We start from the raw sequence: 461,373 nt of genomic DNA on the forward strand, positions 1-461,373 counted from the left end.
CGGGAACGCCGAGTTGAGAGCCGCCATTCTTCGCGCAACCTTCGATCGCCACGATTACTTTTCATATATCTGTCGCGCATCATGGTCGTTGTCGCGAAGATGCTGTAGTGGCAATTGGCATGGGACAGGTCATCCAGGGCTTTTTCTTAGGCGAGCCGCGGCTTACGGCTCTGCGCCTCGAACCGGTCGCGCAGAACCGCGTAGCCCCAACAGCAGCGCGTATCTCGCCCGGGCCGCCTGTGGCTGCGTTCGCACAGCGCGGCAGCCAGCCGGTACAGCGCCGCGCCGCGCCGGGCAGGCCTCCCTTGGCCCACGCAGGCGCGGATAGCGCGGCGGCACCGGGCACGCCGCTGCAACGTTTCGGCGGCGACGGAAGCTTCGCGATCGATCCCGCGCAGGTCGGACTGGTACGCAATGGCGGCAAGCCGTTGCCGCAGGCGTTGCTCGCCAAGATGGAGGCAGCGTTTGGCGCGGACTTTTCGATTGTGCGTGTTCATGTCGGGCCACAGGCGTCGCGGATCGGCGCGCTGGCTTTCACCACCGGCAACGACATCTATTTTGCGCCGGGCCAGTATCAGCCCGACAACGTCAAGGGCCAGCAGCTCATCGGGCATGAGCTTGCCCATGTCATCCAGCAGCGCCAGGGCCGGGTGCGCGCGCCGGGTAGCGGCGTCGCAGTGGTGCAGGATCGGGCGCTCGAAATGGAGGCCGACCGGCTCGGCATGCTGGCCGCCAACCGCACCCAAGCGAATTGCGAGGTGGTCCGCTTCTCCGGCGGCGCGCGCTCAGGCGCCGTGCAACGCTCGTCGGAAGCGTATAAATCGATAACCTTCGGCAAGGGAGGGCGGCAGGAAGCCGAATTCATCACGCTCTCCCATCGGGCCGATGGATACGATGACGCCAGTGACAAACTGGAACAGCTGGCTGGAAAGACTATCCTGGAGCGCCCCGCCCGATCATATGACAAGCAGAGAGAAATTCAGATCCTCCGCTGGATTTCTACACTTCTTTTCGAGATTCTCGAAAAGAAATCGAATAATGAATCAACTGATAAATACTTGCCGGTTGAAATTCAGGCTTATTGGCACACCGACAAATTCATCTACATCTCTTCGAACAAGAGAAGCGTAAACAACAAATACCTTCAAAGTGCGATAGATACCGTTAAAGAGCACATCAAGCAGCAAACAATAGACGATTACGACAAAGGCCGATCCCGTCGCCACGCACACAAGCTGATAAAGCGCAAGAAATATGCCGAGCAAACCGGCATATTTGATGCCTTTGTCGCCGGTAATATTAAAATACCGCTAGATATCGTCAAGAGTGACAATAAGAAGGTGGACCTTCATGCGGAGCGCAGAATCGAGAAGATGCTCGGCATCACGCTTGATCCTGCGAGGCTTGCTGGCGTCAAGCGACCCTGCCTGATCTGCGCCCATGCTCTGAAAATGACGACTACCAAGCATCCGGGGCCAGCATGGACATCAGAACCAGGTGTTTTTGGGTACAAATTGAGCGAGGTCATCGAGCACGCCATTCAGAACAAGATTCTGACATATGTTTCTCGTGATCGTTATACGAAGAAGCTGACAACCGGTCACGATAGCGATTCCGACAGTGGCGACGACACATACTGACGCGTCATGTCAATATCTCTACCTTAACTGCCGCTTCTCCAGCTTTCGCGCCAGCGTCCGCCGATGCATCCCCAGCCGCCGCGCGGTCTCGGAGATGTTGAAGTCGGTCTCCACCAAAGTCTGGTGGATATGCTCCCACTCCACCGTCTTGATCGAGCTCGGCCGGTTGGCGAGCGGCGCATCGACATCGCCCTCCTCGCGCCCGAACGCGGCTTCGATATCGTCGGTGTTCGAAGGCTTGGCGAGATAATAGGAGGCACCGAGCTTGATCGCCTCCACTGCCGTGGCGATGCTCGCGAAGCCGGTCAGCACGACGATCTTCATCGCCGCATCGGACGCGCGCAGCGTCTGCACGCAGACCAGTCCCGATGCGCCGCCGAGCTTGAGGTCGACCACCGCATAGGCAGGCTGGAAATTCTCGAGCAGCGCGGTCAGGTCCTCATGGCTCGCCGCCGCCTCGACCAGATAGCCGCGCCGCTCGAACGAACGGCGCAGGGTGCGGGCGAAGGACTCGTCGTCCTCGACGATCAGCAGCTTGCGGGGGCCGGTCATGCCTGGTCCTCTCCCTCCCGGGCGATCGCGTCAAGCGGCAGGCGGATGCGGACCAGCGCGCCGCCCTGGGGGAAGTTCTCGGCGCTGGCGGTGCCGCCGAGCGTGCGAAGTACGTTGACCAGCAGGAACAGCCCCAGCCCGCCGCCGGGCTTGCCCTTGCTCGAGCGATAGGGCTGGCCGAAGCCTTCGAGCATGCCGGGCGCGAAGCCGGGGCCGCGATCGGAGACTTCGATCACCAGATCGTCGTGCTCGCGCAGGGACGTGATGCCGATCCAATCGGGCGAGACTTCGGCGGCATTGTCGATGACGTTGCTCAGCACCTGGCGCAGCGCGGTGTCGGAGACGATCGCTACGTCCGGGCCGAACTTGTCCGCATAGTCGAGCATGCCGGTCAGCCGGCTGGCGCGCCAGTCGGCGACCAGCGCATCGAGGAAGCCGCGCACCGTCGTGAATTCCGATGCGATGCCGCGCGCCTCGCCGGCGGAGAGCAGGATGCCGCTGACGATCGTCTTGCAGCGCGCCACCTCGGCCTGCATGTCGGCGATGTCCTGCGCCATGTCCGTGTCGGCGGCGAGGCGCGGCATGCGCTGCCAGTCGCCGAGGATCACGGAGAGCGAGGAGAGCGGCGTGCCCAGCTCATGCGCCGCGCCGGTGGCGAGCAGGCCCATGCGGACGATATGGTCCTCCTCCGCCGCGCGCTGGTTGACGGCGGCGAGCGCGGCGTCGCCCTCGCGCAAATTCTTGCCGATGCGCGTGATAAGCAGCACGAGCAGCACCGCGATCAGCGCGAAGCAGATCAGGCTGCCGGCAAGGTAGAGGCGGAACGGGTCGCGGAAATTGGCGGGCAGCTGCAGCGGCACCGGGCTGATCGCAATGGCGAACAGCGCCGCCCCCGCCGCACCGACGATCGTCCAGCTCGACCAGGTCCGCAGCAGCATCGCGCCGGTGACGACCTGGAGGAGGAACAGCGAGGCGAAGGGGTTGGTCAGCCCGCCGGTGAAATGGAGCTGCCAGGCGAGCGCGGCCACATCGACCAGCATCGCCACGGTGAGCTCCCAGTTGGTGATCTCGCTGCGCCGGTCGAGCAGCGGATAGGTGCCCAGATTGATCCCGGCGAGCACCAAGGGCGCCATGAACAGCGGTATCAAGGGCAAGTGCACGCCCATGACGAAATGGACGAAGCCGATCGTGGCGAGCTGGCCTCCGACGGCGATCCAGCGCAGTTGCACGAGCAGCCACATGTTGCGGCGGCCGGGGTCGGTATCCTCCAGCCCGCCGGCGGAGATCATGCGGTCCCGCGCCGGCGCGTCACGAACCACGCCGCCCATAGCGCCATCGCGGCGAGGCCGAACCAGGTCAGCGCGTAGACCATATGGCTGTCGGGGAAGCGCACCACGGTCAGCCCGCCCACCGGATAGCCGCCCGGGTTAGGAGTGGCGTCCGCGTCGATGAAGTACGGGGCGGTGTTGTTGAGCCCATGAGTGGAGGCGATAGCTGCGACATCGCGCGAATACCAGCGGTTCGCCCTTGGGTCGTTGCTGCGCAGGAAGCCGCCGCCCGGCTCGGTTATGCGCAGCAGGCCGGTGACCTGGGCCTGGCCGGGCCCGGCGGGCATGCGCTGGCGCATATCGTCGGGGAGGAAGCCGCGGTTGATAAGGACCGTGAAGCCCCGGGCCTGCAGCGGCGTCACCACCCAATAGCCCGATCCGCGCTCGGTGACCGCCTTCACCAGCGTGGCGCGGTCGTTCAGGAAATGGCCGATGACCGTGACGCGGCGATAAGCGTCGGTGCTGGCGGTGATCCCGCCCCAGGCATCAGGCCCGGGCGCCGCCACAGGTGCTGCATGGACGCGGGCATCCACCGCCGCGATCAGCTGGTGTTTCCACACCCGCCGCTCGAGCTGCCACACCCCGAGCGCCGCCAGCAGTACCGCGCAGAGGAGCAGCGCCGCGGCGACACCCCAGCCCGCGCGGCGCCGGCGGGCCTGGTTCACGGAAGCTGGCTCGGATCGTGCAGCGGCATCATGTTGGCGTTGAGGTGGTACATCACCCACAGCGAGCCCGACAGCATGATCACCACCACGATGATCGTGAACACCAGCGCGGTGATCGACCAGCCGCCCTCGGCCTTGGGGCTGAGGTGGAGGAAATAGACCATGTGGACGACGATCTGGACCACCGCGAAGGCGACGATCGCCGCGGCGGTGGCGCCGTTCGAGAACGGGCGCTCCATCACCAGGTAGAACGGGATCGCAGTGAGGATCACCGAGAGCACGAAGCCGATGACGTAATCGCGCATCGAGCCGTGCGGCACTTCGACCTCATGCGCGCCATGCGCCTCGTGCGCGCCCTGTGCGTGCGGATCCTGGCTCATCGCAGCATTCCCATCAGATAGACAAAGGTGAAGACGCCGATCCAGATGACGTCGAGGAAGTGCCAGAACAGGCTGAGGCAGGCCAGGCGGCGCTTGTTCGCCGCGGTCAGGCCGAAGCGGCCGACCTGCACCATCAGCGTCACCAGCCAGATCGAGCCGAAGGTGACGTGCAGCCCGTGCGTGCCGACCAGCGTGAAGAAGCTCGACAGGAACGCGCTGCGCCACGGGCCCGCGCCCTCATGAATCAGGTGGTTGAACTCATAGAGCTCGATCCCGAGGAAGCACGCGCCGAAGAACAAGGTCACCGCCAGCCAGAGCAGGGTCTGCGCCTTGTTCTCGCGCTGGATCGCCAGCATCGCGAAGCCGTAGGTGATCGACGAGAACAGCAGCATCGCCGTGTTCAGCGCGACGAGCGGCAGGTCGAACAGCTCCTTCGGGCCGGGGCCCGCCGCGAAGTTTCCGCCGAGCACGGCATAGCAGGCGAACAGGATCGCGAAGATGAGGCAGTCGCTCATCAGGTAGATCCAGAAGCCCAGCATCGTGCTGTAGCCCTCGGGATGCGCATGCTCGTCGAAGTCGTAGAAGCGGACCGGTTCGTCCGCGGCGGGAAGCGTCGTGGTGCTCATCGATCAGGCTCCGGCGAGCTGGCGCGTACGCGCAGCCTCGGTCTCGGCGACGAATTCGGCGGGAATGTCGAAGTCGCGCTTGTAGTTGAAGGTGTGGAAGATCGCGCTGCCGATCAGCGCCACGAAGCTCACGCCCACCAGCCACCAGATGTGCCAGATCAGCGCGAAGCCGATCAGCGTGCTGATGCCCGCCAGGATCACGCCGGCGCCGGTGTTGCTCGGCATGTGGATGTCCTTGAAGCCGGTGAGCGGGCGCTCGGCGGCGCGCGACTTCATGTCGTACCACGCATCCAGGTCGTGGATGACCGGGGTGAAGGCGAAGTTATACTCCGGCGGCGGCGAGCTGGTCGCCCATTCCAGCGTACGGCCGCCCCAGGGATCGCCCGTCACGTCGGCCAGTTCCTTGCGCTTCCAGATGCTCACCGCGAACTGGACCAGCATCGCGCCGATGCCGGCCGCGATCATCACTGCGCCGAACGCCGCGATGATGAAGAAGATCTGGATGCTGGGATCGTCGAACACGCGCATGCGCCGCGTAACGCCCATCAGGCCCAGGATGTAGAGCGGCATGAACGCCAGCCAGAAGCCGGGCACCCAGCACCAGAAGCTCACCTTGCCCCAGAACTCATTGAGCTTGAAGCCGAACGCCTTGGGCCACCAATAGTTGATCGCCGCGAACACGCCGAACACCACGCCGCCGATGATCACGTTGTGGAAGTGCGCGATCAGGAACAGCGAATTGTGCAGCACGAAGTCCGCCGGCGGCACCGCGAGCAGAACGCCGGTCATGCCACCCACCGTGAAGGTCAGCATGAACGCGACGGTCCACATCATCGGCAGGTCGAAGCGGATGCGGCCGCGGTACATGGTGAACAGCCAGTTGAAGAGCTTCGCGCCCGTCGGGATCGAGATCACCATCGTGGTGATGCCGAAGAAGCTGTTCACGCTCGCGCCCGAGCCCATGGTGAAGAAGTGGTGCAGCCAGACGAGATACGACAGGATCGTGATGACGATCGTGGCATAGACCATCGACGAATAGCCGAAGAGCTTCTTGCCCGAGAAGGTGGAGGTCACCTCCGAGAACACGCCGAACAGCGGCAGGATCAGGATGTAGACCTCCGGATGGCCCCAGATCCAGATCAGGTTCACGTACATCATGGCGCTGCCGCCAAAGTCGTTCGTGAAGAAGTTGGTGTGGGCGTAGCGGTCGAGGCCGAGCAGCGCGAGCACCGCGGTCAGCACCGGGAAGGACGCGACGATCAGTACGTTGGTGCACAGCGAAGTCCAGGTGAACACCGGCATCTTCATCAGCGACATGCCGGGAGCGCGCAGCTTGAGGATCGTCACGATCAGGTTGATGCCCGACAATGTCGTGCCCACGCCCGCCACCTGCAGCGACCATAGATAATAGTCGACGCCGACCCCTGGGCTATATGCCAGCCCCGAGAGCGGCGGATAGGCCAGCCAGCCGGTCTGGGCGAACTCGCCGACGAACAGCGACGCCATCACCAGCACCGCGCCGCCGGTGGTCATCCAGAAGCTGAAATTGTTGAGGAACGGGAAGGACACGTCGCGCGCGCCGATCTGCAGCGGCACGATATAGTTCATCAGGCCGGTGACGAACGGCATCGCCACGAAGAAGATCATGATCACGCCGTGGGCAGTGAACACCTGATCATAGTGGTGCGCGTTGAGATACCCCTCGGACCCGTTGAAGGCGAGCGACTGCTGGAGGCGCATCATCAGCGCGTCGGCAAAGCCGCGCAGGAACATCACCAGGCCCAGGATCATGTACATGATCCCGATCTTCTTGTGGTCGACGCTGGTGAACCAGTTCTTCCACAGATAGCCCCAGAGCTTGAAATAGGTCAGCGCGGCGACGAGGCCGATGCCGCCCAGCGCGACGGCGACGAACGTCACCATGACGATCGGCTCATGGATCGGCAGCGCGTCGAGCGAGAGCTTGCCCAGGATCGGGCTGACGGGTGCGGGTTGCGGGATCATGGCTGCTTTCGCGATCAGGAAAGAGGACGCGGCCGGGTTTCGGACGCGACGCTGGGAGCAAGGGGAGTCGGCTTGGCCGAGGGCATGGTCAGTCCGGCGCCGGTGAGCGGGGTCAGCTTGCCCGGCTTGGCCTGCATGCGCGCCATCATCGGCTTGTCCTCGTCGCAGATCTCGCCGACGAAGCTCTTGCCGTCATGCATGTGCGTGCCGCGGGCGCCGCCCTTGTCGTAGGCGAGCTGGCGGACGTTATAGAGCCCGGCCTTGCCCATGCCGCCCTGCGCGTCGATCGCTGCCATCTGGTGCATGCACATCTTGCCGGGCTCGACGCACATGTTGGTCACGCGGTCGAACAGCCCGGTCTCGACGCCGGCATAACGGCGCACCGGCTCGCCCTCGGTCGGGCGCTCCAGCTTCAGATATTCGGCACGGTCCAGGCTGCCGCCCGCCTTCCTGGCCTCGGCGATCCAGGCGTCGAAGCCGGCCTGGTCCACGCTGTGCGCCTTGAAGCGCATCTTCGAGAAGCCGTGCCCGCTGTAGTTCGCCGAGAAGCCCTGGAAGGCGCCCGGCTTGTCGAACACCGCGTTGAGCGGCGTCTCCATGCCCGGCATCGCATAGATCTGGCCGGCGAGCGCGGGAATGTAGAAGGAGTTCATCACCGAGGAGGACGAGATCCGGAAATGGACCGGGCGGCCGATCGGCGCGGCCATCTCGTTTACCGTCGCGATGCCCTGCTCGGGATAGATGAACAGCCATTTCCAGTCGAGCGCGACCACCTGCACCTCGAGCGGCCTGACGTTCGCCGCGATCGGCTGGCCCGGCGCGGTGCGCGAAAGCGGACGATAGGGATCGAGCAAGTGCGTCGCGACCCAGGTCAGCGCGCCCAGGCAGATGATGATCATCAGCGGGGCCGACCAGATCACCAGCTCCAGGCTGGTCGAGTGATCCCAGTCCGGCGCGTAGGTCGCCTCCTTGTTCGACGCGCGATACCGCCAGGCGAAGAAGACGGTGAGCGCCATGACGGGCACGATGATCAGCAGCATCAGGACGGTCGAGGCGACCACCAGATTGCCCTGCTGGCGGGCGACGTCGCCGGCCGGATCGAGCACGATCATGTTGCACCCGCAAAGTGCCGCGAATGCCGGCAAAACCAGCGCGGCACGGAGGCGTGCGGAGAGGAGACTGGGTCTAAGCATGGCGGGCGCCTAGGCGTCTCATGTTGCAGCGCACATAGGACATTTTGTCCAATCCCCGCGTTGTCTGCTATGACGCAAGAGCGCCGCGCCGGGAACTACCCGGCCCTTCATGGCATTAGGAAACGCGCTTGCGCGGCGCGTTGTTGCAGAAAGTTCCAATTCGATGAGCGGCGATACCGTCCCCACCCTTGAAGCCGAACGGGATGCACGCGTCCTCAATGCCGCGCATGGCCACGGGATCCACCCCGGCGAGATCGCGATCGGCGTCATCATCGGCCGCACCTCCGAGTTCTTCGACTTCTTCGTATATGCGATCGCCTCGGTCCTCGTCTTCCCCAAGCTGTTCTTCCCGTTCCTCGATCCGCTGCAGGGCACGCTCTGGTCGTTCGCGATCTTCGCGCTGGCCTTCATGGCGCGTCCGGTCGGCACGCTGATCTTCACGGCGGTCGACCGCGCCTATGGCCGCGGCGCCAAGCTGACGATCGCGCTGTTCCTGCTCGGCGGCTCGACCGCGTCGATCGCCTTCCTGCCCGGCTATTCCGATGCCGGCATGACTGCGGTGTGGCTGCTGTGCCTGTTCCGCATGGGCCAGGGCGTGGCGCTGGGCGGTTCGTGGGACGGCCTCGCATCGCTGCTCGCGCTCAACGCGCCGGCCAACAAGCGCGGCTGGTATGCGATGATCCCGCAGCTCGGCGCGCCGCTCGGCCTGATCGTGGCGAGCCTGCTTTTCGCCTTCTTCGTGACCGAGTTGCCGGCCGAGGACTTCCTCGCCTGGGGCTGGCGCTATCCCTTCTTCGTCGCCTTCGCGATCAACGTGGTGGCGCTGTTCGCCCGCCTGCGCATCGTGGTGACCCCGGAATATGCCCGCCTGTTCGAGGACCGCGAGCTCCAGCCCGCGCCGATCGCCGAGACGCTCAAGGCCGATTGGCGCGTGGTGCTGATGGGCGCCCTCGCCCCGCTCGCCAGCTTCGCCATGTTCCACATGGTCACCGTGTTCCCGCTTTCCTGGGTGTTCCTCTACACCAGCAACAGCCCCACCGGCTTCCTGCTGATCGAGGCCGCCGCCGCCATGGTCGGCACCGTCGCGATCATCTTCTCGGGCGTGCTCGCCGACCGCGTCGGCCGACGCACCCTGCTCGGCAGCTCGGCGGTCGCGATCGCCGTGTTCAGCGGCTTCGCCCCGCAGCTGCTCGCTGCCGGCGAACTGGGCGAGATCGTCTTCATGTTCTTCGGCTTCGCGCTGCTCGGCATCTCTTTCGGCCAGTCCTCCGGCGCGCTCTCGGCGCTGTTCACCAAGTCGCATCGCTACACCGGCTCGTCCCTGACCTCGGACCTCGCCTGGCTGTTCGGCGCCGCCTTCGCCCCGCTGATCGCGCTGTGGCTCGGCAGCGCCTTCGGCCTGCTCGCGGCGGGCGCCTACCTCCTCTCGGGCGCCGCGATCACGCTGATCGCGCTGTGGTTCAACCGCGAGCTCGCGAAGAACATCGACTGATCCGGACGATCCGGACGGAAAAGAAGAGAGCCGGCGCCCCACGGGCTGCCGGCTCTTTTTCGCTAAAAGCCCCTCCCTTCAGGGGAGCGGTTGGGGTGGGGCCTGTCCACGAGCACCGGTCCCGGTGAGGCATCTTCGCCCACTATGGTCGCCCTCGTTGCCCCCCAATCCGTCATCCCCGCGAAGGCGGGGATCCAGAGTCACGAAGGACACCGCTCCGCCACCCTGGATCCCCGCCTTCGCGGGGATGACGATGAAGGAGTTCCGGAACCAAATACGCCGCCCCCCTCAATTCCTCTCCCCGCAAGGAAGGGGAATAGAAGGGTTAGCGCGTCCCCGAAGGCACGGCCTGCGCCACGCCCTCCGGCACCGGCAGCCCGAAGTCCGGCCGCCCGTCCGCCGTCCAGCCGAACTTCTGGATGTGCGGTGCACGCTTCAGCGTACACTGCATCCCCGCCGCCGAATTGGCGTGGTAGATGATCCAGTCCTCCTTGCCGTCGGGCGACTTGAAGAAGCCGTTATGGCCGGTTGCGTACACACCGTTCCCCTTGTGGAGCACAGGCGCCTGCGCCTTGCTCCACGCCTTGGGATTCAGCGGATTGGCGCCCGGCGCCGCGCGGAGCAGGCCCAGCGCATAATCGTCGGACCAGCACGGGCTCGCCGAATAGGTGAGGAACAGGTCGCCCTTGGGCCCGGCCAGGAACTCCGGCCCTTCCAGGATCTGGCGGCCGTCCAGCCGCTCCCAGCGCTGGTCGGGCATGGCGATCACCTGTTCCTTGCCCTTCAAGGTCCAGGGGTTCTTCATCTCGGCGATGGCCAGGCCGCTATCAGGGCCCAGATAGGGCGAGTAAACGAAGTAACGCTTGCCCCGATACGCGAAGACGGTGCCGTCGATTCCGGCATGCGCGGTGTTGATCCGGCCGCGGTCGATCCAGGTCCCGCTGAGCGGATCGGACGCCTTGTTCTCCAACACGAACACTGCTCGGTGCGCATCGTCGCTGAAACCGCTTGCGGTGGCGGTGTAGTAGAGGAACCAGCTCTTGCCGATGCGGTGCAGCTCGGGCGCCCAGATCAGATGGGCGTTGGCGCCCTCCTTGGGCGGGGTCCAGACCACCTTCTGCTCGGCATTGGCCAGATCCGCGATGTTCCGTGTCCGGAAGAGCGTGATCCGGTCGCGCTGGGTGTGCATGTAGTAATAGGTGCCGTCGACCTGGGTGATCCAGGGGTCGGGTCCCGAGGGCAGCAGCGGGTTGGAGTAAACTTTCGCGGCCGAAGCGTCCTGTGCCGCTACCTTTCCGGCGCCCAGGCACAGGGCCGCGCCGATCAGCGCCCCGGTCCAGAGGTCTCGCTTGGTCATGTCATATCTCCCGCCTATCTGACATGACTTATCATATAATATAGGCAAGACGACAAGCCTTGGGCGCCACTTTAGCGCGCTTAGGTGTCTGGAAGCGCCTGGACGAAAGCCCGGGCATTGGCCCCCACCTCGGCGGCGCTCAGGCCGACCTTGTACAGCGCCGAACCCAGCCCGAACCCGGCTGCGCCGGCGGCCAGCCAAGGGTCCATGTTGTCGGGCGCGATACCCCCCACCGGGAGTACCCGCGTCTCCTGGGGCAGCACCGCGCGCATCGCCTTGAGAACGCTGGGGTTCGCGGCCTCGGCAGGGAACAGCTTGAGCGCCGTTGCCCCGGCCTCCAGCGCGGCAAAGGCCTCGGTGGGGGTGGCGATGCCGGGCAGCGAGACCAGCCCGGCGGCAGCGCTGGCGGCGATCACCTTGAGGTTGGCATTGGGCGAGATGATCATCGTGCCCCCCGCGGCCTGCACGGCAGCGACCTGCGCCTCGCCCAGCACCGTGCCCGCGCCGATCACCGCCCGCCCCTCGAAGCGCTTGGAAAGACGCGAAATGCTCTCCAGCGGCTCGGGCGAGTTCATCGGCACTTCGATCAGGGTAAAGCCAGCAGAAACAAGCGCTTCGCCGATCGCCTCGACCTCATCGGGCCGCACGCCGCGCAGGATCGCGACCAGCGGGCAGCGGGCAAAAGCGGCGTAGAAACTGGCGATATGGCTCACGATATACTCCCGATGGCGATGATGCCGGCAACAAAGGCGGCGTGGCTGTCGACCAGCACGGCGCGGCGGCCATGCGCCTCGACTGCCGCGACATAGAGGCCGCCGAGCATGCGGTCGGCGAGGATATGGACCTCGCCATGCCCCACCCGCTCGAGCCGCGCGGCGACGTCGCTGCCGATCAACAACCCGCTGGCGAAGCTGGCGGCATCGCTGTCCTTGCGCTCGCCCAGCAGCTTGGCGGCCCGGATGCCGAACAGCGAAGCGGCGAGGTCGCGCTTGCGCCCCTCCTCCACCCCGTCGAGGAAGGCCTGTCCCAACGTCACCTCGTCGGTAAGTTGCGAGGAAAGCAGCCCATATTTGCGCAGCAGCGCGAACAGCTCGCCGGTCATTGCGGTGGTGAAACCGGCGATGCGCCCGCCTTCCATCAGCGCCCATTTGCAGTGAGTGCCAGGCTGGGCGAGCAGCGCGTCGTGCGGCACCAGCCCGGCCGCGACTGCGCCCAGCAGCTGGACTTCCTCGCCCCGCATCACGTCCGCCGGCCCGGTCACCGAGACTCCAGGGACGATCGCGGTCCGGCCGTCGATGCGCAGCAGATTGGCGGCAAGGTCCTCGACCCCGGCCGGGGCCGGAACGTACGGCGCCACCCGCCAGCCGATATTCGAGCCGACCATGCCGGCCATCAGCATCGGCAGGTCGCCGAAGCGGGAACGAATGCCCGCCGCCTCGGCCTCGAAGTCGGTGACCGAAGTCACGCCGCGATCATCCCGCTCGGTGCGGACGACCTGTCCGCCCTCGATCAGGAAGACGCGCCTATTGGTCGTCCCCCAATCGATGGCGAGGAAGGGTCCGGCGAAGCTCACCACCAGACCGCGTAGAGTGCGATGAGGATCAGGATCACGCCGATGCCGGCCACGTTGAACACGTTGGGCGTCCTGAAGCTGACGCCCTCCATGGTGACGCGGTTGGCATCGCCGCGGCCCTTGAACAGCACGCTCACGATCATCGCCAGCGCCAGGCTGACCAGGAACACGAACAGCATACGGTTCATGAAGGGGAACAGCCAGGCGTTGAGCGCTTCCGGCAGCCAAGGCGCGGGGATCGCGCCCTTGAGGATGACCGAAAGGCCCACGGAAGTTACTGCCGCGACGATCGCGCCCGCTTCCGTCGCCGGCTTCCAGAACAGGCCGAGCAGGAAGATCACCGTTATGCCCGGGGTGAAGAAGCCCGAGAATTCCTGGATGAACTGGAAGGCCTGGTCGGACTGGCCGATCAGCGGCTTGGCGGCGAGGATCGCGATCACCACGGCGACCGCTGCCACGATACGGCCGACGAGGACGAGGTGCTTCTCCTGGCCGGTCTTGCCCTCGCCCTGCTCGCCCCGCGTGTTGATGCCGCGCGCCTTGGCGTAGAGGTCGAGCGTGAAGATCGTGCCGATCGAATTGATCTTGGAGGCAGTCGACGCAATGATCGCGGCGACGAGTGCGGCGAACACCAGGCCGAGCAGGCCCGGCGGCAGCAGCTTGAGCATCGTCGGATAGGCTTCGTCGCCCACCGCGAGGTTCGGCGCGAGCATGACGGCGGCGATGCCCGGCAGCACGATGATCACCGGCATCAGCAGCTTGAGGTACGCGGCGAGCGTGATGCCCTTCTGGGCCTCGCCCAGGTTCTTCGCTGCCAGCGCGCGCTGGATGATATACTGGTTGAAGCCCCAATAGCTCAGGTTGGCGATCCACATGCCGCCGACCAGCACAGCGACGCCCGGCAGGTCCTTGTAGAAGGGATTGTCGGGCGAGAGGATCATGTCGAACTTCTCGGGATGCGCGTTCGCCAGCGTGTGGAAGCCGGCGAGGATGCCCTGCCCGCCGCCGATCTGGTCGAGCGTCAAATACGAGACGATCAGCCCGCCCATCACCAGCAAGGTCACCTGGACGATGTCGGTGAGCGCCACGGCCTTGAGGCCACCATAGAGCTGGTAGAGCAACGCGAAGCCGCCAAGCCCGATCAGCGCCGCGGTCTGGTCGACGCCCGCCACCTTGTGCACCGCGATCGAGCCGAGCCAGATGATCGAGGTCAGGTTCACGAACACATAGAGCGCGAGCCAGAACACCGCCATCAGCACCGGCAGGACCTTGCCGTACCGCTGCTCGAGGAACTGCGGCATCGTGTAGATCTGGTTCTTGAGGAAGATCGGCAGGAAGTATTTGCCGACGATCAGCAGCGTCAGCGCCGCCATCCACTCATAGGAGGCGATGGCAAGCCCGATCTTGTAGCCGGATCCGGCCATGCCGACGATCTGCTCGGCCGAAATGTTCGCTGCGATCAGCGACGCGCCGATCGCCCACCAGGGGAGCGACTTGGAAGCGAGGAAATAGTCGGACGTGTCCTTGGCGTGACCGGCCTTTTCACGGCTCACCCACTGGGCGAGGCCGAAGATGCCGATGGCGTATATGATGACCACGATCAGGTCGATTTGCGACAGACTCGTCACGCGCAGTCCCTCCCTAGGTGCCGCGCGCTTTCGGGCGGCTCAGTGGTTCATTTATCGTATTAATTGGGCTTGTCTAGCATCGAGTTTGGGATATCTCTATGGACAAGAGGGCAAGCGACGAACGTCGCCTCGATAGAAAAGGAAAACCCGCGCGTGGCCACGTCTCTTTCCAGATCGCATGACGATTTGCGCCCGCAGTTGGGGCGTAACTTGACCTATGGCCTGCTTGACCGGCTGGGCCGAGCGATCGTCACCGGCCATTACGAAACCCAGCCCTTCCCCACCGAGGCGGAGCTGACCAAGCAGCATGGTGTGAGCCGTTCGGTAACGCGCGAGGCGGTGAAGATGCTCACGGCCAAGGGCCTGTTGAGCGCCCGTCCGCGCCAGGGCACCGTTGTCGAACCCACTTCGTCCTGGAACCTGTTCGACACCGATGTGCTGCGCTGGCTGCTCGAGCGGCAATTCTCGGTGGAGCTCCTCAAGCAGTTCAACCAGCTGCGCGTCGCGATCGAGCCGGAAGCCGCCGCGCTTGCCGCGCGTTTCGCCGACGAGGACGACTTGACGGGGATCGCCGAGGGCCTGGCCCGCATGGTCGCTGCCGAAAAGGGGCATGACGACACGCTGGAGGCCGACATCGCCTTCCACGTCTCGATCCTGCGCGCTTCGGGCAATCCCTTCTACGCGCAGTTCCGCGACGTGGTCGGCACCGCGCTGCGCACGTCGATCCGCTTCACCAACCGGGTGAAGGGCCGCACCGCCAATGTCGGCGATCACGGCCTGGTGCTCGACGCGATCAGGGCACGCGATCCCGACGCTGCCCGCGTCGCGATGCGTGCCCTGATATCCGATGTGCTCGAGCTGATCGACACCTACGAGCCCACGAGCTGATCTTCAGTCCATCCTGATCGGCAGGATCGACCCGTCCTTGCCGAAGGTCACCGACGTGATCGCGACACGGCGCGAGCCGGTATAGGGGCCGTCATGCGGCTGCCCTTCCCAGCGGTGATAGGCGATGTACCAGCGCCCATCCTTGGGATCGCGCAGGAAGGCGTGATGCCCCGGGCCCTTGTACTTGGCATCGCTGACCAGGATCGGCCCGCGATACTTCCACGGGCCCGTCGGCGATGAGGCCGTGGCGTAGTGGACCGAATAGGTCGCGTCGCGGAAATTGCCCGAGGAATAGGACAAATAGTAGGTGCCCTTGCGCTCGAACAGGAACGAGCCCTCGGTGAAGTGCGCGGGCGTCTTCACCTTCACCTCATGGTCGATCGTGACCATGTCGGGCTTGAGCTGCCAGACGCGCAACGTCGCTCCGGCGCTGCCACCGGCGTAAAGGTAGCGCTTGCCGCTTCTGGAATCGACGAACACCGCCGGGTCGATCGCCTCGAAACCATGCCCGCTGTCACCTACCAGCGGCTTGCCACTGTCCTTGCATGGGCCCGCCGGCCCCTCGCACACCGCCACGCCGATGCGGCTCGGCGTCGGGTTCTGCGGACCGATCGAATAATAGAAATAATAGCGGCCGTTCGCCCGGACCATGTCCGGTGCCCAGAGGCGATGCTCGGGCGCGCGATCGTCATTGATCCACGGGATCATGCTGTGGTCGAGAAGGACGGGGCCCTTCTCCCATTTCTGCATGTCGAGCGAATGCCAGGCGACGAGCGTCTTGCCGCCGAAGGTCGGGTAGAGCCAATATTGCCCCTCCGCGACTTCGAAATCGGGATCGGCGCCGTCGAAGAAGGACGGCGCATCCTGCGCGTGCGCCGGCAGCGTGGCGAGGACGAGCCCCGCCAGCGCCGCCGGGAAGATGCGCCGGATCACTTTGCGACCGGCGTCGACGGGACGACGCCCTTGGGCGAGGTTGCAAGGCGCTTGATCAGGTCGGCCTCGGCCTGGCGATAGGGCGTACCGTCGGCGCGGAACACTTCGTGGAACCAGATGGTCGGCTCCTCATAGGTGTAGGGCTTCTTCCAACTGTCCCAGGGCATGCGCGTCTGCGTCTTCCCGTCGACAAAGCCCCAGTTCATCATGCCGATGTTAAGACGCTTGGCGATCGGCAGCGAACCATCGAAGGTCGAGCCGTTGCCACGCGCCATATACTCCGTGCAGATCACCGGGCGGCCATAGCTGAGCATCTGGCGGGCACGCTTCTCGAAGGTCTCGGGCCAGCTGTAATCGTGGAAGGTCAGCACGTCCGACTGGGTCATCTGGGTCTTCTCGGTCGCATCGAGCTTGCTCTGGTCGTCCCAATGCTCGCCGATCCACACGCCCGAGGTGAGCGGCTGGCTCGGATCCACCGAACGGGCCCAGGCGAATACCTGCGGCATCAACTTGGCGACATAGGCCTTCTTGTCCGACGTCGGCTTGTAGTTGCCGCCACCCTGGTTGTTCGGCTCGTTCCACAGGTCCCAGCCGAGCACACGGCTGTCATTGGCGAAGGCGCCGACGACGCCTTTCACATACCTCTCCAGCCTGCCATACTGGCTCTCGTCCTTTAGGCGGGCGGCGCCCGGTGCCTGGACCCAGCCCGAATTATGGACGCCCGGGATCGGCGGATGCTGGGGGCCGGCGACCGGGTTCGGATCCCAGCAACTGTCGAACAGCACGAACAGCGGCTTGATCTTGTGCTTGGCGGCGATCGTGAGGAACACGTCCATCCGCTTCTTCAGCCCTTCGGGATCATTCTCCCAGAGCAGATTGTGCAGGAACACGCGCATCGTGTTCATCCCGATCGACTCGGCATAGCCGAGCTCCTTGTCGATCGCAGCGGGATCGAAAGTCTCGGGTTGCCACATCTCGAGCTGGTTGATCGCGTTGGCGGGGGCATAGTTGGCGCCGACCAGCCAAGGCTGCCTGGCGTACCAGGCGTTCGCCTGGGCCGGGGTCCATTGATCGCGCGCAAGCGCGGGAGTCGCCGCGAGCATCGCGGCGACGCACAGCAGGATACGCTTCATTTTTCCGTCTTAGCGCTTTGCGGCCTGACCGGTGGTCAGGCGATAGGTCATGACGTTGCGATAAATCTGGCCGGGCGCGAGGCGCGCGTCGGGGAAACCCTTCTGGTTCGGCGCATCCGGGAAGATCTGCGGCTCCATCACGATGGCATCGCCCTCGCGGTAAACCTTTTTCGACTTGCCGAAGGAGGTGCCGTCCAGGAAATTGCCCGAATAGAATTGCAGGCCAGGCTGGTTCGACCACAGCTCGAAGCCGCGGCCCGAAGCTGGATCATAGACCTTGGCCATCAAATGCTGAGCCTTGGTGACTTCGCGGCCGATCACCCAATTATGGTCGTAGCCGCGGCCCCAGACGATCTGCTGGTCCTTGGCGTCACGCACCCGCAGGCCCACCGCGGTCGGCTTGCGGAAGTCGAACACGGTGCCGGCGACGGGCTTGAATTCGCCGGTCGGGATCGCGCCGTCGTCGGTCGGCAGATAGGTCTGCGCCGGGATCGTCACGACATGGCCCATCGCGCCGTTCGAGCTGCCCTCGCCCGACAGGTTCCAATAGGCGTGGTTGGTCAGGTTCGCGATCGTCAGCCTGTCGGTGGTCGCGCTGTACTCGATCGTCAGGTTGTTCGCCTCGTCGAGCGAATAGGTCGCGTCCACGGTCATCGTGCCGGGATAGCCCTGGTCGCCGTCGGGGCTGACATAGCGCAGCGTCACCGAAGCGGTCGGGCCGTTCTTCACCGAGACGACTTCCCACAGCACCTTGTCGAAGCCGGTGGTGCCGCCGTGCAGCGCGTTCTTCCCGTTGTTGATCGGGGTCTGGTAGGTCTGGCCGTCGAGCTTGAAGCGGCCCGCCGCCAGGCGGTTGCCGAAGCGGCCGACGATCGGGCCGAAATACTGGGGTTTGCTCAGATACTGGTCGATATTGTCGTAGCCGAGCGCCACATCCGCCTTGCGGCCGTTGCGATCCGGCATGATCACCGACTGGATCGACGCGCCCCAGGCGATGATATTCGCCGAGACGCCCTTGGCGTTGGACAGCGTCACCGACGCGACCTGGCGCCCGTCGGGCAGCTTGCCGAAAGTGCCGCGCTTGGCGGTGGCGGCCTCGGCGTTCGATGCAAGGGCGCAGACGAGCGCCGCTCCCATCAGCAATGCGCTTTTGTGCAGGGTCATCCCTTTTCTCCTCCTCAACCGCGATAGAGCTGGGTCGCCAGGCCGCGGCAGCCGGGATCGACCTCGAACAATGCACCGCCATGGGGCTCGTCCACCCCATCGCCCGCCGACGTGACGAACATGCGGTCGAGCCCCTCGCCGGCAAAGGTACAGCTGGTGATCTGGCTCGCCGGCAGCGCGATGCTACGCTCCCGCAGCCCCTCGGGCGAGAAGCGCGTGACGCAGCCGGCGCCCCAGCAGCCAACCCACAGGCAGCCATCGGCATCGAAGGTCATGCCGTCGGGGTTGCCCCATTCGGGCTCGAAGGTGATGAACGGCGTGCGCTTGCCCAGCGAGCCATCGTCGTTGATCGCAAAGCGGAAGATCGTCGCCAGCGACGTGTCGGTATGCAGCAGGAAGCTGCCGTCCGCCGCGATCGCGGGGCCGTTGGCGATGGCATAGGGACTGTCGACGCGCGTTACGGCGCCGTCCGTGTCGAGCCGGTAAAGGGCGCCCGTGGGGTCCTCGCAGTTGATCGACATGGTGCCGGCCCAGATGCGGCCCTTGGAATCAGCCTTGGCATCGTTGATGCGGTTCTCGAAGCGATCGGGCTCGGGTGCGGCGATCGTGCGTGTGTTACCGGTCTCGGGATCGAAGCACATGAAGCGGCGGCCGAGCCCGAGGACGAAGCCCCCTCGCTCGCGCTCGATCGCCCAGCCGAGATAGTCGTCGAACACCCAGCCGCTGGTCGCGCCGCTGTCGAGCGAGAGCCGGTTGAGGCGGTGCGCGAGAATGTCGGTCCAGTAGAGCGCATTATCACGCGCCGACCAGATCGGGCCCTCGCCCAGCTGGTCGCGCCGATCGCGCTCGACGATGCGTACCAGGGACATCAGTGGCTGTCCCGCGGAACGCCGTATTTCTGCGCGATGCGCTGGTACTTCACCGCGTTCTCGAACACCGCGCCGCCATCGAACTGGCCGACCAGGTCGCGGTGGATCTCCTGCCACGGAGTCTGGCTCTCGGGGACATATTCGATGTCGAGCGCTGCGCGGCGAAGTGCCAGCTCCGCGTCATCCACCAGCATGTCCGCGGTGCGATTATTGAGATCGATGCGGATCCGGTCGCCGGTCTTGACCAGCGCGAGCCCGCCGCCCACCGCCGCTTCGGGTGCCGCATTCAGGATCGAGGGGCTCCCGCTGGTGCCGGACTGGCGGCCATCGCCAAGGCAGGGCAACGCGTGCACGCCGGCCTGGATCAGCCCAACCGGCGGGCGCATGTTCACCACCTCGGCGCCGCCCGGATAGCCGACCGGCCCCGCCCCGCGCATGATCAGGATCGAGCCATCGTCCGCGCCGAGCGCGGGATCGTCGATGCGGCGGTGATAATCCTCGGGCCCGTCGAACACGATCGCGGTGCCTTCGAACATGCCGGGATGCCGGAGGTCAGAGAGGTAGCGCGCGCGAAACTCGTCGGAGAGCACGCTGAGCTTCATCACGGCGTTGTCGAACAGATTGCCCGATAGCACGGTGAGCCCGGCGGCGGCCTTGAGTGGCGCGTCGAGCGGGAAGATCACGTCCGCGTCTTCCACGGTGGCGGTGCCGACATTGTCGGCGACGGTCCTGCCGTTGACGGTGAGCGCGCTGCCATCGATCAGCCCGGCGCGGAGCAACTGCCCCATCACCGCGGGCACGCCGCCGGCACGGTAGAAATCCTCACCCAGATATTTGCCCGCTGGCTGGAGGTTCACCAGCAGCGGGATGTCCGCTCCATGCGCTTCCCAGTCGGCGAGGCTGAGCTCGACGCCGATATGGCGCGCGATGGCGTTGAGGTGGATCGGGGCATTGGTCGAGCCGCCGATCGCCGAATTGACGCGGATCGCGTTGAGGAACGCCTCGCGCGTCAGCACATCCGAAGGCTTGCGATCGGCCTTCACCATTTCGACGATCTGGACGCCGGTGTGATAGGCGCATTCCGCGCGGTCGCGATAGGGCGCCGGGATCGCAGCCGAGCCGGGCAACGACATGCCGAGCGCCTCGCACAGCGAGTTCATCGTCGTCGCGGTGCCCATGGTGTTGCACCAGCCGGTCGACGGTGCCGAGCTGGCGACCAGCTCGATGAAGCCCTTATAGTCGATCTCGCCGGCCGCGAGCATCTCGCGCGCCTTCCACACGATCGTGCCGGAGCCGGTGCGCTCGCCCTTGAACCAGCCGTTGAGCATGGGGCCGACCGACAGTGCGATCGCCGGGATGTTCACCGTGGCGGCGGCCATCAGGCAGGCAGGCGTGGTCTTGTCGCAGCCGATGGTGAGGACGACGCCGTCCATCGGATAGCCGTAGATCGACTCCACCAGGCTCAGATATTGCAGGTTGCGGTCTAGCCCCGCGGTGGGGCGCTTGCCGGTCTCCTGGATCGGGTGGGTCGGGAATTCGAGTGCGATACCGCCCGCGTCGCGGATACCTTCGCGGACGCGCTTGGCGAGTTCGAGATGGTGACGGTTGCACGGCGTCAGGTCGCTGCCGGTCTGGGCGATGCCGATGATCGGGCGCCCCGACTGCAGCTCTCCCAAGCTGATCCCGAAGTTGAGGTAGCGCTCTACGTACAGCGCTGTCATGTCGGGGTTCGAAGGGTCGTCGAACCAGGCGCGCGACCGCAGATTGGCGCGCTCGCCCTCGACTTCACCGCCCCCTGACATAGAAACCCTCTCTCGACACTCCGGTCACCGAACATGACCCTGTTGATACGGAGCGTATTGATAGTGCGGTTCGCGGCGGATAGGAAGCATATATATCGTATAAAAGGGAGTTAGGATGCAACGCTTTCGATTAGGCTTGGTCGGCATCGGAAAAATCGCGCGCGATCAGCACCTTCCGGCGATTGCGGGCAATGACCGCTTCGAGCTGGCGGCGATCGCCAGCCGACACGGACGGGTCGATGGCGTGCCCAATTTCCAAGATATTTCAGCGATGATCGCCGCGACCGAGCTTGATGCGGTTTCTCTGTGCACACCGCCCGAGGGCCGGCACGAACTCGCCCGCACCGCGATTGCCGCGGGCAAACATGTGATGCTGGAAAAGCCCCCCGCCGCGTCGCTGTCCGAGATAGAGGCGCTGGCCGAACATGCCCGCGCGCAGCGCGTGGCGCTGTTCACCAGCTGGCACTCGCGCGAAGCGGCCGGAGTGGCCCCTGCCCGCGCCTGGCTCTCGCACCGCGAGATCAAGGCGGTGCGGATCGACTGGCGCGAGGACATCCGCCGCTGGCACCCGGGCCAGGAGTGGATCCTGGCACCCGGCGGCTTCGGCGTGTTCGACCCCGGCATCAACGCGCTCTCGATCGCCACCGCGATCCTCCCAGCCCCGCTGTTCGTGGTGGCCGCAACGATGGACGTGCCCGCGGGCCGCGCCGGGCCGCTCGCCGCCGAGCTCGACCTGCGCTGCGGCGACGCCAAGGGCCGGGCCTCGTTCGACTTCCTGCAGGCCGGTCCGCAAACCTGGGACATCGAAGTCGATACCGATGCCGGCACGCTCAGACTGTCGATGGGCGGCAGCGTGCTCCAGCTGCCGGGCGAGGCCGAGTGCACCGAGGCGGACCAGGAATATCCGCGCCTCTATGCCCGCTTCGCCGAGCTGGTCGCGAGCGGCGCCAGCGATGTCGACATCCGCCCGATGCGGCTGGTCGCCGACGCCTTCCTGCTCGCCGAGCGGCGCGAGATCGAGGCGTTCAGCTTCTGACTCCGTCACCCCGGCTCAAGGCCGGGGTAACGATGTAGAGGGTAACGTCGGGTCTTTTGGGTACCGCTCTAACGCTTGGGTACCGCTCTAACGCTCGATCTGCGGCACCCAGATTCCATCCTCGGAGATCTCGATCGGCACCAGGCCGAAGTGACGGCGCCAGGGCGCGGTCGTGTCGTTGCCAAACATCGTGTACCAGAAATGGCTCTGAGCGTCGCGGAAGGCCGTGCCGTGACCGCCATGCGGCACGGCGAGCCGGCGCTTGCTGTACGGGCCCATCAGCGACTTGGACGTGCCGTACATCATGTCATAGGTGCCGTCGGTGCGGAGCGGCCCATTCCATTCGGCACCGGTGAGGAAGTAATTGCCCTTCACCTTGATCAGCCCATTGCCCTCGTAACCGACATTCTCGCCGTCGGTATCGACCAGGCGCTTCACTTCGCCTTGGAACCCGTCGCGTTTCGCGTTGAGCTTGCCGATGCGGCCGCCGCCCCAAAGCAAATAGAAACCGCTCTCGTCCTCGAACGGGAAGGCATCGATGCCTTCGACGAAATAGCTCTTGCCAGCGTTGACATAGGGCCCGATCGGCTTGCCGCTGGTCGAGCGGTACAGCCAGGACTTTCCCCCTACCCCGCGCTCCATCACCGAGAAGGCGAGATAATAGGTCTTGTCCCGCGCCGACCAATGGATCTCCGGCGCCCAGAGCTCGGCGACGTCCTTGAAGGTGTAGCCCAGGCCCTTCCAGTCGAAGATCATCTTGTTCTGGGAAGTCCAGGTCTTGAGATCGGTCGAACGGTAGAGGTTCACCCCGCCTTCCGGGTACTGGAAGCCGAAGCCCTTTTGCGTACCGACGAGATAATAGGCGCCGTCCCCGCCAAGCGTGACCGAGGGATCACGCATCGTCTCGTCGGCAATCAGTGCCAGGCGATCCGCGACGGCGCTGTTCTCGGTGAGCACCGAAGCCGCCTGGCGAATACGGCCGTCGGGCGCGCGCTCCAAGGGCACGAGCCCGACCTGCTCGCAGAACATCGCGAAGTCGTCCTCGCAGCGCGGGTTGTAGCCGGCGACCAGCTTGCCGTCATGCATGCGGACGACATTGGTCTGGCCGGCATGCGGCACGGCGAGCGTACGCCTGGAGAAGGGACCATAGGGTGTCGGGCCGGTCGCCATATAGACGTCGTCGGTGGCGGTGCGCATGCGGCCCGTCACTTCGCTGGCGGTGACGACATACTGGTCGCCGTCCCGGAACATCGAGGCGCCGCCTTTGCCGATACGCAGCCGCACCGGCCAGTCCTTGCCCGCGGGCGGATCGGTCTTGAACAGCGCGGGGTCCGGCTTGAGAAAGCGCGGCGCGTCGGCGAGTCTGGTGAAATCGGGCGCGACCTTGGCGATCATGCCGCCGTTCCACAGCAGATAGGTCGTGGCGTCATTGTCGATGAAGGACGAGACGTCGGCCACATCGGCCACCAGGCACGGGCTCTCGGTGAACCCACCTTTCAGATCGGCAAGCGAGCCGCGCGCGATATGCGCGCAGCCATTGTCGTCGGCAAAGGCGAGCTGGACAGTCTGCCCGCGGATCTGGATGTCGGGCGCGAGATAGCGGTGACCGGCGCCGTGCACCACGCCGATCGCGGTCCAGCTCTTGCCCGCATCGGCGGAGCTCCATAGCTGGATGCCGTCGCGGCGGCCTTCGCGGATCACGGTGCCGGTGACGAACCAGCGGCCATCCTCGGCCTGGGCGATCGAGGCATCGGTGATCGCATGCGCGCCGAAGAAGGACCGCACCGGCTGCGCGTCGGGCGCGGGCATCACCGTCGCGTTGCGGTCCTGCGAGGGGTGATCGAGGAAGATGTCATCCGCTGGGGGCCGGGCTGCCGGTGCGCCCTGCTGCGCCAGCGCCTGGATCGGGATCAGTGACGTGGCGGCGAGCATGGCGGCCAGGAAATGCTTCACGATAGAATCCTCATCCACATAGATGAAAGGCGGCGCCGCTCGGGAAGAAACATTCCGTCGTGACGCCGCCCGGTACCCTTTAGCTACGTCGTTCCGGCGATCAGAGCCGGAAGCGGATGCCCAGGCGATAGATCCGCTCGAGAAAGCGCGTCTGCCACACATAGACATTGTCCGGGTTCGCATCGAACTGGCGCGAGTTCGATGCGGCGGTCCCGAGCACGTTCGAGATGCTGAAGTTGATCCCGATATTGCTGACTGGGTTCAACGTGGCCGAGATGTCGAGCGTGCCGCGGCCCTTTTCCTTCACCGGCAGCGTCGGCCCGAGCGCGTTGTTGATCGCCGGATCGGCGACCTGGCCGTAGCTTACCACGAAATCCGACCGGTAATTGTACGCGGCGCGCAGCGACAGGAAGCGGTTCTCATAGAAGAGCGAGGCATTGGCGAGGTGCTTCGACACACCCGAGAGCGGCTGCATGCCGGGCAGCGTCGCCGCCAGCGTGGGCGCCAGTTCCGACTTGTGGTCTAGATAGGTGTAGTTGGCCAGCACGCCGAAATCGCGCGTCCACTTCGGAAGCCAGGGCGCCCGCAGGAAGGTGCGGAAACCGGCCTCGAGACCGCTGATCCGCCCCTCGCCGCCATTTTCCGGGCGATTGATGTTGAGGCGGCCATAGGTTGGGTCGATGATCTGGGTCGTGGTGTTGTTGATGAAGCCGGTCAGGTCGCGGTGGAACACGCCCAGGGTGATCGACCCGTCACGGGTGAAGTAATATTCCAGCGACGCATCATAGTTGGTCGATTCGACCGGCTTCAGGTCCGGGTTGCCGCCCGACGCGGTGCGAAGGCAATCGGCGCTCGTCGGATCGGTGGCGCAGATCGCCGACGGCGCTCCGATGGTGACCGAGGGATTGAGGCTGCCGAAGCCCGGCCGCGTCCGCGTCTTGGTGAAGGCCAGGCGCAGTTGCAACTCGCGCGAGAACTTCAGGCGCGCGCTGATGTTGGGCAGGAAGTCGTTATAGGCATTGCTGCGGCTGATGGCGGTGTTGACCGGCACGCCGGCATTGGTCACCGTCGCGGTGCCGTTGATCTGGTCCTCGGTGCGGACCGCACGCAGGCCGACCAGACCGTCGATCGGCACGCCGATGTCGAACGAATAGCGTGCCTGGATATAGCCCGAATAGGCCTTTTCGTTGCCTGTATAGGTCGGCGCGTTCCAGGCCGGGCGACCCTTGGTCAGGCCCGTCAGGGTGCGCAGATAATCGGCATTGTGGATGATGCTCTCACGCGTCGGGGTCAGCCAGGAACGCACGGTTTCCGCATCGTCGCCGCGGAAGCCGGCCGGCACCGAAGTATATTCGAGCGGCAGCACCGAGAAGAACTGGTTGGCGGGCGCGGTGCCGGTGCGCGTATAGGCGCGGGCGTCGGCGTCGCGGCTGTTGAAGCGGATGCCCGCCTGCAGATTGGTGATGCCCGAATCCGCCAGCGTGTAATCGACGTCGAAGCGCGCCTGGATATCGCGTCCGTGCGTGCGGTTGCCCGAATCCGTGAAGGTGGTCAGGCGATAGAGCGCGGGATTGAACAGATCGAAGTTCGACACCGTCACCACGCCGCCGCCGGCGCCCTGCGGCGTATCGAAGTTGAAGGTACGCGTGGGCTGCGTGGTCATGGTGTAATTGAAGTTGAGATTGTTCTGCGTGTAGGTGGAATCGGTCCACGCCACATCGCCGGTGACCTTCACTCGATCCGCCTTCCAGACGAACCCGCCGCCGAACTGATACGTATCGGTGTTCGCGTCGATCGCGTTCTGGGTGCCGGTGGGCAGCGCGCCCGCCGTAGCGGTCACGCTCTGCACCAGATTGGTGCCGGGGAAATAGGTGATGTTGGAAAGGTTGGCGGCCGGACCGCTGCCGATGTTGAGGTTACGCCCCGCGCCCTGGCCACGGAAGCCCTGGAACAGGCCGTCGAGATAGATCTCCAGCGTGCTGCTCGGGCGCCACTGATAGGCGGCGTGTGCCGACGGGCGCCAGCGCTTGGCCGTGGCATAGTCGACATTGATGAACGACGGATAGCGGATCGCGCCGGTGGTGCCGGCAACGCCGGTTCGGTTCAGGATCGTCTGGCTGACGTTGCGCGAGGAATCGAGGAAGTTGACGTCGGCATAGGAGCCTTCGACGAGCAGACCCATTTCGCCGATGCCCGTGTTCCAGCGCTGGCTGACCAGCAGGCTGGCATCGAGGCCGAGCTTCTGCGACTGGTACCAGTGCACGCCGGTTACGTTGCCGGCGATACGGCCCTTCTTGAAATCGAACGGCATGCGCGAGCGCACGTCGATCAGGCCGGCGATGCCCGGCTCGATCAAATTGGCGCTGGCAGACTTGTAGACATCGATCCGCGAGATGCTGGCCGACGGGAAATCCTGCAGCGCGACGGCGCGGCCCTCGGCGGTGAAGATCTCGCGGCCATTATAGGTGGTGGTGAGGTCCGGCAGGCCACGCAGGCGCGTGCCCGAAGCCTCGCCCTGGGCGCGATCGACCTGGATGCCGGTAACGCGCGCCAGCGATTCCGCGGCGGTCACGTCGGGCAACTTGCCAATGTCTTCCGCGACGACGGAATCGACGATCTGATCGGAATTCTGCTTGAGCGCCGCGGCGGTTTCGAGACTGCGGCGAATAGCCGTGACCACGATCTCACCCGAATCGGCGTTTTCCTGTGCCGGTACTGTCACCGGCGCTTCCTGCGCCGCCGCGACATTCGGAAGCACCAACAGACCCAGCGCCGAGGTCGTCGCGAGTAGAAAATAGGACTTGCAATTCACAGTCTGGCCTCCCCCAATTCTTTTATTAGAACCTTATCTATCCTAATTATCATACCACGATAGATTTGGCAATATGGCGCGTCCAGAGCGGCGAGCTCTGGGCGCAATCTTGAGCAAGGTGGCGTTGGCTGGCCGGAGCCGCCCATATAGGCGACATCCCCACCGCTACCAGAGCTGCCACGCCCCAAAGCGCGACATGTTCTTGATCCGCGCACGCGCGCGGGCCGATGCCACTCCTCATGCTCCCGCAGCATGCGAACGATGCACTCTGCGCGTCTGGAAACGCAGAGACACGCACCATGCCGGCCCATTGGCGGCCGCCCAAACAAGCTTTGCTTTCGTGATATGATAATTTGCTTGTGGTAAGATAAATAGCATTGTTTGGTTGAGGGACACCGGACAAGGAGAGAGAACAGGTGAAGGCAGCGATGACACGCCGCGGGATGTTGCTGGCAAGCGCAGCGGCGCTGGTGGTGCCGGGTGCGGCCTTCGCCGGGCCGGCGCGCAAGCCCAACATCATCATCCTCTATGCCGACGATCTCGGCTATGGCGACCTGAGCTGCTACGGCTCGAAGACGATCCACACGCCGAACATCGACAAGCTCGCCGCGCGCGGCACGCGTTTCGTCAACGGCCACTCCCCTTCCGCGACTTGCACCCCCTCCCGGTACGCGCTGCTGACCGGCGACTATGCCTGGCGCGCTTCGGGCGTGCAGATCCTGCCGGGCGACGCGCCGGCGCTGATCCGCCCGGGCAAATTCACCCTGCCGACGATGCTGCGGAACGCCGGCTACACCACCGGGCTGGTCGGCAAGTGGCATCTGGGTCTCGGCGACGGCAAGGTCGACTGGAACGGCGACATCGCGCCGGGGCCGCTCGACATCGGCTTCGACTATGGCCTGTTCATGCCGGCGACGCTCGACCGCGTGCCGACGGTGCTGATCGAGAACCGGCGCGTGCTCAACCTCGACCCCGCCGATCCGATCCGCGTCGACTATCACGACAAGATCGGCGACGAGCCGACCGGCTTCGAGCATCCCGAGATGCTCAAGTTCGGCGCCGATCCCGAGCATTCGAACACGATCGTCAACGGCATCAGCCGCATCGGCTACATGACCGGCGGCAAGAAAGCGCGCTGGACCGACGAGGAACTGAGCGACGTGCTGCTCGGCAAGGCGGTGGACTTCATCGCCGCGCAGAAGGACAAGCCGTTCTTCCTCTATTACGCCGTCAACGAGCCGCACGTGCCGCGCGCACCGCACCCGCGCTTCGTCGGCAAGTCGGGCATGGGGCCGCGGGGGGATTCGATCCTGCAGCTCGACTGGACGGTGGGCGAGCTGATGCGCAAGCTCGAGGCGCTGGGCGTCGCGAAGGACACGCTGGTCGTGTTCAGCAGCGACAATGGCCCGATCCTGTTCGACGGCTATCAGGACAAGGCGGTCGAGTTGGCCGGCAGCCACCGCCCGGCGGGGCCTTTCACCAGCGGCAAGTACAGCATCTACGAGGGCGGCACCCGCGTGCCGATGATCGCCTGTTGGCCGGGGCATGTGGCAGCTGGCAAGGTCTCGACCGCGGTCATCGACCATGTCGACCTGCTCGCCTCGCTGGCGAAACTGGTCGGCGGCAGCTTCCCGCAGGACGCGGCGGTGGACAGCTTCGACATGCTCGCCCCGCTGCTGGGCCGGACGAACCGCGGGCGCGACCATGTTATCGAGGACACCAAGCTGATGGTCACCACCGGCACCAAGGTGGCGGGCAGCGGCGCGCGCATCTTCGCGATCCGGGCCGGCGACTGGAAGCTGATCCGCGCCAGCGTGGAACCCCATGAATTCCATGGCAATTCGATCGGCACCCTGCCCGTCCACCAGCTCTACAATGTCGCCAGGGACTCGGGCGAGAGGATCAACCTCGCGGCGCAGAACCCGGCGCGGACGGCGCGGATGGCGGCCTGGCTGGACAGGATCGAGCGGGACGGGCGCAGCCGGCCCTAGACGCTTCCGGACGCCCAAGGTGGCGAAGGTTACGTGATGGACGGATCCGCACTTGCCTTCATGATCATATTATATGATTTATACGAATCAGGTCGGCAGGGCCTGACGCCCGAACCGGCCGCGCCCTGCGAGCGCCTTCAAACAGGGAGATAGATTTGATGCGGAAGCTATTGGCAATCGGTGCAGCCGCCCTGCTGAGCCTGCCCGGCGCGGCGCTGGCCCAGGGTGCGCTTGGCGCCAACTACAATGAGCATTTCGAGGACGTCGACTATCGCGACCTCCAGAAGAGCGACACCCAATGGGTGCGCATCTTCCTGCCGATGTTCCAGCTCGATCGCGGCCCCGCCGCGGAGCACGGAGCAGTCAAAACGATCCTCGATGTTGGCAAGCACGGCTACAAGACCGTGCTGTCGCTCAAATTCCCATACAACAAGGTCGCCTTCCCCAAGGCCGACAGCGATACCTTCAAGAAGGATCTCGCCCGGCTTGAGGCGGTGCTGCCCGAGGTGATGGGCAAGGTCGACATCCTGGTGATCGGCAACGAGCCCTTCATCGAAAGCCGCCAGCAGGACTGGAACGCAAACTTCAACGCCTATTACGAGCAACTCGCCAAGGCGGCGATCCAGTACCGCGCCGAGCATTGCGGCGGCAGCGCCTGCAAGACGCAGCTCTACATGGGCGCGCTCAACCAGACCCAGAACCCGGTGTGGCGGAACAAGACCACGGATCGCTGGATGGAGTTCATCAAGCAGACCCCCGAGCTCCAGGGCCTCGACATCCACCCGCACATCACGATGATCGAGGAATCCAAGGCGTTCCTCGACTATATCCTGCCGCGGATGCGCTCGGACCAGAAGTTCCTGGTGCTCGAATTCTCGCTGGTGTGGTGGTGGAAGCAGCATCTGAAGGACCCGGTGCCCGCCGCCTTCGCCGCCAGATATGGCGCGTCGCCCAATGCCCAGAGCTGGCAGATCATCAAGGCCGCGCTGGAGACGCCCTTCTCCAAGCCGCAATGGGACGAGTTCCTGGCGCAGAGCCCGTGGTTCGAGAACCGCAAACACTACCTGAAGAACCAGATGAAGATCTTCCGTGACACCGGCCGCCTTGCCGTTGCTACCTACGGCTTCAAGCAGGGCGCCTCGATGGTGAACAATTTCGGCGCGGATTCGACGCCCTGGCTGCTCAACAGCGTGTTCGCAGGCCGCACCGTGAAGCCCAATCCGGACGGCAGCGCGGCGTTCAACTATGCCTGGATCGACGATTACAAGGCGCTCCAGAAGTAACTTCCCCGGGCGGAGGGCGCCCTCCCCTGCGCCTCATCTTCTCCTCGTTGCAACAAAGCGAAATTCCCTCGCGTGTCGGGCGGCCGAAAGCGGCTCCGGCACAATTTCACCGGGGGATATGATGCGAGGTTTGAAGCACGGCGCGAGCGCCATCCTGTTGGGCGCGGCGCTGACACTGGCTGCACCGGCAATGGCCCAGATGGGCCCGGGCGGCGGCAGTGGCGGCCCGGGCGGTGGTGGCGGCGGTCCGGGCGGCCGTGGCGGGCCTCCGCGCGGTGGTCCCGGCGACGGCGGGCGCCCCAAGCAGATGAAGCCGATCAAGCGCGAGAAGCTCGACAAGGTGGTGACCGGCATGTTCCGCATCGCCGACAAGAATGGCGACGGCCTCGTGACCTTCGAGGAGCTCAAGTCGGTGATCGAAGCGCGCCGCGACGCGCGGATCAAGGCGCGGTTCGAGCGGATCGACGCGGATCACAGCGGATCGATCAGCAGCGCGGAATTCTTTGCTTGGCAGCACGAGATGGGCTCGGTCGCCTCGGCCGAGCACCAGCCGGTCGCCGAGATCGGCGGGCCGGTCTCCGAGACCATCGCGCCGGACCTGGACGACGACATGGATGACATGGCGCTGCGCCGGCTGATCGAGCCGCTGGGCGCGATGACCATCGTCAATGCCAACACCAATTACGACAATGGCGTCTCGCTCGACGAACTGCTCGCCTATGAGCGCAAGAAGTTCGACGCCGCCGACAGCGACCATGACGGCACGCTGACCATGGACGAGACGCGCGCGCTCGAACCGCGCGATCGCGATGGCCCGGGCGGGCCTGGCGGGCCGATGGGGCGACCGCCGCGCGGCGAAGACTGAGGCCATCATGACGCATTGCAGGAAGATGCTGCTCGCAGGAGCGGCACTGGTGGCGCTCGCCCCGGCGGTGCGTGCCCAGGACAAGCCCCAGCCGGCTGCCCGGACGGAAGACGAGATCGTAGTCACCGGCAAGGCGCCGCCAGGATCGGTGATCGGCGACATCCCGCCGGAGAACCAGCTCGGCCGCGCCGATATCGACGGATACGGCGTCGGCACGGTGAGCGAGTTGCTCGACGCGATCGCCGAGCAGACCAGCAGTGCGCAGGGTCGCGAGGATGAAGGCCCGGTGGTGCTGGTCAACGGCAAGCGCATCTCGGGCGTCAACGAAGTGGCGGACCTGCCCACCGAGTCCATCGTCCGCGTCGACATCCTGCCCGAGGAAGTCGCGCTGAAATACGGCTATGACGCGCAGCGCAAGGTGGTGAACATCATCCTGCGCCGCCGCTTCGAAGGACGCGTGGCGAACCTGGCTGGCGGCATGGCGGCCGAGGGCCAGGGCGAGAACGAAGCCGGCGACTTGAGCTATACCCGCATTCGCGACAATGACCGGGTCAACATCGCGGCGCGGGTGAAGTCCAGCGCCTCGTTGCTCGAAAGCGAGCGCGACCTGGTTCCGGCGACCACCGCCACGCCGGGCACGGACGGGCCGGCAGACGACCGCGCGTACCGCACGCTCAGGCCGGCGACGCGCAGCTACGGCGTCAACGCCACGCTCGCCCACCAGCTGAGCCCGAATACCAATGTCTCGGTGAACCTGCGCGGCGATTACAGCACCAGCGACGCGCTGAACGGCCTTGCCGCGGAAACCGTGGACCTGTCCGGCACGCCGGTGACGCGCTTCGTCGCCACCGATCCGCTGGAGCAGGACAGCCGCATCGCCAGCGTGAGCGGCGGCGTGACGCTCAACACCGATCTGTCGAAGCGCTGGCGGGTCTCGGCCGTGGCAAGCTATTCGCATGGCGACACGACCCGCGACACCGACCGCGACGATGCCGCCGGCACGATCTCGCGCGACCGCGCCTCCTCGCTGACCGACACCGGCAATGCCAGCCTGCTCGCCAATGGCAAGCTGCTCCGCCTGCCCGCAGGTGATGCTTCGGTGAGCGTAAAGCTCGGCGCCGATTTCAGCGCGCTGAGCACCCGCAGCACGCTGGCCGGCATGCAGTCGTCGGGCAGCAGCGAGCGGACCAATGCCGGTGGCCAGATCAGCTTCGACCTGCCGATCGCCAGCCGCGCCCGGGGCGTGCTGCCATTCCTCGGCAAGCTCACCGCCAACCTCAACGCGGCGGTGACCAGCGTCTCCGACTATGGCACGCTCGGCACCTTCGGCTATGGGCTCAACTGGACCCCGGTGACCGGCATCAGCCTGATCGCGGCGGTAAACGAAGACCGGGTCGCGCCTACGCTGGCCCAGCGCGGCGACGCGGTAGTGATCACCGACAATGTCCGCGCCTATGATACTGCGACCGGCGAGACAGTGACGATCAGCCGGATTTCGGGCGGCAATCCGCTGCTCAAGGCCGATGACCGCCACGTCGTGAAGCTCGGCCTGACCGCCAAGCCCTGGACTAACATCAACCTGAGCTTCACCGCCAACTACAACAACAGCCGCACCGAGAACGCGATCGTCAGCATCTCGGACGTCTCGCCCGCGCTCGAGGACGCCTTCCCCGACCGGTTCGGGCGCGACGCGGCCGGGCAGCTGACAAGCATCGACACCCGCGCCGTGAACATCGCCCGCGAGGATCGCGAGCAACTGCGCTGGGGAATCAACTTCACCCAGGTTCTGCGCGCACCCAAGCGACCGACGCCCCCGCCGGGCTTCCGGCCGCCCTGGATGCAGGGCAGGCCGGAGGGCGACCGGCCGAACGGGGAAACCCGCTCCGACCGGCCGCCCGAGGGTCCAGATGCCGAACGCAGGCCGCCGCCACAGGGCGAGGAAGGCGAGATCGTGGTCAATGGCCGCGAGTTGCGCGATCCCTCCGGTCCCGGCCGACAGGGCGGGTTCGACGGGCCGCCCGACGGTCCGCCGCCCGGTGGCCCGCCACCGGATGGTTTCGGGCCGCCGCCGGGCGGTGGCCCGGGCGGCCCGGGTGGTTTCGGTCCGCCCCCCGGTGGTCCCGGCGGCCCAGGCGGGCCCGGTGGCGGCGGCAGCGACAATGGCGCACGCTTCCAGTTCTCGCTCTATCACAGCGTGATCCTGCGCGACGCGATCGTGCTGCGCGAGGGGCTTGCACCGATCGACCTGATGGACGGCGGGTCGCTGGGCGGCACGCCCCGTTCGCGCCACAGCGTGCAGCTGAACGCCGGCGTGATCGACAATGGCGTCGGCGTCCGCCTGTCGGGCAGCTGGAAGAGCGCGGCGGACGTGGACGGCACCTCGGCGGCGGGGGACCTGCATTTCGGCGCGCTCGCCACCTTCGAGTTGCGCATCTTCGCCAACCTGGCCAATCGCTTCCGCGGGCAGGACTGGGCACGTGGCACGCGGGTGAGCCTGTCGATCGCCAATCTGCTGAACACGCGGCAGAAGGTGACGGACGCGACGGGGGCAACGCCGCTTGCCTATCAGGGAGCGTATCTCGATCCCGATGGCCGCACGCTGCTGCTCTCGGTGCGGCGGATCTTCTAGGCGGGTTTGTCCGGCCAGGGGCTGCGGGTATCTCCGGATGGGTGGCGCCGGATCGCCAGCTATCCTGCGCTCGGTAACGCCACCGAGCGTGGGAGGCAGGAGCGATGCGCTGCACGATCACACCGAAGCGGGCGCGCATCGCCCTGCCGGCGTGCCTGCTCGCCGCCTTGCCTGCCGCCGCGCAGGAACGGCCCCAGGCGCAGGTCCATGAGCAGTCCGCGACGCTGACCACGCCCGATGCGGAAAAGAAGAAGGCCAAGCCCGATCTGCTGATCGTGCCGATCCCGCTTTCCAACCCTGCGCTCGGCACCGGCGCCACGGTTGCCGCGGTGCTGTTCTACAATCCCAACCACGCGCCCCAGCCCTGGATCAGCGGCATCGGCGCCACTGCGACGAGCACCGGGACCAAGGCGATCGGCGCCTTTCACAGCATGTCGCTGGGGCATGACGCGTTCCGCTTCCTGATCTTCGGTGGCTATGGCGACGCCAAGCTCAAATTCTACGGCATCGGAGACGCGGCGGGCGAGCGCGGCGTACATATCGACCTGGAGGACAAGGCGATCATCGGCCTGGCCCAGGCCCAGACCCGCATGGCCAAGCATTTCTATGCCGGCGTGCGCGTACAGTATCTCAACATAGATTCCAGTGCCGAGCTTCCGCACCCCAATTACCCCGATCTCCAGCTACCGCCGATCGAGCTGAAGAGCACGCTGGCGACGATCGGTCCCTCGCTGACCTATGACAGCCGGGACAGCTCGCTGAACCCGCGCAGCGGCGCCTATATCACCGGCACCTACATGTTCGGCGCGAAGTTCCTGGGCAGCGACTTCGAGCACCATAAATATGAGATCGGCGCCAACCTCTACGCCCCGCTGGGGAAGCGGACGGTGATCGCCTACCGCATCGCCACCTGCGGCGTCACCGAGAACCGGGCGCCCTTCTACGACCTGTGCATGTACGGCCAGGGCGGCGACCTGCGCGGCTACGAGACCGGGCGCTACCGCGACCGCGCGACCTGGGCGATGCAGGGCGAGGTCCGCCAGCATCTGTTCGGCAAGTTCGGCGCCGCGGTGTTCGGCGGCATGGGCAGCATCGGCTCCGATTTCGGGGATCTCGGCAAGAGCGACTTGCTGCCCTCGGTCGGCGCGGGGCTGCGCTACCAGGCTTCGAAGAGCAACAACATCAACCTGCGGCTCGACCTCGCCTTCGGCAATGACGGGCACGCCGTCTATTTCAGCATCGGCGAGGCGTTCTGATCCGGTGATTGCAAGGCATCAGCAAAAACCCCGTCCCTTCCTGCGCACTTCCCCCGAGCCCGTGCCCGCACCGTTTCCCCTAAGGCTGAGCCTCCACAACCGGGAGCCGCATGATGGAAAACGCCAAGTCACTGGTGGGCCTGCTCGTCCAGGGCAGCATGTTCCTGATGATCATGGCCGTGGCGATGCAATGCCAGTGGCGCGATGTCGCCGAGCAGCTGCGCCGGCCGACCTTCCTGCTGCGCGCGATCCTGGCGGTGAACGTAGTGGTGCCGGCGGTCGCGATCCTGCTCGTGCTGGCGATGGGGCTGCCCCGGCCGATCGCGGCGGGCATGCTGCTGATGGCGGTATCGCCGCTCGCGCCGCTGGTGCCGGGCAACGCGCTCAAGACCGGCGCCGCGCGCGCCTATATCCTGGCGGTCTATCTGCTGCTGGTGATCCTGGCGATCCCGATCGTGCCGGTCACCATCGAGATCGTCGACAGGATCTTCGGCGTGGAGGCGCAGCTTCCCGCGGCGACGCTGGCGAAGATCATCTTCGTCTCCGGCGTGATCCCGATCGTGCTGGGGCTGGTCCTTGGAGGCCTCGCCCCGCGCTTCGCCCTGCGCGCGGCGGGGCCGGTGACCCTGGTCGCCAACATCATCCTGGGGCTGCTGGTCCTGGGGCTGCTGTGGATGCAGGGGCGAGTCTATCTCCAGATGATCGGCGACGGCACGGTGCTCGCCTTCGGGCTGACAGTGGCGTCGGGGCTCGTGGCGGGGCATCTGCTGGGCGGTAAGGATCCGGAGAACCGCGGCGCGCTGGCGATCGCCGCGGCGATCCGCCACCCGGGCATCGCGCTCGCCATCGCCCATGCCAGTGGGGCCGGGGCGGAGGGCCAGGCGGCGGTGATATTCTTCCTGATCAACGGCGTGATCGTCGTCTCGCTCTACGTCGCCTGGCTCAAGCGGCATGGCGCCGGAAAGCCGGAAAAGAGCGAAATTCCGGGGTAATTCCCCGTTGATCTAAGGGTTACGCCCGATTGTTCGCCGGGCCCGAGAAGCAGATAGTGAAATGGCGCTGCGGGCGAACCCGCTCTCAACAGGCGCGCAGTGCAACCGGCACGCGTGAGTGCGGTCCCTCCCCCCGGACCTCCGCGCTCACCGGGCCAAACGGGGTGGCGACGGAACTGGGCAGCTTCGCCGTCATCCCGTAGGCACTCCAGGGCTCTTGCGGACAAGCGCTTGCTCTCTCCGGCGCTCTCCTCCCCTGAGTCCGGAAGGCTCGAAGGGGCCGCGTTTCACACCGCGGCCCCTTTTCGTACCTGCAGTGATCCTCGCATGAAAAAGGGGCGGACCGGTCATCCCGGTCCGCCCCGATTCACCGCGCGGTCGCGCTTGCGCGGTTACTTGGCTCCAGGCTGGGGCGGGAATTTTGCGAGCACGGCATCGATCGCGGTATCGATCTTCGCCTGGTCGACGCTGCTAGGGTCGATCTCCTGAGTAGCGACGCCGTGCCAGATCGGCTTTTTTGTGGCGACGTCGTAAAGGTCGATCACCAGCGTGCCGTCGGTGACGTTGCGAACATCGACATTGCGGTAGGCGCCGCCCCAGCCCCAGCCGCGATAATAGGGGCCATAGGGGCCGAAATCGGTAACCTCGACCCGGTCGCGCCGGCCCAGGGTGAAGGCGATCGCGAAATCGCCCTTCTCGACCTGCTGGTATCCGCGCGCCGCCAGCGAGCGGTCGATCGAGCCGCGCACGCGATCGAACATCAGCGGGTTCATGCCCTGGGGCACGCCGGTATAGACCCAGCTATACTGGTGATATTTGCTGTAATCGACCGTCTGGTCATAGTCGGTCTTTACGTCAGGCGTGTCCGTGCAACTGGCCGTCATCAGGCCAAGACCGATTACAAGCGCGCTGCCGGTCCTTAGTGCAAAGTCATAGGCATTCATCGTCGGTCTCCTTCGATATGACCGACGGAAACTGATCGAGATCCGGGCGCGCTAATATTGGGGGATGCCCCGAACCGGGCTCGGTATGAGTACCGATATGCCGGAGGGCCGGCGACGGCATCCCGCCCAGTTATACACAGACCGCGGGTACTCCGGGTTTTTCATGATAGGCAGGGGCCGGGAATCGGACGAGACTGTGTGCAAACAGGGGCAGGACGATGACACACCCATCCTTGGCTATCGAGGCACGGACATGAGCAGTGCCACCCGGCGCGTGCTGATCGCGGACGACCACGACGTGGTTCGGCGAGGCGTCCGCACGCTGCTCGAGACGCGGCCCAACCTGGTGATCGTGGGCGAGGCCTCGAACGGCCGCGCCGCGCTGGAGGAAGCGCGATCCTCCAAGCCGGACATCGCGATCATCGACTATTCGCTGCCCGAACTGAACGGGCTGGACCTCACCGCCGCGCTGAAGCGCGAGAACCCGCGCGTCGAAGTGCTCGTCTATACGATGCACGACCGCGAGAACCTGGTGCTCGACGTGCTGCGCGCCGGCGCGCGCGGCTATGTGCTCAAGTCCGACACCGAAAAGCATCTGCTCGCCGCAGTCGATGCGCTGTCGATCCACCGGCCCTATTTCTCCGGCGTGATCTCCGAGACGCTGCTCGAGCGCTTCCTGGAGTCCTCGCCGTCTGCCCACGCCACGCTGACGCACCGCGAACGCGAAGTCGTCCAGCTGATCGCGGAGGGCAAGATCAACAAGGAAATCAGCCATATCCTGGGCATCAGCGTGAAGACGGTCGAGACGCACCGTGCTTCGTGCATGCACAAGCTGAAGCTGCGCACCACAGCGGAGCTGGTCCGCTTCGCCGTGCGCAACAACATCATTCAGGCTTGAAGCGCCGCCCGGCCGCCGACCATGGCGGCGGGCCGGCCGTGTCCGTCAGGCGACGCCGGCGGACTGGGTCAGGCTCGAGCCGGGCAGATAGTCCAGGCCCGTGCTGTGCCGGGGAATCATCGCGGCAACCGTGGTGCCCTCGCAGCTATGCCGGCTGTCGAGATGCAGGCAGCCACCCAGCGCCTCGATACGCTGCTGCATCGCCGGCAGCCCGATCCCGACGAGCTTACGCCCCCAATCCTTGGGTAGGCCGACGCCATCGTCCTGGATGACGATGAAGAAGGCCTTGGCGCGGCTGCCGAGCCGGATCTTCACGCATTTGGCGCCGGCATGCTTCTGGATATTGGTCAGCGCTTCCTGGAGCAGCCGGAATATCGCCGCCTCCACCGCCGTGCCGCGCCGGCGATCCTCGCCATAGATGCGCAGCGCGATGTCCAGGCCGGTGCGGCGGGCAAAGCCGTTGCAGAGCAAGCGGATCGCCTCGTGCAAGCCGCGCCGCTGGATTTCGGGCGGGTGCATCACATAGGTGACGCCGCGGATCTCGCGGTGGAATTCGTCGAGCAGGCCGCTCAGTTCCTCGGCCATCGCCACCACCGCCGGATCCGTACTCACGGCGCGCAGCCGCGCCAGGCCCAGATTGACGCCCACCAGATGCTGTGCCGCGGTATCGTGCAGCGCGGCGGCCACGCGGCGGCGTTCGTCCTCCTGCGCCCGCACCAGACTCGCCTGGGCGTGCATCAGATTCGAGTTCAGCTTGATCGCCTGCGCGCGCAAGTCATAGAGTTCGGTGACGTTGACCCGGGCGACGGTGGCGTAGCGACGCCCGCCGACTTCGAAGCAGTCGATCGTGAACTGGTAATGGGTCTCGTCGTCCAGACCGCGATAGTTGAGCGCGAATTGGTTGTGCGCCCGCGTCTCGATCATGTACATGCCGTCGAGCATCGCCGCGGCGGTCTCGGCGCCCAGATCGGTCGCTTCCTGGATATATTGCTTCAGATTGGCGCCGACCTTGAGCCGATCGCCCCGGCCGCTGCGCATCGCGCGTTCCAACCAGGCGGTGTTGACGGTCAGGATATTCCACCAGCCATCGACCACTGCCACTTGGGCGGGCACTGCGCGCACCTGGTTTCGCGCATCGCCGCGAGGATGGGCTCGCCCTTGGCGGGCCACGGAACGCTGCCTTCTCCCTTAGCGCCGGAAACACCAACGTCTTCGGGATCTCCCGAAAGATACGACATGTGTTAGCCCCGATCCACAATTTCGAACTGGGGTCCACCTCCCTCCTTATCCCTCAAGGAAGCAGGGGAAATTCCCGCACCTACAATATTGTATGTCCCGATTATTTCAATCGGTTAAAGTACTGACCGGACTGTATTTTCCGTAACAATAGTTACGTTTGCATTAACTTTCGAATCCGAAACCTCCCCCACCGAACTCATCGTAATTACGGATACGGAACACTGGGCTTTCTTGAGAGAAAGCCTTGTGGAGGACCCTATGGAAGCGTTTCTTGCCCCGGTCGCCGAGAACACCGCGACCGTCCTGGAAGGCCTGGTAATAGTTACCGTGTGCATCGGCGCGCTCGATGCGGCAATCGGAGCGGTCCGCTACCTGCTATTCCCTAGCCGAGGCATCCAGATACGCCGCGGCGTCTGGCTGGGCTTCGCGCGCTGGCTCGTGCTCTCGCTCGAGTTCGCATTGGGCGCCGACCTGATCCGCACGGCGATCGCTCCGACCTGGACCGATATCGGCCAGCTCGCCGCCATCGCGACGATCCGCACCGTGCTCGGCTTCTTCCTGGAGAAGGACATCGACACGTTCAGCAAGCCGGCCGGGGAAATCTAGGGAATGCTAGGGAATCGCGCCCGCCGGAAATCGGCAGCGTTCCCGATAGCCGCCTCGGGCACGCTGCCGATACTTCGCCGATCAATTGGCGGGAGGTAGCGATGACTGTGCAGTTCCGGCGTGAAACCGATCCGCTCGACGGAACGGCGCGCGCGGCACCCCCGATCCCGATGGCGCGGCGCGCGGCGGTGGAGGCTATCGGCACGCTGTGGCTCGTCCTTGGCGGCGTCGGCAGTGCCGTGCTGGCGACGCACGGGGCAGGCATCGGCCTGGTCGGCGTATCCTTCGCCTTCGGGCTCACCGTCTTCACCATGGCCGCGGCGCTGGGCTCGATTTCGGGCTGCCACCTGAACCCGGCAGTCACGGTCGGCTTCTGGGCCGCCGGCCGTTTCCGCGCGGGCGACATCCCCGCCTATGTCGCGGCGCAGCTCGCCGGGGCGATCCTGGGCGCGGTGATCGTGCTGGGGATCGCGCGCGGCATGCCCGGCTTCGACCTTGCGGTGAATGGGCTGGCGGCGAACGGCTATGCGGCCGGCTCTCCTTCCGGCTTCTCCCTGTCCTCGGCGCTCATCTCGGAGGTGGTGCTGACCGCCGGCTTCGTGCTGGTCATCCTGGCAGTGACCGACAAGGGCGGCTCGCCCCTTCTCGCGCCGCTGGCGATCGGCCTGGCGCTGACGCTGGTGCATCTGATCAGCATCCCGGTGACCAACACCTCGGTCAATCCGGCGCGCAGCACCGGGCCTGCACTGCTGGTCGGCGGGCTCGCGCTCCAGCAGCTCTGGCTGTTCTGGCTCGCGCCGACCGGCGGCGCGTTGATCGCCGGCGCACTCCATCGCGCCTTGACCGGCCGGTTCGCACCCGCAATTCCGGGAGGGGGCTCCGATGCGCTGTGAACCCTGGCTTTTCGCACTGGCGCTGGCCTGCGCCGTAACCGCTCCCGCCCGGGCGCAGGATCTGGCGGCAAGCGAACGCGGGTCCGGCGGGCCGATGATGGGCGGCGCGCTGGAGGATATGTGCCGCGGTGGCGGCCAGCCCTCGCAGCTTTGCGCATCCTATCTGCGCGGGTCGTTCGAAGGACTCATGATCGGCCAGGCCAGCATGACCGATGGCGGCGACATGAGCTTCTGCCTGCCCGATGCCGGGGTATCGCTGTCGGAGGTGCGCCAGGCGTTCCTCACGCTGATGCTGTCCGAGCCCGATCGGCGCACCGAATATGCCAGCGTTTCGCTGCTCGATTCGCTGCAGGATGCCTATCCCTGTGACGACGACGAGGACCTGGTGCCCTATATCGACACCGCCGCCGCCCACCGCCGTCGGGGCCACGCGTCCGGCGGCGCGACCCTGCGGCGCACGACCCGTGCGTCGGCGGCGAGCCTTTTGCGCTAGGCCCCGCCCCCGCACATTCCGCCGCCACCCCTAGTGACTTTGCCCGATAGCGGGGTTCGGCCTCCCCCCTATCCTCGCTGCATCGCCACCTAGGACGGGACAAATATCATGGACCGCCTCTGCATCGCCGTCCCGCTCGCGCTGTTCGCCGCCGTGCCGCACGCGGTCGCGCAGGAAGTCCCCGATGCCGGCAAGGCGGCGCAGGACGCAGCTGCCGTCGAGGCGAAGTTGCTCGGCAAGCCCAACCCAGTGCAGGAGCCTGCGGAGCCGGAGAAAAGGAAGAAGCGCGACCTGCTGATCGTGCCGGTGCCGATCTCGAACCCCAGTTCGGGCACGGGCCTCGCGGTCGGCGGTATCGCCTTCTACAATCCGAAGCACGAGCCGCAGAACTGGGTTACCGGCGGCGGCGTGCTCTACACCAATCGCGGTACCAAGGGCATCGGGCTGTTCCACAGCATGACGCTGGGCCAGGACCGGTTCCGGTTCCGGGCGATCGCCGTCTATACTGACGGGCCGCTCAAATATTTCGGCGTGGGCGACGCAGCAGGGGCCGCCGGCACATCGGTGGACCTTCCCAATCACAACTTGTCGGTACAGGTCCAGGGCCAGGTACGTGCCTTCGCGCATGGCTATGTCGGCCTGCGCTACAAATATTCGCAATATGACGCGAAGCAGCCGGAGGATCCGCTGCCGCCCGGCTTCGTGCTGCCCCCTGCCACGGAACTGAAGAGCGCGCTTTCGATGCTCGGCCCGTTCCTCTCCTACGACACGCGCGACAGCACCACCTTGCCGCGGCATGGCACGTTCCTGTCCGCCAACTGGATGGTCGGCGCCAAGGCGTTCGGCGACAGTTTCGGCCACACCAAGCTGCAGCTCGCCGGCAATTTCTATCTGCCCGCCGGGCACAACACCACGCTGGCGATCCGCGGCGTGACCTGCAGCGTGACCGGCAATGTGCCCTTCTACGATCTGTGCGCATTCGGCGCCGGCGTCGATCTGCGCGGCTATGAGGCGGGACGCTATCGGGACCGAGTCAACTGGGCTGCGCAGGGCGAGCTGCGCCACCAGTTCAACCGCCGCTTAGGCGCGGTCGCCTTTGCCGGGCTGGGCGGGATCGCCCCTTCGCTGGGCAGCATCCTCGACAAGGGCGACATCCTGCCGAGCATGGGGGTGGGCGTGCGCTACCACCCGTTCAAGCACAATGACGTCAATCTGCGGCTCGACGTCGCCATGGGCATCCATGGCCCAGGCCTGTATTTCGGTATCTCGGAAGCGTTCTAGAAGCGGAAGCCCGCCGACAGGACGCCGCGGCTGGAGCTGCTGCCGCGCTGATATTCGCCCTGCAGGTTCCAGTGCCGCGCGAGTTGGAGGTTGAACCCCATCAGCGCCGTCCATTTCTTGGGGTTCCGCAACTCGGTGCGGTAGCGCAGTCCCAGCGCGTCCCCATCGGCGAAGACATCGTCCGCCACGACCGTGCCTTCGACCATGGTATCGATGTCGAGATATTCGCTCCCCGCATAGACGGTCAGCTCGGCGCGGGGCCCTGGATGGAAGCGCGGGCCAAAGCGCAGGCCGGCATTGGTGATCGAGACATCAGAGCGCTCCTTCGACGACACGCTGATCGTGCGCGACAGCATGGCCCCACCAAACCATTTGTGTCCGCCATAGACCGCGATCGCACCCAGGGTGGTTACGGTGTTGTCGATCTCGGCCTTGAAGTCGAGATGCTGGGCGCAGCGCCCGTCGCGGCACAGGATCGGCGGCCCGATCTGGCTGAGGTCGATATTGACGCCCACATCGACCGAGCCCCGCATCCGCCCCAATGTCGCGAACAAGTTGAGGACCGGCAGCACCCACAGGTCTGCGCGGAACTGGACGCCGCTGTTGCGTCCGTGCAGCCGATCGGTGGTGACGAAGGGCACCTCGATCAGCGCCACGCCCTGCGCCGGCGCGCCGCCCTTGGCGAAGGCGACGGCGAGATCGCTCGAGGCGAAATCGTCGACATTGCTGATATAGAGCAGGCTCGCGCCCAAGGTGAGCGGCAGTTCATAGCCGCGCCGGCGCGCCGCTTCCGCCCCGAAGGGCAGCAGGCCATGGCGCTTCGGCGGCAGGGCGACAGCCTGTAGCGCATCGTCCACCTGGCCCTGCACCTGGGCCGCCGCCGGCAGGGCCGATGCGGCGAACAGGCTGAAGGCGATCGCGAGCGGCTGAGCGTGGCGCAAGGGTCGGATCCCGTCTCTGGCTGGTGCGCCAATCTGCCGTGTGGACGCTCGGCAGGTTATCCTGAGAAACCCGCGCCAGAGCACGGGGCAGACCCTGACATTCTGACACCGAGGACGGGCCGTTAGGGCTGGTCCGGCCGATACGCTGCCAGACCAGCCCAGCTTCCCCTTTTCGGTTCCCCGGCGGCGGCGCCTGATCCTGAGATCCCATGCTCGAAACCAGGGCCAAGGGGAATCGCCGCCGTCGGAGGGCCCCGTTTTCGGACGCCCGCGTGCCTTCGCCAATCAGGATATACCCCGGCGAGGCGCGCCAGAATTACCGCGGCGATGCGGAACCTCCCGCCCCCTGCCTCGGGGCGTCCCCGATGCCCATGCCCGGCAATCCCCCGCATCATGGCCGGGCGCTCCCGCAGCTTTCCGGAGGTTCACATGCACCGCACCCTGATCCTGACTCTCATCACGACATCGTCCGCCGCCTTGGCGCTCGCAATGCCTTCAGAGGCGTCGCGCCAGGCGCGTCCGGCCCACGCCGATCCGGCAGCGGTGTTTGACCGCACCGACACCAACAAGGATGGCAAGGTCACGCGCGCCGAATATCTCGCCGCGCGCACCGCGCGATTCGGTGACCTCGACAAGAACAAGGACGGCGTGGTCAGCAAGGCCGATTTCCCGCGCGCCGCCGCCAACCCCCAGGCCGCCGCCCGCCTCGACGCGATGATCAGCGAGGCGGACATCAACCGGGACGGCGGCGTCTCGAAGAAAGAACTCGCCAAGGCGCCCACTCCGGGCTTCGACCGGGTCGACACCAACAAGGACGGGGTGGTCACCAAGGCGGAACTCGATGCGGCCCGCGCTGCCGCAACGGCTGCGCGCGCCAAGGGCTAGTCCGCCGCCCGGGCAAAAGAAAGGGCCCGTGCCGAAGCGCGGGCCCTTTTTCCGTGATCGCCGACTCAGGGTTGGGGGACGATCACATAGGAGACGCCCGAGGAGAGGTATTGCGGGCGGTACCAGAGGTTGTTGCAAGTGAAATAAGTGACGTCGCCGCGGATCACCTTCGGGCAATTGGGCGGCAGCGCATAGACGATCGACCCCGGCGCGGTCGCCGTATTGACCACGATGACGTCGGGCTGGCTCGCGGCGGAAACTACCGCCGCCGTCGTGCCCGCGATCACTGCGCCAGCGGCGACATCCCAGAAGGGATCGTCATCCCATCCCCAACCCCAGCCCCAGCCCGGAGGTGGCGGCGGCGGCGGCGGTCCATAGGGGTGCGGTCCCGGCCCCGGCGGCGGTCCGGGCGGATGCGGTCCCGGCCCAGGTCCAGGTCCAGGTCCCGGTCCCGGTCCCGGTCCAGGCCCAGGGCCAGGCCCAGGAGGGCGCGGCCCAGGGTTCGGCCCGGGTCCGGGTGGACGCGGTGCGGGCCCGGCGCCTCCACCATTGGGGCGCGGCGGCGCGACATCCGGGTGATGGATCCCGCCCCCGCCGCTGCCCGGGCCATGGAAGTTGCTAGGCACGCCGGCATGCATGCTGCCGCCGCGCATGTGGAAGCCGCCGCCGCCGAAGCGCTGCGCGCTGGCGTCCGGAGCGGTGGCGATCAGCGCCGCGAACGCGCTGGCGCCAAGGAGAAAGGCTGAAAAGCGCATGCTATTTCTCCACGCTGTCGAGCTTCGCCATCTGGATCTTGCTGGCACCGCTCGGGGGTTTGAAGGCGAAATTGGCCGGCGTGAACTTGGCCGCGGTGTCCCAGCTCAGCTCCGCCGCATAGGAAGGCTGCACCGGATCGCTGCGATCGGTGATCGCAATCTTCAGCGGCAGGGGTTTCGACCCGCGCGCGATCCAGACCTGGAAATCGAGCGCATCGCCGCGGAAGGCGAACTGATCGGTATCTACGCCGCCGACCTTGGCATAACCGACCCGCACCGCGGAGCGGATGCCGTCGGTCGGCGCGCCGGCATCGGCCCAGTAGAAGATGTCCGACAGCGGCAGGCTGATGCCATATTCGTCATAGATGCCGTCGACCACGTCGCGGATCGTCGGCGGCGCATCGACTACAGCGTAGAAACCCTGGCGCGGCACGCTGACGGTGAACGTCTTGCCGTTGTAGAAGAACTGGCGGAACTGCCGGTCCGAGCGGATCTCGATGAAGAAGGCGCCGGGCCGCTGGACGCGATAGATATTCTCGAGGCCGAGCGTGACCTTGAGGTCGGTGTCGTCCATGCTGGTCTGGATCGTCGCCTTGCTGTGGATCTCGAAGCTCTTGAGCGACTTCATGTAGTTGCCCATCGAGACCAGCGCCTGAAGCGCGATCGGATCGACCGTTGCAGGCGCCGCTGCAGGCGCCGCTTGCGGGGCGTCCTGGGCAAGGGCCGGGGCGCCGGTCAGCGCGATCGCGGCCAGGCCGATTTTGAAACGATTTCGTCGATCCATCGCGCTTCTCCAAGCTCGTGTTGCCGGCAGAGGATCGCTCCGGTCCCGGGGCACTCCAATCAGGTTAAACCCGCTGAATCCCTCGGGACTTTGCCCGAGGGGCACCGGGGTCAGTCGCGCAGTGCCGCCGCTTCCGCCATGCACTTGCCCTCGGGTAGCAGCGATGCGCGCATCGCCTCGGCCCTGGCCTCGAGCAGGTCGCTGCGGAAATCGGGGCTGGCATGTAGCCGCGCCACCGTGGCGGCGGCGATTACCCGCCCCGCCTCGACATCGCTTTCCCAATGCGCGTTGCACACCAGCCGGCTGTCCCCAAAGTCTCGCCCGCGCGCCAGGATCGCGTTGGCGTGGCTCGGCACGACTTCGGTGAGGATCAACGCCCAGCCCCAGCCGATTGCGCTGTGCCCCGAAGGATAGGATCCGTCGGTGCGCAGCGCCGCCTCGTCCTTGGGGAAGCAGGTGGCGTTGTTATGCGCCACGAAGGGCCGCGTGCGCTGGTAGTGGGTCTTCGCCTTGTAGGTCGAAAGCCCGACATCGATCATCGCCTTGAGGAGCAGCTTGTAGAGGACGGGCGTCGTCTTCGGATCGGGCGCGACCCCCGTTGCGCAGGTGAAGCTCTGCGCCACATGCGCCAGGCCGAGGTCCGCGTCGCTCGCCGCCTGGACGAAGCGCGGACTACCCGGCGGGCGCGCCATGCTTGCGCTCACCGCCTCGTCGCGCGCGAATGCCGGGGATCCGGCTTCGGGCGGTGGCGGCAACAGCGCCAGGCTGTCGGGATAGTCCGCCGCCGCCAGATAACCTTGCGGCGTGCCGGGCGGCAGCTTGGGCGTCGTGTCCTGGGACGCGGCGCCGCTAGTGAGTAGCAGTAGCAAACCTGCGGTTGCCGGCGCTAGAAGCTGGCGCATCTTGCTTCCTCGCTCAGGGCTGGCCGATGGCACGGGCCCGCGTCATCGCGGCTTCGACGGCGCTGCGCTCGCAGTCCTTGGCGCTGTCGACCACCGGATAGTTGGCGTCGAGCCAGTCGCACGACTTCTTGGCGGCCTGGCGGATGCGCGCTTCCGCGACCGACTGGCCCGCCGGCGTGGCGAGATCGAGATCGGAGATGCTGACCTTGATCGAATGCGCCACCGTCTCGGTCGCCGTCCCGTCGGGAGACCATTTGCCCGAGCGCGGCGCAGTGACGGTGATGCTGCCGCTATCGTCCTGGCTCTGCGACCAGGCGGCCGGGGCGAGCGGCATCGCCAGCGCGCAGGCGGCGGCACCCAAGGCGAGGGTATGCGAACGCAACATATCTACCTCCTGAAGAAAGAGAGCGACTGTTCGGGCAGCATGGGTCGAAGGGGGCGGGAGCGGCGGGGGGCGCCGCTCCCTAAGGCGGTTCAGCTCGCGCCGGCGCCGGCGTCGGCCATTTTCGCGACTGCGTCGTCGATCGTGAAGCTGCCGGGCCGCTGGATCGGCGGGAAGTTCTTGAATGTCTCCGCGAACATCGCCGCGCCCGCCTGGGCCGCGAAGATGAAATAGTCGTTGTGGAGCATGAAGTCGTAATAGGTGTTCGAGGTGATATCCGCGAACTCGTACGGGTCGGTGCGCAGGTTGAAGAGCTTCGGCAGGCGCAGCCTGGTGAAAGGCTCGGCCCAGACCTGCAGCGTGCCCTGGCACCGCTGTTCCAGGAACACGATCTTCCAGTTATCGTAGCGCATCCCCAGGATGTCGCCATCGTCGCTGATATAGAAGAAGGCGTTGCGCGGGCTCTTCTTGTCCTTGCCGGTGATGTGGCCGAGCAGGCTGAACCCGTCGATATGGTTCTTGTAGGTCCGGCCGCACGCCTGATAGCCGGTCTTGAGCTTGTCGATCACGTCGAGTCCGCCCGCCATCTCGAGGAAGGTCGGCATCCAGTCGTGATGCTGGACGATCCCGTTCGAGACCGATCCCGCCGGCACCTTGCCGGGCCAGCGCACCACCATCGGGATGCGGAAGGCACCTTCCCAGTTGGTGTTTTTCTCGCTGCGGAACGGCGTCATCCCGCCATCGGGCCAGGTATTGCGATGCGGCCCGTTGTCGGTCGAATATTGCACGAAGGTATCGTCTGCAATGCCGAGCTCATCGAGCAGGTCGAGCATCTGACCGACATTCTTGTCATGGTCGATCATCGTGTCGTGATAGTCGGATTGCCAGCGTCCGGCCTGGCCCTTGTTCTCGGGCTTGGGGTGCGTGAACAGGTGCATGTGCGTGGTGTTCAGCCACACGAAGAACGGTACGCCATCCGCCTGCGCTTTCTTGATGAACGCGGTCGCCTTCTCGACGAAATCGTCGTCGCAGGTTTCCATGCGCTTCTTGGTCAGCGGGCCGGTGTCTTCGATCTTCTGCTTGCCGACCTTGCCCCAGCGCTCCTGCTCGGTGGGATCGTCGACATCGCTGGCAAAGCTGTGGATCACGCCGCGCGGGCCGAAGCGCTCGCGGAAGTTCGGAATGTCGTCTTCGCTCGGGTAATTCTCCATCTCCGGCTCTTCCTCGGCATTGAGATGGTAGAGGTTGCCGTAGAATTCGTCGAAGCCGTGGTTGGTCGGCAGCATGTGGTTGAGATCGCCCAGATGGTTCTTGCCGAACTGGCCGGTGGCATAGCCCTGTTCCTTGAGCAAAGCCGCGATGGTGACGATCTTGTCGTGCATGCCGATCGGCGAGGCGGGGATGCCGACCTTGGACAGGCCGGTGCGCAGCACGCTCTGCCCGGTGATGAACGAAGAGCGGCCGGCGGTGCAGCTTTGCTCGCCATAGCTGTCGGTGAACAGCATGCCTTCCTTGGCGATCCTGTCGATGTTCGGGGTCTGGTATCCCATCAGGCCGTGCGTGTAGCAGCTGAGATTGCTCTGCCCGATATCGTCGCCCCAGATGACGAGAATGTTGGGTTTTCCGTTCGGCACGCCGAGTCTCCTTTGGCTGAGTTCCGCATGGACCCTGACTCCGGAGCGACGAGGCGGGCATCGGCACTAACCCCGCCTTGCCGGGGGGACTTTCCCGGTCATCCAGACCCGGTCATTCGGGAAACAGCAGTGTCAGCGTCAGCCGCGCACCCCATTCGGGGCCGCCGGTGGGGCTCACCGCGTAATATTTGCCGCCGGCGGAGATCTGGATCGGCTGCTTGCCGATCTTGGCGAGCCGCCCCAGCGTCAGGTTGATCGGCACCGTCCACTGCTTGCGCTTCCAGTCATAACTGGTCTCGGCATTGATCCCCAGGCTGGTCGTGTCCTTGAAGGTCTTGGTGAAGAAGGGCTGGATCAGCATGTTGCTGCTGTTGGGCCGGCTCTCCCAGCCCGCATAGGACCAGATCTGGTTGGCGAGCATGCCCATGGTGTAGCCGCTCTTGGTCTGCTTGAGCACAAGCGCCGTCGGCCCCGCCCCCCATTTGCGCCCGCCGAAATCCGAATTGCCGGTCGGCCAGACGAAGACCGGCCCGGCGGCGACGGTGAGGCCGCCACCGGTGCTCGGCTTCAGGAAGAAGCTCTGGGTGACATCCCCGATGCCGGTGCCGCCCAAATTGCTCGGCGAGGAACGGCCCTCGGTGATGAAGGGCACGATGGTGCGCACCACCAAGGTCAGGTCCGAGCTGATGGGCATCGGGATCACCGGCTGGACATTGAGCAGGTAGCGCGCCGCGCCTTCGGGGCCGAAGCAGCAGTCGAAATTATTCTGGAACGGCACGCTGATCAGGCTGCCGACCGGGTTGGCCACCTCCGCGGCGAGCTTGGCCGCATCCGCCGTGGCGGGCGGCACGTCCGGTGGCGCCGCTTCCGGAACGCGGGCCTCCTGGGCCCGGGCGGGCAGGCTCGCGGAGAGGGCGGCGAGCAGCAGCATGGACCTGAACATCGGCGGTTCCTTCGGAAGATTGCACCGCCTCACTCTCGGCCTGCCGCCGCACCCCGCCCATCCGGAGCAACCCGCACCGGCCGGCCTGCCATTCCCCGAGCATGCGGCAGGGGCGATCTAGGGGTCACGGCGCCGGGAAGCCGGGATTTTCCCCGATGGGCGACGGGCTTGCGCTTCGGAAAGATGGTGCCGCAGCCACAAGGGATTCCCCGATGCGCGACGACCTTCCCCTTCCAAAGCGGCCGGGCCGCGTGAACCCCACCCCGGTGCCGGAACTCCCGGATGTCAGCGCATTGCGCGGCGAGGAAGTGCCGACTGCCTATTCCCACTACCGCACCGGCCTGTCGAACCACCGCACCGGCCTGTCCGAGCATCGCACCGACCTGTCGGAATATCGCACCGATCTCTCGACGCACCGCACCGACCTGTCGACCGACCGGACCGAGCTGTCGATGCGGCGCACGGGATTGTCGGTGCAGCGCACCCGGATGAGCGCCGACCGCACCTTGATGTCGGTGATCCGCACTTCGCTGTCGCTGATCGGCTTCGGCTTCACCCTCGCGCAATTCTTCACCAAGCTGCGCGACGCCGGCACGATCAACCACGCCGCCGCGCCGCGCAATTTCGGACTGATGCTGATCCTGCTCGGCATGCTGCTGCTGATCGGCGGGCTGATCCGGCACCTCCAGTTCGCGTTGGAGTTGCGCGCGCTGCGCAAAGAGCTGGTCGAGGAGAAGCTCCTGCACGGCGATATGGGCTATCCCGTCTCGCTCACCCTGGTCACCGCGATCCTGCTGCTCCTCATCGGCGTGGCGGCGGCGCTCAGCATCGTCTCCAGTGTCCAGGTGTTCGGCTGATGGAAATGCACCTGATGCGCCCGGGCGTGGACGGCCCGCCGGAACGCGACATGATATGGATCCCCGGCGGCAGCTTCACCATGGGATCGGAGGACCATTATCCCGAGGAGCGGCCGCTGCGCCCGGCACGGGTGAAGGGCTTCTGGATCGACCGCACCCCGGTCACCAACCGCGACTTCGCCCGCTTCGTCGCCGCGACCGGCCACCGCACCGTCGCCGAGACCCCGCCCGATCCGGAGGACTATCCCGGCGCGCTGCCCGAGATGCTGGTCGCGGCGTCGGTGGTCTTCACGCCTCCCGACCACCCGATCGATCCGCGCGGGCCATCCACCCAGTGGTGGGCAATGGTGCCCGGCGCGGACTGGCGCCACCCGACCGGGCCGGATAGCGGCATCGAGGGGCTGGAAGACCATCCGGTCGTCCATGTCGCGCTCGCCGATGTCGAGGCCTATGCCGCCTGGGCCGGCGCCGATCTCGCCACCGAAGCCGAATGGGAATTCGCCGCACGCGGCGGCCTGGTCGACGTCGAATATGCCTGGGGCGACGACTTCCAGCCGGACGGCGCCCATATGGCCAATACCTGGCAGGGCATGTTCCCCTACGCCAACACGCTCGAGGATGGCTGGCTGCGCACTTCGCCCGTCGGCGCCTTTCCGCCCAATGGCTATGGGCTGTCCGACATGATCGGCAATGTCTGGGAATGGACGGCCGACTGGTGGTCGCTGCCGGTGGTGCAGAGCCGGAATTGCTGCGGCGTCGAGAAGCTCCCGTCGAGCCGCGAGGACAGCGTCGAGACCGGCGCATCGATCGCGATACCGCGCCGGGTGCTCAAGGGCGGCTCGCACCTGTGTGCGCCCAATTACTGCCGGCGTTACCGCCCGGCGGCGCGCCACGCCCATCCGATCGACACCTCGACCTCGCATATCGGCTTTCGCTGCGTGATCCGGCCCTAGCGGCGCCTCTTGCAATGTAGGATTTCGTCTGTTCCCTCATCCGGCTGGGTTCGCCGTCCGGCCGCTCTTTGACGATGTTGGAAAGATAGGCTCACGCCTGCGCAAGGATGTTGCGAGATGCGCTGCGTTCGCGGGAACTGTGTCACCTTAAGCGCCGCGAAAATCCGCTTTGGGGGTGTACTTCGTGTACCTAGCCGAGTCGGCGCGGCCCACAATGTAGGAGGCGCGCGCTACCGCTTCGGCATGTTCATGTGCAGCGGCAGCGCCAGGTCGAGCATGAAGGCGGTGCCCTTCATCCGGTTCTTCTCGCCGAATTCCTGCAGCACCTTCAGCCGGAAGCTCGCCGGGCTGCGGCCGAGGATGGTGTTGTAGGCGACGGTGCCGCCCACCCCGTTCACCTTGCCCTTGTATGGCCCGAGCGTGGCACCCGAGCCGCTGTCGCCGGTCAGCTGCTCGAAATGATAGCCGAGCACGCCGATCGAGAATTTCTTCGACAGGATCTTCTCCACCGAGAATTCGACATGAAGGTCGTTGCCCGAATCGTAATCGGTATCGGGATTGTTGCCGTTGAAGGTGATGCCGACCTTGTGGCTCAGGTCCCAGCCCCGCTCCTCGTCATGGAAGCTGACCGCGACCGAGACATCCTCGGCCCAGCGATGGAAGGCGAGGTTGGCGAGCGCGTCGGCCCGGTAATGGCCGACCGGGATGTTCACCGTGCCGCTCAGCTGCGCGTGGAACTTGCCGCTCTTCCAGCCGAGCGTCGCCAGGGCCAGCGGGTCGCCGACCAGCAGGTTCGCATCGTGCCGGCGGACGCCGATCTGGCGGCCCAGCGGCCCGGTGATCACCGCCGAGGCATCGATCATCGGCGCGCCTATCGGCAGCGCCGCGCCGATAGCGAGGGTACCGCCCAGGAAATCGGTACTCGGCACCGCCAGCACCGTGACGAAGTCCGCCACGATCGTGGTGTCGACGTCGGTGACGAGGTTGCCGCCGATCTTGAAGTCCTTCTGCGCCTTGGTGCTGCCGATATAGGTGTAGATGGTGTTGTCGATATAGATGCCGGTCAGCGGCGGCTGGACCGCCGTGCCCGGCCCACCGCTGCCCAGCAGATAGATGCTGGCGCCATTCTCGTCGGCCTGTGCCGCGGTGACCGAAAAGGCGGCGGTCGCCAACAGGATAGAGAGCTTTCTGGTCATCGGTGGCGCTCCTGCTTGGATTGCCTCCGGGCGTAGCAACCGCCCGCAGCCCCCTGAATCGGGGAAAACCCCCGCCTCCCGCCCGGACGATCCCCCGCCCTTGCTCCGCTCATCGCAAGACCGCCATGAGGGGCCACCCCAGGAAGCTCCCCCGCCTGGGCACGGGTTTGCCCCGATGGCGGGGGCTGGACCTTCCCCACATCCTCGGCGCTCCCTTTTCCAAGGAGACGGCCATGGCCAGCAAACTCATCGCGGTCCTGTCGGCAGCGGCGCTGCTCGGCCTGTCCACCCCCGCGCTCGCCCAGAAGCAGAAGGCGCCCGACAATTGGGACGGGCTGGTCAAGGTGAAGGCGAAGAAGGTCGATCTCGCCTATCTGCTGCCGAACGCGGACTTCCGCGGCTACACCAAGGTGATGATCGACCCGACCCAGGTGTCGTTCCGCAAGAACTGGCAGCGCGACAGCAACGACATCACGATGGGGAAGCACGTCAGCGACGCGGATGCCAGGCGGATTCTCGACGAGGCGCAGAAGGGCTTCAACAAGGTATTCGCCGCGGCCTATGAGAAGGCCGGCTATCAGGTGGTGACCGCGCCCGGCCCGGACGTGCTGCGTCTCACCCCGGGGCTGGTCGATCTCGATGTCGAGGCGCCCGACACGATGGATCCGGGGATCACCCGGACCTATACGAGCGAGGCGGGCGGCGCGATCTTCGTCGTCGAGGCACGGGATTCGCTGAGCAACCAGCTGCTCGGCCGTGCGGTCGACGGGCAGGAGACCAGCGACTTCGGTCCCTATATCCGCAACCGCGCGACTAATCAGGGTGCGTTCGAGCAGCTGTTCGACCAATGGGCCAGCACCAGCGTGAAGGGGTTGGCCGAACTCAAGGCGCAGTCGCCGATCGACACTGCCGGCCAGCCGAAGAAATAGCGGAGCCGGGCCATGCGTGTCCGCCCGTTCCTGTTCGCCGTCTTCCTGCTCTCCGGCACGGCCCATGCCCAGGAGCAGGAGGCCCCCGCCAGCGGCCGGGACATCATTCGGCCGATCCAGAGCCTGGACCTGCGGACCGAAGTCGCCCGTGAAGACGGCGAGGACAAGATCACGGTAACCTTCCGCCACGATCATCCCATCGATCTCGGCGACGACTGGAAGGTCAATCTGCGCGTAGACCTGCCGGTGAAGTTCGTCGATGCGGACGAAAGCGCCGACAACGGCAGCACGCTGGGTCTCAGCAACGTGCTGTTCCAGGCGGCCTTTTCGAAAAAGCTCGGCGAGAACCAGGGCTTCGGCTTCGGCACGCAGGTCAAGCTGCCCTCGGCGAGCGACAGCCGCTTCGGCAGCGACCAGTGGCAGTTCCTGCCGATGGCAGGCTATCGCTGGCCGGTGGCGGGGATATCGAAGGACAGCTTCTTCCAGATCCTGACCCGCTATCGCTTCAGCCTGAAGGGCGACAGCAGCCGCGCCACCGCCAGCGAGTTGCAGCTCTCACCCAATCTGGAGATCGGTCTGCCGGGCAAGGCCTATGTCTCGATCTTCCCGAGCGCCGACATCCGCTACGACTTCAACACCAGGTCTTTCTTCCTGCCGCTCAACCTCGAAATCGGCAAGAAATGGGGCCGGCTGGTCACCTCGCTCGAAGGCGGCGTCGGCGTGATCAAGGGCGATGCCGACCCCTATCAATGGAAGGTCGAGGGGCGGATCGGGCTGCGCTTCTGATCCGCTATCCGCGCCGCGACCGCCGAATCTGGGCGACATCGATGCCGAGGCGCGCGATCTTGTCGTACAGCGTCTTGCGCGGCACGCCGAGCTCCTCCAGCGCCCGGGACACCCGCCCGCCATGCCGGGTGAGCGCATCGCGGATCAGCTGCTCCTCGAACTTCGCCAGCCGCGTCGGCAGGTCGGTCTGCGCACCGGCATCCGCGGCGGCGAAGCTACGGCCCGACGCGACTTCGAGCGCGAAATTCTTCAGCTCGCGCACATTGCCCGGCCAATGATGCCCGGCCAGATGCGCGTGCACCCCGGCATTCAGCGTCACTTCGCCGATGCCGAGCTGCTGCTTGGCCTCCTCCATGAACGCCGCGAACAGCAGGAACACATCGCCGCCGCATTCGCGCAGCGCCGGCACGAGCAGCCGCATCGTCGCCAGGCGATAATAGAGATCGGGCCGGAACCGGCCCTCGGCGACGGCCTTGGCGATGTCTTCCTTGGCGGTGGCGATCACGCGCAGGTCCACCGCCTCCGGACGCTCGGCGCCGATCGGATGGACCTCGCGCTCCTCGAGCACGCGCAGCAGCCGGGTCTGCATCGTCAGTGGCATCGAATCGATCTCGTCGAGCAACAACGTGCCGCCACTCGACGAGGCGATCCGCCCGACGCGCGACAGCCTGGTGTGCGGCACGCTGTCCGCCGCATGGCCGAACAGCTCTATCTCGGCCAGCCCCTCGGACAGGGCGGCGCAATTTACCGCCACGAACGGCTTGCCGCGCCGCCGGCCGCTCCGGTGGAGCATCCGCGCGACCAGCTCCTTGCCGGTGCCAGTCTCGCCTTCGAGCAGGATGTCGACATCGGCATCGGCCAGCTGGCCGATCATCGCCCGCAAGCGCGCCATCGGAACGCTGTCACCGATCAGCGGGCTCTCCTCCAGCGCCACCGCAGCAGCGGCAGCGCGGAGGTGGCGGTTCTCCATGACCAGCGCCCGCCGGTCGAGCGCGCGACGCACGGCGGCGAGCAGCCGCTCGGCGGCGAAGGGCTTGGGAATGAAGTCGAACGCGCCGTCGTGCAGTGCAGAGACGGCCATCGGCACATCGCCATGCCCGGTGACGAGCAGCACCGGGATGTCGCTGTCGATCGCACGGACGCGCGTGAGCAGTTCCAGCCCGTCCATCCCCGGCATGCGGATGTCGGAGATCACCACGCCAGGGAAATCCGGGCGCAGCCGCGCCAGCGCCGGTGCCGCGCGATCGAAGGCCAGCACGTTGAGCCCGGCCAGTTCGAGCGTCTGCAGCGTGGCGAGGCGGAGCGGCTCGTCATCTTCGACGAACATAACGACGGCGTTGTCGGGCGCGCGCATCAGGCGGCCCTCAGCGAGAGATGGAAGGCCGCGCCGCCGCCGGGGCTCGGCGTGTGGGCGATGTCCCCACCGAACTCGCGGGCGATGTCGCGGGCGATGGCGAGGCCGAGTCCCAGGCCGCCGGCCTTTGCCGACGTGAAGGGCGAGAACAGCGTGTCGGCGACCTCCGCATCAACGCCGGCGCCATTGTCGATGACCGAGAGACGTACCGCCTCTCCTTCGCGAACGCCCTCGACCAGGATCCGCGCCTCCTTCACGCCCTGCACCGCATCGAGTGCGTTCTGGAGCAGGTTGATCAGGATCTGCTCGAGCCGGATCCGGTCGCCCCGGACGCTTACGCCGCGCAATGCCTTCGAGACCTTGAGCGTCACCACGCCGCGCGCCCGCTCGCCGAGCAGCAGCAGCGTGCCGTCGAGGATCGAACCGATATGGGCATGGCCCTCGGCCGGCGTCTTGCGCCGGGCAAAGGCACGCAGCTCAGAGGTGATCGTGCCGATCCGCTCGGTCAGCGAGACGATCTGCTTGAGGTTCGCGCTCGCCTTGTCGGGCGCGGCGCGCTCGAGGAAGGTCGCGGCATTCTCGGCGAACGTGCGGATCGCCGCCACCGGCTGGTTGATCTCATGCGCGACGCCGGCGGTGATCTGGCCGAGCGAGCCAAGGCGGCTGGCCTGCGCCAATTCTTCGCGCGCCGCGCGGTAGCGGCGATCGGCTTCGATCCGCTCCTCGGACTCGACGATGAGCAGGGCATTGGCTTCGCGAAGTTCGGCGGTGCGACGCTCGACCTCGGCTTCGAGCCGCGCCTGGTGGTGGCGCTGCAGGCGGCGCTTCTCGGCCGAACGCAGCGCCAGGCCGATCAGGATGCCGGCGGTAAGCAGGGTCGCCAGCGCGATCAGCAGCGCCTGGGTCCGGGCCGCGGCCAGCGGCGGCTCGAGCGGTGCGAGATGGACCAGATGTGCGTCTGCCAGCGAGGCGGGCTCCGATGCGGCACGATAGCGCTGGGCCTTGCCGCTGGCCTCCACCTGCGCCGCGGCACCCTGGATCGTCACCGGTGCCCGCCGGGGCGGCTGGGCGCCGAACTGGAGCGTGCGCCGCGCACCGGCCAGCGTCGCGGCGTCGAGCGCCCGGGTCGCCTGGAAGCGCCAAGCCGGGATCGAGGTGACCAGGATCACGCCATGCGCATCGGTGACGATCGTGATCCCCGGCGCGCGTGCCCAGGCCGCCTCGACTTCGTCGAACTCGACCTTGACCACCACCACGCCGAGCGCCTGGCCGTCGCGATCGACGCGGCGCGCCAGATACAGGCCGGGACGCCCGCTGATCGTGCCCAGCGCGAACAGCTCGGAGGCGCCGCGCGCCATCGCGTCGCGGAAATAGGGGCGGAAGCCATAGGATTGGCCGACAAAACTGGTCGGCAGCCGCCAGTTGCTCGCGGCGACCGTCTTGCCCTGGCGATCGATGACATAGATCACCGCGGCATCGGTGCGCCCGGCGAGCAGCTCGAGCGTCGCATTCAGGCGGCGCTGTGCCAGCGGATCCCCGCCGCGCAGCGCGGGCGCGATCTCGGGGTTCTCGCTCAGCACCAGCGGCAACAGGCGGAACTTCTGGAGCTCGGAATTGAGCAGCCCGACATGCGCGCGCGCCGTCTGCTGCGCGACGGCGTCGGCCGAACCGCGCGCCTGCCCCGTCGCCCAGCGGCTACCGGTCCAGGCGAGCAGCAGGATCACGGCGATAACCAGGACCGCGAGAAGGAGACGCTGACGGGTTCGGATGCTCATTTGTGCGGATTATCGCACATTTCGACCAAAGCGCGCGCGGCATTTCACACAGTTTTGCGCGGAGCAGCCGGCGCTTCTCTCGAGTAACCTCATGTAACTCAAATACTTATCCCGACATTTCCGAAACGCTGGAGGGCCACGGCGAGACGGATAAGGTGCACGCCCAAGACCCCAGCACAAGAGGTCGCGCGCCACGCCGGCGCGACAGAGGAGAGTATGATCATCCAGTCGATCCCCGACGGGCAGCCCCTTGCTGTCCGCAAGCCCTTTTACCGGCATCTGTATTTCCAGGTGCTGGTGGCGATCGCGCTGGGCGTGACGATCGGCCATTTCTGGCCGGCGACAGGCGAGTCGCTCAAGCCGCTCGGCGAAGGCTTCATCAAGCTGGTGAAGATGGTGATCGCGCCGGTGATCTTCCTCACCGTGGTCAGCGGCATCGCCGGCATGCGCGAGCTCGGCTCGGTCGGGCGCGTCGCCGCCAAGGCGTTCGGCTATTTCCTGTTCTTCTCCACCCTAGCACTGATCCTCGGCCTGATCGTCGCCAATGTCGTCCAGCCCGGCGCGGGGATGAACATCGATCCGCGCACGCTCGATGCCGGCGCGGTCGCCGACTATGCGCATCAGGCGCACGAGACGACGGTCACCGGCTTCCTGATGTCGATCATCCCGACCACCCTGCTCTCGGCGCTCACCGAAGGCTCGATCCTCCAGACCCTGTTCGTTGCGGTGCTGTTCGGCGTGGCGATGGTGCTGGTCGGCAAGCCCGCCGAGCCCGTGCTCGATTTCGTCGAGCGGCTCGCGCTGATCGTCTTCCGCGTCGTCGGCCTGCTGATGCGCGTCGCACCGATCGGCGCGTTCGGTGCAATGGCATTCACGATCGGCAAATACGGCGTCGAATCGCTCGGCAACCTCGCCTGGCTGGTCGGCACCTTCTACGCGACATCGCTGTTCTTCGTGCTGGTGATCCTGGGCATTGTCGCCCGGCTGCACGGTTTCTCGATCCTGCGCCTGCTCGCCTATCTCAAGGGCGAGCTGCTGCTGGTGCTCGGCACCTCGTCGTCCGAAGCCGCCCTGCCCAGCCTGATGGCCAAGCTCGAAGGCGCCGGCTGCGAGAAGGGCGTGGTCGGCTTGGTCGTGCCGACCGGCTATTCGTTCAACCTGGACGGCACCAACATCTACATGACGCTGGCGGCCTTGTTCATAGCGCAGGCGACCGGCGCGCAGCTGAGCTGGGGCGACCAGATCCTGCTCGTCCTGGTCGCGATGCTGAGTTCCAAGGGGGCCGCCGGCGTCACCGGCGCCGGGTTCATCACGCTGGCGGCCACGCTGTCGATCGTGCCGAGCGTGCCAGTGGCGGGCATGACGCTGATCCTCGGCGTCGATCGCTTCATGAGCGAGTGCCGCAGCCTCACCAATTTCGTCGGCAACGCAGTCGCCGCGATCGTCGTCGCGCGCTGGGAGAACAAGCTAGACCGCGCGGCGCTGGACGCTGCGCTCCACGGCCGCATGCTGTCGAAATCACAAGACCTAGAACAAATGAAACAGGGAGAGAGCGAATGAAGAAGGGGTACAGGCAGATCGCCCTGACCGCGGGCAGCGCGCTGGGCGTGCTGATGATCGCGCAGGCGCACGCACAGGAAACGCCGGCACCGGCGACGCAGGAGGTTCCCGCAGCGCAGGAGGAAGCGACCCCCGCGACCGACGAGATCGTCGTGGTCGGCAGCCAGATCAAGGGCGCCAGCACCACCGCCGCGCTCCCTGTCTCGGTCATGGACGCCAACCAGATCGAAGCGACCGGCGCGCTTTCGGGCGACGAGCTGTTCCGCTCGATCCCGCAGGCCGGCGACGTGACCTTCAACGAGTCGAACAATGCGCAGACCAGCAACGCGGCGCGCGGCGACGTCAACTCGATCAACCTGCGCAATTTGGGCGTCGGCAACACGCTGGTGCTGCTGAACGGCCGCCGCCTGGTCAACCACCCGACCAGCCAGGCCGGCGACGGCAACGTGCCGGTGCTCGGCTACAACGCCAATTCGCTTCCCGTCGCGGGTATCCAGCGGCTCGAGATCCTGCGAGACGGCGCCGCCGCCATCTATGGCTCGGATGCCGTGGCCGGCGTGGTCAACACCGTCACCAAGGACAAGTTCAACGGTGCCTCGCTCGACTTCCGTTACGGCGGCGCCGAGGGAACCCACCGCCGCGAATTCCAGGTGACCGGCACCGTCGGCAGCAACTTCGCGGGCGGGCGCGGCAATATCTCGCTGTACCTCGACTATACCCACCGCACTGCGCAGCTGGCCGAGGACCAGCCCTATACGGCAACGGACAACCTCATGTCCTATTTCGCCGACGATCCCGCCTTTGCCGGCAATCTGGCCGCGGACGGGCGCGCCACCCAGTCGCCCTGGGCGAACCTGGCCGTGGTGGGCGGGCCCGGCACGATCCGTCGCAGCCCGGGCAACCAGGCGCTGACCTCGTCGGCGGGCGCCTTCCACACCCAGTCGAGCGCCAATCCGGGCTGCCTGGTCGCGATCAATGCCGACACCTGCTACGCCAGCGGCACCCGCGCCACCGCGACGACGCTGCGCTCCGAACGGTTCGACACGCGCATCGGCACCACCGTCTCGCCGAGCATCGACCGCTACAACAGCTTTGCCAGCGCGCATTACGACATCTCGGACAGCCTGACCGCCTATGGCGAGGCCGGCTTCTACTATGCCGAGACGACACGCATCCAGCCGCCGACGATCAACTTGAACGCAATCGTGATCCCGGCATCCAACTATTGGAACCCGTTCGGCCCGACGACGCTGAACGGCGCGGCCAATCCGAACCGCATCCCGGGCCTGACCAACGTGCCGGCCGCCGGCCTGGCGGTGCGCCTGTCCACCTATCGCTTCGTCGATGCCGGCTTGCAGACGGTGAACGTCACCAACTGGCAGTCGCGCTTCCTGGGCGGGCTTAAGGGAGAGATCGGCAGCTTCGATTTCGACACCGCCTTGCTCTATTCGGCAGCGCAGGCGACCGACGTCTCCAACGCGATCAACATGACCAAGCTGCAGCGCAACCTCGCGCTGTCGACGCCCGAGGCGTACAACCCGTTCAGCGGCGGCTGCGCGGCGACGCCGAGCGTCGGGGACTGCTCGCCGGCATCGGCCACCACGATAGACTCCTTCCAGTTCGACCTGAAGCGCCGGTCCAAGACCACGCTCGCGCTCGCCGACTTCAAGTTGTCCAACGCGCGTCTGCTCGCTTTGCCCGGCGGCAACCTCGGCATCGCCTTCGGCGTCGAAGCGCGCCGCGAGACGCAGCGCGATGATCGCGATCCCAATCTCAACGGCGAGATCGGCTTCATCGACATGGTGACCGGCGAGACCAACCTCTCGAACGTCGCCGCGGTCAGCCCGACGCCGAGCACCAGCGGCGCCCGCACGGTCTTCTCGGCCTTTGCCGAGCTCGCCGTGCCGATAGTGTCGCCCGACATGCACGTGCCCCTGGTCCATCGCCTCGATGTCCAGCTGGCAGGGCGCTACGAGCATTACAGCGACTTCGGATCGGTGGCGAAGCCCAAGATTGCCGCGGCCTGGGATCTGGTCGATGGCATCCGCCTGCGCGGCTCCTGGTCGCAAGGCTTCCGAGCGCCGAACCTGGAGCAGACCAACACCGTCGCCTATTCGCGCCTGAACAGCAATTCGCTGGCCGCGACGGACTATTATCGCTGCGAGGCCGACCTGCGCGCCGGCCGCATCACGACGTTCAGCGCGTGCAGCCGCGGCATCGGCTATTCGATCTTCATCAGCGGCAATCCGAACCTGAATCCGGAGAACAGCACGAGTTGGACCGTCGGCACGGTGCTCCAGCCCAAGTTCATCCCGGAGAGCGCCGGGCGGCTGACGTTGACCGCCGATTTCTGGTCGATCAAGCAGACCGGCATCGTCGGCCAGTTCGGCGCGCAGAATGCGCTGGTGCTCGACTATCTCCTGCGCACCCAGGGATCGAGCAACCCGAACGTGATCCGCGCGCCGCTGACGGCCGACGACCTGCCGGCCTTTGCCGGATCGGGCCTGACGCCGACCGGCGCGGTGACCCGGATCAACGACCAGTTCGTGAACCTGCTGCCGCAGACGGTGCAGGGCATCGACCTGGCGCTGCTCTACAATGTCCGCACGGGCATCGGCAAGTTCGACCTGGCGATCAACGGCGCCCGGCTGACCGAATTCTCGCGCGACACCCCGCCGGCAGTGCAGGCCCTGTTCGACGCGCGCGCGGCCGGCCTGATCAATCCCGCCACGCCGCTCACCGATTCGAGTGACCTGATCGAGCAGCGCGGCAAGCCCAAGTGGCGCGTCACCGGATCGCTCACCTGGTCGCAGGCTGGGTGGCAGATCGGCGCCTTCGCCAATTATATCGGCGGCGTCTACGATCCCAACTTCCTCGATGCGAACGGCAATCCGTACCGGCTGGAGGGCCAGACGACCTTCAACCTCTACGTCCAGTATCGCATCAAGGGCGGCGTGCTCGACGACACGCGCTTCCGCATCGGCGCGCGCAACATCTTCGACAAGCAGCCGCCGATCACGGCGGACGGCTATCTGGGCTCGCTCTACAACCCCTATGGCCGCTATCTGTACATGACGATCGGCAAGAGGTTCTGATGCGCCTGTTCTTCTCCCTCGTGGCCGCGATTCTTTTCGCGGCCACGCCTGCCCTCGCCCAGGACGATCTGGGCAAGCCGGAAGTCTATGCCGTGTGGCCGGGCAACCCGCCGGGGCATGGCAAGCCTTCGGGTCCGGAGAAGGTCGGCAATGAGGGCGGGCAGACCGGTTCCTGGTCGAACATCTCGGAGCCGCGCTACGAGGTCTATCGGCCCAAGCACCCGAACGGCGCCGCGGCGCTGCTGCTGGGCGGCGGCGGCTATTTCCGCATCCAGATCGGCTCGGCCAAGGATGTCGCCGCCAAGCTGCTCGCCCAGGGCATCACGCCGGTGATCCTCTATTACCGCCTGCCCGGCGATGGCTGGAATGCCGATGCGCCCTTCCAGGACGCCCAGCGCACGCTGCGGCTGCTCAAGGCGGGCGCCAAGCGCTGGGGGCTGGATCCGGCGCGGATCGGCGTGGTCGGCATGTCGGCGGGCGGGCATCTCGCGGGCATGATGGCAACGCGCGGCAACCATGATTTCTATCCGCCGCTCGACGAGGCGGACAAGCTCAACGCCGTCCCCGCCTTTGCCGGCTTGATCTACCCAGTGGTCTCGATGCGACCGCCGATCGACACCACCCAGACCCGCAAGAAGCTGTCCACCCTGCCCGATTACCGCGATTTCTATTCGGTCGAGGCGCAGGTCGATGCGAACACCCCGCCGGTGTTCCTCGCCCATGCCGCCGACGATCCGATCGCCAATGTCGAGCATTCGCTGCGCATGTTCGCCGCAATGCGCGCCGCCGGGCGTCCGGTGGAGCTGCACGTCTTCGAAAAGGGCGGCCATAGCTGGGGTGCGGGCAAGCCCGGCACACTGGTGGCGCAATGGCCGGCGCTGTTCCTCACCTGGCTGCGCGAGCACCAGCTCCTCTAGTGACGAAGCGGGGGAGCCGATGACACCGGCTCCCCCGCCTGGCGCTCAGAAGGCGGCGCTTACCGAGAAAACCACCCGCGAACCCGCGATCGACGAACCGTCCTTCACCCGCGAGAAATTGGGCTGGATGTACGCCGAATCGGCCGCACTGATGTCGGTATCGACATAGGCAACGCCGAGCGTCAGCGGGCCCACTGCGACATCGGCGCCGATCAGCCAGTCGAGATACTTGCCCGTAGGCGCGATGCTGGTGCCGTTCGGCCCGAGGCCGGGATTGCCGTCCGAATAGCCGAGATGTGCCTTGAGCGTGACCGGCGTGCCGGGAACCCCGCTGCTGATATCGCCCCAGAGATAGAAATTGTCTTCCTTGTCGCCTGCCACGCTCTGCGGCGTGTTGCTCCAGTTGCCGAGCGCTTCCTGGGCCGGCGCATAGGCGACGCCGACCAGCGCCGAGACCGGTCCGAGCGAGCTGCTCAGCTTCACATAGGGTTCGGCGAAGTCGGTCTTGTCCGCGCCCGAGGGGTACATGTACCAGGTCACGCCGATATCGACTGCGGTGCCGCCGCCCAAGTCTGCCTTGTAGCCAGCGATCAGGTCGAGTTCCATGTTCGCGCCGCCAAAGGTGCCCCAGCCGGAGAGGTTTGAAGCCCAGGCGCCGCCATAGAGCCCGCTTTCATGGCTGACGGTGATGCCGCCTTGCACGGCCATGCCCTTGTCGCTCTGCGACACGCCGCGATAGCGATAGTCGGAGACCAGCGCGATGTTGCCGGAAACAGTAACGGGCCCCGGCGCTTCTTCCTGCGCGAAAGCCGGTGCGGCCGTGCAGCACAGCACGGCCGCGATAAGGTGCTTCTTCATGCGGGCATTCCCCTTGTCTTCGAGAATGTTCCCGCCTGCGGCCGGAAAGTGCGGCTCTCTCGTCCCGGAAGGGAGGAGGACGGGAGCCGCTGCTTTCCGACCTTCTAAGTGCCGGCCCAGTCGGGCCGGCGGGTTGCTCCTTTGTGAGGAAGTGTTGCTGGGGCTTCAGGCCGGCTGGAGCTTGCGAAGCTGGTCGGGATGCCCGCTCAGTTCCACCTTGAGCCCGCGTGCCCGGCGCCGCTGCACCCAGTCCCGCAGTGTCTCGGCGCTGGTGTGGTCGATCCCCGGCACCTTGTCGAAGGCAAGGTGGACCGGCTGGTCGCCCGGCACCGCGTCGAGCGCGCTGTTGAGCTTGGGCAAAGTGACGAAGGTCGCGGCACCGTCGAGGTTGATGCGGTGCGCGTCCTCGCCATGCTCGGCATCGACCTTGAGGCGCAGGCGGCGGAAGTGCGGGAGCAGTTCCAGCGCCGAGAGTGCCAGGCCGATGAGCACGCCGGTCAGCAGATCGGTCGCCACCACCAGCACGAAGGTCACCGCCCAGATCGCAGCGGGCAGCATGCCGTAATGGTGGAACAGGTGCCGGACATGGCTGACGCTCACCAGTTTCCAGCCGGTGACGACGAGCACGCCGCCGAGCGCCGCCATCGGGATCTCGCGCAGCAGCCAGGGCAGCAGCGCCGCGAAACCGAGCAGCCAGGCACCGTGGAGCACTGCGGACATCCGGGTGACCGCGCCCGCCTGGACGTTGGCCGAGCTGCGTACGATCACGCCGGTCATCGGCAGCGCGCCGGCCAGGCCGCAGAGCAAATTGCCGACGCCCTGTGCGCGCAGCTCCTTGTTATAGTCGGTGCGCACGCCGTCATGCATGCGATCGACCGCGGCGGCCGAAAGCAGCGTCTCGGCGCTGGCGATGAACGCCACTGCAACCGCCGCGATGAGGATCGCCGGGCTCATGAACGAACCGAGGAAGCCCTCGCCCGGCAGCGTCACCGCCGAGGCGAGCGAGTCCGGCACCGCGACGCGCACCACCTCAAGCCCGAAGCCGAACGCGACGAGCGTCGCGCCGACCACGCCGACCAGCGCACCCGGCACCAGGCGCAGCGCCTTGGGCTTGAGCTTGTCCCAGCCGAGCATAAGCGCGATGGTCAGCACGCCCAGCCCCAGCGCCAGCTCGGTGCCGGCGATGTTGGTCGGATCGAGGCCGAACAGCCTGCCCGGCAGCGCCGCGAGGTTCTCGAGGCCGCTCGACAGCGGCTTGGCGTCGAACAAGGTATGGAACTGGCCCACCACGATCAGCGCGCCGATGCCCGCGAGCATGCCGTGCACCACGGCCGGCGAGATCGCGCGGAACCAGCCGCCGACCCTGGCGACGCCTGCCAGCACCTGCAGCGCACCGGCGAGCACCAGGATCGCGCCGAGCGCGGCCAGGCCATGCTCGCGCACCAGCTCGAACACGATCACCGCCAGGCCGGCGGCGGGGCCGCTGACCTGGAGCGGCGAACCGGCGATCAGGCCGACGAGCACGCCGCCGATGATGCCGGTGATCAGGCCCTTTTCGGGCGGCAGGCCCGAGGCGACGGCGATGCCCATGCAGAGCGGCATCGCGACGAGGAAGACGACGATCGAGGCCGTGAAATCGCGGACGACCCAGCCCTTGGGGAGCGAAACGGAGGTCATTCGGCAGCTTCCACCAGATCGAAGTCAGCCGCGCGGCGCTGGCCCGACTTCACTGCGACGGGAAGCGGCTGATCGTCGCGGACGATCTGGAAGCGGTTGGTGTCGCCGTCGAGCGCCAGGATCTGCCCGGCATGGATGTCGACGAACCAGCCGTGCAGCGCGATCTCGCCGCGCGCGATCCCCGACGCGACCGAGGGATGGGTACGCAGATGGGCGAGCTGGGCGACGACATTCTCCAGGCTGATCGCGCGGACGCGGTCGCCTTCCTCGAGACCCGGATAGGCATCGGCGACGACCTTCTGCGCGGCGTCGGAGTGGTTCAGCCACACGGCGACATTGGGCATGGCCGCGACCATCTCGGGATGGGCGACCGCCTTCATCGCGCCGCAGTCCGAATGGCCGCAGACGATGATGTCGCGCACGCCAAGCGCCATCACCGCGTATTCGACGGTGGCGGAGACGCCGCCGATCTTCTGGGCGAACGGGGGCACGATGTTGCCGGCGTTGCGGCAGACGAACAGGTCGCCGGGATCCGCCTGCATGATGTGCTCGGGCACCACGCGCGAATCCGCGCAGGAGATCATCAGTGCCTTGGGGCTCTGGCCCTGGGTGGCGAGCTTGCCATAGAGCGCGCTCTTGTTCGGGAAGACGGTCTTCTCGAAGCTGAAGACCCGGCCAATCAACTCGTTCACGGTTACAACTCCTTGGTACGATGGAGTGCAACCTAAGAGCCCATTCTTGCCGCAGCGCAGCGGAACTGTGAGGAAGTGTTGCCGTCAGCCGGGCAGACGGATTTCCGCGACAAGGCCCCCGCCCGGCGCGTTGGCGAGCGTCAGCCGCCCCTTCTCCAGCGCGACCGCCTGCTGGACGATGGCAAGGCCGAGCCCCAAGCCCTTGGTATTGCGCCCGCGCTCGACATCGAGCCGGACGAAGGGGCGCAAAGCTTCCTCGATCTGCGCTTGCGGGATGCCGGGCCCGTCATCCTTCACGCGGAAGACGAGTTCCCCCTCCTCCCGCGCCACCGTCACCTCCACGGCCTTGCCGTAGTGCAGCGCATTCTCGATCAGATTGCTCAGCGCGCGGCGCAGCATCGAGGAGCGAACTATCCATTCGAGATGCTCCGGCCCTGCATAACGCGCGTCGCGCCCACGATCTGTCGCGTCCTCGACCAGCGTCGCGGCCATCACCGCGACATCGACCGCCACCGCAGCCTCGGGATCGTCCTGCCCCTTCAGGAAGGTGAGCAGCGAGGCGATCATGTCGTCCATCTCGCTGACATCGTCCTGCATCGCGCGGCGGTTCTCCTCGTTGCGCACGTCCTCGAGCCGCAGCTGGAGCCGGGCGAGCGGCGTGCGCAAATCATGCCCCACTGCGGCCAAGGCCTGGGTGCGGTTCTCGATCAGCTCGTGGATGCGTCGCTGCATGCCGTTGAAGGCATGGATCAGCCCGCGGATCTCGGCGGTCCCCTCCTCCTCCACCGTCACGCGCTGGCCCGATCCGACATGGCCGATCGCGCGGACCAGCTTGCGCAAGGGCAGCAAGGTCCCGCGGATCAGCAGCGCGCCAAGCGTGAGCAGCAGCAGCGCCGGCACCAGCGCGACCATCGTCCGCTCGATCGCAAACTGCCAGACCTGCACTGCCTCGCGCGTCTTGAACACGATCCAGCTGCCATCGGCCATGCGCATCTCGCCGGCGACCACCTGGCCATGATTGCTCGGCGCCAGGCGCAGCTGGAGCCCCGAGGCGGCAAGGTCCTTTTCCCAATTGGTCACCTGCTCTTCCATGCGCTTCTGGCGCGGCGGGAAGGCGGGACGCTCGGGGATGGTGGGCGACCATTTGACGATGTAGCGATCGGTGGTGAGCTCGCGCGCCGCGGTCGGCCGCTGGGCCACCGGCCGCTCGGACAGCAATTTCTCGGCGATCACCAGATGCTCGGCGAGCCGGTGCGCGTCGCTTTCCTCGATCGAGTAGCGCGAGGCGCGTTCGTAGAGGAAGGTGCTCGCCCCGAACTCGACCGCGACGGTGAGCAGCAGGATGAGCAGGATCCTGCCGAGCAGCCCCAGGGGATGGCGCGGGACCAGACTCAGGAGCGGGTGACCTCGGTGCGGAAGATATAGCCGATGCCGCGCACCGTGCCGATCGGCGGCTTGTGCCCGGCAGCGGAGATCTTGCGGCGAAGGCGGCTGACCAGCACGTCGACGCTGCGATCCGAACTGTCGCCCAGGCGCACGCGCGACAATTCGACCAGCCGCTCGCGCGCAATCACCCGCTGCGGCTGGCTGAGAAAGGCTGCGAGCAGGTCGAACTCGGCGCCAGTCAGCTCGACCACGGCGCCACTCGGCGACTTCACTTCGCGGCGCGGGAAATTGACCGTCCAGCCGTCGAAATGCGCCTGGGTCTCGCGGTCGCCGCCCGCCATCCGCTCGAGCCCGCCACGGCGCAGCACCGCGCGGATTCGCGCGATCAGCTCGCGCGTGCCGAACGGCTTGGCGAGATAATCGTCGGCACCCAGCTCCAGCCCGAGCACGCGATCCTGCTCGTTGCCCTTGGCGCTGACGAAGATGATCGGCACGTCGCTCTTGCGCCGCACTTCGCGGCACAGGTCTATGCCGCTGGTGCCGGGAAGCATGATGTCGAGCAGCAGCAGGTCGACGGGGCCGTTGTCGAATGCCAGCCACATCTCCGGCGCGGTGGCCGCCTGGCGCACCGAATAGCCGTTTTCCTGAAGCGCGCGCGACGTGAGGGTGCGCAGCGCGGGATCGTCTTCGACCAGCACGATGACGGGGGCGCTCATGCCGGATTCTCGGTAAAACTCATTACGGGGCACTTAGGCGTCTCGCCGAGCGTCCTCAAGAGAGCCCTGCCCCCGCGGCAACGCTTTGTCACAGACGAGCATCGCTTCGTCACCACCGGGCAAAGCTTCCTTACAGCCGGGCAAAACGCCGCTCAGCCGCCGTCGCTATCTCCGCGATCAATAAATCAGGAGACAGCATGAAAATCGCCCTCGCCGCCGTAGCGGCTTCGTTCCTCGTCATCGCTCCCGCCGCCCAGGCCCAGTCGCTGCACGAGACCCACCAGCTCGTCTGGGCGCCGTCGGGCAAGACCCCGGTCGCCCATTGGCGCATGCGTGACCGCCCGGCATGCCCGGCGGCACAGGCCCATCACCAGGCAGGCAAGTCCGCGATGCCGGCGCCGGCCAAGTGCCTCGCGGTCAAGAGCGACAAGCGCCGCGTCGCGTCGGCGCTTTAAGGCTCAGGCTTCCCGTACGCGCAGCGTCGCCGCCGCGGCCAGTCCCATCACCGCGGCGGCGATCGCCATCGTCCATATCGGCTGGCCCGGGAAGAAGTGCCGCATCACCGTGCCGATCACCGTGGCCACTAGGAGCTGCGGGATCACGATGAAGACGTTGAACAGGCCCATATAGACGCCGAGCTTCGCCTGCGGCAGCGCCGAGGCGAGGATCGCATAGGGCATGGCGAGGATCGACGCCCAGGCGATGCCGATGCCGATCTCGGCGAAGAGCAGCGCATGGGCGTCGCGCAGCACCAGGAAGCTGGCATAGCCGAGCGCACCAAGCGCCAGCGCGATCGCATGGGTGCGCGCCTTGCCGAAGCGGCGCGCAAGCGGGCGGAGCAGGAACAGCGCGGCCAGGGTCGCCACGGCATTATATGCAGCGAAGAGGATGCCGACCCAATTGCCCGCTTCGTTATAGCCGGCGCTGTTCGGATCGGGCGCGTGGAAGACATATTGCGCCACCACCGGTGTGGTGTAGATCCACATGATGAACAGCGCGGACCAGCTAAAGAACTGGACCAATGCCAGCCGCTTCATCACCGCCGGCATGCCCGAGAAATCGGCCATCAGGTCGCCTAGCAACCCCGCCTTGGCGACCGCAGTAATCATTCGCGCCAGGCCGAAAGCCGCGAGCAGGCCGGCGAGCAGATAGAGCTCCTTCTCCAGCCCGGCAAAGAGGACGAGCGCGCCGAGCGCCGCGCCGGCGATCAGCCAGGGTACGCCTGCACCGATCCGGGCGGGCGGCGGCGGAGGCACTGCCACAGGCGGACCGTCGAACGCCGCGATCTCCTCGGGCGAATATTCGCGCGTGGTCAGCACGGTCCACAACACGGCGAGCAGCAGCGCGCCACCGCCCAGATAGAAGCTCCAGCGCACCGTATCGGGCAGGCCACCTGCAACTACCACATTGGAAACGCCGAGATGGTCGAGCAGCCAGGGCGTCGCCGATCCGATCACCGCGCCCGCGCCGATGAAAGCGGTCTGAATCGCATAGCCCGCTGTGTGCTGCTCCTTGTCGAGCATGTCGCCGACAAAGGCGCGGAACGGCTCCATCGAGACGTTGAGCGAAGCGTCGAGCACCCAGAGCAGCAGCGCCGCCACCACCAGTACACCTGCATTGGGCATGCCGATCAGCGCCAGCGCCGCCAGTATTGCACCGGCGAGGAAATAGGGGCGCCTGCGGCCGAACCGGCCCCAGGTCCGGTCCGAAAAATGGCCGATGATCGGCTGGACGAGCAGCCCGGTCAGCGGGGCGGCGATCCACAACAGCGCCAGATCGTCGATGCTCTCGCCCAGCGACTGGAAGACGCGGCTCATGTTCGCGTTCTGCAACGCGAAACCGATCTGGATGCCCAGGAAGCCGAAGCTGATATTGAACAGCCCGGCGAAACCCTGGCGCGGACGCCCCCCCGCTATTGTCACCGGCGGCGAGCCTTCTTGGCGCTGGCGACGAAGCGGATCGCCTCGCCGCCGCCGGGCGCGAGCGCGATGGTCAGCGTGTCGCCCTTCTTCACCGCGCGGGTCTCGATCGTGATCGAGTGGCGGGCATCGGTGCGATAGTCGGCGCCCGGCCCGTCACGGTAGATCTCGGCGGTGTAGCTCCTGCCTGCATCGAGGAAGTCGAGCGTGACGACCGAGCTGCGCGCCTGCTCGTCGCCGACGGCGCCCAGATACCAGTCGTCGCTGCCCTTCGCCTTGCGCGCGATCGTCGCATAGTCGCCGACCTCGCCGTTCAGCACGCGGGTGTCGCTCCAGTCGGTCGGCACGTCGCGGATGAACTTCATCTCGCCCGGGTATTTCGCGTAGTTCTCGGGCGTATCGGCGGCCATCACCACCGGCGAATACAGCACGACATACAGGGCGAGCTGCTTGGCGATGGTCGATTGAATCGCCGAACCGTTCGAGCCGCTGAGGCTGAGCACGCCCGGGGTGAAGTCCATCGGCCCGCCGAGGAACTGGGTGAAGACCAGGTTCGCCTCATGCTCGGGCGGGTTCTTGCCGCCTTCCCACGCATTATATTCCATGCCGCGCCCGCCCTCGCGCGCCACCCAGTTCGGATAGGTGCGGCGGAGCCCCGTGTCCTTCACCGGCTCATGGCTGTCGATCGAGACGTGGTATTTTGCGGCGGTCTCCACCACGCGGAGGTGGTGGTTCACCATCCACTGGCCCTCATGCCATTCGCGGTGCCGCGAGCCGTCGGCATCGACGCGCTCGATCTGCCCCGCATCGGTGACATAGCCTGTCTTCACCACCGGGATGCCGTGGTCCTGCGCATATTTGAACGCGCGATCGAGCTGGCTGTCATAATGGCTGGCCGATCCGCCGGTCTCGTTATGGCCGATCAGGTAGACGCCCCTGGCCTTGGAATAGCGTGCCAGCTCGGCGGCGTCGAAATCCTCGGTCGGCTGGTCGAAGTTCATCTCGTTGCCATTGCCGAACCAGTTGCCGTCCCAGCCGACATTCCAGCCCTCGACGAGCACGCCGGGGATGCCGTTGGCCGCGGCGAAGTCGATATAGCGCTTCACATTCGCCGTGGTGGCGCCGTGCTTGGGCCCGCGCGACCAGGTCCATTCGCCCTTGATCATGTTCCACCAAACGCCGACGAACTTGCCCGGCTTGATCCAGGATACGTCGCCCAGCTTGTTGGGCTCGTTGAGGTTCAGGCCGATGCGGCTGGCGGCGTAGAGCCCGGCCGCGTCATCGGCGATGGCGAGGGTGCGCCACGGCGTCGAGAAGCCCGCGTCACGCGAGACCTTGGGGGCCCCGGCGCCGGGGGTGAGCGAAGCCTTGAAGGTGTTGCCCTCGCCCCGCTGGAGGTTCATCGCGGCATAGTCGACCAGCGCCGCCTCGTGCACCGCGACATGGGTGCCGCCGGCGAGCTTCACCGTCATCACCGTCTGCGCGGTACCGACGGCGTCCAGAGCGGTCTTGTTGTAGAGATATTCCTCGCGGTTCCACAGATAGGCCGGCTTCCACCAGGCAGTGCCCGGCTCGGCGAAGGCGAACTCGGTCAGCTCGTCGGCGATATTGGCGTGCTTGAGATTGACTTGATTCGGCAGCGTGTAGCGAAAGCCCAACCCGTCATCGAAGATGCGGAAGGTAACATCCATCTCGCGCTTGAGATCGGACTTCTCGCGAAGGCGTACGGTCATCTCATTGTGGTTGTCGCGGATCGTCGCCCATTCGCCGAAGGGCTGGGTCCAGCTAACATCCGCCTTCGAACGATCCACTTCCACCAGACTCATGCCCCGATCGAGCTTGGGCGCATCGGTGAACAGGAAGCCCAGCCGGCTGTCGGTCAGCAACGGCTTGCCGGCCCGCTGCACGGCGTAGCTCGCCCGACCTTCGCTATCGAGGCTGACCGTAACGGTAAGCTTGCCGTCGGGCGAGGCGCCGCGGGCAACGACGTTGCCGTCGGTCTTCTGCGAGAGGTCGTCCTGCGCCAGCGCAGGCGCCGCGAAGGTGAAGGCAGCGAATGCCAGGGCAAGGGGGGCAAGCTTCATGGCGATATCCTCAGGCTTCGGTGCGGGCGATCAGCCCGGAATAGGCGGCAAAGGTCCAGTCGGCGGTGCTGCCGGTGGCGAGCAGCGGACGCCAGTGCTGCGCGCCCTCGGGCACCCAATACTGCGCAGCATCGCCCAGGTTGAATACGCAGAGCAAGCGCTCGCCCTCCCCTTCCCGCACAAACGCGAGCAGCTCGCCCGGCGAGTCGAGAAAGGCGATGTCGCCGGTGCGAAGGGCTGGGGAGCCGGTACGCAGCGCCAGCACCTTGCGTGTCCAGGCGAGCAGCGAATTTGGGTCTGCATCCTGCAGGTCGATCGCCAGCTTCGCATGGTTGGGGCCGACCGGCAGCCAGGGCTTGCCGCTGGTGAAGCCGAGCTGCGGCGCCTGCGCTTCCCAGGGCATCGGCGTGCGAGCGCCGTCGCGCGACAAGGTGCGCGGCCAGTTTGCGATCGCCTCGGGATCCTGCAGCGCCTCGAACGGGATCTCGACCTGGTCGAGGCCCAGTTCCTCGCCATAATAGAGGAAGATATTCCCGCGCAGCGCCGCGAGCAGCAGCATCTTCATCCGCGCGAACGCATCGGCCTGCTCGGGTGCGGCCCAGCGCGAGACGGCACGCGGCGCGTCGTGGTTCTCGAACGCCCAGCTCGGCCAGCTGCCGCCCAAGGGCCAGTTCTGCAACGCCTCACGCACGCCCGCTGCAGTCAGGCTGGAGGCGTAGAGGAAGTCGAAGCCGTACGCGGTGTTCAGCCGATTATCGCCCGCGGTGAACAGCTTCATCTCGCGATCCGCGTCCGCCCCGCCGACTTCGGCGACCGTGAAGCGATCGGGATATTCGTCGAAAACGCCGCGCAGCCGTTCGAGGAAGCCGGGAATGTCGGCATGGCTCTGGTTGTAGATGTGAAGCTGGAAATCGAACGGGCGCGTGCGCGGCGTGCCGTCGTCTGGCGCCGGCGGGTTGTCGCGGAACTCGGGGTCGTGCATCGAGAAATTGATCGCATCGATGCGGAAGCCGTCCACGCCGCGATCGAGCCAGAAGCGGGTGATCGCGAGCAGCTCTTCCTGCACTTCGGGCAAGTGGCAGTTGAGCTGCGGCTGCTCCTTCAGGAAATTGTGCATGTAGTACTGCCCGCGCCGCGCGTCCCAGGTCCAGGCCGGGCCGCCGAACACCGACTGCCAGTTGCTCGGCGGCGAACCCTCGGGCTTGGCATCGTGCCAGACATACCAGTCGGCCTTGGGATTGTCGCGACTGGCCCGGCTCTCGACGAACCAGGCATGCTGTTCGGACGTATGCGCCCAGACCTGGTCGATCAGCACGCGCAGACCCAGGGCGTGCGCCCGCGCCACCAGCGCGTCGAAATCTGCGAGCGTGCCGAAGATCGGATCGACGTCGCGATAGTCCGCCACGTCATAGCCGAAATCCGCCATGGGCGACTTGAAGAAGGGCGAAAGCCAGATCGCATCGACCCCCAGGCTGGCGACATGCTCCAGCCGCGCGGTGATGCCGGGCAGGTCGCCGATACCATCGCCATTCGAGTCGGCGAAGCTGCGCGGGTAGATCTGGTAGATGACGGCACCCCGCCACCAGGGCTGGTCGTTCTGGAGTTCCGCTTTTGCGGCAGGCTGGTTCACGGTCGAATCTCCGCCGCGCACACCGCATATCCGAGCGATGGCAGGCTGATGGTGAGGGAGCCGGGGGCGCTGGCCGTGGCGGCGCAGCTTCCGGCGAGCGGATGGAAATGAGTCGAACGCGTCTCCACCTGCACTTGGCGGGTGAGCGGCTCGGTCGAGGTGTTGAAGGCGAGCAGCACTTCGCCGCCCGTCATGGGATCGAAGCGAGAGAAGGCGAGCAGGCCGGGCTTGTCCTCGCGCGCGCGCAGCAATTGCCGGCCGCGGGTCAGCGCAGGGGTGGCGATGCGAAGGCGGGCTAGGGCCGCGACCTCTCGGAAGATCGGACCCGTCTCGTCAAAGCGCGGCGTGGCGGTGGTGGCGTCGGTGCCGACCAGCTTGTGGGCATTATACTCTGCCACCTTGCTGCCGAACTGGTCTTCGCGCGCATCCACGTCGTTGGAACCGCCGGCAAAGCCCTGCTCGTCGCCGGCGTAGATCGTCGGCACGCCGCGCAGGGTGAGCAGCATCGCGTTGGAGAGCAGCACGCGCTGGAGGACTTCGGCTTCGCTCGCTTCCGGAAAGGCCTTGCGGACGAACCAGGCGAAGCGGCCATTGTCGTGGTTGCCGGAAAAGGTCGGAAGAATCGCTGCTGTATCAAAGCCTTGGGCGTAGAGTACGTCGCCGTCGAACAGCTTCTCGAACACGTCGGTGCCCTTGGTCCCGGCAACGCTGTCGAGCAGTGCCTGGCGGAAGGCGAAGTCGAGGACGGAGGGCAGCTTCGCAGTGATCGTGTGCGCTGCCTGCGCAGCCGGATCGGCGACTTCGCCGAAAATATGGAAATGCGGGATACGGTTTGCCCTGGCGCGTGCGAGCATTTCGGGCACGAACGCGCGCCAGAACTCCGGATTCACATGGCGCGCGGTATCTATGCGGAAGCCATCGACCTTAAAACGATCGATCCAGCTGCCATAAATCTCAATCATGCCGGCAAGCACGCGCGGATGCTCGGTCATCAGATCGTCGAGCCCGACGAAATCGCCCATCGTCGAACTCTCGCCGGCGAAGGTCGAGTCACCGCGATTATGGTAATAGATCGGGTCGTTGAGCCAGGCGGGGCGCTTCGCCGCCTTCTCCGCATCGGGGACGAACGGCGTGTAGGCGTAGCTAGGGTCGGTCAGCCTGGCGAAATTGCTACCGTCGAAACCCGGATTGATCGGCGTGCCGTTCACCCCGCCGCGGCGCTGGTAGGGATAGTCGGCCAAGCCGCGATAGGCGCAGGTGCCGCACTCGCGATACTGGATCACGTCCGCCGTGTGGTTCACGACGATGTCCATGTAGAGCTTCATGCCCCGAGCATGCGCGGCGTCGACCAGCGCCTTGAACTCGGCATCGGTGCCGAGGTGCGGGTCGACATGGGTGAAATCGGTGATCCAATAGCCGTGATAACCGGCGCTCTGCTGACCGGGCCCGCCCTGGACGGGCTTGTTGACGAAGATCGGCGCGACCCAGATCGCGGTGATGCCGAGCGACTGGAGATAGGGGAGCTTGCCCGTCAGCCCCTTTAGGTCGCCGCCATGATAATAGCGCGCATCGCCGGGATCGAAGCCGGTCCGGCTGCGGTCGCCCTTCAGGCCGCCGCGGTCGTTGGCAGGATCACCATTGGCGAAGCGATCGGGGAGGACGAAGTAGATCACTTCGTCCTGGGGAAGACGCGCGCGATACTCCTGTGCGGCGGCTGGCAAAGCGGCGAGCGTGGCCAAAGTCAGGGCGAGACCGCGATATATTTCCGTCATCCCCGCGAAGGCGGGGATCCAGGGCGGCAAAGCGCTGCCCTTCGTGACTCTGGATCCCCGCCTTCGCGGGGATGACGACAGGATTTTTGGCGAGGACGATGGGATTTTCATGCCACCGCCCCCGCACAATGCTGCGCGATGAAAGCAGCATGATCCGGCATCTGCCCGACTTCACGCGCGCCAAGCAGCTCGATCAGTTCGAGATACTCGGCGATCTCGTCACGCGAAGGCGCATCGGCGAGCGGGTGGTAGCTCGCGGCCGCAATCCCCTGCCCCGCCAGCACCTGCAGCCAGGCGACTTCGCTGAACAAATCCGCCTCGCCGCGCACGATCTGGCCCGCGGCGCGCCACAGCTCGATCTTGTGCGTCAGGCTGTCGGGGAGTGCAGCCGCGCGGCGTTCGGCCCAGAAGGGCTCGTCGCGGTCGTTCGCCCAATAATGGAGGACGATGAAGTCGCGGATGCGGTCATATTCGACTTGCGTCTGGCGATCATATTCGTCGCGCTGGACCTGTGAGGCCCGGCCGCCGGGGAGCAGCTTGAGGATGCGCTCGATCGCCGACTGGATCATGTGGATGCTGGTCGATTCCAGCGGCTCGAGGAACCCGCTCGCGAGCCCGAGCGCGATGACATTGTGCTTCCAGAAGCTCTGCCGCTTGCCCGCGGTGAATCGCAGTGGCCGAGGATCGCCCAACGGCTTCTCGTCAAGGCCGGCGAGCAGCCGCGCCGCCGCCTCGTCGTCGGAGAGGTGCGCGCTCGCATAGACGATGCCGTTGCCGGTGCGATGCTGGAGCGGGATGCGCCACTGCCAGCCTGCGCCGTGCGCGGTGGCACGGGTATAAGGGGTGAAGTCGCTCGCGCGTCCGCTCGGCACGGCCATCGCGCGGTCGCAGGGCAGCAGGTCGCTCCACGCCTCGAAGCCGGCGCCCAGGGTCTCGCCGATCAGCAGCGCGCGGAAGCCGGTGCAGTCGAGGAACAGATCGCCGGCGACTTCGCGCTCGCCGTCGAGCTTGAGCGCAGTGACATCGCCGCTCTCGCCGTCGCGCTCAACGAAAACGATGCGCCCTTCCACCCGCTCGACACCGCCGCTTTCGGCCAGCCCGCGCAGGAACCGCGCATATAGCCCGGCGTCGAAATGAAAGGCATAGGGCATTTCGGGCAGCACCCGTGCCGTGCGCGCCGGCCCGCGCTGCATCCGGTTGGCCAGGGCTGCCTGGTTGTTGAGCGAATAGGCGGCCAGCGGTTTGGCGACGCCCTCGGCCATTCCCCGCAGCCAGCTATGCTGGAAAGCGAGCAAGCCATTCTCGCGCCCGACATCGCCGAATGCGTGCATGTAGCGCCCGCCCTTCGTCCAGCCGACGAACTCGATCGCGAGCTTGAAGCTGGCCTGGGTCGCGGCCATGAACTGGTTCTCGTCGATCCCCAGGCTGGCGTTGAACAGCCGAATTTGCGGGATCGTCGCCTCGCCCACCCCGACCGTGCCGATCTCCTCGGACTCGACCAGCGTGATGCTGAAACGCGGCCCCAGGAACCGCGCGAACGCCGCCGCGGCCATCCAGCCCGCGGTGCCGCCGCCCGCGATCACGATCCGGATCGGCTGCTCACTTTGCACGTCGGCGCCTCGACAAAAACAGGTGGCCCGGCCGGGAAGCCGGGCCACAGCTCGGGGGGATCAGAACTTGTACGAGATGCCGAGATAATAGTCGCGGCCGTAACGCTGATATTCGCGCACCAGGCGGCTGTCGGTCGCCTCGGTGGTGACGAAGGGCTGGTCGGTCAGGTTCTTGCCCTGGGCAAGGATCGAGAGACCGGCCAGCGGCCCGCTCTTGAACTCATAGCCGATCTGCGCGTCGAGCACGCCTTCCGCGCGGCCGAGGCGATATTCCGGGTTCGCCGAAAGGCCGGCCAGCTCCGCCAGGAAGCTGTCACGCCAGCGATAGGTGGCACGCGCCTGGAAGCCGTTCTTCTCGAAATAGGCAGTGCCCGTCGCGACCCACTTGGACTGGCCGGGCAGCGTGATCGGCACTGCATTGTTCGCATAGCGGATCTTGCTGTCGACATAGGTGCCGCTGGCAAACACGCCGAAGCCGTCAAGCGCGCTGCTGAACACGGTGAAGGGCAGCGAGGCGGTCGCTTCCACGCCCATGATGTCGCCGCGGCCGGTGTTCGCCGGCGCGCTGACCAGGCCGATCTGCGCGTTCTGCGCCGTCACGATCGCCCGCTGCGCCGGCGTCAGCGCCGGGAGCAGCGCCGAGAAGTCGTACAGCACCGAATTGTTCGGATCGACGAAGTCGGTCAGGTGCTTGAAGAAGCCCGTCAGCGCCAGATAGCCGCCGCTGTTGCCGAGATACTTCTCGAACGAGATGTCGATATTGGTCGACTGATAGGGCTTCAGATTGGCATTGCCGCCGTTCGAGCTGAACGGGCTGTTCTGCGGCAGGCTGCCCATGCCGATCTTCGAGATGTCGATCGACACCGCCTGAGTCACGCGCTCCTGGTCGAGGCGCGGGCGCACCATGGTCTGCGCGGCGCCGAGCTTGATGTAGAAGCTGGGCTCCAGCTCGAGGCTGAACGAGGCAGAGGGCAGGAAGTTGGTGTAGCTGGTCGAGGCGTTGACCGGCGCGACCGTGACGACGCCGCCCACCAGGCTGGCGATCTGGCCGTCGCCGCCCTGCTTGGTGTGAACCACCTGGACGCCAAGCGATCCCTTGAGCGCCTTGCCGCCCACCGTGCCGTCCACGGTCAGCTTGGCGTAGCCGGTCAGCACGTCCTCGGTGACGGTGTTGTCGCGCACCAGCGAGTCCGGACGGTTGTCATAGACCGAATTGAGCAGCGCATAGACCTTCATCGGATCGAGGGTCAGCATCTTGGGCACGCCCAGATAGTCCAGGCTCACGCTCTCGCTCAGCACCGCATCGGCGGGCACTGCGACGCTGGTCGGCGTGCCGCTGGCGACGGTGCAGTTGGTGCCGCCGCCCTTGGGGCAGAGGAAGTAGCTGGTGTACTTGCTCTGCTTCTCGCGGCGGCTGTAATTGCCGCCCACTTCCCAGCCGCTCAGCACGCTGCCGCTGATCTCGCCCTTGAAGCTGGCGCGCAGCGACTTGAGGTCGTCGACGAAGTCGGGACGGTTGAGGAAGCCTGCCTGCACCACGGCGGTGGTGCCATTATAGCCCCAGCCGCGCGGATCGGTCAGGCGGATGATGCTGGTGTTCGAATAATCGAGCGTCGGCACGATGTTGTAGGTGCCGTTGTCGTTCTGCGTGATGTGGATCGTGTCCTTCACGCCGCTCGAATTATATCCGGTGCCCGAATAGGTCTCGAGCAGGAAGTCGGTGCGGGTCGCGCGGCTCCAGCTGGCGTCCACATTGAGGTGGATCGTGTCGCTCAGCTTCAGGTCGTTGTTCCAGCCAAGCGAGATGTTCTCCGCCTTGCGCTCGTTCAGGTCGTTGCGCTGGACGTTGACCAGGTTGCTGATCGTCGCGTCGGTGACCAGGCCGTTCTGCACCGTATAGCCCGGCGCGATCGCGCCGTTCGAGCCCCAGGTCGGCGCGACGCCGAACTCGATGCCGCGCAGGTGCTGCGTTTCCTTGAAGTTCGAATAGAGGACGTCGAGCGTCGAGTGGAAATTGTCGCTCGGCGCCCATTCGATCGTGGCGACGCCGCCATAGCGCTTCAGCAGGTTCGACTGGACATACGGCTTGGCGCCGCCGAGGAAGAGGTTGCCGCCGGCGGCGGGCTCGTTCGGGAAGCCCCAGGCGGCGTAGCGCTCGATCTGGGTCGGCGTGCTCTGCGCCGAGACGCCGAGCGCGATGCCCAGCGTATCGTTGGCGAACTTGCCGACATAGGTGGCCGAGGCCTTGTAGCCCCAGCGCGTGCCGTCCGGATTGAGCTTGTCGGTTTCGTTCATCTGGCCGCGGGCCGAGACGACGAAAGTGTCCTTCTTCTGGTCGAGCGGGCGCAGCATGCGCAGGTCGACGGTGCCCGAGATGCCGGCCGCGATCAGTGAGGCGTCGGCCGACTTGTAGACATTGACATTCTTGAAGAACTCGGACGGATACTGGTCATATTCGACGCCGCGATTGTCGCCGACGGTGACCTGCTCGCGGCCGTTGAGCAACGTGGTCGAGAAGTCCGGACCCAGGCCGCGGATCGACAGGCGCTGGTCGCGGCCCTCGAGGCGTTGCGCGGTCACGCCGGGGATGCGGGCGAGCGAGTCGGCGATCGAGACGTCGGGCAGCTTGCCGATGTCTTCCGAAGAGACAGAGTCGACGATGGTGACGTTGTTGCGCTTGATGTTCGCCGACGACGTCAGCGAGGCGCGGATGCCAGTGACGACCAAGGCCGCTTCATCCGCGGGGGCCTGATCGGCCGGCGCGGGCGCAGGCGTCGCGTCCTGGGCGAAGGCCGGGGTCGTGCCCAGCAGAAGCAATGCGGCGCCCAGCGTGCGGGTGCTGGTTCCCAGCGAAAGCGCCGAGCGTGCGCGCAGAATCGCGGCGTGATTGGACAGAGCCATCCTCATTCCTCCCCAAATATACGGCCGCCTTCACTGGCGACGTTTTTTCTAACGTCCCCCAATTCGGCGCATGCGGCGGACAAGTGAAGGCAATCACATACGTATTCAGCGTTATTCGTCGGCGACTTCCGATTTGGCCACAGGCAGAGTAGTTGCAGGGAACGCGCAGATATTGGCGCGGCACGGGAGCAGGAAGCGGCATGGTCTCGCCGGACAAGCCGACATCGTTCGACATCGCGGCACTTGCGGGCGTCTCGCAGCCGACGGTGAGCCGTGCCCTGCGCGGCGACCCGACCGTGAACGAAGGCACCCGCAAGCGGATCGAGGCGATAGCGGCGCAGATCGGCTACAAGGTCGACAAGAACGCCTCCTCCCTGCGCCGCGGGCAGAGCAGCACGCTCGCCCTGCTCTTCTTCGAGGACCCCCTGCCCGACGGCACCGCGATCAACCCCTTCTTCCTGGCGATGCTCGGCTCGATCCTGCGCACCTGTGCCAAGCGCGGCTATGACCTGCTCACGTCGTTCCAGCAGCTCTCGTCCAACTGGCACAAGGATTATGAGGACGCGCGCAAGGCCGATGGGCTGATCCTGCTCGGCTATGGCGATTACGAGCTCTACCGCGCCCGGCTGAAGGACCTGGTGCGCCAAGGCACGCATTTCGTGCGCTGGGGATCGGTGGAGCTGGACGGGCTGGGCACTACGATCGGCTGCGACAACATGCTGGGTGGACGGCTGGCGGCGGAGCACCTGCTCCAGCGCGGCCGGCGCCGGCTTGCCTTTATCGGCGAGGCGAGCAGCCATTATCCCGAGTTCCGCGACCGCTATTACGGTTTTTGCGATACCCAGCTCGAAGCAGGGATCGAGCCCGATCCACGCTTGCAGATCGGCGCCTTGTCGATCGAGGAATCGGGTTTTGCCGCCACCCGCGAGCTGCTGCTCAACCGCGTGCCGTTCGATGCGATCTTCGCCGCGTCGGACCTGATCGCGATGGGAGCCCTTCGCGCGCTTCAGGAAGCCGGCAAGTCGGTGCCCGGCGACGTATCGGTGATCGGCTTCGACGACATCCCCGCCGCCAGCCTCACCCACCCACCGCTCACGACGATCGCCCAGGATTACAATGCGGCGGGCGAGGCATTGGTCGATACGCTGGTCGGCGAGATCAGCAACCACAGCTCCGATATCCGGCTGCTGCCGCCCCGGCTGGTCGTCCGCACGACCAGCTAGGGCGACCGCTCAATACTCGTCGTCTAGGTCGAAGTCCGGCTCCATGTCGTGCGTCGGCAGGCCGGCCGCGGTCTTGGTGTGGAGATAGACGAAGCCGGGCTGCGGGGCATATTCGCGGATCAGATAGCTGAGCCCAGGCTGCACCCTGCCGAGCGAGCCGGTCAGCATCCTGGCGTCATAGCGGGCGATCGCCGGCGCAGTGGCGACCAGGACCTTCTTGGTCGCGGCGGTCTCGCTGATCTCGATGTCGTCGGCGAAGCGATAGCCGACCTGCACCGTCATCTTCTGCGTGCCCGACAGCATCAGGTCGCGCCAGAAGGCATGGGCACCGTCGATGCAGGGGCCGAGGAATGCGGACTTGGTGTCGCACATGTTCGCGGCCTTGAACGCCCATTCCATGATGTCCTTGGGATATTGGAAGGTGATCGGCACCACGATGCCTTCCGCGGGCACGGTGCTCATGTCGATCTTGAGCGGCACCGGCGTCGGCAGCGGGCTGAAGCCCCCACCCATCCGCGTGAGCGCTTCCTGCGCATAGGCGGGCGAGGACGTCTGCAGGCTCCACGCGGTCAGCGTGATCGTCGGGTCGGCGCTCGCCACCATCTTGGGATTGGGCTTGATCCGGACGAACATCGTCGCGGTGGTCGGCGATACCGGCAGCGCCTCCATCCGCGCGAAGGAATAGAAGCTCGCCTTCTTGTAGCCGCACAGCGTCTTGGGATCGATCGAATCGAACCCCTGTGATTCCGGCGTCTTGCTCAGGTCCGCCGGCTGGGCGCACTTCATGCCGAGCACGCTGTCCTTGAGGCGCTTCGCCAGCCACTTGGCGACTTCCTCCTTGGCGTCGGCGGGCAGTACCCCGACCAGATCGTCGGGTAGCGCCGACATCGCCGAGCGCACCAGATAGTCCGCCGCCTGGTCGCCCAGGTCCGCCGTGGTCGGCAGCGTCGGCGGCAGGCCGGCACCGGTCATCGCGATCTTGAGTCCGGTATTGCCGACGCCCTTGAGGATGTCGCACCCCTTGGAGCGCGCGGCGGGCTCCTCGAAGGGGATATCCGGCTCGCATTTGCCCAGCGAGACGGCATAGGCGAAGGTGTCGACCAGCCCCTTTTGCAGCCCGCTATAGATGTAGCTCCAGCCGTTGATGGCGACGGGGATATAGTCGTACCAGTCGTCCAGCCGCTCCTTGGCGGCCTGGGCCTGGTCGAACCAGAAGGGCTGATAAACCTTCCCCGCTTCCCAGCCGCCGCGGAACCGGCTCGGCCAGGTCGCGCTGGGATAGGCGTCGCCCAGATTGTAGCTGGCGGCGTGCGGCTGCGCGATGAACTTCTTGGGATCCTTGAACCACAGCAAGGGATCTGACGTCTTGGGCACCTCGGTCATCACCACCGCGACGTTCGGCGAGTCCGGCGGCAGCCAGCCGATGACTTCCACCGTCGCCGGCGAACTGCCCGCGACTCCGCCCGGCAGCGCCGCCTGCGCGGCGAGCGCGGCATCCTCCGCCTTCTTGTCCAGCGCATCCTGCGCGACCGATTCCACATATTTGTTGTAGCTCGCCATCTGCTCCTTGCTGAAGCCGACCTACACCGGCACCGGCCGCCCAGGCGTGCCCGCGCAATCGGGCAGGAAGGCGCCGGCCGACTTGGGCTTCTTCACCGGCACGATGCGCAGCCAGTAATTGCCCTTGTCGCGCCCGTTCAGCAGCTGCTTGTACTGGGTCTCGGTGAACGAGATGGTCGACTTCCACACGGGCCCCTGCACTGCCCAGCCGACATAGGAACCCTTGTCCATCTTCTCGCTGTAGAGCTTGTCGACGATCCCCATCCCGATCAGGCCATTGGGGGCAAGGTCGGTGGTGCACTGGCTGATGCCGCCGCCCTGTGCCGGCCCGAAGTCGCTACCGAGCGCGCCTCCGGTAGCGACGGAGACGGTCATGCCGCCGAGCTTCACCGTGGTCGGCTGCCCCGCCGGGTTGGAGCGCCGCACCAGCTGGAGCACCGCCATCGTGTAGGCGGGCTTCTCGCGGGTGAGGAACTCGACCGAATAGCCTCCGGTGGTTGCGATCTTGATCGCCTTGGGATCGTTGGCCGGCGGCAGCCCGCCAGGTGGGGCCAGCCACTCGCCCGCGACATTGGTGACCTGCCGGCTGGTGACGCCGTCGATCGTGAACTCGTTATAGTGGAGCATGTGCTCGGGGCGCTGCCCGTCGATCAGCGCATTGACCATCTCGGCGGTCGGCAGCGGCTTGTTGTAAAGCACGGGATTGAAGTTGGTGGGTACCGGCGAGGCGCCGCCCATCACCTTGCTGCCCGGGATGACGCTGCACATCGGATAGGCGCCGGCGCTCTCGACTTCGAAGGCATAGTCGCCGGTCTTGTACTTGGCGAACGCGTCCAGGCAGGTGTTGATCTGGGCAAAGGCGCGCGAGTTGCTCGGGCTGAGCGCGGGGCCGCCGCGGGTGACGTAGCGCGGGCCGCGCCCGGGCACCAGCGCACCCTTGGGTCCGGTCTGCACGGTGATCGAATAGACGCTCGCCTGCCCCCTGGACATTGAGGGTCCGCACGAGAAGAGCACGCTCAGCTGACCGCTCGCCGACTTGCTCAGCGACGCGGTGTCGCCGGTGCGATTGGCGGATACGCAGCGGAACTTGAGCGGGGCGCGGACGCCGTTGACCAGCAGGCGGGGCACCTTGCCCGCCTTGCGGGACAGCCGGGCACCGCCTTCGACACGCGGGGCGCCGAGCCGCTTGACCAGCGCCGCTTCCTCGTCCCCGGCCGCTGCGACGGTGGCAGGCGCGTCCGGTGCCGCAGGCGTCGGCGGGCTGACCGGAGCCGGACGCGCCGCTACCGGGCGCGTCAGGACCGGCGCCGGCGTCGGCGCCGCCGGCACGCGGGCGATCGCCGCAGGCCGGCCGCCGCCCAGGGCCAGCGGCATGCCGCGATTATTGGTCTCGTTGCTCTCGGCGACCTGCGCGCTGGTATCGAGGAGCAGTTGAACGCTGGCCGCGCCGGCCGGCCGCGCGATCCGCACCGTGCGGCTCTGACCGGCGCGCAGCGCCGCGAACGGCTGCTCGACCGCGGTCATCCCGCTGCCGGTGAAGCGGATCGTCGTGGCGACGGACGCGCCGGTGCCGGCATTGCGGACATCCGCGACGATCTCGCCATTCTCTTCGCGCAGCGCAGTTGCGACCAGATCGGCCTGCCCTGATGCGGTTGGGCGGACCAGCACCGGCGCTGGCCGCGTGGCTACTAGCGCGGCCTGAATAGGTCGCACAATCACGGGCGCCGGTCGCGTGGTGACGGGCGCGGTTTGCGTGGCAACCGGAGCGGGCGGCGTGGCGACCGGAGCGGTCCGCGCAGGCGCCACCGGGCGCGCCTGAACCTGCGGCAGAGTGCGCACCCGAACTGGGGTCGTCGGTGTCGGCGTCACGTCCGGAGTCGGCGTGGCGCTGGGCGTAGGCGCCGGCTGCGGCAGGCGGAGGATCCGCTGCTGCGCCGAGGCGGCCGGGACGAGCATCGAGCTGCCGAGCAGCGCCACAACCAACAACCGCTTCGTCATCCCCGAGCCTCCCTCTGGCAGCATGGCACTGCGCATTCAGGCAATGAGACGCGGTGATCGCCGGGAAACGGACAGGCAGCATCGTAAATTTCATGATGCCGATCATTTCTCTCGCACAATCGTGCAGCTATCCTGCAAACCTCGCATGAGCGATTCGGCGAGCAGGGGGCGCGGATGGACGGATTGGAAACGCCAGCGCTCTTGGGTTCCTCCGAGCACCTCGTGCGCGTGCTTTATGACGAGCTGCACGGCATCGCGGTGCGCGAGCATCGCCGTGCCGGCAATCCGATGACGCTCCAGCCGACCGCCTTGGTCGGCGAAGTCTATCTCAAGATCCAGAATCGCACCGACTGGCAGAGCAAGGCGCATTTCCTCGGCTGCGCCGCGACGGCGATGCGCCACGTCCTCGTCGATGCGGCGCGCGCGCGTCTGGCCGCCAAGCGGAGCGGGCAGCGCGAGAGCCTGACCGGCGTGCTGGCGACACTCGCCTCCGAATCCGCGGGCGATGAGGAACTGGTCCGGCTCGGCGACGCGCTGGGCGAACTGGCGCGGCACGATCCGGTGCTGGCCAAGCTGGTCGAATGCCGCTTCTTCGTCGGCCTCGACGAGAACGAGACCGCCCAAGTGCTCGGCGTCACCGATCGCACCGTGCGCCGCTGGTGGATTCGCGCGCGGGCGTGGATCTATGCCGAGATGGCAGTGACCGCGGAGTAGAGGGTCTCGCCATTCAGGCGCACTTTGGGCTCCTCAATTCCCCTCCCTGCATGGGAGGGGAGCTAGACAGGGCCGGATCACCCGAGCCCCTCACGGCAGCTTCGCGATCCGCGCTTCCGTCTTCCCTACCGCCTGCAAGCCAAAGGCACCCGCCGGACCCATCGCCGCGAATCCCTCGCGCGCCTCCTTCGCCGCCGCGAGCGCCGCCGGCTTGTTGCCCTGCTTCAACGCCAGCAACGCCTCGGTCAGGCCGAGTTGCGGGCTGAGAGGGGTGTGCGGCGGAAGTGCCGCCATCCTGCCGCGCACCTCGGCGAGCTTCGCTGCCGCCGCATCGACTTCCCCAAGCTCGGCCAGCGCCTGCACCAGGGTGAGGTCGATCACGATCACCGGGATGCTGGCCTCGCCCAGGAAACGCTCCGCCATCGGGCGCGCTTCGAGCAGGGAGACGCGCGCTTCGGCGAACTTGCCGCTGCCCATCTGGGTCTTGGCGAGCTGGCTCAGATCTGTGGCAAGGCCGGGGCTTTCGCCGAACAGGCGGCGACGGCGATCGACGACGGTATGTGCGATCTTCTCTGCACCTGCCGGATCGCCCGCACGCAGGCGCCATCCGCCGCGTATCTGGTCGATGCCCAGCGCCTGCACAGTATCGCGCTGGCCCGGGCGCTCGAACACCTTGTCTGCCCGCGCGAAGACCGGGCCGAGCTGATCGAGGCGGTTGGCCTCGAGCAGATAGACCAGCAGGTTGTTGTAGAGCGTCAGCAGCGCGCTGTCGTTGGCGGCGAGCACGCGCTCGGCATTGGGCAGGCTGTCGGTCAGCAGCTTGATCGCCGTGTCGTAATCGCCCTTGCGCCGCGCTCGCGCCGCGCGGGTCGTGACGATCTGCTGGAGATCGACGCCGTAGCGCTCGGGGTCGCCGACGAACACGCGCTGCGCATCGTCGAGCAGGGCTTCGGTATCGTCGGGAGCGCCGATAGCCTGCGCCACATCGGCCAGGGTCAGCTTCATCCGCGCGGTCGCCTCCGGGCTGTCCGCGCCGATGCGCTTCTCCAGCGCCTGTTTCAGCAGGTTGTAGCCGCCCTTGCCATCCTGAAGGTTGATGTAGATGTCGCTGAGCGCGTTGACCGCCGCACCCGAACGCGCGCTGCCGTCCAGCGTGGTCAGCATGCGCAGCGCGGATTCATCGAGCGTCTGCTTGAGCGTCAGGTCGCGCGAATAGCCGGCCTGGCTGAACATCAGCGTGAGCGTCTGCACGATCGAATCGGAGCGCCGCGCCTCGGCCAGCGCGTTGTCGCGCTCGATCGCGGTGCGCCGCGCCTGCAGCGCGATGCCCCCGGCGCCGAGCAGCAGCGCGACGATGACGGCGCTGGTCGCGATGATCGCCCAGCGGTGGCGGCGCAGATAGCGGCCGAAGCGGTAGCGGCGCGACCCGACGCGCGCACGGACGGGCCGCGATTCCTCGAAGCGTTCGACATCGTCGGCAAGCTCGGTGACCGAGGCATAGCGCTGGGCGGGGTCCTTGCGCAGTGCCATCAGCACGATCGCATCGAGATCGCCGCGTATGCGTGCCGGCGAAATGCCGCCCTCGCCCTTGGCCGCTGCCTTGCTCGGCGGCGCGGGGTCCTCCTGCGCGACGCGGCGGACGAGCGTCGACAGCGTGCTGCCCTTCCCGCCCCAGGGCGTGACGCCGGCGAGCAGCTCATAGAGGATCAGGCCGAGCGCATGGACGTCTGTCGCCACCGTGATCGCGCCATTGCCCAGCTGCTCGGGCGCGGCATAGTCCGGCGTCATCAGCGGGCCGGTCATCGCCAGCGTCTGGTCCGCGCCTTCATGGATCAGCTTGGCGATGCCGAAGTCGAGCAGATGCACCTTGCCCCCGGCATCGACCAGGATGTTCGACGGCTTGAGGTCGCGGTGCACGATCAGGTTGGCGTGCGCGAAGGCAACCGCATCGCAGATGTCGCGGAACACGCGCAGCCGTTCGGACAGCGACGGCCGGGTGGTCCGGGCCCATAGGTCGATCGGCAGTCCGTCGACGAAGGACATCGCCATCCACGGCCGCCCCTCCTCGGTGACGCCGCCGTCGATCAGCCGGGCGATGCCGGGGTGCTCGAGCCGGGCGAGCAGCCGGCGCTCGCGCGCGAACAACGCTTCGTTCGGCACCGCGTCGATCCGCAGCAGCTTGAGCGCGACGCGCTGGTCGAACCCGGCGTCGCGGCGGGCGAGATAGACTTCGCCCATGCCGCCGCGCCCGACCAGCCGCTCGAGTATGAAACCCGCCATACGGGTGCCCTGGGGCAGCGAAGCGGGAAGCGGCGGCTCGGCCCCTTCCAGCGATGGCGCAGGCGCGTCGAGGATGCCGCGATGCGCCGAGGCGGCGAGCAATGCCCGTACACGCTCCGCGGTTTCAGGATCGAGCCCGGCGAGCGCCTGCGCGCGCCGGGCCTCATCCAGGGGTTCCAGCTCCTCGAAGATGTCGAGAACCCGGTCCCATTGCGCGCCGCTGCTGTCCATCAAGCCCCCTTTGACTGCCGATCGAACCTAACCGCCTGCGCAGATGTGCAAAGTGATTTTTCCGCACCTGTGTCCGTCGGCGACGCCCGATCGCGTCTCTCCAGTGATGCAAACGGGGAAGGATTGGGGATGAGGACATTGTCGATCGCCTTGTTGGCACTGCCGCTGCCGCTGGCCGCGCCCTCCGCCGCGGCGCAGGTGGTGGTGCTCAACGGCAAGCCCACGATCGGTTCGGATTCGAATGCCGGGCGCCTGCTGACCGTCACTTCCGCCAATTCGAAGGGGGTGCGCGTCTCGATCCGGACCACGCCGGCGGTCGCGCTGATCTGCAACGAGAAGGCGCCGACGACCTCGTGCCTCGCCTGGGTGAAGGCCGGGGCGACGATCTCGGTGGAGCTGCTCCGCCCCGACAGCCCGCGCACCCCGCCGGGCAGTGGCAAGCCACCCGCCCGCACGCAATGGGGGGGCAATTGCGCCGGCACGTCCACCGCGGCCTGTGTCGTGACGATGCGCGAGGATCGCACCGTTGCAGTCGACTGGGCGAAATGAACATGACGCAAACTGGGAGGATTTCGAAGATGCGACACGCGATCAGGCTTATGGCGCTTGGCGGGACGACACTGCTCGCCGCCTGTGGCGGTGCACCCGCCGGGACTAACGGCTCGGCGACCACGGCGAAGGTGGCGAACAGCGGCTGGAACGCGCTCGATGCCTGCGGAACGCTCGGCAGCGCCAACGCCGCGCAGATCAGCGGTTCGGCGGTCACCTCGTCCGAAATCACGACCAAGCTGGAAGGCAGCGACGGCATGGCTTCGCTGTCGGGCTGCACCTTCAAGCTGGCCAATGGTGCCAAGCTGGTGCTTATGACGCGCGAGGCGCCGGTGCCCGACGCCAGCGACAAGGCCATCGAGCTGGCACGGACCGGCGGCGGGATGATGCCGCGCGCCAGCGACGTGCCCGGGCTGGGCAAGGCGGGGCTGTGGAACGCGCCGGGCAAGCAGCTCCAGGTGTTCCTGGACGAGCGGCGCTTCATCACGGTCAATTATTTCGACGCGCCGGCAAGCGCGGACGTCAAGGCGATGTCGATCGCCGTCGCCAGGAAGCTGCTGTGATGCGCGCGCTCCTGTCCGCCGCCGCCCTGCTCTCGGCCAGCCCCGCGCTGGCGCAGATCAGCGACGAGATCGTCCGCGACACCGTCGGCAGCTACCAACTCGTGCCGACCGACGGGAAACCGGCCTGCACCGTCGCGCTGTTGCCGGCGCGCAGCACCGCCGGCGAGGATGCGCGGCGCGCCACGCCGGGCGCTTGTCCGCACCTGCCCGCCTTCGCCAGGGTCGTCGCCTGGAAGCTGGAAGACGGCACGACCTTGCTCGATGCCAGGGGCAAGCCGGTGCTGCACTTCGTCGAGGACGAGACCGCGCTGCCCACCTGGCCCGACCTGAAGTCGCCCAAATATTACCTGGTGCCTGCGGTCGCCGGCTTCACCCATCTCCTCCAGCCCGCCGAATGGGCGGGCGACTGGAAGCTCTGGCAGCGCGGCAAGCTGGTCTGCACGATCATGCTGGCGCCCGGCACCGGCGACACGCGGCGGGTTTCCACAAAGACCTGCCCCAGGAAGAGCGCCGCCGCGCGGCTGACCAGCTGGTCGCTGGAAGACATGCGGCTGATGCTCTGGGGGCCGAACGACCAGCTCATGGACTTCAGCCCCGCCACCAAGGCGCGCTGGGTGACCGAGCCGGGCGGCTGGAGCCTTTCCAAGTAACCGCCCCGCCCGCGCCCGGCTTTCCAGCCCCGGCGCGGGCGGCAGCGATCAGCGCTTCACCAGCTCCACCCGCCGGTTCTTCGCCTTGCCGTCCTCGGTCGCGTTGTCGGCGATCGGCTTGGCCTGGCCATAGCCCTTGGCGCTCAGCCGATCGATCGCGACGCCCTGCGAGAGCAGCGCGCCCAGCACCGCGCTGGCCCGGCCGGTGGAGAGCTGCTGGTTGTGCGCCGGCGTGCCCGCATTGTCGGTATGCCCCTGCACTTCCAGCTTCAGCGCGGGATTGGCGTTGAGCAGCTTGACGATCTCGGCGAGGATCGGCTGCGAGTCCGGCTTGATCGCGGTCTTGTCGGTATCGAAGTTGATGTAGAGCGCGACATGGCCCTGCGCATCGAGCGCGGCCTTCATCGCTTCGGCATCGAGCATCTTGGCCTTCATCTCGAGCGGCTTCTTCTCGACGACCGTCAGCCAATAGCTGTCGTCCTCGTCCTGCCAGCGCTTCCACACCTCGACCCAGATTTCGCCGCCACCCGGCGTGCGCGCCATATAGACGCCGCCCTTCTCGCTCACGAGATTGTACATGCCGCGATGGCGGTTCTCGGCGAACTTCACCTTGGCGTCGTCAATCTCCTTGCCGCCGCCTTCCCACACGGTGACGCCGCCCAGGTCATGGACCAGCTTCTCATAGGTCTTCTCCGCCTGGAACACCGACACGCCCTTGCCGATCGCACGCATCGTGTAGAGCCGCCCTTCGACCGGGATCAGCTTCTTGCCATCGAAGAACTCGTAGCGGTCATAGGCGACGTCGCGCTGGAGTTCGCGCGAGCTGTCGCCCGCGCCGTTCTTGAGCGACAGCGGCTCATAGCCTTCCATCAGGCTGAAATAGGGCCAGGCGCCGGTGGGCGCAGTGCCGATGGCGACCTTGGACGAGTCGAAGCCCACCGGTGCGGGCATCTCCACCACGGCGTTCACCGGCTCGCTCGCATTGGCGGCCGCCACCGGTTGTGCCGTGCTCGTGTTCGCCGTCGCGTTCGTCACGTCGTCATGCGACGAGCAACCCGCCAGGGCCAGACCCGCCAGCACCAGAGACAGCCTGGAAACATCGTTCGCCCACCACATCGCCAACTCCCTCTTTGGTTTCGCTGAGGGAGACGCGGAAATCGGCCCGGACCGGACATTCTCGATTCCGGCGAGGCGCTGTCCGGTTCGGCACGAAACCTCCGTTTAGCCTTTCGATCCGAGTAGTGCCCGATGGGAGGAAAACATGCGTCGTACGTGGATGATCTGTGCAGCGGCCGGGCTTGCGCTCACCGGCTGCGGTGGCGGCAACAAGGCTGCCGAGGGGGAAAAGGCCGTGGCGAGCGGCGGTGCCGATATCGATCCCTGCAGCCTGTTGTCGGCAGACGAGATGACGGCGATCACCACCGACAAGGTCATCCGCACCGATCGCGACGGCACCAGCTGCTCCTATCGCAGCAACCCCGATGACGGCGTGCAGGTCACCGTCATGGCAAGCGGCGGCGCAGCGCAGATGGAGACCGTCCACCGCAGCGCCAAGCTGCTCGGCGGCATGGGCAACGCAGTCGCCGACAAGGGCGGCGCCGGTGCCGACGTCAACGAGATGCTGAAGCCGGACAAGTCCGCCGCCCCGAAGCTTGGCGACGAGGCCGTGTGGGGCATGAACAACATGCTGTCGGTGCGCAAGGGCGACGCCTTCGTCGAAGTGACGCCGCCCCTGATGCACGATCCGGCCAATCATTCGGGCTATCCGCTGGTCAGTACCGCCGACAAGCGCGCCATCGCCCAGGCCGTGGCAACCAAGCTGCTCGCCAAGCTGCCCTAGCGCGCCACCGGGTCCACTGCGTTGACCCGCTCGACGATCAGCGGATCGTTCGGCGTCAACGGCAGCGGCGGCACGGCCTCGGGGGCAATGCCGAAGGTCGCAGCGAGCACGTCGTCCGGCAGCGCGGAGGTCGAGGCGCGATAGCCGATATCGGCAGGCATCGGCTGGTCGAAGAAGACCAGGAAATGGATGTCCTCCTCGCCGATCACTTCGATCTGGTGGGGATAGGAGCGCGGGATGAAATAGGCATCGCCCGGCTGGAGCTCATAGGTATCGACGCTGCCGTCGGGATCCAGGATCGACATCCGGGCGCGGCCCTTGTGGACATAGCCCATCTCGGCGGTGTTCGGATGCCAATGCGGCTCGCGCATGCCGTTTTCCGGGATCGCGATCGAATACATTGCGAGATGCTTCAGCGCCGGCCAGAATTGCGACCGCGCGACGCGCGCGGTGCCATAGGGGTGGTCGATCAGCGGCGTCTCGGCGCCAATGCCGAACTTGTGTGGATCGGGGAGCTCGGCCGCCTTCGGCACTGCTGCCGCCGGCCCACTGCGGCGGACCAGCACCGCCGACGCGGGAGGCCGTCGCGCAGATGCGCCGCCTCGACCACAAGCTCGGCAGCGACATGATCACCGATGTCCTGATCGTTGCGGACTGCCCCAATTTCACGGCCAGGCCCGACCATGGCGACGCGGCCGATCGCGCGCGCATCGCCGCGTTCCGCGCCCAGGTGGATCAGTTGATCGGCAACTGAGACGCGGCAAAACGCACGAACGGGGCCCGGCCTTGCGGCTGCGCCCTTTCTGCGTTCAGCGTGCGGCGCGCTCGATCGCGTCGAGCAACAGGTCGGGATCGACCGGCTTGGTCAGGAAAGCGGCAGCACCAGCGTCCATCGCCTGAGCGCGCGCCACATCGGTGGGATAGGCGGTCATCAGGATCACCGGCTGCCGCCAGCCGCGCCGGACCATCTCGGCCTGCAGCTCCAGGCCGGTCATGCCAGGCATGTGGAGGTCGGTGACGATGCAGGCGAGCGTATCTTGCTCCCTATCCGCCAGCAGCGCGTCGGCACCGGCGAAGCAGCGCGCGATCAGACCGGCGGAGCGCATCAGGCTGTCGAGGCTGCCCCGGACGTCCGGGTCGTCGTCGACAATACCGATGATGAGGGATGCACTCACTTGGCCTTACTCCGGGAAACCGCGGCGCACCGCGCCGATCAGGAACCCTGCAAATGCGCCGACGGCGCGGACTTCGCCATTATACTCAAAGGTTAAACCGGTGAATGCTTTCATCGCGCACGCCGAGCAGCTCGGCCATGCGGACCAGGTCGGCCAGCGACTGCGCCTCCATCTTGCGCATCACATTGCCGCGATGGATCTTCACCGTGATCTCGGACAGGTCCATCCGCGCCGCGACCTGCTTGTTCATCAGGCCGGTCACGACGAAGCCCATCACTTCGCGCTCGCGCGGAGTGAGCCGGGCATAACGGCCCTGCAGCGCCTCGGTGCCTGCCGCCTCGGCCCGGCGCTCGCGATCCTTGTCGAGCGCGGTCTCGACGGCGGCGAGCATCTGGTCGTCGCTGAACGGCTTGGGCAGGAAATCGATCGCGCCGGCCTTCATGCCGCGCACCGTCATCGGGATGTCGCCATGCCCGGTGATCAGGATGACCGGGATGTGCAGCCCCTGCGCGACCAGCTGCTCCTGGAAATCGAGCCCGCTCTGCCCGCGCAGCCGGATGTCCAGCACCAGGCAGGATGCGTCGCCCGGAAGCCCGGCCGCCAGGAAATCCTCCGGCGTATCGTACAGCGCGACGTCATGCCCCGCCGAGCGCAGCAGGCTGCCCAGGCTGCCGCGCACCTCGGCATCGTCATCGACCACACAGACCGTCATGCCGTCTCCATTTCGTTCGCAACTGGCAGGCGGAATCGGAAGGTCGCGCCGCCGCCCGGATTGTTCGCCGCAGCCAGCGTGCCGCCATGCCGCTCGACGATCGAGCGGCAGATCGACAGCCCCATGCCCAGGCCACTGCTCTTGGTGGTGAAGAAGGGGGCGAACAGGCTCTCCGGATCGCCGGCGATGCCGGCGCCGCAGTCACAGACCTGCACGGTCACGCCCGCATCGTCGGCGGCCGCTTCGATGCACAGCTCGCGCTGCTCGGCCGGGGTATCGGCCATGGCCTGTTCGGCATTGAGCATCAGGTTCATCAGCACCTGCTGGATCTGCACCCGGTCGCCGCGCACCGGCGGCAGGCCTGCGGCCACGTCGATCCGGATCGCCACGTCATGCGCCTGCAGGTCGCGCTGGAGCAGCGCCGCCGTCTCCGCGATCAGCGGCGCCAGCTCGAGCCGGTCCTGCTGCGGATCGGCCTTGCGCGCGAGGTCGCGGATGCGGGCGATGACGTCGGCGGCGCGAGTGCCGTTCGCGGCGATATGGTCGAGGCAGTCCGAGACTTCGGGCGCTTCCGGCGCCTCGCGCGCCAGCCAGCGCTTGCCCGACTTGGCATAGGTGATGATCGCCGAGAGCGGCTGGTTGACTTCATGCGCGATCGACGCGGCGAGCTGGCCCAGCGTGGTGACGCGCGAGACATGGGTGAGCTCGGCCTGCGACTCTGCCAGCCGCGCCTGCGCCCGGTTCCGTTCGGTCACGTCGATCGCCATCACCAGCACGCGCTTCCAGCCATCGCCGCCGGGCGGCACGGTGACGCGCATCACCACGTCGATCATCTCAGCTGAGGCGGTCAGGAACTGCGTCTCCTCCTCGATCACCGGCACGCCGGCGGCGAGTGCAGAAAGGATGCGGCCGAGCGTCGCTTCGGCCGCGGGGGTGTGGTGCGCGATCAGCGTGCCGCCGACCATCGCCTCACGCCCGTCCAGCCCGAACAGCCGCGCTGCCGCGTCATTGGCGCCGTGGATCGTCGCCGCGCGCGCGATGCGGTCGATCGCCGCGGCATCCATCGCCGCGCCCGCCGTCAGCATCGCATGGGCGACGGACCAGTCGCCTTCCCAGATCGGCAGGCCGGCGGCATTGAAGATCGTGCGATAGCGCTCCTCCGACACGCGCCTTTCCTCGGCCGCCGCCTGGTTGCGCACGCTAAGCAGCGTGGTGATCCCGATCGCGGTGAGGCTTACCGCCAGCCGCAGCGCGGGCGACCCCAGCGGCTCGCCCGAATGGCTGATGAAATAGCCCGTGATCGCCATCGCGAAGCCGATAGCGCCGGCACCGACGATCAGCCCACGATCATGGCTGCGCGCCGCCATCACCACGACGATGGTATAGAGCACCGCCACCGCGCCCTGGAGCGGGCTCAGCACGTCGAGCGCGAAGATCGCCAACGCGAGCCCCAGCGCCGCCGCGCCGTGCACCTGTCTCGTCAGCCGCCTGCCGGCCGCATCCTCGCGCATCATCGCCTCCCGCAGCCGCTCGATCCAGGCCACGCTGGACGAGGGCGCGCGCGACCGCAACTGCCCGGAAGAGTGAGTTGCCAAGTTCAGCACGCGCCCAGATGCAGCGTGAATCGCGTGCCCGGCGCCACGTCGCTCCAGGTGAAGGCGCCGCCCAGCCGCTTGGCCATCATCGCGATCAGCTGCGTGCCGAGGCCGCTGCCCCTGGGCGCCGCGCCGGCATCGATCCCGCGCCCGCGATCGAACACGTGCAGCGTGGCGCCGCCCATCGCCTCCCCGATCAGCGCGATCCGCACATCGCCGGGGGCGCCTTCGGGATAAGCGTATTTGCAGGCATTGCCGACCAGCTCGGAGACGATCACCCCGATCGCCGTCGCCGCCTCGGGTGATACCTCGACCGGATCGGCCGCGACCAGCACCCGCCGCCCATTGGCGGCATCGCCGCAGCTGCGCTCCAGCGCATCGCCCAGATCCTCGAGATAGGCACCCAGATCGACCCGCGCGGTGTCGCGCGCCTGGTAGAGCTGGCGGTGCACTCCGGCGATCGCCGCGATCCGCCGCGTCGTCTCGTCGAGCGCGGCGCGGGCGATCGGATCGGCCACCCGCCGCGCCTCGATCGACACCATCGCCGCGAGCAATTGCAGGCTGTTGGCGACGCGGTGGTTGCTCTCGTCGGCGATGCTCGGCTCGGGCATTGCGGGAAGCACGGTGATCGGGGCGAAGCCTTGTGGTGCGAAATGCGGTGCCAGGGTCATCGGAGCGATCCTTTCTATGGACGTCCCCTTGATCCCCCACCCCTCCCCGCCGCGCCATCATACGCAGGTTTGGGGCGCTCGGGCCTCAACCCAAACCTGCGTATGATGGCCGCCGAAACCGGGCCGGCCCACATCTCGGGCAACGGAACGGCACCCGCCGATCCCGCGATGATGGAGGACAATATGGGCACGATCACCACTGCCGACGGCGCGGAAATCTTCTTCAAGGACTGGGGCCCCAAGGACGCCCAGCCGATCGTGTTCCACCATGGCTGGCCGCTCAGCGCGGACGACTGGGATGCGCAGATGCTGTTCTTCCTGGCCGAAGGCTACCGCGTCGTCGCGCATGACCGCCGCGGCCATGGCCGCTCGTCGCAGATCGATACCGGCCACGACATGGATCATTATGCCTCCGACGCCTCGGCCGTCGCCGAGCATCTCGACCTCAGGAATGCCGTCCATATCGGCCACTCGACCGGCGGCGGCGAAGTCGCCCGCTATGTCGCCCGCTTCGGCCAGCCCCAGGGCCGCGTCGCCAAGGCAGTGCTGGTCAGCTCGGTGCCGCCGCTGATGGTGCAGACGCCTGGGAACCCGAACGGCACCCCGATCGCAGTGTTCGACCAGTTCCGCGCCGCGCTCGCCGCAAACCGCGCCGCCTTCTTCCTCGATGTCGCCGCCGGCCCCTTCTACGGCTTCAACCGCCCCGCCAACCCGCCCCAGGAAGCAGTGATCCGCAACTGGTGGCGCCAGGGCATGATGGGCAGCGCGCTGGCGCATCTCCAGGGCATCAAGGCGTTCTCGGAGACCGACCAGACCGAGGATTTGAAGGCGATCACCGTGCCGACGCTCGTGCTCCAGGGCGATGACGACCAGGTCGTGCCCTATGCCGATGCGTCGCTGCTCCAGGCCAAGCTGCTGCCGAACGCCACGCTCAAGATCTATCCGGGCTTCCCGCACGGCATGCTGACCACCCATGCCGATGTCATCAACCCGGACCTGCTCGCCTTCGTCCGCAGCTGAACCCCGGGCGCGGCGGCGGATCCCCTTCCGCCGCCGCGGCCTTCATGCTTCAAGGGACGGACGGGAGGATCAGAATGACCAGTTGCCGGCACAGTTCGACGATCAACGAAGTCAGCCCCAGCGCGCGCGGCTGCGAGGAGTGCCTGAAGATCGGCAGCCCCTGGGTGCATCTGCGCCTCTGCCGCGCCTGCGGCCATGTCGGCTGCTGCGACGAATCCCCGCACCGCCACGCCACCGCGCATTTCCATGCGACCAAGCACCCGATCATCGAAGGCTATGACCCGCCCGAAGGCTGGGGCTGGTGCTATGTCGACGAGGAAGAGATCGACCTCCCCGACCAGACCCCGCAATGGGGCCCGATCCCGCGCTATATCTGAACGCGCCGTTCGGAAGGTTTACTGTCGCGCGATAGTCGGCCCATAAGGCGGGCGATGACGAAGAAGACCGCGCCCAAGGAACGCTCCACCAAACCCGGCGCGCGCCTGACCATGCAGGACATTGCGCGCCTGGCCCAGGTTTCCACGCCCACCGTGTCGCGCGTGCTCAACGGCAGCACGCTGGTGACCGAGGAGACCCGCGAGCGGGTGATGGCGGTGGCGCAGGCGCATGGCTATGCAGTCAACCGCAACGCCGCCAAGCTCAGGCACACCCGGACCAACACCGTCGCGGTGATGCTCGATTTCGGCTCGCACCGGCACGGCGCGATCGGCGATCCCTTCATCTTCGAGCTGCTCGCCGGCGTCTCCGAAGCGCTGTCGATCCGCAACCAAGACCTGCTCCTCTCGCCGCCGGGGCTCGAGGATGTCCGCGCCTTTCGCGATTTCTACCAGGCGCGCGGCGCCGATGGGTTCATCGTGCTGGGCCAGGGCACGCGCGATGCGATGCTGCGCGAGCTCGGCCGCGCCGACGTGCCGCTGGTGGTCTGGGGCGCCGTCGCCCCCGACGCCGGCTATTGCTCGATCGGCAGCGACAATTTCCTCGGCGGCGAGCTGGCCGGACGCCACTTCCTGCGCGCCCAGCGCAAGCACTGGCTGTTCGTCGGCGACATCCGCCACGAGGAGCTGCGCCTGCGCTATGAGGGCCTGTGCGCGGTAGCGAAGGACCAGGAAGACGTCACCGTCGATTTCCTGCCGATCGCCTCGATGGCCTTCCACGCCACCGCCGACACCGTCACCGCCTATCTCGCCGCCGGCCGCCAGCCCGACGCGGTCTTCGCCTTTTCCGACACCGCCGCCATGGCCGTGATCGGCGCCTTCAAGGAACGCAGCCTGATCGCCCCGCGCGACTATTCGCTGGTCGGCTACAACAACATCCCGCCGGCCGCCCATTTCAGCCCGGCGATCACCACGATCAACCAGAAGACCGATGTCGCCGGCGCCCTGCTCGTCGAGAAGCTGATCCAGCAGGTCGATGGCGGCCGCGCCCGCTCGACGGTGCTGCCGACGGAGATCGTCGTTCGGGATACCTAGTCGCCGTTCCCGGCCGTCAGCATCTCCGCCTCATCCCGTCATCCCCGCGCAGGCGGGGATCCAGGGTTTCTCTGCTGAACGCCGAATCTCATTCCCCTCCCTGCAAGGGAGGGGTTAGGGGTGGGTTAGAAAAGGTCGGGCTCGATGCCCGGCCTTTTCTTCTTCAACCATCGGCTCGCTGGGCGCCCCCGGCCTTCGCCGTGGGCGCAACCCACCCCCGACCCCTCCCTTGCAGGGAGGGGAGTTCAAACGGCTGGCCATCGCCAAGGAGAGTTGAAAGCAGAGACGGTGTCGGGTCTGATCCTTTATCCTTGAAAACGATATCAAAGACCCTGTAACGCGTTTCCCATAAGAGTTGGGGAGCGGGTGTTGGCTCGAATATTGAACGGCGCGGAAGATATTGTGCTCTTCGCGGAGGACGGCTGGTCGCTCGACGTGATCGGCGACGACTCGGCACGCGAAGGCTGGGCCGCGACGATTCTCGCTCTCTCCAACGGTGCGATCGGGGTGCGCGGCGCCATCGAGGAGCGCGCCGAGGCCACGACTTTCCTGGCGCACGCCTATGAACAGGCCCCGATCCATTATCACGAGAAGCTGAAGGGTTTCGCCACCAGCAGCGATTCGCGCGTGCCCGTCGCGGAGGCGCTGGGCATGGAAGTCCGCCTCGACGGCGAAGCAATCGATTTCACGACACTCCGCTCGGCGACTAGCCGCACGCTCGATCTGCGCGCCGGCATCCTGCGCCGCGAGACGCGCTGGTCCTTCCCGGACGGTCGCCTCATGCGCATCCGCACCGAGCGGCTGGTGCCGCTGTGCGGCAACACGCTGCTGCTCCGCCGGCTCAATGCCGAGATCGATGGCGAAGGGCAGGTCACCCTTCACCCGCGCCTCGCCCCGGCCCCCAGCGGTGCCACCCAGTCCGACGATCCGCGCATCGGCGTGAACCTCGCCTCGCGCGGCTTCGACACGGAGCGGGCGGACGACGATAGCGTGGTCGAGCGCCTGCCCGGCAGCTGCATCGGTGTCGCCGCCATCCAGCGCGCCCGGGACGAAGATGGCTGGCTGCTGGTCGCGACGGGCTACGCCGCCGGCCGCAACGCCTCCGATGTGCTGACCGAACAGGCCGCCGCGCTGGCCGATTCCGCTCTCGCCGCCGGCTTCGAGGCCGCCGCCGCCGCACAGCACGGCCTGCTCGACACTTTCTGGGCCTCCGCCGACCTTGCCATCACCGGCGAGCCGCGCCTGGCGGCGACGCTGCGCGCCAACCTCTTCCACCTCTTCGCCTCGGCAGGCCGCGACGGCCGCTCGAGCGCCGCAGCCAAGGGCCTGACCGGCGAAGGCTATGAGGGCCATTATTTCTGGGACACCGAAGCGTTCATGCTGCCGGTGCTCTCCGTGCTCGCGCCCGACATCGCCCGCGCGATGCTCGTCTATCGCGCGAACACGCTCGACGCCGCCTTCGCCAATGCCCGCGCGCTCGATCACCGCAAGGGCGCGCTCTATGCCTGGCGCACGATCGAGGGCCGCGAATGCTCGGCGCATTACCCGAGCGGATCGGCGCAGTACCACATCAATTCGGCCATCGCCTTCGCGATCGGCGCCTATGTCGATGCCACCGGCGATGAGGCCTTCCTCGTCGAGCATGGCGCCCGCATGCTGGTCGAGACCGCGCGGATCTGGCTCGCGCTCGGCGACTGGGCGGACGGCAGCTTCCACCTGCGCGGCGTCACAGGCCCGGACGAGTACACCGCGCTGATCGACGACAATTGGTACACCAATCGCATGGCGCAGAAGCATCTGCGCCTCGCCGTCTCGGCTGCCGCGCGCGTCGGCGAACTGGAGCCCGAGGCCTGGACGCGCCTCGCCGCCGACATGGCGCTGGACGCAGCCGAGCTCGCCGACTTCGCCCGCGCCGCCGATGCGATTCACCTGCCCTATGACGCTGCGCGCGATCTCGATGCGCAGGATGCCAGCTTCCTCGGCAAGCCGCGCTGGGATGTCGCCGGCACGCCCGCGTCCGACTTCCCGCTGCTGCTCAACTACCACCCGATGACGCTCTACCGGCACCAGGTCTCGAAGCAGGCCGATATCGTCCTCGCCATGGTGCTGGGCGGCGAAGAGGTCTCGCCCGAGCGCAAGCGCCGCGTGTTCGACCATTACGAGCCGATCACCACGCATGATTCCACGCTCTCCGCCTCCACCTTCGCGATCCTGGCGAGCGAAGTCGGGCATGAGGCGCAGGCGCTGAAGTTCTTCGCCGAGACCAGCCTCGTCGATATCGACGATCGCCACGGCAATACCGGCCACGGCGTCCATATGGCGGCGCTCGCCGGCTCGTGGCTGGCGCTGGTCTGGGGGTTCGCGGGTTTCCGTCCCTATGGCCCCGCGCTCCGCTTCCGCCCCACCCGCCCCGCCGCCTGGCCGGGCTACAGCTTCGGCCTCACCTGGCGCGGCACCCTCGTGCGCGTCGAAGTGGCCGGCGACGAGGTCACCTACCGCGCCATCTCCGGCCCCGACATCGTGATCGGCCATCACGACGGCGACATCGCGCTTGCCGCCGGCGAGAGCTGGACCGGGGCGCTCGCGGCATGACTCTCAAGGGCGTCGCCTTCGACCTGGACGGCGTGCTGACCGACACGGCGCGCGCGCATTACCGTGCCTGGAAGAAGCTTGCCGACAGCCTGGGCATCCGCTTCGACGAGGAAGCCAATGAAGCGCTCAAGGGCGTCGACCGGATGGGCAGCCTCGCGCTGATCCTCGGCGACCGCCCCGGCTATGGCGAGACCAAGCGCCTGCGCCTCGCCGCGCAGAAGAACGACTGGTATCTCCAGGAAATCGCCCATTTCGGCCCGGCGGACCTGTTCCCCGGCGCCCGGGATGCGCTCGACCAGTGCCGCGCCGCCGGCCTGCGCCTCGCCCTTGCCTCCGCCAGCCGCAACGCGCCGCTGCTGATCGCGCGGATGGAAGTGGCCGAGCTGTTCGACACGGTGATCGACCCGGCCAGCCTGCGCGCCGGCAAGCCTGCTCCCGACATCTTCCTCGCCGCCGCCGACGCGCTGGGCGCCACGCCTGCGCAGATGCTCGGCGTCGAGGATGCCCCCGCCGGCGTCGAGGCGATCCGTGCGGCAGGCATGCGCGCGCTCGGTGTCGGCGATCCCGCGCTGCTGTCCGACGCCAACTGGATCATCCCGGCGATCGCCGATTTCAGGCTTGCCGACTACTCGGCCTGACCGCTCCCTCCCGTCATCCTTCCCCCTACATCCCGGGATGACGGATCTCAGTTCCCCGGCGAGGGCCCCGTATCGGGTCGCTTGCCAGGCCCGGCCTTCACCGGGGAACCATTTTCTCAGGCCTTGCGCGTCAGCTTCTCCAGCCGCACCAGCGCCGCCGCGATCAGCACCAACGGCACCAGCACCAGGTAGAAGGCGGTCTGGCCCGAGAAGCGGTCGAAGGTGAAGCCCGTGATCATCGATCCGATCGTCCCGCCCAGCGCCGAGAAGATCACCATCAGCCCGACCATCGCGGCGTGGCGCTCCCGCGGCAGCGCGCTCAGCACCACGGAGGAGACGATCGGGTAGATCGGCGCCATGAACACGCCGATCAGCGGGAAGATGTATGCGGCGATCGGCGCGTCGAACCAGCCCATGTCCGCACGCGGCTGGAGGCCCTGGGTGGTCGGCAGGGTCAGCAGCACCAGCGCCGCGATCAGGCCAAGGCAGCCGAGCAGCAGCTTCAGCCAGCCCAGCCGCGCGACCAGCCCGCTCGCGCTCAGCCGCCCCACCGCCAGCGCCGCGACGAAGATGCTCGACGCCTGGACGCTCATCGCGCCGGGCAGGTGCAGCACCTGGTTGTTGAAGGTCGGCAGCCAGGTGCCGACGCCCTGCTCGATCAGCACATAGAGGAAGATCGCCGTGAGGAAGGCGATGGTCGAGGGCAGCACCAGCAGCGCCAGCGCGTCGCGGTAGCCGCCGGCAGCCTGCCCCTCCACCGCCTTTGTCGCGCTCTCGTCGAGGTCGGCGAACCACCACAGCACCGCCGCGGCAACCGCCAGCACCGCCACCACCCGGTAGACGCCCAGCCAGCCCTGCCCGGTGGCGTCCTGCCCGATGAACCAGCCGAACAGCCAGATGCCGGCGAGGATGCCGACCATGAACACGCCTTCGATCAGCGAGGTCAGGCTGGCGTGCCGCGCCGGGTCGGGCCGGACCAGCCCGATCGAGCTGTACGTCGCCACCTTGGCGATGCCGAAGCACAGCCCGACGAGCACGAAGAAGATCTGCATCGCCCAGAAGCTGTTGGCGAAGCTGATCGCCACTGCCCCGGCCGCCACCGCCAGCATCACCCCGATCTGCGCCCGCTTGAAGCCGAAGCGCGGCAGGATCGTCGCGAGCAGGAAGGAGGCGACCACCACCGACAGGTCCTTGCACGCCTCCAGCGTCGCCGCCTGCGGCTTGGTCACGCCGTAATGCGCGATCGACTGGAGGATCACCGTGCCGACGCTGTTCATCAGCAGCCCGAGCAGGGCGTAGCTGGTGATCAGGGCGGGTACCGCCCAGGCTGCGCGCTTCATTATCGTCCTCTCCGTCTCTGTCGCGCGCGAGCCAAGCAGATCATGCAATGCATTTCAACGCCTGCTTCAAACCGCTTCGAATTGGCTGTGGAGGTCGTTCACCCAAAGGTCGAACATTCCCGGCTCGACCCGCCATTGCCCATCGGCCGCGACCAGCGCCAGCTCGGCATGGGGAATGGAAAGCGTCACCACCCGCTTCTCGCCGGGATCGAGGGTAACCCGCGCATGGGCCTTCATCTGCCGCACCGGCCGGGTCCGGCTGGCAACGCGGTCATGGATATCGGCACGAAGGAAAGCCTCGCCCCGCCGCGCGCCGCTATTGGTCACCGACACCCGCACCGCCAGCGCCCCGCCCTTGGCAACCTGCGGCGGCACCTGGAGCTCGGACAGTACAAAGCTGCTATACCCCTGCCCGCTCCCGAACGGGAACAGCGCCCGGTCCGGCGCATCGCGCCAATGGCTCCGCCCCGGCTCCATCGGGTCGGCATCCCCCGCCGGCCGACCGGTGCTGCGCCGGTCGTACGACCAGGGCTGCTGTCCCGTCGCGATCGGGAAGCTCACCGGCAGCCGCCCGGTCGGCTCGCACACCCCGAACAGTATATCCGCCACCGCAGGCCCGGTCTGCTCGCCGAGGAACCAGGTGCACAGCAGGGCCGGCGCATCGCGCACCGCGCCCTCCAGCGCCAGCGCCCGCCCGCTCTTGAGCAGCGCCACCACCGGCGTCCCCGTCGCCGCCACCGCTTCGGCCAGCGCCTGCTGCGCCGCCGGCACGATGATCTCGGTCCGGCTGTTGCCCTCGCCCGACATGTCGCCGCCTTCGCCGATCGCGAGCAGCACGACATCCGCCGCCTTGGCCGCCGCGACCGCCCGCTCGACTCCGCCCGGCAGCGGTTCATGCACCCCGCTCCCCGCCTCGACCACCAGCGGCGCATCCAGCAACGCCCGGATGCCCGAAGCCAGGTCGATCCCGTCCTTCGCATCCCCGGCGAACGACCAGGCCCCATTGAGGTTCGCCTTGTCCGCCCCGAACGGCCCGATCAGCGCGATCCGCTTGCCCGTGCGCGGCAGCGGCAGCAGCTCGCCCGCATTCCGCAGCAGCACGACCGAACGCGTCGCCACCTCGCGCGCCACTGCCTTGATCGCCGGCGTCGCGGTCCGCTGCTTCTCCGCTACCGGATCGAGCGAGCGGAACGGATCGTCGAACAGCCCCAGCGCCTCCTTGAGCGCCAGCACCCGCCGCACCGCTTCGTCCACCCGCGCCATCGGCACGCGCCCCTCGGCGACCAGCGCCGGGAGATGCTTGTTGTAGAACCCGCTCTGCATCGAGACATCGACACCCGCCAGGATCGCCAGCTGCGCCGCGTCGGCTTCGTCCGCCGCCACGCCGTGGGCGACCAGCTCGCGATCGGCGTCATAGTCGGACACGCACACCCCGCCGAACCCCAGCTCGCCGCGCAGTATCTCGGTCAGCAGCCAGTGGTTGGCCGTCGCGGGCACCCCGCCAAAATCGGTGAACGAAGCGATCGTCGCTCCCGCCCCCGCGCCGAACCCCGCCGCAAAGGCCGGCAGGTAGGTCTCGCGCAGCTCGGCCACGCTCATGTCGACCGCAGCATATTCCATGCCCCCGCGCACCGCCGAATAGCCGGCGAAATGCTTGGGCGTGGCGAGCAGGCTGTCCGCCCGGCGCAGGTCGCTCCCCTGAAACCCGCGCACCCGTGCCGCGGCAAGCTGGCGGTTGAGCAGCAGATCCTCGCCCGCCCCCTCGGCCACCCGCCCCCAGCGCTGGTCGCGCGCCACATCGACCACGGGCGCGAAGGTCCAGTGCAGCCCGCCGGCGCTCGCCTCCTCCGCCACCGCCCGCGCCGCGCGCTCCGACAAGGCCGGATCGAACGCAGCCGCCTCGGCCAGCGGGATCGGAAAGATCGTCCGGCAGCCATGGATCACGTCCGCCGCGAAGACCAACGGGATGCCCAGCCGGCTCTTCAGCGCCGCCGCCTGCGCCCGCCGCGCACCCGCCACGCCATAGCCGTTGAAGACCATCCCCACTCGGCCCGCCCGCACGTCCGCCAGCATCGCCTCGGCTCCGCGCGGGTCGATCACCGGGTTGAACACCGCGCCCACCGGCCGGATCTCGTCGTTGAAGCAACTGAGCTGCCCCGCCTTCTCCGCGATCGTCATCCGCGCGATCAGCCCGTCGATCCGCGCCGATGCTGCCCGCGCCGTCACGGGAATCAGGCCGAGCAGCGCCATCTGGGCCGATCCGGCCAGCAGCCTGCGGCGATCGAGTCGCGTTCCCTTCAGCGTCAAAACCTGTCTCCCAGTTCATGTCGCCCTTGCATCAAGGCGATCGAAACCCGTTGGAATCGGGACCTGTTGCCCCGGCGCACCAGTGGGTAGCAAATTCTGCGTGACAGTTGCAGAAAACGATTTCATTATCTCCCCGTCGTGACTAGTCGGGCGTCTCAAGCCGGGCAGTCCGGCACTAACTTCGGTTGGGGAGGATATATGTTGTTTTCCGTTCGCGCTGGCGTTCGCGCCGCGCTGTTGGCCAGTGCCGCCATGCTTCCGCTCGCCGCCCAGGCGCAGACCGCGGCCGCCGATGCCTCGGCCCCTGCCGCACAGGATGATGCGGCCGACGAAGGCCAGATCATCGTCACCGGCCAGACCACGCCCAATCGTCCGCTGATCACCGCCTCGGCCGACATCACGCTCGCCAATCGCGAGCTGATCGACCAGAAGGCCCCGCGCTCGACCGCGGACATGCTCGAAATGGTCCCGGGCGTCTTCGTAGAGGCGACCGCCGGCGCCGTCTCGAACAACTATTCGGTCCGCGGCCTTCAGGGCGGCGGCCAGCGATTCGTACAGCTCGAAGAGGACGGCATGCCGATCCTCTACGGCGGCGGCGGTGCCGACTTCTTCTTCGACCAGGACCTGACCATCGATCGCCTCGAAGCGGTCAAGGGCGGTTCGTCGGGCGTGCTCACCGTCAACGGCGCGGGCGCGACGATCAACTTCATCTCGAAGGCAGTGAACCACACGGCGCCCGAGGGCGCGGTCCGCTTCACCGGCTATAATTACGGCCTGAAGCGCGCCGACGGCTATTATTCGCAGCCGATCACCGACAAGCTCGCCTTCAGTGTCGGCGGCTACATCCAGTCGAGCCCCGGCGTTCGCAAGAACCCGTACGACTATGCCGGCTGGCGCCTGAAGGGCACGCTCGAATACAAGTTCGACGATGGCGGTTACATTCGCCTGTCCGGCAAGGGCAGCGACATGAAGAACGCTTATTATGCCGACCAGCCCTATCGCTTCCAGAATGGCGATCCGACGGGCGTGCCGAGCCTCGACACCCAGTTCGGCAATGTCGGCGGCCGTGCCTTCTCGAACATCGCCGTGCCGGTTTCGACCTTCGCGCATTCGAGCGGCTATCGCGAATTCAACTATGACGACGGCATCGTCTCGAAGACCTGGCAGGCGCGTCTCGATTTCGAGAAGCCCGTCTCGGACTCGATCACGCTGTTCGGCCATGGCCGCTATCTCGACTATAGCTACGACTTCAACGGCCTGTTCCCGGGCTCGGGCACCGGCAATGCGGGCCTGACCAGCGCGGTCAACTATCTGACCCCCGGCGCCACCTCGCCGATCAACGACCTGCTGACCGCCGGCCAGGCCGCGTTCCCGACCACGGTTCGCTTCGGCATCAAGAACCTGCGCACTGGCCAGGTGATCGGCTCGAACCAGACGGCGCTGCTCAACGCGCTCAACGGCAACGGCTTCCTGCAGCGCACCACGCTCAACCACGACGCCATCGACGCCACCGATTTCGGCATGAACATCGGCGGCCGCTGGAACTATGAGGGCAATGGTTTCACCAACTCGCTGACCCTCGGCGTGATGTACTACAACACCAAGCGCGACCAGGATCAGTCGGCGACCGCCAGCGTCGTCAACGACGTGCGCACCAACAGCGACGTCTATGACATCGTTGCGCTGAATGCCGCCAATGGCGTTGTCGGCACCCTGTCGGATAACGGCCTGGTCTCCTATGGCGACTGGGGCGCGGGCATCCGCAGCCGCAAGGACGACAGCCTGTCGCTCTATGCGAACGACGAGTTCTCGATCGGCGACCTGCATGTCGACGCCGGCGTGCGCTGGGAGCAGGACAATGCCACGGCGTGGGACGGCAACCAGGCCGCGGTCAACCAGGCAGTCCAGCCCGGCACCGCCGGCGTGCTGACCACGGTCGGCTCGACCTGGGACGGCACCTACACCGTGCGCAAGGCGAAGAAGAAGGCGGTGGCCTACACCGTCGGCGCGAACTACCTGATCTCGCCGAACTTCTCGGTCTATGCCCGCTATGCCAACGGCTTCCAGATGAACAACGTCGATGCCATCACCGGCATCGAGCTGTACGAAGCCGGCGTGCGCGCCCAGATGGGCCGCATGTTCTCGGGTTCGGCCACGGTGTTCCACACCAACTTCAAGAACCAGAACTATAATTTCGCCGATCCGGTGAACCCGTCGGTGCAGAGCAACATCAACGCCGATCTGCGTACCAACGGCGTCGAGCTCGACCTGAACTTCCGTCCGGTCGCTGCCTTCAGCATCGATTTCCAGGGCGTGTTCCAGGATCCGAAGCTGGTGAACCTGGCGATCAACGGCGCCAACCAGGCCGGCTTCGAGGGCAATCGTCCCGAGCGTACCCCGGCGCGCCTGTTCACGATCACGCCCAGCTACAAGCTGCCGAACGGTCTCGGTGAGATCTATGGCCGCTACAAGTATATCGGCAAGATCTACGCCGATGCCGGCAACGGCGTGGCGCTGCCGAGCTACGGCGTGACCAGCGTGGGCGCCTCGTTCAACCTCAGCAAGCAGCTGCAGGTGAGCGTGAATGCCGACAACATCTTCAACGTCATCGGCCTGACCGAGGGCAATCCCCGCCAGGGCCAGACACAGGCGATCACCGACGGCTATTTCTATGCCCGCGGCATCGTCGGCGCCACCTATGGCGGCGCGGTGACGTTCAAGTTCTGATAGCCCTTCAAGGGTCGCAAAAACGGGGGGCGCGGCAACTGAAAGGTTCGCCGCGCCTTTCCGTATCTTAAACCCCTCTCCCCTCCGGGGAGAGGGAGGGAGCCGACAAAGTCGGCGAAAGGGAGAGGGGCAGTGCAGCGGTTTGCAACTGCCCCTCTCCCTTCCCACCGCTTCGCGGCGGGCCCCTTCCCTCTCCCCGATGGGGAGAGGGAAAAACGAGGAGAGAGTGGGATGCGAGATTTGATGCTGGGAATCGCGGCAAGCGGACTGCTGCTCGCCGGCACGAGCACGGCAGCGCTGGCGCAGAAGCGCGCCACAAGGGCGCCCGAGCTGGCCTACAGCCTGACCGAGGGCCAGAATCTCAACGCGTTCGTTCGCGATGGCAAGGTCGCCGCGCACCTGCTGCTGCGCAACGGCAGCGATCCGCGCATCCTGGTCGCCTTCCCGGCCGGCAATAGCGGCGTCGGCCTGTGGTTCCAGCCGCTCGCCCGACCCGCGACCTGGCGGCTCGACCAGGCACCGCGCCCGGTCACCTTCGCCGATGGCAAGGGCCGCCCGCTCCACGGCATCGAAAGCATCGCGACGATCGACGCGGCACGGCTGGCGCCCGGGCAGGCCGTGCTCTCCAATGTCCGCTTCCTGCGCGACTATCAGGCCGTCGGCCGCTTCCCCGCCGAAGTCGCCGCGCCAGTTCGCGTCGAGGGAAACCGCATCCTCTATGCCCGCGACCGGGTCGACGGCGCGCCGGGCTACAGCCTCGAGATCCAGGTGCTGGGCGGCCGGATCGAGAATGGCGAGATCGTCGCCGGTGCGAATGGACGCATCCGGTTGCGGATCGTTGCAGCGACCGGCGACACCCCGCTGACCGGCCTCAGCAAGACCGAGCTGCTCAATACCAAAGCAGCCGCCGATCCTGCCGCACGTAACGCGCTCGCTTTCCTCAGCTACCGCGAGAAATTCCTGGCCGGTTCGTGGCGCTTCGACACCTATTTCGGCCGCGACACGCTGATGTCGGTTCGCCTGCTTATGCCCGCGCTCAAGGGCGCTGCGGTTGAGGCAGGGCTCGGTGCGGTGCTCGCCCGACTCAATCCCGAAGGCGAAGTCGCGCATGAGGAGGGGCTCTCCGAATTCGCGCTGATCGACCATGCCCAGCACCACCAGCCGGGCGGTGCCGCTGCAACGCTCGATTACGGTATGATCGACGACGATTACATGCTCGGTCCCGTCTCCGCCGATTATCTGCTCGGCGCCGCCACGCGGGCGGCCGCGCAAACATTCCTGGCCAAAAGGGTCCAGAGTGAAGCGAACCCGGGGAGCAAGGCCGAGCCAGCCGGAACGCTCCTCGTGCGCAACCTTCGCTTCGTTATCGATCAAGTGAGTCCGTTCGCGCAGGACCCGCGCTGGAGCAACCTGGTCGCGATCCACAAGGGCCGCCTGACCGGCCAGTGGCGCGACAGCGAGGAAGGCATCGGCCGCGGCCGCTATCCCTATGACGTCAATGCGGTTTTCGTCCCCGCCGCGCTGGAAGCGGCCGACAAGCTGATGCGCGCGGGCCTGCTCGACGCCTATCTAAAGCCGGCCGACCGCGCCGCCTTCGCCAGGGCCGGCAGCATGGCCGCCACCTGGCGCGCCCGGGCTCCCGGCCTGTTCGCGGTCGAAACCCCCGGGGCCCAGGCCGCCGCCCAGGTCCGCGACTATGCCGCCCGCGTAGGCGTCCCCGCCGGCCCGGCGCTTGCCGCTCTCGACGGCCAGCCGCTGCGCTACCACGCGATCGCCCTCGACGGTCATGGCAAGCCGGTGCCGATTATCAATTCGGATGAAGGCTTTACGCTGCTCTTCGGCCATCCCGATCCGGCCGATCTGCAGACCTATGTCGGCGCGCTGGCACGGCCTTTCCCGGCCGGCCTGATGACCGATATCGGGCTGCTGGTGGCCAATCCGGCGCTGGCCAGCGCCGAGGTGCAGGACCGCTTCACCCCGGCCGCCTATCACGGCGCGGTGGTCTGGTCGTGGCAGCAGGCCCTCTTCGCCGCCGGCCTCGAGCGCCAGCTGGCCCGCACCGACCTGCCCCCCGCCACGCGCGCGGTGCTGAGGGATGCGCAGGCCAGGCTGTGGCGCGCCATCCAGGCGACCCGGGCCACCCAGAGCTCGGAGCTCTGGTCCTGGGCCTTCGAGAACGGCCGCTACAAGGTCGTCGCCTTCGGCGCCGGCAAGGCGGACGTCGACGAGTCCAACGCCGCCCAGCTGTGGAGCACCGTCTATCTCGCCGTGCAGCCGCCCAGGGCAGCGCCGGTCAAGCGGACAGGAAAGCGGTAACGGTCAGCCGCCCGGTGCGCGGCTCGGGATCGAGCCGCGCACCGGGCGCTATCGCGCCGCTGTGGAGCAGCGCGCTGCGGTAGAGCACCGCGCGATTATACCGCGCCTCGACATGCGCGATCCGCTCGAAAAGCCGTGTGTCGCCATAGGGATAGGCAGCAACCGGCGGATCGGTGCGCAGCTCGGCGTTGAGCGTCGCCAAATAGCCGGCAGAGCGCGCCGCATCGATCGTCTCGAACCCTGTCGCACGGTGGCGGAAGAAGGCGGTGCCATCGCCTTGCGACAGATAGTGCACCAGGGCGATCCGCCCCGGCTGCACTGCATCGACATGCGGCAGCCGCTGCTCGACCGCCAGTTCGCCCGGCGGCGTGGTCACGATCGAGAAGCTCGCATCGAGCAGTTCCACGCCCCCAACGCCGAGCACCTCGCGCAGCACCGGCACCAGCGCCGGGCGCACCCTGGCGAAATAGTCCGCCGGCAAGGGCGCCCGGACACCCGGATAGTGATGCCGCCCAGGTTCGAACGCCGCCGCCATCGCCGCCGCAAACAGCGAATCCGGATCAGGATGGAAGCCATCGACGATCGCTATCGGCTGCCCTTCCGCACCGATCCGCCGCGCGACGATGTCGGGTGTGATCACCCCTGCTCCAGGATCGCCGCCAGCGCCGCGTCGTGCAGCGGCAACGTCGGCGCGGCGCGCTGGATCACCTCGGCGATCTGGCGGACCTGCGCGGCATTGGTGGCGCCGTCGAGCACGTCGGCGAGCGGGTTGTAATCCTCCGCCACGATCTCCTGTCCATTGAGCACCGCCAACCAGCTCGCGTCACGGAACAGTTCCTCGCTGCCCAGCATCAGCCGGCCCGACCGGCGATATTGGGCCTCGCGCGCGATCAGACTCTCGGGCAGCGCCATCTCGCGCCGCTCGACCCAGAAGGGGTCCGTGCGGCCGGGGTTGGCGTGGTAGTGGAGGATCAGGAAGTCCTTGATGTTGTCCATGTCGGCACCCAGCAGCGCGTTGTACCGCTCGGCCAGCATCGGATCCATGTCGCGGCCCGGGAACAGCGACAGCAGCTTGGCGATGCCGCTCTGGATCAGGTGGATCGACGTGGACTCCAGCGGCTCGAGAAAGCCCGAGGACAGCCCTAGCGCCACGACATTGCCGATCCACGCCTTGCGCCGCGTGCCCGCGGTGAAGCGCAGCGTGCGTGGCTCCGCCAGCGCCGCGCCATCGAGGTTGGCCATCAGCATGCCGGTCGCCTCGTCCTCGCTCATGAAGCGGCTGGCGAAGACATGACCGTTGCCTATCCGGTGCTGGAGCGGGATGCGCCACTGCCAACCCGCCGGACGGGCAGTCGAGCGCGTGAAGGGCGTCGTCTCGTCGAGCCGCTCGCAGGGCACAGCCACCGCGCGGTCGCAGGGCAACCAGTGCGACCAGTCCTCGAACCCGCCGCCCATCACGCCGTCGATCAGCAGCGCGCGGAAGCCCGAGCAGTCGATGAACAGATCGCCTTCCAGCCGGTCGCCGCGCTGGGTGGCGAGCGCCGTGACCAGCCCACTCTCGGCATCGCGCTCGACGTCCTGCAGCTTGCCCTCGACGCGGGTCACGCCCGCCGCCTCGGCGATGCCGCGCAGATGACGGGCATAGAGGCTCGCGTCGAAGTGATAGGCATAGCCGAGCGTCGAGAGGATCGAGCGCGCGTCCCCCGCCGGCTTGGCGAAGCGTCCCTGCCCGGCCAGCTCGGTCGCCAGTGAGAAGGCGGAGAGCGGCAGGTCCACGCCTTCGGCGCGTGCCTTCATCCAGCGGTGGTGGAAGGCGACGCCGGGAAAGCGCACGCCATAATCGCCGAACGGGTGGAAATAGCGGTGGCCCGGCCGCACCCAGTCGACGAACTCGATGCCAAGCTTGAAGCTCGCCTTGGTCTCGCGAAGAAAGGCTGCCTCTTCGAGCCCGATCAATTCGTTGAACCAATGGATCGTCGGGATCGTCGCCTCGCCGACGCCAACCGTGCCGATCTCCTCCGACTCGAGCAAAATGATGTCGAGCGTGCCGGCGAACTGGCGCGCCAGCGCGGTTGCGGTCATCCAGCCGGCGGTCCCCCCGCCCAGGATCACGACGGAGCGGACGCGCTGCGAAAGGTCGCCGGGCACAGGCATGGAATCGTTTTCTCGCTCGTCAGTTTCAGGCCCGGATTAGCGCCCTGCAGCCAGCGTGGCGACCAGATTATGCCGTTCGGACCGCGCCGTTTAGATGAAGGCTTGCACGCGCTACAAATGTAGCTAGAACTACAAATGTAGCGTAGAGAGAATCGTCATGTTGAACACCCTGCCCCCTCGTGAACGCCAGATCGTCGACCTGCTCTATGAGCGCGGGGCGATGGCCGTGTCCGACGTCTGCGATGCCCTGCCCGATAAGCTCTCCGCCTCCGCTGTCCGCGCGATGCTGACGCGGCTCGAGCAGAAGGGCTTCGTCCAGCGCGAGCATAGCGACCGGGGCTATCTGTTCTCGCCGACCGTCGCCGAGCGCAAGGCAAGCGAAACGGCGCTCGGCCATGTCGTGCGGACCTTCTTCAACGGATCGACGACCAATGCCGCCAGCGCGCTGCTCGGCATGAGCGAGAAGCTGGACGACAACGATCTCGACGAGCTCGAGGCGATGATCGCCGCGGCGCGCGCCAAAAGGGGTAACTGATCATGAGCGTGTTGCTCGGCCTGATGCTCAAGTCGCTGGTGATCGCCGGTATCACCCTAGTCCTGCTCCGCCTAACGCGCAGCCGCTCGGCAGCAGAGCGCTCGCTGATCGCGCATCTCGGCCTGCTCGGGCTGATGATCCTGCCGCTTGCAACGCTAGTGCTGCCGTCGCTCAGCCTGCCTTTGCCCGAGGCGATGCAGAGCCGGTTCGAAGCCCCCGCCGCGCAGATCGTGCCGCAACCGGCTGCAACCTTCGTGGCGACCGACGCGCCAGCGGCCGCGACCCCCGCTACCATTGCAGCCGAGCAGCCCCGCTTCGCGCTTCCGCAGGGCTGGGAGCGCTATGCCTATGCGCTGCCGGTAGCCGCCCTGCTGCTGCTCACCGCCCTGGCCCTGCTCCGCCTCGTCCGCCTGCGTCGCGATGCCGAAGTGCTGGTCGACCCGGTCTGGCTGAGCGCGCTCGCGCATGCCCAGCGTCGGATGGGCATGAAGAGCGGCACCGCGCTGCTGGTGAGCGATGCGCTCCCCTCTCCCATCTCCTGGGGCCTTGCCCGGCCGACGATCCTGCTCAGCGCCGATGCGCTCGCCGCGATCGATGAGGCCGAAGCGATCATCGCGCATGAGCTCGCGCATGTCGGCGCGCTCGACTGGGCCAAGCTGATGCTCGCCCGCGTCGCCACTGCGATCCACTGGTTCAATCCGCTCGCCTGGCGACTGGCCCGCGAAGCCCACCAGTTGCGCGAGGAAGCCGCCGACGATGCGGTGCTCGCCGCCAATATCGACGCGCCCGACTATGCCCAACTGCTCGTCCGCGTCGCTCGGCACGAGAGCAAGGGCCTGTTGCTCGGCGCGCATGGTGTGGCCCCGGGCAAAGGCAGCCTCAAGCGGCGCGTGGGCCGTGTGCTCGACGCAACCCTGCCGCGCGGCCGTGCCCAGGGTTCGTGGATCGCCGGCTTCGGCGCCGGCATGCTGGTGATGGCCGCCCCGCTTGCAGCGCTCACTGTGGGTGCCGCCGAGAGCCGCGATGCAGCCAAGGCCTCGCCATCCGAGCGGACCGATGATGGCGGGCGCGCGCGCTTCGTCGAGGCACCCGCCAAACCCGCCGCAGCCCGACCCGCGGCAAGCGCGCATGCGCCCGCCGACCCCCTGCCCCCGGTCCCGGCCGCGACGCCGCTCTCCGCGCAGGATCGCCAGGCGGACCGGGACGACAATGCCAAGCGCGAGCTCGATACTATCATCGGCGCCAAGGCAGTGGGCGTCACGCCAGAGTATATCGCCGAACTGCGCCGCGCCGCGCCCCAGCTCGGCCCGATCAGCCTCGACGACGCCACCGGTGCGCGCGCGCTTGGCGTCACCCCCGAATATGTCCGGGCGCTGTTGTCCACCGGGCTACGCATCCGCTCGCTCGACGACATCATCGGAGCCAAGGCGGTTGGCGTCGACCCCAACTATGTCCGAGGCATCGTATCCGCCGGCTTCCGCGGCGACCTGGACGATTATATCGGCCTCGCCGGCATGGGCGTGACGCCCGAGGACGTACGCCGCTTGCGCAGCGCCGGAATGCGGGTCGACGTCGATACGCTCGCCCTCACCAAGCACGGCGGCGGCCGACCCAAGCCCCGTCCGGATCCACATCCGGACCCCGATCCCGACAACTAAGCCCGTCGCCCCCTTCCTGCCGAACCGCCAACGCCCTGTCCTGGGGTGGACGCCCCCGGCTTGCCTTCTCACCCAGGAGAAAAATGCCATGAACCGCGCCCTTGCCGTCATCGCTTCCCTTACCTTGCTCGCCACCACTGCGATCGCCGGCGACCGCGTCCGGGATCCGGCCTCGCCCTCGACGCCGATCAGCTTCAGGCTGGAACTGCAGGCAGGCCATGGCCAGTTCCAGCTCAGCCTCTCGATGGGCCCGCGCTCCCACAACAGCCACAGCGTGACCAGCGCGCAGATCGGCCTCGATACCAGGGTGCTAGACACCAACGGCCCGCTCCGCTTCGCCATGGCCCGCGAGGCCGGCCGCCTCGATTGTGCCGGTAATACCGCCCGACAGATCGCCACGGGCAAGTGCACCTTTGACCCCGATAGCGAATTCGCCCGCTATCTCGCCAGCCGCGGCATCGGCGCGCCCAGCTTCCAGGAGTCGTTCGACCTAGCGATGGTCGGCGCGACCAAAGAATTGGTCGAGGCACTCGCCCAAGCCAATTATCCCAAGCCGACGATCGATCAGCTCATGGGCCTATCCGCGCTGCAGGTAACGCCCGCCTATATCTCAGACCTTTCGCGCCAAGGCTTCCGCCCGGACGATCTCGACGACCTGATGGCCTTCGCCGCGCTCAAGATCGACGCCGATTATGCCGGCAAGATGCTGCGCGCCGGCCTCGGCAAGCTCCGCGCCGACGACCTGATCCAGCTCAAGGCGCTCGACGTCTCGCCCGAATATCTGGCCGACATGGTGAAGGCCGGAGTGCCTCGCCTCACCGCCGACCAAGCCGTGCAAATGAAGGCGGTCGGCGTGACCCCGGCCTATGTCCGCGAGTTGGCCGCGATCGGCTATGCCGGCCTGTCGGCGGACCGGCTGGTCGAGATGCGCGCGGTCGGCGTCACTGCAGAGGACGTGCGCCGCGCCCGCAAGATCGGGATCACCGATCCCACGCCGGATCAGCTCGTCCAGCTGCACGTGCTGCGCAAGTAATCGCCGAAAGAACAGTAGCATGCGTCTCGCCTCCCCCGCTCGCCTGGCTTTGCTCGCTGGCGCATCCCTCCTCCCCTGGAGCGCCGCCGGCGCCCAGACCGCCGTGCCGACTGCAACCGGCACGGCGACCGCCAAGCAGGTCTATGCGCCCGCCGACTTCGAACGGTTCGCGCCCAAGACCGCCGATGACATGCTCATCCAGGTCCCCGGCTTCACCATCCGCAGCGCGGAGCAGGAGCGCGGCCTGGGCCAGGCATCCGAAAATGTCCTGATCAACGGCGAGCGCATCGCCAACAAGACCGGCGGCGCCATCGCCGAGCTGCAGCGTATCGCCGCCGGTAATGTCGAGCGGATCGAAATCGTCGATGCCTCCAGCCTGGGCATTGCCGGCCTTTCCGGCCAGGTTGCCAACATCATCCTGAAGGACGCCCGCAAGGCGGGGGGTCAGTTCGAATGGCGCCCGGACTTTCGCGCGCATTATTCGCGGCCCAATCTATACCGCGGCAGCATCAGCTATACCGGCACGTCCGGCGTGGTCGATTATACGGTTTCGCTTGAGGACCAGGCCGGTCGCGGCGCGATCGGCGGGCCCGGACTCTTCTACGCCGCCGACGGATCACTGATCGAGCGCCGCGAGGAAGTCTTCCATTCGGAATCGGACACCGTCACCGCCAAGCTCAAGCTCGGCTTTGACGGGCCGGGCACGTCCAAGGGGCACCTGACCCTCGGCTATTCGCCCTATTGGGGGCCCGTCTACGACTTCGAACAGCGCTTCCGCGCGGACGGCAACGACAGCACCCGCCTGCGCCAGAACCGGCTCGATGGCTGGTTCTACGATATCAACGCCGATTACGAGTTCGCGGTCGGGCCGGGCCGGCTCAAGGTCATCGGCCTTAGGCATTTCGATCATGAGCCACTGATCTCCACCCAGATCGACAGCTTCGCCAGCGGTGCCCCCGACCAAGGGACCCGCTTCGGGCGCAACTCGCACATCACCGAGACGATCGCCCGCGCCGAATATGGCTGGAAGATGGGCAAGAACGACCTTCAGGTCTCCCTGGAGCGCGCGGTCAATGGGCTCGACCAACGCGGCTCGCTCGCCACGCTGGACCCCAGCGGCAATTTCGTGCCCGTGCCGTTCCCCGGCGGCAGCGGCATCGTCCGCGAAGTGCGGCATGAAGGGATCGTGACATTCAGCCGCCCGCTATCCTCGAACCTCAATCTGCAGGTGGCGGGCGGCGCGGAGCTCAGTTCGCTGGAACGCGTCGATGGCGACCTGCCGGCACGCCGCTTCTTCCGCCCCAAGGGCAGCATCACGCTCGGCTGGCAGCCGAACAAGGACTGGGACCTCAGCCTGAAGCTGCGCCGCCGCGTCGGCCAGATCAGCTTCTACGACTTCCTCGCCCAACCCAATCTCAAGTCGGAACGCCAGAACGCCGGCAACCCGGATCTCGTGCCCCCGCAGAGCTGGGAAACGGAGATGGAAGTCGGCCGCGCGCTGGGTGCCGCGGGAAAGACCCGGCTGCGCGCTTATTACCACCGGATCGAGGACATCATCGATATCGTGCCGATCGGCGCGGACGGCGAAGGCATCGGCAATCTTCCCCAGGCCACACGCTTCGGCCTGGTGAGCACCAGCACGATCCAGTTCGGTCCCTTGGGGCTGCCGGGCGCCAAGCTCGATGCGACATTGGGCATCGAGCGCGCTCGCGTCCGCGATCCGCTCACCGGCGAGATGCGTTCGATCAGCGGGACGATGAACCGCTGGGCCGAACTCGACTTCCGCCACGACATTCCGCACAGCGATATTGCCTGGGGCACCGAGTTCGGCCTCAATCACTTCACGCCCTATTATTATCTCACCGAGGTGAACCAGGAAAACGAAGGCCCGTGGTTCGCCAACGCCTATCTCGAGCACAAGGACGTGTTCGGCCTCACCCTGCGCGCGCAGGTCGGCAATGTCCTCAACGCGCGGCATAACTATAATCGCTATGTCTATAATGGCCGCCGCACCACCAGTCCGCTGGTCGTCCGGCAGACCAACAACCAGCTGATCGGGCCTATCTTCACCTTCACCGTTCGCGGAAGCTTCTGAAGACCAAGGGCGCCGCACCGAAGGAAGTTCGCCGCATGGCGAAGACGAACCGGCAATCTGGATGCCCAACGGCACAAGGCCCGGTTCAGATTGTCAGTATCGCCCGCTATTTTCGTCCAACGCCGTCCAGTATTTGCCACGCTCATCATCGCGGGGCGGAGGACGAAGTTGCGTACATTCGTGACCAGAACGAAAGCGACGCTGTGCACCACGCTCCTGCTCGCCAGCCTGGCAGGGTGTGGAACTGGCGGCGGAAGCGGAGGGGGAGTGGTAAGTGAGCCATCGCAGCCAGCCCCGACCCCCGTTCCATCGCCGACGCCAACTCCCTCCTCTACCCCGACACCGCCCCCACCGGGCGCGGTAATCGCGCCGCTTGGCCTTACGCGCATCCTTTTCCTGGACGACACGTTGCTGACGTCCCTGAAGAACCAGCTCAGTTCGAACGCACCGGCGGCCGTCCGCTTCAAGCAGTCGGTCGACCTGCAGGTCGCGAACAGCAACGTCTATGGCATGGAGCCTTGGCACGTGGCGTTCATGGGCCAGGTCACCGGGACGGCCAGCTATTGCACCTATGCAGTGGCCAAGACCGATGCCTATGTCGCGAGCGAGGAAGCACTGATCGCGGCCAGCAAGACGCCGGTGGTGGCGGGCGATTCCTATCTCGAGGTCGGCGGCTATGTCGGCAACCTGGCCATGGTCTACGACTGGTGCCGCAGCAGCATGACGGCCGCCCAGCGCACCCGCTGGAGCAACTTCGGCAATCAGGCCGTCTGGAACGTCTGGAATCCGAGCAAGGCGAAATGGGGCGCGGTCAAAGTTCCTTGGTCGGGCTGGTCGGTCGATAATCCGAGCAACAATTATTATTATTCGTTCCTCAAGGCGACGATGCTGCTCGGGCTTGCCACCTATGGCGAGAACGACATGGCGGGCGGCTGGCTCACCCAGTTCCGCACCGCCAAGATCGAGAACCAGTTGCTCCCGACCTTCAATTCCGACCTGCTCGGCGGCGGTTCGCGCGAGGGGACTGGCTACGGCGTCGCGATGCGCGACCTGTGGCAGCTCTACGACTGGTGGGAGCGCTCGACCGGGGAGCGGCTCGCCAGCCGGACGCCGCATACGCTCGCCTCGATGCCGTGGATGGTCCATTCGATCGCGCCGACGCTCGACCGGATCATCCCGACCGGCGACCATGCCCGCGATTCGCAGGCGCTGCTGTTCGACTATCACCGCGACTATCTGCAGAAGCTGGCCACGCTCTATCCGAACGAGCGCATCTCGGGCGTGGTGAAGACGCTGCTCGGCCAATCCTCGGTCAAGGAGATGAGCCAGCATTTCATGCGCTATTCCGACTATATCTACAGCCTCACCGCCGTCACGGCGCGGCCGCTGTCGGAGCTTTCGACGGCCTATTGGGCGCCGGGCACGGGCAGCTTCTCGATGCGGGGCGACTGGTCGACGACCTCGGCCTATGCGAACCTGATCTGCGGGCCGTACACCGAGAGCCACGCGCACCAGGATCGCGGCAGCTTCGTCCTCTTCAAGGGGAACTGGCTGGCCTATGACGCCAATATCGACGGCAAATCCGGGCTCGAACAGGAGCAAAGATACCATAATGCGGCGCGCTTCGAGACCAGCGCGGGCGGCGCGGTCGGCCAGTCGTACAACAAGTCCTGCACCATGGCCGCGCTGGCGAACACCCCGGACTGGACCTATGCGATGGCGGACATCACTCCGATGTATGCGGCCGGATCCGGCGTGACCAAGTCGGAGCGCGAGTTCGTCTTCATCAAGCCGGCGACCTTCGTCGTCTATGATCGCGCCAAGACCAGCGACGCCAATACGCGGCGGATCTTCACCATGAACTTCCCCAAGGCGCCGACGATCGCGGGCAATCTGATCAGCCTGGCCGTCGGGGCGAACCGCTTCGATATGCTGCGCATCGCACCTGCCACGGGCACGCCGGTCACCACGCTGTGGAAGACCGCCAACAGCAAGGACTATGTGGCGACCAGCACCTCGGCGCGGGTCGACCTGGTCGAGACCGGTGCCGGCGGCAACTCGGAATTCCTCCACGTCATCGGGCTGGACGGCGCGGTATCGCAGGCCATCGCGTCGAATGCGGCTGGCCAGACCGGTACGATCATCATGCTCGCCGACGGGCGCTCGGTGACGCTGCGCTTCAACCAGAACGCGCGCGGCGGTACGATCGAGATCCGATCCGCGGGCGGCGCGGTCCTGCAATCGGGCGCATTACCCACCACAGTGGAGGCACCGCCGATCTACGCAAACTGATCCTGGGGCCGCCTTTCCGGGAACTACTCCTGATGCTCCGCGTTACAAGCAGCAGAAGCCAGTCTCGTGCCCTCCCCCCCCGGCACGGACTGGCTTCCTCTATTTCGGGGTGGAAATGCCGATCGACGCAAAGGATGGACAACGGAGCGACCAGCGTCGCTCCGATCGCAAGGCACTGGTGACGCAGAATCTGCGCGCCTGCTGGAGCGAGCCGCTGGATACCTTCATCACCGATGACATCCCGCTTCTCCTGACCAAACTCTCGCGCATTCCGCCGGTTGCCGCTGCCAAGGACTGAGCCTGACCGGTCGATGGGATCATTCGTGTTGCCCTAATCGCCGCGCCCCGGTTCCTCGAGATCCGGAAGATACCCGAGGCGCCGCGCAAGCACAGCGCAGACGATAAGCTGGAGCTGGTGGAACAGCATGATCGGCAGCAGGATCACCCCGATCTGCGCGGCCGGGAACAGTACGCCGGCCATCGGCACGCCCGAGGCGAGGCTCTTCTTGGACCCGCAGAACAGCAGCACCACGGCATCCTCGCGCGGCAGCTTCAAGGCCTTTGCCGCGAACCAGGTCGCGGTGAGGACGATCGCCAGGATCACCGCGCAGACGAGGAACAGGCCTGCCAGGTCGAACCCCGAGACCTTGCTCCACAGCCCCGCGACCACTGCGGCGCCGAAGGCCGTGTAGACGACCAGCAGGATCGATCCGCGATCGACCAAGGTCACCAGCTTCTTGTTGCGCGTCACCCAGCCGCCGACCCAGGGCCGCAGCAGATGTCCGGCGACGAAGGGCACGAGCAGTTGCATCACGATCTTCTCGACCGCCGACAGCGACACGCCGCCCATCCCCTGGCTGCCCTGCATCAGCAGCGCGACCAGCGCGGGGGTTAGTATGATCCCGATCAGGTTGGAGAAGGACGCACTGCACACTGCCGCCGCGACATTGCCGCGCGCCATCGCGGTGAAGGCGATCGAAGACTGGACGGTAGAGGGCAGCAGCGTGAGGAACAGCACGCCCATCGCGATCGATGGGGTGAGCAGCGGCAGCCGGTCGAAGGCGAGGCCGAGTAGCGGGAACAGCAGATAGGTCGAAGCGAACACCGCGAGGTGCAACCGCCAGTTGCGCATCCCCGCCACGATCGCGTCGCGCGACAGCTTGGCGCCGTGGAGGAAGAACAGCAGCACGATGCCCGCATCCGCCGCCATGTCGAACACCGACACCAGGCCGCCACGCGGCGGCAGCAGCGAAGCGAGCAGGACGGTGGCGACCAGGGTGAGGATGAACGGCTCGAAGACGCTCAGGATATTGCGGATCACACAAGGCTCCGGGCATGGGCGCGGCGGCCGCGCAGATAGGTCGCTGCCACGGCGCGGTCATCGCCCAGCACCTGCAGCGCGAAGAGGCGGTCGTGCAGCGAAGCGCCTGCCGTACGCCGGGCGAGCAGCGGGGTCGAGCCCGTATCGAGCACCACGAAATCGGCCTCCTGGCCGGGAAGCAGCCCGCCCACCCGTTGGGCGATTCCCATGACGCGCGCGCCGCCCATGGTGGCGAGGTGCAGAGCGCGGAACGGGTCCAAGCTACAGCCGCGCAGCTGACAGACCTTATACGCCTCACCCAGCGTGTGGAGCAGCGAGAAGCTGGTCCCCGCGCCGATATCGGTGCCCATGCCGACCTTGACGCCGAACCGGTCGGCAGCGGCGGTCAGGTCGAACAGGCCCGATCCCAGGAACAGGTTGCTGGTCGGGCAAAAGGCGATTCCCGCGCCGGCCTCGGCCATGCGGCCAAGCGCGCGGTCGCTCATATGGACGCAGTGGGCGAACACCGATCGCGGGCCGACCAGCCCGAAGCGGTCATAGACGTCGAGATAATCGGCGGCATCCGCGAAGCGCGCACCGACGTGGGCGATCTCGCCCATGTTCTCGGAGAGATGCGTATGCATCAGCACCTCCGGATGCGCGGCGCAGATTGCGCCGGCATCGGCAAGCTGCGCATCGCTTGAAGTCACCGCGAAGCGCGGCGTCACCGCATAGCCAAGTCGCCCGCGACCGCGCCACCGCGCGATCAGCGCCTCGGTCGCGGAACGGCCCTCCTCGACGCTGTCGCGCAGCTCGTCCGGGCCCAGGTCCATCAGAACCTTGCCCGACACGATCCGCATGTCGCGGGTGAGCGCTGCATCGAACAGCGCATCGACCGACGCGGCATGGACGGTGGCGAACACCAGCGCGCTGGTCGTGCCGTTGCGCAGCAGCTCGTCGAGGAAAAAGGCAGCGATGCCATCGGCATGGGCGCGATCGGCAAAAGCCTGCTCGGCGGGGAAAATATGGCGTTCCAGCCATTGCAGCAGCTGCTCGCCATGCGAGGCGATCCGCTCGGTCTGCGGATAATGGACATGCGCATCGACGAAGCCGGGGACAACCAGCCCGACCAGCGCCTCGGTCTCGACCCCGGCGAAGCGTCCGACAAGATCGGCATAATCGCCGCACGCGACGACCAACCCGTCCTCGATTACCAACAACCCGTCGGGGAAATGGCGGACGGATTCGGGCCCGGTGGTCGCGGGATCTTCTGGCACGCTCAGGATTTCGGCGCGAAAGGCCTTCACTCGACAGTCTCCAGCATCAGCAATTGCGCGATCACCGCGATCGCGATCACGTCGGGCGCCTTGTCCTCCAGCCCGGCGATGCCGATCGGGCACGTCAGCCGGCCCGCATCGATCCCGTCCTCGGCCAGGCGCTTGAGGAAGCGCGCGCGCTTGGTCCCCGATCCGATCAGGCCAACGAACGCCGCTTGCGAGCGCAGCGCGGCGGCAGTGATCCGGTAATCGAGCCCATGATCATGGGTGAAGACCAGTACCGCCGACCCCGCCTCCGCTTCGCTCGCACAGGAGACTATCGCGTCCTCGGCCTGCAGCGACACGCCGGGGATCGCCCGGTTCTCACGCGGATCGAACCAGGCGAGGCGGAACGGCAAGCGCGGCAGCCGCTGCGCGATCGCGACGCCGACATGACCGGCGCCGAACATCAGCAGCGGACGGTCGGCGCGGCGATCGTCGGGTTCGATGAAGATCGTGTTCTCATTCGGCTTAGGTGCGCGCGGCGGCAGCGGCGGTCGAACACCGGATTCTGCATGCTCTGCGGGAAAGCGTGTCACCGGCTCGCCGTCGGCATTGAAGAAAGTGACGACCGGCTTGCGCCGCTCGACATGGTCGGTCCAGTCCCAGCCTTGGGGATCGTACGCGACATGCTCGATCATCAGCCGTACTTGGCCGCCGCAGCATTGCCCTAATAGCGGGCCGAGCGGCCAGTCCTGTACGCGCCAGCTGCCGGGCGGCAGGTCGAGCAACTTGCGCGCCTGCTCGATCGCACGGTGCTCGAGCGCGCCGCCGCCGATCGTACCGATACTGCCGCCCGCGGTCACTGTCATCCGTGTGCCGGCATGGCGCGGGGCTGATCCTTCGGTCGACAGGACCGTGACCAAAGCGGCGGACTCCTGGCCACGTGCGGCACGCAGCGCCTCCAGCCAGTCCGGGATCATCGGCTGCGCAGCTCCTGCACCGCGGCCAGGATGCGCTCGGGCGTGGCGGGGGCATCAAGCCTGGGGAGTCCCTTGCCCGGCGCGGCGGCGGCGACCGCCTGGGTAAGCGCGGAGAATACCGAGATCGCCAGCATGAAGGGCGGCTCGCCCACTGCCTTGGAGCGGTGGATCGTCGGCTCGCTATTCTCGCCGCGCTCCCACAACGCGATGTCCATCCGCGTCGGGCGGTCATTGGCGGTAGGGATCTTGTAGGTCGATGGCGCGTGGGTGAGCAGCCGGCCGCGCGCGTCGAACACCAGTTCCTCGGTGGTCAGCCAGCCCATCCCCTGGATGAAGGCGCCTTCGATCTGGCCCAGGTCGATCGCCGGGTTGAGCGAGCGGCCGACATCGTGGAGGACATCGACCGCGACGACCTTGTGTTCGCCAGTCAGCGTGTCGATCACCACTTCGGACAGCGCCGCGCCGTAAGCGAAATAGAGGAAAGGCCGCCCGCGATGGCTGGACCGGTCATAGAGAATGTGTGGTGTGGCGTAGAAGCCGGTCGAGGCGAGCGAGACGCGGGCGAGATGGGCCCGGCGGCACATGTCGTCGAAGCTGCAGGCCTGGCCGCCGCCGCTTACCTGCCCGCCGGCAAAGGCCACATCCCCCGCTTCGCAGTCGAAGATCGCGGCGGCAAGATCGGCGAGCCGCTCGCGGATCGTGGTGGCGGCATTGAACGCGGCCATGCCGTTGAGGTCGGCACCCGACGACGCCGCAGTGGCAGAAGTGTTGGGCACCTTGTCGGTCCGCGTCGACGTGATCTTCACTCGCGCCACGTCGACGCCGAACACATCGGCGACGACCTGCGCCACCTTGATGTAGAGCCCCTGCCCCATCTCGGTGCCGCCATGGTTGAGCTGGATCGAGCCATCGGCATAGACCAGCACCAGCGCACCCGCCTGGTTGAGATGGGTGGTGGTGAAGCTGATCCCGAACTTGACCGGCGTGAGCGCCAGTCCGCGCTTGAGGATCTTGTGCGACGAGTTGAACGCCGCGACTGCCTCGGCCCGCTCGGCATAGCCGGCACGCGCCGCCAGCTCGGCGATCAGTTCCGGCGCGACATTGTCGGTCACCGCCATGTGATAGGGCGTCAGGTCGCGGCCGGGGCCGTAGAGATTGGCCTGGCGCACGGCGAGCGGATCGCGGCCGAGATGCGCGGCGATCGCGTCCATCACCCGCTCGATCGCGATCATCCCCTGCGGCCCGCCAAAGCCGCGAAAGGCGGTGTTCGACACGGTGTTGGTCTTCAGCCGGTGGCTGACGATCTCCACCGCAGGCAGGAAATAGCAGTTATCGGCATGGAACATCGCCCGGTCGTTGATCGCCGGCGACAGGTCGAACGTAGCACCGCAGCGCGAGGCGAGCTCGATGCGGATGCCTTCGACCCGGCCTTCCTCGTCGAACCCGACATCATAGCCGGCGGTGAAGTCGTGGCGCTTGCCGGTGACGATGATGTCGTCGTCGCGGTCGGCGCGGAACTTGGCGGGGCGCCCGGTTTTGGCCGCGACCAGTGCGCAGGCGGCAGCGAAGGCGGCGGCCTGAGTCTCCTTGCCGCCGAACGCGCCGCCCATGCGGCGAACCTCGACGGTAACCTCGGCATGGGAAGTGCCGAGCAGGTGCGCGACGAGGTGGGAGATTTCGCTCGGATGCTGGGTCGAGCTGACGATGTGCATCGCGCCCTGCTCGCCGGGGATGGCGAGCGCTGCCTGTCCCTCCAGGTAGAAATGCTCCTGCCCGCCCATTTCGAAGTAACCCTCGATACGGTTTGCGGAGGCGGCGAGCGCGGAATCGGCGTCTCCGCGCGCCATGCGCTGGGTGGCTTCGATCAACGAGCCCGCCACCTGGGCCTCGGCAATCGAAACCAGCGCCGGACGCGGCTCGAACACGGCCTTGCCGAGCCGCGCGGCACGGCGGGCGGCGCGCGTGCTGGTCGCAGCGACGAGGAACAGCGGCTGGCCGTGGAAGAGGACTTCGCCGTCCGCCAACAGCCGATCGTCATGGACTACGGGGCCGATATTGTTCTCGCCCGGGATGTCGGCGGCGGTGAACACCGCGACGACGCCGGGCGCGGCGCGGACTGCGTCGAGATCGAGCGACACCAGCCGGGCATGGCCTTCGACAGACAGGCCGAAGGCGCAGTGGAGCATGCCCGGCAGCTCGGGCAGATCGTCGACATAGGCGGCGCTGCCGGTGACATGCAGGGGCGCGCTGTCGTGTGGGATCGAGCGGTGGACCGCAGGTTCAGCCATGGAGCACGCTGATGGATTCGAACTCGCCTGCGCGGATGCGGCGAAGCAGGTTGCCGGCTACCGCACGGCGATAGGTTGCCGATCCCCGCAGATCGTCGAGCGGGGCATAGTCCGCCTCCAGCGCGCGAGCCGCAGCCTCGACCGTGGCTTCGTCCCAAGGTTGCCCGGCCAGCGCCACCTCGCAACCCGGCGCACGGGCGGGGATTCCGGCCATGCCGCCGAACGCGATCCGGGCATGGGTGACGATCCCGTCCTCGATGCGCAGCACGAAGGCGCCGCACACGCCGGAGATGTCGCTGTCGAAGCGCTTCGAGAGCTTGGCGACATGGACGCGGGTACCGGCCACTGGTCGCGGAATCACGATGCGCTCGACGAACTCGCCGGGGGCGCGGTCCTGCTTGCCATAGGCGAGGAAGAAATCCTCCAGCGCGATCGTGCGGCGCGCATCGCCCCACCGCAGGACCAGCTCGGCACCGAGCGCGATCAGCGCGGGCGGCATGTCGCCGATCGGCGAGCCATTGGCGATGTTGCCGCCGATCGTCCCGGCATTGCGCACCTGCACGCCGGCGATCCGCCGCACCAGTTCGCCCAGCTCGGGTGCCAGCCGGGTGAGCGCCGCACGCGCTTCCGAATAGCGGACCGCTGCGCCAAGGATCAACGCCTCCGGTGTCTCCTGGATCATGCGCAGGTCGGCAATATCGCCGATGAACACCGTCGGCCCCAAGTCGCGATGCTGCTTGGTCACCCACAGCCCGACATCGGTCGCCCCGGCAACGATCCGCGTATCGGGCTCGGCCAGCAACCGCGCGGCCAGTTCGTCGGCGGTTCGTGGATTGTCATAGGCCGGGGCGAGCGCGCGCAATTGCGCCAGCGTCCCGGCATCGTCCTCGGCAGCGACCGGCACCGCCTCGCCTGCCGCAAGGATCGGGCCATAGCCGGTGCAGCGGCAGAGATTGCCCGCCAGCACATCGCCCACCGGCACCTGCTCGGTGCCCAGCGCGCCTATGCTGCGGCCGACAAGCGACATGACGATCCCCGGCGTGCAGAAGCCGCATTGCGAGCCGTGGCGATCGATCATCTCGCACTGGACCGGATGACGCCCGCCCAGGCTTTCGACGGTCTTCAGCGCCTTGCCGTCGAGCATCGGCAAGAAAGTGATGCAGGCATTGACCGCGCGCCACTGCACGCGTTCGCCCACCGCCTCGCCGAGCAGCACCGTGCATGCGCCGCAATCGCCCTCGGCACAGCCTTCCTTGGTGCCGGTGCGGCGCAGCTCGTAGCGCAGCAGCTCGAGCAGGGTCAGCGTTGGATCCGAAGCGTCCGCCGTGGTGACGTTGCCGTCGAGCAGGAAGCGGATCTCAGCTGCCACGATAGGTCGAATAGCCAAAGGGGCTGACGAGCAGCGGGACGTGATAATGCGCGCCCGCATCGGCCACGCCGAACGCGATCGTCACCACATCGAGAAAGGGCGGCTCGGGCAGCGTCACGCCTGTCCCACGGAAATAATTAGCGACATGGAATTCCAGGCTGTAGGCGCCGGGATCGAGCGCCGGCATCCCCAGGCAGCGGCCATCGTCATTGGTCTTGCCTTCGAACAATACGCCCGAGGCGCCCGAGAGCCGCACCGCGACGCCGACCGCCGGCCGGCCGTGCGCGGTGTCGAGAACATGTGTGGACAGGCTGCTCATGCCGCTTCTCCCTTGCTCCACTGCGCGGTGAACTCGCGCTCGGAATAGGCGAGGTAATCGGCGAGAATGCGCTCACGATCGTCGAGAAACAACTGGTCCGCGAGCCCACTCACCAGCCGGGGCAGCGCATGCTTGAGGCCGGACAAGGCCGCTGCCGACAGCCCGAGGCTGATCAGCGCGGAATAGTTGAACGCGAACAGCCCGTGCAGCGCCGCGCCGGCTTCGGGGTCGCGCGGGAGGAACTCGAAGGCCGGGCCGAGATAGGGGTGCGCGTCGATCACCGGCATCGGATCGGGCGCGGCGAACCGGTCGCCCCAGCGCGCGATCCTGTCCTGCACTTCGGCCAGTTCGGGCCGCAGCGCCGGGTCGGTGACCAGTCCGGTGGACAGCACGAGATAGTCATAGGTGAAGCGCCCGTGCGGCGTGGTGACGACAACGCCCTCGCCGGTCTCCTCCACCACTAGCCAGGGGCTGCCGGTGCGCAGCGCGAAGCCGGGATGCGCCGCCGCCCGCTCGAACATGTCAGCCGTCGGCGGCTGGTTGCGCTCGAAGAAGCTGCGCATCACGCCGTACTTCGCCGCGTCGTCGAGTGCCGGGTAGCGCGGGATCATGCCCGCCCCTTCCATGAAGCGGATCGGATTGACCTGGGGCAGCGCCTCGCGCCGGACATGGACCTCGACCATGGCTGCACCAGCCTCCAGCGCGGTGCCGGCATTGTCGAACGCCGAGGCACCGCCGCCCAGGATCGCGATGCGCTTACCGGCGAGCGCGTCATAATCGATCGGCTCGGACGTGTGCGCAAACCGTTCGGCGGGCAGCGCTTTTACAAGGGCCGGCGTGTGCCAATGGCCGCCTCCCTGGATGCCGGTCGCCAGCACCACCTTGCGCGCGGTCAGCACATCGCCCCCGTCCAAATGGAGACGGAAGGCGCCACCGAGCGGTTCGATCCGTGCGAGCCGGGCCTCGTTGCGCACCGGCAGCTTAAGCGCCGCGCGGAACCAGCGCAGATAGGCCATCCATTCGCGCCGCGGTATCTTGCCGAGCGCCGCCCAGCCCTCAGGCCCGTGCTGCGCCTCCCACCAGGCGCGGAAGGTGAGCGCGGGCACGCCATGCTCGATGCCGATCAGGTGCTTGGGCGTGCGCAGGGTGACCATGCGGGCATAGGTGTCCCACGGACCCTCATAGCCCGCCGGGTTCTCGTCGATGACCAGGATGTTGCCGATCCGCTCGCGCATCAGCCCGAAGGCGGCGCCCAATCCCGATTGCCCGCCGCCGACGATCACGACGTCATAGCTGCCGTCCCGCGGGCGCAGCCAGTCCGCTTCGCCGAAATTGAGGCAGGCAAGGTCCTGCGCGAGGCGCGCTTCGAGTGCGGCGAGGCTCATGCCGGAGGCTCCAGCCGGAAGCGGACGATTTCGCCGATCTGCGCGATCGCCGTGGCAATCTCGGTCTCGCGGTCATTGCCCAGCCGCTGCTCCATCGCAGCGAGGATCCCGGCCTTGTCGGTCAGCCGGACGCAGATAATGAAGGGGAAGTCGAACTTCTCGCGATAGGCGGCATTGAGCGCGTGGAAGTGGTCGAACTCGGCCTGGGTCAGCCGATCGAGCCCGGCGCTGGCCTGCTCCGCCGCACTCGCCTCCGTCAGCGTGCCGTCCACCGCCGCCTTGCCCGCCAGCTCGGGATGCGCGCGGATCAGCGCGAGTTGCTCGTCCGGCGTTGCGGCACGAACCACCGCCATCAGATCGGCATGGCGATCGCCGGAGGACGGCGCTGCATCGGCGCGCGCCTCGACCCAGGGAGAATGTTCGAACAGCGCCGTCAATGCGTATTGCCCTCCAGGCTCACATGCGCGGAGACGACCTTCCAGCCATCGCCGAACTTTACCCAGGACTGGGTCTGGCGCCCGCGCCGTTCCGATCCCTCGCGGAAGAATTCGGCGTCGGCGGTGGCGAAGCTGCCGCCATAGACCGTGATCGCGACCCGCCCGAGCCTGCGCTGCGGCGACCCGCCCCGGCCTTTGCGGAATTCGCGGATCGCCTCGATCCCGTAGAGCACTTCGCCCACGCCGTAGCGATTGGTGGTCGGCGCATCGTGGAACAGCTTGTCCATCGCCGCGACATCATCGGCCATCAGCGCGCGCTCATATGCGTCGAACGCTGCGGTGACTTCGGCCAGCGCCTGGGGATCGTCGATCGTCATCGCGGATGCACCCTTTGCCAATGCCGGGCGATATCGATCCGCCGGGCGACCCAGGCATCGCCGCTTGCCAGCACATGATCGAGGAACCGCGCGACAGCGAGCGCCCGCGCCGGACGTCCGGCGATGCGGCCGTGCAGCCCTACCGACATCATCCGCCCGCCTTCTTCGCGCAGCTGGTCGAACGTGTCGCGCAGATAGCGGAAGAACTGGTCGGGCTCGGTGAAGCCGTTCACCGCGACGAACTTCATGTCGTTGGCGTCGAGGCTGTAGGGGACGATCAGCTGACCCCGGTCGTAATAGGGCAGGTCGTCGGCATAGCTGTCCGCGTCATAGACGAAGCCGCCCTCCTCGCGCACCAGCCGCGCGGTGTTGGGCGAGGTGCGGCCCTGGTACCAGCCGAGCGGTCGGCTGCCGGTCAAGCGAGCGTGGATCTCGATGGCTCGGGCGATATGTTCGCGCTCGACCTCTTCGGGCACGTGCTGATAGTCGATCCAGCGATAGCCGTGACTGGCGACTTCCCAGTCGGCCGCCAGCATCGCCTCGACCGCCGCCGGGTTCTTCTCCATCGCCGCCGCGACACCGAACACCGTCACCGGCACGCCGCGCTCCGTGAACAGGCGGTGCAGCCGCCAGAAACCGGCGCGGCTGCCATATTCGTAGAGGCTCTCCATCGCCATCGCCCGCGCCGGATGACTGGCCGCGCCGACCATCTCGGATAGAAAGGCCTCGCTGCCCTTGTCGCCGTTGAGGACGCTGTTCTCAGCGCCCTCCTCGTAATTGACGACGAACTGGACCGCTACGCGTGCCCCATCCGGCCATTTCGGATCGGGCGGTGCGGCGCCATAGCCGATAAGGTCGCGGCTCATCCCCACGCCTTCAGCGCGGCATCGACGCCGGCGCCCGCGGGGCAGGCAAAGCCCTCCGCGCGCAGCACCGCCTCCAGCGCCCCCAGCGTGATCAGCACCTTGTGCTTGCGGGCATTGTATCCCATCGCGCCGATCCGCCAGACCTTGCCGGCGAGCGGGCCGAAGGCAGTGCCGATCTCGATCTCGAAATCCTCGCGCATCCGCCGGCGCACCGCTTCGCCATCCACGCCGTCGGGGATCGCGATCGCAGTCACGTTGGTCATGCGGGTGCAGTCGTCGCCGAACACAGTCAGCCCCAGGGCGCGGGCGCCCGCAACCACCGCGCGGCCGGCTGCCGCATGGCGTGCGTAGCGCGCCTCCAGGCCCTCCCCCAGCACGACCCGGGCGCATTCGCGCGCGCCATAGAGCATCGTAGTCGCTTCGGTATGGTGATTAAGCCGCTTCTCGGACCAATAGTCCATCACCATCGCGAGATCGAAATAGTTGGACGCGATGCGCGGGCCGTTGGCGTTGACCAGGTCGGGCCGGGCGATACCGTGCTCGACATGGCGGCGCGCGAAGATGTGCTCGGCGGCGGCATCGGAAACCGTGATCGGCGCGGAGCCGGAAGGGCCGCCCAGGCATTTCTGCAAGCCCCCGGTGACGACATCCACGCCCCAGCGATCCGCGGCGATCTCCATGCCGCCGATCGTCGCGGTGGCATCGACATAGGAGAGCGCACCCGCCGCGCGGCACAATTCGCCCAGCCCTTCCAGCGGCTGCGCCATCGTCGTCGAGGTGTCGCCGTGCACGCAGGCGACGACCTGGGGTCCGGTCCGCGCGATCGCATCTGCGATCTGGTCCATCGGCACGGTCTCGCCCCAAGGGACCGAGAGCATCTCGACCTTCGCGCCAATCCGCTCGCCGATCTCGCGCAGCAGCAGCCCGAAGCGGCCGAAGTCGATCACCAGCAGCGTGTCGCCCGGCGCGACCAGGCTGACCAGGGCCGCCTCGATCCCCGCGCGCGCGGTGCCGTCGATCAGGAAGGTCCAGCGGTTCTGCGTCCCGAAGATCGGGCGGTAGAGCGCCATGACCTGCTCCATATAGCCGGTCATTTCGGGGTCGAACTGGCCCAGCAGGTCCGCCGACATTGCGCGCAGCACGCGGGGATGCGCGTTGACCGGGCCGGGGCCCATCAACAGGCGCTGCGGCGGATCGATCTCACCGAAGAAATCGCCAAAAGCGGCAGGAGTCACTGGTTCTCTCCAAGTCGTTCGATGAAGCCGAGCATGGCCCGCAGCGCGATGTCTGCGTCCTCCGGTTCGACATGTTCGGCGGGGTTGTGGCTGATGCCCTGGTCGCAGCGGATGAACAGCATCGCGGTAGGGCACAGCGCGGCCAGGATCATCGCGTCATGTCCCGCGCCGCTGACCAAGCGGAAGGGTGCGACCCCCTGCTCCGCCACTGCGGCTTCAAGCAGATCGGTCAGCGCCGGATCGCAGGGCGAGGCGGCGAGGTCGTTGGTCTTCTGGACCGCAACATCCAGCCCGCGCCGACCGGCGATCGCCTCGATCTCGCCCAGGATCGCCCGCGCCGCAGCGTCACGCCGCGCCTCGTCGCCGGAACGGATATCGACCGTGAACACCACCCGGCCCGGGATCACGTTCGGCGCGCCCGGCGTCGCCTCGATCCGCCCGACCGTCGCCACGAGATCGGAGGCATCGTCCCGCGCGATCCGCTCGATCGCGAGAATCATCTCCGCCGCACCTGCCAGCGCGTCGCGGCGCAGGCGCATGGTGGTGGTTCCGGCATGCCCGGCCATGCCGGTGACGGTCACGACAGAGCGCAGCTGCGCGGCGATCCCGGTGACCACGCCGATGGGCAAGCCCTCAGACTCCAACACCGGCCCCTGCTCGATATGCGCCTCGAGATAGGCGAGCGCGGGACCATGCTTCGCCTCGGCGAAGCGCAGGTCGGAGAGCTCGAACGGCGCCAGCGCCTCGTCGAGCGAAATCCCCCTTGCGTCGCTGACCTCCAGCGCCGCTGGTTCGAGCGTGCCGGCCACTGCCCGGCTGGTCAGCATCGCGGCAGGGAAGCGCGAACCCTCCTCGTCGCCGAACGCATAGATCTCGATCGGAAAGGGCATCCGCCTGCCGGCCGCGCGCAGCGCCGCGACTGCCTCGATGCCGAGCATCACGCCGAGCGGCCCGTCATAGCGGCCGGCGTCCCTCACGCTGTCGATATGGCTGCCGATGATCAACGCCGGCAAGTCGCGCGCGCCTTCGTAGCGGCCGATCAGGTTGCACGCCGCATCGGTGCGCGTGGTCATGCCGGCTTCCTGCATCCAGCCGGCGATGGCGCGCTGGGCGGCGGCATAGGCGGGAGTGAGATAGGCGCGGAACAGCATGTCCGGCGCGTCGCTATAGGGTGCGACGCCCAGCTCGTCGCAGCGCGCGACGGCACGAAAGCCGCCGCTCACCACGCCGTCACCTGCCCGTCGCTGCGCGGATCGGTCGCGCCTTCCAGCATGCCGCCGGGATGCCGCACGATCGCGCCGGCATGGCCCATCGTCGAAGTGAAGGGCGGGAGCAGCTCGACATCGTGCCCGGCGGCACGCAGCTGGTCGTAGAGCGCGGGATCGAAGCGATCCTCCAGCTTCAGCGTGACGCTGTCCGCCCCCCAGGTCTTGCCGAGCAGCCAGCGCGGGCGCGTCACCGCTTCCTGCAGCGGCACGGCGCTCCAGGCATAGCGGCTGAAGACCGCCGCCTGGGTCTGCGGCTGTCCCTCGCCGCCCATCGTGCCATAGGCCATGACCCGCCCATCCGCGAAGCGCGCCAGCGCAGGGTTCAGCGTGTGGAACGGCTTGCGCCCAGGCCTGAGTGCATTCCAGCCACCTTCGGCCAGGCGAAAGCTGCTCCCGCGATTCTGCCAGGTGATGCCGGTGCGCGGCAGGACGATGCCTGATCCGAATTCGAAATAGGTCGACTGGATGCAGCTGACCACCCGCCCGTCGCCATCGGCGGTCGCGAACCAGCAGGTGTCGCCTAGTTGCGAAGGCTGGGGCCAAGGCAGCGCCGTTGCCGGATCGATCCGCGCCGCCATTGCGTCCAGCGCCGCAGGGTCGTCGAGCAAAGCCTGAGGATCGCCCCCCATGTACGCCGGATCGCCGACTTCGGCGTCGCGGTACAGGAAGGCCTGCTTGGTCGCCTCGACCAGCGCGTGGACATGCCCGAAGCTTTCCGGCTCGAACCGGCCCAGCCGCTCGGCCAGTGCGAGGATCAGCAGCGAGGCCACGCCCTGGGTGGGCGGTGCGCTGTTGAACAAGGTGATGCCGTCCAGCACGACGTGCAGCGGTTGCGGCGCCTCGGCGCGGTGCGCGTCGAGGTCGGCTGCGGCGACGGGACTACCCAGCGCCGCCAGTTCCTCGGCAATGTCCGCCGCCAGCGCGCCGCCATAGAAACTGTCGAGCCCCTCCTCGGCGAGATGCCGCAAGGTCGCGCCGAGCGCGGGCTGGCGGAGGACATCGCCCTCCCCCATCGCGTCATAGGTCGCCGCCCAGGCGCCGGGCAGGCCACGCAGCTCCGCGCCCTTGGCGGCGACGATCTCCGCGCCGCCGCGCGTCACCGCCACGCCCGCCTCCGCATGGTGGATCGCCGGGCGCAGCAGCCGGCCGAGCGGCATTGTGCTACCCTCCAGCGCCTTAGCCCAGGCCGAGATCGTCCCCGCCACCGTGTTCGCCGCCAGAGGGCCGCGCGTCGGCACTGCGTCGAGCCCGGCATAGAGGGACAGGTCCGCCGCCGCGGCCGCTCCACCACAGCCATGGATCGCCCGCGTCGTGCCGTCGGGCTCGGCGATCAGCCAGAAGCCATCCCCGCCGATGCCGGTCATGTGCGGATAGACCACCGCCAATGTCGCAGCGACCGCGACCGCGGCTTCGATCGCGTTGCCGCCATCCTGCAGCACCTTCAACCCGGCCTGGGACGCGAGATGATGGGGTGCCGTCACCATGCCGCAGAGCGAACGAATCGAATGCAGCATCTCAGCCCGCCGCCAGCCAGGCGAAGCGCACGACGAACAGCAGCGCGAGGACCAGCAATAGCCAGTCCGACGTAGTGATCTTGCCGCGGATCAGCTTGAGCACCGCATAGGCGGTCAACCCGAAGGCCAGGCCATTGGCGATCGAGAAGGTCAGCGGGATCATCGCCACGGTCAGAAAGGCGGGGATCGCGACTTCGGGATCGTGCCAGTCGATATCGAGCAACGGCGCCATCATGAGCGCCCCGACCAGGATCAGCGCCGGCGCGGTCGCCGCCAGCGGTACCAGCTGGGCATAGGGCGCGACCAGCATCGCGAGGAGGAACAGCACGCCGGTGACGATCGCGGTGATCCCCGTCCGCCCGCCCGCCTGCACGCCGGCCGCGCTCTCGACATAGGAGGTGACCGTGCTGGTGCCCGCCAGGCTGCCGAAGATCGTCGCGATGGAGTCCGCGAACAGGATGCGGTTGAGCCCGGGTACCCGCCCCTTCTCGTCGATCAGACCGGCGCGGCGGGTGACGCCGACCAGCGTGCCGATATTGTCGAACAGGTCGACGAACAGGAAGACGAACAAGATCTCGAACAGTCCCAGGCCATGACTGCCCGACAGGCCGAACACGCCGGCGAGGTCGAGGTGGAAAGCGGTCTGCGTGATCACGCTCAGGTCATAAGGTTGCGGCGTGAAATGCACCGCGCCGGCCAGCCAGCCGATCAGCGTCGTCGCGACAATGCCGATCAGGATCGCAGCGCGCACGCCCCAGGCGGTGAGCGCAGCGGTCAGGACCAGCCCGAACAGCGCCAGCGCCGCGCCGGGCGCCTTCAGGTCGCCAAGCCCCACCGAAGTCGCCGGATTGCTGACGATGATCCCAGCGTTCTTGAGGCCGATAAAGCCGATGAACAGCCCGATCCCGCCCGCCACCGCCGCGAACAGGCTCTTCGGGATCGCCGTGATGATCAGCTGGCGGATGCCCGCAAAGGTCAGCAGCAGGAAGGCGATGCCGGAGAGGAACACGCAGCCCAGCGCGACCTGCCACGGCACGCCCATCGCGCCGACCACGGTGAAGGCGAAATAGGCGTTGAGCCCCATGCCCGGCGCCAGCGCCAACGGGACATTGGCGCTCATCCCCATCAGGATGCTGGCAAAGCCGGCGGCCAGGCAGGTCGCCGCCGCGACCGCCGCGACGGGCATGCCCGCCTGGCCCAGGATCGCGGGATTGACGATCACGATATAGGCCATGGTCAGGAAGGTGGTGAGCCCGGCCAGGACCTCGGTGCGCAAGTCGCTGCCGCGGGCTTGCAGCGCGAAGTGCCGCTCGAGCCTGCCCACGGTTTCGTCCTGCGCCAATCTTTCCCCCTTTCAGCCCGGCCAAACGACCAAGCTGTAATAAAACTGTCATCCACGCAAGGCGGTGGCTCCGATGACTCCATCGGCTTCCAGTCGTGCGGCCAGCGCGAACAGCGTGGCCTCGCCCCCCGGCTTGCCGACCAGCTGCACGCCAAGCGGCAATCCGTCCGGACGCCGCAGCGGTGCGGCGATCACCGGTAGGCCGATAAAGCTCAGCGGCTGGGTGAAGAGGCCGAGATGCGCGCGCGCCGGAACGCGCTGACCGTCCACGCTGATCATCGGGTCATCGATGCGCGGTGCGACCTCGCCCGCGGCCGGCGCGATCAGCACTTCGTAGCGCGCGAACAGCGCTTCAGCGGCGCGCGCGAAGCGGGCGCGAAACGCCTCGGCGGCGAAATATGCGGAGGCAGGCAGCATCGCGCCGGCGATCAGCCGGTCGCGCACCTGCGGATCGAACGCGAGCGCGCGCCTGCGTAGCTCGGGTAGATGCCGCGTGCCGCCCTCCGCCGCGGTCATCAGAAACGCCGCCGATCGGGCTGCAGCGACCTCAGGCAGCTCGACCGTGTCGATCCCGCCGAGATGGGCGGCGAGCGCGTCGATTCCGGCGGTCAGTTGCGCGCAGACATTGTTCGCGAACCACCCGCCCAGCCGCGCGACACGCGGCGCTGCCGGGCCCTCCGCCCCCGCCCCGCCCAGGGCCTGCCAGGCCAGTTTCAGGTCTGCCACACTGATTGCGAACGGACCGATATCGTCGAAGCTGTCGACAAAAGGATAGACGCCATCCATCGGCAAGCGGCCATGCGTCGGCTTCAGGCCGTATACACCGCACAAAGCCGCCGGCACGCGGATCGATCCGTTGGTATCCGACCCGAGGCTGAGCGGCATCAGCCCGGCCGCCACTGCCGCCGCCGATCCGCCCGAGGATCCGCCGGCGATCCGCGCAGGGTCGTGCGGATTGCGAGTGGTACCGAACGCCGCGTTGATCGTCGCGAAGCCATAGGCGAATTCGTCCATGTTCAGCGTAGCGACGAGGATCGCCCCGGCTGCCTCGAACCGGGTGATCGCCTCCGCATCCCTGCCGGCCGGCGGCGCATCGCGCAGCATCCCGGCCCCCGCGGTCGTCGGCAGGCCCGCGACATCGAACAGGTCCTTCACGCCGAACGGTACCCCGGCCAGCGGCCCGGGATCGCGGCCCTTGGCAACCAGGGCATCGACGCGGTCCGCCGCTGCTAGCGCACGCATGTCGAGCACCCGCGTCACGGCCTCGAGCGCCCGGCCCCCTCCGCGCGCCGCCTCGATCGCTTCTTCCGCGAAGGATCGGGCGGTGCGTTGCCCTGTCCTGACAAGATGCGCCGTCGCGACTGCGCTGCGATGCTCGGTCAGCCCGCCTGCTCCTCTTCGGCCGCCCGCAGCACGCCGAGATGCATCTCGATCGCCTCGAGACCCTGGATGACGCCTGGCAGGCAGGCCTTGGGGAGCTCGAGCCCGATCAGGCGCGCCATGCGCACCGCCGGGATGGCTTGGTTTGCCTCCCCGGCAAGCGCAGCCGGCGCATGCTCAGCCATTCCGGCGCACTCCAATTGCGTGCGCCCCGCCACGATCCTGAACGCGATAGGATTTCAGCGCGCGCGGACCCGCCATCAGAACAATGCTCCGGCGCTGGCCTGGATGTCGCTCGCTTCCCTCGTGGGAGAAGACGGCAGCGCAGCGCGAAGGCGCCGCTGAAATAGACATGTTAGGCCGTCCCCTTTTCGAACTGCCCGGCATCCTTCCTCCCGGAAGACTATCAAGGGTCACGGCATATGCAAGCGTGGTGGCGCGGGCCCGATTCCGCGCCCATCGCTCTCACCGGTCACCGCTCTCGGAAGCGCGCGACCTGGAGCTCGCATCGTTCAACATTCCGGATCGGTGCAACGGGAGACGACTTCGCCGTCCGCGGCCCGCGCGACAGCCTCCGAGATCGCCACCGCCCGGGTTTCGGGCTCGCTCGGTGCAGGCGGTACAGCGTCCAGGTGGATTCGACGCCTGCCATCCGGGGTGGCGAGCGTGGCCGACGCCCCATCCACGGCGACCAGCGTCCAGCCCGGCTGGACGACCTCGTCAAGGCCGATCGACCGATCGGTGCCGTCCGCGAGCCGGAACAGCGCCGAGGAACGTGGCCCGTCCAGGACGACGCGCCGCAACTCCGGTGCAGCCAACCTCATGGCAGGCGGCGATGGACTCGCTGCCGCCTGCGGCAGGACGACGACTTCGCCGCTTGCCGGTGGCGCATCGGCGGTGTGGGACAGGAAAGCCAGCAGCGCCGACACGCCTGCCAGCCCGGCGGCCGCCCAGAACCACCGAATTCTCCGTCGCTCCAGCATCGCGATCTCCCGGTGCGAGCGCTCCGGCGGCACATCCGCCGAAGCGCTCGCGTTGGTCATGGCAGGGTGTTGCCGACGCTCACGACATAAACGCGCCCGCGATTGGCATCGATCGCGGTCGGCGCGGCGGCATAGATCACATCCTCGGTCGTCGACTTGAGGATGCCCGAGATGCGCGTCACGCCGCTCTGCGACGGCGCGACGGCGTGCACCGCCCAGGTCGGGCTCTCCGCCGCCATCAGCCCGGTACCCGAGACGGTGAAATAGACGCGCGCGCGCGTGCCGTTATGCGTGGTCTCCACCGCGGCGGGCACATTGTTGTTCGCCGTGTATATCTTCACCTTGTCGGACCATGCCGTGCCGTTCCAGCGGATACGGTACACGTCGAAATTGAGCGCGTTCGTGCCCCCGGCGGTGCGATAGCGATAGGCCATGCTGGGGCGGGCATATTGGTCCACCGTAAGCCCCGCCGCCTGGATGCCGACACCGTCGTTCGAGTTGTTCCACACCTCGCCGGTGCCCAGGCCCTGGAACAGCAGGTTCGGCGTGGCGCGGGTCGCCGGGGCGCTGAGCGCGGTGCCGTTGGCTGTGCGGAACACGCCTGCTGCGACGTCGTACTTCAGGTACGAGCCATAATGGCGTAGCGAGCGCGGCAGGCCATATGCCCATTCGAAGGCGATATGGACGTTACCGGCATCGTCGATCTTGAGATCGTCGGGATAGACGAAATTGGTGTTCTCGCGCGCGAAGATGCCGACCTTGGACCAGCTGTTGGCGGCATTGTTCCAGCGATAGAGCTCGCCCTGGCCGGCGCCGGTGTAATGATTGCGGATGATCAGGTAGATATCGCCATTCGGCGCATCCTCGGCGATCGGATAGGTCGCGCCGACCGTGCCCGGCATCTCGCCGATGCGGCGGAGCATGCCGGTGGGGTCGTTGGGCGCGCTCGAGCGGAAATAGCGCCAGTCGTCGACATGGTGATCGGTCCAGACATGGATATAGCCGTCCCCATCGACCGCGATTGTCGGCTGGTCGTGGCCGACATCGTCCTCGTGGCTCCAGACAGCGCCCGTCTCGTCCTTGAGATAGCCGATCGTCCAGTCGCCGCTGCCGACCTTCACGCCGATCTTGATCTTGTGGGTGCCGGCGGTATCGCCGGGGGCGTTGAACGCGACATAAGTGGTGTTGCCCTTTACCACCATCGGGCGCCACCAGGCGGCGGCGTTGGAGGAGTCGGTCTCGGCCGGCACCATCTCGACGGCGACCTGGGCCTGGACGGTCGCGGGCGTCAAAAGGGCAAGCGGGCACAGCAACGCAGTGCTGGCAATCAAGCGCAAGCGCATGGCATTCTCTCCTGTTTCTTGTGGTTTTGATTACTCGGTACGCGTCTCCTGGATCGGGGCGTTCGGGCGGATCAGCCGCCCTTCAGGTCAATCGAGAACAGCCCGCCGCTGGCGGGAAAGGCTTCGAGCTGGGCCGGGCTGAGCCGCATGCGCGAACTGGTGACGAACAGCGTGTCGCCAGCCAGCGCGACGCTGCTGAGATTGGGCGCGGGCACCGGGACCGTGCGCAGCAAGGCCCCGCCGGGCGCCAGTTCCGCGACGCAGCCGCCGCCCCACATCGCGACCCAGAAATGGCCATTCGGAGCCCGGGCCATGCCGTCGGGCTTGCCGGGTACATTCATGAAGTCGCTGACGATCACCGGCTCGCCTAGCGTGCCGGCGGCGGGATCGGCCGGATAGGCGATCAGCGCGCGCGACAGCGTGTCGATGACGAAGAGCGTCTTGCCGTCCTCGCTGAACGCCATGCCGTTGGGCACGCCGAGGCCCTGTGCAACCCGGCGGGGTGGCGCATCGGGCGTAGGCGCGTGGAAGATCGCGCCGCGGCCCGCCAGGATCGCCTTGTGCATCGTACCGCCCCACAGGCCGCCGGCGGGGTCCACCGTCATGTCGTTGAAGCGGCAGCCCGGACCGATGTCCGCGCTGGGGCCGGCAACGCCCTCCAGAACGCAGAAGCCGCTTTCGAGCGTACCGGCGATGCGGCCGTCGGGAAGCGGGGCGAGGCCGAAGGCCGGCTGCTCGGTGATCTGCTCCGCGACATGCCCCCCGGCGTAGCGATAGATGCGGCGGCGGACGGGATCGGTCCAGGTGACCGCGCCCTCCTGCACGACCGGGGACTCCCCGATAATCGCTCCCGGATTGCAGAGCAGCCCGGCGCGCGGGGCGTGCCGGATTGCGCGGATCAGCGCGCGGGCACGGGCGCCGACTTCCTCCGCCGAGCGGCCGGGCTTGTAGAGGTCGGAGCCGATCCCGAAGCCGGCACAGCCCGCCTCGCGAAGCGCCGGGATGTTCGCCGGTCCCACCCCGCCGACCGCAAGCAAGGTCACGCCCGCCGGCAGCACGGTGCGTAGCGCGGCGATGTCGCATTCATGTCCGGCAGCCGGGAAATATTTGAGGTGGCGTGCACCCGCGGCAAGCGCGGCAAAAGCCTCGCTCGGCGTGGCGCAGCCGGGCAGTGGCACCAGGCCAAGCCGGATCGCCTCGCCGATCACTTCCGAATTGGTGCTAGGCGAGACGCAGAGCGCCGCACCGCACGCGGCGAGCCGGCGGACCTGATCGGGATCGGTGACGGTCCCTGCCCCGATCGCCATGCGATCGCCGAACGCGCGACAGAGCAGCGCGATCGTCTCGAACGGATCGGGCGAATTGAGCGGTACTTCCGCCACGCGGATGCCAGCGTCGAACAGCGCACCGACCACCGCCACCGCCTCGTCGCTGCGCAGGCCGCGCAGGATCGCGACGATCGGCAGTTCGGCCAGGGCGGCGTCGAGCCGGGCGACGGCGCCCTCGTGCTTCATCCGACTGCGGCCCGGTGCAGCGCCCGGAAGCCGAGCAGGCAGGCGCGGCGGGATTCGACCAGCTCGGTCTCGATCCCGACCGAGCCGAGCGCCGACGCGTAGAGGCGCGATAGCGGGCCATTACCGATCAGCGGCACCGTGCCGGCGCCCATGTTCGGGAAGGCCGCCAGTGCATCGGCGATTTCCGAGCCGATCAGCAGCCCGCGGATGTAGGAGGCGGCATCGGCGCGGACGAGTTCGCCACGGATCACGCGGGCGCGGGCACCGAAGAGCAGGCTCGCCAGGCCAAGCCCGCCCGCCCTGCCGCGCACCACACCGTCCAGGAAGGCCGGGCCGTCCGCCGCTTCACCCTCGACGATCGAGGCGAGCAACCCTTGCGCGGTCAGCCGGTCGAAGATCTCCCCCGACATGGCCGTCAGGAATTCGCCGATCCGGCCACCCTCGCGCCGCACCCATTTGGTGTGCGTGCCGGGCAGCGCCGCGACGCCGTCGCCAGGCGCCAGCGCCATCAGGCCGAGCAGCTCGGTCTCCTCGCCGCGCAGGATGTCGGGCGCACCGTCGAACGCGCGGCGGCAGGCGATGCCAGGCACGATGCGCACCGGCGTGTCGCCGATCTTCACCGGGATCGCGGCACGCGCCAGGTCCGCTATACCGGCCGGCGCTTCGGCATAGGGTGCCTCGGCCCAACCGATGTTCGAGCCGATCATGCCCGAGGCGTAGATCGCACCATGATCGGGCCAGCGCGCGGCGAGCATCGCCATCACTTGGACCATGCCTTCACGGCTCAGCCCCGCGACGCCCCTGGCCGCGACGATCTCGTCGAGCACGCTACCGTCGCCGGCGATGCGCCAGGCGCGGAAGTTCGAGCTTCCCCAGTTGACGCCGACGATCTCGGCATCAGCGGCGTGTGACACTTGCACCCCCGTCGATGGAATGGATGGCGCCGGTGATCCAGCTGGCACGATCGGAAGCGAGGAACAGCGCCAGTTCGGCGACGTCCTCCGGCGTGCCGAGCCGGCCGAGCGGGTGGCGCAGGACATTCCGCGCACGCGCCGCCTCGGAATCTTCCGTCCGGTCGAAGGACTGGCGCAGCAAGGGCGTGTCGATCGAGGCGGGGGCGATCGCGTTGACCCGGATCGCATCGGGCGCGAGTTCGAGCGCGGTAGTGCGGGTCAGACTCTCGATCGCCGCCTTGGACGCGGCATAGGCGGCAAGCGTCGGCGTCGCGAACCCGGCATTGATCGAGGAAAGCAGCAGGATCGAGCCCCCGCCCCGCGCCCGCATCATCGGCACGGCGTGGCGCATCAGCCGCACCGCGCCGATCACATTGACGTCATAGATGTCGGCCCAGGCGGCGGGATCGGTGTCGATCGCCCCGCCATGCACCGAGATGGCGGCGGCGTGGACGAGGATGTCGACCTCCTCCAGCCGCGCCACCGCTTCCGCCACGCCGGCATCCGAGCGGAGATCGGCGACCAGTGCCTCGTCCGCATCGGGTGCAGGCTGGAGATCGAGCCCGGCGACCCGTGCCCCGGCAGCGCGGAAGTGCCGGGCAATTGCCGCGCCGATCCCGCTCGCGGCACCGGTCACCAGCGCCGTGCGGCCGGCAAGCTCGTTATCGCTCAACTCTCGATCTCCCCCTGGCAGGCCAGCGTCAGAATTTGACGCTGACGCTCGCCTTGTACATGCGCCCGAAGAACAGGTTCGTCCGGAGCGCTTCCGAGGAGCCGTCATAGGTGCGCTGATGCTCGTTGAGGAGGTTGTTCGCCTCCAGGTTCAGCGAGAAGTTCTTCGAGATGTCGTACCGGAAGGTTGCCGACAGATCGGTATAGGCATCGTTGTAGATGCCGGTGTTCGCCGCCGAGAGGCTGACCAGATAGTCGTCGCGCCAATTGTATGCGACGCGCAAGGACACCGGGCCCTTCTCGTAATAGCCGACCAGGTTGAAATTGTTCTTCGACAGGCCCGGGAAGGCGAGCGTGCGGCCCACCGCGTCGCGGATCGGCGTCGAGGAGTCGATATACGAATAGGTCGCCACGATGCCGAGGCCGTCGAGCGCACCGGGCAGGAAGTAGAAGGGCAGCTGGAGCAGCGCCTCTACGCCCTTCACCTTCGCGCCGTCGCCATTGATCTTGCGGTTGATCAGATAATTGACGTTGTTGAAGACCTCGGGGCTCTGCTTCGCCACGATGAAGGTCGAGACGTCCTTGTAGAAGGCGCCGACCGAGAACAGCGCCTGGCGACCGAAATAATATTCGAGCGAGGCGTCGAACTGGTTGGCCTTGAACGGATCGAGGCCCGGTGCGCCGCCGCTGCCCGTACCGGGCGAGGTCTGCACGCCGCCGACGAAGATCGCGGTGTTGTTCAGCGTCACGCCGTTGTTGAGGTCCGCGGTGTTCGGGAAAGCGACGACCTTGGCCGCGCCCAGGCGCAGGATCAGCCCGTCGGACACGTTCAGTTTGACCGTTGCCGAGGGCAGCCACTCGTCGTCCGTGCGCAGATAGGTGGTGGGCGTGACTGCGCCGGTGGCACCGATCAGGTTGCCGATCGAGGTCATGTCGCGGTGCAGATAACGCACGCCGATATTGCCGGCGAGATCGAGGCCGCCTTCAATGCCGAAGTCGAGCTTGGCATAGCCTTCGGTGAAGTTCTCCTTGATCCGGTAGGTGCCGGCGAGCGCGGTGGTAGTGCCGGTCGGATTCAGGCAGGCGGCCGACTGCGAGACTGCCGGGACCGTGGTCCAGACGCTGCAGCCCCCTGCGATGCTGTCGTTCGCCGCCAGGAAGCTGCGCGCCAACCCTGCGAAATCGCCCTGGGCGAAATCGGGGTTGGAATGCAGCGTCAGATATTGCGAGAGCGTGGTCGCGACGATGCCGCCGGTCGGGCGGATGTCCGCCAGCGACGGCGTAACCCGCGTGTCGAGCTTCTGGTAGCGCACGCCGATGTTCAGCTTGTCGATGAAGCCCTCGCCCAGCTTCATGCTCCAGTCGGTGCGCGCGGCGGTCGCTTCGGTCTTCGCGCGATAGAGATTGTCGAACAGGATGGTGAAGCGCAGCTGCGCCGGGTTGCTCAGGTCGATTCCGCTGATCGTATAGGCGCCGAGATCGCCCTTGGAGAAATCGAAGGTCGTGCTGGGCGTGATCGTAGTGAGCGGCTGGAGGCGGAGGTAATTCTGGTCGTAGCTCGAGGTCGAGCGGTTGTACGACACTTCCGCGCTCGCCTTGACCCGGTCCGTCACGTCGAAGTTGCCGTGCAGCGCCGAGGACCAGGTATCCGCCTTGGTATAGGCGAACTCGCTGTTGGTCAGCACGGGCGCCGACGAGGTGCCCGAGACCAGCACGTTGTTCGCCGAATAGGTCGCGTTGGTCAGCCCGGTCTGCGGATTGAACGAGATCCAGTAGCGTTCGCGGTCCGAGATCAGCTTCGAATAGAAGCTGTCGAGCGTGATCTCGACGCCCGCCGAAGGCCGCCACTGGATGACGCCGTCCAGGCCGAACTTGGTGCGCTTCTCGTCGATTTCCTCCGGGCGCACGTCCGAGTGGCCGAAGCGGGTGATGCCGCCCGAGACATACTGGGTGTAGCCCGAAAAGGTGTCGAGGCCCTGCTGTGACAGGCGGCGGCGGCCATAGGAGGCCGAGACCAGCACGCCGAGCGTGTCGTCCGCGAACTTGTGCGAGACCAGGCCGAACAGCTCGTAGCTGGGCTTCTCGGTCAGCGTGTCATAGCTGGCGCCGGCACGGGCGGCGATCTGGTTGGGTCCGTCGAGCGGCTTGCGCGTCTCGATGTCGACGATGCCGCCGAGTGCGCCGGCAACGTCGTCGGCGCCGGCGAGCTTGGTCACTTCCAGCCGCGCGATCAGCTCGGAGGGTACCAGCGAGAGGATGCCATAGGTCGAGCTGCCGAGCTGATCGAGGCCGACGCCGCCGCGGCCGGTGGCGTCGACGATCTCGCGACCGTTGAACAGATAGACGTTCTGGCGAAGGCCGCGCACCGAGACGTTGGTGCCTTCGGCGATGCCGCGATCGACCTGGATGCCGGAGACGCGGGCGAGCGATTCGGCGACGTTGCGATCGGGCAGCTTGCCGATGTCGTCGGCGACGATCGCATCGACGAACTGGATCGCGTTGCGCTTGATGTCGCGCGCCGCGCCGAGGCTCTGGCGGATGCCCGTGACAATGATGGCGCCGTCATCCTGCGGCGCGGGATCGGCGGCCTGCTCGACAGCCTGGGCAGGCGCCGAGTCGGTCTGCGCCATTGCCGGCGCGGCCAGCACGGCTGCCGATGCGAGAATGGTGGACACCAGCAGATGCTGGACGGTGCGATTCTTCATATCCTCTCCCCTTATCAACCTGGCGGTTGGCGGGCCCGGCTTTATGCCTTTGGCTTCCGCTTAACGTATCTACTAAAGCAACAATATCGATCGCGCAACACCCTCAATCACAGAGCGCATTCCCGTGACAACAGGGCAACACCGCGGTTGACAAGGATCATTCCACAAGCGCATACGACACATATAGCAACAAAATACTTCGGAGGGGATGTGAACCAGCTGCAAGGCGTATTGCCGATTCTGCCGACGATCTTCACTGCCACGGGTGCGGTGGACGAGGCGGGCATGCGCCGCGTGCTCGACTATATCGTCGCCGCGGGCGCGCAGGGCGTGGTCTTTCCCGGCCTCGCCAGCGAATATGACATGCTGAGCGTCGAGGAGCGCCTCCACCTCACCGCGCGAATCGGCGAATGGCTGGGCGGGCGCATCCCGTTCGTGGTCGGGGGCAGCACTGGCGATACCAAGGAAGCCATCGCCTATGCCGAGGCCGGCGCCCGCGCCGGCGCATCGGCCGCGATGATCCTCACCCCCAAGACCTTCGCCGATAACGCGCAGGCGATGGCCGACTTCTTCCGTGCCGCGCATGAAGGCTCGGGCATCGCGATCATGCTGCAGAACGCCCCTGCCCCGATGGGCATCGGCATGCCGCTCGAGGCGGTCGCCGAGCTCGCGCACCAGGTCGCGGGCATCAAATACGTCAAGGAAGAAGCCCCGCCCTCGGGCCAGCGGATCACGCGGCTCACCGCGCTGGCGGGCGATTCGCTCGACGCGGTGTTCGGCGGCGCCGGCGCGCGCTATGTGATCGACGAACTGGCCCGCGGCGCGCGCGGCACCATGCCGGCCTGCGAGATCACCGAGCTGCACGTGCGCATGCTCGCCGACTATGCCGCGGGCGAGGAGGACAAGGCGCGCGACCTGTTCGAGCGCACCCTCCCCCTGCTCAACATGCAGGCGATCTTCCGCTGGCGGCTGACCAAGGCCGTGCTCCAGCGCCGTGGGCTGATCGAAAGCACCCATGTGCGCGCGCCCGGGCCCGAGCTTGATCGCCATGACCAGGCAGAGCTGGACGCACTGCTCGCCCGGCTGGCAGACCTGCTCCCGCTCGAAGCACCCCAGGGAGCCCTTGCCTGACCATGCGCATCGCCGCGATCGACACGTTCATCGTCACCGTCCCCCGCGACACGCCCTATCTCGGGCCGCTCGCGGAGGGCGAGCGGGTGAACGCGCGCGGCTATATCGTGCGCAAGGGCAATGGCACGATCTACCCCACCGTCGACCGCTCGATCGTGGTGCGCGTCACCACCCAGGACGGCAGTATCGGCTGGGGAGAGACCTATGGCATCTGCGCGCCCAGGGCGACGTGCGAGATCGTCAACGACCTGCTCGCGCCGGTGCTGATCGGCGAGGACGTCACCGATATCGGCGCGACCTGGGACCTGCTCTACGGGCTGATGCGCGTGCGCGGCGCCTGGGGCGGCTTCCATGTCGACGCGATCGCCGCGATCGACATCGCGCTGTGGGATCTGAAGGGCAAGGCCGAGGGCAAGCCGGTGCGCGACCTGATCGGGCCGAGTGCGCACCCGACCATCCCGAGCTATCTTTCCGGACTTCCGGCGGCGACGCTCGACGATCGCGTGGCGCTGGCGAAGGATTGGCAGGCGCGCGGGGTCGATGCGTTCAAGTTCGCCGCAGTGGTCAGCCATGAAGGAATCGTCGCCGAGATGGCGGCGCTCCGCCAGGCGCTCGGCCCCGGTGCCGAGATCCTGATCGACCTGCACTGGAAGTTCGGCCCAGCAGAGGCCGCCGCATTGATCGAGAAGCTCGCAGCGTACCGTCCCGGCTTCGTCGAGGCGCCTGTGAAGCCCGAGGACATTGCCGGGCTCGCGCATCTTGCCGCGACCAGCCCAGTGCCAATCGCCGCGGGCGAGGAATGGGTCACCGAGTACGAAGCGACCAACCGCCTCGCCGCCGGGCCGCTCGCGTACATCCAGCCCGAGATGGGCCATACCGGCATTACCCAGTTCGTCCGCATCGCCCGCATTGCCGCCGCCAAGCGCGTCGCGGTGGCGCCGCATGCGACGGTGGGTACCGGCATCTTCCTTGCCGCCAGCCTCCAGGCCTCGGCGACGATCCCGGGCCTGTGGAAGCATGAATGGCAGCATTCCGTGTTCGAGCGGAACCTGGTGCTGCTCGATACCGACATGGGCCATGGCGAGTCGGGCTATACCCTGCCCTCCGCGCCCGGCCTCGGCGTCGCGCCCAATGCGCGCTTCTGGGAACATGCAGAGCAGGTTTCGTGAGCGAGTTGGCGGCCCGCACGGCCGGGTGCATAGGATGCAACCATGCGCGCTAAACCCAATGCCCAGCCCAATCAGAGCCTGATCGACGGCATCGCCACGCTCCAGGCGCTCGCCACTTCGCCCGAGCCGGTCGGCTGCCGCGAGCTGGCGCGCCGGCTCGATGCCGATCCGACCAAGATCAACCGGCTGCTCAAGACGCTCGCCTATCTCGGCATCGCCCGTCAGACCGCGAACCGGAAATACACCGCCGGCGCCGGCATGCACGTGCTCGCCGCGCAGAGCCTGTTCGCATCGGGCCTGATCAATCGCGCGCTGCCGGTGCTCGAGGGTCTGCGCCGCTTCGGTCACACCGTCGCACTCGGCGTGCTGTGGGGAGATAGCGTCAGCTATCTGTTCCATGCCCCGCCGGGCATCGAGGCTTCGCGGGGCCTGGGCCGTATCGGCCTGCTCCCCGCCACCACCAGCGGCATCGGCATCGTCCTGCTCTCCGAGCTCGACGACGACGAGGTGCGCGACATCTATCGCGACAAGGAAATCCCGATGTTCCCCGAAGGCATCGAGCAGCTGCTCGCCAAGCTCGCCGAGGTCCGGCGGCTGGGGTACGCGCGCGTCCATGTCGCCGACGAGCGCGACCATCATGTCGTAGCGGTCTCGACCGGCGACCCGGCGCATGCCGGCATCGCGCTGTCGGGCTGGATCCCGGAGAACGGGACCGAGCCGCTGGTCGCCGCGCTGCGCCAGGCCGCGCCCGAGATCGGCGGCTGAATGTCCGCACCCGCTGCGACCGCCGGCGAGACTGCGCCGCCGAACCCGCTGCGCTGGGCGATCCTGGCGCTGCTCTTCGCCTCGACCGTGCTCAACTATGTCGATCGCCAGACGCTTTCGATCCTGGCGCCGATGGTCCAGCGCGACCTGGGCATGGACGACATCGGCTATGCGCATGTCGTCCAGCTGTTCCTGATCGCCTACACGATAGCCTATCTCGTCGCGGGCTGGCTGACCGACAGACTGGGAACGCGGATGGCGCTGGCGCTGTTCGTCGGCTGGTGGTCGCTCGCCAACATGGCGACGGGATTCGTGCGTAGCGCCGGGGCATTGGGCGGCGCGCGCGCGATGCTCGGCCTTGGCGAGGCAGGCAACTATACCGCCGGCCCCAAGGCGGTCTCCGAGCATTTCCCGCCGCGCGAACGCGGCTTCGCCTTCGGCACCTATACCGCCGGCGCGATGGTAGGCGCGACGATCGCGCCGCCGCTGATCGGCTGGCTGGCGCTGACCTATGGCTGGCGTGCGGCCTTCGTCGCGACCGGCGCGCTGGGCTTCGTCTGGCTGATCGCCTGGCTCGCAATCTATCCGCGCCGCAAGGAAGCCCGCGAGGCTGCCGAGCCGACGCCCTGGCGCGCGATCCTGCGCGAAAGGCCGCTCTGGGGCTTCGCACTCTCCCGGATGCTCGCCGACCCGGTCTGGTATTTCTACCTGTTCTGGTTCCCGAAGTACCTCGCCGACCAGCGCGGGCTCGACCTGGCGACGATCGCCGTCACGGCATGGATCGTCTATCTGGCAGCCGATATCGGCAGCATCGGCGGCGGCATATTCTCGGGCCAGCTGATCAAGCGCGGCATGACGCCGCCGAACAGCCGGCTGGTGGGCATGGGCGTGGCTGCGCTGCTGGCGCCGGCAGGCATGCTGATCGCGACAGGGCCGGCGATCCAGTTCGTCTTCGCGCTCGCCGCGCTGGTGGCGTTCGCGCACCTGATCTTCCAGATCAACATCAGCACGTTGGTGGTGGACCTCTACCCGACCCGCGTCGTCGCGACCGTGTTCGGCATCGTCGCGGCGGGCAGTGGCCTTGGCGGCATCTTCTCGACCCAGCTGGTCGGCCACCTCGCCCAGTCGGGCAATTATGCCCAGATCTTCCTGCTGATGGGCTGCCTGCACCCGGTGGCTGCATTCATCGCCTGGCGCGCGCTGCGCAGCCAGCCCCGCTCGGCGCTCCGCCCCGATTAATGTAAGGGCCGATCCTGCCTTCGATCAATTCCGTCATCCCCGCGAAGGCGGGAATGACGACTAATATAGGCCTCGCCTAAGCCAGCCCGTTCCGCTCCTGCCAGCGCCGGGCGAGGTTCGGCCAGTCGGACATCGGCCAGGCGGGGGTGGCGCGCAGACCCAGGCCGTGGGCACCATCCTCGAACAAATGCATGTCGATCGCCCCGCCCGATCCGCGCACTGCGCCGAACAGCGACAGCGCGTGATCGACCGGCACGACTCGGTCGTGCACCGCATGCGCCAGGAAGATCGGCGGGGTGATGCCCGGCACGCTCTTGTCGAACGACCAGGCAGCGGTGTCCGCAGGCGTCGGATCGGGACCGAGCAGCGCGAGTTTCGAGCCGGTATGCGCCCCCGCGCCCATCGATACCACCGGATAGAGCAGGATCGCGCCGTCGGGCCGGGTCAGCAGCCGATCCGCGGCGTCGATCGGCTGATAGGTGCGGTCATAGACCTTGACGCACAGGCTGATCGCCAGATGCCCGCCGGCCGATCCACCCAGCACGGTGACGCGCTTGGGATCGACCGTCCAGCGGCCCGTGCCGCCCGCACGGATCAGCCGCATCGCGCGCTGCGCATCCTGCAGCGCGACCAGCGCCCCGCCACCCCAGCGGTCCGCGGGCAAGCGATAGCGCAGCACGAAGGCGGCGACGCCCAGCGAATTCATCCAGCGCGCGGTCTCATAGCCCTCGCGGTCGATGCCGACGCGCGAATAACCGCCGCCGGGCAGGATGAGCACCGAAGCGCCGGTGGGACTGGCCGGCGCGAAATAGGAAAGCACGGGCCGAGTGACATGCTCGGCGACACGGTAGCGCAGGCCTGCGGTGTCGAACTGATCGTCGATATTCTCGCGGACGCCGGGCACTGGTCCGCCGGGCATCTGGCCTTCAGGCCAGAGCGGGAGGACGAGATCGGGCTCGCGAATGTCCATCGCATAGCGAAGGAAATTGTCCGGCACCGCCTCCCCCGCCCGCGCGGCCGTTACCGAGGCCGCCCCCGACAGGAGCGCGGCGCCCTTGAGAACCCCTCGCCGGGTTGCCCTCTCCAGATTGCGCATGCCAGCCCTCCCATCATCGCGACCGTGGCGGTCGTCGAATATTGCATTGATAGCAACGCTTATCACGCCATTTTTGGATATCTACGCACAACTTTGGCATCAGGACGCCGATAGTGTTGCTATATACGCGATAATTCGAATGCGCACCGGAGGATCGACTCACCGCATCGCGCGGATCTCGTCGTCCTTGCCCGTCATTTCCCAGCGGATCAGCGAGATCGGAATCGAGCCGGCGGCGCGGAAGCGATCGTGGAACGACTTGATGTCGAACTTGTCCCCTTCCTGCATCGCCACGTCGGCCAGCAGCTTCTCCAGCTCTATCTTGCCCATGTAATAGCCGATGCCATAGCCGGGCTGGCGCAGATACAGCTCGATGTCGAACTGGGCGACAGCGTCGCCGGGCTGCATCCATTTTGGCGTGCGCGAGACGAGCGAGGCGTTGGCCTGCTTCCAGGTCCATTCGTTCGCCTGCATCTTCAACTCGGGCAGGATGCGGGCGGCGCGCTTGGCGCCCAGGATATAGTCGATCTCGCGCGCCTTGGGCCGATCCTCGAGCATGCCCGACTGGATCAGGAACTCCTCGAGATAAAAGGCCCAGCCTTCGTTGCGCAGCCCGTTGACGAAGAACAGCCGATCCTGCCCGCGCACCGGCCGGGTGTCGCGCGCCGCCTGCAGCGCGTCGAAGGCGTGGCCCGGCAGGTTATGGGCGCGCAGCGGGCGCCCGTCGCGGAACTCGGCCTGAAAGAAGAAATGCAGATGCTGCGGCGGATCGAACAGGCCGGGCTTGGACGGATCCTTCTCGAAGGGGAACTGGTAGGGCCCCTCCTCCGGATCATGCTTCAGGTAATCGGGGATCGTCACCCAGTCGCCGTCGCGCAGGAACTTGAGCAGATCCTCGTCCTCGATCTTGCGCTTGGCATCGAACTCGGCGCGGGTCTGCACCGGCTCGGGCATAGGAATGGCGCGATTGCGATGCTCCTCGATCTTCAGGAAGGCGACCTGGCGCTGATATTCGCGCTCGCCGATCACCCGGACTTCCTCCGGCGTGTAGGGCAACAGCAACACGTGCTTGAGATACCAGGCGTAATTCTCGGCGCCGACACCGCCATAGGCAGGCAACCCGGCCTCGATGCCCTCCAGCCAGGCCTTGAACTCGGCGGCCGCCGCCTGGGCCCTCCTGGCGGGGGCGACGAGCGAAGGCTGGAGCTTCGCCGCCTGCGCGGCCAGCTCGCCATAAACGTTCACTTCGACCTGCTTCTGGACGATGGCCAGCCGGGCAAGGTCACCGCGCGCGTCGGTGAGGTTCGTGCGCGCCTGGCGCAACGCCTCGGGCACTGCGTTCAGCCTGGCGGCCAGGTCCGCCGCCTTGTCCTTGGCGATCGGCAGCTTGGGGATGGCGATGGCGCCGTGCATCTTGGGCCCGAAGCCGAGATTGGTGGTGCTGTAGAATGCCGGGTCGCGCTTCCACGGCTGCATCACGCGGTGCTGGAATTCGAGCCCGCGCATCTCGGCGAGTACCACCATGTAATCGACCCGCTGCGGGATCGGCCATTTGCCGTCGTCGATCGCCGCCAGCCGCGCCTCGAAGCGCTGGAGCTCGGCATAGTGGCGCGCCATGGTGGCGGGCGAATAGTCCGGCACACCCTTGACCATCGGCGGCGGAACGAAGGCGCGAAACTCGGTGTAGAGCGCGACCAGCGCGTCATAGCCCTGCGCCGCCGGCGCAACGGTTTGGGCGCCGGCGGGCGCCGCGAGCGGGATGGGAAGCGCCGGCAAGGCCAGCAGGACGGCAGCAAGACCCAGACGCTTCTTCATACCCATTTCTCCCCGAACCCGTCGAATTGAAACCACTATCACTATCGTCACCCCAGCCTTGAGCCGGGATCCCGCTTCTTTATGCGACCGGAGACAGCGGGATCCCGGCTCAAGGCCGGGATGACGGCGGGGAAAAGCCCCCGACCGCACGCCTCACAGCGCGTTGAAGAATCGCCCGAGCCGCTCCATCGCCTCGCTCACACGTGCTTCCGATTCCGATCCGAAGCAGACGCGCAGGTGCCCCTCCCCACCCGGGCCGTAGAAATTGCCCGATTCCACGACGACATGTGCTTCGTGGAGGATCGCCGTGGCGAGGTCCTGCGAAGAGCGGCCGGTGCCGCTGATATCCGGAAAGGCGTAGATCGTCCCCTCCGGCGCGGCGCACGTGACGCCCGGCATCTGGTTCAACGCCTGCACGACGATGTCGCGCTTGCGGCGATCGGCCTCGACCATCGCCAGCATCGCATCCTGCGGCCCCTCGACGGCGGCACGGGCGCCCTCCTGGATGAAGACGTTGACGTGCGTCACGTCGGTCATCGTGATGCGCAGGATCGCCGGCATCAGCTTCGCATCGGCGGTCAGATAGCCGATCCGCCAGCCGTCCATCGAATAGGCCTTGGTGAAGGCGAAGCAGGTGATCGTCCGCTCGCGCATGCCGGGCAGGCTGGCGATGCTGACATGCTCGGCCTTGCCATAAGTGATGTACTCGTAAACCTCGTCGGACAGCACCAGCAGGTCGTGCTCGATCGCCAGGTCGGCGACGTGCTGCAACTCCTCGCGGGTATAGACGCGGCCGGTCGGATTGGCCGGGTTGACCAGCACGATCATCCGCGTGGCGGGGGTGATCCTGGCGGCGATCCTCTCCTTCGAGATGGCGAAGTCGTTCGCCTTGTCGAGCTCGGCGATCACCACCTTGCCGCCGGCCAGTTCGGTCTTGCCGATATGCTGGGGATAATAGGGGTCGAGCAGGATCACTTCGTCGCCCGGATCGATCGCTGCCATGAAGGCGGCGAAGGAGGCATGGGTGAGCCCGTTGCACACCAGCACTTCGTCCACGCCGTAATCGAGGGCGTTGAAATCGGCGAGCTTCTTGACCAGCGCCTGGCGGAAGGAGAGCGTGCCGCGGAAATCGCCATAGTGGACGATGCCGGCATCGAGCGCCGCCTTGGCCGCTTCCTTGATGTGCGCCGGCGTATCGGAATGCGGCCGGCCGAACTCGAGATGGATCAGGTCCACCCCCGCCGCATCCAGCTTCGCGGCTTCCTCGTACATGCCGAAGCTCTTCTTCGATCCGCCCGTAAGGCGCTGTGCCGGCCACTTCATCCCAAGACCCCTTCACGACTCTGATACCCGTGAATAATTGCGTGATATATGATATTTCAAGCTTGAAATTTCATGCTTGAAGCATTTACCCTCGCGGCGTTAGATTGAGACGGACTGGAGTCGCGGCGATGGAGTTGGACCGGTGAAGATCGCATGCGTGGGCGGTGGCCCGGCGGGGCTCTATTTCGCCATCTCGATGAAGGTGCGCGACAGCGGCCATGAGGTTCATGTCTTCGAGCGCAACCGCGCCGACGACACGTTCGGCTGGGGCGTGGTCTTCTCCGACCAGACGGTCGAGAATTTGATGGCCAACGATCCGGTCAGCGGCGAGACGATTCGCGGCGAGTTCGCGCATTGGGACGATATCGACGTCCATATCCATGGCGAGCGCATCCGCTCGTCGGGGCACGGTTTCATCGGCATCGGCCGCAAGCGGATGCTGGCAATCCTGCAGGACCGCGCCCGTGAACTCGGCGTGCAGCTCCATTTCGAGCATGAGGCGAGTACCGACCTGGCCGACTGGGCGGACTATGACCTGGTCATCGTCGCCGACGGCGCCAACAGCCGCATCCGCGACCGCTATGCCGAGCATTTCGACATCGACATCCAGCCGCGCCGCAACAAATATATCTGGCTGGGCACCCACAAGGTGTTCGACGCCTTCACCTTTGCCTTCGAGCAGACCGAGGCGGGCTGGGTCTGGGCGCATGCCTATCGCTTCGACGACAGCCTCTCGACCTTCATCGTCGAGATGGCGCCGGAGACCTGGGAGGGCCTGGGCCTCGACAAGGCAAACCAGGACGAGGCGATCGCGTTCAGCGAACGCGTGTTCGGCAAGTATCTCGACGGCAACAGCCTGATGTCCAATGCCGGGCACCTGCGCGGCTCGGCGGCGTGGCTCAACTTCCGCCGGATCGTCACCGGGCGCTGGTCGTACGACAAGCTCATCCTGCTCGGCGACGCCGCGCACACCGCGCATTTCTCGATCGGATCGGGCACCAAGCTGGCGCTGGAGGATGCGATCAAGCTGGCCGAAGTGCTCAACCGCCCCGGGCTCGGCCGCGAACAGGCGCTGGCCGAATATCAGGCCGAGCGCAGCGTCGAGGTGCTCAAGCTCCAGAACAGCGCGCGCAACTCGACCGAATGGTTCGAGACGCTCGATCGCTATCTGCCCTTCGCGCCGATCCAGTTCGCCTATTCGCTGCTCACAAGGTCGCAGCGCGTGAGCCACGAGAATCTCCGCCTGCGTGATCCGGACTGGCTGGAAGGCGTGGAGCGCTGGTTCCAGGTGCAGGCACCGGGCGGCAAGCGCGACGAGCCGGTCCCGCCGATGTTCGCACCCTACAAGTTGCGCGAAATGGCGCTGGAGAACCGTATCGTGGTGTCTCCCATGGCGATGTATTCCGCGGTCGACGGCATCCCGAACGACTTCCACCTCGTCCATTACGGCGCGCGCGCGCAGGGCGGCGCCGGGCTGGTCTATACCGAAATGACCTGCGTCTCGCCCGAGGGGCGGATCACGCCCGGCTGCCCGGGCATGTACGCCCCCGAGCATGTAACGGCTTGGCGGCGGATCACCGACTTCGCCCATGCGAACAGCGGCGCGAAACTCTGCCTCCAACTCGGCCATTCGGGCGCCAAGGGCTCGACCCGCATCGGCTGGGAGGGGATGGATCAGCCCCTCGAAAGTGGCAACTGGCCGCTGATCGCCGCTTCCGACGTGCCGTGGAGCGCGAACAACCCCGCCCCGCGTCCGATGACCCGGACGGACATGGACGAGGTCCGCGACCAGTTCGTCGCGGCGGCACGCGGGGCGGTCGAGGCAGGCTTCGACATGATCGAGCTGCACGCCGCACATGGCTATCTGCTCTCCAGCTTCATCACCCCGCTCCAGAACACCCGCACCGACGACTATGGCGGCAGCCTGGAAAATCGCCTCCGTTATCCGCTGGAGGTGTTCGCAGCGATGCGTGCCGCCTGGCCCGCCGAGCGGCCGATGTCGGTCCGCATCTCGGCGACCGACTGGATGGGCGACCAGGGCGTTACCCCGGACGAAGCCGTGGAGATCGCCCGCGCCTTCAGTGCGGCAGGGGCCGACCTGATCGACGTCTCCGCCGGCCAGACCTGGGCCGAGTGCAAGCCGGTCTATGGCCGCATGTTCCAGACGCCCTTTTCCGACAAGGTGCGCAACGAGGCGCGCGTATCGACTATGGCGGTGGGCAACATCTTCGAGACCGACCACGCCAATTCGATCCTCGCCGCGGGTCGCGCCGACCTGGTCGCGATCGGGCGTCCGCACATGGTCGATCCGATGTGGACGCTGCGCGCCGCCGCGCAGCACGGCTATCGCGGGGTGCGCTTGCCGCCGCAATATCTGGGCGGGATGGGCCAGCTCGCCCGCAATTTGCAACGCGCCGCCGAAACCGGCGCGGCGCTGAGGAGCTGACATGCGCCTGAAGGACATCCACGCGGTCGTCACCGGCGGCGGATCGGGCATTGGCGCGGCGATAGCGAGGGCACTGGCCGCCGAAGGCGCCCGGCTGACCTTGGTCGGCCGCCGGATCGAACCGATCGAGGCCGTCGCCGCGACGATCCCCGGCGCGATCGCCCTGCCCGCCGACGTGACCGACCGCGCCTCGATCGACACCGCCTTCGCCGCCGCCCGCGCGGCGCACGGGCCGATCGGCATCCTGGTCAACAATGCCGGCATCGCCCGCAGCGCACCCTTCGCCAAGGTGACCGCCGAAGCCTGGCGCGCAACGATGGCGACCAATCTCGACGCGCTGTTCGATTGCTGCCAGGCGGCGCTGTCCGATCTGCTCGCGGCGCCTGCGGGACGGATCGTCACCGTGGCCTCGACCGCGGGGCTCAAGGGCTATGGCTATACCGCGCCCTATGTCGCCTCGAAGCATGGCGCGATCGGGCTGATGCGCGCGCTCGCCGCCGAGTTCGCCACGACGCCACTCACCGCCAATGCGCTCTGCCCCGGCTTCACCGATACCGATATCGTAGCGAAGGCGATCGAGACGATCACGAGCCGCACCGGGCGCAGCGAGGCCGAGGCGCTGGCCGAGCTCACTCGACACAACCCGCAGAAGCGGCTGATCTCGCCCGAGGAAGTGGCCGAGGCCGCCGTGTGGCTCTGCCTGCCCGGCAGCGGATCGGTGACCGGACAGGCGATTCCTATCGCCGGCGGAGAAGCGATGTGACCGGGGCAGCCTCGATCCGCGAGAAGCATGACGGCGCGCTCGACGATCGCGGCAGCGTACGGCTGTGGCTGCGCCTGCTCACTTGCACCACGGTGATCGAGAAGCGCCTCAAGCGCGGCTTTGCCGACCAATATGACATCACCCTGCCCCGCTTCGACGTGATGGCGGCGCTCGACCGGCACCCCGAGGGGATGACGATGGGCCAGCTTTCCCAGGCGCTGCTCGTCTCGAACGGCAATGTCACCGGCGTCGTCCAGGCGCTGGTCCGCGATCGCTATGTGAGCCTGGCGCCCTCGCCCACTGATGGGCGATCCTCGATCGTGCGGCTCAGCCAGCTCGGGCGCGAGTGCTTCGCCGGGCTGGCCGAGGCGCATCATCAATGGATCGACGCGATGCTGGCCGGGCTGGGCCGCGACGAGCGCGTCCAGCTCCACCAGCTGCTGGGCGTGCTCAAGGACTCACTCGCGGCCGATGGCGGAAAGGAATGACGATGGATCCGACGAGTTTCGCGCCGGTGCATTTCGGCTGGGCGTTTGCCGACGGGGTGGCGACCGTCACGCTCAACCGCCCCGAGCGGAAGAATCCGCTCACCTTCGAAAGCTATGCCGAGCTGCGCGATGCCTTCCGCGCGCTCGCCTATGCGCCGCAGGTGAAGGCAGTGGTGCTCACCGGCGCGGGCGGCAATTTCTCCTCGGGCGGCGACGTTCATGAGATTATCGGGCCGCTCACCGAGATGGCGATGCCCGAGTTGCTTACCTTCACCCGGATGACCGGCGACTTGGTCAAGGCGATGCGCGCCTGCCCGCAGCCGATCGTCGCGGCGATCGACGGAATCTGCGTCGGCGCCGGCGCGATCATGGCGATGGCATCGGACCTGCGCCTCGCCACCCCCGCAGCCAAGACCGCCTTCCTGTTCACGCGTGTTGGCCTTGCCGGCTGCGACATGGGCGCCTGCGCGATCCTGCCGCGGATCATCGGCCAGGGCCGCGCCGCCGACCTGCTCTATACCGGCCGGATGCTGGGCGCCGAGGAAGGCGAGCGCTGGGGCTTCCACAACCGGCTGGTGCCCGCCGATGCGCTGCTGGACGAAGCCCATGCGCTGGCCCGCAGCATCGCCGCCGGCCCGACCTTCGCGCACGGCATCACCAAGACCCAGCTCAATGTGGAATGGGCGGTGAGCGTGGAAACCGCGATCGAGATGGAGGCGCAGGCCCAGGCGATCTGCATGGTGACCAAGGATTTCCGCCGCGCCTTCGAAGCCTTTGCCGAGAAGCGCACGCCGGTGTTCGAGGGCGACTGATGGCCGACCGCAGCTTCCTCGACTGGCCCTTCCTCGATGACGGCCACCGCGCGCTAGCCGCCGAGCTGGAGGCCTGGTGCGCCGTCAATCTCTCCGATCACCACGGCACGGACGTCGATGCTGAGTGCCGCCAGTTGGTCCGCGCGCTCGGCGATGGCGGCTGGCTGCGCTATTGCGTGCCGGCGGCCTGGGGCGGCGTGCACGAGACGCTCGACATTCGCTCGCTCGCGCTGATCCGCGAGACGCTGGCGCGCCATTCGGGGCTGGCCGACTTCGCCTTTGCGATGCAGGGGCTGGGTTCGGGTACGATCTCGCTGTTCGGCACCGACGCGCAGAAGGCCGCCTATCTCCCGGCGGTGGCGCGCGGCGAGAAGATCGCCGCCTTTGCGCTCACCGAGCCGGGCTCGGGCTCCGACGTCGCCTCGATGGAAACGCTGGCCGAGCGGGTTGGTGACGGCTGGCGGATCAACGGCGCCAAGACCTATATCTCGAACGGCGGCATCGCCGATTATTATGTCCTGTTCGCCCGCACCGGCGAGGCGCCGGGGGCCAAGGGCATCTCCGCCTTTCTCGTCGATGCCGACACGGCAGGGCTGAGCATCACCGAGCGGATCGAGGTCATCGCTTCCCACCCGCTCGCCACGCTGGAGTTCGCCGACATGGCGCTGCCCGCGGATGCGCTGCTCGGCGAGCCCGGGCGCGGCTTTGCGGCGGCGATGGCGACGCTCGACATCTTCCGCACCACGGTGGGCGCGGCGGCGCTCGGCTTCGCCCGCCGGGCGCTCGACGAGGCGACAGCGCGCGCTCGCACCCGCAAGCTGGGCGACGGCACGCTTGCCGACAATCCGGTGACCCAGTCCAAGCTCGCCGAGATGGTGCTCGATATCGATACCTCGGCGCTGCTCATATACCGCGCTGGCTGGCTGCGCGACGTGCAGGGCCAGCGCAACACGCGCGAAGCGGCGCTCGCCAAGCTCCACGCCACCGACAGCGCCCAGCAGGTGATCGACAAGGCGGTGCAGATCTTCGGCGGCCTGGGCGTCACCGTCGGCGCGCCGGTCGAGGCGCTGTACCGCGAGGTGCGCGCGCTGCGCATCTATGAGGGCGCGTCGGAAGTGCAGAAGATCGTCATCGCCCGCCAGCATCTCGCCCAGAGCGCAGGCTGATGTTCCGCGTCACCTACCCCCTGCGCTTCGCGCATTGCGACCCTGCGGGCATCGCCTATTATCCGCGCTGCCTCGAGCTGTGCGATGCCGCGGTGGAGGATTGGACCCCGGCGGTGCTGGGCGACGACCGGAGAGCCATGCACATGGGTCACGGCCTCGGCCTGCCCACGGTCAGCCTCGCCGCCACCTTCGCCGCGCCGAGCAAGCTGGGCGACCAGCTCGACTTCGCCGTGAAGCTCACCCGGGTGGGCAACAGCTCGATCGATCTCGAAGTCGAGGTGACCTGCAAAGGCGCGCCGCGCTACTCGGTCCGCCTCACCCAAGTACTGATCGAGCTTGCCGGCGGCACGTCGCAGCCCTGGCCGTCCGAATATCGCCAACGCCTTGAAATGGAATGCCAATGACCGCTCACCAAAGCCTGTTGCCCCCCGGCTGGAAGCGCCCGCGCGGCTATGCCAACGGCATTTCCGCCAGCGGCCGGATGGTGTTCACCGCCGGCGTGGTCGGCTGGGACGAAGCGGAAACCTTCGTCGCTTCCGGTCTCTCCGGCCAGTTCCGCCAGGTGCTGGTCAACACGCTGGCGATCCTCGCCGAGGGGGGTGCAGGCCCCGAGCATATCGTGCGGATGACCTGGTACATCACCAGCCGCGACGAGTATCTCGCCGAGATTGCCGAGATCGGCGCCGCCTATCGCGAGCTGATCGGGCGCAACTATCCGGCGATGGCCGTGGTCGAAGTCGCCGCGCTGGTCGAAGCCGAAGCCAAGGTCGAGATCGAGACGATCGCGGTCGTCCCCACCACCGCCTGAGGAACCCTGAAATGCAGAAATTCGACTGGGCCGATCCCCTGCTGCTCGACGCGCAGCTGGAGGACGAGGAGCGGATGATCCGCGACACCGCGCGCGACTATGCGCAGGCGCAGCTCGCGCCGCGGGTGATCGAGGCGTTCGACAAGGAAACCACCGATCCCGAGATCTTCCGCGAGATGGGCGCGCTCGGCCTGCTCGGCCCGACCGTGCCGGAAGCCTATGGCGGCGTCGGCGCCTCCTATGTCGCATACGGGTTGATCGCGCGCGAAGTGGAGCGCGTCGATTCGGGCTATCGCTCGATGATGAGCGTCCAGTCGAGCCTGGTCATGTATCCGATCCACGCCTTCGGATCGGAGGCGCAGCGGCTGCGCTATCTGCCCAAGCTGGCGAGCGGCGAGTGGATCGGCTGCTTCGGCCTGACCGAGCCCGATGCCGGCTCCGATCCCGGCGGCATGCGCACCCGCGCGACGAAGATCGATGGCGGCTACCGGCTGAACGGCGCCAAGACCTGGATCTCCAATGCCCCGATCGCCGATGTCTTCGTGGTCTGGGCAAAGTCCGATGCGCATGGCGGCGCGATCCGCGGCTTCGTGCTCGAAAAGGGCATGGCCGGGCTCTCGGCGCCCAAGATCGAAGGCAAGCTGAGCCTGCGCGCCTCGATCACCGGGATGATCCAGCTCGACGATGTCGAAGTGGGCGAGGACGCGCTGCTCCCGGACGTGGAAGGGCTCAAGGGCCCCTTCTCCTGCCTCAACCGCGCGCGCTACGGGATCAGCTGGGGTGCGCTCGGCGCCGCCGAATTCTGCTTCCACGCCGCGCGGCAATACGGCCTCGACCGCCACCAGTTCGGTCGCCCGCTCGCCGCCACGCAGCTCTTCCAGAAGAAGCTGGCGGACATGGAGACCGAGATCGCGCTCGGCCTGCAGGCCTCGTTGCGCATCGGGCGGCTGATCGATGCCGGCCAGTTCGCGCCGGAGATGATCTCAATCGTCAAGCGCAACAATTGCGGCAAGGCGCTCGATATCGCCCGGGCCGCCCGCGACATGCACGGCGGCAACGGCATTTCGGGCGAGTTCCAGGTGATGCGCCACCTGATGAACCTCGAGACGGTCAACACCTATGAGGGCACGCACGACATCCACGCCTTGATCCTGGGCCGCGCGATCACCGGGATCGCCGCCTTCTGAGTTCGGCCCGGCCCGCTTCCAACAGCGAGCCGGGCGCCGACTCGTGGAAGTCACCAAGGTCACGCCAGTGGTCGACTTGGCAGCCGCTTGCGTTGACACAATTCCCGCAAGTGCGCCGCATCTCGCAACATTCCTGCGCGCGGAAGATCCTATCTTTCCAACAACGCAAAGAGCGGCCGGGACCTTGAGACCCGGCCGCCCGAGTGCAGCAGGCGAAATCCTACATTGCAAGCCTACTTCACCAGCAGGATCCGGCTGTTGGGTGGGTAGGCCCATTCGAAGCCGCGCTCGGTGACCACGCCATTGTCCTCGAGCGGAATCTTGATCTTGTGAGCCCCCCATTCGGGCACCACCGTGTAGAGAAAGGATTCGATCGACAGGAAATTGCTCGCACGCAGCGTATAGGTCATGCGCAAGGGATTGAAGTCGGCGATCGACGGGCCCGAGCCATGGCCCCAATCGCCCACCGAATGGCTGCCGATCACCACGTCCGAGACCTTCAGGTCCTTGCTCGGATCGTCATAGCGGCCGAGCACCAGCCCCGGCGTCTCCGCCACCCGCTTGTTGACCGTGGCGAGCGCGTCGCCGGCGGTGACGCCCGGGCGGATGACCTCGAGGATCATCCGGCGGACGTCCTGCGCCTTGTCATAGGCGCGCTGGACGCCGGCCGGGGCTGCGTTCTCACCGGGCTTGAGCACATAGGCCATGCGCTTCATGTCGGTGTAATAGAAGAGATAGTTCACACCCCAGTCGACCGTGATCAGGTCGCCCGGCTGGATCACATGATCGCCCGAGACGTGGCCGCGCTCGCCGGGGCCGAGGATGTAGACGCTCGGCAGCCCGAAGCTGTTGCCCAGCCCTTCCTCGTGGAGCTGCTCCATCATCCACCAGGCGACGTCGCCGGTGGTGGTGTGGCCCGGCACGATCACTTCGTTCGACAGCGCCCGCTCCAGGATGGTGCGCGAATATTCCCCGGTCTTGGCGAATGCGGCGATCTCGTTGACGCTGTGGCGGGCGCGGAAATAGGAGACCAGCTTTTCGGCCGGGACCAGCCGCCCGGCAAGCGCCGGCCCCAGCGCCTCGACCAGCTTGGCGTGCAGCGACTGGCTGAGCCCGTCGGCGGTGCCGATCTCGGTGGCGACATCGATGCCGATCCGCTTCGGATCGCGCGCCTCGACGAACTTGCGCAGTTCCGCCGGCGAGAGCTTCAGGTCGTAAAGCGGGCACTGGTCGAACAGGGCGCCGCCGATACCCATCGCCGCCCGCTCGATCCGCCCGCTGCCGGTGCGATCGGTGAAGACATAATAGCCGACATCGCCGACATAACCGCCGCCGAGCAGCGCGGCATTGGGATCGTCATGTCCCTCGCGCGAGGCGACGATCCACATGTCGATGCGGTTCTCGCGCATCGCTTCGGGCAGGATCAGGTCGAGCTTGTCCTTGCGGATCTGGCACATCTGGTCCCAGCGCCGCTTCGCCTCCTGGCCCTGGGCGGGCAGTGCCGCCATCAACGGCAGGATGACGAGCGACAGGCCGAGCCGGCTCAGACGTTTCGAGGACAAGGCTGTTCTCCCATGATTTTCACCCTCGGAAGCTGGCAGAACCGCATCCGAAATGAAACGATAATCACGCGATTTTTCGTTGATATTTCGCTATCCGAGCGGCTAGGGGCCTCCGGCACCGAGGCGCCTCGAATCGAGGCCCGAACTCAGGCGAGGATAGCGCCACGGCGTCGAGATCAGGCACGCGGGTCGATTAATAGGTGTAAAAGCACATGTTTTCGGCTAAGTCGCCTGCCCCAAGCCGTCCGGCCCGGCGCAACGTCTTGATCCTGGGGAATGATTGAGGGAAACATGGCGACTAGCGCAATTAAGAATGCGGCAAGAACGGCAGAGGACCTGATGGACAATCGCACTGTCTATGACCCAAGCAGCTCCACTTTCCGCCTGGAAAACTCGCCATTCTACCTGATGGCGCATGCCGATTTCAAATATCACGAGGACATGGACATCGTGCTGCACAAGCATGGCGTGTCCAAGCCGATCTACCGCGTGATGACGGTGCTGCGCGAACGCCAGCCGGCCAGCATCGGCGCGATCGCCGAGGCGGCGCTGACCAAGCGCTCGACGATCAGCCGGATCATCGACCGGATGGTCGAGCAGGGCCTCGTCACCACCGAGCCGAACCCCGAGGACAACCGCATCACCGAAGTGACGCTGACCCCGGCCGGCCAGCAGACCTTGCGCAAGCTCACCCCGATCGTCGGCCGCCAGTTCAGCCGCGCGATGGACGGCGTGAGCGACCGCGACATCGCGCACCTGCTGCGCACGCTGCAGAAGATCAGCGCGAACCTGAGCAAGCTGCCCATCGAATGAGAAGAAACCCGGCTCGATCGCTCGAGCCGGGTCCTCCCGCGCGGCGTCACCCGAGGGACGATAGGTGACGCGCGCTTATCGGGGCTTGCCGTCCACCACGACCTTGCCGTCGGCGATGACGTAGCGGACGTCGCGCAGGTTCTTCAGCGAATCGATCGGGTTGGCGCCGACGATCAGCAGGTCGGCGATCTTGCCCGGCTCGATCGTGCCCAGCTTGTCGCCCATGCGCATGATCTTCGCGCCGACGCTGGTAGCGGAGGCGAGGACATCGGCATTGGTCATGCCGGCCTGGTGGAGATAGTCGAGCTCGCGGAAATAGGCGTCGGGATAGCGCCATTCATTCTCGAACGGGATGTCGGTTCCCACCCCGATCGGCACGCCGGCGCGATACGCCTCGTTCACGCGCTTGAGATGGTCCTGCTGGTTGATCACGAAGCGGCGCGAATGGGTATAGTAGAATCCGCCGCTGGGGATGCCCGCGGTCGGGTATCCGCCGTCGAGCAGATTGTCGAAGGCGCCGATCGTCGGCACGAACGCCGTGCCGTGCTTCTTCATCAGCGACACGGCCTGGTCACTGAGCAGCAGCGGATGCTCGAGCGTGTCGACGCCCGCTTCGATCGCCCAGTCGGTGTACTTGCCATAGCTGTCGATCGCGACCGGAACGCCGAGCGAATGCGCCTCGTCGATCGCCGCGGCGAGCTCTTCCTTGTCCGCGGGCGCACTGATCTTGATCCAGTCGGCGAGACGGCGGACCTGCTCGCGCACTGCCTTGCGCCACTCCCAGGGACCATCGACGCCATGCGGATCGCCACCGAGATTGGGCTTTTCGCGCCCCGTGGCGGTGGAGGTCACTTCGTCGCCGTGCCCGCCCGTGCTGGCGAGCAGCTTGCCGCTCCACATCACGCGGGGACCGCGGATCATGCCGCGATCGACCGCTTCCTTGATGCGCAGCGCGACATCATCGGTCGTGCCGACATCGCGTGCGGCGGTGATGCCGGCGGTTACCATCTGGTCGGCAAGGATCGTGCCGCGGATCGCCGCGGCGGCCGGGCTGTCCGAATAGCGGCCCATGTCTGTGCCGCGCTGCTGGGTGAAATGGATGTGGAGGTCGATCAGGCCGGGCAGGATCCAAAGCCCCGAGACATCGATCGTGCGCGTCGCATTGGCCGGCACCGGCGTGCCGGCCGACCCGGCGGCGACGATCCGATCACCCTGGAGCACCACGACCGAATTCAGGATCGGCGCCCCGCCGCGCCCGTCGAGCAGGGTGCCGCCGGTGAGCACCACGATCGGCTCATGGCTGCGATCGATCGGCGGGATCGGCACGCGGCGAACGTCGTCGGTCGTCTCGGGGATGGCGCGCTGGGCGTGGGCGAGATGCGGCGTCAGCGCGCCCATCAGCAGCGCTGCCGAGATCGCCGCGCCCTGCAGCAGCCGCTTCCGAAAGCGCGTATCCGTCCCCGATCCGATCATGTCGCGACCCTTATTATTCCCAATTACATATGATTTAAAGCGTGATTCTCTTGACGAGACAAGAGGCATTTGCAACCTTTCTGTCACGGTTGCCCTCTTGGGACGGGGCGGCCAGGGGAATCGTGCTCGATGAAGCAGACACGGCTAGAGGGAGGCCCGGCATCTCTGCCGGCGGGTCAACAGGGCCTTGGCGCGGGCGAACTCGGCGAGGCGCTCCAGCACGCGATGGCACTGGCCCGTGGAGGGCAAGCCGGTCCGGCCGAGACCATATTGCTGCGCATCCTCGATCTCGTCCCCGAGAACCCCGATGCGCTCCAGCTGCTCGGCATGATCGCACGCCGGGCCGGCCGGAACGAAGAAGCGATGGGTTTTTTCCGCCGCTCTCTCGCTGCCAACCCCGCCCAGCCGCATGTCCATAACAATCTCGGCAACGGGCTCGCCGATCTGGGCGACCCCGCCGGCGCAGTGCAGGCCTATCGCGAGGCGCTACGGCTGGCCCCGGCCTATGACGAGGCCCGGGTGAACCTGGCGATCGCCTTGCTCGCCGCCGGCGACGCGCCGGGCGCCTGCGAGACGCTCGCACCCCTGCTGCGCCGCGATCCGCGCAATGCCCGCGCCTGGGCCACGCTCGGCCAGGCGCGGCGCGAGACTGGCGAGATCGACCATGCGATCGCCGCGTTCCGCACTGCACTCGCGCTGCGGCCGGACCATGTCCCGACGCTGCACAATCTCGGCGTGGCGCTGCGGCTGGCCGGCTGGCCGGACGAGGCCCTGCAGCTGCTGGCCCGCGCGGGCAAGGGTGATCCGGCGAGCCCGGAGATCGCCTATGCGCTCGGCCATTGCCTGCAGGATCTCGGCCGGATCGGGGATGCCATCCTTGCCTATGAGCGGGCGATCGAACTGCGCCCCACGGATCGCGCGGCGCATCAATCGCTGAACGGGCTGCTATGGCGGCAGGGGCGCAGCGCGGCCTGGCTTACCAGCTATCGCACCGCGCTCGCCGACCATCCGCAGGATGAGGGCCTGCTCTGCGACCTTGCCGACCGGCTGCTGCTGGCCCGGGACGCCGCCGGTGCCGCCGCTTTGCTCGCGCCGCACGCGGATGATGCCGGGCCGGAGCTGCGCCACCAGCTCGGCCGCGCCCGCTGGTCGCTGGGCGAGCCCGATGCGGCGCTCACCCAGTTCGACGCGGCGCCTGGCTTCGCACCCGCCATGCGCGAGGCCGCCCGGGCGCGGATCATCCTCGATCGCCCCGTCGAGGCGCTAGCCCAACTCGAACCGCTGCTCGCCGCCCATCCGTTCGACCAGCAGGGGCTGGCGTTGCAGGGCCTGGCCTGGCGTTTCACCGGCGATCCGCGCGAAACCTGGCTGAATGACGTCGAGCGCCTCGTCTCGGCGAGCCTGCTCACGCCGCCGGACGGCGATGTGGCTGGCTTCAACGCCCGGCTCGATGCCGCGCTCACCCCGCTCCACCGCGACCGCCGACACCCGCTCGAGCAGACGCTGCGCGGCGGCACCCAGACCAGCGACGACCTGTTCGCCCTGCCCGACACGATGATCGCCGCGGTCCGCGCGATGATCGAGGCGCGGGTCCGAAGCTGGCTCGCCGAGCTGCCCGCCGACCCGGCGCATCCCTTCCTGGCCCGCAACACCGGGCACTTCGCCTTTTCGGGCTCCTGGTCGGTGCGCCTGCGCAGCGCCGGCTTCCATGAGAACCACGTCCATCCCGAGGGCTGGATCAGCGCCTGCTATTATGTCGCCCTGCCCACCGCGGTCGATCACGGCCGGCAGGGCTGGCTCAAGTTCGGCGAGACCGGGCTGCGCCTCGGGGAGCGCGAGCGGATCAGCCGCATGGTCCGGCCCGAGCCAGGACTGCTCGTGCTGTTCCCCTCCTATTTCTACCACGGGACGGTGCCGTTCGAGGATGCCGGCCACCGCACCACCATCGCCTTCGACATCGTGCCGGCATGACCGGCGCGTGCACCTCAGGGAGGACCCTATGACCGACCAGATTCTTCAGCTTTTCGCCACCGGCATCGCATCGGGCGCGATCCGCACGATCGACCTTACCCAGACGCTGTCGCCCGATACCCCCACCCTCGTCTTGCCGCCCGAGTTCGGCCAGTGCGCCGGGTTCAGCCAGGAGGAGATATCGCGCTATGACGAGCGCGGCGTCGCCTGGTACTGGAACAACTTCACCGTCAGCGAGCATACCGGCACGCATTTCGACGCGCCGATCCACTGGATCACCGGCAAGGACCTGCCCAACAACGCGGTCGATACCGTGCCGCCTGCCGACTTCATCGCGCCCGCCGTGGTGATAGACATCTCTGCCCGGTCGGCGGAGAACCCCGACTATCTGCTCACCGTGGCGGATATCGAGGCATGGGAGGCCGAGCATGGCCGCATCCCGCCGCGCAGCTGGATCCTGCTGCGCACCGACTGGTCGAAGCGCGACGTCGATGCGTATACCAACCGTCGCGAGGACGGCGCACACACTCCCGGGCCCTCGGCCGAGGCGGTCCAGTTCCTTATCGACGCGCGCGATGCCCACGGGCTCGGCGTCGAGACGATCGGCACCGATGCCGGCCAGGCGCACCTGCTCACTCCCGCCTATCCGGCGCACACGCTGTTCCACGCCGCGGGACGCTACGGCCTGCAGTGCCTCGAGAATCTCGACCAGCTTCCGCCGACCGGCAGCGTGATCCTGGCGACGCCGCTCAAGATCAAGGGCGGCTCGGGCAGCCCCTTGCGCGTCCTCGCGCTGGTCGCAGGCTGAACCTATGGCCGAGCGTTCGTTCAAGGCAGAAGTCGAGCAACTGCGACTGGGAGACGGCGAAGTCTTCCACGGCGAGGGCATCCTGGCCGTCACCAAGGCACTGCTCCAGGCAGGCGTGGCCTATGTTGGCGGCTATCAGGGCTCGCCGATCAGCCATCTGATGGACGTTTTCGCCGATGCGAACGAACTGATGGGCGAACTCGGCGTCCATTTCGAAAGCTCGGCGAGCGAGGCGACGGCGGCGGCGATGTTGGCCGCCTCAGTCAACTACCCCCTGCGCGGCGCGGTCGCTTGGAAATCGGTGGTCGGCACCAATGTCGCTTCCGACGCCCTGTCCAACGTCGCGTCGGGCGGGGTGACCGGCGGGGCACTGATCATCCTGGGCGAGGATTATGGCGAAGGCTCCTCGATAATGCAGGAGCGCACGCATGCATTCGCGATGAAGTCGCAGATGTGGCTGCTCGATCCGCGGCCAAGCCTGCCGATGATCGTGGATATGGTCGAGAAGGGATTCGAGCTGTCCGAAGCCTCGAACACGCCGGTGATGCTCGAGCTGCGCGTGCGGGCCTGCCACGTCACCGGCAGCTTCGTCGCGCGCGACAACCAGCGCCCGCGCCTGACCGTCGGCGAGGCCGCCGAGGCGCCGGTGCGCGATACCGACCGGATCGTGCTGCCGCCGGCCAATTTCCTCCACGAGGTCGAGAAGATCGAGCAGCGCTGGCCCGCCGCGATCCGCTTCGTCCAGGAACAGAAGCTCAACGAGCATTTCGGCACCGAGGCGGACGAGATCGGGATCATCGTCCAGGGCGGGCTGTTCAACTCGCTCAACCGCGCGCTCGAGCTGCTCGGCCTGTCCGATGCCTATGGCAACGCCGCGCTGCCGATCTACGTCCTCAACGTCACCTATCCGCTGATCCCCGACGAAGTCGCCGCCTTCTGTGCCGACAAGCGCGCGGTGCTGGTGCTCGAGGAAGGCCAGCCCGAGTTCATCGAGCATGAGCTGAACACACTGGTCCGCCGCGCCGGGCTCGACACGCGGGTCATCGGCAAGGAAGTGCTGCCGCGCGCCGGGGAATATGGCGGCGCGGTGATCCGCGACGGCGTGGCCAAGTTCCTGCGCGCGCATGCGCCGGAGCGGGCGCCGGCGGAGGAAACCCAGCCCGTCCCTGCCCTGCCCCCCAGCGCCGTGCCGCAGCGCCCGGCCGGCTTCTGCACCGGCTGCCCGGAGCGGCCGATCTTCTCGGCGATGAAGCTGGTCCAGAAGGAGCTCGGCGCCTTCCACGTCTCCGCCGATATCGGCTGCCACCTCTTCTCGATCCTGCCGCCGTTCCATATCGGCAACACCACGATGGGCTATGGCCTGGGCACCGCCGGCGCCTCCGCCTTCAAGGCGCGCGACAAGCGGGCGATCGCGATCATGGGCGATGGCGGCTTCTGGCATAACGGCCTGACCTCGGGCATCGGCAACGCGGTCTTCAACCAGGACGACAACCTGACGATCATCGTCGACAATGGCTATTCGGCCGCCACGGGGGGCCAGGACATCCTCTCCTCGCGCGCCAGGCCGCCGGGCCGCAAGACCAACAATCCGATCGAGAAGGCGGTGCGCGGCATCGGCATCGGCTGGGCACGGACGATGACGCGGACCTATGACGTTACCGGCATGCGCGACGCGATCATGGAGGCGCTGACCAGCCAGGAGAAAGGCCCCAAGGTCCTCGTCGCCCAATCCGAATGCCAGCTCAACCGCCAGCGCCGGCTCAAGCCGCAGGTCGCCAAGGCGCTCAAGTCGGGCCAGCGCGTGGTGCGCGAACGCTTCGGCGTCGATCCCGACACGTGCACCGGCGACCATAGCTGCATCCGCCTGTCCGGTTGCCCCTCGCTCACGATCAAGCCCAACCCCGATCCACTGCGCCAGGACCCTATCGCGCATGTCGAGAACAGCTGCGTCGGCTGCGGCGTGTGCGGCGAGGTGAGCCACGCCGCGGTGCTCTGCCCCTCCTTCTACAAGGCCCATATTATCGCCAATCCCGACCGCCGCGACCGCCTCCGCCAGCGCATCCGCGGCTGGGCGATCGGCGCGCTCCAGAAGCGCTCGGCCCGCGCCATCGCCGCGAGGGCCTTTTGATGCCCGGCCGTGACCGCATTACCATCGCCGTGCTCGGCCTGGGCGGCCAGGGCGGCGGCGTGCTGGCCGACTGGATCGTCCAGCTCGGGGAGCGGAACGGCTATGTCGCGCAGGGCACGTCGGTGCCGGGCGTGGCGCAGCGCACGGGCGCCACGATCTACTATATCGAGATGATCCCGGCCGGCGGCCCTGTGCTGCCGGTGCTGGCGCTTACCCCGATCCCGGGCGACGTCGATGTCGTCGTCGCGTCCGAGCTGATGGAGACCGGCCGCGCGATCCTGCGCGGGTTCGTGTCGAAGGACACGGTGCTGATCGGATCGACCCACCGCGTCTATGCCATCTCCGAAAAGTCCGCGATGGGCGACGGGCGCGCGAGCAGCGAACGGATCGTCACCGCAGCGAACGAGCGCTCCAGGCGCTTCATCGGCTTCGACATGGAAGCCGCGTCCGAACGCGCCGGCACGGTGATCAGCTCGGTGATGTTCGGCGCGCTGGCCGGAAGCGGCGCGCTGCCCTTCCCGCGTGACGCGTTCGAAGTGGCGATCCGCGCCGGTGGCAAGGGCGTGGAAGCCAGCTTGCGGGGCTTCGCAGTGGGCTTCGACGCAGCACAGGGCGCGTTGATCGAAGCGGAACCCGCGATCGGCGTTGCCGAACCGACCACCGACACGGGCCGCGCCTTTGCCGCGCGCATCCGCGAACATCTGCCGACCGAAGCGCATGGCTTTGCAACCGAGGGCGTTAAGCGGCTGATGGACTATCAGGATGCCGCCTATGCCGCGCTCTATCTCGACCGGCTCGAAAGCCTGCACAATTCCCCCGAGCTGATCGCCGAGACCGCCCGCCACCTTGCGCTGTGGATGTCGTACGAGGACACGATCCGCGTCGCCGATCTCAAGGTCCGCGCCTCGCGTTTTTCCCGCGTGCGGGGCGAAGTGAAGGCGAAGGACGACCAGATCGTCCAGCTGACCGAGTATATGCACCCCCGACTCGAGGAGGTCTGCGAGACGCTGCCCGCCGGGATCGGCCGGCGGCTGCTCGCCAGCCAGCGCTGGTCCCGCCGGCTGGAACCGTTCTTCGCCAAGGGGCGGCATGTCGAGACCACGAGTCTCCGCTGGTTCCTGATGCTCTCGCTGCTCGCCGGCTGGCGGCGCTGGCGGCGGGGCACGCTACGCTACCAGGTCGAGCAGGCGCGGATCGAGGACTGGCTGGCGCTGATCCGCGCGGCCGATCCCGAGGCCGCGATCGAACTGGCCAAGTGCCAGCGGCTGATCAAGGGCTATGGCGAGACGTTCGCGCGTGGCCTGGGCAATTACGAGCGGATCGTCGATCGCTACCGGGCGGGCAGCCTCGATGCAGCCGGGCTGCGGCGGTTGCGGGAAGCGGCGCTGGCGGACGAGGAAGGCGCTGCGCTGGAGGAGGCGCTGGCGTCGTGAAACACCTCTCCCGTGAGCGGAAGAGGGCCGGGCCATATCGACATTCAGCCGCAGACCCTCTTCTACTCCCCTCCCTGCAAGGGAGGGGTCGGGGGTGGGTTGCGAGCGCAGCGAGCCCAGTCAGCCGATGGTGACAAAAGAAAAGGCCGGGCATCGAGCCCGACCTTTTCCAACCCACCCCTAACCCCTCCCTTGCAGGGAGGGGAACTTTCCCGCCGATGCGTTACTTTCGCGCAGCGATCCAGCGATCCACCACCGCATCGAGCATCGTCATCGGCAGCTGGCCCTGTCCGAGGATCAGGTCGTGAAAGGCGCGGATGTCGAAACGGGTGCCCAGCGCAGCCTCGGCGCGGCGGCGCAGCTCGATGATCTTGAGCTCGCCGACCTTGTAGGCCACCGCCCCGCCCGGCGCGCCGATATATCGGGCCAGTTCGGTGTCGATGTTGATGTCGGCCAGCGCGGTATTCTCGGTGAAGCACGCGCGCGCCTGCTCATAGCTCCAGCCCATGACATGGATGCCGGTGTCGACCACCATCCGGCAGGCGCGCCACATCTCGTTGGAGAGGCTGCCGAACGCCTCATAGGGATCGCGGTAGACGCCCATCTCGTGCCCCAGCCGCTCGGAATAGAGCGCCCAGCCTTCGCGAAAGGCGAGCAGGTCGCGCTCGCGGCGGAAGCTCGGCCATTCGGGATGTTCCTGCGCGAACGCGGCATGGGTGTGATGCCCCGGCGCCGCCTCGTGCAACGTCAGGGCCGGCACTTCGTAGAGCGGCCGCTGGTCGAGATGCGACGTGTTGACGATGAAGCGGCCCGGAAAGCCGTTGGAGAAGTCGCCTTCGCCCGAGCGCGCGGTGGTATAGCCTTCCTCCAAGTCGAGCGGCACGGGCTCGATCGTGAAGGGCTGGCGGGGCAGCGTGCCGAACCAGCGCGGGAGCACGCCGTCGATGCGCTTGGCGGCGGCGGCGTATTTCTCGATCAACTCCTCGCGGCTTGTCGCATAGAAGCGCGGATCGGTGCGAAGGTAGCGTAGCCACTCGGCGAAGCTGCCCTTGAAGCCGCTTTCCGCGATCACCTTGTCCATCTCGCCGCGGATGCGCTTCACCTCGGACAGGCCCGTCGTGTGGATCTGCTCGGCGGTGAGATCGGTGGTCGTGTAGTAGCGCAACAGGAAGTCGTAGTATGCACGCCCGCCCGGAACCGTGGCGATGCCGAGCCCCTTGCGGGCATGCGCCCGGTAGCGCCCGTCGATATAGGCCAGGGCGGCACGCTGGGCCGGGCGGATCTCGCGCTCGATCACCGCGCCCGCTTCGGCGACCAGAGCGTCCCGTCCCTTGAGCGGCTCCAGCAGCGGGTCTTCGCCAACCGGGCGCGCGATCTGCTTGCGCAGCACGGCCACCGCGACGTCGACCACCCGCGCCGGCTGGGTCCAGCCGGTGGCGATGCCGCGCTCCAGATTGGCACGCTGCTCGGTGAAATAGGCAGGGACGCCGTGCAGGCGGGCGATCCAGGCGCGGCCGTCCGCATCGCTGCGCACTTCGACGTCGCGTGCCGCGTAATAGGGCGTGTTGTAGAAGCCCTCATGCGCGACGAAGGCGAAGCGGCGCTCGTCGAAGCCGATCCCCTCGACCCGCCAGCCGATGATCTGGCGCAGGAAGTCGCGGTTGACCCGGTCCTCGCCTGCCAGCGTGACACCCGGGACCGAAGCGAGCGCCTTGTCGATCCTTGCCAGCTCGGCCTTGCGCGCGGCCATGCCGCCGGGCGTTTCGTCCGGCCAGCCTTCGCGCGAAGTGGAAGGATCGGAACGGCCCGCTTCCATCGGGAAGCGCTCCGAGAAATGCTCGTACCGCGCGATCAGCGCATCGAGGTCCGGGGAGCCGGCACCGAGCAGCAACGCGGCGCCGATGGGCAACAACAACAGTCGCAGAACGCGGATCATTGCACCCCTCCCCGGGTCTAGTTGGAAAGCCAGGCCATCGTCATCAGCAGCTTGGGCAGCAGCGTGGCACCGGCGTGGAGCCGGATAGGATGCGGCGTGCGCGGCGTCACCGAGAGCGGCTCGCGGCTGTTCGTGGCGATCGCGGCGGCGACTTCGATGCCGAGCTGGGTGTTGATGCCGATGCCGCGGCCATTGTCCGCCTGGATCGCCAGCGCGCCGTCACCAAGGTCGTAGAGTTCGGGGAGGAAGGACGAGTTCACCTGGGCCAGCCCCTCCCAGATATAGTCGATCCGTGGATCGGGCATCGCCGCGAAATGCTGCTTCAGCCGGCGCTGCGCCTCGCGCAGATGCGCCTTGCCGCCGCGTAGCAGGAACGACATCGGGAAGGCCGAGATCAGATGCCCCTGCGCATCCAGCCGCGCAGTGAAGAGATAGGGCGCCTTGTCGGTGAAGGCGCCGCCCTCGGGCAGGATCGTCGCGCGCTGCTCGGCTTCGAGCGGCGCGGTGGCGAACTGGACGACATGGAGCGGCAGCACCGTGCGCTTGAGCGCGGGGTGCAGCTTCGCATTGCCGCCATTCGCCGCCAGCACCACGCGCCGCGCCGACACTGCGCCGGCGGGGGTGCGGGCGATCCAGCGGCCGCCGTCGCGCACCAGCGCCTCGACCGGGCTTTCGCTGAACAGCCGCGCGCCCTGCTTGATCGCTGCGTGGGCGATGCCGCGGACATAGCCGAGCGGGTTGAGGCTGCCGCCGTCGCCGAAGCGCAGCGCGCCGCAATAGCGATCGACGCCGAACAATTCGCGGGCCTCGCGCGCCTCGATGAAGCGCACGTCATAGCCGCGCGACTGCCATTGACTGGCATAGCCGCGCTGATGCTGCGCCAGGCCTTCATTGTGCGCAGGCGTGAAGAAGCCGTCCTGGCGCGCGTCGCAATCGATCCCGTGGCGCGCGACCAGGTCGAACACCGCCTGGGCCGAGCCCCCGATCATCCGGGTCAGCCGCTCGCCGCGCTGGCGGCCGAGCACCGGCCCGATCGTCTCAGGCGTATGGCGGATATAGTCGGGCGCGATCAGGCCGCCGCTCCAGCCGGTTGCCTGGTCGCCGGGCTGGCCCGCCTCGAGCAGCACTGCATCGACGCCGGCCTCGGCCAAGTGGAGCGCGGTCGTCATGCCGGCGATGCCGCCGCCGATCACGAGCACGTCCGCCTCGATCTCGGCGCCGAGCGGGGCGAGCCGGGGCCCTGGCGCCGCGGTGGCGACCCATACCGGTGCGGTCGACGGCCCCTCGCCTTCGCGGCGGGGAATGGGCTGGTGCTGCATCACCGCTCCGTCACGAGGGTGAAGCTGGGGGCCGGCGCGAAGGGCATGAGCACCCCCGCGACGTCCGCGATACGGGACGTTTGCATGTACTTTCGAACTCTCTTGTGCGCTCCTCGAAGGAGCGGTGTCTGTGCGCCCTCGAAGGGCGGGTGTTCTCGAAACGGTCAGGCGGCGGCGGGCACGGCACTCCCGCCGCGCTCCGAGCGGCGCGCAAGCGTGACGAAGGCCAGCACGAAGCAGAGTGCCACCGGCGTGTTCATGATCATCGGCAGCGACATCTCGTTATTGCCGACGATGCTCACCGCGATGAAGATCGCCGTGCCCTCCTGGCGCATCAGATGCTCGATCCCGATCGCGATGTTCTCGCGGCGGGTGAAGCCGGCGAAGCGCACGATCGTCATCACCACGCAGACCATGATCAGGTTGAGCGCCACGGTGATCCAGAACAGCGCGCCCAGATTCTCGCGCAGCACCGGCACCTGATCGAACAGGATCATGCCAAAGGCCGTGAACAGCACGACCATCGCGATGTTCTTGAGATACTTCTTGAAGGCGATCGCGAAGCCCGGGCGCAGCGCGCGCAGGGTGAAGCCGGCGGCGGCGGGGAGCACGGTTATCGAGAAGATGTCCCAGAAGAACCCGCCGAGCGGCACCTTCACATCGGCCTGCAGCCCCATGAAATGGGCGAGCGCGAAATGCGCGTAGAAGGGCACCAGCAGGATGTAGAGCATGCTGAGCAGCAGCGTCATCGACATCGACAGCGCGAGATCGCCCTTGGCCATGTCGGTGAACAGGTTGGAAAGCATGCCGCCCGGCGTGGTCGCGAGCAGGACGAAGCCGACCGCGAGCGCCGGGGTGGGCGCAACGGTGATCGCCAGCGTCAGGCCGATGACGGGCGGGACGACCAGCATCGAGCAGACGCCGAAGATCAGCGCGCGCTTGTTGCGGAACACCTGGCGGAAATCCTCGGCGGTGAGCGACAGGCCCATCGAGGCCATGATCGCTATCAGCGAGCCGGGCAGCACCCAGTGCCCCAGGACGGACATCAGATCGGCATAGGTCATGTCCGCTCCCCCTCAGGCCGGTTCAACGGTGATGGTGCAGGCGCCGGCGCGGCGGATGGCCCGGCAATCTGCCACGGCCTTCTCGAGGTCCTCATCGAGAATGCGCGCGCAGACATTGGCCTGGATCCAGCCGAACGGCATCAGCAGCCGCCCGCCGGCGCCGTAGAAGATGCCGATGTCGTAGAAGGGGCCGGGCGGCAGGCCCTGGGTGCTGCCTGCAGCCAGATAGGCGAGCACGATGTCGCCCGCACCTGGGTAAGAGGTTGCGTTCTCGGCCGGGATCGCCGGCTGGGCCATGCCCTGCGGCAGTGCGGCCGAGGGCATCGGTACCGAAATCTCCGGCCCGGTCCAGATCGCGTGCATCGCCTCGAACGAGGCGCGGCGCGTGGCGAGATCGCGCAGGAAGTTACAGGACTGCGGCGCCGCTTCGGGAAGCAGGCGGCAGCGTGCCGACAGTCCCGAGTTCGGCTCCGTGAAACGCACCAGATCCATCGAAAGCATGCCCCCTATTTGCCCGTCGCCATCGACAGATATTCTTCCTTCTGCAGCGCGATCGGCACATTGCCGTTGGTCCAGAGATAATCGTGGAAGCGCTTGAGATCGAAGGACTTGCCTTCGCGCACGCGCGCTTCCGCGAGGAACTCGGTCGTCTGCATCTTGCCGATCTGGTAGCTGATCCCCTGGCCCGGCGCTGCGGCGAAGAAGGTCGCTTCCTCGTGCGCGGTGGCCGGGTCCATCGGGACCGTCTTCTCCAGATAATCGGCGGCCTGGGCGATGGTGAATTCACCTAGCGCCAGCTTCACGTCCACTTCGACCCGAAGGGCACGCAATCGTGCGAAATTGTAGATGATCTCGCGCGTCTTGGGCGCGTCGGCCCAAAAGCCCGCCTGGAGCATCATCTCTTCGGCATAGAAGCCGGTGCCTTCGTTCGCGCCGCTGTCATAATAGCGGCGGCGCAGCGGATCGGGATTCCGCCAGCTGAGGCTGAGCTGGAAGAAATGGCCGGGCACGCCTTCATGGACGATGATCGGTCGCGGATCGCGGGTGATCGAGAGATTGAAATAGCCGAGCTTGGGCGAGGGATCGGGGAGATAGACGGTCGCATCCTGCCCCACCCGATCGATGCTGGTGAAGTCGAAGGTACGGCCCAGCCAGCCGATGGGCGCCAGATAGGCCGGAAAAGGCTGTGCCCTGTAATGGCCTACCCAGTCCGGAACGGTCAGCAGGTTCTTCTCGGTGAGGAACCGGCGGACCGTCAGTTCATCGGCATCCAGCTTCGCCGTCACTGTCCCGATCGAGGGCCCGATGGGAAGCTCGGCCAGGCCGGCATTGCGGTTGCGCTCGAGCGTCTCGAACAGCACCGAGCGCGCCCATTCCTGGCGGCCCATCGCCACCAGACCCTCGGGCGAATAGGGATAGATTCCGACATTGCCGAGGAAATAGAGATAGCTCTCGCGGCCGACCGCAGTCTGTTCGGACAGGCCGGTGCGCTTCGACTTCAGGAAGGCGGTGTAGCCGGCGAAGGCGGCGATCGCCTTGTCCACCGCCGCACCCAGCCGCTTGCGCTGGCCGGCATCGGCATAGGGTGCGAGCCCGGCGACCATGTCGCGCAGGCTCTCCGGCACCTCGGCGAGCTGGCTTAGCGCCACATCGACGAAGGGCCCGCGCATGTCGTTCAGGTTCACGCGTCCCGCAGCGAGCACCGCCGGCGCGTTGCCGAGCAGGTGGATCACTTCTTCCAGCCGGGCGCGCGACACCGGCGGCTTGGGCAGCAACAGCTCGAACACCGGGTTGAGCGCCTGGGCGGTGTAGAAATGCGGCTGGCGGCGCCAGGCGGCGATATGGTCCATCTCCCAATGGACGCGCGCCAGCGCCGATCCGACGAGGCGGTAATCGATCTTCTCGCTGATGTTGCGCGGCGCCGTCTCGAGCGCCTTCCACCGCGCCTCGAACGCGGCGAGCTGCTTGCGCTGCGCCGCGACGCCAGCGGGCGACCAGTCGGGCAGCCAGCCTGCCGGGCGCACGATGCGGGGAATGTCGTCGCTGCTCGCCGGCTGCGTCGTACCGCGCCAGACCCAGAAATCGGCGCCCAGCTGCTGGACGGCCGGCTGGGCAGCCGCCGGCTGGGCCACCAGCAAGGTGGCGCCCGTCATCAAAGCTGCGATGCCCCTCAGCAGCATGTTATTTCCGGTTCTTCACGTTGCGATCGAAGAAATCGACCATCTTCTTGAAGGAGAAGCGGGTCTGCGGAATGTTCTCCGCGTCCCAGGGGTGGTTGGCCCCCGGCAGCGTCACCAGTTCGAACATCTGCTCGCGCTGGATCATCTGCTCGGCCAGCGCCATCGTGTCCGAATAGAGCACCACGGAATCGCGGGTGCCGTGGATGATCATCAGCGGATCCTTGATCCCCTTCGCCTGGTAGAGCGCCGATTGCGCCTCGTAGCGCTTGGGCATGTCCGGCCCCTCGGGCGGGCCCATGATCCACATCTGGGCGGGGAAGGCGTGCCACACATTGGTGGCGGGCGCGCCGGCGACGCCCGCGGCATAGAGGCCGGGCTTCTTCGACAGCGACATGATCGTCATCAGCCCGCCATAGCTCGAACCCCAGATGCCGATGCGCCTGGGATCGGCATAGCCCTGGCCGATCAGGTAGCGGACGCCGCTCTCGAGATCGTTGATGTCGGTCTCGCCATAACTCTCATACTGGGTCTGGTTATGTTCGCGCCCCTGGCCCCAGGATCCGCGGATGTTGACGGTCAGGACGATATAGCCCTGGGCGACGAAATACTGGTCGAGCCCCCAGGTCGGGTGCGCGCGGCGGCCGCCCCACTGGTTGTGCACGGCATCCGAATAGACCGAGCCGACGATCACCGGGTATTTCTTGCTCGGATCGAAATTGGCGGGAACGCTCACCCGGCCGAGCAGGTTCATCCCGTCGATATGGCTGGGGAACTGGACGTAGCGCGTCTTCGCCCAGGTCTGGCCGTAGAATTCGGGCTGGGGCGACTTGGTGACCTGCGCCGCCTTGCCCGGCTTCGCCGTGTCGATCACGAACAGCTCGGGCGGCATGTCGTCGTTGCTGTACCAGTCGGCGATCTTGCTGAAATCGGGCGAATAGACCGGCTCATGCGTGCCACCGGCCGGGCCGCTGAGCTGCTCGACCTTCCCGCCCGCCATGGCCACGCGGTAGAGCTGGCGGTCCTGCAGCGCGGACTTGTTGGCGGTGAAATAGAGCTGCTTGTTCCTGGCATCGACTTCGAACGAAGCGATCTCCCACTTGCCGCTGGTGATCTGGCGCGGCGTCTCGCCCGCCTTGCGCTGGTGGTAGAGCTGCAGCCAGCCATCGCGGTCGGTGAGGATGATCAGCCCGTCGTCGCCCGGCGCCCATTCGACCTTCCAGTCCGGGCGCAGATGCTTGGGCTCGCGCAGTTGGTAGAAGGTCTCGCGCGCGCCGCTGGCGACGTCGTACAGATAGATGCTGTGCTCCTTGGCCTCCATGTCGGCGCCGCTGACGAACAGCCGCTTGCCGTCATGCGACAGGCCGAAGCCCCACACGTCATCCTTGGCTTCCGGGCGCTCGAACAGGCGCGCCTTGCCGGTGGCGAGGTCGACCGTGCCGATCACGGTCTTTGTCGTCTCCTCGCCCGGGAAGGCGCGGATCACGCGATTGTTCTGGAGCTTGCCCTTGGCGTCGTAATAGATGTCGCGCTCGGGCATGGCCCGGTCGTCGGCCTGCTGGAAGGCGATCGCCTTGCCGCTATCGGCCCATTTATAGTCTTCGATATAGACTTTGGGGTCTTCGCTGCCGACAAGACGGGTGGCGACTTCGCCCTCCCCCGCCGCGACGTCGCGTACCCAGAGCTGGCCGCCCGGCGCGACGGGCGATGCGGCGCTGGCCGCCGAGACGAAAGCGAGCTTGCTGCCGTCCGGCGACACGGTGAGCTTGCGGATGCCGCGCTTGCCGGCCTCGACCTTGACGATCTTGCCGTCCGCGTCGCGGATATGGAGCTGGCCGCCCAGCGTGAAGGCGACGCGTCCGTGATCGAGGAACACCGCCTGGCCGATGCCCTTCGCCTCGGCCTCGGGCTTGGACTCCTTGCCGAGGAAGGTCAGCCGGGTCTTCTGGCCGGTTCTGGGCGACCAGGCCCAGATGTCGCGGAACGAATAGCCTTCGTCGTTCCATAGGAAGAGGACGGCGCTGCCGTCCGCCGCCCAGCTATAGCCCTGGGGATCGAGCCCCACGAGGCTCTTGTAGCGATAGAGCTCGTCGATCGAGAAGCTGGTGCCCGCCACCTTGGCGGGGGCCTGGGACTTGTCCTGGGCGAGCGCGGGAGCGGCCGCGCCCAGGGATGCGATCATGAGAGCCGCCGACATCGCACGGACGGAAACGCTGAACTTGATCATCTTCCCAGCACCTTCAATCTCAATCGTGTTTCCGGCCCTGGAGCCGGATGCCGGCGGCGACGGGGGATCCGTCACCGCCGGGCTTGGGTCACCCGAACTTCTTGCGGAAACCGATCGTGAACCGGCGACCGATCGCATCATAGCTATCGCGCTCGTACAGCTGGAACGGCGGGTTGTGATCGCCGAGATTGTCGATCATGCCGTAGATGCTGAGGCTCTTGTCGATGTCGTAGGACGCGCTCAGATCGAAATAGCTGATCTGGCCGGTCTCCGGCACCGCGAGCAATGGCATCGCCGCGCCCGAGGCCTTGGCCGCAGCGATGCGCCCGTCCTTCACGGAGCCGAGGAAGCGATGCCGCAGCGAGAGCTGGAAGGCGTCGCTGATGTCCCAGGTCAGGCGCTGGGTGAAGCGCCAGGTCGGGTTGGCATTGCCGCAGCTGCCACCACCGATATAGCCCGCGCAATCGATCGGCGCGACGATCGGGCTGCTCTGCACCACGCTCTTGATGAGGTAGCTGCCGGACAGATAGTAGCTGAGGCTGCCCAGCGAACCGACGTCGTGGCGATAGTCGAGGCGGAAATCGACGCCCGCGGTCTTCATCGAGGCGATGTTGGAATTGAGCAGCGGCACGTCATAGAGCTGCCCATCCGACGAACGATGGTTGAGCGGCTGGCAGAAGATGTTGCTCATCGACAGGTTGGCACGGCAGGCGGTGATCACCGACTGGAGGCCGCCACCAAAGGCCGCGATCGCGCCGTCGATCTTGATATTGTAGTAATCGACGGTGAGCTGGAGGTTCGGCACGAACTCCGGACGCAGCACCGCGCCGAGCGACCAGGTGTCCGAAGTCTCTTCCTGGAGGTTGGGATTGCCGCCGGTGATCGCGCGGATCTGGGTGTTCTCCTGCTGGAACACGTCGATCACGCTTGCCGGCACGCCCAGCGAGTTGATGCAGAAGCTGCGCTCCGCCGTTGTGCGGTTGGCACCCGAGGCGTTGCAGAAGTCGGTCGCCTGCGGCGCGTCGTTGGTCGCGCCCGAATAGAGCTCGATCACGTTCGGTGCACGCACCGCGCGCTGATAGAGGCCGCGGAGCTTGAGGCCCTTCACCGGCGAATATTCACCGCCCGCCTTCCACGAGGTCACGCCGCCCGCAGTCGAATAATCCGAATAGCGAATGCCGCCTTCGAACGAGAGCATGTGGACGAAGGGCAGGTCGGCCAGGATCGGCACGACGAGCTCGCCATAGAGTTCCTTGACGTCGAAGCTGCCGCCGGTCGCCTGGATGCCGGCCGAGCGCGAGAGCGCCTTGCCTTGGATATAGAGCTGGTCCGGCGTGAACTGCGAGCTCTCCTTGCGATATTCGGCGCCCACCGAGATGCCGACATTGCCGGCAGGGAGCTTGAACAGCGAGCCGGTGATGCTGGCGCCGGCCTGCTTCTGGTCCACCACGGTGATATTGGTGAGATCGGTGGAGATATAGTCGATCATCTGCTGGGTCATCGACTTCAGTCCGAACGGGTTGATCGTGACGCAGCGCGCGTCGGCCGTGAGGCAATCATAGGGATTGCTCGGGTTGGTCAGGAACGCATTGGCGAAATTGTCGATCAACACGCCGCCGCCCTGGGCTTCGGTAATCCGGACATGCCCCTGGTTGTAGAAGACTTCCCAGTTCAACTTGTCGGTCAGCGAGCCCCGCAGCCCGGCCACGAAGCGCGAGAACTCGCGGGTCTGGTCGTCGGTACGCGAACCGAAGTCGAGCAGGCGGCGATTGATGTTGAGCGTGACGAGGTTGTCGCCATCGCCATCGAGGTTGGTGCGCAGGAATTCGCGCAACGACGATGCCAGATAGGGATTGCGCAGGTCGAACTGGAAGTTGGGCAGGAAGCCCGAGCTGCTCATCGGCACCGCGCCCAGCGTCGAGTTGATCTCGTTGCGGACATAGGAGCCTTCCCAGAACGCCGTGACATTGTCGGTCACGTCGTAATGGCCGAGGATCGAGGCGGACCAGCGCTTCATCGGCATCTGGAGGTTGGTGTAGGGACGGTCGTTGAAGCCGTCGCTGGTCTTGTAGGCGCGCCAGCCTTCGGGAGCGAAGAAGATGCCGGCGGTGCCGATCGTGTTGCCATACGGGTCGAGCTTGCCGACCAGCGCAGGGGTGAAGATCGTGCCTTGCGGGGTGACGCCGTTGCCGCCGGGGACGAGCACGCCCTTCCCGTTCTGCACGGCATCGACCAGATAGACCGTCGCATGGGCGCGCGCGGCGCCCTTCACCATCGCGCGGTCATAATAGCTGCCGTTGAACACGATGTTGCCGCGGCCATCGTCGAAATTGCCGCCGGCGGTGAAGTCGATGTTGTAGCGCTCGGCATCGCCTTCGTCGCTGATGCCGTAGAGGCCGTTGACTTCCAGGCCCTGGAAATTGGTCTTGGTGACGAAGTTGACCACGCCGGCCATCGCGTCCGAACCGTACACCGCCGAGGCGCCGCCGGTGACGACTTCGACCCGCTCGATCAGCGAGGGCGGGATCATGTTGATGTCGACCACGCCGTCCTGGCTGGAGCCGACGATGCGGCGGCCATTCTGCAGCACCAGCGTGCGCGCGGCGCCGAGGTTGCGCAGATTGACGGTGGCCGAACCGTTGCCCGCGTTGGACTGGGCGCCCGAGCCGGCGACCGCCTGGGGCAGCGCGTTGAGCAGCCGCTCGGTCTCGGCCGTGCCGGTCTGGCGGATTTCCTCGCTGCCGATCACGTTGACCGGGCTGTTCGAATCGACATCCGGGCGCGGAATGCGCGATCCGGTGACGACGATCGCCTCGCCTTCCTGCGTTTCCGGCTCGGCGGTCTGCGCCATCGCCGTACCCATAACCATCATCGCGGCGATCAGTGCGGAACCGCCCCGCAACCCCGCCCGCATCACTGCTACCCGCTTACTGCCCATGTCCGTGTCTCCCCGAATGGATATGCCCGCCTGCCCCGCTCCGCCCTGGCGTCGTTCGATCGCGCCATTTCCGTGAACAAGTGCGTGATTTTGAGCATATTGAAAACGAGTGGTCAATTCGGGGTAACGAAAAAATGTGAAATGTGTCGCTTTCCGGTAACAAAGCTGCCGGGAAACCCGCGTTCGCGCACGGTTTTTTCCAAGCCCGATGATCGGGGCGGCCGAGGGTTGGCCCGCACCAAACCCTTGCCGAAGCTCTCGAGGCAGAAGCCGAAATCCGCAGATTTCCGCCGATTCGCACCGTTTCGGATCGGTCTGGAACACCCCACATGGCTCCGAGATAACACCGATTCGGTGCCTCTTGACCAGTGCCCAATCCGCGATCATCGTATTACAAATCACGTGTTTTTCGTTTTATCTCAGGCAAACGCGGAGCTCGGGCGCTGCGTGATCGGGATGACAAGGGAGATCGGCATGCGCGCGAAGAGACTGGTGATCGCTCTGCTCCTGGCCGGGAGCGCCACGTCGGCGGCGTTCGGCGTCGCGCCGGCAGGCGCGCAGCAGGCGGTACCAGCAGGCGCGCAACGGGCCGCGCCGCAGCCGGACGGCCCGCCCAAAGGTACGCATGCCTATGCCGAACTCGTCACGCTGTTCACTGACTTCGACGCGTGGCGCAAGCCACCTGCCGTCAATGGCGTGGTCGACTTCAGCCCGGCCGCCGTCGAGAAGCGGCGCGCCGAGCTGCGCGATTTCCAGGCGAAGCTCCCCGATTTCGCAGTGGCTAGCTGGGATCGGCACCAGCAGGTCGACTATCTCGCCGTCCGCGCCCAGATGGACCTGCAGGACTTCAGCCTCAACATCCTCAAGCCCTGGGCGCGCGACCCGGGCATGTACGTCGATGAACTGCAAGACCTGGCCTATACCGATCTGCCACTGAAAGGCGCGGCGCTGGCCAGCTTCCGCGCCCGGCTGCGCACCATCCCCGCCTATCTGGCCCAGGCGCGGGTGAACCTCGATTCGGTGGCGGCCGACTATGCCGATCTCGCGCTGCACAGCCTCTCGCACGGCGACGGCGTCGGCCACGGCATGCCCTATCGTGCGGTGGAGCCGGAGGGGCTGATCGGCTGGTTCGCCGACCTGCACGGCCGCGCGCAGAAGCAGCAGCCCGAGCTGGTGGGCGACATCAAGGCGGCCGAGGCCGCGATCCGCGGTTTCCGCGACTGGCTGGCCGCCGCCCGTCCGACGATGACCGCGCGCGCCGGGGTCGGCAAGCCGGCCTATGACTGGTTCCTCGCCAATGTCCGGCTGATGCCCTTTACTTCGGACGAAGTGGTGACGATTGCCAGGCGTGAGCTCACCCGCTTCTGGGCCGACTACTCCACCGAGCAGCACCGCAACCGCAAGCTCCCCGAGCTGCAGCTGCCCAAGTCTGCCGAGGAATATGAGGCGCAGCTGGCGGGCACCGACACCAAGATCCGCAAATGGCTGAAGGACGAGGAGATCATCACCATCCCGGACTATATTCCGGGCACCTATCAGGAGGTAGGCTTCAACGCGCCGTGGATCGTGCGGCCCACCGGACCGATGTTCTGGGAGCAGATCCAGTTCCGCGACGCGTCGCCCGACCATCTCCATGCAACCTTCCCCGGCCACCGCTTCGACGGGATGACCGCCAAGCGCGTCACCGACCCGATCCGCAGCAAGGTGAGCGACAGTGGCCGCACCGAAGGCTGGGGCTTTTATCTGGAGGAGACTGCGCTCCAGCTCGGCCTGTTCGATGATCGCCCGCGCACCCGCGAGCTGATCTACATCTTCGGCCTGTTCCGCGCAGCACGGACGATCGGCGATGTCGAGATGCAGCGCAACGAGATGACCGTCGCCGAGACGATGCAGTTCTGGAAGAAGTGGACGCCCTATCTCGATGACAATGTCGCACGCACCGACGCCGGCATCTATATCCGCCGGCCACCGGGCTATGGCATGACCTATACGATCGGCGCGATGCAGCTCCAGGGACTGCTGGCCGATCGCCGCCGCCAGCTGGGCGACAGCTTCTCGCTCCGCGACTATCACGATTACCTCATGAACACCGGCCGCCTGCCCGTGTCGCTGCTGCGCTACGACCTCACCGGCTATGATGATGAGGTGCGTGGCTTCTGGCGCCATGTCCCGCTGTCGGAGGTAACGCGCTAATTGGTATCCGTCGTAACCGGATTGACGAAAGGCCATGCGTCTCCAATCATCCGGTCATGACGGACCAGCCCCCCGAATTCCCCGACGCCTTCAACATGGCGGACTATTTCGTGTTCGCGAATGTGGAGGCGGGGCGCGGGGGGAAGACCGCGTTGCTGTTCGAGGGCCAGGCGATCACCTATGCCGAGGTCGCCGCGAACGTGACGCGGGTCGCCGAGCGGCTGCTCGCCGCGGGCCTGCTGCCCGAGCAGCGCGTGCTGCTGTGCATGCGCGACTGCCCCGAATTCGTCTATGCGTGGTTCGGCGCGATCAAGGCCGGGGCGGTGGTCACCCAGATCAACCCGATGCTGCCGGCGGCCGACTACGCTTACTATCTCGGCTATGTGAAGCCGCAGTTCGCGTTCATCGACGAGATGAGCCTGGAGGCCTTTCAGGCGGCACGTGGCCAAAGCCGTTACTGCCAGGACGCGGGCGCAGTGATCCTGGTCGGCGAGGCGCCCGGCCTGCCCCGCTTCGACAGCTGGATCGCCGAACCCTCGCCCCTCGCCCCGCCGCCCTGGCCGACGCGCAAGGACGATCCGGCGGTATGGCTGTTCACCAGCGGCACCACGGGACAAAGCAAGGGCGCGGTCCACTGCCATTTCCACTTCGCCTATAACAGCGAAGTCTATGCCCGGCGCTTTATCGGCATGAGGGAGGCCGACATCACCCTGTCCGGCCCGCGGCTCTATTTCGGCTATGCGACCGGCACCAATCTGATGTTCCCCTTCGCGGTGGGGGCAACGGCGATCCTGTCGCGCGAGCAGCCGACGCCCGACAGCATCTTCGCGCTGGTGGAGCGGCACCGCCCGACGGTGCTCACCAATGTACCGACGCTGATCAACAAGATGCTAGAGGCCGAGGGGCGCGCGCCCGACCTGTCGAGCATCCGGATGATGTGGAGCGCCGGCGAAGCGCTGCCCCGCGAACTGCACGAGCGCTGGAACGCGCGCTTCGGCGTGCCGATCATCGACGGGATCGGCAGCGCGGAGAGCTTCCACATCTATATCAGCAACCGCCCTGGCGACATCCGCCCGGGGAGCCTGGGCAAGCTCGTGCCCGGTTACGAGGCCGATCTGCTCGGCGATGACGGGATGCCGATCGCCGGCGGAGAGATCGGCGTGCTGCGTATCCGCGGAGATTCGGCGGCGCTCTATTATCATGGCGACTACGCCAAATCGAAACGCCATCTGGGCGGCGGCGCGATCGTCAGCGGCGACCTGTTCCGGCGGGATGCCGAAGGGTATTGGTATTATGAGGGCCGCGGCGACGACATGATCAAGAGCGGCGGCATCTATGTCAGCCCGCTCGAAGTCGAGGGTTGCCTGAGCGAGCATCCCGCGGTGCTGGAATGCTGCGTGTTCGGCCGGGCGGACGCCAATGGGCTGGAGAAGCCGGTGGTGGTCATCGTGCCGCGCGAGACGGTCGAAGCGGGGGACGCGCTGCAGGTCGAGGTGCTGGAGTTCGCCCGAACTCGCCTGGCGCGCTACAAGGTGCCGCATCAGGTCTATCTGTCGAACGTTCCACTGCCGCGGAACGACCGCGACAAGATCGATCGCAAGAAGCTGAGGGAGAGGTATCGATGATGCTCGGCGACCAGCCCTGGACGCGGGTGCAGGAAGCACTGGCCAGCGGCGCAGCGGTGGTGGCCATCCTGCCGCTGGGCGCGGTCGAGGCGCATGGGCCGCATCTGCCCCTGTGCACCGACGTCATCATCTCCGAAGGCATGGCGCGGCGCGCGGCGGCGTTGCTTGGCGAGGACGGCATGCACGCCTTCGTGCTCCCCACCCTCGCCTATGCGCCCGCCCATTATGCCGCCGAATTCGCCGGGACCATCTCGATCGGCGAAGCCACCGCGCGGGCGGCGGTGCTCGATATCGCCGCGAGCCTGAAAACGCAGGGCTTTGCTTGCCTGGCACTGGCGAACAGCCATTTCGACCCCGCGAACGTCGCGATGCTGCGTGGTTTGGCGGCTGAGGTCGCCGCGCTCGGCATCCCCCTCGCCTTCCCCGACTTCACTCGGCGTGCGCTGGCCGCCGAGCTGACCGAGGAGTTCGTCTCCGGCGCCTGCCATGCCGGCCAGTTCGAGACGAGCCTGGTGCTCGCCGACCGACCGGAGCTGGTCGACGAAACGGCGCGCGAGCAGCTTGCCGACAATCCCGCCAGCCTGGTCAGCGCCTTTGCCGCAGGTGCCACGACATTCACCGAAGCGGGGGGACCGGACGCCTATTTCGGCTTCCCCGCACGCGCCACGGCCGAGGAGGGAGAGGAAACCTCCACGACAATGGCCGCGGCGATCGTTCGCGCCGTGCGCGAGGCGCTGTCACCCGCTTCCTGAAGGTAGATCACGCCAACCGGAATGTTGGCGGCGGCAATGTCAGCCGGGTGTCGGCCACGGCCTCGCCGCGGAAGAACCGCACGAGCAGGGGCTGCACGTCGGGATGCGCCTCGAACACGTTGTGCCCGGCATTTTCGACGATCACGCGGGACTTGTGCTGGAACTGGGCCGCCACTTCATCCTGCTCGGCCAGCACCGTGCGGCCGTCCAGCGAGCCGGCGATCAGCAGCGCAGGATGATCGATGCGGATCGGCGCCCGGAAGCCCTCACCCAGATCGACGCCCGGGATGGCGTCCAGCAACTGCGGCATCGGGAAGTTCAGCGTGTCGCCCAACACCGCCGTCCGCGCCTCGCGCCGCACCAGGGCCAGCCGCCGCGGCGAGATCCCGGATGCGAGATCCATCGCCTCGGGCATGCCCCTCAGGCTCAGCAGGTCGGCGACGTCGCCCAGGAACGGCGCCAGCACCGCGGTGTTGCCCGCGTCCAGCGCCAAATACAGGCCCGGCAGCATCGCCAGAGTATGGGGATTGGCGATCAACCCGCCCGCCAGCATCTGGACGCCGAAGCCGCCCATCCTGATCTGGCCCGGCTTGCCGTTCAGGGTGACCGCCGTCAGCGCCGGCTGCGCCTCCAGCCGCGTGTGGACGCGGCGCATCAGCGCCAGCAGGTCCGGTACCGCCGCACGGGCGGCGGGGTCCGCCCCCAGCAACGCGTCCACCTGGCGCAGATAGGCATCGGTCCGCGCCGGCCGCTTCACCGTCTGGTCCTGCCCCTCGAGGCTGGACAGCGCCACGCGGTTGACCCGGGCGCCGTGCCGCTTGAGGATGCTGAGCGCCAGGTGCGAGCCGTAGCTGGTACCCCACAGGTCGATCTTATCCGCACCCAGGTGACGCCGCAGATCGTCGATATCGTCGGCGCTCTGCTCGCTATTATAACCCGACATCGCCACGCCCGCCCTGGTCCAGTCCGCCCAGGCGCTCTGGAGCTCCGAGCGATAATAGGCCGTCAGCCCGGCCTGGGTGAACACCGGCACTGGGCGCGTCGAGGCCGGCCGCTCCGGAATGCTGCTCGACATGCCGGTGCCCCGCTGGTCGAACGCGATGACGTCGGCCACCGCGCGCAGGGCCATGAAGATAGGAAAGCGCGGACCCGTTGCCGCACCCGTTCCCTCACCGCCCGGTCCTCCGGCCAGATAGACGATCGGCGGGCCCGGCCGGGTTGCCGTCGACCGGAACCGGACATAGCCCAGCCGGATCTTGCGCGAGCGGGGATCGCGGCGATCCTCCGGGACCTCGAAGAAACCCCGTTCGGCGTCGGTCTCCTCGCCGCGCCAGCCCTTGAAGCGAAAGGGCCCGGCCTGCGACGGCGATGCCGTCTGCGCGGCAGCCCGGGCGAGCGCGAGGGCGGGAAGGGCAAGGGCGACGGCTGCGAGCACGGCGCGGCGATTGGGCGATGTGAAGGTCATGCAGCCGGCTGAGCCGTTCGCGCGCCGGCCGCCATCCCGCTTCGGTCAATGGCGGTCCGTCATCGGCGAATGGCGGTGCATCTCGGCGAACTGCGCCCTAGAGGGGGCACATGTGGCGAATCCTGCTCCTTGCCGTCCTCCTGATCGGTCTCGCGACGCCGGCGCTCGCCCAGGACATGCCATGGCAAGCCTGCCATGGCGCGGCCGGCCCCGCGGGCCCGGTGCTGCGCGATTGCCGCCCGATCCAGGATTTCATCGATCCCCAGGGGCGTGAACTCTGGATCCGGTCCGCCGTCGCTGTCCCCGCCGATGCCCGGCCGCGCATCCTCTATGTGGCGGGCGTCGCCTCGTCCGAGGCGTGGTTCAACGGCCAGCGGCTCGGCGCCAACGGCCGACCCGGCGCCACGGCGAAGGCCGAGACCCCCGGGCGCTACCAGGCGATCTTCCCGATCCGGGAGAGCGCCTGGCGGCCCGACGGCAACATGGTGGTGCTGCACCTGTCATCCTTCCATGGCGGCCTGCGTTTCGCCCGCCCGATCAGCGCCATTGGCGTCGGCACCTATCCTTCTACGCAGCGCCTTACCCCCCTCGCTGTCACCTTCGTCGCCGCCGGCACCCTGTTGGCCGCGGCGTTCGGCTTCGGCGTCATCCACGCGATGCGCCGCACGGGATCCAGCCTGACCCTGGCTGCCATGGCGGGGGTCGCTACCCTGCAGGCCGTCGTCGAGAGCTTTCGACCGCTGTTCGACTATTCCTATCCCCTGCATGCCTGGCGGATGAGCGCCATCTGGGCCCTGGCGGCCGCCTTCGCGATCCTGCTGGTCACCTATGCAGCCGGTCGCTTCCTGCCCAAGGCGCGCCGCCTGATGATGGGCCTGACCCTGGGAGTGGTCGGCGCGACGGCGCTGCTTCCCGGCTTCGACGTGAAGACGGTCTGGGCATTGATCCTTGGGGTGGCGCTCGCTGCCGTGCCGGCCGGCATGGGCGTATATCGGCGTCTCCCCGCCGCCCGGCCGACACTGGCATGGCTGGCACTGTTCCTCGCGCTGGCGCTTGGCTTCCCCGATTGGCTGGCCGACGTCTCCTATTTCGTGCTCGCGGCAGGCCTTGTGCTGCCGCTGCTGATGGTCGAGGTCGTGCGGCTGGGCCGCGACGACCGTGGCCGCGAGGTCGCCCTGACCCGCGCCGCCAGTCGCCCCGACCGCCTGACCGTGGCCTCGGCGCGCGGTGTCGAGCTGGTGCCGATCGCCGAGATCCTGGCAGTGGTTGGGGCCGACGACTATGTCGAGTTGCGGCTCATCGGCGGCCGCAGCCTGTTGCACGCCGCCCGCCTGGACGGGCTGGCGTCCGAGTTGCCGGCAAGCTTCCTGCGCGTGCACCGGTCGGCGATCGCCAACCTTTCCCAGGTGCAGCGCCTCGAGCGCGATGGCGACCGCTGGCGACTGCACTTGCGCGAGGGCGCGCCCCTGCCGGTCAGCCGCTCCCGCCAGCCTGCGCTGCGCGAAGCTCTGGAGGTTCCTCCGCCGGCAACGGCGGCGGTTGGCCGATAGCCACGCGCGAGCGGCCTCGCGCCGGCTGTCGTCATTCACCGTTCTCACAGGACGTTCACCGATCCGGTGTTGGGTTGCCGCCGGAACTGGGGTTGTGCGGTGCCGAATCCATCGGAGAGTTCAATGCGACCAATGCACTTCGTTACCGTCGCGGCGCTGTCGTGCCTTCCCGCAAGCGTCGCCTGGGGTTCCGCTGCACCGCATGCGGCACACCCAGCCGTCGCGACACTACAGGATCGGCCCGCAATCGACCTCGACGCGGACTTCGCATCGATCGCGCCGACCGGACCCGGCTGCGCGGTGGGCGTAGCGATCGCGGGGGCTTCCCCCGTGACGCGCGCTTATGGCCTGGCCGACCTGGAACACCCGGTGCCGCTCAGCGCGGACAGTGTTTTCGAGACAGGCTCGCTCGCCAAGCAGTTCACCGCCGCCGCGATTCTCCTGCTGGTGCAGGACGGCAAGCTGGCGCTCGACGACGATATCAGGCGCTATCTGCCGGAGATGCCGGACTATGGCACGCCGATCACGATCCGCCACTTGCTCACCCACACCAGCGGGCTGCGCGAGCAATGGAGTCTGCTCGCGCTGACCGGCAACGGCCCTGGAACACAGGTGCATATGCAAGGCACGATCCTGGACCTGCTTTCGCGCCAGAAGGGGTTGAACTTCGCGCCCGGCGCGGAATTCCTCTATACCAACACCAATTACGCACTGGCGGCGATCATCATCGAGCGCGTCAGCGGAGCCAGCCTGCAGCGCTTCACCGAGCAGCGCCTGTTCCAGCCGCTCGGCATGCGCCACAGCCGGTGGCGGGAAGATTTCCGCACGATCGTTCCGGGGCGGGCAATGGCCTATGCCGCTACCGATGAAGGCTTCATCGCCAACATGCCCTTCACCAATGTCTATGGAAATGGCGGGCTGCTCACCACGATCGGAGACCTGCTGCGCTGGAACGCGTTCCTGGACCACCCTTCGCGTCTGGCCGGCGGCGAGGCCCTGGTCGCAGCTCTGCAAACCCCCGGCAAATTGCGCGACGGCACGGCGCTCGAATATGCCCTGGGCCTCGAAGTCACGCGCGCGCACGGATTGCGGCTCGTCGCGCACAACGGCTCGACCGCAGGCTACAAGACCTGGCTGGGCCGCTATCCGGACAAAGGCATTTCGGTCGCTGTGATGTGCAACAATGGCGGCATCGATCCGGTTGGCCTGGGCGAGAAAATTGCCGGCCAGGCGCTCGATGCCGGCGGCTATGTCGAGAACCGGCCCGCGAGCCCACCGGCTGCGACGCCTGCCGGTGTCGCCGCCACGGACCTCACGCCATACCAAGGGCTGTTCAGAAACCCGGTCACCGGTGACCTGGTGGAGACGAAGATCGTCGACCACCAGCTTACCCTCCAGCAGGGGCCGACCGAGATATTGACGCAGACCGGCGAGGAGCGATTCCAGCGCGCCGATGGCGGCCTTGTGCGGTTTGCCAGGGCGGGGAGGAAAGCGGTCGCGCTAACCCTCGGCGCCGATGCGTCGCGCCAGCGCTATGTTGTGGTCGCGCCTGCCAGAACCGGCCCTGCCGCACTCGATGCCTATGTCGGGACCTATTACAGCGCCGAGCTGGACAGGCGGATTTCGGTCGTCCGAAAGGGTGACACGCTGGTGATGCGGCAACTCTTTGCTGTCGAATGGCCGCTGGCACCACGCTTCGCCGACGGCTTCACGACACGTCTGCGAGGCACGACGAGTTTCGTCTTCACGCGGACACCCACCGGCCGGATCGACGGGTTCGCCGCCTGGCTGAACGGCGTCCGCGACATAGGTTTCGTGCGGCTGCAATAGGCGGCCGGCTGCGTCTGAACATCGACAGCGCTTGATCTGACTGGCTGGGGCGGCAGGATTCGAACCTGCGAATGACGGTACCAAAAACAGAAACCGCGCCGTCCCAACAATCCGAAAACCGCAGATTTCTACGGCTTTCAAGAGTATCCGACATTCAATTCCTGAGATCAAGAAGAAGTAGGATACAAATCGGGATACAGGGAGGTCTCGTTTGTGAACGGGTGAACTGAAGGAGCGGCAGGCAAACTCCGACTGAGGTGCTCCCCCTGGCCGGCTTTCTCGACGGGGGCTCCTGCCCAGTTTCGAGAACGGCCTGACGAGGTTGTAGCCGTGCCGCCAGGCACCGAGCACGAAGCGGGCATGCGGCAGCGACGTGAACAGTGTCTCGTTGAGGCATTCGTCGCGCAAGCGACCGTTGAAGCTCTCGACAAAGCCGTTCTGCATCGGCTTGTCTGAGGCGATATAGTGCCACTCCACCCGCCGCTCTCGCGACCAACGCAGTATAGTCGACGAGGTCAGCCCGGCCCCATTATCGCTTACCACCATGTGCGGTTTGCCGCCTATCCCGATCAGTCGCGTCAGCTCCCGCGCGCGCCGCACGCCCGACAGCGACGTGTCGGCCATCAGCGCCAGGCATTCGCGCGTGTAATCATCGACCACGCTCTGGATGCAGAACCGCCGGCTGCATGTCAGAGTGTCGGACGAAGTCCAGCGACCAGCGCTGGGTCGGGCCGTCGGGCAGCACCGCCGATGCTCGCGTGCCCAGGGCACGCTTGCGGCCACCACGGCGGCGGACGCGGAGGTTTTCCTCGCGATAAACCCGCAGCAGCTTCTTATGGTTGGGCGTCATGCCCTCGCGAGCCATGCGTCGCCCCCCCCCCCCGCGGTGCATATCTAAACCCCACGCGCGCCTTCTTTGCGAACGAGGTCCTTGTAACAGCGTTCAGACGAACCACCGCCATCTATCGAATCGAAATCGAAGCCTTCGTACCACGAGCAATGGGGAAGGCAGCGTCCCAACGCGAACGCGTCATTGAAGCACCCTTGCCGAGGCGGAACATAAAGATCGCCGCCGACCTATGGTTTCAGCTTAGGATAGTCGACCTGGGAAAATTCTGTCGAGTTGAGTTGCCGCTTCTCCGACGTGCGCATCGACAGAGGTGAAAACTCTATGCGGCAACCACATCGCACAGAGGAGTGCGACTTGCTCCGTTGCAGGGTCCACCTGGGCTATTAGCTCCGGCGGATCGACCACAAGGTCGACGCCGGTGCCGCCTATGTCGCCATCTCGCGCGACCGATCCCGCGTCAGCCGCGAAGGCCCGCCATGGACTCAGTGGACGAGAGAATGGGGTCACACCGGAGGCGTGAGACGCCCGAGGGATGTTGCTTCGAATTCGGTGTAGCATGAGCCCGCTGGCTCACCGAAACTAGACATACGCGGGCAAGCGAAACATTCGAAACTAGGACTTCGCGCCGAGCCAACCATAGCTGAGCTAGATCGATCCGGTGATTATTGGGCGACAATCATCGCTCAGAATCCCGAAACGATGCCACACACCCTCCCCTCGCGGCTAATTATTTGCCAAATTCTCGATGTCCATCACTAAATTAGCGTAGATCTCAACCAAGCTAGCCGGGCACTTGAATGAAACTCCACCAACAGAGAAATAATCTTCATGCCTTGATATTTCTCCAAAATTACCTTTCCCAAATTCTAGGTATTTAAAACCCCCTCCAACAGATTGCGATATCTGATTTACGCTTACGGAAATCCAATTCCCCCTGCTGAACCAACTGTAAACACCCACTGGCTCACGAATCTTGTCAGTTATTTCCATGATTATATCCGGATCATTTAGGCTTGTCGTTGCCATCCATGGCAAATTCTCGCCCTCATGTCGTTCAAACGTTTCCATAATCACCAGATGACGTCGCTGCCGCTCCGGCCATTCCAGCCCTTTCAACGTCTTCATATTCATCTCCACCACTGCAGCATGAATGCAGGATAATCGACACCATTCAAATGCGATGCCCCCCTGCTCGTAACGGTCATCCCGAGATAGGGCTTTTGATTTCGAGCGGAATTTGAAAGGCTCTCGACAATTTTCGTGTTGATGACGGGCCCTGTCTGAATGGTCACCGCATCGAAACCACTTTCCTCGCCCTTAAAATAGGCCAAGGCACGTCGCAAGGAAGCCGATCGGGCAGGATTAGCATCGCCGATCATCCGGATTTGCATGGTTACGCTGCTACCGTTCGCACTAAACCTGCTGCCATCGATTCCCAACGCCTTCAGATCCCGCTGAATTTGCTTGGGGAGCATATCGAAGCAATCATTGTGCACCCAAACGCCGAGGCTGCCGACGTGATAGGTGTGCCAGCCTTCGACAGTTAGGTTATAGACAGGCTCAATCGTGCCAGATGCGGTTACGTCTTCCACATAGGCAGCCGTGCCGTCCGCAAGACGGAGGCGATCACCCGTCTTGAGCGCGCTAGCTATCGCAAAACCGCCGGTGCCATTCTCCCCGCCAGTTTCGATCCAGAAAGGATGGAGCGCGGTGGTCCTAATCGTCTCTTTGCGACCGTCAGGGGTTGAAGCCGATACTTCATAAATCTCGAGCTCGCCCGTACAACCCGCTTCGAGTACCTTTCTCCAGCCTGCTTCTCCGATGTCATGCTCGGAACGAGACCAAACCATATCCCCTGGCAGCAATGTCTCAATCGGCGTTGGTCCTTGGCGCATTTGCACCAATGTGCCCGCAGCGAAGCATTTCGGGCCTCGGGAGCTGGGTATGCGCTCTCCTTCATTCTCAGCCCCCCTTGCGGCTCTCCCGAGATTTTTGATCGCAACGCCCAGACCCGAGAGCAGAATGCTTCCGGCAATCGTGAACCCGGATGCACCGTCCTGAGATTCAACCCGGACATATTTCCCTACCAGGACCGTCAGGGCGCGGTGCTGCTCCGGCGCCAGAACCTGGCGTGGCTCGACAGCACCGTGCCCCAGGAGGATCTGCTGCGCGCCTTGCCCGCCCGCAGCTACCAGATCGAGGAAGTGGGCCCGCGCGGGCTCGAGGATCGCCAGCGGCAGCTGGCTCTCTAAGCGAGGTCTCGCATGTTTTCGCCAGCCACCCTCCCCGCAGCCTCCCCAACGACGAGCGCCACCGCCCAGTTGAACGCGGTCGTGCTAACCGGTGCCCTGATAGCCACGGCGCTCGAGATTATCGCCTTGTTGCCGACGTCCCGGGAGGACGGGTTCGCGCAGGCCCAGATTCTCTAGGCCTATGCACGCGGCGCAGGCTTCGAAGACGAAATACTCGCGGGGGCGGCCCTGCACGCCCGGATCACGGCGCTGGCGAAATGGCCCGCCGCGCTCGATCCGGAACACCAGTCGGATCCGAATGCCGTCCTGGAAGCCGCGGCGCGGCATCCTCTTGTCGACAACGGCACTTCGAAGCGCCGCCTTTCAGGAGCTGCTGCTCTTTATCGAAGAGCTCCCCTGGCAAGGAAGGCGAGACTTTCGGCACGTGGGGCTGCCAAACCCGCCGCGTCGGGTCACTACCCGCCTCGGCACGTCTTGGGTCCAATTGCATTCGCGGGTCCCGCCGGCAGCGCATCGGCGGCGCGGCGGCGTCGGACGCAGGCCTGCCCTTGCGCCGCTCGAGCCGATCCATGCGCTTCTTCATGAAAAGGTCCCGCCGCGCCGCATAGGGATCTTCGCTTTTGGCGAGGCAGGCGGCCGGGGAATCGACGGGCCTGTTCGAGAAGGTGCAGCTCTGCTTCGAGGACGAGATCGCGCGTCCAAACTTCCAGGCCCCGTCCCGATAGCGGCGCGCGCACGGGACAGCCCACGCTGCCGAGATGGACAACGCCCCTCACACGCCTGCGCAGCCGGCTCGACGAAGCGCTGAACGACGGAGAGGCCCAGCGCGGCGCCGCCATCGAGGCGGCCATCGCGCAGGTGGACGAGCTGCTCGAGATCTTCCGCGCTGTTGCGCATCTCCGAGGTGGAAGGGCTCGGGGTGCGCAAGCAATTCCGTCCAGTGGCGTTGGGCACGGCGCTCCTGGAGATCGCCGAGACCTATCGCCCCGACGCGGAGGCGAGCGGTCACGTCCTCGAGACCGAGATCGATGGGGCCGATCCAGGTCCTTGGCTACCGCCGGTTGTTGATCCAGCTGGCCACCAATTTGTTCAACAATGCGCTCCGCCATACGCCGCCCGGAACCCCATCCGGGTCACCCTTGCGGGGGGGGGGCAGGGATTGCCTGCCTGCGGGTGGTCGATGACGGACCGAGCGTGGACGCCGCGGCGCGCGACCGTCTGTTCGAACGGTTCAGCCGGGCCGAGCAAAGCCGGTCCACGACCGGCCACGGGCTCGGCCTGGCGCTGGTCGCGGCCATTGCTGCTGCCCACCAAGGCCAGGCCAGGCTGCTGCCGGGACCCGGCTTCGGAGTCGTGATCGAGCTCGGCCCGCTGCTCCCCGCGCCCGATCTCAGAAATTGACCAGCAAATTCAACCGGAAACGATCGACCCAGTCCCGCGGGATGAAAGCCGGGGTGAAGCCCGGTGCCTTGGGCCGGTAATGATAGAAGGTGCCGTTGAGTGTGACATTCGGCCACAGTACATAATCGACCAACGCGGTGTGCTGCAGATAGTTGGTCGCAAGGTCGGTATTGTCGTGGCTGAAGGCCGCCAGCACCGCATCGACCCCGACTTCGGCATAGCCATAGCCGAAGCGCAGGTCCCGCACCTTGGTGCCGCGTCCGACCAGGACATCGATCCCGAACCCGCTATCCTGGTCGGTGGTCGCACCGAAATTATGGACATAGTCGGCAACAAACCGGATCGGCCAGGCCTCACCCATTTCCTTGATCGTCACCGCGCCGATCAGGTCGAGCAGGTTGAAGTCCGACAGATACCTGCCACCGGCAAAGCGATTGGTCCGAAAGTCGCCGATATCGCCGCCGCTCGTGCTCTTGAGCCGATAATCATAATAGCCGGCGGCCGCTTCGAAGCGCACCGGCGCCGAGGACGGGGTCTCGAACACCAGCTGACCGCCGATCATGTCGCTGTTCGGGCCATTTGGCGCTTCGTCCACCATGAAATACAGGCCATTGGCCCGCAGTGACGCGCCACTCCCGAGGCTCCAGCGATAGGACGCGCTCACACCTTCGGGGCTGATATCGCCGTCCCACACGAGCTCGGTCCGCACGAATGGCTGCGGTACCTTGCCGGCGGTAACCTGCAGGCCGCCGAAGCTGCCCCGGATAAAGGCCTGGTCTAGGCCGACCACTAGGTCATTGTCGAAGCCGGTCAAGGTGATGTCGGTGCTATTGGGATCACCCGGATCGCCAGTTGCGAGCTCGGTCCCGATCGAAAGCCATTTGTTGACCGCATAGCTGGCGCGCAGCCGGGCCCGGAGCACACCGCGGTCCCGGGCACGCGCGTCATCGTCGCTGAAATTGGCCTCGTACCGTACCCGGATATCGCCATTGATCGCCAGGCGGGCAGGCGCCGCAACCGGCGTGGTGCCTGGTGCCGAGCCGCTGGCCGGGTTGACCGGTGCCGCGGGCGTCGCGTCCTGCCTGGCAAGGTTCGGCCCGAGCAACGAGGTCCGGCCCTCCGGGAGCGCACTGGCCTGGGGCGCGGCAACGACACTGGCCAACGGCCCAGGCGCCGGGAGGGCCTGCGCGGTTCGCTCGGCGAGCGCCCTTTCGAGCTCGGCGATGCGCGCGGCGGCCTGCTGCTGCGCTGCCTTGAGCGCGTCGAGTTCGGCGCGCAGCTGTGCAAGCGCGTCCGCGGACTGTGCTACGGCGACACCCGGAAGCAGGCAACCGATGGTTGCCAAGGGCGCAGCGGTACGAAGGAGTATGCCGGCAAGGGAAGCATGCTGCATGGTCACTGCGCCTCCCGGCTGACGGCCAGCACGCCGAAATCGCTGCGCGCCCGCACATATTTGCCGGCCGTGTCCCGCTCGACCGTTGCATAGGGAATGAAGAGGCGCGCGCGCCGCGAATCATAAGCGGCGGTGCGCCCGCCCTCCCTGGTCTTGAGCGTCTGGGTGACGCGGGCGACCCCACCCGTATCGAGGGTATAAATGGTGAGCGTGCCGTCGAGGCAGGGAATGAACCCCGTACGGCTCGACGGGTCGAAGACAGAGCCGTCGGCCCGCTGGCCAGTGGCAATGGTCCCCCGGTCGCTGCCGCTTGCGGCGTCGATCACCTTGGCCACGCCGTTCCGGCAGGCCGAGACCAACATCCCGCTGACCGGGTCATGCGCGATGCCCGTCGGTTCCTCGCAGCTGGCCAGCGCATAACGGCCCGTCACCTTGCGCGAGCCAATGTCGATGACGAGGATCTCGGCGGTTTCCTCTGCATTGACGAAGAGATGGCCCTTGCCGTCGCTCGTCGCCCCTTCAGGCGTGCCGCTCACGGGAATCGTCGCTACCGCGCGCGCGCTTGCGATATCGATGACGGTAATGGTCCCGCTCCCGCCGTTCATCACGAAGGCAAGCCGCGAACCGGCGTCATAATAGGCCCCGTCCGGCTCGACCCCGGTCACGATATCGGCAGTGACCTTGCCCGTCTCGCGGTCAAACAGGGTCGCGGTATTGCTCTCGCCATTGGTGCTGAGCATCAGCCGCGTCCCCGCGATCGGGAGGACCGCCGCCACGCCCTCGCGCGTGAGCAGGGTCCGCGTCTTGCCGGTCTGCGGATCGAGGGTCATCACCCCGAAATCGCGGCCGATATAGACGCGTCCGGTCGCGTCATCGACCGAGACATAGTCGTAGCTGCCTCGGGGGCCGGCAAAGTCGCGGATAACGGCAAAGGGCGCGGCGTCGCCGGCAAGGGCGGGCGCGGCGATGAAGGCCAGCACCAGAGCGAAGGCGGGGCGTCGGTACATGGTCATTCTCCTCGAAGGTTGCTCAGGTGCGTGGTCGACGGCGGTTCCAGAGGAGCGTGCCGATCACGATCATGCTCGCGAGCCAAAGCCCGAGCGCGAAGACGAGGAGCCGGCCCGCCAGGCCGCCAAGCTCGCCGGTGTGGACGGCATAGAGTCCGTCCATGAAGGCCTTGCCCCAGCCGGACGAGCCGGCCGGCGCGGTGAAGCGGACCGCACCGGAGCCGGCATCGACCGAGACCAGGCTGGCCCCATACGCGCGGCGCGGCTCACCCGGAGCGAGCAACCGCACGCGGTAGCTATTGTCCGCCGGTGTGGGCATCGCCACCGCAGTGAGCGTGCTGCCCGGCAATGCCGCCTCGGCTGCACGCACTGCGGAAGCGAAGCCGATCGACGGCGTGCCAGGTTGGGCCGCCGCCGGTGCAGCCGCATGTGCGCCGACAAGAAGGGACACGCCATCCTCGAAGCGCAGCATCGTGCCGGCCGCGACCAGCACCAGCGCCGGAATCGCGGCCCAGAGGCCGACGGCGCGGTGCCAGGCATAGAGCCGCGCGACCGGCGCGCCTGTCTTCCTGGGAAACAGCGACCGGCGCCATTGGCCGCGACGCGGCAGGGCAAGCGCGATGCCGACGCCGAGGTTGGTGAGCAGCAGGACGCCGCTGATGCCGATGATCCACTCGCCGATCGCGCCGGCCAGAAGGGTCTGGTGAAGGGAAACGAGCGTACCCATCATCCCTTGCGCGCTTTTGTCCTTGTCGCGCAGGATGGCGCCGTCGCCGGCGATGCGCACCGCTCGCCGGCCATCCCCTGCCCCATCGGCAACGGTCACGTCATAACGATCCGCGAACCCGGCTGTGGTCCAGACCGAGACGATCTGCCGGCCAGAGCCTGCCGGAGCCAGCGCCGCGAGGCGATGCTCGATCGCGCCTAGATCGGTTGCACGGTGTTCGCCCGCGATCCCGGCATCCTCGATTTCCCAGTGGAAGACGATCAGCATGCCGGTGACGGCCTGCACCAGCCAGAAGGCGGCAAAGCCAAGGCTGACCCACCGGTGCAGCCGGACGAGTGGCCTGGGCCGAGAGGGCTTTCGCGTGCGGTTCGGCGGAGGGGTTTGATCCGTCATGGGACTTTGGTGGCGCACTGCTCTGGATCCTTCGACATCCAGTTTGAAGCATTCATGGGGACCATCCCCGCGCCGAAGGATGACCCGCGCCGTACGCTGGCGACGCGGGTCCGCAGCTTCAATATTCGAAGGTCATCGACGCCTTGACGGTGCGCGGCGAGCCCTGGAGCAGATAGCCGCCGAACGCCGAATACCAGTAGCGGCGGTTGTCGATGTTCTCGGCGCTGAGGCGGAAGGTGACCGGATGCTCACCGATCACCGCGACATAGCGCGCGCCCAGGTCGAAGCGCACCCAGTCCGGCAGTTCCTGCGCGGCGATGGTCGCGGTCGGGATATTGATCATCTGCTTGCCCGTCAGCACGACGCGGCCGGTAAGCGTCAGCGCCTTGATGAAGGACGGCACAACCTCGGTACCGAAATTCACCTGATAATCGGGGACGCCGATCGCCTTCTTGCCATTGTTCACGCCGTTCAGCGACTTGGTGATCTTGGCATCGTTGATCGAGAAGCCGCCGATGAAGCGCAACCAATCGGTCGGCTCGCCGTTCAGCGTGACCTCGACACCACGATTGCGCTGCTCGCCATCGACGACGAAGGTGCCAAGCCCGGTGGTGGGCGTGGTCGTGAAGGTGCTCGGCTGCTTGGTCTGGTAGAGTGCGATCGTGCCCGTCAGGCCGCGGATCGCCATCTTGCCGCCAAGCTCATACTGGACCGACTTGTACGGCGCGAAGACCTCTCCCGGATTGGTGACATTGGTCAGCGGCGCGGTCGGTCCCTGGGACAGCCCCTCGATACGGTTCGCATAGAAGGACAAGGTATCGGTCGGCTTCACGATGACGCCAACGACCGGTGTCGTACGGCTTTCGTCATAGCGCGTGGTGCGCACCAGCGTGGTGCGATTATAGGCGTCGACCACCATATTCTGCCGGCGCGCGCCAACGGTGACGAGCAGCCGATCCGAGAAGAAGCCGATCGTGTCGGAGGCGAACAGACTGGTGAAGGCGCCGGTCGAAACCCGCGGCAGGACCGTGAACGAGCCGGAGACCAGCCCCGCGGTCGTCGAGTTCGGCGGGCGCGCGACGATCGGTGCATTGTAAAGATTGGTGCAGAAGGACGTGGCGCTGGCACCACAGGCGCTGCGCACCGCGGCCGGGAAGGCGCCGAAGGCGAACGAGTTGCGGTTCTCGGTATAATTGGCCGAGCCGCCGAAATTGATCTCGTTGGTGATGCCGCCCAGCGCGAACTTGCCCCGCATCCCGATCTGGCCGCTCTCGTTATTGTCCTCGCGCGGCACATAGAGGCGCGAGGCGGTGCCAGCGCCGGTCGTGGCGTTGGTGATCGTCAGCGTCGAATAGTCGCCCTTCTCCGCTCCGTCGCGGATGCCGGCAGCGAGATAGACCATCCAGTCCTTGGCGACATCAACTTCTACGCGGGTCAGGACATAGATGTCGCGCAGCCGGGTGTAGGTCCAGGGTTGGCCATAGTTGTAATTGGCCTTCGGGGCCTGCGGGACCGCGATGTTGTTCGCCAAGCGGACGGTCGGGCGGCTATAGTCGGCTGCCTGGTTCTCATAGCCGAAATCGAGGAAGAAACGGCCCGGCCCCTTGCGGAAGTCGAAGCTGGCGCCGGCCACCTTCACTTCGCGATGTTCATTGTCGACCGCGGTGTCGCCCGAACGGAACACGCCATTGGCGCGAAAGCCGAATTCCTTGTCCGGCCCGAACCGCGTGCCGACATCGATATTGCCGCCAAAGGTGCTGTCGGCACCGTAGCTGGCGGTGGCGCGCAGCAGCGTCTTCTGCGCACGCTTCGGCACTAGGTTGATGCCGCCGCCAATGCCCGATCCTCCGGGCGCGGCGCCGAACAGGAAGGCGCTGGCGCCGTTCAGCACCTGGACGCTGTCATACAACTCGGGCGAGACCAGCTGGCGCGGCGTGACGCCGTACAGGCCGTCGATGGAGACATCGTCGCCGTTCAGCGCGAAGCCGCGGATGACGAACAGCTCGGACTGGTTGCCCGAGCCATAGGTCGTGCGCACCGACGGGTCATTGTCCAGCACGTCTCCGATCGTCTCCGATTGCTGGTCGAGGATGAGCTGGGCGGTGTACGAGGTGATGTTGAACGGCGTGGACAGGGCGTCCTTGCTGCCGAGCACGCCGATATTGCCGTCGCTGACGACTTGCTTCTGCTTCTGCTGGCCGGTGACGATGATGTCGGTGCGGCTATCATCGCCGTCTGCGCCGGACGTGGTGCCCTGCGCAAAGGCGGGCGAGGCGAGAGCGAGCATCGCGGCAAGTGCTGCGGCGCTGGATCCCCGAACAATGGCAATGCGCATAGGATAGTCCCCCCAATGGTCTGAGTCCGATTTGCCGCGCCGGACGTTTCTCGGTCGCCGCAACTGTTCCTGCCTGCTCCCGCTGCATGGTTGCGCGGTGAGCCATCAACACACGCTGGTCCCTGCGAACCGGAAACATCCAGTTTTTCGCGGACCAGGGGACCAGTCCGTAACGGTTGTATCCACGACACAGTCCATTGCCCCAGACACCGACCTCCTGGCACGCCGGATTGGGTTCCGGTATACCCCTCGGGCGGGGCACGACGCGTGGGTGTCAGCCGAAGCGCTGCATGCCGCCCACGATAGTCCGCAGCACCCTGGTCTGCGTGATGGTCTCCGGATCGATCGCGAACAGGTCGCGGTCGAGCACCACAAAGTCGGCGATGCGGCCAGGTGCGATCATTCCCATGCGCCGGTCCATGAAGCCTGCATAGGCGGCCTCGCGCGTATAGCCGGACAAGGCCTGGAGCAGGCTGATGCGCTGCTCGGGATGCCAGCCGCCGGGATTCTTCCCGTCGAGCGTCTCGCGCAGCACCGCCGCCTGGATTCCGGCCAGCGGATCGAGAGGCGCAACCGGCCAGTCCGACCCCAGGCACACATGCGCGCCGGATGCGACGAGCGAGTGGAAGGCATAGGTCCGGCTGAGCCGCTCCTCGCCGATCCGCTTCACCGCCCAGCGGCCATCGTCGATCGCGTGATAGGGCTGGACCGAGGCGATCACGCCCTGCTTGGCAAAGCGGGGAATCGCCTTCTTGCTCAACGACTGGGCGTGCTCGATGCGGAAGCGCCGGTCGCGCGGCCCGTTGGCGGCGGCAACTTCGGCCATCACGTCGAGCACCTCGTCATTTGCCTCGTCGCCGATCGCATGCGCCGAGACCTGGAGCCCCGCCTTGTCCACCGCGCGCATCCAGCGGCGCAAATCGTCGCGCTTGGTGACGACGATGCCATGCGTCGAGGGGTCGTCGAGATAGGGCTCGTAGAACAAAGCGGTGCGGGAGCCGAGCGAGCCGTCATAGACTGCCTTGCAGGCACCCCAACGCACCCAGTCGTCGCCCCGCCCTTCCGCCTTGACCAGGGCAATGGCCCGCTCCCAGTCCGCGATCGGCGTGTAGGAATAAAAGCGCATGTCAGTCTCGCCGCGCGCGCGCATTCGGCGGATCGCATCATGGGTGACCCAATCGACATCGGTATTGTGGACCTGGGTGACGCCGTTGCTGAGACCGAGCTCGATGCCCTTGCGGATCGCCGTCTCGACCTGGGCGTCGGTCGGCCTTGGGATCGCGCGGGTGGCGAGCTCGCGCGCGGCATCCTTTAGGATGCCGGTCGGTTCTCCCTTCGTGTCGCGCAGGATCACGCCCCCGGCCACTTCGGGCGTATTGCGGTCGATACCGGCGAGCTTGAGCGCCAGCGAATTGAGCAACAGCATGTGCAGGTCGTAGCGGATCACCGCTACCGGCGTGTCCGGGGTCACCGCGTCGATCCACTGCCGGGTAGGCATCTCGCCGCCCCAGCGATCCGCGTCCCAGTTGCCCCCTTCGAGCCACTGCCCATTCGGCAGCGCCGCCGCCGCCGCCCCGATACGACGCACGAACTCGGCGGGCGTGTCGGCATCGCGCAGGGACGGGCGCGAGAGCATCAGCGACGCCCGAGCGAAATGGGTGTGGCAATCGACCATGCCGGGGACGACAAAGGCCCCTTGCAAGTCGATCACCTGCGTGCGCCTGCCCGTTCGCGCGCGCACCGCGGCGGCGCCGACCGCGGCGATGTCCGCACCAGCAACACCGAGCGCATCGCTGCGATCCGAGGGGCTCCGCCCGGTCCAGATACGGGCATTGATATAGGCGGTATCCAGCTCGCGCGCCGCATCCGCGGCGCGCGCCGGGACCGCAAGCAAGGCGGCGCTGCCGCGAAGGAAGTGCCGCCGATCGATCATGCCCGTGCTTCCCGCATCACTTCTTCGCCGGCTTGGTAGGCGCGGCCGCAGGCTTCGGGTTCTCCGCACGCCACTGGTCCAGCTTGGCAAGCCACTGGGCAGCGCTGAGCGGACCATAGGCCTTGGTGTCGGTGTGCGCGGCGATATCCTCGCGGATCGCGACGAAATAGGCCGGCCCGCTCTCGCCGTGCAGTTCCTTGCGCTTGGCCGCGATCGCCGCCTGCTGCTCCGGCGTCAGCGTGACATTGCGCACAGGCTTGAACAGCAGCACGTCCCAGTCGGCACCGTCCTGATGGACGAAAATCTGAATGGGCGGCTGACCGCCGGCCGCGGCAATTTCATCGGCGCGCGCGATGCGGCGGATGAAATCCTCCTGCTTGCCCGGCGCCAGCTTGAAGATCTCGAACCAGGCCTCGGGCCAAGGCGCCTCCGCCGCGGGCGCTGGTACCGGCGCCGGTGCTGCGGGGGCAGGCGCCGACTGGGCGTGTGCCGAGGGTGCAAGCATCATCGCGACGCCGGCCAGCATGGGTCCCAAAGCGTTCTTCATTTTTCGTTTCCCCTTCTCGCGGCATTCGATGCCGTCCTGTCGCCAAGGTGTTCCGCGGCTTGGGCCGCGCGGGAACATCCAGTTTCACTAATATGACCGGTCCACTCAGCGCGCCGCGGTCGCGAGCGCGGACAATGCCTGTCGCGCCTCGTGATCGGTCAGGCTCGCAAAGCCGATCCGTAGTCCGCGCGGCGCATCTTGCCGCGTCATGAAAGAAGCCGACAATGCGAAGCGGAGACCGAATTCCGGACCGCGAAGCTCGACCTGGTCGAGCACGGCGCGATCCCGGAACTTCAGCCAGAAGGCCAGGCCACCGTCGGGCATCGCATAATCGACCAATCCGCCGAGCGTCGCATCGAGCGTCGCAGCAAAGCTCTTGCGCCTCGCGGCATAGACGTGCCGGACCTTGCGGCTGTGCCGGCGGAGCTCGCCATTCTCGATGAGCTCGGTCGCGGCACCTTCGGTCAGGATGTTGCCCATCCCGTCGATCAGCGAGACCCGGTGGGCGATCGCGTCGATCACTTCCTCGGGCGCGGCGATATAGCCGATGCGAAGCGCGGGCAGCAGAAGCTTCGACAGCGAGCCGACATAGATGACCCGGTTCGGCGCATAGCCAGCCATGGGCAGGAGCGGTTGCGACTCGAAGTGGAACTCATGGTCGTAATCGTCCTCGACGATCGCGAAGCCGAACTGGCGCGCCAGCTCGATAAGGCGCAGCCGGCGCTCGGGGCGCAGCGCCACGGTCGTGGGAAACTGGTGGTGCGGCGTGACGAAGGCGGCGCGGACCCGCTCCTGACGGCAGGCCCGCTCCACGGCCTCGACATCAATGCCATCCTCGTCCAGCCCGACACTGATGATCCTGGCGCCGCATGCCCGGAACGCCGCGACGGCCGGCTCATAGGTGAGCGCTTCGACGATCACGGCATCGCCCGGGGTGATCAGCACCTGGGCGGCGAGGAAAATGCCGTTCTGGCTGCCGCGGGTGATGCAGATGTTGCGCGCGGTGACCGGCAGGCCGCGCTCGCTCTTGAGCATCGCGGCGATGCTCTCCCGCAGTCCCGGCGATCCACGCGGATCGCCATATTGGAGATGATGGTCGCGCTGGGCGCGCTGGGTGGCCGATCGGTAGGCCCGGGCCAGCAGGTCCGCCGGGAACAGCCGGCCATCCGGCGCGCCCTCGTCGATTTTGAGACCCGATCCGCTCGGCAAGGCCAGCGGGCGCGCGGGAGGTGTCGCGAAGCGATATTCCGCTCCGCCATGCATGTCCTCGGCGACCTCAAGGCGCGCCGCCTTGCCGGTTGGTTCCGGGAGCGACGTCGAGACCATGGTGCCACGCGTGCCGGCGGAGGCGAGCCACCCCTGGGCGATCAGATCCTCATAGGCCAGCACCACTGTCTTGCGGTTGACGTTGAGGACGTCCGACAATTCGCGGCTGCTGGGCAGGAAGGTGCCCGAGACCAGCCGGCCGCTTTCGATGTCGCGGATCAGCGCCTGGATGATCTGCATATAGACGGGCGTGCCACGCGAATGGACGATCCGTTCGCTCAGGCTGACTTTCCAAGGACGCAGCATTGGATCTGATTCCTCCGGCAATTGAAGGCCATACTGGGACCAGCGTAGGTTTGTTGCAGTTGCAAGACAATCGGTCATCTTGGACCAGTGGCAATTTTACTCTTGGCGCTTGCCCGCACGGGACGCGATGCCGATGACAGGTGTTCCGGCCGCTTGGGGGATTGGCACGATGATAGGTGCAGGGTGGGAATGACGGGGCCATTCGAGACGTACCAGCCAGAGGATGTCCGCGACCTGATCCGCGAATATCCGCTCGCCTGGGTGTGCGCGGCAAATGGCGACGCCGACCATGCCAGCCTGCTGCCGCTGCTCGGGGAATATGACGCAGCCGGCCGCCTGACCCATCTGATCGGACATATGGCGCGAAGCAATCCACTTCATGCCGCACTAAGCGAAGTGCCGCGCGCACTGGTCCTGTTCCAGGGGCCGCAGGCTTATGTTTCACCGGACCATGCTGGCCGCAGCGACTGGGGACCCACGTGGAACTATGTCCAGCTGCGGATAGAGGCGGAGATACGGTTCGAGCCGGAGCATACCGAAACCGCACTCGATCTGCTTTGCGTCGCGATGGAGGATGCCACGCCGTGGCGAAAGGAAATGCTCGGCGCGCGCTACCCGGCGATGCTCGGGGGGATTATCGGCTTCCGGGCCGAGGTGACCCGGACGCTGGGCAAGTTCAAGCTTGGCCAGGACGAGCGGCCGGATACGCTGCAAGCGATATTGGCAACCCATTCCGATCCGGCGCTGACGCGCTGGATGCGCCGGTTCAACAGGGAGCGCGTATGACGCTATTCCATCGCGCGATCGTCGCGGCATTGGCTGCGGGCCTTTGCACCGCCCCGCTCGCCGCGCAGCATCGCGGCGGCAAGCAGGATCGCCCCGCCCCGGCGCTCGGCGCGGACGCGCAGATCGATCCCTGGCTCCGCGATCCCTTTCCGAGCACCTACAAGCCGGGTCCTCGCGCCGATCTCCTGTTCCGCCACGCAACGGTGCTGGACGGTGCAGGAAAGCGCATCGACGACGGCGATGTGCTCGTTTGGGACGGCAAGATCGCCGCGGTGGGGCAAGGGCTCGCCAATCCGAGTGGCGTGCGGGAAATCGACGCGCGGGGCCGCTGGGTTACCCCAGGCGTGATCGACGTCCATAGCCATGACGGCACCTATGTGCTCCCGCTCACCACGATCGACCGCCAGGCCGGCGACGTCGCCGAAGCGAGCGACGTGAATGTCGCCGACACCTGGATCGAAACGGCAATCAATCCGCAGGACGTCGCCTTTTCGCGCGCGCTCCATTCGGGGGTGACGACGATCCAGGTGCTACCGGGCTCGAGCCCCATCTTCAGCGGTCGCGCGATCACCGTGAAGCCAGTCCGCGCCACGACCGTCGCCGCGATGAAATTCCCCGGGGCGCCGCAGGGCTTCAAGATGGCCTGTGGCGAGAACCCCAAGTCGGAGGGGGCGGAGAGCCATCGGGGGCCGACCAGCCGGCAGGGCGTGGTCGCCTATGTCCGCAAGTCGTTCATGGATGCCGGGCAGATACTGCGCGACTGGCGCGGCTATGATGGGCAGCCGCCCGAGCGGCGCGGCCCGCCGCCGGGCCGCGGCCCCGACATGAAGCGCGAGGCGCTGGCGGGGGTGCTGGCCGGCGACCTTCGCCTCAACATGCATTGCTACCGCGCAGACGACATGGCGACGATGTTGTCGGTGATGCGCGAGTTCAACATTCACCTCGTCGCGTTCCATCATGCGGGCGAGGCCTACAAGATCCCCGCCCTGCTGCGCGAAAACGATGTCTGTGCGGCGGTGTTCGGCGACTGGTGGGGGTTCAAGATGGAGACACTGGATTCGCTCAGGGCCAGCGCGCCGATGCTCGACAAGGCAGGCGTTTGCGTGACGATGCACTCCGATTCGCCTGCATCCGGCCAGCGGCTGGCGATGGAAGCGGCGAAAGCGGCCGGCGCCGGACGGCAGATGGGCATCGAGGTGCCGCCTGAGCGGATGATCCGCTGGATCACCAGCAATCCCGCGCGGGTGCTGGGGCTGGCCGACCGGATCGGCACGCTTGCCCCAGGCTATAATGCCGATGTCGTCTTGTGGTCCGGCAATCCGTTCAGCGTCTATACCAAGGCAGACCTCGTCCTGATCGATGGCGCGATCGTCTCCGACCGGAGCCAGCCGCCGTCGGAACCCGATTCCGATTTCGAGCTCGGTCGGGCGGCGGTGCGCCCGTGAGGCGGCTCCTCACCCTCGCCGCCCTGCTGGCCGCCTCGCCCGCAGCCGCGCAGCAGATCGCCATCGTGCACGGCGAGGCCTGGACCATGACCAGCGACACGCCGGTGCGCGACGCAACGATCGTTGTCGACGGCGACCGGATCGTTTCGGTGACGCCGGGAGGCGCCGTGCCGGCAGGCGCGCGCGTGATCGATGCGTCGGGCAAGCCGGTAACACCGGGCCTGATCAACGCCGCGACCCAACTCGGCCTGGTCGAGGTCTCCGCAGCAAACGATACGCGCGACTTCTCCGCAGCAAGCGATGCCGAAATGGGACCGGCATTCGACGTTTCCTATGCCCTCAATGGCAACTCGACCCTGGTCGAACTAGCGCGCGCCGACGGCGTCACGAGCGCGCTCAGCTTCCCCGGCCCCTCGGGGGTTGCGCCCTTCTCGGGCATGGCCGCGATCGCACGCCTGCGTCCCGGCGCCGATATCCTCGGCCGCCCCCGCGCGGCGATGTTCGCCGTGATCGGCGGCGGCGCCTGGGAGAAGCAGGCCGGATCGCGGGCGGCGCAATGGGGTCTACTGCGCGCGGCGCTTGACGAGGCGAAGCTGACCAGCCTGCCCGCAGGCGAGGAATTCGCACTCGAGCGCCAGGACCGTGCCGCCCTGCGCCAGGTGTTGCTCGGCGCTATGCCGCTCGCCCTCGTCACGCACCGCGAAAGCGACATCCGCCAGGCGGTCAAGCTCGCCGCCGACTATCACATCAAGGTAGTGATCGTCGGGGGCGCCGAGGCCTGGCGCGCGGCGGACCTGCTCGCGGCGGCGCATATCCCCGTGGTGCTCGATCCCGAATCGAACCTGCCCAACACCTTCGACCAGATCGGCGCGCGTCAGGAGAATGCCGCGATCCTCACCCGGACCGGCGTCAAGGTTGCGTTCGGCCTGGTCGGCGGCGCCATCGAGCTGAGCTACAATGCCGGGCTGGTGCTGCGCGAAGGCGCGGGCCTTTCGGTTGCAGCCGGCCTGAACCGGATCGACGCGCTGCGCGCGATGACCGTCAATGCGGCGACCATCTGGGGTGGCCGCCCGGCCACCCTCGCCCCCGGCAGCGCCGCCGACCTGGTGGTCTGGGATGGCGATCCGCTCGAGCCTTCCACGGGCGCGGCCGCCGTCATCGTCGAAGGCAAGCAGGTTAGCCAGGTCACGCGGCAAAGCGAGCTGCAGCGCCGTTACGCGCCCACGGCACCGTGATGCGTCCGATCCTCGCCGCAGGGGCCGCCGCCATCTCTTTGATCGCGGGCCCGGTACGGGCACAGGATGATCGGCCACAGCAGGCACCGGGCCAGTCCCTGCCGATGCCGCCCGAACGCCAGCTACGCTACACGGTGTCGAGCGGCACCTGGATGTCGCTCGACATTGCACCGGACGGACAGACGATCCTCTTCGATCTCCTCGGCGACCTCTATCTGATGCCGATTGGCGGGGGCACGGCGAGGCAGATCACGCAGGGCCTGGGCTTCGACACCCAGCCGGTATTCTCCCCAGATGGCAAGTCCATCGCCTTTGTCAGTGACCGCTCCGGCGCCGAGAATGTCTGGATCGCCGATGCCGATGGCGGCAATGCCAGGCAGGTCAGCTTTGGCGATGACGACACCAGCCTCGCCTCCCCCGGCTGGAGCGCCGACGGCAAGGCGATCTTCGTCAGCCGCTTCCGGGCCGACCGGAATAATTACGAGCTGTGGCGCTATGACGTGGCGGGCGGCGCCAGGCTGATCGCGCCGATCAAGGACGCAGCAGTCGCGAAGCAGGGAACGCTCGGGGCCGAGGCAAGCCGTGACGGCAAATGGCTCTATTACGCGCGCCGCATCGGCACGATCGACTTTGACGACGTGTCGCCGTGGAGCGTGGTCCGGCGCGACCAGTCGAGTGGCGCCGAGACCCCGATCATCGCCGGCACCGGCGCGCGCGGCGCGGACCGGGAATCCTTCTATCGGCCAATGCCGTCTCCCGACGGCAAGCTGCTGGCCTATGCGACACGCCGCGGCGGCGTCACCCAGTTACGGATACGCGACCTGGCCACGGGCCGTGATCGCCTGCTGGTCCCCGCGCTCGATCCCGACGATCTCCAGGCCTCGTCATGGCAGGACCTTGTCCCCCGCTATGCCTTCACGCCCGATGGGTCCGCGCTGATCCTCGCCCATGGCGGGCGCTTCGAGCGGGTCGCGCTCGCCGATGGCGGGACAACGCCGCTGCCGTTCAGCGCTCAGGTCGCTCTCGATGTCGGCGCGAGCACCCGAACCCGGATCCGTGAGCAGACCGGCCCGGTGCGCGCGCACCTGGTACAGGCGCCGATCGCTTCGCCCGACGGCAAGCGCATCGCCTTCTCAGCACTGGGCGGCATCTATGTGCAATCGGTCACCGGATCGAAGCCCCGACGGCTGCCCAAGGGCAGTACCGCCGCATTCCAGCCCGGCTGGAGCCCGGATGGCAAGCGCATAGCCTTTGTTACCTGGAGCGAGGGTGAAGCTGGTGCGATCTGGACGATGCCCGCGGACGGCAGCGGCGCGCCTGTCCGTGTCAGTGACGTTCCCGCATATTACACCTATCCGACCTTCACCCCGGACGGCCGCGCCATCCTGTCGGTCCGCTCACCGGCCGCGGCGCGCCAACGCAGCAACTTCGATTGGGGCAAGATACGGACGGGCGAGCTCGTCGCGTTTTCGCCTGGCGGCGGCCCGGCGCGGATTGTCGCGCGCGGTCGCTTCGGTGCGCGGCCCCATTTCACCCGCGAGCCGGGCCAGGTCTATCTGATGGCCGCCAACGGGCTGAACGCGATCGACCTCGCAAGCGGCGCCATACGCCGCATCGCGCAGGTGAAGGGTCCCGGCTATTATTTCGTGGAAGGCTCGGTCCCCGTCGACGACATGCGGATCAGCCCGGACGGCAAATCGCTGATCGTCCAGAGCGTACAGCAGCTCTATCTGCTGGCGACACCGCCGGCCGAGGAACCCGAGATCGACTTGCTCGACGCCAAGGCTGGCGCGCGCCGGATCAGCGATCTCGGCGCCGACTATATCGAATGGGGCGCGAATGGCGCCGTCGACTGGTCGGTCGGATCGCAGTTCCACCGGCTCTCCCCGAGCGCCGGCCGCAAGCCGCTCGACCTTGCCATGACCGTCGAGCTGCCACGCGACCGCCCGGCCGGCAGCCTGGTGCTGCGCGGCGCGCGTGTCCTGACCATGGCGAAGGACCGGATCCTCGACGATGCCGATATCCTGGTCGTCGGGGACCGGATCGCCGGAGTCGGGCCGCGGGGCAGCCTGAAACTCCCGGCCGGCACGGCCATCCGCGACGTGACCGGCAAGACGATCCTCCCCGGCTTCATCGACGTGCACGATCATATCGGCGCGGTCCGGCGCGAGGTGCTGTCCACAGAGGAATGGAGCCTGCGCGCGCGCCTGGCTTACGGCGTCACGACCAGCTTCGATCCCTCGACGCTGAGCATCGACATGATCGCCTATCAGGACATGATCGATGCCGGGCTGGTGCTGGGGCCACGGCTGCGCTCCACCGGCCCCGCCCTGTTCTCGATGAACCGCTTCGGCTCGCTTGATGCAGTGCGCACCGTGCTGCGACGCTACCGGGACGCCTACGGCCTGACGAACATCAAGGAATATCGCACCGGCAACCGGCGGGTGCGGCAATGGATCTCGATGGCGGCGCATGAGCTCGGCCTGCTGCCGACCACCGAAGGCGCCTTGTCGCTTAAGCTCGACTTGTCACAGATTCTTGATGGCTATGCGGGTAACGAGCACGCGCTCGTGGCCAGCCCGCTGGGCGAGGACGTGACCCGGCTGCTGGCGGCGATGCGTACCAGCTATACCACGACGTTGATGGTCACGAACGGCGGCTCGCAAGGGTCCGACTGGTTCGTCGCCACGGACGATCCTCTGCACGATCCGCGCACGCTCCATTTCTGGCCCCCGAGCGCTGTCGAGCAGAAGCTCTCCGACAGGCCCTGGCGCGCGCTCGACTTGTACCGCTTTCCGGGCGTCGCCGCGGGTGCGGCTCGGGTCGCGCGCGGCGGCGGGCTGGTCGCGATGGGCGCGCATGGCGAAGTGCCCGGCATCGGCTTCCACTGGGAAATGGAAGCGCATGTCATGGGGGGCATGTCCCCCGCCGAGGTCCTGCACGCCGCGACCGCAGGCTCGGCCGAGGCGATCGGACGGCTGGACGATATCGGCACGATCGAAACGGGCAAGCTGGCGGACCTCGTGATCCTCGATCGCGATCCGCTGGCGGACATCCGCAACACCCGGTCGGTGACGGCAGTGATGCGGGGCGGACGTCTCTACGCCTCCGATACCCTGGACGAGATCTGGCCGACTGCACGGCCCCTGCCCGCGCCCTGGTTCGCCAAGGCCGATGTCGAAGACTGGCTGCCGACAGGAGACAAGCCATGAGCACGATCCTGCTGATCGGCTGCGGCCGAATGGGCAGCGCACTGGCGCGGGGATGGGTCGGGGCGCATGACGTCCTCGTCTTCGATCCCCATGCCGAGGTGCCGCCCGGCGCGCGGAGGATCGAACAGCTCGACGAGGCCGCGCTGCCCGCGGACCTGGTCGTCGTGCTCGCGGTCAAGCCGCAGGCGCTGGACAGCGCGCGCGCGGCCATCCTGCCCTTCGCGCTACGCGGCGACCTGATCGTGTCAATCCTGGCAGGCCTCAGCGTCGAGCAGCTCGGGGAAAAGCTTGGCGGAAGCCAGCGGATCGTCCGGGCGATGCCGAATACGCCCGCCGCGATCGGACAGGGTATCACCGCCGCCTATCCCGGCAGCGGGGTCAGCGATGCGGATGATGTCCTGGTCGACGCATTGTTCGGCGCGGTCGGCGAAGTGGTCTGGCTCGACCGCGAAGCCGACATGGATCTCGTGACGGCGGTCTCGGGCAGTGGCCCGGCCTATTTCTTCCGCTTTGCCGAAGCGCTCGCCGCTGCGGGCGAGGCCGCCGGCCTGCCCGCACCGATAGCGACCCGCCTTGCGCGCGCGACCTTCACCGGCGCCGGGGCACTGGCCGCCCAACGCCCGGATAGCCTGGCCGAGCTGCGCACCGAGGTGACGAGCCCGGGCGGTACCACGGCGGCGGGGCTCGCCCAGATGGACCTGGACCAAATCACCGATCGGCTGGCGGTGGACACTGTCGCTGCTGCCGCCGCGCGCGCCCGCGAACTCGGCAGCTGATGCCAAGGCCCGCCAAGAGGCCGAGCTAGTAAAGGAAGAGGAATGTACGACCTGTTGAAGGGCGTGCGGATCGTCGATCTGACGACGATCGTGCTCGGGCCCTATGCCACTCAGTTGCTCGGCGATTTCGGTGCCGAGGTCATCAAGGTCGAGGCCCCCGGCGGCGATCTCTTTCGCCACGCCGGCGCGGCGCGCGATGGAGGAGACGGCGCTGGCTTCCTCAACTTCAATCGCAACAAGCGCTCCATCGTAATCGATGCGACCAGCCCGGAGGGACGCGCGACTTTGTTCCGGCTGCTCGCCACGGCGGATGTGCTGGTCCACAACATGCGCCCGCGTTCGGCCGAAAGGCTGGGGCTCGATCATGCTGCCGTGAAGGCGATCCGCCCGGATATCGTCTACTGCGCGGCACGCGGCTTCGGGGAGGGTCCGCAGGGCGACGAGCCGGCCTATGACGACTGTATCCAGTCCGCTTCCGGCCTGGCCTGGCTGAATGCCGAAGCTGGACAGCCGCGCTATGTCCCGACGGTGCTCTGCGACAAGGTCGCGGGCCTGCACCTGGCTCTGGCGATCGCATCGGGCATCGCAGCTCGCGCGCGGACGGGGGACGGCGTCGCGATCGAGACGCCGATGTTCGAGACCATGGTCTCGTTCCTGATGCCCGAGCATCTTGGCGGGGCGACCTTCGAGCCGCCGGTCGGGCCGATGGGATATGAGCGGCTGCGCTCTCCCAATCGCCGGCCTTATGCGACCAGCGATGGCCATGTCACCGTGATGCCCTACACCACCGCCCATTGGCAGCGCTATCTCAGGATGATCGGGCGCGACGATCTCGCCGAGGACGAGCGGGTCACCGATCCCGCGCAGCGCAGCGCACATATCGACATGCTCTACGCCGTGGTCGCGGAGGCGAGCCCGTCGCGCACCAGCGAGGACTGGATCACGGCACTCCGAAAGGCCGAGATCCCCCATGCCCGCGTCAACCGGATGGAGGCGCTGCAAGCCGACCCGCAGCTCCTCGCCGCAGGCATGTTCCCGGTGCTGGAGCATCCGGTGCAAGGCAGCCTTCGCTCGATACGCTCGCCCTTCACGGTAGCAGGTGCCGCTCGGCTGCCGGACCGCCCTGCGCCAGTACTCGATGCGGACCGCGCATCCATCCTGCGGGACCTCGACACGCTGGAGACCTGGATATGAGCATCGGCCCTGGCATTGGAGCGCTCGCCGATGGCGATGCCCCGCTCGACACGCACGCGGCGGTTCCAATCCCGCTCGACCGGCGTACACGCGTACGTGCCGCCTTTGCAGGTTCGGCCGGCAACTTGATCGAGTGGTTCGATTTCTACGCCTATGCCTATACTGCGCTCTATTTTGCCGCGGCCTTCTTTCCGAGCGGCGACCGCACCGCACAGCTGCTCAATGTCGCAGCGATCTATGCCGCCGGTTTTCTGATCCGGCCGCTCGGCGGCTGGTATTTCGGCCGTTTCGCCGACCGGCGGGGACGACGGGCGGCGATGATCGCCTCGGTGCTGCTGATGGGAGGCGGATCGCTGCTGGTAGCGGTCCTGCCTGGCTTCGCGCAGATCGGAGCGGCGGCGCCTGCCCTGCTGCTGATCGCCCGGTTGATGCAGGGTTTCTCGAGCGGCGGCCAATATGGCGCTGCCGCGACCTACCTGAGCGAGATCGCCGAACCGGGCCGGCGGGGCTTTTTCGCGTCCTTCCAGTTCGTCACCCTGATCGGCGGGCAGCTGGGTGCGCTGCTCGTGATCGGGCTGCTCCAGCTGACCATCGGCGAGACAGAACTGCGCGCGTGGGGGTGGCGCATCCCGTTCGTGCTGGGCGCGGTGCTCGCCGCGGTGCTGCTGCTAATGCGCGACATGATGCACGAAACCGCGACGTCGGCCGAAGCGCCGGCCGATGCCGGCACGCTTCGCTCGCTTGCCAGGCATCCGCGCGCGCTCCTCACGGTCATGGCGCTCAGCGGCGGAGGCGCGGTCAGCCTCTACAGCTTCACCACCTATATGCAGAAGTATCTGGTCAATTCGGCAGGCCTCAGCGTGCCCGACGCCAGCAAGGCCATGATCGCCGCTACCATCCTGTTCCTTCTGGTCCAGCCGGCGATCGGCATCCTGTCCGATCGCATCGGCCGACGGACCTGTCTGCTGATCTTCAGCGGCGGAATGACTCTCTTTGCCGCGCCGCTATTCGGTGCGCTGGGCAAAGCGGACGGGCCGGTGGCCGCCTTCCTGCTCGTGGTGGCGGCGCTGGCGATCCTCAGCTTCTACACTTCGGTATCCGGGCTGTTCAAGGCGGAGCTGTTCCCGGCGAGCGTTCGGGCCCTAGGCGTCGGGCTCGGCCATGCGATCGCCTCGGCGATCTTCGGCGGAACGGCGGAGTTCATCGCCTTGCTCCTCAAGCAGATGGGCCATGAGAGCTGGTTCGGCTGGTATGTCGCCGCGATCTGCGCGGTCGCCTTCCTGACCGCGCTAGCGATGCGCGAGCCGCGCAAGGCCGGCCATCTGGCCTGACCCTGCGCGGCGGTCGCGTTCGACACGCGCCGCCGCCACGGGCCGCGGCGGCCCTTACAGCGCGGGGAGTGGATTGCTCCGGGACGAACCGGCGGCAGAGGAACGCCGTCAGCACCACCCAGCCGCGCATGATCGGTAAGCGCCTTGACGCCCTGGACGAGCAGCATCCCGAGCGCCGCCTGCGTGCACAGGATTGCCGCGACCCGGCTGGCACCCATGGTCAGATACAGGCCCGCCGTGCCCAGGATCACCAGAATGGGCGTCGTGGTGTCGCTGGCGTGGTCAGGTCGAGCATGGCCCCACGCAGGCCGGGCACTTCGCCCGGATGATCGCGAATTACGATCAGTATCGCACGATCATCGGCGTCGAATTCGCCCTCGATCACCTCCGAGGCAAATTTGAGGATGCCGAGCATCGCCAGCGCGGCGTCCATGACCAGGCCGGCAATCACGATATGGGGTCGTGCGGCCCAGTGCTTGCGCGACGGGCCGTGCATCGAGGTCGTTTCCCTATCCGGTCATTGCCACGTCTTGCGGATGCCGAACCGGAAGGCACGGCCGGGCGGATCGAGATAGCCGCGCTGATAGGCGAGCGGCACCGCGCCGAGCCGATCGCGGACATCCGGCGCCTGGTCGAGCAGATTGTCGAGCGCCAGCAGGAACCGCACGCCCTTCATCCAGGGCAGCGAGCGCAACACGCCAGGCTGTTTGTCGGGGAAAAAGAAAATTCGCAGGTTGAGCGTAAGGGGCTCGTTGAAGCGCAACTGGCCCGGCAGGCCGGGGCAACGGTCTCGCCACTCTTCCAGCTCGCATTGGCCCGCAGGCCGAACCCGTGATGTGTCGCGCTGAGCTGGGCATCAACCGAATGGCGCGGCGCGCGCAGCCCTTCGCCGAGCAGATTGTTGCCCAGGAGATCGATCGGAGCCTAGCCGGCCGCGAGTGTCACGCGGTCCGACAGGCGGATCGTGTCGCACAGGGCGAACTGCAGCGTGGTTCCCCCGGCGCCGAAATAATGGCCACCGCCGAAGCTGCCGCCTCCCGGCATCTTGAGGCCCGGTGCTTCGGGCGCCTGCCAGGAGCGGTTGAAGTTGAAACCGAAGCGCAGGCTCCTGCGTGTCTCGTTGGCGATGTTCAGCGGACGGGCATCGACCGAGGTAATCGCGCCATTCGTGTCACGGAGGATCCGGGTCGGATATGCCGCGTCCATCTCGGGCGAGATGCCCGGAAAGGCGAGGATCGCGTCCTGCGTCGACACGTCCGTATATGTAGCGATGAGCGAGGCGGTCTGAACGGCTTGAAGGTCATCTCGGCCTTGAACAGGTCGCGCACATCGTGGCGCAGCGACGAATCACCGCCATCGAGACGCGTCGCCTCGATGCTCTGGCCGCTGGCATAACCGTAGAAGCCCACCCCCGGCGTCCCGGTGACAGGATCGCCAAGGCGCCCTTCGGCACCGGGGCGGCAGGCTTTGTCTATCGCAACCAGGGCTTCCGCCTGTCGTTCGACCAGAAACACATTGGTCCGCAATATGCGACCGAGTTCAGCGGGAATCCCAATCTGCGCCTCTATCGCATCAAGCAGTACAGCGTCGGCCAGTTGGCGATGAGCCAGGATATCGGGGACAATTTTCGCCTGGGCGTCACTGTCCAGAACGTGTTCGACAGCCGCGCGGTTGCCGCGATCTCGAGCAGCTCGTCGGGCGCCCCGACCACGACGGTCAATGGCGTACCCTACCAGAATGGCTATGGACAGGCAGACCAGTTCAACTTCCTGCCGCCACGCTCCTTCCTGGTGGATGCGCGCGTGAAGTTCTGAGCCAAAGGGCGCCCGGGACAACGTCCCGGGCGCCAAAAACGTCGCCCCGCTGTCCTTGGACGACGCCTCTCTGCTCTTGCCGGAGCCGTAGCGCCCACGACGTAGCCAAGGCGTCTCCTTAGTCACGCCAACGCGCGGCGTCGTTATCACGGGTGAAGGTCCCGTTTGTCACAGGGCGGCCGAACGCGCCACAGCATGCGCAGCCCCGCCTGCAGCGTCGAAACTATCGCCGTGCGCAGCCATCTGATTGTTGCGCTAGCCCGCCATCCTCGATTGTGATGCCGTCAACCACAGGGGCTTCGCATCCGGATGAGCGACCAAACCGACCATCTATTGTCTCGCGATCTGGTCGATGAGGACGCCGCCGAAGTCGCCAGCGATCTTTCCTCCGCGCGCGCTCGAACGGGTGCCGGCCTGATCCCTGCGATCATCGGCACCGCGATGTTCATGTCCAATCTCAGCTCGACCGCGATCAGCACCGCGCTCCCTTCGATGGCTCCCGCGCTGCATGTCGAGCCGTTGCGGCTGAACATCGTCATCACCGCCTATCTCCTCGGCCTCACAGGCTTCCTGCCGATCTCGGGGTGGATCGCCGACCGGTTCGGCGCCAAGCGTGTGCTGATGGCCGCGATGATCCTGTTCACGCTGGCATCGGCCGCCTGCGGCCTCGCCCCCAACCTGATCGCCCTGGTGCTGTTTCGCGTCGCTCAGGGCTGCGCCGGGGCAATGATGACGCCGGTGGGCCGCCTTGTCCTGCTGCGCAATACGCCCAAGCACGAGCTGGTCGCCGCAATGTCGATGCTCACGGTCCCAGCAATGATCGGGCCCGTGGTCGGCCCGCTGCTCGGCGGCGCGGTGGTGAGCGTGGCGAGCTGGCGCTGGGTGTTCTTCCTCAACCTGCCTGTCGCAGTCGCCAGTGTCGCGCTGGTCCATGCATTTGTGCCTGACGTCAAGGAACGGGCGGTGGCGCCCCTCGACTGGACGGGCGTGATATTGCTCGCGATCACACTGGGCGGGCTGATCTTCGGGGTGGACACGCTGGGCCATGGCAAGCCGGACCTGATAATGGTCGCGCTGCTGTTTGCGCTCGGCATTGGCTCACTCCTTGCCTATGTCCGCCACGCCCGGCGCAGCGCGCATCCGATCATCGACCTAGCCATCTTCCGCACGTCCACTTTTCGCGCCTCGGTGGTTGGCGGCTCGTTCTTCCGGCTGATGGCCGGTGCCACGCCGTTCCTGCTCGCTATGCTCCTCCAGGTGGGTTTCGGCATGACACCGCTAGCCGCGGGATTGATGACCTTCGTCTCGGCGGTGGGCTCGCTGGTCATGAAGATCGCGGCACCGCCGATCCTGCGGCGCTACGGCTTTCGTACCGTGCTGATCGCCAACGCGCTGATCTGTGCGGCCAGCTTTAGCGCGTGCTCGCTCTTCACCCCTGCGACGCCGCACTGGCTGGTTGCCGCGGTGCTGGGGGTCGGCGGCTTCTTCCGCTCGCTCCAGTTCACCAGCGTCAACGGCATGGCCTATGCCGACCTGGGCGAGGACGAGATGAGCCGCGGTACGAGCGCTTCGGCGATGATCTCCCAATTCGTCCAATCGGTGAGCGTCGGCATGGCCGCGCTGCTGCTCCAGGCGATGATGCTCTGGCGCGGGGAGGCGCATCTCACCGCCGCGGCCGTCACGCCGGCGTTCACGATCATCGCGCTGCTCACCTTGCTCTCTGTGCCCTGGTTCGTCCGGCTTCCGGCCGATGCGGGAAGCAGCATGACGACGCGGGCGCGCTGACCGCCTCTTGCAATCGCCATTGCCCCGTTTTGGATGACCGGAACGCAAACGCGATTGGCTATGTACCTTGCAAAAGCCGCGTGCCGGGACCCGGACCGCGTGACCCTATGAGTAGGAGCGGATCGTGACCAACGTGCAAGCGGGCAAGTTCAACGCCGGAGCGGCGCAGCGCGGCTATGCGCTCAATCGCATGTGCTATTCGCTGAACAGCGCCGAGAACCGCAAGGCCTATGCGGCGAATCCCGCCGGCTATTGCGCGCAATATGGCCTGTCCGACGAGGAACGCGACGCCGCGATCAGCCGCGACAAGCGGCGCCTGCTGAACGCCGGCGGCAACATGTATTTCGTGATGAAGCTCGACCGGGTGAACCGCCCGGCAAAGGAGGCCTGAACCATGGCGCATATCCTGGCAGGGCTTGGCACCTCGCACGTCCCCGTGATTGGCCGCACGCTCAACGCGGGCAAGCAGGAGGAGGTCGATTTCAAGCCCTTCTTCGACAAGTACGAAGATATCCAGGCCTTGATGGAAGATGGTCGGCCCACGGTCGCGATCATCATCTACAATGATCATGGGCTGAACTTCTTCCTCGACAACATGCCCACCTTCGCGATCGGCGTGGCGCAGGAATACAGCCCGGCCGACGAGGGTTTCGGCGTACCGCGCCCGCGTACGTTCGAAGGCGCATCGGATCTAGGCTGGCATATCGTCCAGGGGTTGGTGGAGGACGAATTCGACGTCAGCACCTGCCGGGAGATGCGGCTCGACCATGCCTGCACGACAGCGCTCGACCTGATCTGGGGGGCGAACAGCCAGCCGCCGGTCGCGATCATCCCGGTGGTGATCAACGCGGTGCAGCCGCCCTTCCCCAAGCCCGCACGCTGCTTCGCGCTCGGCCAGGCGATCGGCCGCGCGGTCCACTCTTATGGCGAGGACGTGCGCGTGCTGGTGATCGGCAGTGGCGGGCTCTCCCATGAACTCGGCCAGTTCGGCAAGATCAACGAGCCGTTTGACCGTTTCTGCATGGAAAAGATCGTCGACGAGCCCCAGGCGCTGACCGGCTATACCAATGACGAGATCGTCGATCTCGCCGGTGCGCAGGGCGTCGAGCTGATGACCTGGCTGGTGATGCGCGGCGCACTATCCAGCCCGGCGCCCAAGGTGCTGGCAAGCCTCTATCATGTCCCGATCTCGCATACGGGCGGTGCCGTGATGCTGTTCGAAGGCGACGCGGCATGAGCGCCGCGAGCATGGCGACCGGGACGGCCGAGATGAGCGACGACGCTGCCTGCATCGAGCCGGCGGCTACCACGCGCGCGACGATGCAGGGCAAGCATTGGGCGATCCTGGTGCTGCTCAGCCTGGGCGTGATGATCGCCTATGCCGATCGCTCAAGCCTGTCCTCGGCGCTCGCGCACAAGTCCTTCACTGCGCATTTCGCGATGAGCGATACCGATCGCGGCTGGCTGGGATCGGCCTTCTTTTGGTCTTACGCGCTGGCCCAGATTCCGCTCGGCTGGATCGTCGACCGCTACGGCACCAAGGTGCCCTATGCGGTGTGCTTCGCGCTCTGGTGCCTCGCCACCGCCGCCTCGAGCCTGGTGACGGTCTTTGCGGCGCTGTTCATGATCCGCTTCGTCGTCGGCGCCACCGAGGCTGTGGTGATGCCGGCGAGCTATCGCTGGATCCGCACCAACGTGCCCGAGCGGCACACGGGCACCGCGATCGGCATCTTCGCCTTCGGCAACAAGCTGGGCACCGCGCTGGGCGCGCCCGCCGCGGCCTGGCTGATCGTGGCGTATGACTGGCGGCTGATGTTCGCGATCACCGGCCTGGCCGGGCTGCTCTGGCTGATCCCGTGGAGCCTGTTCGTCCAGAACGACTATCCGAAGAAGGAGGAAATGGCCGCCGCCCGCCGCCGCGCGGAATCGGTGCCTTTCCGCAACATCATCCTGTCCCCGGTCGTGTGGGGCGGGATCATCGTCAATTTCTGCTACAGCTATTTCACCTTCTACTGCATGACTTGGATGCCGGCCTATCTGGTCGAGCAGCGCGGGCTCTCGCTGGGCAAGTCGGGCCTCTACACCTTCTTCAGCTTCATCGGCATCGCCATCGTCGCGGTCGTGGCGGGCTGGGCGGCGGACCGGCTGATCGAGCGCGGCGCCGATCCGGTGAACACGCGCAAGGCGTTCATCGTCGCCGGTTTCGTCGGCGCGGGCACGGTGCTGTTCGGCGCCTATACCACCAGCCTGGGCTGGGCGCTGTTCTGGAACGTCTTCTCGCTCTCGTGCCTGGGTCTTGCCAGCGCGAACAACCTGGCGCTGTGCAAGGTGACGCTGCTTCCGCCCCAGGCGATCGGCCTGGCGGTGGGCGTCCAGCATGTCGCCGCCGGCCTTTCGGGCGGCGTCGCCGCCGCACTCTCCGGCTGGCTGCTCGCGGTGAGCGGAAGCTATGACCTGCCGATGAAGGTGATCGTGGGCTTCCTAGCCTGCGGCGCCGCGGCCTGCGTTGTCCTGCTGCGCCCGCAATGGTCTCCCAAGGTCGTCGGGGAGGAACTGGCCTAGGTCCGCGGCGAGACGAGGCCCCGATGGCGCGGACGCCAGAGGACACCGCGGACGCATTGACCCTCAGGCAATTGGGGTTGTTCGAGTGCGTCGGGCGCCACCGCAGCCTGCGGCAGGCATCGGAAGAGCTTCGCCTGTCGCAGCCTGCAGTCACCCAGGCCGTTGCCAAGATCGAGCAGCTTCTTGATGAAGCCTTGATCGAGCGCCGCCCGATCGGAAGCTATCTGAACGGTGCCGGCGAAATCCTGTACCGCCGCACCGCGCGCTTTTTCGGTCAGCTTGAAAGCGCACTCACGGTGCTGGGCGTGCCTGCCGCACGTCTGACTGCTCGAAGGCTTTCACGCTCGCAGCTTCGCAGCCTGACGGCAGTGGTCGAGCATGGCACCCTCGCGCGCGCCGCGGCCGCGCTCGGCCTCTCCCCTGCTGCCCTGCAACGTGCCGCGCGGCAGCTGGAAGGCAATCTGAACGCCTCCCTGTTCTGCCATACTGCCGAGGGAGCGATGGTCACACCGACCGGGATCGAGCTGAGCCGAAGGTTCAAGCTTGCTGCGAAGGAAATCGAATGGGGCATTCGCGAGATTGAGATGGCGCGCGGCATCTGCGCCAGCCAGGTGTCGATAGGCTCGATGCCCTTTGGCGGCAGCCTGTTGCTAGCCTCGGTCCTCGACGGGTTCGTGGCCGCGCACCCCAAAGTCGATGTCAGGATCGTCAACGACAGCAATGCCCAGATGCTGAAATATCTGCGTGCCGGCGAAGTCGATTTCGTGATCGGGCTGCTGCAGGAGGGCTCTGCCGCGGATCTTATCAGCGAGAGCTTCGGCGAAACGCCCTATTCGATCGTCGTGCGCGCCAGTCATCCCCTGCTGCGGCGCGGCCACGTGGACCTGGACGATCTGCTGGCACAGGACTGGGTCGTCGCCACCGAAGGCGCCGGACGCCGCGCCTGCTTCGAAGGCTTGTTCGCAGGCACCGCGGGCCCCAGATCCTCGATCGCGACCTGCGCGCTGCCGGTCATCCGCCATCTGCTTGCCCGCAGTGATCGGCTGACGCTGATGACCAGCTATGAGCTGATGCACGAGGGCGGCGACCTGGTGCCCCTGCCCTTCGGCCCTATCGAGCCGCGGCCCTCGCTGGGCGTGACCATGCGTGTCGACTGGCTGGCGACCCGCCCGCATCTCGATTTCATCGATCTGCTGCGCAGCGAGATTGGCGCCAGTTCGGGGCGCGCATCGATGCGCCGCGTCGTGTGAAACAGACAAAAAAAGGGGCGGAGCTGTGCTCCGCCCCACTGAGGTGGAAGGAACTCTACCGCGCCTTTGGCGCCTGGGCCTGGCCCAACATCTTGAGCGAATTGGTGACGAAGCCGGATGCGGCACAGCCCGGCTTCACCATGCTGGCGGTCACCGGATAGCTGTTGCTCGGATAATCCTCGTCGGGAACGACATAATGGACCGGGCCATAGCCCAATGACACCAGCATCGTGTTCGCGGGTGTCGGGGCGCCCTGCTTCACCTTGGCCCAGAGCGGCGGCATCACATTCGCGTCGCTATGGACGATCGCGAAATCGCCGAGCTGGATGACACCGAAGCGCAGGGGCACGGGTGCGATATCGGTATCCTTGAACACGCAGCGCGGAAGCGAGGCGCCCGGCGCGTCCGAGCAGGATCCGGGATTGTTGAGCGGATAGGTCGACTTGCCCGGGCACGACAGGACCTCGAACATCGCCGCGATCGCCAGCCGATCCGCAGTCTTGACCCGCGCCGAAGTCGCCACGACTTCCTCGCCGAGCACCGCGGCCACGGCGCCCTTCAGCGTATTGGTATCGGGCGGCACCAGCCCGGGCAGCTTCTGGCGCGGGTTGATTGCGATGCCCATCGGCGCGCCAACCGTGTACATCGCCACCGCCTTGTCGCCGAAGCGCTGCTCGACATAGCGCTCGACCATGCCGACCATGTCGGCGCTGACCGCCGAGCGCTTGCTGTTGTCGTTGTTGCCCAGCCCCGGCACGCCCGGCCCAGGGCCGTTGCTGATCAGCAGCGCGATCGTCTCGCCGTTCAGGCTCTCGACCTTGAACACGCCGATCGAGGCATCGGCGCTCTGCGTACGGCCGCTGAGCGGTGCATTCTCGGCACCCATGCCATTGTCGCTCTTGCCGGCCAGCTTGAACGACCCGTTGGCATAGCCTGCGCGCGCCGGCTGGAGGTTTGCGATTGCCTGGCGGACCGAAGCGAGGATCGCATCGGAGGTAATCTTTGTGATCTTCGCCGACCCCGGCAGGATGATGCCCACCGGATTGTTGTCGAGCCGCACCGCGTCATGGGTGTGCGTCACCGCCAGCAGGATATTCTCCTCCGGTACGCCGGCTTCCTTGGAGACCCGCTTCATCAGATCGGCGAACACGTCGGCGGCGATCATCGGCAGGTCACCGACGATCAGCACCGCGCGCTTGCCGCCGGATTCGACCACCAGGGTGCGGACGTAGAGCTTGCTCTCGATCGAGACGAAGGGCTTGGGCAGGTCTTCCACTGCCGGCGTGATGTCGATGCGGGCAGCGCCGGCCTTGAGCGCGCCTTCGACCTGGTAGGCCTCGGCCGCCATGAGCTGCGTCGTCGCGACCGGCTGGGCGAGCGCGGTGGCCAGCAGCATGGCCTTCGCTAGGGTTTGCTTGATCATCTTCTCTATCCCTGGACTGGAAGGCGATACGGCCCCGCGCATCGCTGCACAGGGCCGCCTCACGGCTCAAAACTTCAGCCGGACGCCGGTGGTGAAGTAGCGCCCGACAATGTCGTCGCTGGCGATGTACGCGCCGTAGCGCCCTGCATCGCTCGACGAGTTGATCGCGATCGGCGCCTTGGTGTCGAACACATTCTGGACGTTCAGATAGAATTCCATCTTCGCCCAGTCCGCCTTGGGCGTGAAGCTCAGGTTGATATTGGTCCAGCCAAAGGTCGGGATCTTGGGCTCGGCATAATAGAGCGTGGGATCGGTGTTCCACTCGAGCGCGCTGCGCCAGCGCTGCGACAGGCTGATGCGGATCGTCTCGTCGGGGCTGTAGTTGACGAAGGCGGTGAAGCGCCACTTGGGCGTCGCGCCCAGCCCCGCGATCGGGGAATAGGCTACGCCGGCAACGCCGGCATCGGCCAGGCTGGGGGTGACCTGCTTGAGCAGCGGCTGGTAGGTGACGAGCGCGCGCAGCGAGAGCGGGTTGTTGAACAGCTGCGTCGCGTAGTTCGCCTCGAAATCGATGCCGCGCGTATGGATCGATGCGGCATTGACGGGCACGGTGTAGAAATAGGTCGCGTTGTTGGCGGCCGAAGTGTCCGAATAGCCGTTCGGTCGCACGATCAGGCTGCAGAGCGGCGAGGAACCGCCGCTGGCGTTGCAGATCCGCTGCACCGAGACATTGGCGCCGTTCAGCGCGGTGATCGCGTCATAGATCTTGATGTCATAGGCATCGATCGAGACGCTGAAGCCGGAGAACCAAGCCGGCTTGTACACCAGGCCGCCAGTGAGGGTGGCGCCGATCTCGGGTTGGAGATCGGGATTGCCGCCGCCCTGGTTGGGCGCGTTTACCAGGGTCTGGCCGGTCAGCTGGTCGATCACCGTGCCGCGGCTGACGGTGGCAGGCTGATAGAGATTGCTGAGGTTTGGCGCCCGGAAATCGCGCGAGCGCGTGGCGCGGAGCATCAGCGCGTCGCTGACCCGCCAGTTGAGACCCACCTTCCAGGTCGTCGCGCCGCCGAACGTGTCGTAATCGGCATAGCGCCCGGCCAGGTTGAGGCTGATGTCGCGTGCGAAGGGAACGTCGCGGAGCAGCGGCACCTCAAGCTCGAGCGCGGCTTCCTTCACGGTCTGCTTGACCAGCGGGATGATGCCGAAGGTCACCTGGTGCAGGTTGGTTGTGCCCTGGCTGCAGTTGTAGCGGATGCCGGTGCAGTCCGCCTTTACGTCGGGCGATATCTCACTGGTCGAGTAAAGGCTGGTGCGCCGCCACTCGCCGGAGAGTGCGAAGCTCACCGGGCCCGCCCAGGTGCTGAACGGCGAACCGGTGAGCGAGCCGGTGATATCGGTAAGGCGGGTGATCGCGGTCGCCTGGGTCCGATCGGTGATGTAGCCGAGTGCCGCCGCCGAGGAGGAGGTAGGCCCGAACAGGTTCAGGGGCGCGCAGTTCGGATCGTCGTTGGTGGTGATCGCATCGGCATTGATCTGGCAGACGATGTTGCCGCCGACCGAGACCGCGTCGAGCGCGGCACCGAGATGCTGGAGGTTGATGTTGCGCTCGGTCGTCCACTTCTGCTCGGAATAGCCGTGGCTGGCGCCGATTTCCCATTTGAAGCCATTGCCGAAGCTGCCTTCCAGCCCGGCATTGCCCCAATAGCTGCCCAGGTCGAACTGCTTGGTGTGCGGCAGCAGCTGGGTCGAGATCTTGCTCATTGTGAACGTCGTCGTCGCGGTCCCATATTGATAGGCCGGCGGCAGGAACGGGTTCTGCGAACGCAACGTCACATTGGCGAAGGACAGGCTGGTGTCATTGTAGGAATTGCGGTTCTTCGCACCGAAGCCTTCGATGAAGAAATGCACCTTGTCGCTCACATCGAAATCGAAGCGGGCAAAGGTCCGCTTGGCGCGCAGCGCGCCCTTCAGCGAGCTGTTGAAATTATAGCCGCCGTCGCCGCCGACCTCGAAGCCCGAGGTGCCGGTCGCCATACCATGCTGGAAGGCGCTCAGCACGCCGTTCGACGAGAAGTTCATGCCGGCCAGCGGCCCGCTGCGGACCAGGCCGCCAAAGCTGGTCGCGGCGTTGCGGACGTTCGAATAGAGGCCATAAGGATTGCCCGCGGTACCGGCCGCGGAGGTCGATCCGGGGACACTGCCCTCGACCTGCCAGAGGTTGCCGATACGGCGGCTGAACATGTTGGTGATGCCGGGATCGTCATAATATTCGAGGCTCGCCTCGATATGGCCGCGCCCGCCGAACAGATTGGCGCCGAACGCGCCGCCAAGATCGGTGATCGGATCGTCGCCCAGACCAGAGATGCCGCGCTGCGCCTTCAGCGAGACGCCGGTGAACTTGCGGTCGGTCACGAAATTGACGACGCCGCTGATCGCATCCGAGCCATAGACGGCGGAGACGCCGCCGGTCACCACGTCGACGCGCTGCAACAGCATCTGCGGGAGCATGTCGATCGTCACCAGGCCGGTGTCGGTGGTCGGTTGGATGCGCTTGCCGTCGAACAAGGTGAGCGTGCGATAGAGGCCGACATTGCGGATATTGGGCGCGTTCGCCGCGCCGTTCGGACCGCCCTGCCCGCCACCGGTGCCCGAATTCTGGCCCATCGATCCCTGGAACACCGGCAGGCTCTGCAGCGCCGCGGCGACGCTGGTCGGCTGGGTGGTCAGCAGCTCCTGCGTGCTCACCACGGTCAGCGGCGTCGGGCTGTTATTGCCATTGGTGACGATGCGGGAGCCGGTAACGATGATCGCCTGCTCGGCAGCCGGAGCCTCATCCTGCGCGCTTCCGGACGCGGGCCCGGAATCCGCCTGCGGCGCCGGTGCGCTGCTCTGCGCGAAGGCGGGACTGACAAAGGCAATGGTGCTGACCCCGAGCAACAGGGCGCACGCCTTCCTGGTGTGATAGCGCACGTCTCACTCTCCTGAACTTTGCATGTCACATGTCGTTGGGCGCATGTGTGCAAGATCAGTCGCACGGCGAATGCGATCGGGCTCATCCATTTTGAAGGTAAAGTTATAATATCGGCAGATCGGAACCTGCCCCGGCGCCGAGGCGGTAGGCCACCGGCGACCTAACCATGCAGGTCATTTCTACAATGTTTCCCGCAGACCACCCAATAGTCTGAGCTTTAGCTGGACCTCACTGGCGAACTTCACGACTCCGGTGACGTAGTTTTTGGCTGTGAGGGTGCGTGGCTGGGGCGTAGTCGGCGTCCGGATGCGCGACGGCCGGACGCCACAAGAACGTTGCGCGGCCCGCCCGTCAGCCGCGGACCTGCCTGAACAACCAGTCCCGCGCGGCCTTGATGTAGAAGAACTTGCGCGCCGAGGCCATGTGATCGACGCCCTGGAACGTGAGGAAGGTGATGTTGCCGCCTTTGGCGAGATAGCTATCGATCTGGCCGGTGAGTTTCTTTTGGTCCTCGACGGGGAAGATCAGTGCCGGATCCAGCCGCTCGGCCGGACGCGTCACCCTGGCGCCAGCCTGCTCCCACACGGGCACGCATTTCTCGTTCCAGGGCGTCGCCTTGTTGTCCTCGGTGCCGGTGAGGATCAGAACCTTCTGGTCGGCCAGGGTGACGACGTCACTCGGGCGCTGTTGGCCCGCGATGATCAACCCGGCGGTGAAGGTCTTGGGGTGCTTGGCCATCAGCCAGAGCGAGCTCATCGCGCCCATCGACCAGCCGGTGGTGTAGACTCGCTTCGGATCTATCTTGAGCACCTTGTCGGCGCGGTCGGGCAGGTTCGGGTTGCCGTAGTTCCAGCGATTGCTCAGCAAGAATTCGACGAGCTTGTGGGTGTTCTCGAGGTCGTAGGTGTGCTCCCAATAGTCGTTCATCGTCGTGCGTTCGTAGCGCGGGGTGATCACCACGCATTCGTGGCGGTCCTGCTCCTCGGGCAGGCTCCAGATGCTGGCGATGCATTGCTCGGTCAGCGTCTGCGCGCAGGTGCCGTCATAGCTTGTGCCCGAATGGGTGATTGCGAGCACGAGCGGGTATGCCTTGTTCTCGCCGCCGGGGGCTAGAAACGACTTGGGCAAATAGATGCTGTATTCGAGCCAGGCCGAGCGCGTGTCGTCCCACCACCAATGATTCTGCTCCCAGGCATCGACGCCGCGGATGGCGACGCTGTTCCCGCGCTGCCCGGCATTGCTCCACACCTTCTGGCTTGCCGCATAAACCGCGCCCGCTGTCGTCCGCACGGGTTTGTCCTGCGTGATCGTCACCTTGTCGCTGTCGGTGGTCGGCAGGCTGAGGTCCGCGTCATGCGCGAACTCGGTGATCACATAGGGGCCCGTGACGCTCGCCTTGTCTGGACGCAGCGCCGGCTCGGCATTGGTGTAGACGCCCACGATTTTGCGCGGCTTCGCCGCCTCGCTCGTCGCGTTCTTGTCGGGGGCCTCGGGCATGCCAGGGAAATAGCCCTTGGCAGCCGGGAAGACGCTCGCGGTGTAGCTGTCGAGCGCCAGGGCGGAGGGATCGATCGCCACGTCATACTCGACCGCGATGCCATAGACCTTCTCGCCGCCCCCGGTGACTTCACAGAGTGCCGTGATCCCCTGGAGTCCAGGTCCGTTGCGCTTTCGCGGCCCGCCCGGACCGTTGTTCGTCGCGGCCTGGAAGCCGCCGGCCTGCGCCTGTGCCGGCTGAACAGCGAGACCCATTGCCGAGGCGGCACCGGCCAGCGCGGTGCCGGCCGCCACGAAGTCTCGTCTCGATACCTTAGTCATGCGCAGTCTCTCATCTGGAAGGGTTTCCGCATCTTAGCGCACGAAGGTCACGTTGACCGGCTTGAAAACCTGGGCGCTGTTCGTGGTCGGCTGCAGGCGCCCGCTGCGGGGATCGCGGCGGAGCACGGAGACACGGTCCTCGCCTTCCTCGGCGACGAGGATCCAGTTACCGCCCGGCGATGGCGCGAAGCTCCAGGGACGGCGGCCGACCGCGATGCGCTGGACCTCGGTGAGCGTACCCGCCCTCGGATCGATCGCGAAGGTGATCAGCGAATTATCGCCCTCGCGCGTCGAGACATAGAGAAAGCGCCCGTCGGAGCTCACCGCCAGTTCGGCGGCGCTGCGCTCGCCGGCGAAAGTCTTTGGCAGCAGGTCGAGCGTCTGGACGGGCGTGAGGTGCCCGCGCCGGTCATCCCACCGATAGACCATCATCTGGGCGGTCAACTCTGTGTCGAGATAGGCGAAATGGCCATCACGCCCGAAGACAAGGTGGCGCGGGCCGCTTCCCGGCGCTGTCTGCGCGAACGCTGGCTCGGAGGGGCTCAGCGTCCGCGTGGCGGAGTCGAAGCGATAGACGAATACCCGGTCGGCACCGAGATCGGGGACCAGCACGTGCCGTCCGCCCGGGGCGACGGTGACCCCGTGCGCGTGCGGGCTGGTCTGACGGCGATGAGGGCCGGTCCCCTCATCATGGCCGAGCGATGCCGGGGCGCCCAGCGAACCGTCCATGGCCACCGGCATCGCCGAGACGGTGCCGGAGCCGAAATTGGCGGCGAACAGGGAATGCGAGCGCGCGTCATAATCGAGATGTGTCGCGCCACCGCCGCCCGAGCCGACATCGCCGAGCGACCGCAGCGCGCCGGTCTGGCGATCGACGGCGAAGGCGACAACCCGCGCTTCGCTCTTGCCGTCATTGCCGCTCTCGCTGACCGAGAACAACACTGGGCTGCCCGGCATCGCCGCGAGCCAGGTCGGGCGGAAGACATCCGCGACCGGGCGGACGTCGCGCAGCGTGCCGGTCGCCTCGTCGAACCAGCCGCCGAACAGCTCCTGCCCAGGCTGGTCGCCATGCGTGCCGAAATAGACCAGGCTCGCTTGGCTGGCGGTGGCTGTCGGGCGAACCGCCTGCGTGCAGCCGGTTGCCAGCAGCAGCATAGCGCCCAGCACCGCCGCGATGCGGGTGGGCCCGGGCTTTGCTTGCTCGTTCAAATCTCGATCTCCGTTGCGCTTGCGTATCGCTTGCCGGCCGTTTCTCGCCGCGCCGATACCGGCGAGAACGAGCGTGCGAATTTCGCTATGGTTACATCTGTATCGGCTTCGTCGCAGGCGAACGGAACGGCGCCCGCAACGAACGGAGCCGGGCGCCGCCCCCTTCTACCACCGCACGCCCAGCGAAGCGCCGAAGGTGCGGGGATCGCTGATCGTCGTCGCGGGCAGTGTCGATTGCTTGACCGCGTAATTGGAAAGGTTCTTGACGAAGGCGCTCAGCGTGAAGCGCTCGCCGGCGCTGACGAAGCGCGCCTCCAGATTTTCCTGCCAATAGCCGGGCTGGTAGCCGAGTTTAGAGGCGTCCTGGACCGGATGCACCCAATAGCCCGAGCTGTGATAGGCGTCGCCCCCCACCGACAGGCTCGCGCCCGAGCCGAAGTGGAAGACGTGCTCGTAGCTGAGGTTGGTGCTGAAGGTCGGCGAATGCGGCTGCACCTTGCCGCGGATGTCGTAAAAGGCCAGCGCGTTGGTCAGCTGGTCGTTATAGCCGATATAGCAGCCGCCGCCGGTCGGCGCCGCCAGCGTGGCGCAGGTGCCCTGGCTGTTGCCGAATCGCGCCTTCATCAGCGTGCCGTTGAAGCCCAGGCTGTCGTTCGGGGTCAGCAGGAAGCGAGCCTGCCATTCGAGGCCCAGATTATAGGCGTTCTCGATGTTGAAGGTCGGCACCGAGCATTCCGGCGGCTGGCCACCGCCATTGGAGCAGACATAGGTCGCGCCGCCGGCCAGGGTGACCGGGAAGCCGGCATAGCTGTCGATGTCCTGATAATCCTTCTGCTTGTAGTAGAAGGCATCGAAGTTGAGCAGCAGCCGGTTGCCGAAGAACCGGTTCTTGACGCCGAACTCGAAGGCCAGCGTCTTCTCGCTCGCGAAATTCGCCGCCGTTCCGAGCGCGCCATTATAGGTCAGGCCGCCGGGGCGATAGCCGGACGACACCGTGAAATACTGCATCGAGTGGGGGGAGAGATCGAGCTCCTCGCCGAGGCGAAAGTCGAAATGGGTGAGATCGCGGCTGTAGGTGGTGGCAACGCCGGCGGGCTTGAGCGTGCGACGGTCCCAGCTTTCGCGGACGCCCGCAATCGCGCGAAAGCTGTCGGAGACGGGCACGGTCGCCTCGCCGAAGATTGCGTTGGTCCGCGTCCCGTAGCCGGTGCCGCCTGGGCGCCCAGGCACCGCCTGGAACGCCGCACCCCATTTATACTGGCTATAGTCCCAGTAATAATAGCCGAGGTTCCATTGCAGCGCGCTTCCGTCCGGGCTGTGGAGGCGGACTTCGGCCGAATATTGGTTGAACGGATCATATTCGTGAACGACGAAGCACTGGCCAGGGCCGCCGATATTCCATGGCGGGCCGTTATGCGCACAGCTCGTCGCGTCGCCGGCAATCTTGATGTACGAGCCGGTGACGTCGAGCGCGACCCCGTCCGAGAAGCCGTAGCTCAGATTGCCGGTGAAGGTGTGCTGGTAGATATCGGCCTTGTTGTTGGCCGGATCGCTGGTCGCATCGCCGGTATCGCCCTTGTGCCAGGCATTGCCATTGTCGTTGATGCTGTCGCCCGCATAGGGCGCGACCTTGTTGATGATGATCGGATAGGAAGCTTCCGAGCCATAGCCCGTACCGCCCAGATGATCGAGCTGATAGCCTAACCTGATGGCGAACGCAGCACTCGGCTGAAACAGGATCTTGGCGCGGAGTGCCTGGGCAATGGCGTTGCCGGTTTTCGGGTCGAAATAGGAATTGCGGTGCACCGCCGCGCCCGCGATGCGGATCGCTACCGTGTCGCTCAGGGCGAAGTTCTGGGCAATCTCGCCGCGGATCAGGCCGAAATTGCCGATCGTGAGTAACCCCCTCCCCTCGTTGCTGCCGAGGATCGGGTCGTTGGAGATGACGTTGACCACCCCGCCCTCCGCATTGGGACCGTAGCGCGTGCTCTGGGGCCCTTTCAGCACTTCGATCCGGTTCACGTCGAAAAAGCCGGTGGTCGTGCCGAGCGCGATGATGTTGTAGACGCCGTCGAACTCGAGCGCGACCGAACCCTGGGTCGCACCGCTCTGCAGGTCGGCGCCGAGGCCGCGCACGTTGATCGAGAAGCCCCCGGGCTGGGCACTCGTATTGACCCCCGGCACGGTGGCGAGCGCCTGGGAAATGTTGGTCGTCGCGGTGCGGGCGAGATCGTCGCCGCCCAGCACATCGACCGACGCCGAGACCTTTTGCAGGCTCTGGCTGTGGCGCGCCGCAGTCACGATGATCTCGTTATCGGTGCTGGATCCGGTATCGGCCTGCTGCGCGGCCGCCGCGCCATCGGTCTGCGCACCGGCCGGCACGGAGTCGGCCGACCTGGCGGAACCGGGCTTCGTGTGGATCATGAAGACGCCGCCGGGCGTCCGGGTGAGGAAGAGCCTGCCATTGCCCAGCATCTGGGACAGTGCCTGCTCGGGCGTAAAGCTGCCGGTCAGCGCCACACTCTTCTGCCCCTGGGCAATCGCCGGATCGAACAGGATCTGTACATTCGCTGCCTCGGCGAAGCGCGTCAACGCCTGGGCCAGCGGCATGCTGGGTATGTCGAAACTCTGCGCCGCCGGCTGCGCCACCGCATGGGCACCTGGCACACAGATGGCCGTGGTCGCCAGCAGGGCGCTCAGGCTGATAGCCAATCCTCGCATTGTCCTCTCCTTGGTCGTCGCCCGATTGTCACGGGCGTTCGAAGGGTCAGACGCGGGCGCGCGGCAAATCCGCAGGTTGCCGCGGAATTATTTCAAGCGCGGCCTGCGGTGCAGCACGATTTCGTCAGCGCGGCGCTCGGCGGTCACGGGAAACAGCGCGACCAGGGCGGAGAGGAAATCATCGCGTGCGTCGGTGCGGAAGACCCCGCTTACCCGCAGCGTATCCAGATCAGGATCGGTGATGCGGATCGGCACGCGGTTGTAGCGGTTGAAGGTGCGCACCGCTTCGGCGAGCGGTTCCTGATCAAAGTGCAGCTTGCCCTCGATCCAGCTGATCCGCGCCTTCACATCGGCGGGCTCCAGCCGGGTGCGGTCCGCCGTGCGATCATATTCGAGCAGCTCGCCGACTTTCATCCTGGCGGGCGCGGCTCCACGCGGCTCGGCGCTGCGCACGATCACGCTGCCCTGGGCGAGCAGCACGGTGATGCGGCGCCGATCGCGCGACACCTCGAACTCGGTACCCACCGCAACGATCTCGCGCTCGCCCGCGGTCACCACGAACGGCCGGGACCTGTCATGCGCGACGCGGAAATAGGCCTGTCCGCTTTGCAGCGTGATCGAGCGGCGGCCGCCGGTGAGCGCCACGCTGATCCGGGTATCGCCGTCGAGCGTTACCACGGAGCCGTCGGCGAGCCGTACGATGCCGCGCTGGCCCTTCCCCGTGGCGAAGCTCGGGGTCGCCACCGCAAGCGTGGCGCCGCGGTCGAACCCGCCCTCCCCCCAGAACAGAGGCCCCAGGAGCAAGGCGAGCACGAGCGATGCCGCGAGCGCACCGATCCAGGACGCGTGGCGGCGCTTGCCGGTCCGCGGCGCTCGCGCCGCTTCCCGCAGCCTGACAAGCGCCGGATCGTCGCCGATCCCCTCCATCGACCGCCAGCCACGTTCCATCGCGGCATAGGCGGCCTGGTTGCGCGGGTGCGCCGCCAGCCAGGCGTGATGGGCTGCGGTCTCGGACCGGGTCAGCCCACCCTGCACGCGCAGCAGCCAGTCGGCCGCAGCCAGCGCAGCTCCTTCCTCCCGGTCAGGCATGCCGGGCCCGATCATTCTTCCTCCGCGCATGCTGCCGCGATCCGCACCATGGCGAGCTTGATGTGCTTCTCCACGGCACTGACGCTTATCTCCATATGCCTGGCGATCTCCGCCTGCTTCCATCCTTCGAACCGAAACAGGACGAAAGCCGTCCGCGCGCGATCGGGCAGAGCCTGGATCGCCGCGCGCAGCCTCGCGACCTCTTCCTTTCCGAGCAAGACGCGCTCCGGCGAGAAATCCGCAGGCGCGTGCTGCTCCTCATCATAGCTTTCCGTTCGCCCGTGCGCCCGGACTGCACGGCGGCGAACATGATCGGTCAGCACATTGTTCGCCGCCTGGAATACATAGGGCTCGACGGCGCGAACTCCGTCGACCGCCCCGCGGCGGGCAAGGCGCACCAGCACCTCCTGGGTGAGATCGTCGCAATCCTGGCTATCGGCCCGGCGGCGGAAGAACGCCATCAGCGGCCGGCGATAGCGCCGGAAAATCGCTTCGAGCGCATTACCTTCCGGCTGCGCCGCTGCCGCTGTGCTGATGGAACGAGTCAATGCATGCCGGTCCGAATGGTCGCGCGATGCGAACGCAATATGGCTCGCCCCCGACGAGCCGGATCGCAATGCCGACGAAGCGGAATGGTTCGCCCGGCACACTTTATTGATCGGTGCAGGGCAGCGGCTCGCGCGCCGCCGTGCTAGCCGCGGCGGCCACTCATCGCCGGGCGCTGTCGGCGTGGAATAGCTGCGGGGCAGCTTGCAAGGAAATCGCGCCATACGGCCCAGCTATGCCCGCCCGGAACCTGCCGATAGGTTACAGGCAAGCCCTTTTCCCTTGCCCGCTCGGTTGTGGAGCCTGAGGCGTCGTCGGCCTAGGCGTCGGACCAACGGCGCAGCAGATTGTGGTAGACGCCGGTCAGCTCGATCACCGAGCGATCGTCATTGCCGAGCGTCGGCACCAGCCGCTGCACCGCCTGGTCCATCTCGAACAGGATGCGCCGCGCGGCATCGTCGCGGACCATCGACTGGATCCAGAAGAAGCTCGCCACGCGCCGCCCGCGCGTCACCGGCTCGACGCGGTGAAGGCTCGACGAGGGATAGAGGATCGCATGCCCCGCCGGCAGCTTGACCGACTGCGCGCCGAACTGCCCCTCGATCAGCAGCTCGCCGCCGTCATAGGCGGTGGGATCCTCGAGGAAGACCGTCATCGACAGATCGGAGCGGATGCGGAACTCGGTGCCGCGCTGGATGCGCACGGCATTGTCGACATGCGTGTCGAAGCGCTGCCCGCCGCCATAGCGGTTGAACAAGGGCGGAAAGACCTTGAGCGGCAGCGCCGCGGCGAAGAACAGGCCCGAGCGGCCCAGCGCATCGAGCACCATCGCTCCGGCCTGGCGATGGGCCTCGCCGCCTTCGGGCAGCTGCTCGTTATCCTTGGCCAACGCCGACTGGGCACCCGAGGTGGCGTTGCCGTTGACCCATTCCGCGCCGTCGAGGATACCGCGCAACGTGGCGACTTCTTCGGACGAAAGCAGTTCTGGAAGCGCAATCAGCATGCAAGTACCGCGGCAAGGTCGGGCCAGGCCGAACCCAGCAGCCAGCCGCGCATCTTGGCCGTGAACGCCGGCGTGGCGGTCCTGACTGCGACTTCGATCCAGCCTCGAGCCTTGGCGATCTCGCCGGCGTCGAGCAGCATCCGGGCGTGGTTGAAGGCACCGCGGAAATCGCCGCCTTCGGCCGCCCGGGCGTAGAATTCCGCCGCCTTTGCCATGTCGCGCTCGACGACCCAGCCATCCTCGTGGAAGCTGCCAAGATAGTTGACTGCCTTGGCATTGCCCATTGCGGCAGCCTTCTCGAACCAGGCGAACGCCTGCGCCTTGTCCTCCACCACACCGGCGCCGAGGGTCAGCGCGGTGGCATAATTGTACATGCCCCATTCGAGACCGTGTTCAGCGGCGATGCGGAAGCACTCGGCGGCCCGAGCCTTATCGACCGCGGTGCCCCAGCCCAGGTCATAGCAGCGCCCAACCATATTGAGCCCCATCAAATGCCCCTGGGCCGCGGCCTTGTTGAACCAGCCAAAGCCCTCACGCGCCTGTCCGGCATCGAGCAGCATCTGACCCAATACAGCCTGGGCCTCGGCCACGCCCTGCTCGGCACCCGCACGGATCAACGCCGCCCGCTCGTCCGGCGAACCGGAGAGGCGGGCGGCGATCTCGCTGGGCGTCAGCGCATTCAGGTCTTCGCTCAGAACTTCACTCCGAGCGTTGCGAAGGCCGAGCGGCCCGGCGCGATCGAGGCATAGTGCGCCGAATAGGCCTGCGGGAAATAGACCTTGTCGGTGAGGTTCTGCACATTGACGCTCACATCGAAATGCTCGTTGATCTTGTAGCCGAGCCGGGCGTCGAAGCGCCAATATTCCGGCACGGTGCGGACCAGCACCTTGGTCGCCGGATTGACCGTGACCACGCCGGCCGAATTCTGCGTGGCGGTGCGGTTGTCGCTATACCCGCCGAACACGCGGCTGGTGTAGAAGGCGCCGCCGCCGAAGCTCAGGCCGCTGAGCGGCGTGACGTTCGCCCACAACGTGAAGCTGTCCGCCGCCGTCTGCGTCGCCTGGCGACCGTTGTTGACCGAAGGGACCAGCACGACCTTGGCCGCCTGGGTGCCCACCGCCGCGGCAGTGAGCGCGGTATAGCCGCCATCGATGATCTTCGGATCGAGATGGGTATAGCCGCCGAACACGTTCAGCCACTTGGTGACGTTGCCGTTGAAGCTGAACTCGATGCCGCGGATGCGGCGCTTGCCGATGAACTGTACCGTGTTGTCCTCGCCGGTGGCGCGGGCATTGTCGGTGTCGGTCTGGAAAGCTGCCAGCGTCAGCGAGAGCTGCTCGTTGAACAGGCCGGCCTTCGCGCCGATCTCGTAGCTTTTGGTCTTCTCGACCTTGAGGCTGTCGAGCAGCGCCAGGTTCGCATTGGTGTTGGTCGTCGGCAGGGCGTTTGCCTCCGCGCCTTCGCCAAGCAGGCTGTTCGGCGGCGTCGCTGCGGTGGCATAACTCGCATAGAGGCTGGTGTTGCGGGTCGGCTTGAAGACCAAGCCGGCCTGCCAGTTGAACAGATTGTCGGTGCGCTCGAGGCTGAAGCCCTGCGAGCCCGCGGGAATGGCCGGCGTCAGCTTCGAGGTGAAGCGATCGAAGCGGCCGCCGAGGTTGAGGATCAGAGACGGCACCAGCGTGATCGAGTCGAAGGCATATGCCGAAACCGTGTGCGCGTCGTTCTGGATCTCGGTGGTCGGCCCGCCCTTCACGATCGGCGTCGTCACCGTGGTGGCGTCGCCGGTATAGTTGACCCAGGCGTCGTTCGGGTTCGGGTTGAACAGGCTGGCGCAGTAGAAGCGCGCGATCGTCGCTGTGTTGCAGCGCGGATTCACGCCCGAACCGGTGGCGAGGACATAGGTGCCGCGGCGAGCTTTCTCCCAGCTGACCTCGACGCCGGTCGCGAAGCTGTGCTTGACCGAACCCGTCTCGAAGGTGCCGAACAGGTCGGTCTGGTTGGTCAGCGCCTCGGAATAGCCGTAACGCGTATTGCCGCGCCGCCAGACATATCCGCCGGTGATCTGGTCCCCGCGCAGTGCCGCCGCGCTGCCGGCTGCGGGCGCGGTGGCGGAGGTGCCATAGACGTTGCCCTGCTGGTCATCCGGCTGAGTGTAGATGTAGTTCTGCTCGTTATAGCTGTAGCGCGAGTTGTTGCGCAGCGTGACATCGCCAAAGTCATGCTCGACGCGCAGATTGGCCTGATGCGTATAGGCATCGCGGAAATCACGGCTTTTCAGGCCGTAGAAGGCCGTGCGATCGATATAGCCCTTCACGCCGCCATTGGTGATGAAGTCGCCCATCGCCGGCTCGGAATAGATCTCGCCGGTGCCCGGCGCGTTGCCGATCGTGTAGCGATAGGCGATGCCGCTGTCGGGCAGCTCATGGCTCTCAAGATAGTAATAGCCGGCGGTCAGCCGCGTATCGCTGCCCAGGCCGATCGTGATCGACGGCGCGACGCCCCAGCGGCGGTTCCAGATCGCGTCGCGGCCGGCAACGTCCTGGTCGTGCCACATCGCCGCGACGCGGACGCCGATGCCACTGCCCAGATACTGGTTCACGTCGAGCGAGGCGTGCCTGTAGTCGGCGGTGCCGACGCTCGCCGTCGCGCGGACGAAGTCGGTCGCCTGGGGCGACTTGGTGATGATGTTGATCGAGCCGCCGGCACTGCCGCGGCCGCCGAGTGTCGAGTCCGAACCGCGGACGACCTGGACCTGTTCGATGGCAAAGGTGTCGCGTGCCTGGGCCGCGCTGTCACGTACGCCGTCTACAAAGGTCGAGCCCTGGCTGTCGAAGCCGCGGATGAAGGGACGGTCGCCAACTGGATTGCCGCCTTCGGCCGCGCCGAAGGTGATGCCGGGCACCGTGCGGAGCGCGTCCGCCAGCGTCGTCGAACCGGTTTGCTCGATCACATCCTTGGGCAGGACGATGACGGAACGCGGCGTGTTCTCAAGCGTCGCAGTCGCCTTGGGGCCCTGCAACTCGGTGCGCGTGCCGGTGACGGTGATTTCGCCGCGATCCTGTGCGCTACGATCCTGCCCGTCCTTGCCGTCGGGGCCGGGCATCGGGTCCTTGTCGGCGGCGTAAGCGGTGGCCGAAGTGGCGATGAAACCGACACAGGCAAGGGCCAGGTAGGACGCGCCGGAACGCGTGGCGGAAACGGTCATAGGAAGATCCCCCTTTATGCTCAAACTTTGGACAGCAGCCTCTTGGCCTCGCTGTCACTCATGATTCTAAGTCGCATTAGCGGCGCAGGCGCGGAGTATTCCGCCAATCTCAGCGACTTCTAGGAAATGGTATGATCGAAACGCGGTGCCAGCCGTGACTGGCCATGGGCAACCCGCTCCAGGATGCCACGCCGGCGCAACTGGCTGGCATATTGAGAAGAAATGCCCGCCTCGCGCAGCTCCGCCGCCGAGACCGGACCACGCCCGCGCAAGCGTCGTATCACTTTGGCGGCGCAAAGTCCCGAAGGTGAACCTTGCTCGGTGCCCATGGCGCGCGACACGACGCGAATCCGTCGCAAGGCGGCACCGCGCATGGCGACTTCGGGCAGCGCAACGACTTGCGGCATTAGTGCTTCCTGCGATAGCTAATGCGAATTGATCGCAACTGAGGCTCGCCTTTACGCTTCGCGGCGCGCCTGCCAATCGGCAAAGCGAAACATTGGGAACTTGTATGAATTTGCCAACGCTATCCCAATGTTGCGCGGTCGTTGTGCCCGGCTCGGCCTCTGACACGCAGCGATCCGCGTGGTTGCGCGTTTCGATATCGCTGCCCCAACCTGCGAGGCGGCAAGCACGGCTAGCCAAGTAGCCTGGATGCGGCGATAGAGTCGCAGGATGCGCATTCTAATCGTGGAAGATGATGCGGACACTTGTGGCTTCATCGCGCGTGGCCTCTCCGAGGGCGGCCATGTCGTCGTGACGGCGAGCAACGGCCGTGACGGGTTGTTCCAGGCAACGGACGGAAGCTTCGATGTGCTGATCATCGACCGGATGGTGCCCGCGCTCGACGGCCTGTCGCTGGTCAAGATGCTGCGAACCGGCGCTTGCGCAACGCCTGTCCTGATATTGACCGCGATGGGGAGTATCGAGGACCGCGTCGAGGGTCTGGAGGCAGGCGCCGACGATTATCTGGTCAAGCCCTTCGCCTTTTCTGAACTGGCCGCACGCGTCCAGGCACTCGCCCGCCGGCCGGTGCTGCACGCCGATCCCGTCCGGCTGAACGCGGGCGATATCGAGCTCGATTTCGAGCGGCGCCAGGTCCGGCGCGCCGGCCGCAAGGTGGCGCTACAACCGCGCGAATTCCTGTTGCTCGCCGAGTTGATGCGCAACCCCGGGCGCATCGTGACCCGGACGATGCTGCTCGAGCGGGTCTGGGATCTCGACTTCGAGCCAAGGACGAATATCGTCGAGACGCATCTCAGTCGGCTTCGCACAAAGCTCAATGCCGGGTTCGACGCCGACGCGATCGAGACCGTGCGCGGCGCCGGCTATCGGCTTCGCGCTGATTGATGCGCTTCCTCGGTCGCTCCACCTTCGGTCTAGCCGCGCTGATCAGTGTCGCATTGACGCTGGGAACGCTGGCGATCGGCAAGGTCGCCTATCGGATCACCCATCACGCGATCGAGCTGCAGCTCGACCATCGGATAGATACCGAGACACGCGCCCTGCTCGTCGAGGTGGGCACCAATCGGAGTGCCGCGATCGCCGCCGCGATCCAGCGGCGCCTGGCCGCTCCGATCGCCAACGACCTCGATTATCTGCTGGTCGATCGGACTGGAAGGCGGCTGGCCGGTAATCTCGATCCAGCAATGCGGCTCGTGCCCGGCTATGAAGAGTTCTTTCGGGCGCGGGACGGCTCGATCGGCCAGGCAATGACAACGCGCGTCCCAAACGATGCCTTGCTGATCGTGCGAGCGAATCGCGCCGGCCTGCGTCAGATCGATCGACGCCTGGGCGATCTGTTCAACTGGTCGATCGCCGCGATGCTGCTGCTCGGTCTCGCCGGTGCCTGGACGTTGAGCGCACTGACCAGGGCACGGCTGCATCGGATGGATCGCACCGCGCTTGCGATTATCGATGGAGACCTGGGGCAAAGGATGCCCGTCGGAGCTTCGGGTAACGAATTTGATCGCCTCGGCACGACGCTGAACCAGATGCTCGATCGTATTGCCGCGCTGATGCTCAATCTGAGACAGGTGTCGAGCGACATCGCGCACGATCTTCGAACGCCGCTCACGCGGCTACGCCACCGGCTGGAGGAAGCGGCCGGCGGAGACGAGGCCGAACGCACGGCGGCTGTCGATGCAGCGCTGAACCAGGCAGATGAACTGCTCGACATCTTCGCCGCGCTCCTGCGCATTTCGGAAGTCGAAGGGCTCGGCGTACGCAAGCATTTCCGGCCGTTCGACCTGAGTGCGGCGCTGACCGATTTCGCCGAGATGTTCCGAGCGGACTCGGAGCAGCGCGGCGACACCTTCGAAGTCGATGTCCAGCCTGGTATCGAAGTGCTGGGCGATCGGCGCCTGTTGATCCAGCTTGTATCGAATCTTCTCGACAACGCCCTCCACCATACCCCTGCCGGGACGCGCATTCGCCTCACGCTGCAGGAGGATGATGGAAGCGTATTGCTCTGCGTGCGCGATGATGGCCCCGGCGTGCCGGATAATTCGCGCGCAGGATTGTTCGAGCGCTTCAGCCGCGGAGACACCAGCCGATCGTCTGCCGGCCACGGCTTGGGACTCGCGCTGGTTGCTGCGATTGCGACGGCACATCATGGCGAGGTCGCTCTGCTCGACGGCCCCGGCTTCGGGATCGCGGTCTCGCTGCCGGGCCAGAGCGCCTAGCGGCTGGCGGAGACCCCGAGGATCTCCGCCGATACAGCCTTAGTTCGGCTTCATCACGAGCATCTGGACGGTGCCGGGAATGGCCTCGGGCCAGCCCAGCTTGTTCAGCGCGGCGAAGCGCGCGGTCGGCAGATAGAGCGTGCCGGTGGTCAGATCGACCGCGCCGGTCCGGGTGCCGATCTGCGTCGGCACGACTTCCTCGACATGGATGTCGCTGCGGCTGTTGACCTTGAGCACGGTCAGCACGCCATCATAGGCCGAGGGCACGAACGCGCGCTTGCGCACCTTGTCGTAGATCACCGCGTCCGCGCCCTTGCCCACCGGCAGCGTCGCGAGGTCCTCGCCCGTCTTGGCATCGAGCACCTTGAGCATGTTATTGAAGCATACCGAGAGGATGACATCGGCCCCCTCGACATAGGCCATTCCCGAGGGATCCTCGCAGCCCTTCATCGCCCATTTGCCGACCAGCTTGCGCTTCACCGCGTCGAACACGATCACCGAAGCGGATTCGGTGCCATTGACGAAGACGCGGCCGCGCCCGTCGGTCTGGGAGAATTCGAGCGGCTCGCCGAGTTCGACCGCGCCGTCGACTTCCTTGGTCGCCGGATCGATCGCCGCCGCCTTGCCATGGCCGCCCATCACCCAGACGCGCTTACCGATGGGCTCATAGACCGCGGAGTCCGACGCCTGCTCGAGCTCGACGAGCTTGACGATATTGCCCTCGACCGTGGTGAACAGGATCGCCCCGCTGATGCCGGCCATCGTGGTCAGCATCGTGTCGCCGCCCGGCAGCGGGATGACTGCGCGTCCTTCCGAGCCAGGGATGAAGCGGTTGTCGATCAGGCCGGTCTCGAGGTCGAGCTCGAAGACGCCATTGCCGCGCGCCGCGAACAGGCGGTGGTGGACCGGCTCTATATTGACATAGTCCCACCAGCCGTCGCCGATCTGGATGCGGTCGACGATGTGATAGCCGGGTGCCGTTGGAGCTGGTGTGGGAGCCGGAGCCGTCTGCGCGCGCGCCGGTGCGGCAAGTGCGAGCATGCTGCCGCATGCGATCGTCGTGGTCAGCAATCGTCCAAGGAACTTCATCTGCCTTACTCCCCGTTTTGATTGGTCGATGGCCGGCGCGTCATTGCGAACAGCAGCGTCGGCAGGAATGCGAGCACCAGCGGCGCTCCGATAAGGAGCCCAGCAATAATCGCGGTGGCGAGCGGAGCCTGCAGCCCGGCGCCACGGCTGATGCCGAGCGCCAGCGGCAGCAGCGTGAGCATAGCTATCAGGGCCGACATCAGGATCGGCCGCAACCGCGCCCTGCCCGCCTCGAGCAGCGCCTCAAGGGACAGCGATGCATCCACGGGCAATTCGGCGAGATAGAAGATTGCGAGTTCGGTGATCATGCCGACCACCATCGTCAGGCCCATCAGCGCGGAGATGTCCAGTTCGGTCCCGGTCAGCCACAGGCCGAGGAACACTGCCGAAGTGGACAGCAACACGGTGCTGATCACGGCAATCGTATAGGTCCAGCGCTCGAACAGCAGCGTCAGCAGCAGCGCCGAGAGCAGCAGCGCAGCGACGAACACGGTGATCAGGTCCGAGAAGCTCTGCTGCTGCTGCGCGTAGAGGCCGCCATAATCGACGCGGATCGTGGGCGGCAAATGCAGCGCCTCCACCGCCGCCTGCACCTCATGCATGCCGGTACCGAGATCCTTGCCCTCGAGCCGCGCGGTGACCGGGATGAACGGCGCCAGGTCCTCGCGCGTGATCTGGCGCTGGCCTGCGGCGATGCGGATCGTCGCGATCGAGCCTAGCGTCGCCGTGCGCCCATCAGAAGCGCGGACGAGGAGCTGGCCCAGCGCATCGGCGCGGCTGCGCAGGTCCTGCGGGAGCCGCACCCGCACGTCGAGCACCTGTTCGCCGGCTAGGATCTGGGTGGCAATGGTGCCGCCCACCTGCGATTCGACCTGCTTGGCGACGGCATCGGGATCAAGCCCGGCCAATGCCGCCGCAGCGCGATCGACATGGATCTCGATCGCGTCGCCGGCCACGCGCAGGCCGTCGACCACTTCGACCACGCCGTCGATCTTGCCGATCGCCTCCGCGACCTTCTGGGCGGAGGTGGCCAGCTCGGCGTCGTCATCGCCGAACAGCTTGACCTCGATCGGCTCGGGCACCGCGGTCAGGTCGCCGATCAGATCTTCCATCAGCTGGGCGGTCTCGATCTCGAGCCCGGGTACCTGCTCCTCGACCTTGTCGCGGATCTCTGCCATCACTTCGTCGATCGGACGGCGGCTGCCGCCCTTGAGGCGGATGAAGAAATCGCCCTCATCGGCCTCGGTCAGCCCGCCGCCGAGCTGCACGCCGGTGCGGCGCGAATAGCTGGTGACTTCTGGCGTCTCGCGGATGATTGTCTCGACCTGGCGGAGCAGGCGATCGGTGTCGGACAGCGCCGCGCCCGATTTCGCCTTGTAGTCGAGGATGAAGCCGCCCTCGTCCATCACCGGCATGAAGCCGGATTCCAGACGCGTCCAGGCAAAGCCGCCCGCCGCCACGAGCAGCGCCGCGGTCAGGCCGGCCGCGAGAGCAGGGCGGGCAAGCACGCGGGCGCCGAGCTTGCCGTACCAGCGTGCCAGCGCGCCGGTGAGCCGTTCGGCCTTGTCGGCGGCTTCAACGTCCTTGAGCGTCAACCAGCGCTGCCCGACCAGCGGCAACACATAACGCGCGTAGAGCAAGGACACGCCCAGCGCGGCGACCATCGTCACCGCCAGCGCCTTGAAGAAGCCGCCGGTCACGCCCGAGATGAAGGCGAGCGGCAGGAACACCACGATCGTCGCCAGCGTCGATCCGAACAACGGCCGCGACATCTCGCGCGCGCTGGCCAGGATCGAGGGCGGCTCAGCCTCGCCCCGGCCATCCTGCAGCCGCCGCATCAGATGCTCGAGCATCACCACGGCATCGTCGACGACCAGGCCGACCGCCGCGGCCATGCCGCCCAGAGTCATCATGTTGAAGCTCATGTGCAGCGCGAACAGCGCGAGGCAGGTCGCGGCGAGCACGGCGGGAAGCAGCAGCGCAGTGATCACCATCAACCGCCACGAGCGCAGGAACAGGAACAGCACCACGCCGGCGAGCAGCGCGCCGAGCAGGATCGCGTCGCGCACTGCGTCGGCGGCGCCGGTCACCAGCTCGGACTGGTCGTAGAAGGGGCTGACCTTCACCGTGGCGGGCAGCTTGGCGCCCTTCAGCCGATCGGTGATCTCGCGCGCCAGCTTCACTGCGTCGGCGGTCGGCGTCTGGCGAATATTGACCAGTACCGCGTTCGTGCCGTTCGAGGTGACGCGCACCCAGGCCGGCGCCGGGGCACGGCGGATGTTGGCGAGCTGGCCGAGCGTGACCACGCCTCCGCCCGGCGTCGCGCTCGCCTTCACCGGGATCGCGGCGATGTCGGCCTCGCTGGTCAGTCGATCATCGACCAGCGCAAGGTAGAGCCGGTGGCGATCCTCGATCCGTCCGACGGCGGAAACGCTATTCGCCGAACCGATCGCTGTCGCGACATCGGCCAGGGTCAGGCCCAGCGTCTGGAGCCGCGCGGGATCGACCTCGACTTCCATCTCGGGCGGCGCGCCGCCGAGCACATCGACGCCGGCGACCCCGGGCACGGTCGACAGCAGCGGGCGTAGGCGAAGCTGGGCAAGCTGGGCCAGCGCGACGCCGTCGAGCTTGTCGGAGGTCAGCGAAATGCCGAGCACCGGGAAGATCGTCGGATCCGATCGCCGCACGCTGAACCGCGTGCCCGCCGGCAGATCGGGAAGGATCGTCGCGAGCGCGCCCTGCGTCGCCAGCACGGCGTTGGTCATGTCGTCGCCCCAGCCGAAGCTCAGCGCGATCTCGGCGGCGCCGCGACTGGTGGTCGAACGGATCTGGATCACGCCGGGGATCTCGCGCAGCGCGATCTCAGCGGGTCGCGAGATGTCGGCGGCCATCTGCGTCGCGTCGCGCTCCCCGGCATCGATCGAGACGACGACGCGGGGGTAATCGATATGCGGGAACAGCGTGACCGGCAGCTTCATCGCGCCGAACAGGCCAGCCAGCGTGACCAGGAAGACGCCCAGCCAGATGGAGCGGGCATGGCGGTGCATCACGTCGCTCATTGCTCGCGCACCTTCGCGCCGTCCTCGAGCGCGGTGCCGCCCTCGGTGACGACCTTGTCGCCCTTGGCCAGGCCCTTGAGGATCTGGATGCGCTCGCCCGAGGAGCTGCCCGGCAGCACGTCCTGCTGATGCGCCACCCCGGCCCTGACGACGAAGACATAGCTCTTGCCGCCATCGTCGAGTAGCGCGGCATAGGGGATGGTGATCCCTTCGGCCTGCTGCGCCAGCACGAGCGACCCGCGCAGCGCCTCGCCCGGCGCGACCGCGAAGGCGGCGGGGAGGTTGGCATAGAGCGCGGAGAGCCGCGTCGTCGCGTCGACCTGACTGTCGATGCCGGCCACCGTCACGCGCGCGCGCGCATCGCCCGAGACGCTCTGGAGCTGGAGCGGCTGGCCCGGATGCAAGCGCTGCACCAGCGCCGGATCGACGCCGAAGCGGGCACGCAGATTGCCCGGCGCGACCACGATCGCGGCAGTTGCGCCAGCGGCGAGCTGCTCGCCATTCTTCGCGCTCAGCCCCTGCACCACGCCCGAGACCGGCGCCCGCAGCGGCACCCCGGCGCGCGCCATGCCGAGATTGGCGAGCGTCGCATGCGCAACCTGCGCCGCGGCGCGCGCCGTCTCGATCTCGGCGTCGGAGCCTAGGCCATCGGCACGCAGCCTTTTGGCACGGGCAAGCGCGGCATCGGCGGCGCTCGCGTCAGAGGCGGCCTTGGCCATGTCGGTCGCGGTCGCCCGGCTCGGCCGCAGTGTCAGGACCACCTGCCCGGCGCGCACCGGCGTGCCATTGGGGCTGAGGATCCGATCGACGATCGCCTCGGCCGGCGCGACCAGCGCATGCTCGCCGCCGGGCCCGGCCTCGGCCACGCCGTACAAAGAGACTTCGGAAGCCGTGGCGCCCAGTTCGGCTGGCGCGGTCTTCACCAGCGCGACCGGCTCGGCCTTGTCCGCTTCGCCTTCGTCGGCAGCCGGGCCGCCGCAACCGGCAAGCAGGGCGAGCGGAAGCAGCGCGGTCATCCGCATCATCGGGTCCATCCTTCGCTGGGGCCGCCCGAGATAAGCTCGAGGGCGATAGTCTGTTCGGCGATCTGCTGGTCGAGCTGGGCGAGGCGCAGCTCCCTGTCCCTGAGCGCCTGCTCGGCGGTGGCCGCAGTGGCGGGCGCGAGATCTCCGCGCTTCGCGGCCCGCGCCGAGGTCTCGGCAAAATTCCGGCTGGTGGGGATCTGCGCGATCAGCACCGCGCGCTGCTGGCGGAGCAGCCCGAGCGATTCCGCCGCAGCGCTGATCTCGGCGCGCGTCTGGAACAGCCGCGCCTCATATTCGGCCTTGAGCTGTTCGCGCGTCGCCTTGGCGATGGCGATGCCGCCGCGATTGCGGTTCCACAGCGGCAGGGTGAAGTCGATCGCCGGGCCAATCGTGGTGTTGCCGCCGGTATCGCGCGCGCCCGCGACGGTGAGCGAGAGGGTGGGAAACTGGTCGAGCACCGCCTTGTGCACCTCGGCCTCAGCCACTGCGTAGCCGGCGCGCAATGCCTGGAGGTCGAGCCGCCGCTCCAGCGCCTGCGCGACCAGCGTCGCCGCGGCGGGTGCGACCGCGGGTTCGGGCGCCACCGTCAGCCGCAGCGCGGTTTCGGGCGGGAAACCGAGCAGCTTGTTGAGCTCGCCCCGCACGGTGGCGAGATCCGTCTCGGCGGTGCTCAGCTTGTCGCTCGCGTCGGTCACGGCGGTTCGCCGCGCATCGAGATCGGCGGCGGCGATGTCGCCCCGCCCCGCCGCGCGGCGCGCCTGCTCGAACAGCGCCTGCGTGGAGTCGGCGCTGGCCCGGGCGAGACGCAGCTGCGTCTCGAGCGCCAGGATGCGTACGCCCAGCAGCCGTGCCTGGCCGGCGGTCTGCCATTCGGCCCAGGCGAGATCGAGCCGCACCTGGCGCCTGCTCGCCTCGGCATTCTGCCGCGTCACGCGGGCGGTGCGCAGCTGATTGAGGTCGAACGCCAGCTGGCCGCCGAACGCATCGAGCGGGTCCGAACCCGACACCAGCTTGTCGAAATTGGCCTGGAAGGTCGGATCGGGGAGCAGCCGCGCGGCGAAGGCCTGGGCATCGGTGACACCAAGCCTGGCGCGATGCGCCTTGAGATCGGGGTTCTCGAGTACCGCGATAATCGCCAGCGCATTGGGCGTCAGCGGCCTGGTCCAGTCGATCGGCTCGGGCGTGAGATAGGGTCGGTCGATCTTCTGCGCATCCGCCGAGACGATCGCCATGTCGGGCGTCGCCAGCACCGCCCCGGGCTCGGCTAGCGGGGCCGCCCGATAGGGCACGCAACCGCTCGCCAGCAGCGCTGACGCCGTTCCACAGAGCAACAATCGCAGTCGGCCTGGCCTCACTTCGCGCTCCCGCATTCCGATCGGTGCGCACTATGGAGGGATGGCTATTGGCCCAGCATTGGCCGAACATTAGGAATCGCCAACTTGCCGACGGGCGGCGATCGGACCCATTTTCGGCACGGAAACTGGACCTCAGGCGAATGAAGCTGCTGCTGCTCGAAGACGATGAGGCGACCCGAACCCAGGCCGTGCGCATGCTCAGCGCGGCTGGGCATGTGGTCGAGGCGTGCAGCTCGGGGAGCGACGCGCTCTTTATGGCGACCGAGGGGGATTACGGCGTCCTCATCCTCGATCGGATGGTGCCCGGACTGAACGGCCTGTCGGTTCTGAAGGCGTTGCGTGCAGCGGGCATCTGTACGCCCACGCTGCTGCTCACGTCGATGGACGGGATAGACGACCGGGTCGAGGGATTGGAAGCCGGCGCCGACGACTATCTAGTCAAGCCGTTCGCCGGTGCCGAGTTGCTCGCCCGGATCAACGCGCTCTCGCGCCGGCCCCCGATCGCCGATATCGCAGTCACGCTCACGGTCGGCGACCTCGTCATCGACCGGCTGAAGCGCACCGTCACCCGGGCTGGCACCCGCATCGAACTGCAGGCGCAGGAGTTCAAGCTGCTCGACTATCTGATGCAGCATGCCGGCGCGGTGGTGACGCGGACGATGCTGCTCGAGAATGTCTGGTCCTTCCACTTCGATCCGCAGACCAACGTGATCGAAAGCCATATGAGCCGGCTGCGCGCCAAGGTGGATCGCGGGTTCGGCAAGGAACTGATCCAGACGGTGCGGGGTGCCGGATACCGGATCGATGGCTGAACGCGCGCCCCGGCGCCGCAGCGCGCTCAACAGCGGCGCCTTCCGCTTCGCGCTGGTCTTCGCGGCGGTGTTCGCCTGCGCTTCCTTCCTGCTGCTCGACCGGGTCTATCAGCAGATCGGCGGCTATGCCGAGCAGGCAACGATCGGCGCGCTGAAGACTGAGACCGCGTCGCTGATCGCGGGAAATCGCGCGGACCTTGCGAACGAGATTCGCCTGCGCACCGCCGCCACGCCCGACGGCACTTTCCTGTACCTCCTGATCGACGCCCGGGGCGGGCGCGTCATCGGCACGATTCCCCGGTCCGCTGCCAGGCCAGGTTCGGGCAGGATTTCGATGCGCGAGCCCGGCCGTACCGAGCCCGAGGAGCTCGCCACTTTGGGCACCGACCTGGCGGACGGCAGCCTGCTCGTCGTCGCGACCGACAGTTTCGATATCGGCTGGATCCGCGGGCAGATGATCCGGTTCATGATCGCCTGGGCGGTGACAGTTACGCTGCTCGCCTTGGTCGCAGGCTGGGCGGCGGCGTGGCTATTCCTCAAGAGGTTGAGCGCGGCTAATTCGGCGATCGACCGAATCATGGCGGGTCGCACCGAGCAGCGCATCCCGATGATCGGGCTGGCGCCGGAGCTCGACGATCTCGCGCGCAACCTCAATCGCATGCTCGAGCGAATCGACGGGCTGATGGAGGGGCTTCGCCAGGTATCCACCGATGTCGCGCACGATCTGCGCACGCCGCTCACCCGCCTGCGCCAGATGCTCGAGGCCGCGCGCGAGGCGGTGGAGCGCGACGAAGTCGTGTCAGGCATCGATGCGGCGATCGCCCAGGCCGATCAACTGCTCGCCACCTTCCGCGCGATCCTGCGCCTCGCGCAGATCGAGGGCGGCGGCCGCCGCGCGCCGTTCGAGGGGGTCGATCTGGGAGCGTTGCTGCAGGGACTGGTTGAGACCTATGAACCGGTCGCGCATGATGCCGGCCATGTCCTGATCGCGCCGGTGGCGGAGGCAGCGGCGATATCGGGCGATGCCGAGCTGCTCGCCCAGCTTTTCGCCAATCTTATCGAGAATGCGATCCTCCATACGCCGGCGGGCACGCGCGTTCGCGTTGAGGTCGAGCCGGTCGAGGAAGGGTTTCGCGCCTCGGTCATCGACAACGGTGCCGGGGTGCCCGCCGCGGAGCATCCGCGCCTCACCCGCCGATTCTACCAGGTCGATCCGAGTCGAGGCGCCGGGAGCGCTGGACTCGGCCTCGCGATGGTTAGTGCGATCGCGCATCTGCACGGCGCCCGGCTCGAGATTGGGGACGCGCAGCCTGGCCTGCGTGTCAGCGTTGAGTTCACTGGGACGGGCTGAAGGAGAGCTCTGATATAGCGCACCCCTTCGAGCACTTGGATCCTGATCTCCACTTACATTTTACCGAGCGCGCTCTCACGCGGAGGGTTCGAGATACTCATTTTCTAAGCAGCATAAGTGATTGATAGTTTGATATTTTGTAAAATGGCAGAGCCAAGCATCCGCCTATTCTTCGATACCAATGCGAAATCGTTTCGTCATCTCGAATTTAATTTTCTGCCACCGGAAGTACGAGCCTCTACCCGGTAAGGTCATCTCGCGCCCAGGTTGATGCCCCACCTTCGTTGAGATCATTATCGTTTAATGTTTCGGGTGTGGGGCATTCGAGCAGACCGGCGACACCTGCCTTGCGGGCGAGATCCACTATCTCATTCTCCCATCTCAGGAACCAGGCACGCTTTTCTTCCTCGAACTCATAGAGATCGTAGGTTCGCTCGAGGCCCTTCTTGACGTGGTTCATCATCGCTTCGGCGGTCTCGAAGTCTACGTCCAGCCGCTTGGTGTTGGAGCGAGCGGTGCGGCGGAGATCATGGGGAGTGAAGTGCTCGATCTTCCGCCCTGCGAATTTCTCCATTCGATCATGCACCCGATCGCGCGCCTTGTACCATCCTGACCGACGCGGCCCATCGACCCGCTCAGCGGGGAACACCCATTCACCATTGGTTCGCATCAAGCGCAGCCCCCAAGGGCCCAGCGCAATCCTATGGGCCATAGAGTTCTTCGCGCGGCTTGCAGGGATCGTCCAAACCCCGTCGACGACTTCCTCGGCACGGGCTCGCACGACCTCCGAAATGCGCGCGGCAGTGAGGAGCCAGAGTATCATCCCGCGACGAAGGTCAGGTTCCTCTTGCGCGACTGCGCGCAGAAACCATTCGATTTCCTCCAGGCTCAGCTTTCGCGAGCGAGGCTCCTCTGGAAACCGCAGATCTCCAAGACGCCGCGATGGGTCCGATTCCAGCCCGACGACGGTGCCGCGGAGCGATGCTGCCCAACCGAAGAATACTTTCAGTTCGGCCGCTAGCCGGTTCGCCCGGACCTGCGCCTGCTCGCCCTTCGCCTGGACAAGGGTAACGAGGTCACGTTCACTGACATCATAGATCACCCGGTCGGCGAGAACCGGCGCGATGTCGGTCGTATAGATGTAGAGCTTGTCCGTGATGGTGCGTGGCTTGTTCTTCCGCTTGGCGCGCGAGGCTCGCCCCTGCCGTACAGCGACCATGTATAGTTCGTGTGCCTTCGCCACGGTCATCGTCGCGCGGAGTGCGGCCGCCCGTACGGCCTCATCCTGCACCGCGCGCTCCGCGGCTTCGGCCCGCTCGACTTCTCTCGGATCTACGCCCGTCTCGATTTGATCGTTGAATGCTCGCGCTCGAGCTCGCGCGTCGGCGATACTGTGCGCGGGAAACTGCCCGAGCGTGCGTTTAAGGAAGCCATCACCGCCGGGCAGCCGACGATAATATCTCCAGACCTTCTTCCCGCTCCCAAGCACGGCGATCGAAAGGCCGGGCGTTTGTGAATCCGGGATACAACCTTTCGACAGCACATCAATTGCGCTCGGCGTCAGGTCCTTGATCTTGCGTGCCATAACCGACTCCAGCCGGCCCCAGCGCACTAAAAATCGGGATACAAATCGGGATACAATAGCCGTCGAATCCAGACGAACCCGGTCCAACTAGGTCCAACTGAATTTCGAAGCAGCTGATCGAGATTAGTATCTGTTTCAGTGTGTTAAAGCCGAATCACGAGGATTCGGTTGGCTGGGGCGGCAGGATTCGAACCTGCGAATGACGGTACCAAAAACCGTTGCCTTACCACTTGGCGACGCCCCAGCAGAGCGGGCGCTTATACGGGCTTAGATGACGCGTTCAACCCAGCCATGCGGATCTTCGGCGGTTCCGCGCTGGATGCCGCCAAGCTCGCTGCGCAGCTTCTCCGTCACGATGCCCGGACCGCCATTTCCGATCATGAATTCATAGCCGCGGCCACGCACCTTGCCGATCGGGGTGAGCACCGCCGCAGTGCCGCAGGCGAACGCCTCGCGCAGCTTGCCGCTCTGGGCATCGGCCTTCCACTGGTCGATCGAATAGCGCTCTTCGCGCACTTCGATCCCCTGCGCGCGGGCAAGCGTGAGCAGCGAATCGCGGGTGATGCCGGGCAGGATCGTGCCACCCAGCGGCGGCGTGACGATCGAGCCATCGTCCATCACGAACATCACGTTCATTCCGCCCAGTTCCTCGACATAGCGGTTCTCGACCGCATCGAGGAACACGACCTGGTCGCAGCCCTCGCCGATCGCTTCCTTCTGCGCGACCAGGCTCGCGGCATAGTTGCCGCCGCACTTGGCCGCACCGGTCCCGCCGGGGGCCGCACGCGTGTAACGCTCCGAGACCCACAACGTCACCGACGGGGCGCCGCCCTTGAAATAGGCACCCGCCGGCGAGGCGATGACCATGTATAGATATTCGCTGGCCGGCTTCACGCCCAGGAACACTTCGCTGGCGAACATGAAGGGGCGCAGGTAGAGCGAGCCGCCCTCGATCTCCGGAATCCACTTCTGATCGACGCGGACCAGCTCGTGGATCGAGTTGAGGAACATCGCGTCGGGCAGCGGCGCCATCGCCATCCGCTCGGCGGATTCGCGGAAGCGGCGGGCATTCTCGTTGGCGCGGAACAGCGACACGCCGCCATCGGGCGTGCGATAGGCCTTGAGCCCTTCGAAGATCTCCTGTGCATAATGGAGCACGGCCATCGCCGGATCGACCTGGATCGGTCCGCGCGGCAGGATCCTGGCGTCGTGCCAGCCCTTCTCGGTCGAATATTTGATCACTGCCATGTGGTCGGTGAACACCTTGCCGAAGCCGGGATTGGCAAGAAGCGCGGCGCGATCGGTGTCGCTGACCGGGTTGGTGTGCGCTTCGAACTCGAAATCCAGGATCGTGGTGTCTTCCATCTTACTCGCCTTCGACTCTGCCTTGAGCGGCTTGCAGCGAGTTAGGCGCGGTGGCAGAAAGCGTCAACATGGCTGCCCCAATTCCCGCCTCTCCCCTCTTCCTGCGCGAGCCCGAGATCCGGCGCGGTGTGGAGCTGCTCTATTTCGGCTATGCGCATCTGACGCGCTCGATCGATGCCGGGCTGGCCGAACAGGGGCTGGGCCGCGCGCATCACCGCGCGCTCTATTTCATCGCCCGCAAGCCCGACCTGACGGTGAGCGAGCTGCTCGCGATCCTGTCGATCACCAAGCAGTCGCTGGGCCGCGTGCTGACCGAACTGGCTGATCGCGGTTTCGTCGAGACGCGCACCGGCGACCGCGACCGCCGCCAGCGGCTGTTGCGGCTCACGCCCGCCGGTGCGAAGCTGGAAGGCGAGTTGTTCGACGCGCTGCGCGAGAAGATGGCAGGCGCCTATTCGAGTGCGGGCCAGGGCGCCGTGGGAGGCTTCTGGGCAGTGCTCGAGGGGCTGGTGCCCGACGAGGAGCGCGCAGTGGTGGCGGCGCTCGGGAGGTGAGCGAGCCGCGCGGGGCCGAAGCCCCGCGCCTGCCGATCAGCCAAGCCGGATCGACAGCTCCACCTCGTCGCTGAACGGCATCGACATGTACCCGTTCGCTATCGACCCGACGCGCTCGAGATATTCCGGGCAATAATCGGCATTGTCGGCGATCAGGATCGCGCCCGGCCGCAGGCGGCTCTCGACCCGGTCGAGGATGTCCGAATAGAGCGCCTTGGCGCCGTCGAGCAGGACCAGGTCGATCGTCTCGGGCAGGTCGATCGCCAGCGTCTCCAGCGCATCGCCTTCGCGGAACTCGACCAGGTCGGCCAGGCCGCCCTCGGCGAGATTGACCTTGGCGCGGGCGAGCTTGCCCGGTTCGAACTCGCTGGTGATCAGCCGGCCGCCGCCATTATCGCGCAGCGCCGCCGCCAGATGCAGCGTCGACAGGCCGAAGGACGTGCCGAACTCGACGATCGAAATCGCACGCGTGGCGCGCACCAGCATGTACAGCAGGCCGCCGACTTCCGGCGAGATCGGCAGGGCGAAATCGCCGAGCCTGGCGTAGAAATCGCGATACTCGGTCTTGCTGCGCATCATCGCGCGGTGATCCTCGGCGGTGGTGCCGGCAAAGGCGGCGCTGCGCGCCGGCGGGTTGGCGTCCGCCTCGGCGAACAGGCGCGCGAGAAGGGGCGCCACGGGGGCGCTCGAAAGCGTAGTCATGTTGGGTTTCTCCGTTGGCGAGCAGGGACTTGCTTGCCGACCCGGAAAATACGACTAGTTCGTCAGTTTTGACTATTCGTATTGGCCTAGAGCCCGCATGACCACTCCTCGCAGCACCCGCATCGCCTCGCGGAAACAGCCCCAGCAGACGCGCGCGCACCAGCTCGTCGAGGCGGTGCTCGATGCGGCTGTTCAGGTTTTGATGAAGGAAGGCGCGCAGCGATTCACCACCGCGCGAGTCGCGGAGCGCGCCGGCGTGAGTGTGGGTTCGCTCTACCAATATTTCCCGAACAAGGCGGCGATCCTGTTCCGCCTGCAGAGTGACGAGTGGCGGCGAACCTCGGCGCTGTTGCGGAGCATCCTGGAAGATGGCGCGACTCCGCCGCCCGCGCGGGTACGGCGGCTGGTCCATGCCTTCATCCAGTCCGAATGCGAGGAAGCGGCGATCCGTACTGCCCTCAGCGACGCCGCTCCGCTTTACCGCGACGCGCCCGAGGCGATCGCGGCCAAGGCCGAGAATGCGCAGATCTTCCGCGGGTTCTTGCGCGAGGCTCTGCCGGACGTCAGCGACGAGGCGCGGATACTAGCGGGGACTCTTATCAAGACCACGCTCAGTCAGGTGGGCAGCAGCTTCTCGGAAACACCGCGCACGGAGGCGGAGATCGCCGCCTGGTCGGACGCGGTGGCGGATATGCTGTGTGCGTATCTGGAGAAGCTGGCGGGGCGGTGACTTCAAAGTCCCCCCTCGGGGAGGGGTTGGGGTGGGGCCTATCGCAGCCTATCGCAGGCGGCAGTCTCGATGAGACTCCCCCACTCCAAACCCCTCCCCTGAAGGGGAGGGCCTTAAAATCAAGCCACCTTGAACCCTTCCTTGTTCATCGTCAGCGTCAGTGCCTTGTTCTTCTCGTCGCTCAACTGGGCGCGCAGCATCGGAAAGAGGCGCATTTCCTCCTCCGCCATATGCTCCTCGATATCGGCGCGGAACTGGCGGACCTTGGCGATCCAGTCGGGCGAGGTGGTGGGCATGTTCTCAAGCTCGTAGAGATACTGCTTCACGTAGCCATGTTCCTTGGTGAGCGCATCGGCGCCCACTTTCTGCCCGGCCTCACGCAGTGCCGGGTAGATGACATTCTCCTCCTCCACCGCATGCTTCATCAGCGCATGCTTCAAGTGCGCGAGCAGCAGGTTGCGCTTGGTGGTGGAATGCTCGTCGGTCGCCTCGATCTGGTCGAACACCTTGCGCACTGCGGCGTGCTCGGTGGCGAGCGCTTCGTCCCAGTTCCCGGCAAGCACGCTCGGCGCCTGGACCGCCGCCTTGCGGCCGAGCAGCGCGAGAAAGCCCAATGCCACGCCGCCAGCGGCCGCGGCACCGATGACGCCGAGATTGTGCGATGTGCTGGTCCGCTTCGATCCAGTGAAGCGGCCACTCTTGTCACGGGTTGCGGTGGTGGTCGTCATGCTCACGCCTCCATTGGTTACGCTGTCGGCGCATCAACGGTGGAATGGAGCGGGCGTTCCGATCAGCCCCGCGCTTCGGCGGCCATTTCGGCGTTGCGCCGCGCCGATGCATCGAGCGTGGCGAGCATCAGCTTCTTCAGCGCATCGCCTGCGTCGAGCACGTCGAGTCCCTTGCGGGTCGAGCCGTTCGGACTGGCGACGCGGTCGGCGAGCACCGCCGGCGGCGCGCCCGAGGCCGCAGCGAGCAGGCCGGAGCCCTCTACCGTGGCAACGGCGAGGCGCTGGGCCTGATCCTCTGGCAGGCCGAGCGATGACCCCGCAGCCGCGAGCGCATCGATGAAACGATAGACGAAGCCGGGGCCGCACCCTTCGAGCGCGGTGACCACGTCGAACAGCTTCTCGTCCGCGATCCACTCGACCAGGCCGAGCGGCTGCATCAGCGCATCGGCGGGGTAGCTGTGGCGGCCGTGCAGCGCGACGACGCCCTTGCCGATCGCAACCGGCAAATTGGGCATGGCGCGGACGATCATGCCCGCCTTGAAGCGCGCGGCCAGGGTGGCGACTTCCACGCCCGCGAGAATGGAGAGGAGCAACGGCACGCCAGCGATCCGGGCGCCATGCGCTTCGGCGATCAGGTCGAGCTGCTGCGGCTTCATGCCGAGCATTACTGCGTCGGGCAGCGGCCCTGCGGGGAATTCCCTGCCCTGCCGCACGCCGGCGGGGAGTTCGCGGTCCTGGCGATTGACGACGAAGACCTGGGTGGGGTCAATCGTCCCCGCCTCGATCCAGCGGCGCAGCATCGCGCCGGCCATATTGCCGCAACCGACCAGCCAGAGGCTGGCTGGCGGAATCGGCTTCACGCTTCGCCCTGCGTTTCGATCAGCGCGGCGGCCAGCGCCTCGGCCGGGGTCTTGCCGCCCCACAGCACGAACTGGAAGACGGGGTAGAAGCGCTCGCACTCGTCAACGGCGCTTTCCACGAGCAGCTCGGCCTGGGCCAGGCTGAGCGTCGGTTCGTCGCCGTCGATCAGCGCGGCGTGCCGGAACAGCAGGATGCCGCTCTGCGACCAGAGCTCGAAATGGCCGATCCAGAGCTGCTCGTTGACCAGGCCCACGGCTTCGTAGAGCGCCAGGCGGCGCTCGTCGGGCACGCGAATGTCCGGGAAGGCGAGGAACTGGAGCACGCCATCATCTTCGCGCCAGATCGCGCGCAGCTCATACTCCGTCCAGCTTCCCTTGACCTTCGCCACGATCTCGTCGTCGTCGCGGCTGTGCGTCCAGCCATGCGCGGCGAAATAGCTTTCGAGCATGTCGATAGGGGCTGCGTCGTCGCGGTCGAATTCCGCTTCGTCGAGCATCAGTTTCTCCACTGGGGCCGGATTGCTTGGGCAGAATCTGCCAACCGCATCGGGCCCGCACAAGCGCGGGGTTCACAACCCTGCGCAAAAGCTGTGGACAAGGTGTTATGCTTGTCCTGCAGGCTTTTTAGGCGATTTCGGTGCCTTGGGTGCGGCTGTGGCGGGGTTCGCACCGCCCAGCTGTGCCTCGAGTGCGGCGAGGCGCGCCTTGAGCGCATCATTCTCGTCGCGCGCGGCCACGGTCATCGCCTTTACGGCCTCGAATTCCTCACGGGAAACAAAGTCCATGCCCCCGATCCACTCGCGAGCGCGCTCGCGCGCGGCGCCTTCGGTCTCGCGGGCGACGCCGGCCAGCGTGCCAGCCGCGCCGTTCACGAACTTCACGAAATCGTCGAACAGGCGGTTGTCGGTCTGCATCTCGATATTCCTTACGCGATCACTTGATCTGTATTTCGTCAGCCGGACGCGCAGATACAAGGCTTCCGGCGTTCGGATTGAGCTGGTGGACCTGATACAGCAGAACGCCGGCAAAGGCGATCCAGGCCAGATAGGGCAGCAGCAACACCGCAGCGAAGGCGCGAATCCGCGCGAACAGGATGCAGGTGATCAGTGCGAGCACGAACAGCGCACCGAGGATCGCCAGCGCCGGCACGACCTGGTGCATGCCGAAGAACACCGGCGACCAGATCAGGTTGACCAGCATCTGCACCGCGAAGACGACGAGCGCGGGCCCGCGCAGCGTCGATCCGCGGGCGTTGATGATCATCGCAAGGGCGAGACCCATCAGGATGTAGAGCGCGGTCCAGGCGACCGGGAACACCCACTCCTCTGGCATGATCGCCGGCTTCACCAGCTTGGCGAACCAGGGATTGGCGCTGCCCGACGGAGCGAGACGCGCAGACGTGAAGCCGAGCAGCAGGATGAACGGCACCGTCACCACGGCCCATCGCAGATAGGCGAGCCTCAGCTGGCCCTTCGATGCGATTTCCCTCAACTTAAACCTCCGATCGTCCCCAGAATGAAAGGGCTATGGTGCAGCGCGCCGAAAGGCAAGCACTGCTATCGGGCGTCCACAGCTTGATCCTGGTTAGCGGTATCAGCACGCGTCGCACCGATCAGGAATTCGACATTCCCCTCGGGGCCGGTGATCGGGCTGGTGGTGATTCCGGCGACCGCCCAGCCCTGCGCGGCGACCCATTCGATCACTTCGCGGCAGACGCGATCGTGCACTGCGGCATCGCGCACCACCCCGCCCTTGCCCACTTCGCCGCGCCCGGCCTCGAACTGTGGCTTGATCAGCGCGACCAGCCGTGCACCGGGGCGGGCGAAGCGGAAGGGCACTTCGAGCACCTTGGCCAGGCTGATGAAGCTCGCATCGCAGACGATGATGTCTACGGCCTCGGGGATATGCCCGTTGGTGAGGGTCCGGGCGCTGGTCTGCTCGAGCACGGTCACGCGGGGATCCTGGCGCAGCTTCCAGGCGAGCTGGTTGGTGCCGCTGTCGACCGCATAGACGCGCGCAGCCCCCTTGCTGAGCAGCACATCGGTGAAGCCGCCGGTCGAGGAACCGACGTCGATCGCGACGGTACCGGTCACGTCCCAGCCGAAATGATCGAGCGCATGGGCGAGCTTGACCCCGCCGCGCGACACCCAGGGATGGTCGCGCCCGCGCACGTCGAGCACCGCTTCTTCGGGAAGCTGCTGGCCCGGCTTGTCGACCTTGCGGTCGCCATTGAAGACCAGCCCGGCCATGATCAGCGCCTGGGCACGGCTGCGGCTCTCGGCGAGGCCGCGGTCTACGAGCATCTGATCGGCGCGCTGCTTGGACATGGAATCCCCTTAGGTGGAACCGCTTCGGATGCAAAGCCGCGCGCCTTCGCAGGGCGGCTGATGCAGGATGGCAGCGAAAAGGGGAGAATTGCCATGACGCCGAGCCCGGCCTGCCTCGCGCTGATCCAGGAGTTCGAAGGCTGCGCGAAGCAGCAGCCGAACGGCAACTTCGCCGCCTATCCAGACCCCGGCAGCGGCGCGGAGCCCTGGACGATCGGCTGGGGCTCTACAGGCGTGGGGATCGCGCAGGGGCTCGTCTGGACCCAGGCCCAGTGCGACGCGCGGCTCCAGGCGGACGTGACCGCCTTTGCCGCCAGGGTTTCGGAGGTGATCGGCACTGCACCTACCAGCCAGAACCAGTTCGATGCGATGGTCGACTTCGCCTATAATCTGGGGGTCCAGAACCTGGCCAACAGCACGCTGCTGCGGCTTCACAAGGCCGGCGACTTCACCGGCGCGGCGGGACAGTTTCCGCTGTGGAACCGGGCGGCGGGCAAAGTGCTTCCCGGCCTGGTCAGGCGCCGTGCGGCGGAGCAGGCGCTCTACGAGAAGCCCTGACCGAACGGCCTGGCGCAGCCGACCTTCGATCCGGCGCAAGCCTATTGCCTATCAAAACAGTGGGAATACATTTGACGCTCCGGCCTGCCCTCCCGTGGAGCGCAAAGTGATGAGTATCTTCTCCCCGCTAGACGACCATTCGCCGCTCGTCCTCACTGTTCCCGGGCTGGGCGGCTCGGGGCCTTCGCACTGGCAGACTTTGTGGGAGCAGTCCCGCCCCGACACCAGTCGAGTCGAGCTCGGCATGTGGAACACGCCGCACCGCAATGCCTGGGTGACTAGGCTCGACCAGGCGATCCGCGGCGCCCAGGCGCCGGTGGTGCTCGCCGCGCACAGCCTGGGCTGTCTCGCGGTCGCCTGGTGGGCCGAGCTTTCACCGCAACCCTTTGGCTGGCCGGTGGCGGGCGCGCTGCTCGTCGCCCCGGCCGATGTCGATCGCTCCGAGGTGAAGCCCGAGCTCGCCGGCTTCGCGCCGGTACCCGCCAAGCCGCTCCCCTTCCCCTCGATCACGGTGGCGAGCCAGGACGATCCCTGGATCAGCCTCGACCGCGCCCGCGAACTCGCCAAGGGCTGGGGCAGCTTCTTCGTCGATGCAGGACCCCAGGGGCACCTCAATGCCGCCAGCGGCATCGGCTGGTGGCATGAGGGCCAGGCGCTGCTCGACCGGGTGCTCGACGCTGCATCGGACCGCAGCGGGCGCGTCCGCTCCGCCGCCGATGCGCGTTCCTTGCTCGCGATTAACGCTACGGATGCCGCGCAAAGCCATTATCTGGGCCAGCATGCATGAATTTGCCGTGTGCCCGGCCCCAACCGGCGCACGGCACTGGTAACTGCCCGTAAATCCCCTACAATAGGATTTGCGGGCGTGGCCGGGTGGCGTACCCTAGAGCGTCACCCGGCCTACCCCGCGCCCTTTCCCCGCTTTCGCAGTCTCCCCCGCGGCGCTAGACCCGCGCCATGGATCGCCGAGACCTGCTCGCCGCCGCCGGCCTGGCCGGCCCGCTGCTTCCCCTCGCCGCCAGGGCCGCCGCCGCGCCGCCCGCCGGCCCGGTAGCGCCAGATGCCAGCTTCCCGCTATGGCCAGGCGACGCGCCCGGTCTGCTCGACAAAGGTTTCCAGGACCATGTCGCGGTCCGCAATCCCGATCCCAATTTCCCCGACCGGGCAATGGATCATATCCGCACGCCGCGGCTGGACGTGTTCCGCGCGGCCAAACCGAACGGCGCGGCGATGCTCGTGATCCCCGGCGGCGGCTATGCGCGGGTGGTGGTCGACAAGGAAGGCTATGAACTCGGCCCCTGGCTCGCTGCGCGCGGGATCACCGCGTTCGTGCTGTTCTATCGCCTGCCCGGCGATCCCTGGAAGGAGCCGAGCAACGTCGCCCTGGCGGACGCCCAGCGCGCAATGCGGCTGATCCGGCATCAGGCGGCGAAGTGGAAGGTCGATCCCGCGCGCGTCGGTGCGATGGGCTTCTCCGCCGGCGGGCACCTTTGTGCCGATCTCGCCGTGCGCTTCGGGCGCAAGGTATACGAACCGGTGGACGAAGCCGACACGCTCGATATCCGCCCGATACTCGCCGCGCCGATCTATCCTGTCGTCTCGATGGACCCGGGCTTCGCGCATATCGGTTCGCGCAACCTGCTGATCGGCAAGGATGCAGGCCCGGAAATGGCCGCCGAGCATTCACCCGAGCGCCAGGTCGGGCCGCACACCCCGCCCTGCTTCCTCTGCCATGCCGAGGACGATGCCACGGTGCCGATCCAGAACACGCTCGCCCTCTGTGCCGCGCTCAAGGCGATGAAGGTGCCGGTGGAGACACATCTCTTCGAGCAGGGCGGCCACGGCTTCGGCTGGGGCCCGCGCACCCAAGGCAAGCCGGCGCATGCCTGGCCCGAGCTGTTCCTCGCCTGGGCCAAGGGACATGGCCTGCTCGGCTGATCGCACCCGCGATAAATCGCCGCGATGTTATGTTGTATCTTTAACGCGCTTGCCCTATATCGCTGCCCATGCCGGTGAGTCTTCCACTAGCCCGCTTCTGGGGCGGTATCGATGCACGTCTCGATCGCATTGCGATGGGGATCAGCGGATTGTGCCTGGTCCATTGCATCACGACCACCGTCTTGCTCACTGTGATCTCATCGGCCGGCGGCCTGCTCAACCCGGCGATCCACGAAGTCGGGCTCGTCCTGGCGATCGGCATGGGCGGTTTCGCGCTGACCCGCGGCGTGATGAGCCATGGCTATATGGCCCCGGCGATCGTCGGCGCCTTCGGGCTCGGCATCATGGCTGGCGCGCTGTCGCTGCCACATGGCGACTTCGAGATCTTCTGGACGCTGGTGGGCGTGAGCCTGGTCGCGCTGGGCCATGATCTCAACCGTCGCGCGACCTACTAAGGGTCCGTAGGCAACTTGCCGCGCAGGCCCCTCTGGCCTACATCAGCTTCATGCACGCACACGACCATCATGAGCACCAGGGCAACGACCTGACCAAGGCCGCCCAGGTGACGCTGGAGAAGTCCGGCGAGCAATGGACTGCCATGCGCGAGCGCGTGTTCGAGGCGCTGGCGGGCTTCGAAAAGCCGGCTTCCGCCTATGACATCGCCGAGGCCGTATCCAAGACGGAAGGCCGCCGAGTCGCCGCCAACAGCGTCTACCGGATCCTCGACCTGTTCGTCGGCTCGAATCTCGCCCGCCGGGTGGAAAGCGCCAACGCCTATATGGCGAACACGCATCCCGACTGCCTGCACGACTGCATCTTCCTGGTCTGCGACAGCTGTGGCCAGACCACGCATATCGATGACGACTCGATCACTAAGACGGTGCGCGCCGCTGCCAAGGGTGCGGGCTTCTCGCCCGAGCGCCCGGTGATCGAAGTGCGCGGCAAATGCGCCGACTGCGACTGACCGCCGCTACGGCGCGGCCTGCACACCGCCTGCACGCAAAATCCATGACCGCAAGGTTCGACTTCCCCAAATCGGAAGAGTAAGGGACATCGGATGGCCGATCTTCCCAGCACGCCGTTGCTCGACACCGTTGATACCCCCGATGACCTGCGCAAGCTGAAGCCGCAGCAGCTCCGCCAGCTGGCCGACGAGCTGCGCGCCGAGACGATCTCGGCCGTGGGCACGACTGGCGGCCATCTCGGCTCCGGCCTTGGCGTGGTCGAGCTGACTGTCGCCATCCATTACGTCTTCAACACCCCCGCAGACCGGCTGGTCTGGGACGTCGGCCATCAATGCTACCCGCACAAGATCCTCACCGGCCGCCGCGACCGCATCCGCACGCTGCGCCAGGGTGGCGGGCTTTCCGGCTTCACTAAGCGCAGCGAGAGCGAATATGACCCGTTCGGCGCGGCGCATAGCTCGACGTCGATCTCGGCGGCGCTGGGCTTCGCCATCGCCAACAAGCTGGCAGGCACGCCCGGCAAGGGCATCGCGGTGATCGGCGACGGCGCGATGAGCGCCGGCATGGCCTATGAGGCGATGAACAATGCCGAAGCGGCGGGGAATCGCCTGATCGTGATCCTCAACGACAACGACATGTCGATCGCGCCGCCGGTGGGCGGGCTCTCCGCCTATCTGGCGCGGATGGTGTCGTCGTCGGAATATATGGGCCTGCGCAGCCTGGCGAAGCGCGCGATCCAGAAATTCTCGCGCCGCCTCACCACTGCGGCCGGCAAGACCGAGGAATTCGCCCGCGGCCTCGTCACCGGCGGCACGCTCTTCGAGGAGCTGGGCTTCTATTATGTCGGCCCGATCGACGGCCATAACCTCGAGCATCTTATCCCGGTGCTCGATAATGTCCGTGACAGCGCCGAGGGCCCGATCCTCGTCCATGTCGTCACCAAGAAGGGCAAGGGCTATGGCCCGGCCGAGGCGGCGGCGGACAAATATCACGGCGTCCAGAAGTTCGACGTGATCACCGGCGCCCAGGCCAAGGCGCCCCCGGGCCCGCCGCAATACCAGAACGTGTTCGGCGACGCGCTGATCGAGGAAGCGAAGCGCGACCCAAAGATCGTCGCAATCACCGCTGCGATGCCCTCGGGCACGGGTGTCGACCGCTTCGCCAAGGCCTTCCCCGACCGCGCCTTCGACGTGGGCATCGCCGAACAGCATGCAGTGACCTTCGCCGCGGGCCTCGCCGCGCAGGGCATGCGCCCCTTCTGCGCGATCTACTCGACCTTCCTGCAGCGCGCCTATGACCAAGTCGTCCATGACGTGGCGATCCAAAACCTGCCGGTCCGCTTCGCGATCGACCGCGCCGGGCTGGTCGGTGCCGACGGCGCGACGCATGCCGGCAGCTTCGACGTCACCTATCTGGCGACGCTGCCCAATTTCGTAGTGATGGCCGCGGCCGACGAGGCCGAGCTGGTCCATATGACCCACACCGCGGCGCTCCACGACAGCGGCCCGATCGCCGTTCGCTATCCGCGCGGCAACGGCGTCGGCGTCGAGCTGCCTACCGTTCCCCAGCGTCTCGAGATCGGCAAGGGCCGCATCGTCCGCGAAGGCAAGACCGTGGCGATCCTCTCGCTCGGCACCCGCCTAGCCGAAGCGCTCGAGGCGGCCGAGGTGCTGGAGGCCAAGGGGCTCTCGACCACCGTCGCCGATCTTCGTTTCGCCAAGCCACTCGACGAGGAACTGATCCGCCGCCTGCTCACCAGCCATGAGGTGGCGGTGACGGTGGAGGAAGGCGCGATCGGCGGCCTCGGCGCGCATGTCCTGACCATGGCGAGCGACCAGGGGTTGATCGACGCGGGGCTGAAGCTGCGCACGATGCGCCTGCCGGATATTTTCCAGGACCAGGACAAGCCCGAGGTCCAGTACGCCGAGGCCGGGCTCCAGTCCGAGAATATCGTCGAAACGGTGCTCAAGGCGCTGCGGTACAACGAAGCCAATGTAGCGGGCGGCGGCGCCCGCGCCTGAGACCGCCCGCGATAACCGCTGGTTATTGCCGACAAATCCCTGATCCCGTGGACAGCGGCGCGTGAGGCAGCCAACCTCACCGCCTCGCCACGGGCCAGGGGATTTTCCGATGTTCTACCGCCATGCTCTCCTGCTCCTGGCGCTCGTCGCCACGCCGGTCGCGGCGCAGGATCGCGGCTTCGACAAGGCGGTCGCCGATTTCCGGGCGCTCCACCGCGCCGAGGTGGCGAAGGCCGGGATCGCCGGCAGCAGCTTCTATGTGATCCGGGGCGGCCGCACCGTGATCGCCGATCATCTCGGCGAGCAGGATGCCGACGCGCATGTGCCGGTCGATGCCGCGACCATTTATCACTGGGCGTCGATCACCAAGACGATGACCGGCATCGCCATCATGCAACTGCGCGACCGCGGGCTGCTCAAGCTCGACGATCCGATCATCCGCTATGTGCCCGAGCTTGCCGGGGTGCACGATCCGTTCGGCGACCCCGGCGCGATCACCATCCGCCAGCTGATGAGCCACAGCGCGGGTTTCAGGAACGGCTCCTGGCCGTGGCGCGACAAGGAATGGCAGCCCTTCGAGCCACCGGGCTGGGAGCAGCTCAAGGCGATGATCCCCTACACCGAAGTGCAGTTCAAACCCGGTAGCCGGTTCAGCTACTCCAACCCGGGCATCGTCTATCTCGGCCAAGTGATCGAGCGGCTCTCGGGCGAGGATTTCGAAGTCTATATCGACAAGAATATCCTGCGCCCGCTCGGCATGCCGTCGAGCTATTTCGACCGTACGCCGCCCTACCTCCTGCCACACCGTGCCCACAGCTATTACATCCGCGATAGCAAGCGGATGCCTGCGCGTTTCGATGCCGACACCGGCGTGACCGTTTCCAATGGCGGGCTCAACGCGCCTTTGCCCGACATGGCGAAGTACGTCGCCTTCCTGCTCGGCGACCCCGAGCGCAGCGCCGAATATGACCTGGTCCTCAAGCGCGCGTCGATCGAGGAGATGTGGCAGCCGCAGATCAGCGCCGGCGAGGACTTCAGCCAGGGCCGCATGGCCTCCACGACCTGGAGCGGCCTGTCCTTCTTCCTCGACAGGACCGATGGCATCCGCATCATCGGCCACAATGGCGACCAGAATGGCTTCCGCGCCTATCTGAGCCTGTGCCCGGACCAGCACATCGGCAGCCTGCTCACCTTCAACACCGAGACGCGCGGCGTGGAGAATGACCCGAGCAACCGCGACATGCCGGAATCGCGGGTGGCGCTGGCGACGGACAAGCTTTGCAAGGCGGCGGCGGGCAAACGCTGACCGGCTCTCCGTGATCGTCATCCCGGCGAAAGCCGGGACCCAGGATCGCGAGCCGTGACCTTTGTGGCTCTGGGTCCCGGTTTTCGCCGGGATGACGATGACAAAGGAGACTACCGCGCCCGCAGCAGTTTGCCGTTCTTCCCCACCCGCGCGCCGCCCTCATAGGCGCTCTGGCCGCCCACCATCACCAGGTCGAAGCCCTCGGCCTTGGCGAACGGGTCAACATAGGTCGAGCGCGCCTTCACCCTGGCCGGATCGAACAGGATCAGGTCCGCCTTGAACCCCGCGCGGATCACCCCGCGGTCGCGGAGGCGCAGAATGTGCGCGGGGTAGCCCGTACCTTTGCGGACCATCTCCTCGATCGTCAGCTTGTGGTCGCGCACGACATATTCCTCGACCAGCTTGGCATAAGTGCCGGTCGCCCGCGGATGCCGCATGCCGGGGCCGCCGTCGGTCGAGAAGGCAACGTGCGGATCGACGAGCAGCACGTCCTGCAGCGCCTTGTCCTGGGTGAAGTGCGCGCCCGATCCGCTCTGTGGGCCGATCTTGATCAGGAAGTCTGCATAAGGGAGCCCGGCCTCCTGCGCCGCCTGGGTCAAGGTCTTGCCGGCGTAGGGAGCGGTGCCGATCAGCAATGCCGCGGGCCCACCACGCCGGGTCATGCGCTGCACCAGATAGTCGCGCAGTTCCTGCCGGCGCTCGGCCACCACCTTCGCATAGTCGGTCGGCGGCAGCGCCCATTTGGGGAAGAGAATTGCGATGCCGGTATAGCCGGCCTCGTAGGGATATTGATCGGCGGTCAGGTCGATCCCCTGGCGGCGCTTCTCCGCCAGATAGGCGAGCAGCTCGCGTGCCCGCGCCTCTCCTTTGCCGAACACCAGTTTGAGGTGGGAGATATGCGTCCGCGCCGGCAGCGACGACGCGATCAGTTCGTCGATCGACACCTGGATGTCCTCGTCATTCTCCGAGCGCATATGGCTCATCACCACCCCGCCATGGCGCGCCATCACCTTGCCGAGATTGGTCAGCTCGGCCGTCTCCGAATAGATGCCCGGCACATATTCGAGGCCATAGGACAAGCCGAACGCCCCAGCCTTCAGCTCGGCGTCGAGCTGCGCCGCCATCCGCGCGAGCCCGGCCGCATCGGGCTTGCGGGCCGAATCCGGTACCCCCGCCGCCCGGCGCAGCGTGCCGTGGCTCGACAGCAGCGCGACGTTTAGGTCGATTGGCGCGCGATCGACTGCCGCCATCCAGGACCGGGGATCGAGATCCCTGCCCAGCCGCGGCCCGCTACCGTCCTGCCCGAGGGTGATCGTGGTGACGCCCATCGCCAGGAACGCTTCGTAGCTGTCCTCGCGCGGGTCGCCATGGCTGTGCATGTCGATGAACCCTGGTGCGAGCACGCGGCCTTCGCCTGCAACGACCCGGCCCGCGCTTCCCTTGGCAGAGGGCGCATCGACGCTGACGATCCGGTCTCCCGCGACCAGCACATTGGCGAGCCTGGGCGCCGCGCCAGTGCCGTCGACCAGCAGTACTTCGCGGAAAAGCGTCGCCGGTTCGGCCGCCAGCGCGGACAGGTCGGGCAGGATCGCCAGTCCTCCGGCCGCCACCGCTCCGCCGATCGCCTGCCGCCGTGTCACTCGCTGGATCATGCCGCTTCCCCTTTTCGGGCGACTATGCGCGCAAGCCTGAGCGAGGCGAACCGCTAAGGCTGCATAGCCTCATGGCTTGAGCGCATAGGGCCGCGCCGGCGTTTCGCGGCCGCCCCAGTTCATCCGCGGGCGATCATTGCCGTTCTTCTCATAGGCCTCGCTCCAGGGATCGACATAGCTGCTCGCGGCCCAAGCATCATATTGCGCAGCCATCTTGCGGGCGCGCTCCGGCTGGGTGGCGGCGAGGTCATGCATCTCGGCGCGGTCCTTCGCCATGTCGAACAGCTGCCAGGGCTGCTCGAAGCGTGCGACGAGCTTCCACTGGCCGTCGCGCACTGCGCGGTTGCCTTCATGCTCCCAGAAGATCGGCTTGTCGCGGGTGAGCGGCTTGCCGGCGAAGGCCGGCGCCATCGACCGTCCCTGCATCGGGATGATCGCATGGCCGTTGAAGCTCTTGGGATAGGTCGCGCCGGCCACATCGACGAGCGTCGGCATCACGTCGATCAGATGCCCGGGCTCGCGCACCAGGGTACCGCGCTGCTTCGCGCCGATGCCCTTGGGCCAATAGGCGATCAGCGGCGTCGCGATGCCGCCTTCCTCGGTGAAGTGCTTGAAATACTGGAAGGGCGTGTTCTGCAGCGTCGCCCAGTTCATGCCGGCCCACACCACCGATTGCGCGCTGCCGGGCGTGCCCTTGCCGTTCAGCCGGCCATCGGGCCCGCTTTCGCCGTTGCCGCCATTGTCGTGCATGAACAGGATCAGCGTGTTGTCGAGCTCGCCGGACTGGCGCAGCCGCTCGACCAGCGTACCGATCGCGCGGTCGACCCGGCTGATCACTGCGGCATAGACCGCCATCAGCGTGTCGAACCGGTCCTTGTCCTCCGGCGTCAGCCTTTTCCAGTCATAGGTGTTGGGTAGCGCCGGCGGCAGTTCCGCATCGGCGGCGATGATGCCAAGCTTCTTCTGCCGCGCGAACCGCTCGCGGCGGATCGCATCCCAGCCGCGCATGTACTTGCCCTTGAACTTCGCCACATCCTCCGCCGGCGCCATCAGCGGGAAGTGCGCCGAGGTGAAGGGCATGTAGAGGAAGAATGGCTTGTGCTCCGCTTCGGCCTGCTTGAAGAACTTCGTCTGCCAGTCGACGAACATGTCGGCCGAATACCATTCGCCGGTGCCGACACGCGGTGAGCTGGCGGGCACCTTTTCGCCGTCGATGAACACGTTCTGCGCGATCGGCTGGGGCTGGTTCGGGAAATAGAGCTCGCCGTACGGCGTGACGGTCGAATGATCGAAGCCGCGCTGCCACGGCGCCACGCCGTGTCCCATGCCGACATGCCATTTGCCTGCCATCGCCGTGTAGTACCCGGCGGACTTCGCCACTTCGGCCAGAGTCACCACCCGGTCGAGCAGCCGGCTCTGCAGCCCCTGCGCGCCAGGAAAGTCCGTGCCCTCCAGATGTCCGAGCCCCGCCTGGTGCGGATAGGTGCCGGTGAGCAGCGAAGCACGCGACGGGCTGCAGCGCGCGCTGTTGTAGAATTGGGTGAAGGACAGCCCGCCCTTGGCCAGCGCATCGATATTGGGGGTCGGGATCTCGCTGCCGTACGCGCCGATGTCCGAGAAGCCGACATCGTCGAGCAGGATGACGATCACATTGGGCCGGGTCGCCTGGGGCTTGATCGGCTTGGGCTTGGCTGCGGTCTGGGCGCCGGTCTGCAGCGGCAGGGCGCAGGCGGCGATCGTGAGCGCGGTGCCGCATGCACGGGTGAGCAGACGGCGGATATGCGCAGGCTTCATGACGATCCCTCTCACTATACGGGTGCGGACTCGGCTATTGCCGATGTTCGCGTGCAGGAAGAGGCTAGCAGCCTTAATTATCATATCAATAGCATAGTTGTCGCAAACTGTCACGAGCCGTTGATTTGGCGCCGGTCAAATCCCGCCCGCACGGGACTCGCCTTGGCCGTGCATCGGCACTAAACCCGCCAGGTGCTTAAGATGACCTCGCTGCCCGCCACCGCCCGCCCCCGCGCGCTTGCCCATTGGCTGTTTGTCGTGGCGGCGCTGATCGTGCTGATGGTGGTGATCGGCGGCATCACGCGGTTGACCGAATCGGGCCTGTCGATGACTCAGTGGAAGCCGCTTACCGGAGCGATTCCGCCGCTGAACGATGCACAGTGGCAGGCGGAGTTCGCGCATTACCAGCAGATCGGCCAGTATCAGCAGCTCAACCGCGGCATGAGCCTGGCCGAGTTCAAGAACATCTTCTTCTGGGAATATCTCCACCGGCTGCTCGGCCGGGTGATCGGCCTGGCCTTCGCGCTGCCGCTGCTGTGGTTCGCCATCCGCCGCGCGATCCCCAGGAGCTATGGTTGGCGTCTGGTCGCGCTGCTCGCGCTCGGCGGACTGCAGGGCGCGCTTGGCTGGTGGATGGTCAAGTCGGGGCTCAACACGGTGCGCACCTCGGTCGACCATTTCTGGCTCGCCGCGCACCTGCTCACCGCATTGTTCACGCTGGGCGGGATCGTGTGGACCGCGCTCGACCTGCTGGCGCTCAACCGCAATTCGCGGGCGCGGCCGGCCCGGCTGACCGGCCTGGGCGCCGGTGTGCTGGCCCTGCTCTTCGTCCAGCTCTTCTACGGCGCGCTCGTCGCCGGGCTGCGCGCCGGGCTGGTGACCGACCAATGGCCGCTGATGAACGGGCAATTCTTCCCCGGCACCAGCCAGGCCGGCCAGAGCCTCGGCCATGTGCTCTTCTCCGATCCCGCAATGGTCCACTTCATCCATCGCTGGTGGGCCTGGGTGGCCGTAGCCGGGCTGATCCTGCTCGCCCGCAAGGTCCGCGCGAGCAACCGCCCCGCCTCGATCGCGATCCACGCTGCGTTCGGCACGCAGATCCTGCTCGGCATCGCCACGGTGATGACCGGCGTGCCGATCTGGCTCGCCGCGCTGCACCAGCTCACCGGCGCGCTGGTGGTGATGGCGACCGTCTGGGGCGCGCACGCCGCGGGCAGCCGCCGCGCTTGAGCGAGCTGACGCTCTTCTACGTCACCTTCGCGACCCGCGCCGATGCCGAGCGCGTGGCGGAAACCCTGCTTGCCGAGCGCCTCGCCGCCTGCGCCAATATCCTGGCACCCTGCACGTCGCTCTATCTCTGGCACGGCAGCCTGGAGCGCGCGGAGGAAGTGCCGGTGCTCTTCAAGACCCGCCCGATGCTCGCCACCCGGCTGCGCGAGCGGATCGCCGCGCTCCACCCCTATGAGCTGCCAGTGATCGAAAGCTGGGCCGCCACGACCAGCCCTGCGGCCGGCGCCTGGATCGAGGGCGAGACGTGCTGATGCTGCTCGCCGCGATTGTCCTCCAGGCAAGCACGGCCAGCTTCGCCCCACCGATCGACACACCGCTTCGCGTGGTCAGCGAGCACCATGAAGGTCCCCGCGCCTTCCGCCTCGAACGCGAACTCAGCTTCGCTAAGGAGGGCGCCGGCTACCGCGCCGAAGTGACATTGCGCGCCGCCTCCGGCGAGACGCCCGACAGCAGCGGCGCGCTCTACGAGGCCGGCTATGCCGCGCTGATCGGCGTGCCGATCGTCTTCCACCTCGACCGCGCCGGCGTGCCGACCGCGATCGACGGGATGCCGGCGCTATGGGAACGCTATTGCGCACGCATCGCCGAGGTCGCCGCCGAGCGCCGCGTCCTCGCCCCCGCCGACCGCGCCAAGCTCGCTGCCAGGATCGCAGCGCCGCTGCGCGCGCTCCCCGCCGAGCGCCAACGCGCCATGCTCGCCTCGCTGATCTCGGCAGCGATTGCGGGCGAGGGCATGCGCCCGGGCACCGAGCCGATCCGCCTGCCGGCCAGCTCCGCCTATGGCAGCGCCGCGCCGCTCGACGGCACGCGTACCGTGGCGCCGCTGCCCGGCGGACTGGTCCGTAGCGCAACCAGCGCATCTTCCGATACGGTGGCACTCGAAAAGGTCACCGAGATGGATCCGCGCACCGGCCTGATCCTTCGCAGCAGCAAGACCGTGCGGACGCTTGCCGGCGGGCTGGAGAAGCTGAGCGTCACGCTGACCACCGTCGAACGCATCGCCCGCTGACGCCTGGTATCCAGATACCTGTCAGCAAACCCACGCATTTCTTGACTTTTCACGAGCGAATCGTCAGAGGGGCCATCAACCGCGCTGCCCGAGAGGGTGGCGCGCTCGCGTTTCATACTGGAAAGGTCTCGCCCAATGAAGGCGCTGATGAAGACCACCAAGTCGGCGAAGCCGGCCGAGGTGGAGAAGAAGTGGCATATCGTCGATGCCGACGGCCTGATCGTCGGCCGCGCTGCCGTCGTGATCGCCAACGTCCTGCGCGGCAAGCACAAGACGAGCTTCACCCCGCACGTGGATTGCGGTGACAATGTCATCGTGATCAACGCGGACAAGATCCGTTTCACCGGCAAGAAGCTGGCGCAGAAGGTGTACTACAAGCACACCGGCTATGCGGGCGGTATCAAGGGGATCACCGCGGGCAAGGTGCTCGAGGGTCGTTTCCCCGAGCGCGTGCTCGAAAAGGCTATCGAGCGCATGATCCCGCGCGGCCCGCTCGGCCGCGAGCAGATGCGCAACCTGCGCATCTACGGCGGTTCGGAGCATCCCCACGAAGCCCAGAACCCCGAGGTCCTCGACATCGCCGGCATGAGCCGCAAGAACAAGGTGGGCGCATAATGTCCGACAACCGCCAGTCCCTTTCCGACCTGGGCTCGATCGCCGCCGGCGAGCAGGCCGTTGCCACCGAGGCTCAGGCTTCGTCGAACGCCGCAGCCGACGCCTATCTGGCCGGCCAGATCAACGAGCCGTCGACCCCCGCCGTCCTGCGCCAGCAGGAGCTCGACAAATATGGCCGCGCTTATGCGACCGGCCGTCGTAAGGACGCCGTCGCACGCGTCTGGCTGAAGCCGGGCACCGGCAAGATCACGGTCAACGGCCGTGACCAGGAAGTCTATTTCGCACGTCCGACGCTGCGCCTCGTCATCAACCAGGTGTTCGGCATCACCGAGCGCGAAGGTCAGTATGACGTGATCGCCACCGTCAAGGGCGGCGGCCTTTCGGGCCAGGCCGGCGCGGTCAAGCATGGCATCAGCCAGGCACTGACCCGCTACGAGCCGATCCTGCGCGCGCCGGTCAAGGCCGCCGGGTTCCTGACCCGCGACAGCCGCGTCGTCGAGCGTAAGAAGTACGGCAAGGCGAAGGCCCGTCGTAGCTTCCAGTTCTCGAAGCGCTAAGCGCCTCGGCAACTGCAACCGAATTGGGGCGGTCCGGCAACGGGCCGCCCCTTTTCGTTTATGCGCGTGGCCGCTAGCCTGGCCCCATGGCGCTCGACCATCCCGACACGATCCGTATCCTGGCTTTCCTGGACGCGATCGGGATTCCAGTGACGCAGGGCGGAATCGCCGGCGAGAGCTTCCTGCCGGGCATCGCGGTGCGCGATGGCGGGCTGGTGATCGATCCGGCGCGCGCATTCTTTCCCGGCGACCTGCTGCATGAGGCGGGGCATATCGCCGTCACCGATCCGGCCGACCGGCCGATGCTGTGCGAGGTCCGTGACGATCCCGGCGAAGAGATGGCGGCGATCGCCTGGTCCTATGCCGCCGCTCGCGCGATCGGGATCGATGCGCGCATCCTGTTCCATGACGAAGGCTATAAGGGTGGCGGCGAGGCGCTGATCGAGGCGGGCGACTCCATGCCGGGCGCGCCGATGCTCCAATATTACGGCATGAGCGCCGAACCGCATCATGCGGAGCGGCTCGGCCGCCCTGCCTATCCGCACATGGCGCGCTGGCTGCGCTAGAGGCGCTTCAGCCAGCCGCTATAGTGGACCACCTCGCCCAGCAGCGGCAGCGCCACGCCCACCTCGAAGCGGAAACGGTCGTCCTCCTGCCATTCGCGCGCCGCGATGCGCGGGCCCAGAAAGCGCGGCATCGGAACGCCCATTATTGTCCAGCGACGCAGCGCCATTGCCAGCCCTTCCCCGCCCGAGGGCAGATCGAAGGCGAAGCGCAGCGGGCCGAAGCGCTCCGTGACGCACTGCCCGGCCAGGCTGAGTTCGCTCGAAAAGGCATGGCCGCCAAAGTCCCGGGTCCAATGCTCTCTGCCGGCCCGCGCGGCAAAGGCGACGTGGAGCGGATAGGCGCCGCTCGGCGGAAAGCCCATCACCCGCCCGACCAGCCAGGCCAGCCCCTTGCCCCGGCGCACCTCCCCCTCGCCTGCCGCGCCGGCATCGCCGGACAGGTCGTGCATTTCGCGCACCCGCTTTGGCAGCGCATCGAAGCGTGCGCCCATCACACGAGCATAGAGCGGAACGAGCGCGCGATCTTCGGTTTCGTGGCGGATCGCCAGTCCGGCGAACAGCGGCTCGAACCGGTCGAGCGTCAGCAATCCGCCCGCATCGCGCGCGCCGGGCGGCACGCGGCCCGCCAGGATATCCCCGGCCAGCAATTGCGCCGCGAGCGTCGGGATCTCGGGTCCATCGCCCTTGTCCGCGATCAGCGTCCAGCGCCGCTCAACGCGGGTGCCCGAGAGCGTCACCGACATCGCCGAGCGATCGCTCCCCGCCCAGGCGGTGATCCGCTGGAGCTTGTGCAGCCACGGCGCGGCGCCACGCAGCGAGCACAGCCAGCCCCAGCGCACCGGCCAGCTTAGCGCCCACAGGGAAAGCATCTGGAAGCCGAGTTCGGTACCCGCGCGGAAGGTCACCGCAGGGCTGCCGGGCAATGTCCCGGACATCAACGCCAGGTCAGGCACTTCGGCAAGCGCGATCCAGCGTCGGAGCGGCGCCTGCGCGAGGATCGCGAAGGTTTCGCGGCGCAGCTCCTGCCAGCCCGTCGCCTGAACCCAGCGCTGTCCACGCCATATCCGAACCGGCCGGCCGACATAGGAAAGGATCGCCGCCGCCACCGAGGGGCCCGCCACTGCCCGGTTGGAGGCGCTGATCGCGACATCGACGCGCTCGATCCGGGGCAGTCCTTTCGCCAGCGCCTGCGCTACTGCGCTCGACAGCGCCGGCACACTCGAAGCGCCGCTGACGATCGGCACCGCCACGTCCGCGCCCTTGTTGAGCGCGCCGATCCCGGAGACGAAATCGCGCGAATCTGCCAGGTCGAGATAGGGGATGCGCATCGCGACGCATGCCTCGGGCACGATATAGCCGCTGCCCTGAAACGGCCCCGCCGCATCGATCACCAGGTCGGGCCGCTCGCGCGCCAGCACCATGCCGATGCCGCCCGTCCGGTCCGCTACGATCGGCTCGGCGCCTGGATGTGCCACGCAAAAGGCCGCGGCTCTGGCATGACTCCGGCCAGCGACCAGCACCGTGTGGCCCGCCGCTAGCAGCCGCCGGCTCAGCCGCGCGCCGAACCCGCCATAGCCGCCGATGACAAGGATGCGGCTCACAGGATGCGCGCCCGTTGCTCGGGGCTCGGCAGCCAGCAGGTCTCGCGCTTGCCGAACAACCGATAGCGATTGCGCGCGATCCGGCGATACGCTGCATCGCGCCAGCCCTGTGGGATGACGCGCAGGGCGCCGAGCGCCCGCCACGGCCAGCCCAGCCCCTCGGCGATCGCCAGCACCGCATCGCTATCTCGCCGCGCGCTGTCGCCCTCGATAACCAGCATCGTTTCCGGATACTCGGGATCGACCCCGAAGCGCCGGCACAGCGCCCGCCCCGCCTCGCTCTGCACCGATGCCAGCCGGAAATACCCCCGCTTGTCATGCCGCAGCACGAACCGGGCATTGGTCGTGCACAGCACGCAGACGCCGTCGAACAGGATGATCGGCCCTGCGTCGCTCATTTTGCGTCCCCTTCCTCGCCTTCTTCAGCGCCGTAAGAAACGCGAAATGCCAGGCCGTCGGCCAAACCCGCGAGGGCGAAGAACAGCGCCATCGGTGCCAGGCTAGCGAGCGCAAGCGTATCGAGATCGCGCGCCGTGCACGCTATCAGCAGTGGAACTGGAAGGCCTCCGATCAGCAGGCCGGCCAGTGCCATGTTCCACCACCGGACACGGCCATGCGCGATCACGAGCAGGCTGAAAGGCAGGCCAAGCAATATATAATGAGCCCCCGCCACCAGCAGCCCGAAAACGAAGACCACCGGCATGAATAGGTTGATGCCGCCGCTTGCAAGCGTAGCGATGAACGTCCCCGCGCCGCTTGCAGCAACGACCGCTACCACAACGGGGCCCAACGTGCGCTGCCCCCTCATTCCGCCGGATCCGCGAACACGCAGAGCTGGTGGACCAGCGCGCCAAGCCATGGGTGGACAAGGTCGAGGCTGAACAGGAAGCGCCCGCTGCCGATATCGATATGCCCTACCGTCAGCGCGCCCGGCATCGCCCAGCCGGGCAACCGCACCCGCGCACGCCCGAGCTTCACGAAATAATGATCGCTGACGAACAGCAGGGCCCCGCCCGCTTCCTCGAGCCGCAACGCGATGCCCACGCCAAGCCCCAGATATTCCTCAATGCCGGTCGGTCCGGCGAAGCGCTTGGCGCTGTGGATAACCTGTGGAAAACCCTGTGCACGGCCATATTGCCGCGTCCAATATTGCCCCTGCCCCTCGGCATCGGCGGTGACGCTAACGCTCGCCGAGACTCCAATGTCCGTCCCCAGCGGCAGCGGCGCGCCGATCAGCCGCGCGGCCTGGGCCAGCATCCAGCCTGCCCGGCTCATCCGGCATTCGACGACTTCGCCGAGATAGCTCACACAGGCGCCGGGCACGATCTTGCGCAGGAAGCGGCGGCGCGTGGCGGGCGGCAGGAACAGCCAGCGCTCGCCGAGCAGCCGCGCGAATGGGCTCTCGCAATCGTCGCGGCATGGCGCCGAAACGCGGTGCCAATCGGCGTATCGGGCCAGCATTCCCCGCGCGACCGCCTGCATCACTCCGCTCCTTTCCGCTACTCGGCCTTGCCCTTCGGCAGGAAGCTCAGAATGCGCTTGCCGAGCTTGATCAGCGTCATCAGCCGCCCGGGGGGCACGCTCATCATCTGCTGGTACCAATCGTCGATCGTCGTGACGAAATCCTGCATCGCTTCGATCCGCCCGCGCGCGGTGTCCGAGATGCGGGCGTCGCGCCGGGCCTCTTCGGTACAGATGCGCAGCGCCGCCACCGCGGGATCGATCTCGCGCGCCTTGCGGCCCTGGGCGATGCGGGTGAGCATCTGCATCAGGTCGACCTCGGCCTCATAGTGGTCGCGCCGGTCGCCCATCACCGGCACCCGGCGGATCAGCTTCCAGCCGAGCAGTTCCTTGAGGCTGTTCGAGGTGTTGCTCCGCGCAATGCGCAGCGTGTCGCTGATCTCTTCGGCGTTGAGCGGCCGGTCGGAGAGGTAGAGCAGCGCATGGATCTGCGCGACCGAGCGGTTCACTCCCCATTGTCCGCCCATCTCGCCCCAATGCAGCACGAACTGCCGCACCGAGATCGGCAACTGAACTGCGTTGTCCGTAATTTCTGTCATAACAGAAATATGAGACGCGAATGCATTTATGTCAACGCGTCTCACGTCCCGTCGCGCATTCCGCGCGCCCTGCCGCCGAACCTGCCGTTGCGGCTGCGCAACTAGCGGCCTGAGCGGCGGGGTTTGCGCCGCGCGCAATCGCGATGAAGATTTCCTTAGGTATTTCTGCAGGTTGTCCGGAATTTGCGTCTAAATTATTCAAGGACGTGCAGATCGCGCTTTTCGCGAGCGGCGGGGGATTACAGGTGTTCCAGCAACGTAGGATGGCCGTGCTTGGCGCGGCGCTTGGTCTGCTCGCGCTTGCGGGCTGTGATGGCGGCGGTGGCGGCTCGTCCGCGAGCGGCGGCGGTGGTGGCGGCGTGGTCGCCGCGCCCAGCCCCACGCCCACGCCGGTAGTGTTCACCGACGGCGACGCCGCACGCCTCGCCAAGCAGGCGAGCTTCGGCGCGACGCCCGATCTTGTCTCGCGGATCAAGGCGATCGGCGCCACGGCCTGGGTGGACGAACAGCTCGCCGCCTCGTCCAGCACCTATGCCGATCTCGCCGTCGAGGTCCGCCGCGATTTCTGCGTGAGCACCGATACGGTCTGCAACCGCGCGCATTTCAGCCGCACGCCGGTGGCGATGCGCTTCTACGCCAATGCCGTCGCCGGATCGGACCAGCTGCGCCAGCGCGTGGCCTTCGCGCTCGGCCAGATGGTCGTCGCGTCCGAGACCGAGGTGAACTCCACCGCCGGCATCGCCGCGTTCAACCAGATCCTCCTCGCCAACGCCTTCGGCAATTACCGCGACATCCTCAGCCAGGTGACGATGAGCGGGTATATGGGCGACTATCTCGACATGGCCGACAGCAACAAGTCGGGCCCGTCGGAGAATTACGCCCGCGAGCTGCTCCAGCTCTTCTCGATGGGCCCGGACCAGCTCAACATGGACGGCAGCCTGAAGCGCGACAGCGCCGCCGCCGCCATCCCCAACTACGCGACCGACGACATCAAGGGCGTTGCCAAGGCGCTGACCGGCTGGACCTATGCCCGGGTCGGCGGCGCGGCGATTACCGATGGAAATGCCCGTGATTATTCGCAGCCGATGATCCAGGTCACGGCGCGCTACGATACGACGCAGAAGAGCTTTCTCGGCACTAGCGTCGGCGCCGGTGCCACCCAGGAGGCCAGCGTCGCCGCCGTGGTCGATGCCGCGTTCAACAACGCCTCGACCGCGCCCTTCGTCGCGCGCCACATGATCGTGCATCTCGTCACCGCCAACCCGAGCCCGGCCTATATCGGCCGCGTCGCCGCGGTGTTCGCCGACAATGGCAGCGGCAAGCGCGGCGACATGAAGGCGGTGGTCCGCGCGATCCTGCTCGACGCCGAGGCGCGCAACGCGCCGACCAGCACCAGCGGCAAGCTCAAGGAGCCGGTGCTGCTGATGACGGCGCTCGCCCGCGCCATCGGCTTCGCGAGCGACGGCTATGTGTTCAGCACCCGCGACACCAGCCTGGGCCAGCCCGTCTTCCGCTCGCCCTCGGTGTTCAACTTCTATCCGGACGACTTCCCGCTGCCGGGCTCGGCAACGCTGAAGAGCCCGGCTTCGAAGTTGCTCAACACTTCCAACGTGCTGCGCTGGCACAATTTCGTCTATGACTGGACGATCTCGGGAGACGCCAATCGCAGCGAATATGCGCTCGATTCCGGCCTGCCCATGTCCTCGCTCACGCAACCCTTGTGGGCGACCTGGGAAGCCTATGGCGCCGATCTCGACGCAATGGTCTCGCGGATCGACCTGACGCTGTTCGCGAACACGCTGAGCCAGGCGCAGAAGGACGCGCTCAAGGCAGCCGCCACCCCGATCACCAACGCCGATGCAAATATCCAGGCGCGCAAGCGTGCCCAGATGATGCTCTACGTCGCGGCTTCGAGCCCGATGTTCCTGGTCGACCGCTGAGGAACTGGACCATGACTTTTTCCCGACGCGACTTCATGAAGGTCACTGCCGGCGCCGGCGCAATGGCCGCCATCGGCCAGCTCGGCCGCACCACCGCCATGGCCGCCCCGAACGGCAGCTACCGCGCCATGGTCGGCGTGTTCCTGTTCGGCGGCAATGACAGCTGGAACATGGTGATCCCCACCGACGCCCGGCACGCCCAGTATCTGGCGTCACGCGGTACCGTGGGCATCAAGGCGAGCCAGCTCACCTCGCTTACCGGTGCGCCCTATGCGCTCCACCCGGCAATGGCCGCCCTCCGCCCGATCTGGGACGAGGGTAGCCTGGGCCTGGTGCTCAACGCCGGCACGCTCTACGCGCCGCTGACCAAGGCGACCTATCAGTCGCGCGCCGATCTGCGCCCGATGAACCTGCTCAGCCATTCGGACGAGCAGGCGCACTGGCAGGGCCTGCGCGCGCGCGATTTCGCGACCGACGGCTTCATGGGCCGCCTCACCGACAAGATGGGCGTCAGCGCCGTCCCATCGATGATCTCGATCGCCGGCTCGAACCTGGCAGTGATCGGCAAGACCAGCTCGGCGCTGGTGCTGCCCTCTACCGGCACGCTCAGCCGATCGGGCTATTCGACCGGCACGAGCGCCGCCAACACCGCCAAGAACAATGCGCTCGGCACCTTCTCGTCGGCGACGGGCCTGGGCGATTTGTCCGAAGCGAGCGCCCGCGACATCAACGGCAGCTATGCCCAGGCGACCACCGCCAACGGTATCATCTCGGCAGCCAGCTCGCTCGACGGCTATTTCGTCAATCCGACCACCGGCGCCGCGCTGACCAGCGACGTCGCGCGCCAGCTGATGCGCGTCGCCCGCATGATCGATGCGCGCGGCTCGCTCGGCCATGGCCGCCAGACCTTCTTCGTCAGCCAGGGCGGCTTCGACAATCATTCGGGCCAGACCAACGGCGGCAACAACGATACGGGCGTCCACGCCAATCTGCTCGGCGATCTCGCCATGGCGCTGGCCGGCTTCCACCGTGCGATGCAGTCGATCGGCATGGCCGAGAACGTCACCAGCTTCACGATGAGCGACTTCGGCCGCACCTATCGCGGCAATGCCCAGAACGGCACCGACCATGCCTGGGGGGGCAACCACCTAGTGATGGGTGGCAACGTCACGCCCGGCGGCATCTTCGGCGCCTATCCTGACCCTGTGCTTGGCGGCGCGACCGATGTGAGCAGCGAGGGCCGCTTCGTCCCCGCCGTCTCGCAGGAGGAATATATCGGCGCGATCGCCCGCTGGCACGGCGTCAGCGATGCCGACATGCCCTATGTCTTCCCCAACTGGTCGACCTGGAGCACCGCGGGCCGCGCACCGCTGGGGTTGTTCAGGACCTAGGTGAAAACTCTTCGTTGATCGACATCCCCGCGAAAGCGGGGATGTCGAACGAGAGGGACGATCCTTCACAAGATCGTTCCCCCGCGCTTAACTGCGTATCTGGATTGCGCTATCGTTCCGCCCCGGTAATGGGCGCGCCTTCACGCAGGGGCAGAACGATGGCCAATCTCTACCGCATCACGCCGTTCATGCACGTGCCGGACATCGAGAAGGCCATATGGTTCTTCACCGAAGTGCTGGGCTTCACGCTGCATTTCCGTACGTCCAACTATGCCTATGTCCAGCGCGAGGCCGCGGCCTTCCGCCTGCTGGAGAATATCGGCGACGACGGCTCCCCGCCGGGCAACCGCCGCTTCTGCTATTATATCGATGTCGAAGACCTGGACGCTGTGTGCGAGGAGCTGAAGCCCAAGGCCTCGCTGCTGGGCGACGGCGATATCTACGGCCCGATCGACCAGATGTACGGCCAGCGCGAGCTGATGGTGGTGGCACCGGACGGGAACCTGCTGGTGTACGGGCAGGACATCTCGAAGCGATAGCTAAAGCGCCACGCTCCCCTCGCCCATGAACCGTGCCTTGGTCGAGAAGCTTGCGCCTTCCACCGTGATCTCGTTGAACGACGGCGGATGGGCGCGCACCCGCTCGGACAGGGTCCCGGCCCCGATCAACCGCACCGTGCGCTCGCCGACCTGCTGCTCGATGTCGAATGGGTCATGGACATGGCCGGTGAGCACGGCATGCGCCCCCGCCTGGGCCAGCGCGTCCAGCGCCTCGGGCCCGCGATGCGTTTGGGAAGACATTCGCGTACCGCCCTCCACCAGCGGATGATGGCACGCGACGAACACCAGGCCGCCCTTGGGCACCGCCTCGACCAAAGCCAGCGATTCCTGCAGCGCGCGCGTGCTGACATGCCCCTTCGACCAGTTGAGCCGCCACTGGAAACGCGCCGTGGTCTTTAGCGGCACCACCGCAACGCCCTTCACGTCGAGCGGCTTCTCGATCATCTGCTCGAGCGCCTGATAGCGCTTGTACGGCGTCACGAACCGCGCCCAGAGGTTGAAATAGGGCAGGTCGTGATTGCCGACTTCCACCGTAACCGGCCGGCCGAGCCCCTGCAGCCATTTGGCCGCCGCCTCGAACTCGCCCGCCCGCGCCTGCATCGTCAGGTCGCCGGTCATCACGATAGCGTCGGGCTCTTCCTCCTTCACCCGTGCTCCGAACCAGTCGACCGCGGCGCGGTCCTCGCGTCCGAAATGCACGTCGCTGACATGGAACAGCCTCGTCATCCCAATTCCTCGCGCGTCGCGATGAAGGCCTTGCGGCTCATGCCGGCCTCGATCGCCATACCGGGCTCCAGCGACACCGGCTCGCCATCGAACAGCGCGAGCACCGGCTTGTTCCCTCTGGGGATCAGCCTGTCGGTCAGGCTCTCGCTGACCGCGCGCGCCGCGACCCAGTCGCCGGTCAGAGATTCCCAGCCGAGCTGGACGATCGAGCCCCAGTCGCGCGCATCCACTGCCGCGACATGCAGCTCGCCCTCCTCGGGGCGCACGAATACGGCCTGGTAGCGGTTGGTGAGCCCGGGCGCGCCGGCGACGCGGATGCCGCGGCCGCCGAAGGTGCGGTCCCACGCGACATGCGCTGCCTGGAACAGCCGCTTGATCGCGCCCTTGCGCGCCGCCTCGCGGGCGCGGGACCAGGCCGTGGCCGGCCCCAGGATCAGGCCGACAAAGCCGCGATGCTCGCCCGCCTTCGCATAGGGGAGCGCGATCCGCGTCTGCTCATCCTGCGCGAGGTGGATGATCTCCTTGGGATCCAGCGTCGCGTGCAGCTTCTTGGCGAGCAGGTTCATCGTCCCGCCAGGCAGGATCAGGAAGCTGCCCTTCCATTCCTTGAGCGCGGAGAGCGCGGCGTTGATCGTCCCGTCACCGGCGAACAATACCACCGTGTCCACCTTGTCGCGGTCGAGGTCCGCACCAGCGGGAATCTCCTCCGCGGGGAACTCGGTGCGGCCGGCGAGCACGAGCCCGCGCTCCTCGAACACCGCTTCAAGCGCCTCGCACTTGGCCTTGGTGGTCGATCCCGAGCCGGGGTTTGTGATGAACCAGAGTTTTTCCATGCCGGTTCGTAACGCTTCGGAATCGAAATGGCTCAATAGCGATAGAGCCGAACCTTCTGGATGCCGAATTGCCCCGGCGGCAGGCGGACATGGCGGCCCTGGTGCGTCTCGTCCCCGTTGAGCTTGCGCTCAGCCACCCATTTGCCGTCGACGAACCTGCCTTCCTCGACGAAATCCAGCCCAACCCGCGGCTCGAACGTCACGGTGACCCCGCTGCCCGCGACCAGATAATCCTCGCCGCCCAGCCACAGGACGATTCCGCCATGCTCGGCCGGTTCCTGCTTGTCCTTTGCCGTCCAGGGGTCAACGAAGTTCACGGTCAGCTTGTAGCCGCCCAGCGTGGCCAGCTGCGGGCTGCTGTCGACCGTGCCCTCGAAGCTCACGGTCGGCGAGAACCCGTCGCGCGCCTTGGCAGCGAACAGCGCCGGCGTCAGCTGGTCGAGCATCGCGTAGAAGCCGCCGAGCCGATCCTTGTCCGCGATATTCTCGATCGCGAAGGGGCTGAACCCGATCGCGCCATGCTTGCCGATCACCCGCATCGCATTGGCCGGCGCGCGCGGATCGCCCGCCTGGTTCGCCTCGGGCACGAACAGCGGATTGCCCGGCACGACATAGCCATCGGCGATCCCGGCGAAATTGGGGAAGTAGATATCGGGCGAGAGCATGTCGATCGCCGGCGCGGCGGCCTTCCACACCGCCATCAGATGCGCGAGCGGTCCGCCGCTGGGGTAGTCGCCAGGCAGCTTGCCCGGCCGCCCCTGCGCGCCGTTGACGTACATCGGCAGCCGGTATTCGCGCTTGCCCGCCTCGGCGACGGCATTAGCCCAGCGCGCATAATGGTGGGCGGTGAACGCCTCTTCGCTGCCCTGCCACTTGGCGAAGCCGGTATCGGCCAGGCTCCCATGCTCGCGCGCGGTGGGCAGGAAGCCGATCTCGTTCTCGACCTGCACCATCAGCACGGTGTGGCGCTCGCCGTCGATCGCCTTGAGATGCTTCATCACCGCCGCGAAGGCGCGCGCGTCGGCATCCAGCGTCGCCTTGCCGAACACCGACAGGATATCCTGTGGCTGCCCGTCCTTGCCCGTCGAGCGCGGGAAGCGCTTGCCGTCGCGCTTCACCCAGGCGGGCGCATAGGTCGACATGCTGTTCTTCCAGCTTCCGAACCACAGCAGCACCAGCCGCATGTCGCTCGCCCGCGCATCCTCGACCAGCCAGTCCAGGCTGGAAAAGTCGAACCTGCCCTCCTGCGGCTCGATCGCTTCCCAGGTCACCGGCGCCAGCACGGTGTTGAGGTGCAGCGCCTTCAGTCGCTGCCAGTGCGGCGCCAGCCAGGCGCGGTCGGTGGCGGAACTGTTTCCCAATTCGCCCCCACGGATCAGGAACGGCTTGCCGTCCACGATCAGCTGCCCGCCATCCAGATGCGGCGCCTGGGCAAGCGCGGGCGTTGCGAGGAAAAGGACGAGCGTAGTGAGCCAGCGGAGCATGGCTCGCACAATAGTCTGATTTAACGATGTTGGGAAAGTGGAGCGGGTAGCGGGAATCGAACCCGCGCTAGAAGCTTGGGAAGCTCCTGTGATACCATTTCACCATACCCGCTCGGGTATAGCGGGCGCTTGCCACAGCCCCGGCCCCGCGGTCAACCGTTGACCTCGATGCCGCACCCGCTAGCGTGACCGCAAGATGAGGAGTTACGGTAAAATGCGGGTTCTTGCAGGTGCGGCGCTTGTCGCGATGGCGTTCACGGGCACCGCGGCCCACGCCCAGCAGAACCCCCAGGCCGAAGCGCAAGCGCTCGACCTGCTCAAGCGCGGCATCGCCTTCCGCAGCGTCGCCGGGCCCGGCAACCAGACGCCGGACTATGCCGATTACCTGAAGCAGCAGCTCGTCGCCGGCGGCTTCGACGCGGCCGATATCCGCATCGAGAAAGTCGGCGACACCGCCTGGATGGCCGTCCGCTATCCAGGTGCCGACAAGGCCGCCAAGCCGATCTACATCTCGGGCCATATGGACGTGGTCGAGGCCAAGCCCGAGGACTGGACGCGCGATCCCTTCACCCCGATCGTCGAGAACGGCTATATCTTCGGCCGCGGCGCGACCGATATGAAGTACGACCTCTCGACGATGGTCGCCACGCTGATCCAGCTCAAGCGCGAGGGCTATCGGCCGTCCCGCGACATCCTCCTCCTCGCCTCGGGCGACGAGGAGACCAGCATGAAGACCACCATGCTGATGGCCGAGCAATATCACGATGCCGAGATGCTGCTGAACATCGACGGTGGCGGCGGCGGGCTCGACGAGAATGGCAAGCCCGAGATCTTCGGCCTCCAGGGCGCCGAGAAGACCTATGCCGATTACGAGCTGACCTTCACCAACCCGGGCGGCCATTCGAGCGCGCCGGGCAAGAGCAACGCGATCTACTCGCTCGCTCATGCGCTGGCGAAGATCGAGGCCTACCAGTTCCCCGGCGAGATCAACGACATCACCCGCGCGGGTTTCCTCGAAGGCGCCAAGACCGCCGACGCGCAGATGGCTACGGCGATGCGCGCTTTCCTCGCCAACCAGCAGGACCCCAAGGCACTCGCCACGCTGCGTTCGGAGCCCGGCCTGATCGGCCAGACCGGCACGACCTGCGTCGCGACGATGGTGACGGCCGGCCACGCCACCAACGCCCTGCCCCAGCGCGCGACCGCCAACATCAATTGCCGCATCTTTCCCGGCACTTCGGTTCAGGCCGTCGCGGCAACCCTCACCAAGGTCGTCGCCGACCCGGAGCTCAAGCTCAAGACGCTCGACAGCGGCACCGTCGCCAGCCCCGCCTCGCCGCTCCGCCCGGATCTGCTGAAGCTGGTCAGCGACGGCATCCATGCCCGCTTCCCCGGCGTGCCGATCGTCCCGGCGATGTCCGCCGGCGCCAGCGACTCGATGTGGTTCCGCGCCAAAGGCGTGCCGAGCTACGGGGTCAGCCCGATCTTCATGAAGGGCTCGGACAGCTTCGCCCATGGCCTGAACGAACGCACTCCGCTCAGCGAGATCGCGCCGTCGATCGTGTATTACAAGGCGCTGCTCAAAGGCCTGACGAAGTAGGCATCACGCAGCGGCGGCAGCCGCGCCTTCCCGGACCAGCAACGCGCGCAGCAGCAGGATCACGACGCCGATCGAGATCGCGCAGTCCGCGGTGTTGAAGATCAGGAACGGCCGCCAGGCGCCGAAGTGCAGGTCGAGGAAATCGACGACATAGCCGAATCGCAACCGGTCGAGGATATTGCCCAACGCGCCACCCAGGATCAGGCCGAGCCCGATCGCTTCGGGCGGCTTGCGATTGCGCCACAGCCACCCCCCGACACCCAGCGCGATCACGCCGGTCAGGACAATGAGCAGCCAGCGGCCGAGCGATCCGTCGGCGGTGAGCAGGCTCATCGAAACGCCGTGATTCTCTTCCCAGCGCAGGTTGAAGATCGGCAGGAGCTCGACGACCCCGCGATCCCGCAGCGCCAGCGGGCCGGCCACGACCCATTTGGGGAACTGGTCGATGGTCAGTGCGGCCGCCGCGGCGATCAGCCCGGCGGCACGCGGGTTGATCCCGGTCATTCTCAAACTCCTTGCGTACTATCTTGCTAACACACACGAGCTTGTGCACAAGTCGTTGCCAACGGCATCAATCTGCCTGGGGGAAAGATCATAGTGCCCATAACCGAACCTGGCGGCACGCCCGCGCTCGAATTGCGAGCGCTCGGCAAGACCTATGGCCGCGGCGCCGGCGGCAAGCGCGCGGTCGATGACGTGTCGCTCAGCGTCCGCGGCGGCGAAGTCTATGGCTTCCTTGGCCCCAATGGCGCGGGCAAGAGCACGACGATCCGCATGGCGCTCGGCCTGATCCGCCCGAGCGATGGCGATGTCCTGCTGTTCGGCGAGCCGGTCTCCGCCAGGGCCCTGCGCCACGTCGGCTCGCTGGTCGATGGCGGAACCTTCTACCCCTTCCTCTCCGGCCGCGACAATCTGCGGGTGCTGGCAAAGACCCAGGGCAGCGACGGCGCGCGCATCGACGCGGTGCTCGAGCGCGTCGACCTGGCACGCGACGCCAGGCGCAAGGTGAAGGGCTATTCGACGGGCATGAAGCAGCGGCTGGGTGTCGCCGCCGCACTGCTCGACGATCCCGACCTGGTGATCCTCGACGAGCCGGCCAACGGCCTGGACGCCGCCGGCATCCAGGACATGCGCACGCTGCTGCGCGGCCTGGCCGCCGACGGCAAGGCCGTGTTCCTGTCCAGCCATCTGCTCCACGAAGTCGAGCAGATCTGCGACCGGGTGGCGATCGTCCACAAGGGCAAGCTGCTGCGCGAAGCCAGTGTCCGCGAAATCCTCGACCAGGGCGAAGCGCTGCGCGTCGAGGCGGAACCGCTCGACATCGCGGCTGCCGCACTCAAGGACCGCTGGCCGTTCGAGCGGGCCGCGGACAGCCTCAAGGTGCAGGCGAGCCGTGCCGAGGCACCGGCTATCGTGCGTGCGCTGGTCGAGGCCAAGGCCGAGGTCTTCCGCGTCGGGCCCGACGATCAGAGCCTCGAGGAAATCTTCCTGAACATGACGAGGGACACCGATGCTTGACGCCGTCCTTGCCGAGGCGCTGAAGCTTCGCCGCCACCGGGCGACCTGGATGATGGTCTGGGCCTATCCGATCGTCTTCGCGCTGATCATTATCGGCGTGCTCCTCTATGGCGCATTCCGGGTGCGCAGCGGCGTGCCGGGGCCGATCGAGCCCGCCGCCGAGTGGATCAAGGACAGCACCATGCTCTGGAAAGTCCCGACCTCGCCGCCGGGGCGCTTCCTGATCGCGGGCTTTGCCGCGGTGGTGTTCGCCGGCGAATATGGCTGGAACACCTGGAAGCTGATCATCCCGGCCCGCGCGCGCTGGCAGTTGATCGCAGCGAAATGGGTCGTGGCGCTTGGCTTCCTGATGCTCGCCTTCATCGCCGCCGACCTGATCACGCTGATCGGCAGCTGGCTGGGATCGTTCGAGGGCGACAGGATTCCCGCCGGCGTGACGCTGGGCGCCGTCGCCCAGGCGCATTGGCACGCGGCCACGCATGCGCTGATCCCGATCCTCTATACGATCGCCTTTGCCGGGCTGTTCGCGATCCTCACCCAGTCGATCCTCGCCACGGTGATCCTGTCGATCGCACTTGTCGTGATCGAAGGATTGTGGCCGTTGATCGGCATGTTCTTCTATCAATATGCGCCGGCGCTGACCGCCGGACTGGTCAAGGTGCTGCCCTTCTATCACCTGGCCAATCTTGCCGCCTGGGCGAAGGGCGCCGGCCTGATGATGCCGCTTGCGCCCGACACGATCATGTCCATGTCCTGGGGCATGTCCTTCGCCGTGATTGCGGCGTGGATCCTCGCGGCGGGTGCGGCCACGCAGGTGCGTTTCCTGCGGCAGGATCTCAACTGACGGCAGCGGGCTCCAAGGCAAGGGTAACATCGCCGGAAAGCACGCGCGTCCTATCTGGAGTTCTGCGCCGGCATGTCCCAATCGGGTTCGACCACCACTCCGTCTATGGTGACCGTCGGTTCATACGCGTTGCCAGGGTAGATTTGCATGCCGAGATGATAGGGTGTGATATCGAAGGGTGCCCCGCGGAGATCGGCTTCGATGATCATCTGCGACCCAGGCTGCAGCACATATCTGTCGGGGTTGATTTCTACCATGATTTCCAACGGCTCGGCGCCGCTATTGCGCAGGACAAGCTGCTGATTGGGATTGGCAGCGGCGGCATTTTCGGTCTGCTCGGCCCAGCCTCCGGTAAGGCGCCGCCAAAGCGTAAGTCGAGGCAATGATGTCCTCCGGAACATGGATCGCTGGCCAGCCTAACGCATAAGGCGACCTTCGCAAAATGGGTCGCGTCCGGAACGGCGGCTTTGTAAGCCCTGACCAGACCAAGGGAGACCAAGGTGACCGCCAGATACGACGCCCTGATCATCGGCGGTGGGCATAACGGCCTGGTCTGCGCCTTCTACCTCGCGCGTGCCGGACTGAAGGTCCGCGTTCTCGAGCGCCGTCACCTGGTCGGCGGTGCGGCGGTGACCGAGGAATTCCACCCCGGCTTTCGCAATTCCACCGCAAGCTACACCGTCAGCCTGCTGCGCCCCAAGGTGATCGCCGACATGAAGCTCCACGCGCGCGGCTGGCGCGTGGTCGAGCGGCAGATCTCCAACTTCCTGCCGCACGAGGGCGGATACCTGAAGCTGGGCGGCGGGCACGAACGCACCCGCGCCGAGTTCGCCCGTTTCTCGGCAAAGGACGCCGCGGCCTTCCCGCGCTACGAGGAAGCGCTGGAGCGCGTGGCGCAAGTGCTGCGCGACATGGCGCTCAGGACCCCACCCAATGCCGGCGGCGGCATCCGCGCCTTGCTCGCCGCTGCCGCGCAGGGCCGCAAGCTGGCGAGCATGGGCATCGAGGCGCAGCGCGACACGATGGACCTGTTCGTCAAGTCGGCGCGCGACTTCCTCGATGGCTGGTTCGAGAACGACTATATCAAGGCGGCGTTCGGCTTCGACGCGGTCGTCGGCAACTATGCCAGCCCCGACACGCCCGGTAGCGCCTATGTGCTGCTCCACCACGTCTTCGGCGAAGTGAACGGCAAGAAGGGCGCCTGGGGCCATTCGATCGGCGGCATGGGCGCGATCACGCAGGCGATGGCCGAGGCGTGTGTCGAGGCCGGGGTCGAGATCAGCCTGGAGGCGCCGGTCGTCCGCCTGCTGGTCGATGGCGGCAAGGTCGCCGGCGTCCGGCTGGAGAGCGGCGAGGAAATCGCGGCCAAGACCGTCGCCGCCAATGTCGGGCCCGCCCTGCTCTACCGCCAGCTCGTCGAGCGCAGCGACATGCCCGCCGACTTCGCGCGGCGGATCGACGGCTACAAGGCCAGCTCGGGCACCTTCCGGATGAACGTCGCGCTGTCCGAGCTGCCCGACTTCACGGTGCTACCCGGCACCGGCGAGCATCACACCGCCGGCATCATGATCTGCCCGACCCTGGATTACATGGACTGCGCCTATACCAGCGCGAAGGTGCACGGCATGTCCGACGAGCCGATCGTCGAGATGACCATCCCCTCTACCGTGGACGACAGCCTCGCCCCGGCCGGCCAACATGTCGCCGCGCTGTTCTGCCAGCAATTCGCGCCCGGCCTCGACTGGGACGAACACCGCGAGGCCGCCGCCGATCGGGTCATCGACACGGTCACCAGGCACGCGCCGAACTTCAAGGCATCGGTGATCGCCCGCCAGATCCACTCCCCGCTCGATCTCGAGCGCAAGTTCGGGCTGGTCGGCGGCGACATCATGCACGGGCACATGTCGCTCGATCAGCTCTGGGCCGCGCGCCCGGTACTGGGCCATGGCGACTATCGCGGCCCGATCCAGGGACTCTACATGTGCGGCGCGGGCACCCATCCCGGCGGCGGCGTCACCGGCGCGCCGGGCCACAATGCCGCGCACGAGATCCTACGCGACCGGAGCTTGCTCGGCCGCCTGCTGCGCTGATCCACGCATCAGATAGAGCGGGATCGCCGTCGCCATCAGCAACAGGCTCCACCCGATCGCCTCATATCCCGCGCCCCAGATCGCCCAGAGCGCGAAGGCCAGCCCGGCCAGCGCCGCGGGTCGTGCCACGCCGAGGACCAGCGCCGAGACGCAGGCCCCTGCATAGAACCACAGGGTCGCCGCCGTCGTGACGCGCAGCATGAAGTCGTAGATCGCCGAAGTGTCGCGCGAGACGTTGCTGAGGATCAGCACGCTCGCCAGCGCAGTGGAGGCAAGCAAGGCGCCAACCGGCACGTCGCGCCTGCTGGTCCGCCCGATCGCCGCCGGGATCACCCCCGCGCGCGCCATGCCGAGCGGCGCTTCGCCCTGGAGCAGCACCCAGCCATTGAGCGCGCCGATCGCCGCCACCGCGGCGAACCCGGCGACCGCCAGCCCGGCCCAGCGGCCCCAGAACGTCTCGACGAACAGCGCGACCGGCGCGTTGGCGCCTGCGATCACTTCCTGCGGCATCGCGAAGATGATCCCCGAGCACGCGATCAGGTAGAGCAGCCCGGTCACGCCGACGCCGGTCAGCGTCGCGCGGCTGACGGTGCGCCCAGGATCGCGCACCCGCTCGGCCGCCATGCCCGCGCATTCGAAGCCGACCATCGCGAAGAACGCCATCGTCACCGCGGGCGCCAGCTGCCTGGCATCGAAAGGGGCGTGCGGGTGCGCGTCGAGGGCGAGATTGCCGCCCAGGCCGAGTTGGGCGAGCAGCAGGATGATCGCCGCCATCGGCACCAGCTTGACCAACGTCGTCACCACCTGGAACCGGCCCGCCGCCGGCGCGCCACGCAAATTGAGCAAGGTGATCAGCCACAGCAACGCCACCGCACCGAGCACCAGGCTGAGCGAGGAAGCGGCGAGCGCCGGCCAGAACACCGCGAGATAGCGCACCGCCGTCAGCGCGATGAAGGCATTTGCGGACCAGATGCCGACCCACATGCTCCAGCCGATCAGCATGCCCGGCAGCGGGCCAAGCGCCTTGGCGCAGATCGCCAGCGTTCCGGTCGCTTCGGGCATTGTCCTCGACAGGCTCGCGATCACCCATGCCAGCGCCAGCGACCCCGCAATGGCGGCAATCCAGGCGGCGATGCTGGTGAGCCCGAAGGGCGCGAGCTGCGCCGGCAGCGCGAAGAAGCCCGAGCCGATCATGTTGCCGATGACGAGTGCCGTCGCCGTCCAGAAGCCGAATGGCCGTCGCGTCATGTTCGTCATGCTTCCCCCCGGAAAGTTCAGATCCCGCCTTCGACGGCCTCCAGCCCCATATCACGCAAACCGCTGGCAAGCGCTTCCGCACAGGCATCGAGCACGGCCTGATCGGTCGCCCGTACCACGAAATTCGCGCCGGTCTTTCCGTCGCGGAAGAAAGGATAGCTGCCGATCGCTACGCCTTCATGGGCGCGCTCGGTCGCGCCGAGCATGTCGGCGATCTCGCTCTCCGCCGCCCAGGACCCGATCGTGCGCGACAACACCGGACGGCCGCCCTCCAGCGTGCCGGTCAGCGCATCGAGCATGCCCGCGGTGATATGCGGCACGCCGGCGAGGATGAAGAGATTACCCACCCGGATGCCCGGCGCGCCGGACATGCGATTGGGGATCAGCTCGGCGCCCTCGGGCACTCGCGCCATGCGCAGCCGCGCATCGGTCAGGCCGCCGCGCGGCTCGTAATAGCGCTCCAGGATCGCGCGCGCCTCAGGGTGGATCACCACGCCGACGCCCAGCGCCACGGCGATCGCATCGACGGTGATGTCGTCATGCGTCGGCCCGATCCCGCCTGTAGTGAAGCAATAATCATATCCGGTGCGCAGCGCGTTCACCGCCTCGACGATCCGGCCCTCGACATCGGGCACCACCCGCACTTCGGAAAGCCGGATGCCCTGCACGTTCAGCCAGGTCGCGATCTGGGCGATGTTCTTGTCCTGCGTGCGGCCCGAGAGGATCTCGTCGCCGATCACCACCAGCCCTGCCGTCCAGATGCGCTCGCCCATGGTCCCGGCATAGCCACAAGCCGAGCCCACGCCTAGCATTTCTGCCTCTCGAAAAACTCGGACGACCGGCCTATATCGCCCCGATGACCGAATATGTGACCGTAACCGCCGACAGCCCCAAGGCGCGCGATGGCGCGATCAAGCTCCATGGCCCCGAAGGCTTCGAAGGCATGCGCCGCGCCGGGCGACTCGGCGCCGAGATCCTCGATGCGCTCGTGCCCCATGTCGTGCCGGGCGTCACCACGGCCGAACTCGACGACATCGTCCGCCAGATGAGCGTCGCCGCCGGCGGCGTGCCGGCAACGCTCGGCTATCGCGGCTACACGCACAGCTGCTGCATCTCGATCAACCATGTCGTCTGCCACGGCATCCCGAGCGAGAAGACGCTGAAGGACGGCGACATCGTCAATATCGACGTGACGCCGATGCTCGATGGCTGGCACGGCGACACCAGCCGCATGTTCCTGGTCGGCGACGTGCCGATCAAGGCGCGCCGCCTGGTCGATGTCACTTATGAGTGCCTGATGCTCGGCCTCGAACAGGCCAGGCCGGGCAACCATCTCGGCGATGTGGCGCATGCGATCCAGCGGCATGCCGAGAAGCATCGCTACGGCGTGGTCCGCGATTTCTGCGGCCATGGCCTCGGCCAGATCTTCCACGACGCGCCCGAAGTCGTCCATGTCGGCCGCCCCGGCACCGGCCCGGAGCTGCGCCCCGGCATGTTCTTCACCGTCGAGCCGATGATCAATATCGGCCGCGCCGACGTGAAGTTGCTCGAAGATGGCTGGACGGCGGTGACCCGCGACCGCTCGCTCTCGGCGCAGTTCGAGCACTCGATCGGCATCACGGAAGACGGCTGCGAGATCTTCACCAAGAGCCCCAAGGGACTCGACCACCCGCCTTATTGAGCGGGCGGCGCCAGCCACCCTTCCTGTTCCCGGGCGAATGCCTGGTCTAGCCCATAACGAAGTCACGCGCGGCAGCGCGTGCTGGTCATGCGCGCTCGAGCCGACCTCCCCGAACCGGATGCGCCCGCCAACGGCGATGGGAGCCGGGCGGGCGCGAGCGGCGGGTGGAGGAGTGGGCCTTACCGCCGCCGGGGGGTCTCACGGCCACCACAGTAAAGTGCGGACCGAGTCGAACTATATCTCCGAAAATCTCCATATTTCGGAGTGAGTCAATCGCGTTTAGCAAGGGTATATGTCAAAACGGATGCTATTCTTCACAGCAGGCAGCACCGATTATTAACATAAATTATGATATTTACTTTAGGACTGTCGCACTCCAGTGCGGCAATTGCGCCCAGCCCTGCAACTGTTCTTCTGCCTCGGCCGCATCCAGGGCGCCCGCTTCGCAATCTATCCAGAACGCGGCGCGTTCCGCCGGGGCGAGCGCAAGCAGACCGTGCGCCATGATGACGAGCGGCCCCGTGGCGACGATCACGTCACCCCCAGCCAGCTCACTCCCCCGCCGGTGCAATTCGGCGGGCACATCCATTGGCAGAACCTGCATGCTTCATCCCGCTTGCGCTGGCGCATGCAACGTCCGGCCTCGCCCTCGGGTTCCCAAACAGACTGGCAGGTCATTCGTTGCGCTTCCGCAACGTCGCCGCTGCCCCCAAATCCGGCACCGCGCATCGCGCTGCCTAAAGGATAGGCACTTGTTAAAGCCGCGCCCGGCGTGCAACCGAGAGGGAACGCCGACTCTCCGCATGGCACGAACCTTGCCAGACGCGCGGATAGGCAAGCCTCATGTGCCTCGGGGGAAACCGTGAAAAAGATCGAAGCGATCATCAAGCCGTTCAAGCTCGACGAAGTGAAGGAAGCGCTCCACGAAGTGGGCGTCTCCGGCATCACCGTCACTGAAGCCAAGGGCTTCGGCCGTCAGAAGGGTCATACCGAGCTCTATCGCGGAGCCGAATATGTCGTGGACTTCCTCCCCAAGGTGAAGCTCGAGGTCGTCGTGGAGGACGCGCTTGCCGACCGCGTGGTCGAAGCGGTCGCCGCTGCGGCGCAGACCGGCCGGATCGGCGACGGCAAGATCTTCGTGATCCCCGTCGAGACGGCGCTGCGCATCCGCACCGGCGAGCGCAACGAAAACGCGATTTGACGCAGCGCAACATCGAGTCGATGTAGCGCGCTTACGGGGCAATTTTATTTCCCGATTCGTCGGGTCAACGAAAGAGAGCGAAAGGGCTTAACAATGGCGAATTCGGCCAGCGACGTTCTGAAGATGGTCAAGGAAAACGAGATCGAATGGATCGATCTGCGTTTCACCGACCCCAAGGGCAAGTGGCAGCACCTCACCATGGTCGCTTCGGTGATCGGTGACGACGAGCTGACCGATGGCCTGATGTTCGACGGTTCGTCGATCGAAGGCTGGAAGGCGATCAACGAGTCCGACATGATCCTGAAGCCGGATCTGGACGCGGTGTGGATCGATCCGTTCTCGGCCACCCCGATGCTGATCCTGGTCTGCGACATCGTCGAGCCCTCGACCGGCGAGCTCTATTCGCGCGACCCGCGCTCGACCGCCAAGCGTTCGGAGGCCTACCTCCAGTCGCTCGGCATCGGCGATACCGTCTATGTCGGCCCCGAGGCCGAGTTCTTCATGTTCGACGACGTCCGCTTCGAGAACAGCTACTCGACCAGCTATTACGCGATCGACGACATCGAACTGCCGGGCAATTCGGGCAAGGAATACGAGGCCGGCAATCTCGGCCACCGTCCGCGCGCCAAGGGCGGCTATTTCCCCGTCGCGCCGGTCGACAGCGCCGTCGACATCCGCGGCGAGATGGTCGCCACGATGCTCGAAATGGGCCTGCCCTGCGACAAGCACCACCACGAAGTCGCCGCCGCACAGCACGAGCTCGGCCTGACCTATGGCACGCTCGTCCAGACCGCCGACCGCATGCAGATCTACAAGTACGTCGTGCATCAGGTCGCGCATGCCTATGGCAAGACTGCGACCTTCATGCCGAAGCCGATCAAGGAAGATAACGGCTCGGGCATGCACACCCACATCTCGATCTGGGAAAAGGGCGCCAACACCTTCGCGGGCAATGGCTATGCCGGCCTGTCGGACGCGTGCCTGTACTTCATCGGCGGCGTGATCAAGCACGCCAAGGCGCTCAACGCCTTCACCAACCCGACCACCAACAGCTACAAGCGCCTGGTGCCGGGCTATGAAGCTCCCGTGCTGCTCGCCTATTCGTCGCGCAACCGCTCGGCTTCGTGCCGCATCCCGTACGGTGCGGGCACCAAGGCGAAGCGCGTCGAGTTCCGCTTCCCGGACGCGCTGGCCAATCCGTATCTCTGCTATGCAGCGCTACTGATGGCCGGCCTGGACGGCATCCAGAACAAGATCCACCCAGGCGATCCGATGGACAAGAACCTGTACGACCTGCCGCCGGCAGAGCTCGAGCAGGTCCCGACCGTGTGCGGTTCGCTGCGTGAAGCGCTCGACAGCCTGGAAGCCGATATGGACTTCCTGCTCAAGGGCGACGTTTTCACCAAGGACCAGATCGCGGCCTATGTCGAGATCAAGCGCGGCGACGTCGCCCGCTGGGAAATGACCCCGTCCCCGGTCGAATACGACATGTATTATTCGGCCTGATCCTTTCGGACAGACCAGAAACGAAGCGCCCGGGCCAGAAGGTCCGGGCGTTTTCGTATCCGCTTTTTCGTATCCGGATGTGCGCCCGATTGCGCTGAATTGGCCGAAGTTTCGCTTCCCTCCGCCCCTTGCTTGTGATCAGTCGCGTAGTAGTTGGGGAGGAACGACATGGTTCCGGCAATCTTGAAGCGAACAATGCTGCTGTGGGTGTTCGTGCTCGCGGCCTGCACGATCCAGCTGGCACCAGCCTATGATCCTGCCCTGGTCCAGGGGCTGGACCAGGCGAACACCCAGACGCTGACACTGTTCGCCGAACTGGAGACGGGCTCGCCGGCCTCGAAATTCGATGCCTATGACAGCCGCTATGCCGCGCTGATCGGCCAGTTCGATGCGCTGCGCCAGCAGGCGATGGCCCGGCAGATCCCGCCGCTGGCCAGGCGGCTCTCTCAACTCAAGCTGGTCGAGAAGGTCTGCGGGACGGGCGCCGATGCCACCTCCTGCGTCAACGTCACCCCGTCCAGCCTGGCGCAGGTGCTCGTCAACCTCCGCCGGATGCGAGACACGCACAAGGCCACCGGCCTCCAGCCGGACATCGTCACCCTGTTCCGCGGCGGCTACGACCCGGCGATCGCCCAGGCGCTCGCTGTCGAAAATGCACTGAAGCGATAGGGGGCCGCCATGAACAGTCAGGACATATTGGCCGACATGGTCACCGCGCTGAAGGGCGAGTTGGGCCAGGGCTATTCGACCATCAGCAGCTTCGTGCAGAACCAGGGCAATCTGCTCGCCAAGCAGGCAGAGAACATCGCCACCTCGCGCGCGACGGGATCGCTCAAGGACGATGACGCGCTGTTCGACTTCTTCCTGCAAGGGCTGCAGGCCAATGCCCAGAACGCAGCCAAGGCCGTTGTCCAGCTATCGGCGATAACGATCGAGGCGGCTTGGAACGCGATTGCCGGCGCGCTCTGGGGCGGCGTCCGCACCATCCTGACCGGCGCGGGCGTGCCCGACAATCTCCTGCCGGCAACGCCGCCGCTCAATCTCTGAGCGGACGGCGCCCGGCGGCGGGCCCCCGGCTCAGAGCCGGTAGCGGAACGCGAACTTATAGCCTTCCCAGACTGCGATCGCGAGGAAGAGCAGGTCCATCGGGTCGGCGGCGGCCATGAACAGTTCCGCGGTGCCGCTCATGCCGAGCTGGCCGGCCACGTCGATGACTTCGACATTGCCCAGCTTGGCGAAGATCGCGACGTCGGCCAGCGCCGTGCCCAGGACCCAGCCGAGCGCCGCGCACGCCGCGCCCAGGAACCCGAATTGCTGGTCCACGCCCTTGCCCGCGGCGCGCACCGCATAGCCGACCAGCGCGCCGACCACGATCGCCATCAGCCCGGTCGAATAGTTGGTGACATAGACCACCAGCGCCCACAGCACCGCGCCGACGATCGCCGCGGCAAGACCCGCGGCCACGGCCAGCGGGAAATTCTGCTGCGCGCGCAACTGCGCGATCGCCTCGTCATGGCTCATCGTCTCGAACTCGGGCGGCTCGATCGTCGTATCGGTCATGTGTTCCCCCTTATTGAATCATGTCGTGCGTCAGCTCGGTCATCACCGCCAGGAATGCGGCAAGCCCCAGATAGATGATCGCATATTGAAGCTTGGTCTCGCCCGAGGCGCTGTAATAGGCTTGGTTCTCGGGCGCCTTCGGATCGTAGTTCCACGCCTGCTTGAGCGCGGGAAAGGCGAGAAGCGCGATCAGGAACAGCAGCGGGCTCGGCCGCCACAGCATCAGCGCCAGCATCATCGGCACGCCGATGAACCAGATGCGCGGGCTCAGGATCGCAGTGATCCGCCCGCCATCCAGCGGCGAGAGCGGGATCAGGTTGAAGAAGTTGAGGAAGAAGCCGCTGTACGACACCGCGAGCAGCAGGTCGCTCTCGGTCGCCCGCGCCCAGAAATAGACGAGGATCGCGCCCGCCGTGCCCATCAGCGGCCCGGCCACCGCGACATAGGCCTCGGTCTCGACGTCCATCGGCTGGTCCTTCAGCTCGATCCAGGCGCCGACAAAGGGAATGAAAGTGGGCGCGCTCACCGGCAGCCCGCGCTGCTTCGCGGCAAGGAAATGCCCCATCTCATGGACGAGCAGCAGCCCGACAAAGCCCAGCGCATAGGCCCAGCCGAACACCGAGGCGTAGATCGCGATCGACACGATCATGGTAAGCAACGTGCCGCCAAGCTTGCCGAGCTTGAACAGCGTGAAGATGGCGACGAGCGCGGTGCCCATCAGCGCACCGCCAGGTTGGAACCGCGCGACACATTACCCCCCGTAGAGTCCGCGTTAGTGGCGGATTGGATAAGCGGCACTGCCCCGCTTTGGAAGCCGCTTCATGACTTATTTGTAACGGAGCCAATTGCCAGGGCACTGGTTTAGCCGAGCGTGGAAGACGCGGGAAACTTCAGAGCGGCATTGGTGACCGGCGGCGAATCCGGGATCGGCCGAGCCAGTGCCATCGCACTCGCCCGCGCCGGCCGCGACGTCGCCATCCTCTATCATCGCGACGCGGCCGCCGCGGCGGAGACCGCAAAAAGCATCACCGACGCCGGACTGCGCGCGGCCTGTGTACAAGCCGATGTCGGCGACGAAGTCGCGGTGGAGGCAGCGTTCGGCGCCGCGATCGCCGCGATCGGCCCGCTCGATTGCCTCGTCAATTCGGCCGGGCTCAACATGTCGGGCGCCCCCGTCGCCGAGATGGCGCTCGCGCAGTGGCAGCGCATGCTGCGGACCGATCTCGACGGCGTATTCCTCACCTCGCGGCGCTTCGTCCGAGAGGCGCATGCGCGCGGGCACGGCGGCAGCATCGTCAACATCTCGTCGATCCACGCGGTCGACGTGCGGGCCGGCGGCGCGGATTATTGCGCGGCCAAGGCCGGGGTGAAGGCGCTCACCGAAACGATGGCGTTGGAAGAGGCGCCGCACGGCATCACCGTCAACAGCGTCGCGCCCGGCATGATCCTCACGCCGATGAATGCCCGCGCGGTCGCGGACGCCGGCTATCGCAACGCGCTCGAAGCCAATATCCCCGCGGGCCGTGCCGGCAAGCCCGAGGAAGTCGGCGCGCTGGTCGCCTTCCTCGCCTCGCCGCAAGCGCGCTACATCAACGGCGCCACGCTGACGATCGACGGCGCCCTCTCCCTCCTGCTCGCACAAGGCGCCTGATGGGTCTCGATTTCACTGTCGAAAGGATCGAGGCGGTCACGCTCGACCGGCCGGACGCGCTTGCCGGGCACGCGCTGATGAGCCCCTATGTCTGGGGCCTCGCCGGCGGCGGCTATGGCATGTTGCTGCGCATCGTGCCGCCCGTGGATGCGCGGGACTTCCACACCGGCAGCATCTGGTATGCCGGGAGCACAGACGGGCTACACTTCAAGCTCGACGATGCGCCGGTGATCGCTCCGGGACCGGATGCGCTCGATATCGGCGGGTGCGAGGATCCGACGCTGGTGATCGATGGCGACCACGTGCTGGTCTATTATACCGGCGTCGATGCCGATCATTCGACCGGCCGGCTGATGCTCGCCCAGGGCCCGGACGTCCATCACCTCACCAAATGCGGCATCGCGCTCGACTCGAGCAAGAGCGCCGGCAACACCAAGGAAGCGAGCGTCGACCGCACGCCGGACGGCGGCTGGCGGTTGTTCTACGAATATGCGCAAGCCGACGCCTCTCGCATCGGCGTCGCGATCGGCGAGGGTGCGCGCGGCCCCTGGCAGGAACAGCCCCACCCGTTCAGTGTGCGCGAGGACCGCTGGGACAGCTGGCACCTTTCGACCGGTCCCCTGTTCACCACCGACAAGGACCGGCCGGTGATGTTCTACAATGGCGCGACCCAGGATGCGCGCTGGCGGATCGGCTGGATCGCCTTCGATGCCGATTATACCCGCGTCGTCGATCGCTGCATCGAGCCGCTGATCGCGCCGCCGCCCCAGCCCGAACGCGGGATGACCGACATCGCGTTCGCGGCCTCGGTCGTCGCGCATGGCGACGCCGCGATCCTCTATTATTCGCTCGCCGATGCCCGGCTGGCGCGGGCGCATATCCGCCGTTTCGCCTTCTAGCCGCGCCGATTGCCGGTCGGCCACGCGGTGTGATAGCGCACTGCATCACCCGGAGGTTTCCCCACATGCGACTCAATCGTCTCGCCGCCGCCGCGCTGCTGCTCGGCACATCCGCGCTCGCCGCCCCCGCCCTCGCCCAGACTGCGCCCGCCAAGCCCAGATACGGGACCTGGGGCGTCGATTACGCGACGATGGACAAGAGCGTGAAGCCCGGCGACGACTTCTTCCGATTCGCCGAGGGGACCTGGCTGCGCGACGCGCCCATCGCCGAGGACAAGTCCCGCGCCGGCTATAATTACGACCTGCCCGACGAAACCGAGATCGAGATCCGCGCGCTGGTCGAGGGCGCGGGCGCGCGCCCCATCGATCCGACCCTGCGCCAGGTATCGGACTTCTACGCCGCGTGGATGGACGAGGCCGGGATCGAGGCGCGCGGCGCCGCGCCGCTCAAGCCCTATCTCACCGGCATCGCCGCGGTGAAGGACCGCCTGGGCCTCAACCTGCTGATGGCCGAGCCCGGCTATGCCAGCCCCGTCGGCATCGGCATCTCGGCCGACGAGAAGAACCCCACCCAGTACACCGTCATGGCTGGACAGAGCCGGCTGGGCCTCCCCACGCGCGACTATTATCTGCTCGACGGCGAGAAGTACGTCGCGATCCGCAAGGCGTACCGCGCCTATGTCGTGAAGATCCAGCAACTCGCCGGGATTCCCGATGCCGAAGCGAAGGCCGACGCGATCCTCGCGCTCGAAACCCGCCTGGCGAAGGACCAGTGGACGCCCGAGGCGCGCCGCGACCCGCAAAAGACCTATAACCCGATGACCCGCGCGCAGCTGGCCAAGCTTGCCCCGGAATTCGATTGGGACGCCACGCTCGCGCATATGGGCCTGGCCAAGATGCCGACCGTTATCGTCCGCGAAACCACCGCCGTCACCGCCGCCGGCAAGCGCCTGGCCGATGTGCCGCTCGCGACCTGGAAGGACTGGGTCGCCTATCGCTTCGTCAGCGATCACGCCTCGTACCTTCCCAAGGCCTTCGACGACGCCCGCTTCGATTTCTACAGCCGCACGCTCAACGATGTGAAGGCGCAGGCCCCGCGTTGGAAGCGCGGCGTGCGCCTGCTCGACGGCAGCCTCGGCGAAGCGCTCGGCAAGATCTACGCCGAGCGCCACTGGACCAAGGAAGCCGCCACCCAGGCGAACGAGCTGGTCGAAGACCTGCGCGCCGCCTATGCCGACAAGATCAACGCCGCCAAGTGGATGGACGCGCCGACCCGAAAGGAAGCGCTCGCCAAGCTCGCCGCCTTCGATCCGCGCCTCGGCGGGCCGGTGAAGTATATCGACTATTCGGCAATGCCGGTCAGCCGCACCGATCCGCTCGCCAACGACCTCGCCTCCGATACCTTCGAGTGGAAGCTCCAGCTCTCGCGCCTCGGCAAGCCGGTCGATCGCAGCCTTTGGGACATGACCCCGCAGACGGTGAACGCCTATTATGATCCGGTCCTCAACCAGGTCACCTTCCCCGCCGCGCAGCTCCAGCCGCCCTTCTTCGATCCCGCCGCCGACCCCGCGGTCAATTATGGCGAGACGGGCGCGACGATCGGCCATGAGATGGGCCACGGCTTCGACGACGAAGGCCGCCAGTACGATGCCAGCGGCAAGCTGCGCGACTGGTGGACCGCGGAATCGGCGACGCGCTACACCGCGCATGCCCAGGCGCTGGTCAAGCAGTTCGACGCCTATGAGCCGATCCCCGGCGTCCACATCAAGGGCCAGCTCACCCTCGGCGAGAACTTGGGCGACCTGGGCGGGCTCGAGGCGGCGTACGCAGCCTATCGCCGCTACGTCTCGCGCCACGGCGAACCGGCGGTGATCGACGGCTACACCGGCGACCAGCGCTTCTTCATCGCCTATGCGCAGAGCTGGCAGGGCAAGGCCCGCGAAGGCGCGCTGCGCGCCCAGCTCCTCTCCAACCCGCACAGCCCCGAGGAATACCGAGTCAACGGTATCGTCCGGAACATGGACGAATGGTATCGCGCATTCGGCGTGCAGCCCGGCGACAAGCTGTATCTGCCACCCGAGGAACGCGTCCACGTCTGGTAAGCGCGTCGGTCACGGAAAATCCAAAGGGCGTCCGGAATACCCGGGCGCCCTTTGTTTTGGACGACTCGTGTATTTTCAAGTTCTTGCGCGATTTACACCGAAACGGCGTCATATTCAGAAATATATGAAGACGATATCAATCTATATTTCCGCTTGCAAATTTCGCTGCCGGCAATAGCTTTCCCAAAACGACTTGTTGACAAGCAAGTTGAGTCTTTATCATTACCTGACTTTACTTGATATTTCCGCATTTTGTGGCCGCATGATTGCGGATCGCATTGGCGTGCGTTCGCGACACGTGATCATGGGGAGGGGTCGACATGGCAGAAGTAACTTCGGTCAACAGCCAGATCACGGATTCCATCTCGCAAATTGGCGTCAATGTGATCGGCGATGCCCCCGCCGTTGCGCTCGCGCAGCTCTATCAGCTGACGGCGCAGGCACTTGCCCAGGCGGCGCTGGCGAGCGTCCATGCCCAGCAGCAGCATTTCATCCTCGCCCAGGCGGCGACCGCGACCGGCGTCGCCGCGCTCTATGCCGCGGCCGCCGGCGGTGAAACCGTCCTCGTCACGCCTCCCCTCGCGGCCTGAAGCGGCCCCGGCACGGAAAGGAAACTCCCATGGCATTTCCCACGGCAGTAAACAGCCAGATCACCGACTCGGTCAGCCAGGCGAACACCAAGGTGCTCGGCGATGCGCCTGCGATCGCGATGGGCAACCTGTTCGTCGCCACCGCCCAAGCGCTGTCCAACGCCGCGCACAACGCCACCAATGCGCAGCAGCAAAGCTATGTCACGGCCCAGGCCGCTACCACCATGGGCGTGGCGACGCTCTATTCGCTGGTCGGCGCAGTCGACGCGGCCGATGCGCTCTTCAGCGCCCCGCCCGCCGCCTGAATCGCGCAAGGAGCACAACCATGGCATTCCCGACCTCGGTCAACGACCAGATCACCGACAGCGTAACCCAGGCCAATGTGAAGGTGCTGGGCGACGCCCCCGCAATCGCGATGGGCAATCTCTACCAGGCGACCGCGCAGGCGCTGGCCAACGCCGCGCACAACGCCACTGCCGCGCAACAACAGTCCAACATCACCGCACAGGCGGCGACGACCTCGGGCGTCACGACGCTCTATTCGATCGACACCGCCTCGGATGCGCTATCGACGCGAGGCGTCCTGGGCTGACCGCCTAGCCTAGCCTGCGCCCCGCCCAGGAGCCAAACCATGTCCCGATCCGCGGTAAACGACCAGATTCTCGACTCGATCGCCACGGTGAACACCCTGGTGACCGGCCAGGCGCCCGCGAGCGCCCAGGCGATGGTCGATCTCGCCGCCGCCCAGGCGCTGGGCACGCTGCTGCACGGCGCGGCCCAGCGCCACCAGCAATCGGCGACCTCCGGCGCGGCCGCGGCCACCGCCGCCTGTGCCCGCATCCTGGCGGCGCGATCGCCGATCCTCAGGGGTGCACCGCCCGCACCGGCAGACGTGATCGCCGAGGCAACCGCCGAAGCCGAGGAGGCGATCGAAGTGCTCCAAAGCTACGCCGTATCGCTGGGGGACGAAGGCGCGGTCGCGCGCGCGGCGCTTTCGACGCTCCAGGCCCAAGCCGCCCCGCCCCAACCCACGCCCGCATCGCCCCCGGCCGCTAGCGGTAGCACGGATGCCAAGACGCCGGCGCGCGGCGCCAAGGAGGGCTGACCATGGCCGACCCCGATAGCTCCGCGACCATCGATCCGGCGATCCTCGACGCCATCAACCAGAGCCAAGCCGCGACGATGGCACAGCAGGTGCTGATCGGCGGCGGCGCCGGCCGCGCCTATCAGAGCGTCGCCGTCTCGGCTGCGATCGCGATCCAGGACGCGACCGATACGCTGCGCAACCTCTCCAGCATTTCGGCCACCGCCCTCGGCGTCGCCATGGCGCAGATGATCGACGACCCCGCGACGGGGCAGAAGATGTACGAAGCGGCGCAAAGCGCGCTCGCCCTTGCGGCGGATCATTACGCCGCGGTCTGCACCGCCGCGGCGAAGTCGCTCAAGGAATTCCCGACCAATTGAACGGAGGAAGCAGGGATGAGCCTGATCATCGCTCGCCGCCTGATCCAGAGCCCGAACGGATTGTCGCAACCCGCTTTGCTGGTTTTGAGCTGCATCGACGGCGGCAATGAATGGCTGGCCCACGCGATCGCCGCAACGAGCAGCTATGCATTCGAGGACGAGATGGCGCTCGTCGTCGCCGCGCAACAGGGTCTGCACGGCACGCCGCTGGTGCTGCTGCCCAAGCTCGGGCTGATGGCCGGCGCCGCGCGGCTGATTGCGATCTCCGCGGCCGGCCTGCAGCAACTGGTCGCGGTCGAGGCCGGCAGCGAGGGCGCCGACACCGCGCGTGCCGCGAAGATCCTCGCCGAGGAGACCCTCGCCACCGCCGCCGATCTCGCCGGCGCGGATGCGCTGCTCAAGTCGCTCGGCGTGGGCGCCGCGCCGCTGTTCCAGCTGCTGTCGCTGGGCGACCGGCTCGGCCTGCTCGCGCTCAGGGCCGATCTTGCGGCAGAAGGCGCGCCGAGTGCCGCGCTCCAGAAGAACGCTGCCCGCTTCGCAGTCGATTGGGCCTATAGCCCCGCCGAATTCGCCGACTATGTCCGTGCCTGGCTCGCGCTGACCACCGGCCCCGATCCGCTCACCCCCGACGCCGCGCGCACGGCACTCACCACATTACCGCCCTTGCTGTTCGACGCACTCGATTGCCCGGCGGTTTCGGGCTTTGTCGGCCCGCAGGAGCTTGCCGCCGCCATTGCCGGGTGGATCGCATCGGGCCGCCGGATCGGCTTCCCACGCCTGTCACGCGGCGTCTGGCAGCTTGTCGCCAATGGCGGCTATCGCGGCGAGAGCGGTTCGGACGGCCAGGCAGTCGTCGACAACTATCTCGCCCAGGCCCAGACGCTGCTCACCGCCTCGGCACTGCCCCGCGCCCGCATCGGCCAGGACGGCGCTTCGGCACGCTATGCGGTCCAGGGCATGCTCGGCGAGCAGAAGGCCGAGGCCGAACTGATGCTGGAAGCCACCGGATCGGTAACGCTCCAGCGCTTCGCCCCCAAGGTCACGGCCGACTAAGCCCGAGAGTCCCGCAAGGAGAGGTCAGATGAGCGACAAGCTGTTGAGTGCCCATGCCGCGATCGCCGATGCCGTCGCGGCCGAGGCGGCGGCCGTATCCGCCGCAGCGCTTGCCGCCCGTGCCTTGCCACCGGAGCCCGAGCCGGAAGCCGAGCCTGACGCCGCGGCGACCAACGCCAAACCGGCGGCCAAGGCCAAGCCCGCCGACAAGGACTGACGGCAAGGATTGTTGGTTAAGCGGAACGGGGACGGCTTCCCCGCGTTGCGGTTGTGGTTCGTAGGGAGGACCTCGCATGCGTATCGCACCCCCGCTCGCCGGCCTGTTGCTGCTCGCTGCCTGTTCCGGTTCGGACAATTCCGGCGGCCCCTCGCCTATGCCGACCCCCACGCCCACCGCGGCCAACACCGCGCCCAGCTTCACGTCAGGCACCACAGCCAGCGTCGCCGAGAACACGGTCCTGGCCTATCAGGCGACCGCTACCGACGCCGAAGCCAACCCGATCACCTTCTCGATCGCGGGCGGCCCCGATGCCGCGCTCTTCACGATCACCGCGTCCGGCGCGCTCAGCTTTCTCGCTGCTCCGAGCTTCGAGACGCCCAAGGATGCCGATGGCAACAATGTCTACCAGGTCCAGCTGCGCGCAAGCGATGCCAGCCTGAACACCACACGCGACGTCGCGATCACCGTCACCGACAGCAAGGAAGGCATCGCGGTCAAGCGCGTCGGCACCGGCTTCAACCAGCCGCTCTATGTGGCGGCGGTGCCCGGCGACAATGCCCGCGTCTTCGTGGTGGAGAAGGGCGGCGGCGTCTATTTCCTCACGCCTTCGACGGGTGCGAAGGCGCTCGCCTTCACTGTCGGCAACCTATCGACCAGCGGCGAGCGCGGCCTGCTCGGCATCGCCCCGCGCCCCGATTTCGCCACGTCTAACGTGGTCTTTGTCCACGCCGTCGCGCCCGACGGCAGCCTCGAGATCCGCGAATACACGATCGGCAGCGCCGGCTACCGCACTGCGCTCTCGACCCCCCACCCCACCAACGACAATCATAATGGCGGCTGGATCGCCTTCGGGCCGGACGGACTGCTCTACGATGCCACCGGCGATGGCGGCGGCGGCGGCGATCCGAGCAACAACGCCCAGAACGTCAATTCGCGGCTCGGCAAGATCCTGCGCCTGCGCATCGACACCACCCCCGGCTCGGCCACGCCTTTCGCGCCCGCACCGGCCAACCCCTTCGCGGGCGGCGGCGGCGATCCGTACATCTTCGCCTATGGCCTGCGGAATCCGTTCCGCAACAGCTTCGACGGCAACACGCTCGTCATCGCAGATGTCGGCCAGGGCGCGATCGAGGAGATCGATCTCGCCCCGATCGCCTCGCCCGGACTCAATTTCGGCTGGCGCTTCCTGGAGGGCACCCAGGCCTATACCGGCACCGCGCCGGCCGGCCTCACCGCCCCCGTCTCGCAATATGACCATGGCAGCGGCCCCAAGCAGGGCGCCTCGATCATCGGCGGCTATGTCTATCGCGGCCCCGTCACTTCGCTCCAGGGCAGCTACATCTTCGGCGACTATGTCAGCGGCAATATCTGGACGCTGCCCTATTCCGCGCTCGTCCAGGGCTCGCTCTTCTCCAATGCGAATTACGAGCGCCGCAATGTCGACTTCACCCCCGATGCCGGCGCGATCGGCAGCCTCGTCTCGTTCGGGCAGGACGGCGCCGGAAACGTCTATCTGGTCGATATCGGCGGCAGCATCTTCATGATCGCCCCTGCCTGAGTCGCACTCTTGCGTTGCGAAACGCAACTGTCCATCTAGGGCGCCATACCGAATATTCGAGAATCGGAGAGGCGAGGGATGCGTAGCTATCTGAAGCAGTTCATCGGCGGCGAATGGGTCGAGAGCGTCGGCGGCACGCGCCATGAAGTGATCAACCCCGCCACCGAGGAAGCCGTCAGCGAGATCACGCTCGGCTCCGAAGCCGATGTCGACAAGGCCGTCGCCGCCGCGCGCACCGCGTTCGAAAGCTTCTCGCGCACCAGCGTCGACGAGCGCGTGGCGCTGATCGAGCGCATCCTGGTCGAGTACAAGGCCCGCGCCGGCGACATGGCGGAGGCGATCAGCGCCGAGATGGGCGCCCCGATCAGCCTGGCCAAGACCGCGCAGGTCGGCTCGGGCCTCGGCCATTTCCTGTCCGCCGCCAAGGCACTGCGCGACTTCCAGTTCGACGAGCAGATCGGCAACAGCCTGGTCGTCCATGAGCCGATCGGCGTGGTGGCGATGATCACCCCCTGGAACTGGCCGCTCAACCAGATCGTCTCCAAGGTTGCGCCCGCGCTTGCCGCCGGCTGCACGATGATCCTCAAGCCCAGCGAGGAAGCCCCGGGCTGCGCGGTGATCTTCGCCGAAGTACTGGCCGCCGCCGGCGTGCCCGCGGGCGTGTTCAACCTGATCAACGGCGACGGCCCCGGCGTCGGCACCGCGCTCAGCCGCCACAAGGGCGTCGACATGGTGAGCTTCACCGGCTCGACTCGCGCCGGCGTGCTGGTGGCCAAGAATGCCGCCGAGACGGTCAAGCGTGTCCACCAGGAACTGGGTGGCAAGTCGCCTTCGCTGATGCTGGAGGGCGCCGATCTCGGCCGCGCGGTCCAGACCACGCTGTTCAGCGTCCTCATGAACTCGGGCCAGAGCTGCATCGCCCCCACCCGCCTGCTCGTGCCCCAATCCCTCCACGCCGAGGTCGCCGCCGCCGCCGCCGAAGTGATGAAGGCAACGCAGACCGGCGATCCGACCGAGGAAGGCCGCCATATCGGCCCGCTGGTCAACAAGACCCAGTGGGAGAAGGTCCAGGGCCTGATCGCCAAGGGCATGGAGGAAGGCGCCAAGCTCGAGGCCGGCGGCCCCGGCCGCCCGGATGGCGTCGAGACCGGCTATTTCGTCCGCCCGACCCTCTTCTCCGGCGTTACCAACGACATGACGATCGCCCGCGAAGAGATCTTCGGCCCCGTCGTCACGATCATCCCCTATCAGGATGAGGAAGACGCGGTCCGCATCGCCAACGACACCGATTACGGTCTGTCCGCGGTGGTGTTCGGCGACGCCGCCGCGATCAAGCGCGTCGCGCCGCGGCTACGCGCCGGCATGGTCTATGTGAATGGCGGCCAGCCCGACCCCAACCTGCCGTTCGGCGGCTACAAGCAGTCGGGCAATGGCCGCGAGCACGGCAAGTTCGGCCTGGCCGAGTTCATGGAAGTGAAGGCGATGGTCGGCGCGCTGGCCTGATGCGCGCCCTCGTCGTCCTCGCCGCGCTGCTCGCGCCGTCCGTCGCGGCGGCGCAAGCAGCGGGTGATCAGGTCCAGATCATCCGCACCAGCGACATGCAGTCGCAAGACACCCGCGGATCGAGTGGCAGCTCGCACGACAGCGATGCGCTGATCGAGCGCATAGTCGCGGTCACGCCGGCGGGCGTCGAACTCGAATACAGCCTGCCGCCCGGTAGCCAGCCCAGCGACTGGACCTTCCCCCTCCGCGTCTTCAGGCCGCGGACCGGCCCGCTCCAGCTGCGCAACCGCGCCGAGCTGGAGGTGCGCATCGACAAGTGGCTCAAGGACGCGACACTGCCGCGCTCCGCCTGCGGCCACTGGGTCTTCACTTGGAACGCCTTCCGCATCGAGTGCGATCCCGAGACCGCCCTGCGCGCCGTCGAGGCCGTTTCGATCGACCGGCAGAAGCCCGTCGAGGGTGCTGCCTATACCGACGACCACGCGATCCGCGCCGTGCCGCTCAAGACCCTGCCGAACGGCAAGGGCTTTACCGCCGAGCTCGCCCTCGATCCCGACACCGTCCGCAAGGAACTGGCCGACGCCGATCTGGTAATCGCCGAGATCAACCGGAAGCCGCTGACACCTGATGCAGTACGCATGGCGCATGCCGCCGATCAGATTTCCGGCACGATCAAGGTCACCATCGACACCGATGCCACTGGCGAGGCCCGCCGCCGCACCCGTATCACCGCAATGACCATCACCCGCGACGGCCAGACCGAGACCCGCACGACCACCGAAGTAGTCGAGCGCCGCCCGGTCCGGCCGCAAGCGCCAGACCCGAACAGCATCTAGGGCACGAGAATCGTGGACCCCGTCGTCTTTCCCGCCTCCAGCGCCCGGTGCGCATCGGCCGCGTCCTCCAACGCGAACCGCTGGCCGATTTCCGCCGTCACGGCACCCTTCTCCAGCATCGCGAACAGCCGGGCGACCCCCGCCGCGCGCTCCTCGGGCGTGACGTAATAGTCGAACAGCTTGGGTCGTGTGACGAACAGCGAGCCATGCGCGTTGAGCGTGGCAAGGTTCACGCCCTCCACCGGGCCGCTGGCATTGCCATAGCTCAGGATCAGCCCGCGTCGCGCGCACGAGGCCAGCGATGCTTCCCACGTCGCCTTGCCGACCCCGTCGAGCACCACCGGCGCGCCGTCGCCGCCGGTAATCTCCTTCACCCGCGCGGCGATATCCTCTTCGCGCGAAAGCAGCACATGATCCGCGCCGGCCGCCTCGGCGAGCGCTACCTTGTCGGCATGTCCCACCGTGCCGATCACCGTCGCCCCGATCGCCTTCAGCCAGCGCACCGCGATCTGCCCGACCCCGCCGGCCGCGGCGTGGACGAGCACCGTCCAATCCGGCTGCACCCGGGCAGCACGCTCGACCAGGAACTCCACCGTGCAGCCCTTGAGTAGCGTCGCCGCCGCAGTCTCGTCGCTGATGCCGTCGGGCAGCGCGAACAGCAGCTTCGCGGGCAAATTGCGCGCCGTCGCATAGGCGCCGAGCCCAGGCCCGAAGGTCGCCACCCGGTCTCCCGCCGCGAAGCCGGTCACGCCCTCGCCCACTGCCTCGACCAGGCCGGCCGCTTCGCCGCCAAGGCCGCTCGGCAGCGGCACCGGATACAGGCCCGACCGATGATAGGTGTCGATGAAGTTCAAGCCCACCGCGGTGTTGCGCATCCGCACCTCGCCCGGGCCCGGCGGCGGCAGATCGACATCCACCCATTGGATCACCTCGGGGCCTCCGACAGCCTCGATCCGCGCCATCCGTTCCATCACACTCTCCGTTTCCAAGGCCGGAGCGGCCGCAGCCGCGCCGCTTCATTGTCCCCACGCCGCTCGATCGCGATCAGCCCGCGCCGCTCGAGATGCGCGAGTGCCTCCTGGCAGGTCCGCCGCGACAGGCCGGTGCGCTCGGCGATCGCCGAATAGCCCAGCGGCACTCGCTCCGTCTCCATCGCCTCGACCAGCAAATAGACGAGAAAGGCCGAAGGCTTGCGGTCATGCCCGACCAGATCGGGCATCAGCACGTCGACGACATAGGGATCGAGAGCGAGCGGCGCAGCCATTGCTATAGCAATAGCTGCCATGCTCCCACCCGGCAACCCGCCGCGCTACGAATGGCTTCATGATCAAGCAGCTCAAATTCGTCACCATCCCGACCTCGGACCAGGACCGCGCGCTCGCCTTCTGGACCGAGAAGATGGGCTTCCGCATCATAACAGACCAGCCGATGGGCCCGGGCAAGCGCTGGATCGAGCTCGGCATCCCCGGCGCCGAAACCGGCGTGGTACTGTTCACACCCGAAGGGCAGGAGGACCGCATCGGCAGTTTCTTCAACGGCTCCTTCGCCTGCGACGATGTCGATTACACCTGGCGCCAGCTCGGCGCCCGCGGGGTGGAATTCGAGGGTCCGCCGGAGAAGCAGCCCTGGGGCAGTTTCGCCAGGTTCCGCGATCCCGATGGCAACAGCTTCGTCCTGTCGAGCCGCTGACACTCAGTGTACCGGCCACACCCACAGGATCAGCGGCGTCCCCACCACCAGCACGATCACCGATAACGGCGCGCCCAATCTTGCGTAGTCGCCGAACTTGTACCCGCCCGGCCCCATCACCAGCGTGTTGCACTGGTGGCCGATCGGGGTGAGGAAGTCGCAGCCCGCGCCCACCGCGGTCGCCATCAGGAACGCCTCGGGACGATAGCCCAGCTGACCGGCAAAGGTTGCGGCGATCGGCGCCATCACCAGCACGGTCGCGGCATTGTTGAGGAACGGCGTCACCGCCATCGCCGCCGCCAGGATCAGCGCCACCGCGCCCCAAACCGGCAGCGTCGCGGCGAAATGCCCCAGCCAGTCGCCGATGATCTCGCTCGCCCCGGTCGTCCGCAGCGAATCCGAGACCGGAATCAGCGCGCCGAGCATCACCAGGATCGGCCATTCGATATGGTCGTAGGCTTCGCGCACCGGCAGCGCGCCGAGCAGGATCGTCAGCCCTGCCGCCGCGAAGAACGCCACTGCCACCGGCACATAGCCCATCGCCGTCGCGAACATCGCCGCACCCAGGATCACCAGCGGCAACAGCCCCTTGCGCACGCTGCCCAGCCGCAAGGTCCGCTGGGCGAGCGGCAGGCAGCCCAGTTCGGAGAGCCGCTCGAACAGCAGGTCGAGCGGACCCTGCAGCACGATCACATCGCCCGCCTGCAGCGCGATCTCGCCCAGCCGCCGCGCCAGCCTGTCGCCCTGGCGCGACACCGCGATCAGGTTCACCCCGAAGCGTTCGTGCAGCCCCAGCCGTCCGGCGGTGCGACCGATCAGCGGGCTTTCGGTGCCGATCACCGCCTCGATCACGCCGACTTCGCCTTCGGCCCCTTCGGGCCGCTCACGTCCTGCGCCTTCGAGCTCGAGCCTGTCGCCGGCGATCACCCGCTCCAGCGCGTCGGGCGATCCGGCGAGGATCAGCAAATCCTCGGGCTTCAGCACCGTGTCGGGGAACGGCATCGATCTTATGCCGGCGCGCAGGATCGCAGTGACCTGCACCTCGCCGTCATGCCGCTCGCGGAACGCCGACACCGTCTCGTCCACCGCCGGAGACCCCGCCGGGATCTCGGCCTCGGTGACATAATCCTGGATGTCGATCGCCTCGCCCAGGCTCGGCGCTGCCCGCCGGTCGCGCGGCAGCAGCCGATAGCCGAAGCGCAGGAAGATGAGGCCGACCAGCGTCAGCCCCAGCCCGACCGGCGCATAGTCGAACATGCCGAAGGGCTGGCCGGTCATCTCCTCGCGCACCCGGCTGACGATGATGTTGGGCGAAGTCCCGATCAGCGTGATCAACCCGCCGAGCAGCGACGCGAAGGACATCGGCATCAGATAGGCGGCCGGCGACACGTTCGATTTCTTGGCCATCTGCAGGGCGACGGGGATCATCATCGCAAGCGCGCCGATATTCTTGACCAGCGCGGATGCGAAGCCGACCGAGGCGCTGAGCAGCAACAGCTGCGAGCGTATCCGCGTCACGCGCTTCTGGAGCAGCAGCATCGCGCTCTCGATCACCCCCGATCGCTGCACCGCGCCGGAGAGCACCAGCGCCGAGGCGACGATGATCACGATGTCGTCGGAGAAACCGGTAAAGGCTTGCTTGGGCTTGACCACGCCCACCGCCAGCGCCGCGAGCAGCGCGATCACCGCGACCAGATCGTAGCGGAACTTCCCCCAGATGAAGAGCAGCATCATGCCCGTGAGCACGCCGACGGAAAGCAGCTGGGGAGTATTCAATCGGGCCTCGGCGCTGGAGCTGAGTGCCTAACGCGAGGGGATGGCTCGGGGTCCGTGCCTAGTAAATCCTCCCCCAGCTTGTCTGGGGGAGGGGGACCATCGCGCAGCGATGGTGCAGGGGCCGGCGCAACGCGCCGGTACCCGGCGCCCCTCCACCCCCGCCTTCGGCGGCGGTCCCCCTCCCCGAGCAAGCTCGGGGAGGATTTTGGGAGTTCAATGCACCGTCCCCACCGCGCGCCCGACCGACATCAGCACGATCAGCCGCTCGATCTGGCGCCAGCGGCAGAAATGCACATGGTTGCCCAGGTCGCGGCTACGGTCGGCACGCGCCGCGGCTTCGCTGCCGGCCAGTTCGCCGAACAGGCTGATGAGTTCGTTCGCATCGGTGATTTCGCGGCGATCGCCGAGATAAGGCATCATATCCATGCGCGCGCAGATGCGCGCCCCGTGCCAAATCCAGCGAAATCAACACTCTCCGCCGCACACGATGCTGAACTTTTGCTAACCATCCCGAATTCGCCGTGCCACCTGCCCCGGCATGGCACAGGTGGCGTCCCGGCCCGGGACGTGGCAGAGAGCAGCCATGACCAAGACCCCCTCCAAGACGCCGATGGCCGGCGGCTTCCTGCTCGCGCTCGCCCTGATCATCGGCGTGTTCGCCGGCATCGTCCGCGGCGAGGCTTCGTTCGGATTCGTCGTCGGCCTGGGCGTCGGCGTCGCGCTGCTGGTGCTGGTTTGGGTGATCGATCGGATACGGACGGGACGCTAGTGCGTCATGCTGAACTTGTTTCAGCATCCAACGCGCCTCAGGGGATATCGCTGGTGGAGAGTTGGACCCTGAAACAGGTTCAGGGTGACGGAATCGGCTAAATCGCCCGTCCCAGCCAGGCCACGCGCCCGACCACATCCAGGTCCCGCGCCGCCACCACGCGCGTCTCCCAGTCCGGGTTGTCCGAGATCACTTCGATCCCGCCCACTCCCGTGCGCAGCCGCTTGACCATCAGCTCGCCGTCGAGCCGGATCACGAACACCCCGCCCCGTCCTTCGATGCGGCGCCGGTCGCGATCCACCAGGATCTCGTCGCCGTCCGCCAGCGTCGGCAGCATCGAATCGCCTTTCACCCGGATCATCGAGGCCGCCTCGGCACGCACGCCCAGTTCGCGCAGCAAGGCAGGCGAGAGCGCCCCCGGCCGCCGCCGCGCCTCTCCCTCCACCAGTCCACCCGGCCCGGCCGACGCGCCCACGTCGAGCCGCGGCACCTCGACCAGCCCGTCCAGCTCGGGCCCGCCCAGCCGCGCCTCGGGCACGCCGAAATAGCGCGCGAGCAGCGCGCGATCGGCCTCCGCCAGCAGTCGCGGCGTCCCGCGTTCCAGATATTGCTGCAGATACGCCTTGTTGCGCCCGAGCAGCTCCGACAGCTCGGAGAGGCTCGCGCCCGTCTCTGCGATCAGCGCCCTAAGCGCGGCCCGTTGCGCATCCGGTTCCATATTCTCGCCATACCCGTAGGAATTTTCCTAGACAAGTAGGAAATGAGGAACAAACTAGGAACGATCTTCAGCGACTCGGAACGGGAGAAGGGCACATGTCGGTGCATCGCAAGATCGAGAAATTTCTTCGGCAAACGGATATGCCGCCTACCAAATTCGGCCGCCTGGCGGTGCGCGACCCGCGCTTCGTGTTCGACCTGCGCATGGGGCGCGAGCCCGGCCCGCAGATCACCGCGCGGGTCGAAGCATTCCTCGCCGCGCAAAAGCCGGCGATGCAGCAGCGCCAGCAGGGGCCCGGCCAATGAGCCGCGGACCCGATGCGGAGACGCTGCTGCGCCGCGCGCTCGAAGCCAGCGCCGACGGCGCCGGCTGCCCGGTGACGCTCGCGCAATCGGACTGGACCCGCTGGGCCAGCGCCACCTTCACCGGCGCGCGCCACTTGCTGGCGCTCACGGCCCCGCCCTCCCAGGCGCTCGATGCCTGGATCGCGGGGCTGCCCGAGGCGGAACTTCGCCTGCGCGGGCATCTGGTGGCGGACCTGGTGGTCGAGCATGTCCGGCGTGCGGAGGGCGTGGTGACGATATCGCTGGAGGTGCTGACCGTGGAGGAAGGACGGTGAACGCACGCCTACGTCATGCTGAACTTGTTCCAGCATCCAACGCGCCTCAGGGGATATCGCTGGTGGAAAGTTGGACCCTGAAACAAGTTCAGGGTGACGGGCCTTTTACGCCGTCCGCCGCGCCAGGTTACGCAGCGTGACGAGCGCTTCCTCCAGCCCCCGCTCGGCAGCCTTGGGCTGGTGCTTCGGCGCCAGGCCCTTGTCGACCACCCCGCGCTCGAGCCGGTCGAGCAATGCGTGGATCGAGGCGTCGGTATCGGGCCGCACGATACGCTCGCGCGGGGTCTCGGCCAGCGGCGGCGGCACATGCGCGCGCACCGGCGGAGTCAGTTCGAAAATCTCGAAGCGCTCGCCCTCGTCGAAGATCGACGGGCGCGGCGTACGGCGCAGCGGCGCCAGCGGCACCGGCGCGGACTTGGGCATGGCCGGGATCGCCTGCGGATCGAAGGCCGAGAGCGGCTGGTCGAAATCGGTCGGCAGCGCCTGCTCGGCGAGCGCCGGGGGTGCCGGCTCGGGGGCCGAAATCGGGGCCCCCGTAGCGTATGTTTCATAAACTTCCGGCGCCTCGGCCACCGGCGCTTCTACCGGTTCAGGTGCCGCCTCGGGTTCGGCCACAGGCTCGGGAGCCGTAATCGGCCGCGGCGGGAAGATCGCGTCGAAATCGACCTTCTCGTCTTCCACCACAGGCGCGGCGGCGCGGACTTCGAGGAACGGCTTGCCCAGGTCCCGGGTGGCGAGCAGCGGCGGGCGCGGCGGCGCGTCGGGATGCGCATCGGCGCGGCGCAGCACCGGCACGGCCACTTCCTCGGAGTCGACCGGCTCGGCTTCGCCGCCGATGGTCAGGCCGCGCGAGCCGAGCAGGATGAAGGCGGAGAGCCACATGAAGGCGCCGACGAACGCGCCGGCGCCCAGCGCGACGGCGATCCGCGCAGTGGTGCCCAGCGGCGGCTCGGCCATGGCGAGAATCGAAGGAAGGCCGGAATCCATCACCAGCGCCTCGAGCGCAGGCGCGGGGATCATCGCCACGCCAAGCGCGGCGAGCCCTCCCGCAACCAGCGCGATCAGCGGCGCCAGCGGCAGGTTCATGCGCGCAGCGTCTGGGGGAGGGATGGCGAGTCTTCCATGGCCCCCATTTTGGAGAGTCTTTGGTAAACGGAGTCATAACGACCGACATTTGTCGCCCAGCTGCGCTCCGCCTCGACAAAGGCGCGGCCGCGCACCCGCCGCGCGTCCCACTGGTCGCGGTTGGCGAAGAGCGCTGCGACGGAGCGGGCCAGCGCCTGGGGATCGTCCGGCGCGAACAGCGTGCCGGTGTCGCCGTCGCGGATCAGCTCACGGTGCCCGCCCACGTCCGAGGCGGCAACCAGCCGGCGCTGCGCCATCGCCTCGAGCGGCTTGAGCGGCGTCACCAGGTCGGTGAGACGCATGGCCTTGCGCGGATAAACCAGCACGTCGATCACGCTGTAGTAACGCTCGACCTGCTGGTGCGGCACGCGGCCGACGAAATGAATCCGATCGGCTACCGGAGACGCCGCCGCGTGCGCCATCAGCGCCGCATCGCACGGGCCGCCGCCGACCAGCACCAGGTGCATCCTGGGCCGCCTGGCGACCAGGGCGGGCATCGCCTCGATCAGCACGTCCAGCCCCTCATAATCATAGAAGCTGCCGATGAAGCCGATCGTCTCGGCGCCCTCGATGCCAAGCTCCTTCGCCAGCGAATCGTCATGGGCGGGCGGCTCGCCGAACAGCCCGAGATCGACGCCATTGGGCGAGATCATGATCTTGCCCGCATCGATCCCGCCGCGCGCCACCAGATCGTTTTTCAGCCCCTCGCAGATCACCGCGACGGCATCGGCCTTGCGCACCGCCCGCGTCTCCAGCCAGCGCGTCGCCCTATATTTCCAGCTGCCCTCGGTGCCGGTGCCGTTGCCGACGGCGGCGTCTTCCCAGAAGGCGCGGATCTCGTACATCAGCGGCAGGCCGAGCTTGTCCGCCACCCGCTGCGCCGCCATCGCGCCGAGCACCGGCGAATGGGCGTGGAGCACGTCCGGCTTCCACTGCCGCGCCACCGCTTCGATCCGCCTGGCGAAGGCCGCGACTTCGCGCAGCTCGCCGATCACCGGCGGCCCCGAATTGACTCGCGGCGTCCGGTAGAAGCGGATGCCGTCGATCGTCTCCTCGTCGGTATCGAACTTGCCGTGGCGCGGGCTGGTCACCGCGGCGACCTCCCAGCCCCGCGCCATCTGCGCCTTGAGGATCGCCCGGGTCCGGAAGGTGTACCCGCTGTGCAGCGGCAGGCCGTGGTCGAGGATGTGGAGAATCCGCATGGGGGCTCCCATGCCACGCGAGCACTTAACGCCGCGTCAACCGACCCGCGCTACACCGCCTTGCAGAAGCAGGAGCGCCACGGGCCCATGATCGACAATCTATCGCTCGCGATCTCGCACGGGCTGATGCTGCTCGCGGCCTTCCTCCTGCTGCGCCGCCCCGATCTCGACAATGAATCCGCCCCAGGTGAAAGCGCCCCCAAGGCCAAGCCCAGCCGATGGGGCAAGCCCGGTGCGTGATCTCGTCTTCGTCGCCTTCCTATTGGCCTTTTTCGGGATGGGCTTCCGCAAGCCGTTCATCTTCGTGCTTGTCTACGCCTATATCGACATCGTCTCGCCGCAGCGGCTGACCTATCTCCTGCTCAACTCGGTGCCGATCTCGCTGATCGCGGTCGGCCTGGCCGTGCTCGGCTGGCTGGCGATGGACGACAAGAAGGACACCCGCGTCGCCCCGCGCCAGTTGCTGATCGCCCTGCTGCTCGGCTATTGCTTCTACACGACGCTCAACGCCGACTTCAAAGTCGAGGCCTTGGACAAATGGGACTGGGTGTGGAAGGCGCTCGCCTTTGCCGCCTTCCTGCCGCTGACCTTGCGCACCCGGCTACGCATCGAGAGCCTGCTGCTCTTCATGATCCTCTCCGCCGCCTCGATCATCATCGTCGGCGGGATCAAGACGCTCGGCTCGGGCGGCGGCTATGGCGAGCTCAACCTGATGGTCGCCAACAATTCGGGCCTCTACGAAGGCTCGACCATCTCGACCGTCGCGATCGCGATCATCCCGCTGATCGTCTGGTTCACGCGGTTCGGGACGATCTTCCCGCCCGACTGGAAGGTGAAGGCCTTCTGCTACGCGCTGATCTTCGCCTGCCTGCTGATCCCGGTCGGCACCTCGACGCGCACCGGCCTGCTCTGCATCGGCCTGCTCGCGGTGCTGATGATCCGCGATACCAAGCGCAAGGTCGTGTACCTCACCGCGCTCGGCTGCCTCGGCCTCGCCGCCGTGCCCTTCCTCCCCTCGACCTTCACCGAGCGGATGGGGACGATCAAGACCTACAAGGCCGACGCTTCGGCCTCCACGCGCCTCGCCGTGTGGCAATGGACGATGGACTACGCCAAGACCCATCCGATGGGCGGCGGGTTCGAGGCCTATCGCCAGAACCAGATTCGCTACGAGAAGGTCGCGATCGAAGGCGAAGGCGCCGGCCAGACCAAGGTCGACCGCAGCCTCGAGGTCGACAAGGCCCGCGCCTATCACAGCGCCTATTTCGAGATGCTCGGCGAACAGGGCTATCCCGGCCTCGCTCTCTGGCTGACGATCAACATCCTCGGCATCTTCCGCATGGAAGTGCTGCGCCAGCGCTACAAAAGGCCCGAGCCCGGCCAGGAGTGGGTCGCCCCGCTCGCTTCGGCGCTGCAGAGCGCGCACATCGTCTACATGCTCGGCGCGACCTTCATCGCCATCGCCTTCCAGCCCTTCGTCTACATGCTGATCGGCGCCCAGATCGGCCTCGACACCTATATGGCCCGCAAGCGCGAGGAGTCCGCCTGGCGGCCGCTGCGCAAGGCGAAGCCGGCGCTGGCATGAAGGGTCCCGAGCTAAAGGCGCTGACCAGCGTACGCGGCATCGCCGCCTGGTTCGTGGTGTTCTTCCACATCCGCTTCGCGCTCGACCTGCCCGAGCCGATCCTGCACCTGCTCGCCAAGGGCTATCTCGCGGTCGATTTCTTCTTCCTGCTTTCGGGCTTCGTCATCTGGATGACCTGGGGGGAGCGCATCCGCTTGGGTGGTCTTACGTCGGCCCCCGGCTTCCTTCAGCGCCGCGTCGCCCGGGTATGGCCGCTCCACCTCTTCATGCTCGGCTTTGCTGTCGCCATCGCCTTGGCACTCCAGCTCACCGGCCGGGGCAGCGACCATTTCCCCTGGCACGAGCTGCCGCTCCACGTCCTGCTGCTCCAGAACTGGGGCTTCACCGAGCATCTGAGCTGGAACGATCCGGCCTGGTCGATCTCCTGCGAGCTGGGTGCGTACCTCCTGTTCCCGCTGCTCGCGCTGGCGGTGGACTGGAAGCGCGTGCCGAGCTGGGGGGTGCTCCTTGCCATCGCCGCCTTGCTCGCCCTGCTCCACACCATCTTCGCCACGCGCGGCACGACTGCGCTCGGCCAGGAAATCCCGAACCTCGGCCTGATCCGCTGCGTGCTGGAGTTCGGCACCGGCACTGCCGTCGCCGCGCTGTGGCTGCGCTGGCAGGAGCACTGGCGCATCCCCGCCTTGGCGAGCATCGGCCTCGCGCTCGCAGCCATCGCGGGCTGGGCCATGGGCCTGCCCGAGACCCTCGCCGCCCCCGCCACCTTCGCGGCGCTGCTGCTCGCGCTGGCGCTGACCTCGGCCAGAAAGGGCAATCCGCTAGAGGTCAGCTGGCTCCACTATCTCGGCGAGATCAGCTACGCGACCTATCTGTCGCATTACCTGCTTTGGTTCGCCTTCAAGCTGGCCTTTGTCGAAGACGCCCATGCGGTGAGCTGGCCGCTTGTCGCCGCCTTCCTGCTGCTCGTGCTGGCTGCCTCGGCAGCGCTCTACCATCTGGTCGAGCGCCCCGCACAGAAGTGGGTGAACGACGTCAGATTTCGAGCGGCACCTTCGCCAGCGCCTCGATCACCGCCCGGTTGAACGCCGGGATATCGTCCGGCTTGCGGCTGGTGATGAGGTTCTCGTCCACCACCACCTCCCGGTCCACCACTTCCGCCCCGGCATTCTCCAGGTCGGTGCGGATCGACGGCCAGCTGGTCACTTCGCGCCCATCCACCACATCGGCCTCGACCAGCAGCCACGGCGCATGGCAGATCGCCGCGACCAGCTTCTCGTCGTCCATGAACTCGCCGACGATCTCCACCGCCCGCTCGTTCATCCTCAGCTTGTCCGGATTGGCCACGCCGCCGGGCAGCACCAGCGCGTCGTAATTCTCGGTGTCGACTTCGCCGATCGTAGTGTCGGGCGTGATGGTTTCGCCCTTCTCCCCGCCCTTCTCGCCGGTGATCGGCCTGGCGTCGAGCGCGGCCAGTGTCACCTGGACGCCGGCATCGATCAGCGCCTGGCGCGGCAGCATCAGCTCGTCCTGCTCGAAGCCATTGGTCGCCATCATCAGCACACGGACATGCGAGAGATTTGGGGAAAGATCGGTCATCGCTAGGCCTCCTCGGTTTGCCCCCTCAACCGGTCGCCTCCCCCGCGGTTCCGGAACGAAGCGGTGGTCCGCGCATTGACCGGGACATTGCGAGGAGGCCTTCCGTGTCCAACACCATCGTCTATGTCGATGACCAGCAACCCGGCATCACCCGCCGCAAGGTGCGGCATGGTTGGGGCTATTGGGACGAACACGACAAGCGCATCGCCGATCGCGACGAGATCGACCGGCTGAACGCGATCGGCCTGCCGCCCGCCTATCACAGCGCCTGGTTCTGCCCCGATCCGCGCGGCCATATCCAGGCGACCGGATATGACGACAAGGGCCGCAAGCAATATCGCTATCACACCGGCTTTCGCGAAGCCCAGGAGGCGGCGAAATATGATCGCTGCGGCGATTTCGGCGCACACCTCCCCAAGCTCCGCGCCAAGGTCGAGAGCGACCTCAAGCTGCGCGGCATGTGCAAGGAAAAGGCCGTCGCCGCCGTCGTCCGCCTGCTCGATCTCGGCAGCATCCGCGTAGGCAATGAGCAATATGTCCAGGCGAACAAGAGCTTCGGCGCCACCACACTGCGCAAGCGCCACGCGCAGGTGAAGGGCCAGACGCTGCGCCTCCAGTTCCGCGCCAAGTCGGGCAAGATGCGCGTGATGACGATCACCGACGGCTCGCTCAGCCGCTTCGTCAAGAAATGCCAGGACCTGCCCGGCCAGCACCTGTTTCGCTGGCTGGACACTGCCGGCGAGGCGCATCCGGTCACCTCATCCGACGTCAACGCCTATATCCGCGACGCGATGGGCGAGGACTTCACCGCCAAGCATTTCCGTACCTGGGGCGCCAGCGTCCTCGCCTTCCGCGCGCTCGCCACCGGAGACGGGCATGTCGGCCTCAAGGCGATGCTCGAGCCGGTGACAGAGGCGCTGGGCAACACCCCCGCCATTGCCCGCAAATCCTATGTCCACCCCGCGCTGATCGACCTGACCAAGGATCGTGAGGCGCAGGCGGCGTGGCGTGCGGGTCTCCACTTGCCGCGTGCCACGCGCTGGCTCAATCGTTACGAACGCGGCCTGGTCGCCTTCCTCGAAGGCATCGCCGCGCACCATCAGCCCCGAAAGGCCGCATGACCAATACGAGCGTTTTCCCACAGAGCGACGACCTGCAGGTCCAGGCGCGCACCTTCGCCAATGTAAGCTGGGCATGGATCCAGGATCATTGGCTCAACATCCTGGTCGCCACCGGCATCGCCATCGCGATCTTCTTCGCGCTCCACGCCATCCGGCGCTGGGGCCTGCGCCTGTGCCGCAACGGTGAAGGGGTCGCCAACTGGTATTCGATCCTCGGCCGCGCCGTTGCGAGGACCGGCCATTTCTTCATCCTGATCACTTCGATCCGCCTCGTCACCGGCTATGCCCAGCCGCCGGCGATGGTCGAGACGACGATCCACTTCCTGTTCACCGTCGCCGCGGTGTTCCAGGCGACGATCTGGCTGCGCGAGATCATCTTCGGCGCCGTTGAGCACCGCACCTCTTCCGAGGATTATCAGGGCTCGGGCCTCGCCAGTGCGCTCGGCATCATCCGGCTGCTGGTGACGATCGTCCTGTTCGCCATCGCCTCGGTGATGGTGCTCAGCAATGTCGGGGTGAACGTCACCGGCCTGGTCGCCGGTCTCGGTGTCGGCGGCATCGCCATCGGTCTTGCCGCGCAGGGCACGGTCGCCGATCTGCTCGCCGCGCTCGCCATCCTGTTCGACAAGCCCTTCCGCGTCGGGGACACGATCCTCTACGACAAGAGCAAGGGCACGGTGGAGCGGATCGGCCTCAAATCCACCCGGCTGCGCGGTCCCGGCGGCGAGGAGCGGATCGTCGCCAACAAGAAATTGCTCGACTATGAGCTGCTCAACAGCTCGAACCGCACGCTGCGCCGGATGACGCTGACCTTCGCCATCGCCAATACCACCCCGGCCGACAAGCTCGACCGCCTGAGCGACATCGCCGCCCAGGTGATCAAGGACCAGAAGCTCGTCTTCAGCCATGGCTGGTTCACCGGCGTCGTCCCCGGCGCGCTCACCTTCGAGATCGAGTTCGACTCCCCCAGCCCCGGCGCCGACCTTGCCGATGCCGGCAAGCACCGGGTGGTGATCGCCATGATCCGGCAGATGGAGGCGGAGGGCATCCGGCTCTACGTCCCTGCCATGTTGCAAGCGGAGGCATGACCATGGCCGATACGCCCGAGGCACTCTTCACTCGCTACGAGGAGGCGGTCCGCAAGCGCGACGCCGATGCGATCGTGGCGGATTATGTGCCCGATGCGATCGGCTACGACCTTGCCCCGCCGCTCGTCCACCGCGCGCCGGCGATGCTCGACCCGGCGGGCATCCGGGAGTGGTTCGACAGCTGGGAAGACGATCTGCGCGTCACCCACAGCGATGCCCACACGCTGCAGGACGGCGATCTCGCGGTGATCCATGCCCTCCAGCACATGACCGGCACCAAGAAGGGCGAAGGCAAGTCGAGCCTGTGGTTCCGTGCGACCATTGCCGCGCGGCGGGACGAGGGCGCGTGGAAGATCGCGCACATCCACACCTCGGTACCCTTCGCAATGGACGGCTCGGGCAGGGCGCTGCTGGATCTGGAACCCGAAGCCTAGTTTTTCGTCATCCCCGCGAAGGCGGGGATGACGATTTGAGAGGATTCCCAATGCTGAAGGACCATGCATCCCATGCGATCATCCCGTGCAGGGATGTCGCCGCCGCCAAGGCCTTCTACACCGAGACGCTCGGCCTGCCGCTTGCCGCCGACCATGGCGACATCTTCCTGATCCGCACCGGCGGCACGCTGCTCAACGTCTATCGCAGCGACTTTGCCGGCACCAACCACGCCAATGCGGTGTTCTGGGACGTCGGCGACGACCTGGAGGCGATCGCCGCCGCGCTCCGCGACAAGGACGTGGTGCTGGAGGAATATCCCAAGGGCTTCGACAAGGTGGAGGCCGGCGTACATATCCTCGGCAGCTTCCGCGCGATCTGGTTCCGCGACCCGGACGGCAACATCCTCCACGTCAACAGCGGCGGCTAAACCCGGCGCTCCACGCTGCCGATTCCCCGGCGAAGGCCGGGGCGAAGGGCTTCTCTTCCGGACCGCTCGTGGCTGTGGCCCCGGCCTTCGCCGGGGAACAGGAGGCTTAAGCCGCCATCCCCGCTGCCTGCAGGAAGCCCTGCCAATTCTCCACCGTCAGCCCGGCATGATATTCGGCCTGCATTTCGGGCGTCAGCACTTCGATCATCCGCGTGCCTTCGATCCACAGCTCCATCACGCCGAACACGTCGCCGCGCTTGCGATACTTGACCGGCCAGCCCTCGCGCTTGGCCAGCGCCAGCACGTCCTCGATGCCCTTGTCGGTCGCGATCGCCAGGTGCGTCGCCGAGCGGGCGCCGTTGAAGCCGATCATCCCGAAGGCATCACTATCGCCTTCGCCTTCCACCAGCTCGGTGCCGCGCGGATAGACTTCCACCGTGGTGCGGCGGTCATCGCCCGCCATCGCCATCCAGCTGCCCGCGATCACCGGCGGAAACGGCAACGCGACCCCGCCCCACAGCTCGGCAATCACTTCGGCGACATGCCGCGGATCATCCGCGTCGATCGAAACATGGAACAACATCTGCACACTCCCTGAAATATCCTGTATGAGCGGCCTAATACGCATGGCACAATCTGTGTCAACGCTGATTTGACACTTTTTGTGTCACGTTTATTGTGGAGGCCATGCCCAAACGGAATTTCCTCCTCGCCGATCCCGCCCGGCCCGAAGGCTCGGACAATGAACATACCCGTGCGAAGATCGCCGATGCGATCCTGGCGCTGATGGCGGAGGGGGATCGGCTCAACCACGATCAGGTCGCCACCCGCGCCGGCGTCTCGCGCCGCACCGTGTATCGCTATTATCCGGACCAGGCTTCGCTGCGCGCGGCGGCCTGGGCGCGGGTTGGGCCCGCAGGCGGCATCCCCAGGACGCTCGACGACCTCATTGGCGGCCTCCCCGCGCGCTTCGCCAATTTCGACGCCAAGGCCGATGCGATGACCGTGGTGATGGCCAGCGCCGAGGGTCGCGCCATCCGCAACGTGATGAAGGAAGAGCGCGTCATCGCCTTCCGCGACATGCTCGCGCCCAATATCGAAGCGCTCGCCGAGCCTGACCGCACCCGCGCCATGGCAGTGTTCCAGTTCCTCGGCAGCGCCTTCGCCTGGCGCGAGATGCGCGACCAATGGGACATGGACGGCACCGAAGCCGCCGCCGCCTGCACCTGGGCGCTCGAGACCTTGCTCGCGGATCTCGAGCGCCGGGACGGCAAGCCCCTTTCGGAAGGCCCCGCCTAGATCTCGTCTTCCTCGCGGCGGCCGAACATCCGGCGGAAGAACGCCACCACCGCCGCGCCCGCAGCGGCAATGCCGATCAGGATCACCTTGCCGAACTTCAGGATGATCGCGAGGAAGCCGATCTTCTTCGCCACCGCCACTGCGACACCGCCCGCGACCAGCCCGGCCAGGCCATATTCGGCGGCCTTGTCGGTCGCTGCGTTGAAGTCGGCATAGGTCGCGCCGGGCTCGAAGGTCACGGCCTTGCCGAACGCCTGCGCGCCCTCGCGCACATCGCCGAGCAGCGGCATCTCCGAGAGCATGTTGAGGCTCAGCACGCCGGTGCGCCCGAGCAGCCGCACGTCATAGTTGAGCGCGTTGGTCGGCTGGCCGGCGATCTGCAATTCGCGCGCCCAGATCAGCGCATGGCTGTTCGGATCATAGGAGGGCGGCTGCGCCCAGCCGGTCAGGTGCATCGCAGGATAGCCGGCCTTCTCCCGCTCCGGATTGGCCGATTCCTGGCCCTCCTGCATGCTCTTGAGCACCGCGGCATAATCCTCCTCCTTCGCCTTGGCGTCGGAGACATGGCCGGTATCCTCATAGGTGATCACCGCCGCCCAGGGGGCATCGAACACGTTCTTGCCCGCTTCGACCACCAGCCCGAGCACGCCGTCGCCCTGGGCCGGCGGGTTGCCCCAGGCCTCGACCAGCACGCGCTTCGCATCGGCCGCGGGTAGGAAATAATAACGCTCGCCCAGATGGAGCACCGCCTTGGCCTCGGGGATACGGACATCGCCGCTCTGCGGGTGCAGTTCCTTGAGGAACGCCGCGGCCTTGGGCGGCAGCTTGGCCGGGCTCCCCGTCGCATTCGCCTCCGTCCTCGGCGCCTTGGGCGCGTCGTCCGCGACCGCCATGGCCGGTGCAACGGCCACCATCACCGCCAGCGCCACCGCGCTGGCTCCCAGCAATTTCCGCATCGTGTCCCCCTTCGAACGGCGATTCGTCCCCGCGCCGAATTGGCCAGCGCGACCGCCTCCCCGTCAAGTCGCGACGCGAGTCGCGCCGCCGCATAGCGCCGCTTCGGTGCTTTTCGAATATCGGGTTCGGCGATTCACCGGCCCCTGACGTTACGTCCGGCACCTATTTCCTGTTCCCGGTCGGCTGAGGCTTGCAGGAGCCCCACCTGCACCACTAGATGGGCCCTGCGATGCAGCAAATGCGCGAGGATGTCTTGGCTACGATCACGGTGCAGCAGATGGCCGAGAGCATCGGCACCGAGCGCGTGTCCGACTGGGTGGAAGTCACCCAGGCGATGATCGACCAGTTCGCCGAGGCGACCGGCGACCACCAGTTCATCCATGTCGATCCCGTCCGCGCCGCGCAGACGCCGTTCGGCGGCACGATTGCGCATGGGTTCCTGTCGCTCTCGCTGATGCCGATGCTCGGCGCGCGCGCCGGCGCGCCTGCCATCGAAGGCGCCAAGATGGGCGTCAATTACGGCGGCAACAAAGTCCGCTTCATGCAGCCGGTCCGCTCGGGCAAGCGCGTACGCGGCCGGTTCGAGCTGCTGAAATTCACCGAGCGCAAGCCCGGCGTCTGGGAACAGGTCCAGCTATTCACCCTGGAGATCGAAGGCGAGGAAAAGCCCGCGCTGATCGCGGAGTGGATCGCGCTCGTGTATGTTTGACGTCAACTAGCCCCTCGGGGTTGGGGTGGCGCCTATCCGCGGGCGACTGCGCGTGAGGCACTGCCCCACCTCCAACCCCTCCCCCGAAGGGGAGGGGCTCAAGAAAAGGAAGAAAACCATGTCTCGCTCCGCAGTCATCGTCTCCACCGCGCGCACCGGCATCGGCCGGGCCTATCGCGGCGCGTTCAACGCCACGCCGGCGCCGACGCTCGGCGCGCATTCGATCCGCGCCGCCGTCGAGCGTGCCGGAATCGATCCGGCGGAAGTGCAGGACGTCGTGTTCGGCGCCGCGCTCCAGCAGGGCAGCACCGCCGGCAACATCGCCCGCACCGCGCTGCTGCGCGCCGGCCTGCCCGTCACCGTCGCCGGCATGTCGGTCGATCGCCAGTGCGCCTCGGGCCTGATGGCGATCGCGACTGCCGCCAAGGAGATCATCGTCGACAATATGGACATCGCCATCGGCGGCGGCGTCGAGTCGATCAGCCTCGTCCAGACCCCGGCGATGCGCCTCGAGCCCGATCGCGAGCTGCTCGCCATCCAGCCGGACATCTACATGCCGATGCTGCAGACCGCCGAAGTCGTCGCCGCGCGCTACGGCATCGGTCGCGACCGCTGCGATGCCTATGCGCTCCAGTCGCAGCAGCGCACCGCCGCCGCCCAGGCCGCCGGCAAGTTCGACGACGAGATCGTACCGGTCACCGCGACGATGAACGTCGTCAACAAGGAGACCAAGGAAGTCTCCCAGAAGGAGATCACCCTCGCCAAGGACGAGGGCAACCGCGTCGACACCACCCTCGAGGGCCTGCAGGCGCTCAACCCGGTGCTGCCGAACGGCACCGTCACTGCCGGCAACGCCTCGCAGCTGTCGGACGGCTCGTCGGCCAGCGTGCTGATGGAAGAGAAGGTCGCCGAGAAGCGCGGCCTCCAGCCGCTGGGCCGTTACATCGGCATGGCGGTGGCCGGCACCAAGCCCGACGAGATGGGCATCGGCCCGGTCTTCGCGATCCCCAAGCTGCTCGAGCGCTACAACCTCAAGATGGACGATATCGGCCTGTGGGAGCTGAACGAGGCTTTCGCGGTGCAGGTGCTCTATTGCCAGGACCAGCTCGGCATCCCGGGCGAGCTGCTCAACGTCAATGGCGGCGCGATCTCGATCGGCCACCCCTACGGCATGTCCGGCGCCCGCATGACCGGCCACGCGCTGATCGAAGGCAAGCGCCGCGGTGCCAAGTATGTCGTCGTGACGATGTGCATCGGCGGCGGCATGGGCGCGGCCGGGCTGTTCGAGGTCCTCTAAAACGCATTCCCTTCAACCGTCACCCCGGCGAAAGCCGGGGCCCAGGATTACTCTGCCCTGTCAATGTGGCTCTGGGTCCCGGCTTTCGCCGGGATGACGACTAAGGGAGAGGATCGAAACCAAGATCCTCGGCAAGATCCCGCCAGGTGGGATTACTCGCCTCGATCAACTCGACCTTCCAGGCGCGCTTCCATTCCTTGATCCGCTTTTCGCGAATGATTGCGGACTCCATCTCCTCGTGAACCTCGTACCAGACGAGCCGATCGCAGCCATGTTTCGCGGTGAACCCGGGAATAGCCTTGGTGCGATGCTGGTAGATCGACCAAGAAGATCGGACGTTACGCCTGTATAGATCGTCCCGTTACGCTGGCTGGCGACGATATAGACGACAGGTGTTCGCTCCATCCGAGCAGCTTTCCATAATCTCCGTCCCGGCGGAAGCCGGGACCCAGAGCCAAGAACGACGTCGCTTGTAACCCTGGGTCCCGGCTTTCGCCGGGATGACGGATGGAGGTGCCGTCCCTACCGAACCCGCGTGAAGTAGTTCGTCCGCATCACCGGCTTGCCGTCTTCGCCGATATAGGCCGCGGTCTCGATCATCGTCCTGCCGTCCGGCGCGACCGTATAGACTCGCGTCGAGGCCGGGATGCCGGCCTTGCCGAGCGCGAGCACCATCACATTGGGTGCCGGCAGCTTCACCGCGGCGATATCCGCCTCGGGACTGCCCTCCACCGTGTAGGGCGTGCCGTCGGGTGTGTAGGTCCCGACGGTGTGACTCTCGAAGCCGGCACCGACGATATCCACGCGGGTCCGCCACTTGCCGCCGCCAGCATCGCCGAACGTGATCGTCACGCGCGTCGGCCGCTGCTCGAGAGGCATCGGCAGCTTGTCGACATCCACCGCCCAGCTGCCGAGTAGCGGCGAGGGTGCCGCGCTTTGGGCATGGACGGGCCCGGCGGTACCCAGCACCGCCACAAGCAGAATTGCGAAAAGCGCCTTCATCCCTCTCTCCTCATCACTCGGCCTTATGAGAGAATATATCAGGCCAGGCGCTTGCGTCGTGCTGTAACATCCAATGTAACAAACACTTGCGCCCTCGCACTTGTTCGCTTTACGCTCTGACAACGCTGCCAAACGCAACCTTATTGCTTAGGTAACAAGTGTTAGCGATAACAGCACCCGGACTTCGCAAAGCGAGGCCGATACAGGAGGGGTACGCCATGGGCGAGGGACTGGCATTGGTGGCCGATATCGGCCGCCAATCGGTACGATTTGGGCTGACCGGCGGCGATGCGGGGCTGGAGCCGCGCGACATTCGGCGCTTTTCGACCAGCGAGCATCCCACCTTCACCAGCGCGCTCGTCTCCTATCTCGGCAGTCTCGGCCTGCAGGACGCGCGCCTGCCCAGCGTGCTCGCGGTGGCCGGCGCAGCACGCGGCGACCTGATCAACCTGACCGGCAGCCGCTGGTACATCTCGCTGTCCGGCGTCGAGGCGGTGCTGCGCGCCCCGCCCCGCGCGCTCAACGAATGCGCCGCCAATGCACTGGCACTCACCATGCTGCCTGCCGGCGCGTTCACTGCGTTGCATGGGCCCGCGCCCCGCGCCGTCGAACCCGGTGGCAATTATGTCGTGATCGGCACCGGCACCGGACTCGGCGTCGCCGCGCTGATCACCGCCGAGGGCCGGCTGGTGCCGGTGCAGAGCGAGGCCGGGCACATCGCCTTCGCCCCTGTCACGCCTGACGAGCGCAAGTTCGCCGATTTCTGCCGCGCCAAGACGCATCCGCTCGACGTCGAGACGCTGGTCAGCGCGCCGGGCCTGTGCCTTGCCTATGAGGCGCTGTCAGGCGGTGCCAAGATCGCCAGCCCTGAGGAGGTCACCCGCAATATCGGCCGCGATCCCGTCGCCGCCGCGGTGGTGCGCATGTTCGTCGAATATCTCGGCGCCTTTGCCGGCGATCTCGCGATGGCGTTCGGCGCCTGGGACGGCATCTACCTCACCGGCGCGATCAGCCGCGCGCTCCAACCGCATCTGATGGACCCCGCCTTTCGCCGCCGCATGGAGAGCAAGGCCGCCTTCCGCCGCCAGCTCTCCGAAGTGCCGGTCGCGCTGGTCAACCGCAACGACCTCGAGCTGCTCGGCGCGGCGGCGGCATACGGGAACGCCTGACGCGCCCTGCTTGTTCTTGCCGGTGAACATTCACCGGGAGCGCCTGATGACCGACACTACCGAACTCAAGAAGCATCTCTGGAAGAAGCTGGCCGAAAGCCCGTTCCTGATGATCGGCCTGGAGGATGGAGGGCACAGCGTGCCCCTCACCGCGCAGCTCGACGAGGACCAAGCCGACACTTTGTTCTTCTTCACCGGCAAGGACAATCGCCTCGCCCCCGGCGGCAAGGCGATGGCGCAGTTCGTCGCCAAGGGGCATGATTATTTCGCCTGCCTGGCCGGCAGCGTCCGCATCGACAACGACTTCGCCCAGATCGACAAGCTCTGGAACAAGCATGTCGAGGCCTGGTTTCCCGGCGGCAAGGACGATCCCAACCTCGCCCTGATTCGCTTCGACATCGACAGCGCCGAGCTGTGGGAAGCCGACATGTCGCTCACCGGCATGGTCAAGATGCTGTTCGGCGGCAAGATCAAGGGCGACGAGGAAGGCAGCCACGCCGTGGTGGAAACGACGGCGACCTAGCCTCACTCCCAATCCGTCACCGCGGCGAAAGCCGGGGTCCAGGGTTACTCTGCTGAAGCGCTTGTGGCCCTGGGTCCCGGCTTTCGCCGGGATGACGAACGGGAGTTGACCGCCCCTCTCGCCTAAGCCACCCCATCGCCATGACCGGCCCCTCGCTCGCCCACCGCATCCGCACCGAAGCGCACGCCGTGTGGTTCGCGGTGCGCGATCCGCGCACGCCGGTGCTCGCCAAGCTGCTCGGCCTGCTCGTCGCCGCCTATGCGCTGTCGCCGATCGACCTGATTCCGGATTTCATCCCCGTGCTCGGCCTGGTCGACGACGCGATCGTCATCCCGATCGGCATCTGGCTGTTCGAGCGGCTGATCCCGCCCGCCCTCTTCGCCGAACACCGCGCCCGCGCCGAGATCGAGACGCAGCGCCCGGTGAGCTGGCCCGGCGTGGCGATCATCGTCGCGATCTGGGCGGGGGTGGCGTGGCTCGTCTGGGGCGTGATCGCGACGAGCGAGTATAATTAGTCGCTCGATATCGTCATCTCCGCGAATGCGGGGATACAGAGTCACAAGCAGCACGGCTGAGAAACCCTGGATCCCTGCCTTCGCGGGGATGACGGAAACTAGGAATGCCTGGGTTCAGCCCCGGTGCGTCGCCATCCACTGCTCCACCACCGGCGCGATGCGGTTGCGCCACTTGGAGCCGTTGAAGATGCCGTAATGGCCCACGCCCTCGGCCAGGTGGTACTGCTTCATCGCATCGGGCAGTTCGGTCGCGATGGTCAGCGCCGCCTTGGTCTGGCCGATACCCGAGATATCGTCCTTCTCGCCTTCGATAGCGAGGATGGCGACGTCCTTGATCGCCGCCGGATCGACCTTGCGCCCGCGGTGGAGCATCTCGCCCTTGGGCAAGGCATGCGCCTGGAACACCACGTCGATCGTCTGGAGGTAGAATTCGGCGGTCATGTCGCAGACCGAGCGATATTCCTCGTAGAACTTCATCGTCGCCTCGGCGCCGTCATCATCGCCCTGGACGAGATGCTTGAACATCTCCCAGTGGCTGATCATGTGGTTGCCCAGGTTCATCGTCATGAAGCCGGCCAGCTGCAGGAAGCCCGGATAGACCTTCCGACCCGCGCCGGCATAGCTCATCGGGATCGTCGCGATGACGTTCTGCTCGAACCAGCTGAACGGCCGCTCGGTGGCGAGGGTGTTCACTGCCGTGGGCGCCTCGCGCGTGTCGATCGGGCCGCCCATCATGGTCAGCGTCGCCGGGCGGTTCGGGTGATTTGCGGCGCTCATCACCGCGGCGGCGGCATAGGCCGGCACCGAAGGCTGGCACACCGCGAGCACGTGCGGGCGCGGCGCGCCGTCCTTGCCGATGAACGCCAGGAACTCGACCAGATAGTCGATATAATCGTCCAGGTCGAAGCGGCCGTCGGCCATCGGCACCAGCTTCGCGTCGCGCCAGTCGGTGATGTAGACGTCGGCCACCGGCAGCATCCGCTCGACGGTGCCGCGCAGCAGCGTGGCGTAGTGGCCGGACATCGGGGCGACGATCAGCAGCTTGGGACCACCCTCCACGCCGGAACGCACGAAGCGCTTGAGCTGGCCGAACGGCTTGCGCAGCACGATCTCTTCGTGGACATCGACTTGCCTGCCGTCGATCTCGGTGTGGTCGAGCAGGAATTCGGGCTTGCCGCGCGGCGCCGAGGCGTGCGCGAACACTTCGAGGGCGGAGGCCATCACCGGCCCGCCGCCGAAATAGGCGAACGGATTGGCGGGGTTGTTCAGAAGGCCGGCAGAGAAATTGGCCAGCGCGCTCGCACCTGCGAGAAGCGAGCGCTGAATCTCATAAGCGTCGTACAGCATTGCGTTCCTTCCGCCGACCCCCTCCCCATAATGGCGGCGGCTATGTTAGCGTTATAGGCGGCCCGTGCTGCGGTGCAACGGCGACCGGTATCAGAATGCGACAAAACGCTTACCAGTTCCCATACCGCGCCTACGAAATCGCCCCCACCCGCTGGCTAAACCCCTCTAAATCCTGGCTTCTCCCGCCATCCCCGATTTATTCTCCTGCGCGAGAATAACCGCAGGCCGCGTCCCGCCTTCCCCTCCCCCGCCAATCGCGCTAGTCCGCCGCGCATGGCCGAACCCGTCCCGCCTGCGCCCACGCTCGAAACGCCGCCGAAGCGCAAGCTTTCCAACCTGCTCGTGGTGTGGAGCTTCACCCGGCGCTACCCGCTCCAGCTGCTGATCGCGATCGTCGCGCTGATCGGTTCGTCGGTGATGACGCTGCTGATCCCGCGCACCTTCCAGGTCATCGTCGACCACGGCTTCGCGGCCGGCGCGGACACCAGCAAGATCGGCATCTATTTCGAGGGCCTGCTGCTCGTCGTACTGGCGCTCGCGCTGTTCACCGCGGTGCGCTTCTACTTCGTCTCCTGGCTGGCCGAGCGCACCGTGGCCGACCTGCGCGTCGCGGTGCACCGCAACCTGCTGCGACTGCCGCCCAAATGGTTCGAGGAGAACCGCCCGTCCGAAATCGCCTCGCGCCTCACCGCGGACACCGCGATCGTCGAGCAGGTCGTCGGCTCCACGGTCTCGATGGCGCTCCGCAACCTGCTCACCGGCGCAGGCGGCATCATCTACCTGTTCGCGCTCTCGCCCAAGATCGCCGCCTATCTCGTCATCGGCATCCCCATCACCATCCTGCCGATCGTCTGGCTGGGCAGCCGCGTCCGCCAGCTTTCCCGCAACAGCCAGGACCGCGTCGCCGATGTCGGCTCGATCGCCTCGGAGACGCTTGGCGCGATGCGCATCGTCCAGGCGTTCGGCCAGGAGCAGCGCGAGGGCGAGCGCTTCGAAGGCGCCGTCACCCGCACTTTCGAGGCCGGCAAGCGCCGCTTCGGCCTGCGCGCGGTCATGACCGCGATGGTGATCGGCGCGCTGTTCACCGCGATCGTGCTGATCGTCTGGGCCGCGGTGGCAGACGTCGCCGCGGGCCGCACCTCGGGCGGCTCGATCATGGCGTTCATCCTCACCGCGGGCCTCGTCACCGGCTCGTTCAGCACGCTGACCGAAGTCTATGGCGACCTGCTGCGCGCCTCGGGCGCCGCCAGCCGCCTCGCCGAGCTGCTCCAGGAGCAGCCGGACATCGCCGCCCCGGCCAACCCGGTCGCCCTGCCCCAGCCGCCCCAGGGCGCGCTCACCTTCGACAACGTCACCTTCCGCTACCCGACCCGACCCGAAGTGTCGGCGCTCAGCGACTTCTCGCTCGACGTCCGCCCCGGCGAGACGGTCGCGGTGGTCGGCCCCTCGGGCGCCGGCAAGTCGACGCTGTTCCAGCTGCTCCAGCGCTTCTACGATCCGGACAGCGGCGAGGTGCGCGTCGACGGCGTGCCGCTCAAGTCCGCCGACCCGGCCGAGATCCGCGCCCGCATGGCGATCGTCCCGCAGGACACGGTGATCTTCGGCGCAACCGCCCGCGACAACCTCCGCTACGGCGCCTGGGCCTCGAGCGACGAGCAGCTCTGGGCCGCGGCCGAGGCCGCCAACGCCGCCGAATTCCTGCGCGAACTGCCCCAGGGGCTCGACACCTTCCTCGGCGAAAGCGGCGCGCGCCTGTCGGGCGGCCAGCGCCAGCGCATCGCCATCGCCCGCGCGCTGCTGCGCGACGCGCCGATCCTCCTCCTCGACGAGGCCACCTCCGCGCTCGACGCCGAGAGCGAGCGCCTCGTCCAGGACGCGCTCGATCGGCTGATGGAGAACCGCACTACCCTCGTGATCGCCCACCGCCTCGCCACCGTGCGCGCCGCCGGGCGGATCATCGTGATGGACGACGGCCGCATCGTCGAGACCGGCACCCATGCCGAGCTGGTTGCCCAGGGCGGGCTCTACGCCAGGCTTGCATCGCTCCAGTTCCACGACGCGGGCTGATGCCGGCCGCGTTGCCGCCCGAGCTCTGGGCAGGCTGGCTCGCCTGGCTGCTTGCCGTCAATGCGTGGACGGTCCTGCGCTTCTGGCAGGACAAGCAACGCGCGATCGCGGGCGCGCGCCGCATCCCCGAGGCCCAGCTTCTCCAGCTTGCGCTGCTGGGCGGCACACCGGGCGCCTTCGCGGCGCGGCAACTCTTCCGTCACAAGACGCGCAAGCAGCCCTTCTCCACCTGGCTCTGGCTGATCGCCGTCGTGCAGATCGGCATCGCGATCGGACTTCTGGTCCCTCTCGGCTGAGACCGTCATCTCCCTCATTCCCTCCCTGCAAGGGAGGGAAATCAGACCGGCCGCTGCACCACACTCAGCTCCACCGCAGTCGGCGTCGCCGCGGGCAGGGTGAAGCGGAAGGTCGCGCCGCCCGAAATGCCGTTGACCGCGCTCATCGTGCCGCCATGCGCTTCGATGATGCGGCGCGAGATCGACAGGCCGATCCCCATCCCGGCCCCCGCCTTGGTCGAGGTGAACCGCTCGAACAGCTGGTCGAGGATCGGCTCGGGAACGCCCGGCCCGTCGTCGATGAACTGCAGCTCCACCCAGTCGGCATCGACCTGGCTGGCCGCGATCAGGATCTTGCCGCGCCCGCGCTCGCTCGTCCGGATCGCCTCCACGGCGTTGCGCAGCAGGTTCACCGCCACTTGCTGGAACTGGATGCGGTCGACGAACACCTGGACGTCGTCCGGCTCCACCGCCAGCTCGATATCGACATGATGTCCGCCGGTGCCGGCGCGCACGAGCTGAATGGCATCGTCGATCATCGGCATCAGCGGCTCGACACGCTTTTCGACGTCGCGGTGCTGGGCGAAGTCGCGCATCCGTCGGATGATCTCGCCGGCACGCGCGAGCTGGTTGCGCGCATGGCCGACCATCTCGGGCGCATTGGTGTCGTCGCCGCGCTGGTCGAGCAGATAGCCGACGGCGGAGAGATAGTTGATCGCCGCGGTCAGCGGCTGGTTCAGCTCATGCGCCAGGTCGGCGGCCAGTTCGCCCATCGCATTGTGGCGCGAGACATGCGCCAGCTGCGCGCCGAGCTTGGCGACATGCTGCTCGGCGGCAAGCTTATCGGACAGGTCGCGCGCGAACAGCGTGAAGCAGGTCGCGCCGTCGGTCCCGCGGAATGCCGCACCGCGCAATTCGAGCGGAAACCGTGTCCCGTCGGCGCGCACGCCTTCGCCGGTCAGCAGGAATTCGGGCTGCTCCTCCGCGAGCAGCCTGGCCAGCTTCGCCCCCTCCCGGTCGCCGAGATAGTCGGCCATCTCGCACCCCGGCCCGGTTTCGGGCGGCAGCCGCCACAGCCGGCCGGCGGCGGCGCTGAACTCCTTCGAGCGTCCCTCATGGTTGATGATGACCACGGCGTCGGGCACGCCGTCCAGGATGGAGCGCAGCTGCTCTTCGCGCAGACGCACCGCCTCGCCCTGCTTGCGCACGCTGCGCAACCCGATGATCAGCAGAAGCGTAACGATCAGGATGTTGCACGACACCACCAGGAACTGCGCCTCGTTGAGGCTCAGCAGGTCGCCGCCGACCGTGAAAAGGGCAAGCAGCGAGGGGAAAACGGGCAGCATGACGATCGCCGGCGAAAGGCGCCGAAACAGCCGGTATTCGAAGCCTATCTCGCCTTCCTGCCGCTCGTTCAGCACATGAAGCAGGAGCGCCACTGCCAGGGTCAGGTTGGGCAGCGCCGACATGCTCGATCGCCCGATGAATGCCGGCGCGAAGGCGGAGGGCAGCGTTATCCACATCATCGCCACTGTCAGCACGGTCAGGCCGATACTCGAGCTGGCGAGGATCACTGCGCCGGTTCGCAGCTTCGCCCTGCCGCTGGTGATCAGGAGGACGGCGATGCAATCGAGCAACAGCACGCTGGTGGCCCCGGTCCCAGGCACACCGTGGTTGAACACGCGCAACGCCTGTACCTGCTGCGCAAACAACAGCCGTCCCAGTGCGAAATCCACGCCGGCCGCATATTGCACCGCCAGCAACGCCAGCAGCACCAGGGGCACTGCGATCACCAGGTACACGGCCCGGTTGCGCCGCAGATGCGCCAGCAGCGCGCTGAGCGCGACCAGCAGGAACAGCGCCGTCGGGAGCGGCGCGATCGCGTAGTTCGGATTCCCCATGCCACGCAGCATGGGGATCGCAAATATCCATCCAACCAGGTTGAAGGCGGGAAGCGCTACCGAAAAGGCGAGCAGCCAGGTCGCCCAGCGATATGCCGCCGTACTCCCCCCGGTCTCCGCATTGTCCGCCCACGCGCTAGCCATCGCTTCCTTTCGCCGATCAGGCCGCAGGTTGCCCCCATGGCAATGCACTAAGCGCGTTTACCATGGTCCGCGTTCCTTCACGATTGCATAGATCAGCTGCCAGCCCGGAAAAATGCGGATGGCTCGCATTCTGCGGGCTGGCACTGGCTATGCACTTCAGGCGACGGTCAGCCCGACATCCACATTGTCGCGGGTGGCGTTCGAATAGGGGCAGATCTGGTGCGCAGCGGCGACCAGCTGCTCCGCCTCTGCGCGCTCGACGCCCGGCAAGTTCACTTCCAAGTCGGCGGTGATGCCGAACCCGCCGGCGGCGCGCGGGCCGATGCCCACGGTGGCGGTCACGCTCGTTTCGGCCGGCACCTTGATCTTCAGCTGCTGGCCGGCAACCTTCAGTGCGCCGATGAAGCAGGCCGAATAGCCCGCGGCGAACAGCTGCTCGGGATTGGTGCCTTCGCCACCGGCGCCGCCCAGTTCCTTCGGCGTCGAGAGCTTGGCGGTGAAGCGGCCATCCTCGCTGCGGGCTTCGCCATCGCGGCCGCCGGTGGACGTGGCGCGGGTGCTGTACAGGACGTTCACGGGCATGCTCGATCTCCATATCATATTGCGATATCTATTATCGCGATAACATTCTGCTAATGATCGTGCCGGGCCTTGTCCAGCAAAATATTTATCGCGATATAGATTCCGATGATATGGCTTCGGCCAAGGAGACAGATGATGCCTGCGGCCCTCCCCCTCGACGACCAGCTCTGCTTCTCGCTCTATGCGACCAGCATGGCGATCACCCGCGCCTACAAGCCGATGCTCGACCGGCTCGGCATCACCTATCCGCAATATCTCGTCCTCCACGCCTTGTGGGAGCAGGACGGCCGCACCGTCGGCGCGATCGCCGAGCGGCTGGCACTCGAATCGAGCACGATCACGCCGCTGGTGAAGCGGCTCGAGGCCGCCGGCTTCCTCAAGCGCGAGCGCAATCCCGCGGACGAGCGCCAGGTCCAGGTCCACCTCACCCCGCGCGGCGCCGAGATGCGCGAGGCTTGTGGCTGCCTCGCCGAGGAGCTGCTGGCGCGCTCGGGGATGGACGGCGCGGACCTGGGCGGGCTGAACCGCCAGGTGCAGGCGCTGTGGAATGCGTTGCGGGAAACACGGGGCTGATCCGCCGACCGTGGCACCCGACTGCCCGTACCACTCTCGTCACCCTGAACTTGTTTCAGGGTCCAACGCTCCACCGGCGATATCCCTCGCGGCGCCTTGGATGCGGACACGCGTTCAGCATGACGAAGGAGGAGCAGATAGTCGCCACATTGCGACGGGTCACCATACCCCCTCTTCCAAAATAGGATTTCCTCTGCTTCAGTGAGTCGTCCGCCCCAGAAGCTGTTTCGGGAGAAAGGCACCCCGCCGCTCTCCCGCACGCACAAAGGCGCGTATCAAGAGATTCAAGGAATCGTTCAACCAACTGGTTGAACGTCGAGGAGCAGGAACCGACAAGATGGCAGACCGCGAATTCGATATTATCGTCTACGGCGCCACCGGCTTTACCGGCCGCCTCGTCGCCGAGTATCTCGCCGGGCAGCATCCCGACCTGATATGGGCAATGGCGGGCCGCTCGCTGACCAAGCTCGAGCAAGTCCGCGACGAGATCGGCGCGTCGGCGGAAACGCCGTTGCTCACCGCCAATGCAGATGATCCCGCCAGCCTGACGGCGATGGCCGCCCGCGCCACGGTGGTGATCACCACGGTCGGCCCCTACCAGCTCTATGGCGAGGCGCTGCTCGGCGCCTGTGTCGAGACCGGCACCGCCTATGTCGACCTGTGCGGCGAGCCTGCCTGGATGGCGCAGATGATCCGCAAGTACGAAGCGGCTGCGAAGGCTGGCGGCGCGCGCATCGTCTTTTCCTGCGGCTTCGATTCGATCCCCTTCGATCTTGGCGTGTGGACCGCGCAGCAGGCAGCGATCGCGCGTTTCGGCGCGCCGGCGCCGCGGGTGAAGGGCCGGGTGCGGGCGATGAAGGGCACCTTCTCCGGCGGCACCTTCGCCAGCGGCAAGGCGACGATGGCCGCCGCGGCTCGGGATCCGGCGATCCTCAAGTTCATGGTCGATCCGTTCTCGCTCACCCCGGGGTTCGAAGGGCCGAAGCAGCCGAACGGCATGCTCCCTTATCATGACGAAGCCGTGGACGCCTGGGCCGCGCCCTTCATGATGGCGGTGATCAACACCAAGAACGTCCACCGCACCAATTTCCTGGCCGGCCAGCCCTATGGCGCGGACTTCCTGTATGACGAGATGCTGGTCGTCCCGGGCCTGGGCGAGATCGGCAAGGCGGCGGCGGAAGCGCTCGCCAAGGTCAATCCGATGGCGGCCGACAAGGGCCCGGCGCCGGGCGAGGGGCCGAGCAAGGAAGCGCGCGACACCGGCTATTACGACCTCGCCTTCGTCGCCGAGATGCCCGACGGCCGGCGCGTCACCGCCGTGGTGAAGGGCGACAAGGATCCGGGCTATGGCTCGACCAGCAAGATGATCGCCGAGAGCGCGCTCTGCCTGATCTTCGACGTGCCGCCCGAGGGCAAGGGCGGCATCTGGACCGCCGGCGCGCTGATGGCCGCGCCGCTGGTAAAGCGGCTCGAGGCCAGTGCCGGCCTCAGTTTCTCAGTAGAGTAGGAGGAGCAACCCGGCGACCAGCACGCAGGCGGCGATCACCAGCGGGACCGCGATGGCGCGAACGCGGTCCTGGTGCTTCTGCCAGGCGACGATGTCGAACCAGTAGCGGCCGGCGCCCGCCTCATGGATGACGCCACGGCGGAGCATGCGCTCGAACTGGGTCTTTTCGATCCGATGCTGGGGCAGATAGGGAACCGCCTCCTCGGGGGTCACCGCGTGCTGGGCAAAGAAATGCGCCCGGATCTTGCGCCGGGCCCGCACCGCCAGCGCTCCGATGGTGACGGGGACGTTGGAAGCGATCACTTGGGAGCAGCCGGATCAGCGGGCGGCGGAGGAGGGCATTTGGTGACGATCGGCCCCTTGAGCAGCTTGCCGCCATCAAGCGAGTCGACGCGCATCTTCACGCCGCTGGTGAAGAATTGCGGCGCGGTCGAGCAAAAGCCGCCGACCAGTGCGTCGGAGATAGCCTCGGCTGTCAGCCCGGTGCGCCAGTCCTTGGGGCCATCGACGAGGAGCACCAGCGTGTTCGCCTCCGAGGCAATCCCCTTGAGGACTATGCCGCCCTCGAACTTCTGGCCCACGGCGCCCTGCATGTTCTTGGCGAAGTCCGCCGCAGTCGACGGGTTCTGCGCAGCAGGTGCCGACGCAGTCTGCGCGGTGGCGGGCAGCATCGGCACGGCGGCGAGCGCCAGGGCAAGGATGACGGGCTTCAGCATGTGTCGTTTCCCCGACGGATGTGGAAACCAAAGCATAAAGCCCCGCCGTTTCGGGTCAATCGACGCAGATCAACGGCGCTTCCCATTGTGGCGGATATTTGCAGGCCGCCCGCGCCGCTTGATCGGGGTGGCCCGGCCCTTGGCCCGCTCGGGCCGGAAGCCCGAGGGTCCGGCCGAACCCTTGCCGTCGGGCAGTTCGAAACGCAGCGCGCCGGAGACCGGGTTCGCCTCCACCAGCCGCAGCTGGAGCCGCATGCCGATGGTGAATTCGTCGCCGCTCTGGTCGCCGACCAGCCGCTGCCCGGCTTCGTCGTAGCGGAAATATTCGGTGCCCAGGTCCCGTGCCGCGACCAGCCCGTCGCCGCCGACACCGTCCACCGTGGCAAAGAAGCCGAAGCTTTGCACCCCGGTGATCCGCGCCTCGAGGATCTCGCCGACATGATTGGCCAGATACGCCGCGACATAGCGGTCGATCGTCTCCCGCTCGGCCTCCATGGCGCGCCGTTCGAGACTGGAGATGCTCTCGCCGATCCGCTCCATCGTCGCCGCCTCGTCCTGCGTCAGCCCGCCAGGGCCAAGGTCATAGGCAGCAACAAGCGAGCGGTGGACGATCAGGTCGGCATAGCGGCGGATCGGCGAGGTGAAGTGCGCATAGCTGCCGAGCGACAGGCCGAAATGGCCATGGTTCGCCGGCCCGTACGACGCCTGCATCTGGCTGCGCAGCACCTGCTGCATCACCTGCTCACGGAAATCGCTCTCGCCCACCCGCTTGAGGATATGGTTGAAGGTCGCCGGCTTGATCACCTGCCCCAGCGCGAACTCGACGCCGAAGGTCTTGAGATACTCGCGGAGTGCCACGAGCTTCTCGCGCGCCGGCGGCTCGTGGATGCGGTACATCACCGGCGCCTTCTTGGCCTCCAGCGCCTTGGCCGCCGCGACGTTCGCCGCGATCATGTAATCCTCGATCAGCTTGTGCGCATCGAGCCGCTCGCGCGGCGCCACCGAGAGGATGCGACCCATCTCATCGAGCACGATACGCCGCTCGGGCAAGTCGAGGTCGAGCGGCTCGCGCTTGTCGCGGGCCTTGTTGAGCGCCCGCCAGCATTCCCAGAGCGGCTTCAGCGCCGTCTCGGTCAGCGGATGCTCGATCTTGCCGTCGATCGCCGCCTGCGCGTCCTCATAGGCGATGTTCGCCGCGATGCTGACCACGGCGCGGGAGAAACGCCAGGACTTCAGCTCGCCATGCTTGCCGATCTGGAGGTGGCAAGCGAGCGCCGCGCGGTCTTCGCCTTCCTTCAACGAGCAGACTTCGGCCGAGAGGATCTCGGGCAGCATCGGCACGACGCGGTCGGGGAAATAGACCGAGTTGCCGCGCTTGCGAGCCTCGCGGTCCAGTTCCGAGCCGGGTCGTACATAGAAGGATACGTCCGCGATCGCGACCACGGCCTTCCAGCCGCCGTCATTCTGCGGATCGTCGTCGGGCGCCGCCCAGACCGCGTCGTCATGGTCGCGCGCATCGGCGGGGTCGATCGCGACGATCGGCAAGTCGCGAAGGTCCTCACGCTTGCCGAGATCGAGCCGCGAGACGCGCTCGGCCTCCGCGATCAGCTCTTCGGAGAAGACATTGGGGATGCCATGCCGGTGGATCGCGATCAGCGAGAAGCTGCGCGGGGCGAAGGGATCGCCCAACAGCTCGACCACCTTGGTGGTGATCCGCGGCGCCCGGCCGCTCTTTTCGGCGAGCACCAGATCGCCCGGCTGCGCCCCGCCGGCGTCGGAGACCGGCCAGTTGCGCCGCTCCTTCTTCTCGACGCCCTGGAGCCAGAGCCGCCCGGCCTCTTCCTTGAGCACGCCGAGCATAAGCTCCTCGCCGCGGGCGAGCTTCTTCAGCGGGTGCGCGATCCAGCCCTGGCCGGCCTCCTCGGTGCGCGCCAGGATGCGGTCGCCTATGCCCAGCGCCGAGCGCTTGCCGCGCGGCTCGCGGACCCTGAGGCGCGGGACGGGCACGCCTTCGGCCTCCCAGTTCTCGGGCACCGCCCAGGTGGTGTCGCCATCGGCATCGGTGACGCGCAGCACGGTGACCTTCGGAATGCCGCCCATCTTGTGGAAGGCGCGTCCGGGGGCGACGTCGAGCAGCCCCTCGTCGCTCATGTCCTTGAGCAAGGCCTTGAGCAGAATCTTGTCCTGCCCATGCAACCCAAAGGCCTTGGCGATCTCGCGCTTGCCTGCCGGGGTATTGGAATTGGTGATGAATTCGAGAATCTGCTGCCGTGTGGGCAGTCCAGCTTTGATTTTGGTTTTTGCCATTGGCACCCAAGATAGGGATTTGCGGGCCGCCTGCCAACGCCGTACCTTGCCGCGGTGACATATGACCTGCTCATCGTCGGCGGCGGGATCAACGGGTGCGCAATCGCCCGGGAGGCGTCGCTGCTCGGCCTCAAGGTGCTGCTGGTCGAGAAGGACGACCTGGCCGGCCACACCAGCTCCGCCTCGACCAAGCTGATCCATGGCGGCCTCCGTTACTTGGAGACCTATGAATTCCGCCTGGTCCGCGAGGCGCTGCACGAGCGCGAGCGGCTGCTCGATGCCGCACCGCATCTGATCCGCCCGCTGACCTTCGTGCTGCCCCATGCCCATTCGGTGCGGCCTTGGTGGGTGGTGCGCCTGGGCCTGCACATCTACGACCTGCTCGCCGGCGGCACCTCGCTGCCGCGCTCGCGAGGGCTGCGCCGGGGCGACAAACCCTATACCGATCCGCTCAAGGGCACGCATAACGGCTTCGTCTATTCGGACTGCCGGGTGGATGATGCCCGCCTCACCCTCGCCAATGCGGTCGATGCCGCCGGGCACGGCGCCGAGATCGCAACGCGGACCGAGCTGCTGAGCGCCAAACGCGAAGGAGAGACCTGGCGCGCGGAGCTGTCAGACGGACGCACCGTCGAGGCGCGCGGGCTGGTCAATGCGGCCGGCCCCTGGGTGCGAGCCCTTCTCGACAAGCTGGCTATTGCTAATCATTCGCAGGTCCGACTGGTCAAGGGCAGCCACATCGTCGTCCCCAAGCTCTTCGACGGCGACCATGCCTATATCCTCCAGCAGCCCGACCGGCGGATCGTCTTCGCCATCCCCTATGAAGGCGAATTCACCGAGATCGGGACGACCGATATCCAGGTCGAACGACCCGAGGACGCGGTGTGCAGCGAGGACGAGAAGCTCTACCTGATCGAAGCGGTGAACCGCTATTTCACCCGGCAGATCACGTCCGAGGACGTGGTCTGGGCCTGGTCCGGCGTGCGGCCGCTGCACGATGACGGGGCCGCCAAGGCGCAGGCGGTGACGCGCGACTATGTGCTCGAGCTCGATCGAGACGGCCCGCCCCTTCTTTCGATCTTCGGCGGCAAGATCACCACGGCGCGGGCACTGGCCGAGGAGGCGCTGGCGAAGATCGGGCCGGTGCTAGGTGCCGATGTCGAGTCCGTCACCCGGGCACGCGTGTTCCCCGGCGGCGCCATCGCCAGTCTCGACAAATGGGTGGCGCAAGCCAAGGCGCGCTGGCCGTTCCTGGGCGATACGCGGGCCGAGCGGATGGCGCATGCCTATGGCTGCTGCCTGGGCGACATGCTGCGCGACGTGACCGATATCGGCGAGGATCTGGGTGCGGGCCTGACCGCCACCGAAATACGCTGGATGCGCGACCATGAATGGGCACGCACTGCCGAGGACGTGCTGTGGCGGCGCAGCAAGCTGGGGCTGCACGCGCCGTCGGATCTGGCGGCCAAGGTAGAGGCGGTGCTGGGCGAGACCAATCCCAGCCGTTAGCGCTAACGGCGCCTTAAGTCCTTCTTAAACCATCGCAAGGCAGGTTCGCCCCGGGGTGGAGAGAGAATGGCGACAAAATTCTCCCAGTATCGGGCCGTAACATCCGCGCATGTCGAGCAGCGCGCGGCGACGCGGCATCGTATCCTCGTCACGCGCGCCACCGTGACCAAGCGCGGTAACCGCCCGATCGAGGCGATGCTCCACGACCTTTCCGTCTATGGTTGCCGCCTGGCCTGCGCGACGCCGCATGGTGAGGGCGACAAGGTGTGGCTGGCCCTGCGCGGCGACCAACCCGTGCCCGCCACCGTGGTGTGGAACGACGGCGCGCATATCGGCTGCCGGTTCGACGATCCGATCGAGCGGAGCCTGGTACGGCAACTGACCTTGGTGATCTGCTGACGTCCTACGACGGCGCGCGATCCGCCGCGGAAAGCCACGAAAGCCTCGCTACCTAATGGCCGTTCAAAAAGGGCGACTGCGAATTGCACCCGGCGGAGCGCCGGGAGCAAGCCTCTTGCATGGCAAGCTCCTCGCTCCCAATCCCTCATCCCCGCGAAGGCGGGATGACAGTTTAGCTAGAACCCGATCACGTTCGCCCGCGTGAAGCGCTTTGCTTCCTCGGCAGTCAGCAGTTTGCGATCCTCGCCCGCCGGGCCCGCGCCCGGACCGCTATTCGCGAACTCCCACAGCCGCGCTTCGGGCGGCGTCAGGCGGCGCTGCTCGCCGTCCGGACCCTTGAACCCCATCCAGGTCCAGCCTTCGCGGCGAACATGCGCGTCCATCCAGCAGTGAAGGAACGCCGCCTGGCCGGTGAGCGCCATGTTGCCGCCCGCGCGCCAGGGGCGGCCGAGCCAGGTCGAGTTGGCGGGCACACCGGGCTCGCGCTTCAACTTGCAGCGCGAGAAAACGAGGCCGAATTCCTGCACGGCGGGCGTGCTGGGTGCAGCAAGATAGCCGAACCCCTCGGCATTGGGCACATAACGCGTGACGATCTCGCAGCCTTCGAACCAGGCCGCCGCGCCGCCGAAGATGAAGTCCACCCCGCCGACGATCCGCGTTTCGGTAACCAGCGTGCGGGTGTGGAGGTAGAAGGTGTCCTGATAGCCGAGCAGCACGCAGCGATCGATCGTGGTGCGGTCCGCCTCGCGGCCCACCGCCAGCGCGACGGCCTGGGCGCCATTGCCGGCGCTGTCCCGCCTGGCACCGATATAATCGAAGCTGTTGCGGATGGTGAGGCCGCGCAAGACCACGTTCGGCGCGGCGATGGTCAGCGTGCCAGATCCGCCGGTGCCCCAGGTGCCGCCCCCCGGCTTCGCGGTGCCTGCCGCGGTGCCATATTGGAGGATCGTGCCGGGGCTGCCCTGGATCGTCACGCCCGGCGCGCGGACGGTCAGCTTCTCGGTGAAGATGCCGGGCTTGAGCAGGATGCGATAAGGCCGCCCTGCCCGCTCCGCCTTGGCCAGCGCGGCGCCCAGCGTGCCGGTGGCGGGATCGACGATCGCATCCCAGGGCTCGCCGGCCCGCGCCGAGAGCGGCAGGGTGAGCGCACCGGCTAGGAAGGCGCGGCGGGCGGTCATCCCCAGCGATAGTTGAAGCTGATGCTGATCCGCTGCTCCTTGCCCGAGCCGGGCGGGACTTCGTGGCGCAGCCAGCTTTCCCAAAGCAGCACGGTGCCGGGCTCCGGGATGACCTCGAAGAAGCTCCGCAGTTCCTCGGGCGCATCCTCGCGGCGGGGCGGCGCCGCCATCATCATCGCGAGGCGCGGGTCCTCGAGCTTGAGGCCGCGCGACCCCTTGGGAAGTGCCACATAGAGCGTGCCCGAGACGACGCTGTGCGGATGGATATGCGCGCTGTGCCCGCCCTTGCCGTCGAGGACATTGACCCAGAGGCTGTCGAGCTTGAGCTTCTTGCCCCCGAGATCGAAGGCGCAGGCAGTGGCGAACTTCGCGACGTGCTTGTCGAGCACGCGCTTCAGGTCGGCGAAATTGGGGTCGCGGATGGGAAGATCGTTGAGCGACGCGTAGCTGGTGTAGCCGCGATAGTTGTGCTCGCGGCACCAGCGGCGGCCGGCGCTGTCGTCCTCGGCGAGCTGGAGGCAGGAATCCTCCAGCGCTTCTAGGAGATCGGAGTCGCCGAGCGGCTGCTCGTAGAGCGGGGTGGAAAAGAGGGTGCGCACGGTCGCGTGCTATCGCTGCAATTGGGCGGCGGGGCAAGCGCACCCCTTCTTCGTCATCCCGGCGAAAGCCGGGACCCAGAGCCACAAGCGGCGCGGCTGAGTAACCCTGGGCCCGGCTTTCGCCGGGGTGACGGTTGGTTAGTAGGCGCGAGCGACGAGGATACGCTCCACCGCCGGTGCGCCGGTGAAGATGCAGGTGCCGCTGGCCGGCGCGGCATCGTTGGGCACGTTGCGGAAAGTGAGCTTGAGCGCCTTCAGCCGCTCGACCACCTTGTCGAGATCGGCGCCGCTGGGCTTGGCCCATTCGACTTCGACCCAGCCCGGGAACTTGCCGGCCTTTTCGAAATATCCCTCGAGCCCAGCAAAGTCGGTCACGTCGCGGACGATGTTCGCCTGGGTGCGGGCGCTGGCCAGCTCGAACAGCGTCGCCTGCACCGCCTCCAGCGTCGCCACCGCGTCGCCGAGGAACACGTCACGCGCGATGATCGCCGAGTTGAGCTTGCCGTCCTCGCGGTACAGGTCGGTGCGGACGGTGACCGAGACGTTGCCCCCGGCCATGTCGCGACCGCCGACCTCGACGACGATCGGCGCGCCCTTCTTGATCCAGCCCCAGCGCTTGGTGACGGCCTTGATCGCCTTGAGGTCGAGCAGCGCGCGCACGGGCTCGCCGAACGCCGACAGCTTGGCGAGCTCGGCCTGGAGCGACTTGCAATAGTCGATCAGCGCGGCGTCCTCGTCATTGTCGCGCAGCATCGGTACGATGGCGATCTGCCAGGGCGCGAGGCGTGGCGGCACGCGCAGGCCGTCGTCATCGCCGTGCGTCATGATCAGGCCGCCGATCATCCGCGTCGACATGCCCCAGCTCGTCGTCTGCGCCAGCTCCTGCTCGCCGGCGCTGTTCTGGAACTTGATGTCCTGCGCCTTGCTGAACGTCGTGCCGAGGAAATGGCTGGTGGCCGCCTGGAGTGCCTTGCCGTCCTGCATCATCGCCTCGATGCTGTAGGTCGAGACGGCGCCGGGGAAGCGCTCATTCTCGGGCTTCTCGCCGGCGATGACGGGCATCGCGCCACATTCCTCGGCGAAGCTGCGATAGACTTCGAGCATCTTCATCGTCTCTTCGCGCGCTTCCGCGACGGATGCATGGGCAGTGTGCCCTTCCTGCCAGAGGAACTCGGCGGTACGCAGGAACATGCGGGTGCGCATCTCCCAGCGGACGACGTTCGCCCATTGGTTGATCAGCACGGGCAGGTCGCGCCACGACTGGACCCAGCGGCTGAACGCGGCGCCGATCACCGTCTCCGAAGTGGGACGCACGACCAGCGGCTCCTCGAGCTTCGCCTCGGGATCGGGGACGAGCTTGCCGTCCTTCTGGATCAACCGATGGTGGGTAACGACCGCCATCTCCTTGGCGAAGCCGTCGACATGCTCGGCTTCCTTCTCGAAGTACGAAAGCGGGATGAACAGCGGGAAGTAGCAATTCTCGTGGCCGGTCGCCTTGATGCGATCGTCGAGCAGGCGCTGGATGCGTTCCCAGATGCCATAGCCCCAAGGCCGGATGACCATGCAGCCGCGCACGCCGCTCTCCTCTGCCATGTCGGCTTCGGTGATGACGGTCTGGTACCATTGGGCGAAGTCGCCCTCGCGGGTGACGTTGAGTGCATGCTTGATCATGGCTGTGCCTCTAAATGCGTGGCCGGCACACCGCAAGCGAGCCGATGCCGCGGCTTGATTCCGCCGCTCGCCGCTGTTCTACTCCGCGCAGGGGGGATTTTTCACATGGATGACGGCGTAATTGCGCGCGAGGCGCCGCGTGGCGGATTGATCGGCGGCGTGGTCGTGGTGGTGATCGCATTGGCGGCGCTCGCGGGCGTGACCTGGTGGGGCCTGGGCCGACTGGAGCGTGCACGCACGCCCGAAGGCGTGGAGGAGATACTCCTCAAGGAACCGACCGTGGCGCCGCTCTACCGCGCGCTCAAGGAGAGCTATCCACAGGAGTTCCTGGTGCTGCGCGCCACGCTGTCGCAGCGGCTGCAGGCGGGTGCGAAGCGCGCCGAGATCGCCCAGGAGACGCGCAGCTGGATGCAGGGCTTTACCCATCGCCACTTGGCCGAGCTCGCCCAGGCGCCGCACGGCGACCTGGCGCTCTATCGCCAGCTCGAGATCGACCTGGCCGAAGCGCTCGAACGCGAGAACATCGCTGCCTGCGCGCATTTCGGCATGAGGAGCCTATCCCTGACCGACCAGCTCTCGCGCCCGGTGGAGATCCAGCTGGTCGATTTCGCCGCCCAGCAGATCAATGTCTCCGCAGCGGGGCGCGATCACCCGATGAAGCGCGTGATCCCGGCAGGCGAGATCGCCCGGCCCGATGCGATCGCGATGGTCCAGGCGATCCGCCGCGAGGGCATGAGCGAGGCGGAGTTCGACATATGGACCGACACGGCGAAGCTCAACCGCGCGACGCCGGCCCAGCAATGCGCGATCAACCGCTACATGCTGCGTGGGATCGATTCGCTGCCCGCCGCACAGGCCGATCGCATCACCGGCTGGCTGGCGGTCAGCAAGACCCGGCTGTAACGCGCACAAGGCGGTGTCCGCGGGTCTTGCTTGCGGCTATGCGGGCGGCGAGACGCAAGGGGATGTGAACGGTGCGACGGCGATGGGGTGCGATTGCGTTCGGCGCGGTGATCCTGGGCGTGCTGGCGATGTTCGTCGCGCAGATCAGCGGGATCGGCGCCAAGCCCGGGCTGACCAATCCGGCTTTCGTCGAGCGCCAGCTTCTCGCCGATCCGGTGGGCGGACCGCTCAACCGCACGATCCAGCGGACCTTCCCCGACGTGTTCGACGCGTTGAAGCAGGCGATCGTCAAGCGGGCGCGGGAAGGCGGGAGTCCGGGCACACTCCAGGAGGAGGCGGGCGCGTTCGTCTATGATGCGACGCGGCGGCACCGCAGCGCCCTGCCCCAGGCGCCGGCGGCGCAGTTGCGGACATACCTGAACGCCGAGATCGCGCTGGTCGAACGGCTGGCAGACTCGCCGGAACGCTGCGCGGCCTATTTCGCCGATCCAATGGACGATGCCGGCTGGTTTTCCCCCGACCTGCGCGAACGCTATCTCGCGCTGAACATCGCATTGTGGGAAGCGGCGGCCGCGGAACGAGACCATCCGGCGGGGCGGACGATCGCGCCGGCGGGAGCGAAGCCGGTTTCGTGCAGCGAGGGGCTTGAGGCGCTGAAGGCGGCCGCGGCGCTGCCGGCCGCGCAGTTCGAACAGGCCTATCCGCAGATGCTGGCCGCCGGGGCCCGATGACCGACGACCATGTCCTGAAGGGCATCCTCCTCCGCCTGTTCGCGATCGCCTGCCTTTCGACCATGTCGGCGTTGATCAAGCTGGCCGAGGCCCGCGGCGCCGGGCTGGTCGAGACGATGTTCCACCGCCAGCTCTGGGCAGTGCCGCTGGTCACCGCCTGGGTCGCAGCCGGCCCCGGCGGGCTGGGGTCGATCCGCACCCGGCGCTTCGGCGCGCATGTCTCGCGCACCGCGGTGGGGCTGACCGGCATGGTCTTCACCTTCGGCGCGGTGCTGATCCTGCCGCTGGCCGAGGCGACGACCTTCCAGTTCAGCGTGCCGATCTTCGCGACGATCCTGGGCGCGGTGCTGTTGAAGGAGCCGACCGGCTGGCATCGCTGGGGCGCGGTGATCGCGGGGTTCGTCGGCGTGCTGATCGTCGCCCAGCCGGGTAGCGCGCACATCCCGCCGTTCGGCGCGGTGGTGGGCCTGCTGGCGGCGCTGTTCGTCGCGATCGTAGCGATCCTGCTGCGCCAGATCGGCAAGACCGAGGCGACGGGAACGACGGTGTTCTGGTTCTCGGTGCTTTCCGTGCCGGTGCTGGCGATCCCCTATGCCTTCGCGTTCAAGGCGCATGATCCGCTGACCTGGGCGATCCTGGTGGGGATCGGGCTGATCGGCGGGGTGGGCCAGCTCGCGCTGACCGGATCGGTGCGCCACGCGCCGGTGAGCGCAGTGGTGCCGATGGACTATTCGAGCCTGATCTGGGGCACGCTCTATGGCTGGGCGATCTTCGGCATGTGGCCGAGCGCCTGGACCTGGCTCGGCGCGCCCATCATCATCGCGAGCGGGCTGTACATCGTGTGGCGCGAGCGCAAGCGCGGTGTGGGACCGGCAGTAACGGGTGCGGAGATGGAGCCGGTCTAGGCCCGCCGATACACCAGCATCAGGTTGTTCGCCGGCATCTCGACCAGCCGCTCCAGCGCGAGCCCGTGGGGCGCAGCGGCTTCGCTCACCGCCTCGACGAAGCGCAGGCCGAAGCGCGGGTCCTTGTCCTTGAGCCACAGCTCGAACTGCTCGTTCGACGGCGCGGTCTCGACGCCTTCGCGGCGATAGGGGCCATAGAGGATCAGCGGCGTGCCGGACGCCAGCGTCTCCCCCGCCCCGGCGAGCAGCCCGAGCGTCGCTTGCCACGGGCTGATATGCACCATATTGACGCACAGGATCGCGTCCGCTGCAGGAAAGTCACCGGCCGTCGCGTCGATCTCCAGCGGCGGGAGGACGTTCGCCAGACCGGCGCTCCAATCCACGATCGAGCCCAGCGCGGCCGGGTCGGGATCGCTCGGCTGCCAGATGATGCCTGCGAAGCGCTCCGCGAAGAAGGCGACATGCTCGCCGGTGCCGCTGGCGATCTCGAGCACGCGGCCGGAGACGGGCAGGACTTCGGCGAGCACTGCCGCGATCGGCTGGCGGTTGCGCTCGGTGGCGGGCGCATGGCGCTTCACGCGCCGCGCACTTCCTCGAGCAGCCTGCGGGCGCGCAGGAACATCTCGACGCGCTGCATCGTCAGCATGCCGAGCGCGAAGGCGATCAGCACGTCGGTCATCGCCATCACGTCGAAGTGGATGCCCGGAAGGCCGAGCGCTTCGGCGTTGCGCGCGCCGGTACGTACCAGCACGAGCACGATGATGAAGGCCATCGCGGCGAGCGAGCCCTTTTGCGAGATCTCGTGCGTATCGGGATCGACCTTGATGTGCATCATCCGGCCACGCTGCCAGCCGAGCGCCGCGCCGGCGAGCAACGCGGCAAACGCCGCTGCCAACGTCATCGGCGAAGGGGGAATGTTCCAGAACGTGATGCCGGCGATCACGACATAGAGCGCCGGCACGATCCACAGCCGCTCGATCTTGAGCGGCCGCTCGCGGGTGAGCCGGCGGAAGCGCAGCGCGAGCACGACCAGGATGATCGCGATCGGGATCAGGTTGAACAGTGGATTGGGATGGACGGCGTGGCCCTGCATCGAAAACTTTCCCCCGAAACAAGCAAGTGATATATACGAGTAATACAGATACTATGCCAGCCGAACTGGATGGCAAAGGCAAGAGGATTGCGCATGCGGCGACGCCGGTCCATCAGGACGCCCGGAGGCTTCATGGACATCGATCAGGATAGCGCAGGCGTGAAGTTCATGCCGCCGGCGGCCTTTGCGGGGACGCTGGTGGTGGGGCTGGCGCTGGGCCGGTTTCTGGGCAGCCCCGATCTTCCGCTCAGCCATTCGACCGAGCGCGGCATCGGCTGGCTCGCCGCGATCCTGGGCATCGGCATCGTCTTTTCGGCGATCGGCCTGTTCCGCGCGGCCGGCACCGATACCCAGCCCTGGAAGCGCACGACCGCGCTGGTCACCGACGGCGTCTATCGCTGGTCGCGCAACCCGATGTATTTCGGCATGGCGCTGGCCTATGCCGGCGTGGCGATCTGGCTCGACAGCCTGGTGACCCTGCTGTTGCTCATCCCCCTGGTCTTCGTGATCCAGCGCGAAGTGATCGAGCGCGAGGAAGCCTATCTCGCCGTCAAGTTCGGCGAACCCTATCTCAGCTACAAGGCCGCCGTGCGCCGCTGGATCTGAGCTACACTTGAAACAAGCGTGAGCTTGGTCAATCATCACGCCTATGAAGATCGCCCATTCAGCTAGCACGCTCGGCAAGAAGCGGCTGGATACCTGGCAAAATTTCCAGAATTGGATCGACGACCACAGCGATTCCGCTTGGGCGTTTCGAGGTTTGGGAGACACGGGTTTCAAGCTCGTGCCAACAGTGGGGCGGCTTGATCCCTACAATATCGCTCGAGAACGATCCGTGCTCGACGCGTTTCGCAGGCGCGTACCGCAATTCATTGATGACTCGAGCTTCGGCGCCTGGGATCATTTGGCCTTAGCCCAACATCATGGCCTACCCACTCGCTTGCTCGATTGGACTACCAACCCCTTGGTGGCGGCATTCTTCGCCACAACGGCGCTTCCTGGTTCGATAAGGCGCAGGGTTGGCGGCAAGCTCGTACCTGTGATCCCAAACCCGGAAAGCACCGACTGCCGAATCGTGGCGCGGCGCGTGCGGCAAGCCGAAGTCATAGATCCCAATGACGGCAAGGATCCGTTCGACGATATCGGCCTCGTGCGGTTCGTGCTGCCGCGTACGGTATCAAATAGGATAGCCGCTCAGAACGGATTGTTCAGCATCCATGCCAACCCCAACGAGCCTTGGGAAGCGCCCCTTGTCAGGGACAAGGATCTTTTCGACATACCCGGTGACATGCGGACCTTCTTCCAGCGGCGCCTGTTCTATCTGGGGGTGGATGCGCTATATGTGATGGGCGGCCTGGATGGAGAATTTTCCTGCACCGCGCCATTGCGGGCACCGGCGCGCGACCACATCTGCCGGGTCTCCTCTCCCCCTCGCTTTCCAGAGGTTTCCCATGCGCTACAACCAGCTCGGCCGTTCCGGCCTGATCGTCTCCGAACTCTGCCTAGGCACCATGACCTTTGGCGGCGAGGGCGGCATGTGGGGGCGGATCGGCCAGCTCCAGCAGGAAGAGGCCGATGCGCTGGTCAGGGCGGCGCTCGATGCCGGGATCAACTTCTTCGACACGGCCAATGTCTATGCCGAGGGCCGATCGGAGAAGATCCTGGGCCAAGCGCTGAAGAACCTGGGCGTGGCACGCGACGAAGTGGTGATCGCGACCAAGGTGCTCGGACGGATGCATGACGGCCCCAACGGCGCCGGCGCCTCGCGCGGGCACATCATGGCGCAGGTCGAGAAGAGCCTGGAGCGGCTCGGCACGGACTTCATCGATCTCTACCAGATCCACGGCTTCGACGCGGCGACGCCGATCGAGGAGACGCTCTACGCGCTCGACAGCCTCGTGCGGCGCGGTACCGTGCGGTATATCGGACTGTCCAACTGGGCAGCGTGGCAGGTGACGAAGGCGGTCGGCGTCGCGGCGGCCAGGAACTACACCTCGATCGCCTCTCTCCAGGCCTATTACACGATCGCCGGGCGCGACCTGGAGCGCGAAGTGATCCCCGCGATCGAGTCCGAGGGCGTCGGCCTGATGGTGTGGAGCCCGCTCGCCGGCGGCTTCCTGTCGGGCAAGTACACGCGCGATGGCGACGGCGAAGGCCGCCGCGCCGGCTTCGACTTCCCGCCGGTCGACAAGGAGCGCGGCTATGACGTAGTCGACGTGCTGCGCGAACTGGCCGAGGCCAAGGGCCGCTCGGTGGCGCAGCTCGCGCTGGGCTGGCTGCTGCATCAGAGGGCGGTATCGAGCGTGATCATCGGCGCCAAGCGGCCCGAGCAGCTGGCGGATAATCTCGGCGCAGTCGAGGTGGAATTTACGCCTGAGGAGCTGGCGACGCTCGATGCGGTGAGCAAGCTGCCGGCGGAATATCCGGGTTGGATGCTCGAGCGGCAGGGCGGCTATCGCGGCGGACCGAGCGAGCGGCGGTAGCACAGGCCGCGGCGGCTTCGGTCTCCCGACATCCGCGCTCGGAATGCGGATGAATCAGGGATGCGTCGTCTTGCCGATCCCGAACGCTCCGCTAGATGCGGTATCGTGCAAGACCCCGTTCCCGACACGCCCGCACCGGCGAATGCCGATCCCGAGGCCCAGGCTCGCGCCGCCGAATCCGCCGCCATCCGGCGGCGATGGATAACCTTGGGCGAGATCCTGGCGGTGCTTGCCGTCCTTATCCCGGGCCTGGCCCTGTGGAACAGCTGGAGCGAGCGGAGCGACACCAAGGCAGCGCAGGTCGCGGACGCACAGCGAGCCTCGGCGCGCACCGGCATGCTGGTGCTGGTCGCGGCCGATGCCGGCAAGCATGTGCTGACGCTGAAGACCGCGTCCACCGCCCAGTCGGTGCAGACCCAGAAGATCCTCTTCCCCACGGCGCTGCGCGCCGCGCCGGCGGAAACCACGGGCGAGCCGCGGATCGAGGCGGATTGGTTCGAGCACTCGCTCGAAAAGGCCCGGGAAGCCGCCGGGCTTCCGGACAACAGCCGCGGCGATGCGCGCCTGCCCGTCGTCATCGTGACGCGCTTCCTCGTTGACGGCGAGCCGCATGAGGATGTCGCGATCTACGATATCGGCTACACGATCAGTGGCCGTTTGCTGGGCGGCCACAGCGTTGCCCTGCGCGGCATTTCGCTCGTTTCCCGAACGAAAACCGCTTCCGCCCAAGCCCAGCTCGATGCCCGCTGGAAGCAGCTGCTCCCAGCCAAGTAATCGCGCCGCGCTGCTAGTCGAACACCACGGTCAGGGATTCCGCGAACGGGCCGTTCTTGACCAGATGCCCCGCCCCGCCCGGCGCGCGACGCAGGTTCTGCTTGAGCAGCGGCTTGAGCATCAGGTGCAGCGTCGCGCGGTTGATGTGCCGTCCAAAGCACTCGTGCAAATTATAACCGAAATGGATGTAATCGCTCGCCGACCGGTGCGGGTCGAAACGGGTAGGATCGGTGATCCGCCGCGGGTCCATCATCGCCGAGGCGAAGGCGGCCAGCACCGTATCGCCTTGCTTCACCGCTGTCTCGTGCGACGTCCCCACCGCGATCGCGCCGTCCGCCAACACGTTGCGCGGCAGACCCGGTGCAAGCGGATCGAAGCGCATCGCCTCGACGACATAGCCCCAGAGCAGATCGTCGTCCCCTGCCCGCGCCGCCGCCTGCGCGCCGGCCAGCGCCTCGGGTCGGCGCAGCAATTGCTCCATCGCCTGGGGCACGACCATGGGCGGCTGGGGCGGGCCGCCGACGATGAAGCCCATCAAATTGGTGCGGATTTCAACGTCGGAGAAGCCGGGCACGCCCTTCCTCTGCTGGGCCAGACAACGCGACAGCACGTCGTCCTTGCCCGGCGCCACCTTCCGCTTGGCGATCTCGCTGTCGATATGCGCGCGCAGTGCCGGGGCGATCTGGTCGACATCGGCACGCAGGACCGGATCGCCCTTGGGATCGGCGAACTGGAACTCGAAAAGCCGGGTGCCCCACACGCGCAGGTCGCCACCCACTGGATCGGGTACGCCGAAATAATCGCCGAGCACCGAGAAGGTCACGCGCCGGACGAGGGTATCGACCACGTCGATCCGTCCCGGCGCCGCCGCGACGATCGCCTCGGCCATCGCCTCGACCTTCCGTCCCAGCTCTGCCAGGTCATGGGGGAGCACCACGGTGCGCATCGCATCGGTGTCCCGGTGGTAGAGCGGCGTGTCGGCCATGCCGAGGAAGAAAGGCTCGCCGCCCATGATCACGTCGAGCTTGGGCTTGTAGGGCGCGCCGAACAGCGGATCGGTGCCGAACACTTCCTTCACATCGTCGTAGCGCGAGGTCAGCACCATCGAGCCGAACTTCTTCACCGGCATCCAGCGCCGCAGAAAGGCGAACGCATAGGGCATCAGCGCGAAAACCTTGCCCTCGATCCAGCGCGCCAGCCCCTTCTTGCCAGGCCGCAGCACATCACGCGAGGTGAGCGCGTTCATAGCGAACTCAGATAGTTGAGCGCCGGCATGCTCGGCAGGAAGAAATACTCGCCGCCCGCCATCTGCACGAAGGTCTCGACATCGATGATCCGGCGATAAGGCTGCTCGGGGATCGTCATCTTGCCCTTGGGACCGATCAAGGGGTCGGTCTCGTCATAGAGCGTCGCGAAATTCGGATTGAGGATCCAGGTTTGCTGGACGAATTCGAACTGACGGGTGATGTCGGTGTTGAGGCAGATGAACAGCAGCCCGCGATCCACGTCGTCGGGCGTCGGCGGCACGCTGATCGTTGCGCCATATTTGCGGCCGCGGCGAAGGATGCGGTGGTTGTTCGCAGCGTCCAGGAGCGTCTGCTTGTCCGCTGGCGTCGGCGCCAGGCCATCGCGCGGATTGGAGCGGCGAACATGGCTGCCGAGCGGGCATCCCGCGCCATGACGGTCGCGGTCCCAGAAGCCGAAGTCGTTATTCTCGACCGGGATCGTGCCCAATGGGCAGAGCAGATTGCCATGCGTGTCGCGCCCGACCACGCGTTCGGCGAGCCAGGTGGTGGTGACGTGCCCCGAGCCATCCGGATCGCGATCGCGGATATGCGCGGCATTGTCCCGCATCGACTGCCAGAAGGCATAGACGTCCTGCTTGAGCTCGCGCACCACCATGTAGCTGCCGTTGCGGCCGAGGTCCTTGAAGCCCACGCCCTTGGGGTGTGCGGGCAGCCCGGCGGTGTCGCCGATCCCGTCGGCTACCACCGGGCCCAGCGCGACTTCGTTGTGACCGTTCATATGGCCCATCAGGATCTCGCCGAGCGGCACCCCGTTCCAATGGTCCTTGGGCACCTCGGTCCCGTCCTTGTAGACGACCGCGCCATCCTCGAACGGGATCGGCTGCGAGATGCCGTCGGCAAAGCCGAAATGCTCGCGCGCAATGCCCTGCTTGTCGAGCCTGAGGTCGAGCGGCAGCCGGTGGACCACCTTTACGTCGAGCGGGTCGAGCTTGTTGCTCACCTCGGCGCACCACGCCTCGGCCGCCTCGTCATGCTCGCAGTAGAGAAGGAGCAGTGCATGGACTGTCACCGGCGTCTTCACCCGCTCCTCGCGGATCTCCTGCCGGTCGTCGAAGGCGCGGGCTTCGGCATCGACTGCGGCATCGTCGAGCGGAGTGTTGCCGCTCCACACCGGCCCGCCGGGGATCACCGTCCCCTGCCATTCCTCACCGCGCCGGTCACCCAGACGGCGGAGGCGATCTTCCTGGAACATGCCCTCCTGGAACGGCCGGTCGAACGAGGCGAGCGAATTGCGATCGAGCCCCATCTTCTGGAGCCCGGACCAGGTGAAGCCCATCGCCACCGCGCGCGGATCTCGGCCATCGGCGTCGGTCACCTTCGCCACTTCCGCCAGCGCCTGGAGCCAGGCGCCGCCGCCCTTCTTCTTCACGCCCTTCCAGCCAAGCTCGAGGAACAGCGCACGGCCAGTCGGCAGCGTTGCGAAGCCGCTCACCACCAGCCCCTGCGCCTCCTTGCAATGCGGTGCTGCGAGATGCCAGCTCGGGGTGCCCCCACCCTCGCTCACAGGTCGTTGATCCACGCCGCTGCCTCCTTTTCGCTGAGCTGCTTCTTCCGGAGGCCACAGGCGATGCGGTAATTGCGCTCCACCTGGTCCGCGGTGAGATCCTTGTAGGCCGAATACCAGAAGCGGCTGACCGCCATCGAATGGCGCGCCCATTCCTTGAACTGGCGGCCATGGCTGGCGCCGTCCTTCACCAGGAAGCGGGTCGGCGGAAAGCCGACCCCGCTGCTCCAGGCGAGCGTCAGGCCCGCGTGCGCCTTCTCGATGAAGTCGTCGAGATAGCTTTCCCAGGTCTGGTCGAAGTTGGAGAAGAACATCAGCCGGCTGTCGTTGTTGACCCGCGCCCAATGGGCGAAATGGATCGTGCGCATCGAGCCGAGATAGCCGGCACGCGCCGCCTTCTGCACGCGCAGCAGCAGGAAGAGGCCGTGATGGCCGACGCGGATCAGGATCGCGCGCAGCACCCCCGGCTTGATCAGCACGACCGAGCCCATGTGGTTCTGCGGAATCCAGTCCTCGCGCCGCGCCATCTCGCGCAGCATCTTGGGGTCGACCGGGGGCGCATCCTGCGAAGCGTCGCGGCGCTCGAGCGAGCGCAGCCAGACGAGCACGCCCGCGACCACGACTGCGATGCTGCCCGCACTCCAGCCCGCCCAGATCGCCATGTCCCGCCAGGCCGGCCAAAAGGGCTTGTGGCTGATCCACGACCAGATCGGCGCGGAGATGAAGGCGGCGATCGCGACATAGACAGCCATCGCGATGGCCACGGGCACGAGCAGATGGCGCAGGAAGAAGGTGAGGAAGCTGAACCGGGTCGGCGTCGCCGTGCCGGGCAGCGGCTTGCCCATCTTGTAGAGTATGCCGGTGAAGAGCGCGAACAGTACCACGCAGAGCCCGACATACCATGGCCAGGCGAGCTGGCTCTTGAGGACCAGCCCGGGCACCGACAGGGCGAACACCACCAGCAGCAGGAACCAGGCGAGCCGGGCGTAATCGCCGATGCTCTGGGCGAGCGGGATGCGGGCCGGCGCCTTCTGGGCCAGCCAGCCGAACTGCGGGAGCAAGGCCGCACGCATGCGGGCGTGGATCTCCGCCGGCTTGAGCTTGCGATAGGGGCTCGGCCCGCCATCATTGGCGTTGGCGAGCTCGGCGCGGGTGGCGAGGAACAGCTTGCCCTCGTCGAGGATGCGGTCGCGCGTCATGCCGCGATTGCCATGGTGGTAGACGGTCGGCGTGAGCGTCCGTGCTTCCAGATAAGGGGCAATGGGCGCGCGGCTGTCGGGCGCGGTCACTGCGTCATAGAGCGCCCCGCAATCGTCGAGCGGGCGTTTGCAGCACCGCAGGAAGCTGCGCAGGTCGGGGCCGATCGCGGCCTCCAGCTGGGCCCAGAACGGCCCGGGTTCGCCATCGAAATTGGCCTCGATCACGAAGAGCGGGTCATAGTCGAAGCCGGGAAAGGCAGTCAGCGACATGAAGTGCACCGCGGGCACCAAGGTCAGGAAGTCGGCAAACTGCCCGGTGCCGCCCGACGGGTTCTGGCTGCGCCGGTCGCGCAAAGCATCGAGCAGGCCCGAAAGATGGTCGAAGCTTTCGGGCTTCACCTCCAGTGCCACGGATAATGTGGTTTGTCGCATCGGTCCGCCCCCTCAAGCCTGGCTGGACTTTAGGGTCTGCATTTCCATGAAGGATAGGAAATATTCGACTTCGCCCCGAAGTGGACGCATCCTTCTCGATAAATGGCCAATGTTGGCGCGATCGAAGAGCCTTTCCTGGTAATGACATCGGTGTCATAACATCCAAAACAGGAGAGGTCCGGAATGGATATCAGTCGGCGTGGAGCATTTGGTGCGGCACTGGCGGGAGGCGCGGCGGTGCTGCTCCGCCCGGGCGAAGCGGCCGCCACGCCGAACGCAGCACTTCCGGACGCTTCGGCCCCCGACTGGAAGCGCGGCTTCGACAACCAGCGCATCTGCGACCTGGGCGATGGGCGCTTCCTCAACCCGCTGCTCGCCGGCGACCATCCCGATCCCGCCATCCTGAAGGACGGCGCGGACTATTACATGACCTTCTCCAGCTTCGATTCCTATCCCGGGCTGACGATCTGGCACAGCCGCGACCTGGTGAACTGGCAGCCGCGCAAGGCGGCGCTCACCAGGAATATCGGCTCGGTCTGGGCTGTAAGCCTGGAGAAGCACAAGGGCCGCTACTTCCTCTACATCCCCGTCAAGGCGAGCCCCAACTCGATCTTCGTGATCTGGGCCGACGATATCGACGGGCCGTGGAGCGAGCCCGTGGACCTGGGCCTCCACGCGCATATCGACCCTTGCCACGCAGTGGGCGAGGACGGATCGCGCTGGCTGTTCCTTTCCGGCGGCGACCGGGTGCGACTGTCGGAGGACGGACTGTCCACTGTCGGCCCGGTCGAGCATGTCTATGACCCCTGGCACTATCCCGAGGACTGGGACGTCGAGGGCTTTTCGCCCGAGGGACCGAAGATCCACCGCCACAAGGGCTGGTTCTACATGATCACCGCGGTGGGCGGCACGGCGGGTCCGCCGACCGGGCACATGGTGATCGCGGCGCGCTCGCGCTCGATCCACGGCCCCTGGGAGCAATGCCCCGCCAACCCGCTGGTCCGCACCGTCAGCAACGAAGAGAAATGGTGGTCGCGCGGGCATGCCTCGCTGGTCGAGGCGCCGGACGGGAGCTGGTGGTCGGTCTATCACGGCTTCGAGAACGGCTATTGGACGCTGGGGCGCCAGGCGCTGCTCGATCCGATCGAATGGACCGCCGATGGCTGGTTCCGGATGAAGGGCGGCGACCTGTCCAGGCCGATGCGCAAGCCCAGGGGCGGCGCAGCGGTGCCGCATGGGCAGGCGCTGTCGGACGACTTCAGCGGGCCCCTCGCGCTGGGCCGCAAGTGGAATTTCTTCAAGCCGGCGTCGGGCGAAGCGGACCGTGCACGCACCGAAGCTGGCGCACTGGTGCTGAAGGCTTCCGGCAAGGCACCGGTGGATAGCTCCCCGCTCCTGCTGATCGCCGGCGACACGGGCTACGAGTTCGAATGCGACATCGAGATCGCGCCGGGCGGGGTCGCGGGGCTGGTGCTCTTCTATGACGAGAAGCTCTATTGCGGGCTCGGCTTCGACGAGAAGCGCTTCGTCACCCACCAATATGGCATCGAGCGCGGCCGCCCGGCCAACCCCTATGGCCGCCGCCTGCGCATGCGGGTGCGCAATGACCGGCACATCGTGGCGTTCCACCTGTCGGGCGACGACGGCAAGAGCTGGAAGCGCTTCGATCGGGGGATGGAAGTGTCTGGTTACCACCACAACGTGCGCGGCGGCTTCCTGATGCTGCGGCCGGGACTGTATTCGGCGGGTGAAGGCGAGGCGCGGTTTCGGAATTTCCGGTTCCGGGCGCTTTAGGCGGAGCCTGCGGAGCGTGGCGCTGACATCAGCGCACGGCCTCGCTGCCGCGATCGATCTCGGCACGCGTCTTCCGCTCGCCGCGCATCAGCCGCTCACGGAAAGCGGCTTCGCGTTGCTTGAGATCGGCGTGGCGCTGCTTCATGAGCGCCAGCGCTTCCGTGGCGAATGGCGGATATTGTCCCTGCCTGGCGCGGGCCGAAAGATCGTCGCTCAATCGCAACGATTCCTTGGACACGATATTGCTCATGCACAAAGCGGCGTCGCTGATGGCGTCCGACGTGCCCACCGCGTTGCCGCTCGCCGCGTCGCTCGCCCGAACCATATTCCCTGCCCGGCGATTGGATTCACGCACTGACGCCAGTGCCCGATCGAACGCCTGTTCCGTCTGCAGGTTGACGAAGGTCCCGCCGCCGGCCGAGGCGACCGCTTGCAACGCCGCCGCCTCGCGGGAAGGCAGGCCGAAGCCGATGATGTTGACGATGGCCCGCGTCGCTCCGCCATTGATACGCCTGGCAACGCCGACCGGATCACCACCGCAGGTCTCCTCGCCGTCCGACACGACGTAGATGACCTGTTCGCCCGGGACATCGGATCGATTCAGCAATTCCTGTCCATGCGACAGAGCGGCGGCGAGCGGCGTCCAGCCAACCGCGCGGATCCGGCCGACCCCAGATTGCAGAGCCGCGCGATCTCGCGTGATCGGAACAAGTGTATCGACGCCGGCGCAGGAGCGCGCCTTGCCAGCCTCGCTATTGTCACCCTGCTGCCCGAAGACCAGCACGGATGCTTCAACGCTGGGCGGCAGCCCGTCGATAAAGGCAAGCGCCGCCTCACGGGCCAAGGCCAGCTTCGTGCGCCCACCGATCCTGGCGGCCATCGATCCAGACCCGTCGATCAATATGACTACGCGCCGAGGAGCGCCGGAACGCGCCAGCTCTCCGGATTTCGATTCGAGCCTTGGCTGTTCCAGGCCGACCTCTCGAAAACAGGCATATGGATCGTCCGTGATGAACCGGGCGATATATTCGCGCGCCGCGGACGTTGCCCCCGCTTTGCCCGACACCGGATCGGGAACGACGGCATTCGCGCCGCCACCTTCGCTGTCGCCCCGCCCACATGCCGAAAGCGCGACAAGGCCAACCGCAATCCCAAGCGAAGTCCGGCGTAGCGGCATGAATGTCGCTCCTTTTCCGTCGTCAGTAAGGCGATAACACAAAACATGGCGCGACCGATCCACGCAGAGGCCCGTTGCGTAAATTCCGTGCTTGATGCGCGAGGGTCTACCGAATCCTGCCGTTCGGGCTCAATCTGCGCCGATGCAAAACGCCTAGCGCAGATGTGGCAGCCGCCATTCGCCCAGTAGCGCGGCGGTGCGCAGCGCGAAGATGGCGAGGCCGGCTATCGCGCCGGCCAGGTCCGGGCGGACGCGGACGCGGCGGACCAGCAGCACGAGCAGCGTCGCGCCGGCCACCGCCGCGGTGGCGTAGAAATCCTCATGCAGCACGGTCGGTACCCGCGCGGTGAGCACGTCGCGCAGCATGCCGCCGCCGCAGCCGTTTACCGTGGCGATGACCACGACCGAAGCGCTGTTCAGCTTGTAGTCGATGCACTTGCGGGCGCCCGCGACCGCGGCGAGCGCCAGGCCGGCACCTTCGAAGATGTCGACGACGAGCGGCGGGGTGAAGTTGCCGATGCGCCCGAAGACGAGGGATGCGGCGATCACGCCTGCGGTCGCCGCCACCGCCAGTGCGGCATAGCGCCAGTCGCGGAACGGCGCGGGCGGATGCTCGCCGAGCAGCAGGTCGCGGATGACCGCGCCGCCGACCGAGCCGACAAAGGCGAGCACCAGGATGCCGAACAGGTCGAAGTCGGCCTGGACGCCGGTCAGCGCGCACTCGGTCGCCAGGACGAAGGTGGCGGCGAGATCGACGCCGTCCAGCACCTTGTCGCGAATGCGGTTCGTGGCGAGGTCATCGAGCTTCATTGCGGCCTAGCCTAAGTGCGTTTCCCTGCCCGACCAAGCGGGGATGAGTGTGGCGTTGCCGCCCGCCCCGCGCTAGGCTCCCACGCAGCATGGGCAAGAGGCGCATATTGATCGTCGGCGGGGGGACTGCCGGGTGGCTGACCGCCGCCTATCTGGCGCGCTTCCTCGGCCTGGCCGACCAGGCGCAGATCGAGATCACGCTGCTGGAATCGCCCGAGCTCGGCATCATCGGCGTCGGCGAAGGCGCGTTTCCGACGATCCGCACGACGCTGCAGTTCCTGGGCATCGACGAGACGCGCTTCATCCGCGCGGCCTCCGCCACGTTCAAGCAGGGTATCCGCTTCAACGACTGGCTGCACGCGCCGCAGGGCGACGGCACGCGCCACCATTATCTCCACCCGTTCGAGGCGCCCTTCTATACCGAGGGGACCAGCCTGGTGCCCTATTGGCTGCTCCAGGATGCGGAGACACGGCCGCGCTTCGCCGAGGCGGTGACGATCCAGAACCGCGTCGCCGAGAATCAGCGCGCACCCAAGAAGCAGGGCGAAGGCGAATATTCCGGGCCGCTCAACTATGCCTATCATTTCGATGCCGCCCGGCTGGCGAAGGTGCTCAAGGAGCGCGCCGAGGAACTGGGCGTGCGGCACGTCACCGGGCTGCTCACCGGCGTCGAGCTGGACGCGGACGGCGCGATCGCGCGGGTGCTCACCCGCGAGCAGGGCGCGCTGGAGGCCGACCTGTATGTCGATTGCTCGGGCTTCCGGGCCGAGCTGATCGGCAAGGCGCTGGGCGTGCCGTTCAAGTCGGTGCGCGATGTGCTGTTCACCGACCGGGCGCTGGCGTGCAAGATCCCGTATGGCGACCCCGACGCACCGATCGAAAGCTTCACCATCGCTACCGCGCACGAAGCGGGCTGGACCTGGGACATCGGACTGGAAGGCGCGCGCGGGATCGGCACGGTCTATTCTTCCGCCCACATGTCCGACGACGAAGCGGCCCAGGTGCTGCGCAGCTATATCGGGCATGACGCGTATCGGGCGCGGATCATTCCGTTCGAACCCGGCTATCGCGAGGCGCAATGGGTGAAGAATTGCGTGGCGGTGGGCCTGTCGGGCGGCTTCCTCGAGCCGCTGGAATCGACAGGCGTGGTGCTGATCGAGGCAGCCGTCGGCATGATCGCCGAGCTGTTTCCGCATAACGGGCCGGTTGATGCGCCGGCCAGGCGCTTCAACCAACTGATCGTCGCGCGCTTCGAGCGGATCATCAACTTCCTCAAGCTGCATTATTGCCTGAGCCGGCGCGACGAGCCGTTCTGGCGCGACAACGCCGATCCGGCATCGGTCCCCGAGGCGCTGCAGGAGCTGCTGCGGCAATGGCGTCACCGCCCGCCGGGGCGCTTCGACTTCACCCTCGACCTCGAGAGCTTCGCCTTCTTCAACTATCAGTACATCCTGTACGGCATGGACTTCCGCACCGACCTGTCGGGCGCGCGCGGGGATTTCCCGAACGTGGCGGCGGCGGAGAAGCTGTTCGCGCGGATCCGGAATTTCTCCGAGCGGGCGACCGAGGATCTGCCGAGCCACCGGGCGCTGATCCGGGCGATCAACGCTTAGCCCCTCAGCACGGCGAAAGCCGGGATCCCAGGCGAATACTTGACGAGAGCAGCCTGAGACCCCGGCCTCCGTTACAGGCTCCAATCGAGCTGCAGCCAGAACTTGTCGGTATCCGTCGCCAAGGCATCGGCCTTGTAATGGGCATAACGCGCCGAAAGCGCGTAATGTCCGTGCTTTACCCCGGCGATCAGGTCGATTTCGTCGCCATAATGCTGGTTCAGCCGGTCGCTGTTAAAGCGGTGCCATGTCGCGCCGAGGTTGATCGCGTCGAGGGGGCCGACTTTCTTCCAGCTATAGCCGGCGGTGCCGTACAGGTCGTGCAGGCCGTTGGGCGGGGTGGTGCCGAACTTGCCGGCCCAGCCGTTGAACTTGAAATAGGAGGCGAGCGGGGTCTGGACGCTGGTCAGCGCCACGCCATTATCCGCGCCGAGCACCTCGAAACCGCCGGTCAGGCCCAGGCCCTTCGCGGTGAGGTTGAGTTCCCCCAGCCAATAGTCCGCGGTGTAGCGGTTGGGGTTGCGGCGCCAGTCGCTCTGACGCGCCCAGCTGGCGGTGTAGCCTAGCGTCAGGTCCTTGGCCAAAACCTGCTTGCCGGTGAAGCGCAGGCCATAGGTCTGGCTCGACAGGCGGAAGCCCTGGACCGCGGCTTCGTCCTGGTCGACCAGATAGGCGAAGCCGCTGAGCGTGCCGGCCCTGGTGCCATAACCGAGCGTCGCGAAGACATTGTCGCCGCCGATCGCCTGGGGCCGCGCGCCGGTGCCGTTGCGGCCGTTCACGGTGCGCACGTTCCAGCTGTACGCGACATCGGCGTTCAGCCCGAGCGGCTTGCCATATTGGAAGCGAACCGCGTCATAGGTCTGCTCGCTCTGCCGCCAGGGCGCGGTGCCGACGAAGCGATCGTCGGCGAAGTTGAGCCGCTGGCGGCCGGCGGTGACGGCCAGCCCGTCCTTGCCGGCATAGCGGATCTGGGCGCGGTTGAGCTCGATATTCTCGGGGTCGACGACCAGCGGATATCGGGCCTTGCCGTTGGTGCCGTCGTTATACTTGTCGGCGAGCGCGATCACGCCCTCCGCTTCTACCAACGCCGACCAGCCCTTCCAGCTGGCGGTGAGGCCGGGCGGACACGCAGGGTGACGGCATCGGCGTCGTTGGGCAGGCCGTCCTGGTCGACATGCTCGTAGCGCAAGCGAACCTCGGCGGTAGGGGTGAGCTTCACGTCCTGGGCCTGGGCGGCGACAGGCGCGAGCAGCGCCGCGGCGCATAGCAGCGCGTGTCTCATTGCATCTCTCCGGGAAAGGCCCCGTCCCGCAGGGTGAATGCGGAACGGGGGGAGGAGGACCTCTTCAGGCGGCGGCCGCGAGCTTTGCCGGCTCGAGCGATTCCAGCTCGCCGCTCTCACGCGCCTTGCGGCCATAGACCGCTTCGAACAGGGGGGTGGCCATCACGGTGGTGATGATCGCCATCAGCACCAGCATCGAGAAGAGCGTCGGGCCGATGATGCCCTTTTGCAGGCCGATGTTGATGATGATCAGCTCCATCAGCCCGCGCGAGTTCATCAGCGCGCCGATGCCGAGCGCGGTGCGGTTGTCCTCGCCGGCGACCCGGGCCGCAGCCCAACAGGCGCCGAACTTGGCGAGGACCGAAACGGCGAGGATGCCGAGCGCGATCAGCAGCAGCTCGGGCGAGTTGACCATGTCCATCCGGGTGTTGAGGCCCGAATAGGTGAAGAACATCGGCAGGAGGAGGACGACCGCGAGCGGCTCGACCTTCCTCTTGAGCTCCTCGACGAACAGGCCGCGCGGCATGCACACGCCCATCAGGAAGCCGCCGAAGATCGCGTGGATGCCGATCGCGTCCATGATGAAGGCCGAGGTGCAGAACAGCATCATCGTGACGGCGAGCATCGTGCTGCTCATCTCGCCCTTTTCCTCGACGAGGCGGCCGAGCGGGGCGAGCAGCTTGCGCCCGAAGAGCAGCATGAAGGCAGTGTAGAGAATGGCGCCGCCGATCGCGAGCACGGCCACGCCGGCACCCGCGCCGAAGGTGGCGAGCACCACGGCGAGCACGCACCAGGAGGCCGCGTCATCGAACGCGCCGGCAGTGAGCGACAGCGTGCCGAGCGAAGAGTTCGCCAGGCCACGCTCGTTGATGATGCGGGCGAGCATCGGGAAGGCGGTCAGCGCGATGCAGGCACCCATGAACAGGCTGGCGTTCGCCTGGCTGATGCCGGGGGTGAACAGGCCGGGCACGGTGAGCAGGAACGGCGTGATCAGCGCGGCGAGGATGAACGGCGCGATGATGCCCGCGGCCGAGACGCCCGCGGCGCTCTTCGCCTTGGACTGGAAATGGTCGAGGCGCAGCGTGAGGCCGACCATGAACATGTAGAGGCCGACGCCGAGCTGCGCGCCGGTGTAGAGCACGTTGCGCGTCTCCTTGGGGAAGATCGCGAGCTGGAGATCGGGGAAGAACAGGCCGAACAGCGACGGGCCGAGGATCACGCCGGCGATCATCTCGCCGACCACCTGGGGCTGCTTGAGGAATTTCTGGCCGAGCCAGCCGACGACGCGGCAGGCGAGGATGATTATGGCGAGCTGCAGGAAGAAATGGATGCTGAAGTCGCCGGGCGCATAGCTTTTCGCCGCGTTCACCGCGGGGCCGTGCGGACTGAGTACATCCGTCAATGCGTGCCAGGCACCCGTCAATAGATCGAACATGAAACCTCCCCCGAAAATCCTCGTCGCGCGGCACTGTGGCGCCTGTCGCTGCGCTTGAGAGAGCGTAGGCGCACGCCTTCACGCAACTGCAAATTGGCGCACCCCCCATATTTTCCGCGCACCTTCGCAGTTTCTGTTGCATGGCGCCCACACAGTAGTAACGTGCCTACATGACAACGCGGACAATCTAGGTACGTAGGCGCGAAATGAAGGTCATCACTGCCCGCGAATTCAACCAGGATGTCAGCGCCGCGAAGCGACTCGCGCGTGCCGAACCGGTGTTCGTCACGGATCGCGGGCGACCGACGCATGTGCTGATGAGCATCGACCAGTTCCGGATATTGAGCGGCCAGCGCGAGAGCATCGTCGACCTGCTCGCCCTCCCCGTCGGCAGCCCCGATCCCGCCTTGGCCCCGCCGGAGCGCTGGTGATGTACCTGCTCGACACCCCCATCGTCTTCGAACTGCGCAAGGCGCGCTCGGGCGCGGCGGAAGCGGGGCTCACTGCCTGGGCATCGGGCGTGGCGCGTGAGCGGCTGTTCCTGTCGGCGATCACGCTGGTCGAACTGGGGACGAGCGCCGCCGAAGCCGCGCGGCGCGACAAGGCGGCCGGCACAGTGCTGCGCAGCTGGATCGATGACCAGCTGCTCCCGGCCTTCGAAGGCCATGTCCTGCCGCTCGATGCCGCAGTGGCGCGCCGGCGCGGCCAGCTGGCGATCGCCGAGACGCGCGACGCGCTGTTCGCCGCCACGGCGCTGGAACACGGGCTCACTCTGGTGACGCGCAACGCCGCAGCCTTCAAGGGTGCGCGGGTGAAGCTGTTCGATCCGCGCGGCTACACTGCCGATGCCGCAGAGGATGAAGGCGACTGGCGCGATGCAGCGCGAACCGGGCCACTTTGGCTCAAGAACCTGTTCGTCCGCGGCTGATCCGAAGCAACTCTTTACGCGGATGCGCGTAGTTTCGGCTCACCAAGTGGTTAATCACTCTGTGGCAAGGGAGTTGCCATGGCCAACAAGCTCAAGCCCATCTTCCACGCTCTCGCGCCGCTGCTGCGCGGCGAGAAGCAACGCCAGGCTGCCGTCGATCAGCATGGCCTTGCGACCAAGCCGCGCTCGCCCGAGCTGCAGGCAATCGTCAAGGAAGTGTCCGAGCTGTTCGGCAGCGACATCGGCGTTGTTACGGTGATCGACCGCCAGAAGCAGCTGATCCTCGCCAACCACGGCACGCAGTTGGACACCGTCGATCGCGACATCTCCTTTTGCGGCCACGCGATCGCGCGCCCCAACGAAGTGATGTGCGTGTTCGACGCCGCGCACGATCCGCGCTTCGCCGGCAACCCGCTGGTGCTGGGGTTGCCGAACATCCGATTCTATGTTGGTGCCCCGTTGCTTTCCCCCGAAGGCGAGGCACTGGGCGCGCTGTGCGCGATCGATACGCAGCCGCGGATGAAGCTGCTTCCCGAGCAGACCCGCAGGCTGCACGAGCTGGCCAGGCAGGCGGCGGCGCTGCTGACGGCGGAAAAAGACTAGCCGCGCGCCTCGCGCCGGAAATTGTTGTTGCGCAGCACGTCGTTCACACGGGCCACCAGCTCGTCCGGCTCGAAAGGCTTGACCAGATAGTCGTTGGCCCCCGCGCCCATCGCGTCGTCGATCTCCGCCTCGCCGCCCCTGGCGGACAGCATCAGGATCGGCGTGAGATAGAGCGCCGGCAGCCGGCGCAGCGCCCTGAGGATCTCGCTGCCCTGCATGCCGGGCAGCGACTGATCGAGGATCACCAGATCGGGCTTCTTGAAGGCGATGGTGTCGAAGGCGAGCGTGCCGTGGTGGATCACCCCGACGATATGCCCTGCCCGGCTCAGCACCTGCTGGACGACGGCACCCACCAGTTCGTCGTCCTCGACATAGATGATCCTCGCCATGCTCAGCCCTTCGCCAGCATCTCTTCGACGCGGAAGACGAGCTCGTCCGGATCGAAGGGCTTTTTGAGATATTCGTTGGCGCCGGCGAAGCGTGCCAGCTCCTCGTCGCGCTCGCTGCGGCAGCCGGTCAGCATCATGACGGGCAGATCGGCGAAATCGGGCATCTTCCGCAGCTCCTGGACAAGGAGAACGCCCGAAAGCTCCGGCATGTTGCAATCGAGAATCACCAAATCGGGGCGACGCGCCTTGATTACGCGCAGCGCCTCGGCACCGTCCTTGACGAGCCCCGCGCCGTGCCCGGCGGCGATCAACGCGTCGCGGGCAATTTCGCCGACGATCTCGTCGTCATCCGCAATGATTATCCGCGCCATTCGCTGCTCTCGCCCAAACCTGATCTAAATTATAACGCGCGGACGGCACATGGTTGCTCCTCCGTGCCAATTTTTGTGCCCATCGCTTCATTTCCGGCGTTTTGCCGCGAAGCGCCGAACGGGGCGTTAATGCTCTTTCCCCAGGGATGGCGCGAAACAGGGAGGCTTGCCGGTGGCGGACATATTGAGGCGGCGGGCGCAATGGATCCTCGTCGCGGCGCTCGCGCTGCTCGCCCTCTCCGCCGCCTCCGGCATCTGGCTGTTCTCGCAGAAGCAAAGCGCCGACAATTGGGTGCGCCACACCTTCCAGGTCGCCGATCGGCTTTCGCGGGTCCGCATCCTGACGCTGCGCGCCGAAGTCTATCGCCGCGGCTACCTTCTCACCGGCGATCCTCAGGCACGCACTACCATCGACGGCGTCCGCCGCGAGCTGCCCGGCGAGCTGGCCGCCCTGCAGGACATGACCAACGACAACCCCCGCCAGAACCAGCGGGTGGATTATCTGGCGGGGCTGATCCAGCAGCGGCTGGTCGAGACGGAGCAATCGCTGTCGATGCGCGGCGCCAATCGCCAGGCGGAAGCGGTCTCGATGCTCGCCAGCGATGCCAACCGGCGCGAAACGGCGCGCATGCTGCAGCTGATCGGCCAGATTCGCGGCGAAGAGGAAAGGCTGCTCCAGCAGCGCCTGGCGCGCGCCCGCGGCTATGTGGGACCGATCCAGGTTGCCGGCATCGCCAGCGGGTTGCTGGTGCTGCTGCTTGCCTATCTGATCTCGCGCGAGCGGCGCGAGCGGATGGAAATATTGCGCGACGCCAATCGCCGGCTGCATACCGACATCGCCCGACGCGAAGTGGTCGAGGCGGAGCTGGCGGTGCTCGCGATGAACGCCACCGATGCGGTGCTGCGCTTCAACCTGGATGGCTGCTGTATCTATGCCTCGCCCTCCGCCGAGCCGGTGATGGGCGTCGAACCGGCCCGCGCGCTCGGTATGCGTATCGGCGCCGGCGTCGCGCCCGAGCACCGGGAGGAGATGTTCGAGTTCCAGCATCTGCTCACCACCGGCGAGGTCGAGCGCGGCGTGATCACCTACCGTACCCAACGGCTGGACGATCCCGACCGCGAGATCTGGCTGGAGGCGCATTGCGGGCTGGTCCGCGATCCGGCCACCGGGGAACCGCGCGAGATCATCGCCTCGCTGCGGGACGTTACCCGCCGCACCCAGCTCGAGCACGACTTGGAAGCTGCGCGCGAGCGGGCAGAAGCGGCGATGGAGGCCAAGTCGAGCTTCCTGGCGAACATGAGCCACGAGATCCGCACGCCGATGAACGGCGTGCTCGGCTTCGCCGACCTGCTGCTCGCCAGCGACCTGCCCGCCGAGCAGCATCGCCAGGCGCAGCTGATCGTCGATTCCAGCCGGGCGATGATGCGGCTGCTCAACGACATCCTCGACCGTCCAAGATCGAGGCCGGGCAGATGCAGGTCCAGGCCGAACGCATCGATCTGGCCCATGCACTAAAGGGCTGCATCAAGCTGATCGAGCCCGCCGCAGCGCAAAAGGGCCTGGCGCTGATATTCGAGATCGACCCCACCCTGCCCCGCTTCGTGCTGGTCGATGGCCTGCGCCTGCGCCAGGTCGCGCTCAACCTGCTCGGCAATGCGGTGAAGTTTACCGAGCAGGGGCACATCACGCTGAGCGCACGGCGGGCGGCCGGCGATGCGGAAGAGCCACGCATCGACATTGCCGTCACCGATACCGGCATCGGCATCCCGCCCGATCGCCACGCCGCGATCTTCGAGCAGTTCGTCCAGGCGGAGCAATCGACGGCGCGCCGCTATGGCGGGACCGGGCTCGGCCTGGCGATCAGCAGCCGGCTCGCGTCGTTGATGGGCGGCGAACTGGGGCTGCGCAGCGTCGCGGGCGAAGGCAGCGTCTTCACGCTCTGCCTGCCGCTCGCCGCCGCCGCGGATGGCGAGGCCGGCACTGCCGCGCCGCAAGGCCTTCAGGGGCCGGCGCGCACGCTCCGGTTGCTCGTGGCCGAGGATCATGACGTCAACCAGATGCTGATGCAGGAGATGCTCAGCCGGCTGGGGCATGACGTGACGATCGTCGCCGATGGCGCGCGAGCGGTGGAGCAGGCACTCGCCGCCGATGCCGAGGAACAGCCGTTCGACCTGGTGCTGATGGACATGCAGATGCCGGTGCTCGACGGCATCAGTGCGACGCGCGCGATCCGCACCGCCGGGCTTTCGGCGCAGCGGCTGCCGATCCTGGCGCTTACCGCCAACGCCTATGCCGACGACATCGCCGCCTGTCTTGAAGCCGGGATGCAGGCGCATCTCGCCAAGCCGATCCAACTCGCAGAACTGGCCGGCGCGATCGAGCGCTGGGCTCCCGCTGCACCCACCGCCCCGGCAAAGGCCAGGGCCGAACCGGCGGGCATGACGCTATCGCCCGCGCTATGGGCCAAGTTCGCGGCACGCCAGGCCGAATTGCTCACCGCCGCCGAGGCGTTTGCGGAGGCAGGCGGCGCGGACGATGAAGAAAACGAGGCGCTGCGCGGGCTGCTCCACAAGTTTGCCGGCTCGGCAGGCCTGTTCGGCCAGGCGGCCTTGGGCAGCAAGGCTTCGGCGCTGGAGGATGCGCTGGAAACGGCGCCTGCCGGAGAGCGCATTGCGCTGGTCGCCGATTTCGCCGCGACGCTCCGCACGCCGGACTAGCCGCAGTCCGGCAGGCACCGGAACGGACCAAAAATGTCCGCGCCACCGCATTCATCCTGTCGCTCCAATGCAACAGTTTGCATCAATCCGAAATTGTAAACGGTTCCAGTCGATTCAGCCCGATTGACAGACAGTCCAATGATGATAGCGATAACATTCGGGAGGCACTTCGCTCGCCCGGAAATAAATAAAAAGTCGCGCCCAATAAGGGTGCACTGAGGAGGGGTTATGAAAAGCTTGAGGCGTTCGCCTATACTTGCGCGCTCCGCATCCATCTTCGCCGTTGCCGTTGGGCTTGCGCTGCCCAGCCTTGCCCATGCGCAAGCCGACAACGCTGTCACGACTGCCCAGGCCACCGATGGCGGCGCCCAGGACGCTCAGGATGACGGCGCTATCGTCGTCACGGGTATCCGAGCCAGCCTCGAACGCTCGATTCAGATCAAGCGCGAGGCCCCGGGCATCGTCGATGCGATCTCGGCCGAAGACATCGGCAAGTTCCCCGACACCAACCTGGCCGAGTCGCTGCAGCGCATCCCGGGCGTGTCGATCAACCGTACCAACGGCGAAGGCTCGCAGGTCACCGTGCGCGGCTTCGGCCCGACCTATAACATGGTCACGCTGAACGGCCGCCAGCTCGCCACCGCTGCGGTGTCGGTCGTTGGCGGCGACCAGAATGCGGACGGCGCGCAGGGCACCAGCCGCTCGTTCGACTTCTCGAACCTCGCGACCGAAGGCGTGCGTACGCTCGAAGTCTACAAGACCGGCCGCGCGGCGGTCCCCTCGGGTGGTATCGGCGCGACGATCAACGTCGTCTCGCGCCGTCCGCTCGACGACCACAAGAGCGGCTTCAACGGCAGCCTGGGCGCCAAGGCGGTCTATGACACCAGCGTCAACGACTGCCTGGATTGCGGCTCGAAGGTAACGCCCGAATTCTCCGGCGTGCTGAGCTGGAGCGATCCGGACCAGCGCTTCGGCGCGATGGTCTTCGGCAGCTACCAGAAGCGCAACTACACGTCGATCGCCGCCACGTCGAACGATTGGAACATCGTTCCCTACAGCACCTTCCTGACCGGCGGGTTCGTCCGGAACACGCCTGCGGTCATCGTCGGCAATCCGCCTACGCCCCAGATCTGCGCCGGCACCACGCCGTCGCCGACCTGCACCGTGGTCAACAATGCCCCGTCGAACCCGAACCAGCTGGTCGCGATCCCGAACGACAGCCGCTATCACTATGCCGAGGGCACGCGCGAGCGCATCAACGGCCAGGCAGTGGTGCAATTCCGCCCCACCGACGCGCTGACGATCACCGCCGACGCGCTCTACGCACAGAACAAGCAGAGCGAGACCCGTTCGGATCTCTCCAACTGGTTCAGCCGCCCGTTCGACGTTGTGACCTTTGACGGCAACACCACCGTGGCCACCGCGACCTATCTGCACGAGACGATCAACGGCCAGAAGGACGAGGGCTTCGAGGCCCAGTCCCGCGCGCAGAAGAGCAAGCTCGAGGATTATGGCCTCAATCTCGAATGGGAGATGGCGAGCAACTTCTCGCTGAAGCTCGATGGCCATATCTCGACATCGTCGAGCACGCCGGACAATCCCAATGGCGTCAGCTCGACGCTGGTCGGTATGGGCGCAAACGTCGTCGCTTCGCACTCGGTGAGCTATGCGAACGGCATCCCGCAGCAGGACATCACCCTGGGCGCCAGCGGCCCGCTCGACGTCAACGATGTCGGCTCGCAGGTCGGCCGCACCTATCGTTCGACGCAGCAGCAGAAGGTGAAGGAGTTGCGTGCGGACTTCGGCTGGGATCTGGGCGGCGAGAGCCACTTCGATTTCGGCGGCAACTATCGCAACACCGACATGCACCAGACCTTCGTCGCGACGCAGCAGACGCTGGGCGACTGGGGCATCACCAGCCCGGGCGACGTGAACGCGCGGGCGCCGGGTTCGCTCACCGCCTTCTGCCTCGAGTGCAAATTCTCGAAGTTCAATCCGGGTGGCGATCCGGAATCGCAGCTCGCCTTCCGCGGCGTCGCCTCGGACATCTACTCGATCCTGTCGCCCTATTATGCGGGCCAGGGCAAGGCAGTCGGCATCACTTCCAGCCAAGACAATCGTGTCAAGGAAGAGATCTGGGCGGCCTATGGCCAGCTGACCTGGAAGGGTGAACTGGGCGGCGCGCCTGCGCGCCTGGTCGCCGGCGTCCGCTACGAGCACACCAAGTCGTCGACCAGCTCGCTAGAAGCGATCCCGGCCGGCATCGCCTGGGTGTCGGACAACGACTTCACCGTCTCGATCTCGAACCAGACGCAGTTCGTCAACGATGGCACCAGCTACAGCAACCTGCTGCCGCAGGTCGACTTCCAGGTGGAGTTCGCCAAGAACCTGATCGGCCGGCTGTCGTACAGCAAGACGATCGCGCGCGCGAACTATGGCAATCTGTTCACCGCGACCACGGTGGGCGGCCCGCCGCGCCCGACCAACAATGGCGGCATCGCCAGCGCATCGGTCGGCAATGCACGGCTGAAGCCACTCGAATCGGACAATTTCGACGCGTCGCTCGAATGGTATTTCAAGCCGGACAGCTATGTGTCGGTCGCGTTCTTCGACAAGCGGGTGCATAATTTCATCGGCACCGGCCAGAGCACCTCGCCCCTGTTCGGATTGCGCGATCCGAGTTCGGGCGCGGCAGGCAGCCGTTCGGGCAGTGCCAAGGCAGCCTTGGCGGGCCTCGGCGCCGACAGCAGCGACGTGAACCTGTTCGTCATGTCGGCGCTGATCCAGGCCACCGGATCGGTGGCAGCGGCGACGGCGCAGTTCAACGCGAACTACAATCCGGCGACCCACTCGCTCAGCGATGCCTATGTCCAGTCGATCAACAACACCTATGATCTATCGGGCATCGCCAGCGATCCGCTCTACCAGTTCCAGGTGTCGCAGCCGATCAACAACAAGGACGCCGAGATCTATGGCGTCGAGATCGCGGGCCAGTATTTCCTCGGGAATACCGGTCTCGGCATCGCGGCGGCCTATACGCTGGTGCGCGGCGACGTTGGCTTCAACATCGGGGCCGATCCGTCGCAGGATCAGTTCGCGCTGCTTGGCCTTTCGGACACGTTCAGCGGCACGCTGATCTACGAGAAGCACGGTCTCTCGGCCCGTGTGGCCTATAACTGGCGCGACAAGTTCCTTTCGGGGATCAACCGCCAGGGCTCGCGCAACCCCGAGTTCACCGCGCCCTTCGGCCAGCTCGATGCTTCGTTCAGCTACGAGATCACGCCGCAGATCGCGATCACGCTCGAAGGCATCAACCTCACCGAAACCGCGGTGCGGACCTATGCCCGCGACGAGAAGGAGCTCTGGTACGCGCAGGAACTCGACCGGCGCTTCCTGCTCGGCGCGCGCTTCAAGTTCTGATCGCCTGAAGACCTAAAAGGGGGAACGGGGCCGTCGCCATGTGCGGCGGCCCTTTTCTCACCGATTGAGGCCCGCGGCGCTTTACGCCATGCTGGACTGCCACAAACCGGATGCTGCGATGACCCGACCGGTCGCCCTCGACAATGTCGCCCATGCCGAACTGCGCGTCGCGCTGCGCCACGGCGCCGCGCATGGCGATGCGGTCAACCAGGCGCTGCTTTTCCCGACCGAGTTCACCGAGGCGCAGCGCGATTTCCCGATCCTGTTCCGCCGCGACCCCGCCGAAGGGCTGCAGGCGGTCGCCCTGCTCGGGCTTGACCGTGACGAGAATCTGTTCCTCGACGGCGAGCGCTGGATTAGCCGGCATATCCCGCTGATCCTGCAGCGCGGTCCCTTCCTGATTGGGCTGGCCGAAGCCGGCGCGACGCCGGTGATCCAGATCGATCTCGACGATCCCCGCGTGGGCGCCGCGGACGGCGAACCGCTGTTCCTCCCCCATGGCGGCCAGACTCGCTATCTCGACCATGTCGGCAAGCTGCTCGCCGCGATTCATGTCGGCATGGGCGATGCCTCGCCGATGTACGCCGCGTTCGATGCGCTCGGGCTGATCCAGCCGGTCGCGCTGGAGCTGATGCTCGACGACGAGCGCCGCTATGTGATCCGCGACCATGAAGTGCTGTCGGCCGACAAGCTTGCTGCGCTCGGGCCCGAGGCGCTGGAGGACCTCAATCGCGCCGGCTACCTTGGCTCTGCTTTCCTGCTCGCTGCGTCGCTGGGCAACATTTCGCGGCTGATCGAGCGCAAGAATCTGGCGGCGGCGTGAACGCCGTTGCCGCCAGTGCCCCGCGGGTCCGCGAGCTGCACGGGATTGCGCTGGGCGCCATCCCCTATGCCGAGCTGCTGGAGGGCCAAGCGCCGGTGATCCTGCGCGGCGTGGCGCGCGACTGGCCGTTGATCGCCGCCGCCCGCGAGTCCGATGCCGCCGCGATAGACTATCTCGAAGGCTTCGATTCCAGCGAGCCGGTGGTCGGCTTCACCGGCGCATCCGAGATTTCCGGCCGCTTCCACTACAATGCCGAGCTGACCGGCTTCAATTTCGAAGGTTCCCGGGTCGGCATGACCGCGTTGCTGGAGCAGCTGCGCGCCCAGCTCGACGTGCCCTTCCCCGAGAGCTTTTATATCGGCTCGACCGATCTCGACCGCTACCTCCCGGGATTTCGCGCCGAAAACGACCTACCGCTCACCGACCCGATGTTCGCGCACGGCGTGCTCGCCAGCATCTGGATCGGCAACCGTACTATCGCCACCGCGCATCACGACATGTCGCACAACATGGCGATCTGCGCGGCGGGCCGGCGGCGCTTCACTTTGTTTCCGCCCGACCAGGTCGCCAACCTCTATCCCGGCCCGCTGGAGCCGACGCCCGGCGGCCAGGTGATCTCGATGATCGACTTCACCGCTCCCGATCTCGACCGCTATCCCCGCTTCGCCGACGCGATCGCCACCGCACAGGTCGCGGAGCTGGAGCCGGGCGATCTGCTCTTCTATCCCGCGCTGTGGTGGCATCATGTCGAGGCGCTCGAACGCTTCAACATCCTCGTGAACTATTGGTGGAACGAAGCCCCCGCCTTTCTCGACACGCCGCAGACCACGCTGCTCCATGCGATGCTGAGCCTCCGGGACCGTTCGGATACCGAGAAGGCCGGATGGAAGGCGATGTTCGACTATTATGTCTTCGGCCCCGCCGGCCAGGCCGCGGCGCATCTGCCGCCACACGCCCAGGGACCGCTCGCGCCGATCGACGCGACATCCGCACGGCGCCTGCGCGCCCAACTGATCAACAGGCTCAATCGCTAGGGGAATGGGAATGAACCAGACACCGATCCGGCGCGTCGTGATCGCGGGCGGCGGCACCGCGGGCTGGATCGCCGCGGCGGCGCTCGCCAAGCTGCTCGGGCCGTTGCTGGAGATCACCCTGGTCGAAAGCGACGAGATCGGCACGATCGGCGTCGGCGAGAGCACCATCCCCACCGCGCGCACCTTCCACCAGCTGCTCGGCATCGACGAGCGCGCGTTCCTGCGCGAGACCAGCTCGACCTTCAAGCTCGGCATAGCGTTCGAGGATTGGGCGCGCGAGGGCGACCGCTACATCCACAGCTTCGGCCAGATCGGCAAATCGACCTGGATGGGCGACTTTCACCATTTCTGGATGCAGGCGCGCGCGGAAGGCTGGGGCGGCGAGCTCGGCGACTATTGCTTCGAACTCCAGGCCGCGAAGGCCGGCCGCTTCGCGATCCCGGAACAGGGGCATATCAATTACGCCTATCACCTCGACGCCGGCCGCTATGCCCGCTTCCTGCGCGCGTTCGCCGAGCCGCTGGGCGTGGTGCGTATCGAGGGCAAGATCGAGAGCGTCGAGCAGCATCCGGAGACGGGCTTCATCACCGCGCTCAAACTGGCTTCGGGGGAACGCCTGGAAGGCGACCTGTTCCTCGACTGCACCGGCTTCCGCGGCCTGCTGATCGAACAGACGCTGCAGGCAGGATATGAGGATTGGGGCCATTGGCTGCCCACCGACAGCGCGATCGCCGTGCAGACCGAGTCCGTAGGCTCTGCCCTGCCCTATACCCGCGCCACCGCGCACCAGGCCGGCTGGCAGTGGCGCATCCCGCTCCAGCACCGGGTGGGCAATGGGCTGGTCTATGCGCAGGATTTCCTGGACGACGATAGCGCCCGCGCGCTGCTCGATGTCCGGATCGAAGGCGCCAAGCTGATCGAGCCGCGGATCATCCGCTTCAAGGCGGGGCGCCGGCGCAAGGTGTGGGACAAGAACGTCGTCGCGCTCGGCCTCGCCAGCGGGTTCGTCGAGCCGCTCGAATCGACCAGCATCCATTTGATCATGATCGCGATCACCCGGCTGGTGCAGCTCTTCCCGTTCGGCGGAGTCGGCGAAGGCGTGGCGGCGCGCTTCAACGAACTCAGCCGCGCCGAGATCGAGAAGATCCGCGACTTCATCATCCTGCATTACCATCTCAACCAGCGCGAGGATGGCGGCTTCTGGGACCAGTGCCGGACGATGGCCATCCCCGACAGCCTGGCCGAACGGATCGAAGCGTTCCGCGACGGCGCGATCGCCTGGCAGGCATCCGACGACCTGTTCCGCGTCGATAGCTGGGTGCAGGTGATGCTCGGCCAGCGGCTGGAGCCGCGGAGCCACCACCATATGGGGCGGATGATCGTGGAGGGTGAGTTGCAGACCGCGCTCGGCACGCTCAAGTCCGACATTGCGCGCACCGTGGCGCAGATGCCGGTACACCAGGCGTTCCTGGAGCGCTACGTCGCCGGCTGAGCTTCCAGCGCCAGGGTGAGCGCCGATACCAGGTCGGTCGCCGACAGCGAATCCGCCACCCAGGCATCGTAATCGTCGAGCAGCAGCCGCGTGGCGCGCACGCGCACCGTCGGCTTCTCGACGATCTCGACATAGCCCGCCGCCGCAGCCGCGCGCAGCATGCCGCGCACATGCGCCCGCGTCGTCGCGCTGCGTTCGGCGGCATAGGTGTAGAAGCCCGGCTCCGACCAGCCTTCGGCATCGCCGCGCGCCGACTGCATCAACACCGCCAGCACGCGAGCGCCGCCGGCCTGGTGGAGGAAGGAATCGACTGGCGGATGCTCCCACATCGTATCGCGCGCGATTCGCAGCGTTGTAAGCGAAGCGGTGCGGTAGCGGCGATGATAGGCCGGGTCATGCGCGATCGCTGCTTCATAGCGCGGAACGCCGGATTCCAGCAGCGCGAGCGGGGCGTGGAACGCGGCGACCCATTCGCGATCGATCGCCAGCATCTGATCGGTCGGCTGCAACCGGTGGCGCCGCCGATCCTCGGCCATCGGCGCCTCGGCCAGATGCCCGTCGCTGCGCATCTCCTCGACGAAGCGGCGGACGCGGCGTGCAGGACCGATCCCCATCACCTCCGCGTCCTGCGCCAGGCTCGCGACGGTCAGCCAGCTCTCCGGATCCGCCTCGCGCTCGCCTGCGCCGATACAGACGGCGAGCATGAAGGTCACCGCGCGATCATATTCGAACAGGTCGCGGATCAGCCGGCGATCGTCGCCATAGAGATTCGCGAGACGATCGGTGAGCATCGCAACTGCCTCCCCGAAACGCGGATGACGCGTCAGGTCTTCGGCGGACAGGTACGACGGGAAGGGCGCGTCAGGAGGCAGGGCAAAGTCTCCACGAAAACGGATTCCGTGAGAACGGAGCCGGACGCGGTTGTATTTACTGAAAATCTACCCTGGAAAAGACCGAAATGGGGCAAAGCCGCTCTCGCACCTGCGAAATCGTACCAATTTGTTCCGTTGAGCCATTTTGGTGCTTCCCATAAGTCGGGCGCGCATATCAGGGGCGACGGGGGCACGAATGCGAAAGACATTGGGCTCCGACTGATCTTCGCCGGCAGCCGCCGGCGAATCTCCCAACCAAAGATCCATTTGCCGCGTGTCGGGCCGCTCCCGAGCGCCCGGCTTCGTACATGCGCGCGCATCGCGCCGAGCTGAGGAAATGAAGATGACCGTCCTGTCCCCGCGCACCGCGCGCCGCGCCCGCAATCTCCTGCTCGCCTCCACTGCCCTGGTCGCCGCGGCAGCGGCAGCGCCGGCCTATGCGCAGACGCAAATCTCGGCACCGCAGGATGGCGGGGCGATCGCCGGCGCCGGCACCGAAGTGGTCGAGAACAACACGCCCGCGGGCGGCGGTATCTACATCCAGACGGTCGCGGCCCCGATCACCTTCACGAACGTGACGATCGCGAACACCACCGGTGCAGGACCCACGGCCGGTCAGGCTGCGAACGCCCTTGGCCTGGTCAGTGTTTCCTCCTCACCCCAATCGATGGTGCTGAACGGGTCCAACAGCTTCTCGACGACGCAGGCGGGCGGGACGGCGTTCCGGGCGCAGAGCCTGAACTCCGATGTCAGCGTGACGATGAACGGCGGCTCGCAGACATTCTCGGGCACCGACGGCCTGCATCTGCGCGCGCTCGACGCAGTGAGCGTGGTCAACAATGGCGGAACGCTGGGCATCACGGCAACCGGCCAGTACGGCGTGTACAGTCGGGCCAACAACTCGGGTTCGACCCTGAACCTGGGCACGGTGAGCATCAGCGCGGCCGCCGGCACGGGCGTCTACGCCTATGGCTATAGCGGCGCGAACGTGGCCACCAGTGGGGGCACCATCGCGGCCGAAGCCGGCATTGCCGCCTATTCCGAGGGCGTGGTGCAGATCGTCTCGGGCAGCGCCATCACCGGCAACGGGAGCTCGAACGCGACCAGCATCGGCATCGGCGGCTACGGCCAGAGTGCCAGCTCGCGCGTCGAGATCACCTCCAACGCGGCGATCAGCGCCGTCAACAGGGGCATCTATCTCGAGAACCAGTCGGGGCTGGCCGGCAACGTCATCCGCGCGAACGCGGACATCACGGCAATCTCGGCGGGCATCGATACCGGCAGCTCCAGCGAGACCGACATCTATGTCGGTTCCGGCGCCACCGTCTATGGCGGCACCAACGGCATCGCCCGGAGCAGCTGGGGCACGACCTACAACAGCGGCACGATCCGCGGCGGCGTGGGCATCAGCAGCACGGTGACGTCCACGATCGACAATTCGGGCGTGATCGAAGGCACCACCACTGCCGTCAACTTCCTCGCCGGCGGCAGCCTGACCAACAATGTCGGCGCCAGCATCCTCAGCGGCGGCGCCGGCATCAACGTGGCCGGCCTGCCCGGCACGGTCGAGAATCGCGGTACGATCACCGTGGGGAACGCCGCGGCCATCATGCTCAACGCCGGCGGCACCGCGACCAACTATGCGACGATCAACGCGAGCGGCAGCAACAGCACCGGCCTGCGCAGCACCGGCGCAGCGACGACGCTCGACAATCGCGGAGCGATCACCGCGAACATCGGCATCCGCACCGATGCCTCCGGGTCGACACTGAACAACAGCGGCACGATCAACGCGACCAGCTTCGCGATCTACGTGCCGTCAGGCACGGCGACCCTGACCAATTCGGGTACCGTCAACGGTTCGATCGGCGCGACGCTGAACGGCGGCGGCAGCATCACCAACAGCGGTTCGCTGATCGGCGTCTCCTACGGCATCACATCGGCCGGCGCTGCGACGACCCTGGTCAACAGCGGCACGATCGCGGGCGGCTCGGGGGCGATCTCGCTATCCTCGTTCGACGATAGCGTCACGCTCAATTCGGGTTCGACCACGACCGGCTCGATCAGCCTGGGCAATGGCAACGACACCCTCACCATCATGACCGGAGCGACCTTCGGGACGCTCGGCGGCGGCAACGGCTCCGACACGCTGGCGCTCGGCGGCACAACCACGGGCACGCTCAACCTGGCAACCACCTCGGCCTTCGAGATCCTCAACAAAGCCGGCACCGGCACCTGGACGCTGAACGGTGCGGCCCTCAGCCCGGCAATGACCATCACCGCCGGTAACGGCACCCCGAGCGGCACGCTGGTCTTCAACGGCGCCGGGCTCGCCGGCGCGATCACCGTCAACGGCGCGATCATCCGCGCGACGAGCGCCGGCGGGTTCGGGACCGGCACGATCACCGCGCTCGACCCGACGATCCAGTATGCCGCGACCGGCACCTATTCGAACGCGATCGTTCTCGCGTCCACCGACCCGGTCAACGATCCGACGCAGCTCGAGACCGATGCCGGCGTGGTGGCGACGCTCACCGGCCAGATCACCCAGCCCGGCGGAAGCCAGCCGCTCGTCATCGGGGGTGCGGGCACGATCGAGCTGACCAATACCTCCAATGCCTGGAGCGGCGGGATCCGGATCGACGCGGGCGCGACTCTCCTGGCTTCGGCCGCGGCACTGTCCAACGGCACCAACACCATCGTGAACAGCGGCACGATCGCGTTCAACGAGTCGACCACGAGCACCCAGTACAGCGCGATCTCGGGCAACGGCGCACTGGTCAAGCGCGGTACCGGCGTCCTGACCCTCAACGGCGCCAACACCTATACCGGCACCACCACCATCGAAGCCGGATCGGTGGCGCTCGGAAATACCAGCGCACTGGGCAACAGCTCCGCCATCACCATGGGCGCGAACACCACGCTCAACGCCGCCAACCTGACGTCGGACGGGCTCGTCCTGAACAACCTGTCCGGCGTCGCGACCAGCCGGGTGCTGCTGTCGGGCAAGAGCGCAACGCTGGCGAACAACGCGAACACGGTCTTCGCCGGCACGCTGAGCGGCACGCCCGTATCGACGGGGGCGCTGACCAAGAGCGGCACGGGCACGCTCACCCTCACGGGGAACAACATCGACCTGCTGCTGCCGGTGCTGGTCAACCAGGGCACGCTCGCCTTGTCCGGCGGTGGCTCGCTCGCCGCGGCCAATTATATCGCCGTGAACGGCGGTAGCTTCGACATTTCCGGCCTGACCGCGGCCGGCAGCTCGATCAAGGACCTGCGCGGCAGCGGCGGTTCGGTGGTGCTGGGTGACAAGTTCCTCACGATCAATGCAGGCGTGGGTGGCAACAGCTTCGCCGGCGTGATCTCGGGCAATGGCGGCGTGATCGTGGCAGGCGGCGTCACTACCTTTGCGGGGGCGAACGCCTATTCCGGCACCACGACGATCCTCGCGAATGCGCAGCTCAACCTGAGCGGCGCCGGATCGCTCGTCTATTCGGACGTGGCGGCGAGCGGCTACCTCCAGCTGCTCGGTTCCGATTCTACGATCCGCAGTCTCTCGGGCAACGCCAGCATGAGCGCCGTGTTCCTGGGCGGGCGCACGCTGACGATCGCCAATGGCGGCACTTATGCCGGCCAGTTCAGCAACGGCACGGTCAACCTGACCGGCGGCACGCTGACGCTCACCGGCAACAGCTCGCTCGACACGATCGCGCTGAACGGCGGCAATTTGACGGTGGGAGATGGCGGCACCGGCGGCACGCTCTACACCAGCTACGTGCTCAACGACGGCACGCTGACGATCAACAAGTCCGACGACACGAACGTCGCCAACATCGGCGGCGGCGCCGGCAACCTCGTCCAGGCCGGCACCAATATCCTGTCGGTGTGGAACAACAGCTATACCGGCACGACCATGGTCGACAGCGGGACGCTGCGGCTCCTCTATGGCAGCGCGCTCGCCGACAGCGGCGAACTGATCATCAACGCCGCCGGCACCGCCGAGCTCTTCGGGTCCGACGAGACGATCGGCAGCCTTTCGGGCGCGGGCAACTTCAATCTCTTCGGCAACAGGCTGACGCTCACTGACGGGGGCAATTTCACCGGCGTGATGCGCGACGACGGCTATGGCAGCGCCGTGATCGTCGCAGGCGGCACGCTGGTCCTGACCGGCGCCAACACCTATACCGCCGGCACCATGATCGACAGCGGCGCCGGCCTGACGCTCGGCGACGGCGGCACCACCGGCTCGGTGGCCGGCACGATCACCGCCGACGGCACGCTCACCGTCAACCGCTCGAACAGCGTCTCGATCAGCGGGCTGGCCGGCAGCGGCGCTCTCGTCCAGGCCGGCAGCGGCACCACGCATCTCGGCGGCGCGGCCAGCTTCACCGGCAACGTGACCGTCACGGCCGGCACGCTGGCGCTCGACAGCAGCCAGGTGCTTCTGAACGCCTCCAGCGTCGCGCTCGACAATGCGGGCGCCGTGCTCGACCTGACCATGGCAGGCGGCACGATCAACACGCTCTCCGGCGTTGCCGGCAGCACCGTACGCTATGGCGACCTGGGCATGCAGGTCGCGACGATCGGCAACCAGATCTTCGCCGGCAGCTTCGACGATGTCTCGACCGCACCGATCGCCCCGACGATGCAGCTCGCGGGCACCGGCACGCTCACCCTCACCGGCCAAAGCGACATGCGCGCGGTCGGCATCCAGGATGCGACGCTCGCGCTCACCGGCACCGGCGCGCTCGGCACCGGCACGGCGCTGAACATGACGAGTGGGACGTTCGACCTGTCGGGCATCGCCGGCACCAGCTATGCGCTCGGCGATATCTCGGGCACCGGCGGCGTGGTCGCGCTCGGCACCAAGACGCTGGAGATCACCGCGGGCGATTCGAACATCTTCGCCGGCGGCATCGAAGGCAGCGGCGGGCTGCACCTCACCGGCGGCTCGATCGTGCTCAGCCGCCTCAACACCTATAGCGGCGACACGGTGATCGACGCGGCCACTTCGATCCAGCTCACCGACGCGGGTTCGATCGTGAATTCGAAGATCGTCGTGAACGGCGGTTTCGACGTGTTCACCACCGGCCTGACCTCAATCCGCGAACTGGCCGGCGCCGGCACGGTGATCCTGCGCAACAACACGCTGATCATCGACGGCAATGGCGGCGAGAGCAGCTTCACCGGGATCATCGACGAGCTGGGCATGACGGGCAACGTCATGATCAACTCCGGCCACCAGACCGTGACCCAGGACTGGACCTATACCGGCGTCACCACGCTGAACGGCACCGCGGGGCTGACCATCGGCGATGGCGGCACCCATGGCTCGCTGCTCGGCGCAGTCATGCTGAACGGCGGCACGCTCACCGCCGACCGCGCGGACACGATGACGATCAACGGCCTCTTCGGCACCGGCACCTTCGTACAGGCCGGTGCGGGCGAGACCACTCTCGCCGCCGCCAACGGGCCTGGGTCTGCTTTCACCGGCGACGTGGTCGTCGCCAACGGCGCGCTGACGCTCGACGACTGGACCGCGCTGCGCCAGTCGAACTCCGTCGCGCTCACCGGCGCGAACGCCGTGCTCAACACCGGCACGCACCTGGAGATCGCCGAGATCGGCAACCTCTCGGGCGTCGCGGGAAGCACCGTCAATATCGGCCGCACCATCCTCCAGGTGAACAGCAGCCAGGATACCGTCTTCGCGGGCGTACTGCACAGCGTCCCGGATCCCGATCCGATGTACGTCCAGGGCATGGTCAAGGCGGGCACGGCGACGCTGACGCTCACCGGCCATAACACGCTCGTCACCGCGATCGTCGATGACGGCACGCTCGCGGTCTCCGGCAGCGGCGCCATCGGCGATGCGGCCCATGTCTGGCTCCGGGGCGGCACGCTCGACCTGTCCGGCCTCACCACCGGCGCGATGGCGATCGGCTCGCTCGATGGCGACTCCGGCACTATTGTCAATCTCGGCGCCACCACGCTGACGCTCAATGGCGACCCTTATGGCGGCGAATATGACGGCGCCATCCAGGGCACCGGCGGGCTGGTCGTCGCCAGCTGGCAGCAGCTGAGCGGTATCAGCACCTATAGCGGCGGCACGGTGATCGGCACCGGCGGCACGCTGGTACTGAACGGCGAAGGCTCGATCGCCAATTCGGCGGTGGTCGCCAATGGCGTTCTCGACCTCACCAACGTGTGGATCCCGGATAGCGACGGCGACGGCATCAGCGAGGTTCCGAACGTCACCATCGCCAACCTCTCGGGCAGCGGCACCGTGCTGCTGAGCGGCGGAACGCTCTTCCTCGGCGGCGACAACCAGGACGCCAGCTTCTCCGGAACGATATCGGGGGGCACGGGCCAGGTGCGGAAGGACGGTACCGGCACCTGGACGCTTTCCGGCGCCAACGACCTCACCAACCTGTTCGTGCTTGAGGGTAGCGTCGCGCTCGCCGATACTGGCAACCTGGGCAGCAACGCCGTGGTCGACCTGTTCGGCGACTTCGACATCTCCGGCCTTACCAATGGCGGGACCAGCATCGCCGACCTGAGCGGCTGGGGTTCGGTCGATCTCGGCACCAACACGCTGACGCTCACCAATGGCAGCGCGAGCTATGGCGGCGTGATCAGCGGCGCGGGCGGCTTCCATGTCGCCGGCGGCTACGGCACCTTCTCGGCGATGCAGCTCTATACCGGCGTCACCACGATCGACGCCGGCACCACTCTCTATCTGGTCGGCTTCGACGGCGGGCTGACCGGCGCGGCACAGGTCGACGGCACGCTCGACGTCTCGCTCCACGCAGGCGGCCCCGTCATCGGCGGCCTGTCGGGAACCGGCATTGTCGAGCTCCGTCCGGACCGGGATCTCACCGTCAATGGCGGCGGCAGCTTCTCCGGCGCCATCCATGGCGGTGCCGGAATGGTCTTCGCCGCCGGTGCCAGCACGCTGAGCGGCACCAACGACTATGCCGGCACCACGACGATCGACACCGGCGCTACCCTCTCGCTGGCCGGAGCCGGCACGACCGGCACCGGCGCGGTGATCGCGAACGGCGCGTTCGACATCTCGGGCGCTACTGCGGACCTGAGCATCGCCAATCTGTCGGGCACGGGCACAGTGGCGCTCGGCGCGCATATGCTGACGCTCGGCTCGGACGACCAGGACAGCCTGTTCGGCGGCGTCGCCTCGGGCAGCGGAGGCATCACCAAGGTCGGTACGGGCGTGCTGACGCTTGCGGGCGCCAACACCTATTCGGGCCTCACCCAGGTCGCGGCCGGCACGCTGCGCCTCGGCGCCGCGGGCGTTCTCGCCGACGATTCGACGCTCGAGGTGCGGGGCGGCGCGACGCTCGACATGAACGGCTTCGACGAGACCGTCGCCGCCTTCGCCATCCAGGGCAACCTCATCGGCGCGGGCACGCTGACTGCTGCGCTCTACAATTTCCTTGGCGGCACGATCGATCACGATCTCGGCACCGGCGCGGTCTATCAGCTGAGCGGCACCACGCTGCTCAACGGCGGCTCGGCCGGCTCGGCGGTGCGTGTCGAGGGCGGCACCCTGGTGCTCGGCGCGGACGAGCGGCTTGCCGACAATGCGATGGTCACGGTGCTCACCGGTGCGACGCTCGACCTGCAGGGCCATGCCGAGACGGTCGGCAGCCTCGCGCTGGCCGGCACGCTGGACGGCACCGGCACGCTGACCGCGTCGACCTACACGCTCGACAGCGCGCTGGTGAACGCCAACCTTGGCACCGGCACGCTGGTCCAGCATTCGGGGACTTCGCTGCTGAACGGTACGGCCGCGACCGGGACGGTCAATGTCACCGGCGGCACGCTACAGCTCGGCGCCGCGGATCGTCTCGCCGACACGGCGGCGGTCAATGTCGCAACCGGCACGTCGCTGGACCTGCAGAGCTTCAACGACACCATCGGCAACCTTGCGCTGGCCGGCACGCTCTCGGGCACCGGGACGCTGACCGCCGCGACCTACACGCTCGACAGCGCGCTGGTGGACGCCAATCTCGGCACTGGCATGCTGGTCCAGCATTCGGGGACTTCGGTGCTGAACGGCAGCGCCGCGACCGGGACGGTCAATGTCGTCGGCGGCACGCTGCAGCTTGGTGCCTCGGATCGCCTCGCCGATACGGCGGCGGTTTCCGTCGCGACCGGCACCGCGCTGAACCTTCAGGGCTATAGCGATACCGTCGGCAGTCTGGCGCTGGCAGGTACGCTTTCGGGCACCGGCACGCTTTCGGCTTCGGCCTATATCCTCGACGGTGCGATCGCGAACGCCAACCTCGGCGCCGGCATGCTCGTCCAGCATTCGGGCATCTCGCTGCTGAACGGCACCGCGGCGACCGCGAAGGTGAACGTCGATGCCGGCACGCTGCGCCTCGGTGCGGCAGATCGCCTCGCCGATACGGCGGCGGTGACGGTCGCAACCGGCACCATGCTCGACCTCCAGGGCCATGACGACACCGTCGGCAGCCTGACGCTGGCCGGAACGCTCTCGGGTACCGGCACGCTGAGCGCGAACACCTATGTACTCGACAATGCGCTGGTGGACGCCAACTTCGGCACCGGCACGCTGATCCAGCATTCGGGCATCTCGCTGCTGAACGGCGCCGCGGCCACCGCGACGGTGAACATCGATGCCGGCACGCTGCGCCTCGGCGCAGCCAACCGCCTCGCCGACACCGCAGTGGTGACCGTCGCGAACGGCGCGACGCTCGACCTGCAGGCGTTCAACGATACGGTCGGCAGCGTCGCGATCGGGGGCACGCTGGCCGGCACCGGCACGCTCACCGCGGCGAGCTACACGCTGAACGGCGCGACGATCGACGCCAATCTCGGCACCGGCACGCTGATCCAGGCCGGCGGCACCTCGACGTTGCGCGGCAGTTTTGGCGGCACCGCGATGCAGCTGAATGGCGGCACGCTGGCGCTCGATCGGGCCAATGTGGTCACCTATGCGGGCACGCTCTCCGGCACCGGCACCCTCGCCCAGACCGGCAGCGGCGTGCTGACGCTCAGCGGCAACAGCGCGGCCTTCGCCGGCACGACCAATGTCTCGGCCGGTGGCCTGGCGGTGACCGGCCAGCTGGGCGGCAACGTCATCTTCTCGGCGGGCACGCTCTCGGGCACCGGCGGCATCGGCGGCGCGGTCAGCCTTGCCGACGGCACGCATCTGGTCGGGGCCTATGGCAACACGCTGTCGATGGGCGCGCTCACGCTCTCCTCTGGCTCGGCGATCGACGTGACGCTGTCCCAGGCTTCGAACGCGGCACTGTTCGCCGTCGCCGGCAACCTGACGCTCGACGGTACGCTCAACATTACGGCGCTGCCGGGCTTCGGCGCCGGCGTCTATCGCCTGATCTCCTATGGTGGCGCGCTTATCGACAACGGGCTCGCGCTCGGCACGGTGACCGGCGCGACCACGGACGGCCTGACGATCCAGACCGGCACCGTGGGCGAAGTCAACCTGATCAACTCCAACGGCGCGACGCTTGCCTTCTGGGACGGCGCGGCGGCGGCGAACCGGGACAATGGTGTGGTCAATGGCGGCGCCGGCACCTGGAGCCTCGGCACCCGCAACTGGACCGACGCCAACGGCACGATCAACGGTCCGATGCAGCCGGTGCCGAGCTTCGCGGTGTTCCAGGGCAGTGGCGGCAGCGTGACGGTCGACAACGTAGCGGGCCAGGTCTCGGCGACCGGCATGCAGTTCGCCACGAACGGCTATGCGCTGTCGGGCGGCGCGCTGGCGCTGTCGGGCACCCAGGCGATCGTCCGCGTCGGCGACGGCACCACGGCAGGCGCGAACATCACCGCCACCATCGCCTCGGCGCTCACCGGCAGCGCGGCTTTGGTCAAGACCGACCTCGGCACGCTCGTGCTGACCGGCGCCAACAGCTATACTGGCGGGACGATCGTCCAGGCCGGCACGCTGATCGGCAATGCAGCCTCGATCCAGGGCAGCATCCAGAACGCCGGCACCGTCGTGTTCAACCAGGCCAACAGCGCAACCTTTGCGGGCGCGAGCAGCGGTGCGGGCAGCTATGTGAAGTCGGGTGCGGGGGCGCTCACTCTCACCGGCGCGAGCAGCGGCAACTGGAACATCACCGGCGGCAGCCTGGTTTCCACCTCGGCGCTATTCACCGGCAATGCCGACCTGGGCACGGGCACCAGCCTGGTCTTCGACCAGGCGGCGAACGGCAGCTATGCCGGCACGCTCACCGGCACCGGCAGCCTGGTCTTCCGCGGCGGCGGCACCGTGCTGCTCACCGGCAACTCGTCGGGCTTCCTGGGCACGACCAGCGTCGCGGCGGGCAGCATGTTCTCGGTCAACGGCACGCTGGGCGGCATGATCAACGTCGCCGCTGGCGGCCGCCTGCAGGGCAGCGGCACCGCCGGCTCGGCGAGCATCGCGGGCACGATCGCGCCGGGCAACTCGATCGGCACGCTCACCTTCACCGGCACCCTCGCCTTCACTTCGGGCAGCGTGTTCGAAGTGGAAGCCAATGCCGCCGGCCAGAGCGACAAGATCGTCGTTAACGGCACCGCCTCGATCGCCAACGGCACGAGCGTCAGCGTGCTGGCGGCGGATGGCAATTACGCCGCCGACACCAGCTACACGATCCTCACCGCGGCGGGCGGCCTGTCGGGCAGCTTCTCGAGTGTCACCTCGAACCTCGCCTTCCTGACACCCACCCTGGCCTACACCGCCAACGCGGTAACGCTGAACCTCAAGCGCAACACCATCGACTTCGCAGCCGTGGCGCAGACCGGCAACCAGGGCGCGATCGCCCCGGCTGTGCAGGCGCTCGGTGCAGGCAACAGCGTGTACGAAGCGGTGACGCTGCTCACCGCGCCGGAGGCCCGCGCGGCCTTCGACCAGCTTGCCGGTTCGGACTATGCGAGCGTCCGCGCTTCGCTGGTCGAGGACAGCCGGTTCATCCGCGACGCGATGCTGTCGCGCGACGAGATGGCCGGTGCCGAGGGCCTGGCGATGTGGGGCCGCGTGATCGGGTCGTGGCGCGACGTGGACGGCAGCGCCGAGGCGCAGGGCTACAAGCGCTCGACCCAGGGTTTCGTCACCGGCTTCGACGGCTCGTTCGACAGCCATTGGCGCATGGGCGTGGCGCTTAGCTACGGCACCAGCGAGTTCCGCACATCGAGCGCGACGCACAAGGCAACCAGCTACCAGGCGGGCACCAGCCTGCTCGGTTCCTATGGTCCGGTGTCGATCCAGCTCGGCAGCGCCTATGGCTGGCACTCGGTCAATGCGCAGCGCCATGTCGGTTTTGCCAGCCTCAACCAGCTGCTCGGGGACAAGTACGACGCCCGCACCTTCCAGACCTTCGGGCAGCTGGCGGTCAAGGGCAGCATCGGCGGTGTCGATCTCCAGCCGTTCGTCAGCCTGGCGCATGTCGCGCTGTTCGATGCCGGCGTGAACGAGCATGGCGGCAGCGCCGCGCTGCACGGCGGCACCGACGGGTTCGATGCGACCTATGGCAGCCTGGGGCTCAAGGCGAAGATCGGCTGGGACCTGGGCGGCACGAAGCTCAGCATCGACGGTTCGGCTGCGGCGCGCCGCGGGTTCGGCGACCGCGTGCCGACCATCGACCTCGCCTTTGCCGGCGGCAGCGCGTTCCAGGCGAGTGGCATCCCGCTCGACCGGACCAGCGCCGCTGTCGATCTCGGCCTCGAACTCGACCTCAGCCAGCATATCCGGCTTGGCGTCTCGTACACCGGCACCTATGGCGACCGCTCGACCGACCACGGCGCACGAGCCCAGCTCAACTGGCGCTTTTGACGCTAATATCCTGGTGATCTGAACATGTTCGACCGTCTCGTCCGCTTCTCCGCCCGCATGACGCCGCTTGCCATCGCGGTATCCAATGGAGCGGAGCACATCGGCTACCGCGACTTCGACTGTGCGATCGACCAGGCGGCGGCTGCGCTCGACCGAGGCGGCGTGGTGGGCACGGCGCTGGTGGCGATCAGCGTGCGCGATCCCTATCGGCACCTGCTGCTCGTCCTCGCCTGTGCGCGGCGCGGCGTGCCGACAGTGTCGCTGATCCCCGAGATGGCCTGGCCGATGGCGACGCTCACCGGCGCGGCCAAGCTACTCAGCGACGATCCGGCGCACGCGCCCGGCCTGCTCGTCGATGGGCCGTGGCTCACCGCGGCGCTGGCAGCCGAACCGTCGGAGCTGGCGCCCGTGACGGTCGATCCGGAAGCGCTCGGCCGCGTCCAGCTCTCCTCGGGCTCGACCGGCGAACCCAAGGCTGTCGGCATGAGCTGGGCGCTGATGGACCGGCGCATAGAGCACACCTGGACGCGCAATTTCGGCTATGAGCGATTGCTCTCGCTGGTCGGCCCGGAAAGCGGTTCGCTGCCGCTGTTTCTGTGGTGCTGGGCCAAGGGCGGCACCGTGCTGTTCGGCTCGTCCGATCCCGCCATCCTCGCTCGCTCGCTGACGATCCTGCAGCCCACCGGCATGCTCGCCGCACCCACCCAGCTCGCCATGCTGCTCGACGCGCTGCCGGCGGAAGCGACGCCCCTGCCCGGCCTGCAGATCGCCATCGGCGGCGCGCATGCCGCGGCCAAGCTGCGCGACCGGGCCGCACTGCGCCTGGGCACCGTCAACGTCACCTATGCCTCGACCGAGGCGGGCGTGTGCACCAATGGCTTCGCCGCCAGCCTGGCCAGCGAGACTGCGGTCGGCTGGATCACACCCTGGTCCGAAATCGAGATCGTCGACGACCAGGACCGCGTGCTGTCTTTGGGTGACAGCGGCCGGGTCCGCGTGCGCGGGTCCGACGTGGTCGGCAGCTATCTGGGCAGCGCGAGCGACGACCGCTTCCGCGATGGCTGGTTCTATCCGGGCGACATCGGCGCGATAAACGCGGCGGGCATGCTCAGCATCGAGGGGCGCGAAGACGAGGTGATGAACTTCGGCGGCCAGAAGTTCCTGCCCGGCGCGCTGGAGAACCCGGTCGCCGCAGTCCCGGGCGTGACCGGCGTCGCCGCCTTCGCGCTCGAGGACGGACAGGGCATCGCCCAGCCCTGGCTGGCGATCGTTCGCGACGGCGAGATCGAGGAAGGCGCGATCGGCCGCGCTCTGGCGATGCCCGAGCTGCCGCCCGTGCGCATCGCCTATATCGACGCGCTGCCGCTCACCCCGCTCGGCAAGGTGCGGCGCGAGGTCCTGCGCGAGGCGGCGCGGCAGCTGGCCGCTTCCTGACGGGCTGCCGGGTGCCGGCCCCGCAATTTGCTTGGCATTCGCGATCCTTGTGTTCACAAATCGAGAATGCCCCGTTTCCGTCCAAACTGCGGTTCTGCATGTCAGGTTTTCCGCTCCCGTCCGTCTAGCTAGAGACGTCGCGGCGTATGGCCGGCCTGGCTGACATGCTTGCCAAGGCAAAGCGCGCGGTCATGCGGCGTGGTGTCGCCGAACAGGATGCGGACGAACTGGTGCAGGAGGCCTTCCTAAGGATCGAGCGCTATGAGCGCGACCAGAGCGCCCGCTCGCGCGAGGCGCTGCTGGTGACGGCCGCGGTCAATCTCTCGATCGATCGTCGGCGCCGCGATGCGCGCGCGCCTTTCGCCGAGATCGGCGACCTGCACAATATCGCCGACTCGACACCTGATCCGGCGCAGATCATAGAGCAGCAAAGGCGTCTCGATCACGCCAAGGCCGGCCTGGAAACACTGCCGGAACGAACCCGCCGCATATTGCTGCGGCGGCGGCTCGAGGGGTCAAGTTACGCCGAGATAGCGGCGGACGAGGGGATGAGCGTGGCGGCGGTGGAGAAGCAGGTGGCGCGCGCGACGCTCCAGCTGATGCAATGGATGGACGGCTGGTGAGCCGCTCGGTGTCCCGCGCCTCGGCCGAAGCCGCCGTCTGGCTCGCGCGCCTGCAGGGTGACGCGCGCACCCCGGCGCGCGAAGCAGCGTTCAAGGACTGGCTGGCCGCTGATCCCGCACACCAGAATGCCTTTGAAAAGGCGACCGACATCTGGGCCGCGCTGCCCGGTGCCGCCCAGTTGCTGGGCGAGCCCGCACCGCACGCGCCGGTTCTGGCGCGGAGCGGCCGGCCGCGCCTGCCGGTCCCGCAGCTGGCGCTTGCCGCATCGGTCGTGCTGGCGATCGGCATCGGCGTGTTGCTGATGCTGGTGCGTCCCGCCGCCTATTCCACTGCGATCGGCGAGCAGAAGGTCGCGACGCTATCGGATGGCAGCCGCATCGCGCTCAACACCGATAGCAGCGTCGAAGTGCGCTACGATGCGGCCGAGCGGCTGGTCGAGCTCGACCGCGGCGAGGCGATGTTCGAAGTCGCGCACAACGCCGCGCGCCCGTTCATCGTCCGCGCCGGCGACAAGCAGGTCCGTGCGGTCGGCACCAGCTTCGTGGTGCGGCGCGAGGGCGATGCGGTGATCGTCACGCTGCTGCAGGGCAAGGTGGCGGTGACCGATATCCGGCCGGCCGCAGCCAAGGCCCAGCCCACCTATCTCAATCCCGGCGAACGCCTGCGAGCGCCGGCGGAGGGGCCCGCGCAGATCGACGCACAGCCTGCCGACGCCGCCACTGCCTGGCGCCGCGGCCAGGCGATGTTCTCCGATACGCCGCTCGCCGACGCAGTGAACGAGCTCAACCGCTATGGCGGCCCGCGCCTGGTCGTCGATGATCCGCGCCTCGCCGGACTGCGCATCTCCGGCGTCTTCGCGACCAACGACACCGGGGAATTCGCCCGCGCGGTCGCCGCGCTGCATGGTCTTCGTGTCGAGCAGAGCGGCCAGGCTATGCACATCGTGCGCTGAGCGCGTGGTGAGTGACATTTTTGTTTCCTAGCCATGTCGGTTTTGCAACGCAGCATCGTCTAGACCCATGAGGGAGTGAGCGAAGGGGTCGCGCTCCCGGGGGGAAAGCAATGCCGTCCAGACTCACGCTCGCCACGCTTGCAGCCACGAGCTGCCTCTTCGTCGTCCCGGTCGCCCAGGCGCAGACGCGCTACAGTTTCGACATGGCCGCCCAGCCACTCGAAGCGGCGCTGCGCTCGGTCGCCACGCGCACCTCGACCAACATCATCTTCGACGGCCCTGCCCTTCGCGGACGCGCGGCGCCGCCGCTGCACGGCGAGTTCACGGCGCAAGGGGCCTTCCATGCGCTGCTCCAGGGATCGGGGCTGACGCTCAACGTCACCCAGGGTGGTTCCTACATCGTCGTGGCGCCTCCGGGGCAGAGCAACACCAGCGGCGAGAACGGGTCGATCACCGGCCATCTGACGCGCGATGAGGGCGGCCGCGCCCTGGCCGGCGCGCTCGTCCGCATCGTTGAGACCGGCCAGACCACCACCGCCGACGAGAATGGCGACTTTCGCTTCCCGAGCGTTGCGCCGGGCCAGTACACGATGGAGATCTCCTTTCTCGGCTTCGAGACGCGCTCGCAGCCGATCGTGGTGGGATCAGGAAACCCCGCAGCGATCGCGCTGGCGATGAACGAAGGTGTTGAGGAAGGCGTGCCGATCGTCGTCTACGGCACACGCAGCGCCCGCGCCAACGGGCTCAACCTGCAGCGTGCCGCCGAGAACAACACCGAAGTCGTCTCCGCCGACGACCTCGGCAACTTCACCGGCACCACCTTTGCCGACGCGCTGCGCCGGACCGCGGGTGTTTCGTTCTCGCGCGACAGCATAACCGGCGACGGCACCAATGTGATCGTGCGCGGGCTCGATCCCGACATGAACAACGTCAAGCTCAACGGGCTGCAGCTCCCCGTCGGCAACGGCACGGGCCGCTCCGCCGACCTGAGCAACCTGCTGGCGGATTCGGTGAGCAAGATCACGATCAGCAAGAGCCTGCTGCCCAGCCAGGACAGCGCCGGCACCGGCGGCCTGATCGAGATCGAGACGCTGTCGCCGCTCAACCGCCCCCACCGTTACGCCAACCTCCAGGTGGAAGGCGGCCTGAGTGGGGACGATTTCAGCAAGGACTTTCTGGTCTCCGGCACCGTTGCCGGCCGTTTCGGTGCGCAGGACAATTTCGGCGTCAGCGCCTCGGTCCAGTATCGCCGCAACTCGGTGCGCAACATCTCGTACAACACCGTGACCAAGTTCGGCGCGTTCCTGCCGAATGCCGCGAACGGCACGCCGACATTGACCGCGGGGGACGCCGTCAGCCCGAACGCCACCTTTCCCTTCGTGCCCGGCGACGACGGCGCCTATGTCACGCAGCTCTTCACCAGCTTCAACCATGTGAAGCAGTCGACGCTGGCGGCAACGGTCTCGGCCGAATGGAACATCGGTGGCCACACGAACCTGAAGTTCGACTTCCAGCATGCCCAGGCCGATCGCACCGGCTATTCGATGACCGATACCTTCACGGCGCTCAGCAAATATTCGGACGTGCCCGGTGGGCAGGCGGTCTCGGCGCTGCACCTGGACCTGACGCCCGGCAACCTCGCCATCCAGCGCGGCCAGGCCTATGCCTATGATCCGAACGCCAAGACGATCACCGACACCTACAGCTTCTCGGGCAAGAGCAGCGCGGGCAAGCTGACCTTCAACTATCTCGCCGGCTATGCCCATGGCAGCGAGGACCACGACCGCAGCATCACGCTCGACATGCGCATGCCGGACAGCGATGCGACTGCCGCGCTATTCCAGCCCGGCGCCACCGACCCCAATCTCGGCTACATCATCACGCCGTTCGCGCGCCGCGGCGGCGACGCCATCCCGATTCCTCTGCTCAGCACCGCCGGCTGGGCGCTGATCAACGATCCCTCGCGCTACACGATCACCAACGGCACCGGCGGGATCGACAGCACCACGGGCAGCAACGACCGCTATACCGGCGAAGTCAGCCTGCGCTGGGACATGGACTGGGGTTTCCTGAAATATGTCCAGCTCGGCGGACGCTATGAGCGCGCCGAGTTCAAGCACGACCTGCGCCGCACCCAGTTCGCCGGCAACGCGTCGATCGCTTCACTCAACCTGCCCTTCTCGCCGACCGACCTGGCCCGGGTCGGCGTCACCGGCGCCAACTTCACCGCGATGAGCGAAGCCACCGCGATCGGCTTCTTCAACAGCCTGGGAAGCTATCCGCAGATCGGCCTCTCGCCGATCGCGCCAGCCGAGGGGCAAGACAGGCAGAGCACGCGCGAGGACAATTACGCCGCCTATGCCCAGACCCGGCTGCAGTTCGGCAAGCTCGAGGTGATCGGCGGCGTGCGCTACAACCGCACCGATCTGCGCGCCACCAACCTGCTCTTCCCCACCTATATCGGCCCGATCCTGCCCGCGAATGGCGGCGGCTTCGGCAGCGACCTGATCTTCCAGAACCAGTTCAGCAAGCTGGTGACGGAGACGGGCAAGTCCGAGGATTTCCTGCCGCGCGTCCTGTTCAACTTCCGCCAGAGCGACAATCTGATCTTCCGCGGCGGCTATTTCCTCTCGGTCGCACGCCCGCAGATCAACGATCTATCGCAGCAGGCGCGGATCAGCTTCATCAACATCCCGATCCCGGGTCCGAACGGCGTGCAGCCGATCCTGCAGATCAGTTCGGGCAATCCGAACCTGAAGCAGGCGACGACGCACAATTTCGATCTGAGCGCAGAATATTACCACAAGATCGGCATCATCAAGCTGGGCGGCTTCTACAAGCGGATCGACAATCTGCTCCAGGCCAACCAGACCAACGGCCCGGCCAACCTGGCCAACGTCACGCTGCCCAACAGCCCCTATTTCCAGGGCCCGCCCTATTTCGACCCGGCGCACCCGGAGAACTACTTCATCAACGGCGGCTCGCCGATCAACAGCACGCATCCCGCCACCATCTGGGGCATCGAGGGCCGGTTCGAGCGGCAGTTCGATTTCCTGCCGGGCGCGCTGTCGGGCCTGGGCGTGATCGCCAACTATACCTACACGCATTCCAGCCGCTGGCAGCAGTACAGCTGGGCCTATGCGCCTCCGACCCAGAGCAGCATCTACGAATTCTCGGGCCTGCCGTTCAACCAGCAGCCCAAGCACAGCGGCACGCTGGCGCTGACCTACAACAAGTTCGGGTTCGACGGCACGCTGGCGTACAGCTTCCAGTCGAAGACGCTGGACAATTTCGCGCCGCGCGGCCTCTCGGTCTACAACGAGAACGTCCAGACGCTCGACCTGCGCGGCGAGTATTATATCGACAAGGCCCGGAAGTACCGGATCTATGTCGAGGGATCAGACCTGCTCAAGGGCACCACGACGCCCGACGTCCAGCAGCTGATCGCCGGCTATTACACCCGCGCGACCTATCTTGGCGGCCGCAAGTTCAAGATCGGCGCCGCCGCAACCTTCTGACGCCCTGCACGCACTGGCCGGCTCCCCCTGTGCGCGGGAGCCGGCTCCTTTTTCCTGAGGATGATCCCCATGAAGGCCACCAAGTTGCTCCTCGCAGCGGCGACGATCGCCATTGCCGCCGCGCTGCCCGCCGGCGCGCAGGAGCTGGTTCCGTACAAGCAGTTCACGCTCCCCAACGGCCTGCGCGTCGTGGTGCACGAGGACCACAAGACTCCCAAGGTGGCGGTCGCGGTCTGGTATCACGTCGGCTCGATGAACGAGCCGGACGGCAAGTCGGGCTTCGCGCATCTGTTCGAGCATCTGATGTTCAACGGCTCCGAGCATCACGACAAGGAATATATGCCGCCGCTCCAGGAGATCGGCGTCTCCGGCGTGAACGGCGCGACGTCGCTCGACCAGACCTATTATTACGAGATCGTCCCCACCGGCGGACTGGAGCGGGTGCTTTGGCTGGAATCGGACCGCATGGGCTATCTCGCCGGCGCGATCAGCCAGGCCAAGCTCGATGAGCAGCGCAAGGTCGTCCAGAACGAGAAGCGCACGCGCGAGAACACGCCCTACGCGCTGATGGACCAGCGCGAGGCAGCGGCGCTGTTCCCGGTCGGCCATCCCTATCACCACCCGACAATCGGCTCGATGGAAGACCTGAACGTCGCGTCGCTCGAAGACGTGAAGGGCTGGTTCGCCCAATATTACGGCGCCACCAACGCAGTGGTCACGCTCTCCGGCGACGTCACGCTCGATCAGGCCAAGGCGCTGGTGGAGAAGTATTTCGGCAGCGTTCCTACCGGCTCGCCGATCAGCCGCTCCACCGCCTGGGTGCCCACGCTCGATCGCGACAAGAGCGAAGTGATGCAGGACGACGTGCCCCAGCTCGCCATCGCCTGGAACTGGGCGGTGCCCGGCAACCGCGCGCCCGAGGCGCAGGCGCTGCAGCTCGCCGCGCAGGCGCTCGGCCGCGGCAAGACCTCGCGGCTCTACCAGGTGCTGGTCCAGGAAAAGCAGCTCGCCACCTATGCCTCGGCCAGCTACGCCGGCTATGCGGTCGCCGGCATCTTCTCGATCGATGTGCGCCTCAAGCCAGGCGTCGATCGCGCCGAGGCCGAAGCGGCGGTGAAGCAGGTGCTGGCCGAGTTCCTCGCCAAGGGTCCCGCCCCCACCGAGCTCGCCCGCGTCAAGGCGGGCGGATCGGCCGACAATGCCCGCGCGATGGAATCGATCTATGTGAAGGCGATGGCGCTCTCCAGCGGCGCGATGTTCGCCGACAATCCCGGCCAGTACGCGGTCGACGACAAGGCCTTCCAGGCGCTGACCGCCGCCGAAGTGCGCACCACCGCGAGCAGCTGGCTCAGCAAGCCCAGTTACAAGCTGACCGTGCTGCCCTTCGGCAAGCCCAAGGTGATCGCAGACGGCGCCGATCGCACCAAACTGCCGCCGCTCGGGCCCTCGCCCGCGCTCATGCTGCCCCCTGTGCAGGAAGCCAGGCTCTCCAACGGCATCCGTGTTGTCCTCGCCGAGCGGCCGGGCACGCCCACCGTCGACATGACGATGGTGTTCGACGCCGGCCAGGCCGCCGAGCAGCACATGAAGCGCGGCGTCGGCGGCTTCACGCTGGGGCTGATGGACGAAGGCACGGTCACGCTCACCGGCCAGCAGTTCGCCGAGCGCCAGGCGCTGCTCGGTGCGCGCATCTATGCCACCAGCGATGTCGATACGACCGACTTCATGGTCTCGGCGATGACCAAGGCGCTGCCCGAGACGGTTGCGCTCTGGGCCGATTACATCCGCAATCCCGGCTTCCGCCCCGCCGATCTGGAGCGCGATCGCCAGCAGCATTTGTCGGGACTGTCGCAGTCGCTGGTCGATTCCGACCAGATCGCGCAGCGCACCTTCACCAGCCTGCTCTACGGTCCCGGCCACGCATATGGCGTGCCGCTATCCGGCCGGGCGGAGACGCTCAAGGCGATGACCCGCGAAGACCTCGCCAAGTTCCACGACAGCTGGATCCGCCCCGACAACGCCGTGATCTATGTGGCGGGCGACACCAACATCGCCGCGCTCACCGCCGTGCTGGAAAAGAGCTTCGGCGACTGGAAGGCGCCAGCTATGCCCAAGGGCACGAAGCGCATCGATGCGGTTGCCGACGCGACCGCCCCGCGCATCGTGCTGGTCGACAAGCCCGGCGCGATCCAGTCGGTCATCCGCGTCGGCCAGATCCTGCCCGACGGCAGCGATCCGCGCTATTTCGAGATCGGCGCGGTGAACGATGTGCTGGGCGGCAACTTCACCGCGCGCCTGAACATGAACCTGCGCGAGGACAAGGGCTGGACCTATGGGGCCAACTCCTATGTAGCCGAAGCGCGCGGCCCTCAGGCGTTCGGCGTGGCCACCGGCGTCCAGACCGACAAGACCGCCGAAGCGCTGAGCGAGATCGACAAGGAGATCCGCGGCATCCATGGCGCCAAGCCGGCGACGCAGGCGGAGCTCGACCTGCTCAGCAAGGGCGAGGTGCTGTCGCTGCCCGGCCGCTTCGAGACCAACAACGCGATGGTCGGCTATCTCCAATATGTGAACCGCTTCGGCCGGCCCTATGACTGGATCGCCACGTTGCCCGCACGATATGCAGCGCTCAAGCCCGAGACGATCACCGGCAGCGCCCAGCTGCTCCACCCGGATGCGATGACCTGGGTGGTCGTCGGCGATCTCTCCAAGATCGAGGCCAAGGTGCGCGCGCTCAAGCTCGGCACGGTAGAGGTGTGGGACGCCGAAGGCCACAAGCTGCGATAGTCTCCCCGGGGCCGGCTTCTGGTGGGTTGCACTGCAACAAAGCGCCCGTTAGAGCCGGCCCCGCATCAAGAGTCGGGCCGACGCCCGGCACCAACCTGCTCCCGAGCAAGGTGGTGCCCTCGCAAGAGGGGATGTGGCCGGACCGGCAACAAACGGGACCCAATGCCGCATTTCATGTCGACCCGAAACCTTGGTGCCAGCACCGAGAAGGATCGAGTATGACGCTTACGCCGCAACAGTTCGCCAGCGACAATTATGCCGGCATCTGCCCCGAAGCCTTTGCCGCGATGGAGGCCGCGAACCTGGGATCGGCGGTCGCGTACGGCGATGACGAATGGACGCAGCAGGCAAGCGACGCCTTCCGCAAGCTGTTCGATGCCGATGCGGAAGTATTCTTCGTGTTCAACGGCACCGCCGCCAATTCGCTGGCGCTCGCCTCGCTCGGCCAATCCTATCACAGCGTGATCTGCGCGGACTCCGCCCATGTCGAGACCGACGAGTGCGGCGCTCCGGAATTCTTCTCCAACGGCGCCAAGCTGCTCGTCGCGCAGACTGCCGACGGCAAGCTGACCCCGGACGCGATCCGCGCGCTGGCGACCAGCCGCTCGGACATTCATTTCCCCAAGCCCCGCGTCGTCACCATCACCCAGCCGACCGAGACGGGGCAAGTCTATGCCATCGACGAGATCAAGGCGATCTCGGCCGTGTGCCGCGAACTCGGGCTCAAGCTGCACATGGACGGCGCGCGCTTCCCCCATGCCTGCGCCACGCTCGGCTGCACGCCCGGCGCGATGACCTGGGAAGCGGGCGTCGACGTGCTCTGCTTCGGCGGCACCAAGAACGGCATGGCAGTGGGCGAGGCGATCCTGTTCTTCGATCGCAGCCTGGCCGAGGATTTCGACTATCGCTGCAAGCAGGCGGGGCAGCTCGCCTCGAAGATGCGCTTCCTCTCGGCGCCCTGGATCGGCCTGCTCGAAAGCGGCGCCTGGCTGCGCAACGCCCAGCACGGCAATGCCTGCGCGCACCTGCTCGCCGCGCAGGTCGAAGAGTTGCCGGGCCTCAGGCTGATGTTCCCGGTGCAGGCAAACGCGGTGTTCCTCGAGGCATCGCCCAAGGTGCTCGACCGGCTGCGCGCCCGCGGCTGGCGTTTCTACACCTTCATCGGCGGCGGCGCCCGATTCATGTTCGCCTGGGACGCGCAGCTCGACCGCGTCGCCGAGTTGGCGCAGGACCTGCGCGAGGCTGTGCACGCGAGCAGCGACGCTTCGCTGGCGGCCTGAGCGTGTTGCGAGGCCGGCGGTTGCAGCCACCTTGGGTAATTACCCGCCGGCCAGCTTGACCCATATTTCCGCGTGGAGACAACTGGGCCCGACATAGGGGGGCCCCGATGAAGATATTGACGCTGCTTGCCGTCCTGCTCGTTCCCGCGATCGGTTTCGCGCAACCGCCGGCTGCGGAAGAACCGTTTCCCGAAGCCAATTTCGAAGTCTTCCGCATGGCGCCCGGCCGGCAGGAGGCGTTCATCCGCAAGCTGGCGCAGTGGGACCAAGTCTCGGCCGCGGGCGGCCAGCCGCGTACCCAGATGTTCATCCATGAAGAAGGCGAGGGCTGGGACGTGCTGCTGTTCAAGCCCTATCCGAAGACGGCGGTGACCCCGGCCCAGCAGGCCGCGATGGATGCCAAGGCCAAGGAGCTGGGGCTGGCGACCGGGCCGGCCTTCTGGATCGAGATGCGCAAGAATGTCGCCTGGCACAGCGAGACCAAGGCGCAGGGGCCGATCCGGGCCTCGCAGTGGCTCGGCCGGCTCGATGCCTGGCGCGCGGCCAACCCCAAGGCCGGGCAGGACCAGTGACGCTTTCGCGGCGGCACCTGCTGGGCGTTGCCGCCGCCACCGGCGCGATGGCAAGCGCGCCGGTGCGGGCAAGGCCGGCGGGCGGCTGGGACGTCATCGTCGTCGGCGCCGGCGTGTTCGGGGCCTGGACCGCCTGGACGCTCCAGCGTCGGGGTGAGAAGGTGCTGCTCGTCGATGCGTGGGGAGCCGCGCATGCGCGCAGCGCCTCGGGCGGCGAGACCCGGCTGATCCGCACCGAATATGCCGGCAACGAACTCTATACGCGCTGGGCCTGGGAATCGCTTGCCGAGTGGCAGGCGCTGTCGAAGCGGCACGAGAGCCCGATCTTCCACGGCGTCGGCGCGCTCTACATCTATGGGCAGGACAGCGCGAAGATCGATGCGAGCATCGCGTTGCAGCGCGCGCTCGGCATCCCGATCGAGAAGCTCGGGCCCGCCGATCTGGCGCGGCGCTGGCCGCAAATGAACTTCGACGGCATCGCGGTCGGCGTGCTCCAGCCGAGCATGGGCGCGCTGATGGCCCGACGCGGCGTACAGACCCTGGTCCAGGAGTTCGTGGCGGCAGGCGGCAGCTTCCGCCAGCGCGCTATCGATCCGCCGCGTTCGACGGGCGACGTGCTGAAGTCAGTCGCAAGCGGGAGCGAAACGCTGTCCGCCGACCGCTTCGTCTTCGCCTGCGGCCCCTGGCTGCCCAAGATTCTTCCCGACGCGGTGGGAAACCGTATCGTACCTACCCGCCAGGACGTATTTTTCTTCGCCCCCGCGGCTGGCGACGACCGCTTCGAAGGCGCCAAGCAGCCCGCCTGGGTCGATGCCAGCGACGCCGATCTCCATTATGGTTTTCCGGACATCGAATATCGCGGCTTCAAGATCGCGCTCGATCGTCATGGCCCGAAATTCGACCCGGACACCTCCGACCGCGTCATCACCCAGGAGGCGCTGGCGAATGTCCGCGCCTATCTCGCCCGGCGTTTCCCCGACCTGGCGCGTCGCCCGCTCGCTGAATCGCGGGTCTGCCAATATGAGAACAGCGACAACGGCCATCTGCTGATCGATCGCCACCCGGGCTGGGCCAATACGTGGATCGCCGGGGGCGGCAGCGGGCACGGGTTCAAGCATGGCCCTGCCGTGGGGCGCCATGTCGCCGATCTCGTGCTCGGTACCGGCAGGAAGAAGCCTGAACTCACGCTCGCACAGCACCAGCCGCATGGAGAGACGAAATGACCAGACTATGGAAAGCCGGGGCCATCGCCCTGGCGCTTTCGGCGACGTCTGCGCGGGCGCAGCAGGCACCGGCTCTTCCGGCCGTCCCCGGCTACACCATGCCCTCCACCCAGATGTGGGACATGACCGCGCCGAGCGGCGGGACCTACCGCATCTTCGTCTCCTATCCGTCGGCGGACATCAAGCCGCCGGAGGGCGGCTTCCCGGTGCTGTACGTGCTCGACGGCAACGCCATGTTCGCCGGCTTCGCCGAGGCGCGGCGGATCCAGGAGGGCACCGATGTCGGCAAGGCGATCATCGTCGGCGTCGGTTATCCGGGCGACATGGCCTATGACATCCGCCGGCTCGATGACCTCACCGGCGGCCCGCCGCCTCCGCCCTGGGACGCGCTGGCCAAGTCGCCTTATGGGCATTGGGAACGGTTCCTCGATTTCCTCACCGGCCCGCTGCGCACCGAGATCGGCAAACGCTTCACGATCAACCCCGCGCGCCAGGCGCTGTTCGGCCATTCGCTCGGCGGGCTGTTCGCGGCACATACGCTCTTCACCCGACCCGAAGCGTTCCACGCGATCATCGCGGCGAGCCCGTCGCTGTTCTGGCACGACCGGGAGATGCTGAAGGAGGAGCGCGATTTCACCGCCCGCCTGCAAGCGGACAAGATCGCCAAGGTCGCGCGTCTGATGGTGGTAGCGGGCGAGCGCGACGAGACGGCGCTGGAGCGCTGGGATCCCGAGGCGTTCGCACGGCGGATGCAGCCGCTCTCCGCCTATGGCCTGCGCAGTCGGTTCGAGCTCTATCCGGGTGAGGTACACATCACCGTACCGAGCCGATCGGTCACCGAAACGCTACGCTTCGCCTTCACTTGGCCGTGAGGCGCCAAGAAGGCTTACCGCGCCTTTAACTACGATTTAAGGTCCCCTTGGGATAGCGTTCCGATGATCAGCGGGTCGCTCAACACCCTTTCGGTGACCGATATCCGGTCCCTGACCACCGTCGCGGTGAGCGGCTGGACCAAGAGCGATGTCGAAAGCCTGAGCGGCACCCAGGTCGGCGCCCTGTCGCAAGCGCAGGTATCGGCGCTCGGCACCGATGCCTTGACGGGCCTGTCGAGCGTGCAGATCGCTTCGTTTTCGGCCCAGACCGTGACCGGCCTGACACCCAGCCAGCTCGCCGCGCTCAAGGTCGGGCAGGTCGCCAGCTTCACTCGCTCGCAGGCCGCCGCGCTGACCAGCACCCAGATCGCCGCGCTGACCCCGGAACAGGTCGAGGCACTGACCTCCGATCAGATCACGGGCATGAATGCCCGGCAGCTTTCCGCCCTGAGCCCCTTGGGGATCGCCGCCTTCTCCACAGCGGATATCGCAGCGATCAGCCCCGGCGCGATTTCGGGCCTGAGCAATGACAGCATCGCCGCGCTCTCCGCCGATCAGATCGCGGCGCTGACCCCGGCGCAGATCGCGGGCCTGAAGCCCAGCCAGGTCGCGGCGCTCAAAACCACGCAGGTCCAGGCACTGCATCCCGACCAGCTGAAGGCATTCAGCGCGACGCAGCTGACGGCAGTTTCCAAAGCCGGTATCGCAGCATTGTCCGGCGACCAGCTCGCCGCGGTCACGGCCAAGGCGATCCCCGGCCTCTCCGCCGGACAGATCGGCGCGATGTCCGCCGAGCAACTCGCCGCGCTGTCCACCACGCAAATCGCGGCATTGGGCGCCACGCAGATCGCAGCGCTGGGCATTGCGGTCACACGATTCACGCCGGACCAGATCGCGGCGATCAGCCCGGCTGCGATCCCCGGCCTGTCCGCTTCGGTGGTCAAGTCGCTCGGCACCGAACAGGTCCTGCGGCCGGAGCAGATCGCGAAGCTCGGCACCGTCCAGGTCGCAGCGCTGACGCCATCGCAGACGAGTGCCTGGTCCGCGCGCCAGATCAGTGCGCTCAACGCCACGCAGATCGCGGCGCTGCCCAAGGCGAATGTCGCTGCGCTGTCCAACGGGCAGATCGCAGCGATCGCGCCGGCCTCGATAACCGGACTCACCACTGCGCAGCTCGCCAGCCTTTCAAGCGATCAATTGGGTGCGCTGACCACGGCGCAGGTCGCGAAGCTGAGTGCCCGCCAGCTTGCGAGTATCGCACCGTCGGCGCTGTCGACGATGCCGGTCGCCACGCTCGCCGCGTTCGGTCCGGCCGCGGTCTCCGGCCTGACCAACGATCAGCTCTCGGCGCTCTCGACCCAGCAGATCGCGGGCCTGTCGGCCAGGCAGGTCGCCGCGCTCCGGCCGGCGCAGATCGGCGCGCTATCGCAGCCACAGTTCAACGCCTTGTCCAACACGCAGCTGAGCGCGCTGACGAGCACCCAGGTCGCAGCATTGAGCCCCGATCGGATCGCCGCCTTTTCTTCCGACCGGATCACCGCCCTCGGTACCGCCGCGATTGGCGGGCTGACTGCGACGCAGCTCGCCGCGCTCTCGTCGGACCAGACCGCGGCGCTCACCGTATCGCAGGTCGCCAGCCTCTCTTCGAAGCAGCTTGCATCGCTCCGCACAGCCGCGCTCTCACCTGCCCAGGTCGCGGCGATCCGACCCGCCGCGGTCAGCGGCCTCGACACGGGCCAGGTCGCCGCACTGTCGAAGGAACAGATCACCGCGCTGACGCCGGGTCAGGTCGCCGCGTTCAAGGGCACGCAGGTCGCGGCGCTGTCGTCCGAGCAACTCGGCGCGCTCGGCGCCAAGCAGATTGCGGCACTGACCGGCGCCCAGCTCGCCACGGTGTCGACCGACAATTTCGCCCGTTTCTCGACCGAACAGATCCAGGCGATTTCCAGCAAGGCGATCGGTGGCCTCACCACCGGCCAGCTCGCGGCCCTGAGCAACGAGCAGCTCGGCACGCTTACGACGGCGCAATTGGGTGGACTCACCGCCGGGCAGGTCGGCGCACTCACCGCCGATACGATCGCCGGTTTTCCGCCCGCCACGATCACCGCGCTGAGCCCCGGCGGCATCTCGGGCATGTCGGCGGATGCAGCGGCGGCGCTCAGCAACGAGCAGATCGCCGCGCTGACCTTGGCACAGGTCGCGGCGATGCGGGCCCCGCAGCTCACCGCTCTGTCCACCGCGCAGCTCGATACGCTCGGCACCGACCAGATCGGCGCGCTGAGTGCTGCCCAGATCGCGATGCTGTCGCCGGAGAATTTCTCGGCGCTGACCCCCGATCAGATCGCGGCGATCAAGCCTAAGGCGCTCGCCGGCATGACCGCCGACCAGGTCGGCGCGCTCAGCAAGGACCAGGTCCTGGCGCTGAGCCCGCTCCAGATCGCGAGCCTTGGCGCGGCGCAGGTGGCTTCGCTCACCGGAGACAATCTGGTGGCCCTGTCTTCGTCGGCCATCGCCGCGATCAAGGGAAATGCGATCACCGGGCTTTCGGCCGAGCAGGTCTCCCTGCTGTCGCTCGAACAGATCGGGGCCTTGACGAACGACCAGATCGCGCGGTTGAAGCCGGCCCAGATCGCCGGGCTGACGATGTCGCAGGTACAGGCGCTGTCGGTCGATCAGCTACCCAGCCTCACCGGGGCCCAGGCCGCCGCCTTGCCCGCCGCCGCTATCGGCGGCCTGTCCAACGAGCAGCTTGCGGTGCTGATCCCGGGCGCAATCGCCGGCCTGACCGCCGAGCAAGTCGTCGCCCTGTCGAACGACCAGGTCAACAGCCTTTCGGGCACGCAATTCGGCGCGCTGACCGCAACGCAGGCGGCAGCTTTCACGCCGGATCTGCTGGCCAGCTTCTCGCCGCAGAGGATCGCATCGCTGAGCCCGAGCGCAGGCTCCGGCCTGTCGGGCGCCGCCATCGCCTCGCTCAGCGTCGATCAGGTCGCCGCGCTGACGACAGGCCAGGTCGCCGCGCTGAAGCCCGAGCAGGTTGCGGCGATCACGCCCGGGCAGATCGCCGCGATGTCCGTGCCGCAGATCGCGGCGTTCGGCGCCGGCCAGGCAAGCGCGATCTCCACGGCCGGTATCGCCGCGCTCTCGACCGATGGCATAGCCGCGCTGTCGCCCAAGGCAGTCGCCGGCCTTACTGCGAACCAGATCCAGGTGCTGAGCGCCATCCAAGTCGATGCCCTGTCGATCACCCAGATCGCGGCGCTGACCGAGACGCAGACCGCGGGGCTGGCGCCGGCCGCGCTGGCTACCTTCTCGTCCGCGGATATTGCCGCGCTCAGCGCACGGGCCATTGCCGGCCTGCCCGGACAGACCGTGGCCGCGCTCGACCAGACGCAGATCGCCGCCCTTGGCGCGGCGCAGATCGCCGGGCTCACTCCTTCACAGCTGACCATGATGCCGCAGGATCTGCTCGCAGCGCTCTTCCCCGCGCAGATTGCCGGCCTCAATGGAGCGCAATTGGCTGCCGTGCCTGCGAATGTCGTCGCCGGCTTCACCACCGACCAGATCGCCGCGTTCGACCCCGCGGCCATGGGTGGCATGACCAATGCGCAGATCGGTGCGCTTACCCCCGCCCAGATCGATGGTCTTTCCACCACGCAGATCGCAGGTTTCGGAGCGGCGCAGCTGGCGGCGTTTTCCTCCGATGCATGGGCGACCTTCAATGCCACAGATATCGCCGCGATCGGCGCCAGGGCGATCCCGGGCATTTCGGCGCAGGCGATCGGCGGCCTCAGCGGCGATCAGCTTTCGGGACTGACAGCGGCACAGATTGCGGGGCTGACGGCCACCCAGGCATCGGCTCTAGGCGTCACGCAACTCGCTGCACTGAGCGCCGCGCAGATCCGCGCGCTTGGTGCCGCACAGGTCGCGGCGATGCAGCCTTCCACGATTACGGCGCTTTCGTCGGATCAGATCGGCGCGCTCGACCCGAAGGCGGTGGCCGGCCTCACCACCGAGCAGATCGCTGCGCTCGGCACAGGCCTGATCAGCGCATTGTCGGCGAGCCAGATCGGTGCGCTTGGCACGTCCCAGGTCGCCGCGCTCGGCAGCACGCAGGTCGGTGCCTTCTCGCTACCCAATATCGCAGCGATCACCCCCGCCGCGATTGCGGGCCTGTCGCCCGCGAACATCGCCAACCTGGACCATGAGCAGATCGCGGCCCTGACGCCCCAGCAGCTCGCGAATTTCAGCTATTACCAGATGCGCGCGATCGGCACCGAACAGGTGAGCGCCCTGTCGACCACTCAGATTGGCGCACTGAACGCGTTGCAGGTCGCTGCACTCAGCGCGGATCGCATCGGTGCGCTGAGCCCCGCCCAAATCGCGGCCATCGACGCTAAGGCGATCAACGGGCTGAGCGAGGCGCAGATCGCCACCTTCACGCTCGCACAGGCCGAGGCGCTGACGCCGGCACAGGTCGCCAATCTGTCCGGTGCGCAGATCGCCGCATTCACCAACGACGCGTTCGCGACCTTCTCGACCGCGGACATCGCCTCGATGGGCAGCAACGGGCTTTCCGGTATGTCCGCCACCCGGATCGCCGCGCTGTCACGTGATCAACTGCAGGCGATCACCTCGCAACAAGTGCAATCGCTCAGCAGTCAGCAGATCTCAAGCATCGTCGCGGCTTATGCCGCGCAAACGCCGTAGGACGGGACCGGCTCCGCGATCCTCGATCGACGGCAGAGCCAGCCCGACTGCTTCACTTCCCGCTACCGGGCTCGGCCATGCCACGATGCATCTGGGCAGGCACCGATTGCGGCAACACGCCCGCCGCCGCGACCTGGAGCTTGTTCATCCAGCCCGAGATGATCGTGTCCTTGCCTGCGTTGAGCGCGTCCCAGCCATCCTTGGCGACATCCGCCGGATCGGCCTTCTCGCCCTGGCCGACCTTGGTGTCGTCCATGCCCGCACGGTGGAAGAAGTTGGTCTCGACGGGGCCGGGCTCGAGCGTGGTGAGCGTGATGCCCTCATGCTCCTTCAGTTCGTTGCGGATCGCCGCGGTGAAATTGTCCACGAACGCCTTGCTGCCGTTATAGACCGCCGAGAAGCTGCCCGGCATCCAGCCTGCGATCGAGCCGGTGACCAGCACCTTGCCCTCGCCTTGCGCGACCATCTGCCTAAGGACCTTCTGGAGCAGATAGATCGTGCCGGTGATGTTGGTATCGATCACGTGGCGCCAGTCGGTGACATCATGGTCGAGGAACGGGCCGCCCAGGCCGTGCCCGGCATTGGCGCAGAGCAGGTCGATGCGGCGCCCGCTGGCGGCACCGAGCAGCCGGTCGACGCCTTCGTTGGTCGATAGATCGACTTCCAGCGTCTCGGCGCCGGGAATGCCTGCCGACGGATCGACGAAGGGCGTATCCGCGACGAGCAGCAGCTCATAGCCGTCCGCCGCGGCGAGCTTCGCCAGTTGCGCGCCGATTCCGCTCGATGCGCCGGTGATGATTCCGAATTTCGCCATGTCGATTACTCCGCTGCGATCGCCAGGCCGGGCTTGAGCACGACCTTGGTCACTTCGTTCTGGTTGTCGTGGAACATCTTGTAGCCCTTGGGTGCATCCTCGAGCCCCAGGGTGTGGCTGATCAGGAAGGTCGTATCGATCTTCTCTTCCATGATCGCGTTGAGCAGCGCCGGCATGTAATGCTGGACATGCGTCTGCCCGGTCTTGAGCGTCAGCCCCTTCTCCATGAAGGCGCCCAGGGGAAACTTGTCGACGAAGCCGCCATAGACCGCCGGCATCGAGACGCGCCCGCCCTTGCGGCAGGCGAGGATCGCCTGGCGGATCGAGTGGGTGCGGTCGGTGCCGAGGAAGGTCGATTTCTTGATCTGGTCGAGGACATTGTCGACGAAGAAGCCGTGCGCCTCCAGGCCAACCGCGTCAATCACTGCGTCCGGGCCGATGCCGCCGGTCATCAGCATCAGCGCCTCATAGGTGGCGGTGTCCTCGAAGTTGATCGTCTCCGCGCCGAACTTCTTCGCGAGTTCGAGCCGGTGGGGGAAATGGTCGATCGCGATCACCCGCTCGGCTCCCATCAGGAAGGCCGACTGCACCGCGAACAGCCCAACCGGTCCGCAACCCCAGACCGCCACGGTGTCGCCGGGCTCGATCCCGGCATTCTCCGCCGCCATCCAGCCGGTGGGTAGGATGTCCGACAGGAACAGCACCTTCTCGTCCTCGATACCGTCCGGAATGACGATCGGGCCGACATCCGAGAACGGCACACGGACATATTCCGCCTGCCCGCCGGCATAGCCGCCGGTGAGATGGCTGTAGCCGAACAGGCCGCTCATCGGCTGGCCGTACATCTCCTGGCCGATATCCTGATTGTCCGCAGGCAGGCCATTGTCGCACGCCGAATATTGATGCTTGCCGCAATGGTAGCAGCTGCCGCACGCGATGGTGAACGGCACCACGACGCGCTGGCCCTTCTGGAGCGTCGACTTGGGGCCGACTTCGACGACTTCGCCCATGAACTCATGGCCAAGGATGTCGCCGGCTTGCATCGTCGGGATGAAGCCGTCGTAGAGATGGAGGTCCGAGCCGCAGATCGCGGTGGCGGTGATCTTGATGATTGCGTCGCGCGGGTTGAGGATCTCCGGATCGTCGACGGTATCGACGCGCACGTCGTGCTTTCCATGCCATGCCAGCGCGCGCATCAGTTCTTCTCCTCTTCGAGCTGCGCCCGGGTGCGGGACGAGGTGGCGATCTCGCCGGTTTCCATGAGCTGCTTGAAGCGCCGCAGGTCGCGCCGCGCCTGGATGGCCGGCTCGCGCTGGAACATCTTGGCGATCACCTTGCCGAGCACGCCGGCGGGCGGATCGTAGAGGATGGTCGCGGTGACGACCGTGCCGCGCGCACCGGCGTCGCGGAACTCGATCCGGCCGCTATTGGCCACATCGGCGCCGGGGTCCGAAGCCCAGGCGATCAACGCGTCCTCGATCTCCTCGGTGACCGTTGCGTCCCATTCGACGGTCTTGCCGCCGGGCGCCTTAACCACCCAATGCGAACGCTCGGGCGAGACGACATCGATGCGCTCGACATTATCCATGAAGGTCGCGAGGTTTCCGAAGTCGCGCCAGAAGGCGTAAAGCTCCTTGCGCGGACGATTGATCGTGACAGCGCGGCCGATCAGCGTGTCGCCGCGGGGCTCGACCAGTTGCTCGGTCGCCACGTCCCTCGCTTCGGAAGCGTGCTTCGAGGTGGCAAGGGGCGCGTCGTCCAGCGGCGGCCTGTCGCGTGTTTCGCTCATGTCTCTCTCCGGGATTGTCCAGTGAGAACATAGAGCTACGCCGCTCGTTCCGGCGGCCACGATTTAAATTGCCAAACAAGGGGACGGGCCGGAATCCTCCCTTGGCCTTCCATTTCAGCAACAAGCGCACCAGCGCAAAGATCATATGCGGGTCTTCTGCGGCGGCATGGCGGCGCTGTATGCGCGACCGTCTTCGCGATTGAGCCCTTGTCGGCCGTTACAAGGCTTCAGACTAGGCGCTAGTCCAACGCCTCCGCTACCAGCGCAAGATTCTGGATCGCCGCCAGCCCCCATTGCGCCGACCCGTTGGTCGAGACGCCCGGCCATTCGACCACACCGCCCGGAAGCGCCACGCGCGGGTCGCTCGCCGGCACCCCCATCCCGGCATCACCCGAGTAGAATTCCGTCGCCGCGCGCGCCGCGAGGGCGGAATCCTTCTCCCGCTGCGCGGCATAGGCCGTCAGCCGCGAATGGCCCTGGCGCAGGTTGCGCGGGCCGAACGGCTCGCCGAACCTGGCGAGATAGGCTTCGCGCGGCGCATTATACCAGCGGCAATATTCCAGCCAGGCGGTGCGATAGCGGGGCACGTCGAGCAGCGAGAGCAGCTCCGAACTGACCTCGACCGCGCCGAACACCGCGTTGAGATGCGAGAGGCCGATCTTGTCGCCTATGTCCAGGAAGCGCCCGCTCCTGATCTCATAGGGCGCGCTGCCGGTCATCCAGCCGTGCGGCAGCCGGCCGATGCTGTCCATCCCCGCGGTCAGCCGATCGCGCCACCTGGTGTCGCCGGTGCGCTCCCATTCGGCCAGCCAGGCGCCGGCGATCGTGCACCAGCTCGTCCCGAAACTCATCTCGATCACACCCTCGGGCAGCGCGCGGTGCTGGTTGCTCGGCACCTTGCGGCCGATCTCGACGCTGAGCAGCGCCTTTTCGCTCTGGATCAGCTCGCGCATCAGGTCGCCGGTGCGCTCGTCGGCGGTGAGATAGTAGAAGATGCGGCGGTAGAGCGCATTGGAGACGCGCGGCTGCTTCGAGCTGTCGCTCCAATGCTGCACGCCGTGGCGGGTGCCGAGCCCGGCGAAACGGCCGAGATGATAGACATCGACTTCGCTGGTGTGCCGCGTCATCGCCTCGGCGAGCCGCCAGGTCTGCGCGTCGCCCGAGCGCAGCGCCGCATACCATAGCCACAGATCGGTCGAGAGCTCGCTATTGTCCCAGGCGAAGCCGCCGATGTCGTAGCGCCACTGATGCCGGTCCGCATCATAGCTGTGCATCACGTCGCCGTGATTCCAGAATCCGTACCAGCTGCGCCGATCGACTTCGCCGGCGTAGAAATCGACCAGGTTGGCGAGCCGGTCCTCGATCCGCGCGCGCTTCGGCGTCGAACGGTCGGGCAGTCCCCAGTCCCCGAACACGCCCGCGGCGTGGAGATGCGCGGGATCAGCCATCAGCTGCGGCGGCGTCGCCGCGGCGCGGGCGAGCGCCTGAAGATGCGCGGTCTCGGGCGTGGCGTCGAATGCCCAGAGCGTCAGCTCGCTCGTCCGCGCGATCCCGTTCGGCGTATCCCAGCCCGGCTCGTAATCCTCATAGGTGATATCGAGCCCCTGGTTCTGCGCATCGTAGCTCTCCATACCCATCGTGCCGTGAAAGGGACGCAGGTCCATCGGCCTGGCATCAGGCGACCACAACCAGGCGGTGAGCGTGGCGCTGTCGGTCGCGGCGCCGCGTATGTCGGTCTGGGCCGGGTGGCGCTGCCAGAAATAGCGCTGTCCGATCGCGGCGCCGCCCTGCGGGCTGCCGACATAGCCGAGCCCCGGCGCGCGCCGCCCTTCGCCGGCATCGATCCAGCCATGGCCTTCGCCGGTGCGCTTGGCGAGGGTGAAGCCGTTCGCCGAAAGCTGGGCGAGGCTGAAATCGCCCCAGGCCGGGATGCGTTCGAGCAGCTCGCGCACCGGCGCGCGCAGCTCGGCGGTCGGCGGCACCGGCTTGCCCGCCACCTGGGCCTCGCGCGCGCGCTTGCCGGGATCGCGGCGCAGGCCGGTGAGCGGGCGAACCGCTTCGGCGAACATCGCCTCGTCACCGGTCGCCAGGCGGACATGGCGATCGTGAAGCTCGCCGCGCATCGGTACCGTCGCGACGATGCCCAGGCCCGAGATACAGGTCTGCGCGGGATCGAGGTCATGGACGAAGCTATGCACTACACGCAGCGCCGCCGATCCTGCATAGGCATAGAGCCGGACCGAAAAGGGCAGCAACTTGCGGTCCCCCGCCAGATGCCAGCCCTCGACCTTGACCACCGCGCGCACCGGACCGTCCTGCTCGACCGTGGTGCGATCGACCTGGCAGGTCAGCGCCTGGCGCAGGCCTTCGGGCACGCTGCGCACTTCGCCGACCAGCGCGACGCGGCCGAGTATCGCGCGATCCCCGCTCCGCGCGCAGCGGACGATCGCGTCGCCCGAACGGCCGATCTCCCAGACCAGCGCGCCCGAGTGGATGACGATCGCGTCGGCGCTCTCGCTGACCTGCACCGGCGCCGCGGGCAAGGTCTCCGCACCCGCCCCGACGACAAATTCCTCCCCGGTCGCATCGGCGGGCAGCGCGTGCGCCGTCCATTTGACCGAGCCATCGGGCCAGAAGGCGGTCGGCCAGCTCTGCGACGCCACCGGCACCCCTGCCCTGCTGCGTACCTGCAGCCGCTGGCGCTTCGACACCGCCCCGCGCGGCCATGCGACGCCGAAGGCCTGCCCGGCATGCAAGGCCGGCGCCGCACCGTCGATCCACCGCACCGGCGCCGCCAGCGCGGCCGGGCGCGCCTCCGCCACCCGCACCCCGCCCCAGGAAGCTCCGCTCGCGAGCAAACCGCCCCGCATCATCGTCCGCCGCGTCATGCGCATCGCATTCTCCTAGGGTTTGCCGATGCGCAGGTTGCGGATGCGCAAATGGCTCTTGGTCGTCCGCAGCGCGAACCAGCCGCGCCGATAGGGTTCGGGGTCGGCAAGCGTGAACAGGCGCTTCCCGTCGCGATCGACCGCGATGGCGCCGCCGTCGGCGACCAGCCGGATGTGCGTCCAGCGATTGGCGACGAGCAGATTGGGGGCGCCGCGCAGGTCGTGTTCCGGCAGCAACGGCCGATCGCCCGCCCGGCCGACATAGCGGCGGAAGCGCGTCGTCGTGTTCCGGTTGCCGCCGATCCCGACATAATAGGTCGCCAGGTCGTCATAGCCGGCAAACGCGCCCGAGCGGCGTTTCGCGAAGACCGATCCGTCGACCTCGTTCGGGTCACGCGCCATCCAGAAGGCATTGAGATCGCTGACCTGGTCGTTCGGTCCACCCTTGGCGACCGCCATCGCATCGAAGCTGATCGCGACCGGCCCTTCCAACGGCATCCGCCGCCACAGGGAAAGTCCGGCCGGCGTATCGATGTCGATACCGTCGCCAAAAACCACCTGCGCCGGCCGCTCGGCCTCGATCACCCAAGCATCAGGGTTGGTCACGGTTTCCGGGCCCGCGCTCCGCACGCATCCGAATGCCAGCAAGCACGCGATCAACGCCGCACGAGCGCGCATCTTCATCCTCCCTGCCAAGCCGATCTTCCGGTTTCCGATATAGAAAATAGCCGCCAAACGCCGGACGTACAATGTGATAGTTTATTCCATATATTGGTATCGCAATCGGCAAATCCCCAAATAGCTGACGCGACGAATCCGCTTCCCGGCATGCACTAGGCAATATTTTCCTAGCTTCGCCGCACAGCGTCGCTCTGGCCCTCTAAAATGGGTTCATGCAGCGCTTCCACCCCGACCTACCCGCCGGCCATGGACTGGCTGAAGCCGAGCCGGTTGGCGCGCGCCCGGAAGGCTGGCCGGGCGCGTGAGGGTCCTTTTCTACCTGCCCGTCGTGGCGCCCTGGTGGTTCGACAACATCGTCGAGCCGCTTATCCGCGTGCTGGCGATTGAGACCGAAGTGCATGTGCTCGCGCCCGCGCCCTGGAACAAGACCGGCATCGGCCCGCGGGAGCTCGAACGCTGCGCCGACCTGCCTTCGGTGTGCTGGCATATCGTCGATGGCGCCGGACATGAGGGCATGCGCGAGAACCCTGCCGACCGAGACGCAATCGTGGCGTTCGTTCGCACGCTTGCGCCGGATTATGTGCTCGCGCGCGCCGCCGATTGCGAGACGGTCGGCCAGTTTCCCGGCAAGGTCCGCTATTTGATGGAAGGCGGCGTACCGCCCTTCCCGCTGCACTATCATTGGATCATCCTGCAGCAGCAGCCGTTCGACCATGGCTGCCTGCCCGCGCTGGACGCTGCCCAACGTGCCGAACTCGACGCCCTGATCGCGCCCGCCTGGGATCATCTCCAGCAGAAATTCCAGCCGGATCCGGGCGCTCGCGAAGCATTCCGGGAATGGGCGCAGCTTCCTTCGGATCGACCGGTGATCGCCGTGCCGCTCGAATTCGAGGGCCCCGAGAACTTCTTTCCTTCGCTGCGCGTCGGTGCCCGCGCGAATGCCGACCTCGTCGCCGAGATTGCCGCCGCCATCGATCCGCGCATCTTCCTCGCGCTGACCAATCACCCGCTCAACGCAGAAGAGGCCGATAACAGCGCGCTCGAGGCGGTCGTCGCGCAGCACACGGACCGAATGCGCCTCGTGCCCAGCGCGACGCCGATGGGGCAGAGTTCCACGACCCTGCTCGCTCGGGATGCGGATGCAGTCCTGGTGGGCGATTCGAAATCCTATGCCAATTGCGCCTTTTTCGGCACGCCCACGCTACGGCGCACGCGCTTCGAGACGGGGGCGTGGCTCAACGCCTATCGCGATTTCGAAAGCTTCACGACGGCGGTCACCGCCGGAACCGCGGCGCGGCCCGACCTTGCGTACGCCAGGACCTGGTTCGCCTTCCACATCCTGAACAACGTGATCGATCCGCGCGATCCCGACCTCACCGCGGCGGAACTGCTGCGGCGGATCGACTGTCCCGTCGATCCCCTGCGCTGGCCGGCGGGCATCGCCCGGTTGCGTCAGGTCATGCCGGAGGCATGCCAATGAACGCCCTGGCGAACATTCTGCCCAGAGCCGAGGCGGCATCGGCCCAGGGCTGGTTCCACGACGTGATCGCGGCGGAGCGCGATGCGCTGACGCATTTCCTGACGGAGATGCCCGGCTGCATTCCGGCTGTCGTCGATCTGATCGCCCGGCAGCATCGCCCGATCGTGCTGCTGGGTGTCGGCAAGTCCGGGCATATCGCTGCCAAGCTCGCCGCGACCTTCTCGAGCCTCGGGACGCCGGCATTCTTCCTCAATGCCAGCGAGGCGGCGCATGGCGATCTGGGCGCGGTCCAGACCGGCAATGTCGTGATCCTGCTGTCGAACAGCGGCACGACCGATGAAATCGTGCGCATCCTGCCGCTGCTCAAGGCGCGCGACTGCCGCCTGGTGGGAATAGTCGGCCGGCCCGATTCGCCACTGGGCCGCGCGGTCGATTTCCTGATCCCCGCGGCCGTTGATGGAGAAGCGGACCATATCGGCATGGCACCGACTTCCAGCACCACGCTTCACCTGGCGGTCGGTGACGCGCTGGCGGTAGCGGCCAGCCGGGCGCGCAACTTCACCCGCGGCGACTTTCTGCGCCATCACCCGGCCGGATTGCTCGGCCGCCAGATGATCCCGGTCGCCAGCCTGATGCGGCAGGGCGATGACCTGCCCAAGGTTCTCGGCTCGGTGTCGATGGCGGAACTGCTGCCGATCATGTCGGCAAAGCGCATGGGCGCGGTCTGCGTGGTCGACGAGCAGGATCGCCTGCTGGGCCTGATCGTCGACGGCGACCTGCGCCGCCACATGCAGGCGCGCTGCGATCTCTACGCCACCCGCGCCGACAGCGTGATGCAGCGCAGCCCGCATGTCGTGGATGTAACCGCGACGATCGGGGATGTGCTGGTGCTGCGAGGCGCGGTGGACCGCGGCCTGCTGGTGCTGCCGGTGGTGGATGACCGAGGCGTGCTGCGCGGGATGCTGCACGCCAACGACCTGAACTAGGACCTGGGTTTGACCATGAAGATTGTCGCATTCATCCCCGCCAAGGGCAGCAGCGAGCGAGTTCGGGACAAGAACATTGCGGTGCTCGACGGCGAATATCTGTTCAAGCGCAAGCTCCGCCAGGCGCTCGATTGCGCTGCGATCACCGAAGTGTGCCTCGACACCGAGTCCGACGCGCTCGCCGAGCTGGCCAGCGACCTGCCGGTCTCGCGCCTGCGGCGTCCCGTGGCGCTGGCGAGCAACGCCACCGACGGGCACGAGATGTTCGCCTGGGAGTGCAGCCAGCGCCCCGATGCCGATCTGTGGATCCAGATCCTGTGCACCGCGCCGTTCGTCTCGTCCGAAACGATCAGCCGGGCGATCGACACGCTGCTCGCCGATCCGGAGGCGGACAGCCTCGTCGCCGTGAGCAGCGCCAAGCAATATTGCTGGAACGGCGAGACCCCCGCTTATGGCACCGGCCGCATCCCCAACAGCGTCGATCTGCCGAATACCGTGATCGAGGCGATGAGCCTCTATATCGTCCGCCGCTCGCCCTCCGGAGAAGTGCCGGCACGGCGCTATGGCGTGCGGCCGATCCTGTTCGATCTCGATCCGATGGAGCAGATCGACATCAATCGGGGCTCCGACCTGCAGATCGCCGAGACCGTGGCCGCAGGGCAGCGCGCGGTGGAGGTCACGCGGTTCCGCGCGATGATCTCGCATCTCTCGTCCACCGTCCTTGCCGATATCTGCAAGGACAAGGGCATCGCGGCGGTCCTGCCGCCGAGCCTGCGCCCCACCAGCGGCGGCAAGCTGTTCGGCCGGGCCAAGACGCTCGAGCTGGGCGCGATCCGCCCCGACGAAGGTCCCGATGCCTGGAAGGGCATCTATGGCGCGCTCGAATCCTATCGTTTCATCCGGCCCGGCGACGTGATCATGGTCGCCACCGACGTGCCCGACCGCGCCTATTTCGGCGACCTCAACGCCAATCTCGCGATCCGTTCGGGCGCTGTGGGCGCGGTGATCGACGGAACGACGCGCGACACCGCCGATGTCCGCGCGCTCGGCTTCCCGGTCTATGCGCGGGTCCGCCATTGCAACGACATCAAGCTGGATGGCACGTTGCGCGCGATGAACCGGCCGGTCATCATGGGTGGCGTGCAGGTTCGCAACGACGACGTCGTGTTCGCGGATGAGGACGGCGTCATCGTCGTCCCCCGCGAGCGCTGGGCCGAAGTCGAAGCGGCGGCCTGGGATGTCATGAGCAACGAGGCGCGGATCCGCATGCACGCGGCGCGCGGGCGCGATGTCGGCGAGATCCTCGCCGAATGCGGCGCATTCTGAGGATTTGAACCATGAAGACCGTCACCCTCGGCGCGCTTGAGATCGCCAATGACAAGCCCTTCGTCCTGATCGCCGGCCCCTGCGCGATGGAGAGCCGCGAACACGCCCTCGACACGGCATCGGCACTTGCGGAGATGTGCGGCGCGCTCGGGATCGGGCTGATCTACAAGAGCTCGTTCGACAAGGCGAACCGCACTTCGATCAATTCGGCGCGCGGCATCGGAATGGGCAAGGCGCTCGAGGTCTTCGCGGAAGTGCGGGAGCGCTTCGGCTGTCCGGTGATCACCGACGTGCACGACGCCGCGCAGTGCGCGCCGGTTGCCGAGGTTGTCGATGTCCTGCAGATCCCCGCCTTCCTGTGCCGCCAGACCGACCTGCTGGTTGCGGCCGCGGAGACGGGCCGCGCGATCAACGTCAAGAAGGGCCAGTTCCTCGCGCCATGGGACATGAAGAATGTCGCCGCCAAGATCGCTGCGAGCGGCAATGATCGCGTGATGCTGTGCGAGCGGGGCGCGAGCTTCGGCTACAACACGCTGGTGAGCGACATGCGCGCGCTGCCGATCATGGCGCAGACCGGGTGCCCGGTGGTGTTCGACGCCACCCATTCCGTGCAGCAGCCGGGCGGACAGGGCGAGACCTCGGGCGGGCAACGCGAGTTCGTACCCGTGCTGGCGCGTGCCGCGATCGCGGTCGGCGTCGCGGCGGTGTTCATCGAGACGCATGAGAATCCGGATGTCGCGCCGAGCGACGGGCCCAACATGGTTCCGCTCCACGAAATGCCGGCGCTTCTCGCTCGGCTGCAGGCGTTTGACCGGCTCGCCAAGGCCTGACGCGCAGGAGAGTCAGCGCATCAGCGCCGACTGCACGTCCGACCAGATTTCCGGACTCTGGGCCAGCAGCATGGTGCTGCCGCGCGCGTCCGCCGGCCGATAGGCGGCACCGTCCAAACGGGCGGCCTTGCCGCCAGCCTCGGTGAGGAAGAGCACGCCCGGCGCATGGTCCCACACCAATGTCCGCCAGTAGAGGGCGAAGTGCCGCATCCCAGACGCTATGATGGGATATTCGTCGCCGGCGCAACGCCGTGTCGGCACGATTTCGCCGGCAACCCTGGACAGCGCCGCGACGCGTGGCTCCATGTTCGCCGGCTGCGAGAAGCCGCTGACGATGCCGGAGAGCTGCGACACCCCCGGAGAGCCGGGACTGCTGGCGATCCGCACGCCGTTCAGCCAGGCACCGGCGCCCAGCTCGGCAGCGGCGAGTCTGTCATGGACCGGGTCGAAGATGCACGAGGCAACGATCTCGCCTTCGTCGAGCAGGGCGGCCATCAGGGCAAAGGGCTCGCGTCCCGCGGCGAAGTTGCCGGTCCCGTCGATCGGATCGACGATCCAGACCGCGCCCTCGTCGAGACGTTGCAGCAGGGAGGGATCTTGCGCACAGGCCTCTTCGCCCACGAAGCGGGCGTCGGGACGGATCGCGGCGAGGCCATGCGCGATGATCGCTTCGGCCTGGCGATCGGCAGTCGTCACCAACTCTCCAGGCGACTTCTCCTCCACGTCGCCGGCGGCAAGCGCCCGGTAGCGCGGCATCACCGCAGTCGCCGATGCCTCGCGCAGCACCGCGGCGATCGCGTCGGTAAAGGAGGCGTTTCGTACGGTCACATGCATTCGATAGCACAAGATATGGCCTTCGCGCGAGATCAAGTGTGGCTCGGCCAGGAGTCGAGTTCATTCTCCAGCCGGCTCAGGCATGCGGTTCGAGACATTCAACCGAGTGGTTGTAGATTCTCTTGAATCTCTTGGTAGTCCACGCGGGCGCGGGTGAGGATTCAACCGAAGCGTTGACCAAATGCGAGTCCACCGAGTCAAAGAGCAGTGCAGGGCATCCCTGCACGACAGGCAAAGCAGGCGAAATCCTACATTGCAAGGCATGCGCGCGGCATTCGGCATGGCGTCCTCGAAGGTCCAGCGCGCCGGAATTCCAAATCCCTGAATCCCTTGGTAATCCAGCAGGTACGATCGGGAAATTCAATCGACTAACTTCATAGCAAGCAGGAGCTCTCACGCCCCATGACGCACAAAGTTCGAGGACAATGATGGAAAGCACCGAATTTCGAGCCGGTCGGGCCGAGGGCGTTCGAGATGCATTGTCGGTGATCGAGGCTCTTCTGGCTGGGGAAGAGCTGAAGCTCGATCTGCCCGCCTCCTATGTGACCCGAATTGCCCGGCGCACGCGCTGGCAGGCCTACCGCAACGCCGCGTCGAGGCTACGAACCATGCTAAACAGGATCGATCGCAGCACGCCCGCGGCGGCGGCGATCGAGGCCAGGCTCAAGAAGATCGGCCTCTGACTTCGCTGCGGCGCAAACCGGCGACGATGCGACCTGCAGCCTGCCCGCGAACGCAAGCTGTCCCTCATTCGCTCTCGAACGTCTAACCTTCGACCAGCGGACCAGATAGGGTATCTTGTGGAACCGGCGAACGCTTCGGAGGCGGAAGAACTCAATCGGCGCTGGCGACCGGCGCTGACGGCGTTCTTCCTGCGGCGGGTGCGCAATCCGAGCGAAGCCGAGGACCTGGTGCAGGAAGTCTTCGTGCGGATGCTGCGGCGGGGGGAGAATGCCGCGCCGGACGTCTATATCTTCCAGATCGCCCAGAACCTGCTGGTCGACCGCTTCCGCAAGAATCGGGTTCGGGATCGCTACAGGGAAGGCCTCAGCGCCGAGTCCGGCCGAGACTATGACGGGTTCGATCCGCATCGCCTTGCCGAAGGGCGCGAGCAGCTCACGCTGCTTGGCCAGGCGATGGGCGACCTGCCCGAGCGCACCCGCGCCATCTTCATCCTCTACCGCGTGGAGAATATGAGCCAGGATGCTATCGCGACTGCGTTCGGCATTTCCGCCAGCGCGGTGAAGCAGCATGTCGCACGGGCGATGGCGCTGCTCGTCCGCAAGATGCGAGACATCCGATGAGCGCCGCTTTCGATGAAATGCCCGATCGCGACGAGCAGGCAGGCTATTGGTGCCTCAGCCTGGCAGAAGGGCCGCTGACCCCAGCCGACCAGGCGGCATTCGATCGATGGCTGGCCGAGGCCGACAATGCCCAGGCATTCGCAGACGCCGCCGACGTCTGGGACGCCATCGACGATGTGTCCAACCGCCCCGAACTCATCCACCTGCGCAGCACTGCGCTGGAGACGTTCCGGCGCGCGAACCGTCGGCGCTGGACCCGGCGAGTCGCGCCGCGATGGGCCTGGAGCGGTGCGGTTGCGGCCTGCCTGGCCGTGGCGGCATTGACGGCAATCCTCCTGCACGTGCCGACGCAGGTCTATCGCACCGGCATCGGCGAGCGGCAGCTGGCGATGCTAGAGGATGGTTCGAAACTGTCGCTCGATGCCGATACCGAGGTCGATGTCCGCATGGAGCGCGGCCGGCGCGAACTGGTGCTGGTTCGCGGCCGCGCGAAATTCGACGTCGCCAAGGACCCGCTGCGGCCGTTCAGCGTGACGGCGGGCGACAAGATCGTCGTTGCGACCGGCACTGCCTTTACCGTCGAGATGCTCGACCGGCGCGTGCACGTGCTGCTGTACGAAGGGCATGTCGCGGTTCTCGACCGGGACAGCCATGCCCCGATCCCGCGCGCCGGATCCCGCCCCGGGAGCAAGGCGGCCGCCGACCAGATCCTGGTGCCCGGCAGGGAGCTTGTGATGCAGCTCGGCGCGGGTGCCGGAACCGTGGAGGCCGCGGACGTGCCGCAGTCGCTGAGCTGGGAGACAGGCCAGCTGATCTTCGATGACGAGCCACTGGCCTCGGCAGTCGCCCGGGTGAACCGCTATTCGAAGGAGACGCTGCGCATCGGCGATGCCGGCGCGGCGGCGGCGCATGTCAGCGGGGTGTTCACCGCCGGGGATACGGACGCCTTTGTCGAGGCCGTCACGACGCTGGCGACGGTGCGGGCGGCGCGCGGCAATGGCGAAATCACCTTCCGTCAAAGGTGACTTGTCACAATTTTGTCGCGCATCGCTGTCCCTGGCCGCGGGTCGGACGTCTCACTCTCCAGCGGCGGGGTTGCCGCTCTCGGGGGGTATCGCATGCGGAAGGCAATTGGTTCGAAGTTGAAGCGCAACACGGCCCTGGCGGCGCTCGCGCTGTTCGCGCACGGCGTCCCGGCCTACGCCCAGGCCGTCACGGTCACGTTCGACATTCCCGCGCAGGATCTGGGCGCGGCGCTCAAGGCATTTGCGCGCGCATCGCACCAGCAGCTGAGCTTCGACGCCGGGTCGGTACGCGGCAAGCGCTCGCCCGCGCTGCGGGGTGCGTTCACCCCTGCCGAGGCGCTTGCGAAACTGCTCGCCGGCTCGGGACTGGTGGCGCAGAGCGGCCGCTCGGGCGTGATCCTCATCCGCCCCACGGCGTTCTCTGCCTCGGACGACGTTCCCCATGTCACAGAAGTGGCCGCGGCAGAGCCCGCCATCGTCGTCACCGGCACGCATATCCGCAATGCCGCCATCGCCTCCCCGGTGCTGCGCATCGACAACCAGCAAATGCGCGAGGCCGGACAGCGCGACCTGGGCGAAGTGATCCGGGACATCCCCAGCAACTATAGCGGCGGCCAGAACCCGGGCGCGCGGTTCCAGGCCGGGACGACGGCCAACACCAATTCGTCGGGATCGTCGGCGCTCAACCTGCGCGGCCTTGGCCCGGATGCGACCCTGACGCTGCTCAACGGCCGGCGGCTCCCCTATGACGGCACCGCCCAGGCCATCGACGTCTCCGCGATCCCGATCGACGCGGTGCGCGAGATCCAGGTCGTGCCCGACGGCGCATCGGCGCTGTACGGATCGGACGCCGTCGCCGGCGTCGCCAATGTCATCCTGCGCAGCGACTATGACGGCCTCGCCGCCTCGGCGCGGATCGGCACGGCGACGGATGGAGGCGGCTTCCTCAACCAGTATGAGGCGGTCGGCGGAAAGCGCTGGGGCACCGGCGGCATGCTCGTCGCGCTGCAATTCGATCACCAGAATGCCGTGCGCTCCGACCAGCGCGACTATACGCGCTATGTCGTCAGCCCGAACACGCTGCTCGACGCGCACAAGCATTTCAGCGCCCTGGCGACCGCGCACCAGGACGTCACCGACAGCCTGACGTTCAGCATCGACGCGCTCTACAGCTGGCGGCACAGCGACGGCGCCGAATATTCGGACCCCGGCTTCGCGGCGACCACGCGCTACACCAACGAGAATTACAGCGTCTCGCCAACGCTGACATGGCGCCTCGCCGGAGACTGGACCGCGACGCTCAACGGCTCGTTCGGCCGCAACGACACGCATCGCTTCGACGACTATATAGATACGGCGACCGGCGACAATTACGGCGGCGAGATCTTCTACCGGAACTATGCCTATGGCGGAGAGCTCGACCTGGAGGGCCGCCTGTTCAGCCTGCCCGGCGGCGATGTCCGGCTGGCGACGGGCGGCGGCTATCGGTTCAGCCACCTCCACGCCTTTTCGCCCACCCGCAATTACGGCAATGGCGGCATCGGCAATTATTACGGCTTCGGCGAGCTGTCCGTGCCGCTGGTCTCGGACGCCAACGCGATGCCGCTGCTCCGCCAGCTCAGCATCTCGGCGGCGCTGCGCCACGAGGAATATGACCGGTTTGGCGGCGTCACCACGCCCAAGCTGGGCCTGGTCTATGCGCCTGCACCCGATCTCGACCTGAAGCTTTCCTGGGGCCGCTCGTTCAAGGCGCCCACCCTCAGCAACCAATACACCCCCTACTCCGCCAATCTGCAGCAAGCGGCGGCCTTTGGCGGCGGCGCCTATCCCGCCGGCTCGACGGTGCTGATCACCGGCGGCGGCAATCCCGACCTGGGGCCGGAGCGCGCGCGCACCTGGTCGGCCACGCTCGACCTCCATCCGCGCGCAGTGGCGGGCTTGAACCTGTCGGCGACGTATTTCGACGTCGACTATACAGACCGCGTCACCCAGCCGGTCAGCAACGGCGCGCTCGGCGCGCTGACCAATCCCGCGGTGCAGGAATTCATCGATTACGCGCCGAGCGCGGCGCAACTGGCCGCGTTGATCGCACGGACGCCCACCGGACTCCGCAATTCCTCGGGCGCGCCCTACGATCCCGCAAAGGTCGTCGCGGTCATCAACAACAACCTGGTCAACGCCTCCCGCCAGCGCATCCACGGCGTCGACCTGGGCGGCACCTACCGGATCCCGATCGCGAGCGGCGACACCATCGTGTCGGGCCAGGGCAGCTGGTTGACGAGCAGCCAGCGCAACACCGCGAGCTTGCCGTCGTTCCAGCTCGCCGGCGCCAACTTCAACCCGCCCCATTTCCGCGCGCGCGGCGGCGCGACCGGTCATTTCGGCAGCGTCACGACGGCCTTCTTCGCCAATTATATCGGCCCGGTCCTCGACGCGAATGCGAGCCCCCCGGCGAAGGGCGACGACTTGGTCACGCTCGACCTGACGCTGATGTGGAAGGCACCTGCGACAACAGGCCCGCTGAAAGGATTCGAGCTGGGCGTGTTCGTGCAGAACCTCGCCAATGCGAAGCCGCCTTATCTCGCGCCATTCAGCAACACGACGGTCAACTATGATTCGACCAACTATTCGCCGCTGGGCCGCTTCGTCAGCCTCTCGCTGCGCAAGGCTTGGTGAGAGGCATGGCGAAGCGCGGGCTTTCGCGCCGCACGGCATTGGGCGCGTGCGGCGCGCTGCTCGCCGCCACGCCGCTGGGCGTCGGCGCCCAGTCCGTCGACCTGACCGCAACCGACCGGATCGTCGATGAAGGCGGACGGCACAGCGAAGTGATGGGCATCGCCGGATACCTGACCGACGAGATCGGCCAGCGGCTGACCAACTCGCCCGGCCACCGCAAGGCGATCGCCTGGACGCAGGACAAGTTCCGCGGCTGGGGCCTCACCAGCGTGCGCACCGAAGGCTTCCCGTTCGGCCATGGCTGGTGGATGGAGCATCTCAGCGTGCGGATGATCGCGCCGCGACCGCTGCAACTCACCGCCGGCCCGATCAGCTGGAGTCCCGGCACCAACGGCCCGATCACCGCGCCGATCGTCTTCGCGCCAATGACCAGCGAGGCCGATTTCGCACAATGGAAGGGCAGACTGTCGGGCAGGATCGTCCTGATCTCCTCGCCCGACGCCGCCAAGCCGGTCATGGCCTATAGCCGGCAATCGGTCGACGACCTGGCCAAGATGGACGTCCATGCCCTTCCCCGGCCATCATCGGACGGATCGGCCAGCTGGAAGCGGAACTTCGCATTCCCGCGCGCGCTGCAGGCCTTTCTGAAAGCCGAAGGGGCGCTAGCCCTGGTGCGGATCCCGCGCGCGGACGGGAAGCTGATCCAGGGCGATGGCGCCCGGTTCGCCCCCGGCGACGAAATGCCCCTGCCGGGCGTGGAAATCGCCGCCGAGGATTATCGTCGCCTCGTCCGCCTCGCCGAACGCGGGTCCGCCCCCACGCTCCAGCTCGACCTGGCGGTCCAGTTCGACGAGAGCGATCATCAGGCCTATAACGTGCTGGCCGACATCGCCGGCACCGATCCCAAGGCGGCCTATGTCATGGCCGGCGCGCATCTGGACAGCGTCACGCCCGGCGACGGTGCCGCGGACAATGCCGCGGGCGTCGCGATGGTGATGGAGGCGGCGCGGATCCTGTCGACGATGCCGCGGCCGCGGCGCACCATCCGCTTTGCCTTGTGGGGTGGCGAGGAACAGGGCGAATTCGGCAGCATCAACTATGTCGAGCGGCATTTCGCCACGCGCGGCGACCCCGGCGATCCGCAACTGACCGGCGAGGCCAAATATCTGCGCTGGTGGCATCGCTGGCCGATCGTGCCCCTGCCGAGCTGGCGCGAGATGTCGGTCTATTTCAACCTCGACAACGGCGCCGGGAAGATCCGCGGGATCTTCGCGGACAACAATCTGACGGCGATCCCGATCTTTCGCGAATGGTTCAAGCCGTTCGAATCCATGGGCGCATCGACCGTCGCGATCCTTGGCCAGGGCGGATCCGACAATGACGCGATGCAGGACGTCGGCGTGCCGGGATATCAGTTCATCCAGGACTGGGACGATTATGGCCGCATGCACCACACGTCGCTCGACACCTATGACCATCTCGAGCCCGACGACATGCGCCAGGCTTCGATCATCCTGGCGAGCTTCCTGTGGAACGCGGCGAACATGAAGCAGGACTTTCCGCGCCGGCCTCTGCCCACAAGGTCCAGATGATTTTTGACGAAACCACTGATGTCCAACCGGATCGGCGATCGCCCAACCGAACAGATTTCCAAGCTCTTGATCGCCAGCCCCGAAAGCCCCCCACTCGCACGCGAACGACTGCGGACCTGTCGGCCCGCATATAGCGATATTTTTTTATTTCTCTGAAGCTTACCCATTCGCTGGAATATCAGCGAATGGGGTAATGGTGCCAGAAGAGAACCGTAAAAATATCGATATCAATTTGAGAATGTTTCTCTAATTAAAATTGAAATCAATTTTTATACCCGCAAATATTCCCTTCCATGCGGGCGAACCTTTGGTTCGAGTTCTGGCTTATTGCCTTCACCAAATCTATCCGACCCGCTTTTTATACGCTCCTTATGGCGATCTGTCCATATAAGTTTAAATGTATCCACCAACTCAACTGTCTGCCCGTCAGGAATTGAGGCCGGTGAGAAGCAGACAAATGGCACTCCGATCTGGCACGATTTACTCGGTCTTCTGCTTGCATGATATGCCTTCCCTGCAATGGATAAGCTCCCAAGGTAGCCCGCCAAGTACGCAGCAAACCGCAGGCGCAAAAAATGGCGGCGCGACACTAGGGTCGCGCCGCCAGTCCTGAGTAGCGTGCTTTAGAAGTGCGCGATCACGCCCGCCATCGGGCGGATGCTCTTGGCGCTGTTGAAGGTGTTGATCTCCATGCGCAGGCGCACGCCGCTATTGCCGGTGATGCCGCCGAGGCCGATGTCCTTCGGGCCGACCTCGACGCCGGCGCCATAGGTCATCGCGTGATAGTCGCGGCTGTTGTCGCCGAGCGCGGCGAAATTGACCCACTGATAGCCGACCTTGCCATAGATCATGCCGCTCTCACCGGCGCGCAGGCCGAAGCGGCCGGCGGCGCCATATTCCCAGTCGATATCGCCCTTGAAGCCCTTCACGACATTGCCTTCGGCGCCGACGAACACCGGGCCGAGCGGCACGTTGAAGCCGGCGACGGCCGAGACGAGCCCGCCGTCAAAGGCGCGGCCGTTGTTCGAGGGCGGGATGCCGGCATTGGGCTGCTCGTCGAAGCGCTCATAGCCGCCGAGGATGCCGACATAGGGCTCGAAGCCGAACGCCTTGGTGCCGTCGGGCGCGGTTTCGGTGACGGTGGTGGTCGTCGCAGTCTCGCTATCTTGAGCCTGAGCAGTGGGGACGATGAACGGCAGCGCGGCGAAGACCGCGGCGGCGAGAATGTTACGCATGTGTGATTGACCTCGTAATGAACCTTCCTCGCTTTCCGCGCTGCCAGATTTGGGTAGCATCGAAAGCGAAGCGAAGGAGAGAATGCATGGAGACTCAGAGAGTTGCGCTCTGCCTCCCCTTTCGAATTCTTGTTGCATCGCGGCAACACCTTCCGGACGCCTGGAACACCCGCGACAGCTAGCCCTGTACCGGATGTCACCCCGAGCATCGACATGGAAAGGCCGTCATGTCCCTGTGCACCGAGCAAGACGACTAGCGCTCGACGGGCTTGCCCGCGTGCACCAAACAGGCCACCCAGGCCGTCTGCCGCAGGCTTCTGGACTCCTGCAAGCGCGGAAGTATCGGCGGGCCAGCACAGTATCGCCATTGTCGATCACGGTGAATGAGCAGGAAACCGATAGGGGCGCGACGCAGGCAGCACTATGTATCCGTTGCCTCAGTCCTACCTTGGAAGTGCCGGTTCGCAGCCGCCCTAGGTAGCAGCAGTCAAGCCTTCCGGCGATCGCATCCCCTCCTGGACAGTTTCGACACGTCGCAGGATCAGTTGAGGCGGATAGTGCTCGGCCGGCACGCCGTCCAAGGACGAGAGCGCGACGCCTAGACGGCGATCCGATCCCCGGGAAACCAGAGATAACCCCCGCAGGCCTTCCGGTTCCCAATGACGCTCGATCGTTCCGCGAAGCCCGCGCATGGTCGCCCCTTCGAGCAGACTGCCGAAACCCATCGCACCGGGTTCCTGAGGGACGGGTGGTCCGTCACGCTCTTTCCACTCGACGAGGAACAGCCCTTTCTCGCGGCGCATCGCAACGCGGATGCTGCCTTACGCCGTCGATAATGCACCATATTTAGCCGCGTTTATGGCGATCTCGTGAAACAGAAGCGCGACCGAAGTCAGCACTATCCCTGATAGCAGCAAATCCTCGCCGGAAATCAAGGCACGCGTGCCACTATGCCTGATGGCGCAAGAATCGTGTCGATCAGCGTCGCCAAGGTCATTGATTTTTCGACCGCATCATCCTCTCGCAGGTCGGGCAGAGTAAGATCAGCGCCAACGCTTCCAGCTTCGAGAGGATACCTGTTGCAACCCTCCGACATCGCCGGCATCGCGCGCGCTCAGTGCAATGTGACGTCCTACCAAGCTGAAGATATTCTTGATCCGGTGGTTCATCTCGCGCAGCAGGATAGACTGCCCTATACGAGACTACTTCAACTCGGTAATGTTGCGCGCGATCTTGGATGCGCCGATGCTATCACCGGCAGCGTTGCGCACCGGCGATACCGTCAAGGATACATCGAACAGACTTCCGTCCTGGTGGCGGCGCACCGTTTCGAAGTGATCGACCCGCTCGCCCGCGCGCGACCGCGAGAGGATGTGATCCTCCTCGCCTAGCCGATCCTCGAGAATGAGGATGGTAACGGGCTTTCCCACCGCTTCTTCTGCCGTATAGCCAAATAATCGGGTGGCGCCCGCATTCCAGGTCGCGATCGTGCCTTCTAGCGCCTTGCTCAGGATAGCATTGTCAGAATCCTGCACGATTGCGGCAAGCCACGCACCCGCCTCAACGACGAACTCCCCAGCGTGACGCGGTCTAGCTCTGCAGCGGTCCAACCAGCGGAGGACGAAGAAATATCTGTCACTGGAGGCTCTCGCTGGCTCGTCGCACGGCACGCGCCTACGATCCGACGCTGTATCGACCGACACACAGCGCGAGCGCTATATAATATATCGGCCGCAAAGCGCCGGAGGCTGGCCGAGGTCGGAATAGTGAAAGCCGCACGTTAGCGCTCGGCCACCCACCAATAGGATAGTGCGCTTGAGCACCCGCTGATTAGAAACGGGATCGCTTCCAGCATGTTGAAAACGCTCTGCGAGCGCTGAGTATCGGCCCATGCGATAGCCATGCCAGCCAGTAACCCCGCAGCGGCAAAGAAGATGGGAGAGTTGGTGCCGAGCGAGCGCGCAGCAGCTATCACGATACTTCCGACTATCAAAGTGGGCAAAGCTGCCAGCAGGCCGCCGAACAGGAGTGCTATCACGAGAAACGTCAGAGTTCCTCCGATAAAATCCCAGAATTCCATCGGGCCTCCTCGCGGACCCAATAGTGTCATGATCATGAGACAGACTGCCGTGACTACGGGTGCGACAAATATTGCCACGACAAGACCTAGCAAAGTACGACTTGCTGGCTGCATCGCTTCAGCCATTAACATATCCTTATAAATCTGGACATTATCAACAAAGGTAAAAAATTTTTTTACTAGTCCGGATGATAAATTAGCCTAATACAAAAGTCGCACGGGCAACAGGAACCGAGTCAAAAACACCAAAAAAAACATATAACCTTGCGCTTTACTGGTACTTTTTGATCAACTACATCGAGACATCTACGTTTAGCGTCTGATTTTTCTATCATTTTACGCCAGCCGGACCGTAACTGCGCCGGGCATCTATTGGGCGTGACAAATGCGGCAACTACATGGAGGTGATGATAGCCGGGTCCAATACTTGTTGGCCAAGATGCACGCTCAAAACGCTTTCGTCACACGGATCTGCAGCGTCCCCGCCTTCTCGCCCTGGCCGGTACGCAGCCCGGTCTCGAAGTCGAACGACCAGCCGCCCTTCAGGATGTCGAAGCGCGTGCCAAGGCTGAGCTGGAGCTGCTCGCGCTTCCAGCCCTGGCCGGTGAGCGCATAGGCCGCGGCACCCGGGATATCGGCATAGTCGAGCCACTGCTGATCGACATCGGAGAACTCATGGTTCCACTCGGCGCGGAAGCGCGGGGTGATCGAACCGAAGCCTACCTTCTGGCGATACTCGATGCGGCCGCCGATCGTGCCGGTGATCGAGCGCACCTGCCGCGCATCGAAGCGCAGATTGTAGCGCCCGGCACCGCTCTCCGAATAGGCGTCGAGATCGGCATCCATATACTCGCCGCGGCCGTAGATCGACCAGGTCAGCGCGCCGCGGCCGATCCGGTCGATCCCCAGCGAGATCGCCGCCACCGTGTAGCTGCCGTCACGGCTGCCACGTGCCGTCGCATCCACCGCCGCGGCGAGACGCCGGGTGCTGAAGTCGAGTTGGCCGCGGCCGATCACGCCGTCGATGAACGTGCCGTCCGCCGGCTCGAGGCTGGCATAGGCAGCATAGAGCGTGCTGGTGCCGCGCACCTGCGCCGCCGTGCCGATCCGGCTGACGTCATTGCCATAGCCGCCACCCAGGCCGACGACGACGCCGTCGGCGAGCTTGATGTCTGCACCGGCGCTGAGACCGGCCGTGGTTGCCGTCACCTTGGTGCGATCGGTGGTCTTGTCGCGCGTGCCGATGTCGATGGCACCGCCCGCCCAGGTCGCGAACGAACCGGTGCGGCGGGTGCCGTCCTCGTTCGTGTCGGCAGCCTTCTTCGCGGCACCCGCGTCCGGCGTGCCGGTGCCGGTCGGCGCGATCATGCGGCCATAGCCGAGCTGACCGGTATCCGAGAGCGGCGTTTGCGGGTTGTTGGCGAGCTGGCCGATCGCCGGATCCTCACCCGACATGCGCATCCGCTCGGTGATCCCCAGGCCCCAATCCTTGTCGGTCGGGCGCTGGCGCATGCCCATCGTGCCGTCGCGCGAGTTGAGCGTCACGCCCATCGCCATGCCGGCCTGGCCACGGCCATTATGCAGCTGCTCGGTACGCCGCATGAAGTTGCCGACCTGGGCCCGGGCGAAGCGACGGGTCGCTTCGGACTGGGCATCGCTGATCGCGCCGACCGTCGGATCGTTACGCGGATCCGGACGGGCCTGGACGGTGAGCGTCACGGTCGATGGAGCCGAGGCGCCGAAGATATTGCTCAGCGTATAGGTGACCACGATCTGCCCGCCGAAGCGGTCGTTCGGCGTCACATCGAGACGATAGGTTCCGGTGCCGGTGGCGACGATCGCCGTGCTGGCCGAATTGGCCGGCGAGACGCTGACCACATTGGCGCCGGTGATCGGGCCGCGGGTCGCCCCGTCGGTCAGCATCACCGAGACCATCTGGCCGTCCCCGGTGGTCGCCACCTTGGCAACGGCGATCGGCGCCTGGCCGACGACGGTGATCGACACCGTGGCAGGCGACGAGGTGCCGCCCGGACCGACCGCGACGAAGGCGAAGCTGTCGGTGCCGGCATAGTTGGCCGCCGGGTTGTAGGTCGCGATGATCGGCGTGGCCGGAGCGGCATCGCCCTTGACCGGCGAGGCCGCCACGCCACCGCCGCTCAGCGTGACCGTGCCGTGCTGCGGCGGCGTCGAGATCTGGATCGTGTCATAGACGCCGGTCACCAGAGCCGACAGGTCGATATTGACGCTGGTGCCCGTAGTGGTGGTGCTGCTCGGGACCGTGCCGGTGCCCGGTGCCGCGCTCGGCGGGGGCGGGTTGGCCACCGTCAGGCTGACGGTCGCGGCGGAGGAAGTGCCGCCCGGGCCGGTCGCCGTGTAGGTGAAGCTGTCCGCACCATAATAGCCCGCCATCGGCTTGTAGGTGACGACGTCGCCGCTCACCGTGACGGTGCCGTGCGCCGGCGCCGTGCCGATGGTCAGCGTGCTGTGCACGCCGGTGACCGAGGGCGCCAGATCGATGGCGGTACCCGCGCTGTTATAGGCGACGGAGACGCCGGACTTGTTGGCCGCGGTCGGCGCCGCCGGCGTCGCCACCGTCAGGCTCACCGTCGCCGGAGCGGACGTCCCGCCCGGGCCGGTCGCGGTGTAGGTGAAGCTGTCCGCGCCATAAAAGGTCGCCGCCGGGGTGTAGGTGACCACCTCGCCCGCGATCGTCACCGTGCCGTGCGCCGGCGCCGTGGCGACCGCGATGCTGCCGCGCACGCCGCTGATCGAGCCCGACAGGTCGATCGCCGTGCCCGCGCTCGCATAGGGCACCGCCACGTCGGACTTGTCCGCGACGGTCGGTGCGGGCGGGATCGCCACCGTCAGGCTCACCGTCGCCGGGGCCGAGGTGCCGCCCGGGCCGGTCGCGGTGTAGGTGAAGCTGTCGGCGCCGTAATAGGTCGCTGCCGGGGTGTAGGTTACCACGTCACCCGACACCGTCGTGGTGCCGTGCGCCGGCGCCGAGCCGATCGCGATGCTCGAATGGACACCGGTGATCGAGCCGCTGAGGTCGATCGCCGTGCCCGTGCTGGCATAGGGCACCGCAGCCGAGGTGCTGCTGCCGCTCGGTGCCGCCGGCGTCTCGACCGTCAGGCTGACGGTCGAGACGTTCGACGTACCGCCCGGTCCGGTCGCGGTGTAGGTGAAGCTGTCCGCGCCGAAATAGCCAGCCGCCGGCGTGTAGGTCACGACGTCGCCCGCGATGCTGGTCGTGCCGTGCGCCGGCGCGTTGCCGATGGCGATGCCGTTGTGCGGTCCGCCGGTGATCGACGGTGCCAGGTCGATCACCGTGCCGGCGCTGCCATAGGGCACGGAGACGCTCGGTTTGTCCGCCGCAACCGGCTTGTCGATGAAGGTATAGGTTGCGCCGCCCGTGCTGGTCTGGCCGTTGACCGTAACGGTCACCGTCACGGCACCCGAACCAGTGGCGGGGGCCGTGACGGTGAGCTGCGTCGCACTCGCCGCCGTGACGATGCCGTTGCCGGCGCCGAAATGGACGACGTTATTGCCCGGCGTCGTGCTGAAGCCGATGCCGGTGACGGTCACCACCTGGCTCACCGGACCCGAGGTCGGCGAGATCCCCGTGACCGAGGGCAGCACCGCAAAGGCATTGCCTGTCGCGCCTGCCGTGGCCGGGTAGCCGCTGGGCGTGAAGCCGCCCAGCGTGAAGCCCGCGCCGGTGCCCGCTGCCTGACCCGTATAGTCGAACGTGACGGTGCATCCGCCCGCAGGCACGCTGAGGCCGCTGAGCTGGACAGTCGCCGCGGTGGGTGCGCCGACGCTGAAGCCCGCACAGCTGCCGCCCGGCGCGCCCGGGACGCGTACGAGCACGGTAGTGTCCGCGGTGAGCAGCGTATTGAAGGCAGGCGAGGCCGAGGCGTTGGCGTTGGTGAAGGTGATCGTCACCGTGCCGCTCGAGCCCGCGGCGAGCGTCGCCGGCGCGAAGTTGAGGCTGGAGCCGATCGCCTGGGCCGCGCCGACCGTGATGGTCTGCTGGACCTGCGCCGCCGCATTCCAGTTGGAGTCGCCCGGCTGGTCGGCATCGATCCGGCACGTGCCGGGCGCCGTGAAGGTCACGGTGTTGCCAGAGAGCGCACAGCCCGTGCTGGTGCCGTCGAGGCTGAAGATCACAGCGAGGCCCGACGACGCCGTCGCGGTCACCGTATAGGCCGGGCCGCCCACCGCCGCGCTGGGAGCGGCCGGGGTGAAGCCGATCGTCTGCTCGCCCTTGGCGATCGTGACGGTGGTGACCGTGCCGATGGCGGTGAAAGCCGCTCCCCGGCTGTCGGTCGCCTTGATCTGATAGCCGAACGTGCTCGCGGTGGTCGGCGTGCCAGACACCAGACCAGTCGCCGGATCGAGGCTGGTACCCGGCACGAGCGCGCCCGCGTTGAGCATATAGGTATAAGGTGCCATGCCGCCCGAGGCTTGGTTCTCCTGGCTGTAGCTGGCGCCGACCTTGGCCCCCGACGCGACGCCCGTGGCTATCGTCAGATTGGCCGGCGTCACCTGGAAGCTCCGCGAGACGCGCGCCGCTGCGCTGTAGGTCGCGTTGCCGGCCTGGTCCGCGTCGATCGTGCAGGTGCCCGTCGCGAGCAGCGTGACTGCCGTGCCAGAGACCGTGCAGACGCCGGTCGTGGTCGTGCTGTAGGTCACCGTCAGGCCCGAGCTCGCGGTAGCCGCGCCCGCAATCGACACCGGCGAATCGGAAAGCGAGGCATCGGACAGCGGTGGAAAGCTAAGCGTCTGACCCGCCTGGACGATAGTGATCGAATAGCTTTGCATGGCAGTGAAGGCACTGCCCGCCACTGCCGCCGAGCTGTCGGTCGCGGTGATGGTGAAGTTGAAGGTGCCCGACGCAGTCGGCGTGCCCGACAAGGTGTCGCCGCTCAGTGTCAGCCCCGGCGGCGGCGTCCCGCCCAGGCTGTAGGTATAGGGGGGCGTACCGCCGCCCGCCGTGAAGGCCTGCGAATAGGCCGTGCCCGCCATACCGCCCGGCAGCGCGCCGCTCGCTGGCGCCAGCGTGACCGGCGCGATATACGTGAAGCTGGTCGAGGCGGTGCCGCCCGGGGTGGTCACCACCACGTTCGCCGAGCCTGCCGTGCCCTGCGGCGTGATGAAGGTCAGGCTGGTGGCATTGCCGCTCGCCGAGACCAAGCTGCCGCCCACCGTCACCGACGCGCCGCTCAGATTGGCGCCGCTCAGCGTCACGCTCGTGCCGCCCGCGGTTGGCCCGCCATGCGGATTGAGCGCGCTGATCGTCGGCGCCGCCGCGACGGTGAAGTGGCGCACCGCACTGGACGACGGATTGCCGAGCGGATCCTTCGCGCGCACCGTCGCGGTGTGCGGGCCCACCGACAGGCCGGTCAGGTTGAACGACCAGGTGGTGCCGCTCACGGTGGCCGCCACGAAAGCGCCGCTGTCGGGCTGAACCTCGACCGCGCTGCCCGCCTCGGTCGTACCCGAAAGCGTCACGCTCGACCCCGTATTCTCGTTCTCGGCCGGCGCGGTCACCACCGGTACCCCCGGCCCGGTCGTGTCGATGTCGAACGAGACCTGGTTCGAATTGCCAGAAGTCACCGTGGACAGCGTCTGGGTCACCTGCACGGTATAATGGCCGTCGCTGCGCGCCGTCGGCGTGAAAGTCCAGACACCACTGCCGTCCGCGGTGATCCCGCTCGTGCTTAAGGGCAGCGGACCGGCGAGCGTCAGATTGATCGTCGCGTTCGGCGCCGCCGTGCCGGTGATCGTCGGCGTATTGTCGTTGGTCGGCGTGGTGATCGCGGTGATCGTCGGCGTCAGCACATAGGTGAAGTTCTGGGTAGCGCTGGTGCCGGCGCCAGAGGCGACGCTGACAGTGACCACACCGCCCGCCCCGGTTGCACCCGCAGAGGCCGCGGTCGGCACGCTCAGGGTGATCGTGCTGTCGTTGACGATCGTGAAGGCGCCCGATCCAATCGTCGCGACGCCGAAATTTACTTGCGTCGCGCTGGTGAAGTCCGAACCGGTGAGCGTCAGCGAGCTGGCGCCGCCGCCACCCGTCGTGCTGCCGACGCCATTGGCGGCAGCGGCCGAGAGCGAGGCGAGCGTAGGCACCGGCGTTGCGCGTGTCACCGCGATCGTGTAATCTCTGGCGGTCGTGCCGTCCTGCGCGGTGACATGCACGGTGATCGTGTTCGAGCCGGCCACCAGGGGAACCGCGCTCGGGCTGCCCGAGGTGACCGCAGTGCCGTTGACCGTCACAGTCGCTCCCGGGCCGGCCACGGTGGGCGTCACGTTGAGCGAGGTCACGTTGCCGGCGACCGATGCGGTGTAGCTGGTCGTACCCGCGGCGAAAGCCGGGTTCAGCGTACCCGGCGAAATCACCAGATTCGAGAGGTTGGCATTGGCCGAGGCCTGAACGGTGAGCGGAGTCGGCGTAGCTGCGAGAGCGCCCGTCTGCGGTAGGCTGGCCGTGGTCGAGGTGCCCGTCGAGGAAGGCGTTCCACTCGCGCCGTAGCTGGCCGGCGTAGTCGAGCGGACCTGCATCGTCACGGTGCAACTCCCGTTGGAAGCCAGGTTCATACCTGACAGGAAGATCATATTGCCGCTTGTCGAGAGCCCGACGATGCAGGTCGATGTCGCCGAACCGGAGACATAGGTCAGACCGCTCGGGGAGGTGGAAATCCCGACCGAGACTCCGGTGAGGCCCACCGGGTTCGGATTGCTGAACACGGCCGTCAGCGTGGTGTTCGCGCCGTTGGCGACCGAAGTCGGGTTGAACGATAGCGTGAGCGCCGGCGGTGCGAGATAGCGATAGCCGGCTGGCTTGGTCTGCGAGAGGCCAGAGCTATTATTAGTGACCACCACATCTACCGCGCCGGCCGCTGCGGAGTTGGGCGGCGTGACAGTGATCGACCCGGTCGCGTTTGCGGTCACCGTGCCGGCGACCCCGCCAAACGTCACACCATTGCTGCTGGCGCTGAAATCAGAACCTGTAATCGTTACCGCAGCCGGACTGGCCATCCGGCCCTCTGCCGGGGAGACCGTCGATATGGTCGGCGTCTGCGCCCAGGCATGAGTCGGAAGCAGGCCAATTGCCAACAAGGTCAGCCAGAAGAGATTTGCGAGGGTTCTGCCGGCTCGGGCGGTCACGCAACGGAGCGCGCGAATGGTCATCCGATGAGACCGGCGCGCCCAAGTGCCAACGATCGGCGGAAACACTCGAGATTTGCCCACTATCGCCCCCCGGCAGTCCGAACCTGGGAAATTCGCGAAATTCCGCTTGTCCCCACTCCTAAATATCTCAATAACTTATAAGAAAGTATTGATCCACCCTCCCAAGCGGCTTTGCGCTATAGGCCGAAACAGGGCACTCGATCCCCGGAATCGCTCAGTATTCGTCTATGCGCCGCAGCACGCCGAGTATCTCGAAGTGCTCACGGACTGGGATCCGATCGGGCAGCGCGTGACCTTCTCGGACACGGTCCATCTTTGCGATGTCCGGTTCACTCGGGACCTTGGCGTCGAACAATCGCGTAGCCTGGGACGGCCCGGGCTCAACCACGCATTCCTGACGCTGATGCACGCTGCGATCACCGTGGGCATCGCCCATGCCGTCTTGAAGACCGGTTGCGCGAATTGCGCGGGCGCCTGCGGCCCCGGCACGGCGCTCATGTCAGCTTGGCGAGCGAGGATAGGTTCGTGCTGGCCGAACTGGGCCGGTGCGCGGCTCGATGCGCTGGAGGCCGGTCTGGCTGTGGCAGCGGCCGCGCTCGTCGCCACGCGTTGGGGCCTTGGACCGACATTGGCGCAACGCTCGCACCCACACGGTCGAAGGCCTCATGGCGGATGATGCTATCGCAGCTCAACGCCAGAGTGGCGGGTTAACGAGCGCTATCAGGCCATGTGTCTGGGCCGCCAACGACCACTTTTGGCGCGCTTAGCTGCCGCAAGTCGAATGCTTTTGATGGCGGCTGGTCGCGCCGACAGGACTCGAACCTGCATGGCCGGGGTTGCAATCCGGTGCGTAGCCGTTCCGCCACGGCGCGTCGAAGGCCGCCATGGGCGACGCAAGGACATCTGTCGCGAGGCGGGTCTGACGAAGCACGTCGGCGTATCGATCACTTCCCTGTGCCTGACCACGACCCATTGGCATGTCCGACGGCATCAAGGCGCTCTTTGTGTCCCGCGGCGCGCTCGGCTGCCATCGCACTTGAGGAAATGAGAGCCCAGCGATTTCTCGGTCGACCGGAAATGAATATCCTGCGGCAACCCGCATCAGAATGATGTCCATGGGAATGGCGAATTACGACCTGCAGCAAATCTGAATCTTGCCAAGAACCTGAAAGGCAAGCTGCTGCTGGCGCACGGGCTGCTCGACGACAACGTGGCCGTGTCATCGAGGCTGCTAGTCGTCGATGCCCTACAGAAGGCGAAGAAGGATTCCGATCTGGTCCTGTTCCGCGCGCGCATCACGGTTATGGCGACGCATCCAGCTACATGGTGCGGCGGCGGTGGGACTATTTCGTCAAGAATCTTATGGGAGCGAAGCCCCCGAAGGAGTTCAGGATCGGGAGGCCCGGCGCCGGCAATTGAAGCTGAGCAAACCGAGGGCATGCGGAGAGTTCGGACGCGGTAAACGCCACGGTCCAAAGAAAGGCGTTACCGGACTTCGAACGGCGAATTATTGGCTTGCGGCTTGGGGGCCAGCTTAACGTGTGTCGCGTTCCTACAGTCAGCTGTTCAAAAGCAGTCAGACTGCAACCGGTGCACCAGCTGCCGCCTTCCCAGGGGAATAATTAGCCAGTTCTTCAACGATGCTCACCGCCGCTTGAAAGTCGACGCGCCCCGTGAACCGTTTCCACGGCGAGATGTAAACGCCGACTTGATGGAAATCGTGAGAGATCGATTCCCCTGCAGCAAGAGGTAGAGGATAGGAAAGCAGACCTCTCGCCTGACCTTGGCAGTATTCGGCAGTTCGCTCGTGCCGTTTATTCCCAGCGCCCGATCGTCGGCGCAAATCATCCGGCAGGCGCACACCGCGGCCACGCCTTGTCAGGGTTCGAGACACAGCCGCGGCGGCAGCTTCGGGGTCGGCCAGACGCCCTGACCGGACCCGGAGGTCCGGCCAGGGGTACCGGCGGGTGCGGGACGGGCACCCCGCCCGCGAAGACCTCGTTACGGCTTCTTCACGACGTTGCCGTCGGGATCGAGCACGGTCACTTCGCCGAGACCCAGCGCGCGGACCGGGCCCTCGATCTTGTCGAGCGGGCCGACGATGATCCAAGTCAGCGCATCGGGATGGATTGCCTGGCTGAACGCCTGCTGCGCCTGGGCCGGCGTCATCGCGCGGATGCGCTCAATCTTCTGCTCGACATAATTCTCGGGATAGGATTTGCGCAGTATCCTCATGACTTCTCCGGCGATCGCGTCGCCGGTATCGAAGCGGCCCGGATAGGAATAGAGATCAAGCTGCGCGCGCTTGACGTCGGCCGGGCTGATCGGCGCGGTGCCGTTCGCCAGCCGGCCGATCTCGCCGCGCATCTCGTTCACCGATTCCGCCGTCTTGTCCGCCTGCACCGAGGCGTTGGCGTACCAGATCGCCTGGCCATCACCGTCCCCCGTTCCCGAGCCCGCGCCATAGGACCAGTGTTTGTCCTCGCGCAGATTGAGGTTGAGCCGCGACATGAAGCCACCGCCGAGCGTGGAATTAGCGACGCCGAACGCATCGCTTTCCATCGTGTTGGCGCTTTCCGGGATGAGCTGCGTCGCGAAGATCTGCGACTGCGGCGCGCCGGGCTGATCGACCAAGACCACGCGGAGCCGGGCAGGCAGCGCCGCCTTGGGCGCATCCGCCTGGGCCGAGGGGCCCGCCGGCTTCCACGGCGCACCGAAGCGCGCCTCGAGCATCGGCTGGATCTGCGCCATCGTCGTGTCGCCAACGATGATGATCCGCGCGCCATCGGGACGGATGCGCGCCTGCTGGAAGGCGATCAGGTCGTCGCGGGTCAGCGCGGCCACACCTTGCTCGGTCAGCATCTCGCCGAGCGGATGATCGGCGCCGTAAAGCAGCGGGTTGATCAGCCGGCCGGCGATCTGCTGGCCATTGACCTTGGCCGCCTTGATGCTGGCAATCGCCTGATCCTTGCGGCGGTCGAACTCCTTGGCATCGAAGCTCGGATGGAACAGCACATCGGCCATCAGATCGAGCGATTCCGGCAGGCGCGCACTGAGCGCACTGAGCGTCACCCCGGTATCGGTGAGGCTGGCGCCCGAGCCGACATTGGCGCCCAGCTCCTGCTCGCGCTCGATCAGCTGGGTCGAGTCATAGCTGGTAGTTCCCGCAGACATCATCCCCGGCGCGAACGAAGCGCGGTTGACCTTGCCGCCCGAAAGCCGGTCGGCAACCGTCCCGCCGGGCATCATCAGCGTGAAAGACACGGTCGGCGCATTGTGCCGCTCGACCAGCACCAGCTCGATGCCGTTCGAAAGCCTGGCGTGCTGAAGCGCCGGGAAATCGAACTTGGGGAAGCTCGTCACCTGCGGCACGCCGCTGCTGCGGTCGACACCCGGTCCGCTCGCCTTGAAGTGCGTGTCCGCCGGCGGCACAGGCACCGGCGCGCGGGTGATCTTCTCCACCGGCTCGGGGCGCGCAGCGGCGGCGACGTCGCTCTTCTGCGTGTCGAGCGTGAAGCTGTGTCTGCTGAGCCACTTCTGCCCGGCGGCGCGCACGCTTTCCGGCGTCGCGGCCAGATAGCCGCGCATCTCGTCCTGCCAGCAATCCGCCTTGCCGGTGGTGATCGCGCATTCGCTCAGCGTCTGCGCGCGATAGGCGAGCTTGGGCAGCGCCTTAGTCATGCGCGTGACGAACACGTTGCGCGCGCGGTCGAGCTCGGCCTTGGTCGGCCCTTCGGCGAGCAGGCGCTTCAGCTCCTCGTCGATCAGCGCCTCGATGCGCGCCTTGTCGACGCCGTCCTTGATAGCGGCATCGATGCCGAGGCGGCCCGCCAGCACGCTGCCCGAATAGAAGGCGCCGGCGCCGGTCGAGACCTTCTCGTCCTTCACCAGCCGCTTGTATAGCCGCGAGGTCGAGCCGCCGCCGAGCACCGTCATGAACAGTGTGAGCGCAGGCGCTTCGGCGCTGGCACCCTCCGGCGCTTCCCACGACCGCGAGAAGCGATTCTGGGTGACGCGGTCGAGATAGGTCTCGCGCACGTCCTGCGTCAGCACCGGGATGTTGGGCTTCGGCATCGGCACCGAGGCACTCGGCTTGATGTCGCCGAAATAGCGTGCGACCTTTTCCTTTGCGGTGGCGAGATCGATGTCCCCGGCAAGCACCAGCACGGCATTGTTCGGGCCGTACCAGCTGCGGTACCAGTTCTTAACGTCCTCGAGGCTGGCGGCGTTTAGATCCGCCATCGAGCCGATCGGCGTATGGCGATAGGGATGCCCCACCGGATAGAGTCCGGCGAGGACCTGGTCGACCGCCATCGCGCCGGGCTGACCACCGCGCTGGCGCTTCTCGTTCTGGACGACGCCGCGCTGCTCATCGAGCGCCTTCTGGTCGATCGCGCCGAGCAGATGCCCCATGCGATCCGATTCCATCCACAGCGCCATGTCGAGCGCCGGCGTGGGCACCGTCTCGAAATAGTTGGTGTAGTCGGTGTTAGTCGATCCGTTGCGATCGGTCGCACCAACCTGCTCGAACGGGCGGAAATACTCGTCCTTGTGATTCTCGCTGCCCTGGAACATTAGATGCTCGTAGAGATGCGCGAAGCCGGTATGGCCCGGCGTCTCGTTGCGGCTGCCGACGCGGAACCACATGTTGACCGAGACAAGCGGTGAGGTGTGATCGGTGTGGACGATCACCTTCAGCCCGTTGGGCAGGGTGAACTCCTCATAGGGGATCGAGATGCCCGCCACCGCCGCGTTCCTCGTGTCCGGCCGGGCGGGCGCCTTCTGGGCGTGACCGACGCCAGTGAGGCAGGTTGAAACTAGGGCGAAACCCAGCAGGCCTTTACCGATACGCTTCATGATAATCCTTCCCGTATGGGCGCGCCGCAACAGCCCGGCGAAGCCCGGGTGCGTTGCGACGTCGCTTTCAGTCGTCAGAATTTCTGTGAGATGCCGAAATACCAGGTGCCGCGCCGGGGATCACCGAACTGGCTGTAGCTCGTGCCGTCGAAGGGCGGCTGCTTGTTGAGAAGGTTGCGCACCCCGGCGCGGAACTCGGTCTTCTCGAACAGCCGGTAGCTGCCATTGAGATCGAAATAGACCTGTGCCGGGATCATCGACTTGCCGAGCACCAAGTTGCGCTGGTGATCGGGGGTGAAATAATAGCTGTCATAGTAGCGCGCGGCCGCGCCGATGGTCCATTTGTCGCTGGCATAATGGATCGCCGCCGAGCCGCGCCATTCCGGCCCGCCATCGGCACCGGCGCCGAAGAACGCGGTGCCCGCGACGCCCGCCCAGTTGGTGATCGGCGCGCCTTCCGCGACCTGGACCTTGAACTTGTAGAGCCAGCTCGCGGTCAGGTCGAAATAGAGCGTCCCGTTGCCGACCGCAGTCTCGTAGCCGCCGTTGAAATCGAGCGCGGCGATATTGGCCCGGGCAAGATTGATAATCGTGCCGTCGATATAGGTGATCGGTGCAACGCTGTAGGCACCGAGCGCGCCGGTGCGGGTGAAGCGCTCGGGATAGGCGGCGAGGAACTGGTTGAACAGCGTCTGGGCCGCCGCATTGTACCCCGCCGAATTGGCGAGGAAGAGCGTCGAAGGCACGAAATAATTGTCGCGCTTGTCGGTCTCGGTCCAGTCCACCGACAGCCGCAGCTTCGGGATATATTGCGGCGTCAGCACGAAGCCCGCAGTGTAACTGGTCGCCTGTTCGGGCCGCAGGTTCGGATTGCCGCCGGTGAGGCCGGGCACGAAGGCCAGACCGCCTGGGATCGCCGGATTGCCGATCGATTCGTTGCCCCGCTGCGGATCCTGCGCGACGACGAGGAAGGAGCCGGCCGCCGACACCAGCTGATCGGTGCTCGGCGGGCGATAGCCGGTGGCATACGAGGCGCGCAGCATCAGGTCCTTGGCCGGCTTCCATTTCACGCTGTAGGTTGGGTCGAACGACGAGCGCGAATTGGTGCCGGACTTGATCACCGACGTCGTCAGCGGGCATGGCAGATCGAGGTCCGTTTCGGTGAGCGGGCGCCCGGTAAAGCTGTAGCAGGTGACGCTACTGACCGTGCCGCTGACTGAATATTTCTCGTAGCGCCCGGCGATCTGGAACTCGAGCGTGTTGAGGAACGGGATGTGGTTCGCTTCCGAGAAGATCGGAATCCGCCCCTCGAAATAGCCGCTGTCGGCCGAGACCACGCGTCGCGGGCGATAGCTGATCGAGGAGCCGGTAGCCGCGGAGCTGTACCCCACCGACCCCGGAAGCGTGGTGTTCACCCGCTGGAGCTGCATGGTAAGCGTGGGCTTGCCACCGGGCAGGCCGATCGGCAGTGGACCGGCAAGGCGCAGCGAGGCCGTCCGGGCGGTGGAGGGCACATTGTCCTGGAACGAGCCGAGATCGGTCAGCTGATAGGCGATCGGATAGGCCGCCACGTCGCGGATGATGTCGATCGCGCCGCTGCTCAGCCCGGTGATCTGCGAGCTGACGACGCGGCGCGGGCTCTCGCTGTCGAACGAGGTGCGGTTCCACGAATAGTCGACCGCGCCCGACCAGCCGAAGGGCAGCTTGAGTACGGCGCCGCCGGTCAGGCGGAGGCCCTGGGTCTTATAGTGGAGGAAATTGTCGGCATAGAGTGGCAGCGTCACCGCGATCGACTGCTGGAACGGGTTGTTTGGCGCCGTCGCCGCCAGCGTAATGACCGTGTTGTCGAGTATCTGATTGACAGAGGTGCCCTTGCTTTGGTCGCCCGCGGCTTCGACGAACAGGTTGAGCCACTTGGTCACGTCCTGCCGAATGGCGACGGTGCCCGAGATCGTCTCGACGCCGGTGAGCACGCGCGAATAGGCGCCGGCAACGCCCGCGCTGGTCTGCGCGGTCGGCGACAGATCGTAATTGTAATGGCCGGCATTGACGAGCAGTTGGGCGCCCACCGCCGTCGTGCCGAGAGCCGCGACGCCGCCCGAACCCGGGGCCACATAGGTGATCGCCGATCCGAGCGACTGGCCGCCATAGGCAGGCTTGAGCACTAGATTCGCGCCGGTGGTGCTGCGGATGTTCGGCGTAGTACCGAAGGGCACGACCGAGGGATTGGCGGCGATATAGAGCTTGCCGTAATCGGTCAGATAGTCCGCGTCCTTGAAGTAGAGCGGATTGGTCTTCTGCCAGCTGCCGGTGACCATCACGCGCGTGCCGCCGCCGAACAGATTGGCGCCGGCCGAGAAATCGACCCGGCCGTTCTTCGCCGCGCCATTGTAGCTGCTGCCCAGCGTGCTGCTGACCTCGATGCCGCGATAATCGCGCTTGAGGATGATGTTGACCACGCCGCCAGTCGCGCTGCCGCCATAGATGCCCGACGCGGCGGAGGCGAGCACCTCGATCCGCTCGACCGCGCTCAGCGGGATGCTGCTCACCATCGGCTGGTTGACGCCGCCGCCCAGGTTGATCGGCGCGATGCGGCGGCCATCGACCAGGATCAGCGTCTCGTCGGTGCCGAGGCCGCGCAGATTGACATAGCCCTTCTGCCCGCTCGATCCGCCCGTCTGCGTCATCGGCCCCCCGACATTCGAGTTCAGATAGTCGCGCAGGAACTCCTCGACATTGTTCGAGCCCGAGCGCTGGATCTCTTGATGGGTGAACACCACGAAGGGCTGGGAATCGTCCTCGGTGCGGCGGATGTCGGTGTTGAGCGTCCAGCCCTTCTGGCCGGTGACGAGGATTTCCGGCCGTGCGCCATGATCCTCGCTCTGGCTGTCGTCGTCGCTGACCCGCGCCGGACCGACAGGTTTGATCACGAAGGTGTTGGCATTGGCCTCGTCGAAGGTGAAGCCGGTGCCCGAAAGCAGGCGCCGCAGCGCATCCTCGACCTTCATCCGGCCTTTGATCGCGGTCGAGCGGGCCCCCATGACCTTCTCGCGCTCGAACATGATCGACTTGCCGCTCTGCCGCGCGAAGCTCTCCAGCGCGCCAGCGAGATCGCGTGCCGGAATCGAGAAGCCCGAAGCCGACTGCGCCATCGCGGGCACCGGCAGCGCCACGACGATCGCCGCGACCGAGCTGGTCGCCAACATCGAACCCATCAATTTGATATGAAGATTATGTCCCATCATTTCCCCCCGGAAATTTCCCCCCGGACCTGCAATGCAGCGTCCTGGGATTAGGACGTAGGCGGCGCGCCATTCCGAACGGCATGTGACATTTATTTTACAGATTTACCTGATTTTGTGTCCGCGCGCAGGCTGAGCAGGATCGAGCGGCCGGTGCGGCGGCTCTCCACCGGATAGAGGTTCTCGAGCGCGGCGACGAAATCCTCGGGCCGGTCCGCCGGGAACACCCCACTGACCCGCAGCGCGCCGACGCGCGGATCAGCATCGAGGTTGAGATCGGAGGCGCGGCCAAAGGCCCGCAGCGCCTCATCCACGCGATCGTCGCGCAGGATCACCAGCCCGCGCTGCCAGGCTGTCTCCTTCTCGACATCGCTGACCTTGACCGCCGGCTCGCCCGAGACCGGCGCGACGAACTCGTCGCCGGGCTGGAGCTCGGTGGTAGGAGCCAGCGCCGGGACCAGCCGCAACCAGCCGCTGCGCTCGACCGGATCGACGCGGACATGGCCTTCGACCAGCACCACCCGCACTTCGCCATCGGAGGCGATCTCGACGTTGAAGCTGGTGCCAGTGGCGGTGACCATCCGGTTGCCCACCGCCACCACGAAGGGGCGTGAGGGATCCTTGGCGACATGGAAAAAGGCTTGGCCCGAGAGCAGGCGGATCTCGCGGCGGTCGCGGGTGAAATGCGCCTCCATCACCGTCCCGCCGTTGAGCGCGATCTTCGAGCCGTCGGGCATTGTAACGTTGCGCCGGCCCACCTTGGCGGCGGTCAGCCGCTCGACATTGGCCATGCCGTCGATGTGCATCTGCGCCTGGGGCGGCAGCGAGGCGACGACCGTCATGCCGATCGCCAGCACTAGGCTGGCGGCGAGCGCGCCCGAAATCCAGTAGCGGTTGCGGCGGCCGAAGCGGGGCATGGTCTCGAGCGCGGTACCGCGCATCGCGAGCAGCTGAGGCCGCGACGCGAAGCCGCCGATCATGGCGTCGAGCGCCAGTTGCTGTTCCCAGGCCTCGGCATTGCCGGCATCCTCGAGCCAGCGGGCGAAACGCGGATCGCCGGCGAAGCGCTCGGGATCGACGGCGCGGCGCGTGGCCCACCAAGTCACGGCTTCGCTCCGGCTCAGCGGCGGCATGTTGCCCGCGGCCCTCACGAAAGGCGCTCCCGAAGATGGGAGAGCGCGCGGCTGATGTCCTTCTCCACCTGGCGCTGCGAGATGCCCAGGCGATAGGCGATCTCGCGCCCGGTCATCTCCTCGAACCGGTTCAGCACGAACACGTCCCGCGCGCGCTGGGGAAGTTCCTGGAGCGCGGCGATGAAGCCGGCATAGGCTTCGCGGCCGAGCAGCTCGCGCTCGGGCGATATCTCGTCAACCAGCTGCTCGTGTGGATCGGCCGCGCCGTGCAGGTCGATCGGCGGCCGCGACCGCACCCGCCGGGCGCGGTCGCGCAGCTGGTTCGCCGCGGCCTGGAACACGTAGCGCTCGACATTCTCTATTCCCTGCGGAGTCCCGCGCCGGCTGAGCGCTGCGAACAGCTCCTGGATGGCATCCTCGGCATCCGCCGGATTGCGCAGCCGCCGGACAAAAAACGCATAAAGCGCGGAACGATAGCTGGCCGCAATCGCCGCGACATCAGACCGCGCGGGTTCGAGAGCGGGCTTCATGGCCGGGCGGAACGACAAGAGTGCATCACTATTAGGACGCATGCTGGCGAGGTTTCCGAACGCCACAAGCGAAATTTCCCCGAGCGCATGCGGCGCCGGCAGCGGTAGGAGAAAGATGTTGCTCGCCGATCCAACGGCTACCGCGTCTATCCGCCGGACGCGCTGGTCGTGCTGGAGGTGATCGCCGCTGCGCAGGCCCCCGGCTTCAGTCTGGATGAGATACGCACGTTGATGCCGGCGGATCTCCAGAAGTGGGATCATGGCGCGCTGATGCTCACCCTGCGCACCAGGGTTGCCGAGATCGGGCGACTGCAGGAACGGTTGGCACGAACCAAGACCCGCCTCGAAGGCCTCATCGAGGAGATCGAGGCGCGGCCGGATGACATCGACTGCGCTGCGAACGCGCGCCGTGTGCTCTCGCGGCTGTTCGAGGATCCTGATGCCTCCTCGGTCTAAAGCAATTCGACGACCTTCCTGGCGGTAGCCTTTGCCGAGAACGGGTTCTGCCCGGTCACCAGCCTTCCATCCGCGATGACATTGGGGACGAACGGCAGGAGCGCCTTCTCGTAGCGTGCGCCACATTGCTGACCACATGGAGGATGCGCTTGCTCATCTACCCACACCGTAACGCTTGCTTCACACCAAGCTTATGACATTGAACCGAGGTTGAAGGTCAATCGCGTTGCATGGGGCTCAAAGAGCGTCCGCTTACGGATTCAACCGAAGATGGTTCGAACTCCGTATGTCCGGCGCCTAGCTGCGGGCCGCTATTTTTCGCGAAGGATATCACCGGACACGTTCCGCAAGAGGTTCCGTGATAGCGACCGCCCACAAAGGTCGATTGGTCAGAGGAAGGAAGCTAGTTGGAGACGATCACCCTCGTACTCGTCCTGCTGTTCGCCGTCGTGGTGAGCGGCGTGATATCGCGCGCCCTACCCCTCGCAATCCCGCGCCCCCTTATCCAAATCGCGATGGGTGCGGCCGTCGGCATGGTGGCACATTGGCGGGTTACTCTCGACCCCGAAATCTTCTTCCTTCTATTCCTGCCGCCGCTGCTGTTCCTTGATGGCTGGCGCATTCCGCGCGAGGAACTGTTCAAGGACGGCAAGACCATCGTTGAGCTGGCTCTTGGTCTAGTTGTGTTCACGGTGCTTGGCATCGGCCTGATGATCCATTGGATGATCCCGGCGATGCCCCTCGCTGTCGCATTCGCATTGGCAGCGGTGATCTCTCCTACCGATCCGATCGCGGTCTCCGCCATCGCCCAGCGCGTAGCGATTCCGAAGCGGATGATGCACATCCTCGAAGGGGAATCGCTGCTCAACGATGCTTCGGGTCTGGTCTGCCTGCGCTTCGCGGTCGCGGCAGCGCTCACCGGCACCTTCTCGATCCAGCATGCCGCGCTCAATTTCGTGTGGGTGGCAGCCGGCGGGATCGTAGTGGGCGCCGGGGTAACCTTCGCGGTCGTGCAGGCAAAGGGGTGGATCAGCGCACAGTTTGGCGAGGAGAGCGGCTCGCAGATTCTGATTAGTTTGCTCATCCCCTTCGCCGCCTATCTCGCTGCCGAACATCTTCATTGCTCGGGCATCCTCGCCGCGGTGGCCGCAGGACTAGCAATGGGCTTTGCCGAAAGCTCAGGCCAGGCGCTTGCCGCGACGCGCATCCGCCGCAACACCGTCTGGGACGCCATCCAGTTCACGGCGAACGGCATCATCTTCGTTTTGCTGGGCGAACAGCTTCCGCTAATCCTGGCGGGAGCTGCACAGACAGTTCGGCTGACCGGCCATGACGAGTTGTGGTGGCTCGCGATCTATGTTTTCGCTATCAACGCCGGCCTGGCGACGTTGCGGTTTCTGTGGGTCTGGTTGTCCTTCCGCCTCACATTGTTTCGCACGGGTGCGACCGGCCCGACGCCCAGCTGGCGAATTATCACCGCGATGTCATTCGCCGGCGTGCGGGGTGCGATAACCCTCGCTGGCGTCTTGACCTTGCCGCTGGCGATGAACGACGGCTCGCCCTTTCCGGCCCGCGATCTCGCCATCTTCCTGGCTATGGGGGTGATCATCGTATCGCTGATAGTCGCCAGCATCGGTCTTCCCTGGCTTCTCAATGGCCTGCAGATGCCGGCGGAATTGTCGCAGCAGGCCGAGATCGAGGCAGCGCGTCTTGCAGGCGCTCGAGCGGCGATCGCGGAGGTCGAGCGGATCGAACACGCGCTTGCCGAAGCTGAGGGCGATGCCGATCTTCATGTTGAGGTCGCAGCGCGGATCATGGATATCTATCGACGCCGCATTAAAACGCGCACGCTGGTCTCCGAAGACACGGCGCTGGCTAAACGCATCGATAAGCTTGAGCGCGAGCTTCGGCTTGCGGCGCTCCGCGCCGAGCGGGCCGAGATATTCCGCCGCGTGCGGAAGCGGGAGCTCGGGAGCGAGAGTGCGCGCAAGATGATACGGGAACTGGACCTCATGGAGACCAGGTATGCCGGGTAGGCGCGACGAAGGCACATGTCAGCCGAATGAACGCTTTTGAGAATGTCTGCGGAGCATTAAGATACCGGCATTAGGGCGCAATGCTGCCCAAAGTCGAAGCCGCGCGTTGAGCGGTGATGACCGAAACAATCGAAGATCTCCAACGCAAGATGAACGCTGCGGCGAGCGCTCTCGATTTCGAGGAGGCGCGGCGTATTCGTGACCGTATCAACCTGATGCGAGGCGGAGCGAGTGCTGAAGAAGCCACACAGGCCGACACGTCGGGTTTGGTCCGCCAGCAGCCGGGGGCCATGGGTCTTGGCACGAGCCGGCAGCGACCGGTTATTCCGCCAGAGTGGAAGCCGCCGCCGAAACCCGATCTCAAGACGCCCGGCCGGAAAGGGAAATAAGGATCGATGCCGCAAGTGCCGCCGTGCTGACATTGCTTGCCGAACGCGAGCCGGGAGCAGCGATTTGCCCAAGCTCGACAGTATGACAACGGCAAGCGCATCGCTATCCTCGGCACTACGCGCGCTCATCGTGACGAGGCCGCCGAGCAGGCTGACAGATCTTTATGCGGTGATTCATCTCGCGTAGCAGGATCACGCGGCCGCTGCGCGGCTGCTTTAGCTCGGTGACATCACGCGCGATCCTGGAGGCGCCGATGATCTCGCCGGTGCATTGCGGACTGGCGATACGGTCAACGACACGTCGAGCAGACTTCGACCGCGGACGGGCGCCGGTAGTGTTGCTTCCAGATCAGAAGGTAGCTCGACATCCTGGCCGGCCAGCTGGAACTGCCTGCCATCATCCATCCCGAACGACGCCCAGGGCCGTTCGCGCGCGAATTGCTTCGCCTTGTCTAGAACCGGCTGCCCGTCGGCCGTGACCGCATCGCGCGCCGCACCGACGATCTTCTGCGCCTTGCCACCGAGTTGATCGACGATACCCTCACCCTGGAGGCTCGTATCGCCAGCCACATCGCCAACCGTTTCCTTGACTTTGCCGGCAATATCGCTTCCTTCGCCAACGAGCTTGTCCTTGCTCATGTCGTCCCTCGCTTCGGTAGTTTTACCTCGTGCCCGTGATGGAGTGGCGTGTCATTGCCGCTGGCGAGCGTCCGCGAACGGTATTTGCCCCCGCTCTGAGGCGTCCCGCCCGCACCAACGCATCGGCTTAGTCTCGGACCCACAGGATTGTCGCCGCCACCGAGCAGTCCGACAAGGCCCGCCCAAGCCGCCGTTGCCTCCGGCGGCCAGGATCGCTCCCAGCATGCAGCCCAGCAAGCCGTTCGGCCCACCGCCGCTCCCACCCTGCGCGAAGCTTCGCTGGCGATGTCTGCGCCGGCACCGAACACGCCCAGGATTTGCAGGTCTGCTTTTTTCTACGGTCCGATATCTCCCGCACCATTCTTCACCCGGCGCTCCCGGCCGACCTTGAAACCGAGGGCTTCGGCAACCCGATCGTTCCACCCGTAGGGATCTCCCCGCATCACGAGCGCGCCCTCGGGATTGAACACCACCGTTTGATAGAGCAGCCGCACCGGAATCTGGCGCGGCAATTTTACGAACGTTTCCTCGGCAGTCGCGCGCGCCTGCTGCCACTGGTCGAGCACGCCTTCGTCGCGTGCCAGCATCTCGGCAAAACCAAGCGCGTCGTCGACGCGGACGCAGCCATGGCTGCGCTGGCGCTGCACTTCGGTGAATAGCTGTTTGACTGGTGTATCGTGCAGATAGATCGAGTAGGGGTTGTCCATGTCGAACTTGACCAAACCGAGCGAATTCTTCGGGCCCGGCTGCTGGACGATCTTCCCGTTCTTCCAGGTCATGTTGTTGCGGCGCAGATAGCTCGCGCCCTTGCTCACGATTTCCTTGCTCGTGATCGAAGCAGGCACGGTCCACGTCGGGTTGGCGACGAGCTTGACGATCGGCGAACCGAGTTGCGGCGTCCCGGAATCGGGCTCGCCCACGATCACCTTGCGTGAATCGGCGATCTTCCCGTCACGCCAATAGGTCAGGCGGGCAGCGGCGACGTTGACGTCAATGCGGGTTGCCGGCGGGTCGCGCTCGAGCCAGCGCAGTCGCTCCATGTTGACCGCGATCGCCCGCGCACGATCGGCATCCGAGAGGTTGAGGATCTCGAGCGCATCGCTGCCAATGGTGCCATCCGGGTCGATGCCGTAGTCGGCCTGCATGCGCTGGACGGCGCGCGCCATCTCCGGGGTGTAGCGCTCGCCGTCCGCAGCACCTTGGTCGAGATAGTCGAATGCAACCAGCTGACTGGCGATAGCGGGGATGCGCTTGTCGATCACACCGGGCTTCAGTGGCTCGCTGATCGGCGGGATCGCCGCGGGCGCTGCATTATCCTGCTTGCGGAGCGCCAGATAGGCTTCGGAGAGCTTACGGTAAATGTCATCCTGGGGTGCCAGGCTTTCCAGCCATTCGCCGATTTTGCCTTCCTTCAGCGCCCGGGCGAGGCCGGCGCGAAGATCAGGCTGCGGGCGCGGCACGGAATAGATTGTGAACAGCTTGCCGGGATCGCTCGCGCCATGCGCCAGAGCGCCGGCGTAGGAGAGCGCCTGCCCGGTCAGCCTGGCATTGTCGATCGCGCCTCCGCTATCGGCATCGCTCCCGAACTGCTTGCGATCGAGCCCGTGCGCGGCACGCTTGCCGATCGCTTCCCGAAGCTGGCGTGCCGCGCTGTCGCTCCATCGCACCTGCTCGAGCGTGACGCCGCTATCCCCCTGGCCTGCGGTCTTTTCGTCAGGGCCGCAGGCGGACAAAACCAATGAAACCGCCAACAGCGATGAACTGACAAGACCACGACGCATCCATTTCTCCTTGCCCCGCAGCGACCAGGGTGGCGATGGAGATACATGCCAAGGATGAACCGCTGATTTCCAGCATATTGGTAAGGCGGGATGCACATGATGCTCGAGGATCATCGCGCTGTTGTCCCACATCAGAGCCCGCGTCGCGGAGCGCTTCGAACGCCCCCGGATTACTACGGTGCAGCGCGCTGCTATTCCTGGGTGGCGCAAAAAACGGTGTTTCGAATTCGACCGCGCGAGTGCGATCTCGGCTGGAACGTCCGCTACGCGCCCACTTCTAAGGAATTCGTATACCTTTGCGGCGACATCCGGTCGTGTCCGAAGCCATTGGAATATCCCGCCGTGCTGCGCGAGATGGGCGATAATCATGCGTGCATTTGGAAACAGCGGCAGCATGGACAGTGTTTTCTCGATGGGCGTGGACGGATCCCAGTCGCCCTGGACAAACAGGATTGGCGTCGGATCCATTTTCCCACTTCCGGAACGCATCTCCCCTGCGTCGGCGACTGGCCACTCGCCTTTGGTGGCAAGATAGGACGCGAAGTTCCAACTGCCTAGCAGGGGTAGCGCCGGATCTGTCTGCAACAGGCTGACGCGCCTGCGCCCCGCGTTGTCATGGTCGAGGACGATATCGAGCATGGTCAGGCCCGGCCCGCCGGCCAGGAGGAAAATGAGGGTGCGCCCGTCGGATGCCTCGCCCGTACGCGCGAAGCCGACGCCGATCAGCCTGCTTTCCGGTCGGGAGCGGTTCTCAGGGACGTACAGCGTGCCGATCTCGTAGGGCATTTTAGAGCCGTCGATCGCCGTGGCAACCGCAGCCTCAATCTGATCCCGCCCGCTGTGTGCCGTGCCTGAGCCAGAGCAGTCCACCTATTACCAGCGCGCTCACCCAGATCGCTGCTGCAAGCACATTCGCCCATGTCAGATGCCTGGACCGCACGATGCCCTCCAACAAGGCGATAGCGCGACAGCTCAAGCCTTGGCGGGGATACTTGGCGCCACATCGTTCATCCTGCGACTTCGACGGGGATCTCGCAAGGCATCTTACCCGCTGGGATGCCTGCCGAACAGGCTTCGTTCCAAATAGCGCCCCCTCACGGGCCGGCATCGCGCACCTCGACTTGCAAAGCCCAGCCTTGGCACCTGGCGATCCCGGCTGCCCGCCCCCTGTCGCCACTCACGTTGATGGACATGGTTGTCGTGGGACATATCGCACTTTTCTCCTTGGCGCCGCACCTGCGAAGCAAGTGGGGAACCAGCCGCGCAAAGAGCCGTTCGTGCCTCGTGTCGCAGCGCACGGCACAGGATTGGTTGCAGGCTCGCCCTGCCAGCTTGGCTGAACGGTGATTTGGGATCAGGCTGGCGTGTCGCCCGGGCCTGCGGTAAGAAGAGTAAGAGGGGCTGTGGCGGAACCAGACCATTTTTCCAACGCGGACGGCAAGTTCGAATTGCTCGTCCAGAGTGTCACCGACTATGCGATCTTCATGCTCGATCCCCAGGGGATCGTAGCGAGCTGGAATCCCGGCGCCCGCCGGTTCAAAGGATATGAGGCCGACGAGATTATCGGCCAGCATTTCTCGCGCTTCTACACGCCCGAGGATCTCGAGCGTCAAGTTCCTCGGATCGCGCTGGAGACCGCCGAGCGCGATGGTCGTTTCGAAACGGAAGGCTGGCGCGTCCGCAAGGACGGCACGCGTTTCTGGGCGAATGTCGTTATCGGCCCGATCCGGCACCCCGATGGCAGCCTCGGGGGGTTCGCGAAGGTCACCCGAGACCTCAGCGAGCGGCGCGCAGCGGAGAAGAAGCTGCGCGAAAGCGAGGAGCGGTTCCGCCTGCTGGTGCAAAGCGTTTCGGACTATGCGATCTACATGCTCGACACCGACGGGCGGGTCAGCAGCTGGAACTCGGGCGCTGCGCGCTTCATGGGCTATGCCGCCGACGAGATTATCGGCGAGCACTTCTCTCGGGTCTACACGCAGGACGACCGCGATGCCCGCGCGCCCGGTGCCGCGCTGGCGGCAGCGCAGAGCGATGGTCGGTTCGAGGCGGAGGGTTGGCGTGTCCGCAAGGACGGCAGCCGCTTCTGGTCGAGCGTGATCATCGACCCCATCCGCAACGATGCCGGCGAGCTGATCGGCTTTGCCAAGGTCACCCGCGATCTCACCGAGAAGCGCGAGATTGAGGACAAGCTGCGCCAGTCGCAGAAGATGGAAGCGGTCGGCCAGCTAACCGGCGGCCTCGCCCACGATTTCAACAATCTGCTCACCGGCATCAGCGGCAGCCTTGAGATGATGCAGGTGCGGATGGCGCAGGGGCGCACGGCCGAGTTCGATCGCTATTTCCTGGCCGCACAGGGGGCGGTCAAGCGCGCAGCAGCGCTCACCCATCGTCTGCTCGCCTTCTCACGCCGGCAGACACTTGATCCGCGCCCGGCCAACGCCAACCAGCTGTTGAGCGGGATCGAGGAGCTGATCCGCCGTACGATGGGCCCGAGCATCGAGGTCGAGGTGGTCGGCGCCAGCGGCGTCTGGCCGATCCTGGTCGATGCCAACCAGCTTGAGAACGCGATCCTCAACCTGTGCATCAACGCGCGCGATGCGATGCCGAACGGCGGCACGCTGACCATCGAAACCGCCAATAAATGGCTCGACGAGCGCGCGGCTCGGCAGCACGATCTGCCGGTCGGACAATATGTCTCGCTATGCGTGACCGACACCGGCACCGGCATGACTCCGGAAGTCATTGCCAAGGCGTTCGATCCGTTCTTCACCACCAAGCCGATTGGCGAAGGCACGGGGCTCGGTCTCTCGATGATCTATGGCTTTGCCCGCCAGTCTGGCGGGCATGTCCGAATCTATTCGGAGGTGGGGCAAGGCACCACGATGTGCCTGTACCTGCCGCGACATAACGAGGATGTGGAGACCTACGAGGAGTTGGAGCTTGCAACCGCAATCCCGCCCGCTGGCGAAGGCGAGGTAGTGCTGGTGGTTGACGACGAGCCTACGATTCGAATGCTTGTCGCTGAGATCCTGGGCGAGTCCGGCTATTCGGTGATCGAAGCGCCCGATGGGCCGACGGGGCTACGCGTGCTTGAATCGAACACGCGCATTGATCTGCTGATCACCGATGTGGGCCTGCCCGGCGGCATGAACGGCCGCGAGGTCGCTGAGGCTGCGCGGGCAAGCCGTCCTGACCTCAAGATCCTGTTCATCACCGGCTATGCCGAGAATGCGGTGATCGGCAGGGGCCGTCTCGAACCCGGCATGTTCGTGCTCACCAAGCCATTCCAGATCGAAACGCTGGCCAGCCGGGTCCGCGAGATTCTCGAAGCGCAGCGTTGAGCTGATCGTATGAGACCGACGAACGCAGCCCCGAAGCGCTTCAGAAAACAGCGCGCCTCGACCAGCGAGAACAGGCGAGCCAGCGCGTCCAATTCGATGACAGGCCGCTGAAGGGTTCTAAAAGCTTTAACTCTAATGCGATAGAGAGGAATGCGAGGAGCCAATGCTCTGTTGAGGGCATGACTGATGGATTTCGCCGCGATCAGGAGCTTCATCATTCGCAATCGCGTGAGCCTCCAGGACCTGGGGATACTGATCGCCGCGTTGCTGGTGGCGACCTATGTCGCCTTTGATGTCGACATCTTCATGCATGAAGGCCAGCTGACCCCAAAGCGTGCCCGCATCGAGATCGACGAGATCGCGCTGCTCGGCGTGCTGCTCGCGGTGGGGCTGCTGATCTTCGGCTGGCGGCGCTACCGCGAGCAGAAGCGCGAAGTGAAGCGGCGCATGGCCGCCGAGGCGCATGCCCGCGAGCTGGCTTATCAGGACGTGCTGACCGGATTGCCCAACCGCCGGCAATTCGACGAGGCTCTGAAGGCGGCGTTCGCCGCGCCACCGCGCGCCGGTGCCGCGCATGCGCTCTACCTCCTCGACCTCAACGGCTTCAAGCAAGTCAACGACGTGCACGGCCATGGCGCCGGCGATGAGGTCCTGATCGTGGTCGGCCAGCGCCTACGCAGCGCAATGCGCGATGGCGACATGATTGCCCGTTTCGGCGGCGACGAGTTCGCGATCCTCGCCCACCATCTGGCCGGCCCAGAAGCCGCGGCCAACGTCGCTTTGAGGGTGATCGAGACGCTGAAGGCGCCGATTTCGGGTGGCGAGGCGATCCACCATGTCGGCGCGGGCATCGGCATCGCCTTGCTACCGTCCGACGCTGACACGCCAGAAGAGGCGATGCGCAAGGCGGATGTGGCGCTCTACCGAGCCAAGGCAGAACGTCGTTCGGCGCTGCGCTTTTTCGAACCCGAGATGGACCAGCAGATTCATGAACGCGAGACGATGGAGCGAGCGCTCCGCGAAGCGCTAGCAGTTGGCGCGATCCTGCCGGTTTTTCGCCCAACCTTCGATTTAGGCACGCATCAGGTCGTGGGCTTCGAGGCATCGCCCCGCTGGGTTCACCCGACAATGGGCGAAATCGCACCCGAGCGCTTCATCGCGATCGCCGAAAAGGCCGGGCTCATTCACGATCTCGCCGAGCATCTCCTACGGAGCGCCTGCGCGGCCGCGGTCGCGTGGCCAGCACATGTCCAGCTGTCCGTCGATATCGTGCCGTCGCAGCTCAAGGACGAGCTGCTTGCGGCGCGGATCGTCCGAATCCTAGCCGAGACCGGGCTATGCGCCGGAAGGCTGGAGGTCGAAATCACAGAGAGCGCAATCGTCGCCGACCTCGAAGCGGCACGGCAGACGTTTGGAACGCTACGCGCCGCCGGCGTGCGCATCGCGCTCGACAATTTCGGGACGGGCTATTCGAGCCTCTACCACCTGCGAAGCTTCAAGCTCGACAAGATCAAAATCGATCGCAGCTTCATCGAAACGATGCGCATGGAGAGTGAGAGCGCCTCGATCGTCAACGCCTTGGTCGGCCTCGGCCATGGGCTGGGGCTGACCATCGCCGCTGAAGGCATTCAGGACAGCGAGCAGGAGCGCGAGTTGCTCGGCACCGGCTGCGAGCAGGGACAGGGCGACATGCTAAGCCAGCCAGTGCCGGCGGCGGCGACCTTGGATTTCTTCATAGCGCCAGAGACGAACCCCGCTATCGGCTGAGCATCTGCTACCCGCACCCTCCTTTGGACGACGTGCACAGCCGCAACCGCCAGGATACAACCTACGATCCCCGCTCTGGCACAAGGGTAAGGCAGTGGGGGCATATCCAATCAATGATCGGCGCGCCGGACTTGGCAGCGAAGGGAGGCGCAAACTCAAGCCGGTCGTCAGTTTTCGAACCAGCTCTGGCGAGTGGGAAGGCCCTTCCTGCTTCAACGATGCACCCGTTCTTCAGATAGATCGGCACGAGGATATCATCCGGCACCTTCATCAAGCGAGACGAAGACAAGGTCGTTGAGGAGCGGCATGATTCCGAAAGACATAGAACGCGGCCTCGTGGAGGGAATACTGAATGCACCTTCGCTCCGGCAGGAAAGTTGAAGCGCTTCGGCCTTGCATATCAAGACAAGCCTGTCGCATTCTCAGACGACGGGAATGATCGAATGAAGGATGACGAAGTTGCCGCTTCCTGGGCGGCCCGTTTGGATGCCGGCAATTTAAGCGAGCAGGATAGGCAGGATCTGGACAAATGGCTTGCCGAGCGGCTGCGGCGACAGGGCGCTCCCTTTCGTGCCCGTGGCACCTTCGGTCTCGGCAATATGGTCCGCAGGGGTAGGAAACGGGCAAAGCCAACCTAACCACGCGGCATCATCCTTATCGTGCTTGGGTTTTTTCACCCGCTGCTCCCGTGCCTGGATCCGGGGTCGCAGGCGCATCTTCCGCTTCGGGAGGTCGTCATCGCTGAGGTTTGGTTTCGCCACTGCAGTGCCTTGCGATCACGGCAACATGGGCGGCTATCGGCCTACGGAATCGTTAGCGATAGCCCTTGATCGAGTTATTCGGCGGCAACCGGGTTTTTCAGGATAAATCTTATTCAACGCGCTAATCTCGCTACATTGATACGCGCACGAGTTGGACATCTTCGCGAAGTTGCTCTAACCGTAATTTCCGGCAAGTTTAGTGCGCTTCTATAGCCCCTTAA

General features: G+C 66.6%; 381 protein-coding genes, 3 tRNA genes, 5 pseudogenes and 1 riboswitch. Of the genes and pseudogenes, 192 read left to right on the plus strand and 197 right to left on the minus strand.

What is annotated here, in order from left to right; genetic code table 11:
- The first annotated feature begins 119 nt into the window (after positions 1-119).
- Complete coding sequence (locus AC1RPL_RS05815; protein WP_493068306.1) at positions 120-1,640, plus strand: eCIS core domain-containing protein; 1,521 nt, start codon at positions 120-122, stop codon at positions 1,638-1,640.
- 18 nt (positions 1,641-1,658) lie between these two features.
- Here AC1RPL_RS05815 and AC1RPL_RS05820 read toward each other — a convergent pair whose 3' ends face one another.
- Genes AC1RPL_RS05820 through cyoA form a run of 7 tightly spaced genes read right to left on the minus strand, consistent with a single transcriptional unit; the run spans position 1,659 to position 8,388 of the window.
- Complete coding sequence (locus AC1RPL_RS05820; RefSeq protein WP_493068307.1) at positions 1,659-2,192, minus strand: response regulator transcription factor; 534 nt, start codon at positions 2,190-2,192, stop codon at positions 1,659-1,661.
- Entirely contained in the window at positions 2,189-3,511 is a 1,323-nt protein-coding gene (locus AC1RPL_RS05825) for an ATP-binding protein (protein ID WP_493068308.1), read from the minus strand. The genes AC1RPL_RS05820 and AC1RPL_RS05825 overlap by 4 nt, the downstream gene beginning before the upstream one ends.
- Complete coding sequence (locus tag AC1RPL_RS05830; protein WP_493068309.1) at positions 3,478-4,185, minus strand: SURF1 family protein; 708 nt, start codon at positions 4,183-4,185, stop codon at positions 3,478-3,480. Before AC1RPL_RS05830 ends, AC1RPL_RS05825 begins: the two co-directional genes overlap by 34 nt.
- A complete protein-coding gene (cyoD, locus tag AC1RPL_RS05835; protein ID WP_493068310.1) occupies positions 4,182-4,565 on the minus strand; it encodes a cytochrome o ubiquinol oxidase subunit IV in 384 nt (127 codons plus the stop codon). Before cyoD ends, AC1RPL_RS05830 begins: the two co-directional genes overlap by 4 nt.
- On the minus strand, positions 4,562-5,191 hold the full coding sequence (gene cyoC, locus AC1RPL_RS05840) for a cytochrome o ubiquinol oxidase subunit III (protein ID WP_493068311.1): 630 nt from the start codon (positions 5,189-5,191) through the stop codon (positions 4,562-4,564). Before cyoC ends, cyoD begins: the two co-directional genes overlap by 4 nt.
- Positions 5,192-5,194: 3 nt before the next feature.
- A complete protein-coding gene (gene cyoB / locus AC1RPL_RS05845) occupies positions 5,195-7,195 on the minus strand; it encodes a cytochrome o ubiquinol oxidase subunit I (RefSeq protein ID WP_493068312.1) in 2,001 nt (666 codons plus the stop codon).
- A 14-nt stretch (positions 7,196-7,209) separates the two neighbouring features.
- On the minus strand, positions 7,210-8,388 hold the full coding sequence (gene cyoA / locus AC1RPL_RS05850; RefSeq protein WP_493068313.1) for a ubiquinol oxidase subunit II: 1,179 nt from the start codon (positions 8,386-8,388) through the stop codon (positions 7,210-7,212).
- 163 nt (positions 8,389-8,551) lie between these two features.
- On the opposite strand from cyoA, the gene AC1RPL_RS05855 reads away from it, so the two are divergent.
- Complete coding sequence (locus AC1RPL_RS05855) at positions 8,552-9,880, plus strand: MFS transporter (protein ID WP_493068314.1); 1,329 nt, start codon at positions 8,552-8,554, stop codon at positions 9,878-9,880.
- Between the two features lie 325 nt (positions 9,881-10,205).
- Here the strand turns inward: AC1RPL_RS05855 and AC1RPL_RS05860 are convergent, their stop codons facing one another.
- The 4 genes from AC1RPL_RS05860 to AC1RPL_RS05875 form a co-directional block, all read right to left on the minus strand.
- A complete protein-coding gene (locus AC1RPL_RS05860; protein WP_493068315.1) occupies positions 10,206-11,237 on the minus strand; it encodes a glycoside hydrolase family 43 protein in 1,032 nt (343 codons plus the stop codon).
- An 80-nt stretch (positions 11,238-11,317) separates the two neighbouring features.
- The gene (locus AC1RPL_RS05865) at positions 11,318-11,950 is read right to left on the minus strand and encodes a 2-dehydro-3-deoxy-6-phosphogalactonate aldolase (protein ID WP_493068316.1); all 633 of its coding nucleotides are present in this window, start codon (positions 11,948-11,950) and stop codon (positions 11,318-11,320) included.
- Entirely contained in the window at positions 11,947-12,816 is an 870-nt protein-coding gene (locus AC1RPL_RS05870; protein ID WP_493069087.1) for a 2-dehydro-3-deoxygalactonokinase, read from the minus strand. Before AC1RPL_RS05870 ends, AC1RPL_RS05865 begins: the two co-directional genes overlap by 4 nt.
- Positions 12,807-14,438 carry a sodium/sugar symporter gene (locus AC1RPL_RS05875; RefSeq protein WP_493068317.1) on the minus strand — a complete coding sequence of 544 codons (1,632 nt, stop codon included), beginning with the start codon at positions 14,436-14,438 and terminating at the stop codon, positions 12,807-12,809. The genes AC1RPL_RS05870 and AC1RPL_RS05875 overlap by 10 nt, the downstream gene beginning before the upstream one ends.
- 153 nt (positions 14,439-14,591) lie before the next feature.
- Between AC1RPL_RS05875 and AC1RPL_RS05880 the strand changes: the two genes are divergently transcribed.
- On the plus strand, positions 14,592-15,326 hold the full coding sequence (locus tag AC1RPL_RS05880) for a FadR/GntR family transcriptional regulator (RefSeq protein WP_493068318.1): 735 nt from the start codon (positions 14,592-14,594) through the stop codon (positions 15,324-15,326).
- 3 nt (positions 15,327-15,329) lie between these two features.
- On the opposite strand, the gene AC1RPL_RS05885 is transcribed toward AC1RPL_RS05880, so the two are convergent.
- The 5 genes from AC1RPL_RS05885 to AC1RPL_RS05905 are packed head-to-tail and all read right to left on the minus strand — an operon-like array spanning position 15,330 to position 21,227.
- Positions 15,330-16,259, minus strand: a complete 930-nt coding sequence (locus AC1RPL_RS05885; RefSeq protein WP_493068319.1) for a family 43 glycosylhydrolase — start codon at positions 16,257-16,259, stop codon at positions 15,330-15,332.
- The gene (locus tag AC1RPL_RS05890; protein WP_493068320.1) at positions 16,256-17,392 is read right to left on the minus strand and encodes a cellulase family glycosylhydrolase; all 1,137 of its coding nucleotides are present in this window, start codon (positions 17,390-17,392) and stop codon (positions 16,256-16,258) included. Before AC1RPL_RS05890 ends, AC1RPL_RS05885 begins: the two co-directional genes overlap by 4 nt.
- Positions 17,393-17,401: 9 nt before the next feature.
- Positions 17,402-18,556 carry an aldose epimerase family protein gene (locus AC1RPL_RS05895; protein ID WP_493068321.1) on the minus strand — a complete coding sequence of 385 codons (1,155 nt, stop codon included), beginning with the start codon at positions 18,554-18,556 and terminating at the stop codon, positions 17,402-17,404.
- Positions 18,557-18,570: 14 nt separating this feature from the next.
- On the minus strand, positions 18,571-19,425 hold the full coding sequence (locus AC1RPL_RS05900; protein ID WP_493068322.1) for an SMP-30/gluconolactonase/LRE family protein: 855 nt from the start codon (positions 19,423-19,425) through the stop codon (positions 18,571-18,573).
- Positions 19,425-21,227, minus strand: coding sequence for an IlvD/Edd family dehydratase (locus AC1RPL_RS05905; RefSeq protein WP_493068323.1), 1,803 nt, complete (start codon positions 21,225-21,227; stop codon positions 19,425-19,427). The genes AC1RPL_RS05900 and AC1RPL_RS05905 overlap by 1 nt, the downstream gene beginning before the upstream one ends.
- Before the next feature lie 115 nt (positions 21,228-21,342).
- Here AC1RPL_RS05905 and AC1RPL_RS05910 point away from each other — a divergent pair, with 115 nt between their 5' ends.
- Complete coding sequence (locus AC1RPL_RS05910; protein ID WP_493068324.1) at positions 21,343-22,263, plus strand: Gfo/Idh/MocA family protein; 921 nt, start codon at positions 21,343-21,345, stop codon at positions 22,261-22,263.
- 87 nt (positions 22,264-22,350) lie between these two features.
- Here the strand turns inward: AC1RPL_RS05910 and AC1RPL_RS05915 are convergent, their stop codons facing one another.
- Together AC1RPL_RS05915 and AC1RPL_RS05920 are read right to left on the minus strand one after the other, a co-directional pair.
- Positions 22,351-24,216: a family 43 glycosylhydrolase gene (locus AC1RPL_RS05915; RefSeq protein ID WP_493068325.1), complete on the minus strand. Its 1,866-nt coding sequence runs from the start codon at positions 24,214-24,216 to the stop codon at positions 22,351-22,353.
- A gap of 100 nt (positions 24,217-24,316) precedes the next feature.
- On the minus strand, positions 24,317-26,974 hold the full coding sequence (locus AC1RPL_RS05920) for a TonB-dependent receptor (RefSeq protein ID WP_493068326.1): 2,658 nt from the start codon (positions 26,972-26,974) through the stop codon (positions 24,317-24,319).
- 470 nt (positions 26,975-27,444) lie between these two features.
- Here AC1RPL_RS05920 and AC1RPL_RS05925 point away from each other — a divergent pair, with 470 nt between their 5' ends.
- The 6 genes from AC1RPL_RS05925 (at position 27,445) to AC1RPL_RS05950 (ending at position 36,044) form a co-directional block, all read left to right on the plus strand.
- On the plus strand, positions 27,445-29,019 hold the full coding sequence (locus tag AC1RPL_RS05925) for a sulfatase family protein (RefSeq protein WP_493068327.1): 1,575 nt from the start codon (positions 27,445-27,447) through the stop codon (positions 29,017-29,019).
- A gap of 158 nt (positions 29,020-29,177) precedes the next feature.
- A complete protein-coding gene (locus AC1RPL_RS05930) occupies positions 29,178-30,302 on the plus strand; it encodes a hypothetical protein (protein ID WP_493068328.1) in 1,125 nt (374 codons plus the stop codon).
- A gap of 121 nt (positions 30,303-30,423) precedes the next feature.
- Complete coding sequence (locus AC1RPL_RS05935; protein ID WP_493068329.1) at positions 30,424-31,167, plus strand: EF-hand domain-containing protein; 744 nt, start codon at positions 30,424-30,426, stop codon at positions 31,165-31,167.
- A gap of 7 nt (positions 31,168-31,174) precedes the next feature.
- Entirely contained in the window at positions 31,175-33,796 is a 2,622-nt protein-coding gene (locus AC1RPL_RS05940; RefSeq protein ID WP_493068330.1) for a TonB-dependent receptor, read from the plus strand.
- Between the two features lie 104 nt (positions 33,797-33,900).
- A complete protein-coding gene (locus AC1RPL_RS05945) occupies positions 33,901-35,052 on the plus strand; it encodes a BamA/TamA family outer membrane protein (RefSeq protein ID WP_493068331.1) in 1,152 nt (383 codons plus the stop codon).
- A 113-nt stretch (positions 35,053-35,165) separates the two neighbouring features.
- A complete protein-coding gene (locus AC1RPL_RS05950) occupies positions 35,166-36,044 on the plus strand; it encodes a hypothetical protein (RefSeq protein ID WP_493068332.1) in 879 nt (292 codons plus the stop codon).
- 392 nt (positions 36,045-36,436) lie between these two features.
- On the opposite strand, the gene AC1RPL_RS05955 is transcribed toward AC1RPL_RS05950, so the two are convergent.
- Positions 36,437-36,988: a DUF4136 domain-containing protein gene (locus AC1RPL_RS05955; RefSeq protein ID WP_493068333.1), complete on the minus strand. Its 552-nt coding sequence runs from the start codon at positions 36,986-36,988 to the stop codon at positions 36,437-36,439.
- 253 nt (positions 36,989-37,241) lie between these two features.
- Here AC1RPL_RS05955 and AC1RPL_RS05960 point away from each other — a divergent pair, with 253 nt between their 5' ends.
- Positions 37,242-37,886 (plus strand): response regulator, encoded by a 645-nt coding sequence (locus AC1RPL_RS05960; RefSeq protein WP_180145756.1) that lies wholly within the window; start codon positions 37,242-37,244, stop codon positions 37,884-37,886.
- A 45-nt stretch (positions 37,887-37,931) separates the two neighbouring features.
- On the opposite strand, the gene AC1RPL_RS05965 is transcribed toward AC1RPL_RS05960, so the two are convergent.
- Complete coding sequence (locus AC1RPL_RS05965) at positions 37,932-38,999, minus strand: sensor histidine kinase (RefSeq protein WP_493068334.1); 1,068 nt, start codon at positions 38,997-38,999, stop codon at positions 37,932-37,934.
- A gap of 384 nt (positions 39,000-39,383) precedes the next feature.
- Between AC1RPL_RS05965 and AC1RPL_RS05970 the strand changes: the two genes are divergently transcribed.
- From AC1RPL_RS05970 to AC1RPL_RS05985, 4 genes are all read left to right on the plus strand, one after another.
- Complete coding sequence (locus AC1RPL_RS05970; protein WP_493068335.1) at positions 39,384-39,731, plus strand: DUF1622 domain-containing protein; 348 nt, start codon at positions 39,384-39,386, stop codon at positions 39,729-39,731.
- A gap of 170 nt (positions 39,732-39,901) precedes the next feature.
- On the plus strand, positions 39,902-40,624 hold the full coding sequence (gene aqpZ, locus AC1RPL_RS05975; protein ID WP_493069088.1) for an aquaporin Z: 723 nt from the start codon (positions 39,902-39,904) through the stop codon (positions 40,622-40,624).
- Positions 40,614-41,117, plus strand: a complete 504-nt coding sequence (locus AC1RPL_RS05980) for a Rap1a/Tai family immunity protein (RefSeq protein ID WP_493068336.1) — start codon at positions 40,614-40,616, stop codon at positions 41,115-41,117. The genes aqpZ and AC1RPL_RS05980 overlap by 11 nt, the downstream gene beginning before the upstream one ends.
- A gap of 108 nt (positions 41,118-41,225) precedes the next feature.
- Entirely contained in the window at positions 41,226-42,398 is a 1,173-nt protein-coding gene (locus AC1RPL_RS05985; RefSeq protein WP_493068337.1) for a BamA/TamA family outer membrane protein, read from the plus strand.
- On the opposite strand, the gene AC1RPL_RS05990 is transcribed toward AC1RPL_RS05985, so the two are convergent.
- A complete protein-coding gene (locus AC1RPL_RS05990) occupies positions 42,395-43,339 on the minus strand; it encodes an outer membrane beta-barrel protein (protein ID WP_493068338.1) in 945 nt (314 codons plus the stop codon). The genes AC1RPL_RS05985 and AC1RPL_RS05990 overlap by 4 nt on opposite strands.
- A 429-nt stretch (positions 43,340-43,768) precedes the next feature.
- Here AC1RPL_RS05990 and AC1RPL_RS05995 point away from each other — a divergent pair, with 429 nt between their 5' ends.
- Positions 43,769-44,224: an EF-hand domain-containing protein gene (locus AC1RPL_RS05995; RefSeq protein ID WP_493068339.1), complete on the plus strand. Its 456-nt coding sequence runs from the start codon at positions 43,769-43,771 to the stop codon at positions 44,222-44,224.
- Positions 44,225-44,289: 65 nt separating this feature from the next.
- On the opposite strand, the gene AC1RPL_RS06000 is transcribed toward AC1RPL_RS05995, so the two are convergent.
- The 6 genes from AC1RPL_RS06000 to AC1RPL_RS06025 form a co-directional block, all read right to left on the minus strand.
- Positions 44,290-44,511 carry a hypothetical protein gene (locus AC1RPL_RS06000; protein ID WP_493068340.1) on the minus strand — a complete coding sequence of 74 codons (222 nt, stop codon included), beginning with the start codon at positions 44,509-44,511 and terminating at the stop codon, positions 44,290-44,292.
- Positions 44,512-44,980: 469 nt separating this feature from the next.
- Positions 44,981-45,763, minus strand: a complete 783-nt coding sequence (locus AC1RPL_RS06005) for a DUF2092 domain-containing protein (protein ID WP_493068341.1) — start codon at positions 45,761-45,763, stop codon at positions 44,981-44,983.
- A 110-nt stretch (positions 45,764-45,873) separates the two neighbouring features.
- The gene (locus AC1RPL_RS06010) at positions 45,874-46,665 is read right to left on the minus strand and encodes an acid phosphatase (protein WP_493068342.1); all 792 of its coding nucleotides are present in this window, start codon (positions 46,663-46,665) and stop codon (positions 45,874-45,876) included.
- A gap of 13 nt (positions 46,666-46,678) precedes the next feature.
- Positions 46,679-47,050, minus strand: coding sequence for a UrcA family protein (locus AC1RPL_RS06015; protein ID WP_493068343.1), 372 nt, complete (start codon positions 47,048-47,050; stop codon positions 46,679-46,681).
- 89 nt (positions 47,051-47,139) lie between these two features.
- Positions 47,140-48,681 (minus strand): arylsulfatase, encoded by a 1,542-nt coding sequence (locus AC1RPL_RS06020; RefSeq protein WP_493068344.1) that lies wholly within the window; start codon positions 48,679-48,681, stop codon positions 47,140-47,142.
- A gap of 112 nt (positions 48,682-48,793) precedes the next feature.
- Positions 48,794-49,624, minus strand: a complete 831-nt coding sequence (locus AC1RPL_RS06025) for a hypothetical protein (RefSeq protein ID WP_493068345.1) — start codon at positions 49,622-49,624, stop codon at positions 48,794-48,796.
- A 212-nt stretch (positions 49,625-49,836) separates the two neighbouring features.
- Here AC1RPL_RS06025 and AC1RPL_RS06030 point away from each other — a divergent pair, with 212 nt between their 5' ends.
- Both AC1RPL_RS06030 and AC1RPL_RS06035 read left to right on the plus strand, forming a co-directional pair.
- Complete coding sequence (locus tag AC1RPL_RS06030) at positions 49,837-50,481, plus strand: YidH family protein (protein WP_493068346.1); 645 nt, start codon at positions 49,837-49,839, stop codon at positions 50,479-50,481.
- A 50-nt stretch (positions 50,482-50,531) separates the two neighbouring features.
- Positions 50,532-51,434 (plus strand): formylglycine-generating enzyme family protein, encoded by a 903-nt coding sequence (locus AC1RPL_RS06035; protein WP_493069089.1) that lies wholly within the window; start codon positions 50,532-50,534, stop codon positions 51,432-51,434.
- 230 nt (positions 51,435-51,664) lie between these two features.
- Here AC1RPL_RS06035 and AC1RPL_RS06040 read toward each other — a convergent pair whose 3' ends face one another.
- A complete protein-coding gene (locus tag AC1RPL_RS06040; RefSeq protein ID WP_493068347.1) occupies positions 51,665-52,630 on the minus strand; it encodes a SphA family protein in 966 nt (321 codons plus the stop codon).
- Between the two features lie 233 nt (positions 52,631-52,863).
- On the opposite strand from AC1RPL_RS06040, the gene AC1RPL_RS06045 reads away from it, so the two are divergent.
- Both AC1RPL_RS06045 and AC1RPL_RS06050 read left to right on the plus strand, forming a co-directional pair.
- Positions 52,864-53,559, plus strand: coding sequence for a DUF3313 family protein (locus tag AC1RPL_RS06045; RefSeq protein ID WP_493068348.1), 696 nt, complete (start codon positions 52,864-52,866; stop codon positions 53,557-53,559).
- 12 nt (positions 53,560-53,571) lie between these two features.
- Positions 53,572-54,345 (plus strand): hypothetical protein, encoded by a 774-nt coding sequence (locus tag AC1RPL_RS06050; RefSeq protein ID WP_493068349.1) that lies wholly within the window; start codon positions 53,572-53,574, stop codon positions 54,343-54,345.
- A 4-nt stretch (positions 54,346-54,349) separates the two neighbouring features.
- On the opposite strand, the gene AC1RPL_RS06055 is transcribed toward AC1RPL_RS06050, so the two are convergent.
- Positions 54,350-55,699: a sigma-54-dependent transcriptional regulator gene (locus AC1RPL_RS06055; protein ID WP_493068350.1), complete on the minus strand. Its 1,350-nt coding sequence runs from the start codon at positions 55,697-55,699 to the stop codon at positions 54,350-54,352.
- Entirely contained in the window at positions 55,699-57,474 is a 1,776-nt protein-coding gene (locus AC1RPL_RS06060; protein ID WP_493068351.1) for a sensor histidine kinase, read from the minus strand. Before AC1RPL_RS06060 ends, AC1RPL_RS06055 begins: the two co-directional genes overlap by 1 nt.
- Positions 57,475-57,690: 216 nt before the next feature.
- Here AC1RPL_RS06060 and AC1RPL_RS06065 point away from each other — a divergent pair, with 216 nt between their 5' ends.
- Genes AC1RPL_RS06065 through AC1RPL_RS06075 form a run of 3 tightly spaced genes read left to right on the plus strand, consistent with a single transcriptional unit; the run spans position 57,691 to position 63,046 of the window.
- Positions 57,691-59,034, plus strand: a complete 1,344-nt coding sequence (locus AC1RPL_RS06065; protein WP_493068352.1) for a dicarboxylate/amino acid:cation symporter — start codon at positions 57,691-57,693, stop codon at positions 59,032-59,034.
- The gene (locus AC1RPL_RS06070) at positions 59,031-62,129 is read left to right on the plus strand and encodes a TonB-dependent receptor domain-containing protein (RefSeq protein WP_493068353.1); all 3,099 of its coding nucleotides are present in this window, start codon (positions 59,031-59,033) and stop codon (positions 62,127-62,129) included. The genes AC1RPL_RS06065 and AC1RPL_RS06070 overlap by 4 nt, the downstream gene beginning before the upstream one ends.
- Positions 62,129-63,046 (plus strand): alpha/beta hydrolase, encoded by a 918-nt coding sequence (locus AC1RPL_RS06075; protein WP_493068354.1) that lies wholly within the window; start codon positions 62,129-62,131, stop codon positions 63,044-63,046. The genes AC1RPL_RS06070 and AC1RPL_RS06075 overlap by 1 nt, the downstream gene beginning before the upstream one ends.
- A gap of 45 nt (positions 63,047-63,091) precedes the next feature.
- Here the strand turns inward: AC1RPL_RS06075 and AC1RPL_RS06080 are convergent, their stop codons facing one another.
- The 5 genes from AC1RPL_RS06080 to AC1RPL_RS06100 form a co-directional block, all read right to left on the minus strand.
- Positions 63,092-63,904 (minus strand): TorF family putative porin, encoded by an 813-nt coding sequence (locus tag AC1RPL_RS06080; protein ID WP_493068355.1) that lies wholly within the window; start codon positions 63,902-63,904, stop codon positions 63,092-63,094.
- Positions 63,905-64,069: 165 nt separating this feature from the next.
- Positions 64,070-65,581, minus strand: coding sequence for a SulP family inorganic anion transporter (locus AC1RPL_RS06085; protein ID WP_493068356.1), 1,512 nt, complete (start codon positions 65,579-65,581; stop codon positions 64,070-64,072).
- Positions 65,578-66,273, minus strand: a complete 696-nt coding sequence (locus AC1RPL_RS06090; RefSeq protein ID WP_493068357.1) for a carbonic anhydrase — start codon at positions 66,271-66,273, stop codon at positions 65,578-65,580. The genes AC1RPL_RS06085 and AC1RPL_RS06090 overlap by 4 nt, the downstream gene beginning before the upstream one ends.
- An 84-nt stretch (positions 66,274-66,357) precedes the next feature.
- Positions 66,358-67,506: an ATP-binding protein gene (locus AC1RPL_RS06095; protein WP_493068358.1), complete on the minus strand. Its 1,149-nt coding sequence runs from the start codon at positions 67,504-67,506 to the stop codon at positions 66,358-66,360.
- 158 nt (positions 67,507-67,664) lie between these two features.
- The gene (locus AC1RPL_RS06100) at positions 67,665-68,375 is read right to left on the minus strand and encodes a response regulator transcription factor (protein ID WP_493068359.1); all 711 of its coding nucleotides are present in this window, start codon (positions 68,373-68,375) and stop codon (positions 67,665-67,667) included.
- A gap of 197 nt (positions 68,376-68,572) precedes the next feature.
- On the opposite strand from AC1RPL_RS06100, the gene AC1RPL_RS06105 reads away from it, so the two are divergent.
- Positions 68,573-68,830, plus strand: coding sequence for a hypothetical protein (locus tag AC1RPL_RS06105; RefSeq protein WP_493068360.1), 258 nt, complete (start codon positions 68,573-68,575; stop codon positions 68,828-68,830).
- A 3-nt stretch (positions 68,831-68,833) separates the two neighbouring features.
- Here AC1RPL_RS06105 and AC1RPL_RS06110 read toward each other — a convergent pair whose 3' ends face one another.
- From AC1RPL_RS06110 to AC1RPL_RS06135, 6 genes are all read right to left on the minus strand, one after another.
- On the minus strand, positions 68,834-70,297 hold the full coding sequence (locus tag AC1RPL_RS06110; RefSeq protein WP_493068361.1) for an MFS transporter: 1,464 nt from the start codon (positions 70,295-70,297) through the stop codon (positions 68,834-68,836).
- Positions 70,294-72,378: a glycoside hydrolase family 97 protein gene (locus AC1RPL_RS06115; protein WP_493068362.1), complete on the minus strand. Its 2,085-nt coding sequence runs from the start codon at positions 72,376-72,378 to the stop codon at positions 70,294-70,296. The genes AC1RPL_RS06110 and AC1RPL_RS06115 overlap by 4 nt, the downstream gene beginning before the upstream one ends.
- Positions 72,379-72,388: 10 nt before the next feature.
- The gene (locus tag AC1RPL_RS06120) at positions 72,389-74,008 is read right to left on the minus strand and encodes an alpha-glucosidase (RefSeq protein WP_493068363.1); all 1,620 of its coding nucleotides are present in this window, start codon (positions 74,006-74,008) and stop codon (positions 72,389-72,391) included.
- Entirely contained in the window at positions 74,005-75,780 is a 1,776-nt protein-coding gene (locus tag AC1RPL_RS06125; RefSeq protein ID WP_493068364.1) for an alpha-amylase family glycosyl hydrolase, read from the minus strand. Before AC1RPL_RS06125 ends, AC1RPL_RS06120 begins: the two co-directional genes overlap by 4 nt.
- A gap of 107 nt (positions 75,781-75,887) precedes the next feature.
- A complete protein-coding gene (locus AC1RPL_RS06130; RefSeq protein ID WP_493068365.1) occupies positions 75,888-77,390 on the minus strand; it encodes a tryptophan halogenase family protein in 1,503 nt (500 codons plus the stop codon).
- A gap of 60 nt (positions 77,391-77,450) precedes the next feature.
- The gene (locus AC1RPL_RS06135; RefSeq protein WP_493068366.1) at positions 77,451-80,291 is read right to left on the minus strand and encodes a TonB-dependent receptor; all 2,841 of its coding nucleotides are present in this window, start codon (positions 80,289-80,291) and stop codon (positions 77,451-77,453) included.
- Between the two features lie 200 nt (positions 80,292-80,491).
- Between AC1RPL_RS06135 and AC1RPL_RS06140 the strand changes: the two genes are divergently transcribed.
- A complete protein-coding gene (locus tag AC1RPL_RS06140) occupies positions 80,492-81,514 on the plus strand; it encodes a LacI family DNA-binding transcriptional regulator (protein WP_493068367.1) in 1,023 nt (340 codons plus the stop codon).
- Between the two features lie 9 nt (positions 81,515-81,523).
- Here the strand turns inward: AC1RPL_RS06140 and AC1RPL_RS06145 are convergent, their stop codons facing one another.
- Positions 81,524-83,074 carry a hypothetical protein gene (locus AC1RPL_RS06145; protein WP_493068368.1) on the minus strand — a complete coding sequence of 517 codons (1,551 nt, stop codon included), beginning with the start codon at positions 83,072-83,074 and terminating at the stop codon, positions 81,524-81,526.
- A 21-nt stretch (positions 83,075-83,095) separates the two neighbouring features.
- Complete coding sequence (locus tag AC1RPL_RS06150) at positions 83,096-85,072, minus strand: CARDB domain-containing protein (protein WP_493068369.1); 1,977 nt, start codon at positions 85,070-85,072, stop codon at positions 83,096-83,098.
- Positions 85,073-85,246: 174 nt separating this feature from the next.
- Between AC1RPL_RS06150 and AC1RPL_RS06155 the strand changes: the two genes are divergently transcribed.
- Entirely contained in the window at positions 85,247-85,786 is a 540-nt protein-coding gene (locus AC1RPL_RS06155; RefSeq protein WP_493068370.1) for an ECF-type sigma factor, read from the plus strand.
- A gap of 90 nt (positions 85,787-85,876) precedes the next feature.
- On the opposite strand, the gene AC1RPL_RS06160 is transcribed toward AC1RPL_RS06155, so the two are convergent.
- Entirely contained in the window at positions 85,877-88,297 is a 2,421-nt protein-coding gene (locus AC1RPL_RS06160; RefSeq protein ID WP_493068371.1) for a serine/threonine-protein kinase, read from the minus strand.
- A 129-nt stretch (positions 88,298-88,426) separates the two neighbouring features.
- On the opposite strand from AC1RPL_RS06160, the gene AC1RPL_RS06165 reads away from it, so the two are divergent.
- Genes AC1RPL_RS06165 through AC1RPL_RS06175 form a run of 3 tightly spaced genes read left to right on the plus strand, consistent with a single transcriptional unit; the run spans position 88,427 to position 90,059 of the window.
- Positions 88,427-88,846 carry a hypothetical protein gene (locus AC1RPL_RS06165; protein ID WP_493068372.1) on the plus strand — a complete coding sequence of 140 codons (420 nt, stop codon included), beginning with the start codon at positions 88,427-88,429 and terminating at the stop codon, positions 88,844-88,846.
- Between the two features lie 29 nt (positions 88,847-88,875).
- Entirely contained in the window at positions 88,876-89,409 is a 534-nt protein-coding gene (locus tag AC1RPL_RS06170) for a hypothetical protein (protein WP_493068373.1), read from the plus strand.
- Positions 89,409-90,059, plus strand: a complete 651-nt coding sequence (locus tag AC1RPL_RS06175; RefSeq protein ID WP_493068374.1) for a hypothetical protein — start codon at positions 89,409-89,411, stop codon at positions 90,057-90,059. Before AC1RPL_RS06170 ends, AC1RPL_RS06175 begins: the two co-directional genes overlap by 1 nt.
- 48 nt (positions 90,060-90,107) lie before the next feature.
- Here AC1RPL_RS06175 and AC1RPL_RS06180 read toward each other — a convergent pair whose 3' ends face one another.
- Positions 90,108-91,175: an OmpA family protein gene (locus AC1RPL_RS06180; RefSeq protein WP_493068375.1), complete on the minus strand. Its 1,068-nt coding sequence runs from the start codon at positions 91,173-91,175 to the stop codon at positions 90,108-90,110.
- Between the two features lie 145 nt (positions 91,176-91,320).
- On the opposite strand from AC1RPL_RS06180, the gene AC1RPL_RS06185 reads away from it, so the two are divergent.
- Positions 91,321-91,899 carry a hypothetical protein gene (locus AC1RPL_RS06185; protein WP_493068376.1) on the plus strand — a complete coding sequence of 193 codons (579 nt, stop codon included), beginning with the start codon at positions 91,321-91,323 and terminating at the stop codon, positions 91,897-91,899.
- Here the strand turns inward: AC1RPL_RS06185 and AC1RPL_RS06190 are convergent.
- Positions 91,896-92,432 (minus strand): cupin domain-containing protein, encoded by a 537-nt coding sequence (locus AC1RPL_RS06190; RefSeq protein WP_493068377.1) that lies wholly within the window; start codon positions 92,430-92,432, stop codon positions 91,896-91,898. The two genes, AC1RPL_RS06185 and AC1RPL_RS06190, sit on opposite strands and share 4 nt — an antisense overlap.
- A gap of 59 nt (positions 92,433-92,491) precedes the next feature.
- Between AC1RPL_RS06190 and AC1RPL_RS06195 the strand changes: the two genes are divergently transcribed.
- Entirely contained in the window at positions 92,492-92,653 is a 162-nt protein-coding gene (locus AC1RPL_RS06195; protein WP_493068378.1) for a hypothetical protein, read from the plus strand.
- Between the two features lie 55 nt (positions 92,654-92,708).
- Here AC1RPL_RS06195 and AC1RPL_RS06200 read toward each other — a convergent pair whose 3' ends face one another.
- From AC1RPL_RS06200 to AC1RPL_RS06215, 4 genes are all read right to left on the minus strand, one after another.
- Entirely contained in the window at positions 92,709-93,074 is a 366-nt protein-coding gene (locus AC1RPL_RS06200) for a response regulator transcription factor (protein WP_493068379.1), read from the minus strand.
- Between the two features lie 85 nt (positions 93,075-93,159).
- Positions 93,160-93,786 carry a response regulator transcription factor gene (locus AC1RPL_RS06205; RefSeq protein ID WP_493068380.1) on the minus strand — a complete coding sequence of 209 codons (627 nt, stop codon included), beginning with the start codon at positions 93,784-93,786 and terminating at the stop codon, positions 93,160-93,162.
- Positions 93,783-95,330 (minus strand): sensor histidine kinase, encoded by a 1,548-nt coding sequence (locus tag AC1RPL_RS06210; protein ID WP_493068381.1) that lies wholly within the window; start codon positions 95,328-95,330, stop codon positions 93,783-93,785. Before AC1RPL_RS06210 ends, AC1RPL_RS06205 begins: the two co-directional genes overlap by 4 nt.
- A gap of 53 nt (positions 95,331-95,383) precedes the next feature.
- Positions 95,384-96,052, minus strand: a complete 669-nt coding sequence (locus AC1RPL_RS06215; RefSeq protein ID WP_493068382.1) for a sensor histidine kinase — start codon at positions 96,050-96,052, stop codon at positions 95,384-95,386.
- 183 nt (positions 96,053-96,235) lie between these two features.
- On the opposite strand from AC1RPL_RS06215, the gene AC1RPL_RS06220 reads away from it, so the two are divergent.
- From AC1RPL_RS06220 to pgmB, 5 genes are all read left to right on the plus strand, one after another.
- On the plus strand, positions 96,236-97,072 hold the full coding sequence (locus tag AC1RPL_RS06220; RefSeq protein WP_493069090.1) for an alpha/beta fold hydrolase: 837 nt from the start codon (positions 96,236-96,238) through the stop codon (positions 97,070-97,072).
- 74 nt (positions 97,073-97,146) lie between these two features.
- A complete protein-coding gene (locus AC1RPL_RS06225) occupies positions 97,147-97,449 on the plus strand; it encodes a UBP-type zinc finger domain-containing protein (protein WP_493068383.1) in 303 nt (100 codons plus the stop codon).
- A 54-nt stretch (positions 97,450-97,503) separates the two neighbouring features.
- Positions 97,504-98,541 carry a LacI family DNA-binding transcriptional regulator gene (locus AC1RPL_RS06230; RefSeq protein ID WP_493068384.1) on the plus strand — a complete coding sequence of 346 codons (1,038 nt, stop codon included), beginning with the start codon at positions 97,504-97,506 and terminating at the stop codon, positions 98,539-98,541.
- Positions 98,542-98,910: 369 nt separating this feature from the next.
- The gene (locus AC1RPL_RS06235; RefSeq protein WP_493068385.1) at positions 98,911-101,133 is read left to right on the plus strand and encodes a glycoside hydrolase family 65 protein; all 2,223 of its coding nucleotides are present in this window, start codon (positions 98,911-98,913) and stop codon (positions 101,131-101,133) included.
- On the plus strand, positions 101,130-101,771 hold the full coding sequence (pgmB, locus tag AC1RPL_RS06240) for a beta-phosphoglucomutase (RefSeq protein WP_493068386.1): 642 nt from the start codon (positions 101,130-101,132) through the stop codon (positions 101,769-101,771). The genes AC1RPL_RS06235 and pgmB overlap by 4 nt, the downstream gene beginning before the upstream one ends.
- 116 nt (positions 101,772-101,887) lie before the next feature.
- On the opposite strand, the gene AC1RPL_RS06245 is transcribed toward pgmB, so the two are convergent.
- Positions 101,888-103,111 carry an MFS transporter gene (locus AC1RPL_RS06245; RefSeq protein WP_493068387.1) on the minus strand — a complete coding sequence of 408 codons (1,224 nt, stop codon included), beginning with the start codon at positions 103,109-103,111 and terminating at the stop codon, positions 101,888-101,890.
- A gap of 66 nt (positions 103,112-103,177) precedes the next feature.
- Positions 103,178-105,361: a glycoside hydrolase family 3 N-terminal domain-containing protein gene (locus AC1RPL_RS06250; protein ID WP_493069091.1), complete on the minus strand. Its 2,184-nt coding sequence runs from the start codon at positions 105,359-105,361 to the stop codon at positions 103,178-103,180.
- A 255-nt stretch (positions 105,362-105,616) separates the two neighbouring features.
- Here AC1RPL_RS06250 and AC1RPL_RS06255 point away from each other — a divergent pair, with 255 nt between their 5' ends.
- Positions 105,617-108,145: a TonB-dependent siderophore receptor gene (locus AC1RPL_RS06255; protein WP_493068388.1), complete on the plus strand. Its 2,529-nt coding sequence runs from the start codon at positions 105,617-105,619 to the stop codon at positions 108,143-108,145.
- Positions 108,146-108,376: 231 nt separating this feature from the next.
- Positions 108,377-110,461: a hypothetical protein gene (locus AC1RPL_RS06260; RefSeq protein WP_493068389.1), complete on the plus strand. Its 2,085-nt coding sequence runs from the start codon at positions 108,377-108,379 to the stop codon at positions 110,459-110,461.
- On the opposite strand, the gene AC1RPL_RS06265 is transcribed toward AC1RPL_RS06260, so the two are convergent.
- On the minus strand, positions 110,439-111,101 hold the full coding sequence (locus AC1RPL_RS06265) for a DUF6445 family protein (protein WP_493068390.1): 663 nt from the start codon (positions 111,099-111,101) through the stop codon (positions 110,439-110,441). The two genes, AC1RPL_RS06260 and AC1RPL_RS06265, sit on opposite strands and share 23 nt — an antisense overlap.
- Positions 111,098-112,615 carry a tryptophan halogenase family protein gene (locus tag AC1RPL_RS06270; protein ID WP_493068391.1) on the minus strand — a complete coding sequence of 506 codons (1,518 nt, stop codon included), beginning with the start codon at positions 112,613-112,615 and terminating at the stop codon, positions 111,098-111,100. Before AC1RPL_RS06270 ends, AC1RPL_RS06265 begins: the two co-directional genes overlap by 4 nt.
- A 157-nt stretch (positions 112,616-112,772) precedes the next feature.
- Here AC1RPL_RS06270 and AC1RPL_RS06275 point away from each other — a divergent pair, with 157 nt between their 5' ends.
- The 6 genes from AC1RPL_RS06275 (at position 112,773) to AC1RPL_RS06300 (ending at position 120,526) form a co-directional block, all read left to right on the plus strand.
- Positions 112,773-113,150 (plus strand): BlaI/MecI/CopY family transcriptional regulator, encoded by a 378-nt coding sequence (locus tag AC1RPL_RS06275; RefSeq protein WP_493068392.1) that lies wholly within the window; start codon positions 112,773-112,775, stop codon positions 113,148-113,150.
- A gap of 2 nt (positions 113,151-113,152) precedes the next feature.
- Positions 113,153-114,808, plus strand: a complete 1,656-nt coding sequence (locus tag AC1RPL_RS06280) for a M56 family metallopeptidase (protein WP_493068393.1) — start codon at positions 113,153-113,155, stop codon at positions 114,806-114,808.
- An 88-nt stretch (positions 114,809-114,896) separates the two neighbouring features.
- Positions 114,897-115,841 (plus strand): hypothetical protein, encoded by a 945-nt coding sequence (locus AC1RPL_RS06285; RefSeq protein WP_493068394.1) that lies wholly within the window; start codon positions 114,897-114,899, stop codon positions 115,839-115,841.
- A 19-nt stretch (positions 115,842-115,860) separates the two neighbouring features.
- Positions 115,861-117,936: a TonB-dependent receptor plug domain-containing protein gene (locus AC1RPL_RS06290; RefSeq protein ID WP_493068395.1), complete on the plus strand. Its 2,076-nt coding sequence runs from the start codon at positions 115,861-115,863 to the stop codon at positions 117,934-117,936.
- A 408-nt stretch (positions 117,937-118,344) separates the two neighbouring features.
- Positions 118,345-120,228, plus strand: coding sequence for a hypothetical protein (locus AC1RPL_RS06295; RefSeq protein ID WP_493068396.1), 1,884 nt, complete (start codon positions 118,345-118,347; stop codon positions 120,226-120,228).
- A 115-nt stretch (positions 120,229-120,343) separates the two neighbouring features.
- Positions 120,344-120,526 carry a hypothetical protein gene (locus AC1RPL_RS06300; RefSeq protein ID WP_493068397.1) on the plus strand — a complete coding sequence of 61 codons (183 nt, stop codon included), beginning with the start codon at positions 120,344-120,346 and terminating at the stop codon, positions 120,524-120,526.
- A gap of 33 nt (positions 120,527-120,559) precedes the next feature.
- Here the strand turns inward: AC1RPL_RS06300 and AC1RPL_RS06305 are convergent, their stop codons facing one another.
- The 22 genes from AC1RPL_RS06305 to AC1RPL_RS06410 all read right to left on the minus strand — a co-directional run bounded on the left by AC1RPL_RS06305 (position 120,560) and on the right by AC1RPL_RS06410 (position 145,717).
- The gene (locus AC1RPL_RS06305; protein ID WP_493068398.1) at positions 120,560-121,549 is read right to left on the minus strand and encodes a bile acid:sodium symporter family protein; all 990 of its coding nucleotides are present in this window, start codon (positions 121,547-121,549) and stop codon (positions 120,560-120,562) included.
- Positions 121,546-122,835, minus strand: a complete 1,290-nt coding sequence (gene guaD, locus AC1RPL_RS06310) for a guanine deaminase (protein WP_493068399.1) — start codon at positions 122,833-122,835, stop codon at positions 121,546-121,548. Before guaD ends, AC1RPL_RS06305 begins: the two co-directional genes overlap by 4 nt.
- Positions 122,832-123,767 carry a xanthine dehydrogenase accessory protein XdhC gene (gene xdhC, locus AC1RPL_RS06315; RefSeq protein WP_493068400.1) on the minus strand — a complete coding sequence of 312 codons (936 nt, stop codon included), beginning with the start codon at positions 123,765-123,767 and terminating at the stop codon, positions 122,832-122,834. Before xdhC ends, guaD begins: the two co-directional genes overlap by 4 nt.
- Positions 123,764-126,055 carry a xanthine dehydrogenase molybdopterin binding subunit gene (gene xdhB / locus AC1RPL_RS06320; protein WP_493068401.1) on the minus strand — a complete coding sequence of 764 codons (2,292 nt, stop codon included), beginning with the start codon at positions 126,053-126,055 and terminating at the stop codon, positions 123,764-123,766. Before xdhB ends, xdhC begins: the two co-directional genes overlap by 4 nt.
- Positions 126,048-127,424: a xanthine dehydrogenase small subunit gene (xdhA, locus tag AC1RPL_RS06325; RefSeq protein WP_493068402.1), complete on the minus strand. Its 1,377-nt coding sequence runs from the start codon at positions 127,422-127,424 to the stop codon at positions 126,048-126,050. Before xdhA ends, xdhB begins: the two co-directional genes overlap by 8 nt.
- A complete protein-coding gene (gene uraH / locus AC1RPL_RS06330; RefSeq protein WP_493068403.1) occupies positions 127,414-127,743 on the minus strand; it encodes a hydroxyisourate hydrolase in 330 nt (109 codons plus the stop codon). Before uraH ends, xdhA begins: the two co-directional genes overlap by 11 nt.
- Positions 127,740-129,128 (minus strand): FAD/NAD(P)-binding protein, encoded by a 1,389-nt coding sequence (locus AC1RPL_RS06335; RefSeq protein ID WP_493068404.1) that lies wholly within the window; start codon positions 129,126-129,128, stop codon positions 127,740-127,742. The genes uraH and AC1RPL_RS06335 overlap by 4 nt, the downstream gene beginning before the upstream one ends.
- Complete coding sequence (gene uraD / locus AC1RPL_RS06340; RefSeq protein ID WP_493068405.1) at positions 129,125-129,565, minus strand: 2-oxo-4-hydroxy-4-carboxy-5-ureidoimidazoline decarboxylase; 441 nt, start codon at positions 129,563-129,565, stop codon at positions 129,125-129,127. The genes AC1RPL_RS06335 and uraD overlap by 4 nt, the downstream gene beginning before the upstream one ends.
- Positions 129,562-129,942, minus strand: coding sequence for an oxalurate catabolism protein HpxZ (hpxZ, locus tag AC1RPL_RS06345; RefSeq protein ID WP_493068406.1), 381 nt, complete (start codon positions 129,940-129,942; stop codon positions 129,562-129,564). Before hpxZ ends, uraD begins: the two co-directional genes overlap by 4 nt.
- Positions 129,939-130,808, minus strand: coding sequence for an allantoinase PuuE (gene puuE / locus AC1RPL_RS06350; RefSeq protein WP_493068407.1), 870 nt, complete (start codon positions 130,806-130,808; stop codon positions 129,939-129,941). Before puuE ends, hpxZ begins: the two co-directional genes overlap by 4 nt.
- Entirely contained in the window at positions 130,805-131,983 is a 1,179-nt protein-coding gene (locus AC1RPL_RS06355) for a pyridoxal-phosphate-dependent aminotransferase family protein (protein WP_493069092.1), read from the minus strand. Before AC1RPL_RS06355 ends, puuE begins: the two co-directional genes overlap by 4 nt.
- A 56-nt stretch (positions 131,984-132,039) precedes the next feature.
- Entirely contained in the window at positions 132,040-133,269 is a 1,230-nt protein-coding gene (locus AC1RPL_RS06360) for an allantoate amidohydrolase (RefSeq protein ID WP_493068408.1), read from the minus strand.
- Positions 133,263-134,825: a gamma-glutamyltransferase family protein gene (locus AC1RPL_RS06365; RefSeq protein WP_493068409.1), complete on the minus strand. Its 1,563-nt coding sequence runs from the start codon at positions 134,823-134,825 to the stop codon at positions 133,263-133,265. The genes AC1RPL_RS06360 and AC1RPL_RS06365 overlap by 7 nt, the downstream gene beginning before the upstream one ends.
- 1 nt (position 134,826) lies before the next feature.
- Complete coding sequence (locus tag AC1RPL_RS06370; RefSeq protein WP_493068410.1) at positions 134,827-136,167, minus strand: NCS2 family permease; 1,341 nt, start codon at positions 136,165-136,167, stop codon at positions 134,827-134,829.
- A 48-nt stretch (positions 136,168-136,215) separates the two neighbouring features.
- The gene (locus AC1RPL_RS06375) at positions 136,216-137,550 is read right to left on the minus strand and encodes an AtzE family amidohydrolase (protein ID WP_493069093.1); all 1,335 of its coding nucleotides are present in this window, start codon (positions 137,548-137,550) and stop codon (positions 136,216-136,218) included.
- A complete protein-coding gene (locus AC1RPL_RS06380; protein WP_493068411.1) occupies positions 137,547-137,732 on the minus strand; it encodes a hypothetical protein in 186 nt (61 codons plus the stop codon). The genes AC1RPL_RS06375 and AC1RPL_RS06380 overlap by 4 nt, the downstream gene beginning before the upstream one ends.
- Positions 137,733-138,059: 327 nt before the next feature.
- The gene (locus tag AC1RPL_RS06385; RefSeq protein ID WP_493068412.1) at positions 138,060-138,590 is read right to left on the minus strand and encodes a hypothetical protein; all 531 of its coding nucleotides are present in this window, start codon (positions 138,588-138,590) and stop codon (positions 138,060-138,062) included.
- Complete coding sequence (locus AC1RPL_RS06390; RefSeq protein WP_493068413.1) at positions 138,587-139,873, minus strand: BNR-4 repeat-containing protein; 1,287 nt, start codon at positions 139,871-139,873, stop codon at positions 138,587-138,589. The genes AC1RPL_RS06385 and AC1RPL_RS06390 overlap by 4 nt, the downstream gene beginning before the upstream one ends.
- Positions 139,874-139,944: 71 nt before the next feature.
- The gene (locus tag AC1RPL_RS06395) at positions 139,945-141,387 is read right to left on the minus strand and encodes a 2-dehydro-3-deoxy-6-phosphogalactonate aldolase (RefSeq protein ID WP_493068414.1); all 1,443 of its coding nucleotides are present in this window, start codon (positions 141,385-141,387) and stop codon (positions 139,945-139,947) included.
- Entirely contained in the window at positions 141,384-142,301 is a 918-nt protein-coding gene (locus tag AC1RPL_RS06400; RefSeq protein WP_493068415.1) for a 2-dehydro-3-deoxygalactonokinase, read from the minus strand. The genes AC1RPL_RS06395 and AC1RPL_RS06400 overlap by 4 nt, the downstream gene beginning before the upstream one ends.
- Entirely contained in the window at positions 142,285-143,013 is a 729-nt protein-coding gene (locus AC1RPL_RS06405; protein ID WP_493068416.1) for an SDR family NAD(P)-dependent oxidoreductase, read from the minus strand. Before AC1RPL_RS06405 ends, AC1RPL_RS06400 begins: the two co-directional genes overlap by 17 nt.
- A 28-nt stretch (positions 143,014-143,041) precedes the next feature.
- The gene (locus AC1RPL_RS06410; protein ID WP_493068417.1) at positions 143,042-145,717 is read right to left on the minus strand and encodes a TonB-dependent receptor; all 2,676 of its coding nucleotides are present in this window, start codon (positions 145,715-145,717) and stop codon (positions 143,042-143,044) included.
- 210 nt (positions 145,718-145,927) lie between these two features.
- Between AC1RPL_RS06410 and AC1RPL_RS06415 the strand changes: the two genes are divergently transcribed.
- Genes AC1RPL_RS06415 through AC1RPL_RS06430 form a run of 4 tightly spaced genes read left to right on the plus strand, consistent with a single transcriptional unit; the run spans position 145,928 to position 150,021 of the window.
- Positions 145,928-146,848 (plus strand): dihydrodipicolinate synthase family protein, encoded by a 921-nt coding sequence (locus AC1RPL_RS06415; protein WP_493068418.1) that lies wholly within the window; start codon positions 145,928-145,930, stop codon positions 146,846-146,848.
- 2 nt (positions 146,849-146,850) lie between these two features.
- A complete protein-coding gene (locus AC1RPL_RS06420; protein WP_493068419.1) occupies positions 146,851-148,017 on the plus strand; it encodes a mandelate racemase/muconate lactonizing enzyme family protein in 1,167 nt (388 codons plus the stop codon).
- A gap of 42 nt (positions 148,018-148,059) precedes the next feature.
- A complete protein-coding gene (locus tag AC1RPL_RS06425; protein WP_493068420.1) occupies positions 148,060-148,782 on the plus strand; it encodes an IclR family transcriptional regulator in 723 nt (240 codons plus the stop codon).
- Positions 148,783-150,021, plus strand: a complete 1,239-nt coding sequence (locus AC1RPL_RS06430; protein ID WP_493068421.1) for an MFS transporter — start codon at positions 148,783-148,785, stop codon at positions 150,019-150,021.
- Positions 150,022-150,097: 76 nt separating this feature from the next.
- Here the strand turns inward: AC1RPL_RS06430 and AC1RPL_RS06435 are convergent, their stop codons facing one another.
- The 3 genes from AC1RPL_RS06435 to AC1RPL_RS06445 all read right to left on the minus strand — a co-directional run bounded on the left by AC1RPL_RS06435 (position 150,098) and on the right by AC1RPL_RS06445 (position 154,255).
- Complete coding sequence (locus tag AC1RPL_RS06435) at positions 150,098-151,117, minus strand: alpha/beta hydrolase (RefSeq protein WP_493068422.1); 1,020 nt, start codon at positions 151,115-151,117, stop codon at positions 150,098-150,100.
- Positions 151,118-151,276: 159 nt separating this feature from the next.
- Positions 151,277-152,932 carry a DUF885 family protein gene (locus tag AC1RPL_RS06440; RefSeq protein ID WP_493068423.1) on the minus strand — a complete coding sequence of 552 codons (1,656 nt, stop codon included), beginning with the start codon at positions 152,930-152,932 and terminating at the stop codon, positions 151,277-151,279.
- Between the two features lie 153 nt (positions 152,933-153,085).
- Entirely contained in the window at positions 153,086-154,255 is a 1,170-nt protein-coding gene (locus AC1RPL_RS06445) for a pyridoxal phosphate-dependent aminotransferase (protein WP_493068424.1), read from the minus strand.
- Between the two features lie 142 nt (positions 154,256-154,397).
- Here AC1RPL_RS06445 and AC1RPL_RS06450 point away from each other — a divergent pair, with 142 nt between their 5' ends.
- Genes AC1RPL_RS06450 through AC1RPL_RS06485 form a run of 8 tightly spaced genes read left to right on the plus strand, consistent with a single transcriptional unit; the run spans position 154,398 to position 161,925 of the window.
- Complete coding sequence (locus AC1RPL_RS06450; protein ID WP_493068425.1) at positions 154,398-156,701, plus strand: bifunctional salicylyl-CoA 5-hydroxylase/oxidoreductase; 2,304 nt, start codon at positions 154,398-154,400, stop codon at positions 156,699-156,701.
- Between the two features lies 1 nt (position 156,702).
- Positions 156,703-157,464: an SDR family NAD(P)-dependent oxidoreductase gene (locus tag AC1RPL_RS06455; RefSeq protein WP_493068426.1), complete on the plus strand. Its 762-nt coding sequence runs from the start codon at positions 156,703-156,705 to the stop codon at positions 157,462-157,464.
- The gene (locus AC1RPL_RS06460; protein WP_493068427.1) at positions 157,461-157,952 is read left to right on the plus strand and encodes a MarR family winged helix-turn-helix transcriptional regulator; all 492 of its coding nucleotides are present in this window, start codon (positions 157,461-157,463) and stop codon (positions 157,950-157,952) included. Before AC1RPL_RS06455 ends, AC1RPL_RS06460 begins: the two co-directional genes overlap by 4 nt.
- Before the next feature lie 2 nt (positions 157,953-157,954).
- Positions 157,955-158,764, plus strand: coding sequence for an enoyl-CoA hydratase family protein (locus tag AC1RPL_RS06465; RefSeq protein ID WP_493068428.1), 810 nt, complete (start codon positions 157,955-157,957; stop codon positions 158,762-158,764).
- Positions 158,764-159,930, plus strand: a complete 1,167-nt coding sequence (locus AC1RPL_RS06470; protein WP_493068429.1) for an acyl-CoA dehydrogenase family protein — start codon at positions 158,764-158,766, stop codon at positions 159,928-159,930. Before AC1RPL_RS06465 ends, AC1RPL_RS06470 begins: the two co-directional genes overlap by 1 nt.
- A complete protein-coding gene (locus AC1RPL_RS06475) occupies positions 159,930-160,334 on the plus strand; it encodes an acyl-CoA thioesterase (protein ID WP_493068430.1) in 405 nt (134 codons plus the stop codon). Before AC1RPL_RS06470 ends, AC1RPL_RS06475 begins: the two co-directional genes overlap by 1 nt.
- Positions 160,331-160,738, plus strand: coding sequence for a RidA family protein (locus AC1RPL_RS06480; RefSeq protein WP_493068431.1), 408 nt, complete (start codon positions 160,331-160,333; stop codon positions 160,736-160,738). Before AC1RPL_RS06475 ends, AC1RPL_RS06480 begins: the two co-directional genes overlap by 4 nt.
- 11 nt (positions 160,739-160,749) lie before the next feature.
- Positions 160,750-161,925, plus strand: a complete 1,176-nt coding sequence (locus AC1RPL_RS06485) for an acyl-CoA dehydrogenase (RefSeq protein WP_493068432.1) — start codon at positions 160,750-160,752, stop codon at positions 161,923-161,925.
- A gap of 233 nt (positions 161,926-162,158) precedes the next feature.
- Here the strand turns inward: AC1RPL_RS06485 and AC1RPL_RS06490 are convergent, their stop codons facing one another.
- Positions 162,159-163,487 (minus strand): M24 family metallopeptidase, encoded by a 1,329-nt coding sequence (locus AC1RPL_RS06490; protein WP_493068433.1) that lies wholly within the window; start codon positions 163,485-163,487, stop codon positions 162,159-162,161.
- 339 nt (positions 163,488-163,826) lie between these two features.
- Between AC1RPL_RS06490 and AC1RPL_RS06495 the strand changes: the two genes are divergently transcribed.
- Positions 163,827-164,300, plus strand: coding sequence for a MarR family winged helix-turn-helix transcriptional regulator (locus AC1RPL_RS06495; RefSeq protein ID WP_493068434.1), 474 nt, complete (start codon positions 163,827-163,829; stop codon positions 164,298-164,300).
- Between the two features lie 75 nt (positions 164,301-164,375).
- On the opposite strand, the gene AC1RPL_RS06500 is transcribed toward AC1RPL_RS06495, so the two are convergent.
- Positions 164,376-165,773, minus strand: coding sequence for an amidohydrolase family protein (locus AC1RPL_RS06500; protein ID WP_493068435.1), 1,398 nt, complete (start codon positions 165,771-165,773; stop codon positions 164,376-164,378).
- Positions 165,774-165,902: 129 nt separating this feature from the next.
- Here AC1RPL_RS06500 and AC1RPL_RS06505 point away from each other — a divergent pair, with 129 nt between their 5' ends.
- From AC1RPL_RS06505 to AC1RPL_RS06520, 4 genes are read left to right on the plus strand one after another with little or no spacing between them, the layout of a single operon-like run.
- A complete protein-coding gene (locus AC1RPL_RS06505) occupies positions 165,903-167,744 on the plus strand; it encodes a tetratricopeptide repeat protein (RefSeq protein ID WP_493068436.1) in 1,842 nt (613 codons plus the stop codon).
- A gap of 28 nt (positions 167,745-167,772) precedes the next feature.
- Positions 167,773-168,552, plus strand: a complete 780-nt coding sequence (locus tag AC1RPL_RS06510; RefSeq protein ID WP_493068437.1) for a cyclase family protein — start codon at positions 167,773-167,775, stop codon at positions 168,550-168,552.
- 4 nt (positions 168,553-168,556) lie between these two features.
- A complete protein-coding gene (locus AC1RPL_RS06515) occupies positions 168,557-170,680 on the plus strand; it encodes a thiamine pyrophosphate-dependent enzyme (RefSeq protein ID WP_493068438.1) in 2,124 nt (707 codons plus the stop codon).
- Entirely contained in the window at positions 170,680-172,113 is a 1,434-nt protein-coding gene (locus AC1RPL_RS06520; RefSeq protein WP_493068439.1) for an indolepyruvate oxidoreductase subunit beta family protein, read from the plus strand. The genes AC1RPL_RS06515 and AC1RPL_RS06520 overlap by 1 nt, the downstream gene beginning before the upstream one ends.
- Before the next feature lie 223 nt (positions 172,114-172,336).
- Here AC1RPL_RS06520 and AC1RPL_RS06525 read toward each other — a convergent pair whose 3' ends face one another.
- The 7 genes from AC1RPL_RS06525 to AC1RPL_RS06555 form a co-directional block, all read right to left on the minus strand.
- Positions 172,337-174,049: a DUF885 domain-containing protein gene (locus tag AC1RPL_RS06525; protein ID WP_493068440.1), complete on the minus strand. Its 1,713-nt coding sequence runs from the start codon at positions 174,047-174,049 to the stop codon at positions 172,337-172,339.
- Positions 174,050-174,066: 17 nt separating this feature from the next.
- Positions 174,067-175,368: an NAD(P)/FAD-dependent oxidoreductase gene (locus tag AC1RPL_RS06530; RefSeq protein ID WP_493068441.1), complete on the minus strand. Its 1,302-nt coding sequence runs from the start codon at positions 175,366-175,368 to the stop codon at positions 174,067-174,069.
- Between the two features lie 164 nt (positions 175,369-175,532).
- Positions 175,533-176,432: a bile acid:sodium symporter family protein gene (locus AC1RPL_RS06535; protein WP_493068442.1), complete on the minus strand. Its 900-nt coding sequence runs from the start codon at positions 176,430-176,432 to the stop codon at positions 175,533-175,535.
- A gap of 12 nt (positions 176,433-176,444) precedes the next feature.
- Positions 176,445-176,924 (minus strand): DUF3830 family protein, encoded by a 480-nt coding sequence (locus AC1RPL_RS06540; protein WP_493068443.1) that lies wholly within the window; start codon positions 176,922-176,924, stop codon positions 176,445-176,447.
- A 14-nt stretch (positions 176,925-176,938) separates the two neighbouring features.
- Positions 176,939-178,612 carry a DUF885 family protein gene (locus AC1RPL_RS06545; RefSeq protein ID WP_493068444.1) on the minus strand — a complete coding sequence of 558 codons (1,674 nt, stop codon included), beginning with the start codon at positions 178,610-178,612 and terminating at the stop codon, positions 176,939-176,941.
- Position 178,613: 1 nt separating this feature from the next.
- Positions 178,614-180,791, minus strand: coding sequence for a S9 family peptidase (locus AC1RPL_RS06550; protein ID WP_493068445.1), 2,178 nt, complete (start codon positions 180,789-180,791; stop codon positions 178,614-178,616).
- 133 nt (positions 180,792-180,924) lie between these two features.
- On the minus strand, positions 180,925-183,774 hold the full coding sequence (locus AC1RPL_RS06555) for a TonB-dependent receptor plug domain-containing protein (RefSeq protein WP_493068446.1): 2,850 nt from the start codon (positions 183,772-183,774) through the stop codon (positions 180,925-180,927).
- A gap of 474 nt (positions 183,775-184,248) precedes the next feature.
- Here AC1RPL_RS06555 and AC1RPL_RS06560 point away from each other — a divergent pair, with 474 nt between their 5' ends.
- From AC1RPL_RS06560 to AC1RPL_RS06570, 3 genes are read left to right on the plus strand one after another with little or no spacing between them, the layout of a single operon-like run.
- Complete coding sequence (locus tag AC1RPL_RS06560; RefSeq protein WP_493068447.1) at positions 184,249-185,967, plus strand: DUF885 family protein; 1,719 nt, start codon at positions 184,249-184,251, stop codon at positions 185,965-185,967.
- A 56-nt stretch (positions 185,968-186,023) separates the two neighbouring features.
- Positions 186,024-187,592, plus strand: a complete 1,569-nt coding sequence (locus tag AC1RPL_RS06565; protein WP_493068448.1) for a benzoate-CoA ligase family protein — start codon at positions 186,024-186,026, stop codon at positions 187,590-187,592.
- The gene (locus tag AC1RPL_RS06570; protein WP_493068449.1) at positions 187,589-188,344 is read left to right on the plus strand and encodes a creatininase family protein; all 756 of its coding nucleotides are present in this window, start codon (positions 187,589-187,591) and stop codon (positions 188,342-188,344) included. Before AC1RPL_RS06565 ends, AC1RPL_RS06570 begins: the two co-directional genes overlap by 4 nt.
- 7 nt (positions 188,345-188,351) lie before the next feature.
- Here the strand turns inward: AC1RPL_RS06570 and AC1RPL_RS06575 are convergent, their stop codons facing one another.
- Entirely contained in the window at positions 188,352-189,809 is a 1,458-nt protein-coding gene (locus AC1RPL_RS06575) for an alpha/beta fold hydrolase (protein ID WP_493068450.1), read from the minus strand.
- A 110-nt stretch (positions 189,810-189,919) separates the two neighbouring features.
- Between AC1RPL_RS06575 and AC1RPL_RS06580 the strand changes: the two genes are divergently transcribed.
- Both AC1RPL_RS06580 and AC1RPL_RS06585 read left to right on the plus strand, forming a co-directional pair.
- A complete protein-coding gene (locus tag AC1RPL_RS06580) occupies positions 189,920-191,359 on the plus strand; it encodes a LytR/AlgR family response regulator transcription factor (protein WP_493068451.1) in 1,440 nt (479 codons plus the stop codon).
- 132 nt (positions 191,360-191,491) lie between these two features.
- Positions 191,492-193,189 carry a serine hydrolase domain-containing protein gene (locus tag AC1RPL_RS06585; protein WP_493068452.1) on the plus strand — a complete coding sequence of 566 codons (1,698 nt, stop codon included), beginning with the start codon at positions 191,492-191,494 and terminating at the stop codon, positions 193,187-193,189.
- Positions 193,190-193,483: 294 nt separating this feature from the next.
- On the opposite strand, the pseudogene AC1RPL_RS06590 reads toward AC1RPL_RS06585, so the two are convergent.
- From AC1RPL_RS06590 to AC1RPL_RS06600, 3 genes and pseudogenes are all read right to left on the minus strand, one after another.
- Positions 193,484-194,054 (minus strand): annotated as a pseudogene (locus tag AC1RPL_RS06590) (integrase core domain-containing protein); the annotation flags it as partial.
- 708 nt (positions 194,055-194,762) lie between these two features.
- On the minus strand, positions 194,763-195,164 hold the full coding sequence (locus tag AC1RPL_RS06595) for a hypothetical protein (protein WP_493068453.1): 402 nt from the start codon (positions 195,162-195,164) through the stop codon (positions 194,763-194,765).
- Between the two features lie 2 nt (positions 195,165-195,166).
- The gene (locus AC1RPL_RS06600) at positions 195,167-195,934 is read right to left on the minus strand and encodes a polymorphic toxin-type HINT domain-containing protein (RefSeq protein ID WP_493069094.1); all 768 of its coding nucleotides are present in this window, start codon (positions 195,932-195,934) and stop codon (positions 195,167-195,169) included.
- Positions 195,935-196,144: 210 nt separating this feature from the next.
- Between AC1RPL_RS06600 and AC1RPL_RS06605 the strand changes: the two genes are divergently transcribed.
- Complete coding sequence (locus tag AC1RPL_RS06605) at positions 196,145-196,291, plus strand: hypothetical protein (RefSeq protein WP_493068454.1); 147 nt, start codon at positions 196,145-196,147, stop codon at positions 196,289-196,291.
- Positions 196,292-196,375: 84 nt separating this feature from the next.
- Here AC1RPL_RS06605 and AC1RPL_RS06610 read toward each other — a convergent pair whose 3' ends face one another.
- Positions 196,376-196,618 (minus strand): hypothetical protein, encoded by a 243-nt coding sequence (locus tag AC1RPL_RS06610; RefSeq protein ID WP_493068455.1) that lies wholly within the window; start codon positions 196,616-196,618, stop codon positions 196,376-196,378.
- Between the two features lie 768 nt (positions 196,619-197,386).
- On the opposite strand from AC1RPL_RS06610, the gene AC1RPL_RS06615 reads away from it, so the two are divergent.
- The gene (locus AC1RPL_RS06615; protein ID WP_493068456.1) at positions 197,387-197,692 is read left to right on the plus strand and encodes an ATP-binding protein; all 306 of its coding nucleotides are present in this window, start codon (positions 197,387-197,389) and stop codon (positions 197,690-197,692) included.
- On the opposite strand, the gene AC1RPL_RS06620 is transcribed toward AC1RPL_RS06615, so the two are convergent.
- From AC1RPL_RS06620 to pdxR, 7 genes are all read right to left on the minus strand, one after another.
- Positions 197,682-199,037 (minus strand): putative porin, encoded by a 1,356-nt coding sequence (locus tag AC1RPL_RS06620; protein ID WP_493068457.1) that lies wholly within the window; start codon positions 199,035-199,037, stop codon positions 197,682-197,684. The two genes, AC1RPL_RS06615 and AC1RPL_RS06620, sit on opposite strands and share 11 nt — an antisense overlap.
- Before the next feature lie 50 nt (positions 199,038-199,087).
- The gene (locus AC1RPL_RS06625; RefSeq protein WP_493068458.1) at positions 199,088-200,092 is read right to left on the minus strand and encodes a YncE family protein; all 1,005 of its coding nucleotides are present in this window, start codon (positions 200,090-200,092) and stop codon (positions 199,088-199,090) included.
- Between the two features lie 22 nt (positions 200,093-200,114).
- Positions 200,115-201,212, minus strand: a complete 1,098-nt coding sequence (locus AC1RPL_RS06630) for a PepSY-associated TM helix domain-containing protein (protein ID WP_493068459.1) — start codon at positions 201,210-201,212, stop codon at positions 200,115-200,117.
- A 118-nt stretch (positions 201,213-201,330) separates the two neighbouring features.
- A complete protein-coding gene (locus tag AC1RPL_RS06635) occupies positions 201,331-203,499 on the minus strand; it encodes a TonB-dependent receptor (protein WP_493068460.1) in 2,169 nt (722 codons plus the stop codon).
- A gap of 322 nt (positions 203,500-203,821) precedes the next feature.
- Positions 203,822-205,480, minus strand: coding sequence for an amidohydrolase (locus AC1RPL_RS06640; protein ID WP_493068461.1), 1,659 nt, complete (start codon positions 205,478-205,480; stop codon positions 203,822-203,824).
- 16 nt (positions 205,481-205,496) lie between these two features.
- Positions 205,497-206,027 (minus strand): hypothetical protein, encoded by a 531-nt coding sequence (locus AC1RPL_RS06645; RefSeq protein ID WP_493068462.1) that lies wholly within the window; start codon positions 206,025-206,027, stop codon positions 205,497-205,499.
- Between the two features lie 105 nt (positions 206,028-206,132).
- The gene (gene pdxR / locus AC1RPL_RS06650; RefSeq protein WP_493068463.1) at positions 206,133-207,599 is read right to left on the minus strand and encodes a MocR-like pyridoxine biosynthesis transcription factor PdxR; all 1,467 of its coding nucleotides are present in this window, start codon (positions 207,597-207,599) and stop codon (positions 206,133-206,135) included.
- A gap of 189 nt (positions 207,600-207,788) precedes the next feature.
- On the opposite strand from pdxR, the gene AC1RPL_RS06655 reads away from it, so the two are divergent.
- The 7 genes from AC1RPL_RS06655 to AC1RPL_RS06685 all read left to right on the plus strand — a co-directional run bounded on the left by AC1RPL_RS06655 (position 207,789) and on the right by AC1RPL_RS06685 (position 217,578).
- The gene (locus AC1RPL_RS06655; RefSeq protein ID WP_493068464.1) at positions 207,789-208,385 is read left to right on the plus strand and encodes an FMN-binding negative transcriptional regulator; all 597 of its coding nucleotides are present in this window, start codon (positions 207,789-207,791) and stop codon (positions 208,383-208,385) included.
- Positions 208,382-209,830: an amidohydrolase family protein gene (locus tag AC1RPL_RS06660; RefSeq protein WP_493068465.1), complete on the plus strand. Its 1,449-nt coding sequence runs from the start codon at positions 208,382-208,384 to the stop codon at positions 209,828-209,830. Before AC1RPL_RS06655 ends, AC1RPL_RS06660 begins: the two co-directional genes overlap by 4 nt.
- A complete protein-coding gene (locus AC1RPL_RS06665; protein WP_493068466.1) occupies positions 209,827-211,065 on the plus strand; it encodes an amidohydrolase family protein in 1,239 nt (412 codons plus the stop codon). The genes AC1RPL_RS06660 and AC1RPL_RS06665 overlap by 4 nt, the downstream gene beginning before the upstream one ends.
- A 104-nt stretch (positions 211,066-211,169) precedes the next feature.
- Positions 211,170-214,277, plus strand: coding sequence for an amidohydrolase family protein (locus AC1RPL_RS06670; protein ID WP_493068467.1), 3,108 nt, complete (start codon positions 211,170-211,172; stop codon positions 214,275-214,277).
- On the plus strand, positions 214,274-215,053 hold the full coding sequence (proC, locus tag AC1RPL_RS06675; protein ID WP_493068468.1) for a pyrroline-5-carboxylate reductase: 780 nt from the start codon (positions 214,274-214,276) through the stop codon (positions 215,051-215,053). The genes AC1RPL_RS06670 and proC overlap by 4 nt, the downstream gene beginning before the upstream one ends.
- A 42-nt stretch (positions 215,054-215,095) precedes the next feature.
- On the plus strand, positions 215,096-216,247 hold the full coding sequence (locus AC1RPL_RS06680) for a CaiB/BaiF CoA transferase family protein (protein ID WP_493068469.1): 1,152 nt from the start codon (positions 215,096-215,098) through the stop codon (positions 216,245-216,247).
- Positions 216,244-217,578, plus strand: a complete 1,335-nt coding sequence (locus tag AC1RPL_RS06685) for an MFS transporter (protein WP_493068470.1) — start codon at positions 216,244-216,246, stop codon at positions 217,576-217,578. Before AC1RPL_RS06680 ends, AC1RPL_RS06685 begins: the two co-directional genes overlap by 4 nt.
- 247 nt (positions 217,579-217,825) lie before the next feature.
- On the opposite strand, the gene AC1RPL_RS06690 is transcribed toward AC1RPL_RS06685, so the two are convergent.
- The 3 genes from AC1RPL_RS06690 to AC1RPL_RS06700 form a co-directional block, all read right to left on the minus strand.
- Positions 217,826-218,074: a hypothetical protein gene (locus AC1RPL_RS06690; protein ID WP_493068471.1), complete on the minus strand. Its 249-nt coding sequence runs from the start codon at positions 218,072-218,074 to the stop codon at positions 217,826-217,828.
- Between the two features lie 21 nt (positions 218,075-218,095).
- Positions 218,096-218,275, minus strand: coding sequence for a hypothetical protein (locus AC1RPL_RS06695; protein ID WP_493068472.1), 180 nt, complete (start codon positions 218,273-218,275; stop codon positions 218,096-218,098).
- 227 nt (positions 218,276-218,502) lie between these two features.
- Positions 218,503-218,832: a hypothetical protein gene (locus AC1RPL_RS06700; RefSeq protein ID WP_493068473.1), complete on the minus strand. Its 330-nt coding sequence runs from the start codon at positions 218,830-218,832 to the stop codon at positions 218,503-218,505.
- Positions 218,833-218,909: 77 nt separating this feature from the next.
- Here AC1RPL_RS06700 and AC1RPL_RS06705 point away from each other — a divergent pair, with 77 nt between their 5' ends.
- The 6 genes from AC1RPL_RS06705 to AC1RPL_RS06730 all read left to right on the plus strand — a co-directional run bounded on the left by AC1RPL_RS06705 (position 218,910) and on the right by AC1RPL_RS06730 (position 224,989).
- Positions 218,910-219,392 (plus strand): hypothetical protein, encoded by a 483-nt coding sequence (locus tag AC1RPL_RS06705; RefSeq protein WP_493068474.1) that lies wholly within the window; start codon positions 218,910-218,912, stop codon positions 219,390-219,392.
- Between the two features lie 309 nt (positions 219,393-219,701).
- Complete coding sequence (locus AC1RPL_RS06710; RefSeq protein WP_493068475.1) at positions 219,702-221,177, plus strand: MFS transporter; 1,476 nt, start codon at positions 219,702-219,704, stop codon at positions 221,175-221,177.
- A 124-nt stretch (positions 221,178-221,301) separates the two neighbouring features.
- On the plus strand, positions 221,302-221,568 hold the full coding sequence (locus tag AC1RPL_RS06715) for a hypothetical protein (RefSeq protein WP_493068476.1): 267 nt from the start codon (positions 221,302-221,304) through the stop codon (positions 221,566-221,568).
- A 3-nt stretch (positions 221,569-221,571) separates the two neighbouring features.
- The gene (locus AC1RPL_RS06720; protein WP_493068477.1) at positions 221,572-222,414 is read left to right on the plus strand and encodes a class III extradiol dioxygenase family protein; all 843 of its coding nucleotides are present in this window, start codon (positions 221,572-221,574) and stop codon (positions 222,412-222,414) included.
- Complete coding sequence (locus AC1RPL_RS06725) at positions 222,411-223,739, plus strand: MFS transporter (RefSeq protein WP_493068478.1); 1,329 nt, start codon at positions 222,411-222,413, stop codon at positions 223,737-223,739. The genes AC1RPL_RS06720 and AC1RPL_RS06725 overlap by 4 nt, the downstream gene beginning before the upstream one ends.
- 23 nt (positions 223,740-223,762) lie before the next feature.
- Complete coding sequence (locus tag AC1RPL_RS06730; protein ID WP_493068479.1) at positions 223,763-224,989, plus strand: LysR family transcriptional regulator; 1,227 nt, start codon at positions 223,763-223,765, stop codon at positions 224,987-224,989.
- A 55-nt stretch (positions 224,990-225,044) separates the two neighbouring features.
- Here AC1RPL_RS06730 and AC1RPL_RS06735 read toward each other — a convergent pair whose 3' ends face one another.
- The 11 genes from AC1RPL_RS06735 to AC1RPL_RS06785 all read right to left on the minus strand — a co-directional run bounded on the left by AC1RPL_RS06735 (position 225,045) and on the right by AC1RPL_RS06785 (position 241,381).
- Entirely contained in the window at positions 225,045-226,412 is a 1,368-nt protein-coding gene (locus AC1RPL_RS06735; RefSeq protein ID WP_493068480.1) for a hypothetical protein, read from the minus strand.
- A 66-nt stretch (positions 226,413-226,478) separates the two neighbouring features.
- A complete protein-coding gene (locus AC1RPL_RS06740; protein WP_493068481.1) occupies positions 226,479-229,382 on the minus strand; it encodes a TonB-dependent receptor domain-containing protein in 2,904 nt (967 codons plus the stop codon).
- Positions 229,383-229,734: 352 nt separating this feature from the next.
- Entirely contained in the window at positions 229,735-231,201 is a 1,467-nt protein-coding gene (locus tag AC1RPL_RS06745) for an alpha/beta hydrolase-fold protein (RefSeq protein WP_493068482.1), read from the minus strand.
- Between the two features lie 33 nt (positions 231,202-231,234).
- Entirely contained in the window at positions 231,235-232,410 is a 1,176-nt protein-coding gene (locus AC1RPL_RS06750; RefSeq protein ID WP_493068483.1) for a lactonase family protein, read from the minus strand.
- 165 nt (positions 232,411-232,575) lie between these two features.
- Positions 232,576-235,131 (minus strand): TonB-dependent receptor, encoded by a 2,556-nt coding sequence (locus AC1RPL_RS06755; protein WP_493068484.1) that lies wholly within the window; start codon positions 235,129-235,131, stop codon positions 232,576-232,578.
- A gap of 87 nt (positions 235,132-235,218) precedes the next feature.
- On the minus strand, positions 235,219-236,235 hold the full coding sequence (locus AC1RPL_RS06760; protein ID WP_493068485.1) for a FecR family protein: 1,017 nt from the start codon (positions 236,233-236,235) through the stop codon (positions 235,219-235,221).
- On the minus strand, positions 236,232-236,990 hold the full coding sequence (locus AC1RPL_RS06765; protein ID WP_493068486.1) for an RNA polymerase sigma factor: 759 nt from the start codon (positions 236,988-236,990) through the stop codon (positions 236,232-236,234). Before AC1RPL_RS06765 ends, AC1RPL_RS06760 begins: the two co-directional genes overlap by 4 nt.
- A 95-nt stretch (positions 236,991-237,085) precedes the next feature.
- A complete protein-coding gene (locus AC1RPL_RS06770; protein ID WP_493068487.1) occupies positions 237,086-237,769 on the minus strand; it encodes a Fe2+-dependent dioxygenase in 684 nt (227 codons plus the stop codon).
- Complete coding sequence (locus tag AC1RPL_RS06775) at positions 237,763-238,386, minus strand: tetratricopeptide repeat protein (RefSeq protein ID WP_493068488.1); 624 nt, start codon at positions 238,384-238,386, stop codon at positions 237,763-237,765. Before AC1RPL_RS06775 ends, AC1RPL_RS06770 begins: the two co-directional genes overlap by 7 nt.
- Before the next feature lie 74 nt (positions 238,387-238,460).
- Positions 238,461-240,974, minus strand: a complete 2,514-nt coding sequence (locus AC1RPL_RS06780) for a TonB-dependent receptor (protein ID WP_493068489.1) — start codon at positions 240,972-240,974, stop codon at positions 238,461-238,463.
- Positions 240,975-241,093: 119 nt separating this feature from the next.
- On the minus strand, positions 241,094-241,381 hold the full coding sequence (locus tag AC1RPL_RS06785; protein ID WP_493068490.1) for a type IV toxin-antitoxin system AbiEi family antitoxin domain-containing protein: 288 nt from the start codon (positions 241,379-241,381) through the stop codon (positions 241,094-241,096).
- Between the two features lie 268 nt (positions 241,382-241,649).
- Between AC1RPL_RS06785 and AC1RPL_RS06790 the strand changes: the two genes are divergently transcribed.
- Both AC1RPL_RS06790 and AC1RPL_RS06795 read left to right on the plus strand, forming a co-directional pair.
- The gene (locus AC1RPL_RS06790; RefSeq protein WP_493068491.1) at positions 241,650-242,324 is read left to right on the plus strand and encodes a response regulator transcription factor; all 675 of its coding nucleotides are present in this window, start codon (positions 241,650-241,652) and stop codon (positions 242,322-242,324) included.
- Complete coding sequence (locus tag AC1RPL_RS06795; protein WP_493068492.1) at positions 242,324-243,658, plus strand: sensor histidine kinase; 1,335 nt, start codon at positions 242,324-242,326, stop codon at positions 243,656-243,658. The genes AC1RPL_RS06790 and AC1RPL_RS06795 overlap by 1 nt, the downstream gene beginning before the upstream one ends.
- Positions 243,659-243,697: 39 nt before the next feature.
- Here AC1RPL_RS06795 and AC1RPL_RS06800 read toward each other — a convergent pair whose 3' ends face one another.
- From AC1RPL_RS06800 to AC1RPL_RS06815, 4 genes are read right to left on the minus strand one after another with little or no spacing between them, the layout of a single operon-like run.
- Positions 243,698-244,747, minus strand: coding sequence for a hypothetical protein (locus AC1RPL_RS06800; RefSeq protein WP_493068493.1), 1,050 nt, complete (start codon positions 244,745-244,747; stop codon positions 243,698-243,700).
- Between the two features lie 5 nt (positions 244,748-244,752).
- Positions 244,753-247,806 carry an efflux RND transporter permease subunit gene (locus AC1RPL_RS06805; protein ID WP_493068494.1) on the minus strand — a complete coding sequence of 1,018 codons (3,054 nt, stop codon included), beginning with the start codon at positions 247,804-247,806 and terminating at the stop codon, positions 244,753-244,755.
- On the minus strand, positions 247,803-248,831 hold the full coding sequence (locus AC1RPL_RS06810; protein ID WP_493068495.1) for an efflux RND transporter periplasmic adaptor subunit: 1,029 nt from the start codon (positions 248,829-248,831) through the stop codon (positions 247,803-247,805). Before AC1RPL_RS06810 ends, AC1RPL_RS06805 begins: the two co-directional genes overlap by 4 nt.
- The gene (locus AC1RPL_RS06815) at positions 248,828-250,120 is read right to left on the minus strand and encodes a TolC family protein (protein ID WP_493068496.1); all 1,293 of its coding nucleotides are present in this window, start codon (positions 250,118-250,120) and stop codon (positions 248,828-248,830) included. Before AC1RPL_RS06815 ends, AC1RPL_RS06810 begins: the two co-directional genes overlap by 4 nt.
- A gap of 206 nt (positions 250,121-250,326) precedes the next feature.
- Between AC1RPL_RS06815 and AC1RPL_RS06820 the strand changes: the two genes are divergently transcribed.
- Both AC1RPL_RS06820 and AC1RPL_RS06825 read left to right on the plus strand, forming a co-directional pair.
- Entirely contained in the window at positions 250,327-250,998 is a 672-nt protein-coding gene (locus tag AC1RPL_RS06820; RefSeq protein WP_493068497.1) for a winged helix-turn-helix domain-containing protein, read from the plus strand.
- A complete protein-coding gene (locus AC1RPL_RS06825; protein WP_493068498.1) occupies positions 250,991-252,349 on the plus strand; it encodes a sensor histidine kinase in 1,359 nt (452 codons plus the stop codon). Before AC1RPL_RS06820 ends, AC1RPL_RS06825 begins: the two co-directional genes overlap by 8 nt.
- Positions 252,350-252,587: 238 nt before the next feature.
- Here the strand turns inward: AC1RPL_RS06825 and AC1RPL_RS06830 are convergent, their stop codons facing one another.
- From AC1RPL_RS06830 to AC1RPL_RS06840, 3 genes are all read right to left on the minus strand, one after another.
- Positions 252,588-253,934, minus strand: a complete 1,347-nt coding sequence (locus AC1RPL_RS06830; RefSeq protein WP_493068499.1) for a tyrosine-type recombinase/integrase — start codon at positions 253,932-253,934, stop codon at positions 252,588-252,590.
- A gap of 169 nt (positions 253,935-254,103) precedes the next feature.
- Positions 254,104-254,178 (minus strand) — tRNA-Gln (locus AC1RPL_RS06835).
- Positions 254,179-254,201: 23 nt separating this feature from the next.
- Positions 254,202-255,299: a branched-chain amino acid aminotransferase gene (locus AC1RPL_RS06840; RefSeq protein ID WP_493068500.1), complete on the minus strand. Its 1,098-nt coding sequence runs from the start codon at positions 255,297-255,299 to the stop codon at positions 254,202-254,204.
- Positions 255,300-255,367: 68 nt separating this feature from the next.
- On the opposite strand from AC1RPL_RS06840, the gene AC1RPL_RS06845 reads away from it, so the two are divergent.
- Entirely contained in the window at positions 255,368-255,853 is a 486-nt protein-coding gene (locus tag AC1RPL_RS06845; protein WP_493068501.1) for a MarR family winged helix-turn-helix transcriptional regulator, read from the plus strand.
- 36 nt (positions 255,854-255,889) lie between these two features.
- Here the strand turns inward: AC1RPL_RS06845 and AC1RPL_RS06850 are convergent, their stop codons facing one another.
- Positions 255,890-256,555, minus strand: coding sequence for an O-methyltransferase (locus tag AC1RPL_RS06850; RefSeq protein WP_493068502.1), 666 nt, complete (start codon positions 256,553-256,555; stop codon positions 255,890-255,892).
- A 97-nt stretch (positions 256,556-256,652) separates the two neighbouring features.
- Here AC1RPL_RS06850 and AC1RPL_RS06855 point away from each other — a divergent pair, with 97 nt between their 5' ends.
- A complete protein-coding gene (locus AC1RPL_RS06855) occupies positions 256,653-257,285 on the plus strand; it encodes a TetR/AcrR family transcriptional regulator (RefSeq protein ID WP_493068503.1) in 633 nt (210 codons plus the stop codon).
- A 119-nt stretch (positions 257,286-257,404) separates the two neighbouring features.
- Here the strand turns inward: AC1RPL_RS06855 and AC1RPL_RS06860 are convergent, their stop codons facing one another.
- The 6 genes from AC1RPL_RS06860 to AC1RPL_RS06885 all read right to left on the minus strand — a co-directional run bounded on the left by AC1RPL_RS06860 (position 257,405) and on the right by AC1RPL_RS06885 (position 261,200).
- Positions 257,405-258,013: a hemerythrin domain-containing protein gene (locus tag AC1RPL_RS06860; protein ID WP_493068504.1), complete on the minus strand. Its 609-nt coding sequence runs from the start codon at positions 258,011-258,013 to the stop codon at positions 257,405-257,407.
- A gap of 62 nt (positions 258,014-258,075) precedes the next feature.
- Positions 258,076-258,825 carry a pyrroline-5-carboxylate reductase family protein gene (locus AC1RPL_RS06865; RefSeq protein ID WP_493069095.1) on the minus strand — a complete coding sequence of 250 codons (750 nt, stop codon included), beginning with the start codon at positions 258,823-258,825 and terminating at the stop codon, positions 258,076-258,078.
- Positions 258,826-258,869: 44 nt separating this feature from the next.
- The gene (locus tag AC1RPL_RS06870; protein WP_493069096.1) at positions 258,870-259,373 is read right to left on the minus strand and encodes a type III secretion system chaperone family protein; all 504 of its coding nucleotides are present in this window, start codon (positions 259,371-259,373) and stop codon (positions 258,870-258,872) included.
- A gap of 102 nt (positions 259,374-259,475) precedes the next feature.
- Positions 259,476-259,787, minus strand: a complete 312-nt coding sequence (locus tag AC1RPL_RS06875; protein ID WP_493068505.1) for an accessory factor UbiK family protein — start codon at positions 259,785-259,787, stop codon at positions 259,476-259,478.
- A 19-nt stretch (positions 259,788-259,806) separates the two neighbouring features.
- Positions 259,807-260,364 (minus strand): TspO/MBR family protein, encoded by a 558-nt coding sequence (locus AC1RPL_RS06880; RefSeq protein ID WP_493068506.1) that lies wholly within the window; start codon positions 260,362-260,364, stop codon positions 259,807-259,809.
- A 65-nt stretch (positions 260,365-260,429) separates the two neighbouring features.
- Positions 260,430-261,200, minus strand: coding sequence for a TlyA family RNA methyltransferase (locus AC1RPL_RS06885; RefSeq protein ID WP_493068507.1), 771 nt, complete (start codon positions 261,198-261,200; stop codon positions 260,430-260,432).
- 93 nt (positions 261,201-261,293) lie between these two features.
- On the opposite strand from AC1RPL_RS06885, the gene AC1RPL_RS06890 reads away from it, so the two are divergent.
- The 7 genes from AC1RPL_RS06890 (at position 261,294) to AC1RPL_RS06920 (ending at position 267,988) form a co-directional block, all read left to right on the plus strand.
- On the plus strand, positions 261,294-261,758 hold the full coding sequence (locus AC1RPL_RS06890) for a lysozyme (RefSeq protein WP_493068508.1): 465 nt from the start codon (positions 261,294-261,296) through the stop codon (positions 261,756-261,758).
- A 109-nt stretch (positions 261,759-261,867) separates the two neighbouring features.
- Positions 261,868-262,545 (plus strand): RBBP9/YdeN family alpha/beta hydrolase, encoded by a 678-nt coding sequence (locus AC1RPL_RS06895; protein ID WP_493068509.1) that lies wholly within the window; start codon positions 261,868-261,870, stop codon positions 262,543-262,545.
- A 170-nt stretch (positions 262,546-262,715) separates the two neighbouring features.
- On the plus strand, positions 262,716-263,696 hold the full coding sequence (locus AC1RPL_RS06900) for an alpha/beta hydrolase (RefSeq protein WP_493068510.1): 981 nt from the start codon (positions 262,716-262,718) through the stop codon (positions 263,694-263,696).
- A 68-nt stretch (positions 263,697-263,764) separates the two neighbouring features.
- Positions 263,765-264,151, plus strand: a complete 387-nt coding sequence (locus tag AC1RPL_RS06905; RefSeq protein WP_493068511.1) for a MerC domain-containing protein — start codon at positions 263,765-263,767, stop codon at positions 264,149-264,151.
- A 50-nt stretch (positions 264,152-264,201) separates the two neighbouring features.
- Positions 264,202-264,660 carry a Fur family transcriptional regulator gene (locus AC1RPL_RS06910; protein WP_493068512.1) on the plus strand — a complete coding sequence of 153 codons (459 nt, stop codon included), beginning with the start codon at positions 264,202-264,204 and terminating at the stop codon, positions 264,658-264,660.
- Positions 264,661-264,753: 93 nt separating this feature from the next.
- On the plus strand, positions 264,754-266,682 hold the full coding sequence (gene dxs, locus AC1RPL_RS06915; RefSeq protein ID WP_493068513.1) for a 1-deoxy-D-xylulose-5-phosphate synthase: 1,929 nt from the start codon (positions 264,754-264,756) through the stop codon (positions 266,680-266,682).
- Positions 266,683-266,791: 109 nt separating this feature from the next.
- Positions 266,792-267,988: a serine hydrolase domain-containing protein gene (locus AC1RPL_RS06920; protein ID WP_493068514.1), complete on the plus strand. Its 1,197-nt coding sequence runs from the start codon at positions 266,792-266,794 to the stop codon at positions 267,986-267,988.
- Between the two features lie 110 nt (positions 267,989-268,098).
- Here the strand turns inward: AC1RPL_RS06920 and AC1RPL_RS06925 are convergent, their stop codons facing one another.
- Together AC1RPL_RS06925 and AC1RPL_RS06930 are read right to left on the minus strand one after the other, a co-directional pair.
- A complete protein-coding gene (locus AC1RPL_RS06925) occupies positions 268,099-269,640 on the minus strand; it encodes an N-acyl-D-amino-acid deacylase family protein (protein WP_493068515.1) in 1,542 nt (513 codons plus the stop codon).
- Positions 269,641-269,709: 69 nt separating this feature from the next.
- Positions 269,710-271,434 (minus strand): arylsulfatase, encoded by a 1,725-nt coding sequence (locus AC1RPL_RS06930; RefSeq protein WP_493068516.1) that lies wholly within the window; start codon positions 271,432-271,434, stop codon positions 269,710-269,712.
- 201 nt (positions 271,435-271,635) lie between these two features.
- Here AC1RPL_RS06930 and AC1RPL_RS06935 point away from each other — a divergent pair, with 201 nt between their 5' ends.
- The 6 genes from AC1RPL_RS06935 (at position 271,636) to AC1RPL_RS06960 (ending at position 275,471) form a co-directional block, all read left to right on the plus strand.
- Positions 271,636-272,664 (plus strand): COX15/CtaA family protein, encoded by a 1,029-nt coding sequence (locus AC1RPL_RS06935; protein ID WP_493069097.1) that lies wholly within the window; start codon positions 271,636-271,638, stop codon positions 272,662-272,664.
- Positions 272,661-272,975: a divalent-cation tolerance protein CutA gene (gene cutA / locus AC1RPL_RS06940; protein WP_493068517.1), complete on the plus strand. Its 315-nt coding sequence runs from the start codon at positions 272,661-272,663 to the stop codon at positions 272,973-272,975. Before AC1RPL_RS06935 ends, cutA begins: the two co-directional genes overlap by 4 nt.
- Positions 272,969-273,733 (plus strand): hypothetical protein, encoded by a 765-nt coding sequence (locus AC1RPL_RS06945; RefSeq protein ID WP_493068518.1) that lies wholly within the window; start codon positions 272,969-272,971, stop codon positions 273,731-273,733. The genes cutA and AC1RPL_RS06945 overlap by 7 nt, the downstream gene beginning before the upstream one ends.
- Positions 273,734-273,868: 135 nt before the next feature.
- Positions 273,869-274,348 (plus strand): 50S ribosomal protein L13, encoded by a 480-nt coding sequence (rplM, locus tag AC1RPL_RS06950; protein WP_180147937.1) that lies wholly within the window; start codon positions 273,869-273,871, stop codon positions 274,346-274,348.
- Complete coding sequence (rpsI, locus tag AC1RPL_RS06955) at positions 274,348-274,905, plus strand: 30S ribosomal protein S9 (RefSeq protein ID WP_493068519.1); 558 nt, start codon at positions 274,348-274,350, stop codon at positions 274,903-274,905. The genes rplM and rpsI overlap by 1 nt, the downstream gene beginning before the upstream one ends.
- Positions 274,906-274,991: 86 nt before the next feature.
- Positions 274,992-275,471 carry a hypothetical protein gene (locus AC1RPL_RS06960; RefSeq protein WP_493068520.1) on the plus strand — a complete coding sequence of 160 codons (480 nt, stop codon included), beginning with the start codon at positions 274,992-274,994 and terminating at the stop codon, positions 275,469-275,471.
- Here the strand turns inward: AC1RPL_RS06960 and AC1RPL_RS06965 are convergent.
- From AC1RPL_RS06965 to AC1RPL_RS06985, 5 genes are all read right to left on the minus strand, one after another.
- Complete coding sequence (locus AC1RPL_RS06965) at positions 275,468-277,072, minus strand: saccharopine dehydrogenase family protein (protein ID WP_493068521.1); 1,605 nt, start codon at positions 277,070-277,072, stop codon at positions 275,468-275,470. The genes AC1RPL_RS06960 and AC1RPL_RS06965 overlap by 4 nt on opposite strands.
- The gene (locus AC1RPL_RS06970; RefSeq protein WP_493068522.1) at positions 277,069-277,470 is read right to left on the minus strand and encodes a thiol-disulfide oxidoreductase DCC family protein; all 402 of its coding nucleotides are present in this window, start codon (positions 277,468-277,470) and stop codon (positions 277,069-277,071) included. The genes AC1RPL_RS06965 and AC1RPL_RS06970 overlap by 4 nt, the downstream gene beginning before the upstream one ends.
- On the minus strand, positions 277,467-277,775 hold the full coding sequence (locus AC1RPL_RS06975) for a hypothetical protein (RefSeq protein WP_493068523.1): 309 nt from the start codon (positions 277,773-277,775) through the stop codon (positions 277,467-277,469). Before AC1RPL_RS06975 ends, AC1RPL_RS06970 begins: the two co-directional genes overlap by 4 nt.
- A gap of 101 nt (positions 277,776-277,876) precedes the next feature.
- Positions 277,877-278,554: a DUF4166 domain-containing protein gene (locus AC1RPL_RS06980; RefSeq protein WP_493068524.1), complete on the minus strand. Its 678-nt coding sequence runs from the start codon at positions 278,552-278,554 to the stop codon at positions 277,877-277,879.
- 17 nt (positions 278,555-278,571) lie between these two features.
- Positions 278,572-279,132 carry a GbsR/MarR family transcriptional regulator gene (locus AC1RPL_RS06985; RefSeq protein WP_493068525.1) on the minus strand — a complete coding sequence of 187 codons (561 nt, stop codon included), beginning with the start codon at positions 279,130-279,132 and terminating at the stop codon, positions 278,572-278,574.
- Between the two features lie 245 nt (positions 279,133-279,377).
- Here AC1RPL_RS06985 and AC1RPL_RS06990 point away from each other — a divergent pair, with 245 nt between their 5' ends.
- The 3 genes from AC1RPL_RS06990 (at position 279,378) to AC1RPL_RS07000 (ending at position 283,002) form a co-directional block, all read left to right on the plus strand.
- Entirely contained in the window at positions 279,378-281,072 is a 1,695-nt protein-coding gene (locus tag AC1RPL_RS06990) for a DUF1800 domain-containing protein (protein WP_493068526.1), read from the plus strand.
- Positions 281,073-281,083: 11 nt separating this feature from the next.
- Positions 281,084-282,463 (plus strand): DUF1501 domain-containing protein, encoded by a 1,380-nt coding sequence (locus AC1RPL_RS06995; RefSeq protein WP_493068527.1) that lies wholly within the window; start codon positions 281,084-281,086, stop codon positions 282,461-282,463.
- A 158-nt stretch (positions 282,464-282,621) separates the two neighbouring features.
- The gene (locus tag AC1RPL_RS07000; RefSeq protein ID WP_493068528.1) at positions 282,622-283,002 is read left to right on the plus strand and encodes a bleomycin resistance protein; all 381 of its coding nucleotides are present in this window, start codon (positions 282,622-282,624) and stop codon (positions 283,000-283,002) included.
- Here the strand turns inward: AC1RPL_RS07000 and AC1RPL_RS07005 are convergent, their stop codons facing one another.
- From AC1RPL_RS07005 to AC1RPL_RS07020, 4 genes are all read right to left on the minus strand, one after another.
- Positions 283,003-283,749 carry a metallophosphoesterase family protein gene (locus tag AC1RPL_RS07005; RefSeq protein ID WP_493068529.1) on the minus strand — a complete coding sequence of 249 codons (747 nt, stop codon included), beginning with the start codon at positions 283,747-283,749 and terminating at the stop codon, positions 283,003-283,005.
- Complete coding sequence (locus AC1RPL_RS07010; RefSeq protein ID WP_493068530.1) at positions 283,746-284,582, minus strand: diacylglycerol/lipid kinase family protein; 837 nt, start codon at positions 284,580-284,582, stop codon at positions 283,746-283,748. Before AC1RPL_RS07010 ends, AC1RPL_RS07005 begins: the two co-directional genes overlap by 4 nt.
- A 32-nt stretch (positions 284,583-284,614) precedes the next feature.
- The gene (locus tag AC1RPL_RS07015) at positions 284,615-286,066 is read right to left on the minus strand and encodes a DUF5597 domain-containing protein (RefSeq protein ID WP_493068531.1); all 1,452 of its coding nucleotides are present in this window, start codon (positions 286,064-286,066) and stop codon (positions 284,615-284,617) included.
- A 38-nt stretch (positions 286,067-286,104) separates the two neighbouring features.
- Positions 286,105-286,178: transfer RNA gene (locus AC1RPL_RS07020), tRNA-Gly, on the minus strand.
- Positions 286,179-286,280: 102 nt separating this feature from the next.
- On the opposite strand from AC1RPL_RS07020, the gene AC1RPL_RS07025 reads away from it, so the two are divergent.
- Complete coding sequence (locus AC1RPL_RS07025) at positions 286,281-287,666, plus strand: M20/M25/M40 family metallo-hydrolase (RefSeq protein ID WP_493068532.1); 1,386 nt, start codon at positions 286,281-286,283, stop codon at positions 287,664-287,666.
- Positions 287,667-287,669: 3 nt separating this feature from the next.
- On the opposite strand, the gene lspA is transcribed toward AC1RPL_RS07025, so the two are convergent.
- Positions 287,670-288,170, minus strand: coding sequence for a signal peptidase II (gene lspA / locus AC1RPL_RS07030; RefSeq protein WP_493068533.1), 501 nt, complete (start codon positions 288,168-288,170; stop codon positions 287,670-287,672).
- Positions 288,171-288,263: 93 nt separating this feature from the next.
- On the opposite strand from lspA, the gene AC1RPL_RS07035 reads away from it, so the two are divergent.
- Entirely contained in the window at positions 288,264-289,184 is a 921-nt protein-coding gene (locus tag AC1RPL_RS07035; RefSeq protein ID WP_493068534.1) for an ABC transporter ATP-binding protein, read from the plus strand.
- A complete protein-coding gene (locus AC1RPL_RS07040) occupies positions 289,177-290,028 on the plus strand; it encodes an ABC transporter permease (RefSeq protein ID WP_493068535.1) in 852 nt (283 codons plus the stop codon). The genes AC1RPL_RS07035 and AC1RPL_RS07040 overlap by 8 nt, the downstream gene beginning before the upstream one ends.
- 50 nt (positions 290,029-290,078) lie before the next feature.
- On the opposite strand, the gene AC1RPL_RS07045 is transcribed toward AC1RPL_RS07040, so the two are convergent.
- On the minus strand, positions 290,079-290,411 hold the full coding sequence (locus tag AC1RPL_RS07045) for a hypothetical protein (RefSeq protein ID WP_493068536.1): 333 nt from the start codon (positions 290,409-290,411) through the stop codon (positions 290,079-290,081).
- Positions 290,412-290,528: 117 nt separating this feature from the next.
- On the opposite strand from AC1RPL_RS07045, the gene AC1RPL_RS07050 reads away from it, so the two are divergent.
- Positions 290,529-292,118, plus strand: a complete 1,590-nt coding sequence (locus AC1RPL_RS07050) for a phytoene desaturase family protein (protein ID WP_493068537.1) — start codon at positions 290,529-290,531, stop codon at positions 292,116-292,118.
- Here AC1RPL_RS07050 and AC1RPL_RS07055 read toward each other — a convergent pair.
- Positions 292,080-293,375 (minus strand): APC family permease, encoded by a 1,296-nt coding sequence (locus AC1RPL_RS07055; protein ID WP_493068538.1) that lies wholly within the window; start codon positions 293,373-293,375, stop codon positions 292,080-292,082. The genes AC1RPL_RS07050 and AC1RPL_RS07055 overlap by 39 nt on opposite strands.
- 17 nt (positions 293,376-293,392) lie before the next feature.
- The gene (locus tag AC1RPL_RS07060; protein ID WP_493069098.1) at positions 293,393-294,148 is read right to left on the minus strand and encodes a competence/damage-inducible protein A; all 756 of its coding nucleotides are present in this window, start codon (positions 294,146-294,148) and stop codon (positions 293,393-293,395) included.
- Between the two features lie 83 nt (positions 294,149-294,231).
- Here AC1RPL_RS07060 and map point away from each other — a divergent pair, with 83 nt between their 5' ends.
- Positions 294,232-295,056: a type I methionyl aminopeptidase gene (gene map / locus AC1RPL_RS07065; RefSeq protein WP_493068539.1), complete on the plus strand. Its 825-nt coding sequence runs from the start codon at positions 294,232-294,234 to the stop codon at positions 295,054-295,056.
- A gap of 355 nt (positions 295,057-295,411) precedes the next feature.
- Here the strand turns inward: map and AC1RPL_RS07070 are convergent, their stop codons facing one another.
- Positions 295,412-295,591, minus strand: coding sequence for a hypothetical protein (locus AC1RPL_RS07070; RefSeq protein WP_493068540.1), 180 nt, complete (start codon positions 295,589-295,591; stop codon positions 295,412-295,414).
- Between the two features lie 327 nt (positions 295,592-295,918).
- Between AC1RPL_RS07070 and AC1RPL_RS07075 the strand changes: the two genes are divergently transcribed.
- The 4 genes from AC1RPL_RS07075 to AC1RPL_RS07090 all read left to right on the plus strand — a co-directional run bounded on the left by AC1RPL_RS07075 (position 295,919) and on the right by AC1RPL_RS07090 (position 298,810).
- Positions 295,919-296,257 (plus strand): P-II family nitrogen regulator, encoded by a 339-nt coding sequence (locus AC1RPL_RS07075; RefSeq protein ID WP_180147861.1) that lies wholly within the window; start codon positions 295,919-295,921, stop codon positions 296,255-296,257.
- A gap of 93 nt (positions 296,258-296,350) precedes the next feature.
- Entirely contained in the window at positions 296,351-297,763 is a 1,413-nt protein-coding gene (gene glnA, locus AC1RPL_RS07080) for a type I glutamate--ammonia ligase (protein WP_493068541.1), read from the plus strand.
- 195 nt (positions 297,764-297,958) lie between these two features.
- Positions 297,959-298,432, plus strand: coding sequence for a hypothetical protein (locus AC1RPL_RS07085; protein WP_493068542.1), 474 nt, complete (start codon positions 297,959-297,961; stop codon positions 298,430-298,432).
- 9 nt (positions 298,433-298,441) lie between these two features.
- Positions 298,442-298,810, plus strand: a complete 369-nt coding sequence (locus AC1RPL_RS07090) for a hypothetical protein (protein WP_493068543.1) — start codon at positions 298,442-298,444, stop codon at positions 298,808-298,810.
- A 30-nt stretch (positions 298,811-298,840) separates the two neighbouring features.
- On the opposite strand, the gene AC1RPL_RS07095 is transcribed toward AC1RPL_RS07090, so the two are convergent.
- Complete coding sequence (locus AC1RPL_RS07095) at positions 298,841-299,323, minus strand: hypothetical protein (protein ID WP_493068544.1); 483 nt, start codon at positions 299,321-299,323, stop codon at positions 298,841-298,843.
- A 10-nt stretch (positions 299,324-299,333) separates the two neighbouring features.
- Positions 299,334-300,041 carry a site-2 protease family protein gene (locus tag AC1RPL_RS07100; RefSeq protein WP_493068545.1) on the minus strand — a complete coding sequence of 236 codons (708 nt, stop codon included), beginning with the start codon at positions 300,039-300,041 and terminating at the stop codon, positions 299,334-299,336.
- A 153-nt stretch (positions 300,042-300,194) separates the two neighbouring features.
- Between AC1RPL_RS07100 and AC1RPL_RS07105 the strand changes: the two genes are divergently transcribed.
- The 13 genes from AC1RPL_RS07105 to AC1RPL_RS07165 all read left to right on the plus strand — a co-directional run bounded on the left by AC1RPL_RS07105 (position 300,195) and on the right by AC1RPL_RS07165 (position 311,199).
- A complete protein-coding gene (locus tag AC1RPL_RS07105; RefSeq protein ID WP_493068546.1) occupies positions 300,195-300,974 on the plus strand; it encodes an SDR family NAD(P)-dependent oxidoreductase in 780 nt (259 codons plus the stop codon).
- On the plus strand, positions 300,974-301,873 hold the full coding sequence (locus AC1RPL_RS07110; protein WP_493068547.1) for a glycoside hydrolase family 130 protein: 900 nt from the start codon (positions 300,974-300,976) through the stop codon (positions 301,871-301,873). The genes AC1RPL_RS07105 and AC1RPL_RS07110 overlap by 1 nt, the downstream gene beginning before the upstream one ends.
- Before the next feature lie 65 nt (positions 301,874-301,938).
- Complete coding sequence (locus AC1RPL_RS07115) at positions 301,939-303,975, plus strand: M13 family metallopeptidase (protein WP_493068548.1); 2,037 nt, start codon at positions 301,939-301,941, stop codon at positions 303,973-303,975.
- Positions 303,976-304,295: 320 nt separating this feature from the next.
- Positions 304,296-304,565 carry a RebB family R body protein gene (locus tag AC1RPL_RS07120; protein WP_493068549.1) on the plus strand — a complete coding sequence of 90 codons (270 nt, stop codon included), beginning with the start codon at positions 304,296-304,298 and terminating at the stop codon, positions 304,563-304,565.
- 29 nt (positions 304,566-304,594) lie between these two features.
- Positions 304,595-304,870 carry a RebB family R body protein gene (locus AC1RPL_RS07125; RefSeq protein WP_493068550.1) on the plus strand — a complete coding sequence of 92 codons (276 nt, stop codon included), beginning with the start codon at positions 304,595-304,597 and terminating at the stop codon, positions 304,868-304,870.
- 20 nt (positions 304,871-304,890) lie between these two features.
- The gene (locus AC1RPL_RS07130) at positions 304,891-305,157 is read left to right on the plus strand and encodes a RebB family R body protein (protein WP_493068551.1); all 267 of its coding nucleotides are present in this window, start codon (positions 304,891-304,893) and stop codon (positions 305,155-305,157) included.
- A 39-nt stretch (positions 305,158-305,196) separates the two neighbouring features.
- Positions 305,197-305,670 (plus strand): RebB family R body protein, encoded by a 474-nt coding sequence (locus AC1RPL_RS07135; protein WP_493068552.1) that lies wholly within the window; start codon positions 305,197-305,199, stop codon positions 305,668-305,670.
- A 2-nt stretch (positions 305,671-305,672) separates the two neighbouring features.
- The gene (locus AC1RPL_RS07140; RefSeq protein ID WP_493068553.1) at positions 305,673-306,029 is read left to right on the plus strand and encodes a hypothetical protein; all 357 of its coding nucleotides are present in this window, start codon (positions 305,673-305,675) and stop codon (positions 306,027-306,029) included.
- Positions 306,030-306,044: 15 nt separating this feature from the next.
- Complete coding sequence (locus AC1RPL_RS07145) at positions 306,045-307,082, plus strand: hypothetical protein (RefSeq protein ID WP_493068554.1); 1,038 nt, start codon at positions 306,045-306,047, stop codon at positions 307,080-307,082.
- A 28-nt stretch (positions 307,083-307,110) separates the two neighbouring features.
- A complete protein-coding gene (locus tag AC1RPL_RS07150; protein ID WP_493068555.1) occupies positions 307,111-307,299 on the plus strand; it encodes a hypothetical protein in 189 nt (62 codons plus the stop codon).
- Positions 307,300-307,375: 76 nt separating this feature from the next.
- The gene (locus AC1RPL_RS07155) at positions 307,376-308,860 is read left to right on the plus strand and encodes a PQQ-dependent sugar dehydrogenase (RefSeq protein ID WP_493068556.1); all 1,485 of its coding nucleotides are present in this window, start codon (positions 307,376-307,378) and stop codon (positions 308,858-308,860) included.
- 78 nt (positions 308,861-308,938) lie between these two features.
- Positions 308,939-310,363, plus strand: coding sequence for an aldehyde dehydrogenase family protein (locus AC1RPL_RS07160; RefSeq protein WP_493068557.1), 1,425 nt, complete (start codon positions 308,939-308,941; stop codon positions 310,361-310,363).
- Positions 310,363-311,199 carry a hypothetical protein gene (locus AC1RPL_RS07165; protein WP_493068558.1) on the plus strand — a complete coding sequence of 279 codons (837 nt, stop codon included), beginning with the start codon at positions 310,363-310,365 and terminating at the stop codon, positions 311,197-311,199. Before AC1RPL_RS07160 ends, AC1RPL_RS07165 begins: the two co-directional genes overlap by 1 nt.
- Here AC1RPL_RS07165 and AC1RPL_RS07170 read toward each other — a convergent pair.
- Positions 311,196-312,170: a quinone oxidoreductase family protein gene (locus AC1RPL_RS07170; protein WP_493068559.1), complete on the minus strand. Its 975-nt coding sequence runs from the start codon at positions 312,168-312,170 to the stop codon at positions 311,196-311,198. The two genes, AC1RPL_RS07165 and AC1RPL_RS07170, sit on opposite strands and share 4 nt — an antisense overlap.
- Positions 312,170-312,463, minus strand: a complete 294-nt coding sequence (locus AC1RPL_RS07175; RefSeq protein WP_493068560.1) for a helix-turn-helix domain-containing protein — start codon at positions 312,461-312,463, stop codon at positions 312,170-312,172. The genes AC1RPL_RS07170 and AC1RPL_RS07175 overlap by 1 nt, the downstream gene beginning before the upstream one ends.
- Positions 312,464-312,522: 59 nt before the next feature.
- Here AC1RPL_RS07175 and AC1RPL_RS07180 point away from each other — a divergent pair, with 59 nt between their 5' ends.
- On the plus strand, positions 312,523-312,888 hold the full coding sequence (locus tag AC1RPL_RS07180) for a VOC family protein (protein ID WP_493068561.1): 366 nt from the start codon (positions 312,523-312,525) through the stop codon (positions 312,886-312,888).
- Between the two features lie 3 nt (positions 312,889-312,891).
- Here the strand turns inward: AC1RPL_RS07180 and AC1RPL_RS07185 are convergent, their stop codons facing one another.
- Positions 312,892-314,664, minus strand: a complete 1,773-nt coding sequence (locus AC1RPL_RS07185; RefSeq protein ID WP_493068562.1) for an SLC13 family permease — start codon at positions 314,662-314,664, stop codon at positions 312,892-312,894.
- Between the two features lie 213 nt (positions 314,665-314,877).
- Positions 314,878-315,090 (minus strand): hypothetical protein, encoded by a 213-nt coding sequence (locus tag AC1RPL_RS07190; RefSeq protein WP_493068563.1) that lies wholly within the window; start codon positions 315,088-315,090, stop codon positions 314,878-314,880.
- A 157-nt stretch (positions 315,091-315,247) separates the two neighbouring features.
- Between AC1RPL_RS07190 and AC1RPL_RS07195 the strand changes: the two genes are divergently transcribed.
- Positions 315,248-315,433 (plus strand): hypothetical protein, encoded by a 186-nt coding sequence (locus AC1RPL_RS07195; protein ID WP_493068564.1) that lies wholly within the window; start codon positions 315,248-315,250, stop codon positions 315,431-315,433.
- Between the two features lie 97 nt (positions 315,434-315,530).
- Here the strand turns inward: AC1RPL_RS07195 and AC1RPL_RS07200 are convergent, their stop codons facing one another.
- On the minus strand, positions 315,531-316,151 hold the full coding sequence (locus AC1RPL_RS07200) for a S24 family peptidase (RefSeq protein ID WP_493068565.1): 621 nt from the start codon (positions 316,149-316,151) through the stop codon (positions 315,531-315,533).
- Between the two features lie 95 nt (positions 316,152-316,246).
- Between AC1RPL_RS07200 and AC1RPL_RS07205 the strand changes: the two genes are divergently transcribed.
- Both AC1RPL_RS07205 and AC1RPL_RS07210 read left to right on the plus strand, forming a co-directional pair.
- On the plus strand, positions 316,247-316,456 hold the full coding sequence (locus AC1RPL_RS07205) for a hypothetical protein (RefSeq protein ID WP_493068566.1): 210 nt from the start codon (positions 316,247-316,249) through the stop codon (positions 316,454-316,456).
- A complete protein-coding gene (locus AC1RPL_RS07210) occupies positions 316,453-316,770 on the plus strand; it encodes a hypothetical protein (protein WP_493068567.1) in 318 nt (105 codons plus the stop codon). Before AC1RPL_RS07205 ends, AC1RPL_RS07210 begins: the two co-directional genes overlap by 4 nt.
- A gap of 105 nt (positions 316,771-316,875) precedes the next feature.
- Here AC1RPL_RS07210 and AC1RPL_RS07215 read toward each other — a convergent pair whose 3' ends face one another.
- Positions 316,876-317,856 (minus strand): hypothetical protein, encoded by a 981-nt coding sequence (locus AC1RPL_RS07215; RefSeq protein WP_493068568.1) that lies wholly within the window; start codon positions 317,854-317,856, stop codon positions 316,876-316,878.
- Entirely contained in the window at positions 317,853-319,097 is a 1,245-nt protein-coding gene (locus AC1RPL_RS07220; RefSeq protein ID WP_493068569.1) for a TIGR04063 family PEP-CTERM/XrtA system glycosyltransferase, read from the minus strand. Before AC1RPL_RS07220 ends, AC1RPL_RS07215 begins: the two co-directional genes overlap by 4 nt.
- A gap of 87 nt (positions 319,098-319,184) precedes the next feature.
- Here AC1RPL_RS07220 and AC1RPL_RS07225 point away from each other — a divergent pair, with 87 nt between their 5' ends.
- The 3 genes from AC1RPL_RS07225 to AC1RPL_RS07235 are packed head-to-tail and all read left to right on the plus strand — an operon-like array spanning position 319,185 to position 321,764.
- Positions 319,185-319,337: a hypothetical protein gene (locus AC1RPL_RS07225; RefSeq protein ID WP_493068570.1), complete on the plus strand. Its 153-nt coding sequence runs from the start codon at positions 319,185-319,187 to the stop codon at positions 319,335-319,337.
- Positions 319,330-320,682, plus strand: coding sequence for a putative O-glycosylation ligase, exosortase A system-associated (locus AC1RPL_RS07230; protein WP_493068571.1), 1,353 nt, complete (start codon positions 319,330-319,332; stop codon positions 320,680-320,682). The genes AC1RPL_RS07225 and AC1RPL_RS07230 overlap by 8 nt, the downstream gene beginning before the upstream one ends.
- Positions 320,679-321,764 carry an acyltransferase family protein gene (locus AC1RPL_RS07235; RefSeq protein ID WP_493068572.1) on the plus strand — a complete coding sequence of 362 codons (1,086 nt, stop codon included), beginning with the start codon at positions 320,679-320,681 and terminating at the stop codon, positions 321,762-321,764. The genes AC1RPL_RS07230 and AC1RPL_RS07235 overlap by 4 nt, the downstream gene beginning before the upstream one ends.
- On the opposite strand, the gene AC1RPL_RS07240 is transcribed toward AC1RPL_RS07235, so the two are convergent.
- On the minus strand, positions 321,715-322,278 hold the full coding sequence (locus tag AC1RPL_RS07240) for a type 1 glutamine amidotransferase domain-containing protein (RefSeq protein ID WP_493068573.1): 564 nt from the start codon (positions 322,276-322,278) through the stop codon (positions 321,715-321,717). The genes AC1RPL_RS07235 and AC1RPL_RS07240 overlap by 50 nt on opposite strands.
- Before the next feature lie 104 nt (positions 322,279-322,382).
- Between AC1RPL_RS07240 and AC1RPL_RS07245 the strand changes: the two genes are divergently transcribed.
- The 4 genes from AC1RPL_RS07245 to AC1RPL_RS07260 are packed head-to-tail and all read left to right on the plus strand — an operon-like array spanning position 322,383 to position 325,349.
- Positions 322,383-323,399: a DNA topoisomerase IB gene (locus tag AC1RPL_RS07245; RefSeq protein WP_493068574.1), complete on the plus strand. Its 1,017-nt coding sequence runs from the start codon at positions 322,383-322,385 to the stop codon at positions 323,397-323,399.
- A complete protein-coding gene (locus AC1RPL_RS07250; RefSeq protein ID WP_493068575.1) occupies positions 323,396-324,487 on the plus strand; it encodes a mechanosensitive ion channel family protein in 1,092 nt (363 codons plus the stop codon). The genes AC1RPL_RS07245 and AC1RPL_RS07250 overlap by 4 nt, the downstream gene beginning before the upstream one ends.
- Positions 324,488-324,489: 2 nt before the next feature.
- Entirely contained in the window at positions 324,490-324,921 is a 432-nt protein-coding gene (locus AC1RPL_RS07255) for a YybH family protein (protein ID WP_493068576.1), read from the plus strand.
- Between the two features lie 50 nt (positions 324,922-324,971).
- On the plus strand, positions 324,972-325,349 hold the full coding sequence (locus AC1RPL_RS07260; protein WP_493068577.1) for a VOC family protein: 378 nt from the start codon (positions 324,972-324,974) through the stop codon (positions 325,347-325,349).
- Between the two features lie 106 nt (positions 325,350-325,455).
- Here AC1RPL_RS07260 and AC1RPL_RS07265 read toward each other — a convergent pair whose 3' ends face one another.
- Entirely contained in the window at positions 325,456-325,932 is a 477-nt protein-coding gene (locus AC1RPL_RS07265; protein WP_493068578.1) for a hypothetical protein, read from the minus strand.
- 104 nt (positions 325,933-326,036) lie between these two features.
- Here AC1RPL_RS07265 and AC1RPL_RS07270 point away from each other — a divergent pair, with 104 nt between their 5' ends.
- Positions 326,037-326,648 carry a TetR/AcrR family transcriptional regulator gene (locus AC1RPL_RS07270; protein ID WP_493068579.1) on the plus strand — a complete coding sequence of 204 codons (612 nt, stop codon included), beginning with the start codon at positions 326,037-326,039 and terminating at the stop codon, positions 326,646-326,648.
- On the opposite strand, the gene AC1RPL_RS07275 is transcribed toward AC1RPL_RS07270, so the two are convergent.
- Positions 326,645-327,604 (minus strand): DUF2167 domain-containing protein, encoded by a 960-nt coding sequence (locus AC1RPL_RS07275; RefSeq protein ID WP_493068580.1) that lies wholly within the window; start codon positions 327,602-327,604, stop codon positions 326,645-326,647. The two genes, AC1RPL_RS07270 and AC1RPL_RS07275, sit on opposite strands and share 4 nt — an antisense overlap.
- A gap of 230 nt (positions 327,605-327,834) precedes the next feature.
- Here AC1RPL_RS07275 and AC1RPL_RS07280 point away from each other — a divergent pair, with 230 nt between their 5' ends.
- Complete coding sequence (locus AC1RPL_RS07280) at positions 327,835-328,314, plus strand: MaoC family dehydratase (RefSeq protein ID WP_493068581.1); 480 nt, start codon at positions 327,835-327,837, stop codon at positions 328,312-328,314.
- Positions 328,315-328,432: 118 nt separating this feature from the next.
- Positions 328,433-329,611, plus strand: a complete 1,179-nt coding sequence (locus AC1RPL_RS07285) for an acetyl-CoA C-acyltransferase (RefSeq protein WP_493068582.1) — start codon at positions 328,433-328,435, stop codon at positions 329,609-329,611.
- A 100-nt stretch (positions 329,612-329,711) separates the two neighbouring features.
- On the opposite strand, the pseudogene AC1RPL_RS07290 reads toward AC1RPL_RS07285, so the two are convergent.
- Positions 329,712-330,016 (minus strand): annotated as a pseudogene (locus AC1RPL_RS07290) (GIY-YIG nuclease family protein).
- Between the two features lie 117 nt (positions 330,017-330,133).
- On the minus strand, positions 330,134-330,613 hold the full coding sequence (locus AC1RPL_RS07295) for a hypothetical protein (RefSeq protein ID WP_493068583.1): 480 nt from the start codon (positions 330,611-330,613) through the stop codon (positions 330,134-330,136).
- Between the two features lie 218 nt (positions 330,614-330,831).
- Here AC1RPL_RS07295 and AC1RPL_RS07300 point away from each other — a divergent pair, with 218 nt between their 5' ends.
- The 3 genes from AC1RPL_RS07300 (at position 330,832) to AC1RPL_RS07310 (ending at position 332,820) form a co-directional block, all read left to right on the plus strand.
- Entirely contained in the window at positions 330,832-331,782 is a 951-nt protein-coding gene (locus AC1RPL_RS07300; protein WP_493068584.1) for a glucokinase, read from the plus strand.
- A gap of 46 nt (positions 331,783-331,828) precedes the next feature.
- Positions 331,829-332,305, plus strand: coding sequence for a pyridoxamine 5'-phosphate oxidase family protein (locus tag AC1RPL_RS07305; protein WP_493068585.1), 477 nt, complete (start codon positions 331,829-331,831; stop codon positions 332,303-332,305).
- A gap of 140 nt (positions 332,306-332,445) precedes the next feature.
- Positions 332,446-332,820 carry a YkvA family protein gene (locus tag AC1RPL_RS07310; RefSeq protein WP_493068586.1) on the plus strand — a complete coding sequence of 125 codons (375 nt, stop codon included), beginning with the start codon at positions 332,446-332,448 and terminating at the stop codon, positions 332,818-332,820.
- Between the two features lie 114 nt (positions 332,821-332,934).
- On the opposite strand, the gene AC1RPL_RS07315 is transcribed toward AC1RPL_RS07310, so the two are convergent.
- A complete protein-coding gene (locus AC1RPL_RS07315) occupies positions 332,935-334,167 on the minus strand; it encodes a polyhydroxyalkanoate depolymerase (protein WP_493068587.1) in 1,233 nt (410 codons plus the stop codon).
- Positions 334,168-334,440: 273 nt separating this feature from the next.
- Here AC1RPL_RS07315 and AC1RPL_RS07320 point away from each other — a divergent pair, with 273 nt between their 5' ends.
- Together AC1RPL_RS07320 and AC1RPL_RS07325 are read left to right on the plus strand one after the other, a co-directional pair.
- Positions 334,441-336,234 (plus strand): ABC transporter transmembrane domain-containing protein, encoded by a 1,794-nt coding sequence (locus AC1RPL_RS07320; protein WP_493068588.1) that lies wholly within the window; start codon positions 334,441-334,443, stop codon positions 336,232-336,234.
- On the plus strand, positions 336,234-336,530 hold the full coding sequence (locus AC1RPL_RS07325; protein WP_493068589.1) for a DUF1294 domain-containing protein: 297 nt from the start codon (positions 336,234-336,236) through the stop codon (positions 336,528-336,530). The genes AC1RPL_RS07320 and AC1RPL_RS07325 overlap by 1 nt, the downstream gene beginning before the upstream one ends.
- A gap of 41 nt (positions 336,531-336,571) precedes the next feature.
- On the opposite strand, the gene AC1RPL_RS07330 is transcribed toward AC1RPL_RS07325, so the two are convergent.
- On the minus strand, positions 336,572-338,554 hold the full coding sequence (locus tag AC1RPL_RS07330; protein ID WP_493068590.1) for a sensor histidine kinase: 1,983 nt from the start codon (positions 338,552-338,554) through the stop codon (positions 336,572-336,574).
- Between the two features lie 156 nt (positions 338,555-338,710).
- Positions 338,711-339,136, minus strand: coding sequence for an organic hydroperoxide resistance protein (locus AC1RPL_RS07335; RefSeq protein ID WP_493068591.1), 426 nt, complete (start codon positions 339,134-339,136; stop codon positions 338,711-338,713).
- Positions 339,137-339,271: 135 nt separating this feature from the next.
- Here AC1RPL_RS07335 and AC1RPL_RS07340 point away from each other — a divergent pair, with 135 nt between their 5' ends.
- Entirely contained in the window at positions 339,272-339,709 is a 438-nt protein-coding gene (locus AC1RPL_RS07340; protein WP_493068592.1) for a MarR family winged helix-turn-helix transcriptional regulator, read from the plus strand.
- A gap of 337 nt (positions 339,710-340,046) precedes the next feature.
- Positions 340,047-341,216, plus strand: coding sequence for a saccharopine dehydrogenase family protein (locus AC1RPL_RS07345; RefSeq protein ID WP_493068593.1), 1,170 nt, complete (start codon positions 340,047-340,049; stop codon positions 341,214-341,216).
- On the opposite strand, the gene AC1RPL_RS07350 is transcribed toward AC1RPL_RS07345, so the two are convergent.
- The 3 genes from AC1RPL_RS07350 to rnr all read right to left on the minus strand — a co-directional run bounded on the left by AC1RPL_RS07350 (position 341,205) and on the right by rnr (position 344,239).
- A complete protein-coding gene (locus tag AC1RPL_RS07350; protein ID WP_493068594.1) occupies positions 341,205-341,519 on the minus strand; it encodes a hypothetical protein in 315 nt (104 codons plus the stop codon). The two genes, AC1RPL_RS07345 and AC1RPL_RS07350, sit on opposite strands and share 12 nt — an antisense overlap.
- Positions 341,516-341,932: a hypothetical protein gene (locus AC1RPL_RS07355; protein WP_493068595.1), complete on the minus strand. Its 417-nt coding sequence runs from the start codon at positions 341,930-341,932 to the stop codon at positions 341,516-341,518. Before AC1RPL_RS07355 ends, AC1RPL_RS07350 begins: the two co-directional genes overlap by 4 nt.
- Positions 341,933-342,001: 69 nt before the next feature.
- Positions 342,002-344,239: a ribonuclease R gene (gene rnr, locus AC1RPL_RS07360; protein ID WP_493068596.1), complete on the minus strand. Its 2,238-nt coding sequence runs from the start codon at positions 344,237-344,239 to the stop codon at positions 342,002-342,004.
- Positions 344,240-344,293: 54 nt separating this feature from the next.
- Here rnr and glpD point away from each other — a divergent pair, with 54 nt between their 5' ends.
- Entirely contained in the window at positions 344,294-345,748 is a 1,455-nt protein-coding gene (gene glpD / locus AC1RPL_RS07365) for a glycerol-3-phosphate dehydrogenase (protein WP_493068597.1), read from the plus strand.
- 66 nt (positions 345,749-345,814) lie between these two features.
- Entirely contained in the window at positions 345,815-346,147 is a 333-nt protein-coding gene (locus AC1RPL_RS07370) for a PilZ domain-containing protein (RefSeq protein WP_493068598.1), read from the plus strand.
- 176 nt (positions 346,148-346,323) lie between these two features.
- On the opposite strand, the gene AC1RPL_RS07375 is transcribed toward AC1RPL_RS07370, so the two are convergent.
- From AC1RPL_RS07375 to AC1RPL_RS07385, 3 genes are all read right to left on the minus strand, one after another.
- Positions 346,324-347,325, minus strand: a complete 1,002-nt coding sequence (locus tag AC1RPL_RS07375; RefSeq protein ID WP_493068599.1) for a pectinesterase family protein — start codon at positions 347,323-347,325, stop codon at positions 346,324-346,326.
- Complete coding sequence (locus AC1RPL_RS07380) at positions 347,322-347,924, minus strand: TIGR02466 family protein (protein WP_493068600.1); 603 nt, start codon at positions 347,922-347,924, stop codon at positions 347,322-347,324. The genes AC1RPL_RS07375 and AC1RPL_RS07380 overlap by 4 nt, the downstream gene beginning before the upstream one ends.
- 138 nt (positions 347,925-348,062) lie before the next feature.
- Positions 348,063-349,595 carry an aminoacyl--tRNA ligase-related protein gene (locus AC1RPL_RS07385; protein WP_493068601.1) on the minus strand — a complete coding sequence of 511 codons (1,533 nt, stop codon included), beginning with the start codon at positions 349,593-349,595 and terminating at the stop codon, positions 348,063-348,065.
- A gap of 105 nt (positions 349,596-349,700) precedes the next feature.
- On the opposite strand from AC1RPL_RS07385, the gene AC1RPL_RS07390 reads away from it, so the two are divergent.
- The 3 genes from AC1RPL_RS07390 to AC1RPL_RS07400 all read left to right on the plus strand — a co-directional run bounded on the left by AC1RPL_RS07390 (position 349,701) and on the right by AC1RPL_RS07400 (position 352,134).
- On the plus strand, positions 349,701-350,498 hold the full coding sequence (locus AC1RPL_RS07390) for a hypothetical protein (RefSeq protein WP_493068602.1): 798 nt from the start codon (positions 349,701-349,703) through the stop codon (positions 350,496-350,498).
- A 71-nt stretch (positions 350,499-350,569) separates the two neighbouring features.
- Positions 350,570-351,229 carry a hypothetical protein gene (locus tag AC1RPL_RS07395; RefSeq protein WP_493068603.1) on the plus strand — a complete coding sequence of 220 codons (660 nt, stop codon included), beginning with the start codon at positions 350,570-350,572 and terminating at the stop codon, positions 351,227-351,229.
- The gene (locus tag AC1RPL_RS07400) at positions 351,226-352,134 is read left to right on the plus strand and encodes a DMT family transporter (RefSeq protein WP_493068604.1); all 909 of its coding nucleotides are present in this window, start codon (positions 351,226-351,228) and stop codon (positions 352,132-352,134) included. Before AC1RPL_RS07395 ends, AC1RPL_RS07400 begins: the two co-directional genes overlap by 4 nt.
- Here the strand turns inward: AC1RPL_RS07400 and AC1RPL_RS07405 are convergent.
- Positions 352,131-352,712 (minus strand): DUF938 domain-containing protein, encoded by a 582-nt coding sequence (locus AC1RPL_RS07405; protein ID WP_493068605.1) that lies wholly within the window; start codon positions 352,710-352,712, stop codon positions 352,131-352,133. The genes AC1RPL_RS07400 and AC1RPL_RS07405 overlap by 4 nt on opposite strands.
- Positions 352,709-353,227 carry a CcdC protein domain-containing protein gene (locus tag AC1RPL_RS07410; protein ID WP_493068606.1) on the minus strand — a complete coding sequence of 173 codons (519 nt, stop codon included), beginning with the start codon at positions 353,225-353,227 and terminating at the stop codon, positions 352,709-352,711. The genes AC1RPL_RS07405 and AC1RPL_RS07410 overlap by 4 nt, the downstream gene beginning before the upstream one ends.
- 132 nt (positions 353,228-353,359) lie before the next feature.
- Between AC1RPL_RS07410 and AC1RPL_RS07415 the strand changes: the two genes are divergently transcribed.
- The 4 genes and pseudogenes from AC1RPL_RS07415 to AC1RPL_RS07430 all read left to right on the plus strand — a co-directional run bounded on the left by AC1RPL_RS07415 (position 353,360) and on the right by AC1RPL_RS07430 (position 356,484).
- The gene (locus tag AC1RPL_RS07415) at positions 353,360-353,833 is read left to right on the plus strand and encodes a methyltransferase family protein (protein ID WP_493068607.1); all 474 of its coding nucleotides are present in this window, start codon (positions 353,360-353,362) and stop codon (positions 353,831-353,833) included.
- A 43-nt stretch (positions 353,834-353,876) separates the two neighbouring features.
- Positions 353,877-354,206 (plus strand): annotated as a pseudogene (locus AC1RPL_RS07420) (FRG domain-containing protein); the annotation flags it as partial.
- 472 nt (positions 354,207-354,678) lie between these two features.
- A complete protein-coding gene (locus AC1RPL_RS07425) occupies positions 354,679-355,710 on the plus strand; it encodes an aldo/keto reductase (RefSeq protein ID WP_493069099.1) in 1,032 nt (343 codons plus the stop codon).
- Positions 355,711-355,815: 105 nt separating this feature from the next.
- A complete protein-coding gene (locus AC1RPL_RS07430) occupies positions 355,816-356,484 on the plus strand; it encodes a hypothetical protein (protein WP_493068608.1) in 669 nt (222 codons plus the stop codon).
- A gap of 13 nt (positions 356,485-356,497) precedes the next feature.
- On the opposite strand, the gene AC1RPL_RS07435 is transcribed toward AC1RPL_RS07430, so the two are convergent.
- Genes AC1RPL_RS07435 through AC1RPL_RS07445 form a run of 3 tightly spaced genes read right to left on the minus strand, consistent with a single transcriptional unit; the run spans position 356,498 to position 360,905 of the window.
- A complete protein-coding gene (locus AC1RPL_RS07435) occupies positions 356,498-357,730 on the minus strand; it encodes a cytochrome P450 (RefSeq protein ID WP_493068609.1) in 1,233 nt (410 codons plus the stop codon).
- Entirely contained in the window at positions 357,727-359,310 is a 1,584-nt protein-coding gene (locus AC1RPL_RS07440; protein WP_493068610.1) for a Dyp-type peroxidase, read from the minus strand. The genes AC1RPL_RS07435 and AC1RPL_RS07440 overlap by 4 nt, the downstream gene beginning before the upstream one ends.
- Positions 359,292-360,905 (minus strand): hypothetical protein, encoded by a 1,614-nt coding sequence (locus AC1RPL_RS07445; protein WP_493068611.1) that lies wholly within the window; start codon positions 360,903-360,905, stop codon positions 359,292-359,294. The genes AC1RPL_RS07440 and AC1RPL_RS07445 overlap by 19 nt, the downstream gene beginning before the upstream one ends.
- A gap of 204 nt (positions 360,906-361,109) precedes the next feature.
- Here AC1RPL_RS07445 and AC1RPL_RS07450 point away from each other — a divergent pair, with 204 nt between their 5' ends.
- Entirely contained in the window at positions 361,110-362,720 is a 1,611-nt protein-coding gene (locus tag AC1RPL_RS07450) for a family 43 glycosylhydrolase (protein WP_493068612.1), read from the plus strand.
- A 28-nt stretch (positions 362,721-362,748) separates the two neighbouring features.
- Here the strand turns inward: AC1RPL_RS07450 and AC1RPL_RS07455 are convergent, their stop codons facing one another.
- The gene (locus AC1RPL_RS07455) at positions 362,749-363,897 is read right to left on the minus strand and encodes a vWA domain-containing protein (protein WP_493068613.1); all 1,149 of its coding nucleotides are present in this window, start codon (positions 363,895-363,897) and stop codon (positions 362,749-362,751) included.
- A 153-nt stretch (positions 363,898-364,050) separates the two neighbouring features.
- Positions 364,051-364,707, minus strand: coding sequence for a trimeric intracellular cation channel family protein (locus AC1RPL_RS07460; RefSeq protein ID WP_493068614.1), 657 nt, complete (start codon positions 364,705-364,707; stop codon positions 364,051-364,053).
- 89 nt (positions 364,708-364,796) lie between these two features.
- Here AC1RPL_RS07460 and AC1RPL_RS07465 point away from each other — a divergent pair, with 89 nt between their 5' ends.
- On the plus strand, positions 364,797-366,320 hold the full coding sequence (locus AC1RPL_RS07465; RefSeq protein ID WP_493068615.1) for a tryptophan halogenase family protein: 1,524 nt from the start codon (positions 364,797-364,799) through the stop codon (positions 366,318-366,320).
- Positions 366,321-366,391: 71 nt separating this feature from the next.
- On the opposite strand, the pseudogene AC1RPL_RS07470 reads toward AC1RPL_RS07465, so the two are convergent.
- Positions 366,392-367,599, minus strand: a pseudogene (locus tag AC1RPL_RS07470) (alginate export family protein).
- A gap of 64 nt (positions 367,600-367,663) precedes the next feature.
- Positions 367,664-369,034, minus strand: a complete 1,371-nt coding sequence (locus tag AC1RPL_RS07475) for a cation:proton antiporter (protein ID WP_493068616.1) — start codon at positions 369,032-369,034, stop codon at positions 367,664-367,666.
- A gap of 206 nt (positions 369,035-369,240) precedes the next feature.
- Here AC1RPL_RS07475 and AC1RPL_RS07480 point away from each other — a divergent pair, with 206 nt between their 5' ends.
- From AC1RPL_RS07480 to AC1RPL_RS07490, 3 genes are all read left to right on the plus strand, one after another.
- The gene (locus tag AC1RPL_RS07480; RefSeq protein ID WP_493068617.1) at positions 369,241-369,465 is read left to right on the plus strand and encodes a type II toxin-antitoxin system Phd/YefM family antitoxin; all 225 of its coding nucleotides are present in this window, start codon (positions 369,241-369,243) and stop codon (positions 369,463-369,465) included.
- Positions 369,465-369,962 (plus strand): PIN domain-containing protein, encoded by a 498-nt coding sequence (locus AC1RPL_RS07485; RefSeq protein ID WP_493068618.1) that lies wholly within the window; start codon positions 369,465-369,467, stop codon positions 369,960-369,962. The genes AC1RPL_RS07480 and AC1RPL_RS07485 overlap by 1 nt, the downstream gene beginning before the upstream one ends.
- A 78-nt stretch (positions 369,963-370,040) precedes the next feature.
- On the plus strand, positions 370,041-370,565 hold the full coding sequence (locus tag AC1RPL_RS07490; protein ID WP_493068619.1) for a GAF domain-containing protein: 525 nt from the start codon (positions 370,041-370,043) through the stop codon (positions 370,563-370,565).
- On the opposite strand, the gene AC1RPL_RS07495 is transcribed toward AC1RPL_RS07490, so the two are convergent.
- Both AC1RPL_RS07495 and AC1RPL_RS07500 read right to left on the minus strand, forming a co-directional pair.
- A complete protein-coding gene (locus tag AC1RPL_RS07495; protein ID WP_493068620.1) occupies positions 370,562-370,954 on the minus strand; it encodes a response regulator transcription factor in 393 nt (130 codons plus the stop codon). The two genes, AC1RPL_RS07490 and AC1RPL_RS07495, sit on opposite strands and share 4 nt — an antisense overlap.
- A gap of 2 nt (positions 370,955-370,956) precedes the next feature.
- On the minus strand, positions 370,957-371,325 hold the full coding sequence (locus AC1RPL_RS07500; protein WP_493068621.1) for a response regulator: 369 nt from the start codon (positions 371,323-371,325) through the stop codon (positions 370,957-370,959).
- 172 nt (positions 371,326-371,497) lie between these two features.
- Between AC1RPL_RS07500 and AC1RPL_RS07505 the strand changes: the two genes are divergently transcribed.
- The 6 genes from AC1RPL_RS07505 (at position 371,498) to AC1RPL_RS07530 (ending at position 380,812) form a co-directional block, all read left to right on the plus strand.
- Positions 371,498-372,841 carry a CHASE3 domain-containing protein gene (locus AC1RPL_RS07505; RefSeq protein WP_493068622.1) on the plus strand — a complete coding sequence of 448 codons (1,344 nt, stop codon included), beginning with the start codon at positions 371,498-371,500 and terminating at the stop codon, positions 372,839-372,841.
- Complete coding sequence (locus tag AC1RPL_RS07510; RefSeq protein ID WP_493068623.1) at positions 372,799-374,043, plus strand: ATP-binding protein; 1,245 nt, start codon at positions 372,799-372,801, stop codon at positions 374,041-374,043. The genes AC1RPL_RS07505 and AC1RPL_RS07510 overlap by 43 nt, the downstream gene beginning before the upstream one ends.
- A gap of 228 nt (positions 374,044-374,271) precedes the next feature.
- Positions 374,272-377,463 (plus strand): TonB-dependent receptor, encoded by a 3,192-nt coding sequence (locus AC1RPL_RS07515; protein ID WP_493068624.1) that lies wholly within the window; start codon positions 374,272-374,274, stop codon positions 377,461-377,463.
- 118 nt (positions 377,464-377,581) lie between these two features.
- Entirely contained in the window at positions 377,582-378,286 is a 705-nt protein-coding gene (locus tag AC1RPL_RS07520; RefSeq protein WP_493068625.1) for a SapC family protein, read from the plus strand.
- Positions 378,283-379,320, plus strand: coding sequence for a cupin-like domain-containing protein (locus AC1RPL_RS07525; RefSeq protein ID WP_493068626.1), 1,038 nt, complete (start codon positions 378,283-378,285; stop codon positions 379,318-379,320). Before AC1RPL_RS07520 ends, AC1RPL_RS07525 begins: the two co-directional genes overlap by 4 nt.
- Before the next feature lie 10 nt (positions 379,321-379,330).
- Positions 379,331-380,812, plus strand: coding sequence for a tryptophan halogenase family protein (locus tag AC1RPL_RS07530; RefSeq protein ID WP_493068627.1), 1,482 nt, complete (start codon positions 379,331-379,333; stop codon positions 380,810-380,812).
- Here the strand turns inward: AC1RPL_RS07530 and AC1RPL_RS07535 are convergent.
- Positions 380,797-381,603, minus strand: a complete 807-nt coding sequence (locus AC1RPL_RS07535; protein ID WP_493068628.1) for a hypothetical protein — start codon at positions 381,601-381,603, stop codon at positions 380,797-380,799. The two genes, AC1RPL_RS07530 and AC1RPL_RS07535, sit on opposite strands and share 16 nt — an antisense overlap.
- Positions 381,604-382,027: 424 nt before the next feature.
- On the opposite strand from AC1RPL_RS07535, the gene AC1RPL_RS07540 reads away from it, so the two are divergent.
- From AC1RPL_RS07540 to AC1RPL_RS07590, 11 genes are all read left to right on the plus strand, one after another.
- On the plus strand, positions 382,028-393,508 hold the full coding sequence (locus AC1RPL_RS07540) for an autotransporter-associated beta strand repeat-containing protein (RefSeq protein ID WP_493068629.1): 11,481 nt from the start codon (positions 382,028-382,030) through the stop codon (positions 393,506-393,508).
- A gap of 24 nt (positions 393,509-393,532) precedes the next feature.
- Positions 393,533-394,942, plus strand: a complete 1,410-nt coding sequence (locus AC1RPL_RS07545) for a class I adenylate-forming enzyme family protein (protein ID WP_493068630.1) — start codon at positions 393,533-393,535, stop codon at positions 394,940-394,942.
- Positions 394,943-395,088: 146 nt separating this feature from the next.
- Positions 395,089-395,565: an RNA polymerase sigma factor gene (locus tag AC1RPL_RS07550; RefSeq protein ID WP_493068631.1), complete on the plus strand. Its 477-nt coding sequence runs from the start codon at positions 395,089-395,091 to the stop codon at positions 395,563-395,565.
- Positions 395,547-396,518 carry a FecR family protein gene (locus tag AC1RPL_RS07555; RefSeq protein WP_493068632.1) on the plus strand — a complete coding sequence of 324 codons (972 nt, stop codon included), beginning with the start codon at positions 395,547-395,549 and terminating at the stop codon, positions 396,516-396,518. Before AC1RPL_RS07550 ends, AC1RPL_RS07555 begins: the two co-directional genes overlap by 19 nt.
- 110 nt (positions 396,519-396,628) lie before the next feature.
- Complete coding sequence (locus AC1RPL_RS07560) at positions 396,629-400,036, plus strand: TonB-dependent receptor (protein ID WP_493068633.1); 3,408 nt, start codon at positions 396,629-396,631, stop codon at positions 400,034-400,036.
- Between the two features lie 69 nt (positions 400,037-400,105).
- Complete coding sequence (locus tag AC1RPL_RS07565) at positions 400,106-402,823, plus strand: M16 family metallopeptidase (protein ID WP_493068634.1); 2,718 nt, start codon at positions 400,106-400,108, stop codon at positions 402,821-402,823.
- A 57-nt stretch (positions 402,824-402,880) separates the two neighbouring features.
- A riboswitch (SAM-I-IV-variant riboswitch) is annotated at positions 402,881-402,986 on the plus strand.
- A gap of 55 nt (positions 402,987-403,041) precedes the next feature.
- A complete protein-coding gene (locus AC1RPL_RS07570) occupies positions 403,042-404,103 on the plus strand; it encodes a threonine aldolase family protein (protein WP_493068635.1) in 1,062 nt (353 codons plus the stop codon).
- Positions 404,104-404,210: 107 nt separating this feature from the next.
- Positions 404,211-404,675, plus strand: coding sequence for a hypothetical protein (locus AC1RPL_RS07575; RefSeq protein WP_493068636.1), 465 nt, complete (start codon positions 404,211-404,213; stop codon positions 404,673-404,675).
- On the plus strand, positions 404,672-405,898 hold the full coding sequence (locus AC1RPL_RS07580) for an FAD-dependent oxidoreductase (protein ID WP_493068637.1): 1,227 nt from the start codon (positions 404,672-404,674) through the stop codon (positions 405,896-405,898). The genes AC1RPL_RS07575 and AC1RPL_RS07580 overlap by 4 nt, the downstream gene beginning before the upstream one ends.
- The gene (locus tag AC1RPL_RS07585) at positions 405,895-406,770 is read left to right on the plus strand and encodes an alpha/beta hydrolase (protein WP_493068638.1); all 876 of its coding nucleotides are present in this window, start codon (positions 405,895-405,897) and stop codon (positions 406,768-406,770) included. The genes AC1RPL_RS07580 and AC1RPL_RS07585 overlap by 4 nt, the downstream gene beginning before the upstream one ends.
- Before the next feature lie 63 nt (positions 406,771-406,833).
- The gene (locus tag AC1RPL_RS07590; RefSeq protein ID WP_493068639.1) at positions 406,834-411,480 is read left to right on the plus strand and encodes a beta strand repeat-containing protein; all 4,647 of its coding nucleotides are present in this window, start codon (positions 406,834-406,836) and stop codon (positions 411,478-411,480) included.
- 52 nt (positions 411,481-411,532) lie between these two features.
- Here AC1RPL_RS07590 and AC1RPL_RS07595 read toward each other — a convergent pair whose 3' ends face one another.
- The 5 genes from AC1RPL_RS07595 to AC1RPL_RS07615 form a co-directional block, all read right to left on the minus strand.
- The gene (locus AC1RPL_RS07595) at positions 411,533-412,294 is read right to left on the minus strand and encodes an SDR family NAD(P)-dependent oxidoreductase (protein WP_493068640.1); all 762 of its coding nucleotides are present in this window, start codon (positions 412,292-412,294) and stop codon (positions 411,533-411,535) included.
- 5 nt (positions 412,295-412,299) lie between these two features.
- On the minus strand, positions 412,300-413,490 hold the full coding sequence (locus tag AC1RPL_RS07600; RefSeq protein ID WP_493068641.1) for a zinc-dependent alcohol dehydrogenase: 1,191 nt from the start codon (positions 413,488-413,490) through the stop codon (positions 412,300-412,302).
- On the minus strand, positions 413,490-414,083 hold the full coding sequence (locus AC1RPL_RS07605) for an SRPBCC family protein (RefSeq protein WP_493068642.1): 594 nt from the start codon (positions 414,081-414,083) through the stop codon (positions 413,490-413,492). The genes AC1RPL_RS07600 and AC1RPL_RS07605 overlap by 1 nt, the downstream gene beginning before the upstream one ends.
- Before the next feature lie 239 nt (positions 414,084-414,322).
- The gene (locus AC1RPL_RS07610) at positions 414,323-416,977 is read right to left on the minus strand and encodes an exo-rhamnogalacturonan lyase family protein (protein WP_493068643.1); all 2,655 of its coding nucleotides are present in this window, start codon (positions 416,975-416,977) and stop codon (positions 414,323-414,325) included.
- 9 nt (positions 416,978-416,986) lie between these two features.
- The gene (locus AC1RPL_RS07615) at positions 416,987-417,577 is read right to left on the minus strand and encodes a DUF6250 domain-containing protein (protein WP_493068644.1); all 591 of its coding nucleotides are present in this window, start codon (positions 417,575-417,577) and stop codon (positions 416,987-416,989) included.
- 376 nt (positions 417,578-417,953) lie between these two features.
- Between AC1RPL_RS07615 and AC1RPL_RS07620 the strand changes: the two genes are divergently transcribed.
- Genes AC1RPL_RS07620 through kdsA form a run of 4 tightly spaced genes read left to right on the plus strand, consistent with a single transcriptional unit; the run spans position 417,954 to position 422,274 of the window.
- The gene (locus AC1RPL_RS07620) at positions 417,954-419,132 is read left to right on the plus strand and encodes a hypothetical protein (RefSeq protein ID WP_493068645.1); all 1,179 of its coding nucleotides are present in this window, start codon (positions 417,954-417,956) and stop codon (positions 419,130-419,132) included.
- Positions 419,129-420,118: a KpsF/GutQ family sugar-phosphate isomerase gene (locus AC1RPL_RS07625; protein WP_493068646.1), complete on the plus strand. Its 990-nt coding sequence runs from the start codon at positions 419,129-419,131 to the stop codon at positions 420,116-420,118. Before AC1RPL_RS07620 ends, AC1RPL_RS07625 begins: the two co-directional genes overlap by 4 nt.
- 15 nt (positions 420,119-420,133) lie before the next feature.
- On the plus strand, positions 420,134-421,444 hold the full coding sequence (locus AC1RPL_RS07630; RefSeq protein WP_493068647.1) for an RraA family protein: 1,311 nt from the start codon (positions 420,134-420,136) through the stop codon (positions 421,442-421,444).
- Between the two features lie 11 nt (positions 421,445-421,455).
- Positions 421,456-422,274: a 3-deoxy-8-phosphooctulonate synthase gene (gene kdsA, locus AC1RPL_RS07635; protein WP_493068648.1), complete on the plus strand. Its 819-nt coding sequence runs from the start codon at positions 421,456-421,458 to the stop codon at positions 422,272-422,274.
- 12 nt (positions 422,275-422,286) lie between these two features.
- On the opposite strand, the gene AC1RPL_RS07640 is transcribed toward kdsA, so the two are convergent.
- The gene (locus AC1RPL_RS07640) at positions 422,287-423,108 is read right to left on the minus strand and encodes an inositol monophosphatase family protein (protein ID WP_493068649.1); all 822 of its coding nucleotides are present in this window, start codon (positions 423,106-423,108) and stop codon (positions 422,287-422,289) included.
- Positions 423,109-423,536: 428 nt separating this feature from the next.
- Between AC1RPL_RS07640 and AC1RPL_RS07645 the strand changes: the two genes are divergently transcribed.
- From AC1RPL_RS07645 to AC1RPL_RS07665, 5 genes are all read left to right on the plus strand, one after another.
- Positions 423,537-423,791 carry a hypothetical protein gene (locus AC1RPL_RS07645; RefSeq protein WP_493068650.1) on the plus strand — a complete coding sequence of 85 codons (255 nt, stop codon included), beginning with the start codon at positions 423,537-423,539 and terminating at the stop codon, positions 423,789-423,791.
- 117 nt (positions 423,792-423,908) lie between these two features.
- A complete protein-coding gene (locus AC1RPL_RS07650) occupies positions 423,909-424,412 on the plus strand; it encodes an RNA polymerase sigma factor (RefSeq protein WP_493068651.1) in 504 nt (167 codons plus the stop codon).
- The gene (locus tag AC1RPL_RS07655; RefSeq protein WP_493068652.1) at positions 424,409-425,437 is read left to right on the plus strand and encodes a FecR family protein; all 1,029 of its coding nucleotides are present in this window, start codon (positions 424,409-424,411) and stop codon (positions 425,435-425,437) included. Before AC1RPL_RS07650 ends, AC1RPL_RS07655 begins: the two co-directional genes overlap by 4 nt.
- 93 nt (positions 425,438-425,530) lie before the next feature.
- Positions 425,531-428,113 (plus strand): TonB-dependent receptor domain-containing protein, encoded by a 2,583-nt coding sequence (locus tag AC1RPL_RS07660; protein WP_493068653.1) that lies wholly within the window; start codon positions 425,531-425,533, stop codon positions 428,111-428,113.
- Positions 428,114-428,118: 5 nt separating this feature from the next.
- Positions 428,119-429,705, plus strand: a complete 1,587-nt coding sequence (locus tag AC1RPL_RS07665; RefSeq protein WP_493068654.1) for a M20/M25/M40 family metallo-hydrolase — start codon at positions 428,119-428,121, stop codon at positions 429,703-429,705.
- Between the two features lie 623 nt (positions 429,706-430,328).
- Here AC1RPL_RS07665 and AC1RPL_RS07670 read toward each other — a convergent pair.
- From AC1RPL_RS07670 to AC1RPL_RS07695, 6 genes are all read right to left on the minus strand, one after another.
- Positions 430,329-430,940: an outer membrane protein gene (locus tag AC1RPL_RS07670; RefSeq protein WP_493068655.1), complete on the minus strand. Its 612-nt coding sequence runs from the start codon at positions 430,938-430,940 to the stop codon at positions 430,329-430,331.
- A 473-nt stretch (positions 430,941-431,413) separates the two neighbouring features.
- Positions 431,414-431,743, minus strand: a complete 330-nt coding sequence (locus AC1RPL_RS07675) for a hypothetical protein (RefSeq protein WP_493068656.1) — start codon at positions 431,741-431,743, stop codon at positions 431,414-431,416.
- Positions 431,744-432,142: 399 nt separating this feature from the next.
- The gene (locus AC1RPL_RS07680; RefSeq protein WP_493068657.1) at positions 432,143-432,643 is read right to left on the minus strand and encodes a PAS domain-containing protein; all 501 of its coding nucleotides are present in this window, start codon (positions 432,641-432,643) and stop codon (positions 432,143-432,145) included.
- 77 nt (positions 432,644-432,720) lie between these two features.
- The gene (locus tag AC1RPL_RS07685; RefSeq protein ID WP_493068658.1) at positions 432,721-433,020 is read right to left on the minus strand and encodes a hypothetical protein; all 300 of its coding nucleotides are present in this window, start codon (positions 433,018-433,020) and stop codon (positions 432,721-432,723) included.
- 447 nt (positions 433,021-433,467) lie between these two features.
- Complete coding sequence (locus tag AC1RPL_RS07690) at positions 433,468-440,220, minus strand: Ig-like domain-containing protein (protein WP_493068659.1); 6,753 nt, start codon at positions 440,218-440,220, stop codon at positions 433,468-433,470.
- A 798-nt stretch (positions 440,221-441,018) separates the two neighbouring features.
- Positions 441,019-441,092: transfer RNA gene (locus tag AC1RPL_RS07695), tRNA-Cys, on the minus strand.
- Positions 441,093-441,415: 323 nt separating this feature from the next.
- On the opposite strand from AC1RPL_RS07695, the gene AC1RPL_RS07700 reads away from it, so the two are divergent.
- Positions 441,416-441,682 carry a hypothetical protein gene (locus AC1RPL_RS07700; RefSeq protein WP_493069100.1) on the plus strand — a complete coding sequence of 89 codons (267 nt, stop codon included), beginning with the start codon at positions 441,416-441,418 and terminating at the stop codon, positions 441,680-441,682.
- 539 nt (positions 441,683-442,221) lie between these two features.
- On the opposite strand, the gene AC1RPL_RS07705 is transcribed toward AC1RPL_RS07700, so the two are convergent.
- From AC1RPL_RS07705 to AC1RPL_RS07720, 4 genes are all read right to left on the minus strand, one after another.
- Positions 442,222-445,077: a M16 family metallopeptidase gene (locus AC1RPL_RS07705; RefSeq protein WP_493068660.1), complete on the minus strand. Its 2,856-nt coding sequence runs from the start codon at positions 445,075-445,077 to the stop codon at positions 442,222-442,224.
- 74 nt (positions 445,078-445,151) lie between these two features.
- Entirely contained in the window at positions 445,152-448,319 is a 3,168-nt protein-coding gene (locus tag AC1RPL_RS07710) for a TonB-dependent receptor (RefSeq protein ID WP_493068661.1), read from the minus strand.
- 92 nt (positions 448,320-448,411) lie between these two features.
- Positions 448,412-449,470 (minus strand): FecR family protein, encoded by a 1,059-nt coding sequence (locus AC1RPL_RS07715; RefSeq protein ID WP_493068662.1) that lies wholly within the window; start codon positions 449,468-449,470, stop codon positions 448,412-448,414.
- Positions 449,467-449,982 (minus strand): RNA polymerase sigma factor, encoded by a 516-nt coding sequence (locus AC1RPL_RS07720; RefSeq protein WP_493068663.1) that lies wholly within the window; start codon positions 449,980-449,982, stop codon positions 449,467-449,469. The genes AC1RPL_RS07715 and AC1RPL_RS07720 overlap by 4 nt, the downstream gene beginning before the upstream one ends.
- Positions 449,983-450,114: 132 nt before the next feature.
- On the opposite strand from AC1RPL_RS07720, the pseudogene AC1RPL_RS07725 reads away from it, so the two are divergent.
- From AC1RPL_RS07725 to AC1RPL_RS07735, 3 genes and pseudogenes are all read left to right on the plus strand, one after another.
- A pseudogene (locus AC1RPL_RS07725) lies at positions 450,115-450,438 on the plus strand (MerR family DNA-binding protein); the annotation flags it as partial.
- A 407-nt stretch (positions 450,439-450,845) separates the two neighbouring features.
- Positions 450,846-452,474 carry a Na+/H+ antiporter gene (locus AC1RPL_RS07730; RefSeq protein WP_493068664.1) on the plus strand — a complete coding sequence of 543 codons (1,629 nt, stop codon included), beginning with the start codon at positions 450,846-450,848 and terminating at the stop codon, positions 452,472-452,474.
- Between the two features lie 116 nt (positions 452,475-452,590).
- On the plus strand, positions 452,591-452,863 hold the full coding sequence (locus tag AC1RPL_RS07735) for a UvrB/UvrC motif-containing protein (protein ID WP_493068665.1): 273 nt from the start codon (positions 452,591-452,593) through the stop codon (positions 452,861-452,863).
- Positions 452,864-453,079: 216 nt separating this feature from the next.
- Here the strand turns inward: AC1RPL_RS07735 and AC1RPL_RS07740 are convergent, their stop codons facing one another.
- Complete coding sequence (locus AC1RPL_RS07740; protein WP_493068666.1) at positions 453,080-453,502, minus strand: CsbD family protein; 423 nt, start codon at positions 453,500-453,502, stop codon at positions 453,080-453,082.
- A 335-nt stretch (positions 453,503-453,837) separates the two neighbouring features.
- On the minus strand, positions 453,838-456,069 hold the full coding sequence (locus AC1RPL_RS07745; RefSeq protein ID WP_493068667.1) for a L,D-transpeptidase family protein: 2,232 nt from the start codon (positions 456,067-456,069) through the stop codon (positions 453,838-453,840).
- A gap of 617 nt (positions 456,070-456,686) precedes the next feature.
- On the opposite strand from AC1RPL_RS07745, the gene AC1RPL_RS07750 reads away from it, so the two are divergent.
- Positions 456,687-458,624 (plus strand): hybrid sensor histidine kinase/response regulator, encoded by a 1,938-nt coding sequence (locus tag AC1RPL_RS07750; RefSeq protein WP_493068668.1) that lies wholly within the window; start codon positions 456,687-456,689, stop codon positions 458,622-458,624.
- Between the two features lie 186 nt (positions 458,625-458,810).
- Positions 458,811-460,391 carry a putative bifunctional diguanylate cyclase/phosphodiesterase gene (locus AC1RPL_RS07755; protein ID WP_493068669.1) on the plus strand — a complete coding sequence of 527 codons (1,581 nt, stop codon included), beginning with the start codon at positions 458,811-458,813 and terminating at the stop codon, positions 460,389-460,391.
- The last annotated feature ends 982 nt before the right edge of the window (positions 460,392-461,373 follow it).

The sequence above is a fragment of the Sphingomonas sp. GW821-FHT12D09 genome (assembly GCF_058807215.1).

Bases quoted from the DNA above. Each gene is read 5' to 3' on its own strand.
- AC1RPL_RS06105 (WP_493068360.1), top strand. From the start codon at position 68,573: ATGAAAATCGCCCTCGCCGCCGTAGCGGCTTCGTTCCTCGTCATCGCT.
- AC1RPL_RS07125 (WP_493068550.1), top strand. From the start codon at position 304,595: ATGGCATTTCCCACGGCAGTAAACAGCCAGATCACCGACTCGGTCAGC.
- AC1RPL_RS06005 (WP_493068341.1), bottom strand. From the start codon at position 45,763: ATGGATCGACGAAATCGTTTCAAAATCGGCCTGGCCGCGATCGCGCTG.
- AC1RPL_RS06690 (WP_493068471.1), bottom strand. From the start codon at position 218,074: ATGCACGGCCCGTCGCGCAAGCACTGGGCCGCACGACCCCATATCGTG.
- AC1RPL_RS06035 (WP_493069089.1), top strand. From the start codon at position 50,532: ATGATATGGATCCCCGGCGGCAGCTTCACCATGGGATCGGAGGACCAT.
- AC1RPL_RS07540 (WP_493068629.1), top strand. From the start codon at position 382,028: ATGACCGTCCTGTCCCCGCGCACCGCGCGCCGCGCCCGCAATCTCCTG.
- AC1RPL_RS06890 (WP_493068508.1), top strand. From the start codon at position 261,294: ATGACGCCGAGCCCGGCCTGCCTCGCGCTGATCCAGGAGTTCGAAGGC.
- AC1RPL_RS07485 (WP_493068618.1), top strand. From the start codon at position 369,465: ATGTACCTGCTCGACACCCCCATCGTCTTCGAACTGCGCAAGGCGCGC.
- AC1RPL_RS06555 (WP_493068446.1), bottom strand. From the start codon at position 183,774: ATGGGCAGTAAGCGGGTAGCAGTGATGCGGGCGGGGTTGCGGGGCGGT.
- AC1RPL_RS06885 (WP_493068507.1), bottom strand. From the start codon at position 261,200: ATGTCCAAGCAGCGCGCCGATCAGATGCTCGTAGACCGCGGCCTCGCC.
- AC1RPL_RS06830 (WP_493068499.1), bottom strand. From the start codon at position 253,934: ATGGCACGCAAGATCAAGGACCTGACGCCGAGCGCAATTGATGTGCTG.
- AC1RPL_RS06030 (WP_493068346.1), top strand. From the start codon at position 49,837: ATGCGCGACGACCTTCCCCTTCCAAAGCGGCCGGGCCGCGTGAACCCC.
- AC1RPL_RS06245 (WP_493068387.1), bottom strand. From the start codon at position 103,111: ATGAAGCGCGCAGCCTGGGCGGTACCCGCCCTGATCACCAGCTACGCC.
- AC1RPL_RS06115 (WP_493068362.1), bottom strand. From the start codon at position 72,378: ATGAAGCTTGCCCCCCTTGCCCTGGCATTCGCTGCCTTCACCTTCGCG.
- AC1RPL_RS07100 (WP_493068545.1), bottom strand. From the start codon at position 300,041: ATGGGCACCGCGCTCGTCGCCATCTTCACGCTGTTCAAGCTCGGCAAG.
- AC1RPL_RS07500 (WP_493068621.1), bottom strand. From the start codon at position 371,325: ATGGCGCGGATAATCATTGCGGATGACGACGAGATCGTCGGCGAAATT.
- AC1RPL_RS06575 (WP_493068450.1), bottom strand. From the start codon at position 189,809: ATGACCTTCACATCGCCCAATCGCCGCGCCGTGCTCGCAGCCGTCGCC.
- AC1RPL_RS07055 (WP_493068538.1), bottom strand. From the start codon at position 293,375: ATGACGAACATGACGCGACGGCCATTCGGCTTCTGGACGGCGACGGCA.
- proC (WP_493068468.1), top strand. From the start codon at position 214,274: ATGAGCACGATCCTGCTGATCGGCTGCGGCCGAATGGGCAGCGCACTG.
- AC1RPL_RS06225 (WP_493068383.1), top strand. From the start codon at position 97,147: ATGACCAGTTGCCGGCACAGTTCGACGATCAACGAAGTCAGCCCCAGC.
- AC1RPL_RS06530 (WP_493068441.1), bottom strand. From the start codon at position 175,368: ATGCAGCACCAGCCCATTCCCCGCCGCGAAGGCGAGGGGCCGTCGACC.
- AC1RPL_RS06150 (WP_493068369.1), bottom strand. From the start codon at position 85,072: ATGACGAAGCGGTTGTTGGTTGTGGCGCTGCTCGGCAGCTCGATGCTC.
- AC1RPL_RS06070 (WP_493068353.1), top strand. From the start codon at position 59,031: ATGAAGAAGGGGTACAGGCAGATCGCCCTGACCGCGGGCAGCGCGCTG.
- AC1RPL_RS07530 (WP_493068627.1), top strand. From the start codon at position 379,331: ATGAACCAGACACCGATCCGGCGCGTCGTGATCGCGGGCGGCGGCACC.
- AC1RPL_RS06725 (WP_493068478.1), top strand. From the start codon at position 222,411: ATGAGCGCCGCGAGCATGGCGACCGGGACGGCCGAGATGAGCGACGAC.
- AC1RPL_RS06780 (WP_493068489.1), bottom strand. From the start codon at position 240,974: ATGACCGTTTCCGCCACGCGTTCCGGCGCGTCCTACCTGGCCCTTGCC.
- AC1RPL_RS06855 (WP_493068503.1), top strand. From the start codon at position 256,653: ATGACCACTCCTCGCAGCACCCGCATCGCCTCGCGGAAACAGCCCCAG.
- AC1RPL_RS07250 (WP_493068575.1), top strand. From the start codon at position 323,396: ATGACCAATACGAGCGTTTTCCCACAGAGCGACGACCTGCAGGTCCAG.
- pgmB (WP_493068386.1), top strand. From the start codon at position 101,130: ATGACTCTCAAGGGCGTCGCCTTCGACCTGGACGGCGTGCTGACCGAC.
- AC1RPL_RS06430 (WP_493068421.1), top strand. From the start codon at position 148,783: ATGTCCGCACCCGCTGCGACCGCCGGCGAGACTGCGCCGCCGAACCCG.
- AC1RPL_RS06540 (WP_493068443.1), bottom strand. From the start codon at position 176,924: ATGGATCTGGTGCGTTTCACGGAGCCGAACTCGGGACTGTCGGCACGC.
- AC1RPL_RS06040 (WP_493068347.1), bottom strand. From the start codon at position 52,630: ATGACCAGAAAGCTCTCTATCCTGTTGGCGACCGCCGCCTTTTCGGTC.
- AC1RPL_RS06545 (WP_493068444.1), bottom strand. From the start codon at position 178,612: ATGCTGCTGAGGGGCATCGCAGCTTTGATGACGGGCGCCACCTTGCTG.
- AC1RPL_RS06260 (WP_493068389.1), top strand. From the start codon at position 108,377: ATGCGAGATTTGATGCTGGGAATCGCGGCAAGCGGACTGCTGCTCGCC.
- hpxZ (WP_493068406.1), bottom strand. From the start codon at position 129,942: ATGACGATCGACGATCCCCAGGCGCTGGCCGAAGTCACCGCAGCGTTC.
- AC1RPL_RS06570 (WP_493068449.1), top strand. From the start codon at position 187,589: ATGATGCTCGGCGACCAGCCCTGGACGCGGGTGCAGGAAGCACTGGCC.
- AC1RPL_RS07465 (WP_493068615.1), top strand. From the start codon at position 364,797: ATGGGCAAGAGGCGCATATTGATCGTCGGCGGGGGGACTGCCGGGTGG.
- glnA (WP_493068541.1), top strand. From the start codon at position 296,351: ATGGCGAATTCGGCCAGCGACGTTCTGAAGATGGTCAAGGAAAACGAG.
- AC1RPL_RS06735 (WP_493068480.1), bottom strand. From the start codon at position 226,412: ATGATCAAGCAAACCCTAGCGAAGGCCATGCTGCTGGCCACCGCGCTC.
- AC1RPL_RS06205 (WP_493068380.1), bottom strand. From the start codon at position 93,786: ATGACGGTCTGTGTGGTCGATGACGATGCCGAGGTGCGCGGCAGCCTG.
- AC1RPL_RS05980 (WP_493068336.1), top strand. From the start codon at position 40,614: ATGCGCTGTGAACCCTGGCTTTTCGCACTGGCGCTGGCCTGCGCCGTA.
- AC1RPL_RS05995 (WP_493068339.1), top strand. From the start codon at position 43,769: ATGCACCGCACCCTGATCCTGACTCTCATCACGACATCGTCCGCCGCC.
- AC1RPL_RS06720 (WP_493068477.1), top strand. From the start codon at position 221,572: ATGGCGCATATCCTGGCAGGGCTTGGCACCTCGCACGTCCCCGTGATT.
- AC1RPL_RS07095 (WP_493068544.1), bottom strand. From the start codon at position 299,323: ATGACCGATACGACGATCGAGCCGCCCGAGTTCGAGACGATGAGCCAT.
- AC1RPL_RS07090 (WP_493068543.1), top strand. From the start codon at position 298,442: ATGAACAGTCAGGACATATTGGCCGACATGGTCACCGCGCTGAAGGGC.
- AC1RPL_RS07625 (WP_493068646.1), top strand. From the start codon at position 419,129: ATGAACGCCCTGGCGAACATTCTGCCCAGAGCCGAGGCGGCATCGGCC.
- AC1RPL_RS06520 (WP_493068439.1), top strand. From the start codon at position 170,680: ATGCCCGGCCGTGACCGCATTACCATCGCCGTGCTCGGCCTGGGCGGC.
- AC1RPL_RS05940 (WP_493068330.1), top strand. From the start codon at position 31,175: ATGACGCATTGCAGGAAGATGCTGCTCGCAGGAGCGGCACTGGTGGCG.
- AC1RPL_RS06510 (WP_493068437.1), top strand. From the start codon at position 167,773: ATGACCGACCAGATTCTTCAGCTTTTCGCCACCGGCATCGCATCGGGC.
- AC1RPL_RS06730 (WP_493068479.1), top strand. From the start codon at position 223,763: ATGGCGCGGACGCCAGAGGACACCGCGGACGCATTGACCCTCAGGCAA.
- AC1RPL_RS06455 (WP_493068426.1), top strand. From the start codon at position 156,703: ATGCGCCTGAAGGACATCCACGCGGTCGTCACCGGCGGCGGATCGGGC.
- AC1RPL_RS07535 (WP_493068628.1), bottom strand. From the start codon at position 381,603: ATGCTCACCGATCGTCTCGCGAATCTCTATGGCGACGATCGCCGGCTG.
- AC1RPL_RS06445 (WP_493068424.1), bottom strand. From the start codon at position 154,255: ATGAAGTGGCCGGCACAGCGCCTTACGGGCGGATCGAAGAAGAGCTTC.
- AC1RPL_RS06195 (WP_493068378.1), top strand. From the start codon at position 92,492: ATGCGCCGCCTCGACCACAAGCTCGGCAGCGACATGATCACCGATGTC.
- puuE (WP_493068407.1), bottom strand. From the start codon at position 130,808: ATGAGCCGCGACCTTATCGGCTATGGCGCCGCACCGCCCGATCCGAAA.
- AC1RPL_RS07660 (WP_493068653.1), top strand. From the start codon at position 425,531: ATGCGGAAGGCAATTGGTTCGAAGTTGAAGCGCAACACGGCCCTGGCG.
- AC1RPL_RS06610 (WP_493068455.1), bottom strand. From the start codon at position 196,618: ATGCCGCGCCGCGGCTTCCAGGACGGCATTCGGATCCGACTGGTGTTC.
- cyoD (WP_493068310.1), bottom strand. From the start codon at position 4,565: ATGAGCCAGGATCCGCACGCACAGGGCGCGCACGAGGCGCATGGCGCG.
- AC1RPL_RS06710 (WP_493068475.1), top strand. From the start codon at position 219,702: ATGAGCGACCAAACCGACCATCTATTGTCTCGCGATCTGGTCGATGAG.
- pdxR (WP_493068463.1), bottom strand. From the start codon at position 207,599: ATGCTGCGTCCTTGGAAAGTCAGCCTGAGCGAACGGATCGTCCATTCG.
- AC1RPL_RS06860 (WP_493068504.1), bottom strand. From the start codon at position 258,013: ATGACGACCACCACCGCAACCCGTGACAAGAGTGGCCGCTTCACTGGA.
- AC1RPL_RS06615 (WP_493068456.1), top strand. From the start codon at position 197,387: ATGCGCTCCGCCATACGCCGCCCGGAACCCCATCCGGGTCACCCTTGC.
- AC1RPL_RS05960 (WP_180145756.1), top strand. From the start codon at position 37,242: ATGAGCAGTGCCACCCGGCGCGTGCTGATCGCGGACGACCACGACGTG.
- AC1RPL_RS07320 (WP_493068588.1), top strand. From the start codon at position 334,441: ATGGCCGAACCCGTCCCGCCTGCGCCCACGCTCGAAACGCCGCCGAAG.
- AC1RPL_RS06910 (WP_493068512.1), top strand. From the start codon at position 264,202: ATGCACGCACACGACCATCATGAGCACCAGGGCAACGACCTGACCAAG.
- AC1RPL_RS06410 (WP_493068417.1), bottom strand. From the start codon at position 145,717: ATGAAGAATCGCACCGTCCAGCATCTGCTGGTGTCCACCATTCTCGCA.
- AC1RPL_RS07670 (WP_493068655.1), bottom strand. From the start codon at position 430,940: ATGCGTAACATTCTCGCCGCCGCGGTCTTCGCCGCGCTGCCGTTCATC.
- AC1RPL_RS06755 (WP_493068484.1), bottom strand. From the start codon at position 235,131: ATGCGAGGATTGGCTATCAGCCTGAGCGCCCTGCTGGCGACCACGGCC.
- AC1RPL_RS06515 (WP_493068438.1), top strand. From the start codon at position 168,557: ATGGCCGAGCGTTCGTTCAAGGCAGAAGTCGAGCAACTGCGACTGGGA.
- rpsI (WP_493068519.1), top strand. From the start codon at position 274,348: ATGTCCGACAACCGCCAGTCCCTTTCCGACCTGGGCTCGATCGCCGCC.
- AC1RPL_RS07275 (WP_493068580.1), bottom strand. From the start codon at position 327,604: ATGCGGAAATTGCTGGGAGCCAGCGCGGTGGCGCTGGCGGTGATGGTG.
- AC1RPL_RS06475 (WP_493068430.1), top strand. From the start codon at position 159,930: ATGTTCCGCGTCACCTACCCCCTGCGCTTCGCGCATTGCGACCCTGCG.
- AC1RPL_RS06175 (WP_493068374.1), top strand. From the start codon at position 89,409: ATGCGCGCGCTCCTGTCCGCCGCCGCCCTGCTCTCGGCCAGCCCCGCG.
- AC1RPL_RS07495 (WP_493068620.1), bottom strand. From the start codon at position 370,954: ATGGCGAGGATCATCTATGTCGAGGACGACGAACTGGTGGGTGCCGTC.
- AC1RPL_RS07415 (WP_493068607.1), top strand. From the start codon at position 353,360: ATGGACATCGATCAGGATAGCGCAGGCGTGAAGTTCATGCCGCCGGCG.
- AC1RPL_RS07640 (WP_493068649.1), bottom strand. From the start codon at position 423,108: ATGCATGTGACCGTACGAAACGCCTCCTTTACCGACGCGATCGCCGCG.
- AC1RPL_RS06380 (WP_493068411.1), bottom strand. From the start codon at position 137,732: ATGGCTGAGCATGCGCCGGCTGCGCTTGCCGGGGAGGCAAACCAAGCC.
- AC1RPL_RS06920 (WP_493068514.1), top strand. From the start codon at position 266,792: ATGTTCTACCGCCATGCTCTCCTGCTCCTGGCGCTCGTCGCCACGCCG.
- AC1RPL_RS06275 (WP_493068392.1), top strand. From the start codon at position 112,773: ATGTTGAACACCCTGCCCCCTCGTGAACGCCAGATCGTCGACCTGCTC.
- AC1RPL_RS06970 (WP_493068522.1), bottom strand. From the start codon at position 277,470: ATGAGCGACGCAGGGCCGATCATCCTGTTCGACGGCGTCTGCGTGCTG.
- AC1RPL_RS07685 (WP_493068658.1), bottom strand. From the start codon at position 433,020: ATGGAATTCTGGGATTTTATCGGAGGAACTCTGACGTTTCTCGTGATA.
- AC1RPL_RS06500 (WP_493068435.1), bottom strand. From the start codon at position 165,773: ATGATCGGATCGGGGACGGATACGCGCTTTCGGAAGCGGCTGCTGCAG.
- AC1RPL_RS06680 (WP_493068469.1), top strand. From the start codon at position 215,096: ATGTACGACCTGTTGAAGGGCGTGCGGATCGTCGATCTGACGACGATC.
- AC1RPL_RS07475 (WP_493068616.1), bottom strand. From the start codon at position 369,034: ATGTTCGATCTATTGACGGGTGCCTGGCACGCATTGACGGATGTACTC.
- AC1RPL_RS07295 (WP_493068583.1), bottom strand. From the start codon at position 330,613: ATGAAGGCGCTTTTCGCAATTCTGCTTGTGGCGGTGCTGGGTACCGCC.
- AC1RPL_RS06385 (WP_493068412.1), bottom strand. From the start codon at position 138,590: ATGACCAACGCGAGCGCTTCGGCGGATGTGCCGCCGGAGCGCTCGCAC.
- AC1RPL_RS07375 (WP_493068599.1), bottom strand. From the start codon at position 347,325: ATGACCGCCCGCCGCGCCTTCCTAGCCGGTGCGCTCACCCTGCCGCTC.
- AC1RPL_RS06625 (WP_493068458.1), bottom strand. From the start codon at position 200,092: ATGTACCGACGCCCCGCCTTCGCTCTGGTGCTGGCCTTCATCGCCGCG.
- AC1RPL_RS06230 (WP_493068384.1), top strand. From the start codon at position 97,504: ATGACGAAGAAGACCGCGCCCAAGGAACGCTCCACCAAACCCGGCGCG.
- AC1RPL_RS07160 (WP_493068557.1), top strand. From the start codon at position 308,939: ATGCGTAGCTATCTGAAGCAGTTCATCGGCGGCGAATGGGTCGAGAGC.
- AC1RPL_RS06495 (WP_493068434.1), top strand. From the start codon at position 163,827: ATGGACAATCGCACTGTCTATGACCCAAGCAGCTCCACTTTCCGCCTG.
- AC1RPL_RS06980 (WP_493068524.1), bottom strand. From the start codon at position 278,554: ATGCAGGCGGTCGCGCGGGGAATGCTGGCCCGATACGCCGATTGGCAC.
- cyoA (WP_493068313.1), bottom strand. From the start codon at position 8,388: ATGCTTAGACCCAGTCTCCTCTCCGCACGCCTCCGTGCCGCGCTGGTT.
- AC1RPL_RS06465 (WP_493068428.1), top strand. From the start codon at position 157,955: ATGGATCCGACGAGTTTCGCGCCGGTGCATTTCGGCTGGGCGTTTGCC.
- AC1RPL_RS07575 (WP_493068636.1), top strand. From the start codon at position 404,211: ATGAAGATATTGACGCTGCTTGCCGTCCTGCTCGTTCCCGCGATCGGT.
- AC1RPL_RS07130 (WP_493068551.1), top strand. From the start codon at position 304,891: ATGGCATTCCCGACCTCGGTCAACGACCAGATCACCGACAGCGTAACC.
- AC1RPL_RS06900 (WP_493068510.1), top strand. From the start codon at position 262,716: ATGGATCGCCGAGACCTGCTCGCCGCCGCCGGCCTGGCCGGCCCGCTG.
- AC1RPL_RS06660 (WP_493068465.1), top strand. From the start codon at position 208,382: ATGACGCTATTCCATCGCGCGATCGTCGCGGCATTGGCTGCGGGCCTT.
- AC1RPL_RS07155 (WP_493068556.1), top strand. From the start codon at position 307,376: ATGCGTATCGCACCCCCGCTCGCCGGCCTGTTGCTGCTCGCTGCCTGT.
- AC1RPL_RS06180 (WP_493068375.1), bottom strand. From the start codon at position 91,175: ATGTGGTGGGCGAACGATGTTTCCAGGCTGTCTCTGGTGCTGGCGGGT.
- AC1RPL_RS06745 (WP_493068482.1), bottom strand. From the start codon at position 231,201: ATGACTAAGGTATCGAGACGAGACTTCGTGGCGGCCGGCACCGCGCTG.
- AC1RPL_RS07060 (WP_493069098.1), bottom strand. From the start codon at position 294,148: ATGGGCGAGCGCATCTGGACGGCAGGGCTGGTGGTGATCGGCGACGAG.
- AC1RPL_RS06825 (WP_493068498.1), top strand. From the start codon at position 250,991: ATGGCTGAACGCGCGCCCCGGCGCCGCAGCGCGCTCAACAGCGGCGCC.
- AC1RPL_RS06925 (WP_493068515.1), bottom strand. From the start codon at position 269,640: ATGATCCAGCGAGTGACACGGCGGCAGGCGATCGGCGGAGCGGTGGCG.
- AC1RPL_RS06010 (WP_493068342.1), bottom strand. From the start codon at position 46,665: ATGCGCCAGCTTCTAGCGCCGGCAACCGCAGGTTTGCTACTGCTACTC.
- AC1RPL_RS07190 (WP_493068563.1), bottom strand. From the start codon at position 315,090: ATGGATATGATGCCTTATCTCGGCGATCGCCGCGAAATCACCGATGCG.
- AC1RPL_RS06685 (WP_493068470.1), top strand. From the start codon at position 216,244: ATGAGCATCGGCCCTGGCATTGGAGCGCTCGCCGATGGCGATGCCCCG.
- AC1RPL_RS07010 (WP_493068530.1), bottom strand. From the start codon at position 284,582: ATGGAAAAACTCTGGTTCATCACAAACCCCGGCTCGGGATCGACCACC.
- AC1RPL_RS06875 (WP_493068505.1), bottom strand. From the start codon at position 259,787: ATGCAGACCGACAACCGCCTGTTCGACGATTTCGTGAAGTTCGTGAAC.
- AC1RPL_RS07460 (WP_493068614.1), bottom strand. From the start codon at position 364,707: ATGAAGCTCGATGACCTCGCCACGAACCGCATTCGCGACAAGGTGCTG.
- AC1RPL_RS07600 (WP_493068641.1), bottom strand. From the start codon at position 413,490: ATGCGCGCGCTGGCATGGCATGGAAAGCACGACGTGCGCGTCGATACC.
- AC1RPL_RS07040 (WP_493068535.1), top strand. From the start codon at position 289,177: ATGCTTGACGCCGTCCTTGCCGAGGCGCTGAAGCTTCGCCGCCACCGG.
- AC1RPL_RS07005 (WP_493068529.1), bottom strand. From the start codon at position 283,749: ATGACGAGGCTGTTCCATGTCAGCGACGTGCATTTCGGACGCGAGGAC.
- AC1RPL_RS07085 (WP_493068542.1), top strand. From the start codon at position 297,959: ATGCTGCTGTGGGTGTTCGTGCTCGCGGCCTGCACGATCCAGCTGGCA.
- AC1RPL_RS07390 (WP_493068602.1), top strand. From the start codon at position 349,701: ATGGATGACGGCGTAATTGCGCGCGAGGCGCCGCGTGGCGGATTGATC.
- AC1RPL_RS07755 (WP_493068669.1), top strand. From the start codon at position 458,811: ATGGATTTCGCCGCGATCAGGAGCTTCATCATTCGCAATCGCGTGAGC.
- AC1RPL_RS06335 (WP_493068404.1), bottom strand. From the start codon at position 129,128: ATGAGCCTCGCCGCACTCGAAGCGCGCCTCGCGCAGGACCTTGCCTGC.
- AC1RPL_RS06630 (WP_493068459.1), bottom strand. From the start codon at position 201,212: ATGACGGATCAAACCCCTCCGCCGAACCGCACGCGAAAGCCCTCTCGG.
- AC1RPL_RS07410 (WP_493068606.1), bottom strand. From the start codon at position 353,227: ATGCAGGGCCACGCCGTCCATCCCAATCCACTGTTCAACCTGATCCCG.
- AC1RPL_RS06585 (WP_493068452.1), top strand. From the start codon at position 191,492: ATGCACTTCGTTACCGTCGCGGCGCTGTCGTGCCTTCCCGCAAGCGTC.
- AC1RPL_RS07745 (WP_493068667.1), bottom strand. From the start codon at position 456,069: ATGCCCTACGAGATCGGCACGCTGTACGTCCCTGAGAACCGCTCCCGA.
- AC1RPL_RS05935 (WP_493068329.1), top strand. From the start codon at position 30,424: ATGCGAGGTTTGAAGCACGGCGCGAGCGCCATCCTGTTGGGCGCGGCG.
- AC1RPL_RS06425 (WP_493068420.1), top strand. From the start codon at position 148,060: ATGCGCGCTAAACCCAATGCCCAGCCCAATCAGAGCCTGATCGACGGC.
- AC1RPL_RS06640 (WP_493068461.1), bottom strand. From the start codon at position 205,480: ATGATCGATCGGCGGCACTTCCTTCGCGGCAGCGCCGCCTTGCTTGCG.
- AC1RPL_RS05930 (WP_493068328.1), top strand. From the start codon at position 29,178: ATGCGGAAGCTATTGGCAATCGGTGCAGCCGCCCTGCTGAGCCTGCCC.
- map (WP_493068539.1), top strand. From the start codon at position 294,232: ATGACCGAATATGTGACCGTAACCGCCGACAGCCCCAAGGCGCGCGAT.
- AC1RPL_RS07425 (WP_493069099.1), top strand. From the start codon at position 354,679: ATGCGCTACAACCAGCTCGGCCGTTCCGGCCTGATCGTCTCCGAACTC.
- rplM (WP_180147937.1), top strand. From the start codon at position 273,869: ATGAAGGCGCTGATGAAGACCACCAAGTCGGCGAAGCCGGCCGAGGTG.
- AC1RPL_RS07255 (WP_493068576.1), top strand. From the start codon at position 324,490: ATGGCCGATACGCCCGAGGCACTCTTCACTCGCTACGAGGAGGCGGTC.
- xdhB (WP_493068401.1), bottom strand. From the start codon at position 126,055: ATGGCTGAACCTGCGGTCCACCGCTCGATCCCACACGACAGCGCGCCC.
- AC1RPL_RS06800 (WP_493068493.1), bottom strand. From the start codon at position 244,747: ATGAAGTTCCTTGGACGATTGCTGACCACGACGATCGCATGCGGCAGC.
- AC1RPL_RS07270 (WP_493068579.1), top strand. From the start codon at position 326,037: ATGCCCAAACGGAATTTCCTCCTCGCCGATCCCGCCCGGCCCGAAGGC.
- AC1RPL_RS05970 (WP_493068335.1), top strand. From the start codon at position 39,384: ATGGAAGCGTTTCTTGCCCCGGTCGCCGAGAACACCGCGACCGTCCTG.
- AC1RPL_RS06550 (WP_493068445.1), bottom strand. From the start codon at position 180,791: ATGATCGCATCCCTGGGCGCGGCCGCTCCCGCGCTCGCCCAGGACAAG.
- rnr (WP_493068596.1), bottom strand. From the start codon at position 344,239: ATGGCAAAAACCAAAATCAAAGCTGGACTGCCCACACGGCAGCAGATT.
- AC1RPL_RS07385 (WP_493068601.1), bottom strand. From the start codon at position 349,595: ATGATCAAGCATGCACTCAACGTCACCCGCGAGGGCGACTTCGCCCAA.
- AC1RPL_RS06155 (WP_493068370.1), top strand. From the start codon at position 85,247: ATGGACGGATTGGAAACGCCAGCGCTCTTGGGTTCCTCCGAGCACCTC.
- AC1RPL_RS07300 (WP_493068584.1), top strand. From the start codon at position 330,832: ATGGGCGAGGGACTGGCATTGGTGGCCGATATCGGCCGCCAATCGGTA.
- AC1RPL_RS07555 (WP_493068632.1), top strand. From the start codon at position 395,547: ATGGATGGACGGCTGGTGAGCCGCTCGGTGTCCCGCGCCTCGGCCGAA.
- AC1RPL_RS07345 (WP_493068593.1), top strand. From the start codon at position 340,047: ATGGCAGACCGCGAATTCGATATTATCGTCTACGGCGCCACCGGCTTT.
- AC1RPL_RS06160 (WP_493068371.1), bottom strand. From the start codon at position 88,297: ATGGACAGCAGCGGCGCGCAATGGGACCGGGTTCTCGACATCTTCGAG.
- AC1RPL_RS06355 (WP_493069092.1), bottom strand. From the start codon at position 131,983: ATGGGCCCCGGCCCGGTCAACGCGCATCCCCGCGTGCTGCGCGCAATG.
- AC1RPL_RS07550 (WP_493068631.1), top strand. From the start codon at position 395,089: ATGGCCGGCCTGGCTGACATGCTTGCCAAGGCAAAGCGCGCGGTCATG.
- AC1RPL_RS06250 (WP_493069091.1), bottom strand. From the start codon at position 105,361: ATGGCGCTGCTCGGCCTGATTCCCGTGACGGCGCGGGCAGCATCGGCG.
- AC1RPL_RS05900 (WP_493068322.1), bottom strand. From the start codon at position 19,425: ATGTCCCTGGTACGCATCGTCGAGCGCGATCGGCGCGACCAGCTGGGC.
- AC1RPL_RS07285 (WP_493068582.1), top strand. From the start codon at position 328,433: ATGTCTCGCTCCGCAGTCATCGTCTCCACCGCGCGCACCGGCATCGGC.
- AC1RPL_RS06060 (WP_493068351.1), bottom strand. From the start codon at position 57,474: ATGAGCATCCGAACCCGTCAGCGTCTCCTTCTCGCGGTCCTGGTTATC.
- AC1RPL_RS06395 (WP_493068414.1), bottom strand. From the start codon at position 141,387: ATGAAGCACGAGGGCGCCGTCGCCCGGCTCGACGCCGCCCTGGCCGAA.
- AC1RPL_RS06270 (WP_493068391.1), bottom strand. From the start codon at position 112,615: ATGCCTGTGCCCGGCGACCTTTCGCAGCGCGTCCGCTCCGTCGTGATC.
- AC1RPL_RS07200 (WP_493068565.1), bottom strand. From the start codon at position 316,151: ATGGAACCGGATGCGCAACGGGCCGCGCTTAGGGCGCTGATCGCAGAG.
- AC1RPL_RS07215 (WP_493068568.1), bottom strand. From the start codon at position 317,856: ATGAACCTGCCGCTGGCGCCGCTGATCGCGCTGGTTGCGGGAGGGCTC.
- AC1RPL_RS07310 (WP_493068586.1), top strand. From the start codon at position 332,446: ATGACCGGCCCCTCGCTCGCCCACCGCATCCGCACCGAAGCGCACGCC.
- AC1RPL_RS07280 (WP_493068581.1), top strand. From the start codon at position 327,835: ATGCAGCAAATGCGCGAGGATGTCTTGGCTACGATCACGGTGCAGCAG.
- AC1RPL_RS07710 (WP_493068661.1), bottom strand. From the start codon at position 448,319: ATGGGACATAATCTTCATATCAAATTGATGGGTTCGATGTTGGCGACC.
- AC1RPL_RS06280 (WP_493068393.1), top strand. From the start codon at position 113,153: ATGAGCGTGTTGCTCGGCCTGATGCTCAAGTCGCTGGTGATCGCCGGT.
- AC1RPL_RS07630 (WP_493068647.1), top strand. From the start codon at position 420,134: ATGAAGATTGTCGCATTCATCCCCGCCAAGGGCAGCAGCGAGCGAGTT.
- AC1RPL_RS06170 (WP_493068373.1), top strand. From the start codon at position 88,876: ATGCGACACGCGATCAGGCTTATGGCGCTTGGCGGGACGACACTGCTC.
- AC1RPL_RS06480 (WP_493068431.1), top strand. From the start codon at position 160,331: ATGACCGCTCACCAAAGCCTGTTGCCCCCCGGCTGGAAGCGCCCGCGC.
- AC1RPL_RS07000 (WP_493068528.1), top strand. From the start codon at position 282,622: ATGGCCAATCTCTACCGCATCACGCCGTTCATGCACGTGCCGGACATC.
- AC1RPL_RS07675 (WP_493068656.1), bottom strand. From the start codon at position 431,743: ATGCGCCGCGAGAAAGGGCTGTTCCTCGTCGAGTGGAAAGAGCGTGAC.
- AC1RPL_RS06595 (WP_493068453.1), bottom strand. From the start codon at position 195,164: ATGAAGACGTTGAAAGGGCTGGAATGGCCGGAGCGGCAGCGACGTCAT.
- AC1RPL_RS06025 (WP_493068345.1), bottom strand. From the start codon at position 49,624: ATGTTCAGGTCCATGCTGCTGCTCGCCGCCCTCTCCGCGAGCCTGCCC.
- AC1RPL_RS06290 (WP_493068395.1), top strand. From the start codon at position 115,861: ATGCGTCTCGCCTCCCCCGCTCGCCTGGCTTTGCTCGCTGGCGCATCC.
- AC1RPL_RS07595 (WP_493068640.1), bottom strand. From the start codon at position 412,294: ATGGCGAAATTCGGAATCATCACCGGCGCATCGAGCGGAATCGGCGCG.
- AC1RPL_RS07590 (WP_493068639.1), top strand. From the start codon at position 406,834: ATGATCAGCGGGTCGCTCAACACCCTTTCGGTGACCGATATCCGGTCC.
- AC1RPL_RS05855 (WP_493068314.1), top strand. From the start codon at position 8,552: ATGAGCGGCGATACCGTCCCCACCCTTGAAGCCGAACGGGATGCACGC.
- AC1RPL_RS06050 (WP_493068349.1), top strand. From the start codon at position 53,572: ATGCGTGTCCGCCCGTTCCTGTTCGCCGTCTTCCTGCTCTCCGGCACG.
- AC1RPL_RS05890 (WP_493068320.1), bottom strand. From the start codon at position 17,392: ATGAAGCGTATCCTGCTGTGCGTCGCCGCGATGCTCGCGGCGACTCCC.
- AC1RPL_RS07340 (WP_493068592.1), top strand. From the start codon at position 339,272: ATGCCTGCGGCCCTCCCCCTCGACGACCAGCTCTGCTTCTCGCTCTAT.
- AC1RPL_RS06560 (WP_493068447.1), top strand. From the start codon at position 184,249: ATGCGCGCGAAGAGACTGGTGATCGCTCTGCTCCTGGCCGGGAGCGCC.
- AC1RPL_RS06485 (WP_493068432.1), top strand. From the start codon at position 160,750: ATGCAGAAATTCGACTGGGCCGATCCCCTGCTGCTCGACGCGCAGCTG.
- AC1RPL_RS07175 (WP_493068560.1), bottom strand. From the start codon at position 312,463: ATGGCTGCGCCGCTCGCTCTCGATCCCTATGTCGTCGACGTGCTGATG.
- AC1RPL_RS05815 (WP_493068306.1), top strand. From the start codon at position 120: ATGGGACAGGTCATCCAGGGCTTTTTCTTAGGCGAGCCGCGGCTTACG.
- AC1RPL_RS07740 (WP_493068666.1), bottom strand. From the start codon at position 453,502: ATGAGCAAGGACAAGCTCGTTGGCGAAGGAAGCGATATTGCCGGCAAA.
- AC1RPL_RS07210 (WP_493068567.1), top strand. From the start codon at position 316,453: ATGAGCCGCGGACCCGATGCGGAGACGCTGCTGCGCCGCGCGCTCGAA.
- AC1RPL_RS07220 (WP_493068569.1), bottom strand. From the start codon at position 319,097: ATGCGGATTCTCCACATCCTCGACCACGGCCTGCCGCTGCACAGCGGG.
- AC1RPL_RS07240 (WP_493068573.1), bottom strand. From the start codon at position 322,278: ATGACCGATCTTTCCCCAAATCTCTCGCATGTCCGTGTGCTGATGATG.
- AC1RPL_RS07735 (WP_493068665.1), top strand. From the start codon at position 452,591: ATGACCGAAACAATCGAAGATCTCCAACGCAAGATGAACGCTGCGGCG.
- aqpZ (WP_493069088.1), top strand. From the start codon at position 39,902: ATGGCGCGGCGCGCGGCGGTGGAGGCTATCGGCACGCTGTGGCTCGTC.
- cyoC (WP_493068311.1), bottom strand. From the start codon at position 5,191: ATGAGCACCACGACGCTTCCCGCCGCGGACGAACCGGTCCGCTTCTAC.
- uraH (WP_493068403.1), bottom strand. From the start codon at position 127,743: ATGAGCAGCCTGTCCACACATGTTCTCGACACCGCGCACGGCCGGCCG.
- AC1RPL_RS07135 (WP_493068552.1), top strand. From the start codon at position 305,197: ATGTCCCGATCCGCGGTAAACGACCAGATTCTCGACTCGATCGCCACG.
- AC1RPL_RS06080 (WP_493068355.1), bottom strand. From the start codon at position 63,904: ATGAAGAAGCACCTTATCGCGGCCGTGCTGTGCTGCACGGCCGCACCG.
- AC1RPL_RS06895 (WP_493068509.1), top strand. From the start codon at position 261,868: ATGAGTATCTTCTCCCCGCTAGACGACCATTCGCCGCTCGTCCTCACT.
- AC1RPL_RS06085 (WP_493068356.1), bottom strand. From the start codon at position 65,581: ATGACCTCCGTTTCGCTCCCCAAGGGCTGGGTCGTCCGCGATTTCACG.
- AC1RPL_RS06565 (WP_493068448.1), top strand. From the start codon at position 186,024: ATGACGGACCAGCCCCCCGAATTCCCCGACGCCTTCAACATGGCGGAC.
- AC1RPL_RS05905 (WP_493068323.1), bottom strand. From the start codon at position 21,227: ATGTCAGGGGGCGGTGAAGTCGAGGGCGAGCGCGCCAATCTGCGGTCG.
- AC1RPL_RS07570 (WP_493068635.1), top strand. From the start codon at position 403,042: ATGACGCTTACGCCGCAACAGTTCGCCAGCGACAATTATGCCGGCATC.
- AC1RPL_RS05950 (WP_493068332.1), top strand. From the start codon at position 35,166: ATGGAAAACGCCAAGTCACTGGTGGGCCTGCTCGTCCAGGGCAGCATG.
- AC1RPL_RS06645 (WP_493068462.1), bottom strand. From the start codon at position 206,027: ATGAAGAACGCTTTGGGACCCATGCTGGCCGGCGTCGCGATGATGCTT.
- AC1RPL_RS07205 (WP_493068566.1), top strand. From the start codon at position 316,247: ATGTCGGTGCATCGCAAGATCGAGAAATTTCTTCGGCAAACGGATATG.
- AC1RPL_RS07265 (WP_493068578.1), bottom strand. From the start codon at position 325,932: ATGTTGTTCCATGTTTCGATCGACGCGGATGATCCGCGGCATGTCGCC.
- AC1RPL_RS06185 (WP_493068376.1), top strand. From the start codon at position 91,321: ATGCGTCGTACGTGGATGATCTGTGCAGCGGCCGGGCTTGCGCTCACC.
- AC1RPL_RS07585 (WP_493068638.1), top strand. From the start codon at position 405,895: ATGACCAGACTATGGAAAGCCGGGGCCATCGCCCTGGCGCTTTCGGCG.
- AC1RPL_RS07690 (WP_493068659.1), bottom strand. From the start codon at position 440,220: ATGACCATTCGCGCGCTCCGTTGCGTGACCGCCCGAGCCGGCAGAACC.
- AC1RPL_RS06795 (WP_493068492.1), top strand. From the start codon at position 242,324: ATGCGCTTCCTCGGTCGCTCCACCTTCGGTCTAGCCGCGCTGATCAGT.
- AC1RPL_RS06535 (WP_493068442.1), bottom strand. From the start codon at position 176,432: ATGACCTATGCCGATCTGATGTCCGTCCTGGGGCACTGGGTGCTGCCC.
- AC1RPL_RS06845 (WP_493068501.1), top strand. From the start codon at position 255,368: ATGGCTGCCCCAATTCCCGCCTCTCCCCTCTTCCTGCGCGAGCCCGAG.
- AC1RPL_RS05860 (WP_493068315.1), bottom strand. From the start codon at position 11,237: ATGACCAAGCGAGACCTCTGGACCGGGGCGCTGATCGGCGCGGCCCTG.
- AC1RPL_RS06135 (WP_493068366.1), bottom strand. From the start codon at position 80,291: ATGGCTCTGTCCAATCACGCCGCGATTCTGCGCGCACGCTCGGCGCTT.
- AC1RPL_RS06075 (WP_493068354.1), top strand. From the start codon at position 62,129: ATGCGCCTGTTCTTCTCCCTCGTGGCCGCGATTCTTTTCGCGGCCACG.
- AC1RPL_RS06935 (WP_493069097.1), top strand. From the start codon at position 271,636: ATGACCTCGCTGCCCGCCACCGCCCGCCCCCGCGCGCTTGCCCATTGG.
- AC1RPL_RS06655 (WP_493068464.1), top strand. From the start codon at position 207,789: ATGACGGGGCCATTCGAGACGTACCAGCCAGAGGATGTCCGCGACCTG.
- AC1RPL_RS06760 (WP_493068485.1), bottom strand. From the start codon at position 236,235: ATGATCGGGCCCGGCATGCCTGACCGGGAGGAAGGAGCTGCGCTGGCT.
- AC1RPL_RS06770 (WP_493068487.1), bottom strand. From the start codon at position 237,769: ATGCTGATTGCGCTTCCAGAACTGCTTTCGTCCGAAGAAGTCGCCACG.
- AC1RPL_RS07435 (WP_493068609.1), bottom strand. From the start codon at position 357,730: ATGAACGCGCTCACCTCGCGTGATGTGCTGCGGCCTGGCAAGAAGGGG.
- AC1RPL_RS06100 (WP_493068359.1), bottom strand. From the start codon at position 68,375: ATGAGCGCCCCCGTCATCGTGCTGGTCGAAGACGATCCCGCGCTGCGC.
- AC1RPL_RS07315 (WP_493068587.1), bottom strand. From the start codon at position 334,167: ATGCTGTACGACGCTTATGAGATTCAGCGCTCGCTTCTCGCAGGTGCG.
- AC1RPL_RS06850 (WP_493068502.1), bottom strand. From the start codon at position 256,555: ATGACTACGCTTTCGAGCGCCCCCGTGGCGCCCCTTCTCGCGCGCCTG.
- AC1RPL_RS06300 (WP_493068397.1), top strand. From the start codon at position 120,344: ATGCCGATCGACGCAAAGGATGGACAACGGAGCGACCAGCGTCGCTCC.
- AC1RPL_RS06580 (WP_493068451.1), top strand. From the start codon at position 189,920: ATGTGGCGAATCCTGCTCCTTGCCGTCCTCCTGATCGGTCTCGCGACG.
- AC1RPL_RS07015 (WP_493068531.1), bottom strand. From the start codon at position 286,066: ATGCTCCGCTGGCTCACTACGCTCGTCCTTTTCCTCGCAACGCCCGCG.
- AC1RPL_RS06165 (WP_493068372.1), top strand. From the start codon at position 88,427: ATGAGGACATTGTCGATCGCCTTGTTGGCACTGCCGCTGCCGCTGGCC.
- AC1RPL_RS07115 (WP_493068548.1), top strand. From the start codon at position 301,939: ATGCGACTCAATCGTCTCGCCGCCGCCGCGCTGCTGCTCGGCACATCC.
- AC1RPL_RS07400 (WP_493068604.1), top strand. From the start codon at position 351,226: ATGACCGACGACCATGTCCTGAAGGGCATCCTCCTCCGCCTGTTCGCG.
- AC1RPL_RS06865 (WP_493069095.1), bottom strand. From the start codon at position 258,825: ATGGCCGGCGCGATGCTGCGCCGCTGGATCGAGGCGGGGACGATTGAC.
- AC1RPL_RS06365 (WP_493068409.1), bottom strand. From the start codon at position 134,825: ATGCTGCATTCGATTCGTTCGCTCTGCGGCATGGTGACGGCACCCCAT.
- AC1RPL_RS06975 (WP_493068523.1), bottom strand. From the start codon at position 277,775: ATGCCGGTGGTCTTCGTTTTCGGGCTGCTGGTGGCGGGGGCTCATTAT.
- AC1RPL_RS07520 (WP_493068625.1), top strand. From the start codon at position 377,582: ATGACCCGACCGGTCGCCCTCGACAATGTCGCCCATGCCGAACTGCGC.
- AC1RPL_RS07180 (WP_493068561.1), top strand. From the start codon at position 312,523: ATGATCAAGCAGCTCAAATTCGTCACCATCCCGACCTCGGACCAGGAC.
- AC1RPL_RS06215 (WP_493068382.1), bottom strand. From the start codon at position 96,052: ATGACCCTGGCACCGCATTTCGCACCACAAGGCTTCGCCCCGATCACC.
- AC1RPL_RS06960 (WP_493068520.1), top strand. From the start codon at position 274,992: ATGGCGCTCGACCATCCCGACACGATCCGTATCCTGGCTTTCCTGGAC.
- AC1RPL_RS05820 (WP_493068307.1), bottom strand. From the start codon at position 2,192: ATGACCGGCCCCCGCAAGCTGCTGATCGTCGAGGACGACGAGTCCTTC.
- AC1RPL_RS07195 (WP_493068564.1), top strand. From the start codon at position 315,248: ATGACCAAGACCCCCTCCAAGACGCCGATGGCCGGCGGCTTCCTGCTC.
- AC1RPL_RS06820 (WP_493068497.1), top strand. From the start codon at position 250,327: ATGAAGCTGCTGCTGCTCGAAGACGATGAGGCGACCCGAACCCAGGCC.
- AC1RPL_RS07610 (WP_493068643.1), bottom strand. From the start codon at position 416,977: ATGCGCATGACGCGGCGGACGATGATGCGGGGCGGTTTGCTCGCGAGC.
- AC1RPL_RS07170 (WP_493068559.1), bottom strand. From the start codon at position 312,170: ATGGAACGGATGGCGCGGATCGAGGCTGTCGGAGGCCCCGAGGTGATC.
- AC1RPL_RS07655 (WP_493068652.1), top strand. From the start codon at position 424,409: ATGAGCGCCGCTTTCGATGAAATGCCCGATCGCGACGAGCAGGCAGGC.
- AC1RPL_RS06810 (WP_493068495.1), bottom strand. From the start codon at position 248,831: ATGATGCGGATGACCGCGCTGCTTCCGCTCGCCCTGCTTGCCGGTTGC.
- AC1RPL_RS06805 (WP_493068494.1), bottom strand. From the start codon at position 247,806: ATGAGCGACGTGATGCACCGCCATGCCCGCTCCATCTGGCTGGGCGTC.
- lspA (WP_493068533.1), bottom strand. From the start codon at position 288,170: ATGACCGGGATCAACCCGCGTGCCGCCGGGCTGATCGCCGCGGCGGCC.
- AC1RPL_RS06255 (WP_493068388.1), top strand. From the start codon at position 105,617: ATGTTGTTTTCCGTTCGCGCTGGCGTTCGCGCCGCGCTGTTGGCCAGT.
- AC1RPL_RS05945 (WP_493068331.1), top strand. From the start codon at position 33,901: ATGCGCTGCACGATCACACCGAAGCGGGCGCGCATCGCCCTGCCGGCG.
- AC1RPL_RS06125 (WP_493068364.1), bottom strand. From the start codon at position 75,780: ATGACGGAAATATATCGCGGTCTCGCCCTGACTTTGGCCACGCTCGCC.
- AC1RPL_RS07560 (WP_493068633.1), top strand. From the start codon at position 396,629: ATGCCGTCCAGACTCACGCTCGCCACGCTTGCAGCCACGAGCTGCCTC.
- AC1RPL_RS07645 (WP_493068650.1), top strand. From the start codon at position 423,537: ATGGAAAGCACCGAATTTCGAGCCGGTCGGGCCGAGGGCGTTCGAGAT.
- AC1RPL_RS07605 (WP_493068642.1), bottom strand. From the start codon at position 414,083: ATGAGCGAAACACGCGACAGGCCGCCGCTGGACGACGCGCCCCTTGCC.
- AC1RPL_RS05895 (WP_493068321.1), bottom strand. From the start codon at position 18,556: ATGACCCTGCACAAAAGCGCATTGCTGATGGGAGCGGCGCTCGTCTGC.
- AC1RPL_RS07355 (WP_493068595.1), bottom strand. From the start codon at position 341,932: ATGCTGAAGCCCGTCATCCTTGCCCTGGCGCTCGCCGCCGTGCCGATG.
- AC1RPL_RS07370 (WP_493068598.1), top strand. From the start codon at position 345,815: ATGGCGACAAAATTCTCCCAGTATCGGGCCGTAACATCCGCGCATGTC.
- AC1RPL_RS06015 (WP_493068343.1), bottom strand. From the start codon at position 47,050: ATGTTGCGTTCGCATACCCTCGCCTTGGGTGCCGCCGCCTGCGCGCTG.
- AC1RPL_RS07165 (WP_493068558.1), top strand. From the start codon at position 310,363: ATGCGCGCCCTCGTCGTCCTCGCCGCGCTGCTCGCGCCGTCCGTCGCG.
- AC1RPL_RS06670 (WP_493068467.1), top strand. From the start codon at position 211,170: ATGCCGCCCGAACGCCAGCTACGCTACACGGTGTCGAGCGGCACCTGG.
- AC1RPL_RS06055 (WP_493068350.1), bottom strand. From the start codon at position 55,699: ATGCGCGCGCCCGACAACGCCGTCGTTATGTTCGTCGAAGATGACGAG.
- kdsA (WP_493068648.1), top strand. From the start codon at position 421,456: ATGAAGACCGTCACCCTCGGCGCGCTTGAGATCGCCAATGACAAGCCC.
- cyoB (WP_493068312.1), bottom strand. From the start codon at position 7,195: ATGATCCCGCAACCCGCACCCGTCAGCCCGATCCTGGGCAAGCTCTCG.
- AC1RPL_RS06995 (WP_493068527.1), top strand. From the start codon at position 281,084: ATGACTTTTTCCCGACGCGACTTCATGAAGGTCACTGCCGGCGCCGGC.
- AC1RPL_RS07145 (WP_493068554.1), top strand. From the start codon at position 306,045: ATGAGCCTGATCATCGCTCGCCGCCTGATCCAGAGCCCGAACGGATTG.
- AC1RPL_RS07305 (WP_493068585.1), top strand. From the start codon at position 331,829: ATGACCGACACTACCGAACTCAAGAAGCATCTCTGGAAGAAGCTGGCC.
- AC1RPL_RS06600 (WP_493069094.1), bottom strand. From the start codon at position 195,934: ATGCGCCAAGGACCAACGCCGATTGAGACATTGCTGCCAGGGGATATG.
- AC1RPL_RS06785 (WP_493068490.1), bottom strand. From the start codon at position 241,381: ATGCCGCAAGTCGTTGCGCTGCCCGAAGTCGCCATGCGCGGTGCCGCC.
- AC1RPL_RS06140 (WP_493068367.1), top strand. From the start codon at position 80,492: ATGGTCTCGCCGGACAAGCCGACATCGTTCGACATCGCGGCACTTGCG.
- AC1RPL_RS06635 (WP_493068460.1), bottom strand. From the start codon at position 203,499: ATGCTCGCTCTCGCCTCGCCCGCCTTTGCGCAGGGCACCACGTCCGGC.
- AC1RPL_RS06220 (WP_493069090.1), top strand. From the start codon at position 96,236: ATGGGCACGATCACCACTGCCGACGGCGCGGAAATCTTCTTCAAGGAC.
- AC1RPL_RS07490 (WP_493068619.1), top strand. From the start codon at position 370,041: ATGGCCAACAAGCTCAAGCCCATCTTCCACGCTCTCGCGCCGCTGCTG.
- AC1RPL_RS05955 (WP_493068333.1), bottom strand. From the start codon at position 36,988: ATGAATGCCTATGACTTTGCACTAAGGACCGGCAGCGCGCTTGTAATC.
- AC1RPL_RS07260 (WP_493068577.1), top strand. From the start codon at position 324,972: ATGCTGAAGGACCATGCATCCCATGCGATCATCCCGTGCAGGGATGTC.
- AC1RPL_RS06765 (WP_493068486.1), bottom strand. From the start codon at position 236,990: ATGGCGCGATTTCCTTGCAAGCTGCCCCGCAGCTATTCCACGCCGACA.
- AC1RPL_RS06905 (WP_493068511.1), top strand. From the start codon at position 263,765: ATGCCGGTGAGTCTTCCACTAGCCCGCTTCTGGGGCGGTATCGATGCA.
- xdhC (WP_493068400.1), bottom strand. From the start codon at position 123,767: ATGATCCCGGACTGGCTGGAGGCGCTGCGTGCCGCACGTGGCCAGGAG.
- AC1RPL_RS06065 (WP_493068352.1), top strand. From the start codon at position 57,691: ATGATCATCCAGTCGATCCCCGACGGGCAGCCCCTTGCTGTCCGCAAG.
- dxs (WP_493068513.1), top strand. From the start codon at position 264,754: ATGGCCGATCTTCCCAGCACGCCGTTGCTCGACACCGTTGATACCCCC.
- AC1RPL_RS07510 (WP_493068623.1), top strand. From the start codon at position 372,799: ATGCAGGTCCAGGCCGAACGCATCGATCTGGCCCATGCACTAAAGGGC.
- AC1RPL_RS07450 (WP_493068612.1), top strand. From the start codon at position 361,110: ATGGATATCAGTCGGCGTGGAGCATTTGGTGCGGCACTGGCGGGAGGC.
- AC1RPL_RS06435 (WP_493068422.1), bottom strand. From the start codon at position 151,117: ATGCGCAATCTGGAGAGGGCAACCCGGCGAGGGGTTCTCAAGGGCGCC.
- AC1RPL_RS06285 (WP_493068394.1), top strand. From the start codon at position 114,897: ATGAACCGCGCCCTTGCCGTCATCGCTTCCCTTACCTTGCTCGCCACC.
- AC1RPL_RS07325 (WP_493068589.1), top strand. From the start codon at position 336,234: ATGCCGGCCGCGTTGCCGCCCGAGCTCTGGGCAGGCTGGCTCGCCTGG.
- AC1RPL_RS07705 (WP_493068660.1), bottom strand. From the start codon at position 445,077: ATGAAGCGTATCGGTAAAGGCCTGCTGGGTTTCGCCCTAGTTTCAACC.
- AC1RPL_RS07140 (WP_493068553.1), top strand. From the start codon at position 305,673: ATGGCCGACCCCGATAGCTCCGCGACCATCGATCCGGCGATCCTCGAC.
- AC1RPL_RS06470 (WP_493068429.1), top strand. From the start codon at position 158,764: ATGGCCGACCGCAGCTTCCTCGACTGGCCCTTCCTCGATGACGGCCAC.
- AC1RPL_RS07565 (WP_493068634.1), top strand. From the start codon at position 400,106: ATGAAGGCCACCAAGTTGCTCCTCGCAGCGGCGACGATCGCCATTGCC.
- AC1RPL_RS06985 (WP_493068525.1), bottom strand. From the start codon at position 279,132: ATGACAGAAATTACGGACAACGCAGTTCAGTTGCCGATCTCGGTGCGG.
- AC1RPL_RS06440 (WP_493068423.1), bottom strand. From the start codon at position 152,932: ATGAAGAAGCGTCTGGGTCTTGCTGCCGTCCTGCTGGCCTTGCCGGCG.
- AC1RPL_RS06930 (WP_493068516.1), bottom strand. From the start codon at position 271,434: ATGAAGCCTGCGCATATCCGCCGTCTGCTCACCCGTGCATGCGGCACC.
- AC1RPL_RS07235 (WP_493068572.1), top strand. From the start codon at position 320,679: ATGAAGGGTCCCGAGCTAAAGGCGCTGACCAGCGTACGCGGCATCGCC.
- AC1RPL_RS07515 (WP_493068624.1), top strand. From the start codon at position 374,272: ATGAAAAGCTTGAGGCGTTCGCCTATACTTGCGCGCTCCGCATCCATC.
- AC1RPL_RS07110 (WP_493068547.1), top strand. From the start codon at position 300,974: ATGGGTCTCGATTTCACTGTCGAAAGGATCGAGGCGGTCACGCTCGAC.
- AC1RPL_RS06790 (WP_493068491.1), top strand. From the start codon at position 241,650: ATGCGCATTCTAATCGTGGAAGATGATGCGGACACTTGTGGCTTCATC.
- AC1RPL_RS07335 (WP_493068591.1), bottom strand. From the start codon at position 339,136: ATGCCCGTGAACGTCCTGTACAGCACCCGCGCCACGTCCACCGGCGGC.
- AC1RPL_RS07665 (WP_493068654.1), top strand. From the start codon at position 428,119: ATGGCGAAGCGCGGGCTTTCGCGCCGCACGGCATTGGGCGCGTGCGGC.
- AC1RPL_RS06045 (WP_493068348.1), top strand. From the start codon at position 52,864: ATGGCCAGCAAACTCATCGCGGTCCTGTCGGCAGCGGCGCTGCTCGGC.
- AC1RPL_RS05985 (WP_493068337.1), top strand. From the start codon at position 41,226: ATGGACCGCCTCTGCATCGCCGTCCCGCTCGCGCTGTTCGCCGCCGTG.
- AC1RPL_RS06525 (WP_493068440.1), bottom strand. From the start codon at position 174,049: ATGATCCGCGTTCTGCGACTGTTGTTGTTGCCCATCGGCGCCGCGTTG.
- AC1RPL_RS07150 (WP_493068555.1), top strand. From the start codon at position 307,111: ATGAGCGACAAGCTGTTGAGTGCCCATGCCGCGATCGCCGATGCCGTC.
- AC1RPL_RS07120 (WP_493068549.1), top strand. From the start codon at position 304,296: ATGGCAGAAGTAACTTCGGTCAACAGCCAGATCACGGATTCCATCTCG.
- AC1RPL_RS06505 (WP_493068436.1), top strand. From the start codon at position 165,903: ATGAAGCAGACACGGCTAGAGGGAGGCCCGGCATCTCTGCCGGCGGGT.
- AC1RPL_RS07025 (WP_493068532.1), top strand. From the start codon at position 286,281: ATGCGGGTTCTTGCAGGTGCGGCGCTTGTCGCGATGGCGTTCACGGGC.
- AC1RPL_RS07545 (WP_493068630.1), top strand. From the start codon at position 393,533: ATGTTCGACCGTCTCGTCCGCTTCTCCGCCCGCATGACGCCGCTTGCC.
- AC1RPL_RS07480 (WP_493068617.1), top strand. From the start codon at position 369,241: ATGAAGGTCATCACTGCCCGCGAATTCAACCAGGATGTCAGCGCCGCG.
- AC1RPL_RS06390 (WP_493068413.1), bottom strand. From the start codon at position 139,873: ATGCGCTTGCGCTTGATTGCCAGCACTGCGTTGCTGTGCCCGCTTGCC.
- AC1RPL_RS07720 (WP_493068663.1), bottom strand. From the start codon at position 449,982: ATGAAGCCCGCTCTCGAACCCGCGCGGTCTGATGTCGCGGCGATTGCG.
- AC1RPL_RS06420 (WP_493068419.1), top strand. From the start codon at position 146,851: ATGCGCATCGCCGCGATCGACACGTTCATCGTCACCGTCCCCCGCGAC.
- AC1RPL_RS05910 (WP_493068324.1), top strand. From the start codon at position 21,343: ATGCAACGCTTTCGATTAGGCTTGGTCGGCATCGGAAAAATCGCGCGC.
- AC1RPL_RS07225 (WP_493068570.1), top strand. From the start codon at position 319,185: ATGATCGACAATCTATCGCTCGCGATCTCGCACGGGCTGATGCTGCTC.
- AC1RPL_RS06840 (WP_493068500.1), bottom strand. From the start codon at position 255,299: ATGGAAGACACCACGATCCTGGATTTCGAGTTCGAAGCGCACACCAAC.
- AC1RPL_RS07330 (WP_493068590.1), bottom strand. From the start codon at position 338,554: ATGGCTAGCGCGTGGGCGGACAATGCGGAGACCGGGGGGAGTACGGCG.
- AC1RPL_RS07455 (WP_493068613.1), bottom strand. From the start codon at position 363,897: ATGCCGCTACGCCGGACTTCGCTTGGGATTGCGGTTGGCCTTGTCGCG.
- AC1RPL_RS06145 (WP_493068368.1), bottom strand. From the start codon at position 83,074: ATGGCGAGCTACAACAAATATGTGGAATCGGTCGCGCAGGATGCGCTG.